This is a genomic window from Pseudomonas taetrolens (assembly GCF_900475285.1).
Taxonomy (GTDB): domain Bacteria; phylum Pseudomonadota; class Gammaproteobacteria; order Pseudomonadales; family Pseudomonadaceae; genus Aquipseudomonas; species Aquipseudomonas taetrolens.
In genome coordinates this window covers 510,001-964,911 of sequence record NZ_LS483370.1, presented here as the reverse complement: position 1 = coordinate 964,911, position 454,911 = coordinate 510,001, and the positions used below count along the sequence as shown (strand labels likewise).

The 454,911-nt window shown below is 57.2% G+C and carries 431 protein-coding genes, 9 tRNA genes, 2 rRNA genes, 1 other RNA gene, 5 pseudogenes and 1 riboswitch (2 of these 449 cut by a window edge); of the genes and pseudogenes, 158 read left to right on the top strand and 290 right to left on the bottom strand.

Features of this window, described 5'->3' with window-relative positions; translation table 11 throughout:
• Nucleotides 1-1,665, bottom strand: partial view of a type VI secretion system Vgr family protein gene (locus tag DQN55_RS04700; protein WP_048378069.1) — the 5' portion only. 366 nt of this gene lie to the left of the window's left edge; 1,665 of the gene's 2,031 nt are visible here — the first part of the coding sequence; its start codon is at nucleotides 1,663-1,665; the stop codon falls past the left edge of the window.
• 257 nt (nucleotides 1,666-1,922) lie between these two features.
• On the opposite strand from DQN55_RS04700, the gene lon reads away from it, so the two are divergent.
• The 6 genes from lon to cmoB all read left to right on the top strand — a co-directional run bounded on the left by lon (nucleotide 1,923) and on the right by cmoB (nucleotide 7,932).
• Nucleotides 1,923-4,340, top strand: a complete 2,418-nt coding sequence (gene lon / locus DQN55_RS04695) for an endopeptidase La (RefSeq protein WP_048378070.1) — start codon at nucleotides 1,923-1,925, stop codon at nucleotides 4,338-4,340.
• Between the two features lie 183 nt (nucleotides 4,341-4,523).
• The gene (locus tag DQN55_RS04690; protein WP_048378071.1) at nucleotides 4,524-5,027 is read left to right on the top strand and encodes a hypothetical protein; all 504 of its coding nucleotides are present in this window, start codon (nucleotides 4,524-4,526) and stop codon (nucleotides 5,025-5,027) included.
• Nucleotides 5,028-5,115: 88 nt separating this feature from the next.
• Nucleotides 5,116-5,508: a protease inhibitor I42 family protein gene (locus DQN55_RS04685; RefSeq protein WP_048378072.1), complete on the top strand. Its 393-nt coding sequence runs from the start codon at nucleotides 5,116-5,118 to the stop codon at nucleotides 5,506-5,508.
• A gap of 1 nt (nucleotide 5,509) precedes the next feature.
• Nucleotides 5,510-6,151 (top strand): lysoplasmalogenase, encoded by a 642-nt coding sequence (locus tag DQN55_RS04680; RefSeq protein ID WP_048378073.1) that lies wholly within the window; start codon nucleotides 5,510-5,512, stop codon nucleotides 6,149-6,151.
• A gap of 84 nt (nucleotides 6,152-6,235) precedes the next feature.
• A complete protein-coding gene (gene cmoA, locus DQN55_RS04675; RefSeq protein ID WP_048378074.1) occupies nucleotides 6,236-6,979 on the top strand; it encodes a carboxy-S-adenosyl-L-methionine synthase CmoA in 744 nt (247 codons plus the stop codon).
• The gene (gene cmoB / locus DQN55_RS04670; RefSeq protein ID WP_048378075.1) at nucleotides 6,976-7,932 is read left to right on the top strand and encodes a tRNA 5-methoxyuridine(34)/uridine 5-oxyacetic acid(34) synthase CmoB; all 957 of its coding nucleotides are present in this window, start codon (nucleotides 6,976-6,978) and stop codon (nucleotides 7,930-7,932) included. The genes cmoA and cmoB overlap by 4 nt, the downstream gene beginning before the upstream one ends.
• 226 nt (nucleotides 7,933-8,158) lie before the next feature.
• Here cmoB and tadA read toward each other — a convergent pair whose 3' ends face one another.
• From tadA to DQN55_RS04640, 6 genes are all read right to left on the bottom strand, one after another.
• A complete protein-coding gene (gene tadA / locus DQN55_RS04665) occupies nucleotides 8,159-8,650 on the bottom strand; it encodes a tRNA adenosine(34) deaminase TadA (protein ID WP_048378076.1) in 492 nt (163 codons plus the stop codon).
• The gene (locus tag DQN55_RS04660) at nucleotides 8,650-10,026 is read right to left on the bottom strand and encodes a multicopper oxidase family protein (RefSeq protein WP_048378077.1); all 1,377 of its coding nucleotides are present in this window, start codon (nucleotides 10,024-10,026) and stop codon (nucleotides 8,650-8,652) included. The genes tadA and DQN55_RS04660 overlap by 1 nt, the downstream gene beginning before the upstream one ends.
• A gap of 219 nt (nucleotides 10,027-10,245) precedes the next feature.
• On the bottom strand, nucleotides 10,246-11,823 hold the full coding sequence (gene guaA, locus DQN55_RS04655) for a glutamine-hydrolyzing GMP synthase (protein ID WP_048378078.1): 1,578 nt from the start codon (nucleotides 11,821-11,823) through the stop codon (nucleotides 10,246-10,248).
• 100 nt (nucleotides 11,824-11,923) lie between these two features.
• Complete coding sequence (gene guaB / locus DQN55_RS04650) at nucleotides 11,924-13,393, bottom strand: IMP dehydrogenase (RefSeq protein ID WP_048378079.1); 1,470 nt, start codon at nucleotides 13,391-13,393, stop codon at nucleotides 11,924-11,926.
• A 133-nt stretch (nucleotides 13,394-13,526) separates the two neighbouring features.
• Nucleotides 13,527-14,075 (bottom strand): hypothetical protein, encoded by a 549-nt coding sequence (locus DQN55_RS04645; RefSeq protein WP_048378080.1) that lies wholly within the window; start codon nucleotides 14,073-14,075, stop codon nucleotides 13,527-13,529.
• A gap of 114 nt (nucleotides 14,076-14,189) precedes the next feature.
• A complete protein-coding gene (locus DQN55_RS04640; protein ID WP_048378081.1) occupies nucleotides 14,190-14,957 on the bottom strand; it encodes a sulfite exporter TauE/SafE family protein in 768 nt (255 codons plus the stop codon).
• Between the two features lie 78 nt (nucleotides 14,958-15,035).
• Here DQN55_RS04640 and xseA point away from each other — a divergent pair, with 78 nt between their 5' ends.
• The 3 genes from xseA to leuA all read left to right on the top strand — a co-directional run bounded on the left by xseA (nucleotide 15,036) and on the right by leuA (nucleotide 19,285).
• The gene (xseA, locus tag DQN55_RS04635; RefSeq protein ID WP_048378452.1) at nucleotides 15,036-16,415 is read left to right on the top strand and encodes an exodeoxyribonuclease VII large subunit; all 1,380 of its coding nucleotides are present in this window, start codon (nucleotides 15,036-15,038) and stop codon (nucleotides 16,413-16,415) included.
• A gap of 20 nt (nucleotides 16,416-16,435) precedes the next feature.
• Nucleotides 16,436-17,263 (top strand): M23 family metallopeptidase, encoded by an 828-nt coding sequence (locus DQN55_RS04630; RefSeq protein WP_048378082.1) that lies wholly within the window; start codon nucleotides 16,436-16,438, stop codon nucleotides 17,261-17,263.
• Between the two features lie 342 nt (nucleotides 17,264-17,605).
• On the top strand, nucleotides 17,606-19,285 hold the full coding sequence (gene leuA / locus DQN55_RS04625) for a 2-isopropylmalate synthase (RefSeq protein ID WP_048378083.1): 1,680 nt from the start codon (nucleotides 17,606-17,608) through the stop codon (nucleotides 19,283-19,285).
• A gap of 101 nt (nucleotides 19,286-19,386) precedes the next feature.
• On the opposite strand, the gene DQN55_RS04620 is transcribed toward leuA, so the two are convergent.
• From DQN55_RS04620 to trmJ, 21 genes are all read right to left on the bottom strand, one after another.
• Nucleotides 19,387-20,178: an amidohydrolase gene (locus tag DQN55_RS04620; protein WP_048378084.1), complete on the bottom strand. Its 792-nt coding sequence runs from the start codon at nucleotides 20,176-20,178 to the stop codon at nucleotides 19,387-19,389.
• The gene (locus tag DQN55_RS04615; RefSeq protein WP_048378085.1) at nucleotides 20,166-21,314 is read right to left on the bottom strand and encodes a pyridoxal phosphate-dependent aminotransferase; all 1,149 of its coding nucleotides are present in this window, start codon (nucleotides 21,312-21,314) and stop codon (nucleotides 20,166-20,168) included. Before DQN55_RS04615 ends, DQN55_RS04620 begins: the two co-directional genes overlap by 13 nt.
• Nucleotides 21,315-21,437: 123 nt before the next feature.
• A complete protein-coding gene (der, locus tag DQN55_RS04610) occupies nucleotides 21,438-22,907 on the bottom strand; it encodes a ribosome biogenesis GTPase Der (protein ID WP_048378086.1) in 1,470 nt (489 codons plus the stop codon).
• 139 nt (nucleotides 22,908-23,046) lie between these two features.
• Entirely contained in the window at nucleotides 23,047-24,198 is a 1,152-nt protein-coding gene (gene bamB, locus DQN55_RS04605) for an outer membrane protein assembly factor BamB (protein ID WP_048378087.1), read from the bottom strand.
• The gene (locus DQN55_RS04600) at nucleotides 24,191-24,832 is read right to left on the bottom strand and encodes a tetratricopeptide repeat protein (RefSeq protein ID WP_048378088.1); all 642 of its coding nucleotides are present in this window, start codon (nucleotides 24,830-24,832) and stop codon (nucleotides 24,191-24,193) included. Before DQN55_RS04600 ends, bamB begins: the two co-directional genes overlap by 8 nt.
• 41 nt (nucleotides 24,833-24,873) lie before the next feature.
• On the bottom strand, nucleotides 24,874-26,163 hold the full coding sequence (hisS, locus tag DQN55_RS04595) for a histidine--tRNA ligase (protein WP_048378089.1): 1,290 nt from the start codon (nucleotides 26,161-26,163) through the stop codon (nucleotides 24,874-24,876).
• Between the two features lie 22 nt (nucleotides 26,164-26,185).
• The gene (gene ispG / locus DQN55_RS04590) at nucleotides 26,186-27,295 is read right to left on the bottom strand and encodes a flavodoxin-dependent (E)-4-hydroxy-3-methylbut-2-enyl-diphosphate synthase (RefSeq protein WP_048378090.1); all 1,110 of its coding nucleotides are present in this window, start codon (nucleotides 27,293-27,295) and stop codon (nucleotides 26,186-26,188) included.
• A 3-nt stretch (nucleotides 27,296-27,298) separates the two neighbouring features.
• The gene (locus tag DQN55_RS04585; RefSeq protein ID WP_048378091.1) at nucleotides 27,299-28,273 is read right to left on the bottom strand and encodes a RodZ domain-containing protein; all 975 of its coding nucleotides are present in this window, start codon (nucleotides 28,271-28,273) and stop codon (nucleotides 27,299-27,301) included.
• Nucleotides 28,273-29,031: a type IV pilus biogenesis/stability protein PilW gene (pilW, locus tag DQN55_RS04580; RefSeq protein ID WP_048378092.1), complete on the bottom strand. Its 759-nt coding sequence runs from the start codon at nucleotides 29,029-29,031 to the stop codon at nucleotides 28,273-28,275. Before pilW ends, DQN55_RS04585 begins: the two co-directional genes overlap by 1 nt.
• A gap of 12 nt (nucleotides 29,032-29,043) precedes the next feature.
• Nucleotides 29,044-30,192: a dual-specificity RNA methyltransferase RlmN gene (gene rlmN / locus DQN55_RS04575; RefSeq protein ID WP_048378093.1), complete on the bottom strand. Its 1,149-nt coding sequence runs from the start codon at nucleotides 30,190-30,192 to the stop codon at nucleotides 29,044-29,046.
• A 28-nt stretch (nucleotides 30,193-30,220) separates the two neighbouring features.
• Complete coding sequence (gene ndk / locus DQN55_RS04570; RefSeq protein ID WP_048378094.1) at nucleotides 30,221-30,646, bottom strand: nucleoside-diphosphate kinase; 426 nt, start codon at nucleotides 30,644-30,646, stop codon at nucleotides 30,221-30,223.
• Nucleotides 30,647-30,736: 90 nt separating this feature from the next.
• Nucleotides 30,737-30,937 carry a Fe-S cluster assembly protein IscX gene (iscX, locus tag DQN55_RS04565; protein WP_048378095.1) on the bottom strand — a complete coding sequence of 67 codons (201 nt, stop codon included), beginning with the start codon at nucleotides 30,935-30,937 and terminating at the stop codon, nucleotides 30,737-30,739.
• A 14-nt stretch (nucleotides 30,938-30,951) separates the two neighbouring features.
• Nucleotides 30,952-31,293, bottom strand: coding sequence for an ISC system 2Fe-2S type ferredoxin (fdx, locus tag DQN55_RS04560; RefSeq protein WP_048378096.1), 342 nt, complete (start codon nucleotides 31,291-31,293; stop codon nucleotides 30,952-30,954).
• A gap of 3 nt (nucleotides 31,294-31,296) precedes the next feature.
• Nucleotides 31,297-33,159 (bottom strand): Fe-S protein assembly chaperone HscA, encoded by a 1,863-nt coding sequence (gene hscA, locus DQN55_RS04555; RefSeq protein WP_048378097.1) that lies wholly within the window; start codon nucleotides 33,157-33,159, stop codon nucleotides 31,297-31,299.
• A 50-nt stretch (nucleotides 33,160-33,209) separates the two neighbouring features.
• Nucleotides 33,210-33,731, bottom strand: coding sequence for a co-chaperone HscB (gene hscB / locus DQN55_RS04550; RefSeq protein WP_048378098.1), 522 nt, complete (start codon nucleotides 33,729-33,731; stop codon nucleotides 33,210-33,212).
• 8 nt (nucleotides 33,732-33,739) lie between these two features.
• Complete coding sequence (gene iscA, locus DQN55_RS04545; RefSeq protein ID WP_016779604.1) at nucleotides 33,740-34,063, bottom strand: iron-sulfur cluster assembly protein IscA; 324 nt, start codon at nucleotides 34,061-34,063, stop codon at nucleotides 33,740-33,742.
• 66 nt (nucleotides 34,064-34,129) lie between these two features.
• Nucleotides 34,130-34,516 carry a Fe-S cluster assembly scaffold IscU gene (gene iscU, locus DQN55_RS04540; protein ID WP_007929523.1) on the bottom strand — a complete coding sequence of 129 codons (387 nt, stop codon included), beginning with the start codon at nucleotides 34,514-34,516 and terminating at the stop codon, nucleotides 34,130-34,132.
• A 97-nt stretch (nucleotides 34,517-34,613) separates the two neighbouring features.
• A complete protein-coding gene (locus tag DQN55_RS04535; protein ID WP_048378099.1) occupies nucleotides 34,614-35,828 on the bottom strand; it encodes an IscS subfamily cysteine desulfurase in 1,215 nt (404 codons plus the stop codon).
• Between the two features lie 49 nt (nucleotides 35,829-35,877).
• Complete coding sequence (gene iscR / locus DQN55_RS04530) at nucleotides 35,878-36,369, bottom strand: Fe-S cluster assembly transcriptional regulator IscR (RefSeq protein WP_003443378.1); 492 nt, start codon at nucleotides 36,367-36,369, stop codon at nucleotides 35,878-35,880.
• Between the two features lie 280 nt (nucleotides 36,370-36,649).
• Entirely contained in the window at nucleotides 36,650-37,426 is a 777-nt protein-coding gene (gene cysE, locus DQN55_RS04525) for a serine O-acetyltransferase (protein WP_048378100.1), read from the bottom strand.
• Nucleotides 37,427-37,428: 2 nt separating this feature from the next.
• The gene (gene trmJ, locus DQN55_RS04520) at nucleotides 37,429-38,199 is read right to left on the bottom strand and encodes a tRNA (cytosine(32)/uridine(32)-2'-O)-methyltransferase TrmJ (RefSeq protein ID WP_048378101.1); all 771 of its coding nucleotides are present in this window, start codon (nucleotides 38,197-38,199) and stop codon (nucleotides 37,429-37,431) included.
• A 143-nt stretch (nucleotides 38,200-38,342) separates the two neighbouring features.
• On the opposite strand from trmJ, the gene suhB reads away from it, so the two are divergent.
• On the top strand, nucleotides 38,343-39,158 hold the full coding sequence (gene suhB, locus DQN55_RS04515) for a type III secretion system regulator SuhB (RefSeq protein ID WP_026013996.1): 816 nt from the start codon (nucleotides 38,343-38,345) through the stop codon (nucleotides 39,156-39,158).
• A 79-nt stretch (nucleotides 39,159-39,237) separates the two neighbouring features.
• Here suhB and DQN55_RS04510 read toward each other — a convergent pair whose 3' ends face one another.
• The 6 genes from DQN55_RS04510 to queA all read right to left on the bottom strand — a co-directional run bounded on the left by DQN55_RS04510 (nucleotide 39,238) and on the right by queA (nucleotide 45,331).
• A complete protein-coding gene (locus tag DQN55_RS04510; protein WP_048378102.1) occupies nucleotides 39,238-39,780 on the bottom strand; it encodes a glycine zipper 2TM domain-containing protein in 543 nt (180 codons plus the stop codon).
• A gap of 121 nt (nucleotides 39,781-39,901) precedes the next feature.
• Nucleotides 39,902-40,816: a protein translocase subunit SecF gene (secF, locus tag DQN55_RS04505; RefSeq protein WP_048378103.1), complete on the bottom strand. Its 915-nt coding sequence runs from the start codon at nucleotides 40,814-40,816 to the stop codon at nucleotides 39,902-39,904.
• A gap of 9 nt (nucleotides 40,817-40,825) precedes the next feature.
• Complete coding sequence (gene secD, locus DQN55_RS04500; RefSeq protein WP_048378104.1) at nucleotides 40,826-42,694, bottom strand: protein translocase subunit SecD; 1,869 nt, start codon at nucleotides 42,692-42,694, stop codon at nucleotides 40,826-40,828.
• 67 nt (nucleotides 42,695-42,761) lie between these two features.
• A complete protein-coding gene (gene yajC / locus DQN55_RS04495) occupies nucleotides 42,762-43,100 on the bottom strand; it encodes a preprotein translocase subunit YajC (protein ID WP_048378105.1) in 339 nt (112 codons plus the stop codon).
• Nucleotides 43,101-43,142: 42 nt separating this feature from the next.
• Nucleotides 43,143-44,258, bottom strand: coding sequence for a tRNA guanosine(34) transglycosylase Tgt (gene tgt / locus DQN55_RS04490; protein WP_048378106.1), 1,116 nt, complete (start codon nucleotides 44,256-44,258; stop codon nucleotides 43,143-43,145).
• Between the two features lie 11 nt (nucleotides 44,259-44,269).
• Nucleotides 44,270-45,331, bottom strand: a complete 1,062-nt coding sequence (gene queA, locus DQN55_RS04485; protein WP_048378107.1) for a tRNA preQ1(34) S-adenosylmethionine ribosyltransferase-isomerase QueA — start codon at nucleotides 45,329-45,331, stop codon at nucleotides 44,270-44,272.
• Nucleotides 45,332-45,437: 106 nt separating this feature from the next.
• On the opposite strand from queA, the gene DQN55_RS04480 reads away from it, so the two are divergent.
• From DQN55_RS04480 to DQN55_RS04465, 4 genes and pseudogenes are all read left to right on the top strand, one after another.
• Nucleotides 45,438-45,522 (top strand) — tRNA-Leu (locus DQN55_RS04480).
• Nucleotides 45,523-45,784: 262 nt separating this feature from the next.
• Nucleotides 45,785-46,460, top strand: a pseudogene (locus DQN55_RS04475) (DUF927 domain-containing protein); the annotation flags it as partial.
• A gap of 92 nt (nucleotides 46,461-46,552) precedes the next feature.
• Nucleotides 46,553-47,395 carry a coiled-coil domain-containing protein gene (locus tag DQN55_RS04470; protein ID WP_048378108.1) on the top strand — a complete coding sequence of 281 codons (843 nt, stop codon included), beginning with the start codon at nucleotides 46,553-46,555 and terminating at the stop codon, nucleotides 47,393-47,395.
• 62 nt (nucleotides 47,396-47,457) lie between these two features.
• Entirely contained in the window at nucleotides 47,458-47,646 is a 189-nt protein-coding gene (locus tag DQN55_RS04465; RefSeq protein ID WP_048378109.1) for a hypothetical protein, read from the top strand.
• A gap of 379 nt (nucleotides 47,647-48,025) precedes the next feature.
• Here the strand turns inward: DQN55_RS04465 and DQN55_RS04460 are convergent, their stop codons facing one another.
• From DQN55_RS04460 to DQN55_RS04435, 6 genes are all read right to left on the bottom strand, one after another.
• Entirely contained in the window at nucleotides 48,026-48,760 is a 735-nt protein-coding gene (locus DQN55_RS04460; RefSeq protein ID WP_053070883.1) for a hypothetical protein, read from the bottom strand.
• Nucleotides 48,747-49,886 carry a hypothetical protein gene (locus DQN55_RS04455; RefSeq protein ID WP_048378110.1) on the bottom strand — a complete coding sequence of 380 codons (1,140 nt, stop codon included), beginning with the start codon at nucleotides 49,884-49,886 and terminating at the stop codon, nucleotides 48,747-48,749. Before DQN55_RS04455 ends, DQN55_RS04460 begins: the two co-directional genes overlap by 14 nt.
• A complete protein-coding gene (locus DQN55_RS04450; RefSeq protein WP_157314778.1) occupies nucleotides 49,873-51,081 on the bottom strand; it encodes a sensor histidine kinase in 1,209 nt (402 codons plus the stop codon). Before DQN55_RS04450 ends, DQN55_RS04455 begins: the two co-directional genes overlap by 14 nt.
• A gap of 22 nt (nucleotides 51,082-51,103) precedes the next feature.
• The gene (locus DQN55_RS04445; protein WP_048378112.1) at nucleotides 51,104-52,156 is read right to left on the bottom strand and encodes an ATP-binding protein; all 1,053 of its coding nucleotides are present in this window, start codon (nucleotides 52,154-52,156) and stop codon (nucleotides 51,104-51,106) included.
• Nucleotides 52,157-52,171: 15 nt separating this feature from the next.
• A complete protein-coding gene (locus DQN55_RS04440) occupies nucleotides 52,172-53,881 on the bottom strand; it encodes an HsdM family class I SAM-dependent methyltransferase (protein WP_048378113.1) in 1,710 nt (569 codons plus the stop codon).
• Nucleotides 53,882-54,261: 380 nt separating this feature from the next.
• Nucleotides 54,262-54,996, bottom strand: coding sequence for a Cthe_2314 family HEPN domain-containing protein (locus DQN55_RS04435; RefSeq protein WP_048378114.1), 735 nt, complete (start codon nucleotides 54,994-54,996; stop codon nucleotides 54,262-54,264).
• A 1,047-nt stretch (nucleotides 54,997-56,043) separates the two neighbouring features.
• Between DQN55_RS04435 and DQN55_RS04430 the strand changes: the two genes are divergently transcribed.
• On the top strand, nucleotides 56,044-56,916 hold the full coding sequence (locus DQN55_RS04430) for a hypothetical protein (protein WP_048378115.1): 873 nt from the start codon (nucleotides 56,044-56,046) through the stop codon (nucleotides 56,914-56,916).
• Between the two features lie 227 nt (nucleotides 56,917-57,143).
• Here DQN55_RS04430 and DQN55_RS04425 read toward each other — a convergent pair whose 3' ends face one another.
• A complete protein-coding gene (locus tag DQN55_RS04425; RefSeq protein ID WP_048378116.1) occupies nucleotides 57,144-57,998 on the bottom strand; it encodes a LysR family transcriptional regulator in 855 nt (284 codons plus the stop codon).
• Nucleotides 57,999-58,093: 95 nt separating this feature from the next.
• Between DQN55_RS04425 and DQN55_RS04420 the strand changes: the two genes are divergently transcribed.
• The 3 genes from DQN55_RS04420 to DQN55_RS04410 all read left to right on the top strand — a co-directional run bounded on the left by DQN55_RS04420 (nucleotide 58,094) and on the right by DQN55_RS04410 (nucleotide 59,765).
• Nucleotides 58,094-58,735 (top strand): FMN-dependent NADH-azoreductase, encoded by a 642-nt coding sequence (locus tag DQN55_RS04420; protein WP_048378117.1) that lies wholly within the window; start codon nucleotides 58,094-58,096, stop codon nucleotides 58,733-58,735.
• Nucleotides 58,736-58,907: 172 nt separating this feature from the next.
• Entirely contained in the window at nucleotides 58,908-59,252 is a 345-nt protein-coding gene (locus DQN55_RS04415) for a hypothetical protein (protein WP_048378118.1), read from the top strand.
• Nucleotides 59,253-59,435: 183 nt separating this feature from the next.
• Entirely contained in the window at nucleotides 59,436-59,765 is a 330-nt protein-coding gene (locus tag DQN55_RS04410) for a hypothetical protein (protein ID WP_048378119.1), read from the top strand.
• On the opposite strand, the gene DQN55_RS04405 is transcribed toward DQN55_RS04410, so the two are convergent.
• Nucleotides 59,766-60,155, bottom strand: a complete 390-nt coding sequence (locus DQN55_RS04405) for a c-type cytochrome (protein WP_048378120.1) — start codon at nucleotides 60,153-60,155, stop codon at nucleotides 59,766-59,768.
• Nucleotides 60,156-60,357: 202 nt separating this feature from the next.
• Here DQN55_RS04405 and DQN55_RS04400 point away from each other — a divergent pair, with 202 nt between their 5' ends.
• The 3 genes from DQN55_RS04400 to DQN55_RS04390 all read left to right on the top strand — a co-directional run bounded on the left by DQN55_RS04400 (nucleotide 60,358) and on the right by DQN55_RS04390 (nucleotide 64,374).
• A complete protein-coding gene (locus DQN55_RS04400; RefSeq protein ID WP_048378121.1) occupies nucleotides 60,358-60,864 on the top strand; it encodes a sigma-70 family RNA polymerase sigma factor in 507 nt (168 codons plus the stop codon).
• Nucleotides 60,861-61,829, top strand: coding sequence for a FecR family protein (locus DQN55_RS04395; protein WP_048378122.1), 969 nt, complete (start codon nucleotides 60,861-60,863; stop codon nucleotides 61,827-61,829). Before DQN55_RS04400 ends, DQN55_RS04395 begins: the two co-directional genes overlap by 4 nt.
• A 112-nt stretch (nucleotides 61,830-61,941) precedes the next feature.
• Nucleotides 61,942-64,374 carry a TonB-dependent siderophore receptor gene (locus DQN55_RS04390; protein WP_048378123.1) on the top strand — a complete coding sequence of 811 codons (2,433 nt, stop codon included), beginning with the start codon at nucleotides 61,942-61,944 and terminating at the stop codon, nucleotides 64,372-64,374.
• A 40-nt stretch (nucleotides 64,375-64,414) separates the two neighbouring features.
• Here the strand turns inward: DQN55_RS04390 and DQN55_RS04385 are convergent, their stop codons facing one another.
• Together DQN55_RS04385 and DQN55_RS04380 are read right to left on the bottom strand one after the other, a co-directional pair.
• A complete protein-coding gene (locus tag DQN55_RS04385; RefSeq protein WP_048378124.1) occupies nucleotides 64,415-65,239 on the bottom strand; it encodes a pyrroline-5-carboxylate reductase family protein in 825 nt (274 codons plus the stop codon).
• A 67-nt stretch (nucleotides 65,240-65,306) separates the two neighbouring features.
• A complete protein-coding gene (locus DQN55_RS04380) occupies nucleotides 65,307-66,188 on the bottom strand; it encodes a LysR family transcriptional regulator (RefSeq protein ID WP_048378125.1) in 882 nt (293 codons plus the stop codon).
• Between the two features lie 124 nt (nucleotides 66,189-66,312).
• Between DQN55_RS04380 and DQN55_RS04375 the strand changes: the two genes are divergently transcribed.
• Nucleotides 66,313-67,410 (top strand): NADH:flavin oxidoreductase, encoded by a 1,098-nt coding sequence (locus tag DQN55_RS04375; protein WP_048378126.1) that lies wholly within the window; start codon nucleotides 66,313-66,315, stop codon nucleotides 67,408-67,410.
• Between the two features lie 49 nt (nucleotides 67,411-67,459).
• On the opposite strand, the gene DQN55_RS04370 is transcribed toward DQN55_RS04375, so the two are convergent.
• From DQN55_RS04370 to hmpA, 8 genes are all read right to left on the bottom strand, one after another.
• Nucleotides 67,460-68,020 carry a DUF924 family protein gene (locus DQN55_RS04370; RefSeq protein WP_048378127.1) on the bottom strand — a complete coding sequence of 187 codons (561 nt, stop codon included), beginning with the start codon at nucleotides 68,018-68,020 and terminating at the stop codon, nucleotides 67,460-67,462.
• 462 nt (nucleotides 68,021-68,482) lie between these two features.
• On the bottom strand, nucleotides 68,483-69,370 hold the full coding sequence (gene cyoE, locus DQN55_RS04365; RefSeq protein WP_048378128.1) for a heme o synthase: 888 nt from the start codon (nucleotides 69,368-69,370) through the stop codon (nucleotides 68,483-68,485).
• Nucleotides 69,371-69,381: 11 nt separating this feature from the next.
• The gene (cyoD, locus tag DQN55_RS04360; RefSeq protein WP_016779556.1) at nucleotides 69,382-69,708 is read right to left on the bottom strand and encodes a cytochrome o ubiquinol oxidase subunit IV; all 327 of its coding nucleotides are present in this window, start codon (nucleotides 69,706-69,708) and stop codon (nucleotides 69,382-69,384) included.
• On the bottom strand, nucleotides 69,708-70,334 hold the full coding sequence (locus tag DQN55_RS04355; RefSeq protein ID WP_048378129.1) for a cytochrome o ubiquinol oxidase subunit III: 627 nt from the start codon (nucleotides 70,332-70,334) through the stop codon (nucleotides 69,708-69,710). The genes cyoD and DQN55_RS04355 overlap by 1 nt, the downstream gene beginning before the upstream one ends.
• Before the next feature lie 3 nt (nucleotides 70,335-70,337).
• The gene (gene cyoB, locus DQN55_RS04350; protein WP_048378130.1) at nucleotides 70,338-72,362 is read right to left on the bottom strand and encodes a cytochrome o ubiquinol oxidase subunit I; all 2,025 of its coding nucleotides are present in this window, start codon (nucleotides 72,360-72,362) and stop codon (nucleotides 70,338-70,340) included.
• 3 nt (nucleotides 72,363-72,365) lie between these two features.
• Entirely contained in the window at nucleotides 72,366-73,304 is a 939-nt protein-coding gene (gene cyoA / locus DQN55_RS04345) for a ubiquinol oxidase subunit II (protein WP_048378131.1), read from the bottom strand.
• 812 nt (nucleotides 73,305-74,116) lie between these two features.
• Nucleotides 74,117-74,617: a disulfide bond formation protein B gene (locus DQN55_RS04335; RefSeq protein WP_048378132.1), complete on the bottom strand. Its 501-nt coding sequence runs from the start codon at nucleotides 74,615-74,617 to the stop codon at nucleotides 74,117-74,119.
• 196 nt (nucleotides 74,618-74,813) lie between these two features.
• Nucleotides 74,814-75,995, bottom strand: coding sequence for an NO-inducible flavohemoprotein (hmpA, locus tag DQN55_RS04330; protein WP_048378133.1), 1,182 nt, complete (start codon nucleotides 75,993-75,995; stop codon nucleotides 74,814-74,816).
• 155 nt (nucleotides 75,996-76,150) lie between these two features.
• On the opposite strand from hmpA, the gene norR reads away from it, so the two are divergent.
• From norR to DQN55_RS04315, 3 genes are all read left to right on the top strand, one after another.
• Complete coding sequence (gene norR, locus DQN55_RS04325) at nucleotides 76,151-77,695, top strand: nitric oxide reductase transcriptional regulator NorR (protein WP_048378134.1); 1,545 nt, start codon at nucleotides 76,151-76,153, stop codon at nucleotides 77,693-77,695.
• A gap of 201 nt (nucleotides 77,696-77,896) precedes the next feature.
• Nucleotides 77,897-78,796 (top strand): chemotaxis protein, encoded by a 900-nt coding sequence (locus DQN55_RS04320; RefSeq protein ID WP_048378135.1) that lies wholly within the window; start codon nucleotides 77,897-77,899, stop codon nucleotides 78,794-78,796.
• Between the two features lie 4 nt (nucleotides 78,797-78,800).
• Complete coding sequence (locus tag DQN55_RS04315; RefSeq protein WP_048378136.1) at nucleotides 78,801-79,274, top strand: GNAT family N-acetyltransferase; 474 nt, start codon at nucleotides 78,801-78,803, stop codon at nucleotides 79,272-79,274.
• Between the two features lie 19 nt (nucleotides 79,275-79,293).
• Here DQN55_RS04315 and DQN55_RS04310 read toward each other — a convergent pair whose 3' ends face one another.
• Nucleotides 79,294-79,539, bottom strand: a complete 246-nt coding sequence (locus DQN55_RS04310; RefSeq protein ID WP_048378137.1) for a hypothetical protein — start codon at nucleotides 79,537-79,539, stop codon at nucleotides 79,294-79,296.
• Nucleotides 79,540-80,234: 695 nt separating this feature from the next.
• On the opposite strand from DQN55_RS04310, the gene DQN55_RS04300 reads away from it, so the two are divergent.
• From DQN55_RS04300 to DQN55_RS04290, 3 genes are all read left to right on the top strand, one after another.
• The gene (locus DQN55_RS04300; protein WP_048378139.1) at nucleotides 80,235-80,459 is read left to right on the top strand and encodes a hypothetical protein; all 225 of its coding nucleotides are present in this window, start codon (nucleotides 80,235-80,237) and stop codon (nucleotides 80,457-80,459) included.
• Between the two features lie 191 nt (nucleotides 80,460-80,650).
• Nucleotides 80,651-81,970: an OprD family porin gene (locus DQN55_RS04295; RefSeq protein WP_048378140.1), complete on the top strand. Its 1,320-nt coding sequence runs from the start codon at nucleotides 80,651-80,653 to the stop codon at nucleotides 81,968-81,970.
• A 180-nt stretch (nucleotides 81,971-82,150) separates the two neighbouring features.
• The gene (locus DQN55_RS04290) at nucleotides 82,151-83,581 is read left to right on the top strand and encodes a sensor domain-containing diguanylate cyclase (protein ID WP_231995653.1); all 1,431 of its coding nucleotides are present in this window, start codon (nucleotides 82,151-82,153) and stop codon (nucleotides 83,579-83,581) included.
• A gap of 50 nt (nucleotides 83,582-83,631) precedes the next feature.
• On the opposite strand, the gene lpxC is transcribed toward DQN55_RS04290, so the two are convergent.
• The 18 genes from lpxC to rsmI form a co-directional block, all read right to left on the bottom strand.
• Entirely contained in the window at nucleotides 83,632-84,543 is a 912-nt protein-coding gene (gene lpxC / locus DQN55_RS04285; RefSeq protein ID WP_048378142.1) for a UDP-3-O-acyl-N-acetylglucosamine deacetylase, read from the bottom strand.
• Nucleotides 84,544-84,655: 112 nt separating this feature from the next.
• A complete protein-coding gene (ftsZ, locus tag DQN55_RS04280; RefSeq protein ID WP_048378143.1) occupies nucleotides 84,656-85,870 on the bottom strand; it encodes a cell division protein FtsZ in 1,215 nt (404 codons plus the stop codon).
• Nucleotides 85,871-85,941: 71 nt separating this feature from the next.
• Complete coding sequence (ftsA, locus tag DQN55_RS04275; protein ID WP_048378144.1) at nucleotides 85,942-87,201, bottom strand: cell division protein FtsA; 1,260 nt, start codon at nucleotides 87,199-87,201, stop codon at nucleotides 85,942-85,944.
• Between the two features lie 14 nt (nucleotides 87,202-87,215).
• On the bottom strand, nucleotides 87,216-88,082 hold the full coding sequence (locus DQN55_RS04270; RefSeq protein WP_048378145.1) for a cell division protein FtsQ/DivIB: 867 nt from the start codon (nucleotides 88,080-88,082) through the stop codon (nucleotides 87,216-87,218).
• Between the two features lie 4 nt (nucleotides 88,083-88,086).
• On the bottom strand, nucleotides 88,087-89,043 hold the full coding sequence (locus DQN55_RS04265; protein ID WP_048378146.1) for a D-alanine--D-alanine ligase: 957 nt from the start codon (nucleotides 89,041-89,043) through the stop codon (nucleotides 88,087-88,089).
• The gene (gene murC, locus DQN55_RS04260) at nucleotides 89,040-90,500 is read right to left on the bottom strand and encodes a UDP-N-acetylmuramate--L-alanine ligase (protein WP_048378147.1); all 1,461 of its coding nucleotides are present in this window, start codon (nucleotides 90,498-90,500) and stop codon (nucleotides 89,040-89,042) included. The genes DQN55_RS04265 and murC overlap by 4 nt, the downstream gene beginning before the upstream one ends.
• Nucleotides 90,493-91,563: an undecaprenyldiphospho-muramoylpentapeptide beta-N-acetylglucosaminyltransferase gene (gene murG, locus DQN55_RS04255; RefSeq protein ID WP_048378148.1), complete on the bottom strand. Its 1,071-nt coding sequence runs from the start codon at nucleotides 91,561-91,563 to the stop codon at nucleotides 90,493-90,495. Before murG ends, murC begins: the two co-directional genes overlap by 8 nt.
• The gene (gene ftsW / locus DQN55_RS04250) at nucleotides 91,553-92,767 is read right to left on the bottom strand and encodes a putative lipid II flippase FtsW (RefSeq protein WP_048378149.1); all 1,215 of its coding nucleotides are present in this window, start codon (nucleotides 92,765-92,767) and stop codon (nucleotides 91,553-91,555) included. The genes murG and ftsW overlap by 11 nt, the downstream gene beginning before the upstream one ends.
• A complete protein-coding gene (gene murD, locus DQN55_RS04245; protein ID WP_048378150.1) occupies nucleotides 92,764-94,110 on the bottom strand; it encodes a UDP-N-acetylmuramoyl-L-alanine--D-glutamate ligase in 1,347 nt (448 codons plus the stop codon). The genes ftsW and murD overlap by 4 nt, the downstream gene beginning before the upstream one ends.
• Before the next feature lie 5 nt (nucleotides 94,111-94,115).
• A complete protein-coding gene (gene mraY, locus DQN55_RS04240) occupies nucleotides 94,116-95,198 on the bottom strand; it encodes a phospho-N-acetylmuramoyl-pentapeptide-transferase (RefSeq protein WP_048378151.1) in 1,083 nt (360 codons plus the stop codon).
• Nucleotides 95,198-96,565 carry a UDP-N-acetylmuramoyl-tripeptide--D-alanyl-D-alanine ligase gene (locus DQN55_RS04235; RefSeq protein ID WP_048378152.1) on the bottom strand — a complete coding sequence of 456 codons (1,368 nt, stop codon included), beginning with the start codon at nucleotides 96,563-96,565 and terminating at the stop codon, nucleotides 95,198-95,200. Before DQN55_RS04235 ends, mraY begins: the two co-directional genes overlap by 1 nt.
• A complete protein-coding gene (locus DQN55_RS04230; RefSeq protein WP_048378153.1) occupies nucleotides 96,558-98,021 on the bottom strand; it encodes a UDP-N-acetylmuramoyl-L-alanyl-D-glutamate--2,6-diaminopimelate ligase in 1,464 nt (487 codons plus the stop codon). The genes DQN55_RS04235 and DQN55_RS04230 overlap by 8 nt, the downstream gene beginning before the upstream one ends.
• A complete protein-coding gene (locus DQN55_RS04225; RefSeq protein ID WP_048378154.1) occupies nucleotides 98,021-99,760 on the bottom strand; it encodes a peptidoglycan D,D-transpeptidase FtsI family protein in 1,740 nt (579 codons plus the stop codon). Before DQN55_RS04225 ends, DQN55_RS04230 begins: the two co-directional genes overlap by 1 nt.
• The gene (ftsL, locus tag DQN55_RS04220; protein ID WP_048378155.1) at nucleotides 99,757-100,050 is read right to left on the bottom strand and encodes a cell division protein FtsL; all 294 of its coding nucleotides are present in this window, start codon (nucleotides 100,048-100,050) and stop codon (nucleotides 99,757-99,759) included. Before ftsL ends, DQN55_RS04225 begins: the two co-directional genes overlap by 4 nt.
• Nucleotides 100,047-100,994, bottom strand: a complete 948-nt coding sequence (gene rsmH / locus DQN55_RS04215; protein WP_048378156.1) for a 16S rRNA (cytosine(1402)-N(4))-methyltransferase RsmH — start codon at nucleotides 100,992-100,994, stop codon at nucleotides 100,047-100,049. Before rsmH ends, ftsL begins: the two co-directional genes overlap by 4 nt.
• Nucleotides 100,991-101,446 carry a division/cell wall cluster transcriptional repressor MraZ gene (mraZ, locus tag DQN55_RS04210; RefSeq protein ID WP_048378157.1) on the bottom strand — a complete coding sequence of 152 codons (456 nt, stop codon included), beginning with the start codon at nucleotides 101,444-101,446 and terminating at the stop codon, nucleotides 100,991-100,993. The genes rsmH and mraZ overlap by 4 nt, the downstream gene beginning before the upstream one ends.
• A gap of 358 nt (nucleotides 101,447-101,804) precedes the next feature.
• Nucleotides 101,805-102,158: RNase P RNA component class A (gene rnpB, locus DQN55_RS04205), an RNA gene on the bottom strand.
• Between the two features lie 136 nt (nucleotides 102,159-102,294).
• The gene (gene rsmI, locus DQN55_RS04200; protein ID WP_048378455.1) at nucleotides 102,295-103,170 is read right to left on the bottom strand and encodes a 16S rRNA (cytidine(1402)-2'-O)-methyltransferase; all 876 of its coding nucleotides are present in this window, start codon (nucleotides 103,168-103,170) and stop codon (nucleotides 102,295-102,297) included.
• A gap of 215 nt (nucleotides 103,171-103,385) precedes the next feature.
• Between rsmI and DQN55_RS04195 the strand changes: the two genes are divergently transcribed.
• From DQN55_RS04195 to DQN55_RS04180, 4 genes are all read left to right on the top strand, one after another.
• The gene (locus DQN55_RS04195; RefSeq protein ID WP_048378158.1) at nucleotides 103,386-105,164 is read left to right on the top strand and encodes a penicillin-binding protein activator; all 1,779 of its coding nucleotides are present in this window, start codon (nucleotides 103,386-103,388) and stop codon (nucleotides 105,162-105,164) included.
• Nucleotides 105,164-105,526 (top strand): YraN family protein, encoded by a 363-nt coding sequence (locus DQN55_RS04190; protein WP_048378159.1) that lies wholly within the window; start codon nucleotides 105,164-105,166, stop codon nucleotides 105,524-105,526. Before DQN55_RS04195 ends, DQN55_RS04190 begins: the two co-directional genes overlap by 1 nt.
• A 137-nt stretch (nucleotides 105,527-105,663) precedes the next feature.
• A complete protein-coding gene (locus DQN55_RS04185) occupies nucleotides 105,664-106,257 on the top strand; it encodes a phosphoheptose isomerase (protein WP_048378160.1) in 594 nt (197 codons plus the stop codon).
• Complete coding sequence (locus DQN55_RS04180; protein WP_048378161.1) at nucleotides 106,254-106,835, top strand: BON domain-containing protein; 582 nt, start codon at nucleotides 106,254-106,256, stop codon at nucleotides 106,833-106,835. Before DQN55_RS04185 ends, DQN55_RS04180 begins: the two co-directional genes overlap by 4 nt.
• Before the next feature lie 54 nt (nucleotides 106,836-106,889).
• Here the strand turns inward: DQN55_RS04180 and DQN55_RS04175 are convergent, their stop codons facing one another.
• The 7 genes from DQN55_RS04175 to rplM all read right to left on the bottom strand — a co-directional run bounded on the left by DQN55_RS04175 (nucleotide 106,890) and on the right by rplM (nucleotide 111,796).
• Nucleotides 106,890-107,303, bottom strand: coding sequence for a ClpXP protease specificity-enhancing factor (locus tag DQN55_RS04175; RefSeq protein WP_048378162.1), 414 nt, complete (start codon nucleotides 107,301-107,303; stop codon nucleotides 106,890-106,892).
• 17 nt (nucleotides 107,304-107,320) lie between these two features.
• A complete protein-coding gene (locus DQN55_RS04170; RefSeq protein ID WP_016779514.1) occupies nucleotides 107,321-107,938 on the bottom strand; it encodes a glutathione S-transferase N-terminal domain-containing protein in 618 nt (205 codons plus the stop codon).
• Between the two features lie 185 nt (nucleotides 107,939-108,123).
• The gene (locus tag DQN55_RS04165; RefSeq protein WP_048378163.1) at nucleotides 108,124-108,903 is read right to left on the bottom strand and encodes a cytochrome c1; all 780 of its coding nucleotides are present in this window, start codon (nucleotides 108,901-108,903) and stop codon (nucleotides 108,124-108,126) included.
• Nucleotides 108,903-110,114, bottom strand: a complete 1,212-nt coding sequence (locus DQN55_RS04160) for a cytochrome b (protein WP_048378164.1) — start codon at nucleotides 110,112-110,114, stop codon at nucleotides 108,903-108,905. The genes DQN55_RS04165 and DQN55_RS04160 overlap by 1 nt, the downstream gene beginning before the upstream one ends.
• Nucleotides 110,114-110,707: a ubiquinol-cytochrome c reductase iron-sulfur subunit gene (petA, locus tag DQN55_RS04155; protein WP_048378165.1), complete on the bottom strand. Its 594-nt coding sequence runs from the start codon at nucleotides 110,705-110,707 to the stop codon at nucleotides 110,114-110,116. Before petA ends, DQN55_RS04160 begins: the two co-directional genes overlap by 1 nt.
• A gap of 253 nt (nucleotides 110,708-110,960) precedes the next feature.
• Nucleotides 110,961-111,353: a 30S ribosomal protein S9 gene (gene rpsI / locus DQN55_RS04150; protein ID WP_047273763.1), complete on the bottom strand. Its 393-nt coding sequence runs from the start codon at nucleotides 111,351-111,353 to the stop codon at nucleotides 110,961-110,963.
• A gap of 14 nt (nucleotides 111,354-111,367) precedes the next feature.
• Complete coding sequence (gene rplM / locus DQN55_RS04145; RefSeq protein WP_019408582.1) at nucleotides 111,368-111,796, bottom strand: 50S ribosomal protein L13; 429 nt, start codon at nucleotides 111,794-111,796, stop codon at nucleotides 111,368-111,370.
• A 246-nt stretch (nucleotides 111,797-112,042) separates the two neighbouring features.
• Between rplM and DQN55_RS04140 the strand changes: the two genes are divergently transcribed.
• Together DQN55_RS04140 and DQN55_RS04135 are read left to right on the top strand one after the other, a co-directional pair.
• A complete protein-coding gene (locus tag DQN55_RS04140; RefSeq protein ID WP_048378166.1) occupies nucleotides 112,043-113,083 on the top strand; it encodes an NADP(H)-dependent aldo-keto reductase in 1,041 nt (346 codons plus the stop codon).
• A 263-nt stretch (nucleotides 113,084-113,346) separates the two neighbouring features.
• Nucleotides 113,347-114,267, top strand: coding sequence for a GlxA family transcriptional regulator (locus DQN55_RS04135; protein WP_172601043.1), 921 nt, complete (start codon nucleotides 113,347-113,349; stop codon nucleotides 114,265-114,267).
• 59 nt (nucleotides 114,268-114,326) lie between these two features.
• Here the strand turns inward: DQN55_RS04135 and zapE are convergent, their stop codons facing one another.
• From zapE to DQN55_RS04120, 3 genes are all read right to left on the bottom strand, one after another.
• Nucleotides 114,327-115,421 (bottom strand): cell division protein ZapE, encoded by a 1,095-nt coding sequence (gene zapE / locus DQN55_RS04130; RefSeq protein WP_048378168.1) that lies wholly within the window; start codon nucleotides 115,419-115,421, stop codon nucleotides 114,327-114,329.
• Nucleotides 115,422-115,512: 91 nt separating this feature from the next.
• Nucleotides 115,513-116,868: a tryptophan--tRNA ligase gene (locus DQN55_RS04125; RefSeq protein WP_048378169.1), complete on the bottom strand. Its 1,356-nt coding sequence runs from the start codon at nucleotides 116,866-116,868 to the stop codon at nucleotides 115,513-115,515.
• Nucleotides 116,869-116,892: 24 nt separating this feature from the next.
• Entirely contained in the window at nucleotides 116,893-117,528 is a 636-nt protein-coding gene (locus DQN55_RS04120) for an alpha/beta hydrolase (protein WP_048378170.1), read from the bottom strand.
• Between the two features lie 139 nt (nucleotides 117,529-117,667).
• Here DQN55_RS04120 and DQN55_RS04115 point away from each other — a divergent pair, with 139 nt between their 5' ends.
• Nucleotides 117,668-118,102, top strand: coding sequence for a Z-ring associated ZapG family protein (locus tag DQN55_RS04115; protein WP_048378171.1), 435 nt, complete (start codon nucleotides 117,668-117,670; stop codon nucleotides 118,100-118,102).
• A gap of 138 nt (nucleotides 118,103-118,240) precedes the next feature.
• On the opposite strand, the gene DQN55_RS04110 is transcribed toward DQN55_RS04115, so the two are convergent.
• From DQN55_RS04110 to DQN55_RS04095, 4 genes are all read right to left on the bottom strand, one after another.
• Nucleotides 118,241-118,960 (bottom strand): YiaD family glycine zipper/OmpA-like lipoprotein, encoded by a 720-nt coding sequence (locus tag DQN55_RS04110; RefSeq protein WP_048378172.1) that lies wholly within the window; start codon nucleotides 118,958-118,960, stop codon nucleotides 118,241-118,243.
• A gap of 103 nt (nucleotides 118,961-119,063) precedes the next feature.
• The gene (locus DQN55_RS04105) at nucleotides 119,064-119,705 is read right to left on the bottom strand and encodes an MBL fold metallo-hydrolase (protein WP_048378173.1); all 642 of its coding nucleotides are present in this window, start codon (nucleotides 119,703-119,705) and stop codon (nucleotides 119,064-119,066) included.
• 31 nt (nucleotides 119,706-119,736) lie between these two features.
• Nucleotides 119,737-121,503: a DUF1302 domain-containing protein gene (locus tag DQN55_RS04100; RefSeq protein WP_048378174.1), complete on the bottom strand. Its 1,767-nt coding sequence runs from the start codon at nucleotides 121,501-121,503 to the stop codon at nucleotides 119,737-119,739.
• Between the two features lie 201 nt (nucleotides 121,504-121,704).
• The gene (locus tag DQN55_RS04095; protein ID WP_048378175.1) at nucleotides 121,705-122,334 is read right to left on the bottom strand and encodes a LysE family translocator; all 630 of its coding nucleotides are present in this window, start codon (nucleotides 122,332-122,334) and stop codon (nucleotides 121,705-121,707) included.
• A gap of 80 nt (nucleotides 122,335-122,414) precedes the next feature.
• Between DQN55_RS04095 and DQN55_RS04090 the strand changes: the two genes are divergently transcribed.
• The 3 genes from DQN55_RS04090 (at nucleotide 122,415) to DQN55_RS04080 (ending at nucleotide 125,256) form a co-directional block, all read left to right on the top strand.
• Nucleotides 122,415-123,380: a 2-hydroxyacid dehydrogenase gene (locus tag DQN55_RS04090; RefSeq protein WP_048378176.1), complete on the top strand. Its 966-nt coding sequence runs from the start codon at nucleotides 122,415-122,417 to the stop codon at nucleotides 123,378-123,380.
• 31 nt (nucleotides 123,381-123,411) lie between these two features.
• Entirely contained in the window at nucleotides 123,412-124,410 is a 999-nt protein-coding gene (locus DQN55_RS04085; RefSeq protein WP_048378177.1) for a class I SAM-dependent methyltransferase, read from the top strand.
• A gap of 49 nt (nucleotides 124,411-124,459) precedes the next feature.
• Nucleotides 124,460-124,581: riboswitch (yybP-ykoY riboswitch) on the top strand.
• Between the two features lie 90 nt (nucleotides 124,582-124,671).
• Nucleotides 124,672-125,256 carry a TMEM165/GDT1 family protein gene (locus DQN55_RS04080; RefSeq protein ID WP_048378456.1) on the top strand — a complete coding sequence of 195 codons (585 nt, stop codon included), beginning with the start codon at nucleotides 124,672-124,674 and terminating at the stop codon, nucleotides 125,254-125,256.
• Between the two features lie 79 nt (nucleotides 125,257-125,335).
• Here the strand turns inward: DQN55_RS04080 and DQN55_RS04075 are convergent, their stop codons facing one another.
• Genes DQN55_RS04075 through DQN55_RS04060 form a run of 4 tightly spaced genes read right to left on the bottom strand, consistent with a single transcriptional unit; the run spans nucleotide 125,336 to nucleotide 127,334 of the window.
• Complete coding sequence (locus DQN55_RS04075; protein ID WP_048378178.1) at nucleotides 125,336-126,157, bottom strand: M48 family metallopeptidase; 822 nt, start codon at nucleotides 126,155-126,157, stop codon at nucleotides 125,336-125,338.
• A gap of 45 nt (nucleotides 126,158-126,202) precedes the next feature.
• Nucleotides 126,203-126,829 carry an SOS response-associated peptidase gene (locus tag DQN55_RS04070; RefSeq protein WP_048378179.1) on the bottom strand — a complete coding sequence of 209 codons (627 nt, stop codon included), beginning with the start codon at nucleotides 126,827-126,829 and terminating at the stop codon, nucleotides 126,203-126,205.
• Between the two features lie 50 nt (nucleotides 126,830-126,879).
• Complete coding sequence (locus DQN55_RS04065) at nucleotides 126,880-127,140, bottom strand: putative signal transducing protein (protein ID WP_048378180.1); 261 nt, start codon at nucleotides 127,138-127,140, stop codon at nucleotides 126,880-126,882.
• A gap of 11 nt (nucleotides 127,141-127,151) precedes the next feature.
• Entirely contained in the window at nucleotides 127,152-127,334 is a 183-nt protein-coding gene (locus DQN55_RS04060) for a CPXCG motif-containing cysteine-rich protein (RefSeq protein WP_048378181.1), read from the bottom strand.
• A 108-nt stretch (nucleotides 127,335-127,442) separates the two neighbouring features.
• Between DQN55_RS04060 and DQN55_RS04055 the strand changes: the two genes are divergently transcribed.
• Complete coding sequence (locus tag DQN55_RS04055) at nucleotides 127,443-128,606, top strand: 1-acyl-sn-glycerol-3-phosphate acyltransferase (RefSeq protein ID WP_172601019.1); 1,164 nt, start codon at nucleotides 127,443-127,445, stop codon at nucleotides 128,604-128,606.
• A 182-nt stretch (nucleotides 128,607-128,788) separates the two neighbouring features.
• Entirely contained in the window at nucleotides 128,789-128,995 is a 207-nt protein-coding gene (locus DQN55_RS04050) for a hypothetical protein (protein WP_048378183.1), read from the top strand.
• 61 nt (nucleotides 128,996-129,056) lie between these two features.
• On the opposite strand, the gene DQN55_RS04045 is transcribed toward DQN55_RS04050, so the two are convergent.
• Entirely contained in the window at nucleotides 129,057-129,641 is a 585-nt protein-coding gene (locus tag DQN55_RS04045) for a YajG family lipoprotein (protein ID WP_048378184.1), read from the bottom strand.
• 158 nt (nucleotides 129,642-129,799) lie between these two features.
• Between DQN55_RS04045 and DQN55_RS04040 the strand changes: the two genes are divergently transcribed.
• Nucleotides 129,800-130,033 (top strand): hypothetical protein, encoded by a 234-nt coding sequence (locus DQN55_RS04040; protein ID WP_048378185.1) that lies wholly within the window; start codon nucleotides 129,800-129,802, stop codon nucleotides 130,031-130,033.
• 749 nt (nucleotides 130,034-130,782) lie between these two features.
• On the top strand, nucleotides 130,783-132,282 hold the full coding sequence (mqo, locus tag DQN55_RS04035; protein WP_048378186.1) for a malate dehydrogenase (quinone): 1,500 nt from the start codon (nucleotides 130,783-130,785) through the stop codon (nucleotides 132,280-132,282).
• A gap of 77 nt (nucleotides 132,283-132,359) precedes the next feature.
• Here the strand turns inward: mqo and DQN55_RS04030 are convergent, their stop codons facing one another.
• The 5 genes from DQN55_RS04030 to DQN55_RS04010 all read right to left on the bottom strand — a co-directional run bounded on the left by DQN55_RS04030 (nucleotide 132,360) and on the right by DQN55_RS04010 (nucleotide 135,880).
• Nucleotides 132,360-132,815, bottom strand: coding sequence for a hypothetical protein (locus DQN55_RS04030; RefSeq protein WP_231995650.1), 456 nt, complete (start codon nucleotides 132,813-132,815; stop codon nucleotides 132,360-132,362).
• Between the two features lie 319 nt (nucleotides 132,816-133,134).
• Entirely contained in the window at nucleotides 133,135-133,422 is a 288-nt protein-coding gene (locus tag DQN55_RS04025) for a PA4642 family protein (RefSeq protein WP_048378188.1), read from the bottom strand.
• A 51-nt stretch (nucleotides 133,423-133,473) separates the two neighbouring features.
• Nucleotides 133,474-133,968 (bottom strand): hypothetical protein, encoded by a 495-nt coding sequence (locus DQN55_RS04020; RefSeq protein ID WP_048378189.1) that lies wholly within the window; start codon nucleotides 133,966-133,968, stop codon nucleotides 133,474-133,476.
• 96 nt (nucleotides 133,969-134,064) lie between these two features.
• Nucleotides 134,065-134,625 (bottom strand): response regulator transcription factor, encoded by a 561-nt coding sequence (locus tag DQN55_RS04015; RefSeq protein WP_016779485.1) that lies wholly within the window; start codon nucleotides 134,623-134,625, stop codon nucleotides 134,065-134,067.
• Nucleotides 134,618-135,880: an ATP-binding protein gene (locus DQN55_RS04010; protein WP_048378190.1), complete on the bottom strand. Its 1,263-nt coding sequence runs from the start codon at nucleotides 135,878-135,880 to the stop codon at nucleotides 134,618-134,620. Before DQN55_RS04010 ends, DQN55_RS04015 begins: the two co-directional genes overlap by 8 nt.
• 260 nt (nucleotides 135,881-136,140) lie before the next feature.
• Here DQN55_RS04010 and DQN55_RS04005 point away from each other — a divergent pair, with 260 nt between their 5' ends.
• The 8 genes from DQN55_RS04005 (at nucleotide 136,141) to DQN55_RS03970 (ending at nucleotide 146,051) form a co-directional block, all read left to right on the top strand.
• On the top strand, nucleotides 136,141-136,857 hold the full coding sequence (locus tag DQN55_RS04005; protein ID WP_048378191.1) for an SIMPL domain-containing protein: 717 nt from the start codon (nucleotides 136,141-136,143) through the stop codon (nucleotides 136,855-136,857).
• 421 nt (nucleotides 136,858-137,278) lie between these two features.
• Nucleotides 137,279-138,880, top strand: a complete 1,602-nt coding sequence (locus DQN55_RS04000; protein ID WP_048378192.1) for an ABC transporter substrate-binding protein — start codon at nucleotides 137,279-137,281, stop codon at nucleotides 138,878-138,880.
• Between the two features lie 165 nt (nucleotides 138,881-139,045).
• Nucleotides 139,046-140,413 carry an OprD family porin gene (locus tag DQN55_RS03995; RefSeq protein WP_048378193.1) on the top strand — a complete coding sequence of 456 codons (1,368 nt, stop codon included), beginning with the start codon at nucleotides 139,046-139,048 and terminating at the stop codon, nucleotides 140,411-140,413.
• 87 nt (nucleotides 140,414-140,500) lie between these two features.
• The gene (locus DQN55_RS03990) at nucleotides 140,501-142,096 is read left to right on the top strand and encodes an ABC transporter substrate-binding protein (RefSeq protein ID WP_048378194.1); all 1,596 of its coding nucleotides are present in this window, start codon (nucleotides 140,501-140,503) and stop codon (nucleotides 142,094-142,096) included.
• A gap of 75 nt (nucleotides 142,097-142,171) precedes the next feature.
• Nucleotides 142,172-143,182, top strand: coding sequence for an ABC transporter permease subunit (locus DQN55_RS03985; RefSeq protein ID WP_048378195.1), 1,011 nt, complete (start codon nucleotides 142,172-142,174; stop codon nucleotides 143,180-143,182).
• A gap of 10 nt (nucleotides 143,183-143,192) precedes the next feature.
• On the top strand, nucleotides 143,193-144,104 hold the full coding sequence (locus DQN55_RS03980; protein ID WP_048378196.1) for an ABC transporter permease subunit: 912 nt from the start codon (nucleotides 143,193-143,195) through the stop codon (nucleotides 144,102-144,104).
• Nucleotides 144,105-144,114: 10 nt separating this feature from the next.
• Nucleotides 144,115-145,083: an ABC transporter ATP-binding protein gene (locus DQN55_RS03975; protein ID WP_048378197.1), complete on the top strand. Its 969-nt coding sequence runs from the start codon at nucleotides 144,115-144,117 to the stop codon at nucleotides 145,081-145,083.
• Nucleotides 145,083-146,051, top strand: a complete 969-nt coding sequence (locus tag DQN55_RS03970; protein ID WP_048378198.1) for a peptide ABC transporter ATP-binding protein — start codon at nucleotides 145,083-145,085, stop codon at nucleotides 146,049-146,051. The genes DQN55_RS03975 and DQN55_RS03970 overlap by 1 nt, the downstream gene beginning before the upstream one ends.
• Nucleotides 146,052-146,206: 155 nt before the next feature.
• Here the strand turns inward: DQN55_RS03970 and DQN55_RS03965 are convergent, their stop codons facing one another.
• Complete coding sequence (locus DQN55_RS03965; RefSeq protein WP_048378199.1) at nucleotides 146,207-147,790, bottom strand: peptide chain release factor 3; 1,584 nt, start codon at nucleotides 147,788-147,790, stop codon at nucleotides 146,207-146,209.
• A gap of 361 nt (nucleotides 147,791-148,151) precedes the next feature.
• On the opposite strand from DQN55_RS03965, the gene DQN55_RS03960 reads away from it, so the two are divergent.
• The 5 genes from DQN55_RS03960 to DQN55_RS03940 all read left to right on the top strand — a co-directional run bounded on the left by DQN55_RS03960 (nucleotide 148,152) and on the right by DQN55_RS03940 (nucleotide 153,190).
• Nucleotides 148,152-148,841 carry an ABC transporter permease gene (locus tag DQN55_RS03960; protein ID WP_172601042.1) on the top strand — a complete coding sequence of 230 codons (690 nt, stop codon included), beginning with the start codon at nucleotides 148,152-148,154 and terminating at the stop codon, nucleotides 148,839-148,841.
• A 25-nt stretch (nucleotides 148,842-148,866) separates the two neighbouring features.
• Nucleotides 148,867-149,769: a glycine betaine ABC transporter substrate-binding protein gene (locus tag DQN55_RS03955; RefSeq protein WP_048378200.1), complete on the top strand. Its 903-nt coding sequence runs from the start codon at nucleotides 148,867-148,869 to the stop codon at nucleotides 149,767-149,769.
• 15 nt (nucleotides 149,770-149,784) lie between these two features.
• A complete protein-coding gene (locus DQN55_RS03950; RefSeq protein ID WP_048378201.1) occupies nucleotides 149,785-150,438 on the top strand; it encodes an ABC transporter permease in 654 nt (217 codons plus the stop codon).
• Nucleotides 150,435-151,592: an osmoprotectant ABC transporter ATP-binding protein OsmV gene (locus tag DQN55_RS03945; protein WP_048378202.1), complete on the top strand. Its 1,158-nt coding sequence runs from the start codon at nucleotides 150,435-150,437 to the stop codon at nucleotides 151,590-151,592. The genes DQN55_RS03950 and DQN55_RS03945 overlap by 4 nt, the downstream gene beginning before the upstream one ends.
• A 434-nt stretch (nucleotides 151,593-152,026) precedes the next feature.
• Nucleotides 152,027-153,190 carry a type III PLP-dependent enzyme gene (locus DQN55_RS03940; protein WP_048378203.1) on the top strand — a complete coding sequence of 388 codons (1,164 nt, stop codon included), beginning with the start codon at nucleotides 152,027-152,029 and terminating at the stop codon, nucleotides 153,188-153,190.
• 76 nt (nucleotides 153,191-153,266) lie between these two features.
• On the opposite strand, the gene DQN55_RS03935 is transcribed toward DQN55_RS03940, so the two are convergent.
• On the bottom strand, nucleotides 153,267-154,019 hold the full coding sequence (locus DQN55_RS03935) for a tetratricopeptide repeat protein (protein WP_048378204.1): 753 nt from the start codon (nucleotides 154,017-154,019) through the stop codon (nucleotides 153,267-153,269).
• A 3-nt stretch (nucleotides 154,020-154,022) separates the two neighbouring features.
• Complete coding sequence (locus DQN55_RS03930) at nucleotides 154,023-154,703, bottom strand: Fe2+-dependent dioxygenase (RefSeq protein WP_048378205.1); 681 nt, start codon at nucleotides 154,701-154,703, stop codon at nucleotides 154,023-154,025.
• Nucleotides 154,704-154,921: 218 nt separating this feature from the next.
• Between DQN55_RS03930 and DQN55_RS03925 the strand changes: the two genes are divergently transcribed.
• On the top strand, nucleotides 154,922-157,222 hold the full coding sequence (locus tag DQN55_RS03925; RefSeq protein WP_048378206.1) for a TonB-dependent receptor: 2,301 nt from the start codon (nucleotides 154,922-154,924) through the stop codon (nucleotides 157,220-157,222).
• A 118-nt stretch (nucleotides 157,223-157,340) separates the two neighbouring features.
• Nucleotides 157,341-159,878 carry a sulfite reductase flavoprotein subunit alpha gene (locus tag DQN55_RS03920; protein ID WP_048378207.1) on the top strand — a complete coding sequence of 846 codons (2,538 nt, stop codon included), beginning with the start codon at nucleotides 157,341-157,343 and terminating at the stop codon, nucleotides 159,876-159,878.
• Between the two features lie 242 nt (nucleotides 159,879-160,120).
• Here DQN55_RS03920 and DQN55_RS03915 read toward each other — a convergent pair whose 3' ends face one another.
• The 3 genes from DQN55_RS03915 to ptsP are packed head-to-tail and all read right to left on the bottom strand — an operon-like array spanning nucleotide 160,121 to nucleotide 165,671.
• Entirely contained in the window at nucleotides 160,121-161,857 is a 1,737-nt protein-coding gene (locus tag DQN55_RS03915) for a PTS fructose-like transporter subunit IIB (RefSeq protein WP_048378208.1), read from the bottom strand.
• Nucleotides 161,858-161,868: 11 nt separating this feature from the next.
• Nucleotides 161,869-162,810 (bottom strand): 1-phosphofructokinase, encoded by a 942-nt coding sequence (pfkB, locus tag DQN55_RS03910; protein ID WP_048378209.1) that lies wholly within the window; start codon nucleotides 162,808-162,810, stop codon nucleotides 161,869-161,871.
• The gene (ptsP, locus tag DQN55_RS03905; protein WP_048378210.1) at nucleotides 162,810-165,671 is read right to left on the bottom strand and encodes a phosphoenolpyruvate--protein phosphotransferase; all 2,862 of its coding nucleotides are present in this window, start codon (nucleotides 165,669-165,671) and stop codon (nucleotides 162,810-162,812) included. Before ptsP ends, pfkB begins: the two co-directional genes overlap by 1 nt.
• A gap of 339 nt (nucleotides 165,672-166,010) precedes the next feature.
• Here ptsP and cra point away from each other — a divergent pair, with 339 nt between their 5' ends.
• A complete protein-coding gene (cra, locus tag DQN55_RS03900; RefSeq protein ID WP_048378211.1) occupies nucleotides 166,011-167,006 on the top strand; it encodes a catabolite repressor/activator in 996 nt (331 codons plus the stop codon).
• Nucleotides 167,007-167,008: 2 nt separating this feature from the next.
• Nucleotides 167,009-167,803, top strand: coding sequence for a TatD family hydrolase (locus DQN55_RS03895; RefSeq protein WP_048378212.1), 795 nt, complete (start codon nucleotides 167,009-167,011; stop codon nucleotides 167,801-167,803).
• Nucleotides 167,804-167,815: 12 nt separating this feature from the next.
• Here the strand turns inward: DQN55_RS03895 and ampE are convergent, their stop codons facing one another.
• Both ampE and ampD read right to left on the bottom strand, forming a co-directional pair.
• Complete coding sequence (gene ampE / locus DQN55_RS03890; protein ID WP_048378213.1) at nucleotides 167,816-168,652, bottom strand: regulatory signaling modulator protein AmpE; 837 nt, start codon at nucleotides 168,650-168,652, stop codon at nucleotides 167,816-167,818.
• Complete coding sequence (ampD, locus tag DQN55_RS03885) at nucleotides 168,649-169,212, bottom strand: 1,6-anhydro-N-acetylmuramyl-L-alanine amidase AmpD (protein WP_048378214.1); 564 nt, start codon at nucleotides 169,210-169,212, stop codon at nucleotides 168,649-168,651. The genes ampE and ampD overlap by 4 nt, the downstream gene beginning before the upstream one ends.
• A 209-nt stretch (nucleotides 169,213-169,421) precedes the next feature.
• Here ampD and nadC point away from each other — a divergent pair, with 209 nt between their 5' ends.
• Nucleotides 169,422-170,270, top strand: a complete 849-nt coding sequence (gene nadC, locus DQN55_RS03880) for a carboxylating nicotinate-nucleotide diphosphorylase (protein ID WP_048378215.1) — start codon at nucleotides 169,422-169,424, stop codon at nucleotides 170,268-170,270.
• A 54-nt stretch (nucleotides 170,271-170,324) separates the two neighbouring features.
• On the opposite strand, the gene DQN55_RS03875 is transcribed toward nadC, so the two are convergent.
• The 3 genes from DQN55_RS03875 to DQN55_RS03865 all read right to left on the bottom strand — a co-directional run bounded on the left by DQN55_RS03875 (nucleotide 170,325) and on the right by DQN55_RS03865 (nucleotide 172,893).
• The gene (locus tag DQN55_RS03875; protein ID WP_048378216.1) at nucleotides 170,325-170,822 is read right to left on the bottom strand and encodes a methylated-DNA--[protein]-cysteine S-methyltransferase; all 498 of its coding nucleotides are present in this window, start codon (nucleotides 170,820-170,822) and stop codon (nucleotides 170,325-170,327) included.
• 2 nt (nucleotides 170,823-170,824) lie between these two features.
• Nucleotides 170,825-172,315 carry a DNA-3-methyladenine glycosylase 2 family protein gene (locus tag DQN55_RS03870; RefSeq protein ID WP_048378217.1) on the bottom strand — a complete coding sequence of 497 codons (1,491 nt, stop codon included), beginning with the start codon at nucleotides 172,313-172,315 and terminating at the stop codon, nucleotides 170,825-170,827.
• Nucleotides 172,316-172,485: 170 nt separating this feature from the next.
• Nucleotides 172,486-172,893, bottom strand: coding sequence for a pilin (locus DQN55_RS03865; RefSeq protein WP_048378218.1), 408 nt, complete (start codon nucleotides 172,891-172,893; stop codon nucleotides 172,486-172,488).
• Nucleotides 172,894-173,116: 223 nt separating this feature from the next.
• On the opposite strand from DQN55_RS03865, the gene DQN55_RS03860 reads away from it, so the two are divergent.
• Genes DQN55_RS03860 through yacG form a run of 4 tightly spaced genes read left to right on the top strand, consistent with a single transcriptional unit; the run spans nucleotide 173,117 to nucleotide 176,016 of the window.
• Nucleotides 173,117-174,328 carry a type II secretion system F family protein gene (locus DQN55_RS03860; RefSeq protein WP_048378219.1) on the top strand — a complete coding sequence of 404 codons (1,212 nt, stop codon included), beginning with the start codon at nucleotides 173,117-173,119 and terminating at the stop codon, nucleotides 174,326-174,328.
• 2 nt (nucleotides 174,329-174,330) lie between these two features.
• Nucleotides 174,331-175,191, top strand: a complete 861-nt coding sequence (locus DQN55_RS03855; RefSeq protein ID WP_048378220.1) for a prepilin peptidase — start codon at nucleotides 174,331-174,333, stop codon at nucleotides 175,189-175,191.
• A gap of 1 nt (nucleotide 175,192) precedes the next feature.
• Nucleotides 175,193-175,816 carry a dephospho-CoA kinase gene (gene coaE / locus DQN55_RS03850; protein ID WP_048378221.1) on the top strand — a complete coding sequence of 208 codons (624 nt, stop codon included), beginning with the start codon at nucleotides 175,193-175,195 and terminating at the stop codon, nucleotides 175,814-175,816.
• Nucleotides 175,813-176,016 carry a DNA gyrase inhibitor YacG gene (yacG, locus tag DQN55_RS03845; RefSeq protein ID WP_048378222.1) on the top strand — a complete coding sequence of 68 codons (204 nt, stop codon included), beginning with the start codon at nucleotides 175,813-175,815 and terminating at the stop codon, nucleotides 176,014-176,016. Before coaE ends, yacG begins: the two co-directional genes overlap by 4 nt.
• Nucleotides 176,017-176,083: 67 nt before the next feature.
• Here yacG and DQN55_RS03840 read toward each other — a convergent pair whose 3' ends face one another.
• Nucleotides 176,084-176,770 (bottom strand): energy-coupling factor ABC transporter permease, encoded by a 687-nt coding sequence (locus tag DQN55_RS03840; RefSeq protein WP_048378223.1) that lies wholly within the window; start codon nucleotides 176,768-176,770, stop codon nucleotides 176,084-176,086.
• A 131-nt stretch (nucleotides 176,771-176,901) separates the two neighbouring features.
• Here DQN55_RS03840 and DQN55_RS03835 point away from each other — a divergent pair, with 131 nt between their 5' ends.
• From DQN55_RS03835 to DQN55_RS03820, 4 genes are all read left to right on the top strand, one after another.
• On the top strand, nucleotides 176,902-177,531 hold the full coding sequence (locus tag DQN55_RS03835) for a DUF1780 domain-containing protein (protein WP_048378224.1): 630 nt from the start codon (nucleotides 176,902-176,904) through the stop codon (nucleotides 177,529-177,531).
• Nucleotides 177,528-178,055, top strand: coding sequence for an MOSC domain-containing protein (locus tag DQN55_RS03830; protein ID WP_048378225.1), 528 nt, complete (start codon nucleotides 177,528-177,530; stop codon nucleotides 178,053-178,055). The genes DQN55_RS03835 and DQN55_RS03830 overlap by 4 nt, the downstream gene beginning before the upstream one ends.
• A 55-nt stretch (nucleotides 178,056-178,110) precedes the next feature.
• Complete coding sequence (locus tag DQN55_RS03825; protein ID WP_048378226.1) at nucleotides 178,111-178,284, top strand: DUF3094 family protein; 174 nt, start codon at nucleotides 178,111-178,113, stop codon at nucleotides 178,282-178,284.
• Nucleotides 178,285-178,347: 63 nt separating this feature from the next.
• Nucleotides 178,348-179,649, top strand: a complete 1,302-nt coding sequence (locus DQN55_RS03820) for an NAD(P)/FAD-dependent oxidoreductase (protein WP_048378227.1) — start codon at nucleotides 178,348-178,350, stop codon at nucleotides 179,647-179,649.
• Nucleotides 179,650-179,854: 205 nt separating this feature from the next.
• On the opposite strand, the gene DQN55_RS03815 is transcribed toward DQN55_RS03820, so the two are convergent.
• From DQN55_RS03815 to rluD, 7 genes are all read right to left on the bottom strand, one after another.
• Nucleotides 179,855-179,931, bottom strand: a tRNA-Pro gene (locus DQN55_RS03815).
• Between the two features lie 93 nt (nucleotides 179,932-180,024).
• A tRNA-Lys gene (locus DQN55_RS03810) sits at nucleotides 180,025-180,100 on the bottom strand.
• Nucleotides 180,101-180,105: 5 nt separating this feature from the next.
• Nucleotides 180,106-180,182, bottom strand: a tRNA-Pro gene (locus DQN55_RS03805).
• 9 nt (nucleotides 180,183-180,191) lie between these two features.
• Nucleotides 180,192-180,267: transfer RNA gene (locus DQN55_RS03800), tRNA-Asn, on the bottom strand.
• Nucleotides 180,268-180,576: 309 nt separating this feature from the next.
• Entirely contained in the window at nucleotides 180,577-183,144 is a 2,568-nt protein-coding gene (gene clpB / locus DQN55_RS03795) for an ATP-dependent chaperone ClpB (RefSeq protein ID WP_048378228.1), read from the bottom strand.
• A 123-nt stretch (nucleotides 183,145-183,267) separates the two neighbouring features.
• Entirely contained in the window at nucleotides 183,268-183,999 is a 732-nt protein-coding gene (gene pgeF, locus DQN55_RS03790) for a peptidoglycan editing factor PgeF (RefSeq protein WP_048378229.1), read from the bottom strand.
• A complete protein-coding gene (rluD, locus tag DQN55_RS03785; protein ID WP_048378458.1) occupies nucleotides 183,996-184,958 on the bottom strand; it encodes a 23S rRNA pseudouridine(1911/1915/1917) synthase RluD in 963 nt (320 codons plus the stop codon). The genes pgeF and rluD overlap by 4 nt, the downstream gene beginning before the upstream one ends.
• Nucleotides 184,959-185,106: 148 nt before the next feature.
• On the opposite strand from rluD, the gene DQN55_RS03780 reads away from it, so the two are divergent.
• Entirely contained in the window at nucleotides 185,107-186,120 is a 1,014-nt protein-coding gene (locus DQN55_RS03780) for an outer membrane protein assembly factor BamD (RefSeq protein ID WP_048378230.1), read from the top strand.
• 130 nt (nucleotides 186,121-186,250) lie between these two features.
• Nucleotides 186,251-186,478: a PP0621 family protein gene (locus DQN55_RS03775; protein WP_048378231.1), complete on the top strand. Its 228-nt coding sequence runs from the start codon at nucleotides 186,251-186,253 to the stop codon at nucleotides 186,476-186,478.
• A gap of 63 nt (nucleotides 186,479-186,541) precedes the next feature.
• Here the strand turns inward: DQN55_RS03775 and thiO are convergent, their stop codons facing one another.
• The 5 genes from thiO to pilV are packed head-to-tail and all read right to left on the bottom strand — an operon-like array spanning nucleotide 186,542 to nucleotide 189,759.
• Nucleotides 186,542-187,642: a glycine oxidase ThiO gene (gene thiO, locus DQN55_RS03770; RefSeq protein ID WP_048378459.1), complete on the bottom strand. Its 1,101-nt coding sequence runs from the start codon at nucleotides 187,640-187,642 to the stop codon at nucleotides 186,542-186,544.
• A gap of 34 nt (nucleotides 187,643-187,676) precedes the next feature.
• A complete protein-coding gene (locus tag DQN55_RS03765; RefSeq protein WP_048378232.1) occupies nucleotides 187,677-188,078 on the bottom strand; it encodes a type IV pilin protein in 402 nt (133 codons plus the stop codon).
• 10 nt (nucleotides 188,079-188,088) lie between these two features.
• Nucleotides 188,089-188,631 (bottom strand): pilus assembly PilX family protein, encoded by a 543-nt coding sequence (locus DQN55_RS03760; protein ID WP_048378233.1) that lies wholly within the window; start codon nucleotides 188,629-188,631, stop codon nucleotides 188,089-188,091.
• Between the two features lie 10 nt (nucleotides 188,632-188,641).
• On the bottom strand, nucleotides 188,642-189,337 hold the full coding sequence (locus DQN55_RS03755) for a PilW family protein (protein WP_048378234.1): 696 nt from the start codon (nucleotides 189,335-189,337) through the stop codon (nucleotides 188,642-188,644).
• Nucleotides 189,334-189,759, bottom strand: a complete 426-nt coding sequence (gene pilV, locus DQN55_RS03750) for a type IV pilus modification protein PilV (RefSeq protein WP_048378235.1) — start codon at nucleotides 189,757-189,759, stop codon at nucleotides 189,334-189,336. The genes DQN55_RS03755 and pilV overlap by 4 nt, the downstream gene beginning before the upstream one ends.
• A 314-nt stretch (nucleotides 189,760-190,073) precedes the next feature.
• Between pilV and DQN55_RS03745 the strand changes: the two genes are divergently transcribed.
• Nucleotides 190,074-190,577 carry a GspH/FimT family pseudopilin gene (locus DQN55_RS03745; RefSeq protein WP_048378236.1) on the top strand — a complete coding sequence of 168 codons (504 nt, stop codon included), beginning with the start codon at nucleotides 190,074-190,076 and terminating at the stop codon, nucleotides 190,575-190,577.
• On the opposite strand, the gene ispH is transcribed toward DQN55_RS03745, so the two are convergent.
• The 6 genes from ispH to murJ all read right to left on the bottom strand — a co-directional run bounded on the left by ispH (nucleotide 190,574) and on the right by murJ (nucleotide 197,959).
• Nucleotides 190,574-191,521 carry a 4-hydroxy-3-methylbut-2-enyl diphosphate reductase gene (gene ispH, locus DQN55_RS03740; RefSeq protein WP_048378237.1) on the bottom strand — a complete coding sequence of 316 codons (948 nt, stop codon included), beginning with the start codon at nucleotides 191,519-191,521 and terminating at the stop codon, nucleotides 190,574-190,576. The two genes, DQN55_RS03745 and ispH, sit on opposite strands and share 4 nt — an antisense overlap.
• Nucleotides 191,522-191,586: 65 nt before the next feature.
• Complete coding sequence (gene fkpB / locus DQN55_RS03735) at nucleotides 191,587-192,024, bottom strand: FKBP-type peptidyl-prolyl cis-trans isomerase (RefSeq protein ID WP_048378238.1); 438 nt, start codon at nucleotides 192,022-192,024, stop codon at nucleotides 191,587-191,589.
• Complete coding sequence (gene lspA / locus DQN55_RS03730; RefSeq protein WP_048378239.1) at nucleotides 192,017-192,532, bottom strand: signal peptidase II; 516 nt, start codon at nucleotides 192,530-192,532, stop codon at nucleotides 192,017-192,019. Before lspA ends, fkpB begins: the two co-directional genes overlap by 8 nt.
• Nucleotides 192,525-195,356 (bottom strand): isoleucine--tRNA ligase, encoded by a 2,832-nt coding sequence (ileS, locus tag DQN55_RS03725; RefSeq protein WP_048378240.1) that lies wholly within the window; start codon nucleotides 195,354-195,356, stop codon nucleotides 192,525-192,527. Before ileS ends, lspA begins: the two co-directional genes overlap by 8 nt.
• Entirely contained in the window at nucleotides 195,353-196,303 is a 951-nt protein-coding gene (gene ribF / locus DQN55_RS03720; protein WP_048378241.1) for a bifunctional riboflavin kinase/FAD synthetase, read from the bottom strand. The genes ileS and ribF overlap by 4 nt, the downstream gene beginning before the upstream one ends.
• Before the next feature lie 117 nt (nucleotides 196,304-196,420).
• The gene (gene murJ, locus DQN55_RS03715) at nucleotides 196,421-197,959 is read right to left on the bottom strand and encodes a murein biosynthesis integral membrane protein MurJ (RefSeq protein ID WP_048378242.1); all 1,539 of its coding nucleotides are present in this window, start codon (nucleotides 197,957-197,959) and stop codon (nucleotides 196,421-196,423) included.
• 250 nt (nucleotides 197,960-198,209) lie between these two features.
• Between murJ and rpsT the strand changes: the two genes are divergently transcribed.
• Nucleotides 198,210-198,488 (top strand): 30S ribosomal protein S20, encoded by a 279-nt coding sequence (rpsT, locus tag DQN55_RS03710; RefSeq protein WP_048378243.1) that lies wholly within the window; start codon nucleotides 198,210-198,212, stop codon nucleotides 198,486-198,488.
• Nucleotides 198,489-198,615: 127 nt separating this feature from the next.
• Here the strand turns inward: rpsT and DQN55_RS03705 are convergent, their stop codons facing one another.
• From DQN55_RS03705 to rplU, 5 genes are all read right to left on the bottom strand, one after another.
• Nucleotides 198,616-199,077: a CreA family protein gene (locus tag DQN55_RS03705; RefSeq protein WP_048378244.1), complete on the bottom strand. Its 462-nt coding sequence runs from the start codon at nucleotides 199,075-199,077 to the stop codon at nucleotides 198,616-198,618.
• 13 nt (nucleotides 199,078-199,090) lie between these two features.
• Complete coding sequence (proB, locus tag DQN55_RS03700; RefSeq protein ID WP_048378460.1) at nucleotides 199,091-200,209, bottom strand: glutamate 5-kinase; 1,119 nt, start codon at nucleotides 200,207-200,209, stop codon at nucleotides 199,091-199,093.
• A gap of 124 nt (nucleotides 200,210-200,333) precedes the next feature.
• Nucleotides 200,334-201,560 carry an Obg family GTPase CgtA gene (gene cgtA, locus DQN55_RS03695; RefSeq protein WP_048378245.1) on the bottom strand — a complete coding sequence of 409 codons (1,227 nt, stop codon included), beginning with the start codon at nucleotides 201,558-201,560 and terminating at the stop codon, nucleotides 200,334-200,336.
• Nucleotides 201,561-201,755: 195 nt separating this feature from the next.
• The gene (rpmA, locus tag DQN55_RS03690) at nucleotides 201,756-202,031 is read right to left on the bottom strand and encodes a 50S ribosomal protein L27 (protein WP_003443913.1); all 276 of its coding nucleotides are present in this window, start codon (nucleotides 202,029-202,031) and stop codon (nucleotides 201,756-201,758) included.
• 34 nt (nucleotides 202,032-202,065) lie between these two features.
• Nucleotides 202,066-202,377, bottom strand: coding sequence for a 50S ribosomal protein L21 (rplU, locus tag DQN55_RS03685; RefSeq protein ID WP_048378246.1), 312 nt, complete (start codon nucleotides 202,375-202,377; stop codon nucleotides 202,066-202,068).
• A gap of 241 nt (nucleotides 202,378-202,618) precedes the next feature.
• Between rplU and DQN55_RS03680 the strand changes: the two genes are divergently transcribed.
• From DQN55_RS03680 to DQN55_RS03670, 3 genes are all read left to right on the top strand, one after another.
• A complete protein-coding gene (locus tag DQN55_RS03680) occupies nucleotides 202,619-203,587 on the top strand; it encodes a polyprenyl synthetase family protein (RefSeq protein ID WP_048378247.1) in 969 nt (322 codons plus the stop codon).
• Nucleotides 203,588-203,827: 240 nt separating this feature from the next.
• On the top strand, nucleotides 203,828-204,169 hold the full coding sequence (locus DQN55_RS03675) for a zinc ribbon domain-containing protein YjdM (protein ID WP_048378248.1): 342 nt from the start codon (nucleotides 203,828-203,830) through the stop codon (nucleotides 204,167-204,169).
• A gap of 216 nt (nucleotides 204,170-204,385) precedes the next feature.
• On the top strand, nucleotides 204,386-204,658 hold the full coding sequence (locus tag DQN55_RS03670; RefSeq protein ID WP_048378249.1) for a PA4570 family protein: 273 nt from the start codon (nucleotides 204,386-204,388) through the stop codon (nucleotides 204,656-204,658).
• A 94-nt stretch (nucleotides 204,659-204,752) separates the two neighbouring features.
• On the opposite strand, the gene DQN55_RS03665 is transcribed toward DQN55_RS03670, so the two are convergent.
• Together DQN55_RS03665 and DQN55_RS03660 are read right to left on the bottom strand one after the other, a co-directional pair.
• The gene (locus DQN55_RS03665; protein ID WP_048378250.1) at nucleotides 204,753-205,370 is read right to left on the bottom strand and encodes an FKBP-type peptidyl-prolyl cis-trans isomerase; all 618 of its coding nucleotides are present in this window, start codon (nucleotides 205,368-205,370) and stop codon (nucleotides 204,753-204,755) included.
• Between the two features lie 147 nt (nucleotides 205,371-205,517).
• A complete protein-coding gene (locus DQN55_RS03660; RefSeq protein ID WP_016779412.1) occupies nucleotides 205,518-206,006 on the bottom strand; it encodes a TIGR00645 family protein in 489 nt (162 codons plus the stop codon).
• A gap of 141 nt (nucleotides 206,007-206,147) precedes the next feature.
• Here DQN55_RS03660 and DQN55_RS03655 point away from each other — a divergent pair, with 141 nt between their 5' ends.
• Nucleotides 206,148-207,968, top strand: a complete 1,821-nt coding sequence (locus tag DQN55_RS03655) for a hypothetical protein (protein WP_048378251.1) — start codon at nucleotides 206,148-206,150, stop codon at nucleotides 207,966-207,968.
• Here DQN55_RS03655 and DQN55_RS03650 read toward each other — a convergent pair.
• Nucleotides 207,965-208,282, bottom strand: coding sequence for a PA4575 family protein (locus DQN55_RS03650; protein WP_048378252.1), 318 nt, complete (start codon nucleotides 208,280-208,282; stop codon nucleotides 207,965-207,967). The two genes, DQN55_RS03655 and DQN55_RS03650, sit on opposite strands and share 4 nt — an antisense overlap.
• A 216-nt stretch (nucleotides 208,283-208,498) precedes the next feature.
• The gene (locus DQN55_RS03645) at nucleotides 208,499-210,937 is read right to left on the bottom strand and encodes a Lon protease family protein (RefSeq protein ID WP_048378253.1); all 2,439 of its coding nucleotides are present in this window, start codon (nucleotides 210,935-210,937) and stop codon (nucleotides 208,499-208,501) included.
• 273 nt (nucleotides 210,938-211,210) lie between these two features.
• Here DQN55_RS03645 and DQN55_RS03640 point away from each other — a divergent pair, with 273 nt between their 5' ends.
• The 4 genes from DQN55_RS03640 to DQN55_RS03625 all read left to right on the top strand — a co-directional run bounded on the left by DQN55_RS03640 (nucleotide 211,211) and on the right by DQN55_RS03625 (nucleotide 214,538).
• The gene (locus DQN55_RS03640) at nucleotides 211,211-211,699 is read left to right on the top strand and encodes a DUF3015 domain-containing protein (RefSeq protein WP_048378254.1); all 489 of its coding nucleotides are present in this window, start codon (nucleotides 211,211-211,213) and stop codon (nucleotides 211,697-211,699) included.
• A 77-nt stretch (nucleotides 211,700-211,776) separates the two neighbouring features.
• Nucleotides 211,777-213,630 (top strand): Lnb N-terminal periplasmic domain-containing protein, encoded by a 1,854-nt coding sequence (locus tag DQN55_RS03635; RefSeq protein WP_048378255.1) that lies wholly within the window; start codon nucleotides 211,777-211,779, stop codon nucleotides 213,628-213,630.
• 16 nt (nucleotides 213,631-213,646) lie between these two features.
• Nucleotides 213,647-213,973, top strand: coding sequence for a chorismate mutase (locus DQN55_RS03630; protein WP_048378256.1), 327 nt, complete (start codon nucleotides 213,647-213,649; stop codon nucleotides 213,971-213,973).
• Between the two features lie 58 nt (nucleotides 213,974-214,031).
• The gene (locus tag DQN55_RS03625; RefSeq protein ID WP_048378257.1) at nucleotides 214,032-214,538 is read left to right on the top strand and encodes a GreA/GreB family elongation factor; all 507 of its coding nucleotides are present in this window, start codon (nucleotides 214,032-214,034) and stop codon (nucleotides 214,536-214,538) included.
• Here the strand turns inward: DQN55_RS03625 and gdhA are convergent.
• On the bottom strand, nucleotides 214,523-215,860 hold the full coding sequence (gene gdhA, locus DQN55_RS03620) for an NADP-specific glutamate dehydrogenase (protein WP_048378258.1): 1,338 nt from the start codon (nucleotides 215,858-215,860) through the stop codon (nucleotides 214,523-214,525). The two genes, DQN55_RS03625 and gdhA, sit on opposite strands and share 16 nt — an antisense overlap.
• Nucleotides 215,861-216,121: 261 nt before the next feature.
• A complete protein-coding gene (gene ettA, locus DQN55_RS03615; protein ID WP_048378259.1) occupies nucleotides 216,122-217,789 on the bottom strand; it encodes an energy-dependent translational throttle protein EttA in 1,668 nt (555 codons plus the stop codon).
• A 457-nt stretch (nucleotides 217,790-218,246) separates the two neighbouring features.
• Here ettA and glyA point away from each other — a divergent pair, with 457 nt between their 5' ends.
• The gene (gene glyA, locus DQN55_RS03610; RefSeq protein ID WP_019824044.1) at nucleotides 218,247-219,500 is read left to right on the top strand and encodes a serine hydroxymethyltransferase; all 1,254 of its coding nucleotides are present in this window, start codon (nucleotides 218,247-218,249) and stop codon (nucleotides 219,498-219,500) included.
• A gap of 92 nt (nucleotides 219,501-219,592) precedes the next feature.
• On the opposite strand, the gene DQN55_RS03605 is transcribed toward glyA, so the two are convergent.
• From DQN55_RS03605 to radA, 5 genes are all read right to left on the bottom strand, one after another.
• Nucleotides 219,593-219,862: a hypothetical protein gene (locus DQN55_RS03605; protein WP_048378260.1), complete on the bottom strand. Its 270-nt coding sequence runs from the start codon at nucleotides 219,860-219,862 to the stop codon at nucleotides 219,593-219,595.
• Between the two features lie 377 nt (nucleotides 219,863-220,239).
• Nucleotides 220,240-221,208 (bottom strand): GTPase, encoded by a 969-nt coding sequence (gene yjiA, locus DQN55_RS03600; protein WP_048378261.1) that lies wholly within the window; start codon nucleotides 221,206-221,208, stop codon nucleotides 220,240-220,242.
• Nucleotides 221,209-221,348: 140 nt separating this feature from the next.
• On the bottom strand, nucleotides 221,349-221,546 hold the full coding sequence (locus tag DQN55_RS03595) for a YbdD/YjiX family protein (RefSeq protein WP_048378262.1): 198 nt from the start codon (nucleotides 221,544-221,546) through the stop codon (nucleotides 221,349-221,351).
• 15 nt (nucleotides 221,547-221,561) lie between these two features.
• Complete coding sequence (locus DQN55_RS03590; protein ID WP_048378263.1) at nucleotides 221,562-223,628, bottom strand: carbon starvation CstA family protein; 2,067 nt, start codon at nucleotides 223,626-223,628, stop codon at nucleotides 221,562-221,564.
• Between the two features lie 270 nt (nucleotides 223,629-223,898).
• Nucleotides 223,899-225,266: a DNA repair protein RadA gene (gene radA / locus DQN55_RS03585; protein WP_048378264.1), complete on the bottom strand. Its 1,368-nt coding sequence runs from the start codon at nucleotides 225,264-225,266 to the stop codon at nucleotides 223,899-223,901.
• A gap of 315 nt (nucleotides 225,267-225,581) precedes the next feature.
• Between radA and mscL the strand changes: the two genes are divergently transcribed.
• Nucleotides 225,582-225,995, top strand: coding sequence for a large-conductance mechanosensitive channel protein MscL (mscL, locus tag DQN55_RS03580; protein WP_048378265.1), 414 nt, complete (start codon nucleotides 225,582-225,584; stop codon nucleotides 225,993-225,995).
• A gap of 60 nt (nucleotides 225,996-226,055) precedes the next feature.
• Here the strand turns inward: mscL and DQN55_RS03575 are convergent, their stop codons facing one another.
• Complete coding sequence (locus DQN55_RS03575; protein WP_048378266.1) at nucleotides 226,056-226,832, bottom strand: ferredoxin--NADP reductase; 777 nt, start codon at nucleotides 226,830-226,832, stop codon at nucleotides 226,056-226,058.
• Between the two features lie 369 nt (nucleotides 226,833-227,201).
• Here DQN55_RS03575 and DQN55_RS03570 point away from each other — a divergent pair, with 369 nt between their 5' ends.
• Entirely contained in the window at nucleotides 227,202-227,915 is a 714-nt protein-coding gene (locus DQN55_RS03570) for a LuxR family transcriptional regulator (protein WP_074702850.1), read from the top strand.
• 132 nt (nucleotides 227,916-228,047) lie between these two features.
• Nucleotides 228,048-229,172, top strand: coding sequence for a methyltransferase (locus DQN55_RS03565; RefSeq protein WP_048378267.1), 1,125 nt, complete (start codon nucleotides 228,048-228,050; stop codon nucleotides 229,170-229,172).
• Nucleotides 229,173-229,353: 181 nt separating this feature from the next.
• On the opposite strand, the gene DQN55_RS03560 is transcribed toward DQN55_RS03565, so the two are convergent.
• Genes DQN55_RS03560 through DQN55_RS03550 form a run of 3 tightly spaced genes read right to left on the bottom strand, consistent with a single transcriptional unit; the run spans nucleotide 229,354 to nucleotide 232,032 of the window.
• Entirely contained in the window at nucleotides 229,354-229,521 is a 168-nt protein-coding gene (locus DQN55_RS03560) for a DUF2474 domain-containing protein (RefSeq protein WP_048378268.1), read from the bottom strand.
• Nucleotides 229,522-229,581: 60 nt separating this feature from the next.
• The gene (cydB, locus tag DQN55_RS03555) at nucleotides 229,582-230,589 is read right to left on the bottom strand and encodes a cytochrome d ubiquinol oxidase subunit II (protein WP_048378269.1); all 1,008 of its coding nucleotides are present in this window, start codon (nucleotides 230,587-230,589) and stop codon (nucleotides 229,582-229,584) included.
• Between the two features lie 3 nt (nucleotides 230,590-230,592).
• On the bottom strand, nucleotides 230,593-232,032 hold the full coding sequence (locus DQN55_RS03550) for a cytochrome ubiquinol oxidase subunit I (protein ID WP_048378270.1): 1,440 nt from the start codon (nucleotides 232,030-232,032) through the stop codon (nucleotides 230,593-230,595).
• 408 nt (nucleotides 232,033-232,440) lie between these two features.
• Between DQN55_RS03550 and DQN55_RS03545 the strand changes: the two genes are divergently transcribed.
• Nucleotides 232,441-233,685 carry an MFS transporter gene (locus tag DQN55_RS03545; protein ID WP_162199339.1) on the top strand — a complete coding sequence of 415 codons (1,245 nt, stop codon included), beginning with the start codon at nucleotides 232,441-232,443 and terminating at the stop codon, nucleotides 233,683-233,685.
• Nucleotides 233,686-233,760: 75 nt separating this feature from the next.
• Here the strand turns inward: DQN55_RS03545 and DQN55_RS03540 are convergent, their stop codons facing one another.
• Nucleotides 233,761-234,306 carry a DJ-1 family glyoxalase III gene (locus tag DQN55_RS03540; RefSeq protein WP_048378272.1) on the bottom strand — a complete coding sequence of 182 codons (546 nt, stop codon included), beginning with the start codon at nucleotides 234,304-234,306 and terminating at the stop codon, nucleotides 233,761-233,763.
• Nucleotides 234,307-234,371: 65 nt separating this feature from the next.
• The gene (locus DQN55_RS03535) at nucleotides 234,372-234,821 is read right to left on the bottom strand and encodes a DUF4879 domain-containing protein (protein ID WP_048378273.1); all 450 of its coding nucleotides are present in this window, start codon (nucleotides 234,819-234,821) and stop codon (nucleotides 234,372-234,374) included.
• Nucleotides 234,822-235,031: 210 nt separating this feature from the next.
• Between DQN55_RS03535 and DQN55_RS03530 the strand changes: the two genes are divergently transcribed.
• The 4 genes from DQN55_RS03530 (at nucleotide 235,032) to DQN55_RS03515 (ending at nucleotide 238,969) form a co-directional block, all read left to right on the top strand.
• Entirely contained in the window at nucleotides 235,032-236,327 is a 1,296-nt protein-coding gene (locus tag DQN55_RS03530) for an NCS2 family permease (RefSeq protein WP_048378274.1), read from the top strand.
• A complete protein-coding gene (gene trmA / locus DQN55_RS03525; RefSeq protein ID WP_048378275.1) occupies nucleotides 236,324-237,412 on the top strand; it encodes a tRNA (uridine(54)-C5)-methyltransferase TrmA in 1,089 nt (362 codons plus the stop codon). Before DQN55_RS03530 ends, trmA begins: the two co-directional genes overlap by 4 nt.
• A gap of 239 nt (nucleotides 237,413-237,651) precedes the next feature.
• Complete coding sequence (gene aroQ / locus DQN55_RS03520; RefSeq protein ID WP_048378276.1) at nucleotides 237,652-238,092, top strand: type II 3-dehydroquinate dehydratase; 441 nt, start codon at nucleotides 237,652-237,654, stop codon at nucleotides 238,090-238,092.
• 4 nt (nucleotides 238,093-238,096) lie between these two features.
• Nucleotides 238,097-238,969: a shikimate dehydrogenase gene (locus tag DQN55_RS03515; RefSeq protein ID WP_048378277.1), complete on the top strand. Its 873-nt coding sequence runs from the start codon at nucleotides 238,097-238,099 to the stop codon at nucleotides 238,967-238,969.
• Nucleotides 238,970-239,030: 61 nt separating this feature from the next.
• Here DQN55_RS03515 and DQN55_RS03510 read toward each other — a convergent pair whose 3' ends face one another.
• Together DQN55_RS03510 and quiC are read right to left on the bottom strand one after the other, a co-directional pair.
• Nucleotides 239,031-239,699 (bottom strand): TetR/AcrR family transcriptional regulator, encoded by a 669-nt coding sequence (locus DQN55_RS03510; protein ID WP_048378278.1) that lies wholly within the window; start codon nucleotides 239,697-239,699, stop codon nucleotides 239,031-239,033.
• A gap of 87 nt (nucleotides 239,700-239,786) precedes the next feature.
• Entirely contained in the window at nucleotides 239,787-241,697 is a 1,911-nt protein-coding gene (quiC, locus tag DQN55_RS03505; protein ID WP_048378279.1) for a 3-dehydroshikimate dehydratase QuiC, read from the bottom strand.
• A 325-nt stretch (nucleotides 241,698-242,022) separates the two neighbouring features.
• On the opposite strand from quiC, the gene DQN55_RS03500 reads away from it, so the two are divergent.
• A complete protein-coding gene (locus tag DQN55_RS03500; protein ID WP_048378280.1) occupies nucleotides 242,023-243,354 on the top strand; it encodes an MFS transporter in 1,332 nt (443 codons plus the stop codon).
• A gap of 87 nt (nucleotides 243,355-243,441) precedes the next feature.
• Here the strand turns inward: DQN55_RS03500 and DQN55_RS03495 are convergent, their stop codons facing one another.
• From DQN55_RS03495 to pcaQ, 4 genes are all read right to left on the bottom strand, one after another.
• Nucleotides 243,442-244,329: a DMT family transporter gene (locus DQN55_RS03495; protein WP_048378281.1), complete on the bottom strand. Its 888-nt coding sequence runs from the start codon at nucleotides 244,327-244,329 to the stop codon at nucleotides 243,442-243,444.
• Between the two features lie 233 nt (nucleotides 244,330-244,562).
• Nucleotides 244,563-245,168 carry a protocatechuate 3,4-dioxygenase subunit alpha gene (gene pcaG, locus DQN55_RS03490; protein WP_048378282.1) on the bottom strand — a complete coding sequence of 202 codons (606 nt, stop codon included), beginning with the start codon at nucleotides 245,166-245,168 and terminating at the stop codon, nucleotides 244,563-244,565.
• A gap of 11 nt (nucleotides 245,169-245,179) precedes the next feature.
• Nucleotides 245,180-245,899, bottom strand: coding sequence for a protocatechuate 3,4-dioxygenase subunit beta (gene pcaH / locus DQN55_RS03485; RefSeq protein ID WP_048378283.1), 720 nt, complete (start codon nucleotides 245,897-245,899; stop codon nucleotides 245,180-245,182).
• Between the two features lie 98 nt (nucleotides 245,900-245,997).
• Complete coding sequence (gene pcaQ, locus DQN55_RS03480; RefSeq protein WP_048378284.1) at nucleotides 245,998-246,927, bottom strand: pca operon transcription factor PcaQ; 930 nt, start codon at nucleotides 246,925-246,927, stop codon at nucleotides 245,998-246,000.
• Between the two features lie 267 nt (nucleotides 246,928-247,194).
• Between pcaQ and ypfJ the strand changes: the two genes are divergently transcribed.
• On the top strand, nucleotides 247,195-248,088 hold the full coding sequence (gene ypfJ / locus DQN55_RS03475; protein ID WP_048378285.1) for a KPN_02809 family neutral zinc metallopeptidase: 894 nt from the start codon (nucleotides 247,195-247,197) through the stop codon (nucleotides 248,086-248,088).
• A gap of 164 nt (nucleotides 248,089-248,252) precedes the next feature.
• Here ypfJ and DQN55_RS03470 read toward each other — a convergent pair whose 3' ends face one another.
• The 3 genes from DQN55_RS03470 to DQN55_RS03460 form a co-directional block, all read right to left on the bottom strand.
• Nucleotides 248,253-248,843 (bottom strand): HAD family hydrolase, encoded by a 591-nt coding sequence (locus DQN55_RS03470; protein WP_048378286.1) that lies wholly within the window; start codon nucleotides 248,841-248,843, stop codon nucleotides 248,253-248,255.
• Nucleotides 248,840-249,709: an acyl-CoA thioesterase II gene (gene tesB, locus DQN55_RS03465; RefSeq protein WP_048378287.1), complete on the bottom strand. Its 870-nt coding sequence runs from the start codon at nucleotides 249,707-249,709 to the stop codon at nucleotides 248,840-248,842. Before tesB ends, DQN55_RS03470 begins: the two co-directional genes overlap by 4 nt.
• 91 nt (nucleotides 249,710-249,800) lie before the next feature.
• Nucleotides 249,801-250,370, bottom strand: a complete 570-nt coding sequence (locus DQN55_RS03460) for a GNAT family N-acetyltransferase (protein WP_048378288.1) — start codon at nucleotides 250,368-250,370, stop codon at nucleotides 249,801-249,803.
• 91 nt (nucleotides 250,371-250,461) lie between these two features.
• Here DQN55_RS03460 and DQN55_RS03455 point away from each other — a divergent pair, with 91 nt between their 5' ends.
• Both DQN55_RS03455 and DQN55_RS03450 read left to right on the top strand, forming a co-directional pair.
• A complete protein-coding gene (locus tag DQN55_RS03455; RefSeq protein WP_048378289.1) occupies nucleotides 250,462-251,382 on the top strand; it encodes a histone deacetylase family protein in 921 nt (306 codons plus the stop codon).
• A gap of 326 nt (nucleotides 251,383-251,708) precedes the next feature.
• The gene (locus DQN55_RS03450; RefSeq protein WP_048378290.1) at nucleotides 251,709-252,965 is read left to right on the top strand and encodes a TIGR03862 family flavoprotein; all 1,257 of its coding nucleotides are present in this window, start codon (nucleotides 251,709-251,711) and stop codon (nucleotides 252,963-252,965) included.
• On the opposite strand, the gene DQN55_RS03445 is transcribed toward DQN55_RS03450, so the two are convergent.
• The 4 genes from DQN55_RS03445 to DQN55_RS03430 form a co-directional block, all read right to left on the bottom strand.
• The gene (locus tag DQN55_RS03445; protein WP_048378291.1) at nucleotides 252,934-254,271 is read right to left on the bottom strand and encodes a DEAD/DEAH box helicase; all 1,338 of its coding nucleotides are present in this window, start codon (nucleotides 254,269-254,271) and stop codon (nucleotides 252,934-252,936) included. The genes DQN55_RS03450 and DQN55_RS03445 overlap by 32 nt on opposite strands.
• 67 nt (nucleotides 254,272-254,338) lie before the next feature.
• Complete coding sequence (yedA, locus tag DQN55_RS03440; protein WP_048378292.1) at nucleotides 254,339-255,229, bottom strand: drug/metabolite exporter YedA; 891 nt, start codon at nucleotides 255,227-255,229, stop codon at nucleotides 254,339-254,341.
• A gap of 152 nt (nucleotides 255,230-255,381) precedes the next feature.
• The gene (locus DQN55_RS03435; RefSeq protein ID WP_048378293.1) at nucleotides 255,382-255,993 is read right to left on the bottom strand and encodes a 3'-5' exonuclease; all 612 of its coding nucleotides are present in this window, start codon (nucleotides 255,991-255,993) and stop codon (nucleotides 255,382-255,384) included.
• Nucleotides 255,994-256,021: 28 nt separating this feature from the next.
• A complete protein-coding gene (locus DQN55_RS03430) occupies nucleotides 256,022-256,498 on the bottom strand; it encodes a LabA-like NYN domain-containing protein (RefSeq protein ID WP_048378294.1) in 477 nt (158 codons plus the stop codon).
• Between the two features lie 183 nt (nucleotides 256,499-256,681).
• Between DQN55_RS03430 and DQN55_RS03425 the strand changes: the two genes are divergently transcribed.
• The gene (locus DQN55_RS03425; RefSeq protein WP_048378295.1) at nucleotides 256,682-257,344 is read left to right on the top strand and encodes a YciC family protein; all 663 of its coding nucleotides are present in this window, start codon (nucleotides 256,682-256,684) and stop codon (nucleotides 257,342-257,344) included.
• Between the two features lie 86 nt (nucleotides 257,345-257,430).
• A complete protein-coding gene (locus tag DQN55_RS03420) occupies nucleotides 257,431-258,513 on the top strand; it encodes an endonuclease/exonuclease/phosphatase family protein (RefSeq protein ID WP_048378296.1) in 1,083 nt (360 codons plus the stop codon).
• Nucleotides 258,514-258,578: 65 nt separating this feature from the next.
• On the opposite strand, the gene ehuA is transcribed toward DQN55_RS03420, so the two are convergent.
• The 4 genes from ehuA to ehuB form a co-directional block, all read right to left on the bottom strand.
• Nucleotides 258,579-259,454: an ectoine/hydroxyectoine ABC transporter ATP-binding protein EhuA gene (gene ehuA, locus DQN55_RS03415; RefSeq protein WP_408634583.1), complete on the bottom strand. Its 876-nt coding sequence runs from the start codon at nucleotides 259,452-259,454 to the stop codon at nucleotides 258,579-258,581.
• A complete protein-coding gene (gene ehuD, locus DQN55_RS03410; RefSeq protein WP_048378298.1) occupies nucleotides 259,454-260,110 on the bottom strand; it encodes an ectoine/hydroxyectoine ABC transporter permease subunit EhuD in 657 nt (218 codons plus the stop codon). The genes ehuA and ehuD overlap by 1 nt, the downstream gene beginning before the upstream one ends.
• Complete coding sequence (gene ehuC / locus DQN55_RS03405; protein ID WP_048378299.1) at nucleotides 260,107-260,766, bottom strand: ectoine/hydroxyectoine ABC transporter permease subunit EhuC; 660 nt, start codon at nucleotides 260,764-260,766, stop codon at nucleotides 260,107-260,109. Before ehuC ends, ehuD begins: the two co-directional genes overlap by 4 nt.
• Before the next feature lie 67 nt (nucleotides 260,767-260,833).
• The gene (ehuB, locus tag DQN55_RS03400) at nucleotides 260,834-261,691 is read right to left on the bottom strand and encodes an ectoine/hydroxyectoine ABC transporter substrate-binding protein EhuB (RefSeq protein WP_048378300.1); all 858 of its coding nucleotides are present in this window, start codon (nucleotides 261,689-261,691) and stop codon (nucleotides 260,834-260,836) included.
• 290 nt (nucleotides 261,692-261,981) lie between these two features.
• Between ehuB and ehuR the strand changes: the two genes are divergently transcribed.
• The 8 genes from ehuR (at nucleotide 261,982) to DQN55_RS03360 (ending at nucleotide 271,287) form a co-directional block, all read left to right on the top strand.
• Entirely contained in the window at nucleotides 261,982-263,376 is a 1,395-nt protein-coding gene (gene ehuR / locus DQN55_RS03395; RefSeq protein WP_048378462.1) for a MocR-like ectoine utilization transcription factor EhuR, read from the top strand.
• Between the two features lie 108 nt (nucleotides 263,377-263,484).
• A complete protein-coding gene (gene eutB, locus DQN55_RS03390; protein WP_048378301.1) occupies nucleotides 263,485-264,456 on the top strand; it encodes a hydroxyectoine utilization dehydratase EutB in 972 nt (323 codons plus the stop codon).
• A gap of 37 nt (nucleotides 264,457-264,493) precedes the next feature.
• On the top strand, nucleotides 264,494-265,486 hold the full coding sequence (gene eutC / locus DQN55_RS03385) for an ectoine utilization protein EutC (protein WP_048378302.1): 993 nt from the start codon (nucleotides 264,494-264,496) through the stop codon (nucleotides 265,484-265,486).
• 54 nt (nucleotides 265,487-265,540) lie between these two features.
• Nucleotides 265,541-266,731, top strand: a complete 1,191-nt coding sequence (doeA, locus tag DQN55_RS03380) for an ectoine hydrolase DoeA (protein WP_048378303.1) — start codon at nucleotides 265,541-265,543, stop codon at nucleotides 266,729-266,731.
• Between the two features lie 3 nt (nucleotides 266,732-266,734).
• Nucleotides 266,735-267,736, top strand: coding sequence for a N(2)-acetyl-L-2,4-diaminobutanoate deacetylase DoeB (gene doeB / locus DQN55_RS03375; RefSeq protein ID WP_048378304.1), 1,002 nt, complete (start codon nucleotides 266,735-266,737; stop codon nucleotides 267,734-267,736).
• Nucleotides 267,737-267,781: 45 nt separating this feature from the next.
• Complete coding sequence (locus DQN55_RS03370; protein WP_048378305.1) at nucleotides 267,782-268,261, top strand: Lrp/AsnC family transcriptional regulator; 480 nt, start codon at nucleotides 267,782-267,784, stop codon at nucleotides 268,259-268,261.
• A 145-nt stretch (nucleotides 268,262-268,406) separates the two neighbouring features.
• Complete coding sequence (locus DQN55_RS03365) at nucleotides 268,407-269,879, top strand: NAD-dependent succinate-semialdehyde dehydrogenase (protein ID WP_048378306.1); 1,473 nt, start codon at nucleotides 268,407-268,409, stop codon at nucleotides 269,877-269,879.
• 22 nt (nucleotides 269,880-269,901) lie between these two features.
• Complete coding sequence (locus DQN55_RS03360) at nucleotides 269,902-271,287, top strand: aspartate aminotransferase family protein (RefSeq protein ID WP_048378307.1); 1,386 nt, start codon at nucleotides 269,902-269,904, stop codon at nucleotides 271,285-271,287.
• Nucleotides 271,288-271,321: 34 nt separating this feature from the next.
• Here the strand turns inward: DQN55_RS03360 and hrpB (DQN55_RS03355) are convergent.
• The 5 genes and pseudogenes from hrpB (DQN55_RS03355) to DQN55_RS03330 form a co-directional block, all read right to left on the bottom strand.
• Nucleotides 271,322-273,475 (bottom strand): annotated as a pseudogene (gene hrpB, locus DQN55_RS03355) (ATP-dependent helicase HrpB); the annotation flags it as partial.
• Between the two features lie 489 nt (nucleotides 273,476-273,964).
• Nucleotides 273,965-274,720, bottom strand: coding sequence for an IS21-like element ISPsy14 family helper ATPase IstB (istB, locus tag DQN55_RS03345; RefSeq protein WP_048378309.1), 756 nt, complete (start codon nucleotides 274,718-274,720; stop codon nucleotides 273,965-273,967).
• A 20-nt stretch (nucleotides 274,721-274,740) separates the two neighbouring features.
• The gene (istA, locus tag DQN55_RS03340) at nucleotides 274,741-276,255 is read right to left on the bottom strand and encodes an IS21 family transposase (protein ID WP_048378310.1); all 1,515 of its coding nucleotides are present in this window, start codon (nucleotides 276,253-276,255) and stop codon (nucleotides 274,741-274,743) included.
• Between the two features lie 80 nt (nucleotides 276,256-276,335).
• Entirely contained in the window at nucleotides 276,336-276,617 is a 282-nt protein-coding gene (locus DQN55_RS03335; RefSeq protein ID WP_082150714.1) for a TA system antitoxin ParD family protein, read from the bottom strand.
• Nucleotides 276,614-277,021 carry a hypothetical protein gene (locus tag DQN55_RS03330; RefSeq protein ID WP_048378311.1) on the bottom strand — a complete coding sequence of 136 codons (408 nt, stop codon included), beginning with the start codon at nucleotides 277,019-277,021 and terminating at the stop codon, nucleotides 276,614-276,616. Before DQN55_RS03330 ends, DQN55_RS03335 begins: the two co-directional genes overlap by 4 nt.
• 526 nt (nucleotides 277,022-277,547) lie before the next feature.
• On the opposite strand from DQN55_RS03330, the gene DQN55_RS03325 reads away from it, so the two are divergent.
• The 4 genes from DQN55_RS03325 (at nucleotide 277,548) to DQN55_RS03310 (ending at nucleotide 282,757) form a co-directional block, all read left to right on the top strand.
• Nucleotides 277,548-278,984: an ABC-three component system protein gene (locus DQN55_RS03325; RefSeq protein ID WP_048378312.1), complete on the top strand. Its 1,437-nt coding sequence runs from the start codon at nucleotides 277,548-277,550 to the stop codon at nucleotides 278,982-278,984.
• On the top strand, nucleotides 278,974-279,666 hold the full coding sequence (locus DQN55_RS03320) for an ABC-three component system middle component 1 (protein ID WP_048378313.1): 693 nt from the start codon (nucleotides 278,974-278,976) through the stop codon (nucleotides 279,664-279,666). The genes DQN55_RS03325 and DQN55_RS03320 overlap by 11 nt, the downstream gene beginning before the upstream one ends.
• Entirely contained in the window at nucleotides 279,666-282,026 is a 2,361-nt protein-coding gene (locus DQN55_RS03315) for an AAA family ATPase (protein ID WP_048378314.1), read from the top strand. Before DQN55_RS03320 ends, DQN55_RS03315 begins: the two co-directional genes overlap by 1 nt.
• 365 nt (nucleotides 282,027-282,391) lie before the next feature.
• The gene (locus DQN55_RS03310; RefSeq protein ID WP_048378315.1) at nucleotides 282,392-282,757 is read left to right on the top strand and encodes a histone-like nucleoid-structuring protein, MvaT/MvaU family; all 366 of its coding nucleotides are present in this window, start codon (nucleotides 282,392-282,394) and stop codon (nucleotides 282,755-282,757) included.
• Between the two features lie 212 nt (nucleotides 282,758-282,969).
• Here the strand turns inward: DQN55_RS03310 and DQN55_RS03305 are convergent, their stop codons facing one another.
• Nucleotides 282,970-285,972, bottom strand: a complete 3,003-nt coding sequence (locus DQN55_RS03305) for a type I restriction endonuclease subunit R (protein ID WP_231995647.1) — start codon at nucleotides 285,970-285,972, stop codon at nucleotides 282,970-282,972.
• Here DQN55_RS03305 and DQN55_RS22360 point away from each other — a divergent pair.
• On the top strand, nucleotides 285,937-286,281 hold the full coding sequence (locus tag DQN55_RS22360; RefSeq protein WP_231995646.1) for a hypothetical protein: 345 nt from the start codon (nucleotides 285,937-285,939) through the stop codon (nucleotides 286,279-286,281). The genes DQN55_RS03305 and DQN55_RS22360 overlap by 36 nt on opposite strands.
• Here DQN55_RS22360 and DQN55_RS03300 read toward each other — a convergent pair.
• Both DQN55_RS03300 and DQN55_RS03295 read right to left on the bottom strand, forming a co-directional pair.
• Nucleotides 286,245-287,624 (bottom strand): restriction endonuclease subunit S, encoded by a 1,380-nt coding sequence (locus tag DQN55_RS03300; RefSeq protein WP_048378317.1) that lies wholly within the window; start codon nucleotides 287,622-287,624, stop codon nucleotides 286,245-286,247. The genes DQN55_RS22360 and DQN55_RS03300 overlap by 37 nt on opposite strands.
• Nucleotides 287,624-289,960: a type I restriction-modification system subunit M gene (locus tag DQN55_RS03295; protein WP_408634588.1), complete on the bottom strand. Its 2,337-nt coding sequence runs from the start codon at nucleotides 289,958-289,960 to the stop codon at nucleotides 287,624-287,626. The genes DQN55_RS03300 and DQN55_RS03295 overlap by 1 nt, the downstream gene beginning before the upstream one ends.
• Before the next feature lie 391 nt (nucleotides 289,961-290,351).
• Between DQN55_RS03295 and DQN55_RS03290 the strand changes: the two genes are divergently transcribed.
• Nucleotides 290,352-290,825 carry a hypothetical protein gene (locus tag DQN55_RS03290; RefSeq protein ID WP_048378319.1) on the top strand — a complete coding sequence of 158 codons (474 nt, stop codon included), beginning with the start codon at nucleotides 290,352-290,354 and terminating at the stop codon, nucleotides 290,823-290,825.
• 87 nt (nucleotides 290,826-290,912) lie between these two features.
• On the opposite strand, the gene DQN55_RS03285 is transcribed toward DQN55_RS03290, so the two are convergent.
• On the bottom strand, nucleotides 290,913-292,475 hold the full coding sequence (locus DQN55_RS03285) for a sigma-70 family RNA polymerase sigma factor (RefSeq protein WP_048378320.1): 1,563 nt from the start codon (nucleotides 292,473-292,475) through the stop codon (nucleotides 290,913-290,915).
• A gap of 148 nt (nucleotides 292,476-292,623) precedes the next feature.
• On the bottom strand, nucleotides 292,624-294,633 hold the full coding sequence (locus DQN55_RS03280) for an ATP-binding protein (RefSeq protein WP_048378321.1): 2,010 nt from the start codon (nucleotides 294,631-294,633) through the stop codon (nucleotides 292,624-292,626).
• Between the two features lie 618 nt (nucleotides 294,634-295,251).
• On the opposite strand from DQN55_RS03280, the gene DQN55_RS03275 reads away from it, so the two are divergent.
• Nucleotides 295,252-295,767 carry a hypothetical protein gene (locus DQN55_RS03275; protein ID WP_048378322.1) on the top strand — a complete coding sequence of 172 codons (516 nt, stop codon included), beginning with the start codon at nucleotides 295,252-295,254 and terminating at the stop codon, nucleotides 295,765-295,767.
• A 177-nt stretch (nucleotides 295,768-295,944) separates the two neighbouring features.
• Nucleotides 295,945-297,054 (top strand): PIN domain-containing protein, encoded by a 1,110-nt coding sequence (locus tag DQN55_RS03270; RefSeq protein WP_126514202.1) that lies wholly within the window; start codon nucleotides 295,945-295,947, stop codon nucleotides 297,052-297,054.
• Nucleotides 297,055-297,307: 253 nt separating this feature from the next.
• Here DQN55_RS03270 and DQN55_RS22355 read toward each other — a convergent pair whose 3' ends face one another.
• Together DQN55_RS22355 and DQN55_RS03255 are read right to left on the bottom strand one after the other, a co-directional pair.
• Entirely contained in the window at nucleotides 297,308-297,517 is a 210-nt protein-coding gene (locus tag DQN55_RS22355; RefSeq protein ID WP_048378324.1) for a hypothetical protein, read from the bottom strand.
• Nucleotides 297,518-298,150: 633 nt separating this feature from the next.
• Entirely contained in the window at nucleotides 298,151-299,026 is an 876-nt protein-coding gene (locus DQN55_RS03255; protein WP_048378325.1) for a Fic family protein, read from the bottom strand.
• Between the two features lie 210 nt (nucleotides 299,027-299,236).
• On the opposite strand from DQN55_RS03255, the gene DQN55_RS03250 reads away from it, so the two are divergent.
• The 3 genes from DQN55_RS03250 (at nucleotide 299,237) to DQN55_RS03240 (ending at nucleotide 302,384) form a co-directional block, all read left to right on the top strand.
• Nucleotides 299,237-299,698, top strand: coding sequence for an antitoxin Xre-like helix-turn-helix domain-containing protein (locus DQN55_RS03250; protein WP_053070886.1), 462 nt, complete (start codon nucleotides 299,237-299,239; stop codon nucleotides 299,696-299,698).
• 284 nt (nucleotides 299,699-299,982) lie between these two features.
• Nucleotides 299,983-301,272 carry an RES family NAD+ phosphorylase gene (locus tag DQN55_RS03245; RefSeq protein WP_048378326.1) on the top strand — a complete coding sequence of 430 codons (1,290 nt, stop codon included), beginning with the start codon at nucleotides 299,983-299,985 and terminating at the stop codon, nucleotides 301,270-301,272.
• A 311-nt stretch (nucleotides 301,273-301,583) separates the two neighbouring features.
• Nucleotides 301,584-302,384, top strand: a complete 801-nt coding sequence (locus DQN55_RS03240; RefSeq protein ID WP_231995645.1) for a DUF4365 domain-containing protein — start codon at nucleotides 301,584-301,586, stop codon at nucleotides 302,382-302,384.
• A 150-nt stretch (nucleotides 302,385-302,534) separates the two neighbouring features.
• Here the strand turns inward: DQN55_RS03240 and hrpB (DQN55_RS03235) are convergent, their stop codons facing one another.
• Nucleotides 302,535-305,057, bottom strand: coding sequence for an ATP-dependent helicase HrpB (gene hrpB / locus DQN55_RS03235; protein WP_048378328.1), 2,523 nt, complete (start codon nucleotides 305,055-305,057; stop codon nucleotides 302,535-302,537).
• Nucleotides 305,058-305,184: 127 nt separating this feature from the next.
• Nucleotides 305,185-305,568, bottom strand: a pseudogene (locus DQN55_RS03230) (DEAD/DEAH box helicase); the annotation flags it as partial.
• A 96-nt stretch (nucleotides 305,569-305,664) separates the two neighbouring features.
• Here DQN55_RS03230 and DQN55_RS03225 point away from each other — a divergent pair.
• The 4 genes from DQN55_RS03225 to DQN55_RS03210 all read left to right on the top strand — a co-directional run bounded on the left by DQN55_RS03225 (nucleotide 305,665) and on the right by DQN55_RS03210 (nucleotide 308,151).
• A complete protein-coding gene (locus tag DQN55_RS03225) occupies nucleotides 305,665-306,084 on the top strand; it encodes a hypothetical protein (protein WP_048378330.1) in 420 nt (139 codons plus the stop codon).
• A 14-nt stretch (nucleotides 306,085-306,098) separates the two neighbouring features.
• Entirely contained in the window at nucleotides 306,099-306,998 is a 900-nt protein-coding gene (locus DQN55_RS03220; RefSeq protein ID WP_048378331.1) for a cation diffusion facilitator family transporter, read from the top strand.
• 368 nt (nucleotides 306,999-307,366) lie between these two features.
• Complete coding sequence (locus DQN55_RS03215; protein ID WP_048378332.1) at nucleotides 307,367-307,846, top strand: Lrp/AsnC family transcriptional regulator; 480 nt, start codon at nucleotides 307,367-307,369, stop codon at nucleotides 307,844-307,846.
• Nucleotides 307,847-307,941: 95 nt separating this feature from the next.
• Nucleotides 307,942-308,151, top strand: a complete 210-nt coding sequence (locus DQN55_RS03210; protein ID WP_048378333.1) for a DUF2788 domain-containing protein — start codon at nucleotides 307,942-307,944, stop codon at nucleotides 308,149-308,151.
• On the opposite strand, the gene DQN55_RS03205 is transcribed toward DQN55_RS03210, so the two are convergent.
• The 4 genes from DQN55_RS03205 to DQN55_RS03190 all read right to left on the bottom strand — a co-directional run bounded on the left by DQN55_RS03205 (nucleotide 308,146) and on the right by DQN55_RS03190 (nucleotide 314,583).
• A complete protein-coding gene (locus DQN55_RS03205) occupies nucleotides 308,146-308,787 on the bottom strand; it encodes a pseudouridine synthase (protein WP_048378334.1) in 642 nt (213 codons plus the stop codon). The genes DQN55_RS03210 and DQN55_RS03205 overlap by 6 nt on opposite strands.
• Nucleotides 308,788-308,855: 68 nt before the next feature.
• The gene (amn, locus tag DQN55_RS03200) at nucleotides 308,856-310,328 is read right to left on the bottom strand and encodes an AMP nucleosidase (RefSeq protein ID WP_162199340.1); all 1,473 of its coding nucleotides are present in this window, start codon (nucleotides 310,326-310,328) and stop codon (nucleotides 308,856-308,858) included.
• Nucleotides 310,329-310,467: 139 nt separating this feature from the next.
• Entirely contained in the window at nucleotides 310,468-312,117 is a 1,650-nt protein-coding gene (locus DQN55_RS03195; RefSeq protein WP_048378336.1) for an acyl-CoA dehydrogenase family protein, read from the bottom strand.
• Between the two features lie 75 nt (nucleotides 312,118-312,192).
• Nucleotides 312,193-314,583, bottom strand: a complete 2,391-nt coding sequence (locus DQN55_RS03190) for a hybrid sensor histidine kinase/response regulator (RefSeq protein WP_048378337.1) — start codon at nucleotides 314,581-314,583, stop codon at nucleotides 312,193-312,195.
• Nucleotides 314,584-314,872: 289 nt separating this feature from the next.
• On the opposite strand from DQN55_RS03190, the gene DQN55_RS03185 reads away from it, so the two are divergent.
• The 4 genes from DQN55_RS03185 (at nucleotide 314,873) to DQN55_RS03170 (ending at nucleotide 318,397) form a co-directional block, all read left to right on the top strand.
• Complete coding sequence (locus DQN55_RS03185; RefSeq protein WP_048378338.1) at nucleotides 314,873-315,670, top strand: hydroxymethylpyrimidine/phosphomethylpyrimidine kinase; 798 nt, start codon at nucleotides 314,873-314,875, stop codon at nucleotides 315,668-315,670.
• Nucleotides 315,671-315,687: 17 nt separating this feature from the next.
• Nucleotides 315,688-316,311 (top strand): thiamine phosphate synthase, encoded by a 624-nt coding sequence (gene thiE / locus DQN55_RS03180; RefSeq protein ID WP_048378339.1) that lies wholly within the window; start codon nucleotides 315,688-315,690, stop codon nucleotides 316,309-316,311.
• Between the two features lie 30 nt (nucleotides 316,312-316,341).
• Complete coding sequence (hemL, locus tag DQN55_RS03175; RefSeq protein WP_048378340.1) at nucleotides 316,342-317,625, top strand: glutamate-1-semialdehyde 2,1-aminomutase; 1,284 nt, start codon at nucleotides 316,342-316,344, stop codon at nucleotides 317,623-317,625.
• A 223-nt stretch (nucleotides 317,626-317,848) separates the two neighbouring features.
• Nucleotides 317,849-318,397: a tetratricopeptide repeat protein gene (locus DQN55_RS03170; protein WP_048378341.1), complete on the top strand. Its 549-nt coding sequence runs from the start codon at nucleotides 317,849-317,851 to the stop codon at nucleotides 318,395-318,397.
• An 83-nt stretch (nucleotides 318,398-318,480) separates the two neighbouring features.
• On the opposite strand, the gene DQN55_RS03165 is transcribed toward DQN55_RS03170, so the two are convergent.
• Nucleotides 318,481-318,807, bottom strand: a complete 327-nt coding sequence (locus DQN55_RS03165; protein ID WP_019411970.1) for a DUF1820 family protein — start codon at nucleotides 318,805-318,807, stop codon at nucleotides 318,481-318,483.
• A 132-nt stretch (nucleotides 318,808-318,939) separates the two neighbouring features.
• On the opposite strand from DQN55_RS03165, the gene miaB reads away from it, so the two are divergent.
• The 5 genes from miaB to lnt all read left to right on the top strand — a co-directional run bounded on the left by miaB (nucleotide 318,940) and on the right by lnt (nucleotide 324,416).
• Complete coding sequence (miaB, locus tag DQN55_RS03160; protein WP_048378342.1) at nucleotides 318,940-320,268, top strand: tRNA (N6-isopentenyl adenosine(37)-C2)-methylthiotransferase MiaB; 1,329 nt, start codon at nucleotides 318,940-318,942, stop codon at nucleotides 320,266-320,268.
• A gap of 250 nt (nucleotides 320,269-320,518) precedes the next feature.
• Nucleotides 320,519-321,538, top strand: a complete 1,020-nt coding sequence (locus DQN55_RS03155; protein ID WP_048378343.1) for a PhoH family protein — start codon at nucleotides 320,519-320,521, stop codon at nucleotides 321,536-321,538.
• Nucleotides 321,531-321,992, top strand: coding sequence for an rRNA maturation RNase YbeY (gene ybeY, locus DQN55_RS03150; RefSeq protein WP_048378344.1), 462 nt, complete (start codon nucleotides 321,531-321,533; stop codon nucleotides 321,990-321,992). Before DQN55_RS03155 ends, ybeY begins: the two co-directional genes overlap by 8 nt.
• Nucleotides 321,993-322,031: 39 nt before the next feature.
• Entirely contained in the window at nucleotides 322,032-322,871 is an 840-nt protein-coding gene (locus tag DQN55_RS03145; protein ID WP_048378345.1) for an HlyC/CorC family transporter, read from the top strand.
• 21 nt (nucleotides 322,872-322,892) lie between these two features.
• Nucleotides 322,893-324,416, top strand: a complete 1,524-nt coding sequence (gene lnt, locus DQN55_RS03140; RefSeq protein WP_048378346.1) for an apolipoprotein N-acyltransferase — start codon at nucleotides 322,893-322,895, stop codon at nucleotides 324,414-324,416.
• 70 nt (nucleotides 324,417-324,486) lie between these two features.
• Here the strand turns inward: lnt and DQN55_RS03135 are convergent, their stop codons facing one another.
• Together DQN55_RS03135 and DQN55_RS03130 are read right to left on the bottom strand one after the other, a co-directional pair.
• On the bottom strand, nucleotides 324,487-325,248 hold the full coding sequence (locus DQN55_RS03135; RefSeq protein WP_048378347.1) for a YdcF family protein: 762 nt from the start codon (nucleotides 325,246-325,248) through the stop codon (nucleotides 324,487-324,489).
• A 155-nt stretch (nucleotides 325,249-325,403) separates the two neighbouring features.
• The gene (locus DQN55_RS03130) at nucleotides 325,404-325,691 is read right to left on the bottom strand and encodes a hypothetical protein (RefSeq protein ID WP_048378348.1); all 288 of its coding nucleotides are present in this window, start codon (nucleotides 325,689-325,691) and stop codon (nucleotides 325,404-325,406) included.
• A 237-nt stretch (nucleotides 325,692-325,928) separates the two neighbouring features.
• On the opposite strand from DQN55_RS03130, the gene leuS reads away from it, so the two are divergent.
• From leuS to DQN55_RS03105, 5 genes are all read left to right on the top strand, one after another.
• On the top strand, nucleotides 325,929-328,535 hold the full coding sequence (gene leuS / locus DQN55_RS03125) for a leucine--tRNA ligase (RefSeq protein WP_048378349.1): 2,607 nt from the start codon (nucleotides 325,929-325,931) through the stop codon (nucleotides 328,533-328,535).
• A gap of 89 nt (nucleotides 328,536-328,624) precedes the next feature.
• Nucleotides 328,625-329,230, top strand: coding sequence for an LPS-assembly lipoprotein LptE (locus DQN55_RS03120; protein WP_048378350.1), 606 nt, complete (start codon nucleotides 328,625-328,627; stop codon nucleotides 329,228-329,230).
• A gap of 43 nt (nucleotides 329,231-329,273) precedes the next feature.
• Nucleotides 329,274-330,311 carry a DNA polymerase III subunit delta gene (gene holA, locus DQN55_RS03115; protein ID WP_048378351.1) on the top strand — a complete coding sequence of 346 codons (1,038 nt, stop codon included), beginning with the start codon at nucleotides 329,274-329,276 and terminating at the stop codon, nucleotides 330,309-330,311.
• Nucleotides 330,312-330,417: 106 nt separating this feature from the next.
• The gene (gene arfA / locus DQN55_RS03110) at nucleotides 330,418-330,567 is read left to right on the top strand and encodes an alternative ribosome rescue factor ArfA (protein ID WP_048378352.1); all 150 of its coding nucleotides are present in this window, start codon (nucleotides 330,418-330,420) and stop codon (nucleotides 330,565-330,567) included.
• Nucleotides 330,568-330,617: 50 nt separating this feature from the next.
• Nucleotides 330,618-331,931, top strand: a complete 1,314-nt coding sequence (locus DQN55_RS03105) for a lytic murein transglycosylase (protein ID WP_048378353.1) — start codon at nucleotides 330,618-330,620, stop codon at nucleotides 331,929-331,931.
• 70 nt (nucleotides 331,932-332,001) lie between these two features.
• On the opposite strand, the gene DQN55_RS03100 is transcribed toward DQN55_RS03105, so the two are convergent.
• The 13 genes from DQN55_RS03100 to DQN55_RS03040 all read right to left on the bottom strand — a co-directional run bounded on the left by DQN55_RS03100 (nucleotide 332,002) and on the right by DQN55_RS03040 (nucleotide 344,386).
• Entirely contained in the window at nucleotides 332,002-332,949 is a 948-nt protein-coding gene (locus tag DQN55_RS03100; RefSeq protein WP_048378354.1) for a S66 peptidase family protein, read from the bottom strand.
• A gap of 4 nt (nucleotides 332,950-332,953) precedes the next feature.
• On the bottom strand, nucleotides 332,954-333,994 hold the full coding sequence (gene lipA / locus DQN55_RS03095) for a lipoyl synthase (protein WP_048378355.1): 1,041 nt from the start codon (nucleotides 333,992-333,994) through the stop codon (nucleotides 332,954-332,956).
• 1 nt (nucleotide 333,995) lies between these two features.
• Nucleotides 333,996-334,643, bottom strand: coding sequence for a lipoyl(octanoyl) transferase LipB (gene lipB, locus DQN55_RS03090; protein WP_048378356.1), 648 nt, complete (start codon nucleotides 334,641-334,643; stop codon nucleotides 333,996-333,998).
• On the bottom strand, nucleotides 334,643-334,918 hold the full coding sequence (locus DQN55_RS03085; protein WP_048378357.1) for a DUF493 domain-containing protein: 276 nt from the start codon (nucleotides 334,916-334,918) through the stop codon (nucleotides 334,643-334,645). The genes lipB and DQN55_RS03085 overlap by 1 nt, the downstream gene beginning before the upstream one ends.
• A 79-nt stretch (nucleotides 334,919-334,997) precedes the next feature.
• Complete coding sequence (locus DQN55_RS03080; RefSeq protein WP_048378358.1) at nucleotides 334,998-336,155, bottom strand: D-alanyl-D-alanine carboxypeptidase family protein; 1,158 nt, start codon at nucleotides 336,153-336,155, stop codon at nucleotides 334,998-335,000.
• Between the two features lie 165 nt (nucleotides 336,156-336,320).
• Nucleotides 336,321-337,310 (bottom strand): septal ring lytic transglycosylase RlpA family protein, encoded by a 990-nt coding sequence (locus DQN55_RS03075; protein WP_048378359.1) that lies wholly within the window; start codon nucleotides 337,308-337,310, stop codon nucleotides 336,321-336,323.
• Nucleotides 337,310-338,320: a lytic murein transglycosylase B gene (mltB, locus tag DQN55_RS03070; RefSeq protein ID WP_048378360.1), complete on the bottom strand. Its 1,011-nt coding sequence runs from the start codon at nucleotides 338,318-338,320 to the stop codon at nucleotides 337,310-337,312. The genes DQN55_RS03075 and mltB overlap by 1 nt, the downstream gene beginning before the upstream one ends.
• A 17-nt stretch (nucleotides 338,321-338,337) precedes the next feature.
• Nucleotides 338,338-339,441, bottom strand: coding sequence for a rod shape-determining protein RodA (gene rodA, locus DQN55_RS03065; RefSeq protein WP_048378465.1), 1,104 nt, complete (start codon nucleotides 339,439-339,441; stop codon nucleotides 338,338-338,340).
• Between the two features lie 31 nt (nucleotides 339,442-339,472).
• On the bottom strand, nucleotides 339,473-341,368 hold the full coding sequence (gene mrdA / locus DQN55_RS03060) for a penicillin-binding protein 2 (RefSeq protein ID WP_048378361.1): 1,896 nt from the start codon (nucleotides 341,366-341,368) through the stop codon (nucleotides 339,473-339,475).
• Between the two features lie 12 nt (nucleotides 341,369-341,380).
• Complete coding sequence (rlmH, locus tag DQN55_RS03055; RefSeq protein ID WP_003444191.1) at nucleotides 341,381-341,848, bottom strand: 23S rRNA (pseudouridine(1915)-N(3))-methyltransferase RlmH; 468 nt, start codon at nucleotides 341,846-341,848, stop codon at nucleotides 341,381-341,383.
• Between the two features lie 9 nt (nucleotides 341,849-341,857).
• Nucleotides 341,858-342,352 carry a ribosome silencing factor gene (rsfS, locus tag DQN55_RS03050; protein ID WP_048378466.1) on the bottom strand — a complete coding sequence of 165 codons (495 nt, stop codon included), beginning with the start codon at nucleotides 342,350-342,352 and terminating at the stop codon, nucleotides 341,858-341,860.
• A gap of 71 nt (nucleotides 342,353-342,423) precedes the next feature.
• Nucleotides 342,424-343,068, bottom strand: a complete 645-nt coding sequence (nadD, locus tag DQN55_RS03045; protein WP_162199346.1) for a nicotinate-nucleotide adenylyltransferase — start codon at nucleotides 343,066-343,068, stop codon at nucleotides 342,424-342,426.
• 46 nt (nucleotides 343,069-343,114) lie between these two features.
• On the bottom strand, nucleotides 343,115-344,386 hold the full coding sequence (locus tag DQN55_RS03040; RefSeq protein ID WP_048378363.1) for a glutamate-5-semialdehyde dehydrogenase: 1,272 nt from the start codon (nucleotides 344,384-344,386) through the stop codon (nucleotides 343,115-343,117).
• Between the two features lie 176 nt (nucleotides 344,387-344,562).
• On the opposite strand from DQN55_RS03040, the gene DQN55_RS03035 reads away from it, so the two are divergent.
• Nucleotides 344,563-345,237, top strand: a complete 675-nt coding sequence (locus DQN55_RS03035) for a DNA-3-methyladenine glycosylase (RefSeq protein WP_048378364.1) — start codon at nucleotides 344,563-344,565, stop codon at nucleotides 345,235-345,237.
• Between the two features lie 114 nt (nucleotides 345,238-345,351).
• Nucleotides 345,352-346,668 carry a bifunctional DedA family/phosphatase PAP2 family protein gene (locus tag DQN55_RS03030; protein ID WP_048378365.1) on the top strand — a complete coding sequence of 439 codons (1,317 nt, stop codon included), beginning with the start codon at nucleotides 345,352-345,354 and terminating at the stop codon, nucleotides 346,666-346,668.
• Between the two features lie 25 nt (nucleotides 346,669-346,693).
• Here DQN55_RS03030 and DQN55_RS03025 read toward each other — a convergent pair whose 3' ends face one another.
• Genes DQN55_RS03025 through DQN55_RS03015 form a run of 3 tightly spaced genes read right to left on the bottom strand, consistent with a single transcriptional unit; the run spans nucleotide 346,694 to nucleotide 348,382 of the window.
• Nucleotides 346,694-347,296, bottom strand: a complete 603-nt coding sequence (locus DQN55_RS03025) for an LON peptidase substrate-binding domain-containing protein (protein ID WP_048378366.1) — start codon at nucleotides 347,294-347,296, stop codon at nucleotides 346,694-346,696.
• A 10-nt stretch (nucleotides 347,297-347,306) separates the two neighbouring features.
• Nucleotides 347,307-348,023: an LrgB family protein gene (locus DQN55_RS03020; RefSeq protein WP_048378367.1), complete on the bottom strand. Its 717-nt coding sequence runs from the start codon at nucleotides 348,021-348,023 to the stop codon at nucleotides 347,307-347,309.
• The gene (locus tag DQN55_RS03015; protein WP_048378368.1) at nucleotides 348,020-348,382 is read right to left on the bottom strand and encodes a CidA/LrgA family protein; all 363 of its coding nucleotides are present in this window, start codon (nucleotides 348,380-348,382) and stop codon (nucleotides 348,020-348,022) included. Before DQN55_RS03015 ends, DQN55_RS03020 begins: the two co-directional genes overlap by 4 nt.
• Nucleotides 348,383-348,574: 192 nt before the next feature.
• Between DQN55_RS03015 and DQN55_RS03010 the strand changes: the two are divergent.
• Nucleotides 348,575-350,292: pseudogene (locus DQN55_RS03010) on the top strand (C13 family peptidase).
• 26 nt (nucleotides 350,293-350,318) lie between these two features.
• A complete protein-coding gene (locus DQN55_RS03005; RefSeq protein ID WP_048378370.1) occupies nucleotides 350,319-350,960 on the top strand; it encodes an oxidoreductase in 642 nt (213 codons plus the stop codon).
• 102 nt (nucleotides 350,961-351,062) lie between these two features.
• On the opposite strand, the pseudogene DQN55_RS03000 reads toward DQN55_RS03005, so the two are convergent.
• From DQN55_RS03000 to DQN55_RS02985, 4 genes and pseudogenes are all read right to left on the bottom strand, one after another.
• Nucleotides 351,063-351,342 (bottom strand): annotated as a pseudogene (locus DQN55_RS03000) (YceK/YidQ family lipoprotein).
• Nucleotides 351,335-351,964, bottom strand: a complete 630-nt coding sequence (gene ubiX, locus DQN55_RS02995) for a flavin prenyltransferase UbiX (protein ID WP_048378371.1) — start codon at nucleotides 351,962-351,964, stop codon at nucleotides 351,335-351,337. Before ubiX ends, DQN55_RS03000 begins: the two are co-directional and overlap by 8 nt.
• Nucleotides 351,961-353,310: a UDP-N-acetylmuramate:L-alanyl-gamma-D-glutamyl-meso-diaminopimelate ligase gene (mpl, locus tag DQN55_RS02990; RefSeq protein ID WP_048378372.1), complete on the bottom strand. Its 1,350-nt coding sequence runs from the start codon at nucleotides 353,308-353,310 to the stop codon at nucleotides 351,961-351,963. Before mpl ends, ubiX begins: the two co-directional genes overlap by 4 nt.
• Before the next feature lie 190 nt (nucleotides 353,311-353,500).
• Nucleotides 353,501-355,444, bottom strand: coding sequence for a sigma-54-dependent Fis family transcriptional regulator (locus tag DQN55_RS02985; RefSeq protein ID WP_048378373.1), 1,944 nt, complete (start codon nucleotides 355,442-355,444; stop codon nucleotides 353,501-353,503).
• A 364-nt stretch (nucleotides 355,445-355,808) separates the two neighbouring features.
• Here DQN55_RS02985 and exaC point away from each other — a divergent pair, with 364 nt between their 5' ends.
• The 8 genes from exaC to DQN55_RS02945 all read left to right on the top strand — a co-directional run bounded on the left by exaC (nucleotide 355,809) and on the right by DQN55_RS02945 (nucleotide 364,623).
• Entirely contained in the window at nucleotides 355,809-357,329 is a 1,521-nt protein-coding gene (gene exaC, locus DQN55_RS02980) for an acetaldehyde dehydrogenase ExaC (RefSeq protein WP_048378374.1), read from the top strand.
• 175 nt (nucleotides 357,330-357,504) lie between these two features.
• Nucleotides 357,505-358,950 (top strand): ethanolamine permease, encoded by a 1,446-nt coding sequence (gene eat / locus DQN55_RS02975; protein WP_048378375.1) that lies wholly within the window; start codon nucleotides 357,505-357,507, stop codon nucleotides 358,948-358,950.
• A gap of 52 nt (nucleotides 358,951-359,002) precedes the next feature.
• Nucleotides 359,003-360,403: an ethanolamine ammonia-lyase subunit EutB gene (locus DQN55_RS02970; RefSeq protein WP_048378376.1), complete on the top strand. Its 1,401-nt coding sequence runs from the start codon at nucleotides 359,003-359,005 to the stop codon at nucleotides 360,401-360,403.
• Nucleotides 360,404-360,405: 2 nt separating this feature from the next.
• Complete coding sequence (eutC, locus tag DQN55_RS02965) at nucleotides 360,406-361,215, top strand: ethanolamine ammonia-lyase subunit EutC (protein WP_048378377.1); 810 nt, start codon at nucleotides 360,406-360,408, stop codon at nucleotides 361,213-361,215.
• A 232-nt stretch (nucleotides 361,216-361,447) separates the two neighbouring features.
• Complete coding sequence (locus tag DQN55_RS02960) at nucleotides 361,448-362,095, top strand: DedA family protein (RefSeq protein ID WP_048378378.1); 648 nt, start codon at nucleotides 361,448-361,450, stop codon at nucleotides 362,093-362,095.
• Nucleotides 362,096-362,110: 15 nt separating this feature from the next.
• Nucleotides 362,111-362,923, top strand: coding sequence for a M90 family metallopeptidase (locus tag DQN55_RS02955; RefSeq protein WP_048378379.1), 813 nt, complete (start codon nucleotides 362,111-362,113; stop codon nucleotides 362,921-362,923).
• Nucleotides 362,924-363,024: 101 nt separating this feature from the next.
• The gene (ppa, locus tag DQN55_RS02950) at nucleotides 363,025-363,552 is read left to right on the top strand and encodes an inorganic diphosphatase (protein WP_048378380.1); all 528 of its coding nucleotides are present in this window, start codon (nucleotides 363,025-363,027) and stop codon (nucleotides 363,550-363,552) included.
• A 231-nt stretch (nucleotides 363,553-363,783) separates the two neighbouring features.
• On the top strand, nucleotides 363,784-364,623 hold the full coding sequence (locus tag DQN55_RS02945; protein ID WP_082150719.1) for a LexA family transcriptional regulator: 840 nt from the start codon (nucleotides 363,784-363,786) through the stop codon (nucleotides 364,621-364,623).
• A 270-nt stretch (nucleotides 364,624-364,893) separates the two neighbouring features.
• Here DQN55_RS02945 and DQN55_RS02940 read toward each other — a convergent pair whose 3' ends face one another.
• The 16 genes from DQN55_RS02940 to tssA form a co-directional block, all read right to left on the bottom strand.
• Entirely contained in the window at nucleotides 364,894-365,850 is a 957-nt protein-coding gene (locus DQN55_RS02940; RefSeq protein WP_048378381.1) for a serine/threonine-protein kinase, read from the bottom strand.
• Nucleotides 365,847-366,575, bottom strand: a complete 729-nt coding sequence (locus DQN55_RS02935) for a PP2C family protein-serine/threonine phosphatase (protein WP_048378382.1) — start codon at nucleotides 366,573-366,575, stop codon at nucleotides 365,847-365,849. The genes DQN55_RS02940 and DQN55_RS02935 overlap by 4 nt, the downstream gene beginning before the upstream one ends.
• A complete protein-coding gene (tssM, locus tag DQN55_RS02930) occupies nucleotides 366,575-370,102 on the bottom strand; it encodes a type VI secretion system membrane subunit TssM (RefSeq protein ID WP_048378383.1) in 3,528 nt (1,175 codons plus the stop codon). The genes DQN55_RS02935 and tssM overlap by 1 nt, the downstream gene beginning before the upstream one ends.
• Nucleotides 370,099-370,974: a type IVB secretion system protein IcmH/DotU gene (icmH, locus tag DQN55_RS02925; RefSeq protein WP_048378384.1), complete on the bottom strand. Its 876-nt coding sequence runs from the start codon at nucleotides 370,972-370,974 to the stop codon at nucleotides 370,099-370,101. Before icmH ends, tssM begins: the two co-directional genes overlap by 4 nt.
• 5 nt (nucleotides 370,975-370,979) lie before the next feature.
• On the bottom strand, nucleotides 370,980-372,311 hold the full coding sequence (tssK, locus tag DQN55_RS02920) for a type VI secretion system baseplate subunit TssK (RefSeq protein ID WP_048378385.1): 1,332 nt from the start codon (nucleotides 372,309-372,311) through the stop codon (nucleotides 370,980-370,982).
• A 2-nt stretch (nucleotides 372,312-372,313) separates the two neighbouring features.
• Complete coding sequence (gene tssJ, locus DQN55_RS02915; RefSeq protein ID WP_048378386.1) at nucleotides 372,314-372,811, bottom strand: type VI secretion system lipoprotein TssJ; 498 nt, start codon at nucleotides 372,809-372,811, stop codon at nucleotides 372,314-372,316.
• 5 nt (nucleotides 372,812-372,816) lie between these two features.
• A complete protein-coding gene (gene tagH / locus DQN55_RS02910) occupies nucleotides 372,817-374,007 on the bottom strand; it encodes a type VI secretion system-associated FHA domain protein TagH (RefSeq protein WP_048378387.1) in 1,191 nt (396 codons plus the stop codon).
• 17 nt (nucleotides 374,008-374,024) lie between these two features.
• Nucleotides 374,025-374,165, bottom strand: coding sequence for a hypothetical protein (locus tag DQN55_RS02905; RefSeq protein ID WP_048352633.1), 141 nt, complete (start codon nucleotides 374,163-374,165; stop codon nucleotides 374,025-374,027).
• Nucleotides 374,166-374,248: 83 nt separating this feature from the next.
• Nucleotides 374,249-375,757, bottom strand: coding sequence for a sigma-54-dependent Fis family transcriptional regulator (locus DQN55_RS02900; protein WP_048378388.1), 1,509 nt, complete (start codon nucleotides 375,755-375,757; stop codon nucleotides 374,249-374,251).
• A 10-nt stretch (nucleotides 375,758-375,767) separates the two neighbouring features.
• A complete protein-coding gene (gene tssH, locus DQN55_RS02895) occupies nucleotides 375,768-378,380 on the bottom strand; it encodes a type VI secretion system ATPase TssH (RefSeq protein WP_162199341.1) in 2,613 nt (870 codons plus the stop codon).
• 6 nt (nucleotides 378,381-378,386) lie between these two features.
• On the bottom strand, nucleotides 378,387-379,394 hold the full coding sequence (gene tssG / locus DQN55_RS02890; RefSeq protein WP_048378390.1) for a type VI secretion system baseplate subunit TssG: 1,008 nt from the start codon (nucleotides 379,392-379,394) through the stop codon (nucleotides 378,387-378,389).
• Nucleotides 379,358-381,145, bottom strand: a complete 1,788-nt coding sequence (tssF, locus tag DQN55_RS02885) for a type VI secretion system baseplate subunit TssF (RefSeq protein WP_048378391.1) — start codon at nucleotides 381,143-381,145, stop codon at nucleotides 379,358-379,360. Before tssF ends, tssG begins: the two co-directional genes overlap by 37 nt.
• 69 nt (nucleotides 381,146-381,214) lie before the next feature.
• Nucleotides 381,215-381,622 carry a type VI secretion system baseplate subunit TssE gene (tssE, locus tag DQN55_RS02880; protein ID WP_048378392.1) on the bottom strand — a complete coding sequence of 136 codons (408 nt, stop codon included), beginning with the start codon at nucleotides 381,620-381,622 and terminating at the stop codon, nucleotides 381,215-381,217.
• A 13-nt stretch (nucleotides 381,623-381,635) separates the two neighbouring features.
• Nucleotides 381,636-383,111 carry a type VI secretion system contractile sheath large subunit gene (gene tssC, locus DQN55_RS02875; protein ID WP_048378393.1) on the bottom strand — a complete coding sequence of 492 codons (1,476 nt, stop codon included), beginning with the start codon at nucleotides 383,109-383,111 and terminating at the stop codon, nucleotides 381,636-381,638.
• A gap of 28 nt (nucleotides 383,112-383,139) precedes the next feature.
• Nucleotides 383,140-383,646 (bottom strand): type VI secretion system contractile sheath small subunit, encoded by a 507-nt coding sequence (tssB, locus tag DQN55_RS02870; RefSeq protein ID WP_048378394.1) that lies wholly within the window; start codon nucleotides 383,644-383,646, stop codon nucleotides 383,140-383,142.
• A gap of 31 nt (nucleotides 383,647-383,677) precedes the next feature.
• Complete coding sequence (gene tssA, locus DQN55_RS02865) at nucleotides 383,678-385,234, bottom strand: type VI secretion system protein TssA (protein ID WP_048378395.1); 1,557 nt, start codon at nucleotides 385,232-385,234, stop codon at nucleotides 383,678-383,680.
• Between the two features lie 390 nt (nucleotides 385,235-385,624).
• Here tssA and DQN55_RS02860 point away from each other — a divergent pair, with 390 nt between their 5' ends.
• From DQN55_RS02860 to DQN55_RS02845, 4 genes are all read left to right on the top strand, one after another.
• Nucleotides 385,625-385,867 (top strand): exodeoxyribonuclease VII small subunit, encoded by a 243-nt coding sequence (locus DQN55_RS02860; RefSeq protein WP_048367754.1) that lies wholly within the window; start codon nucleotides 385,625-385,627, stop codon nucleotides 385,865-385,867.
• Nucleotides 385,864-386,751 (top strand): (2E,6E)-farnesyl diphosphate synthase, encoded by an 888-nt coding sequence (gene ispA / locus DQN55_RS02855; protein WP_048378396.1) that lies wholly within the window; start codon nucleotides 385,864-385,866, stop codon nucleotides 386,749-386,751. The genes DQN55_RS02860 and ispA overlap by 4 nt, the downstream gene beginning before the upstream one ends.
• Nucleotides 386,752-386,882: 131 nt before the next feature.
• A complete protein-coding gene (gene dxs, locus DQN55_RS02850; RefSeq protein ID WP_048378397.1) occupies nucleotides 386,883-388,781 on the top strand; it encodes a 1-deoxy-D-xylulose-5-phosphate synthase in 1,899 nt (632 codons plus the stop codon).
• Nucleotides 388,782-388,877: 96 nt separating this feature from the next.
• A complete protein-coding gene (locus tag DQN55_RS02845) occupies nucleotides 388,878-390,767 on the top strand; it encodes a TonB-dependent receptor domain-containing protein (protein WP_048378398.1) in 1,890 nt (629 codons plus the stop codon).
• A gap of 45 nt (nucleotides 390,768-390,812) precedes the next feature.
• Here the strand turns inward: DQN55_RS02845 and DQN55_RS02840 are convergent, their stop codons facing one another.
• From DQN55_RS02840 to nrdR, 10 genes are all read right to left on the bottom strand, one after another.
• On the bottom strand, nucleotides 390,813-391,610 hold the full coding sequence (locus DQN55_RS02840; protein WP_048378399.1) for a cobalamin-binding protein: 798 nt from the start codon (nucleotides 391,608-391,610) through the stop codon (nucleotides 390,813-390,815).
• Nucleotides 391,610-392,029, bottom strand: coding sequence for a hypothetical protein (locus tag DQN55_RS02835; RefSeq protein ID WP_048378400.1), 420 nt, complete (start codon nucleotides 392,027-392,029; stop codon nucleotides 391,610-391,612). The genes DQN55_RS02840 and DQN55_RS02835 overlap by 1 nt, the downstream gene beginning before the upstream one ends.
• The gene (ribA, locus tag DQN55_RS02830) at nucleotides 392,026-392,643 is read right to left on the bottom strand and encodes a GTP cyclohydrolase II (RefSeq protein ID WP_048378401.1); all 618 of its coding nucleotides are present in this window, start codon (nucleotides 392,641-392,643) and stop codon (nucleotides 392,026-392,028) included. Before ribA ends, DQN55_RS02835 begins: the two co-directional genes overlap by 4 nt.
• A 380-nt stretch (nucleotides 392,644-393,023) precedes the next feature.
• Nucleotides 393,024-393,983 carry a thiamine-phosphate kinase gene (gene thiL / locus DQN55_RS02825; RefSeq protein WP_048378402.1) on the bottom strand — a complete coding sequence of 320 codons (960 nt, stop codon included), beginning with the start codon at nucleotides 393,981-393,983 and terminating at the stop codon, nucleotides 393,024-393,026.
• Between the two features lie 15 nt (nucleotides 393,984-393,998).
• Nucleotides 393,999-394,499 carry a transcription antitermination factor NusB gene (nusB, locus tag DQN55_RS02820; RefSeq protein ID WP_048378403.1) on the bottom strand — a complete coding sequence of 167 codons (501 nt, stop codon included), beginning with the start codon at nucleotides 394,497-394,499 and terminating at the stop codon, nucleotides 393,999-394,001.
• Entirely contained in the window at nucleotides 394,496-394,972 is a 477-nt protein-coding gene (gene ribH / locus DQN55_RS02815; RefSeq protein ID WP_003444275.1) for a 6,7-dimethyl-8-ribityllumazine synthase, read from the bottom strand. Before ribH ends, nusB begins: the two co-directional genes overlap by 4 nt.
• A 91-nt stretch (nucleotides 394,973-395,063) precedes the next feature.
• A complete protein-coding gene (gene ribBA, locus DQN55_RS02810) occupies nucleotides 395,064-396,155 on the bottom strand; it encodes a bifunctional 3,4-dihydroxy-2-butanone-4-phosphate synthase/GTP cyclohydrolase II (protein ID WP_048378404.1) in 1,092 nt (363 codons plus the stop codon).
• A 16-nt stretch (nucleotides 396,156-396,171) separates the two neighbouring features.
• Nucleotides 396,172-396,831: a riboflavin synthase gene (locus tag DQN55_RS02805; protein ID WP_048378405.1), complete on the bottom strand. Its 660-nt coding sequence runs from the start codon at nucleotides 396,829-396,831 to the stop codon at nucleotides 396,172-396,174.
• Nucleotides 396,832-396,877: 46 nt separating this feature from the next.
• Nucleotides 396,878-398,011, bottom strand: a complete 1,134-nt coding sequence (gene ribD / locus DQN55_RS02800) for a bifunctional diaminohydroxyphosphoribosylaminopyrimidine deaminase/5-amino-6-(5-phosphoribosylamino)uracil reductase RibD (protein WP_172601017.1) — start codon at nucleotides 398,009-398,011, stop codon at nucleotides 396,878-396,880.
• Nucleotides 398,008-398,472 (bottom strand): transcriptional regulator NrdR, encoded by a 465-nt coding sequence (gene nrdR, locus DQN55_RS02795; protein WP_162199342.1) that lies wholly within the window; start codon nucleotides 398,470-398,472, stop codon nucleotides 398,008-398,010. The genes ribD and nrdR overlap by 4 nt, the downstream gene beginning before the upstream one ends.
• Nucleotides 398,473-398,609: 137 nt before the next feature.
• Here nrdR and DQN55_RS02790 point away from each other — a divergent pair, with 137 nt between their 5' ends.
• From DQN55_RS02790 to DQN55_RS02780, 3 genes are read left to right on the top strand one after another with little or no spacing between them, the layout of a single operon-like run.
• Nucleotides 398,610-399,059, top strand: coding sequence for a YbaY family lipoprotein (locus DQN55_RS02790; RefSeq protein ID WP_048352674.1), 450 nt, complete (start codon nucleotides 398,610-398,612; stop codon nucleotides 399,057-399,059).
• The gene (locus DQN55_RS02785; RefSeq protein WP_048378408.1) at nucleotides 399,056-399,745 is read left to right on the top strand and encodes a class I SAM-dependent methyltransferase; all 690 of its coding nucleotides are present in this window, start codon (nucleotides 399,056-399,058) and stop codon (nucleotides 399,743-399,745) included. Before DQN55_RS02790 ends, DQN55_RS02785 begins: the two co-directional genes overlap by 4 nt.
• Before the next feature lie 31 nt (nucleotides 399,746-399,776).
• Nucleotides 399,777-400,655 carry a thioredoxin family protein gene (locus DQN55_RS02780; RefSeq protein WP_048378409.1) on the top strand — a complete coding sequence of 293 codons (879 nt, stop codon included), beginning with the start codon at nucleotides 399,777-399,779 and terminating at the stop codon, nucleotides 400,653-400,655.
• A 207-nt stretch (nucleotides 400,656-400,862) separates the two neighbouring features.
• Here the strand turns inward: DQN55_RS02780 and DQN55_RS02775 are convergent, their stop codons facing one another.
• Nucleotides 400,863-401,204 carry a hypothetical protein gene (locus tag DQN55_RS02775; RefSeq protein ID WP_048378468.1) on the bottom strand — a complete coding sequence of 114 codons (342 nt, stop codon included), beginning with the start codon at nucleotides 401,202-401,204 and terminating at the stop codon, nucleotides 400,863-400,865.
• A gap of 134 nt (nucleotides 401,205-401,338) precedes the next feature.
• Here DQN55_RS02775 and DQN55_RS02770 point away from each other — a divergent pair, with 134 nt between their 5' ends.
• The 5 genes from DQN55_RS02770 to DQN55_RS02750 all read left to right on the top strand — a co-directional run bounded on the left by DQN55_RS02770 (nucleotide 401,339) and on the right by DQN55_RS02750 (nucleotide 405,376).
• Nucleotides 401,339-401,908 (top strand): DUF2796 domain-containing protein, encoded by a 570-nt coding sequence (locus DQN55_RS02770; protein ID WP_048378410.1) that lies wholly within the window; start codon nucleotides 401,339-401,341, stop codon nucleotides 401,906-401,908.
• Between the two features lie 83 nt (nucleotides 401,909-401,991).
• Nucleotides 401,992-402,702 carry an ABC transporter ATP-binding protein gene (locus tag DQN55_RS02765; RefSeq protein WP_048378411.1) on the top strand — a complete coding sequence of 237 codons (711 nt, stop codon included), beginning with the start codon at nucleotides 401,992-401,994 and terminating at the stop codon, nucleotides 402,700-402,702.
• Between the two features lies 1 nt (nucleotide 402,703).
• Nucleotides 402,704-403,969 carry an ABC transporter permease gene (locus tag DQN55_RS02760; protein ID WP_048378412.1) on the top strand — a complete coding sequence of 422 codons (1,266 nt, stop codon included), beginning with the start codon at nucleotides 402,704-402,706 and terminating at the stop codon, nucleotides 403,967-403,969.
• A gap of 10 nt (nucleotides 403,970-403,979) precedes the next feature.
• A complete protein-coding gene (locus DQN55_RS02755; RefSeq protein ID WP_048378413.1) occupies nucleotides 403,980-404,510 on the top strand; it encodes a DUF3299 domain-containing protein in 531 nt (176 codons plus the stop codon).
• 170 nt (nucleotides 404,511-404,680) lie between these two features.
• Complete coding sequence (locus DQN55_RS02750) at nucleotides 404,681-405,376, top strand: OmpW/AlkL family protein (protein WP_048378414.1); 696 nt, start codon at nucleotides 404,681-404,683, stop codon at nucleotides 405,374-405,376.
• A 53-nt stretch (nucleotides 405,377-405,429) separates the two neighbouring features.
• Here DQN55_RS02750 and DQN55_RS02745 read toward each other — a convergent pair whose 3' ends face one another.
• From DQN55_RS02745 to DQN55_RS02730, 4 genes are all read right to left on the bottom strand, one after another.
• On the bottom strand, nucleotides 405,430-406,359 hold the full coding sequence (locus DQN55_RS02745; protein WP_048378415.1) for an NAD-dependent epimerase/dehydratase family protein: 930 nt from the start codon (nucleotides 406,357-406,359) through the stop codon (nucleotides 405,430-405,432).
• Complete coding sequence (locus tag DQN55_RS02740) at nucleotides 406,352-407,236, bottom strand: sugar nucleotide-binding protein (protein WP_048378416.1); 885 nt, start codon at nucleotides 407,234-407,236, stop codon at nucleotides 406,352-406,354. Before DQN55_RS02740 ends, DQN55_RS02745 begins: the two co-directional genes overlap by 8 nt.
• Before the next feature lie 144 nt (nucleotides 407,237-407,380).
• On the bottom strand, nucleotides 407,381-409,495 hold the full coding sequence (locus DQN55_RS02735; protein ID WP_048378469.1) for a mechanosensitive ion channel family protein: 2,115 nt from the start codon (nucleotides 409,493-409,495) through the stop codon (nucleotides 407,381-407,383).
• Nucleotides 409,496-409,697: 202 nt separating this feature from the next.
• The gene (locus DQN55_RS02730; RefSeq protein WP_048378417.1) at nucleotides 409,698-410,606 is read right to left on the bottom strand and encodes a LysR family transcriptional regulator; all 909 of its coding nucleotides are present in this window, start codon (nucleotides 410,604-410,606) and stop codon (nucleotides 409,698-409,700) included.
• 111 nt (nucleotides 410,607-410,717) lie between these two features.
• On the opposite strand from DQN55_RS02730, the gene DQN55_RS02725 reads away from it, so the two are divergent.
• Complete coding sequence (locus DQN55_RS02725; protein WP_048378418.1) at nucleotides 410,718-411,908, top strand: MFS transporter; 1,191 nt, start codon at nucleotides 410,718-410,720, stop codon at nucleotides 411,906-411,908.
• A 96-nt stretch (nucleotides 411,909-412,004) separates the two neighbouring features.
• Here the strand turns inward: DQN55_RS02725 and DQN55_RS02720 are convergent, their stop codons facing one another.
• On the bottom strand, nucleotides 412,005-412,529 hold the full coding sequence (locus DQN55_RS02720) for a single-stranded DNA-binding protein (protein WP_048378419.1): 525 nt from the start codon (nucleotides 412,527-412,529) through the stop codon (nucleotides 412,005-412,007).
• Nucleotides 412,530-412,538: 9 nt separating this feature from the next.
• The gene (locus tag DQN55_RS02715; protein ID WP_048378420.1) at nucleotides 412,539-413,930 is read right to left on the bottom strand and encodes an MFS transporter; all 1,392 of its coding nucleotides are present in this window, start codon (nucleotides 413,928-413,930) and stop codon (nucleotides 412,539-412,541) included.
• A gap of 196 nt (nucleotides 413,931-414,126) precedes the next feature.
• Between DQN55_RS02715 and uvrA the strand changes: the two genes are divergently transcribed.
• Entirely contained in the window at nucleotides 414,127-416,961 is a 2,835-nt protein-coding gene (uvrA, locus tag DQN55_RS02710) for an excinuclease ABC subunit UvrA (RefSeq protein WP_048378421.1), read from the top strand.
• Nucleotides 416,962-417,089: 128 nt separating this feature from the next.
• On the opposite strand, the gene bfr is transcribed toward uvrA, so the two are convergent.
• From bfr to DQN55_RS02450, 52 genes are all read right to left on the bottom strand, one after another.
• Entirely contained in the window at nucleotides 417,090-417,554 is a 465-nt protein-coding gene (gene bfr / locus DQN55_RS02705; RefSeq protein WP_048378422.1) for a bacterioferritin, read from the bottom strand.
• A gap of 155 nt (nucleotides 417,555-417,709) precedes the next feature.
• Nucleotides 417,710-419,158 (bottom strand): catalase, encoded by a 1,449-nt coding sequence (locus tag DQN55_RS02700; protein WP_048378423.1) that lies wholly within the window; start codon nucleotides 419,156-419,158, stop codon nucleotides 417,710-417,712.
• 173 nt (nucleotides 419,159-419,331) lie between these two features.
• Entirely contained in the window at nucleotides 419,332-419,718 is a 387-nt protein-coding gene (gene rplQ, locus DQN55_RS02695) for a 50S ribosomal protein L17 (RefSeq protein WP_003444357.1), read from the bottom strand.
• A gap of 42 nt (nucleotides 419,719-419,760) precedes the next feature.
• Nucleotides 419,761-420,762 carry a DNA-directed RNA polymerase subunit alpha gene (locus tag DQN55_RS02690; RefSeq protein WP_003176403.1) on the bottom strand — a complete coding sequence of 334 codons (1,002 nt, stop codon included), beginning with the start codon at nucleotides 420,760-420,762 and terminating at the stop codon, nucleotides 419,761-419,763.
• Nucleotides 420,763-420,784: 22 nt separating this feature from the next.
• Nucleotides 420,785-421,405 (bottom strand): 30S ribosomal protein S4, encoded by a 621-nt coding sequence (rpsD, locus tag DQN55_RS02685; RefSeq protein ID WP_003444359.1) that lies wholly within the window; start codon nucleotides 421,403-421,405, stop codon nucleotides 420,785-420,787.
• A gap of 18 nt (nucleotides 421,406-421,423) precedes the next feature.
• Nucleotides 421,424-421,813, bottom strand: coding sequence for a 30S ribosomal protein S11 (gene rpsK / locus DQN55_RS02680; protein ID WP_002555466.1), 390 nt, complete (start codon nucleotides 421,811-421,813; stop codon nucleotides 421,424-421,426).
• Between the two features lie 30 nt (nucleotides 421,814-421,843).
• On the bottom strand, nucleotides 421,844-422,200 hold the full coding sequence (rpsM, locus tag DQN55_RS02675) for a 30S ribosomal protein S13 (RefSeq protein ID WP_016779184.1): 357 nt from the start codon (nucleotides 422,198-422,200) through the stop codon (nucleotides 421,844-421,846).
• A 129-nt stretch (nucleotides 422,201-422,329) separates the two neighbouring features.
• Complete coding sequence (gene rpmJ / locus DQN55_RS02670) at nucleotides 422,330-422,446, bottom strand: 50S ribosomal protein L36 (RefSeq protein WP_002555468.1); 117 nt, start codon at nucleotides 422,444-422,446, stop codon at nucleotides 422,330-422,332.
• A 28-nt stretch (nucleotides 422,447-422,474) separates the two neighbouring features.
• Nucleotides 422,475-423,803, bottom strand: coding sequence for a preprotein translocase subunit SecY (secY, locus tag DQN55_RS02665; protein ID WP_029611193.1), 1,329 nt, complete (start codon nucleotides 423,801-423,803; stop codon nucleotides 422,475-422,477).
• Nucleotides 423,804-424,238, bottom strand: coding sequence for a 50S ribosomal protein L15 (gene rplO / locus DQN55_RS02660; RefSeq protein ID WP_048378424.1), 435 nt, complete (start codon nucleotides 424,236-424,238; stop codon nucleotides 423,804-423,806).
• A gap of 3 nt (nucleotides 424,239-424,241) precedes the next feature.
• Nucleotides 424,242-424,418 carry a 50S ribosomal protein L30 gene (gene rpmD / locus DQN55_RS02655; protein WP_003444363.1) on the bottom strand — a complete coding sequence of 59 codons (177 nt, stop codon included), beginning with the start codon at nucleotides 424,416-424,418 and terminating at the stop codon, nucleotides 424,242-424,244.
• Between the two features lie 2 nt (nucleotides 424,419-424,420).
• Nucleotides 424,421-424,921, bottom strand: coding sequence for a 30S ribosomal protein S5 (gene rpsE / locus DQN55_RS02650; protein ID WP_003186035.1), 501 nt, complete (start codon nucleotides 424,919-424,921; stop codon nucleotides 424,421-424,423).
• 3 nt (nucleotides 424,922-424,924) lie between these two features.
• Nucleotides 424,925-425,275, bottom strand: coding sequence for a 50S ribosomal protein L18 (gene rplR, locus DQN55_RS02645; RefSeq protein ID WP_003444364.1), 351 nt, complete (start codon nucleotides 425,273-425,275; stop codon nucleotides 424,925-424,927).
• 10 nt (nucleotides 425,276-425,285) lie between these two features.
• On the bottom strand, nucleotides 425,286-425,819 hold the full coding sequence (rplF, locus tag DQN55_RS02640; protein WP_003444365.1) for a 50S ribosomal protein L6: 534 nt from the start codon (nucleotides 425,817-425,819) through the stop codon (nucleotides 425,286-425,288).
• Nucleotides 425,820-425,831: 12 nt separating this feature from the next.
• The gene (gene rpsH / locus DQN55_RS02635; protein ID WP_019409907.1) at nucleotides 425,832-426,224 is read right to left on the bottom strand and encodes a 30S ribosomal protein S8; all 393 of its coding nucleotides are present in this window, start codon (nucleotides 426,222-426,224) and stop codon (nucleotides 425,832-425,834) included.
• A gap of 212 nt (nucleotides 426,225-426,436) precedes the next feature.
• A complete protein-coding gene (gene rpsN, locus DQN55_RS02630) occupies nucleotides 426,437-426,742 on the bottom strand; it encodes a 30S ribosomal protein S14 (RefSeq protein WP_019409906.1) in 306 nt (101 codons plus the stop codon).
• Between the two features lie 13 nt (nucleotides 426,743-426,755).
• Nucleotides 426,756-427,295, bottom strand: coding sequence for a 50S ribosomal protein L5 (gene rplE / locus DQN55_RS02625; protein ID WP_003186044.1), 540 nt, complete (start codon nucleotides 427,293-427,295; stop codon nucleotides 426,756-426,758).
• 22 nt (nucleotides 427,296-427,317) lie between these two features.
• Nucleotides 427,318-427,632 (bottom strand): 50S ribosomal protein L24, encoded by a 315-nt coding sequence (gene rplX / locus DQN55_RS02620; protein ID WP_042561341.1) that lies wholly within the window; start codon nucleotides 427,630-427,632, stop codon nucleotides 427,318-427,320.
• Between the two features lie 11 nt (nucleotides 427,633-427,643).
• Nucleotides 427,644-428,012, bottom strand: coding sequence for a 50S ribosomal protein L14 (gene rplN / locus DQN55_RS02615; protein WP_002555479.1), 369 nt, complete (start codon nucleotides 428,010-428,012; stop codon nucleotides 427,644-427,646).
• Nucleotides 428,013-428,035: 23 nt separating this feature from the next.
• Nucleotides 428,036-428,302, bottom strand: coding sequence for a 30S ribosomal protein S17 (gene rpsQ / locus DQN55_RS02610; protein WP_003194644.1), 267 nt, complete (start codon nucleotides 428,300-428,302; stop codon nucleotides 428,036-428,038).
• A 2-nt stretch (nucleotides 428,303-428,304) separates the two neighbouring features.
• A complete protein-coding gene (rpmC, locus tag DQN55_RS02605) occupies nucleotides 428,305-428,496 on the bottom strand; it encodes a 50S ribosomal protein L29 (RefSeq protein ID WP_003444371.1) in 192 nt (63 codons plus the stop codon).
• The gene (rplP, locus tag DQN55_RS02600) at nucleotides 428,496-428,909 is read right to left on the bottom strand and encodes a 50S ribosomal protein L16 (protein ID WP_003186052.1); all 414 of its coding nucleotides are present in this window, start codon (nucleotides 428,907-428,909) and stop codon (nucleotides 428,496-428,498) included. Before rplP ends, rpmC begins: the two co-directional genes overlap by 1 nt.
• Nucleotides 428,910-428,921: 12 nt before the next feature.
• Complete coding sequence (gene rpsC / locus DQN55_RS02595; RefSeq protein ID WP_003176422.1) at nucleotides 428,922-429,608, bottom strand: 30S ribosomal protein S3; 687 nt, start codon at nucleotides 429,606-429,608, stop codon at nucleotides 428,922-428,924.
• 13 nt (nucleotides 429,609-429,621) lie between these two features.
• Nucleotides 429,622-429,954: a 50S ribosomal protein L22 gene (gene rplV / locus DQN55_RS02590; RefSeq protein ID WP_003444373.1), complete on the bottom strand. Its 333-nt coding sequence runs from the start codon at nucleotides 429,952-429,954 to the stop codon at nucleotides 429,622-429,624.
• A gap of 13 nt (nucleotides 429,955-429,967) precedes the next feature.
• Complete coding sequence (rpsS, locus tag DQN55_RS02585) at nucleotides 429,968-430,243, bottom strand: 30S ribosomal protein S19 (RefSeq protein ID WP_003232420.1); 276 nt, start codon at nucleotides 430,241-430,243, stop codon at nucleotides 429,968-429,970.
• 16 nt (nucleotides 430,244-430,259) lie between these two features.
• Nucleotides 430,260-431,084, bottom strand: coding sequence for a 50S ribosomal protein L2 (gene rplB, locus DQN55_RS02580; protein WP_048378425.1), 825 nt, complete (start codon nucleotides 431,082-431,084; stop codon nucleotides 430,260-430,262).
• A 14-nt stretch (nucleotides 431,085-431,098) separates the two neighbouring features.
• The gene (gene rplW, locus DQN55_RS02575) at nucleotides 431,099-431,398 is read right to left on the bottom strand and encodes a 50S ribosomal protein L23 (protein ID WP_003444375.1); all 300 of its coding nucleotides are present in this window, start codon (nucleotides 431,396-431,398) and stop codon (nucleotides 431,099-431,101) included.
• Nucleotides 431,395-431,997: a 50S ribosomal protein L4 gene (rplD, locus tag DQN55_RS02570; RefSeq protein WP_047277894.1), complete on the bottom strand. Its 603-nt coding sequence runs from the start codon at nucleotides 431,995-431,997 to the stop codon at nucleotides 431,395-431,397. The genes rplW and rplD overlap by 4 nt, the downstream gene beginning before the upstream one ends.
• A gap of 12 nt (nucleotides 431,998-432,009) precedes the next feature.
• Nucleotides 432,010-432,645, bottom strand: coding sequence for a 50S ribosomal protein L3 (gene rplC, locus DQN55_RS02565; RefSeq protein ID WP_003444377.1), 636 nt, complete (start codon nucleotides 432,643-432,645; stop codon nucleotides 432,010-432,012).
• Nucleotides 432,646-432,726: 81 nt separating this feature from the next.
• Nucleotides 432,727-433,038, bottom strand: a complete 312-nt coding sequence (gene rpsJ / locus DQN55_RS02560; RefSeq protein WP_003186070.1) for a 30S ribosomal protein S10 — start codon at nucleotides 433,036-433,038, stop codon at nucleotides 432,727-432,729.
• 143 nt (nucleotides 433,039-433,181) lie between these two features.
• Complete coding sequence (tuf, locus tag DQN55_RS02555; RefSeq protein ID WP_048378426.1) at nucleotides 433,182-434,375, bottom strand: elongation factor Tu; 1,194 nt, start codon at nucleotides 434,373-434,375, stop codon at nucleotides 433,182-433,184.
• A gap of 35 nt (nucleotides 434,376-434,410) precedes the next feature.
• Nucleotides 434,411-436,513, bottom strand: a complete 2,103-nt coding sequence (fusA, locus tag DQN55_RS02550) for an elongation factor G (RefSeq protein WP_048378427.1) — start codon at nucleotides 436,511-436,513, stop codon at nucleotides 434,411-434,413.
• A gap of 30 nt (nucleotides 436,514-436,543) precedes the next feature.
• Nucleotides 436,544-437,014 carry a 30S ribosomal protein S7 gene (gene rpsG / locus DQN55_RS02545; RefSeq protein ID WP_048378428.1) on the bottom strand — a complete coding sequence of 157 codons (471 nt, stop codon included), beginning with the start codon at nucleotides 437,012-437,014 and terminating at the stop codon, nucleotides 436,544-436,546.
• A 123-nt stretch (nucleotides 437,015-437,137) separates the two neighbouring features.
• A complete protein-coding gene (gene rpsL / locus DQN55_RS02540; protein ID WP_002555494.1) occupies nucleotides 437,138-437,509 on the bottom strand; it encodes a 30S ribosomal protein S12 in 372 nt (123 codons plus the stop codon).
• Nucleotides 437,510-437,724: 215 nt separating this feature from the next.
• Complete coding sequence (rpoC, locus tag DQN55_RS02535; protein WP_048378429.1) at nucleotides 437,725-441,924, bottom strand: DNA-directed RNA polymerase subunit beta'; 4,200 nt, start codon at nucleotides 441,922-441,924, stop codon at nucleotides 437,725-437,727.
• Nucleotides 441,925-441,988: 64 nt separating this feature from the next.
• The gene (gene rpoB, locus DQN55_RS02530) at nucleotides 441,989-446,062 is read right to left on the bottom strand and encodes a DNA-directed RNA polymerase subunit beta (RefSeq protein ID WP_048378430.1); all 4,074 of its coding nucleotides are present in this window, start codon (nucleotides 446,060-446,062) and stop codon (nucleotides 441,989-441,991) included.
• 220 nt (nucleotides 446,063-446,282) lie between these two features.
• The gene (gene rplL, locus DQN55_RS02525) at nucleotides 446,283-446,648 is read right to left on the bottom strand and encodes a 50S ribosomal protein L7/L12 (protein ID WP_048378431.1); all 366 of its coding nucleotides are present in this window, start codon (nucleotides 446,646-446,648) and stop codon (nucleotides 446,283-446,285) included.
• A gap of 80 nt (nucleotides 446,649-446,728) precedes the next feature.
• Nucleotides 446,729-447,229, bottom strand: coding sequence for a 50S ribosomal protein L10 (gene rplJ, locus DQN55_RS02520; protein ID WP_048378432.1), 501 nt, complete (start codon nucleotides 447,227-447,229; stop codon nucleotides 446,729-446,731).
• 195 nt (nucleotides 447,230-447,424) lie between these two features.
• Nucleotides 447,425-448,120: a 50S ribosomal protein L1 gene (rplA, locus tag DQN55_RS02515; protein WP_003444394.1), complete on the bottom strand. Its 696-nt coding sequence runs from the start codon at nucleotides 448,118-448,120 to the stop codon at nucleotides 447,425-447,427.
• On the bottom strand, nucleotides 448,120-448,551 hold the full coding sequence (gene rplK / locus DQN55_RS02510) for a 50S ribosomal protein L11 (protein WP_048378433.1): 432 nt from the start codon (nucleotides 448,549-448,551) through the stop codon (nucleotides 448,120-448,122). The genes rplA and rplK overlap by 1 nt, the downstream gene beginning before the upstream one ends.
• A gap of 116 nt (nucleotides 448,552-448,667) precedes the next feature.
• On the bottom strand, nucleotides 448,668-449,201 hold the full coding sequence (gene nusG / locus DQN55_RS02505) for a transcription termination/antitermination protein NusG (protein ID WP_026014126.1): 534 nt from the start codon (nucleotides 449,199-449,201) through the stop codon (nucleotides 448,668-448,670).
• 9 nt (nucleotides 449,202-449,210) lie between these two features.
• A complete protein-coding gene (secE, locus tag DQN55_RS02500) occupies nucleotides 449,211-449,579 on the bottom strand; it encodes a preprotein translocase subunit SecE (RefSeq protein WP_003444399.1) in 369 nt (122 codons plus the stop codon).
• 45 nt (nucleotides 449,580-449,624) lie between these two features.
• Nucleotides 449,625-449,700, bottom strand: a tRNA-Trp gene (locus DQN55_RS02495).
• Nucleotides 449,691-449,873 (bottom strand): hypothetical protein, encoded by a 183-nt coding sequence (locus tag DQN55_RS02490; protein ID WP_074702839.1) that lies wholly within the window; start codon nucleotides 449,871-449,873, stop codon nucleotides 449,691-449,693. The genes DQN55_RS02495 and DQN55_RS02490 overlap by 10 nt, the downstream gene beginning before the upstream one ends.
• Nucleotides 449,874-449,944: 71 nt before the next feature.
• Nucleotides 449,945-450,020: transfer RNA gene (locus DQN55_RS02485), tRNA-Thr, on the bottom strand.
• A gap of 26 nt (nucleotides 450,021-450,046) precedes the next feature.
• A tRNA-Gly gene (locus DQN55_RS02480) sits at nucleotides 450,047-450,120 on the bottom strand.
• Nucleotides 450,121-450,145: 25 nt separating this feature from the next.
• A tRNA-Tyr gene (locus tag DQN55_RS02475) sits at nucleotides 450,146-450,230 on the bottom strand.
• A gap of 110 nt (nucleotides 450,231-450,340) precedes the next feature.
• Nucleotides 450,341-450,814 carry a hypothetical protein gene (locus DQN55_RS02470; protein WP_048378434.1) on the bottom strand — a complete coding sequence of 158 codons (474 nt, stop codon included), beginning with the start codon at nucleotides 450,812-450,814 and terminating at the stop codon, nucleotides 450,341-450,343.
• A gap of 7 nt (nucleotides 450,815-450,821) precedes the next feature.
• Nucleotides 450,822-451,565: a pantothenate kinase gene (locus tag DQN55_RS02465; RefSeq protein WP_048378435.1), complete on the bottom strand. Its 744-nt coding sequence runs from the start codon at nucleotides 451,563-451,565 to the stop codon at nucleotides 450,822-450,824.
• The gene (gene birA, locus DQN55_RS02460; RefSeq protein WP_048378436.1) at nucleotides 451,555-452,502 is read right to left on the bottom strand and encodes a bifunctional biotin--[acetyl-CoA-carboxylase] ligase/biotin operon repressor BirA; all 948 of its coding nucleotides are present in this window, start codon (nucleotides 452,500-452,502) and stop codon (nucleotides 451,555-451,557) included. The genes DQN55_RS02465 and birA overlap by 11 nt, the downstream gene beginning before the upstream one ends.
• Before the next feature lie 196 nt (nucleotides 452,503-452,698).
• Nucleotides 452,699-452,814 (bottom strand): 5S ribosomal RNA (rrf, locus tag DQN55_RS02455).
• A 157-nt stretch (nucleotides 452,815-452,971) separates the two neighbouring features.
• Nucleotides 452,972-454,911 (bottom strand): 23S ribosomal RNA (locus DQN55_RS02450); it runs 952 nt beyond the window's last position.

The window sequence follows — 454,911 nt, the reverse complement described above, 5'->3', positions numbered from 1 at the left end:
GGCATTGAGTTGCACCTTGCGATCTCCGTTGACGGTGTGTTGTTCTTGCGCGTCGAGCACCAGCACGCTGTCACCGCTGATGGTCGCGTGCTGCTCGCCATCGATTTGCAGTCGACTATCGTTTTTGACGTGTTGCTGCAGGTCGCGCTGGGCGTGGAGGTAGATCAGTTCCTGTCCCTTGCGGTCTTCGATGCGCAGTTCGTTGTAGCCGCTGCCCCCCGGGGTGCTGCGGCTACGGAATACGCTTTGGTTTTTTTCGACCGGCAGTTTGAGCGGCGACGGGGTGATGCTCGACACCAGGCAGCCGGATATCACTGGCTGATCAATATCACCCTCCAGGTAGCTGACCAGCACTTCCATCCCGATCCGGGGAATGGTCAGCGCCCCATAGTTGTCACCCGCCCAACTTGAGGCGACACGTAACCAGCAACTGCTCGTGTCATCATCAATCCCGCTGCGGTCCCAGTGAAAACGGACTTTGACCCTGCCGAATTGATCGCTGTGGACTTCCTGGCCCGCCGGGCCGGTGACGCGAGCGGTTTGGCTGCCATGAATCTGCGGCTTGGCGAACACCCTGGGCGAGCGGTAGGGCACGGTTTCGGGGATGGCGAAAAACTGATTGCGATAGCCTTGGCTGAACGCCAGCGCATGCTCGATAAACAGGCTGGCTGCCTGCTCTTGCAGCGCCTGCGGCTGCTTGCCTTCGTGGTGGATGCGAGTCAGCAACCATGGTGCATTCCAGGCGCTGTACGGGTGCTCGCCGAGGGTCAAGAAATGGCCGCAGCTCAAGCTCGGTTGATCGCTGCTGCCGCTGGCCTGACGACAGTCGCTCTGGTGCTGTTCCAGGGCTATCTGGCTTAGGCGCACGCCGTCCTCGTTCTCGGTAAAGCGCCCGGGGTAAATGTAATGCTCAAGGGCAGGCGGCTTGAGATCGGTGCGGCTCACGGCCTGCAATGTGCGGCTGGCTTTTCTGAAGTCGTAATCGCGGCGCGCAATGCTGTTGGTCCGGGTTTGCAACTGCAGCTCGAAGCTGTGGACGGCTGCCTGTCCGGCCACCATCCCGTTACCTTGCACGAAGGGCGTTACGCCCTCTGCCTGGCTGAACGCAGCCTGGCCATCGGCGAACTGCAAATAATGGCCATCAGACGAATGCTTGAAGTAGTAATCAATGCCCTCCTCAAAACACAGCCGTTGAATAAAGTGCAGATCCGACTCGCCGTACTGCACGCAGTATTCCCGCGGCTTGTAGGCCGATTGCAGGGTAAAGCCGTAGACCGTGCCGAGAATGCCGTGCTCTTCTAGGATCGTCTCGATGATGTGCTGCACGCTCAGGTTCTGGAAAATGCGCTGATTGGTGCGGTGTTGCAGATAGGCCAACTGTGGCACCAGCGTCAGCTGATAGTGACTCAAGCGCGTACCGGGGCTGCTTTGAGCGATGCGGTAAATCTGCCCGTGGATACCATGGCCGAGGTTGTCGAACGCCAGAAAGGCCGAAGTGTGCAGCAGCGCTTCAAGGTCCAGGTCCGGGCGTTCGCAGACTACTTCAACATCGAAGGAAAACAGCGTGCTCAGTGCTTCATCGCCGCTGAATGCCAAGACATGAAGCGCGTGGGGACAGGCGTTGACGACCAGGCTGAAGCGACTCGCTTGGGAAACCGTAGGCATCCATGACTCCTCTGACGTGAGGGCTCGCTGCCGAGAAAGCAGCCCCTAATACAAGGGGATGAACGCTAACGGATAGATCAGGGAGGCGATGTAGGAGGCTTCTGTAACTTTTGTAGAAATAGCCCTTACCGTGCCAATGCCGGTACAGGTCACAAACAATCGATGTGCTCATCCTTTTATGATGAAAATCGCTTCACCATTGAAACCACGCGCGCCGCGCCCCATCTAAGACGCATACCCAAATGCGCAGGTGCCCCATGAGCGACCAGCAAGAATTTCCGGATAACACCGATGAGCACTCCGTAGAACACGTCGAAACCGAACACACAGGCGGTACCGAATTGGCCCTGCCCGGCCAGAGCCTGCCGGACAAGGTGTACATCATCCCGATTCATAACCGTCCGTTTTTCCCGGCTCAAGTGCTGCCGGTGATCGTCAATGAAGAACCCTGGGCCGAGACGCTTGAGCTGGTCAGCCAATCTGATCACCACTCTCTGGCACTGTTCTTCATGGACACGCCTCCTGAAGACCCTCGCCATTTCGACACGTCCAGCCTCCCCGAGTACGGCACGCTGGTGAAGGTACACCACGCCAGCCGTGAAAACGGCAAGTTGCAGTTCGTGGCCCAGGGCCTGACCCGCGTGCGCATCCGCACCTGGCTCAAGCATCATCGCCCGCCTTATCTGGTCGAAGTCGAGTACCCGAAAGAACCCAAAGAGCCGACTGACGAAGTCAAGGCCTACGGCATGGCGTTGATCAACGCGATCAAGGAGCTGTTGCCGCTGAATCCGCTCTACAGCGAAGAGCTGAAAAACTACCTCAATCGCTTCAGCCCTAACGACCCGTCGCCGCTGACCGACTTTGCCGCGGCGTTGACCTCGGCCACCGGCAGCGAGCTGCAGGAAGTGCTCGACTGCGTGCCCATGCTCAAACGCATGGAAAAAGTCCTGCCCATGCTGCGCAAGGAAGTCGAAGTCGCACGCCTGCAAAAAGAAATCTCCGCCGAGGTCAATCTCAAGATCGGCGAGCACCAGCGTGAGTTCTTCCTCAAGGAACAACTCAAGGTGATCCAGCAGGAACTGGGGCTGACCAAAGATGATCGCAGCGCGGACATAGAACAGTTCCAGCAACGCCTGGAAGGCAAAACCTTGCCGGCCCAGGCGCGCAAACGCATCGATGACGAAATGAACAAGCTGTCGATCCTTGAAACCGGATCGCCTGAATATGCCGTGACCCGCAATTATCTGGACTGGGCCTCGTCGGTGCCATGGGGGGTGCTGGGGAAGGACAAGCTTGACCTCAAGCATGCGCGCAAAGTCCTCGATGCTCACCACGCGGGGCTGGACGACATTAAAAACCGCATCCTCGAATTCCTCGCCGTGGGGGCTTACAAAGGCTCGGTGAACGGTTCGATTGTGCTGCTGGTGGGGCCGCCCGGTGTGGGCAAGACCAGTGTCGGCAAGTCCATTGCCGAGTCGCTGGGCCGACCGTTCTACCGTTTCAGCGTCGGCGGCATGCGCGACGAGGCCGAGATCAAGGGCCATCGCCGGACTTACATTGGCGCCCAACCGGGCAAGCTGGTGCAGGCACTTAAAGACGTCGAAGTGATGAACCCAGTGATCATGCTCGACGAAATCGACAAGATGGGCCAAAGCTTCCAGGGCGACCCTGCTTCGGCGCTGCTCGAAACCCTGGACCCGGAACAGAACGTCGACTTCCTCGACCACTACCTCGACCTGCGCCTTGACCTGTCGAAAGTGCTGTTTGTCTGCACCGCCAACACGCTGGATTCAATCCCCGGGCCCTTGCTCGACCGGATGGAAGTCATCCGCCTTTCGGGTTACATCACCGAAGAGAAGGTGGCGATTGCCAAGCGTCATCTGTGGCCCAAGCAGCTGGAGAAAGCCGGTGTAGCCAAAGGTAGCCTGAGCATCAGCGACAGCGCTCTGCGCGCGGTGATCGAGGGTTATGCCCGTGAAGCCGGGGTGCGCCAGCTTGAGAAGCAATTGGGCAAGCTGGTGCGTAAAGCCGTGGTCAAGCTCCTGGACGAGCCCAAGTCGGTGATCAAGATCGGCCCCAAAGACCTCGAAGCCTCCCTCGGCATGCCCGTGTTCCGTAACGAGCAAGTGATCGGTGGCACCGGGGTCATTACCGGCCTGGCCTGGACCAGCATGGGCGGTGCAACCTTACCGATCGAAGCGACCCGTATTCACACCCTCAATCGCGGTTTCAAGCTGACCGGGCAATTGGGCGAAGTGATGAAGGAGTCTGCCGAAATCGCTTACAGCTATATCAGCGCCAACCTCAAGCAATTTGGCGGAGACCCGCGATTCTTCGACGAGGCCTTCGTGCACTTGCACGTGCCGGAAGGTGCAACGCCAAAAGACGGCCCGAGTGCGGGTGTCACCATGGCCAGCGCCCTGCTCTCACTGGCACGCAATCAACCACCGAAGAAAGGCATCGCCATGACCGGCGAACTGACCTTGACCGGGCACGTGCTGCCGATTGGTGGCGTGCGCGAAAAGGTGATTGCCGCACGTCGCCAGAAAGTCTTCGAGTTGATCCTGCCCGAATCCAACCGCGGCAACTTTGAAGAACTGCCCGAGTACTTGAAAGAAGGCATCACCGTGCACTTTGCCAAACGCTTTACCGACGTGGCCAAAGTGTTGTTTTAAGCCCGTAACAATAAGCAGATAGCCATTGGTTTGCTCGCGACGGCCCACGCGTCGCGAGCAATCAATCCCTGCCACCGCAACGATTCCCGCCCCTCCCACCCTGTCATTTCTGACAGTAGACACGCCTGGCTTTCCTGCCGTTAATAACCGCCATCCCCAGAGCGATTACGCAAGGAAACAGTCATGCCTCTTCAGCATCCGCTATACGACAATCCGGACATGCTGTGGGCCCCGGATTACGGGCTCGGCAAGTCCAGCCCACGAACGCACGGAGAGCTCAAAGCCACCCTGCTTGACCGGAGCTCGTTCGTCGCAGAGGAGATGACGTTCGCCAGCAGCCACAAAAAAATCATCATCACCGCCGAGAGCGGGAGCTTCGGCGCAAAAGATTACCGGGCCATCAGTTTTACCCTGGCTGTCGATATCGACTCCGGCATCTACCTGTTCAACCCGCAAGATCATGGGCGCGGGCCGATACAGGCCATGTCATATATCGAATGCGTCGAGATGGAAGGCCGGACGTTCTATCACTTGAACCAGGCAGCAGTCGGAACCTTGCATTTAAGCGTGATCGAAAGTTGCTACAGCGCCCGCCTGTTTACCCTTGATGCCCTGGATCACAAGGGCGAATGCCTGGAGGTGTGCGGCGACTTCAAGATCACGCCTCCCCACGCCACGTTCTGTTAGTCAGCGCCTGCTGCAGGCCGCCGACACCTGTCGCCATGCCCCTCATGGGGTATGCTGCGTCCTTGTGTTTGTCTGACCGGAGCCTGCAATGTCCCCCGCACGCCTACTCACCCTGTTCAGCCTCAGCCTGCTGGCGGCCTGCGCGCATGAACCTGCGCACAACATGACCGTTGAAGAACAAAGCGATTGCCCGATACAACTGCATACAGGGCAAAACCTGATCCTGTCATTGCCCAGCAATCCCACCACCGGGTATCGCTGGGCCATTCAGGACTCTGCGGGGGGTGTATTGCGCAGCCTTGGCCCCGAGGTCTATACCAGCAGCGACAACGGGCAATTGCTTGGCAGTGGCGGGCAATCCACCTGGCGCTTCCGGGCATTTGCCGCTGGCAACGGGCGGTTGCGCCTGACCTATCAGCAGCCCTGGGAACCTGAAGCCGAACCGGCACGAACCTTTGACTGCCCGATCACGGTGAACTGACATGGGCTGGCTGATACTCGCCGTCATGGGTGCTGCGGCCTACCTTTATGGCCTGAGCCTGCATGCCACGCTCCTGTGTTTGCTGAGTAAACCGGTGCCGGTGCTGGCTCTGCTCGGCTGGCTGCAGGATGCACCGCCCACGCTCTATCGGCGCTGGATCAGCATTGGCCTGCTGTTTTCCCTGCTCGGCGATATTCTGCTGGCATGGCCCGCGGACCTGTTTGTGTTCGGGCTGGGGGCATTTCTGTTTGCCCATCTGGCCTACCTCAAGGCGTACCTGGTGGACTGTCGCCGGGCCGCCCTGTTGCCGCTGGCACTGGCGCTGATTGCCGGAGGCAGTCTGTTCAGTGTCATGGCCAGCCACGGGCTTGGCGAGTTATTGATCCCCGTCGGCGTCTACGCCCTGGCCATCAGCGCCATGCTCTGGCGCGCCCTGGCCCGACTGACGCCAGGGAGCGGCGTGCCGCGGGCTTCGGCCTGGCTGGCGGCCGCAGGCGCCCTGGCGTTTGTCATCTCGGACAGCCTGATTGGCATCGATCGCTTTGTGCATCCGTTCAGCACTGCGCCGTACCTGATCATCCTCAGCTACTGGCTCGGCCAATGGAGCATTGCCGCCTCAGTGTTTACCCAGAGCAAGCGCTGAACGGTTTATCAGACAGAGCGCGCATCCCGGCGCCAACTTGGCTAAAATGCCGCCCCTTTTGAAATTTCCATCGCCGGAACCGCCGTGAGCAAAGAACCCGACCGTATTTTCGCCCAGCCCCTGGCCCAAGTGCCGGACTTCGCCTTTAACGAAGACGTGGTGCGGGTGTTCCCGGACATGATCAAGCGCTCGGTGCCCGGCTATCCGACCATTGTCGAAAACCTCGGGGTACTGGCGGCTCAGTTCGCCCAGCCCAACAGCGTGCTGTACGACCTGGGCAGTTCTCTGGGTGCCGTCACCCAGGCGCTGCGCAGGCATGTGCGCAGCGAAGGCTGCAAGGTGATTGCAGTCGACAACTCGGCTGCAATGGTTGAACGCTGCCGCGAGTACCTCAACGCCCAAAACTCGATGTTCCAGGAGCTATTGCCGGTCGAGGTCATTGAAGGTGACATTCTGGCGCTGGCATTCGAGCCCGCCTCAGTGGTGGCGTTGAACTTCACCCTGCAATTCATTGCACCCGAGGAGCGCCTGGCGCTGCTGGGCCGCATTCGCCAGTCGTTGCTGCCGGGCGGAGCCCTGATCCTCTCGGAGAAGCTGCGCTTCAGTGATCCTGAAGAACATGCGCTGCTCACCGACCTGCACGTCGCGTTCAAACGCGCCAATGGCTACAGCGATCTCGAGATCGCGCAAAAGCGCAGCGCCATCGAAAACGTCATGAAGCCCGACAGCCTCGAAGAACACTGCGAACGCCTGCTGGCTGCCGGGTTCTCGAAAGTCGTGCCGTGGTTCCAGTGTCTAAACTTTGCCTCGTTGATTGCCTTGCCATGATTGATCTCTCCCCGCTCGCCCGGCGTCTGGCCGGTACCCCACTGGCTGAATGGGCCAACACCCTGCAAGCGCAGCTCGACAGCAAAATGGAGAAAGGTCACGGTGATCTGGAACGCTGGCAGAGCGCACTGAATGCATTGCCCAAGGTCAAGCCGAGCAAGATCGACCTGGTCAATGGCCTGACCCTGGACACCGATTGCGACGATGAAACCCGCGCGCAGATGCGCAGTGCACTGATGGGGCTGTCGCCGTGGCGCAAAGGCCCGTTCGACCTGTTCGGCGTGCATGTCGATACGGAATGGCACTCGGACTGGAAATGGTCACGGGTCGCACCGCATATCGACCTCAAAGGCAAACGCATCCTCGATGTCGGTTGCGGTAACGGCTACTACATGTGGCGCATGCTCGGTGCTGGCGCCCACAGCGTCATCGGCGTCGATCCCAACTGGTTGTTCTTCTGCCAGTTCCAGGCGGTCCAGGGCTTTTTGCAGCAAGAAGCCGCCTGGCACCTGCCCTTCCCGTTTGAAGACCTGCCGCCCAACCTGGAGGGTTTCGACACCGTATTTTCCATGGGCGTGTTCTACCACCGCCGGTCACCGATCGAGCATTTGCTCGCGCTCAAAGACTGCCTGGTCAAAGGCGGCGAACTGGTGCTGGAAACCCTGGTGATTGAAGGTGACGTGAATCAGGTGCTAGTCCCTGAAGACCGTTACGCGCAAATGCGCAACGTGTGGTTCCTGCCCTCGATCCCTGCACTGGAGCGCTGGCTGCGCCGCGCCGGATTCAGCGATGTACGCTGTGTCGACGTGAGCGTCACCACAGTGGAAGAACAACGGGCCACCGAGTGGATGAAATTCCAGTCGCTCAGCGACTACCTCGACCCGAACGACCACAGCAAGACAATCGAAGGCTTGCCGGCCCCGATGCGTGCAGTGATTGTCGCAAAGAAATAAACCACACCTGTCGATACTCTGTTGCCCGTCAAGCACCGCAGCCTTCGTGCCTCGGCAGCAGCCACAGGCATTCGTCGCAGTTGCCGAGCTCAGCGAGGCTACGTCCGGCTGCGTAGCAGTCGTCAATTCAGGTCTATAGGCGGGTCAGGTTTTACGGCCGCTGCGCAGCCGGACGCGGCCTCGTTCTACTCGTCCGCTGCGACAGATTGCGCGCAGGCTGCGGGCTTTAAGGTTTGGCTCGACGCGCCTTGAAGAATTCGCTGAGGATGGCACCGCATTCTTCAGCCAGCACTCCGCCTTCAAACAACACCCGATGATTGAGAAACCCCTGGGTGAAGAACTGCCCCTGACTTTGCACAATTCCCGCCTTGGGCTCCAGGGCGCCGTAGACCACGCGTGCCACCCGTGAATGCACAATCAGGCCCGCACACATGCTGCAAGGCTCCAGCGTCACGTACAGCGTGCTGCCGGGCAGCCGATAATTGCTGGCCGCAGCGGCGGCAGCCCGAATGGCGACCATTTCCGCATGGGCGCTGGGATCACTGCCGCTGATGGGGCAATTAAAGCCCCGTCCGATGATTTCACCGTCTTGCACCAGCACCGCGCCCACCGGCACTTCACCCAGTGCCGCACCTTGAGCGGCCAGGGTCAGTGCTTCGCGCATAAAGTCTTGATCGCGGCTGCGGTCGATGATCCGGGGTTGACGCCCTTGTCGCATCAGGAAACCTCAATAGCGGCCATCAGGCCGGTTTCCATGTGGTCAATCACATGGCAGTGGAACATCCACACGCCGGGATTATCCGCCACCAGCGCCACACGGGCACGCTCGTTTTTACCCAGCAGGTAGGTGTCCGTAAAGTACGGGATGATTTTTTTACGATTGGACGCCAGCACCTTGAAGCTCATGCCGTGCAAATGGATCGGGTGCTGGTACTGGGTCATGTTCTTCAACTCGAAGATGTAGCTCTGCCCCAGCTTGAGCCTGGCGATCGGCCGATCGGCGCATGTCTTGTCCTTGATGTCCCAGGCGACGCCATTGATCTGCCACAGGCTGGGTGGTTGATCCGCGCCCAGATTCGTCGAGACCGAACCGACCCATTCAAAGTTGAAGTTCAGCTTCTCGGCATTGGCCACATCCGGTTCGGCAATCGGGTTGGCCGGTAGCGCGGGCGGCCATTCAGCCGCAGCCTCATTGCTCGCCACCGAGCGCAGCGTGCCCAAGCGTACCGGGCCATCGCGCAGTGACAATTCCTCACCGGCAGCCGGCGCCTTGATCGCCAGGCAGATCCGCATACCCGGGCCAAGCCAGTATTCCTTGCCCAGCGGCCGTGGCTCAATGGGGTTACCGTCCAACGCGTAGATCTTGGCCTCGACACCCGGCATATTCAGGCGATAGGTCAAGGTATTGTCGAGGTTAAGGATCCGCACACGCGTGATCTGCCCGGCAGGCAACTCAATGGTCGGCACATGACGGCCGTTAATCGTCGACAAACGCCCCGCCGTACCGCCACGCGCAGCTTCACGGGTGATGCTGAACGGCATAAAGCCGCCCTCCTCATCCACATGCCAGTTCTTAATGCTCAGCGTGCGCTCATGCTTGAAGCCTGTGGCGTCGCGCTCTTCTACGATCAACGGCCCGACCAGGCCACGCCCCAGCTCTTCACTGCTGTTGACGTGCGGGTGATACCAGAAGCTGCCTGCATCCGGCACCCGGAATTTGTAATCGAAGTACTCACCCGGCAAGACCGGCAACTGCGACACATACGGCACGCCATCCATTTCCAGGGGTAATCGGATACCATGCCAGTGGATCGTGGTCGCAACCGGCAAATGGTTGATAAAGCGCACCCGCAACCATTCGCCCTGCCGAACGCGCAATTCAGTCCCGGGTGCCGAAGGGCCGAAAGCCCAGGCCTGGGTCTGATGACCGGGCACCAGCTCGACATCGAGCGGCGCCGCAATCAGCTCATAATCGTGACCGGCCTGGGCATCGGCCCTCTTGCCCAACCAGTAACGCGAAGCGCCTCCTGCGCCAACACCCACCACTACCAGGCCGGCCAATCCACCGAGTATTTGTCGACGGGTAAAGGACATGGACTCAACTACCTCTCGTATCCGGCGCGGGCGTTAAGCCCGCAAAAGGCGAATACGATACACCCGCAGTTGCGAAACAGTAAGGGCGGGGTGGCGAAGGGCCGCAGTTAACCCCCCCTCGCCCTCGGCATGGCCGATACCCCAGAAACGAAAAAGGCGGTCAACACTGAGTGTTGACCGCCTTTCTGAATCGGGTGTCAGCCGGTTACCCGGCCAGACTTATTCCCACTCAATCGTTGCCGGTGGCTTGCTCGACACGTCGTAGGTGACGCGGGAGATGCCTTCGATCTCATTGATGATTCGACCGCTGACGGTTTCAAGCAGCTCGTAAGGCAGGTGAGCCCAACGCGCTGTCATGAAGTCGATGGTTTCAACGGCACGCAGGGCAACAACCCAAGCGTAACGACGGCCATCGCCTACAACGCCAACCGACTTGACCGGCTGGAACACCACGAATGCCTGGCTGACCTTGTGGTACCAGTCGGCTTTACGCAGTTCTTCGATGAAGATGTGGTCAGCACGACGCAGCAGGTCGGCGTATTCCTTCTTCACTTCACCCAGGATACGAACGCCCAGACCCGGGCCCGGGAACGGGTGACGGTAGACCATGTCGTACGGCAGGCCCAGTTCCAGACCCAGACGACGGACTTCGTCCTTGAACAGCTCACGCAGTGGCTCAACCAGCTTGAGGTTCATTTCGTCCGGCAAGCCACCCACGTTGTGGTGCGACTTGATCACGTGAGCCTTGCCGCTTTTGGCGCCAGCCGACTCGATCACGTCCGGGTAAATGGTGCCCTGGGCCAGGTACTTGATGTTGTCCAGCTTGCAGGATTCGGCATCGAATACGTCGATGAAGGTGCGACCGATGATCTTGCGCTTCTTCTCCGGGTCGCTTTCGCCAGCCAGGTTGTTCAGGAACTGATCAGCCGCGTTGGCGCGAATCACTTTGACGCCCATGTTCTCTGCGAACATGGCCATCACTTGCTCACCTTCGTGCAGTCGCAGCAGACCGTTGTCCACGAATACGCAGGTCAACTGGTCGCCGATGGCCTTGTGCAGCAAGGCAGCCACAACCGAAGAGTCAACGCCGCCGGACAGACCCAGCAAGACGTTGTCGGTACCCACCTGGGCACGAACGCTGGCGATGGCGTCTTCAGCGATTTTCGACGGTGTCCACAGCGCTTCACAGCCGCAGATATCGAGGATAAAGCGCGACAGGATGCGACCACCCTGCTTGGTGTGGGTCACTTCCGGGTGGAACTGCACGCCGTAGTAGCCACGGGCATCGTTGTACATGCCGGCGATCGGGCAGCTCGGGGTGCTGGCGAGGATGCTGAAGTCTGCAGGCATCCTGGTGACCTTGTCACCGTGGCTCATCCACACGTCCAGGCCATACAGGCCGTCAGCGTCGATGTGGTCTTCGATGCCGTCGAGCAGGCGGCTTTTGCCAACCACGTCTACGCGGGCATAACCGAACTCACGCAGCTCGGAGCCTTCAACCTTGCCACCCAGCTGTTCAGCCATGGTCTGCATGCCGTAGCAGATACCGAATACCGGCACGCCCAGATCAAATACAGCTTGTGGCGCGCGCGGGCTATCGGCTTCGTGCACGGATTCCGGGCCGCCAGCGAGAATGATCCCTTTGGGAGCGAACTCGCGAATCGCTGCGTCATCCATGTCGAACGGGTGCAGTTCGCAGTAAACACCGATTTCCCGTACGCGGCGGGCGATCAGTTGGGTGTACTGGGAACCGAAGTCGAGGATCAGGATACGGTGAGCGTGAATGTCGAGGGCCATGACAAAATCTCGATTAATTTCAGAAACGACACGGGGCTGATAAAAACAGCCCCGGTGACTTAATTCGTTCGCACCCGGCTTGACCCGGGTGCGATCACTATCAACCTACGCGATAGTTTGGAGCTTCCTTGGTGATCTGCACGTCGTGGACGTGGGATTCAGCCATGCCAGCGCCGGTGATGCGCACGAACTCGGGCTGGGTACGCATTTGCTCGATATCGGCACTGCCGGTGTAGCCCATCGAGGAACGCAGACCGCCCATCAGTTGGTGCACAATCGCGGTCAGCGAGCCTTTGTACGGCACGCGACCTTCGATGCCTTCCGGCACCAGCTTCTCGGCACCCGCAGAGGAGTCCTGGAAGTAACGGTCGGAGGAACCCTGGGATTGCGACATCGCACCCAGCGAACCCATACCGCGGTAAGCCTTGTACGAACGGCCCTGGAACAGCTCGATCTCGCCCGGGGCTTCTTCAGTACCGGCAAACATCGAACCCATCATGACGCAAGAAGCGCCAGCCACGATGGCCTTGGACAAGTCACCCGAGAAACGGATGCCGCCGTCAGCGATCAACGGTACGCCTGTGCCCTCAAGGGCAGCGGCTACATTGGCAATCGCGCTGATCTGAGGAACGCCGACACCCGCAACAATACGCGTGGTGCAGATCGAACCCGGACCGATACCGACCTTGACGGCATCGGCACCGGCTTCGGCCAGCGCCTTGGCAGCAGCGCCAGTCGCGATATTGCCGCCGATCACCTGAACGTCAGGGAAGGTCTGCTTGACCCAGCGAACGCGGTCGATCACGCCTTTGGAGTGACCGTGAGCAGTGTCGACAACCACCACATCAACGCCGGCAGCCACGAGGGCGGCCACACGATCAGCCGTGTCCTTGCCGGTACCGACCGCAGCGCCTACGCGCAGACGACCTTGGTCGTCCTTGCTGGCCAGCGGGTAAGCCTTGGCTTTTTCGATGTCGTTGACGGTCATCATGCCTTTGAGGGCGAAATTGTCGTCGACGATCAGTACGCGCTCGATACGGTGCTTGTGCAACAGCTCGCGGGCTTCGTCCTTGTCAGCGCCTTCCTTGACCGTGACCAGACGTTCTTTAGGCGTCATCACTTCACGTACGGTGGCTTCCAGACGGTTTTCGAAACGCACGTCACGGGACGTCACGATGCCGACCAGGTCGCCATTGTGCAGTACAGGTACGCCGGAGATGTTGTGCAGGCGGGTCAGTTCGAACAATTCACGTACCGTGGCATCAGCCTCGATCGTGATCGGTTCCTTGACGACACCGGCTTCGTAACGCTTGACCTTGCGAACTTCGTGAGCTTGCTGCTCGATGGTCATGTTCTTGTGGATGATGCCGATACCGCCTTCCTGAGCCATGGCGATTGCCAGACGGGCTTCAGTTACGGTGTCCATTGCAGCGGAAACCAGCGGAATATTCAGTTCAATGCCACGGGTCAAACGAGTCTTGAGGCTGACTTCGTTCGGGAGAACCTCGGAATAACCGGGGACGAGAAGGATGTCATCGAATGTGAGTGCTTCTTGGCTGATACGCAGCATCGCTGGGGCTCCCGAGCGGGAAAATGGAAGCGCGCCATTGTACTCAAAACCCTCGCACGTCTCAACGGAAACCTTTAGAGAGTTTTGCGCTAAGGGCTAAGCATTTATTGACCCGAAAGGCAGTTTTGCCTTTTCACAACTCAACCTTGACCCACGCCACCGGCTGATCGAGCCAATCGGCGAATTCATCGAGAAACGCCTGCTTGAAACCCGCCTCAGCCCAGTTATTAAAGATAAAACCCAAGTTGGAGAATGCACAGGGCTGCAAAAACAGAAAACCGTTGATGTCATCTTCATGGGTGCACAACGGGCAAATGAAATTATCGGTTCGCCCCGGCATCCATTCTTCCAGGCTGTCGAACAGCGCCTCACCGACTTCCTGGCGGCATTCGGCGCAGCCTGCTTCCTCAAGAAACCCCTTGGCCGGCGTATAGATGCAACGTTTTGTGATGATCTCCAGGCCATTGACCGGTTCACCAAATGGCAACGCCTCGGGGTACAACACCACGTTTGCGGCGCCCGGAGCAATCGCGTGAGCCATATGGCTACCGCCACGCCCGCAGGTACTCAGCTCTTCCTCAATGATGTTCTTGCGGACCAGCCAGCGCACAATCGCACGCGCTCGCGGCTCATGAACCGGCAAGGTGGAAATTTTCGGAACGATGATGCTTTGCGAATTCATGGGTACGGCACATGTAATGGAGAACGGGTATTGATGCCCTAGCCGCTGTCGAGGGCTAGCAGGCCGGGGCGACCTGAAGGCATGGGGCGCAGCATAAAGCCTCACCCCCTCAGGTCAAGCACTCAAATAACGTGCAATCAAGGCAACACCGCTGGCCAGCACCAGCCATGTCACCAGCCGCACAAAGGCCTCTCTGGACAGTTTGTGTGTCACCCTACGGCCGATCCACAAGCCCAATGCCATCGCAGGTAACAGACAAACGGCCAATAGCAGCAGAGCGCCGTCAGCATACACCCCCGCAATCACGAACAGGCTCAAGCGCACCACTGTGCTGCAACTGATCAGGGCGCTTTGCGTCGCGCGCGCAGCCTCCTTGGGCAACCGGGCATTGAGGTAGAGGGCGTACAGAAAGCCGCCGCTGCCAAACATCGCGCCAAACAGGCCACCCACCACACCGGTCGGGATCGACCAGCCTGCAGCCACCTGCGTCGGCCGGACTTTCAGTGCCAGGCTATACAGCGCGTAGGCACTGATAAAAATGCCCATCAACAGCAACAACAGATCGGACTTGAGGTTCAGCAAAAACATCACTCCCGCTATACATCCGAGCGCCATGCACGGCAACAAGCGCAGCAGCTCGGGGCGCGCCACATCGCGTCGGGCCGGCAACCAATTGCCAAAGGCCGCCACAAAGTCCAGCAACACCAGCAAGGGGATGATTTTCGACAACGGCAGGCACAGGATCAAAATCGGCCCGGCCACCAGCGCCGTACCAAAACCTGCGACACCAAATACGATATAAGCCAGCGCAATGCCCAGCTCAATCAACAACCATTCACTACCGGTAAACGGTAAGACATTCATCACATCAAGCAAATCCATGGTTTACGTCCCTGTCATCAGTGCGCGACTTTAACCAGACAGGTGCAGTCGAAACAATCCGCCCTTATGATGGCCCGCATGATTAAAGACCCCTTTGCAAGACTCAACCTCGACCGAGAAGTCCTGACCGTCAGCCAGCTCAACGGCCGTGCGCGGGTATTGCTCGAAGACGTGTTCAGCAACATCTGGGTGGAGGGCGAAATTTCCAACCTCGCCCGCCCGGCGTCCGGCCACGTGTATTTCACCCTCAAGGACAGCGGCGCCCAGGTGCGATGCGCCTTGTTCCGCAACAATGCGGCCCGGGTGCGCCAGGCCCTTAAAGATGGCCTCGCGGTCAAGGTGCGGGGCAAGGTCTCGCTGTTTGAAGGCCGTGGCGATTATCAGCTGATCCTCGATACCGTGGAACCTGCCGGGGACGGCGCCTTGCGCCTGGCCTTCGATGCACTGAAAGAAAAACTCAGTGCCGAAGGGCTGTTCAGCGCCGAACGCAAAGTGCCCCTTCCCGCTCATCCGCAGCGCATCGGGATCATCAGTTCGCCGACAGGGGCCGTTATTCGCGACATTATCAGCGTATTTCGGCGTCGCGCCCCCCAAGTGGAATTGACACTCATCCCCACTGCAGTCCAAGGCAGAGAGGCCACAACGCAAATCGTGCGTGCTCTGAAACTGGCTGATGCACGCGGTTTCGACGCGCTGATCCTGGCCCGTGGCGGCGGTTCGCTGGAAGACCTCTGGTGCTTTAACGAAGAAGCCGTGGCCCGGGCGGTAGATGCCTGCGTCACACCAATCGTGAGCGCCGTCGGCCATGAAACCGACGTTTCCATCAGCGACTTCGTGGCGGATGTCCGGGCCCCGACCCCTTCGGCCGCGGCCGAGTTGCTGGCACCCGACTCAAGTGATCTGCAACACCGTATCGAGAGCCTGCATCGCCGCTTGGTGATGCGCATGCGCGACCGGCTGATGCGCGACCGCTTGCGTCTCGATGGCCTGGCCCGCCGCCTGCGTCACCCCGGCGAACGGCTGCGCCAGCAAGCCCAGCGCCTGGATGACCTGGACATGCGCATGCGGCGTGCCTTTGAACGCAGCCTCAATACCCGACGCGAGCGTTTGATCCGCCTTGAAACCCGCCTTGCCGGCCAGCACCCGGGGCGTCAACTGGCGTTATTGCGCCAACGCCTGGACAGCCTCGCCGAGCGTCTGCCACGCGCCATGCGTGAAGGCCTGAAAGCCCGTCGCCTGCAGTTGCAAAGCCACATGCAAACCCTGCATGTGGTCAGCCCGCTGGCCACGCTGGGCCGGGGCTATAGCATTCTGCTCGACGACCGCGGCAACGCCATTCGCAGCGCCGGGCAAACCCGCACGGGCCAACGCTTGACCGCCCGACTGGGTGAAGGCGAGTTGCAAGTCCGGGTCGAAGACAATCACCTGACACCCGTCACCCTCTCTTTGCTGGATTGACCTCTTTTCTGGATAAGCTGATGCCGCGTTTTTTCTGCACCTTGTTATTGCTTTGCCTGACAGCCAACGCCAACGCGGCTGACAGTTACATCACCCGCCTGCTGAACAAGCCGGTCCCCGGAGGCGTCGCTGTGATTGAACTGGGCACAGGCGCCCAAGCCCCCAAGGCCACCTATGACGGCAAGCCGGTGCTGGTGGTGAAAGAACAAGAAACATGGCGGGCGATTGTCGGTATCCCGTTGACGGTAAAGCCGGGCAGCCAGCAGCGCATCACGGCTGATGGCCGCCAGTTGGCCTTCGCGGTGGTCAACAAAAAGTACCCCGAACAGCACATCGCCTTGAAAAACAAGCGCCAGGTCAACCCCAATCCCGCAGACCTGAAGCGCATCGAGAACGAGCTGGCCGTGCAAATCAAGGCCTACCGTACGTTCAGCCCGAATACCCCGAGCAACCTGCTGCTCGACAAACCGGTCAACGGGCCGCTCTCGAGCAAGTTCGGCGTGCGCCGCTTCTTCAATGGAGAGGAGCGTAACCCCCATGCTGGCCTGGACTTCGCGGTACCTGCTGGCACTCCGGTCAAAACCCCGGCAGCAGGCAAAGTGATCCTGATCGGCAACTATTTCTTCAACGGCAATACCGTATTTGTCGACCATGGCCAGGGCTTCATCAGCATGTTTTGCCACTTGTCGAAAATCGACACCCAGGTCGGCCAGCAACTGGCACGCGGTGCAGTGGTCGGCAAAGTCGGTTCGACGGGACGCGCTACCGGCCCGCACATGCACTGGAATGTCAGCCTGAATGATGCACGGGTCGATCCGGCTATTTTCATTGGTGCCTTCCAGCCTTAAAGCAACCCTCTCCAAGGATGAATGCGTGCAGCACCCGGCACGCGCCATCCTTGGCAGTAGCGCAAAACTTGATAACTTTATTCTCAGTCTGCGCGATTAAAACTCGAATATTCCTTATATTCGAGCAGTCCTCTCAATATTTTCCGGGTGCTTGCCATCTTTCAGTCCAGTGGTTAGGGTTGAAGTCATGAAAACACCCCACACACTCATCCTGCTCCGACAACATCGCAGCCTTTGCCTCGTCAGCGCACGACTGCAAAGCTAATCGCGGTGCCTCGTCTCCCCTGCTTTGTATTTTTCGGCTAGCCACTCAGTTCCGGCTCGCACAATAAGGATTGCCTGATGACCATGCTCAAAGACCCTTCTTCCAAATACCGTGCCTTTCCGGTCATTGATTTGCCTGACCGCACCTGGCCTTCAAAAACCATCACGAGCGCGCCGATCTGGTGCAGCTCCGATTTGCGCGACGGCAACCAGTCGCTGATCGAGCCGATGGACGCGGTGAAGAAGCTGCGTTTCTGGAAGACGCTGGTGAGCGTGGGCGTCAAGGAAATCGAGGCATCGTTCCCGGCAGCGTCGCAAACCGACTTCGACTTCGTGCGCACCTTGATTGAAGACGGTCACATCCCGGACGACACTACCATTCAAGTGTTGACCCAAGGCCGTGAAGACCTGATCGCACGGACCTTTGAATCGTTGCGTGGCGCCAAAAAAGCCATCGTCCACCTGTACAACGCCACTTGCCCGGCTTTCCGTCGCATCGTATTCAACCAGGACAAGGACGGGATCAAGGAAATTGCCGTAAGCGCAGCCAAGCTGTTCGTCAAATACGCCGCTCAGCAGCCAGAAACCCAGTGGACATTCGAATATTCGCCAGAAACCTTCAGCGCCACTGAGCTGGAATTCGCCAAGGAAGTGTGTGACGCCGTGATCGAGGTCTGGAACCCGACACCCGAGCACAAAATGATCCTCAACCTGCCGGCTACCGTTGAGTGCGCAACACCGAACATCTATGCCGACCAGATCGAATGGTTCAGCCGTAATATCAATCGCCGCGACAGCGTACTCATCAGCCTGCACACCCACAACGACCGTGGCACCGGCGTAGCCGCCACCGAGCTGGGCCTGATGGCCGGTGCCGACCGTGTCGAGGGCTGCCTGTTTGGCAACGGCGAACGTACCGGTAACGTCGATCTCGTCACCGTTGCACTGAACATGTACACCCAGGGCCTGGACCCGCAACTGGACTTCTCCGATATCGACGGCGTGCGCAAGGTCGTCGAGGAGTGCAACCAGATTCCGGTTCACCCACGTCACCCATACGTCGGCGACCTGGTTCACACTGCATTCTCTGGCTCGCACCAGGATGCAATCCGCAAAGGCTTCGCTCAGCAAAAACCCGACGCCCTGTGGGAAGTGCCGTATTTGCCAATCGACCCGGCCGATATCGGTCGCAGCTATGAAGCGGTCATTCGGGTTAACAGCCAGTCCGGCAAAGGCGGCATCGCATACCTGCTGGAGCAGGAGTACGGCATCAGCCTGCCGCGCCGCATGCAGATCGAATTCAGCCAGGTGGTTCAACGCGAAACCGACCGTCTGGGCCTGGAGATGACCGCACAGCAAATCCACAGCTTGCTGCACAGCGAGTACTTGCAAGCCAACACACCTTACGCGTTGGTCAGCCATCGCCTGCAGGAAGAGAACGGTCATAGCGCCGTTGAAGTGGAAGTGTCGGCCAAGGGTGGCGGCGAGACCAACCTGCGCTGGAACGGCAAAGGCAACGGCGCCCTGGAGGCTCTGGTGGCAGGCCTGCCGGTCAAGGCCGAGATCATGGACTACAACGAACATGCCATCGGCTCAGGCACTAATGCCAAGGCCGCGGCCTACATCGAACTGCGCGTGAACGGTGAACGCGCCGTACACGGTGTAGGGATCGATGAAAACATCACCACGGCCAGCTTCAAGGCCTTGTTCAGCGCCTTGAACCGCTCGCTGAGCGAGACGGAAGCTAAAGCCGCGTAAGCCTGGCCCGATACACAAAAACCCCCAAGGTGAGAGCCTTGGGGGGTTTTTATTGACACTGTGCAGCCGCCGCAGGAGCGAGGCTACGGCTACCTCAATAATCAATGCAGCTCAAAATCGTCCGCATCCAGGTACGCCGGGAAACGCTCACGATAGGCGCCCAGGTCAGCGGCACTGAGGCTCATGGTGAATACACCATCCGCCTCACCGGCACTGAGCAGCGACTCGCCCTGAAAGTCAAAAATATGGCTGTCACCCGTGTAGACCAAGCCTTTGCCATCAGTCCCCACCCGATTGACTGCAGCGACGTAGCACAGGTTCTCAATGGCCCGCGCAGGCAACAACCGGTTCCAGTGCAAGCGGCGCGCACCCGGCCAGTTAGCCGTGTACAGCAGCAAATCTGTGTCGTGCGCGTCGCAACTCCAGACCGGGAAGCGCAGGTCGTAGCAAATCAGCGGCCGAATGCGCCAACCCTTCACTTCGAACTGAACCTGACGTTCGCCCGGGGTAAAGTGCTCATGCTCACCCGCCATGCGGAACAAGTGGCGCTTGTCGTAGTGCAACACCTCACCATCAGGACGAGCCCACAACAGCCGGTTGCGATGGCTGCCATCGGCTGCCAGCACAATCACGCTGCCAGTGACCACTGCATCGAGCTTTTTGGCCTGAGCCTGCAACCACTTGCTGGTGGGACCATTTTCAGGTTCGGCCAGGTTTTTTGACTCCATGCTAAAGCCGGTGGTGAACATCTCTGGCAAAACCACCAGGTCTGCACCCTTTGTCTGCTCAAGCAGCTCATCAAAATGCGCAAAATTCGCCTGACGGTCATGCCAGGCCAGCGTGGTCTGCACCAGCGCTACGGTCAAATCGGGTAAAGCACTTAAATCACGCATAGTTTTCCTGCCGCTTCACGCAGCGTCTCCTCGCGTTTTGCAAAACACAGACGAACCAGCCGCTGCCCTTCGGGCGGGGTCTGGTAGAAGACCGAAACCGGAATAGTCGCCACACCATGCTCTCGGGTCATCCACATGGCCATGTCGACATCATTGAGGTCCGGACGAATAAGGGAGTAATCAACCAACTGGAAATAAGTCCCTGCCACCGGCTTGAAGGTAAACCGCGACGGGCCCAGCAAATCACAGAACAAATCACGCTTGGCCTGATAAAAGGCCGGTAGCTCTTCGACGTGCTCGGGATGAGCCTGCATAAAGTCCGCCAGCGCATACTGCAACGGCGTTACGCCGCAAAAACTGACGTACTGGTGAACCTTGCGCAGCTCGGCTGTCAGCGCTGGCGGAGCGACCACATAACCGGTTTTCCAGCCCGTAACGTGGTAAGTCTTGCCGAAAGAGCTGACAACGAAAGCACGATGATACAACTCAGGATGAGCCAAAACACTGACATGAGACACGCCGTCGTACACCAGATGCTCATACACCTCATCACTGATGAGGTAGATATCACGGTCAGCGATCAGCCTGGCCAATTGATCCAGCTCGTTACGACTGATCAACGCACCGCTTGGGTTGTGCGGGCTATTGAGAATGATCATTCGAGTGCGCGGACTCAGCGCGTCCTCGAGTTTTTGCCAGTCAATGGCAAAGTCGTCCTGACCCAGTTGCACATGCACGCAACGCCCACCCGCCAGCTCCACCGAAGGCTCATAGCTGTCGTAGCAGGGGTCAAACACAATGACCTCATCACCGGCGTGAATCACCGCCTGAATCGCACAGAAGATCGCCTGGGTCGCCCCCGGGGTGATGGTCACCTCGGTGTCGGCATTGACCTGCACCCCATAACTGCGGGCGATTTTGGCTGAAACTTGCTGGCGCAATACAGGCAATCCGGTCATGGGCGAATACTGGTTGTGCCCACTGGCAATGTGATGGCCTACCGCATCACGCAACGCTTGGGGACCATCGAAGTCAGGAAACCCTTGAGACAAGTTGAGTGCGCCAGTTTCAGTCGCAAGCTGCGACATGCGCGTGAAAATGGTGGTGCCTACGTTAGGCAACTTGCTGGTAATCATGGCCACTTCCTGATGAATTCCCGGCGCTGACTACGGCACAGGATCTTTCGAGGATAGCCCAAACGTCAGACACGAAAAAGGGCCGTTTCCGGCCCTTTTTCAGTGCGACGAGACAATGCGCTCTTAGCGTTTGTCTTTACGCTTCTTCTCGGCTTTCTTGTGGTGCGACATCATGCGGCGCTTCTTGTTGACCTGACGGTCGGTGAGCGAATTCTTGTTGGCTTCGTACGGGTTCTCGCCACCTTTGAACTCGATGCGGATCGGCGTACCGACCAGCTTCAAGACACGACGGTAGGTGTTTTCGAGATAACGGACGTAAGACTTCGGAACCTTCTCAACCTGGTTACCGTGGATCACGATAATCGGCGGGTTGGCGCCACCCAAGTGGGCATAGCGCAGCTTGATCCGACGGTTGTTCACCATCGGCGGTGCGTGCTCGCCAACCGCATCTTCAAGAATCTGGGTCAGACGGTTGGTCGGCCAGCGGGTAACCGCCGACTTGAAGGAGTTCTGCACCGATTGGTACAAGTTGCCTACGCCAGTTCCGTGCAGGGCCGAGATAAAGTGAATATCGGCGAAGTCGACGAAGAACAACCGGCGTTGCAACTCGGTTTTCACATAATCGCGCTCGCTCGGGACCATGCCGTCCCACTTGTTGATCGCGATGACCAGAGCACGACCGGCCTCCAGCGCAAAGCCCAACAGGTTGAGGTCGTGGTCAACCACGCCTTCACGGGCATCCATCACAAAGATCACCACGTTGGCGTCCTTGATGGCTTGCAGGGTTTTGACCACGGAGAACTTTTCAACTTCTTCGTGGATCTTGCCGCGCTTGCGCACACCGGCAGTGTCGATCAGCGTGTACTTCTCGTCGTTACGCTCGAACGGGATGTAGATACTGTCGCGGGTGGTACCTGGCTGGTCGTACACGATGACACGGTCTTCACCGAGCATGCGGTTGACCAGTGTCGATTTGCCCACGTTCGGGCGACCGATGATGGCAATCTTGATGCCGTCTTTTTCACTCGGGCCAGGAATGCGCTTGGCTTCCTCACCTTCGAGAACAACTTCAGCTTCGCCTTCTTCGGCATCATCTTCGTCGCGCGGGAAATCGCCCAGGGCAATTTCCAGCAACTGGGTGATACCCCGGCCATGAGCACCAGCGATAGGAATCGCGTCACCCATGCCCAGCGGAGCAAACTCTGCACGTGCCATGTCCGGGTCGATGTTGTCGACCTTGTTGGCCACAACGTACGAACGCTTGTTACGTTTGCGAAGGTGTTCGCCGATCATCTGGTCAGCGGCAGTGAAACCCGCTTTTGCATCTACCAGGAACAGAACGACGTCAGCTTCTTCGATGGCCAGCAGCGACTGCTCAGCCATCTTTTCGTCCATACCATGCTCGTCACCGGAGATACCGCCGGTGTCGACCAGAATGTAGGAACGCCCTTGCCACTTGGCCTCACCGTATTGGCGATCACGGGTCAGACCGGACAAGTCGCCGACAATGGCGTCACGAGTCCTGGTCAGGCGGTTGAACAAGGTGGACTTGCCGACGTTTGGTCGGCCCACCAGGGCGATTACGGGAACCATGCGGCTCTCCACTTCGTTATTTCAGAAAATACAAAAGCCGCTGCAAGGCAGCGGCCAGAGTTCGGAACAGCACAAATGTGCCGCAAACCTTGCATGAGCAAGGCTGCCCGAGGCCCTGGGGGCCTCAAGCATAGACGCCTTAGCGAATGGTCAGGGCTTCCAGTTTGCCGCTGTTACCAAACACGTAAATCATGTCACCGACCACCAGCGGACGCGCCCGAAGACCATCACTGTCAATGCGGGTACGGGCCACGAAGCGACCATCGACCTGACTTAGCAGGTGCAGATAGCCTTCCATGTCACCGACTGCCACATAGCTGGAGAAGACTTCCGGAGCCGACAATTGACGGCGGGCCAGAGCATCGTTGCTCCACAGTGCTGTGGTCGAACGTTCATCAATGCCTTCAACAGTGCCGGACGCCAGGCTGACGTAGACGCTGCCAAAACCTTGAGCGACACCTGCGTAGCTGGAAGCATCACGCTGCCAGAGCACGCGACCGCTTTCCATCTCAAGTGCAGCCATGCGGCCCTGATAACTGGCCACGTACAACGTGCCACCCGACATCAGCAAACCACCGTCGATATCGACAATACGCTCAAGCTCCGAACGGCCTTGAGGGATTGCAACACGTTGCTCCCACACCGGTACGCCGTTACGGGTATCGAGGGCAACCACTTTACCGGTCGACAGACCCGCGATTGCCAGGCGATTGGTCACCAGCGGTGCACCGGTACCTCGCAAGGTCAGAACGCCCGGCGTGCTGTCGTAGCTCCAGCGCTGATTGCCCGTCGAGGCATCCAGGCCAATCAGACGGTCGTCCTGGGTCTGAACCACAACGATATCGCCGTTGGTTGCAGGTGGCGCCAGCACTTCGCTGTTCACTCGCGAGCGCCATTGCTCTTCACCAGTGCTGGCGTCAAGGGCAATCACGTCACCTCGCAGGGTGCCGAGCATGACCATGCCGTAGCCCACGCCAACGGCGCCAGAAACAGGCAGCTCGAGGTCCGTCTTCCACTGAACGTCGCCGTTCATGCGGTCGAGGGACATCACTACGCCGGTCACGTCAGCCGCGTAGATGGTATTACCTTCAACAGCCGGAACCAGCATGTTGTAGGTTTTGCCCTGACCGTCACCAATGGAACGGTCCCATTGCTTTTGCAAGACCACTTCTTCTTTGAAGTCGGTCAGCTCGGCAGGCGGCAATTCTTTTTTGCTGTTGCTGCTGCAACCCGCGGCCAAAATGACCAGAGCCAGCAATGCTGCATGTTTCCAACGCATCACTTCACGCATCCCCTTTGGCCAGGTCGTCGAGCTTGATTTGCAGGCCACCGACCGCTGCTTCATCCGACAGCGCAGCCTTGGCTTGTTCGTAGGCAGTACGTGCATCATCAGTACGACCCAGCTGAACCAGCAAGTCGCCTTTCAGCTCCTCGCGGCTGGCCAGGAACGCCTTGTCCGAGTCACCCTCAAGCAGCTTCAGGGCATCCTCAACCTTGCCTTGTGCAGCCAGAACCTGAGCCAGGCGCTGACGCGCCACTTCACCCAGGGTAACGCTGGCAGGTTTGTCGACAATGACTTTCAGCTCGCTGGCCGCATCATCCAGCTTGCCGCTGTCCACTGCCACCTTGGCAACAAACAGACCGCCAAACTGCGCATAGGCCGAACCGCCGTATTCGCTTTTCAACTTGCCGGCCAGATCGACCACGCGGGCCGTATCTGGCTGGCCGTCGGGTGTCAGTGTGGCTTCAAGCAATTGCTGGTAGAGAACCGAAGCACCTTGCGACTGGTTGCTCTGATACGTGTGCCAAGCCTTCCAGCCGAACACCACGACCAGCGCCAACAAGCCACCAGTAACCAGGGGTTTGCCGTTGCGCTGCCACCAGTCTTTCAACTCGCCCAACTGATCATCATCGTTACTCGACACCCCAACACTCCTTATTCGATAAATCGGCTGTTTTTACAGCTTCAATCCTGCACGACGCAGGTGGCCAAGTGCTCGGAAAGAGCATCCCAGGCAATAGTTTGTTGTTCACCCTGGCCACGCAACGGCTTGACACCCACCACTTGCTGGGCCAATTCGTCGTCACCCAGGATCAGTGCATACAGTGCACCGCTCTTGTCGGCCTTTTTGAACTGGCTCTTGAAGCTGCCAGCACCAGCATTGATCTGCAAACGCAAGTTCGGCAACTGATCGCGAACACGTTCGCTCAGCGCCAGAGCAGCCAGTTCAGCGGCTTCACCGAAAGCGCAGAGGTAGACATCAACCTGACGTGCGATTTCTTCCGGGATTTGCTCAAGGGTTTCAAGCAGCAGGATCAAACGCTCGATGCCCATTGCAAAACCGACACCCGCCGTAGGCTTGCCACCCATTTGCTCAACCAGGCCATCATATCGACCGCCTGCACACACCGTACCCTGAGCGCCCAACTTGTCGGTCACCCATTCAAATACGGTCTTGCTGTAGTAGTCGAGTCCTCGAACCAGCTTGGGGTTGATGACATAGGGAATGCCGGCAGCATCAAGACGAGCCTTGAGCCCCTCAAAATGCACACGGGAGTCTTCATCGAGATAATCCACCAGCTTAGGCGCATCGACCAAAACAGCCTGGGTATCGGCATTTTTGGTATCGAGTACCCGCAGCGGGTTGGATTTCAAGCGACGCTGGCTGTCTTCGTCAAGCTCGCTCAGACGCGAGGACAGATATTCGACCAGCGCGGCACGATAACGCGCACGGGCTTCGCTGGTGCCAAGGCTGTTGATTTCAAGCTTGACCGCATCGCGGATACCCAGCTCGCCCCACAGACGCCAGGTCAATACGATCAGTTCGGCATCGATGTCCGGACCATCAAGGTTGAACACTTCGACACCGATTTGATGGAACTGGCGGTAGCGGCCTTTCTGAGGGCGTTCGTGGCGAAACATCGGACCGATGTACCACAGTTTTTGCACCTGTCCGCCGCCGGTAATGCCGTGTTCAAGCACCGCACGCACGCACGCAGCAGTGCCTTCAGGACGCAGGGTCAGCGAATCGCCGTTGCGGTCCTCAAAGGTGTACATCTCTTTTTCGACGATATCAGTGACTTCACCGATCGAGCGCTTGAACAGCTCGGTGAACTCGACGATAGGCATGCGGATTTGCTTGTAACCGTAGTTATCCAGCAAACGCGAAACCTTGCTCTCGAAAAAACGCCACAGGGGCGTCTGCTCGGGCAGGATATCGTTCATGCCACGAATGGCTTGCAAAGACTTGCTCACAAAAAATCCTTTATTCGTTTGATTAGCCGCGCGCGATAACTGCTGCGTCAGCTTCGACCTTTTCGGCCGCCTTCTGCCGGATCAGCCTTTCCAGCTCATCCACCAGGTTGTCATTCGTCAGTTTCTGCGACGGCTTGCCGTCTATGTAAATCAGGTTGGGGGTGCCACCAGTGAGCCCCACATGCGCCTCTTTGGCTTCGCCAGGACCGTTGACCACACAACCGATCACCGCCACATCCAACGGCACCAGCAAGTCTTCAAGCCGCACTTCGAGCTCGTTCATGGTTTTGACCACGTCGAAGTTCTGTCGGGAGCAGCTTGGGCACGCGATAAAGTTGATGCCTCGCGAACGCAGGTGCAGGGACTTGAGGATGTCGTAGCCGACTTTTACTTCCTCTACCGGGTCTGCTGCCAACGAGATGCGAATAGTATCGCCAATTCCTTCGGCAAGCAGCATACCTAGGCCCACGGCAGATTTCACTGTGCCCGAGCGCAAACCGCCTGCTTCAGTAATACCCAAATGCAGTGGCTGGACGATTTCCTTCGCCAGCAAACGATAGGCCTCGACAGCCATGAACACGTCAGAAGCTTTGACGCTGACCTTGAAGTCCTTGAAATTCAGGCGTTCGAGGTGCTCAACGTGACGCAGTGCAGACTCGACCAGGGCAGCAGGTGTGGGCTCGCCATATTTTTTTTGCAGGTCTTTTTCAAGCGAGCCGGCGTTGACCCCGATGCGGATCGGGATCCCACGATCACGCGCAGCATCAACCACCGCTCGTACACGGTCTTCGCGACCGATGTTGCCCGGGTTGATTCGCAGGCAGTCAACGCCCAGTTCAGCCACACGCAAAGCAATGCGGTAGTCGAAGTGGATATCGGCAACCAGCGGAACCTTGACCAGCTGCTTGATACGACCAAAGGCTTCTGCAGCGTCCATGTCCGGTACGGAAACCCGCACGATATCGACGCCTGCGGCCTCTAGACGATTGATTTGCGCAACGGTCGCGGCGACATCATTGGTGTCGCTGTTCGTCATGCTCTGTACTGCAATAGGCGCATCGCCCCCTACCGGTACCGAGCCGACCCATATTTTGCGCGATTCGCGACGTTTGATTGGTGATTCGCCGTGCATGACTTATTGACCTAACTTCAGGCGAGCAGTCTCGCCACTGGTGAAAGGAGCCACATCCACAGGTTGACCGTTGTAGGTTACCTGCGCGCCACGGGCAAAGCCCAGGCGCAGGCTCAGTGGAGGCTTGCCGCTCACTTCAAGATTCTCGCCCTTGCGCTTCAGGCCACCAAACAGCACTTTACCCGTGCCATCAGTGACCTGAGTCCAGCAATCAGCGGTGTATTGCAACGCTACTTTACCCATACCTGCGACTGGCGTTGTAACGGTGGTCGCAGGAACAGCAGCTGCAGCCGGAGCGACTGGAGCAACGGTGGCAGGAATCGCCGCCGGAACCGGAGCAGCAGGTACGGCAGGAGCAGGCACTGCGCCCGGGGCAACCGGCAGGGCCAGCGCAGTACCGGCAGTTTCAGGCGCAGGCTCAACCGCTACGGGCGCTTCACCGGTAGCCGATTCGACCACGGCTTGATCTTCAGGTTCGTCGAGCGGATGGATCTGGGTCGTGCCGTCGGCCCCTTCAACCTCAACATGCTCCGGTGTCAGGCTGACCAGATCCTTGGCACGCATGGAGGTTTGATCCTGCCACCAGATAAAACCGCCGACAGTGACGGCTATCAGGAGCAACAGGCTGACAATACGCAAAATGGTATGGGATACGCGAACCGGCTCTTCTATTCGACCCAGGCTGTGCACATTGCTGCCGTTGGCATCAGTGCCGGTGTACAGGTCAAACTCATGGACCAGACTGGCCTGATCCATGCCAAGCAATTTGGCATAGGCACGAATGTAACCACGGGCAAAGGTATGCCCTGGCAGTTTGTCGAACGCCCCCGTCTCAAGATGGCTCAATGAGCTGACCGTGAGGTTGAGTTTCAAGGCGACTTCAGCCAACGTCCATCCATTGTTCTCCCTGGCCTGACGCAAGGTCTCACCGGGATTGACACGAGTCGCTGCTAGAACTTCGGGTTGCGCCGCTTTCATCATTGCTCCGACAGGTATTGCTGATATTCCGGCGTGCCGGGATAGAGTCTTTTTAGTTGCTGGCCATAATTGGCAGTGGAGGTGCGGTCGTTGAAAATATGTTCCAGTCGCGCACCCAGCAATAGACTACGTGCATTTTGCCCGCTAAGCAGGCTAAAACGATCGTAAAAGTCACGTGCAGTTACATAATGCCTGTCTTCGTAAGACAACTCAGCCATTTCGAGCAATGCTCTTGGCTGCAAACGATTCAGGCGCAGTGCTTTTTCGAGCTGCTGGCGACCCGCTTCACGCTGGCCCAATCTGAGCGAAGTAATTCCCAGGTTCTCGTAGACACGAGAGCGCTCAGGGTAAAGGTTATCTGCCGCAGCTTTCTGGAACTGTGCAGAAGCCTCCTGATAGCGTTGCCGCTGGAACAGGAAACTGCCGTAGTTATTGAGAATGCGTGCATCGGCAGGTCGACCGCGCAACGCCTTGAGGAAGGCCTCTTCGGCCAGCTCGTGTTCCATTTCGGATTGAAACACCAATGCCAGTGCGGCATGGGTATCCGGGTCCGTCTTGTCGATTTCCAGAGCTTTGCTCAAGGGCATCTTGGCCTGCTCGGTCATCCCCTGCTGAAGATAGCCGAGCCCCAATTGAACATAAGCCTTGCGTGCCTCATCACGTCCCTTGTCGGTAGACATCGGGTTTGAATCACCCGATGACACACAGCCAGTCAGAAGACTGGCCAGCACGACAGAACGCGCAGCGCGCAAACTCATGGGCGTCCTCTCTTAAGACGCAGACGCAGCGTTTTGCGCCAGTTCTGCCTCGACGTTGATCTCACGCGCGGCAATGTGACGCTCGCTGCGACGGGTCCGGTCATTGACCTGACCGACCAGTTGCCCGCAGGCCGCGTCGATATCTTCGCCGCGGGTGGTGCGTACTGTCACGTTGTAACCCGCTTGCTGCAGCAACTCCTGGAAACGGCGAATGGCGTTATTGCTTGGACGCTCATAGCCCGAGTGCGGGAAAGGGTTAAACGGAATCAGGTTGATCTTGCACGGCGTATCCTTGAGCAGCTCGATCATCTCTCGAGCGTGATCGACATGGTCGTTCACGTCCTTGAGCATGGTGTACTCAACTGTCAGTACGCGCTTTTCGCCCAGAGTCGCCATGTAGCGACGGCAGGACTCAAGCAGCATCTTGAGTGGATACTTCTTGTTGATCGGCACCAGTTGACTGCGCAGCTCGTCATTGGGTGCATGCAGCGACAACGCCAGCGAGACATCGATGTGCTTGGCCAGCTCATCGATCATCGGTACCACGCCCGAGGTGGACAAGGTCACACGACGCTTGGAAATGCCGTAGCCCAGATCATCCATCATCAGATGCATGGCGGCGATTACGTTGTCGAAGTTCAGCAGCGGCTCACCCATGCCCATCATCACCACGTTGGTGATGGCACGGTCGACGGTTGCCGGGACACTGCCAAAGGATTTGTTGGCAATCCACACCTGCCCGATGACTTCGGCGGCGGTGAGGTTGCTATTGAAACCTTGCTTGCCGGTGGAGCAGAAACTGCAGTCCAGGGCACAGCCAGCCTGGGACGAAACGCACAATGTGCCACGTTTGCCCTGGGGAATGTATACGGTCTCGACGCAGCTGCCGGACGCCACGCGCACCACCCATTTACGGGTGCCGTCGGTGGAAATGTCCTCGCTGACGACTTCCGGACCACGAACCTCAGCAATGGCCTTGAGCTTGTCGCGCAAGGCCTTGCTGACGTTAGTCATGGCGTCGAAATCATCGACGCCAAAGTGGTGAATCCACTTCATGACCTGACCGGCACGGAAACGCTTCTCCCCGATTGAGTCGAAGAATTTCTCCATTTCCGGCTGAGTCAGACCCAACAGGTTAGTTTTGCCAGTCGTTGCAATCATGTCTTCACCCTCACTCACAAGCCAATGCTTATCGAGTGGTTACTTCAGTAGCTGCGAAAAAGTAAGCGATTTCGCGCGCAGCAGCTGCTTCCGAATCGGAACCGTGAACAGCGTTGGCATCGATGGATTCAGCGAAGTCAGCACGGATAGTGCCGGCAGCAGCTTCTTTAGGGTTGGTAGCGCCCATCAGCTCGCGGTTGCGAACGATGGCGTTTTCGCCTTCCAGAACCTGAACAACAACTGGGCCCGAAGTCATGAACGCAACCAGGTCAGCGAAGAAACCACGTTCGCTGTGCTCAGCGTAGAAACCTTCAGCTTCAGCTTTGGACAGTTGCTTCATTTTCGAAGCAACAACGCGCAGGCCGGCGTCTTCGAAACGGGAAACGATCTTACCGATAACGTTTTTAGCAACGGCGTCAGGCTTGATGATGGAGAAAGTACGTTGAACAGCCATGGTGTAACTCCAGAAACAGTGATTTTAGCGAAAAATTAAACCCGCGAATTATACGCGGGTTCTTGGGTATTGCATAACCTGCTGCGTGGGTCAGTCCAACTCTTCGATCCAGAGTGCCTGAATTGCTTCGAGGACTTTTTCCCCACTTCGGTCAGGAAGATCATCAAATTCAGGGAGATCCATTACCCATTTACGCAGATCTACAAAGTTCAGCCGTGTCGGATCGACATCTGGATGAGCTTCGGACAGCTGGATAGCGATTTCCTGTACATCAACCCATTTCAGGCTCATGACACTTCCTTGAATCAGTGCGGCGCTTCGGCGGCATGGTTGAGAGAGTACTTCGGAATCTCGACCGTGAGGTCTTCAGTCCCGACGATGGTCTGGCAGCTCAGGCGTGAAGTCGCTTCCAGCCCCCAAGCCCTGTCAAGGTAGTCCTCTTCCAGCTCGTCAGCCTCGTTCAGCGAATCAAAACCTTCGCGAATCACGCAGTGACAGGTGGTACAGGCACACACGCCGCCGCAGGCACTCTCGATCTCAATGTGGTTCTCATGAGCAACTTCGAGAAGGGTCTTGCCGGTCTCAGCCTCAACAACCATACCGTCCGGGCAATGCTCGGCGTGTGGCAGAAAAATGATCTGCGGCATCAATTACTCCTCGATTTCATTCAGGTTGCGCCCGGACAGAGCAGCCTTGACGGTCAAGTCCATGCGGCGGGCAGCAAAGGCATCGGTCACTTGCGACAGACGCTTGGTCTGCTGCTCGATGGCATAACCATCGGTGCCTTTCATCAGTTCGGACAATTCCTGCATTTGCAGCTCGATGACCATGCGCTCTTCAGCATCCAGCAAACGCTCGCCATCAACCGCCAGGGCCGCTTGCACGGCTTCAATCAGGCGTTGAGCATCGACTTGCTGTTCACGCAATACGCGCGCGACCTTGTCGTCACTGGCGTGCTGGAACGAATCCTTGAGCATTTTGGCGATCTCGCCATCGGTCAGCCCGTAGGAAGGCTTGACCTGGATACTCGCCTCAACCCCCGACCCCAGTTCACGGGCCGACACATTGAGCAAGCCGTCCGCATCCACCTGGAAGGTCACACGAATTTTCGCAGCACCGGCCACCATCGGCGGGATACCGCGCAACTCAAAGCGCGCCAGGGAACGACAGTCGCTGATCAACTCACGCTCACCTTGCAGCACGTGAATCATCATGGCCGTCTGGCCATCTTTGTACGTGGTGAAATCCTGCGCTCGCGCCACAGGAATCGTGGTGTTGCGCGGAATGACCTTTTCCATGAGCCCGCCCATGGTCTCAAGGCCAAGCGACAGCGGGATCACATCCAGCAGGAGCAACTCAGCGCCATCGCGCTTGTTGCCCGCCAGGGTATCGGCCTGAATCGCAGCACCAATCGCAACCACTTGATCAGGATCGATATCGGTCAACGGCTCGCGACCAAACATCTCGGCAACTGCCTCACGAACGCGCGGTACGCGGGTCGAACCGCCGACCATCACAACCGCCTTGACCTCTTCGAGCTCGACATTGGCATCACGCACGGCGCGACGGCAAGCCTTGAGACTGCGCGCAACCATCGGTTCGACAAGGGCGTCAAAGGCTTCACGGGTCAGGTCTGTACGCCAGTCGCCATAAGCAACGGATACAGAGCGGGCACCGGTCAGCGCCTCCTTGGCCGCACAGGCAATCTGCAACAACTTGCGCTGGGTACCCGGATCAAGGTCGGCGGACAAGCCGGCCTGTTCAACAATCCAGCTGGCAATCGCATGATCGAAGTCATCGCCGCCAAGCGCGCTATCGCCGCCCGTCGCCAATACTTCAAAGACACCGCCAGTCAGGCGCAAGATCGAGATGTCGAATGTGCCGCCCCCCAGGTCATAGATGGCCACAAGACCTTCGGCATGCTGGTCGAGACCATATGCCACAGCAGCGGCCGTTGGCTCGTTCAGCAGACGCAGGACATTCAGCCCAGCGAGCCGGGCAGCATCCTTGGTCGCTTGACGCTGCGCGTCATCGAAATACGCCGGAACGGTAATCACCGCGCCCACCAACTCGCCGCCCAAGGCCTTTTCAGCACGCTCACGCAGCACTTTCAGAATATCGGCGGACACCTCTACCGGGCTTTTCGGCCCCTGCACGGTGTCAATGAACGGCATATGCGATTCACCACCGACAAAACGGTAAGGCAACTGCTCGCCCAATTGCTTGACGTCGGAAAGACCACGACCCATCAAGCGCTTGACCGACAGCACGGTGTTGAAAGGATCACTGGAGGCCGCCAGTCGCGCGGACTCGCCGACCTCGACATGATCAGCGTGATAGCGCACAGCAGAGGGCAAAATGATTTTGCCCTGCTCGTCAGCCAGAGGCTCGGAAAGGCCGCTGCGCAATGCAGCAACCAACGAATTGGTAGTGCCCAAGTCAATCCCCACAGCCAGACGGCGCTGGTGCGGTTGAGGACTTTGGCCGGGTTCGGCGATCTGCAGTAGGGCCATCGTAATCAGGACTTATCTGTAATCAGGCGTGCAACCGTGGCGGCACTGGGTTAATCGTCGAGGCGCTCTTCTAACTGGCGCACTTCGTAAGTGAGCTTGTCGAGGAACTGCATGCGCCGCATCAGGCGTTCGGCCTGTTCACGTTGCGCAGCATCATCCCAACAAGCAGCAAAGCTATCGTTCAGTTCATCCTGAGCGACCTTCAGCCGACGCTTGAATGCCGTAATACCGGCCATGTCGGCACTGTCCTGCAAATCTTCAAGCTCTTCGCGCCATTGCATCTGCTGCATCAGAAACTCGGGATCATGCACGGTCACTTCCAGCGGCATCTCACGCCCATTCATCGCAAGCAGGTACCGCGCGCGCTTGGGTGGGCTCTTGAGTGTCTGGTAGGCCTCGTTGAGGCTGGCCGATTGCTCCAGCGCCAGACGCTGCTCACGCTCGGAAGCATCAGCAAACCGGTCGGGATGAACACCACGCGCCAGTTCACGGTAGCGCGTAGCCAACTGCTCGAGATCCAGCGTGAAGCTCGGCTGCAGTTCAAATAAGGCGAAATGACAAGGAGTACCCACGAGCAGCCTCAGATGTTGAAGCTTTCGCCGCAGCCACATTCGCCGCGTACGTTGGGATTATTGAACTTGAAGCCTTCGTTCAGACCTTCCTTGACGAAATCGAGCTCGGTACCGTCAAGGTAAGTCAGGCTTTTGGGATCAATGATCACTTTTTCGCCATGGGTTTCGAACACCTGGTCTTCTTCGCCCACTTCATCGACAAACTCCAGCACATAGGCAAGGCCGGAACAGCCCGTGGTGCGAACACCCAGACGAATCCCCTCACCTTTGCCGCGCCCGTCAAGGGAGCGACGAATATGCCGAGCCGCCGCTTCTGTCATGCTGATAGCCATCAGGACTCCTTACGTATCGCCAGTATCGTCACTGCGCCCACGCCGTTACCGGCAGGCAAGCACAGATCAGATCAAACCTTTCTTCTGCTTGTAGTCGCGAACAGCAGCCTTGATGGCGTCTTCAGCGAGTACCGAGCAGTGGATTTTCACAGGTGGCAAAGCCAGTTCTTCAGCCAGCTGAGTGTTTTTGATGGTCTCTGCTTCATCCAGAGTCTTGCCCTTCATCCACTCGGTTGCCAGAGAGCTGGAAGCGATTGCCGAACCACAGCCATAGGTCTTGAACTTGGCGTCTTCAATGATGCCCTGCTCGTTAACCTTGATTTGCAAACGCATCACGTCACCACACGCTGGCGCGCCGACCATGCCGGTGCCGACATCTGGATCTTCCGCGTTCATCTTGCCGACGTTGCGCGGGTTTTCGTAGTGGTCAATAACCTTTTCGCTGTAAGCCATGGTACTTATCCTCACTCATCAGAGAGTCGCTCTTGAGACGCTGTAAAAGCTGCTGTTCGCTGCGTTTTACAGCGTCTGCCAACGGCGACTTAAATTGTTAGTGCGCCGCCCATTCGATTTTCGAAATGTCGATGCCGTCTTTGTACATGTCCCACAGCGGCGACAAGGCGCGCAGCTTGGTAACAGCCTCGCAGACCTTCTGCGCGGCGTAATCGATCTCTTCTTCAGTGGTGAATCGACCGAAGGTGAAACGAATCGAACTGTGAGCCAACTCGTCATTGCGGCCCAGGGCACGCAACACGTAGGACGGCTCCAGGGAGGCCGAGGTGCAAGCCGAGCCGGACGACACTGCCAGATCCTTGAGCGCCATGATCAGCGACTCGCCTTCAACGTAGTTGAAGCTCAGGTTCAGGTTGTGCGGAACGCGCGCGATCATGCTGCCATTCACATACAGCTCTTCAAGGTGTTCTACCTGCTTGAAGAAGCGGTCGCTCAAGGCTTTGATACGGACGTTTTCAGCCGCCATCTCTTCTTTGGCGATGCGGAATGCTTCACCCATGCCGACAATCTGGTGGGTCGCCAGAGTACCCGAACGCATGCCACGTTCGTGACCGCCGCCGTGCATGGTGGCTTCGATACGGACGCGAGGCTTGCGGCTGACGTACAGTGCACCAATGCCTTTAGGGCCATAAGTCTTGTGGGCCGAGAAGGACATCAGGTCGACTTTCAGCTTGGCCAGGTCGATTTCAACCTTGCCGGTGGACTGTGCTGCATCGACATGGAACAGCACGCCGCGGGAGCGAGTCAGCTCACCAATGGCCGCGATGTCGTTGACGGTGCCAATTTCGTTGTTCACATGCATGATCGAAACCAGGATGGTGTCGTCACGCATCGCAGCTTCGACCATCGCCGGAGTCACCAGGCCATCTTCGCCCGGCTCGATGTAGGTCACTTCAAAGCCTTCACGCTCCAGCTGGCGCATGGTGTCGAGAACGGCCTTGTGTTCGATCTTGTCGGTGATCAGGTGCTTGCCCTTGGTGGCATAGAAATGCGCAGCACCCTTGATTGCCAGGTTGTTCGCCTCGGTCGCACCGGAGGTCCAGACAATCTCACGCGGATCGGCATTAACCAGATCTGCAACCTGACGACGACCGTTTTCGACCGCTTCTTCAGCTTTCCAGCCGAAGACGTGAGAACGGGAAGCAGGGTTACCGAAGTTCCCGTCAACCAGCAAGCAGTCGCTCATTTTTTGAGCAACACGCGGATCAACCGGGGTGGTGGCTGAGTAATCAAGGTAAATCGGCAATTTCATGGACTATCTCCTAAATCAGGCTGGCTGGCGCACCGTCGTATTTATGCAATCACTCGACGGCGGACGCTTCGATCTTATCCAGGTGCGGCGCTTTGCCATTACAGCGGCGCTGATCCTGACGCTGGGCTACTTCTTGTACCTCACGGCGAGTGACAAGATCAGCCAAGCTGATACCGCTGAGAAAATCGTGGATCTGCAGGCTCAGGTCGCACCACAAATGGTGGGTCAGGCACGTGTCGCCGGCATGGCAATCGCCAAGGCCCTGGCAACGCGTGGCGTCGACGGACTCGTTCACTGCATCGATGACCTGGGCAACCTGAATCCCTTGCATGTCGCGCGACAGCTGATAGCCGCCACCGGGGCCACGCACACTGGATACCAGACTGCTGCGGCGCAACTTGGCAAACAGTTGCTCAAGGTAGGATAGAGAGATGCCCTGGCGCTCGGAAATATCGGCCAGGGACACCGGCCCGTGCTGTGCGTGCAACGCCAAATCGAGCATTGCAGTTACGGCGTAACGGCCTTTTGTAGTCAGTCTCATGGACAGGTACCACGGAATTCGGAATGAGGGCGAGTATGCTATTCCCGACCATTTAAGTCAACTATTAGACCTAGTACTTTAGTCGGGATTACCCGCAAAAGAGCGCGCGCATTGTAGCAGGGTCTGCGACGCAATGGCACACGGGAGATCGCGCAGGCGCCCTGCCCTAAAGGCTCTTCGGCTTTCAAACAGCCCGCACCCGCCACCGAATACAACCTCCGCCCGACCCTCACACACCCCGGCACCTGCGGCAACCGCAAGCCTGGCGGCGAGCGCACGATCAGACCGCCTTGCTTTCGTCCTCATCCTTGACGCAGGCAAAGTCTTCTTCACGCAGCTCAGGCAGCTCCTGGGCACAGTAAGGGCTGCCCAAATCCTTGAGCGCACCACACATGCCGTCGAGCTTGCCGTCGACCGCCTGCAAATGGTCCAGCAACTGACCGATGGCACGCGCCACCGGATCCGGCATGTCCTCGCCTACGCCATAAGCATCAAAACCGATTTTTTCTGCCATCGCCTTGCGCTTGGCCTCGGTCTCATCATCATTTTTGACAATGATACGCCCCGGAATCCCCACAACCGTCGCACCGGCAGGCACAGCCTTGGTCACCACGGCATTGGAACCAACCTTGGCACCAGCCCCCACCGTGAACGGCCCCAGCACCTTGGCCCCGGCACCTACCACAACGCCATCTTCCAGCGTCGGGTGACGCTTACCCTTGTTCCAACTGGTACCGCCCAGGGTTACCCCCTGATACAGCGTCACGTCATTGCCGATCTCGGCGGTTTCACCGATCACAATGCCCATGCCGTGATCTATGAAGAAGCGGCGCCCCACCTTGGCACCCGGGTGAATCTCAATCCCGGTCAGCCAGCGGCCAAAGTTCGAGACCAGGCGAGCCAGCCATTTCCAGCCAGCCCCCCACAACAAGGCAGACAGACGATGAATCCAGATGGCATGCATCCCCGGATAGCACGTCAGCACCTCAAACGCGTTGCGTGCAGCCGGATCACGGTGAAAAACACTCTGAATATCTTCACGCAGACGCTCGAACATCGTTAATCCTTGCGCTTGAGCAGCTCGCCACGGGCTGCTTTTTGGGTTTCAGTGAGAATGCCACGCAAAATGTTCATCTCTGCACGGCTGACAGCGCTGCGCCCGTACAGTCGACGCAAGCGCGCCATCAGGTGACGCGGCTTTTCCGGATCAAGAAACTCGATAGCCACCAGCGTCTGCTCCAGATGCTCATAAAAGCGCTCCAGCTCATCCATTGTTGCCAGCTCACCACTCTTGGTGGAAGCCACTTCGTCCTTCTCGACCTTGCTCGGCTGACCCTGAGCCGCAAGCCAGGACATGCGGATCTCGTAACTCAGCACCTGTACGGCAGCCCCCAGGTTCAGCGAACTGAATTCCGGGTCCGAGGGAATATGAACGTGAAAATGACAACGCTGCAATTCATCATTGGTCAGACCCGAGTCTTCACGACCGAACACCAGGGCAATTTCAGCCCCCTGACTCGCCTCTTCGACCACTTTTTGCCCGCATTCACGCGGATCCAGCAACGGCCAGGGAATGCGACGATCGCGGGCACTGGTGCCCAACACCAGATTGCAGCCCACCAGCGCATCTTCCAGGGTGGCAACGACCTGGGCATTTTCGAGAATGTCACCGGCTCCCGACGCACGCGCATCCGCTTCGTGATGCGGAAACAGCCGAGGCTCAACCAGCACCAGCCGCGACAACCCCATGTTTTTCATGGCACGCGCAGCCCCACCGATGTTCCCGGGATGACTGGTATTGACCAGAACGACACGAATATTAGGCAGCAAAGGAGCGCTCACAGACCGGTAAAAGGGAGCAAATCTTACCTAAGCAAAACGGCATAAGCTACGAAAGCTAACGCAAACCTTCATCTGCCAAAATTTTCTGATAGAATATTCGGCTTTCTTTAACAACCTTAGGTGAAACGTCCATGCAGCCCATGCTGAATATCGCGCTGCGCGCCGCCCGCAGCGCCAGTGAATTGATTTTCCGCTCCATCGAGCGCCTGGATACCATCAAGGTTGACGAAAAAGACGCCAAGGATTACGTCTCTGAAGTCGATCGTGCTGCTGAACAGAAAATCATCGACGCCCTGCGCAAGGCTTACCCGACGCACGGCATCCTCGGTGAAGAAACCGGCATGCACCCAGGCAGCGGTGAAGGTGAAGACTACCTGTGGATCATCGACCCACTGGATGGCACTACCAACTTCCTGCGTGGCGTTCCACACTTCGCCGTCAGCATCGCCTGCAAATACCGCGGCCGCCTTGAGCACGCCGTCGTACTTGATCCGGTTCGCCAGGAAGAATTCACCGCCAGCCGCGGCCGTGGCGCCCAACTGAACGGTCGTCGCCTGCGTGTCAGCGGCCGTACCAGCCTTGAAGGCGCCCTGCTGGGTACCGGCTTCCCGTTCCGCGACAACCAGATGGACAACCTGGACAACTACCTGGGCATGTTCCGCAGCCTGGTAGGCCAGACTGCCGGTATCCGTCGCGCAGGCGCTGCCAGCCTGGACCTGGCCTACGTGGCCGCCGGTCGTTTTGATGCATTCTGGGAGTCGGGCCTGTCCGAGTGGGACATGGCTGCAGGCGCACTGCTGATCCAGGAAGCTGGCGGTCTCGTCAGCGACTTCACCGGCAGCCACGATTTCCTTGAAAAAGGCCACATCGTCGCCGGCAACACCAAGTGCTTCAAAGCCGTGCTGACCGCAATCCAGCCACACCTGCCGGCTTCGCTGAAACGCTAAGCGAATCCCGCAGACAAAAAAAGCATCCCTCGGGATGCTTTTTTTATGGCTGAAATTCGATTCAGAAATACAGCCAGCCTTACTGTCCGTTCTGCCCCAGAATCAGTCGACCATCCTTGCCCACCGGTATTTCGTTACCCGGCTCGTGATCCATCCGCACCTTGCCTTCCTTACCGTCCAGCGAATAACGCACGTCATAACCGACTACCTTGTCACTGATGTCGTTGACCGTGTTGCAGCGCGTTTGAGTCGTGGTGTAAGTGTCACGATTCTGCATGCCTTCCTGAACCTTGTTGCCGGCATAACCGCCGCCGACCGCACCTGCGACCGTTGCGATTTTCTTGCCACTACCGCCACCGATCTGGTTGCCGAGCAAGCCGCCCGCCACCGCACCAATCACGCTACCCACGATCTGATGCTGATCCTTGACCGGCGCCTGACGAGTCACCGTCACGTCCTTGCACACCTCACGAGGTGTTTTGATCTGTTGTTTGACCGGCACGACAGCCAGTACTTGCGCAGACTCAGGACCGCCTTTAACCAGGCTATAGGTTGCAAAAGCACCCCCGGCAGTGACACCGATAGCACCCAATACAGCACCCACTAGCAAAGACTTGTTCACTTGAACCTCCAGACCATCACAAGTGGGAACAGTCCCACATCAATCCTACCGTTGGAGCACAAAAAAAGGCGCGAGTTCAATACTCGCGCCTTTTAGGTGTCACCTGGACATCAAGCAACCATCATGGACGGTCGTCGATTTCCTTGTCGCTGGTCACAGGAGGAATCAAATCCTCACTGCTCAGGTTCAGCCAGATCAGCACCACGTTCGCAATGTAGATCGACGAGTAAGTACCCGCCAATACACCCACAAACAGCGCAATCGAGAAGCCCCACAGGTTATCGCCACCAAAGACCAGCAGCGCCATGATCGCCAGCAACGTGGAGATCGAGGTCGCCATGGTACGCAGCAGCGTCTGCGTGGTCGAAATATTGATATTGTCGATCAGACTGGCCTTGCGCAGAACCCGGAAGTTCTCACGCACCCGGTCAAACACCACAATGGTGTCGTTGAGCGAGTAACCGATGATCGCCAGCACCGCCGCCAGCACCGTCAGGTCGAAGGTGATCTGGAAGAACGACAGCACCCCCATGGTGACGATCACGTCATGCACCAGGGACGCAATCGCGCCGACCGCAAACTTCCACTGAAAGCGGAAAGCCAGGTAAATCATGATGCCGCCCAGGGCCATGAGCATGCCGAGGCCGCCCTGGTCCCGCAGTTCTTCACCTACCTGCGGCCCTACGAACTCGACGCGCTTGATCACCGCCGGGTTGGTGTTGTCCGCCTGCCCCAGAGCCTCTGCAACGCGATTACCCAGCAAAGGATCATCGCCCGGCATACGCACCAACAGATCGGTAGTCGCACCAAAGCTTTGCACCACGGCATCCTCGAAACCGGCCGAAGCCAGCTCCGAACGCACCTTGGTCAGGTCAGCGGGCTTCTCGTAGGTCAGCTCGATGAGCGTACCGCCGGTGAAGTCCAGGCCGTAGTTCATACCCTTGTGGAACATGCTGAACAAGGCCAGCACGGTAAGCAGTACAGTGACGCCGAACGCAATGTTGCGAACGCCCATGAAGTTGATTGTACGTAACATGGCAGCCCCTTAAATCCACAACTTCTTGAAGTCCCGACCGCCGTAGATCAGGTTGACCATTGCGCGGGTCACCATGATGGCCGTGAACATCGAGGTAAAGATCCCGAGGGACATGGTCACCGCAAAGCCTTTAACCGGCCCGGTACCCATGGCAAAGAGAATCCCGCCGACCAACAGTGTTGTCAGGTTGGAGTCGACAATCGCCGTAAACGCACGACTGAAGCCTTCATTGATGGCTCGCTGAACCGACATGCCCGCGGCGATTTCCTCACGAATACGCGAGAAGATCAGCACGTTGGCATCGACCGCCATACCCATCGTCAATACGATACCGGCAATACCCGGCAAGGTCAGGGTCGCGCCCAGCAACGACATCAGCGCCAGCAGCAGCACCATGTTCACCGCCAGGGCCACCGTCGCGATCACACCGAAGAAGCGGTAGATGGCGATAATGAACAGCGACACGAACAACATGCCCCACAACGAAGCATCGATACCCTTGACGATGTTGTCAGCGCCCAGGCTAGGACCAATGGTGCGCTCTTCAGCAAAGTACATCGGTGCTGCCAGACCGCCGGCACGCAACAGCAGAGCCAGCTCGGAAGCCTCGCCCTGACCGTTCAGGCCTGTAATGCGGAACTGGCTGCCCAGCGGCGACTGGATGGTCGCCAGGCTGATGATTTTTTTCTCTTCCTTGAAGGCCTGGACCGGCACTTCTTTTTCGACACCGTTGACCACTTGCTTGGTGTAGGTCGTCACCGGCTTCTGCTCGATGAAGATCACCGCCATGCTGCGGCCGACATTGCTGCGGGTCGAACGGCTCATCAACTCACCACCGTGACCATCAAGCTTGATGTTCACCTGTGGACGGCCCTGCTCGTCAAAACCTGCTTGAGCGTCTGTCACCTGATCACCCGTGATGATCAGACCGCGTTCGATTTGTGCCGTAGGACGATTGCCTTCGCGGAACTCGAACGTTTCAGAAGTCGCTTTCGAAGCGCCCGGCTCTGCTGCCAGACGGAACTCAAGGTTGGCCGTCTTGCCCAGAATACGCTTGGCTTCGGCAGTGTCTTGTACGCCAGGCAGCTCAACCACGATGCGGTTGGCACCCTGACGCTGAACCAATGGCTCGGCAACACCCAATTCGTTGACCCGGTTACGGACCGTTGTCAGGTTTTGCTTGATGGAGTATTCACGGATTTCCGCCAGCTTGGCCGGGGTCATCGCCAGACGCAGAACCGGCTGACCATTAAGATCGGCGGCCGTTACGTCGAAGTCATTGAAGTTCTTGCGAATCAGGCTACGCGCTTGTTCACGGACTGCTTCATCAGCAAAGCCCAACTGAATGGAGCCATTGAGCTGCGGCAGGCTGCGATAACGCACCTTGTCTTTACGCAACAGGCTCTTGACGTCGCTCTCGTAGACTTTCATGCGCGCATCAACGGCCTTGTCCATGTCCACTTCCAACAGGAAGTGCACACCACCCGACAAGTCCAGACCCAATTTCATTGGGTGAGCACCCAGGCTACGCAACCATTGAGGCGTGGTCTGTGCCAGGTTGAGCGCAACGACGTAGTCATCACCCAAAGCCTTGCGCACCACATCCTTGGCCGGAAGCTGATCGTCCTTGCTGACCAGACGCAGCAGGCCGCCCTTGCCGTTGTCGGCCAGGGTAGCGCCTTTTACGACAATGCCTGCATCAGCCAGCGCCTTGCTTGCACGTTCCAGATCAGCTTGAGTGACCTGCAGAGCCGTGCTCGCGCCCGACACCTGAATGGCCGGGTCGTCAGGGTACAGATTGGGAGCAGAATAAATAAAACCGATCGCCAGCACGGCCAGGATCAGAATGTATTTCCACAGAGGGTATTTGTTCAGCATCAATCACGCCGCCCGCTTAAAACGCGGGGCGCCTTGCGCGCCCCGTCGATTGTTAAAATTTGAAACTTTAGATCGCTTTCAGCGTGCCCTTGGGCAACGTGGCTGCAACAGAGCCTTTCTGAATTTTCAGCTCGACAGTGTCAGACACTTCGATCACAACAAAAGCATCGGATACTTTGGTGATCTTGCCGGCGATACCGCCAGTCGTTACAACTTCGTCACCTTTTTGCAGATTACCCAGCAGGGCTTTCTGCTCTTTGGCGCGCTTGGCCTGTGGACGCCAGATCATCAGGTAGAAGATGACCAGGAAGCCGACCAGGAAAATCCATTCAAAACCACCGCCCATAGGGCCAGCAGCGGCAGGTGCAGCAGCGTCCGCGAAAGCGGAAGAGATGAAAAAGCTCATTAAGCACTCCAGTTGCAAAGTTGTTTCTTAAAGGTCCGAAACTCAGTCCAAAGGCGGCACAGGCAGCCCGCGCTTGGCATAGAAGGCATCGACAAAGGTCGCCAATGTACCCTGTTGAATAGACTCGCGCAAACCAGCCATGAGCACCTGATAGTGCCGCAAATTGTGGATGGTATTGAGCATGCTGCCCAACATTTCGCCGCACTTGTCCAGATGATGCAGATAAGCACGCGAGAAGTTCTGGCAGGTGTAACAGTCACAGGTCGGATCCAGCGGCGAATCATCATGGCGATGGAACGCATTGCGGATCTTCAATACACCGGTATCAATAAACAGATGCCCATTGCGGGCATTACGGGTTGGCATCACGCAATCGAACATGTCCACACCGCGGCGCACACCCTCAACCAGATCTTCTGGCTTGCCAACCCCCATAAGGTAACGAGGTTTGTCAGCAGGCATCATCCCCGGCAGGTAATCCAGCACCTTGATCATTTCGTGCTTGGGCTCGCCCACCGACAAACCGCCAATGGCCAGGCCATCAAAACCGATCTTGTTCAGACCTTCGAGCGAGCGCTCACGCAGATTCTGGTGCATGCCGCCCTGAACGATGCCAAACAGAGCCGCCGTGTTATCCCCATGAGCGTTCTTGGAGCGCTGCGCCCAGCGCAACGACAGCTCCATAGACACCCGCGCCACATCTTCATCGGCCGGGTACGGCGTGCACTCATCAAAAATCATCACGACATCGGAGCCCAGGTCACGCTGAACCTGCATCGACTCTTCCGGGCCCATGAACACCTTGGCACCATCGACCGGCGAAGCGAAGGTCACGCCCTCCTCCTTGATCTTGCGCATGGCGCCCAGGCTGAACACCTGGAAACCACCGGAATCGGTCAGGATCGGCCCTTGCCACTTCATGAAGTCATGCAGGTCACCGTGCTTCTTGATGACTTCCGTGCCCGGGCGCAGCCACAAGTGAAAGGTGTTGCCCAGAATCATCTGCGCGCCGATGGCCTCGATATCACGCGGCAACATGCCTTTGACCGTGCCGTAGGTACCGACCGGCATAAACGCTGGGGTTTCAACCACACCACGGGGGAAGGTCAGGCGACCACGACGAGCCTTGCCATCAGTGGCCAGCAGCTCGAAGGACATACGACAATTGCTCATGCTTGATCCTCTGGGGCCGGGGCAGGAGCCGTCGGCGCAGGATTGCGGGTGATGAACATTGCATCACCGTAACTAAAGAAGCGGTACCCATGCTCAACCGCAGCCTTATAGGCCGCCATGGTTTCGGGATAACCGGCGAACGCCGAAACCAGCATCAAGAGCGTGGATTCCGGCAAATGGAAGTTGGTCACCAAAGCATCGACCACATGGAACGGTCGGCCCGGGAAAATAAAGATATCGGTGTCACCGCTGAACGGCTTGAGCACACCATCGCGCGCCGCACTCTCCAGCGAACGGACGCTGGTGGTGCCCACGGCAATCACCCGGCCACCACGTGCACGACAGGCCGCCACCGCATCGACCACGTCCTGACCCACTTCGAGCCATTCGGTGTGCATGTGGTGATCTTCAAGACGCTCAACCCGCACCGGCTGGAACGTACCCGCCCCCACATGCAGCGTCACAAATGCAGTTTCAACGCCCTTGGCAGCGATCGCCTGCATCAGCGGCTCGTCGAAATGCAGCCCCGCCGTCGGTGCAGCCACCGCCCCCAGGCGCTGGGCGTACACCGTTTGATAACGCTCGCGGTCCGAACCTTCGTCCGGGCGATCAATGTACGGCGGCAATGGCATGTGCCCGACACGGTCCAGCAGGGGCAAAACCTCTTCGGCAAAGCCCAGCTCGAACAACGCATCATGACGTGCCAGCATCTCGGCTTCGCCACCGCCATCAATCAGGATCTTCGACCCTGGTTTTGGCGACTTGCTGGAGCGCACATGCGCCAGCACCCGATGACTGTCGAGCACCCGCTCAACCAGGATTTCCAGCTTGCCGCCCGAAGCCTTTTGGCCGAACAAACGCGCCGGGATCACCCGGGTATTGTTAAACACCATCAAATCGCCCGAGCGTAAATGTTCAAGCAAATCAGTGAATTGACGATGTGCCAGCGCCCCGCTCTGCCCATCGAGGGTCAGCAGGCGACTGTTGCGGCGCTCCGCCAAAGGATGGCGTGCGATGAGTGAATCCGGGAGTTCGAAAGTAAAGTCAGCAACGCGCATGATAGGTTTCGTCTAGCAGGGCCGGGGAGTTTAACGGACTTAGTAAAAATAGACCAATAAGTTGTTGACCGGCCTAAACCTCGTCTCTATACTTCGCCGCCATTGAGCCCTGATGGCGGAATTGGTAGACGCGGCGGATTCAAAATCCGTTTTCGAAAGAAGTGGGAGTTCGATTCTCCCTCGGGGCACCATCTAGCAGTACCTGCAAGCCTCTAACAGGACTCGCAGCACAGGAAAACCGGCCACCGCGCCGGTTTTTTTGTGCCTGAAATTCCTCTTCTGCCTGCTTCCTTCCCGGCCTGCTGCATCCCCGCATTCTCATGCGCATCATGAGAAAAATGCTTCCCCCGCCTCTCTGCCTACGTAGCCGCCTGCTGGCCAAATGGCTGGAATACCGACCTCTTTCCCTGCTCAGAAATCGCAAGGTCGAAGCCACGCCTGGTCAGCTCATAACGCTCGACCGATAACACCCTGGAGTCCATCGCTGCCGCGCACCCGGACGGCCTCCTCGTACTCGACGAAATCGGCATGTGCGATCCGCGCATCATTGGCGAAACCGTTTACATGTTCGGCAACGGCACCGGGAAAGCCCGGGCTAATGATCTTGGCCAACAAAGAGCTCAAAGCAGGCATGGAAGTATGCATGTTCGACGTACTTAACGGTTTCGAGAACGCTGCAGCCCGTGCCTGTCTCAACGCATGGCTGAATGAACGTGGCGGCGCCGGTAACTATGAAGGTGACGCCATCGTGGCTCGTCTGCGCCAAGTCATCGAGCGCTTTGGTGAAAGCCGCTTCACTCGCTGGGAATCTGCCGCAGCCAAGCTCTATGAGCACGGCCCGCGCACCATTGACCGGTTGGGCTTTCGCAAATCGCTGGAGCATGGTCTGGGCGACGAGCTGCATACCACCAACACCTACTACGTGCTGCCCGAGGCTTGGCGCTCCGAAGTATTCAAAGGCATGAACATCAACGCCGTGAACAAGGAGCTGCTGCGTCGTGGCGTGCTTGAACCTGGAAGCAATGGAAAGGCGTCTAGCCTCGTTCGCCTTCCGGGGTTAGGGCCACAACGCTGCTACATCGTAAATACGGTTCCAGGGACAGATGAGAGCGAGGCTAGGGCTGCCTGACGGTTGCCAATTGATCGGGGTAGTGCCGGCTCATTCCCGGCCTCGCCAGCCATTCAGCCAACTCCTAATCGAATTACATTGAGACAGAACAAATGAACGAACTTCAAGAAATGAAAATTCGCCACGAAAAACTGACCATCAAACTGGAAAATCTGCGGACTAAACTGGCCTCCTTTGAAGCAGCACTGGAATGCCCGGAAGTCATCGCGCAAGGCCGCGAACGCGAAGCACGCGAGCAATACAACGAGCAGAAAAGAGAGTTTGATTCACTAGACCTAGAAATTCTCACGCTCTCGCGGAAAATATATCGCCGTGAAAATCTGGTTAATCAAGAGAGCTTAATGGCTGGCTATATCGAGTCTATGACGACTTGGAAGTCAGATGAAGAAGAGCTCCAAGATAAACGTTGCAGAATCAGTACTCGCTTAGAGCAGATCCGCCAGCAAGCACATGATGATATGGCAAAAGCCCGGCAGGCCGAGACTGAGGCTGCAACAGCCTATGCGCAGGCAGTCGCTTGGGGGGATGTAGATGGTGAAAAAAATGCCAGTAGTGATGCAGAAAAGGCGGCGAAAAAGCTCTGCACCGCAACTGAGCATAACCGTCGCCAACTACTGATTATCACTGCGCTAGAGCAGGAACTCATCGCCATCGACAAACACATCATTGAGGCCCAGAAAGAGTACGAAGCCATCGAGAAAAAAGCTGCGCATCTAGCCTATACAGTACTTGAGGAAAAATGGAATGAGGCAGAAAAAGCACTACTCGATGTCGGAGGCAAGCTATGGGCAGCTCAGCGTCTTATTAACAGGGGCTCGCTTGCGCTGTGTAAGCTGAACATTCCGCAGCAGGGAGAAAACTTCTGGAGTTGGACATCAAGTGAGCTTGCAGAGCGCTCTTATAAACACAGCTTGCAAGATGTGCTCACTATGTAAAAAGCGAATCCCCCGAAACAGCCTTAAGACCAGGCTGTTTCGGTCACCCGAGAGGTCCAACCATGAACGCTGCCATACAAAGCCAAATTAGTTATTCAGATACCCTGAAAGCAAGAAAAGCCCACCTAAGCGGACTGATCAATCTCGTCAAGCCAAAGTCAGGGAAAACTACAAAAATAGAGACTATGACAATAGCAGCAATTAAAGCAGAGATTAGCATCATAGAGCAGCAGCTGAAGAAGCGGGGTTAATCCTAATCCGGAAGCCCTGCAGACTTCCGCATTAATCTGAGTTACAAGCTTTAGCCTTCAGCCCTAGCAGGATCACACTGAAAATCTTCATGCACCCATACGTACTTTCACATATTTGTATTTCAATAATTTAAGGACATTACAACTGATGTTCTCGGCAAACCTCGGTAAACCGAAAACTAAGCAACAGCCAACCAGGGTCTAACTCCGTAGATTATGGAGACACTTCCTGCATATTCGACAACCAAGCCAGGACAGTTAAAACCCTCAGTTTAATCAACCTCAAACCAGTGAGTAAAATAGTAAAACCCATAAACAGAGGGAAGCCTATTGACTTCCCTCTACTATCACCACAAAAAACTTCAACCCTAGAGAACTTCTATATCAGATGAGGCCACAAACTTTTGACATATGGAGATTCCCGCCCAGCATCCCACCAAGAAAACATACTCTCTATATATGGCTTAAGATACTTATCTTGCGCCTCAACCAAACGATTAGTATAGTCCGACTTACCTCTTAGCTTGCGCCAATGCAAACCTGCAAAATTTGACAAAACAAAATCAATAGCAAGAACAACATCCATCGGAGGATGCCCGATACGGGGAGAAGGCAAAATCAATATACCCCCATGATTTCCACCAAGTGGCAATAGATTTTTCCCTCCATACTGGAAGTGGTACAACGGATGTGCATCCTCTGGTTCCTCGTCCATACCATCATCAGAAACTATATGCTTATCAAAGTGCCAGGACGAGAGATAGACACCATCATTGCTAGTAACAACAATACTAAACTCAAGCAACTTTATAAGCTCTGAAAACTCATTAGAACACTTTCCTTGAATTTTAAAATTCATTACAACATTCAGATAATCCCCAACCGTATTTGGGATCACCTTCTGAGGTGTTTTGACTCTGAACCTGAGATCATCAATCTGATAACCCCAGGATTCACCACCGTAAGGCTTTGAAACAATACACATGCTGGCAGCCTGGAGTATTGGCCCAGTATCAAAACAGACTTCGCTAGCATTTTGATTAAGTACGCCTCCCAACTGCCTCAACTCACTAGCAACTTGTTTTCTAAAAGCGTCAGGCTTACACCGCTTCATGTTTCAGCCTTTCCATAAGCTGTTTAAAACGATCAATCTCCAAGGGATCGAGGCTCCACTCGGATTTTTTAAGCCTATTTATAACAGCGTGAGCAGAAACATATCGACTATCTTGCCAGGCATCTTGTCTAGGAGTATGAACTTTGAATCCATCTACTGGATCTAAAGGGGACTTCAATGCCACACATACAGTTGAAAATCTGTGACTATAACCTTCAGCAATAGGGGCTGCGGAAACAAGTGCCACACCAATTTTCTCATTCAGTATAGCCACACGTTCATCAGCAGTGTACTTCCTCAAGGACCCTTTGTTTGATACAAACTCAGTCCAAAATGCTTCTATGCGATGCTTCCACCAGCGAGGCCAGGCCTCATGAAACACTCCAGAGTACTGACACTTACTCACAGCTTCAAGAAATGCTATCCATTGCTCGCCAGACCGCTCAACATCAACACCAAGCTGCGCAGCTAACATAACCTCGTTAATTAAAACACCATCACAACGTAACAAAGTATTCAACACTTTGCCCGCCAACTCATAAACGGCATTACCCTTCAAGTAAGAAATTAGTCGAGGATCTAAATAATCTCTATCACCATCAAGCAAACCAATAACTTTATCAATAGAGGGATTGGCACTTTCTGAGAGTATACTTACGAGATTCTGATAGCCTACAGCTAGAGCGACTAGCTGGCATGAAACAGTTCGATCTAAGGGGTGATTCGCATCATCCTTTGCATATACTGCATCAAACAGATCATGGGAGGAACTATCTGGAGCATATGAGCGCACAATATTATCGTTCATCGACCATAATATTATTGGAAAACTGGACATGCTCCCCTCAGCCATGCGAGTGCGTAACTCTTGTGCAAGCGTTGGACCTCGGTAATATACCTTATTACCTTCAGCATCTGAATCTTGATCTAAGCGAAGGTCGACAAGAAGCCCAAAATATACGCCTTCATTTGCAAGTCCTTGGATACGCTCAAATTGGAGAGCGAAATCCTGTGGATGCATACGCTCAAACTTCAAGTCATCGCAAAAAAGACTCAACTGATCTAACAACGGAAGTATATACTCTTCCGGCTGATCGTCCATACACAAATATTTAACGCAAGTCATCAGGTATTTCCTCATCCGAGGCCCGTGGAAATTCTATGCGAACGCATGTTGAAAAACCTTCAGGCGGGACTGACAAATAGATGTCACCCCCTCCATCCTCAATAATATCCTTAATGATTTTAAGACCTAAGCCAGAGCCGGTTATATGTACTTCATCATCTGCAAGAGCATCCGCTGGAGTACTTGTCGTATAGAAAGCATCGAACACTTTTTCTTTATTAGCATCCGATATCCCATCACCATTATCAATAAACTCTAGATACAATCTTGATTCATCAACCTCACCTGCAACAATGAGAATACTACCAGCCACCTGAGCACGATTAATAGCTTTTAAAGAGTTTGTAAACAAATTGAAAAATATAGATGCCCATTCCGGCTTATGGCTTGACTGAACAAATAAGTCATAACCCTTAACTTCAATCTTCAAATTTACTCGCTGTCGCTGCAAAGAAGACGAAACCACCTGCTCGAAATCGCTTAGCAAGTCTCGAATCTCGTGGACACTCAAGCTTCTTTGAGAATTTTGGGTTACTGCCTTGTCGAAATAACGCATATAAGCTTGAAGAGACTCAATGTTGCCCTGTAAGGTTTTGAAACCCTCCGCAGCTGGGCTTGACATCTTGAGACTCAATATACCTGCAGACAGCGCTGAAAGAACATGCCTGGTTTCATGAGTAAACTCACCTATCGTTAGGCCCAAGCTCGCGAGCACTCGTAGCATTCCAATTTCTTCTAGAAGGACTTGAGTATCCTTCTCAAGCAACACAATCTCGTCAATAATATCGGAAGCATCCTCCTCAAGCTTAGCTTGTTCACTAGGCGCACGAACAAGATTAGGACTACTATAATTTTCCACCAACGTGGTGATCTTCGAAGCCAGCTGCTCCACTCTATCCTTAGGTGTTCGCTGAACGGCGTCATCACTTGAAAATATTTTCTTACCACGAGCATGTGCTATTTTAATAATTCCATGCATTAAAGACTTATATATAAAATCCTGCAATTGTGAAAAGGCCATATTCTCTATAAGACCTTCGCGACTAGCAGTCTCTTCAAAATTAGTGCCATCTAAGTCCGTTAACTGTACAAACCCAATAAAATTCGAGTTTGCATGAGGAGGTAAAAGCTGTCTTAATGCTGATGATCGTTGCAACCCAAGCCAGTCATCCTGGGCGTCACCATAAGGCAGCACTCGAAATCCGTTTCGATAAATTCTAACCCCCCCCATTTTTCTTCAGCACATTCCTCACTATATTTCGATAGCCTGCAGGCAAATCATCTTCAATAAAGTAATGTGCTTGAAAGCTCACGCCAGATAGTTGAGAGTAGTCACTAACATTTGCATCAAAAACGGTTTTGACCTTACTATCTGAATACAGCTGTTCAGACTCCGTATCAATACCAAACCGTTTTGATTTAAGTGAGAAGTAGGGGACCCCATGCTCATCTACGTAGCCAGACAGTATTGCATGAGCATTATCCAATATATTTTGTTGCTCACTGGCGATCAAAATCTCATCGCCACAAATCTCTTCGTAAAACTCTACTCTAAACCCAGGATTCCCGTCCTTTTTACTAGGTGCAAAGCGTAATGGCACCGGCTGAAGGAGGTCAGAGATATAACGATACGCTCTCTGGATTTGAGCGTTGCTCCAAGAGTCTTTAAGATTGCTAATATTTAACCTAGTACCTACTGGAGCGCTCGGATCGTTTCTAATTTGATTCGAAACCAAAATTAGATCGCCAATATCATCAAACTTACTCCAGTCGATATCAATGCATATACCAACGCTATCCTGCTCACGACGAGTCGAAAGCTGTAAGCGCATTCCTAAACGCTGAGCTGAAAATCTACCGATTCCTTTACGCCCCGCACGCTGTCGGACATATTTCGGAGAGCGGGGATTATCACTTTTCTCTCTCGTCGAGATACGCATGAACCCATTAACTAACTCTTCACGACTCATACCCAAGCCGTTATCAGTTATAATAAGTTCACCACCAGCCTTAGAAGTATTTTTGAAAACAGCCTTCACATAAGCCGCATCAGCATCGTAGGCATTCTTAATCAACTCTGCGACTGCTGTTTCTTGCTTAGATACAAGCTCATGACCTAATCTAGAAATATGGCTAGCATCAATCGAAAACCTGACATTTTCCGTATCAAATTTTGAGATTTGATTTGCCAAAGTTAAAATCTTATTGTAATCAACCTCAGTATCACTAAGCGCATCAGCGAGGTTTTTTTTAAGGTTCTCAATATCCATACTGTTTCGCCCTCGCTAGAAATGGTTTGACTCGACATTACCCTTTCGATGCTCGCGAGCAATTTTCAAAGACTGCTCAAGCTGTAAAATTTCATCATCAAAATTGATTTTTATCATCTTAGCTAGGGCCAAGTCAGCTATTTTTCGAGCCCCGGACTCATCGGGGGGGCTTTTGTCCAATGCATTTTGTACGTCTTTGAACGCTTTCGTAATTAGCTCGGGATCAATGTCATCAGGGTATAATAATTTAAGCTGAAGAGCGTCTTTAGGCTCTAGTTTCAAAGCACCTGACCCGCAAGGCCGACCAATAATTTCAGCATGCGTCTGAGTAAAGGTTGAAAGCATTGATAAAGCCACAAGCTTCAATTGAACCTTGCTTAACTTCTCCTTTAAAAAAACCCTATGCACCGAATTAGTACAATTTACCTTCGCACTATTCAGGACAATGCGCGGTCCGTTGTGAGTCAAAAAGGTAAAAAAACCATCAGGGGTTTTTTTATCATCAGGCTGATGCCAAATAACTCTTTTTTTATAAGTTGCCAGGCCATGCTTCGCTACAGGGTAACTACTTAAATATTTTAAAACTTGACCAGACAGTTCATGACTACTTGTATCAAGAAGAAGACACCTCACATCTGAGCTAATCAATGATTTGACTTGTGACTTTGTCAGGTTAACACCTGCTATGCCTTTTATCTTAGGCACAACAAACTTATAGAACCTCTCATCGATCCCAAACTGACGCCACTCACTGAGGGTTCGAATGAAGAACCTTGTATCACCTGTCACTATTCCAATACTGACAGCCGCGATACTCCCCAACTCAATACATGGGAGGCGCGCGCATAGGGAAAAGAAATTCTCTGAAGCAGATCGTGCTAAAAACGAACCGATACCAACATTGTCGAAATCATCAAATACCTGCTCATCAGCTCGCCAACTCTCAAATAGTTTTGGCAATCCTAGGAGTCGTGGAGAATGAGCTACTTTGACAACGCCTTTGCCAAAGCCATCGGACCTGTAACCCTCAGCAAGCAAAATAACAGTTCTTTCTTCAGCACCTTCAGCGACAAAAATCCTCTCAGCAAGAGAAACCACTAAACTCCGATCAAAGCGACTTTTTATCAGCTCGTGTATTTTCTTAGCGTAATCTGAGGATAAGAAGCTACCTGGCAAAACGAATGCTAACCTAGCCCCAGCTTTAAGAAAAGTTAAAGCATGAATAAAAAAATACACCCATAGACTAGACCGAGCCTCAATATCCATGCCACAACTTTTCTTCCACAACTCCAGAGTCTTACGCTGCTCGACGCTAATCTGAGAGCTCCCAATATAAGGGGGATTACCAATTACAACATCCGCTTTTCCTTGGCAGAAATCTACAGACTCCAACTGCAAGAAATCCTTCAACAAAAAATTGCTGTTTCTCGAATAAACCTTCAGTGTCTCTAACTTGGCAAAAGCATTCTTATCAATATCACACCCGTAAACACTTTCCAACGGGTCATCTAGCCCTAACTCTAGAAAACGATCCGCTATTTCTTCTAGGAAAGTACAGCCTCCAAAACTTGGTTCCAAAACAACATCATCTTTTTTTCGTATTGCCCACTGACACAATAACTTGCTTAAAAAGCTTGGCGTATAGAAAGCGCCGAGACTTCTTCTGCGCTCATCGCTCTTTAATATGTGCATCTCATCTAGCAGAAGAGACTCATCAACAAGCACAGAATACCACCCCAAAAAATAAAATGCGTATGATCATACCCCAAAAAATAAACAAGTAAATAGCAGCTAGGATTGATATCTACAGCATTAAAAACCTATGAAAGTCTTCTGCCTCAATTAGTGCCATTCTAGTACCGATAAAAACATATTAACCACTCCAAAAAAGTAAACTTTTTCGCAAAAAATATGTAGTGCTGCCTCCCTCATTCCGCCCCCCAGAGCAGCTCGCTTAGTATTGGAACGCCTAAAAAGCTATGTCTACCATTGCTGAAGACTCGTGAGCACCTTATAGATCGCGCCTTGTTAAAAGACTCTGTATTTGAGTGGTTACGATGAAAATCGTTACATAACCCTAGCTAGCTCTATTAACGCCACAAGGATTAAGTATTAGCTTTATCTCTTTTTAAGATGCTAAATTTCTGCGCCGTTGAAAATACCGGCTCTAGCTCTTCCAGCAACACTGTTAGTGTTAATATCAATCGCCCTATGGTTTGTCCAATCTCGACAGCTCCGGCTGATGAGTAATCCCGCTTAAGCTCTGTAATGTCTACGGTGCCAGTATCCACGGTGAATTGCTCTACCCCCATGAAGATACCAAGTTCACGACTAGAGTAGGCGCTTGAGTGGATCAACTCATTCCTAGGGCCTCGGTAGCTATTTACGGCATCAGCAACTGCGTCCAAGGCTCTATTCAACCCAGGATGACTTGTTTTGATAGCTCTCTGAACGAAGGAGTTTCCTCCAACGACTTCATATTTGTTAGAAGGCAAGAGCAGGGAAGCTCCAACAAGCCTATGTGCCCGATCCACCAATCCAATCACCCGAAGCACAAAATTTTCGTAGTGATAACGATAAACTTCAGGGCTCGGATTTTGCTCGAAACCAAGCTCGGCTACAAACTTGCACGCTAAACGCAAGGAGATCAGCGCGCTATCTAGCTCAGCAACACGCTCAAAAACTCCGCATGTGTACGTTTCGATGGTTGTCAAAGAAAAACTATCTTTACCCTCAGAAAACCGAGTTAGTCCTTTTTCACAATAGCTGTGCATGTGAGGGAGAAGGATTATTAAACTCGGATGGTCTATCAAGTTTTTGTCGAGCGATGTCTCTTGCAAAATACACCTTCCTAATCAGGCTCTATCTCTTGATAGATTTACTTATGTGGGATAGCCATAAATGCGGTCTTCCAGGCACAGTCATTATTTGTTGCCCTCCCCAAAAAATCAGCTTCTTTTATGCATGATCAAGTTTGAGCAGAAAAGGGCCTAGCTCCTTACGCTTTCCGCACTATACGAAACTGGCAACGCTAACGAAATCGTCAATACAAGCTCCAAAAAAAATTGGACCACCGTTATAGTAGCCTGCTATCACCGCCACCATTTAAGCTTTGGTAAACATCAAAGCCTGTGCAACCACAGCCTTGGTAGGCTATAGCAACCAATTCTAGGCCCCCCACATGTAACACCAGTGGCCCTTGTAACACTTACCTATGGGTACGATTCAGTGCGCCGCAACATAAATAAAATCCTTTGAAATCAATTGCTTAATTGAACTCGTAACACTCGTAACATAGCCTTTAAGAGAATATCCCCTCCCCCCCTAATCGATGGTTCCTCCAGCGATAGAAGCTAAAGCAATTCCCTGCGCGTTGAAAGTGGCGGGGCCCCTGGGACTTTGGGTCAGGTACGGGGCAGGAAACCCGCGTGATTGTGTTAGAGGAAAAGTGCACAGCTTAGTGAACAGGTGAACCGGGTGAACTGCAGGTTAACCAGTGCATTTGCACTATGACTCCGAAGACGCTGAGGACCCTGGGCATTTCGAGGAGACACGGGGCAGGAAACCCGCAGGAAATCGTTAGTGGCTGGGTTCCAAGGTTTGTTGACCACACTTGACCGGTTGACCCAGTTGACTCACCTAGGTGTTCACTATCAGCAACACATCCAGTGCCCTGCTGCGGGCCAAGACCCACCCCGCCTCTTTTCTTCAATACCTTTCAATTTCAACGATTAAAATTTCAATAAGCTGGGTGCCCTGCTGCTAAAAAAATCCCGCGGGTTTCCGACCCCGTACCGTCGTGTATGCTCCAGGAGCCCCAGCGTTTTTCACGTCATAATCCACTATGACCTCATTCGTTCCTTCGAAATATTGAGACTGAGCAAGCCATGAGCCAGTTAACCACTACAGCAAGATTTGACTGCCCTCTATGTAAGAAAGAAGCGCGTGTCACGGTTGACGTACCCGAGGTCGATTGGTGCGTTGAACCTCTGTCCGACTCGCTATCTGAGGATGACGGCGAAATGGAATGCGACAAATGCCGGGAGTTTTTCAACATAAAAATCCAGAACTCCCCTGCTGGCTGCTTTATAGAATTGCTTGATCATCCCGAGGTAAAGGTTGATGCAGAGGAGGCCCCATTCTCATCAGATGACCCGCAAGAGAATGAATGGCTTAACAACTCTATCCCACTAAGACCGTACGAAATCTACATCGATAACTACCATCATCTGGGTGAAGTGCTTGCAGAGTGCCCGCGCGGTGAACAGTATGTTTTTAGGCAATCGGCAGCAATAATTCAGAGAATGATTTTCGCTGAGACCATTAGCTCAATGGAGGCATACCTAGGTGACATACTCCAACTGACAGTGCTTGCCACTCCAAAAGCGATGCAAAGTCTCGCGGCTAAGGATAGGGAGCTCTCGGCCGAGAAGGTGGCGTTGAGTGTCATCTTGGATAACCCAAATGTGGTCAGCGACAAAATCCGGATCTACCTCAAGGGACTGCTGTATCACAACCTACCTAAAGTCGAAGCAATCTTTAAAATCGCGCTAAACATCAATATCTTTCCAGACGAGGATCTCAAGGTCCGGCTTCTTGGATTTGTAAAAATTAGGCATGACGTTGTTCATCGGAGCGGAAAAGGCAAGGACGGAGAGGAACACTCATTCCCCGCGGCATGGGTCATGGAGGTTATGGAGAACGTGAGAACTTTCATTGAAAATATTGAGAGGTCCATCGCCGACGCTCGTATTGAATGACTCTAGACATCCAGGAAAGCGGAGCAGCCGGAATGAATCTGTATCCCTGCGTGTATCCCTAGCTATATAATTGCTCTGCAAGGCACGAATAATATGGAACGCACGAGTCTCCCTCGCCCCCTACCATTCCCTGCAAGTCTCTAACAGGACTCGCAGCACAAGAAAACCGGCCACCGCGCCGGTTTTTTTGTGCCTGAAATTCGTCTTCTGCCTGCTCGACAGAACGGTTAAGCCCTGCGTGTGGAGCAGTACTCCACGATAAGCCGGGTGACTGCCGCCACGACCAGTTGATCGGCTTCAGGCGAGGCAAATAGCCGAAACTCTGCATCCGGCAACTCCGGCAATCCTTGTTCAGCCCCAAGAGCCACTAATCCTTGCCCTAACTGGCTGAGTGTCATGGGCGCGACCGCGAAGCCTGCAAGCGCCGCCGTTCGCAGCCCGGCGGTGCTGCTGCATAACATCGCTGTGCGCTGGGGGATCCCGGCCTGGGCCAGTCGGCTCAATACCACCTCGCGATAAGGGCATGGTTCGGGGAACAGGGCCAGTGGCAAGGGCGTCGGCAACGGGATGACGGGTTGCGCCGGCCAGGCCCATACCAGCGGTTCTTGCCACAGTACGATGCCCGCGTCGCTGGTTTCGCACAGTGAGCCGATGACCAACTCCAGATGGCCTTGCTTCATCAGCGCCAGCAACGTACCGGGTATGCCCATTTGCACGTCGATTGCCATTCCTGGGTACTGCGCGGCGAAGTCCTGAAACGCGCGCAGTAACCGGGGGTCGACAAAATCTTCGGACACCCCGATCCGTAGCCGCCCGTGAAACGGCTTACGCGTCAGTTCTGCCCAGGCATCACGGTTCAACGTAAGAATCGTGCGGGCATAAGCGAGCAAGCGCTCGCCATCAGGTGTCAGTTGCCGGGAACGGGTGGTGCGCGTCAATAACGGTTTACCCACCTGCTCTTCCAGTCGCCGCACATGGCCACTGACCGCAGACTGGGTGAGGTGCAGCTTCAGGGCTGCACGGCTGAAGCCTTGTTCATCGACCACAGCGACAAATGTTTTGAGTAGCAGCGTATCGAACATAGTTATATACGTGATCAATTTAGCATTATTTTACGATTTATATTTCAAATATAACTATGTTGCAATGCCTCTCTACCCACCGTTTGAGGCGTGCCATGACTACTCTTCTGCATATCGAATGCTCTCCCCGCAAGCAGCGTTCGGCGTCTCTTGAAGTCGCCCGCAGCTTCATTGCGCGTTATCAGGAACATACTCCGGACGCTGAGATCATCACCCTCGACCTCTGGAACATGGCGCTGCCTGAATTCGACGAGATGGCAATGGAAGCCAAATATGCAGGACTCAATGGCAGCGCCTTGCTGCCTGCGCAACAAGAGGCCTGGAATATCCTGAAAGCGCTGGCTGCGCACTTGCACCGCGCGGATGTGCTGGTGCTGTCCATACCGCTCTGGAATTTCAGCATCCCTTATAAGCTCAAACACTTCATCGACCTGGTGTCGCAAAAGGACATCCTGTTCAGCTTCGATCCAGAACGCGGCCTGGAAGGCATGCTGCACAATAAAATCGCCGTGGTGGCGTATGCCCGAGGCCTGGATTTTTCGCCGCAGTCGATCACGCCGGCGGAGCGTTTCGACTTCCAGAAGCCTTATGTCGAAGCCTGGCTGCAGTTCATCGGCGTGACCGATGTGCATTCGGTGATTGTGGAGAAAACCATCTTGGGTGAAGACGTTGATCGTGGCGCACGCGAGAGGGCAACTGAGCAGGCCGGGCGATTGGCCGATGATATTTGTCGCTGAGGGGCCGATGGAAAAGTAGCGCAGGCGCCCTTCATACGGCGCGCAGATCCAGCAGCTATGCTGAAGAGCCGGTCCTGGGGTCGCCGCTGAAAATACCTGCTTGTCAGCAGCAACCGGCCTCGCAGCAACTATTGTTTAATGGCCGATGCAGCATCGTTGAGGCATTTCCAATATGCAGAAACTCTGGAAGCAATATCAGGCTTTGCTGGCGAAGGATCTGAGTACGCAGATTTTCGACAATGTTAAGAACCTGGTGGTGTGTGCGCTTCTTTTTGCGGCGGGTACAGAGGCGCTGAGGGGAACGCATGATCTGTTCCTGGGGATTTTGGCTTCCAGTATGGCGGGATGGGGGCTCATCGGGATTTCCAGTGTGCTCTTGGTGCTCAATGTCAGTGACGGGATTCGCCGGCTCGCCGTTCTGCGCTATCACGTGTTTTTCCAGCTTTTGCTGATTGTGGCGTATGTGGTGATTGCTGTGCGCGTGGTTGAAATTGTCTGGAGTTTTCGGTCGAACTGAACAGCGTGGCAGAACATTCCAGCGGCGCTCAGTCACCTGCAGAATGAGCCCGCAAGCGACAGCTTGCAGCCCTGCCGCTACAATCGCGCCCTCCATGAAAATGACCGTCAAGCCCAAGGTCATTTTTCGTCTGTACCCCCCCTGATTATCGCCATTCGGCAAGACAGTAAAGGAACTCGCACCATGGAATTGCCACTGGAGGCAGTCGCTCTTTTTTCTCTCAAGCTGGTCTATGAGACGGAAGGCCAAAGTCCGCTTCTGCGCGACGACCCGGCCATGGATGCGTATCAGCGCGAGGTGTTTGCCTTGCTGGTTCGTAATGGCGATGTCGAGGCGCTGCAGTGCAAAGTGAATGAGTGCCTGGTATTGGCGCTGGACGCTGTCGGTGGCGCGGAGTCAGTCATGGGCCGTGAGCTGCAGAAGCTGGCCGACGACTTCAGGCAGGCCGCCACGATCGAGCAATTGCACGCTCCGCTGATCGCGCTGAAGGATTACCTTAAAGCCATCCAGTGATCATTGCCCCTGGAACGTTTCCAGGTAGGCCAGCAAATTGTCGATCTTCTCCTGATCGCTGATCCCCCAGAAAATCATGCGGGTGCCGCTGATGACTTTCTTCGGGGACTCGATGTACGCCGCCAGCTTCTCGCGGGTCCAGACCACGCCGGAGTTTTTCATTGCCTCGGAGTATTGATAGTCGGCGGTCGACCCGGCCGTCCGGCCAATCACGCCATTGAGCTGCGGACCAAACGATCCCCGGGCGTTCTCTCCCACGCTGTGACAGCCACCGCAGGTCTTGGTGAACAGCTTCGCGCCAGCCTCGGCACCGCCTGCCGCCGCTGCCATGCCGCTGTACAGGCCGGCATTGAGGATCATGGCGAAGGTCAGTAAGGCGAGGGGTTTCATGGGCAGCTCCACTTCAGGCATTGCACGCGACAAGGATGTTCTGGCTCAGCCGCCAATTATGCCTGCTTGCCGGGTCTTTCCCCAGTCGTGACAGGCATGATGTTCTGACCACGCCCCGCCTCTTCGCAGTCAGTGATTGCAGTCGCCATCATCTCGCCGCTACTATTGAGAACTATTCGCACTCACCTCTGGATCACCGACGGTGCAACCTCTTCCTACCCGCAAGCTGGGCTTCTTTTTCAGCGATCATCATCGTTGGCTGTTGCAGCATCTTCAGCGACGTCTGCGCAATCATGCAGATGCTGAAGACACCGCTGCAGATACGTTTTGCCAGATGCTCATGGCCAGGGTTGATCCCGACAGCATTGAGCAGCCTCGGGCTTACCTGGCAACCATCGCCCGACGGCTGATATTCGATCGCCATCGACGGCGCAAGCTGGAAACGGCGTATCTGGAACGTCTGGCCTTGCTTCCCGAAGCCGTAGCGCCGTCGCCCGAAGAGCAGTTGCAGTTGATCGAGGCCTTGGTGGCCATTGACCGGGCTATCGACGGTTTGCCCATGGTGGTCAAAGCGACTTTCCTTTACAGCCAGCTGGATGGCCTGAGTTATGTGGCGATTGCGCACAAGCTGGGGCTGTCTGAGCGCACGGTCAGCCGGTACATGAAACAGGCATTGCGTCAGTGCTACCTGAGCGAAGCGGCCCCATGAGCAAGCCGCGCCTGGACCCGATCAGCGAACAGAGCATTGACTGGATGGTGAAGCTGCGCGCCGGCACACCCGATGCGGCGCTGCTGGCGCGCTTCAATGCGTGGCTGGCACAGGACCCGGCACATGCTCAAGCCTGGGCAACACTGCAGGAGCGTCTTGCCGGCTCTTTCAACACCGTGCGTGCTCTGGATAAACGCGTGCCCGGCCAGGCCGGCGAAGCTCGCCAGCTATTGCTGCAACCCAACGGCACGCGACGTGATGCGTTGCGTGCAATCACCGGACTGGGGTTGCTCGGCGGCGGTTTGTGGCTGGGGGCGCGCAGCCCGCTGGGCGATTCGCTGTTGGCGGATCTGTCCACTGGCCGTGGTCAGCAGCAAAACTACAGCCTAGCTGACGGCAGTCGCCTGAGCCTGAACGCCAACAGCGCAGTGAGCCTGCACTTCGATGAGCGTCAACGGTTGATCGTGCTGCATCACGGCGAACTGGTGATTCAGGTGGCATCCGATCCCTTGCGTCCGCTGCGGGTCCGGACGGCTGAAGGTGAAGTACAGGCGCTCGGTACGCGTTTTCTGGTCTCCCAGCAAGCTTCTGCGACAAGAGTCGTGGTGCTTCAGCACAGCGTCCAGGCACGGTTGTTCAATGGCGTCACGCTCGAGCTGCAAGAGGGCCAGTCCGCTGAAATGAATGCCACGAGCATCGTTCCTGTCACTGGAGACCAGCGCCGCCGTGCCGACTGGTTGAACGGAAGGCTGAATGTGCTGGACGAGCCACTGCAGCACGTGGTCGATGCCTTGCGACCTTATTGCCGAGGGTTCGTGCGGGTGGCGCCCGAGGTCCGACAGTTGCGGGTTCAGGGGGTTTTCCCGCTCAACGACCCCGAACGCACCCTCACCGCGCTGGCTGAAACCCTGCCGATTCGCGTGGACCGTTACGGTCCATGGCTAACCTTGATTGGTACGCGGTAGTACAGCGGCGAGAACTGGAACAGCTTTTTATGAAAATGAATCTTATTTGTGTCCGGTTTTCATTTCTCAGCCCACCTATCTCCTGAGACTTCCACACGATCAGGAGAATGCTGTGCTCAACCCGTGGCCCTACACCCTATCTGTCGCCGTTGCCCTGGCAACTCTGGCGAGCCCTGCCCCGGTGCAGGCACAAGAACTGAGCTTCAACCTGCCGGCCGGCCCCCTGGGCAACACGCTAAATGCCATCGCCAGCCAGAGCGGGCAGATCGTCTCGCTTGAGCCTGCGCTGGTACAGGGCAAACAGGCACCAGCAGTGATCGGTCGAATGTCGCCGGAACAGGCAATGAACAGAGCGCTCTCGGGCAGTCAGTTGCAGTTGCGAATCACCGGCCAGGGCAACTTCAGCGTAGAACCCGCCGCACAGGACAGCGGAGCGTTGCAATTGGGCGTCACCAGCATTGTCGAGCGCAGCCTCGACCCCACCAGTGAAGGCTCAGGGTCGTATACGCCCCGAACGGTGACCATCGGCAAGGGTGCCCACACCCTCAAGGAAACCCCGCAATCGGTCACCGTCATGACGCGCAAAATGCTCGATGACCAGAACCTGAACACCATCGAACAAGTCATGGAGAAAACCCCGGGCATCACGGTCTATGACTCCCCGATGGGAGGCAAGTACTTTTACTCCCGTGGTTTCCGCATGACCGGCCAATATCAATACGACGGTGTACCGCTGGATATCGGCAGCAGCTATGTGCAAGCCGACAGTTTTAGCAGCGATATGGCGATCTATGACCGGGTCGAAGTATTGCGCGGTGCCGCCGGGATGATGAAAGGTGCCGGGGGCACTGCCGGTGCGGTGAACTTCGTGCGCAAACGCGGTGAATACACGCCCCATACCCAACTGTCGTTGTCGGCTGGCACTTGGGACAATTATCGCGGGCAAATAGATACCGGCGGCCCCCTCAACGAGGACGGCACCTTGCGCGGGCGAGCCGTGGTCACTCAGCAAACGCGCCAGTATTTCTATGATATCGGGGATCGCAAAGACCAGATTTACTATGGCGCGCTGGATTATGACCTGAGCCCCGACACCACCGTGGGAGTCGGTATCGCCTATGAAGATGTGGATGCCACGCCCTGCTGGGGCGGGCTGCCGCGCTATGCCGATGGCAGTGACTTGAAACTCAAGCGTTCCACGTGCCTGAACACCGCCTGGAACCAGCAGCGCAGTCAGCGAACCACCTTCTTTGGCGACATGAAGCACACCTTCAATGACGACTGGGCACTCAAGGTCGCCGGGGTTTACTCGAAAAACACCCAGGACATGGAATATGCCTTCCCCAGCGGTTCGGTACCGGTCGGCAGCACTCAGTCCAGCACCCCGATGATCGGCAGCATCTATGACTACGACCAGACCGACTACGGTTTTGATGCCTATGTAGATGGCAAATTCGACGCCTTTGGCCAACAGCACGAGCTGATCGTCGGCGCCAACGCCAGCCACTCGCGAAAGGATGATTTCTACGCGGTAGCACTGTTGCCCGATCGCCAGGATGTGTTGAACCCCAACCACCATCTTGCGCAACCGGACGAAAGTTACTACCTGGCCAATGCTTCCCGGGGTGGCCCGGTCGACATGCGGGTCAAGCAATACGGGGCCTATTCCACGGTCCGTCTGAAACTGGCCGACCCGCTGACCTTTGTACTGGGCAGCCGCGTGAGCTGGTACAAATCCGAAAACGAAGGCGTGTCGTACTACCGCGGTGAAGGCACGCCTTTGCGTTCCGAATCGAGAGAAAGCGGGCAAGTCACTCCGTTTGCCGGCATCTTGTTCGACCTTAACGACAACCTGACCACCTATGCCAGCTACACCGACATCTTCACTCCCCAAGGCAATTACAAAACCATCACGGGCGCCACGCTCAAGCCATTGATCGGTCAGAGCTATGAACTTGGGATCAAGGGCGAATGGTTTGACGGCCGGCTGAACAGCGCCTTCAACCTGTTCCGCACCGTTCAGAAAGACGCCGCCCAGGATGACCCGGCCTGCCCGGACAGCAGTTGCTCGCAAAACTCTGGCAAAGTCCGCGCCCAAGGCTTCGAAGCCGAAGTCAGCGGTGAAGTCATTGACCGCTTGCAGTTGCTGGCGGGCTATACCTACACCCAGACCAAGGTGCTGGAAGACGCCGATGCCACTCAGGACGGGCTGTCCTATAACTCGTACGTTCCACGGCACCTGCTGCGGGTCTGGGCCGATTATGCGCTCAGCGGCCCTCTGGAGCGCGTCACTGTCGGCGCCGGCGTCAATGCCCAAAGCCGCAACTACCGGGTTTCACCCATCAGCGGCAACGACATCAGCCAATCCGGGTATGCCATCTGGAACGGCCGTATCGGCTACCGCATCGACGACACCTGGTCCGTTGCCCTGAACGGTAACAACCTGTTCGACAAGCGCTATTACGCAACCGTCGGCACCGAAGGATTCGGTAACTTCTATGGCGAGCCCCGTAACCTGGTGATGTCGCTCAAGGCAGACTTCTGAGGGCTGGGTGGCAATCTTCGAGCCTCAAACTGCGCGCAGCCTACTCGGTTCGCCCGGGGACCTTAACGTCAAACAACCGGGACTGTGCCACCTCGTGAGCCCGACTGATGCCGGCGCTCACGCTGGCTGCAAGCCCACCCGCCGTCATCCCCTGAATGCCGGCGGCACTGACGCCGCGATAGCCCACCAGCGTATCCAGCAAGGCTTCGAAGCCACGGGTTTCACTGATTAACTGACTGGCGTGTACCACCACGCCAGTGACTGCACGTCGTGCGACGGTTTCGGACAAACCTTGAGCAATTGCACCGTCATACAAGGCCTTGGCCAATAGCGCCGGGTAAGATGGCCCGGTTCCCGACAACGCGGTCAGGTAGTCAAGATCGTTTTCACTGAAGACTTCGTCAGCCTCCCCACAGGTTTCAAACAGGCGTTGAACCAGGATTTTGTCCGGGCCATCCACTTGCTCATTGGCCAGCCAGGGAGTGTATGAGGTGCGCAACTCCAGCGCGGCATTGGGCATGGCCCGCACCACACGGCGCGCCCCGCTGTGCAGCGCAATATCGTGCAGAGAAACCCCAGCGACCAGTGACACCAGCAACGTGTCTGCCAGATCGATCTTGACCGCTGCCAGATCCTCAGGCCGTACCGAGAGAATCACCACATCGCTCAGCCCCACCAGACGCTGATTGTCGTCGGTGACCTGAACGCTCGCGAGCGAACCTTCAGCCCCCTTGAGTTCACCCGACCGGCTGGACAAGATCAGCGATTCGAGTCCCACGAACCCGCTGTCCAGCAATGCCGTGGCGATGGACCGTCCGAGCCAGCCTGTCCCGCCGATGATGCCGATGGTGATCGTGTCGCGCATAAATCTCCCAAGAAGTCAGCCATGCTGTGGGCCTGTCTTACCCTACCATTGATGGTGCAGCGCACGTCTAGTGAGACGCCGTCAGCGCCTGCTCAAGCCGGTCCAGAAAAACCCTGACCCGGTGAGGCACGTGATGTCGTGTAGGCAGCACTGCCGTGATCGAAAGGCGCTCCGCAGCCGCATCCGCCAATTCAACGCGAACAAGACTTCCGTCAGCCAGCTCGTCACGAATGTCCCAGTAAGTCAGCATCGCCATCCCCAAGCCCCATTTGCACGCCGAACGCACGGCCTCAACGCTGTTGGCCGAAAAGGCCGCGTCGGCGCGAACGGACAGGCTTTCACCCCCGCGAACAAACGGCCAGTAAGGCATGCCATGCAAACCGATACAGGCGTGATGCTTGAGGTCTTCCAGGGTCGCCGGGGTGCCATGCCGTGCCAGATAATCCGGGTTGGCACAAACCACCCGGGGGTTGGGCGCCAGCGTGCGAGCGACCAGAGCCGAGTCGCGCAGGGTTGCAATGCGAATGGCGACATCGATGCCCAACCCCACTATGTCGACGATGCTGTCGGACAGCGTCAGGCTGACCTGTAATGCAGGGTTCTCGGCGAGCAAGGCCGGTATCAGTGGCATGATGACCGCCTGGCCGAAAACCGTAGGGGCAGTCACCCTGAGCATACCGCTGGCCAGGGCAGTATTGGTTTTCAACGTGGCGCGGGCCGCTTCATCGGCCTCAAGCATGGTCTTGGCATAGGGCAGCAACACCTCGCCCTCTGGCGTCAGCGACACCGAGCGAGTGGTGCGGTGCACGAGCCTCACACCCAACTCCCGCTCAAGGGCCGCCAGACGCCGGGACACTGTCATGGCGGACAAGCCCAGCCGCCGTGCAGCCTCTGAAAGGCTGTTGGCGAGTGCGATGGCGCAAAACACCTCAACCTCCGCAATCTGCATGTTTCATATCCTTTTTCGTTAAGGCGCCTAATCAATCCGGGGCACTTCTGCATGCCGGGCGTCCGGTCTACTTTGGCGGTAATCGCTGATTTATAGCACTTTACGACCGACGAGAGCTGAGACCATGCCCTTTGTACACGACACACTCCTATCGCCTTTTGATATCGGCAGCCTCCCACTCACCAACAGGCTCGCGGTGGCCCCCATGACCCGTGTCAGCGCGTCCGCTGACGGCAACGCCTCGCAGACCATGGCACGCTACTACGAGCGCTTTGCCAAGGGCGGTTTTGGCCTGGTGATTACCGAAGGGATTTATACCGATCGAAAATTCGCTCAAGGCTATGTATGTCAGCCCGGTATCACTGATGCCGAGCAAGCCCTGGCGTGGCAAGCCACGACCCGCGGGATCCACGCTCACAACAGCGTTGTTTTTGCTCAACTCATGCACGCCGGCGCCCTGAGCCAGGGCAATCGCTTTGTGCAGCAGTCTGCAGGACCCTCTGCCGTGCGGCCTAAAGGGGAGCAGATGAAGTTTTACTACGGCGATGGCCCCTACCGCGTACCGCATGCCATGACTGACGAAGACATTGCTGACGCCATCGAGGGTTTCGCCAGCGCGGCACGATTGTCCGTCGGCACGGCAAACTTTGATGGCATAGAAATTCACGGCGCGAACGGCTACCTGCTGGATCAGTTTCTAACCGATTACACCAACCAGAGAACCGACCGCTGGGGAGGCTGTTTGCGTAACCGCATTCGTCTGACGCTTGAGGTGATCAAGGCCGTTCGTGATGCGGCAGGTGTGGCGCCCGTGGGCGTGCGCATTTCGCAAGCCAAGGTCAATGATTACCAACACAAATGGGCAGAAGGCGAAGCGGCTGCCGAGACCCTCTTTGGCTCCTTGGCGGACGCCGGTGTCGATTTCATTCATGTCACCGAATTTGAAGCATGGCAGCCAGCCTTCCCCGCAGGTGAAGCCAGCCTGATCAGCCTGGCCCGGCGTTTCGCGCCAGAGGTGGCGGTGATTGCCAACGGCGGGTTGCACACGCCTCAGCATGCCGAACAGGCGTTCAATGAGGGTGCCAACATCATTGCCCTGGGCAAGGCCGCGCTGGCCAATCCCGACTATCCGAATCGCCTGGTGAACAGGCTGGCGATTGAAGACTTCGACACTTCAGTTCTGGGCCCCATCGCCGATATCAAGCACCGTGAACTGGTCTGAGCCATGGACGCTTAAGAGAGACATACTCCCTCACCCGCGCGAACCCCGGTTACCCGGCAAACCCGCCACTCTCCAGGAATGCCCGCTCGGCCTCTGAGGTCTGCCGACCGAGCATTGCGTTGCGGTGAGGAAAGCGTCCAAAGCGTTCAATGATATCGGCGTGCTCTTTGGCCCATTTGTCGAGTTCGGGGCTCAGCTGTCGATGCAATGCCAGCGACAGCTGCTGATCCGCAGCCTCTTCTGAATGCTCGAACGGCAAATAGCAAAACAGTCGCAATGAGGCGTCGATCTGTTTATCCATACCAGCGTCGATCATTTGGCGAGCATACAAACGTGCCAGCGGGTCGGTCGCGAACATATGAGCCGTGCCGCGAAAAGCGTTGCGCGGGTATTGATCCAACAGGATGAGCAATGCCAACGCGCCCTCGGCATCGCCGGTCCAGTGTTCCAGCTCACGTCGGGCGGCCTGAAAGTGAGCCGTGAAAAAGGTCTCGCGAAACCGGTTATCGAACGCCTCACTTTTGGCGAACCAGTGCTTGGGACCGGCCTGCGTCCAGAACTCGATCACTGTTTGCGGTGTCAGTGGCTGTTCACTTTTGATCGTGGTCATGCATCACCCCCTCATTAGATAAAAACCCTGGCTACACCTTAGTACGCGGCAGGCTGCAGCAAAACAGAGCCCTTAACCCAAGATCACAAATGCGATTAAACGCATGTGCGACATGTGCTTTGATCGGGATAGACTTCGGCCCGCTCAAAAACCGGTAAAGACATTGACCGCGCCGTTTCTCGTACAAGGATTGTCATGCTGTGAAACCCAGTCCAACACCTATATACCCGTGCCTGCCTTAGCCTACAAATCGCGCCTGGCCAGAGAGCTGGCCTCGATCTGCTGGACTGCGATGCCAGAGTCGCCCGGCAAAGCTGCTGAGAAGGCACAGAGGGCTTGCCGACTACCCCACGCCAGCCATCGCGCTCGATGTACTGCCAGGGTTCGACCCGCGTAAAAAACAGGGTGCAAAAAAAGCCCCGCACTTCTTGTCGAAGGCGGGGCTTTTTTGGTCTGGCTGTCTTAGTGCGCGTAAGTCAGTAGCAACTCAGTCGGCACTTTGAAGTCCAGAGACATCATGACGCTCAGGGCGGTGATGGTGAAGATCGAGAACACGAACAGCTTGCGTGCCCAGACCTTGTCATCCACTGCCTTGTAGCCTGTCCAGGCCATGTACAACCAGTACATGCCCATCGCGGCTGCCACGGCCATGTAGCTCATGCCGGCGTAACCGCCGAGGGTGAGCATCAGGGTCGCAATCAGGAACGCGAGGATGTAGAGCAGGATGTGCTTCTTGGCAACTTTGATCCCGCGCTTCACTGGCAACACCGGAATCGATGCGGCCAGGTAATCGTTGAAGCGGAAGATCGCAATCGCGTAGGAATGCGGCATCTGCCACAGGCTGAACATCACCAACAGGGTCAGTGCGGCCATGTCGAAGCTGTTGCTCACAGCCACGTAGCCGATAACGGGCGGCATCGCACCGGACAGACTGCCAATCAGCGTGCCGTGAACCGACTTGCGCTTGAAGTACAGGCTGTACAAACCGACGTAGATCACGAAGCCAATCGCAGCGAACAAGGCCGCCAGCGGGTTGGCCACGCGATACAGCAGGACAAGACCGGCGACGCCCAGCAAGGTGGCGTAAATCAGTGCCACCTTGAGGGAAATCAGGCCTTGTACCAGCACGCGGTTTTTGGTGCGGTCCATCTTGATGTCGATGTCACGGTCGATGCAGTTGTTGAACACACAACCGGACGCCACCACCAGAGAAGTGCCGATCACCGCGGCCAGGAACAGGGCAAGATCGAAATGCCCCTTCGAGGCCAGGAAGAACCCGCCTGCCACAGAAAGCACGTTACCGAAAATGATCCCCGGTTTGGTGATTTGGATAAAGTGCTTAAAGGACATCGGGTCTTACCTCACTTCGCCATCATTTCAGTGTGGATGCTGAACATGATCCACAGGGACAAGCCCACCAGCAGCACAATAACCAGGGCTGCGAATACCAGCGCCGTGACGTTGTTGCGTTGTGCAGGCGAACGGTCCAGGTGCAGGAAGTACACCAGGTGAACAACCACTTGCACGACAGCGAACAACAGCACGATCGCCAGAGTGGTGAATTTGGGCAGCGATGGGTACATCACCAGCCCGAACGGAATAACGGTCAGGATCACCGACAGGATGAAGCCGATCGCATAGGACTTCACGCTGCCGTGGTTGGCGCCGTCGGAATGTGCGTTAGCCATTACAAAGTCCCCATCAGGTAAACAACGGTGAATACGCAGATCCACACCACGTCCAGGAAGTGCCAGAACAGGCTCAGGCAGCTCAGGCGCGTCTTGTTGGTCGAGGTCAGGCCGTTTTTCTGCACCTGATACATCATGATCGCCATCCAGATCAGACCGCTGGTCACGTGCAGACCGTGGGTACCGACCAGGGTGAAGAAGCCGGACAGGAAGCCTGAGCGGCTAGGGCCGTAGCCCTCGGAGATCAACAGGTGGAACTCGTTGATTTCCATGGCGATGAAGCCTGCACCGAGCAGGAACGTCATGGCCAGCCAGAACAGGACCTGCGGCTTCTTGCCCTTGAACAACGCCAGCATGGCGAAGCCGTAGGTGATCGAGCTGAACAGCAGCAGGGCAGTTTCGCCCAGTACATAAGGCAGTTCGAAGATGTCGTGGCCCGACGGGCCACCTGCAACGTTGTTCACCAATACCGCGTATACCGCGAAGATCGACGCAAACAAGATGCAGTCGGTCATCAGGTAGAGCCAGAAACCATAAATGGTTGTCTCGCCCGAATCGTGGTGATGATCATCGTGCTCATGGTCATGACCATGAGCGTTTCCAGCATGAGTCGCTAAGTTCGACATGGTTTAAGCCTGTTCCAACTTGGTTTCAACACGAGTAGCCGGGATTGCTTTGGCGGCTACCAGACGCTTGTGCTGCTCGGCCTCGATACGCTCGATGGTCTCAACCGGCACCATGTAGCCTTGGTCGTCACGGGCAGCGTGGGCAACGAAGACCACGACAGTGCCTACCAGACCAGCGATCGCCAACCACCAGATGTGCCAGATCATTGCGAAACCGAACACGGTCAGCAAAGCACCCATGTACACACCGGTAGCGGTGTTGTTAGGCATGTGAATCGGCGAGTACTTGGCCGGAGCCTGGTACGCAGTACCGTTTTCCTTGGCTTCGGTGAACGGGTCGATACCGTCAGCTTTTGGCAGTACAGCAAAGTTGTAGAACGGTGGTGGCGACGAAGTCGACCATTCCAGCGTGTGTGCATTCCATGGATCGCCGTGCTCGCAGGCGTTCTCTGCCAGCTTGCGGTCGCGGATACTGACGTACAGCTGGATCAGTTGGCAGGCGATACCGATAGCGATCAGTGCCGCGCCGAACAGAGCAACGTACAGGTAAGGCACCCACTCAGGGTTGGTGCTGGCGTTCAGACGACGGGTCATGCCCATGAAGCCCAGTGCATAGAGCGGCATGAAGGCCACGAAGAAGCCGACGCACCAGAACCAGAACGCTGCCTTGCCCCACTTCTCGTTCAGTTTGAAGCCGAACGCTTTAGGGAAGTAGAAGCTGAAGCCTGCGATGTAACCGAATACCGCGCCGCCGATGATCACGTTATGGAAGTGAGCAATTACGAACAGGCTGTTGTGCAGTACGAAGTCAGCACCCGGGATGGCCAGCAGTACGCCAGTCATGCCGCCGATAGCGAAGGTCACCATGAAGCCCAGGGTCCACAGAACCTGGCTGGTGAAGCGCAGACGGCCCTGGTAGATGGTGAACAGCCAGTTGAACAGCTTCACCCCCGTCGGGATCGAAATCAGCATCGTCGCCAGGCCGAAGAAGGCGTTGACGCTGGCCCCCGAACCCATGGTGAAGAAGTGGTGCAGCCAAACCATGAAGCCCAGTACCGAGATCGCGCCGGAGGCGTAGACCATCGAGTGGTGACCGAACAGACGCTTGCCGGTGAACGTGGAGATGACTTCAGAGAAGATCCCGAACGCTGGCAGAATCAGGATGTACACCTCAGGGTGACCCCATGCCCAGAACAGGTTGACGTACATCATTGGATTACCACCAAGTTCATTGGTGAAAATGTGGAAATCCATGTAGCGGTCAAGTGTCAGCAGTGCCAGGGTAGCCGTCAGGATCGGGAACGAAGCCACGATCAGGACGTTGGCCCAGGTGCAGGTCCAGGTGAAGATCGGCATGTCCATCAGTTTCATGCCAGGGGTGCGCATCTTCAGTACGGTCGCCAGGAAGTTAACCCCGGTTAACGTCGTACCCAGGCCCGATAGCTGTAGCGCCCAGATGTAGTAGTCCATCCCCACGCCAGGGCTGTACTGCAAGCCCGACAACGGCGGATAAGCAACCCAGCCGGTCTTGGCGAACTCGCCGACGCCCAGCGACAGGTTAATCAGCACAACGCCGGATACCAGCAGCCAGAAGCTCAGGGAGTTCAGGAACGGGTAAGCCACGTCACGTGCGCCAATCTGCAGCGGCACTGCAAGGTTCATCAGGCCGGTGAAGAATGGCATCGCCATGAAGATGATCATGATCACACCGTGAGCGGTGAAGATCTGGTCATAGTGTTCAGGCGGCAGGTAGCCAGGCGAGCCCTCGGTGGCCATGGCCAACTGGGTACGCATCATGACGGCGTCGGCAAAGCCGCGCAGCAGCATGACCATGGCAACGATGATGTACATCACGCCGATTTTCTTGTGGTCGACTGACGTTAGCCATTCAGTCCACAGGTAGGTCCACTTTTTGTAGTACGTGAGTGCTGCAAACAGCGCCAGACCACCGAGCGCGATCATGGCAATGGTGACCATGACAATCGGCTCGTGGAACGGGACCGCTTCCCAACTTAATTTACCAAACATCGTTTACTCCTCTGCCCCGGCAGCTGAATGCGAACTTGTGTCCACCACGTCATTCCCGGCCACTTCTTTCTTCTCGTGCTTGACCGGCTTGCCTGGTGTCATACCTTCGTACTTGTCGACGATTTTCTGAAACAGGTTCGGTGTGTACGAGGAGAACAGCTCCACGGGATTGTTCTGACTGGAGACGGACAAGGCGGCATATGCAGCTTCATCAAGCTGTTTAGGTGACGCTTTGACTTCACTTACCCAGGCATCGAAGTCAGCCTGAGAAGTCGCGATCGCTTTGAATTTCATGCCAGTGAAACCGGCACCGCTGTAGTTGGCAGAGATGCCTTCCATTTCAGCGTTGCGGTTGGCAATCAGGTGCAGCTTGGTCGTCATGCCGGCCATGGCGTAGATCTGACCGCCCAGACCTGGAATGAAGAACGAGTTCATGACCGTGTCAGAGGTGATACGGAAATTGACCGGGGTGTTAGCCGGGAACACGATCTTGTTGACGGTGGCGATACCCTGTTCCGGGTAGATGAACATCCACTTCCAGTCCATTGCCACCACTTCGATGGTAATCGGCTTGACGTCAGACTCGAGCGGACGATACGGGTCCAGTGCGTGAGTCGACTTGTAGGTGATCACGCCCAGAGCAATGATGATCAGGATAGGAACAGTCCAGATCACGACTTCGATCTTGGTGGAGTGCGACCATTTCGGTGTGTAGGTGGCTTTCGTGTTCGACGCCCGGTATTTCCACGCGAAGATGAAAGTCATCGCGATCACCGGGATCACGACCAAGAGCATGAGCAATGTTGCAGTGATGATCAGATTCTTTTCATCGATGCCGACCTGCCCGACCGGATCGAGCAACGTCATATTGCAGCCTCCCAGCAGCAACGTGCCGAAAAGTGGCAATAAGCCAAAGAGTCTGGGGTACCTTTTTTTAGTCATCTCACGACCTCTAAAACAGCTTGCACAATGCAGTTGGTTGTTTCGCCAACACTTCACCCTGCCAAGGGTTGGCAATTTTCCGGAATTGAATAAGGGCCTGCTCTATCACCATCTGGCGAGTGGGCAAATCCTGGGCTAGCAGTGATTTCTTATTCGATACGTGGTCAATGGCCTTGTCTCAGACCAATTCCATTTGGTGCGGAACTTAGAAGGGTTGCCAGTACCTGGGAATCGCATGGGACATCTGTCATGAACTGCCCAGACGACCGTCAACTCCCCGCTTGGGCTCAGGGATGAGCAGGCTGGACGTTCAGTGCGGGCGATTGTAGTTAGGTAGCTCTCTATAAACCATGTCTTATCCAGAAATAATTCTTCTCGGTTGCCGTAACAATCAATGACTATTTTTACCATCTGCGTTAAAACACACTCAGACCTGGCTCTTGTAGCACGTCAACTTCCCGAACCGCCGCGCCCCTTTTTAGCGCACTGCAACCTCATGGGCAACCCGCCGTAATGCCCAAATAAAGAGGGCTACAGCGTTTTTCCCTGGAGTGCCACGGCGTCACTTTCAAGCCTGCCATCAGCGTCAAAACGCCTCAGGCCGAATACCCCTCACGATGCTTCGCGCGCCTCTTTTGTCAGACAGGGATACGACCCGCGCACCACACCGCGTGACAATATGTCGCAGTGTCGCACCCCTTATTTAGCGGGCTGATTCACGCCCTGTTGACATTTCCCCTCAGGCAAAAAAAAGCCCCGTACCGCCATCAGAGGTACGGGGCCGCCTGCCGGACTCAGTCGTCCGGGAGGGATTATTTGCGATTCCGGTAAATACCCAGCGGCACCAGTACGCTGGTTAACACGAAGGCAAGCAATGCCCACTGCGCCAGCGACAGACCGAAGACCGGCGGATAGGCCGTCGAGCAAAAGCCGTCAACCTGGAACCCCAACGGGAAAACCGCTGCCAGAGGCAGGCCGTCCACAATCGGCTGCAACACATCCAGGCCACAGCTGACCGCCGGATTGGCCAGGATATAAACGTGACGCCCGGCGGCGACAATCCCTCCGATGGCGCTGAGCACCACCAATCCTTCAAACACCGTGAGGCTACGCCGGGTAGGCATTGCCGCGCCAATAAAGGCGAAAATCGCGATAAACAGCAAGGCGTAACGCTGCAGGATGCACAGCGGGCAAGGCGCCTCACCGAGCACGATTTGCATGTACAGCGCACCGCCGATCAGTGCCAGGCAGATCAACCCCAGCAGGACCAGAAAACGCTTCTCCCGGCCCAACCGCATCATGTCTTCCGTCATCCCGCGTCCCTTAACCTGATTGTGTCGGTGGTTTTGCAGCTTTCACAAACCGCACAGTTTACACCCAGAGCCACGGCCTGAATGTATGAGAACTGTGCACGGAACGTGTCGCAGGGGGATTAATGGAAGATTAAGGGGGGGAATGCTGAGGGAGCGAGATTGCCTCGCCCCCCAGGATGGGTACCGCCCGGGCAGGTTACTCCAGGGCTGCAGCCGGGCCGAAGAACTCATAGCGGCTTTGCTTCTCTGGCACACCCAACGCCTTGAGCTGGCGCTTGACCACGCTCATGAACCCTTTAGGGCCCAGGAAGTAAGCATCGACATCACGCTCTTGGGGCAGCCACTTGGCGAGCACGTCCTCGGTCAGCAGGCCCACGTGATCGGCCACAGGCCCCTGCTCGTCCGACTCTGCATAACAGTAGAAGCGCTGCAGTTGCGGGTGCTGCTCAGCCAGCTCATCGACCCAGCTGCGAAACGCGTGCACATTGGCATTGCGGGCGCAGTGAATGAAGTGAATTGGGCGCTGGGTCGCCAATGCGGCCTCCAGCATCGACAGCGTCGGGGTAATGCCCACACCGCCACTGATCAGCACCAGCGGTTTTTCGCTGGCGGTCAGCGTGAATTCGCCAGCCGGCGGGAACAGCTCCAGGGTGTCACCGACCTGCAGGCGATCATGCAGGTAGTTCGACACCACACCACCGGCTTCGCGCTTGACGCTGATGCGATAATGGCCAACCTGAGCCAATGCCGACAATGAATAGTTGCGGCGAACTTCTTCGCCATCAATCATCAACTTCATACCGATGTACTGACCCGGTGCGAAATCGAGAATCGGTTGCTGATCCACAGGACGGAAATAGAACGAGGTGATTTCTGCGCTTTCCTGGACCCTGGTGGCCAGCTTGAACGCACGTCCACCCCGCCAGCCGCCAGGGGCTGCCGCTTTTTCGTCATAGATGGCCGCTTCGGCACCAATCAGGATATCGGCCAATTGGTTATAGGCTGCGCCCCAAGCGGCGAGCACTTCAGGCGTGGCAATGTCACTGCCCAGGACTTCCTCAATCGCCCGCAGCAAACAGCTGCCGACAATCGGGTAATGCTCGGGGAGGATTTGCAGGGCAACGTGCTTGTTGATGATCTTGGCCACCAGATCGCCCAATTGGTCGAGCTGATCGATGTGCCGGGCATACATTAATACGCCATTAGCCAGCGCTCGCGGTTGATCCCCACTGGCCTGATTCGCCTGATTGAATAGGGAGCGGACCTCGGGATGCTCTGAAAGCATCATGCGGTAAAAGTGGGTGATCAAGGCTTCGCCACCGCTTTCCAGCAGGGGCACTGTAGATTTGACGATGGCACGGTCCTGAGCAGTAAGCATAGAGTGACTCCTGAGTACGTAGACATTAACTGAACTGCCTTTTACCAATCAGCTTTCATGCCAACATTTATATCCTTTAAAATCAGCAGCTTATAACAAAGATAGTCATTATGACTCTAGCTGCTTTATAGTCACTTCGACTACATGAGGTCAAAATGACTGCAAAACCTTTGTTAACAGCACTCCTTCCCTTGGTCGCTGACCTGTCACGCGACCTGCCAGAAAGCGAGCGTTACCGACGCCTGCTGCAAACCTTGCGCGCCCTGCTTCCCTGTGATGCCGCGGCACTTCTGCGCCTTGATGGTGAGTGGCTGGTACCGCTGGCCGTCGATGGCTTGAGCCTCGATACGCTGGGGCGACGCTTTAAAGTCAGCGAGCACCCACGTTTCGAAGCACTGCTCAGCGGTCCCGGCCCCACTCGATTCCCCAGCAACTGTGAGCTGCCAGACCCTTACGACGGCCTGGTCGATGGCTTGACCGAACATCTCGAGGTGCACGATTGCATGGGCTGCCCACTGTTTGTCGACGAACGCCCCTGGGGCCTGCTGACCCTGGATGCTCTGGACCCGAAGCGCTTTGAGCCGATTGATCTGGATGACCTGCAGGCGTTTGCCAGCCTTGCTGGCGCGACAGTCAATGTCGTTCAGCGCATCGAGCGCCTGGCCTTGCGGGTCGAAGACGAGCAACAGAGAGCCGAGCTCTATCGACAGGCCAACGGCTCGCCAAACAAAGAGCTGATCGGCCAGAGCAAAGTCCACAAGCGCCTGCTCGAAGAAATCGCCCTGGTGGGTGGCAGCGACCTGACCGTGCTGATCACCGGCGAAACCGGGGTTGGCAAAGAACTGGTGGCCAACGCCATTCACGCGGCTTCGCCACGGGCCGATAAACCCATGATCAGCCTGAACTGCGCGGCACTCCCCGACACCCTGGTGGAAAGCGAGTTGTTTGGCCATGTACGCGGCGCTTTTACCGGGGCGACCCAGGACCGGCGGGGCAAATTCGAACTGGCCAATGGCGGCACCCTGTTTCTGGATGAAGTCGGCGAGCTGTCACTGACGGTTCAGGCCAAACTGCTGCGGGTGCTGCAGAGCGGGCAATTGCAGCGCCTGGGTTCAGACCTGGAACACCAGGTCGATGTGCGCCTGATCGCCGCGACCAACCGCGATCTGGCCGAAGAAGTGCGCAGCGGTCGCTACCGTGCCGACTTTTATCATCGCCTGAGTGTTTACCCGCTCAATGTGCCCGCTCTGCGTGAGCGCGGGCGCGACGTGCTGCTGTTGAGCGGTTTCTTTCTCGAGCAGAACCGCTCTCGCATGGGCCTGGGCAGCTTGCGCCTGAGCCCCGACGCGCAAGCGGCTCTGGTGCATTACCCATGGCCGGGCAACGTGCGCGAACTGGAACACCTGATTGGCCGCAGTGCGCTCAAGGCACTGGGTAATTGCACCACACGCCCGCGCATCCTGACCTTGACCGCCGCTGACCTGGACTTGCCCACAACCACCCGGGCCGCAGCCGTGGAAGCACCCGAACAGGTGCCGCACGCTACAGGCGATCTGCGCCTGGCCACTGAAAACTATCAGCGCCAGATCATCAGGGCCTGCCTGGAGCGTCATCAACACAACTGGGCGAGTGCCGCTCGCGAACTGGGGCTGGACCGGGCCAACCTGGGGCGGATGGCCAAGCGTTTGGGATTGAAATAACGACTACTCCAACGCCGGACGTAGCCTCGTTGCACTCGTCAACTGCTACGCAATCTGCGTAGCAGCGGTCGAGTAGAACGAGGCCGCGTCCGACTGGGCAGCAGTCGCGCAATACCTGCAGCCTAGAACAGCGCTACAGGAATAGGCTTAGAGGTCGATAACCCTCTATTGCCCGCCACTCTTGGTTTTTAGAAGGTTTTTATGTCATCCCACACCGCTCGCGCAGATTCACTTTCGCTGCTGCTGTTTACCTTGCGCAGCGGTAAGCTGATGGCGATCAACCTGTTGAAAGTCAGTGAAATCATCCCCTGCCCACCGCTGACGAAAATGCCCGAGTCGCATCCTCACGTAAAAGGCATTGCCGTGTTGCGCGGTGCCTCTTTGTCGGTGATCGACTTGAGCCGTGCCATCGGTGAACAACCGTTGCTGGATCCAGCAGGCGGCTGCCTGATCGTCACGGATGTCAGCCGCTCCAAACAGGGTTTGCACGTGCAGTCGGTGAGCAAAATCATCCATTGCTTGAGCACCGATATTCGCCCGCCGCCCTACGGCTCCGGCAAGCGTTCATACATTACCGGTGTCACCCAGGTCGATGGCGTAATTGTGCAAGTACTCGATATTGAAAAAGTGATCCACGGTATTACCCCCGCCCGCGTGGAGGCGACCCCGCCAGCCTTGAGTCCTGAAGAGGCACAACTACTGGCCAACGCACGAATCCTGGTGGTGGATGACAGCCAGGTGGCGCTGCAACAATCGGTCATAACCCTGCGCAATCTGGGACTGCATTGCCACACGGCGCGCAGCGCGAAAGAAGCTATAGAGCGCCTGCTGGAACTGCAGGGCACCCCGGACCAGATCAACGTGCTGGTGTCTGACATCGAAATGTCGGAAATGGACGGCTACGCTTTCACCCGGACCGTGCGCGACACCCCGGACTTTGCCCACCTTTACGTGCTGCTCCACACCTCGCTGAACAGCGCGATGAACAGTGAGAAGGCGCGCCTGGCCGGGGCCAACGCTGTACTGACCAAGTTCTCGTCACCCGAGCTGACCCAATGCCTGATCCTTGCCGCTCGCACAGTGACCGAACAAGGTTACTGAACCGATGAACACTGAGTGCCTGCTGTTGCGCAAAGACCTGAGGGTTGCGCTCAACGCTGTGCAATGGCCAGCGCATGTCAGCCTTGTGGCCCTGTGCGATGACCTGCTACTGCCCGTCCATGCCTTGCTCCGCCTGGGATATGCCGACGCCAGCGGCAGCGTCGAACCTTTTGATATCTGGTCTCAGCGCTGGCGTCGGGATGCCGAATACGACCCGCAGCTGTGCTTTATCGCAATGCGTGACGGGGACGTGATCGGAGTGGCACATGGCTGGACCAGCGCTTATCTCAAGGACTTGGTCGTACACGCGCGCTATCAAGGGCAAGGAATTGGCAGAGCACTGCTGGCGCAGGTCTTTGAGGCATACAAACAGCGCGGTGAGCCCTGGGTTGACCTGAAGGTCATGCAGAGCAACGTGCGGGCTCGCCGAATGTATGAGCGAGCCGGCATGGTTCAGGTTCAACGCGTCGAGCTGTGAACGAGGAGCCGACGTTAAATCAACGCTTGCCCATGGTTTTACGTGTGCCGTGAGGCGGAGCGTCAGGGGTTTTGTGGTGATGGCCCGAATTCCCCTTCTGGTAATACGCTTGGCCTTCTGTCTTGGCCTTGGCAAAGGCTGACGGTTTGAACGGAAAGGTAAACGCAGGAATCGCCGGTTTTGCCGGAGTGTTCTGCGCGGTTTCAGTTTCAACCTGTTCAGTGTCCAGGGCGTCAGGAGCCGTCGGTTGTGTAGGGGAAGTCATGAAAGCTCCGGAGAATGCAGTAAATGTATCGGGCCAAGTGGCGCAAGACCGCGCAGTATACCTGTCTGATTCTCCGGCGTTGCAGTCATAGGTAGGAAATCGTCACGATCCCTTTGCTCCCGTATGCATCTTCGTTGTACGCCGAGGGCTGTATAAGCTGAAAAGAGGTGACGAACGGTACAACATCGATACCACACCCTTCGCGGGCCATATTAACGGCAAGCATTACCCGGGGAGCGACCTCGACCAGCCGGGTTAGAGCCCCGAAATCTATCGAACCCACGGTTCCTGTCTCGCATCCTGACTCAACCACCGCGCCCTGAAGCACCATCATCCCACTTGAGATGTTCGGTTGCGCACACGCCTGCATCGAGAACCAGAACACTGCGCACGCAGCCAAGCGTTTCGACGATAAAACCATAAGCACCTCCCGAATCAGGAACGCCCCTGCGCGCCCGCACTTTCTAAAACAGTCGGCCGCCCTGTGCACTTCTTGATGCCTGGCGCACAATTACCGGCTCATCCATTTACCGCCTGAACCCGCCCTGCTCTGGGCGATGTGTCTAGCCCGCCACTCCCCTGCTTTGTTACCCATTACGCAAAAGTGCTTGTCCAGAACAGGGCTTTTTCACGGTGTGAGAGCGCTATATTTTGATCGCACCACACATAACTTGCTCAGCAAGAAGGTCTTTGAAATGTCCAGCAGCATGGGTATGGCCAGCGTTTTCGTTTTGTCGTCTTTGTTATTGTCGCCCTTGGCCATGGCGGAAGAATCACCAGCGTTCGTCGCACAAAATGCAGCCCGTGCGGCCGCTTTTGAGAAGAGCCAGGCGGAGCTCGCAGCACGCCATCAAAACGACGCAAAACCACAGCAAACACAGGCTACAACCAGCCCTCAGGATCAATCCAAAGACAGCTGATCGCACGCCTGAAGACTTCCCGACCCAATCAGCCATGACATGAAAACATGACTGATTGTTTCAAAAGCCGCTACCATAGCGGCTTTTTTTTGTTTGTTAAAAAGCCGTCAGAACGCTGGTCGTCTTTGCACAAGAACGGAATTATCTAAAGAAAATAAAAATTTCCGCCATTCTCAAGGAGCTCTCCAACAGTGATTCACTCACTCAAACTCAGCCCACTATTCATTGCCCTGGCTGCAACGATCCCGACATTTGCCTCTGCAGAAGACGAAGCCTCAAAAGACGGTTTCATTGAAGGCTCCAGCCTCAAGCTACACGCCCGCAACTACTACATGAACCACGACATCCGTGGCCCGCACGCCGAGGACAGCAAAGAATGGGGCCAAGGGTTTCTTGGCAAATTCGAATCGGGGTTTACCCAGGGCGTGGTGGGTTTTGGCCTGGACGTGCATGCCATGCTCGGCTTGAAACTCGACGGCGGCGGCGGTACCGACGGCAGCAGCATCCTGCCGGTCAGTGACGGCAGCGGCAAAGCCCCAACGACCTTCTCTACAGCTGGTGCAGCGCTGAAAATGCGCGCGTTCGATACTGAACTCAAAGCCGGCGACCTGTTCTTGACCAACCCGGTGATTGCCGGCGGTGAAACGCGCATGCTCCCGCAAACGTTCCGCGGTGTGAGCCTGACCAACACTCACTTTGACGGCTGGATGTTTGAAGGAGGCCAGGTCAGCTTCAACAAACCGTACAACCAGAGCGGAGTGCACCGCCTGACCACCACCTACGGCGACCTGGGTGACCAGTCCATCAAACACCTGACCTGGGCCGGCGCGTCGTGGAGCGCACTTCCTGAGCTCAGCAGCAGTTTATATGCCGCCGAGTTGAAGGATGTCTGGAATCAGTATTACTACGACCTGGATTACACCTATGCGCTGAATGAAAGCATCAGCCTGAACCCAGGCCTGCATTTCTATCACACCCGGGACACTGGCAAGGCCCTGTTGGGCGATATCAATAACAACACCTTCAGTCTGCACCTCGCCGTGGCGATGGCCGGGCACACTGTGACGGCGGCCTACCAGCGGGTCAACGGCGACACCCCGTTCGACTACATCAATCAGGGCGACAGTGTTTACCTCGATAACTCGCAACAGTACTCGGACTTCAACGGCCCCAACGAACGCTCATGGAAGCTTCAATACGAATATGACTTCAGCGGCCTCGGAGTTGCCGGCCTGACCGCCAGCGCCTCGTACTCCCGAGGCGAGCTGGATCTGACCAAGGCGGATCCGAACAGCATCGGCTATGGCAACTGGTACAACCCGCAAGGCAAGAACGCCCATCACTGGGAGCGAGATCTGGGGCTCAAGTACGTAATTCAGGAAGGCAAGGCCAAAGATCTGGCAGTTGGCCTACGCTGGGCAACCAACCGCGGCAATGATGCCTACCAGAGCGTGGACAACGATGTCGATGAGTACCGCGTCATCATCGACTATCCTCTCGATGTGTTTTAAAGCGTGATCACAGGGCCAGCTTTTTAGCTGGCCTTGTGCCTTAATGGCGACACATTATGTCGATGCACGCATCGCATCCATGAGGGTCACGTCATTAAATACTTTCCCCGTTCCCACATCATCACGCGTCGTATGCTGGTCGGGGCCACTGCGCTGTCGGTGCTCACTATTTTGAGCATCGTGAGTTACTTACTGGTCCGGGAGTACCGTAATACCGCACAAGAGGCAACGCGTGCCACGATGAACATCGTGCAGTTGATCGACCGCGATGTCCGCAACACGGTGACCCTGTATGACTCCGCGCTGGTGCGTGTGACCAACTTGCTGCAAAGCGGAGTCCTCACACCCCTCTCCTCCCCGACCCGGCAATTGCTGTTATTCGACAGAACCTCCGAGCTTCCGTCCTGTGACGGTTTTTTCGTCGTGGACGCCTCGGGCAAGCTGATTAGCAGCTCCCGCCCCGACCAGCCAGCTGACCTCAACCTCACGGAACAACCCTGGTTCAAGGTGCATCAGGCCATGGCCAATGAAGAGGTTTTTATCAGCAATCCTTTTCAGGCAAGCCGCACCCCGAATGACTGGAGCATCCGCTTCAGCCGCCGCATGTCAGGACCGGATGGAGAGTTTCGCGGGGTGGCCGTGGCCCAGATGAAACTGAGTTACTTCACTAGCCTGTTACGCGGCCTGGATGTCGGCATACATGGCAACATCAGCCTTGTCAGCACCGATGGTACGCTGCTGATGCAATACCCCCAGACCGAGGCGATTCGCATCGGCCAGAACGTGAGCCAGGCGCCCAACTTCATCAGGTTCCTGAATGAGCGCTATGGCAGCTTCATCGCCATGTCCGGGCTTTATCACGTTGAACGCCTGTATAACTTCTCTCAGGTGCGCGACCTGCCCATGATCGTGGTGGTCGCCCTGTCCACCCGTACCATTTTCAGTAATTGGCAGCATACTGCCCTGCTGATCGGCGCCACGACCCTGCTTCTTTGTCTGGGCATGATATGGCTGACCTGGTTGTTGCTGCGCGAGCTGCGCCTGCGCCAACATGCCGAACGTAACCTCGCCGGGCTCGCGTCGACTGATCCGTTGAGCGGGCTGGCCAACCGGCGAACGCTGGACGACAAACTGGATCATGAGTGGCGCAGAGCGCAACGCGCGGGCAACCCCATCTCGCTGATCATGATTGACGTTGACCACTTCAAAGCCTTTAACGACACCTTTGGACACCAGGCCGGGGATGAGGCACTGCGCCGGGTCGCGCAAGTGATCAAGGCGCATTTACGCCGCCCTGCCGACCTCGCCGCGCGCTATGGGGGCGAAGAGTTTGCAGTGGTGCTGAGCGATACCGACGCAACGGGCACACGCACGCTGGCCGAAAAAATCCGTATAGCCGTCGAGCACATGGAGCCTGTGGTCCCGAGCGAGAGAACACTCACGATCAGCCTGGGGGCATGTACACGCTATGCCAAGCCCGGAGACGAGCTGAGAGCGCTTGTCAGCACTGCCGACAAAGCCCTCTACCAGGCCAAAAAGGGCGGGAGAAACCGGGTCGTAGACATCAATGAGACCGGGCTGAATGCCCTGAAACCGATCGTCGTGCCATAAAAAAAGGCCACCCGGAGGCAGCCTTCAAAAACTAGAGAAAGAAGTTTTACTTAAACTGCCGCAACCGGACGCATGTACGAGATCGGTGCCGTGCTGGCATCTTCAAAGGTCACGACTTCCCATGCGTCTTTCTGTTCAATCAGCTTGCGAAGCAGCTGGTTGTTCAGTGCATGGCCAGACTTGAAGCCCTTGAACTCACCAATCAGGCTATTGCCCAGCAAGTAGAGGTCACCAATAGCATCGAGGATCTTGTGCTTCACGAACTCGTCTTCATAACGAAGGCCGTCTTCGTTCAGCACACCGTCCGCATCGACCACGATGGCGTTTTCAACGCTACCGCCGAGTGCGAGGTTGTGCTTGCGCAGGTACTCGATGTCACTCATGAAACCAAAGGTACGCGCACGGCTGACTTCTTTTACAAACGAAGTGCTCGAGAAATCCACGCTTGCACTTTGGGTGCGATTACGGAAAACAGGGTGATCGAAATCGATCTCGAAACTCACTTTGAACCCTTCGAAAGGGACGAAAGTGGCGCGCTTGTCGCCGTCTTCCACTGTCACTTCACGCAGGATGCGGATGAATTTCTTCGGCGCGTCCTGTTCTTCCAGGCCGGCAGATTGAATCAGGAACACGAAAGGTCCGGCGCTACCGTCCATAATCGGGACTTCAGACGCGGAGAGTTCGACGTAGGCGTTATCGATCCCCAGGCCAGCCATGGCCGAGAGCAAGTGCTCTACCGTGTCTACTTTGGTATCGCCGTTGACCAACGTGGTCGACATCGTTGTCTCGCCGACGTTTTCCGCGCGAGCAGGGATCTGCACCACAGGGTCAAGGTCTGCACGACAAAACACGATGCCGGTGTCCACAGGCGCAGGCTTGAGGGTCAGGTAGACCTTCTCACCGGAGTGCAGGCCGACACCTGTGGCACGGATAATATTTTTCAGGGTGCGTTGTTTAATCATGGCATTGGCCGCTTCAGCGCAAATTGCGAACTGGTATCAACAAAGGCTGGCGATAATAGCAGACCGAGCCTTTGCTGAACACCAATCACCTTAATCCCCCTGATTGATTTCATTAATCAGCCTGTCGACGCAGGAAAGCCGGGATGTCCAGGTAATCCAAATCGTCTTGAGGATTGAGCTTGGCAGCGGTCGTCGCGCCTTGCTGAGCCTGATTACGCATCACGGTCGGGCGGTCCAGATCACGGTAGTTAACCACCGGTTGTTCCTGACGCTCGGTACGAGCTTCCTGACGAGCCGCCGCCGAATTCGACGACGAAGCTGCGTAAGTGGCTTGAACACTGTTGTCGATAACCTTGACCGGCTTCTCGATTTTAGCGCCCAGACCGGTCGCAACCACGGTCACATGCAGTTCGTCACGCATGTCCGGATCGATAACCGTACCGACCTTGACCATCGCGTGCTCGGAAGCAAAAGCTTCGATGATGCTACCCACGTCGGAGTACTCACCCAGGGACAGGTCAGGACCGGCGGTGATGTTCACCAGGATGCCGCGTGCGCCTTCCAGGTTTACGTCTTCGAGCAACGGATTGCGGATAGCCGCTTCTGTTGCTTCACGTGCACGGTTCGGACCGCTGGCGCAGCCAGTGCCCATCATCGCCATGCCCATTTCGCTCATCACGGTGCGCACGTCGGCAAAGTCGACGTTGATCATGCCCGGACGCTTGATGATGTCGGAAATACCGCGAACGGCACCGGCCAGTACGTCATCTGCCTTCGCGAAAGCCGACAGCAGGCTGGCGTCCTTGCCGAGGATGGTCAGCAGTTTTTCGTTCGGGATCGTGATCAGCGAATCGACGCTTTCGGACAACAGGCGAATACCTTCGTCTGCGATCTGCATGCGCTTGCGACCTTCGAACGGGAACGGACGTGTCACCACCGCAACGGTGAGAATGCCCATTTCCTTGGCCACTTCGGCAATGATCGGCGCAGCACCGGTACCGGTACCACCGCCCATGCCCGTGGTGATGAACACCATGTTGGTGCCCTGCAGCACTTCAGCGATGCGCTCTCGGTCTTCCAGAGCAGCCTGACGACCGACCTCCGGATTCGCGCCGGCACCCAGGCCCTTGGTCACACCGGTGCCCAGTTGCAGGATGGTACGGGCGCCGATGCTTTTCAGCGCTTGCGCGTCGGTGTTGGCGCAGATGAATTCCACGCCTTCGATGTTGCTCTTAACCATATGGTTAACAGCATTGCCACCGCCACCACCCACACCGATAACCTTGATTACCGGGCTTTGCGGGATGTTGTCTACGAGTTCGAACATTTTCCCTCTCCTTTCATTTCTCTAGTTTTTTCGCCTACTTCTACTGCCATGAAACTTTTATTGCTCAAGCTTTAAAAGTTGCCTTGTACCCAACGCTTGAGGCGTTCGAGCACAGGGGCTTTTTGTTCATCACTGCTGTAGTTGTCTCGGTTGCTGATACCCGACATGGAGATGCCGTCTGACTGCTTTTGCAGTCCGTACAGCAACAAGCCCACAGCGGTGGAATAAATCGGATTACGTACGACGTCGGCCAGGCCTTCGAAGCTGTGCGGCACACCCAGACGAACCGGCATATGGAAGATTTCTTCGGCCAGTTCGACCGCGCCTTCCATCTTCGAGGTGCCGCCGGTCAGGACGATGCCCGCCGGGATCAGGTCTTCGTAGCCACTGCGACGCAGCTCGGCCTGAATCAGCGTGAACAGCTCGTCGTAGCGCGGCTCTACCACTTCGGCCAGCGCCTGACGGGACAGCTCGCGCGGAGGACGGTCACCGACGCTAGGCACCTTGATGGTTTCACCGGCACCCGCCAGCTTGGCCAGGGCACAGGCGTAACGGATTTTGATTTCTTCGGCATATTGGGTAGGTGTACGCAACGCCATCGCGATGTCGTTGGTCACCTGGTCACCCGCAATCGGGATCACGGCCGTATGACGAATCGCGCCTTCGGTAAAGATCGCGATATCCGTGGTGCCGCCGCCGATGTCGACCAGGCAGACACCCAGTTCTTTTTCATCATCGGTCAACACCGAATAAGCCGACGCCAGTTGCTCGAGGATGATGTCATCCACTTCAAGGCCACAGCGGCGTACGCACTTTTCGATGTTCTGCGCTGCATTCACTGCGCACGTCACCACGTGCACTTTCGCCTCAAGACGTACGCCCGACATGCCCAGTGGCTCACGAACGCCTTCCTGGTTGTCGATCACGTAATCCTGCGGCAGGGTGTGCAGCACACGCTGGTCAGCCGGAATGGCGACCGCCTGAGCGGCGTCGAGCACCCGCTCCAGGTCTGCCGAGCTGACTTCACGATCCCGAATCGCCACGATGCCGTGGGAGTTCAGGCTGCGGATGTGATTACCCGCCACACCGACGAATGCCGAGTGGATCCGGCAACCGGCCATCAATTGAGCTTCTTCCACTGCGCGCTGGATCGACTGCACGGTGGATTCAATATTCACCACCACGCCCTTCTTCAAGCCACGGGATGGATGGGTGCCGATACCGACGATTTCGAGCTGGCCATCGGCCGCGACTTCGCCTACCAGCGCAACCACTTTGGAGGTGCCGATATCCAGGCCGACGATCATTTTGCCGCTTTGCACATTTGCCATGGTCCTGCCTCTTCTTAATTCTTCGCGACAGCGGGTTCGGCTATCGTGGGTGCCACAGGTTCCCGCCAGCCGACGGCCAATCCGTTGGCATAACGCAAATCAATGCGCGCTATGTTCGTAATCTGTTCTTTCAGCGTTTTTTCATAGATGGCTATGAAGCGACGCATTTTTTCTACCAGGTGATCGCGCCCCAACAGCAGCTCGATCCCCGGCCCTGCACTGCCGGCTCCGGTGGTCAGGAACCAGCTACCGCGCTCACGCAATTCCAGCCGGGCAATGGAAAAGCCCATCGGACGCAGCATCTGGCTCAACACCTGATACTGCTGCATCACTTGCTGCTGAGCCCGTTGTGGACCAAACAGCTGCGGCAAATGCTCATAATTGGCCAGTTCACGCGGTGTAAATGCCTGACCCTGGTTGTTCAGCAGCGCTTCATCTCCCCAACGAGCAACCGGCAGTTGCTCCTCAAGGCGAATCACCACCTGGTCCGGCCACACCCGACGTACTTCGGCATGAGCGATCCATGGCATTTGTTCCAGCTCGGTGCGCATGCCTTCCAGGTCGACCGTGAAGAAGCTGGCCGCCACATAAGGGGCGATGCGCTGCTGCACGGCTTGCTGACTGATGTAGGACAAATCGCCTTGAACATTGATATTGGTGATCGGGCGATCTGCATACGGCATCAGACGCTGTGCACCTTCGTACGTACCAAAGCCCAGCGCGACCAACACAACGGGCCAGAACAAAGCCTTCAAAAAACCAAAATTGGCTTTTGGCAGGCGCACCGACATCGGCTCTTTAGCCACCATCCGGCTGGCACCACGCGGTACCGGCTTGCGGCCGGGAGCGGGTGGTTGATGACGAAGCTGGGCGCCTTGCATGGTCTTAATCTCGCGCTTCTACACTGGCTGCCAGAATCGACAGCACCAACTGTTGAAAATCCAGACCGGCAGCCCGTGCCGCCATCGGCACCAGGCTGTGATCGGTCATACCTGGCGCGGTGTTGACTTCCAGCAGCCAGAACTGACCATCGGTGTCCTGCATCACATCCAGACGCCCCCAACCGGCAATACCGATCGCCTCACAGGCTTTCGCCGTGAGATCCATGAGCTCCTGCTCCTTGGCGCTATCAAGGCCGCACGGGATCCGATACTGGGTATCGTTAGCCACGTATTTGGCGTCGTAGTCGTAGAACGAATGCGTGGTGCCCAGGGCAATCGGAGGCAACACCTGGTCACGCAGGATGGCGATGGTGAACTCCGGACCATGGATCCATTGCTCTACCAGCACTTGCGAGTCGAACTTACTGGCCTCTTTCCACGCGACGATCAGCTCGTCGACGTTGTTTACTTTGGCCATACCGATACTTGAACCTTCATGCGCCGGTTTGACGATCAAAGGGAAGCTCAGTTCCTTCGCTGCGCAAATACAATCGGCTTCGGTGCTCAACACCGCGTGACGCGGAGTCGGAATCCCGAGGCTGTGCCACACCTGCTTGGTGCGCAGTTTGTCCATTGCCAGGGCTGAAGCCAGGATGCCGCTGCCGGTGTAAGGAATGCCCAGGCATTCCAGCAGGCCTTGCATGCTGCCGTCTTCACCGCCACGACCGTGCAGAATGATGAAGGCGCGGTCGATCTTCTCTTGGGTGATACGCGTGATGAAGTCATCGCCCACATCAATGCCGAAAGCATTCACGCCCGCACTTTGCAGTGCCCCGAGTACTGCATGACCTGATTTCAGGGACACTTCGCGCTCGGCACTTTTGCCACCGAAAAGTACCGCCACGCGGCCGAAGTCGGCAGGCGTAATGGTCGAAGAAAGATTGGCGTAGGCTGCAGTCATTTCAACTTCCCCTCGCTGGCTGCGACAACGGCGCCGGCGAATAACGGACTATTAATGAGCTGTGGTGCCAGACGGCCGATATCGCCCGCTCCCTGGCACAACAGAATGTCGCCGGCACGCAGCAGCGGCTTGACGATTGGCGCAAGCTCAACACCGCGCTCAATGTAGATCGGGTCCAACTGCCCGCGCTGGCGAATGCTGTGACATAGCTGACGGCTGTCTGCGCCCGGAATCGGCTCTTCTCCGGCCGGGTAGACCTCCATCAACAGCAACACGTTGGCGTCGGCCAGTACCTGGACGAAATCGTCGTACAGGTCGCGCGTACGGCTAAAGCGATGCGGCTGGTACACCATCACCAAACGGCGTTCCGGCCAACCACCGCGTACGGCTTTGATCACCGCAGCGACTTCAGTCGGGTGATGACCGTAATCGTCCACCAGCATCACGCTGCCACCTTCGACCGGCAGCTCACCGTAAACCTGAAAACGCCGGCCGACGCCCTGAAAGCCCGACAGCCCCTGCACGATGGCTTCATCGCTGATGCCTTCATCAGACGCGATGCAAATGGTGGCTAGGGCATTGAGCACGTTGTGGTTACCGGGCATGTTCACCGAAACATCCAGCGGCTCGCGATCCGGACGCAGAACAGTGAAGAAGGTTTGCATGCCTTCCTGGCGAACATTGATCGCCCGTACGTCTGCGTCCTGGCTGAAGCCGTAAGTCACGGTCGGCCGCTTGACCTGCGGCAGGATTTCACGCACGACCGGGTCGTCCAGGCACAGTACGGCCAATCCATAAAACGGCAGGTTGTGCAGAAACTCGATAAAGGTCTTCTTCAGTTTGTTGAAGTCACCTTCGTAGGTCGCCATGTGATCGGCGTCGATATTGGTAACGACGGCAACCATCGGCTGCAAGTGCAGGAAGCTCGCATCGCTTTCGTCAGCTTCGGCGATCAGATAACGGCTGGTACCCAGTTGTGCATTGGTACCTGCTGCATTCAGGCGGCCACCGATCACAAAGGTCGGATCCAGGCCACCGGCAGCGAACACTGAAGCAAGCAGGCTGGTGGTCGTGGTTTTGCCATGCGTACCGGCCACGGCAATGCCGTGGCGATAGCGCATCAGCTCAGCCAGCATCTCGGCCCGGGGCACGACGGGAATACGGCGTTCCAGCGCAGTGGCCACTTCCGGGTTCGAGGTGTTGATGGCGCTGGACACGACCAGCACGTCAGCATTGGCAGCGTTTTCGGCACGGTGACCAATGAAGATCTGTGCGCCGAACGCTTCCAGGCGTTCAGTCACGGGCGATACATTCAGGTCGGAGCCCGACACTTGATAACCCAGGTTCAGCAACACCTCGGCGATACCGCACATGCCCACACCACCGATACCCACGAAGTGGATACGACGGATACGGCGCATTTCCGGTTGTGGCATAGCTTTTTGATTCTCAACCATTGGCCACCTCCAGGCAGATATTGACGACGTTGCGGGTCGCATCAGGTTTGGCCAAGCGGCGAGCATTGGTCGCCATGCTGTTCAGTCGTTCCGGTTGCATCAAAACCTCTGTCAGGCGTGCAGCCAGTTCGGCTGCGCCAGTCGTCGCTTGCGGCATCAGGAAAGCCGCGCCTTCCCGAGCCAGAAAGTCGGCATTACGGCTCTGGTGGTCATCGATCGCGTGGGGCAATGGCACCAGCAGCGAAGGCAGACCGGCCGCAGCCAGTTCACTGACGGTCAGCGCGCCTGCGCGACAAACCACCAGGTCGGCCCAGCCATAGGCTTGGGCCATGTCTTTGATAAAGGGCTGAACCTGCGCTTCGACGCCGACCGCCGCATAACGCTCGGCCGTCACCCGGTCATGCTGCTTGCCCGCCTGATGAAACACTTCGGGACGCACCTCGGCAGGCACGCAGGCCAAAGCCTCGGGCAGCAATTTGTTTAACGGCTCGGCCCCCAGGCTTCCACCCAGCACCAACAAACGCGCCTTGCGACCTTCGAGCGCGGTACGCGGTGCGAGGGTGAACAGTTCAGGGCGCACCGGATTGCCGGTGCTGCGCAATTTCTGCGAGGCTGCGAACGTGCCCGGAAAGGCTTCACACACACGGCTCGACATCGGCACCAGCAAACGGTTGGCCGTGCCGGCCACTGCGTTCTGCTCGTGAATGATCACCGGAACACCGCAGGTTTTAGCCGCCAGGCCACCTGGTCCGGTCACATAGCCACCGAATCCGAGCACACAGACCGGCTTGAGCTGGCGAATGATTTTGCGCGCCTGGAATAAGGCTTTGAGCAGTACGAACGGCGCCTTGAGCAACGACAGTTTGCTCTTGCCACGCAGGCCGGCAACGTTGATCCGGTGCAAGGTAAAGCCCGCAGGCTCAACCAGTTCGTTCTCGATGCCACGCGGCGTTCCGAGCCAGTGCACGGTATAACCGCGGGCTTCGAATTCGCGGGCGCAGGCCAGTGCAGGGAACACGTGTCCGCCGGTACCGCCCGCCATGATCAGCACATTAGCGCCCATGGTTCGGCTCCTCTGCGAAGTCGCTTTCCTTGAATTCTGTGTCTTCACTGCCGAGGTGGGTTCGACTCTCCCACTCGATCCGGAGCAACAACCCCATGCACACGCAGCAGATCACCAGCGAGCTGCCGCCATAGCTGAGGAACGGCAAGGTCAGGCCCTTGGTGGGCAGCAGACCGACGTTCACGCCGATGTTGATCAGGAACTGGCCGATCCACAAAAATGACAAGCCGTAGGCCATATAGGCCGCAAAATATTGCTTGGCGCGCTCAGCCCACAGGCCGATGTACATGCCGCGCACGCAGACAAATACGAACAGCGCCAGGGTCAGCAGGGAACCCACCACACCCAGCTCTTCTGCCAGTACCGAGAACACGAAGTCCGTGTGGGCTTCAGGCAGATAGAACTGCTTCTGCACGCTGTTGCCCAGCCCGACACCCAGCCATTCGCCGCGACCGAACGCGATCAGTGCCTGGGTCAGTTGATAGCCGGAACCGAACTGATCGGACCACGGATCGGTAAAGGTAATCAGACGCGCCATCCGATAAGGCTGCGCCTGCACCAGCACGAAGACCGCTCCGACAGCCAGCGCCACCATCAAGGCAAAACGGAACAGGCCGACACCGCCCAAGAACAGCATGGCGGCGGCAGCCCCCATCATCACGACGGTGGCACCAAAGTCAGGTTCCATCAGCAACAGGCCAGCCATGGGCAGCAGCACGATGAACGGTTTGAAGAAGCCCATCCAGCTTTCGCGGACTTCCTTCTGGCGACGCACCAGATAGCCTGCGAGGTAGATCACGACAAAGACTTTGGCGATTTCCGAAGGCTGTACGTTGAAGAAGCTGAAACCGATCCAGCGCATAGAGCCGTTGACCTCACGACCGATACCCGGAATCAGCACCATCACCAACAAACCAAACGCGCCGATCAACAGCAACCAGCCCAAGCGCTGCCATGTGGCGATAGGCACCATCATGGTCATGATGCACGCGCCCAGACCGAGCACGATGTAAAAGAGGTGGCGGATCATGTGGTACAGCGTGTTGCCCGACTGCAATGCGGCCACTTCGGACGAAGCTGAAGTGATCATGACCAAGCCGAGGCCGAGCAAAGCCAGGCAACCGGCCAGCAACGGGAAGTCGAGGTCGACGCCACGGCCCGTGACCAACGGTGAAGGATAAGGTTTGAAGATGCCGAAAATCATGCCAGCACCTCCACTGCGCGGGCGAACAACTGGCCGCGCTCTTCGTAGTTCTTGAACATGTCAAAACTGGCACAGGCAGGTGACAGCAACACCGCATCGCCCGGCCTGGCCAGCGAACGGCTTTGCTCGATGGCGTCATCCAGCGAGTTCACGAACACCTGAGGTACGGCATTGCCCAGGGCTGCGGCGATCAATGGCGCATCACGCCCCATCAGCACCACCGCGCGGCAGTACTTCGCAACAGACTCGGCCAGACCACTGAAGTCAGCGCCCTTGCCATCCCCGCCCGCGATCAGGACCAGCTTGCCGTCCATGTCCGAGCCCAGGCCATCAATGGCTGCCAGTGCGGCACCCACATTGGTGGCTTTTGAGTCGTTGTAGTAGCTCACGCCGTCCAGTTCGCGTACCCACTGGCAGCGGTGCTCAAGGCCGGTAAAGCTGCGCAGACTGCTCAGCATGGCGTCGAACGGCAAGCCAACCGCGTGTCCCAGCGCTAGGGCGGCCAGGGCATTGGCCTGATTGTGCGCGCCGCGTACTTTCAGCTCACGCACGGGCATCAGGTTTTGAAATTCGAACGCCAGGTATTTTTCGCCATTTTCTTCACGCAGACCGAACGCCTTGAAATCCGGAGCGCTCAAGCCGAAGGTCCAGCACGGCAGGCCCTCGCCCATCAGCGGACGGGTCAAGGCATCCTGACGGTTAACGACCACTTGCCTGGCCCCACGAAAAATCCGGTGCTTGGCCAGGTGATAGGCTGGCAGACCGCTGTAACGATCCATGTGGTCTTCGCTGACGTTGAGCACGGTGGCGACTTCTGCACCCAGCTGGTTGGTGGTTTCCAGCTGGAAGCTCGAGAGCTCCATCACATACAGTTCGATGTCATCGCTGAGCAGGTCCAGTGCCGGGGTGCCCAGGTTGCCGCCGACGGCGACACGCTTGCCCGCCGCTGCCGCCATTTCGCCGACCAGCGTGGTAACCGTGCTCTTGGCGTTGGAACCACTGATTGCCACGATGGGCGCCTTTGCGTTACGCGCGAACAGATCGATGTCGCCCGACAGTTTCACGCCACGTGCGGCAGCCGCCTGCAGCGCCGGGGTCGCCAGGGCCAGGCCGGGGCTCACGTAGAGCTCATCGGCACGGCACAGGAACTCGACATCCAGTTCGCCACAACGCACTTCCACTTGCGGGTAGTCACGCCGCAGCGTAGCCAGCTCCGGAGGATTGGCTCGCGTGTCAGCCACGGCAAACGACACGCCCCGCTGCGCTAGAAAGCGCACCAGGGACATGCCGCTCTTGCCGAGGCCGACAACGATGCGGAAGTGGTCAGAAGCGATCAGAGACACAGGTTCTACCTCAGCTTCAGCGTGGCAAGACCGACCAATACGAGAATCACGGTGATAATCCAGAAACGGACAATCACACGCGGCTCGGGCCAGCCCTTGAGTTCAAAGTGGTGATGAATCGGCGCCATGCGGAACACCCGCTTGCCGGTCAACTTGAAAGACGCGACCTGGATCACCACCGACAGGGTTTCCATCACGAACACACCGCCCATGATGAACAGCACGATTTCCTGCCGCACGATCACCGCAATCGTCCCCAGGGCTGCGCCCAGCGCCAGCGCGCCTACGTCGCCCATGAACACTTGTGCGGGATAGGTGTTGAACCAGAGAAAACCAAGGCCCGCGCCGATCAGGGCGCCGCAGAACACAATCAGCTCACCGGCACCGGGCACGTAGGGAATCAGTAGGTAGTCTGCAAATTTCACGTTACCCGACAGGTAGCAGAAGATACCCAGTGCACCGCCGACCATGACGGTAGGCATGATCGCCAGGCCGTCGAGGCCGTCAGTCAGGTTGACCGCGTTGCTCGAACCCACGATCACGAAGTAGGTCAGTACCACAAAGCCGATGCCCAGCGGAATGCTGGCGTCTTTGAGGATCGGTAGAATCAGCGTGGTTTCAACCGCACTTGGCGCCGTCACGTACAGGAAGATCGCTGCACCCAGGCCGAATACCGACTGCCAGAAATACTTCCAGCGGCTCGGAAGGCCGCGGGAGTTTTTCTCGATAACTTTGCGGTAGTCGTCGACCCAGCCGATAGCACCGAACAGCAAGGTCACAATGAGCACGACCCATACATAACGGTTGCTCAAGTCGGCCCACAACAAGGTGCTGATGGCGATCGCCGACAGAATCAGCGCCCCGCCCATGGTCGGCGTACCGGATTTGGACAGATGCGATTGTGGACCATCGTTACGGACCGACTGGCCGATCTGACGGTTTTGCAGGGTGCGGATCATCCACGGCCCCAGGCACAGTGACAATGACAACGCGGTCAGTACCCCTAGAATCCCGCGCAGGGACAAGTACTGGAAGACCGCGAAGCCCTTGTGAAACTGTTGCAGATACTCCGCTAGCAGCAGCAGCATTAGTGTTTCTCCCCGCTGGAACCGCACAAAGCCGCAACGACGTTTTCCATCGCAGCGCTGCGCGAGCCCTTGATCAAAATAGTGGTGTTTGTTTCGTGTTCAGCGCGAAGCGCCTTGATCAGGTCAGCCTGATTGGCGAAGTGACGAGCCTGGTGTCCAAATGCAGCGACGGCATGAGCCATCAGCGGTCCCACCGCATACAGCGCTGAAACCTTGTCGGCGGCGTATGCGCCTACTTCACGATGTCCTTGCTCCGCCCACTCACCCAGCTCACCAATATCTCCGAGCACCAGGACGGTGCGACCGGAAAAGCCGGCGAGTATATCAACGGCAGCGCACATTGAGGTGGGGTTTGCGTTGTAAGTATCATCAATAATTCGCAGACCTGTGCCGGTCAGTTTCACCACCGTACGTCCTTTGACAGGTTGTACGGCCTCAAGCCCCGACGTAATGCCAAATAGCTTGATATTCAGCGCATGGGCAGCCGCCGCAGCGGCCAGGGCATTGGCGATATTGTGGCTACCCAGAAGGTTCAGCTGAACGCGGCCGACACCCAATGGACTGTGCAAATCGAAGCCCGGGCAACCACGGGCATCACGGCTCAGATTGCTGGCGTAGAAATCGGCATCAGGGTTGTTCAGGGAGAAACTGAGGACCTTGCGACCCGCAGCACGGGCGTGCCAAATGGCATAGGCCTTGTCGTCCAGATTCAGGACGGCAATACCATCGGCCTTCAACCCTTCCAGAATCTCGCCCTTGGCCTCAACGATTTTTTCCGGGCCACCGAACTCGCCCACATGGGCAGTGCCGGCATTGTTGATCACGGCAACGTGAGGCTGGGTCATGTCGACGGTGTAGGCGATCTCGCCAATGCGCGAAGCGCCCAGCTCAATCACTGCTGCGGTGTGTTCCAGCGTCAGTTCCAGCAGGGTCAGCGGCACACCCAAATCATTGTTCAAGTTGCCCTTGGTGGCCAGCACAGGACCCCGGGTACGAAGAATGCACGCGAGCATTTCCTTGACCGTGGTCTTACCGCTGGAGCCTGTAATGGCAGCGACAGGCTTGTCGTAACCGGCACGGTTCAGCGCGGCCAGTTGGCCGAGCGCCTGACGGGTGTCGCTCACCACCAGTTGCGGCAATGCCGACTCAGGCACTTGGCGTTCAACCAGAGCCGCCACGGCGCCTTTGGCTGCGACTTCATTCAGATAGTCATGGCCATCGAAGCGCGGCCCGGTCAGAGCGATGAACAACTGCCCCTGAGTTATTGCACGGCTGTCGATACTGACGCCATTGAAGCGGCAATCGGCATCCACCAGACGCCCCTTCAAGGCTGCTTGCACATCACTGAGCAACAGAGGCTTAAGCATGGGCAGCCTCCCAGGTGTTCAAGGCTTTATCGGCTTCGACCAGATCAGAGAAATCGTGGCGCTGGCCGTTGATTTCCTGATAGTCCTCGTGCCCCTTGCCGGCCAGCACAATGACGTCTTCGGCATCAGCGCCGGCAATCATCCGGGCAATCGCTTCACCCCGACCGGAAACAAACACAACGTTCTCGGGCGAAGCAAAACCGGCACGGATGTCATCAAAAATTTGCGCAGGATCTTCTGAGCGCGGATTGTCATCTGTCACCAGCACGTCATCAGCCAGACGCTCGACGATCTGCGCCATCAACGGGCGCTTGCCGCGATCGCGATCACCGCCGCAACCGAACAGGCACAGCAGCTTGCCTTTGACGTGAGGACGCAAGGCCTGAAGTACTTTTTCCAGGGCGTCCGGGGTGTGGGCGTAATCGACCACCACCAGCGGTTTGGCACCGCCACCCAAACGCTGCATGCGGCCCACAGGGCCCTCCAGTTTTGGCAGAACGCCAAGGATTTCATCCAGGGCGTAATCCAGACCCAGCAAGGCGCCGACAGCGGCCAGCACGTTGCTCAGGTTGAAACGCCCCAGCAAGGTACTGCGCAAATGGTGTTCGCCCTGCGGCGTGACCAACGTGGCGCGCACACCTTCGTCATCGAATATGGCTTCACGGCAATACAGATACGCGCTGCTGTCTTCGAGGCTGTAGCTGATCAGACGAGAGGCGTGTGGCTCGGCGGCCAACTGGCGACCAAAATCGTCATCCAGGTTGAGTACCCGGCAACGCAGGTCAGGCCAGGCAAACAGCTTGGCCTTGGCCGCGGCATAGGCTTGCATCGTGCCGTGGTAATCAAGGTGGTCGCGGGACAGGTTGGTCAGTACCGCCACATCAAACGCCAACGCGCTGACTCGGCCCTGATCAAGACCATGGGAAGAAACCTCCATGGCAACCGCTTTGGCACCGGCCTTTTTCAGGTCTGCCAGCATGGCCTGTACGGCAATGGGGTCAGGAGTCGTGTGACGCCCGGTTTGCAGCGCACCGTAAAAGCCGGTGCCCAGCGTGCCCACGATGCCGCAGTGCTGGCCCAGCAGGTCCAGCGCTTGGGCGACCAATTGGGTGACGCTGGTTTTGCCGTTGGTCCCTGTAACGCCGACCAGATTGAGGTGATGGCTCGGCTCGCCATAAAAGCGCCCGGCGATGTCGGACAATTGAGCGGCCAGCCCTTTGACCGGAATCATGGGAACCGATGTGATCGGCAGCACTGACGCCCCTTCCACTTCATAGGCAACCGCAGCCGCGCCGCGAACCAGAGCGTCACTGATGTGCGCACGCCCATCAAGCTTGCCACCCGGCACAGCGAGGAACAGATCGCCCGCGCGTACGTTGCGGCTATCAAGGGTCAATTCGCGGATCAGCAGATCATGGCCTGCGTGAGGAAAAATCTTGTTCAGGCTCAGGGACATTAGCCGCGCCCTCCTTTGGCTGCCGCAGCTGTCGCCGCCGCTTGTTGCTCCGCTGCCGTCGGCAGGTTATCCGGCGACACATTCATCAGGCGCAGAGTGCCGGACATGACTTTGCTGAAAACCGGGGCCGAGACCAGACCACCGAAGTAACCGGCCTTGCTTGGCTCATCGATCACCACAACGATCGCGTAACGCGGATCGCTCATCGGACCAAAACCGGCAAACAGGGAACGGTAGGAATTCACGGCGTAGCCTTTGACGCCGGACGAGGTTTTACGCGCCGTACCGGACTTGCCGCCAACGTGATAGGCCGGAACCTTGGCACGCCAGACACCACGCGGGTTCTCGATCACTTCCTGCAACATGCCCTGAACGGTTTTGGCGACCTGCTCCGGCATGACTTGCGTCGACTGGGGCAGCTTGTCCGTTTTGAGCAGTGTCAGTGGAGCGAGCTTGCCGTTGTTGGCCAGGGCCGAGAAGGCATGCACCAACTGGATCGCGGTCACGGACACGCCGTAGCCGTAGGACAGCGTTGCGGTTTCAGCTTTGCGCCATTCGCGATAGTTCGGCAGGTTGCCGACACGCTCACCCGGAAAGCCCAGGCCCGTGTCCTGCCCCAGGCCCAGCTTGGCCATGGTGCGGAAAATGGCTTCGCCGCCAATATCGAAGGCGACCTTGCTCATGCCCACGTTACTGGAGTTGATCAAAATACCGGTCAAGTCAAGGACCGGACCTTCGGTACGCGATACGTCCCGGATGGTGTATTTGCCCAGCTTCAGGGTGCCTGGATAAACCTCGACCTTGTCGGTCGGCTTCCAGCGGCCGGACTCAAGAGCGGCACTCATGGAAATCGGTTTGACCGTCGAACCCGGCTCAAACACGTCGATCATGGCGCGGTTACGCATCATCGCCGGCTGCAGATTACGACGGTTATTGGGGTTGTAGGTTGGCTGGTTGACCATGGCCAGGATCTCGCCGGTCTTCACATCCATGATCACCAGGCTGCCGGCCTTGGCCCCGTTTTCCACCAGCGCATTGCGCAGTTCACGGTTGGCCAGGTATTGCAGGCGCAGGTCAATCGACAACGCCAAGGTCTTTCCGGCCTTGGCGTTTTTGGTGACCTGTACATCTTTGATCAGACGTCCGCGGCGGTCCTTGATCACTTGCCGCTTGCCTGGAACACCGGCCAGCCACTCGTCATACGCCAGCTCAACGCCTTCACGGCCTTTATCGTCAATATCGGTAAAACCGACCATATGCGCCGCGACTTCACCCGCAGGGTAAAAGCGACGGAACTCTTCAATGCCATAAACGCCCGGCACTTTAAGGTCGAGCACACCCTGACCCTGCTCAGGCGTCAGCCCTCGCACGAGATAAATGAACTCTTTATTGGCTTGCTGGAGCAGACGCGCACTCAGTGCTTTCGGGTCCTGGCCCAATGCATGGGCCAGGGCTGGCCAGCGATCTTTAGCAGACTGCATTTCCTTGGCATTGGCCCACAAGGTCGTAACCGGTGTGCTGACAGCCAGGGGCTCACCATTGCGGTCGGTAATCAGACCACGGTGCGCAGGAATCGGGATATGACGCATGCTGCGAGCATCGCCCTGGCCCTTGAGGAAATCATGGTCGATGACTTGCAGGTAAACGATCTGGCATGCAATGGCGCCGACCAGCAGTGCCAGCAATGCCAGCACCACACGAAAACGCCACGGATAGAGTGCGCCTTCGAGTTTGATCATGGCGCCACCATCCGAACTTCTGCAGCGCCCGGGATGCGCATTTTCAGTTGTTCGCTGGCCAGTGTTTCGATACGGCTATGGGCAGTCCAGGTGCTTTGCTCAAGGATCAAGCGCCCCCATTCTGCCTGCGCCTTGTCACGTATGCTCAACTCCCCGTACAGGGTATTGAGCAGTTGCCGATTCCAGTGCGCGCTGTAGGAAACGCCGACAGCCGAAACCAGCACGCCAATAAACAACAGCAGCATGAAAAAACTTCCGCCGGGAAGTGGTTTGGCGAAGAGCTTGTTCAACGAAGCTTCTCCGCGACGCGCATGACAGCGCTGCGCGAGCGCGGATTGGCTTTGAGTTCTGCTTCGGAAGCGAACTGCGCCTTGCCATGGATTTTGATAACAGGGTCGAAGGCAGCATGCTGCACCGGCAACCCGCGTGGCAGGTTATCGGGCTCACCCTTGACCAGATCACGCATGAATAATTTGACGATACGGTCTTCAAGGGAATGGAAGCTGATGACCACCAGACGGCCGCCCACTTCCAGCGACTCCAGCGCAGCCTCAAGACCCGCCTTGAGGTCGCCCAGCTCGTTATTTACGTGAATGCGCAACCCCTGAAAGGTACGGGTTGCCGGGTGCTTGCCCTTTTCCCAGGCCGGATTGGCCACCTTCAGCACTTCAGCCAGGTCACCCGTGCGCTCGAACGGAGTGATCGCACGACGCTCAACCACGGCCCGGGCCATACGGCCGGAAAAACGCTCTTCGCCGTACTCTTTGAAGACGCGGGCTATTTCTTCCTGGGAAGCGGTATTCACAAACTCGGCAGCACTGATCCCGCTGTCAGGATTCATGCGCATGTCCAACGGACCATCGTTCATGAAGCTGAAACCGCGCTCAGGGTCGTCCAGCTGTGGTGAAGACACGCCAAGATCAAGCAGCACACCATTGACCTTGCCGGCCAGACCGCGGGAAGCGATTTCGGATCCCATCTCGGCGAAGCTGCGTTGCACAATGACAAAGCGGCCGTCTTCGGCCGCTAGCGCTTGCCCCGTGGCAATCGCTTGAGGATCTTTATCAAACCCGAGCAAACGTCCCTCGGGGCCCAGCTTCTGAAGTATCAGGCGGCTATGTCCACCGCGACCGAAGGTGCCATCCAGATAGCATCCATCAGGACGTACGGCGAGAGCCTCTACGGCTTCGTCAAGCAGTACGGTGATGTGGTTGAAGTCGCTATCAATAGTCACAGGATTAAATCACGCAGTTCGTCAGGCATCGCGCCCGGTTGTTGAATGGCTGCAAGGTCGGCGGCAGAAACAGCCTCCCAGGCATCCTCGTCCCACAGTTGAAACTTGTTTAGCTGACCTACCAACATCGCGTGCTTCTCCAACTTGGCATATTCACGCAGACGCGGCGGCACCAGAAAACGACCACTGCCATCGAGCTCCAGATCGACGGCGTTACCAATCAACAGACGTTGCAAACGGCGGTTCTCTTCACGCAATGAAGGCAACGCCCGCAGCTTGGTTTCAATCAACTCCCACTCATCCAGCGGGTACACACACAAGCAGGGATCTACCGCATCAATGGTCACGATCAGTTGCCCGGAACTACGCGAATTCAGCTCGTCACGGTACCGGCTCGGCATTGCGAGACGACCCTTTGCATCGAGACTGATTGCGTTGGCTCCACGAAACACGAGGGCGTTTCTCCAAATTTTAGCGTTTTACGTCTAGAAAACCCACTTTATGCCACTTTTCGCCACTTGCGCACACTATAGGAATGCGCCCACCACACCGTCAAGGCGCGGCCTGAAGGAAAATCCTTACATAACGGAGATTTAGGAGAAGAAATGGGCGGAGGGCACTAAATGAAAGTTTTTTTAGACCTGCTATGCGCAACAAACTCAAAGCTCTGAGCTCCAAACTTAAAGTAGTTTGTTAAGAGTAAGAACTTTTTGGCATTACACAGAGGCTTTTTCTAGCGAGGTATAACGAGGGGGATAAAGCGAGTCTTTCATATAGCAATCTGCCTGCAGTGCAGGCAGAGGAAATAAGGTGGAGAGTCGATCTGTAAGCCGGGTTCTGTCGTGAACAGTCATTCGTCTACGATGGCCATCACTGGACATCTTTAGCAACCTACCCGGTTCCAGCGCGGGCCACGCCTTGGAACCCTATTTGGTCTTGCTCCAAGTGGGGTTTACCTAGCCACGAACTGTTGCCAGTCGTGCGGTGCGCTCTTACCGCACCTTTTCACCCTTACCGGCGCCGAAGCGCTTAGGCGGTTATTTTCTGTGGCACTTTCCGTAGGCTCACGCCTCCCAGGCATTACCTGGCACTTCGCCCTATGGAGCCCGGACTTTCCTCCCCCCCCTAATTTTCATAGAGGGCAGCGACTGTCCAATCGACTCTCCGCCGCAAAGATTAACTGTACAGCGTGTATAGAACAAGCATTAAAAGCCGGATGGCATCTTCAACCACCCGACTTAAAGCCCTTGCATGCACGCGCAAAGACCGCCCAGCATCAAAACGCCACTAACCGATCAGATCAATCAGTCGCCTTTTGTTTTTCCAGCGCCACTTGATACAAAACATTCTTGCGCTCGCCGGTGATCTCGGCAGCAAGTGCTGCGGCACGCTTGAGCGGCATCTCTTTAAGTAACAAGTCGAGGATACGCATGGCTTCTGTACTGACGACCTCATCTGTTTCAGGAGGGGTCCACCCGGCAACCAGAACCACGCACTCTCCGCGCTGCTGATTACTGTCACCTTCGACAAAAGCGCGCAACTCGGACAGGGGCAAACCCTTCAGCGTTTCGAAGGTTTTGGTCAGCTCACGCGCCAGCAGCGCCGGGCGCTCAGGACCAAACACCAGCTCCAGATCTTGCAAACACTCAAGAATACGGTGAGGCGCCTCATAAAAAATCAGCGTACGCGGCTCTTCTTTGAGTAACTCCAGGCGCGAACGACGTCCGACGGCCTTGGCCGGCAGAAACCCCTCAAAGATAAAACGATCAGACGGCAGCCCCGCCGCAGACAACGCAGCAATCAAGGCGCACGCACCCGGCACGGGCACGACTTGCACACCGGCCGCTCGTGCCTGGCGCACCAGGTGATAGCCAGGATCCGAGATCAACGGCGTACCGGCATCAGAGATCAGTGCAACATCTTCGCCCGCCAACAGGCGCTGAATAAACCGACTACCCTCATCGCGCTCGTTGTGCTCGTGGCAGGCACCCAGCGGGGTCGAAATACCAAAATACTGCAGCAACCGCAGGGAGTGCCGAGTGTCTTCGGCCGCAATCAGCGAGACGTCACGCAACACTTTAAGTGCACGCGCACTGATGTCGTCCAGGTTACCGATGGGCGTGGCCACCACATAAAGTGAGCCGACAACGGAATTCAAATTACCTGGAGCAGTCAAAACGCGCACCTCATAAGAGTTAAAGGCACCATTGTAGCGCGTAGCACCCTGTTGAACGCACCCACCGGCATGCACGGGAACGCTTATCTGCAAACTTTCACGGTCACACCCCGCATATCACATCTAATATTCAGCTTTATCACCTGTAACATCGCGCCCGGGCCAGTGCTTGGGTACACTTCCCCACTTATTTGATCGAGTAACAGGAACACTACATGATCGCTTGCCTGCGGCTGTTCACTGCCCTCTGCCTTGCTGCCTTGCTGGCGGCTTGCGCCAGCTCGCCCTCGTCCAGCCTTGGCGAACTCCCACGGACTCCAGACGCCAGCCTCGAGCAATTGCTCCAGCAAGCGTCCGAGACCTCAAATCCGGAAAAGGCCGCTCTACTGCGCCTGTCGGCTGCAGATCTTGCCATTCGCCAACAGAATAATGAGCGCGCTCAGCAGATCCTGGCACAGGTTCCGCTGGAGCAACTCAAGCCCGCCCAGCAAGTATTTGCCAGTACGCTGGCAGCCGAACTGGCGATGAGCCGCAACGACCACAAAGCGGCATTGACCGCCTTGAACCACCCAAGCCTGTCACGCATCAATGAACTGCCGACCGACTTGCAAGTGCGCACGCATACCGTTCATGCACGTGCATTCGAAGCCGACGACCAACTCCTGTCCAGCGCTCGCGAACGTGCAGCCATGGCTCCCCATCTGACTGGCGATGCCGCCACCCAGAACAATGAAGCCATCTGGGCACTGGTTGCAGCACTACCGGTCGACCAGCTACAGCCTCAGGGCAATGACGTGCTGGGTGGCTGGATGTCGCTGGCCCTGACAGTCAAGAGTGCTGGCACCTTGCAGGATCAGCAGAACGCCATTGATCAATGGCGCATGCAAAACCCGGCTCACCCGGCAGCTATCCAGTTGCCAACACCACTGGTCAAGCTCAAGGAGCTGGCTAGCCAGCCGCTGACCAAAATCGCCCTGCTGCTACCACAGAGCGGCCAGCTGGCTTCTGTCAGCAGAGCCCTGCGCGATGGTTTCATGGCCGCGCATTACCAGGCACAACAGGCCGGACAAAATCCGCCAGGCATTCAGTTCTATGACAGCTCGCGCCTGACCTCGCTGGATGACTTCTACCGTCAGGCCCAGGCCGATGGCGTGCAACTGGTGGTTGGCCCCCTGGAAAAACCTCTGGTCAAACAACTCAGCAGCCGTCCGCAACTGCCGATCACAACCCTGGCCCTGAACTACAGCGAGGGCACACAAGGCCCGGCGCAGCTGTTTCAGTTTGGCCTGGCCGCTGAAGACGAAGCCCGCGAAGTGGCCCGTCGCGCGCACGCTGACGGCCTGACTCGCGCTGGCGCCATGGTGCCCAAGGGCGAATGGGGTGAGCGCGTACTCAAGGCCTTCCGCCAGGAATGGGAAGCCAGCGGCGGCACCATTGTCGGCATTGAATACATTGATAAACCCGTCGCACTGGCACAACAGGTTGCCGAGCTGGTTCAACTGCGCAACGCCGGCAAGTCGGGCACAGAACAGCCTTCACGCCGCCAGGACCTGGAGTTCATCTTCCTGGCAGCAACCCCTCAGCAAGCCCAACAGATCAAACCGACCCTGAACTACCAGTACGCAGGTGACCTGCCTGTTTACGCAACGTCCCACGTTTTCAGCGCCAGCGGTGACCTGAACCAGTACAAGGACATGAATGGCGTCCGCTTTTGTGAAACACCATGGCTGCTCGAACCTGCCAACCCGTTGCGCCAGCAAGTTTCGGCTCAGTGGCCACAAGCCGGCGGCAGCCTGGGCCGTCTTTATGCAATGGGCATTGACGCCTATCGCCTGACGCCTAGCCTGGGCCAACTGAAAGCCCTGCCTGATACTCGGATAGACGGTTTGTCCGGCAGCCTCAGCATGAGCCCGACCCAACGTGTCGAGCGCCAGCTGCCATGGGCCGAGTTTGTGAACGGCCAGATTCAACGCCTGCCTGACACTCGCTACTGATGCCCGACAGCTCACGCCAGCAGACTGGCAAGGATGCCGAGCGCCTGGCGCTACGGCATCTTGAGCAACAAGGTTTACGCCTGCTGGCAAAGAACTGGCTCTGCAAGCGTGGCGAGCTGGATCTGGTCATGCTTGACGGCGATACAGTAGTATTCGTCGAAGTTCGTTACCGGCACCACGCACAATGGGGTGGCGCGCTGGCCAGCATTGACGCCCGCAAGCGTCAAAAGCTGATACTCGCAGCCCAGTATTTTTTGCAGCGCGAGTCGCGCTGGGCCAACAGCCCGTGCCGCTTTGATGTCGTCACAATGGACAGCGCAACACCTCACTTGAACTGGCTACGGAATGCCTTTGACAGCTAAACCGCTGCAAGGCAGATTCCAGCACCCTTTTTAAAACGATTTTGCTTTGCTTTGCGGGCTGCACATTCTTGTGCCGGGAAGTCACTCAGGAATACCTGGATCACGCCCGACCAGCCGCCCTACTTAAGGTCACATAGATGGACATGCAATCCCGGATTCGCCAGCTTTTTCAAGCCAGCATCGACACCAAGCAGCAGGCGATGGACGTTCTTGCACCCCACATCGAGCAGGCCAGCCAAGTAATGGTCAACGCCCTGCTCAACGAAGGCAAAATGCTTTCTTGCGGTAATGGCGGTTCTGCAGGTGACGCCCAGCACTTTTCATCCGAGCTGCTCAACCGCTTTGAGCGGGAGCGCCCCAGCCTGCCCGCCATTGCGCTGACCACTGACAGTTCGACGATCACCTCGATCGCCAACGATTACAGCTTCAACGAGATTTTTTCCAAACAGATTCGCGCACTCGGTCAACCCGGTGACGTGCTGCTGGCCATATCCACCAGCGGCAATTCGGCCAATATCATTCAGGCCATCCAGGCGGCACATGATCGCGAAATGATCGTGGTCGCCATGACCGGGCGCGATGGCGGCGGCATGGCTTCACTGCTATTGCCCGAAGACGTGGAAATCCGCGTCCCGTCCAATGTCACTGCACGCATCCAAGAAGTCCACCTGCTGGCGATCCATTGCTTGTGCGATCTGATCGACAGTCAACTGTTCGGGAGTGAAGAATGACTTTTAATCGCCTTAGCCTAATGGCATTGACACTGTGCCTCGGCCTCACCACCGGCTGCAGCTCGGTACTGACCGCCACCCGCGACGCGCCGATTGAAGATGATCGCGGCACCCGCACGTTCGGCAGCAAAATTGACGACTCCCTGATTGAAACCAAAGTCGCGGTGAACATAGCCAAGGCCAACCCCGACCTGGACACCGCCTCGCACATCGTCGTCACCAGCTACAACGGGATCGTGCTGCTGGCAGGACAAACCCCGCGCGCTGACCTCAAGGCACAGGCCGAGCAGGCTGCAGCCGCGGTCCAGCGTGTAAAAAAGGTTAACAACGAACTTCAGGTCATCGCCCCTTCCTCGATCCTGGCGCGTAACAACGATGCCTGGCTGACCACCAAGATCAAAACCCAAATGCTGGCCGACAATGCGATTCCCGGCTCGCGCATCAAGATCGTCACCGAAAACGGTATCGTCTACATGCTCGGCCTGGTGACCAAACAGGAAGCCACTCGCGCCACCAACCTGGTACAGGGCGTCTCCGGCGTGCAGAAGATCGTAAAACTGTTCGAGTACATTGACTGACCAACAGATTTTGCAGGCATAAAAAAGGCGACCCTCGCAGGTCGCCTTTTTTTATTACTTGACCACTTTCAGGCTTGGCCGACCCGTAGGTCTTGGTGGCTCAGTCCCTGATGGCGGCCCATCATCATCCGGCTCAACCTCGTCATCGCCCTCAAGGGACTCTTCCAGGTCGAACACCATGCCCTGGCCATTCTCACGGGCGTAAACCCCCAGAATCGCCGACATAGGCACGTACAGCGTGTGCGGCACACCACCAAAACGACCTTCAAAGCTTACAGCGTCGTTATCCATGTGCAGTTGGCGCACGGCAGCGGGCGATACATTCAGGACAATTTGCCCGTCACTGGCAAAACCCTGAGGCACTTGCACCTTCGGGTAGTCAGAATTAACCAGCATGTGCGGAGTGCAATCGTTATCCACAATCCACTCATAGAGCGCACGCACCAGATAAGGTCGACTTGAATTCATCAAGGGCTCCTAAAGCCTTAGCGCATATCGCGTTCGACACCAGACAGACTCGCCTGGAAAGCCTCACGCGCAAACTGGCGCTCCATATAGTCAAGCAGCGGCTTGGCCGGCCGCGGCAATTCAATACCCAAAACAGGCAAGCGCCAGAGTATCGGCAACAGACAGCAGTCGACCAGACTTTGCTCGTCACTGAGGAAAAAAGGTTTGTCGGCAAACAATGCAGAAACGCCGGTCAAACTCTCTCGCAACTCTTTGCGGGCCTGCACCCGGGCAGGCTCCTTGGTGCGCGAATCCAGAATCAGATCCACCAGCGCACACCAGTCCCGCTGGATGCGATGGATCAGCAAGCGGCTATTGGCACGCGCCACCGGGTAAACCGGCAACAATGGCGGGTGCGGATAGCGCTCATCCAGATATTCCATTACCACGGTAGATTCCCACAACGCCAGGTCACGATCGACCAGGGTTGGCAGGCTGCCGTAGGGGTTCACTTCGATCAGTTTCGGCGGCTGACGGCCCGCCTCCACACTAATGATCTCGGCGCTGACACCTTTCTCTGCGAGCACAATACGTACTCGGTGGGAATAGTGGTCGGCGGGGTCGGAGTAACAGGCCAACCGATTGGTCACGCCCATGGCGGTCCTCCTCGCTTGTTGAAATAATCAGGAGCGGAAAAACGAACACGCCCAAGGAACGTCTCCGATAACCGCAGAATCCGGGCAGTCAGGGGGGTTGCCCCAGCCTGCCACGTGTCCTGCACTGTTACCTTTTCAGAGACACCCTCGGGCGCGCACGATTAACAGCAATGCGTGTAACGATATCAGTGCACATCTTTCCAGTATTCGCGCTTGAGCAGATAAGCGAATACAAAGAAGAAAGCCAGGTAGAGCAGAACGTAAGTACCGATTCGCTGATGCTCCAGCTTCACCGGGTTTGCCGAGTAGGCCAGGAAGGTCACAAGATTCTTGATCTTCTCATCGAACTGCTCTTCAGTCAGCGCGCCGGTTTTTGGCAGAACTGTCAGCTGGTCGCACGCTTCATGTGTCAAAGGCGTGCCAGTCAACGGATCATACTGCTTCTTGCCGTCTTCGACGATCTGTACTTGCTTGCAACCTACAACCTGACGACCTTGCAGCGGCGCCAGAACGTTAGGCATGCCCACGTTCGGGAAGACCTTGTTGTTCACGCCCCAAGGCCGTGACGGGTCTTCATAGAACGCGCGCAGGTAGCTGTAAAGCCAGTCTGTACCCCGTACACGGGCCACCAGCGTCAGGTCAGGCGGTGCAGCACCGAACCATGCCTTGGCATCGTCGGGCTGCATGCCGATCTTCATGTGATCGCCAATTTTGGCGCCCGTGAACACCAGGTTATCGAGCATGACCTCATGAGGAATACCAAGATCATCAGCCACACGCTCGTAACGCTGGAACTTGGCGCTGTGACAACCCATGCAATAGTTGGCAAAGGTACGCGCACCGTCCTGCATGGCCGCCTTGTCAGACACATCAATATCGACCTTGTCGAGCTGTACTCCCTGCTCGGCAGCGAAGGACAATACAGGCATAACAGCGAGCATCAACACCGCAAATAGCTTTTTCATCAGCCAGTCACCCTTTCCGGAACCGGTTTGGTCTTCTCGAGCCGGGTGTAGAACGGCATCAGAATGAAGTAGGCGAAGTACAGGAACGTGCAGACCTGTGACAACAGCGTACGGCCCGGGGTCGGCGCCAATACACCCAACACACCCAGAATCACGAACGAGATACAGAACACCCACAGCCAGATCTTGCTCATCCAGCCTTTGTAGCGCATGGACTTCACAGGACTGCGGTCAAGCCACGGCAGCACGAACAGCACGGCAATCGCGGCGCCCATGGCAATGACCCCCAGCAGCTTGTCCGGGATCGCACGCAAGATCGCGTAGAAAGGCGTGAAGTACCAAACAGGCGCAATGTGTTCTGGCGTCTTAAAGGCGTTCGCCTGCTCAAAGTTCGGTTTTTCCAGGAAGTAACCACCCATCTCCGGGAAGAAAAACACAATCGAGCAGAAGATAAACAGGAACACAACGACACCGACGATATCTTTCACGGTGTAGTACGGATGGAAGGCAATGCCGTCCAGCGGTACGCCGTTTTCGTCTTTGTGCTTCTTGATGTCCACGCCATCCGGGTTGTTGGACCCGACTTCGTGCAAGGCCAGAACGTGCAGCACCACCAACCCCAGAATCACGATCGGCAAGGCCACTACGTGCAGGGCAAAGAAGCGGTTCAGGGTAATGCCGGAAATCAGGTAGTCACCACGAATCCACTGAGTCAGGTCGTTACCGATAACCGGAATCGCACCGAACAGCGAAATGATCACCTGGGCGCCCCAGTAGGACATTTGACCCCATGGCAGCAGATAGCCCATGAAGGCCTCAGCCATCAGGGCCAGATAGATCATCATGCCAAACAGCCAGACCAGCTCTCGCGGCTTCTGGTATGAGCCGTAGAGCAAGCCACGGAACATGTGCAGGTAAACCACGATAAAGAATGCCGACGCTCCTGTGGAGTGCAGCAGGCGCAGAATGGAGCCGTACTCAACGTCACGCATGATGTATTCGACAGAAGCAAAGGCCTCTTCTGCCGACGGCGTGTAACTCATGGTCAGCCACACACCGGTGACGATCTGGTTAACCAGAACGAGCAATGCGAGGGAGCCAAAGAAGTAGAAAAAGTTGAAGTTTTTCGGAGCGTAATATTTGCTGAGATGGTCTTCCCACATTTTTGTGGCGGGGAAGCGGGCATCAATCCAATCCATGAACTTGCTCATTACGCGTTCTCCCCATCGAGGCCAACGACAACAATGTTGTCCGTCTCATAGTAGTAGGGCGGTACTGGCAGGTTCAACGGAGCTGGTTGGGCCTTGTAAACACGGCCAGCCAAATCATAGTGCGAACCATGACAAGGACAGAAATAACCACCGACCCAATCCTTGCCCAGATCGGCAGGGGCCACTTCGGGACGGAATGTTGGCGAGCAGCCCAAATGGGTGCAAATACCGATCAGTAGCAAAATCTCTGGCTTGATCGACCGCAACTCTGGATTCACGTAAGCAGGCTGATCAGATTGCTTGGAATCAGGATCAGCAAGCTGTCCCTCAATCTTCTTCAGATTTGCCAGGATCTCCTCGGTGCGGCGTACGATGAATACCGGCTGACCACGCCACTCAGCAATCATCTGCTGACCTGGCTCGACCTTGGCAATATTCACTTTCACCGGTGCGCCTGCGGCTTTCGCCTTGGCACTGGGAAACCATGACCCCACGAACGGGACCGCAGCCCCCACCGCTCCTGCAGCACCTACCACGGATGTGGCTGCTACGAGGAAGCGACGCCGGCCGACATTTACGCCGTCATTGCTCATTCAGTCCTCTCCCATCAGCTTTGTGGCCTGTTAAATCAGGCGTCTACTAAGTAAAAATCTGAACTTATAAAAATTTTGCAGAATGGTAATGAAAAGCCCCTACTCTGACAAGGTAATTACCGCTCTCGGTCGGCTGCAAGCCTTGTAGTATAGGCACTAGACAGATGTGGCAAGTTGTCACAGACAAAAAGTACCGCCCATAAAAAACGCCCAGCTCCGAAGGAGACTGGGCGCTTTTGAACGAAGCTGCGAATTAACGCTTCGAGTACTGCGGACGCTTACGCGCTTTACGCAGACCGACTTTCTTACGTTCAACTTCACGAGCATCGCGAGTTACGAAGCCTGCTTTGCGCAGAGCGCCACGCAGAGTTTCGTCATACTGCATCAGGGCGCGAGTGATACCGTGGCGGATTGCGCCAGCTTGACCACTTACACCACCGCCGATAACGGTAACGAAGATGTCGAACTTCTCGACAGTCTCAGTCAATTCCAGCGGCTGACGAACTACCATGCGGGCAGTTTCGCGGCCGAAGAAGTTATCCAGGGAGCGGTTGTTGATGGAGATGTTACCAGTACCCGGACGCAGGAAAACGCGTGCGGTTGCAGTCTTACGACGGCCAGTGCCGTAGTTTTGAGTCGCCGACATAATGAACTATTCCGTTAAAACTTCAGTTCTTGGGGCTGCTGAGCAGTATGAGGGTGAGCAGCGCCCGCATAGACTTTCAGCTTACGGTACATGTCGCGACCCAGCGGGTTTTTAGGCAGCATGCCTTTAACCGCGGTCTCGATCACGCGCTCAGGAGCTTTGGCGATCAGCTTTTCGAAGTTGATCGACTTAATCCCGCCCGGGAAACCGGAGTGAGAGTAGTACATTTTGTCAGAGGTTTTAGCACCAGTGACACGAATCTGCTCGGCATTGATAACAACGATGTAGTCACCGGTGTCAACGTGCGGAGTGAATTCAGGCTTGTGCTTGCCACGCAGACGGCTAGCGATTTCGGTGGCCAGACGACCCAGTGTCTGGCCGGCAGCGTCGACGACAAACCAGTCGCGCTTAACTGTTTCCGGTTTAGCAGTAAAAGTTTTCATTCTTTATAGCCTCAGGGGCCGCCCTGTAAATTAGACGGCGGATCTTACTGAATAGTGCGTACTTTGACAAGTCAAAGGCAGCCGGATACAGACGCTATCGGGGGCTCGGGTCAGCGCGTCCGTTCAACGGCAAGATTCTTCGGCAGGCGGGGCATCACTTCCACTGCAGAAAGAGGTCGGCAATTATGCAGATTGCGAAAAAAAATACAACCTGCTTTTATGTTTCTTTAATCAAAGGAGCATCCGATGGACTATCGCACGCTAGGCCGCACCGATCTGAAAGTGAGCGCAATCGGCCTCGGAACCATGACCTGGGGCGAGCAAAACAGCCAGACTGAAGCCTTTGAGCAGATCGAATACGCCAAAAATGCCGGGATCAATTTCATCGATACGGCCGAGATGTATCCGGTGCCACCAAAAGCAGAAACCTATGCCAGCACCGAACGGTTCATCGGAAACTGGTTCAAGGCCCGAGGCGACCGCGCCGACTGGGTTCTGGCGAGCAAGATTGCGGGCCCCGGCAATGGTATCGACTACATCCGTGACGGCCAGCTCAAACACAATCGCGCCCATATCGTTCAAGCCCTGGACGCCAGCCTGAAGCGCCTGCAAACCGACTGGATCGATCTCTACCAGCTGCATTGGCCCGAGCGCAGCACCAACTTCTTTGGCCAGTTGGGCTACAAACATAACGCCGACGAGACCTTCACCCCGCTGGAAGACACTCTAGAAGCGCTGGATGAGCAAGTGAAGGCCGGTAAAATCCGTCACATCGGCCTCTCGAACGAAACTCCGTGGGCCACCATGAAGTTCCTGCAACTGGCCGAGAGCCGGGGCTGGCCACGCGCAGTTTCTATCCAGAACCCCTATAACCTGCTCAATCGCAGCTTTGAAGTCGGCCTGGCCGAAATCGCCATTCGTGAACAATGCGGCCTGCTCGCCTACTCGCCGCTGGCGTTCGGCATGCTCTCCGGCAAGTATGATGGTGGCGCCCGCCCGGCAAAAGGCCGCCTGACCCTCTACAGCCGCTTCTCGCGCTATTCCAACCCACAGGCAGTGGCTGCCAGCGAGCGTTATGTGGCACTGGCGCGCGAACACGGACTGGATCCGGCACAAATGGCCCTGGCCTATGTCACGCGACAACCGTTCGTCACCAGCAACATCATTGGTGCAACATCAATGGAGCAGCTCGCAAGCAACCTCGACAGCTTCAACCTGACCCTGTCGGATGAAGTACTGGAAGGTATCGAAGCGATTCACAAAGGCCAGCCCAACCCGGCGCCTTGACCCCTCCCCCTGTAACCGCTGCTGCCAGGCGGCAATGGCTTGCACAGCAGGCCCGTTGCTGAGGCCCCTTCGGGTCGCCTGGCAACCTGCGGCAGCGACTACAGCATCTTCCCCCTAGACACGCCCGCAAAATAATAAGACGATCCAGCCGTCAGTTGACCAATTTCACCTATAAGAATAATCAAATAATGTCTAACCCACTCTCCACGCCCTTGCGGCGCGTCAGCATTTTGGCTATCGATCGGGTGTTCGCTTCAACCCTGATGCAAGCCAAGGACTTTTTTCATCTCGCCAGCCTGCGTCATGGCAAACAATTGGGCCAAGGCCTGTGCCCGACCTTCGAAACACGCCTGGTCAGCCCGGATGGCCAATCCGTCTGCAGCTTCAGCAATGTGGTGCTGCCCGTCGACGGTGGCCTGGAAGACACCGACATCATCATCCTCCCGGCCTTTTGGGACGATTTTGACACCCTGTGCCAGCGCTACCCGCAAATCCTGCCGTGGCTGCGCGAACAACATGCCCGTGGCGCCGTCCTGTGCGCAGAAGCCACCGGGGTCTTCTGGCTCGCCGAGACCGGACTGCTCAACGGCAAGGAAGCCACGACCTATTGGCGCTTTTTCAGCTCTTTCGCCCAGCGCTATCCACAGGTTTACCTCAATCAGGACAAACACCTGACCGATGCAGACAACCTGTACTGCGCGGGTGGCCCGACGTCTGCCTGCGACCTGTACATTTATTTGATCGAGCGCTTCTGCGGCGCCAATATTGCCCAGGCCGTGGCCCGTGACATCCTGTACGAGGTTCAGCGTAACTACACCCCCGGACGTATCGGTTTTGGCGGGCAAAAACTGCATCAGGACGTGATCATCCTGCAGATCCAGCACTGGCTCGAAGACCATCTGGCGGATAAGTTTCGCTTCGAAGACGTGGCCCGCGATCACGGCATGAGCATCCGCAATTTCATGCGCCGGTTCCAGACCGCGACCGGCGACAAGCCCTTGCATTACCTGCAGCGCCTGCGCATAGAAACCGCCAAAGGCCTGCTCTCGGCAACTCGCAAGAGCATCAAGACCATCAGCTATGACGTGGGCTACGACGACGCCAGCTTCTTTGCACGGCTGTTTCGCCAACACACCGAGCTCTCGCCCCACCAATACCGGCAACAGTTCCAGCAGGCAGCGTAAGCCTGCATAACTGCCAAAAAAAAAGGCCTGCAATGCAGGCCTTTTTTACAACGTTCCGACTACGGTTTGTGCGCCCGCGTCAGGTACTCGTGGGATTGCATTTCCAGCAAGCGGCTGAGGGTGCGCTGGAACTCGAAGTTCAGGCGCCCACCCTTGTAGAGGTCTTTAAGCTCGACTTCAGCCGAGATGATCAGCTTGACGTTACGGTCATAGAACTCGTCGACCATATTGATGAAACGGCGAGCAATGTCGTCGGTCTTGACTTCCATTTGCTCGACACCGCTGAGGATCACGGCATTGAAAATCTTGCCGAGCTCAATGTAGTCGTTCTGGCTGCGCGGGCCGTCGCAGAGCTCCCGGAAGTCGAACCAGGCCACGTCGTCGCAGGTACGAAGCGCACGAATGGTACGGTTCTCAATGATCAGCGCATCATCTTCAACCACTCGACCGGAATCATGAGTCAACGCTTTGAAACTCTCACGCAGACTTTTTTCGGCCGCTTCATCGAGCGGGAAGTGGAACAACTCGGCCTGCTCCAGATGGCGCAACCGATAGTCGACACCGCTGTCGACGTTGACAATTTCAGTGTGCTGCTTGATCAGCGCAATCGCCGGCAAGAAACGCGCACGCTGCAGGCCGTCCTTGTACAGGCCGTCCGGCACGATGTTCGACGTGGCCACCAGGGTAACGCCGTTTTTGAACAGCTCCTCCATCAATGTGCCAAGGATCATGGCGTCGGTAATGTCCGACACAAAGAACTCATCGAAACAAATCACCCGCGCCTCATCGGAGAAACGCTTGGCAATGATGGTCAATGGGTTCTTTTCGCCATTGAGGGTGCGCATTTCTTCGTGCACACGCTTCATGAAGCGGTGGAAGTGCGTACGAACCTTCTCTTTGAACGGCAAGGCATCAAAGAACGTATCGACCAGATAGGTTTTACCCCGGCCAACCCCCCCCCAGAAATACAGCCCCTTGACCGGGGTCTGCTCTTTTTTGCCGAACAGCTTGCCGAACAGGCCCGGCTTGCTCTGCGAAGCTGCAACCAGGTCCTCGTACAGACGCTGCAAATGGCGCACAGCGTTTTCCTGCGCGGCATCATGGAAGAAGTCCGGGCGTTTCAGATCAGCTTGGTATCGTTCTAGAGGCGTCATAATTCGTTAGCAAGGCAACAAAAACGGGCCGCCACTGTAGCGACGGCCCTGAGGAATGGCAATCAAACCTGAGACTAAACGTCGCACTTTCTCAGTCTTGCGCGGGCAGCAGGGCCAGACGCAACGTCTCGATTGCCGCATCACGCGCCGCTGTATCGGCAAAGGCCGGACTGTCGGCCACGCATGCATCATCCACCCAGATACTGAAGCTCAGCGCCTCGGTGCGCACATCCAGAGGCTGGCCTGCTTGCAGCTGTTTGGTGACCTGGCCGGCGGCCTTGCCATCGGTAAAGCTGCGCGACAGCAGCAGTTGCTCGCCGTCAGCCGCCAGCAAGCGGAAGCGGAAGCTGGCGTCTTCATCGCGGAAGCTGACAAAACGCGGGCCCTTGCTCGCTTTCTTCTTGGCCGTAGTGGCCGTCCGGGCTTCACTGACAAACGAGCGCAGGCCAACAGCCTCACGCAACTCAGCCAAAAACGGGGTTGCCAGCTTGCGCGCTTTCTGTGCGCCGGTCTGAAGGATGTCCTCCATGTCCGAAGGGCGCGACATCAACTCGTGATAACGCTCACGGGACTCCCCCAGCTCGCCGTCCAGCAGCTTGAACAGACGCTCCTTCGCTTCACCCCAGCCAAGCCCCTGCAGCAATTCGCCACGGAACTCAGCCGATTGCTCAGGCGTCGAGAATGCCTGATACAGGGTGAACAAATGCGAGTTATCAGGATCTTTGGCTTCGCCCGGGGCACGGGAGTCGGTCACGATCCGCGAAATCGCGCTTTTCATGTCCTTGGCGCTGCTGAACAACGGAATGGTGTTGTCGTAGCTTTTGGACATTTTGCGGCCATCAAGACCTGGCAAGGTGGCCACGCTTTCTTCGATCAATGCTTCAGGCATGGCAAAGAACTCTTTGCCGTTACCGAACAGATGGTTGAAGCGCTGGCCGATATCGCGGGCCATTTCGACGTGCTGGATCTGATCTCGCCCTACCGGAACCTTGTTCGCATTGAACATCAGGATGTCCGCAGCCATCAGCACCGGGTAGCTGTACAGCCCCATGGTGATGCCCGCATCCGGGTCCTCGCCATTTTCCAGATTCTTGTCGACCGACGCTTTATAAGCGTGGGCACGATTGAGCAAACCCTTGGCCGCGACGCAGGTGAGCAACCAGGTCAGCTCAGGAATTTCAGGAATGTCTGACTGGCGATAGAACGTCACGCGCTCAACATCCAGACCGGCCGCCAGCCAGGTCGCAGCGATTTCCTGACGCGAGCGCTGAATGCGCAGCGGGTCATCGCATTTGATCAACGCATGATAGTCGGCCAAAAAGTAGAACGAGTCGGCATTGCTGTCACGGCTGGCGACGATCGCAGGGCGAATGGCCCCGGCGTAGTTGCCCAGGTGCGGCGTACCGGTAGTGGTAATACCGGTGAGGATACGGGTACGAGTGGTCATGGGTAATCGCTTATCAGGCTGCAATCAATTCGAAAGGCGTGGCGCCACCAACTCTTTGAGTTCAGGTAGCTTGCCGTGAAAAAAGTGCCCGCATTCTGCCACTTTCAGCAGCTCATGGGGACGCGTCAGCGCGTTTGACCAGTCATAGATCAACTGGGGATCGATCACTTCGTCAGTTTCTGGCTGGATAACCGTCAACGGACACGCCAGGGGCAACGCATCTTCGTCGCGCAAGCGCATGACTGCCGGAGCAACCATGATCAGGCGTGCCAGGGTTTCGCCCTGAGCCTCGAGGCGTCCGCCAAGGCTGGCGGCAACAAACCCACCGAACGAAAAGCCCAGCAAGGTGATGGGCAAATCAGGGTTCCGGGCACGCAGCCAGTGTGCAGCAGCCAATGCATCATCGACTTCGCCGGTGCCCATATCGTGATTGCCGGCACTCGCGCCGACGCCACGGTAATTAAACCGCAAGGTACTCAGGCCAGCATCACGGGCTGTGCGCTGGAGGGTCGAAACCACTTTATTCATCATTGTTCCGCCCTGCACCGGATTAGGGTGGCACAGCAGCGCAAGGCCGTGTGGCGCAGGCGATTCAAGGTACAAGGCTTCCAGTGGGCCGACCGGGCCGGCAATTTCTACAGGGGTTTCGCGGGTAAGCAAGAAGGAACTCCGTGACCTCAAATTGGGTCGACTCGTCTAGCTGATAGATTCTGTCTGACATATTTGCGAGTGCATCGCGGTATACAGCGCAGGTCCGAGCCGTTAACGTAAAGCAAAGCCGTTTATAGAGGAAGGACTCGTGGAACACTCGCTCTTAATTTGGTTGTTGCCGACCCTAGCCCTGGTTGCCGGTGTCGCCATTGGTTTTCTGGTCGCTCGTCTGCTGCCGAATGCCGCGCCTAACCGCACGCAGCGTCAGCTGGACGACATCCAGGAACGTTTTGACAGTTATCAAAGCGAAGTGGTTACCCACTTCAACACCACGGCAAATCTGGTGAAAAAACTCACTCAGAGCTATCAGGATGTGCAAGAACACCTTGCCGAGGGCGCCAACCGTTTGGCCCTGGACGAGCAAACTCGCCAACGCCTGCTGGCAGCGCTGCACTCTGACGTGCCACAACCTCATCGCGAGCGCCTTACACCGCCACACAGCGCCGAGCCTCCATTGGACTACGCGCCAAAAACCCCGAACGCCCCCGGGATGCTCGACGAGCATTACGGTCTGAAGAAGTAACTCTTCCGCAAAGCGTTCAACAAAAAGCCCCGCGATCTGCAAGGATCGCGGGGCTTTTTGTTGAGTCGTGAATCGATGTACAGCTGTTGCCCCAAGGGATGTAGCCTTCGGCAACCATTAGACGATCACGTCAAAGCCTTACGGGTACTGCTGAACCTGACCATTCTGCTGATACTGCATGCCCGGGATCGGAGCCAGGGTGATCTGGACACGGCGGTTTTGCGCACGACCGTCTGCTGTTGCGTTGCTCGCGATCGGGTCAGCCGGGCCGGCGCCGCGAACGGACAGGTACTGACCGCTCACGCCCTGAGACGTCAGGTAGGTCGCTACACTCTGCGCACGCTGCTGGGAAAGCTGCATGTTGTAGTTGTAGTTACCCGTGCTGTCGGTGTAGCCCACAATCTGGATCTGGTTTTGATTGTTGAACTGCTTCAGCGAGTTCGCCAGGTTATTCAGCGGCTGATAGAAGCTTGGGGCGATGTTGGCCGAGCTGGTGGCAAAAGTAATATTGCCTGGCATCACGAGGGTGATGTTATCGCCCTGACGCTGAACCTCAACCCCGGTATTGGCCATGCTTGCGCGTAGCTCAGCTTCTTGCTTGTCCGCGTAGTAGCCATAACCGGCAGCCCCCAGACCCGCTACGGCAGCGCCGATCAGCGCACCCTTGCCACGGTTGTCATGGTCAATCGCCGCACCGGCCAATGCACCGGCCAACGCTCCAAGACCGCCGTACTTGGCCGTCTTGCTCATGCCCGTTGAGGCTTGGCCCTGGCTGCTGTCATAAGGGTTAGGCGAGGCGCAGCCCGCCAGCAATGCAACAGCACTTGCGGCAATGATCATACGACGCGAAATGAACATGGTGTAGCTCCTGATCTGTCTTTCTAGGGGCAAAGGTCGTTGGCAATGGACCTTTATTGGCGTTTGAACACGACCAGCGGTAAAAATTCCCTGGCGGCTTTACTTAGGCACGCACAAAAGGGTTTTCACGCATTTCATCGCCAAGACGCGTGTCAGGGCCATGACCTGCAACCACCGTTGCTTCTTCGTCCAGCGTGTACAGCCGCTGCTTGATAGAACGAACGATAGTCGCCTGATCGCCACCCCACAAATCGGTACGCCCTACCCCGCGGCGAAATAGCGTGTCCCCTGCGATCAGCAGCTTGGCCTCGGCAAACCAGAAACTCATCGAGCCGGGTGTATGCCCCGGGGTGTGCAACGCCACCCCGCAGCCGCAGGCCAGCTCCTCGTCATCGGCCAGCCAGCGGTCTGGCGGCGGCACCGGCGTATACGGTACGCCGAACAAACCGCACTGCATCTCAAGGTTGTCCCACAAAAACTGGTCTTCCTTGTGCAAGTGCAGGGTCGCGCCGGTTTTTTCCTTGAGCTGGCCCGAAGCCAGGAAATGATCCAGGTGGGCATGGGTATGAATGATGCTCACCACCCGCAGCCCCAGCTTCTCGAGCCGCGCCAGAATCAATTCATGATCACCGCCTGGATCGACCACAATCGCCTTTTTCGTCACTGGATCGCCGATGATCGTGCAGTTGCACTGCAACGGGCCGACGGGGAAGGTTTCGCGGATGAGTGCGGGGGATGTGTTCATGATCGAGGCTTCCGAATCTGTGCAGGACGTTTCAAAACTTGACCCCGACGCTCATCGACACAAAGTCGCGATCACTGAGGGTGTTGTAGCGTCCGCCGAAGAAGTTGGTGTAGGACAAACTACCGGTGTAGGTATTCTGGTATTCCCCGTCAAGGCCGAGGGTGACGGCTTTTCGACCTTCTTCGAAGGTGGCGTTGGGCCCCGGGGCATAGCCACTGACATCATGGGACCAGCCCAGAACCGGCTTGAGATTGATGCCGGGCAACACGCTGTTGTATTCCCATACGGCGCGCGCCCGGTAGCCCCACGAGGTGGCCGTGGTGAAACCTTCATTGCCACCCGAACCAAACACCGGGTCACGGCCATAGCGCAGCTCGGAACCGCTTTCCAGACCACCGACGTACGTTACCCCCGCCTCACCGATCAAGGTCAGGCGATTGGCCCCCATGGCGTTGTCGAACACATGGATCAGCGACGTCTGGAACTGGCTCACCTCTTTGCGTCGGTATCCCTGCAGGTCGGCGCCGGGGCTCACGCCAAGGGGCGAGGCACCAGCCAGGCCGGGCAGCAGGGTCACATTGGCGTAGAGCAAATCGTTGCTGTTGATTTGCACTGGCGCATTGGGACGGTAGCTCAACTCGCCTTTCCAGCGAGTGCCTGTGGATAACGTGGTGGCGAAGCTCAGGCCATACAACCGGATGTCTTCCGGGTATTCAACGTAGTAACTGGAGTTGCCCGCCACGATCATCGACCCAAGCCCCCCGGATGCCGAGGCGGCGTTGTAAGCTGACTGCGGCGCAGCGCCGGCGCTGATGATCGGGTCACGGCTGTGGTAATTGATGAAATAAGCTCCGAACTCGGTGTCCAGCGGCTCATATACATAATGCATGGCCACGCCGAACTGCCCGCTGTTTCGTGCATCGCGATCAGCCCCCCGGCGCACCAGCACGCCCTCCTCATTGACGTCGACACCCGCCGAGGTCAATGCCGCAAGATCCGCTACATCGAGCGCCGAGCGCTTGCTCATCACCCGATAATTACCGGAGCAACCGTCGGCAATCACGTCGGACTGCGAGAAAAACGTCCCGCAATTGTCCGCCTCGGACTGCTCCCAATCCAGTTGGTAAAAAGCTTCGGCCGACAGGTTGTCGGTCAGGTTTTGCGAGATATAAAACAGATTGACCGGCACCAGGCCGTCTTTGTATTCGGTACCCGCCCGGCGATAAGCCGACGCGTCCGTGGGGTTGATTGCATTGATCCCCCCGCCGATAAAAGCTGACTCGCCCCAGCTGACGACCTGCTTGCCCAGGCGTACCGCGCCGGGCTGATCGGCAATTGCATAGTTATGGTAGACAAACGCATCGAGCCACTGTGCGCCCGCCGATTGGGCCGAGGCTTTGCGCCCGCTGTCACTGATGGACTTGAAGGGACGGCTGTCGTCCTGCAGTTCAAAGTCGTACCAGTATTTGCCCCGCACATACAGGCCGCTATCGCCGTATTTCAGCTCAAGCCCGTGCATGCCGGTCACGATCTTCGAGAAGGTTTCACCGCGCTTGAAGTTCAGGCGCCCGTCGTCAGAGATTTGCGAGTGGCCCTGGCCACCATTGTTGGAGCCGATCAAGTTGTGATCCGCTTTGGCGGTCGACCAACTGGCACCTATCGACAGCTCGGAGTCAATCTGACCTTCAATCGCACCGAGGTTAAAACTCACGCCCCAGGCGGACCCGGTAAACGTAGAGGCCAGGCTGACTGCCAGCGGCAGTTTGGCCAGACGCCAGAACCGGTTGACTGAGGACATCGATACATCTCCGTGGGCACGCTGCAATAAGCCCGCAAGGATGAAGGAAAAACAGAATTTGACAAGGCTTGTAGCCGCGACCCAAGGCAGCGGCTACAGATGATGCAGCGCGTAATTTGTAGCCGCGGACGAGTAGAACGAGGCCTCGTCCGGCTGCGCTGCCGAGGCTTGACTGACAACAGAGTATCTACCGCTCTCCCGTCAGTGCATTTCGGTAAAGGCCAGCTTTACGCCCAGCGCCACCAGCACCGCGCCCATGGTGCGATCAAACCAGTGCCCCATGCGCGCAAAGCCTGTACGAACACGCTGGTGACTGAACAGCACGGCCACCATGCAAAACCACAGCCCGGTCGCGACCGCAAGATACACCCCATAGCCGGCCTGAATCGACAGCGGCGTGTGCGGGTTGATCACCACAGTGAACAGCGACAAGAAAAACAGCGTTGCCTTGGGGTTCAAGCCATTGGTCACAAAGCCCGAGGTGAACGCTCCGCGCGCCGTGCGCTCGCCCACTGGCAACGCCGCCGCCAGGGCGGCCGGATCAGCCGGCTTGGCACGCAGGGCCTTGTAGCCGATGTACAACAGGTAAGCCGCCGCCAGCCATTTAAGGGCGTTGAACAGCACAATGGACTGCGACACGATGATCCCGATACCCAGTAGCGAATAACCGACATGGACGAAAATCGCCGTGCCGACACCGAACGCCGTAAACAGGCCGGCGCGTCGTCCGTGGGTCACGCTTTCACGTACCACCACAGCGAAATCCGGCCCGGGGCTGGCCACCGCCAACAAGTGAATCAGGGCAACAGTCAAAAATTCAGTCCAGTACATGCGCGACTCCATTGCAAATTGTTTCTTCTGTTAGGCTCGCCACATTACGCCTTCACTCGACAGCACAAAAGGTACAGTTGATGATTAACACTCACCGCGCCGTGTTCCTCGACCACTCTTCCCTGGACCTCGGCGATCTTGACCTCACCCCTCTGCGTCACTGCTTTGGCGAGTTGCAGCTGTGGGACACCACCTCTGCGGATCAAGTGGTCGAGCGCCTGCAGGGCGCTCGCGTAGCCATCAGCAATAAAATCCTGCTGAATGCCGAGACCCTTGCCGCCTGTCCTGACCTGAAGCTGATCCTGATAGCCGCCACCGGCACCAATAATGTCGACCTCGAGGCTGCCCGCGCCCAAGGGATTACCGTCACCAATTGCCAGGGTTATGGCACGCCTTCGGTAGCCCAGCACACCTTGATGCTATTGCTCGCGCTGGCCACACGCCTGATCGACTACCAAAAAGCCGTAACCGCAGGCGAATGGCAAAAGGCCAAGCAGTTCTGCCTGCTGGACTACCCGATTGTGGAGCTGGAAGGCAAAACCCTGGGCCTGTTCGGCCACGGAGAGCTGGGCAGCGCGGTGGCCAAGCTGGCTGAAGCGTTCGGCATGCGCGTGTTGGTCGGGCAAATCCCGGGGCGCCCGGCCCGCGCCGATCGCCTGCCTCTGGACGAACTGCTGCCACGCGTCGATGCCCTGACCTTTCACTGCCCGCTCAATGAACACACGCGAAACTTTATCGGCGCCCGCGAGTTGGCGCTGCTCAAACCCGGAACCTTTGTGGTCAACACCGCTCGGGGCGGGATAATCGATGAGCAGGCGCTGGCCGATGCCTTGCGCAGCGGTCATTTGGGCGGGGCGGCGACCGACGTACTGACCATAGAACCACCACGTGACGGCAACCCGCTGCTGGCGGCAGACATTCCGCGCCTGATCATTACCCCGCACAGCGCCTGGGGCAGCCGCGAGGCGCGCCAGCGGATCGTCACCCAACTCAGTGAAAACGCCAGCGCATTCTTCAACGGTACAGCGCTGCGGGTCGTCAGTTGATAGACTGCGCCCCTTTTTTGAGGAGCAGATTATGGATCCGCGCAGTGAAGTACTGCTTCGCCAGCCTGAATACTTTCAGGGCTCGTTGCTGCTGGTAGGTTTGCCAGCGGACGAACTGTTGGGTGAATTGCCTAACGCACATGGCTGGTGCTGGCACGCCGGCGATCAGGCAACGCTGGATACACGCTTTCCCGGACGCGTGCATTTCGGCGTAGAGGTACCCGAGCGCGGATTCGACACCGCCGTGGTGTTTTTACCCAAGTCCAAGGAACTGACGGATTACGTCCTCAAAGCCGTGGCGGCTCACCTGCCCGGCGCGGACGTATTTTTGGTCGGCGAGAAAAAGGGCGGCATCGAAGGTGCATCCAAGCAATTGGTACCGTTCGGCAAGCCACGCAAGCTCGACAGCGCACGGCATTGCCAGTTGTGGCAAACCACGGTCGTCAATGCCCCGGCGGCTCCGATACTCGCGGACCTCGCCCAGCATTACGAGCTGGCGCTGGCCGAAGGCCCGCTCAAGGTCGTCAGCCTGCCCGGCGTCTTCAGCCACGGCCGCCTGGATCGCGGCAGTGCCTTGCTGCTCGAACATCTGGACAAACTGCCCAGCGGCCATGTGCTGGATTTTGGTTGCGGTGCAGGCGTCCTCGGCGCGGCAGTCAAACGTCGCTACCCGCATAACAACGTCACGCTGCTCGATGTGGATGCCTTCGCCACTGCCAGCAGTCGCCTGACCCTCGCCGCCAACGGCCTCGAGGCCGAAGTGATTACGGGCGACGGTATCGATGCCGCACCCATGGGTTTGAACACGATCCTGAGCAATCCGCCGTTCCATGTCGGCGTTCACACCGATTACCACGCCACCGAAAACTTGCTGCAAAAAGCAGTCAAACATCTTAAATCAGGTGGCGAACTGCGCCTTGTGGCTAACAGCTTCCTGCGCTACCAGCCACTGATCGAAGAACACCTGGGACCTTGCAGGGTCAAGGCCGAAGGGCAAGGGTTCCGGATCTACAGCGCCAAGCGCCGCTGAGGTTTTTTACAAAACAAGGCTTGCCGGATCGGATTTGCCTAGGCAGAATCCGCTCCGTCCTAGGGGAGTAGTCTCCCACGAGCACCACGCTCGTCCGGCATGCGTCAACATACTTGGTCAACAGACCATGGTGCATGCGACCCAGGTGTCCGCACAGACGGACCGGGGTTTGACAAGACCTATGACACGAACACCTTACCCGGGGCGGGAAGGCTGTACGTGTCATAGCCGTGTCGACCCGCCCCTGGAAACCACCTGATGATGCTCGATTCCCTGCTCGTTCCTACTGCAATCGTTGCCTTGGCCGAAATCGGCGACAAGACGCAACTGCTCGCACTCATTCTCGCCGCCCGCTTTCGCAAACCCTGGCCCATTATCGCCGGCATCGTGGCTGCGACCCTGGCCAACCATGCGGCCGCCGGTGCCGTAGGCGCCTGGTTCGGGAGCTTCTTTTCGGACGTCACGCTGCACTGGATCCTCGCAGCGAGCTTCGCCGCCACAGCCCTGTGGACCCTGGTGCCCGACAAAATGGACGACGACGAAGCCAGTACCGCACGCAAGTACGGCCCTTTCATCACAACCCTGATTACGTTCTTCATTGCTGAAATCGGCGACAAGACCCAAGTCGCAACCGTGATGCTGGCCGCGCAGTATCCCGATTTGTGGCTGGTCATCATCGGCACCACTCTCGGCATGCTGATTGCCAACGTACCGGTGGTATTGGCCGGTAACTTTGCCGCAGACAAACTGCCGCTGACCCTGATCCGTCGCCTGGCAGCAACGGCATTCTTCGTACTGGCGGCGGTGGCCGTGTACAAAGCGATGGTGATCAGCGGCTGGGTGTAACTGCACCACAGGTTTCTGCAGGAGCTCGCTCCTGCAGGTTCAGGGCATTACCCGATCACCCCGCTCCGTGGCCGGGCCGCTACCGGTTTTTCGAGGCTTGCTGATAAAGCGGCATCACCTTCGGAATCGCCGCTTCAAGAGCCGCAATCCGACTGGCCGAAGCCGGGTGAGTGCTCATGAACTCCGGCGGTGCACTCTGAGACTGGCGGGACATCTTCTCCCACAAGGTGATGGCCGCATTCGGGTTGTAGCCTGCACGCGCCGCCAACTCCAGACCGATCAGATCCGCTTCGTTTTCATTGCTGCGGCTGTTGGGCAAGGTCAGGCTGTAGTTGACCACGGTATCGGCCAGGCCGAGGCTGTCCTGGCCCAGCCCCAGCAACGCACCGGCGCCCTGCTTGGCGATCTCGATACCATAGGCCTTGGACATGGACTCACGACTGTGCTCGCGCAAGGCGTGGGCAACTTCGTGCCCCATGATTGCCGCGATTTCGTCGTCGGTCAGCTTGAGCTGATCAATGATCCCGCTGTAGAAGATGATCTTGCCACCTGGGCCGCAGTTGGCATTGAGCTCGTCGCTCTTGATCAAATTGACTTCCCAATCCCATTGCGCCGAATCAGGGCGAAACGCTGGCGCCTGGGCAATCAGCCGCTTGGCAATCGCTTGCAAGCGCTTGGCGTTGGTACTGGTCTTGTCCAGAACCCCTTTGCTGTTGGCTTCTCCAACTGTCTGCTGGTACGACTGCGCATACATCTGGTCGACTTGCTGGCTCGACAGCATGCTGAACATGTACTGCTTGCGTTCAACGCCTACGGCACCACCATTGGTGGTATTCACCGACTGGCAACCGCCGAGCAACAAGCCGACGCCCACCACGCAAACTACCGATAACTTACCCATCAAAACCCTCCATAAAGATGACTCGCATCGTAGCAGAACCGACTCTCAACCCGGCGTCAGGCACTCGGGGGCATTGAGTTTTGGATCGTTGACCAGATTGGCCAAAGGTCGCTCGCGCAACGGCAATTGTGCGCTGGCCAGCAGCGCCTGCAATACCGGCAAAGGGGTTTGTGGATCAAGCCAGGCACGCTGCCCGGCCTCATCCAGAATCAGCGGGCGGCGCTGGCTGGCCGCCGCCTGAGTCACCACCGCAGCGCTCAACCATACGTGCCCTTCGACCGGATAAGCCTCCCAGATACCGGCAAAAAAAAGCGAAGCGCCCTCACCCGGCGTCAACCAGTAAGGACGCTTTCTTGTGGTGCCGCGCCACTCATAAAAACCATTGGCCGGGATCAGACAACGCCGCTGGCGAAACGCTTCACGAAACATCGGTTGCTCGGCCAGAGTTTCAGCACGCGCATGGGCCGGTGTTCGCGAGAGGTCGGTCAGCCACGGCGGGGTCAAACCCCAACGCGCCCGCGCCAGCTCGCGCTGATCAGGCTCGGCACCTGCTCGCAGGATCAATACCGAGTCATTGGGCGAAATATTCCACTGGGCCTGCTGGTCCGCCGGAAAACCGGGCAAGGCTGCAAAGGCAGGGTTCCAGCGAAACAGGGCAAAACGTCCACACATGGGGCAGCACAACTCTTCTCTAATACAGCAGTGGAAAACAGTCGCCGGTCTTAGCAGACCAGCACATCCGGGAAGCTCTCGGGCTCATCGCCCGCCACCGGCGAAGCGGCATTGTACGCATCGATCAACTCTCGGGCGTACAGGGCCTGATCATCGGCCACTGCCAGCCCCAACAAACCCAATGCAGGCAGCTCGCCGGTGCCGCCGATCAGGTCGCGCCCCTGAAGACGGGCCTCGATCCCTTCGCTGGCCAGCATCCCCAGCAGCAGTTCGGCTTCCATCAGGCTTTCCGGTTCATAGATGCGTTGCATGAGCTCACCCGTTACTCGTTCTCACTGTGAACATCGAGCATCCATTCCTGACCGTCAGTCTGCAAATGGAAAACAATAGGCCGGCAGCACACAGGGCAATCTTCAACATACGTCTGGTCCCCCCCGGAAAGATCAAGCACCGCTTCGGCAGGCTCGCCGCAATAAGGGCATTCATAGGCTTCGGTTTCAAGCATCGCGGTCTCCAGAGTGACTTGTGCGTATAATCGCCGGTCTATTTGCAGGGCTATTTTTTTTGCCCTGCCTTATGTACTTACCCTAGCCGTTTCCAACAAGAGAGCATGATGGGCGAATTCGATACCATCCGACCTTACGACGACGCCGAAGTCCCAGCAGTGCTGGCCCGGCTGCTCAGCGACAAGGCGTTTCTAGATATCCTGACCCACTTTCGCTTCCCGCGCCTGGCAGGCGCTTTCGGTTGGCTGTTAAAACCTCTTATATCGCATCGCCTGCGCAAGGAGTTCGCGGGCGTCACGTCGGTCGCAACCCTGCAGGACAAAGTCGAAGTGTACGTCGACCGAACCATCGAGCATGCCACTGACGGCGTGACCTACACCGGTGTCGAACACCTGAAGTCAGGCAGCGCCTACCTGTTCCTGGCCAATCATCGCGATATCGTGATGGACCCCGCGTTCGTTAACTACGCGGTGTATCACGCAGGCCTGCCGACACCGCGTATCGCCATCGGTGACAACCTGCTGCAAAAGCCGTTTGTCAGCGACCTGATGCGGCTAAACAAAAGCTTTATCGTGCACCGTTCCATCACCGGTCGACGTGAAAAGCTGGCGGCGTATCAATTGCTCTCGGCCTATATCAATCACTCGATTCGCAACGATTGCCAGTCGATCTGGATTGCCCAGGCCGAAGGTCGCGCCAAGGACGGTGACGACCGTACCGATTCAGCGATCCTCAAAATGTTCCACATGAGCCGTAAAAACGAGCCTTTCTCCGAGGTCATCCAGTCACTGAACCTGACACCGGTGTCGATCAGCTACGAATACGATCCATGTGATCAGGCGAAGGCGCGCGAGCTGTATATCCGTGCAACCACCGGCACCTACAGCAAGACCCCCGGAGAGGACGACACCAGCATCGCCAACGGCATTACCGGCTACAAAGGCCGCGTGCATGTGAACTTCGCGACTCCGATCACCGCTCCCTTCGAAGACAGCAAACTGCTGGCGACCGAAATGGACCGGCATATTCTCAGCGGCTATCGCCTGTTTCCGGCTCATTACCTGGCGTATGCGCAATGGGCCGAGGCCGACCCGCAATTGCAGGTGCCCGCGGCGGCTCAAGTGTTCCCGGCCGAAGAGCTGGCGAAGGCTCAGCAAGAGTGGCAACGTCGCCTGGATGCCTGCCCTGTCGAGCATCGTCCGTATCTGGTGCTGCAATATGCGACCCCTGTACGCAACCAGTACCGGGTCAAAGCCGGCTTGCCGCTATAACCCGGCCCCCTGTAGGAGCGAGCGTGCTCGCAATGGCCTCACTGCGATCATTCAAAGACGCGCGTTGACCGCATCGCGACAAGCTCGCTCTTACAGGGCAAGAACGTTTAATTCTGGATGTCACCGTATCGTCATGTAGAGAGGCCACCCTGTGCCCCCTCGATACCGACACGGAGTTTGTCATGCTGCACGCAGAAAACCAGGACCGCCTTTATCTGATCGCCCCCAGCGACGAACAGCAGGCATTGATCGAAGGGCTGGCATTTAACGTTCAGGATCGTCACTGGCTGGTCTATTGCGCCCTGAGCGGCCATGCCCACGCCGATTTACCTGAACTGGACTTGCTCACTGGCGTGAGCCGTCTTGAGCTATATGCCGAAGCGGCCTGAAGGAATTGCTCAAAAAAAAGCCCGAACTCAACGAGTTCGGGCTTTTTGTTTAGCGACGCAATTACTCGCCCAGCAGACGACCGATTGACGGGTCTTTGAATACACGCGTCAAGGCATCACTCAGGACATCGCTCACCAGCTTGGTGTTGGTTTCCTGATTCGGCGCCATGCCGAAACGCTGATCCAGTGATGCGCCATAACGACCGTTGTAGGTACGACCGCCGTTCTTCACATCAGAACGAAAGGTCGCGCCGATCGTAGCTTCTGTGACGTACATGGTGTCTTTGGGCGACTGATACTTCAGCTCGGCCAACGTCACGGTCAACGTGGGTGCATTGATCGCATTGGACGTTGGCGTGTAACCCAGCAAGCGCACGGCAGCTTCGGCCTGGGCCTGCAGTTTTGGAATCAGGTCAGCGCTGCTGACGCTGATCGCGCTGGTTTCAGGATACATGCCGCCACGGGTGCCCAAGGTTGGCGATGGACGACCATCCACCACGCGAACCACCACCGGCTGGCCACGACCGACTGGTGCAAGTTGAGTAGTCAACTTGGGTTGCGGGCTGAGTTGTTGCGGGCTGTGGGCACAGCCGACCAGAGTCAAACTGGTCACAGTAATCAAACCGAACAACAGGCGTTGCAACATGCTCACTTCTCCAGGACAGGTAAAACAGGTTGCCAGTATAGCGGTGCTCCCCCCCCGCTAACTAGCCGCTAACTGTCACCCTGGTGTCATAGGCATTACATCGCGGTGTCACATCACGCAGGCATTGTCTGGCCCATGGACTTCAAAGGTGCTTGCCCATGAACAGGTTTTGGTCGTTATTCGGTTTCGCTCTCCCTCACCGTTGCTTTGCGCGCCTGGATGCTGAAGGTCGCTGCCAGGCATTTAAACAATGCAGGCAAGCGCCGGCGGGCAACAACTGGATCGAAATCGAGGAAATTCGCCTCAACTGGTTGCACCAGGTATTACCTGCCAGCGCCCGTATTCACACGCCTGCGGCGCACCCAAGGGTGCAACTGCTGTCAGGCGTTTAACCGGCAAGCCAATAAAAGTCATTAAACAGGATCAATTGCCCACGTTTCTTCGCTACAATCTCCCCCCGATTATAAGGACGTCTCCTGATCGGGCCTCGCAGCACCGCTAATGCGCTTGTATTAGCTCCCCCGCACCGCCCACAGAGAGCCGCCCACACAGATCGTGTAACGCTGGCGTGCTTGCTGTTCATTCTGCAATCCCCCGGCCTTTTTCGATCTGCCAGAGCTGCCATTTTGCTCGGCCACTGCGTTTTTGCCCGTCGTGCCCATCCTGTACTCCAGGACGGCAGGCCATCCACGGGACAGTGCCTGGCATGCGGCAGCCCTTTTTTGAGGTTCACGTCTTCAAAAGAGCGTGAAAAAAAAACGGGTTTTCACAACTTCACAAGAGTGTGGCGAGCAAATGAAAAGTTTTGCGTCTGAACATGCACCATTAGCGTCTGAAACAGTCTCACCAAGCAGGATCGAAGTCGGCTCCACAGCACAAGACTGAAAGCCTGTCCGCTTACGGATTTGGTTGCACAAACGGACGCTCTTGACCTTAAGTCGAATTGCCTCCCGAGTTCTGAAATGCGTTCATATGAACCTTGAAGGCCCGGTCGGAGCGTGCGCTGAAGTTGCAAGGAATTGCGAAGAATCGGACATGGCGATCCCGGCCATGCGTGACCCGAGGCCCTACCTGATGTTCGCCTCGGGACACCTGGCAGCTATGCCGTCAATTTGGTGCCGTAGATTTTGGAGACGCGTTAATGGCGCATAACGAAGCAGTCGACGTAGTACTGGTTGGAGCGGGCATCATGAGTGCCACCCTCGCCGTACTGCTCAAAGAGCTCGACCCCGGCATTAAGCTGGAAGTTGTTGAGCAGATGGACTCAGGTGCTGCGGAGAGTTCCAACCCGTGGAACAACGCAGGCACCGGCCACGCCGGGCTGTGCGAATTGAACTATACGCCGCAAGCGGCTGACGGTTCGATCGACATCAAAAAGGCTGTGCATATCAATGCACAGTTCGAAGTCTCGAAACAGTTTTGGGCCTACCTGGCGCAACAAGGGACCTTCGGCTCATGCAAATCCTTCATCAGCCCAGTGCCTCACCTGAGCTACGTGCAAGGTGAAAAAGGTGTGTCCTTCCTGAAAAAACGTTTTGAAGTGCTGAGCAAGCACCATGCGTTTTCAGACATGGAATACACCGAAGACAAGGCAAAAATGGCTGAATGGATGCCATTGATGATGCCGGGCCGCCCGGCAGACGAAGTCATCTCCGCCACCCGTGTCATGCACGGCACCGACGTCAACTTCGGCGCCCTGACCCAGCAACTGCTCAAGCATTTGGCCAGCGCTCCCGACACGCAGATCAAATACAGCAAAAAAGTCACTGGCCTCAAGCGCAATGGCAGCGGCTGGACAGTGAGCATCAAAGACACCAACAGCGGCAACACGCGCCACATCGATGCCAAATTCGTGTTCCTCGGTGCCGGTGGCGCGGCCTTGCCGCTGCTGCAAGCCTCGGGCATTGAGGAAAGCAAAGGCTACGGCGGTTTCCCGGTCAGCGGCCAGTGGCTGCGTTGCGACAACCCGGAAGTGGTCAAGCTTCACCAGGCCAAGGTCTACAGCCAGGCGGCCGTAGGCTCCCCACCGATGTCGGTACCGCATCTGGACACCCGTGTCGTGGACGGCAAGAAGTCCCTGTTGTTTGGACCGTATGCCGGCTTCACGACCAAGTTCCTCAAGCACGGTTCGTTCATGGACCTGCCGATGTCGATTCGCTTGGGTAATATCGGACCAATGCTCGCCGTCGCCCGTGACAACATGGATCTGACCAAGTACCTGGTCAGTGAGGTCCGTCAATCGATGGAGCAACGCCTGGACTCCCTGCGTCGCTTCTATCCACAGGCCAAGGCCGAAGACTGGCGTCTTGAGATCGCGGGCCAACGGGTTCAGATCATCAAGAAAGACCCGAAAAAAGGCGGCGTGCTGCAGTTCGGTACCGAACTGGTTGCAGCCAAGGACGGCTCATTGGCCGCCCTGCTCGGCGCCTCTCCGGGCGCTTCGGTGACGGTATCGATCATGCTCGACCTGATCGAGCGCTGCTTCCCGCAAAAAGCAGCTGGCGAGTGGGCGACCAAGCTCAAGGAAATTTTCCCGGCACGGGAAAAAACCCTTGAGACCGACGCTGAGTTGTACCGTGAAATCAGCACCCGCAACTCCGAGTTGCTGGAACTGGTAGAACCGAACACCAGCATCGCGTAACACGGCCTGCACCCGTGATGCGTCACACAAAGCCCCTGCCCTTATGGCCAGGGGCTTTTTGTTGCACGGAGCCTTTGCTATCCCATCGTGAACAGCACCCGCGTACCGCCGTTGCGCACGAACTCATCATGGTCGGGGACGGCGAGGAGTTCTGCAGCGCAGGCGATCTCAACCGGACCGATTGATTTTGCGTTGGCCCAGCGGTTGATGGTGCTGGCCCCTGGCGTTAAATGGCCAAAGCCAAACAGACAAGCCTGCTCGCCCTGGCGATAGGTAAATGTCTCAGTGCCTCGTGACTCCGGCAAGTAGTACAGCAACTCCTGACTGGCACGGGACTCGACGATAAAGTCATGACCTGAATTGTCCGGACTTTCCAGCAGCGAAAAATCTTCCCCCGGGGAGATGCTGTAAGGCGTGGCGTTAAAGATCTCGACCTCCAGCACCTCATCAACCGCCAACGCCCCCGAAGACAGCACACTGAGTCCAAGACCAAGACACAGGCGTGTCACCCACCTGAGTGAATACCGCATCATTAAATTCCCTTTCAGTTAACCATCTGCCCGCAGTCCTGCGAGCCCCTGACATCTTCGATGTCAGCTTCAGTATTGTTGGCGCGCGCAGATACATCGCGCAGCAAACAGCACTGAGCCTATGGGATCTGTCTTGAATGGAGGGAGAAGAAATAGAAGCGGGCTGTAATCTGTAAAAGGCTTGGTTGCAGCGTAAACCGGTTTACGCCTTCAATCTCCTGCAGGAGCATGCGCGTCCCGCGATGCGGACAACGCTGACCGCTCGCATGGACATCCTTGCGAGACAGGCCCGCCCTGCAGGTTTAGATCGATGTCTTGCCGCTTAGCCGCGAGCCTTCTCGATAAGCTCAATGTACTCTTCGGCGTTGCGCTGATCCTTGATGATGTCGACGAGTGTCTGACCGTGCTCATCCTTGCCATCAAGGTCGTACCCGGCTTCCTTGAAGAACGCCAGGAAGCGCTCAAAGTCGTCGATACGCAGACCGCGATAGGCTTTGATCAGTTTGTGCAGCGAGGGCGAAGTGGCGTCTACGGGTTCAAAGTCCAGGAACAACTTGATCTGCTCATCGCCAATTTCATCACCAATCAACTGCTTCTTATCTTTACGCATGTCCGACTCCAGCCTGCTGATACTTCACGGGGCCCGCAGTTTACCCAAGGCTCAACGTGCGCGCACGCTGCCGGTGTGCAAGTCGGCCCAAATATGGCCATTGGCATAGGTCAAAAACTGGCAATAGACCGTATCGTTGCGCAGCAAATCCATCACGACACGGTATTGGGCCAAGGGATAAGACAAGGTCAACGTCCGGGTTTTACGGTCAAATACGGGCTTTTTCAGGCTTTTGCTTTCACCATCAAAGGAAATCAGTACTTGGCTGACGGTCGCGCCCTGACTCATCGGCTTGCCTTTCAAACGCACCCATAAAGGCGACGTCACCGGGATCGGCTGCTGATTGGATTGACGCTGGTTGCCCACCACAACGGAATACGAGGTCACCAGCATCAACTGCTGCTGCTCGGGTTTTTCAGCGCGCAACTGCAGATCATCTACCGGCAAAAACTGTGCGTGCAACAGGGGGGCAATGGTGGGCGCAGCGGCCAGTGGCAAACTGGTCAGCATCACACCAAGCGCGACACTGCGAAGTAAAAAACTCATGACAGAATCCAGGAACGCGGGATGCGGCACTCTAGCACGGAGGGCCCGCTGCAAACCGCTCGGCAAGACCGGTTTACAGTGTGCAATCTACCTGGCTCAGCGCCGAACCGGACGCTTTTGCAGTTTGCGCTGCAGGGTCCGACGGTGCATGCCCAACGCACGGGCCGTTGCCGAGATGTTGCCTTCATGCTCACCCAACACGCGCTGGATGTGCTCCCACTGCAGACGGTCAACCGACATCGGGTTGTCCGGTACCAGCGTTTCAAGATCCGCGTGCTGGGACAGCAGCGCCGCCAGCACGTCATCGGCATCAGCCGGCTTGCACAAGTAATTGCAGGCACCGCGCTTGATCGCCTCAACGGCCGTAGCGATGCTCGAATAACCCGTGAGAATCACAACCCGCATTTCGGGATCAAGCTCAAGCAGCTTGGGCAGCAAGACCAGGCCTGAGTCACCGTCCATTTTCAGGTCCAGCGCAGCGAAATCGGGCAGGTCCTGTTGCGCCAGAATCAGCCCTTCTTCGGCAGAGCCCGCCGTACTGACGCGGAAACCGCGGCGGCTCATGGCGCGAGCCATGACGCGGGTAAACGTGGCGTCGTCATCTACCAACAACAAATGCGGCAGTTCTTCGCCTTCGACCTGAATTTCTTCACTCATTTTCGTTTCCTCGGGCGACACGCGGCAGGCGCAGCTCGGTGAGCGTGCCGCCATCCTCATGACTGTAGAGTTTTACCGAGCCGCCAGCACGTGTCACGCTGGCTTTGCTCAAGAATAGGCCCAGACCGAAGCCTTTGCCCTTAGTGGTAAAAAAGGGTTTGCCGATTTGTTCGGCGATGGCCAACGGTACACCTGCACCGTGATCACGAATACTGATCGTCAGATCAACCGCATCCCAGTCGACGCTGACTTCCAGCCCTTCCGGGCAAGCATCGGCTGCATTGTTGAGCAAATTGAGCAGCGCCTGGGTCAAGTCCGGAGGTGGCGCCAAGCGTGGTACCGGCCCACGCCCCAGACACTGAAAGCGATATGTGGCTTCAGGGCGCATCAGGTGCCAGCGGTTCAAGGCTTCATCGAGCCACTGCGTGACACCTTGAACCTCAATGGCCAGCCGGCGATTGGCCTCGGCAGCGCGCACCAGTTGCTGCAGGGTTTCTTTGCACAATTTGACCTGATCCTGAAGTACGCTCAAGTCGTCCTGCAGCTCCGGATCCAGATGGTCCCGGCGCATCTCCTTGAGCAACACGCTCATGGTCGACAAGGGTGTACCCAGCTCATGGGCAGCACCGGCCGCTTGAGTCGCAACGGCCAGCAACTGCTGGTCTCGCAAGCCTTCTTCACGTCGCAGGGCTCGCAGTTCTTCCTGGCGGCGCAACTCTTCGCCCATTTTGGCGGCAAAGAAGGTAATCACGGCCGCTGAAAGCGCAAAGCTGAGCCACATCCCGTAGATCTGCAGCTGCTCGCGGAAGAACGGCACTGTATCGACCGGGTAGAACTGCAGCAGCAACAACGTATAAAGCGCCAGCGCAATGCCGGTCAAGACCAGCGAATAACGCCAGGGCAATGTCACTGCCGCAATCGTCAGCGGCACCAGATAATAAGATACGAAGGGATTGGTCGAGCCCCCGGAGAAGTACAACAGGGCGCTGTGGATAAACAGGTCACAGGCCAGTTGCAGTGCGTACTCCAGCTCCGTGACCGGCCACGTGGTGCGCAACCGGATGGCGGTAAACGCGCACAGCAGCATGGAGCAGCCGAGGGTGACACCCAGCTCGAACCAGGGCAGCGGCAGCAAATCAAACAGATACGCAAAACCTACGGAGCCGGCCTGGGCAGCCAGCACCAACATGCGGATAAACGTAAGGCGCCAAAGGTTCTGACGAGTCGCAGACAATAACTGTACGGGGGCGAGCATGAGCTCTCCTGATGAGCGCTCCAGGCGGATCGCAGGGAGTATAACCAAGCTGATGGCCTGACAGGCAAAACTGCGGCAATGGGCCACAGTGTTTTTTTAAGGATTGAGGCTAGACGAAAAGTCAGTCGCAACAGGGTCGACGCCATACCGTCAGATGTATTGAAAATGTAACTGGGCGAACTGATGGCCACCCTCTACAGTCTTATGGGTTTGACGCCGGCCAAAACAACACTGCACGGCGTTACCCACAAGGAGCTTTCATGTTTACATTCCAGCGTACAGCAGCCCTTCTGACCCTCAGCATTGGCGCCCTTGCCAGCCTGCCGGCGTTGGCTGAAGACGTTCATTACAACCAGATATCCCTGCGCGCTGAAGCCAGTCAGGAAGTCCCACGCGACTTGATGGTCGTGACGCTGTACACCGAGGCGCAAAATACCGATGCGGCCAAGCTGGCAGCCGAGATCACCACTGCCATGAACAAGGCCATTGGCGAGGCGAAGCAAGTCAAGGGCGTGACCCTGCGTCAGGGCAACCGCAACAGCTACCCGGTTTACGACAACAAATCCCAGAAGATCACCGCCTGGCGTGAACGCGCCGAGCTGCGCCTGGAAAGCGCGGACTTTTCAGCATTGTCCAAGCTCACAGGTGATCTGATGCAAACCCTGAAAATGGGCAGCATGCAATTTACCGTGGCCAAGGCAACCCGCATCGCCAGCCAGGATGCCTTGCTTAAAGATGCCGTTAACGCGTTCAGGGCTCGTGCACAAATGGCCACCGATGCGCTGGGGGGCAAAGGTTACAAGATCGTCAACCTGAACCTGAACAGCAATGGCTATCCGCAACCCTACATGCGCAGCGAAATGATGATGAAAGCCGCCTCGCCTGCCATGGACTCGCCCCCGACACCCGAGATCGAAGCCGGTACCAGTGAAGTCAGCATGAGCGCGGATGGCGTGATTGAAGTCCAGATGCCGTAAGACACATTGCTGCGTCCTACAAAGCCCCTGAAGCGCTCCTGCTTCGGGGGCTTTTTTATGTTCCGGATAAAAGTCCTACAGACCTTCCGATCTTTAAAAAGATGCGTCCTACAAGGCAAATCAACAATGCCTGACATCTTTTAAAAGCAAGAGTCTAGATAAGTAACACCTCTGACCTAAAACAGGGCAATGCAGTGTTCTACTGCCCCATAACGTGTAAACAAATGAGTCAAAAATCGGGACGCAAACGTTCAAATGCGTCAAAAATTATATAAATGCGACATTCCTGTACGATCGTTCCACGTTTTCATACTTGAACCCTTTTCACATATTGCATTGGGTATGGGCTGTGCATAAGTATCGCCGGGTCGACTCACAAGGTCGCCCTCAACTCAAAAATGACAAAAATCATGAGGCCACCATGTTCAAACACGCGGTCATTCCGTTTTTAGTGGGCGCCAGCCTGCTGGCAAGTGCACCTTTCGCCCAAGCTGCGAATAACCTGGTGTATTGCTCTGAAGGCAGTCCGGCTGGCTTTGACCCAGGTCAGTACACCACCGGCACTGACTTCGACGCATCGGCCGAAACCATTTACAACCGACTCACCCAGTTCGAACGTGGCGGCACCAAAGTTGAACCCGGCCTGGCGACCCGCTGGGATATTTCCCCCGACAATCTGACCTACACCTTCTATTTGCGTGACGGGGTCAAGTTCCACACCACGCCGTACTTCAAGCCAACCCGCGAATTCAACGCCGACGACGTGCTCTTCACCTTCAACCGCATGCTCGACAAAGACATGCCGTTTCGTAAGGCCTACCCCACCGAATTCCCTTATTTCACCGACATGGGCATGGATAAAAACATCGCCAAGGTGGAAAAGCTCGATGACAAGACCGTCAAGTTCACCCTGAACACAGTGGACGCTGCATTCATCCAGAACATGGCCATGCACTTTGCTTCTATCGAGTCTGCCGAGTACGTCGACAAGCTGCTCAAGGAAGGCAAACCTTCCGATATCAACCAGAAGCCGATCGGCACCGGCCCGTATGTCTTCCAGCGCTATCAAAAAGACTCGAACATCCGCTATGCCGCCAACAAGGACTACTGGAAACCCGATCAGGTCAAACTCGACAACCTGATTTTCTCGATCAATACCGATGCCTCGGCACGCATGCAAAAGCTGCGTAAAAACGAATGCCAGGTGTCACTCAACCCGCGCCCGGCAGACGTGGCCAGCCTCAAGGCCGACCCCAAGCTGCAAGTCATTGAGAAACCCGGGTTCAACCTTGGTTATATCGCCTACAACGTGCAGCACAAGCCGTTTGATCAGCTCCAGGTGCGCCAGGCGCTGGACATGGCCGTCAACAAGGACGCGATTCTCAAAGCGGTGTACCAGGGCGCCGGGCAGAAAGCCGTCAATGCGATGCCGCCCACCCAATGGTCCTACGACGAGACAATTACCGACGCCGCCTACAACCCGGAGAAAGCCAAAGAGCTGCTCAAGGCTGCCGGGGTCAAGGAAGGCACCGAGATCACTCTCTGGGCCATGCCGGTGCAACGCCCGTACAACCCCAACGCCAAGCTGATGGCCGAAATGCTGCAGTCGGACTGGGACAAGATCGGGCTCAAGGTCAAGATCGTCAGTTATGAATGGGGCGAGTACATCAAGCGCACCAAAAATGGCGAGCACGACGTCAGCCTGATCGGCTGGACCGGCGACAACGGTGACCCGGACAACTGGCTGGGCACGCTTTACAGCTGCGACGCGATCGGCGGCAACAACTACTCCATGTGGTGCGATCCGCAATACGACACGCTGATCAAAAACGCCAAGGCCGTGACCGACCGCGATCAACGCACCGTGCTGTACAAACAGGCACAACAATTGCTCAAGCAGCAGGTCCCGATCACACCGATTGCCCACTCGATGGTCAACCAGCCCTTGAGTGCCAAGGTCCAGGGTTTCACCGTAAGTCCCTTTGGTCGTAACGCCTTCTCGGGCGTCAGTCTAGACGACTAGTTCCACGCATCCGTTTGAGCTTCACCCCGGCGCTTGGGGGCGCAGGGGTGAAATTTCGGCCAAGGGCGCCGGGCAAACGTTTGCATTGCTGTACGACGTTCCACAACAGCCGGGCAAAACCAAAAAGTACCGGCAATAAAAAAAGAAAGTGAAGGAGCCTCAACCATGAAAGTAACAAGCTGCGCAGTGCTCGCCTTGTCCATCAGCAGCCTCACTGCGATGGCCCACGCAGAAGAGTTCATCCCTACCGGGCTGAAATCCGACAGCAGCGCCCAGAGCGAAACAAAGGGTTTTTTTGAAGAACAGACGCTGAGTGGCACCACCCGTAACTGGTACGCCAACGAACTCAAACGGCATGGCGGGCGCTTCACCTATAACGACAACGGTGTGCAAAAAAGCACCCCGCGCCGGATTAACTGGGTACAGGGCACCATCCTCGACTACAGCTCGGGCTTCACCCAAGGCACGGTAGGTTTCAAGACCCAGGTGGCGGCCTACAACGCCATCGCGCTGGACCGCGACGCCAATGACATTGCCGGGGTCAACAACCGTACCCTGACTCGCAACGATGGCGATGCAGTGGGTCAGTGGAGCAAGCTCGGCCTGGCCAACCTGCAGGCACGCATTTCCAACACCACACTGACCGTGGGCCGACAGAACTTCAGCAGCCCGACCATCGATGTGATCGGTAACCGTGCACTGCCATCAAGCTTCCAGGGGGTGGGCCTGCACAGCGAAGAGTTCAATAACCTGTCCTTCGATGCCGGCTCCTTTGACCGGGTATCGCCACGTACCGAACAGAGCCTGAGCAAGTTTCGCTCCGAGTACAGCGCCACCGGCGTCGAAACCGACCGTGCCAGCGTTGGCGGCGTGAACTACCAACCGTTCAAGAACCTGAAGACTTCGTTGTACGCCACTCACGTTGAAGACTTCTGGAACCAGTACTACTTCGGCGCGGTGCACGATTGGGGTGACAACGCCGTACTGGGGCTGAACACCAACCTCAACTACTACAAAACCGTCGACACCGGCAGCAAGGCCATGGGGGATATCAATAACGATACCTTCAGCCTGGCGATGGGCCTGACTCACCAGGCCCATACCGTGACATTCTCGTACCAGCAAGTCATCGGTGACGAGTATTTCGACTACCTGCACGAAACCAACGGCATCTACCTGGCCAACTCCCTGCTCTCGGACTTTAACGGCCCGAATGAGAAGTCCTTCCAGGTGGCCTACGTCATCAACATGGCGCAGTACGGTATTCCGGGCCTCAAGTTCAATGCTTACCACGCCCGCGGCTGGGACATTAACGGCACCAAGTACAAGGGTGATGCCTATGACGTGAGAAGCATGGACGATGAAACCCACTCCGAGTACAGCATCGGTACGTCCTATGCCATTCAGAGCGGCCCCCTGAAAGCCACTGCCATTCGCGCCACCTACACCACTCACCGAGCCAGCAAAAACCAGTCCGACGGCGACATCAACGAGTTCCGCCTGGTGACCACCATTCCGTTCAACATTCTGTAAGCACCAGTCTTGCCCAACCAGGCTGCAGCTGATTCAAACTATCAGCTGCAGCCCTTTCGCTGGCTCAACCAATTGGAGAGGGTTGCTATGAAACGACTTCCATTGCGCACCACCCTTGCCGCTGCACTGATCTGCACGGCTGTCAGTGTGTCTGCCAAAAACCTGGTGGTCTGCACCGAAGCCAGCCCCGAAGGTTTTGACATCGTTCAGTACACCACCGCCGTCACCACCGATGCGTCGGCAGAAACCGTGCTCAATCGACTGGTCGACTTCAAACCCGGCACTACGGATATCGAACCTGCCCTGGCCGAGCGCTGGGAGATCAGCCCGGACGGCCTTGAATACACGTTTTACCTGCGCCCCGGCGTCAAGTTCCACACCACTGACTATTTCCAACCGACCCGAACCCTGAATGCCGACGACGTGGTCTGGAGCTTTCAGCGCCAGCTGGACCCAAAGCACCCGTGGCACAGCAAATCGTTGGTCGGTTACCCCTACTTTGAAAGCATGGGCTTCAAGAGCCTGCTCAAAAGCGTCGAAAAAGTTGACGACATGACCGTCAAATTCACCCTCAATCATGCCGAATCACCGTTCTTACGTGACGTGGCCATACCGTTCACCTCGATCTACTCCTCGGAGTACGCCGACCAGTTGCTCAAAGCCGGCAAAACCCAGGAGTTGAACAGCAAACCCATTGGCACCGGCCCGTTTATTTTCGTGCGGTACAACAAGGACGCTCAGGTACGCTTCAAGGCCAACCCGGATTACTTCCGCGGCAAGCCGCCCAGCGATAACCTGATCTTTGCCATCAGTACCGACAGCAACGTGCGCCAGCAAAAGCTCAAGGCCAACGAATGCCAGATCGCGCTCTACCCCAAGCCCGATGACGTCAAGAACATCCGCAAAGACCCGAACCTGAAAGTCGATGAGCTGGCTGCGCTGATGACCAGCTATATCGCCATCAATACCGGCCACAAGTACCTGAGCGATGTCCGGGTGCGCCAGGCCCTCGATATCGCCTTCGACAAAGAAACTTACCTCAACACCGTGCACGGTAAGGGCAATGCCCTGATTGCAGTCAACCCGTATCCACCGACCATGCTCGGGTTCAACACCAGCATCCAGAGCCCGCCTCGCGATCTGGACAAAGCCCGTGCATTGCTCAAGGAAGCCGGTGTACCACCCGGTTATGTCATCACCCTCTTTACCCGAAACGGCGGTGGCCCGACCAACCCGAATCCGATGCTCGGCGCACAGTTGTTGCAATCGGACCTGAAAAAAATCGGTCTGACGCTGGATATCCGGGTGATGGAATGGGGTGAAATGCTCAAGCGCGCCAAGGCGGGCGAGCACGATCTGGTCTCAACCGGCTGGGGCGGTGACAACGGCGACCCGGACAATTTCCTGACCCCGTTGCTGAGCTGCGAGGCCGCCAAGAACGGCGAAAACTACGCCCGCTGGTGCAATAAAGACTTCGAGGCACTGATCACCCGGGCCCGTAATATCAGTGAACCCGCTGAGCGGGCTGCACTCTATGAACAGGCCCAGGTCATTTTCCATCAGGACCAGCCCTGGATTAACGTGACACACCCCATGCTCTTTACCGCCAGACGCAACAACGTCGAGGGTTATACCCTTAGCCCGCTGACCAATAACAACTTCGCCACCACCCAGGTGAAGTAGAACAATAAAATACCCGCCAGCGCCCACCCGAGCACTGGCGGACCTGCCTAACCGGCTGATGAGGTACACCACACGATGTTTAGTTTTATAGCCCGCCGAGTGGGATTGTTGATCCCCACGTTCTTCGGCATCACCTTGCTCACATTCGCCCTGATTCGCATGATCCCCGGCGATCCGGTCGAAGTCATGATGGGCGAGCGTCGGGTCGACCCTGAGATGCACGCCCAGGCCATGGAGCGTCTGGGCCTGAACAAGCCGCTGTACGAACAGTATTTTGACTACATCGGTAAACTGGCCCACGGCGACCTCGGTGAATCGTTAAGAACCCGTGAAAGTGTGTGGACCGAATTCAGCGCACTGTTCCCCGCCACTCTGGAGCTGTCGATGGCTGCGCCGTTGTTCGCCGGCATCCTCGGGCTGCTGGCCGGGGTGATTGCAGCCCTCAAACGAGGCTCGTTTTTTGACCACGGGGTGATGGGCATCTCCCTCGCGGGCTATTCGATGCCGATTTTCTGGTGGGGTCTGATTCTGATCATGTTCTTCTCGGTCGGCCTGGGCTGGACCCCGGTTTCCGGGCGAATCGACCTGCTGTACGACATTGAGCCGAAAACCGGTTTCATGCTGATCGACACCTTGCTCAGCGACGAGCCCGACGCCTTCTGGGATGCGCTGCACCACTTGATCCTGCCCGCTATCGTGCTGGGCACCATTCCGCTGGCGGTGATCGCGCGGATGACCCGCTCCTCCATGCTGGAAGTATTGCGCGAAGACTACATCCGCACCGCTCGCGCCAAAGGCCTGTCACCTGCCCGCGTGGTGTTCGTGCATGGCCTGCGCAACGCGCTGATTCCGGTATTGACCGTGGTCGGCCTGCAAGTCGGTACCCTGCTGGCCGGCGCCGTACTGACCGAAACCATTTTTTCGTGGCCCGGTATCGGCAAATGGCTGATCGAAGCCATTGGCGCACGGGACTACCCCGTGGTGCAAAACGGCATCCTGCTAATCGCCTGCCTGGTGATTCTGGTCAACTTCGTGGTGGACATCCTCTACGGCTTTGCCAACCCACGCATCCGTCACCAGCGCTGAGATCCTGATCATGAGCACACCTACTCCTGTTACAGCCGTGGATCAAAGCCTGCTTTATCCATCGCCCTACAAAGAATTCTGGCAAGCGTTCTCCAAGAACAAGGGCGCCGTTGCCGGCCTGATGTTCATGTGCGTGATCGTGTTCTGCGCGATTTTTGCGCCGTGGGTCGCACCGCACAATCCCAGCGAGCAATACCGCGACTTTCTGTTGACGCCGCCGGTCTGGCTTGAGGGCGGTCAATGGCAATTTCTGCTCGGCACTGACGAGTTGGGCCGCGACCTGCTGTCGCGTCTGATCGAAGGCTCCCGCCTGTCGCTGCTGATCGGTTTGTCTTCGGTGGTCATTTCACTGATTCCAGGGGTGATCCTGGGGCTGTTTGCCGGGTTTTTCCCGCGCATCCTCGGCCCGGGCATCATGCGTTTGATGGACATCATGCTGGCCCTGCCTTCGCTGCTGCTGGCTGTTGCCATTGTCGCCATCCTCGGCCCTGGCCTGATCAATACCGTGATCGCCATTGCCGTAGTGTCCTTGCCGTCCTACGTGCGCCTGACCCGGGCTGCCGTGATGGGCGAACTGAACCGTGACTACGTGACGGCTGCCCGTCTGGCCGGTGCTGGCCTGCCACGCCTGATGTTCGTCACCGTGCTGCCGAACTGCATGGCACCGCTGATCGTCCAGGCCACCTTGAGTTTCTCTTCGGCGATTCTCGATGCCGCAGCACTGGGCTTCCTGGGCCTTGGCGTACAGCCGCCCACGCCTGAGTGGGGCACCATGCTGGCCTCGGCCCGTGACTACATCGAACGCGCCTGGTGGGTCGTGAGCCTGCCCGGTCTGACCATTTTGCTCAGCGTGCTGGCAATCAACCTGATGGGCGACGGCCTGCGCGATGCGCTGGACCCGAAACTCAAGAATGCCGCCTGAGGAGATTCCCATGTCACTGCTAGAAATCAAGAATCTCAACGTCCGTTTTGGTGACGCCAAGGCCGTACCGGTGGTCGACGGGCTCAGTCTGTCTGTGGATAAAGGCGAAGTCCTAGCCATTGTTGGTGAATCGGGGTCCGGCAAATCCGTGACCATGATGGCGCTGATGGGCCTGATCGAGCATCCCGGCATCGTCACCGCCGATGCACTGAACTTCGACGGCAAAAACATGCTGACCCTCAGCGCCCGTCAACGCCGGCAAATCGTCGGCAAAGACATGGCCATGGTGTTCCAGGACCCGATGACCGCGCTCAACCCCAGTTACACCGTGGGGTTCCAGATCGAAGAAGTGCTGCGCCTGCACCTGAAAATGTCCGGCAAGGCCGCGCGCAAGCGAGCCATTGAATTGCTGGAAAAAGTCGAAATCCCCGGCGCCGCCAGCCGTATGAACGCTTACCCGCACCAACTCTCGGGCGGCATGAGCCAGCGTGTAGCGATTGCCATGGCCATCGCCGGTGAACCCAAGCTGTTGATTGCCGACGAACCGACCACCGCACTGGACGTGACCATTCAGGCCCAGATCATGGACTTGCTGCTCAACCTGCAGCGCGAACAGAACATGGGCCTGGTGCTGATCACCCACGACCTTGCCGTCGTGGCCGAAACCGCACAAAGGGTGTGTGTCATGTACGCCGGTCAGGCGGTCGAGGTTGGTCACGTGCCGGGCCTGTTCGATGTCCCCGCACACCCGTACAGCGAAGCCCTGCTGGCAGCCATCCCTGAACACAGCATGGGCGCAGCTCGCCTGTCGACCTTGCCGGGCATCGTGCCCGGGCGCTACGACCGGCCTAACGGTTGCCTGCTGTCACCGCGCTGCCCGTACGTACAAGACACCTGCCGCCAACAACGTCCGTCGCTGGAGCCCAAGGCTCACAGCCAGGCCCGCTGCTTCTTCCCCTTGAATCAGGAGGTGGCGTAATGACTGTCGTTCTTACTGCCCGCGACCTAACCCGTCATTACGAAGTGTCCCGTGGCTTGTTCAAGGGCCATGCACTGGTGCGCGCGCTCAACGGTGTGTCGTTTGAACTCGAGGCGGGTAAAACCCTGGCCGTGGTGGGCGAGTCAGGCTGTGGAAAATCGACCCTGGCCCGCGCCCTGACCCTGATCGAAGAGCCCTCGTCCGGTTCGTTGAAAATTGCCGGCCAGGAAGTCGCCGGGGCTGACAAGGCCCAGCGCAAGCAACTGCGCAAAGATGTGCAGATGGTGTTCCAGAGCCCTTATGCCTCGCTCAACCCTCGGCAGAAAGTCGGTGATCAACTGGCCGAGCCGCTGCTGATCAATACCCGGTTGAGCGCCAGCGAACGCCGTGAAAAAGTCCAGGCCATGATGAAGCAGGTGGGCTTGCGCCCTGAGCATTACCAGCGCTACCCGCACATGTTCTCCGGTGGTCAGCGCCAGCGGATCGCCCTGGCCCGAGCCATGATGTTGCAACCCAAGGTGCTGGTGGCCGACGAACCGACCTCGGCGCTGGATGTATCGATCCAGGCCCAGGTACTCAACCTGTTCATGGACTTGCAGCAAGAGTTCAACACCGCCTACGTGTTCATCTCGCACAACCTGGCGGTGGTGCGACATGTGGCCGATACGGTCCTGGTCATGTACCTCGGCCGCCCGGTAGAAATGGGGCCCAAGGAAGAGATCTACACCCGGCCGCTGCACCCTTATACCCAGGCATTGCTGTCGGCCACACCCACCATCCACCCGGATCCGGACAAACCGAAGATCAAGATCGTCGGCGAACTGCCCAACCCGCTGAACCCGCCATCAGGCTGCGCCTTCCACAAACGCTGTCCGTACGCGACCGAACTGTGCAGCACCGACGAACCGCTCCTGCGCCTGCTGGACAACCGCCAGGTTGCCTGCCATCACGCGGAGCAATTCCTCTAGGTACAACACCCGAAAACCCGGGTCCGAAGGCCCTTCGGCCCTTGTCGCAGCCTGCGGCAGCGGCTACAGAGGGGGGCCGCAACACCGGTTTTGTACATGCAAAAAAAAAGCGAAGCCCAAGGGCTTCGCTTTTTTTTAACTTCAGGCCTGAGCCGTTAGTGATGCTCACGCGTGGCGCGGAATTGCACATCGGGCCAGCGCTCTTCCATCAGTGCCAGGTTGACCCGCGTCGGAGCGAGGTAGGTCAGGTGGCCGCCGCCGTCGATGGCGAGGTTTTCCACCGCTTTGATCTGGAACTCTTCGAGCTTCTTCTTATCGGCGCAGTCGATCCAGCGAGCCGAATACACAGTGATAGGCTCGTAGGAGCATTCCACTTTGTATTCTTCTTTCAAACGGCTGGCGACCACGTCGAACTGCAGGACACCGACGGCACCCAGGATGATGTCGTTGCTGCGCTCCGGGAAGAACACCTGAGTGGCGCCCTCTTCGGCCAGTTGCTGCAAGCCCTGGCGCAATTGCTTGGACTTGAGCGGATCACGCAGGCGTACGCGACGGAACAGTTCCGGGGCGAAGTGCGGGATACCGGTGAAGCTCAGGCTTTCGCCTTCGCTGAAGGTGTCGCCGATCTGGATCGTACCGTGGTTGTGCAAGCCGATGATGTCGCCCGCGAAGGCTTCTTCAAGTTGCTCACGCTCCGAGGAGAAGAACGTCAGCGCATCGCCGATGCGAACATCTTTGCCTGTGCGCACGTGGCGCATTTTCATGCCTTTCTCGTATTTGCCCGAGCAAATGCGCATGAAAGCGATGCGATCGCGGTGCTTCGGGTCCATGTTCGCCTGGATCTTGAACACGAAACCGGTAAATTTCTCTTCGACCGGCTCGACCGTGCGCTCGTTGGCCACCCGGGCCAAAGGCTTCGGCGCCCAATTGACCACAGCGTCCAGCACGTGATCGACACCAAAGTTGCCCAACGCCGTACCGAAGAACACAGGCGTCAGCTGGCCGTCGAGAAATTCCTGCTGGTTGAATTCATGGCAAGCACCCTGAACCAGTTCCAGTTGGTCGACAAACCGGTCGTACTCGTCACCCAAATGGGCGCGAGCTTCGTCGGAGTCGAGCTTCTCGATGATTCTGACCTCGGTGCGCTCGTGGCCGTGACCGGCGGTGTAGACGATGATGTAGTCGTCAGCGAGGTGGTAGACACCCTTGAAGTCACGGTAGCAACCAATCGGCCAGGTGATCGGCGCAGCCTTGATTTTCAGAACGGCTTCGATTTCATCCAGCAACTCGATCGGGTCGCGAATGTCGCGGTCGAGTTTGTTGATGAAGCTCACGATCGGCGTGTCGCGCAGGCGACATACGTCCATCAGGGCGATGGTGCGTGGCTCAACGCCTTTACCGCCGTCGAGCACCATCAGCGCAGAGTCCACCGCTGTCAGCGTACGGTAGGTATCTTCCGAGAAGTCTTCGTGGCCCGGGGTGTCGAGCAGGTTGATCATGTGGTCGCGATACGGGAACTGCATGACCGACGTGGTAATCGAAATACCCCGTTGTTTCTCCATTTCCATCCAGTCGGAGGTGGCATGGCGGTCGGACTTTCGCGATTTCACCGTACCGGCGACAGCAATCGCCTTCCCCATCAGCAAGAGCTTTTCGGTGATGGTGGTTTTACCCGCATCGGGGTGGGAAATAATGGCGAAAGTGCGGCGTTTCGCGACTTCGGCGGCCTGGTTGGTCATGGGAAATCGCCTGACGATTGATTCAAAAAAGGGCGCGGATTATAGCCCAAATCCGGTGAGTGCAGCCACCGTTGGTACCTTTACCTTGGCCACAAGGGTGGCAATCCGCCGTAAATAATGTGAACCTTTTAGACAGTGGAGGCGTCCACTCTCCTGATGCGGCAAACCGTCAGGGGCTGAAATATCAGCAAGTTAGCCTGACGAGGCTGCGCTAATGACAGGTGATGGCAGCGTTTTTCGCGCCCGCTTGTTGCTCTTCGCGAACCCATGGTCGGCAGCCAGAAATGGCCTGCCACACGACAATGTGTTCGCCGACAAAAAAAGGAGTCCGCCTGTGGCTAATCGCTATGGAAAAGGGCTTATGGGATGTGTGGCAGTTGTCGCCCTCCTCGCCCTGTTGGTCCATTGGATCGGCATCAGCACTATCGAACACTATCAAGATGATCTGTTGTTCTACCTGCAAGCCCATCTGTACCTCGTACTCGCTTCAATGCTCGCCGCCCTTGTAATCGGGATCCCCGCCGGCATTTTCCTCAGCCGACCCGGAATGGCCGGACGTGCGGAACGCTTCATGCAAGTCTTCAACATCGGCAACACCGTTCCACCGCTCGCGGTACTGGCCATTGCGCTTGGTTTTCTCGGAATCGGTAGTGGTCCCGCCATCTTCGCCCTGTTTCTTGCCTCGTTGCTGCCCATCGTGCGCAACACCTACGAAGGCCTGAAAAACGTACAGGGATCGCTCAAAGAAGCTGCCGTCGGCATCGGCATGACACCGCGCCAAGTGCTTTGGCGGGTCGAACTGCCCAACGCCGTGCCCATCATCATGGGCGGTGTACGGGTCGCACTGGCGATCAACGTCGGTACCGCCCCCCTGGCGTTCCTGATTGGCGCCAACAGCCTGGGCAGCCTGATTTTCCCTGGCATCGCCCTCAACAATCAGCCGCAACTGATCCTCGGCGCCGCCTGCACCGCGCTGCTGGCATTGCTGCTCGATGGCCTGGTGATACTCATCAGCCGCCGCTGGCTGGAACGCGGTCTGCGACCTGCATAAGGTCTGGCTGAGCAAAGGAATCTCCATGAAAAAAATTAGCTTGTTTTTAGGCTGCATCCTGCTGTTCGCAGGCATTGCCCAAGCCGCTGAAAAACCCTTGATCCGGATTGGCGCACGAGTGTTTACCGAGCAGACCCTGCTCGCCGAAATCACCTCGCAATACCTCAACAGCAGGGGCTACAAAACGCAGGTTACCGGCGGGCTTGGCAGCAGTCTGGCACGCAGTGCCCAGGAGTCCGGGCAACTGGATCTGCTCTGGGAATACACCGGCGTCTCGCTGGTGGCATACAACCATGTCACCGAGAAACTCGACAGCCAACAATCCTACGACCGAGTTAAAGAACTCGATGAAAAAAAGGGACTCATCTGGCTGCACCCGTCCAGATTCAGCAACACCTACGCCCTGGCACTGCCGCAGAACGTGGCCGAGCAATATCCTGATATCAACACCATCAGCGATTTGAACAAGGCGCTGCGCGATCCTGAAAATAAGGGTGCGCTCATGGCACTGGATACCGAGTTTGCCAATCGTTCAGATGGCTTGCTGGGCATGGTCAAGCTGTATGACATGGACCTGACCCGCAAGAACATCCGCCAGATGGACGCCGGGCTGGTCTACACCGCGCTGAAAAACGGCCAGGTATTTGCCGGACTCGTCTACACCACCGATGGCCGCCTGAGCGCCTTCAAACTCAAGCTGCTCAGTGACGACCTGCATTACTTCCCGGACTACACCGCCGCTCCCGTCGTAAGCAAGGCCTATCTGGACGCCCATCCGGACCTGGCAGCCCTGCTCAAACCGCTGGCCGATCTGTTTGACGATGAGACCATGCGCCAGTTGAACGCCCGGGTCGACGTAAACCACGAAAGCCCGTCCAGGGTGGCCGCAGACTTCCTGCGCCAGCATCCACTGCCTTCTATTAACTGATCCGGAGGAAAAGACATGGAATTTCTGAACGCCTTTTCCCATATGGACTGGTCACTGGTTCTGCACCTGACCTGGCAGCACATCACGCTGGTCGGGATCGCCGTGACCCTGGCGATTGTGGTCGGGGTGCCGCTGGGGGTGCTGATGACCCGTCTCCCGAGCCTGGCCGGCCCGATGCAGGCCAGCGCCACAGTATTGCTGACCGTCCCGTCCATCGCCCTGTTTGGCCTGCTGCTGCCGTTCTACTCCAAGTTCGGCCAGGGACTGGGGCCGATGCCGGCAATCACCGCCGTGCTCCTCTATTCATTGTTACCGATCATGCGCAATACCTTCCTCGCCCTCACCGGCGTGGAACCGGGTATTCGTGAAGCCGCCCGCGGCATCGGCATGACCTTCAGCCAGCGCTTGCGCATGGTTGAGCTGCCCATCGCAGTGCCGGTGATCCTGGCCGGTGTGCGCACCGCCGTGGTGATGAACATTGGTGTCATGACCATCGCCGCCACCATCGGCGCCGGTGGCCTGGGTGTACTTATTCTTGCTGCAATCAGCCGTAGCGACATGTCGATGCTAATCGTGGGTGCCGTACTGGTCAGTGTTCTGGCCATTATCGCTGACCTGTTTTTGCAATGGTTGCAACGCATGCTGACTCCAAAAGGACTACTCAAATGATCGAACTTCAAAACCTCAGCAAGACCTTCCAAAGCAACGGCAAAGACGTGAAAGCCGTGGACTCGGTAAGCCTGACCGTCAACGAAGGCGAAATCTGCGTATTCCTGGGGCCTTCGGGTTGCGGTAAAAGCACCACGCTGAAAATGATCAACCGCCTGATCAAGCCGACCTCCGGCAAGATCCTGATCAACGGCGAAGACACCACCGACCTCGATCCGGTGACCCTGCGTCGCAACATCGGTTATGTGATCCAGCAGATCGGCCTGTTCCCGAACATGACCATCGAGGAGAACATCACCATTGTTCCGCGCTTGCTGGGCTGGGATAAACAGAAGTGCCACGATCGCGCCCGTGAACTGATGAGCATGATCAAGCTTGAACCCAAGCAGTACCTCAACCGCTACCCCCGTGAACTGTCGGGCGGTCAGCAACAGCGGATCGGCGTGATTCGTGCGCTGGCGGCAGATGCACCGCTGCTATTAATGGATGAACCGTTCGGCGCGGTCGACCCGATCAACCGCGAGATGATCCAGAACGAGTTTTTCGAGATGCAGCGTGCGCTGAACAAGACCGTGATCATGGTCAGCCACGACATCGACGAGGCAATCAAGCTGGGCGATAAAATCGCCATCTTCCGTGGCGGCAAGCTGCTGCAAATGGATCATCCCGATACCTTGCTTGCCCACCCGGCCGATGACTTTGTCAGCAACTTTGTTGGCCAGGACAGCACGCTCAAGCGCCTGTTGCTGGTCAAGGCCGAAGACGCGGCGGATAACGCACCGTCTGTCAGCCCTGAAACCCCGGTAGCCGATGCATTGGAGCTGATGGACGAACTCGACCGCCGCTATGTGGTTGTGACCTGCGCCGATAACAAAGCATTGGGTTACGTCCGTCGTCGTGACCTGCACCGCCAGACCGGGACGTGCGGCCAGTATCTGCGCGAGTTCAATGCCACGGCAGCGTTCGATGAACACTTGCGTATCCTGTTGTCGCGCATGTACGAGTTCAATCGCTCATGGCTGCCGGTGATGGACGCCGAGCGCGTGTTCCTGGGCGAAGTGACCCAGGAATCGATTGCGGCGTACCTCAGCTCCGGTCGCTCCCGCGGCGCCAAGACCAGCATTGTTTCCCCCGCAGAAACAGCAATCGCCTGATGATTGCCCTGTAGAAGCGAGCGTGCTCGCGAGCGCATCAACCCGGCACTCAAGACCTGCCGGGTTGCCTGCATCGCGGGCCAGCTCGCACCTGCAATCCCCCGCGACACCCGCCAACTCCCCTCCTGCGGGAACATCACTACGTCATCAAGGTCGGTTACTTAAATAGCTGAGATTGAGCCCCCGACGAACTCGTGCAAAAACGCGACATTTTTTGTTGATCAAAGCGCAATCACCCCCTAAAGTTCGCGCCGAACATCCATGCTGGAAACGATCCATCCGGCTCAAGTACTGACGACGAGACAGCAAGGTTCATTTACCTTTTTTGCTTTCGGCGGACATGCCTTGGGAAGTAGGCGAACCAAAGTGGGGATACGGAGGATGTTCAGTTGCGCCCATTTATTGATTACGTTTGCCACTAGGAGTCCCTTAGCATGCCGATCCAGGTCGAAGACTATTACGCGCGCGATACCTTCCAGAAAATGAAGGCTTTCGCTGACACCCAGGAAACCCCGTTCGTGGTGATCGACACCGCCATGATCAGCCAGGCCTATGATGACCTGCGCGCCGGCTTCGAATTTGCCAAGGTCTACTACGCCGTCAAGGCCAACCCTGCCGTCGAGATTATCGACCTGTTGAAAGACAAGGGTTCGAGCTTCGACATCGCCTCGATCTACGAGCTGGACAAGGTCATGGACCGTGGTGTCAGCGCCGACCGCATCAGCTACGGCAACACCATCAAAAAATCCAAGGACATCCGCTACTTCTACGAGAAGGGCGTGCGTCTGTTCTCCACAGACTCCGAAGCCGACTTGCGCAATATCGCCAAGGCTGCCCCGGGTTCGAAAGTGTATGTGCGTATTCTGACTGAAGGCTCGACCACCGCTGACTGGCCCCTGTCACGCAAATTCGGCTGCCAGACCGACATGGCCATGGACCTGCTGATTCTGGCTCGTGACCTGGGCCTGGTGCCTTATGGCATTTCGTTCCACGTCGGCTCCCAACAGCGTGATATCAGCGTATGGGATGCAGCCATCGCCAAGGTCAAAGTGATCTTCGAGCGCCTGAAAGAAGAAGACGGCATCGTCCTCAAGCTGATCAACATGGGTGGCGGCTTCCCGGCCAACTACATCACCCGTACCAACAGCCTGGAAACCTACGCCGAAGAAATCATCCGCTTCCTGAAGGAAGATTTCGGTGACGAGTTGCCGGAAATCATTCTGGAGCCGGGCCGTTCGTTGATCGCCAACGCCGGGATTCTGGTGAGTGAAGTGGTATTGGTCGCCCGTAAATCCCGCACCGCCGTCGAGCGTTGGGTATACACCGATGTGGGCAAATTCTCGGGGCTGATCGAAACCATGGACGAATCCATCAAGTTCCCGATCTGGACCGAGAAAAAGGGCGAGATGGAAGAAGTCGTGATCGCCGGCCCAACCTGTGACAGCGCCGACATCATGTACGAAAACTACAAGTACGGTCTGCCGCTGAACCTGGCCATTGGCGATCGCCTGTACTGGCTGTCGACCGGTGCCTATACCACCAGCTACAGCGCAGTTGAGTTCAATGGCTTCCCGCCACTGAAGTCGTTCTACCTGTAACCGCCGGTATGCAAAAAAGCCCATGACGGCGTCATGGGCTTTTTTGTGTCTCTTTTTCGCCGCCTGCGGTGGCCGGTTACACCGTCAGCTGAGCCGCTCGCCGTGCATAGTTATCAGCCAGAGCCCGCACCTGCGGATGTTGCGCTGCCAGCAATGTGCCCTGTGCCACCTCAAGAAACTTGAGGTTACCGCCCTCCAGCGCCCGCCCGAACCAGACCAACGCCTGCTCGATATTGCCGGACTCTGCCAGTACAGAGGCATGGCTGAATTGCCCGCGAAAATCGCCGGCCTCAGCGGAGTGTTTGTACCAGAGGCAGGCAGCGTCTTTATCCTGGGGGCAATGAACGCCCTCCTCAAGATAACGCCCCACCAGGTTCATCGACTTGGCGTGCCCCAAATCAGCCGCCTGGCGATAACACGCCAAGGCCCCCACCTGATCCTCAGCCACACCGCGTCCCGTCGCCAGCAGGTTGGCATAGTTGTAGAGCGCCCACTCCTGGCCTTGCCCGGCCGCCTGGCGATACTCCTGCGCAGCCCGGGTCAAGTTCACCGCCCCGCCCCAGCCGTGCTCCCAGCAACGACCCAGCATGTTGCGCGCCATCAGGTGACCGGCATCGGCTGCAATCTGGAACCAGCGTCGGGCCAGGGCCGGATCGCGCGCGATACCCTGCCCGTCCAGCAGGATTTGCCCCAGCAGGGCCTGCCCCTCGACAATCCCCTGTTTGGCGGCCATCAGAATCGCCTGCGCCGCCCGGGCCGGGTTTTCACTCAGCATGGCGGTCAGTTGCTCACCGTCGAGCACTTCTTCACGGCGTAACTGAAAGCTCATGGCCTAGACCTCAACCCAGCGACGCAACAGGTTGTGGTAGGTGCCCGTGAGCTGGATCAGCGAGGGGTGATCGGGGACGTCACGGGTCAGTTGCTGGATCGCACCGTCCATTTCAAACAACAACGTGCGCTGGCTGTCTTCGCGCACCAGGCTTTGGGTCCAGAAAAACGATGCGTAGCGCGTGCCCCGCGTGACCGCATTGACCTTGTGCAGGCTGGTGCCGGGATACAGCACCATGTCGCCCGCCGGCAGCTTGATCTGCTGGGTACCGAAAGTGTCCTGAATTACCAGTTCGCCGCCGTCGTAATCCTCAGGGTCGCTGAGAAACAGCGTCGACGACAAATCAGTGCGCACCCGCTCCGCACTGTTTTTGGGTTGTCGCACGGCATTGTCGATATGGAAATCGAAGCTGCCGCCAGCGGTGTAGCAATTGAGAAGCGGCGGGAAAACCTTGTGCGGCAAGGCGGCCGACATGAACAGCGGGTTTTTCCACAACCGGTCGAGCATTGCAGCACCGATCTCATGGCCCAACGGATGGCCTTCGGGCAATTGCAGGTTGTGCTTGGCCTTGGCCGACTGAAAACCTGCAGTGATTTTGCCGTCAGCCCAGTCCGTCTGCTGCAGGGCCTCGCGGATGCGCACGACTTCCTCACGGGAAAACAAGCCGGGAATATGCAGCAGCATGGCGCGATACCTGAAAGCAAAGGGATGCCAATGGTATTGATTCTTATTGATTGTGTAAAACCCCGTTAAGAAAAGGGGTTACGAAGGGACGTGAAAAAAACGTCAAGAGAAACTGTAAAGAATGTAAGTTTTGCGCAAATAGCAATCTCTCTCAATTGATACAAGGAATTGTTTGCACTATATTTTGCGACTCAAATTCTGGGGGAAGGGTTCTACACATGTCGCGCCAACCGATAAAAATACCTGTCAGCTCACCGCGGCTCCTGGCCTCGGCCATTGGCGTCGCCCTCACGGCGACCTCCGCTGCCCATATGGCACAAGCGGCCGAGAGCACAGAAAGCAAAGCACAGGGCAACAGCATTTCCCTCGGCGCGACAACCGTTACGGGTGAGCAGACTGAACAGTCGTATCAGACTGAAAAAGCCAGCTCCCCTAAATACACCGCCCCCCTGATCGACACGCCCCGCTCGATCACTGTGGTCCCGCAGCAGCTAATCAAAGACACTGCCGCCACCTCACTGCAAGACGCCCTGCGCACTGTCCCGGGTATCACTTTTGGCGCAGGTGAAGGCGGAAACCCTCAGGGTGACCGTCCATTCATCCGCGGCTTCGATGCCCAGGGTGATACCTACCTTGACGGTGTTCGAGATACAGGTGCCCAGAGCCGCGAAATTTTCGCGATTGAAACAATTGAAGTTTCCAAGGGCCCGAATTCGGCATTTGGCGGACGTGGTGCAGCTGGCGGCACCATCAACATGATCAGCAAAAAAGCCCACCTGGGTAACTCGTTTGACGCCGGTTACACCTGGGGTTCAGACCAGACTCAACGCTACACACTGGACGGTAACTACCAGTTCAGCGACACCGTTGCCGGCCGCTTGAACCTGATGAGCCACGAAAGCAATGTGGCCGGTCGCGACAAGGTCAATTACGACCGCTGGGGCATTGCACCTTCGCTGGCGTTTGGCCTGGGCACAGACACCCGCGTCAACCTTGATTACTACCACATGGAAAGCAACGACCTACCGGACTCGGGCATTCCATACGGTTTCTCCGTGGGTAAAACCCACACTGCCGCCAGCCCGGACAAGCCGACCAATGGCGGCGACAGCAGCAATTTCTATGGTCTGACCAATCGTGATTTCCGCAAAACACGCGCTGACATCGCGACCTTTGCGTTTGAGCATGATTTCAATGAAAACCTGACCATCAAGAACACCCTGCGTCATGGCAATACCATGCAGGACTACATCCTGACCCAACCGGATGACAGTAAAGCCAACGTCAACAACGGCAGCGTCTGGCGCCGTGCCAACACCCGGGTAGGCAACACTGCCACCACGACCAACCAGACAGACCTCTTTGGCGATTTCTACGTCGCGGGCTTCAAAAACAGCTTCTCCACCGGTATCGAGATCAGCCGCGAGACCAGCGAGAAGTCGTCGTATACCGTCGACACCAATACCAATGGTTCCTCGGCCTCGGCCTGTGACCCGTCCATGATCGGCGCACCAAGCGGCTACAACTGCACATCCCTCGGTAACCCGAACCCGGATGATCCTTGGAGCGGTTCGATCGCACGTAACTACGCGGGTACCGACACGTCCAGTACCACTCGCGCAATTTACGCGATGGACACTCTGGAACTGTCGCCTGAGTGGTTGTTGAACATGGGACTGCGTTACGACCATTTCGACACCAAGTACAAGTCCTATACGGCTGCAGGTGCGACGACCTATAAAGGCAATGATAAAAGTGACTTCTTCACTGGCCAGTTGGGCCTGGTCTGGAAGGTGGCACCTAACGGCAGCATCTACGCCTCTTACGCCACATCGGCAACACCTCCAGGAGCAATGCTGGGTGAAGGTACCGATGGCAACCCATTGAGCGGTACTCCAGATCGCACCGGCAAGCTGATCGACAGCGACATGGAACCTGAAGAAACCACCAATTACGAGATCGGTACCAAGTGGGATGTACTCAATGACCGTCTGTCTCTGACTGCTGCAATCTTCCGCACCGAAAAAGAAAATACCCGCGTGCAGGTCGACGCCGACTCTTATGAGAACGCCGGTAAAACCCGCGTCGACGGTATAGAGCTGTCTGCAACCGGTAAGATTACCGATCAATGGCAGGTGTTTGCAGGCTATAGCTACATGGATGGCAAGCAACAGGATGGCGGCCCGCTGAACAAAGCCACCAACGGTAACCAGTTACCTAACACCCCGCGTAACAGCGCCAGCCTGTGGACAACCTACGCAATCACTCCCAAGCTGAGCATCGGTGGTGGCGCATTCTACGTTGATGAAGTATTCGGTAACGTGGCTAACACTACTTACGTTCCGGCATACACCCGCTATGACGCCATGGCCAGCTACAAGCTGAGCAAAAACGTTGATCTGCAACTAAACGTGCAAAACCTGACTGACAAGACCTACTACGACAAAGCCTTCTCCACCCACTTTGCTAACCAGGCAGCGGGTCGTACTGCCTTGTTGACCACCAGCTTCCACTTCTAAACCGGAGTTAAGCTGTGCAAAGCCCCGCCCATCTGATGGCCGGGGCTTTTGCGTGTAAAAAGACTGATGCGGCACTCGACGCCGCGATGAATTCAATTGAACGAGCAAGGCGGTTGTCGTGTTTAAGAAAACCCTGTTCCAGCTGCACTGGTTTTTCGGGATAACCGCCGGGTTGGTTCTGGCCCTGATGGGGATCACTGGCGCTATGGTGTCGTTTCAGGACGAACTGCTGAACCTGCTCAACCCTTCAGTGCTAAAGGTCGAAAAGCTCGACAGCGGAGTGTTGCCACCCGCCGAGCTGGTGCGCAAGGTCGAAGCCATCGAAGGCAAGCAGGTGTCCATGCTGTGGGTCGGCGTGGACAGTGACAGCGCTGCGCGGATTTTCTTTACCCCGCCACCGGGCGAGCGCCGGGGCCAGTTGCGTTATGTCGACCCTTACACTGGCGAGTATCAAGGTGATGCGAACGGTCAGGGTTTCTTCAATCTGATGCTGCAACTGCATCGCTTCCTCGCCATTGGCCAAACCGGTCGCCAGATCACGGGCGCGTGTACGCTGATGCTGATTTTCTTCTGCCTGTCCGGGCTGTACCTGCGCTGGCCGCGCAAGGCACTGAACTGGCGGACATGGCTGACGCTGGACTGGGCCAAAAAAGGCCGCAGTTTCAACTGGGACCTGCACGCCGTTGCCGGTACCTGGTGCATGATTTTCTATCTGATGGCCGCGTTGACCGGGCTGTCATGGTCTTACGAGTGGTACAACAAAGGCCTGCAAAAACTCTTTTCGGATACGCCTCAACACGAGCAACAGCGCAAAGGCGGACGCGGCCAGCCAGGGCCTGCGGGTCCGGCTCCCACTGCTGACTACGAGGCCGTATGGGCCAGCATCCAAAAGGCCGCCGGGCCTGGGTTGAGCCTGTACAACGTGCGTATGCCACCGGTCGCCGGGCAACCGGCCACGGTCTTCTACCTGCTGAAAAACTCACCTCACGAACGTGCGTTCAACCAGATCGTGCTCGATCCCGTGACCGGGGTGATCAAAAAACATGAGCGCTATGACGACAAAAGCTACAAGGCGCAATTGCTCAGCAGTATTTACGCATTGCACGTGGGCAGCTACTGGGGCCTGACCGGGCGCATTCTGGTCACCGTTGCCAGCCTGACCATGCCGCTGTTCTTTATTACAGGCTGGCTGCTGTACCTGGACCGTCGCCGCAAAAAGCGCCAGGTCAAGCAGGCCCGCCAAGGCTTCGCCGCCACTGGCAGCGATGCACCGTCATGGCTGATCGGGTTTGCCAGCCAGAGCGGCTTCGCCGAACAACTGGCGTGGCAAACCGCCGGACAGCTACAGGCCGCCGGCTTGCCGGTACGCGTCCAGCCGCTGGCGGCAATCAAGGAAGAGGACTTGCAGAACGCTGGCAACGCATTGTTTGTGGTCAGCACCTTCGGCGATGGCGAAGCACCTGACAGTGCCCGCGGTTTTGAACGCAAGGTATTGGGCCAGTCGCTGGATCTGAGCCGCCTCAAGTATTCGGTACTCGCCCTTGGCGATCGGCAATACCCGCACTTCTGCGGCTTTGCCACACGTATCCAGCAATGGCTCAGCGAGCGTGGCGCAAGCGCGTTGTTCGCGCCGGTGCAGGTTGACAGCGGAGACGCACAAGCGCTGCATCATTGGCAGCAGCAACTGGGCCAACTGACCGGAGGTGCCCCCAGCGCCAACTGGCAGGCACCGAGCTACAACAACTGGACTCTTGAGCAACGCCGGTTGCTCAACCCTGGCAGCTGCGGCTCAGCGGTTTATCTGCTGGCGCTCAGTACGCCGGATACCCATCTGACGTGGCAAGCCGGTGATCTGGTTGAAGTCATGCCGCGACAGTCTGCCGTGGCGGTCGAGCATTTCCTTGATGGACTGGGCCTCGCATCCGACAGCCCCGTGCACCTCGACGGCCTGAAAGAAACCCTGGCCCAGGCACTGGCCGGTCGTCAGCTCCCCGCCAATCGCGGGCATCTGGTGGGCTTGCATGCCCAGGCCCTGGTCGATGCCTTGATTCCGCTGAGCCTGCGCGAATACTCCATTGCCTCGATCCCCGAAGACGGACAACTGCAGTTGATCGTGCGCCAGGAGCGGCATGCCGATGGCAGCTTGGGACTGGGGTCGGGCTGGCTGACCGAGTACGCCGCCGTCGGCTCTGCGATCAGCTTGCGCATACGGCGTAACAGCGGTTTCCATTTGCCGGCTGAGCCCTGCCCGCTGATCTTGCTGGGCAATGGCACCGGCCTGGCAGGGCTGCGTAGCTTGCTCAAGGCGCGCATTGCCAAGGGTCAGCAACCTAACTGGCTGTTTTTTGGCGAACGGAATGCCGAGCACGACTTCTACTGCCGCGACGAACTGCAAGACTGGCTGGCCAAAGGCGACCTGAGGCGTCTGGACCTGGCGTTTTCACGGGATCAGGCGCAGAAGATCTACGTACAGGATCGTTTGCGTGAGGCGGCCGAGGACGTCCGCCAATGGCTGGCAGACGGCGCGGCTATTTATATCTGTGGCAGCTTGCAAGGCATGGCGGCGGGTGTCGATCAGGCCCTGATCGACATCGTAGGCGCTGAGGCGGTGGAACAGTTGATCGAAGAAGGCCGTTATCGCCGGGATGTGTATTGAACCCGCGACCGACCAGGCGAAGGTGTCTGCATATTTTTTGGTGAAGCGCATTACGTAGCAGTGGACGAGTGGAACGAGGCCGCGTCCGGCTGCGGAGCAGTCGTAAAACCTGGGGCCTCAAATACCTGATGCACCCGAGTCGCCGTATTACGACTGCTCCGCAGCCGGACGCAGCCTCGCAGAGCGAGTCAGCTGCTACAAGATCAGCGTCAGCCCGCAGGTGTGCAGGTGGATTGACGTAATCAAGCCTTAGCCCCTTCCAGCGCCATCTCTACCGGTTCAGGGCGTTTGATGACGGCGTAGACCACGGCGGTCAACAGGCTGCCGGCCACAATCGCCAGCAAGTACAGCAGCGCATGGTTGATCGCGTTCGGGATCAGCAGCACAAACAAGCCACCGTGCGGTGCCATCAGTTTGCACCCGAAGTACATCGACAGCGCACCGGTCAGCGCACCGCCGACAATACTGGCCGGAATCACCCGCAAAGGGTCTTTGGCCGCAAACGGGATCGCGCCTTCAGAGATAAAGCACAACCCCAGCACCATCGCCGCCTTGCCCGCCTCGCGCTCGGTTTGAGCGAATTTGCGGCGCGCAATCAGTGTCGCGATACCCAACCCAATAGGCGGCACCATGCCTGCGGCCATCGTAGCGGCCATCGGCGCATAGCTTTGTGACGCCAGCAATCCCACCGAAAACGCATAGGCCGCCTTGTTGATCGGTCCGCCCAGGTCGACACACATCATGCCGCCGAGCAACACCCCCAGCAGAATGGCGTTGGTGGTGCCCATGCTGTCGAGGAAGTGGGTCAACCCTTCAAGCATTCCGGCCACCGGCTTGCCCACCACGTAGATCATCACCAGGCCGGTGAACAGGCTGGCGAACAGCGGGATGATCAAAATCGGCTTCAATGCTTCCAGGCTTTGCGGCAGTCGCGCGTAACGGTTGATCACCTTGGCGCAGTAGCCCGCGATAAACCCGGCAATGATCCCGCCGATAAAGCCGGCACCCAGTGTGCTTGCCAACAAGCCACCAATCATCCCTGGCGCCAGACCCGGACGGTCAGCGATCGAGTAGGCGATATAGCCGGCCAGCAACGGCACCATCAATTTGAATGCCGCATCGCCACCGATTTGCATCAGAGCCGCCGCCAATGTGCCGGGCTCTTGGTATGCCGTGATCCCGAACACAAAGGACAGCGCGATCAACAGGCCGCCCGCCACCACCATCGGCAGCATGAACGACACACCGGTCAGCAGGTGTTTATAGGCTCCGGTCTTCTCTTGCTTGACCGGGCCAGCAGCACCCGATGCCGCGGACTCCTGCGTGCCTTCGCTCAATGCTTTATTGAGTGTGGCTTCAGCCTGTTTGAGCGCGATGCCGGTGCCACAGCGGTAGATTTTTTTACCGGCAAAGCGTTCGGTCGGTACTTCGATATCCGCCGCCAGCAACACCACGTCAGCCTCGCTGATGGCCTGGGCGCTCAACGGATTGCGCGCACCGACCGACCCCTGGGTTTCGACCTGCAAGTCATAGCCCAAACGCTTGGCCGCTTGCTGCAAGGCCTCGGCCGCCATAAAGGTGTGCGCCACGCCCGTTGGGCAGGCGGTGATGGCAACAATTCTGGGGGCGCTTTTCGGGCTTTCTGCCGCAGCCGATGCAACTGGCGGGGCATAGACTTCTGCCTCTTCGACGCCGCGCAGCAATACCGCCTCGACGTCTTGCAAGGCTTGGGACGGAGTGCTCTGGAAGACTCTCTTACCGATGAAACGCTGCATGTCCAAAGGCGTGCTGCTGACCACCAGAACCCACTCGGCCTCGTCGATGGTTGCCGCTGACAACTGACGTTCCGGGTGCTTGGGATCATGCACTTCAACGCTGGTGCTCCAGCCCTGACGCTGCGCGGCCGCATCCAGCAAGCGGGCACACAGGACACTGGTCACCATGCCGTTGGGGCAGCCCGTCACAATGGCTAATTTCATGTGTATCCCTCTTATTCTTTTGTCAGAGCGCGAACGTTAACGCCGCTTTCGAGCGTCGCCAGGTGCGCCGCATCGCTGATACCAAAACCAATCTGAGTCACCGCCATTGCCGCAATGGCGGTGGCGGTGCGTAAGGTTTGCTCGGCGCTGTGGCCACTGATCAGGCCATGCAGCATGCCCGCCAACAGGGAGTCGCCCGCGCCCACCGTACTGGCGACCCGAACCTTGGGGGGCAATGCCTGCAGGGCTGGACCGCGGCTGAACCAGTTCACACCTTCAGCGCCGTTGGAAATCACCACATGCTCCACACCTTGCGCCTGCAGATCAGCCGCCGCTGCGACCTGGGCCTCATGGCTGCCGATGTCCCGGCCCAGCGCCTGGCTGAGTTCCTCGGTGTTGGGCTTGATCAACCAGGGACCAACGCTGAGGCCCTGTTTCAAGGCTTCGCCGCTGGTGTCCAGGATCACTTTCAACCCCATGGCCTTCAAACGCAGCAGCAACTCGCGCAACCACTGCGGGCTGACGCCTTGGGGCAAGCTGCCTGCCACGACCACCGCATCATGCCCGGCGGCGATTTGACCGAGCTTGTCGAGCAACGCCTGACGGGCCTGTTCGCTGACCTGTGGCCCCGGGCCGTTTAGATCAGTGACACGGCCGTCGTCTTCGGCGAGTTTGATATTGCTGCGAGTGTCACCGGACACGCGTATGAACGCATCGACAAAGCCACGACGCTCGAACAGCGCGTTGAACGCTTGCTGATTGTTTTCGCCGAGAAAGCCGCTGACGGTCAGGGTGTGGCCAAGGTCCGCCAGCACTTGGGCTACGTTCACCCCTTTGCCGGCCGCATGGGTCAGCATGGCCTGGCTACGATTGACCTCCCCCGGTTCGAGATGCCCCAGGCGTACGGTCAAATCCAGTGCAGGGTTAAGGGTGATGGTCAGGATTCTGGACATCAGAGCGCCTCCACCAACGCCCGGACTTCTTCCGGACTGCCAACGCTCAAGGCTTGAGTCGCCAGGGTCTGGAGACGGTCCATGCTCAACTCGCGGACCCGGGCCTTGACCTCAGGAATGCTGCGCGCCGAAACACTCAATTCATCCACCCCAAGCCCAACCAGAACCGGCACCGCCAGCGGATCGGCCGCCAGCTCGCCGCAGACCCCCACCCATTTGCCGTGGGCATGGGCGGCACGCACAGTGATGTCGATCAATTGCAGGACTGCCGGGTGCAGGCCGTCTGCCTGAGCCGACAAGGTCGGATGGCCGCGGTCGATGGCCAGGGTGTATTGGGTCAGGTCGTTGGTGCCGACGCTGAAGAAGTCGACCTCTTTTGCCAGCACCGGTGCCAGCAAGGCAGCGGACGGGACTTCGATCATGATCCCCAATTGCAGGTCAGCCACCGGGATTTCCAGGCGCAGGCGTTCCGTCATGTCACGGGCGGCGCGCCACTCGGCGACGCTGCCGACCATCGGGAACATGATCCGCAACGGGCGGTTGTCGGCCGAGCGCAACAGGGCGCGCAACTGGCTTTCCATCACCTTCGGACGTTGCAACGTAAGGCGGATGCCACGTACGCCCAGAAACGGGTTTTCTTCTTTCTCGATCGGCCAGTAGGGCAACGGCTTATCGCCGCCTACATCCAGCGTGCGCACCACCAGGGGCCGCCCGGCCAAACCATCAAGCACGCGACGGTATTCGGCTTCCTGGGTAGCCTCGTCCGGAGCTTGCGAATGAGCCATGAAAATCAGCTCGGTGCGCAACAGGCCAATCCCTTCCGCGCCCTGCTCCACTGCATTGGCGACGCCTTTGCTTTCACCAATGTTGGCAAACACTTCGACCGCGTGGCCATCAAGGGTGACTGCGGCCTCATGGCGTTGTGCCGAAGCCGCCAGCAGCCGCAGTTCGCGGCTGTCACGCTCTTGGGTCGCCCGCTGCACTGCATCGGCATCCGGTGAAACGTGCAAACGCCCGCGCTGACCATCAATCAGTAACGACGTCCCCGAAGCCAGCAACAGCACCGCTTCGCCAGCCCCGACCAGAGCCGGTATCCCCAGGGCCCGGGCGACAATGGCGCTGTGAGCGGTCGCACCACCACGCGCAGTCAAAATCCCCGCGACCCGCGCCGGATCCAGGCGGGCCACATCAGAAGGACCGACTTCGTCCATCACCAGCACGTACGGCTGGTCGGGCTCGGCCGGGGTTTCGACACCGCACAGTTGCGCCAGAACCCGGCGCCCGATGTCCCGCAGATCAGCTGCGCGCTCGGCCAGCAACGCATCCTGCAACGATTCTTGCTGCTGCGCCGCGGCCTCGATGACCGACATCCACGCCGCTTCAGCACTTTCACCTTGCTTGAGGCGTTTCTCGACTTCGTCGGTAAGCTCCGGGTCGTCGAGCATTTCCTGGTGAGTGATAAAGATCTCGCGAATGGCCTTGGACTGGCTACGTTCAATCAACCCTTCGATGTCCAGGCGCACCTGGGCCACGGCCTGGTGCAAGCGCTCGCGCTCAACCACCGAGGACTCACCGCGCATCGGGTAATCAAAGGTTTGCAGCACTTGAATATGGGCCGGGCCGATGGCGATCCCGGGGGCGGCCGGAATCGCCTGGATCACGCTACCGGCAGCCGGTGCGGTGATCACGGTGGCAATGTCGGCCACCACCGTGGCGGTTTCGTTGATGATCGGCAACGGCTCGACTTCTTCCCCCAGGCCTTCTGCGACAGCGGCCAGAAGGGCCGGCAAGGCATCACTGGCAATGCCCGGTTCAGCGATGAACTCCAGCACCTGGCCGCGGCGTGCACCCAGGCTAAGCAATTTGCTCAAGCTCTTGGCCGATACCGCAGACTCTTGGCCATCGACGATTCTGACGCGGACTTCGCCTTCAAAACTTTTAGCCAACTGAGCAAGGATTTTCGCCGGACGCGCATGCAAACCGTGGGCGTTGGCCAGGGGAATACGTGCACTTGGCCAGTCCGCCGGCAATTCACCGCCCAGGACTTCGAGCACCGCACGACGGCTGGTGGCCCGGCCCAGCTCATGGCCGCGACCTTCAATCAGCAGCGCGCATAAACGTTCGAGCAAGGCTTGATGGGCTTCACCCAGGCTGGCCAGACAGAACAGACCGCTCAGGGGTTGGCCCAGGTAACGCATTGGCTTGTCAGGGGTGACAAAGGCAAGTCCTGGACGCTTGACGGTTTGCTCGCTGTGCAGCCACCACAAACCATCACCCAGCGGCAGCGCGTCCACTTGCTGCAAGACAGCGGCAAAGCCATTACTCACGCAATCGGCCTGGCGCAGCAAACGGGCGCCACGCCACACCAACTCCTCGAAGTCGTCAGCCGACACGCCAAGACCGATCATTTGTGCATCCAGGGCCAGCTCTTGCGGTGCGCCCTGGAGCAATTTGAGCAACGCTTCTGCGGAGCTGGCCCGGCGCAGCGCTTCACCGAGATCGGTTTCGCCCAAAGCACGGGTCAGCAATTGCAGCAAGCGCAAGTGTTCGTCGGACTTGGCCGCAATACCAATTGCCAGATACACCTTCTGCCCATCCCCCCAGTCAACCCCTTCGGGGAACTGCAGCAAACGCACCCCTGTGGTAAACACCAGGTCGCGTGTTTCAGGGGTTCCGTGAGGGATGGCAATACCCTGTCCCAAAAAGGTGGAGCCCTGAGCCTCACGCGCTTGCAAGCCGCTCAGATAACCGTCGGCCACCAAACCGTCGGCCACCAGTTTATCGGCGAGTAATTGCAGCGCCGCAGACTTATCCACAGCCGTTTGGCCCATGGAAATCTGCTCTATGGTGAGCTCAAGCATGCGTTCTCCTTTTTCGGTGCTCGTTGGCACCAGGTATTGTTTTGAAATAATCAGCTTAGGAGTCCCGCCTGGGAGGCGTGTCAGCAGATGTGTGGCAAGCACATTGCTCCTCATGGCAAGACCCATTAAATACGAAGGCTGAAACGTTTAACCCATCATGCACGGCACGTTACTTCATAATTGCCTGCGCTTGAAGCCCAACGGTCGCATTGATCAGAGGTATTTGATCAACCAGCAAAAAAATACGTTGCCTACAAGGGAGACGATGATCGTCTGCCTTTATCGGTTAGGATTGGTCACAATGTCGACGTGTACTACAAAAAATAAGGAATTACCGGCGTGAAGCTCAGTGATATCGCTCGATTGGCAGGTGTATCAGTCACAACCGCCAGCTATGTCATCAATGGCAAGGCCGAGCAGCAGCGTATCAGCACCGCTACGGTGGAGCGTGTGCGCGCAGTCGTCGAGGAGCATGGTTTTAGCCCCAACCCTCAGGCCGCCGGGCTGCGCAGCCGGCACACGCGCACTTTGGGGTTTATCCTCCCCGACCTGGAAAACCCGAGTTATGCGCGCCTCGCCAAACAGCTCGAACAAGGCGCTCGCGCCCGTGGCTATCAATTGCTGATTGCCAGCTCTGACGATGCACCGGACAGCGAGCGTCAACTGCTCAAACTGTTTCGTGCCCGTCGTTGCGACGCTCTGTTCGTGGCCAGTTGCTTGCCTGAGGAAGATGACAGCTATCGTCAACTGCAGGACCTTGGCATGCCGATCATTGCCATTGACCGGACGATGGAGCCTGCACGCTTTTGTTCGGTCATCAGCGATGACTGCGAAGCCAGCCTGCAACTGACCCGCAGCTTGCTGCAGCCGGTGCCACGGCAAATCGCCCTGATTGGTGCACGCCCCGAGCTGAGCGTCAGCCAGGCCCGTGCCAAAGGCTTTAAACAGGCCCTTGAAGGGTATGACGGCGACGTGTTCATTGAGCACGGCAGCGCCTTCAGCCGTGAGTGCGGCCGACGCATCATTGATGATTTACTGGCACGCCTGGGACATTTCCCGGAGGCGCTGGTCACCACGTCCTATGTGCTGCTGCAAGGCATGTTTGATGCATTGCTCGATCACCCGGAGCATAAAGCCCCCTTGCGCCTGGCCACCTTTGGCGACACTCAGTTGCTGGACTTTTTGCCGTTGCCGGTCAACGCGATGGGCCAACAACATCAGTTGATTGCCGAGAAAGCCCTGGACCTGGCCCTCGCGGCCATTGAAGAACAGCGCTATGAGCCGGGCATCCGGGCCATTGCCCGTACCTTCAAGCAGCGCATTCATCAGGCCTGACCATGCAGCTGATCGATAGCCATACCCACCTCGACTTCCCGGACTTTGACCACGACCGTGTGCCGTTAATGGCACACAGCCGTGCCTTGGGCGTCGAGCGAATGGTGGTGCTGGGAGTCGACCAGCGCAATTGGCAACGGTTGTGGGATCTGGTGCAAACCGACAGTCATCTGTATGCCGCCTTTGGCTTGCACCCGATGTACCTCAATGATCATCGCCCTGAGCATGTGACTGAACTGGGGGAATGGCTGAACCGTTTGGCGGGGCACCCGCAACTGTGCGCCGTGGGCGAAATAGGCCTCGATTACTTTCTTCCCGAACTGGATCGCGATGCTCAGCAGCGGTTGTTTGAAGCCCAATTGCAACTGGCGGCCGACTTTCAACTTCCCGCCTTGCTGCACGTGCGGCGCAGTCACGCGCAGGTGATTGCGACACTCAAGCGTTTTCGGTTAAAGCGCGGCGGGATCATTCATGCGTTTGCGGGCAGTCGCGAAGAAGCCCGTGAGTACCTGAAACTGGGGTTCAAACTGGGGCTCGGAGGCGCAGCCACCTGGCCCCAGGCATTGCGCCTGCGTAAGGTGATTGCCGATCTGGCGCTGGACACCATCGTGCTGGAAACCGATGCCCCCGACATGGCCCCTGTCATGTTTGCCAACCAGCGCAACAGCCCCGAGCACTTGCCGGCCATTTGCACGGCCCTGGCTGAAGTCATGGGCGTCAGCCCCGATGCCCTGGCAAGCGCCAGCACCGCCAACGCTTGCGAACTGTTCAACTGGCCCAACACCCAACGCGGATAACCCTCCAACAGGTCAGAGCAGCAACGTCCACACCGCAAAGCACGCGTACCACAGCACTGCGGCACGCAATAGCAGTGCCCACAGGGTATCCAGACTGGCCACGCCCTCAGGCCCCACCTGAGGCGCGGGGATCTCTGCCGCCGCACAGCCGGCCTTGTTGATCAGTTGCTCGGCGCTGATGTCCCAACTCAGCAACTCGTGCAACATCACTCGGCTCACTGCCGCAAAGTGGCCCACCAGTGCAAAACTCGCGGCCAGCAGCCGCACTGGCAACCAGTCGAAGGCGTGGCGCAGTTGCTGGGCACGTTCGATCAGCTCCGGGTTCTTCCCGTTCTCAGCCGCCAATGCCAGCAGGCGATAACTCAGCGCCGCGACGGGACCCAGCAGGAAGTACCAGAAAATCACGGCAAAGAAACTTTGATAAGCCTGCCACAGCAAGTGACTCTGGACCTTCTCCAGCAACTGTTCGCCACTCTCGGCAGTCACCCCCAGATCGCGTTCGGACACATGCGCGGCGGCCTGTAAATCGCCCCGGCGCCAGGCATCGCGAATCGGCCCCAGGCCCTCCAGCAAATCACCTCGACCCAAGCTGTAAATCACGATCAGCACATGCACCGGCAACGCCAACAGGCCATACGCCACGGGTTGCAGCACCAGTAACAGCAACCCGAGGACCGCCACGGGGAACAGGATCAGGATGGCCAGTACACACCATGGCTTGGTGGCAAGCCTCGGGCTGGCTTCCAGCTTGTGCAGTTCACGCAGCCAGCCGCCATCACGCTGAAGATATTGACGCAGCCCCGAGAACTTCTCGATCAGCATCGTCAGCAGTAACACCACAAAACTCATTGCATTTCTCCTGTGTGCTGCAACGCGCCGCGAAAGCGCGCCCAGTCAAAAGCCGGGCCCGGATCTGTCTTGCGCCCGGGAGCCACATCACTGTGGCCGCATATTCTGTTCAGCGTAATGCCGGGATACGCCGCCTGCAATTGCCGGGTCAGCGTACTCAGCGCGTCATATTGCGCGTCGCTGAACGGCAATTCATCAGTGCCCTCGAGCTCGATCCCCAGCGAAAAATCATTGCAGGTTTCGCGCCCTTCAAAGCTCGAAATACCGGCATGCCATGCACGATCAAGGCAGGAAACAAACTGGGTCACGCCGCCATCGCGCTCAATCAGAAAGTGCGCGCTCACCCTGAGCTCACGGATGCCTTCAAAGTAGGGATGCTCTGTGGCGTCCAGTCGGTTCTGGAAAAACGCCTGAACCTTGCCTGTGGCGAACTGCCCTGGCGGCAAGCTGATGTTGTGGATAATCAGCAAGGAAATTTCGCCATTCGGGCGCGCATTGAAGTTGGGCGACGGGCAATGACACACACCCTGGCACCAACCACTCGCGGGGTCCAGCTGCATAGAGGCTCCTTCAACGACGAAAGCGAAAGGTCTCAGTATGCCGCTATGAACGCGCCAAGGGGGAGCAATCTGTATTGCAATGACTGCGACTGCCCCATAAAAGCGCCAAAAAACACACGGTTAAGTACGCTGGCCAATAGACACCGGCGTACTTGGGTTCACTCGCCGCATGGCCCTATAATCGGCGCACTTTGTTTGTGGAGCTCGTTATGCCGAATTTACGTCTGGCCGACCTCACCGCCGAAATCGAAGCCAACGTACGCCGTGCGTTAGCCGAAGACATTGGCAGTGGCGATATCACTGCACGACTGATCCCTGCCGAACGTCTGGCAAAAGCTTCAATCATCACCCGTGAAGCCGCGGTTATCAGCGGAACTGCCTGGGTCGATACCGTGTTTCGCCAGCTGGACCCACGGGTTGCGGTGCATTGGCAGGTGGCCGACGGCGAGCGCGTAAGCCCCAATCAAGTGTTGTTCCACCTTGAAGGCCCGGCCCGCTCACTGCTCAGCGGTGAACGTAGCGCCCTGAACTTTTTGCAGATGCTGTCCGGCGTTGCTACCCATGCCCAGTACCTGGCGGATCAAGTCGCCGACACTCAGGTCAAGTTGCTGGACACCCGCAAAACCCTGCCCGGCCTGCGTTTGGCGCAAAAGTACGCGGTCACCTGTGGCGGTTGTCACAACCACCGTATCGGCCTGTACGACGCGTTCCTGATCAAGGAAAACCATATCGCAGCCTGCGGTGGCATCGCTGAAGCCATCAGCGCGGCGCACAAAATCGCCCCGGGCAAGCCCGTTGAAATCGAAGTTGAAAGCCTCGCCGAACTGAAGGAAGCGCTGGCAGCAGGCGCTGACATCATCATGCTCGACGAGCTGAGCATGGACGACATGCGCGAAGCCGTGCGCCTGAACGCGGGCAAAGCCAAGCTGGAAGCCAGCGGCGGGATCAACGAAACCACCTTGCGTCCCATCGCCGAGACAGGCGTGGACTACATATCGATTGGCGCCATGACCAAGGATGTGAAAGCGGTGGATTTGTCGATGCGCTTGAGCCTGTAACGTCCTGGGGCGGGCGCGGGCTTTGCGATCGGCACCGCCCGCACTTGTTTGGCATCAAGACAACACAAACCCCTGTTGCTTGAGCTCGTGCTCCAGCAACCACTGCTTGGTTGCCAGCCCGCCCGAAAAACCGGTCAACGAACCATTGCTGCCAATGACACGGTGGCATGGAATGATGATCGGAATCGGATTACGCCCGTTGGCAGCCCCCACCGCCCGCGATGCCTTAGGACGAAGGATCAGCTGCGATATTTGCCCGTAGCTGGTAGTCGCCGCGTAGGGAATGGTCATCAGGGCTTGCCAGACCGACTGCTGGAATTCAGTGCCCAATGGTTTGAGTGGCAGATCGAAGGTGTACCGTTCACCGGCGAAATACGCTTCAAGCTGACGCCTGACTTCGGCCAGTTTTTGCGGTGAGTGCTCCCACTCCGCCAGAGGGGCATGGGGGCGGTGCTCCAGCTCGAAGCGTATCTGCCGCAAACCCTCATCATCAGCCACCAACAGCAGCGGGCCGACCGGTGACGGCATGTATTCGTAGTAAATCCGGGTCATGTTCATACCTTCCTTGCAACCGCCGCATCGGTGGCTGCGCGCCATAAATACATCACGGAATAGGCCCGCCACGGGCGCCAGCTTTCGGCCAGGGTTTGTAACGCCTTGGTGCTCAGCGGTGCACTCCCGGGGTTGGCCTCACGGCGCAGGATCAAGTCCGCCGCCGGAAATGCATCGGGGTGCTTCAGCACGCGCATGGCGATGTAATGAGCCGTCCATTCACCAATCCCGGGCAACTGCACCCAGCGACTGATAAAAACTTGCAAGGGTTGCTCCATGGCGAAATCCACACGTCCATCGAGCAAGGCCCGGGCAATCCCCTGGATCGTATCGATCCGCGCCTGGGTAATTCCCATCTGCCCTAGGTCAGCGTCGGCCAATTGCCCGGGTGTCGGAAATAAACGATCCAGCGGCGCGCCACCCGGGGCTGCGATTGCCGTGCCATAGCGATTGACGATACGGCTGGCCAGAGTGCGGGCTGCAGCAACGCTGACTTGCTGACCCAAAACCGCACGCACCGCCACTTCAAAGCCATCCCAACCGCCGGGTAAACGCAGGCCGGGATAACGTTCAATAATCGGTGCCAGCAGCGGGCTGGCACTCAAGGTATGGGCAATTGCCTGCGGATCGGCATCCAGATCGAACATCCGCCGGATCTGCGTGACCACGCCGAGCATTTGACCCGGCGCCACATTCAGCAACTCCAATTGCAGCGCGTGTGTTTCACCTGGCCAGGCGCTGATCCGCAACCAGCCCGTCGCCTGCGGCCCCGCAAAAACCCGCTGGTAACTGACCTCGTCAACCTGTTCGATACCCGGCAAGGCGCGATTCTTCAAGAAAGCCAGCAACGCCGGGAAGTCATAAGGCGGGCGATAACCCAAACGCAAAACCAGTGCCTTGCCTGCACGCGGCTTGGGACTGCGCCGGAAAGACCGGGGCTCGACATGATTGGCTTCGGCAAACGCCGCATTGAAACGTCGCAAGCTGCCAAACCCCGATGCCATCGCCACGTCGGTGATCGACAGGTGCGTCTCGGTCAATAGTTGCTTGGCAAACAGCAGGCGCTGGGTGGCGTGAACCGCCATCGGCGGCGCCCCCAGATACCTGACGAACAGACGGCGCAACTGCCGGGCACCCAGATCAAGACGCTGAGCCAGTGCTTCCAGCGAATGGTCTGCCAGATACCCTTCATTAATCAGCTTCAAGGCACGCGACACTAAATGCTCGCCCTGCAGCCACAGGTGATTGCCCGGCGCCAACTCGGGTCGACAGCGCAAACAGGGCCTGAATCCCTGGGCCTGGGCGGCGGCTGCGCTGGAGTAATACACCACGTTTTCAGCTTTTGGAGGTCGGGCCGGACACACCGGGCGACAATAGATCCGGGTGCTGAGCACTGCGGTAAAGAACACCCCGTCAAAACGCGCATCACGGCTCAGGCGAGCGATTTCGCAGGCAGCAACAGAGGGTATGGCGAGGCTTTCGTATGTGTTCATGGCCGCAGAATAGCACCACGTTTTTGCAGGTTCTCGCCATTTTCGGACGTCAATGTCGACCATTGATCAGTCGGGCATTGGCATGCGCATAGCGGGTAAACCGCGGCAGGCCCTCCCGCTATAGCGCCTGAAGCGCGAGCGGACCCGGGCCTGTTGAATCATGCGTACGGTTATTTACAGGCTCCGCTGGCCAGGCATGTACCGCTTTGATTCCACACCAAGGTTGCGCCCGAGCCGCTGATTGCCGGCACCATGATGCTGGTCCAGTTACCGGCAGCCTGCGTGCCGGTCATGGTGATCACGCCATCTTCAACTGTCATCCCGGCTGCCAGGTTGGCAGTACCTTCGGCCGGGGCCGGGATCCCGTGCTTGCCTGCATCGCAAACGCTTAAATCATTGCTCTCGCTGTAACACAGGGCCACCGCTGTTTTGTAGGTATTGCTGATTGAATTCACCTCGGCAAAACGCGCCTTCATGGTGTGATCGTTGTAGGCCGGCAATGCGAACGAAGCGATCAGGCCAATGATCGCAATCACGATCATCAGTTCGATCAGAGTGAAGCCTTTGTGCTGTTTCATGTGAGGACTCCGAAAATGAGACGTGGCCTGATGACCAGACGTCCTGGCAGCTGCGGGCTGCCAAAAAAAGTGCGCACAGGCTACCAAGGATCGGGGCCCGATGCTCCTCAACAACGGTGTTTGACACCTTTGGACATGCTCCTGTGACCGGACATAAGCGATTGGCAACTAGCCTTTGAAACTGACCGCTCAACCGGGCATTGCGCTTTCCAAGGACCCTCGCATGGCAACACTGGACGTTAAAACCTGCCTGTACCGGTGGGAAGGTACTGATCGCAAAGGCAAACGGATCAAGGGGGAAATGGCCGCTCATTCTTGCGCCATGATCCGGATGCACCTGCGTCGCCAGGGCATCACTGCGACGAGGATCCGACGCGAGGGCAGGTCCCGCGCTGGAACACCCGTCACGGCGCTGCATATCACGCTGTTCACGCGCCAATTGGCGACTCTGATCAGGGCTGGCATCCCGCTGCTGCAAGCGCTGGAGGTGATCAGTAACGGCTTCGAAACGCTGCGGATGCGCCAACTGGTGGCTGACCTCAGGCAGGACATCGGCGCAGGTACCAGCCTGGCGGCGGCGCTGCGCAAAAAACCGCTGCACTTTGATGCTCTGTTTTGCAGCCTTATCGAAGCCGGTGAACAGGCCGGCGCGCTGGATGCACTGCTTGAACGGATCGCGATCTACAAAGAGAAAACCGAAGCGCTTAAAAAGAAAATCAAAAAGGCAATGACCTACCCCGTCGCGGTTCTGCTGGTGGCGTTGGCGGTATGTACGATTCTGCTGATCGAAGTGGTGCCGAAGTTTCAGGGCATTTTCAGCACATTCGATGCTGAACTTCCCGCCTTCACGCTCGGCGCAATTGCCTTGTCAGAAGCCCTGAAAACCTGTGGGCTGTGGCTGCTGGCAGGTGTTTGCGCCACACTGGGCTGTGCGCGCCGCTACTACAGACACTCTGCGACCTGGCGCCAACGGCTTGATCGGTGGCAATTAAAACTGCCCGTGACAGGGCGCCTGCTTCACCAGTCAGCCATTGCCCGTTTTGCTCGCACGCTGTCCATCACAATGGCAGCCGGCGTTCCTCTGCTCGAGGCGCTGGACTCCGTGGCCGGCGCCACTGGCAATAGCGTGTTCAAGGAGGCAGTGCTGCGACTCAAGCAACAGGTGGCGACGGGCAGCCAGATTCACATGGCCATGACCAGCGCAGGCGTGTTTCCGGGCATGGCGATTCAGATGACAGCTATTGGCGAAGAATCTGGCACATTGGACGACATGCTTGGTCATGTAGCCACTTATTATGAGAACGAGGTCGACACTTTGGTCGATAACCTGACAACGCTGATGGAGCCCGCCATCATGGTGGTGCTTGGCGTTCTGGTAGGCGGGCTGGTCATTGCCATGTATTTACCGATTTTCCAACTGGGCCAAGTGATTTGAGCATGATTGATTTTCTGAGTTTTCACCCCGGTGCCTTCATCGCTTGTGCTTTGGTACTGGGCTTGCTGGTGGGCAGTTTTATCAATGTGCTGGTGTGGCGTCTGCCCAAAATGCTCGAACATGACTGGCAAGCCCAGGCCCGGGAGCTGCTGGCAATGCCGGCCGCTGAAAAAGGCCCTGTGTATAACTTGATGTTGCCCCACTCGCACTGCCCGCATTGCCAGCATCCCCTGCGCGCCCGGGAAAATATTCCGTTACTGAGCTATGCCTTGCTGCGTGGCAAGTGCAGCCAGTGCAATACAGCGATCAGTCTGCGTTATCCCCTGACCGAACTGGCCTGCGGGCTGCTGTCAGCCTTCATCGCCTGGCATTTCGGTGTTAGCGGGCAAGCGGGCTGGATGCTGGTGCTGACGTGGGGATTGCTCGCCATCTGCCTGATTGACCTCGAGCACCAGATCGTACCCGACGTGCTGGTCTTGCCCTTGCTTTGGCTGGGCTTGCTGCTGAACAGTTTCGATATGTTCACCAGCTTGTCGCAAGCCGTATGGGGAGCTGCGCTGGGCTATGCCAGTCTGTGGTCAATCTTCTGGATATTCAAACTGCTCACCGGCAAGGACGGAATGGGCTACGGCGACTTCAAATTGCTGGCCATGCTCGGCGCCTGGGGAGGCATCGCCATTTTGCCTCTGACCCTCTTGCTCTCGTCGCTGGTGGGCGCCCTCGTGGGGCTGAGCCTGCTGGGATTACGCCGCGCCAAAACATCCACTCCCATCCCCTTTGCGCCGTATCTGGCAATTGCCGGTTGGCTTGCATTGCTCTGGGGTGGTCAAATAACCACTTTCTATTGGCAGCTTGCGGTTTGACATGAATACCCCTCCTTCCAAACCCTGGATTCTCGGCCTGACCGGTGGTATCGGCAGCGGCAAGAGTGCCGCCGCCCATCACTTCGCCGCATTGGGCGTACACGTAGTGGACGCCGATCATGCCGCTCGCTGGGTCGTGGAGCCGGGGCGCCCGGCGCTGGCAAAAATCGCCGCGCACTTTGGTGATGGCGTACTGCAGGCCGACGGGCAACTCGATCGCAGCGCGCTGCGTGCCTTGATCTTCAGCGACCCCGAGCAACGCCGCTGGCTTGAAGCGCTGTTGCACCCATTGATTCGCGATGAGATTGCCAACAACCTGGCGCAGGCGCAGTCACCCTACGCCATTCTGGTTTCACCGCTGCTGATCGAGTCCGGCCAATATTCGACGACCCAGCGCATACTGGTGATTGACGCCCCGCAAGCCCTGCAAGTGCAGCGCACGTTGTTGCGCGACAACACCAGCGAACAACAGATCCAGGCCATTCTCAAGGTCCAGGCCAGCCGCGAAGAACGCCTGCTGCATGCAGATGATGTGCTGGTCAATGATTCCGACTTGAAGGCGCTTCAGACCGAAGTCGAGCGCCTGCATCACTTTTACTTAACCTTGCGTGGAGGCCAACCATGACCAAACCGATGATCGTAGACTGCCCAACCTGTGGCACCGCCGTGGAATGGGTCGCTGGCAATACTTTCCGGCCTTTTTGCTCGGATCGCTGCAAGCTGATCGACCTGGGAGCCTGGGCCAGCGAAGAGCACAAAATCCCGGTCAGCCCGGACGCTGAAGATGACCTGTTCTCGGACGATTTATCGCCCCGCATTCATTGATGCACAGAGACGATCTTTTGCAGTCGTCGACGGGGGTTGCGCCCCACCCCGTCGCGGGTTCTGATTGCTACTTGCGCCCCTCATCCTTCCAGGGGGCCGCCAGGTAGCGAGTACGGTTGAAGGTCTCCAGCCACTCAGGGCAGAACACCACCAGAGCCGTCACCAGCATTCCGTTGATAAAAGCCTCCGGAAAGATGATCAGCCACAGGTAGCCCACAAAGTCTTCCAGCCATTCAGGCATCACGAACACCCCGTCATGCCATAACACCCCCAGCACCGCCAATAGACACAGCAGCGCAGCCAGAGCTGCGGCAAAGAACCCCGAACAAAAAATATAAACAAATGGATTACGCGGCTGCGCACGCTCGACTGCGCTCGCGCAGGCCTCGGTCACGGCCACTGGCAGCAAAATCAGCAGCACGCCGTTGACCCCCATCGCCGCCAGGTCCTGGCGCCCCAGCAACACCAGCCCCGCTTGCGCCATGAGCGCACCGACGATCGCCAGCGGCCAGTCGAGCAGTAACGTGACGACCGTCAGGCCGATGAAATGGTAAGACACGCCCGTATCAAAGTCGCGCCGTACCAGCCACAACAAGAACAGAGAAAAAACCGTGCCGAACAACAGATGTTGGCGCCGGGTGTCGCTAAACAGCTCAACCCACGGTGCCCGCCAGATCGCCCATAGCACAGCAGGCACGTAGAGCATCCAGCCAAGCAGCTGAGTCTGGGTGGATAACACCTCGGCTCCGATCACGTATGCATCTCCAGCGCCATCTCGTTAAAGCACACCGCTCTACCCTCCCCGTTTAAAGTCCGTGCCGGTGATATGCATCAGTCTACACCTCAGACTTTCAGTAACACCTGATTCAAGGCTAAGCTGCGTTCATGGACGACTCAGACTATCTACGCCTGCTCACCACACAGGCCGAGCAAGCCAATGCTTTTCTCTCCAATGCCCGCAAATGGGAGCGTGAGCGTTGGGTTTGCCAGCGCCTGCTACAGGGCTTGAACATTCCGTATCACACCGAAGATTTCATCCAGGCAAGCCAGGAACCTCCGGATGTTTTGTTTGGTGACGCGCGCTTTGAAGTCTTCTTTGTGCTCGATGAAGGCCGGCGCCTGAACGATGAATGGCGCGAAGAACTTCAGCGGCGGCGCAGCGCCTATTCCCTGAGCCAACTGGTGCGGCGCGAAGCACGCCCCAAACGGATTCCGGCGAGCAAACTATTGCAACGCCTGGGCCCGACCCTGCACAAGAAGGCCAACAATTACCTTGAACGCGGCATCGACCTGGACCAACTGGACATCATTGCGTTTTCCAGCCTCAAGCGCGAAGTCCTTGATCTGAACAGCCACTTCCCGCCACCCACCGAGTACTTGCGCCAAGGCTGGCGCTCGCTGTCGCTCGTCGGCCCGACCTTTGCCCGGGTGCTGTTTGCACAACCGGATGCACCGGACTTCCTGCGCAACAACCTGGGGCGCAGTATCATTTTCGACGTAGGCATCAGTTTGTGAGTCCTTTACAGGAATTGATCGCGCACGTTCCGCAAACCGGGCGTGTTCGCTGGCTCGGCGTGCGCCCCGAATCTCGCGGCGACATGCTCGAACTGGAGGCCGTAGAGGCCCGACGTGAAGCCGGACTGACGGGCGATCATGCGCGCCCCGGCGCACGCAATGCACGCCAGGTGACACTGATCCAATGGGAGCACCTGGCGGTGATCCACTCCCTGCTCGGCCGTCAAAGCGATCACCCCCTTCGGCCACAGGATTTACGGCGCAACATTGTGGTGGGCGGAATCAATTTGTTCAGCCTTAAAGGGCGACGCTTCAAAATTGGCCAGGCCACTCTTGAAACAACAGGCTGGTGCCAGCCCTGTGCCCGCCTTGAGCAACGCTTGGGTGAAGGCACCTTCCAGGCTGTACGTGGTCACGGCGGTATTACGGCGCGGGTAATCGAAAGCGGGATCATTCGTCTAGACGACGAACTGCGGGTCGAGCCTTTGGGCTCAAGCGGCTATGCTTCTTTTCATCCCGGTTGACTCAACGCTGTAGCTTTTACCCTTCCCGCAACGTCTATCTGACGAGGCAATATATATGTCCAGCCGTCTGAACCCAGATGATCAGCAGCGTGTCGAACAGTACCTGCAGTTGCCACAGAATCAAGTTGAGCGCCGGCCTTTCAGGCCCTGGCTGCTCCTTGCGGTGGTTGTGATTGTGGTGATTGGCATGGGCCTGTTGAGCCGCCTCCTGAGTTACCTGGTGCTATGAGCTGCATCGCGCTCGCCCGGGTTACTCAGGCACAGATTTTTTTAAGCCTTGTGAGTGATACCCATGAACCATCGTATTGTTATCGTCGGCGGCGGCGCCGGGGGCCTGGAGTTGGCCACCCGCCTGGGCAAGACGCTGGGCAAGCGCGGCAAAGCCAGCATCACGCTGGTCGATGCCAACCTGACCCACATCTGGAAACCCCTGCTGCATGAAGTGGCAGCCGGCTCGCTGAACTCTTCGGAGGACGAACTCAACTACGTCGCTCAAGCCAAATGGAACCACTTCGAGTTTCAGCTAGGCCGCATGAGCGGACTCGACCGTGAGCTGAAAAAGATCTCATTGTCTGCGACCCTCGACGAAAACGGCCAGGAACTGGTTCCGGCGAGAGAGCTGAACTACGACACACTGGTCATAGCGGTAGGCAGCACCACCAATGATTTCGGTACCAAAGGCGCGGCTGAACATTGCCTGTTCCTCGATACCCGCAAGCAGGCCGAACGCTTCCATCAGCAATTGCTCAATCACTATCTACGCGCTCACGCCGGGCAAAGCGATGTGGTCGAGCAGATCAGCGTCGCCATTGTGGGTGCGGGAGCAACAGGTGTTGAGCTGGCAGCAGAACTGCATAACGCCGCCCACGAACTGGCAGCGTATGGTCTTGACCGGATCAAACCGGAAAACATGCACATTACTCTGATCGAAGCCGGCCCACGGGTATTGCCCGCCCTGCCAGAACGCATTGGCGGGCCTGTGCATAAAACTCTGGAGAAACTCGGGGTAACTGTGCTGACCAACTCTGCTGTCAGTGAAGTGACCGCCGACAGCCTGATTACCGCCGACGGCCAGGTGATTCCTGCCAGCCTGAAGGTTTGGGCAGCCGGGATCCGCGCACCGGGCTTCCTCAAGGAGCTGGCCGGGCTGGAAACCAACCGCATCAACCAGCTGGTGGTACGACCTACTCTGCAAACAACCCGCGACGACAATATTTTTGCCTTTGGCGATTGTGCGGCGTGCCCTCAACCTGGTACTGACCGGACCGTCCCCCCACGCGCCCAGGCCGCTCACCAGCAAGCGTCACTGTTGGCCAAGTCCCTGAAGCTGCGGATCGAAGGCAAACCGCAATTGCCGGATTACCACTACCGCGACTACGGCTCACTGATCTCACTGTCGAGCTTTTCGGCTGTGGGTAACTTGATGGGGAGCCTGATGGGCACTGTCATGCTGGAAGGCTGGCTGGCACGGATGTTTTATATCTCGCTGTACCGCATGCACCAAATGGCGCTGTACGGGACATTCCGCACCCTGATGCTGATGCTTGGCAGCCGGATTGGCCGAGGCACCGAACCGCGCCTGAAGCTGCACTAACCCGACACTCTGTAGCCGCTGCGCTTCTCGGCGGCTACAGAGGCACATAGCACCCTCAACTCCACAGCCTTAAACAAGGAATGAATAACGTACATCCACTTTTTTGAAGACAATAAAAAAGCGTCCCGAAGGACGCTTTTTTATTGGCCAAGATGCAATTGGCATCAGAGCCTGATCTTCATACCCATTACTGCCGGGCAGAAAATGGTCGGGGTAAGGGGATTCGAACTCCTGACATCCTGCTCCCAAAGCAGGCGCGCTACCGGACTGCGCTATACCCCGGTAAAAAAAAGGCACCTTCAAGAGGCGCCTTCTTCGATCAGTGCTTTTGGCCTCTGATCTTAAGATCTAGCCCCAGTGAACTGGAGCCAAAAATGGTGGGTCGTGTGGGATTCGAACCTACGACCAATTGGTTAAAAGCCAACTGCTCTACCAACTGAGCTAACGACCCAAAAATGGTCGGGGTAAGGGGATTCGAACTCCTGACATCCTGCTCCCAAAGCAGGCGCGCTACCGGACTGCGCTATACCCCGGCTTGAAAATGGCTCCACGACCTGGACTCGAACCAGGGACCCAATGATTAACAGTCATTTGCTCTACCAACTGAGCTATCGCGGAACTACATATTTCAATCTACAACGGTGCTTCTCTACAACTTTGCTCGTTCTCTTTGGCTCTCTCGCATCGCTGCGTTAGTGCCTCTGAGGCGCGCTATTCTACAACCCTTTGAATCTTTGTCAACCCTTATTTTTCGTTAGAAGACAATGATTTAGCTCTTCTAGCGGGCTTCCTGGTTTGGGCCAGGTTGCCGTTGCGGGTGACTTACTGCGGGGCGCACTTTACTAGCGTTTTCCTTATAGATCAACACCCTAAATAAAAAAAAGGCCTCGCAATGCGAGGCCTCTCTTAAAACACCCACGTTGGGCCTTATGCGAAGACGATTTCGTCGTCTTTCACAGTGGCGGTCACCGTGGTCCCCGGCATGAACTGACCCGACAGAATCAGTTGTGCCAACGGGTTTTCGATCCAGCGCTGGATCGCACGTTTCAGCGGACGTGCGCCATAAACCGGGTCATAGCCAACGGCAATCAGCTTGTCCAGAGCTTCCTGACTCAACTCGAGGCTCAGATCACGCTCTGCCAGACGGCCACGCAAACGACCCAACTGGATTTCAGCAATGCCGGCAATCTGATCACGGGCCAGAGGCTCGAAGATCACCACCTCGTCGATCCGGTTCACAAACTCCGGACGGAAGTGGGTACTCACCGCATCCATCACCGCGGCCCGTTGCGCCTCACGATCACCAACCAGCTCCTGGATCTGCGCAGAGCCCAGGTTGGAAGTCATCACGATCACCGTGTTGCGGAAGTCAACTGTACGGCCATGGCTGTCAGTCAATCGACCGTCTTCAAGCACCTGCAGCAACACGTTGAACACATCCGGATGAGCCTTCTCGACCTCATCCAGCAGGATGACCGAGTAAGGCTTGCGCCGTACGGCTTCGGTCAAGTACCCGCCTTCCTCGTAGCCCACATAGCCTGGTGGAGCACCAATCAGTCGAGCCACGGAGTGTTTCTCCATGAACTCGGACATATCAATGCGCACCATCGCCTCTTCAGTATCAAAGAGGAATTCGGCCAGTGCCTTGCACAACTCGGTTTTACCTACGCCGGTCGGGCCCAGGAACATGAACGAACCGCTTGGACGATCCGGATCGCTCAAGCCGGCACGCGAACGACGAACCGCGTTGGACACGGCAACCACAGCTTCGTCCTGACCGATCACGCGCTCATGCAACAGACTTTCCATCTTCATCAGCTTGTCGCGCTCGCCTTCGAGCATCTTGGAGACAGGGATACCCGTCCACTTCGATACCACTTCAGCGATTTCCTCTTCGGTCACCTTGCTGCGCAACAACTGGTTTTCAGTCTTGTTGCTGTGCTCATCGACCATCTGCAGGCTGCGCTCCAGATCGGGAATGATCCCGTACTGCAACTCGGCCATGCGGTTGAGGTTGCCGCTGCGGCGGGCCACTTCAAGCTCCTGGCGCGCTTGCTCTATCTGTTGCTGGATCTGGGCAGAACCCTGCACTTCGGCTTTTTCCGAGGTCCAGATTTCTTCCAGATCAGAATACTCGCGCTCATGGCGCTCGATTTCTTCCTGCAGTTTCTCGAGACGTTTTTTCGCGGCCTCGTCTTCCTCTTTCTTCAGCGCCTGAGCTTCAACCTTCAGTTGAATCAAGCGACGCTCCAGACGGTCCAGCACTTCAGGCTTGGAGTCGATCTCCATGCGAATACGGCTGGCAGCCTCGTCAATCAAGTCAATCGCCTTGTCAGGCAACTGGCGATCAGTGATGTAGCGATGACTGAGTTTGGCCGCGGCAATAATCGCACCGTCGGTAATGGCCACCTTGTGGTGAACCTCATAGCGCTCTTTCAAGCCACGCAGGATCGCAATGGTGTCTTCTTCACTCGGCTCATCAACCAGTACTTTCTGGAAGCGACGCTCAAGTGCCGCATCCTTCTCTATATATTGACGGTACTCATTGAGCGTGGTCGCGCCCACGCAGTGCAGCTCACCGCGCGCCAGGGCAGGCTTGAGCATATTGCCCGCATCCATGGCGCCCTCGCCCTTGCCGGCGCCGACCATGACATGCAGCTCGTCGATAAACAGAATGATCTGACCTTCCTGCTTGGACAGTTCATTCAGCAATGCTTTGAGTCGCTCCTCAAACTCACCGCGGAACTTGGCACCGGCAATCAGCGCACCGATGTCCAGCGACAACAGACGTTTGCCTTTAAGGCCATCCGGTACTTCACCATTGATGATCCGCTGCGCCAAACCTTCAGCAATGGCGGTTTTACCCACCCCGGGCTCGCCGATCAGCACCGGGTTATTTTTGGTCCGGCGCTGCAGCACTTGAATCGTGCGGCGAATTTCATCGTCACGCCCAATGACCGGATCGAGCTTGCCTTCTTCGGCGCGCTTGGTCAGGTCGATGGTGTATTTGTCCAGTGCCTGCCGCGACTCTTCAACATTCGGGTCATTGACCGCTTCGCCGCCGCGCAGGTTATTGATGGCATTTTCGAGCGCTTTTTTGCTCACGCCCTGCCCCATCAACAATTTGCCCAGCTTGCTGTTGTCATCCATTGCAGCCAACAACACCATTTCGCTGGTGATGAACTGGTCGCCTTTCTGCTGTGCCAGACGGTCTGCCTGGTTGAGCAGGCGCGCCAGATCCTGCGACATATTCACGTCGCCAGTCGGGTTCTGGATTTTTGGCAGCTGATCGAGTTCTTTGGTCAGTTCTTTACGCAGGCTGTTTACATCAAAACCGACTTGCATCAGCAGCGGTTTGATCGAACCGCCCTGCTGGTCCAGCAATGCCTGCATCAAGTGCGCCGGTTCAATGGCCGGATGGTCATGGCCAACAGCCAACGACTGAGCATCAGACAATGCCAATTGCAACTTGCTGGTTAATCTATCTATACGCATTCGTCACCTTCCTTATGAGCAGGCCGGAGGGATGGAAACTCCTGAATGAAGAAACCTGCCAGATACCTTAGTAGATGCGGGCGATTACGGGAGTTTCAAGCGTATGAAATTGACACAGGTCAGTCAGGAAGAGGTTTCAATCCAGACCAGTGACGCGAAGCGACCCGTACGCGGGCTGCGCCGGTATGAATAGAAGCGTGAATCCGTCACGGTGCAAAAACCGCCACCGTACACCGCCGTGATTCCGCATCGGGCCAGGCGCAGGCGCGCCAGCTCATAGATGTCAGCCATAAAGCGCCCCGGATTGACGCTGGGTACAAACGCCGCGGCTGACTGCGGCAAGTCGCGCATGAACACATCACGCACTTCAGCCCCCACTTCGAACGCTTTGGGGCCAATGGCCGGCCCAAGCCAGACCAGTATGTCTTGCGGTTCAACATTGAGGCTTTGGGCTGTCGCTTCAAGTACACCCGCTGCCAGCCCGCGCCAACCGGCATGGGCCGCCGCGACACGGGTGCCCGCTCGATCACAGAACAATGCAGGCAGGCAGTCGGCGGTCATCACCGTACAGGCAATGCCGGGCGTTGCCGTCCAGCTGGCATCGGCTTCGATGATCTGGCCGGGAGTGGCAGGCGCAACGACAACCCCGTGAACCTGGCTGAGCCAAGCGGGCTGTACGTCAAATACATGGGTAAGGCGCTGGCGGTTATGCGCGACGGCGACAGGATCGTCGTCAACATGATCGCCCAGATTGAAGCTGTCGAACGGCGCCAGACTGACGCCGCCCGCCCGGGTGGTCACACAGGCCCTGATGCCTGCCGGCGCAGGCCAGTCAGGAATCAGGAAGGTGTTCATCCGATGAATGCCTCACGGTCTTGCTTGAGCAACGTCAGCAACCAGACAAAATCGTCCGGCAGTGGCGATTCCCAGCTCATGCGCTTACCGGTCGTCGGATGATCCAACTCAAGGAAGCGCGCATGCAATGCCTGACGCGGGAAGTTTTTCAAGGATTCGACCATTGTCACACTGGCTGCCGGCGGGATGCGGAAACGGCCGCCATAGGCAGGATCTCCGACCAACGGGAAGTTGATGTGGGACATATGCACACGAATCTGGTGCGTGCGACCGGTTTCCAGCTTGACCCGCACATGGGTGTGGGAACGGAAACGCTCAAGCACGCGGTAATGACTCACCGCCTGCTTGCCGCCTTCCATTACCGCCATGCGCTGGCGTTGCTGGCCGTGACGGCCGATGGGCGCGTCGATCTTGCCCCCAGCGGTGACGACACCGATAACAATGCACTCATAGATACGGCTGACACTGCGGCTCTGCAACTGGGTAACCAGTTGTGTCTGCGCCTGGATGGTCTTGGCGACCACCATCAGACCAGTGGTGTCTTTGTCCAGGCGATGCACGATCCCCGCACGCGGTACATTGACGATGTCCGGTACGTGGTGCAGCAAGGCATTGAGCAAAGTGCCGTCGGCATGCCCGGCAGCCGGGTGCACCACCAAGCCCGCAGGCTTGTTGATGACCAGGATGTCATCGTCTTCGTAAACGATGTCCAGGGGGATGTCTTGGGCGACCCACTCACCCTGGGCTTCCTGCTCGGCAGTCAGTTCCAGGATGGCACCACCATGCACAATGTCACGGGGGCGTATGACGCCTCCGTCCACAGTGAGGCGGCCGTCTTTGATCCAGGCGGATAGGCGCGAGCGCGAGTGCTCAGCGAATAATTGTGCGGCGACTTGATCGAGGCGTTGGCCACCCAGTTCGGACGGCACCTCTGCGCGAAGTAGAATTTTCTCGGACATGCTCATCAGGACGGCGCCAAGCCTTTGGTTTCGGCTGCGCGCTTGTGGTTAAATACGGCGTCTTTTGCCCCGAGGCTTTTCACGGGGCGTTCATCATAACAGGACGGACCCGCCCAAGACAGCGGCCGTCATAGGGACGCAAGCCGCCATGCAAGTGAGACACCTGCTGCTGATCGCCATCCTCGCACTGACCGCCGCTTGTTCGTCGACAAAGGAAGTTGTTGACGACAACTTGAGCGAAGTCGAGCTGTACCAGCAGGCGCAGGCCGACCTGGATAACCACAGCTATACCAGTGCTACCGCCAAACTGAAGGCTCTGGAGTCGCGCTACCCGTTCGGACGCTATGCCGATCAGGCCCAGCTCGAACTGATCTACGCCTACTATAAAAACTCCGAACCCGAGGCCGCCAAATCGGCAGCCGAACGGTTTATCCGTCTGCATCCTCAACATCCAAACGTCGATTACGCCTATTACCTGAAAGGCCTGACCTCGTTTGACCAGGACGTTGGTCTGCTGGCGCGCTTCCTGCCGCTGGACATGACCAAACGCGACCCGGGCGCTGCACGCGACTCGTTCAACGAGTTCGCCCAGCTCACCAGCCGCTTCCCGGACAGCCGCTACGCACCTGATGCCAAGCAGCGCATGATCTACCTGCGCAACCTGCTGGCAGCGTACGAGATCCACGTGGCCAACTACTACTTGACCCGTCAGGCTTATGTTGCCTCAGCCAACCGTGGCCGCTATGTCGTCGAAAACTTCCAGGAAACCCCTTCGGTCGCCGACGGACTCGCGGTCATGGTTGAATCCTACCAGCGCATGCACCTCGATGAGCTGGCTGCGACCAGCCTTGAAGTTCTCAAGGACAACTACCCAGAGCACCCAAGCCTGGTAGACGGTCAGTTTGTGCCGCAGGTTTCCGAGTCGGACAACCGCTCGTGGCTGAGCAAGGCAACCCTGGGCCTGATCGAGTCCAGCACCCCGCTGCCACCGGGTGAAACCCGTGCCAACCAGGACGTTCAGAAGCAGTTCCAGGAAGCCAAAGATGCAATTCCTGCCGAGCTGAAGCCCAAAGATGACGACGGCAACATCATCGAAGCACCTGAAGCTGAAAGCAAAAGCCGTTCATGGTTCAGCTACATGACACTGGGCCTGTTCGACTGATTGTTCAGCCCATAAAAAAGAGCCCTTCGGGGCTCTTTTTTTGTTCTGGATTCAGGCAATGCTGATTACGCTGTGCGCCCGACAAGACCTTGGCTAAACTGACGCATCTTTTATCGAATAGCGAATAACCATGCTTCGTTTACTGTTCTGGGCTGCACTGATTGCTGCAGGCGTCTGGCTCTGGCGCAAATACAAAGCCAGCCTGAGCGCGACTAAAAAGCCGGTCGACCCTGACGCCCACCCGATGGTGCGGTGCGCCCATTGCGGCGTGCACCTGCCCCGTGACCGCGCATTAAGCCAGCAACAAACGTGGTATTGCAGCCAGAGCCATCTGGAACAGGGCCCCGTCAAACGCTGACTCTTCACCGGCAAGCACTCCTGTAGTTGCCGACCTGCGACGACTACAGGAGCATCGACGTCATCAGAAACGTCCCGCCGGTGCATAAGGCGCAGGGTCGATGATCGGTTCACGCCCCAACAGCAGATCGGCAAATAACTGGCAGGATGCAGGCGCAAGTACCAGGCCATTGCGGTAATGCCCGCAGTTGAGCCACAGACCGTCAAAGCCGGAAACCCGCCCGATATACGGGATACCCTCAGGTGAGCCAGGGCGCAAGCCTGCCCAATGACCCACTGGCTCGGCATCGGCCAGTGCTGGAATCAGCTCTATCGCCGATGCTTTCAGGCTTTCAAGTGCCGTTTGGGTCGGGGTTTTATCAAATCCTTCATGCTCCAGCGTACTGCCGATCAAGATATGACCGTCTCGGCGCGGGATCGCATAGCGCCCTTTCGCCAACACCATGCACGACAAAAAGTCTGACGCACACTTGTACAGAATCATCTGCCCCTTGACGGGCTCCACCGGCAGTTCAAGCCCCAGGCTACTCAAGAGTTCTGCGCTCCAGGCGCCCGCCGACAACACCACCTGATCGCCGTGAATCTCACCCTGCGCCGTGTTCACTCCCGCAATCTTTGCGCCTTCACGAATGAACCCCTGAACCTCGCAGTGCTCATGGATCGTGACATTCGGCATGGATTGCAGCGCTGCTTTTAACGATTTGACCAGTCGTGGATTACGCACATTTGCCACATCGGCCATATAGATCGCGCGAGAAAAACCACCACCCAATACCGGAACGGCGCGTTCAACCGACGCGACATCCACCCCACTCAAGGGCCTGCCTTCGCGCCGGGCCCACGCCAGCGCCTCGGCTTCATCGTCCAGGTCGAGCCAGTACAAACCGGTCGTATGCACTTCAGGATCAAGACCTGTGGAGGCAAACAAGCGCTCGGCCAACTGTGGGTAGAAGTCTTGCGACCAGTGAGCCAGCGCCGTAACCGCGCAGTTATACCGCCATGGATAAAGCGGCGAAACAATGCCGCCGCCGGCCCAGGACGACTCCTGCCCGACCCCACCACGGTCCAGCAGAATGACCTGTTCGACTTCAGAGGCCAGATTAAACGCTGTCAGCAAGCCAATCACTCCGCCGCCGACAATCACTACTCGTTCCTGCCTAGCCATTTTTTCAATCCAGCCCGTCATTCAAAGTAAATCGTTAGCGCCCCCAACACTGCTGAGGTGTCAGGTCCGGGGCGGCCTGGGTCATTGCCATCAAGCCCGTGTGGGCCAATGTGAAGTTCCCGCATGAGTCGTCCGCCATTGAGGAGCCTTCTTTGCGCGTTGCCGTAAGCAAGAAGGCGTGATCTGCCAGATCGGACGTGACGCTGTAGTATTGATTACCTGAACCAAGACCCTGCGCGCCGGTATATACACCGTTTTTTGTATAAAACTGCCCAAGGGCTTGAGCGTTCTCCATCAACAGGATAATGATTTCAGAGCGATAAGCCCGCTTCAGATAATCGCTATACAGCGGATAAACGAATCCTCCAAGGATACCGACGATCGCCACAGCGATCATCAATTCGATCAAGCTAAAACCGCCTCCATGCTTTGGCATCAGGCACTCCCTATTGAACTTGTCGCCACATCACCCTTCGCACATACGGGGGAGAAACACCTTCGGCGCCCCCGCTCGCATCCTGATAATGGGCATACAGACTTTCGAGCACCGTGCGGGATTGGCCATGCAAGCCGATCCCGGTAATCCGGTACAGCCGGGTCAAAGTGCTCGCCGGATAATCGGCAGGTGTCATGCTCGGGCCAAGGCTCTGAATGCCGTACAAGCCACCCGAAACGGGTAGCCAGCGCACACCTGATATGGGGTCGAAGCCCGGGAACCGTTGAATACGTGCCGCGGCTGGTGGCGCGCACATGACCGGAGAAGTACAGGCGAGCAAACCCGGCCAGTTGACCCGCAACCAGGACTCACCCTGGCGCAGTGCAGCCTCTGCAGCCTGGAACGAATGATTGACATGTTGAATGCCTGCGGCCATTTTTTCCTGATGCGTCGCTCGGGTCATTGCAGAAATGCCGATCAGACTGAGCAACAACAGGAATATCAGGCTAACCAGCAACACCATGCCTTTCTGCGCATGCGAATAAACCAACATGGGACGCGCCCTAAACCAGTCGATTGCGCAACGCGACAACCAGGTGATAAGCCTGATCTTTGACACGCCCCCCGGGATCTCTCAATGTGAGAGCAACCTTTACACTGCGGATTCTGGCTACATCGGCCGGACTGGACTCATAACGCAGAACCGACTGGGCACTGGCCGACCCAGCCACACCAAAGCTCACGTCAAATGTCGCAACATTGTCCAGTAGCACCGCGTTGTCAGGCCCCGTTTTCAACTGCCCTTTATCAAACCGGTAGACTACCCGTCGCACGGGAAACCCGGTTTCACCGGGGGACAACGATGATCGTGCGCCACGATAAGCCTGGGCAAAGGTCGTACAGTCAGACACCACAGTCCAGTCTGGTCTTGTCCCCTGAGGCCCTATGTCTGCACTGATCATCTGCAGCGACCGGGAACCAGCCGGCCCATGCCAGGACACAGGCGTTTGAAACGCCGACGGCGCATCAATGATGAACTCACTCCCGAGGCAACCAAACATGCCGGCCATGCGAATTTCCCGGGCCATTTTACTCAGGACATAACGCGCATCTTCTTGAAGCATGGCCGATGCACGCTGACTGGCGTAGGTCTCGCGAGCACTTAAAGAAATCTGTGCCATGCCTGGCACCATCAACATCCCCAACACCAGCGCCACCATCAGTTCGACCAGGCCAAAGCCTGAACTCATGCGCTTCATGATGCCTTTACCGGCGCATCGGCACTGATCTGGCTGCTCAGGGTAAATGAGCTCGAAAAACCGTCATGCTGGCCACCGCGGGCATCATTCCATTCAAGGCTGATACGCACCTGCTGCCCACTGACTGCAACCGTGCCCTTGCCAGCGCCCCCTGCAAACTGGCGAATATTGCGTTTGAACTCATTCAGGTCCTGCCCGGCCACACCACTGAGCGAAGGGCTGATCCGATCCAGGTCCGTCACGCGGTAATCACCGCCAGCGTTGGCACGCATACGATCCAGCAGATCCTGAGCGATAAAACTGGCCTGAGTGTTCATGAGCGCGCTGCGGGTGTATTTCAGTGCATTGAGCTGGAGCCCTGCGCCACCGAGCAGGCCGACCGCCAGGATCAACATCGCGATCAGCACCTCGATCAGAGTCATTCCTGCTTGCCGGCGTTTATAGAATCGAACCATCTGGTGAACCGTCCCTGTGCCTGGATCGACGGGGCGTCATGCACCGTCATGTAAAAAGCCTAATCCAGAGCACCACCTTTACCGGTAGGAGGCAGCCAAGGCGACCAGCCATATTCTTCGTACGATTCCGTGAGACACAGCTCATCGCGCACCTGCAAACATGGTGAAATCATTACCGGGCAACAGGCGACCCGGTGCAGGGCTTCGCACGCTATACCTAGTAGAAACCCGTACGAGAACACCGACAGGCGTCCAGGGAGGACAGTGTGTATCAACGAGGCATGGGCATGATTCAGTTGCTGTTCGCCTTGATCATCGTGGCGCTGACAGCCCGCTTTGCCAGCCCGGCCTACAGCGCTTTGGTCGAGCAACAGCGACGCCAGGTAACTGCCGAACAATTGGCCAGCAGCCTGCGCAACGCGCGCACTGAAGCCCTGCTACGCCAGCATTACGTAATCATTCATGCGCTTGAGGAAGACTGGAGCCGCGGCTGGAGGGTGATTCTGGACCTGAGCGGCCAAGGGCATCTCGACAAAAGCAACCCGGTGCTCACCGAAATCCAGGGTGACGGACACATACCGGTTGCGGGCAATACGCCGGTAAAACACTACGTGCGATTCAGCCCGCTGGGGGAGCCTCAGTTGAATGCAGGTGCGTTCCAGGCCGGAACGCTGCATGTTTGCCAAGCCAGTACTGGCACAAGCCACCACCAGGTGGTACTCGCCAAAAGCGGGCGTATCAGCCTGCGCAGCGATCAGGCAGCGCAGGCATTGTGTGCGTCTTAAAGCAGGGAGCGAACGCGCAGCTCCTTGGGCATCGAGAACGTTATGTTCTCTTCGCGGCCGGCCAACTCATCGGCACCGGTGGCCCCCCAGGCATGCAACTGCTGAATCACCCCACGCACCAGCACTTCAGGCGCTGAAGCACCTGCAGTAATACCGATAAGCCCTACACCGTCAAACCAGCTTTTTTGCAGGTCTTCAGCGCCGTCGATCAGGTAAGCCGGAGTGGCCATGCGCTCAGCCAGCTCACGCAGGCGATTGGAGTTCGAGCTGTTGGGGCTACCCACCACCAGCACCACATCACATTCACTGGCCAATTGCTTCACCGCATCCTGACGGTTCTGCGTGGCATAGCAGATGTCATCCTTGCGCGGGCCGCCAATCGAAGGGAAACGTGCGCGCAGAGCATCAATCACACGGCTGGTGTCATCCATCGACAAGGTCGTCTGAGTAACAAACGCCAGCTTCTCCGGGTTCATTACATTCAGGCTGGCAACGCCTTTTTCATCTTCGACCAGATAGATCGCGCCGCCATTGCTGCCGTCGTACTGGCCCATGGTGCCTTCAACTTCCGGGTGACCGGCATGGCCGATCAGGATGCATTCGCGGCCGTCGCGGCTATAACGGGCGACTTCGATATGCACCTTGGTCACTAACGGGCAGGTCGCATCGAATACTTTCAGGCCACGGCCGGCAGCTTCGGTACGCACGGCCTGAGAAACGCCATGGGCACTGAATATCACGATGACGTCATCCGGCACCTGATCCAGCTCTTCGACAAAGATCGCGCCACGGGAGCGCAGGTCTTCAACGACAAATTTGTTGTGCACCACTTCGTGGCGGACATAGATAGGCGGACCGAAGACTTCCAGAGCGCGATTGACGATTTCAATCGCTCGGTCCACCCCGGCGCAGAAGCCACGGGGGTTGGCGAGTTTGATGTGCATGCTGGGCCTCGTGGGACGCGCAGAAAAATAATGCCAATCAGGCCCGGCGATGGCCGGGCACTGAATTACAGCGCCTTGACGTCTTTGATTTCAACTTCGAAGGTCAGGGTCTTGCCTGCCAACGGATGGTTGAAGTCGATCGTCACTTGCTCATCATCAAAGACTTTGACCACACCCGGAAGCTCGGTGTTCGCGGCGTCATTGAAAATTACCAGCAAGCCTTCAGACAGCTCCATGTCCTTGAACTGCGAGCGCGGAATAACCTGTACGTTTTGCGGGTTCGGCTGGCCAAAGGCGTTTTCCGGAAGGATCTCCAGAGTACGCTTGTCACCTGCCTTGAAGCCGAACAGAGCGGCTTCAAAACCTGGCAACAGGCTGCCATCTCCCACCTTGAAGGTGGCCGGGGATTTGTCGAACGTGCTGTCGACGGTGTCGCCATTCTCCAGGCGCAATGCGAAATGCAGAGTGACTTCCGTGTTCTGGCCAATGCGTTGCTCAGTCATGAGCGGTTTCTCCGGACTTTTTACTTTTGAACATATCCAACGCCAGCATCACGGCCCCTACACAAATCGCACTGTCGGCGACATTGAATGCAGGAAATAGCCGATGTTCCCAGTGCACCAGAATGAAATCGATCACATGACCGTAGGCAATACGGTCATACAGGTTACCCAGCGCGCCACCCAGAATCAGCGCCAGCGCAATGGCCAACCAGGTGTCGTTACGTCCAAGACGCTTGAGCCAGACCAACAGGACCGTACTGACGACTACCGCGATCAGCGCAAATAGCCAGCGCTGCCAGCCAGCGCTGTCAGCCAGAAAGCTGAAGGCTGCGCCAGTGTTGTAGGCCAGGGTCCAGCTAAAGAAATCAGGAATAACCTCAATTCGCTGGTACATCGTCAGGGCGCTGTCGAAGTAGGTCTTGCTGACCTGGTCAATGACCAGGACCAGCAACGTTAACCAAAGCCAGCCCAGGCGCCCGAAGCGCCCGGCAGTGCTGGTGTTAGGCATAGTGACGTACCTCGCCGGCGCCACTGATGTTGTCGACGCAACGACCGCAGATTTCCGGATGCTCCGGGTTCACCCCGACGTCTTCACGGCAATGCCAGCAGCGTGCGCACTTGGCATGGGCCGACTTGACGACCTTGAGTTTGAGACCCGGCACGTCGGTGACCACGGCATCCGCTGGCGCTTGGACAAACGACGCAACGCTGGCGGTGGACGTGATCAGAACGAAGCGCAGTTCATTGCTGAGCCTGGACAGATCGGCAGCCAGTTCATCTTCAGCGAACAGGGTGACTTCAGCCTGCAGGTTGCCGCCGATGGCTTTGGCCGCGCGCAGGTTTTCCATCTCTTTGTTGACCGCGACCTTGACCGCCATGATCCGCTCCCAGTAAGCGCGGCCCATCTCAGTGCCTTCCGGCATTTCAGTCAGACCTTCGTACCAGGTGTTGAGCATGACCGATTCGTTGCGCTCGCCCGGCAGGTATTGCCACAGTTCGTCGGCAGTGAACGACAGGATCGGTGCGATCCAGCGTACCAACGCTTCAGAGATATGGAACAGTGCAGTCTGGCACGAACGACGGGCCTTGCTGTTGGCACCCGTGGTGTACTGGCGATCCTTGATGATATCGAGGTAGAAGCCGCCCAGCTCCTGCACGCAGAAGTTATGCACTTTGGAGTACACGTTCCAGAAACGGTATTCACCGTAATGCAGCTCGAGCTCGCGCTGCAGCAACAGTGCACGATCCACTGCCCAACGATCCAGCGCGAGCATTTCTTCTGCAGGCAGGAGGTCAGTGGCCGGGTTGAAGCCGGTCAAGTTCGAAAGCAGGAAGCGCGCGGTGTTGCGGATACGCCGGTAAGCGTCGGCACTGCGCTGCAGGATCTGATCGGAAACCGCGATCTCACCCGAGTAGTCGGTCGAGGCAACCCATAGGCGCATGATGTCAGCGCCCAGAGTGTCATTGACCTTTTGCGGTGCAATCACGTTACCCAACGACTTGGACATCTTGCGACCGGCTTCGTCCACGGTAAAGCCGTGAGTCAGCAGTTCGCGATACGGCGCATGGTTGTCGATGGCGCAACCGGTCAGCAGCGACGAGTGGAACCAGCCACGGTGCTGATCCGAGCCTTCCAGGTACAGATCGGCACGCGGGCCCGTCTCGTGACCCATCGGGTGTGAACCGCGCAGGACATGCCAATGTGTGGTGCCCGAATCGAACCAGACGTCCAGGGTATCGCTGATTTTGTCGTACAGCGGTGCTTCGTCGCCCAGCAATTCGGCAGCGTCCATCTTGAACCAGGCTTCGATGCCTTCGACTTCAACACGCTGTGCGACTTGCTCCATCATTTCGACGGTACGCGGGTGCAGCTCGCCGCTTTCCTTGTTCAGGAAAAACGGGATAGGCACACCCCAGTTGCGTTGACGCGAGATGCACCAATCAGGACGGTTGGCGATCATCGAGTGCAGGCGAGCCTGGCCCCAGGCCGGAACGAACTGCGTGTCTTCGATGGCCTTGATTGCACGGGTGCGCAAGGTATCGCCAGCCGTCGGCTCTTTGTCCATGCCGATGAACCATTGCGCGGTAGCGCGATAGATCAGCGGGGTCTTGTGGCGCCAGCAGTGCATGTAGCTGTGGCTGATGGTTTCAGTGAACATCAGCGAGCCGACTTCGATCAGCTTGTCGATGATGTTCTGGTTGGCCTTCCAGATGAACTGGCCGCCAAAGAACTCCAGCGACGGTACGTACACCCCGTTGCTCTGCACCGGGTTGATGATGTCATCGTTGACCATGCCATAGGCTTTGCAGGTCACGAAGTCGTCCACTCCGTAGGCCGGGGCGGAGTGAACCACGCCAGTACCTGCGCCCAGTTCAACGTACTCGGCCAGGTAAACCGGCGACAGACGGTCGTAGAACGGGTGGCGGAAGTTGATCAGCTCCAGGGCAGCGCCCGTGGTGGTGGCGATGACCGAGCCTTGCAGGTTGTAGCGCGCCAGAGACGACTCAACCAGCTCTTCGGCCAGCACCAGCAGCTTGTCGCCTACGTCGACCAGCGCGTAGGTGAATTCCGGATGCACGTTAAGCGCCTGGTTCGCCGGGATGGTCCACGGTGTGGTGGTCCAGATCACGATCGAAGCCGGCTTGCTCAAAGCTGCCAGGCCAAAGGCCCCGGCCAGTTTTGCTTCATCGGCAACCGGGAACGCAACGTCGATGGCGGCGGACTTTTTGTCCTGGTACTCGACTTCCGCTTCAGCCAAAGCCGAACCGCAGTCAAAACACCAGTTCACAGGCTTCAGGCCTTTAAAGACGAAACCGCCCTTGACGATTTCGGCCAACGCACGGATTTCACCGGCTTCGTTCTTGAAGTCCATGGTCTTGTACGGGTTGGCGAAATCACCCAGCACGCCCAAACGGATGAACTCGGACTTCTGCCCTTCGATCTGTTCGGTCGCATAGGCGCGACACAGCTCGCGGGTTTTATCCGCGCTCAGGTTTTTGCCGTGAGTCACTTCGACCTTGTGCTCGATCGGCAAGCCATGGCAGTCCCAGCCCGGCACATACGGCGCGTCGAAACCCGAAAGGGTTTTCGAACGGATGATCATGTCCTTCAGAATCTTGTTCAGCGCATGACCGATGTGAATCGTGCCGTTGGCATACGGAGGACCGTCGTGAAGTACGAACTTCGGACGATCCTTGCCAATTTCGCGCAACTTCCCGTACAGGCCAATGCTGTCCCAGCGCTGCAAAATTTGCGGTTCGCGCTGTGGCAGGCCGGCCTTCATTGGGAAGGCTGTGTCCGGAAGGTTTAGCGTGGCTTTGTAGTCGGTCATTTCAGGCTCTTTTTAAGCGGTTGACCCAGCCAATAGGCTCGGGCGGCGGCGACGTCCGCATTGATCGCCGTCTTGAGCGCCTCCAGGGAGGCGAAACGCTGCTCATCACGCAGCTTGTGGTGGAATGCCACAGTCAAACGCCGGCCATACAAGTCGCCGGCGAAATCCAGTACATGTACTTCAAGATGGGCGCTGCCATCTCCTGAAACGGTAGGTCTGACGCCGATATTGGCGACGCCAGGCCAGGTTTTCCCGTCGATTTCAACGCTCACCAGATAAACCCCGGTCAACGGAACCCGCCGACGCTTTAACTGAATATTGGCGGTTGGCGTACCCAATTGGCGCGCCAGTTTCTGACCGTGCAATACCCTGCCAGCGATTTGAAACGGGCGCCCCAGCAAACGCTCTGCCAGGGAGAAATCACCGCTGGCCAAGGCATCGCGCACCTTGGTGCTGCTGATTCGCACACCGTCAAGCTCAACGGTTTGCGCCGCTTCGACGGTGAAGTTGCGCATGACGCCTGCTTGTTGCAGGAAATCAAAATCACCGACCCGATCACAGCCGAAACGGAAGTCGTCGCCGACCTCCAGGTGCTGTACCCCCAGCCCATCGACCAGAATGGTATCGACAAACTCGGCGGCGCTGAGCTTGCACAAGCGTTGATTGAACGCCAGGCACAGAACACGATCAACCCCGGCATCTGCCAACAGCTGCAACTTGTCGCGCAACCGGGCCAGACGTGCCGGAGCAAGTTCCGGGGCAAAAAACTCGCGCGGCTGCGGCTCAAATATCACCACGCAGCTGGGCACGCCCAACTCCAGTGCACGCTCGCGCAGCCGCTCCAGAATAGCCTGGTGGCCACGGTGTACACCGTCAAAGTTGCCAATAGTGGCGACACAGCCCCGATGTTGGGGCCGCAGATTGTGAAGGCCTCGAACCAGCTGCATAACGCGCTTCTTGCTCATAAAGTGGTCGATTATAACCACACCCGGCCCTGTACGACAGGCAACAGAGCAAGGCAAATCAGTCAATGCGACAAAACAGACGTCTGACCGGTGATCACCCTACATCAGAGACTTGCGGGCAAAGTCCTTCAAACGCAAGCCCAGCAGCAACAACATTCCGAAATAAGCCAGCACTCCGGCAACCACCAATCCGCCCAGGCGAATGAAGCGTTCCAGCATATGGCCTTGATCCCACGCCGGCATCAACTGCATCAATCCCAGCAGAACCGCAGACATGACCGACACCGCCAGCACCAGCTTGAACAGGTACTTGGCCCAACCCGGCTGGGCGACAAACAGTTTTTGTTTGCGCAACTGCCAAAACAGCAGGCCCGCGTTGATGCACGCCCCCACGCTAATGGCCAAGGCCAGGCCGGCATGTTGCAACGGCACAATGAACACCAGGTTCAGCAGTTGAGTCACGACCAGCGTGAACACCGCGATTTTTACCGGAGTGCGAATATTCTGCTGAGCATAAAACCCTGGCGCCAGCACCTTGATCAGGATGATCCCGAGCAACCCGACGGAGTAGGCAATCAGTGCACGCTGGGTCATGGCCGCATCCAGTGCGCTGAACTGGCCGTACTGAAACAACGAAACCGTTAATGGCTCGGAAAGGATCGCCAGTGCCAGCGCACACGGCAGTGCCAGCGCAAAGCACAGGCGCAGCCCCCAGTCGAGGATCCGCGAATACTCGTGACGATCTTTGCTGGCATAGGTCTTGGACAGGACGGGCAACAGAATCGTCCCCAGCGCAACACCCAGCACCCCGGACGGTAATTCCATCAGGCGATCAGCGTAATACATCCAGGACACCGAACCGGCCACCAGAAATGAAGCGAAGATCGTGTTGATGATCAGCGAAATCTGGCTGACGGAAACCCCCAGAATGGCCGGCAACATCAGTTTCATGACCCGCCAGACACCGGTGTCACGCAAATTGAGGCGCGGCAGCACCAGCATGCCGATTTTTTTCAAGTGCGGCAGCTGGAACAACAGCTGGGCCAGCCCGCCGGCCAGCACCGCCCACCCCAACGCCATTACCGGCGGGTCAAAATAGGGTGTCAGGAACAACGCAAAAATAATCATGCTGACGTTAAGCAGGGTCGGCACAAAGGCCGGGACCGCAAAACGGTTCCAGGTATTGAGAATCGCCCCTGCCAGAGAAGACAGCGAGATCAGCAATATATAAGGGAACGTTACCCTCAACATGTCGCTGGTCAGCTGGAATTTCTCGGGAGTCGAAGCAAATCCTGGCGCCGTGGCCCATATGACCCACGGCGCGGCGACCATGCCCAGCGCGGTCACAATGGCAAGCACCAGCGTCAGCAAACCGGCTACGTAAGACACAAATGTGCGTGTCGCCTCTTCACCCTGCTGGTTTTTGTACTCGGCAAGAATCGGTACGAATGCCTGCGAAAAAGCACCCTCGGCAAAGATCCTGCGCAACAGGTTGGGCAGTTTAAAGGCAATAAAGAACGCATCCGTGGCCATTCCCGCACCAAAGGCACGGGCGATAATGGTATCTCGAACGAAGCCCAGGACCCTGGATATCATGGTGATTGAGCTGACGGCAGCCAACGACTTGAGCAAATTCATTGAAAGAGTTTTTGCCTATAAGAGAAAGAGCAGGCGAACAAAGCGCCCACTTATGCGATACTGCGCGCCGCAACAGCACAGAGCCAAGCTCGCGAGTTTACAGGTCAAGCGCCGGAAATAAATCTCCCGTCTACCTCGATCAACCACTCAGCGGATCGTATCAAACGCCCTTGACAAGAGATCCCGTCATCGGCATGATTCGCGGCCTATTTTGTTTGCTATTTCCCAAAGTCTTTCGAGGAGCTCGACGGTGGCCAACACACCTTCCGCCAAAAAACGTGCAAAACAGGCTGAGAAGCGTCGCAGCCACAACGCCAGCCTGCGTTCCATGGTTCGCACCTACATCAAGAATGTAGTTAAAGCCATCGACGCAAAAGACGCTGCTAAAGCGCAAGCTGCTTTTGTTCTGGCTGTACCTGTTATCGACCGTATGGCCGATAAAGGCATCATCCACAAGAACAAAGCTGCTCACCATAAGAGCCGTCTGAATGGCCACGTCAAGGCGTTGAACCTTGCGACTGCCGCTTAAGCGTTAAGCTTTTTAAAAAGCCGACCTCAGGGTCGGCTTTTTAATGCCCGCCATTCAGCAATCGCCGACGGCCAGACAAAAAAAAGCTGCGACCCAATGACCTGTCGCAGCTTTTTTTGATCAACCGCTACTGTTTCGGCCACGGCAAGATCGGGATTGCCGTCACCGCATTCTGCGGGCTGCCCTCGATCAAGCGATCGCTGTACACCAGATACACCAGCGTATTGCGCTTTTTGTCCAGGAAGCGCACCACTTGCATGGTTTTGAACACCAGCGACGTACGCTCCTTGAACACCTCTTCACCATCCTTCAAGTCGCCCTTGAAGCTGATCGGACCGATCTGACGACACGCCAGGGAAGCCTCGGCGCGATCTTCTGCCAGCCCCAGACCACCTTTCATGCCGCCGGTCTTGGCGCGCGACAGGTAGCACGTCACCCCTTCCACCTTCGGATCATCAAAGGCCTCGACCACAATGCGGTCATTCGGGCCGACAAACTTGAAAACGGTCGACACCGTGCCGATCTCTTCAGCCGACGCCAGCAACGGCATTGCCAATACCAGGCCCAACACGCTTTTAATCAACCGCATGATCACCTCAATATCAAACCAGAATCAGATTATCGCGGTGAACCAGCTCAGGCTCCGCCATATAACCCAACAGACCGACAATCGCATCCGACGACTGCCCGATAATTTTTTGCGCTTCCTGGGCACTGTAGTTGGCCAGGCCGCGAGCAATCTCCCTACCGTCCGGCGCCACACACACCACCATCTCTCCGCGACGGAAGCCACCCTGAACCGCCTTCACCCCCACCGGCAACAAGCTTTTGTTGCCCTTGGACAAAGCAACGACAGCCCCCTCGTCCAGTACCAGCGTGCCACGGGTTTGCAAATGACCGGCCAGCCACTGCTTGCGCGCTGCCAGCATGCCACGCTCGGGAGACAGCAAAGTCCCCAGCCGCTCACCCGCCTTGAGACGATCCAGTACGCGCTCCAGGCGCCCACCGACAATAATCGTATGAGCACCTGAACGCGCAGCCAGACGCGCTGCACGCAACTTGGTCTGCATGCCGCCACGCCCTAGCGCACCCCCGGTGCCACCCGCCACCGCATCCAGCGCAGGATCGTCGGCTCGTGCCTCGTAGATCATTTTCGCATCAGGGTTATTGCGCGGATCAGCATCAAACATGCCGTCGCGGTCAGTCAGGATCACCAGCAGATCCGCCTCGACCAGATTGGCCACCAGCGCTGCCAGCGTATCGTTATCACCGAAACGGATTTCGTCAGTGACCACCGTGTCATTTTCATTGATGACCGGAATCACGCCCAACTCCACCAGCGCACGCAAGGTGCTACGGGCATTCAGGTAACGCTTGCGATCAGACAGGTCATCATGGGTCAGCAAGATTTGCGCGGTGTGCCGCGAATGCTCGGCAAAGCTCGACTCCCAGGCCTGCACCAACCCCATTTGACCAATGGCCGCAGCGGCTTGCAGCTCATGCATGGCACTCGGTCGTACCGTCCAGCCCAAACGGCTCATGCCTGCCGCTACCGCGCCCGAAGACACCAGCACCAGCTCAACGCCGGCCTCGTGCAAGGCCACCATCTGCTCGACCCAAACGCCCATCGCAGCGCGATCCAGGCCTTTACCATCCGCTGTCAGCAATGCGCTACCGATCTTTACGACCCAACGCCGCGCACCCGTCACCTTGCTCCGCATCATCATCCAACCTATGCCTGAGGACGGCGCGACCGAGCGCCACCCATGGAATTATTTTTGATTACCGTTTCGTAGATGCTAAAACGCCGCTCTAGTGAGCGGCGCTGTAGTTTACTGCAACGAATCAGTCGCGGACGTAAATGATTTCCGGACCATCTTCATCATCAACATCTTCTTCGTCCCAGTCATCTTCACCGATGTCGTGGACGCTCTTCACGCCACTGCGACGCAGGGCACGCTTGTCATCCAGCGCCTGCAACTGCGCACGCGCCTCGTCCTCGATGCGCTGATCAAGCTCGGCCAGCTCTTCTTTGTAAGCCGGATCATTGGCCAGACGGTCAGCACGGTCTTCCAGGTAACGCATGATGTCGTGACACAGCTTCTCTGTACCGATCTTGGCAATGGCCGAAATCACATACACAGGGCCAGTCCACTCAAGGCGATCAACCACCTCCTTGACCCGCGCATCATGCTCTTCCTGAGGCAACTGATCGCACTTGTTCAGGATCAACCAGCGATCACGCTCAGCCAGAGACGGGCTGAACTTGGTCAGCTCATTAACAATGACTTCAGCGGTATCTGCAGCACTTTCAGTGCCTTCAACCGGAGCCATGTCCACGAGGTGCAGCAACAGACGCGTACGCGCCAAGTGCTTGAGGAAGCGAATCCCAAGGCCTGCACCGTCGGAAGCGCCTTCGATCAAGCCCGGGATATCGGCAATCACAAAGCTTTTCCAGCGATCAACACTGACCACACCCAGGTTAGGCACCAGAGTGGTAAACGGATAATCCGCCACTTTTGGCTTGGCTGCAGATACCGAGCGAATAAAGGTGCTTTTGCCCGCATTCGGCAAGCCCAGCAGACCCACGTCAGCCAGTACTTTCAACTCCAGTTTCAGGTCACGCTGCTCACCCGGCTTACCCGGAGTGGTCTGGCGCGGAGCCCGGTTGGTACTGGACTTGAAACGCGTGTTACCCAGGCCGTGCCAGCCGCCATGCACAACCAGCAAACGCTGGCCAGCCTTGGTCAGGTCACCAATGATCTCCTGAGTACCCGCATCGATCACCGTCGTGCCGACCGGAACGCGCAGCACCATGTCCTCACCCTTGCGCCCCGTACAGTCGGCGCTGCCACCATTCGAGCCACGCTGGGCGTCGAAGTGACGGGTGTAACGGTAGTCAACCAGGGTGTTGAGGTTTTCGTCAGCGACCATGTAGATCGAGCCACCATCACCACCATCACCACCGTTCGGACCACCGTTTTCGATGAACTTCTCGCGACGGAAACTCATGCAACCGTTACCACCGTCGCCAGCTTTTACCTTGATCGATACTTCATCAACAAACTTCATAACAAAACGCCTCTCGTCATCAGGACGAGCCGATAAACACTAAGACATAAGACTCTTGCAAAAATGAGCGCAGCGACCTCAATCAACGACCGTTAAATCCAGCGCCAGCAGCCCATACAAACAGTTTTGCAAGAGACTCACCCCACAAACGAAAAAGCCCCGTCGCAAGACAGGGCTCTTCCAGCTACCAAGCTATTACGCCGCGACGACTGCAGTCTTCGGAACGATGCTTACATAGCGACGACCGAAGGCGCCTTTAACCTGGAACTTGATCACGCCTTCCACTTTCGCGAACAGGGTGTGATCTTTACCCATACCAACGCCGTAGCCAGCGTGGAATTGGGTGCCGCGCTGACGCACGATGATGTTGCCCGGAATGATAGCCTGGCCGCCATACATCTTAACGCCAAGGCGTTTGGCTTCTGAGTCGCGACCGTTACGGGTACTACCACCAGCTTTTTTGTGTGCCATGAGTCAATTCTCCTAGTGAGGAATTAGGCTGAAATTAAGCCTGAATACCGGTGATTTTGATCTCGGTGTACCACTGGCGGTGGCCCATACGCTTCATGTGGTGCTTACGACGACGGAACTTGATGATGCGGATCTTGTCGTGACGACCTTGGGAAATCACTTCAGCCACTACGGTAGCGCCAGGAACAACTGGTGCGCCGATGTTTACGTCATCGCCATTGCCAACCAACAAAACGCGATCAAAGGTAACGGATTCGCCAGTAGCGATTTCCAGTTTCTCGATCTTCAGGTATTCACCTGGTGCTACTTTGTACTGCTTACCACCGGTAACGATTACTGCGTACATGGTATTTCTCCGATAATCCTGCTCACCCAGCGCTTTATAGGTAAAGGTATTGGCTGGCATGGCTGCATGGGGCTGGAACGGCCCAAGTGCAATTGCGTAAGGCAGGTGCTGCCCAGGAAGTTCAGGGTGCGCGATTGTACGCAAGGCAAGTCAGGGTTGCAAGGGGCCGTCCATCTCGCCTTGACAGGCCCAGCCCCCCGACCTAGCATGCCGCGCAACCCTTCTGGAGCACCTGTCGCTGATGCAACCCCAAGCTTTCTACCACGCGGTGGCGGACGATTTTAGCGCCGTAGACTGCATCATCAAGAAGCAGCTGACTTCCCGCGTACCGCTGGTCTCAAAAATCGGCGACTACATCACCTCGGCCGGCGGCAAACGTCTTCGTCCTTTATTAGTGTTGCTGTGTGGTAAGGCCCTGGGCCGCGAAGGCGACGATATGCGTCTGCTCGCCGCGACCATTGAGTTCCTGCATACCGCCACCCTGCTGCACGATGACGTGGTCGACATGTCGGGCATGCGCCGTGGCCGTAAAACCGCTAACGCCACGTGGGGCAACGCGCCAAGCGTGCTGGTCGGCGACTTCCTGTACTCGCGCTCGTTCGAGATGATGGTTGAGCTAGGCTCGATGCCAGTGATGAAAATCCTGTCGCAAGCCACTCGCATCATTGCTGAAGGTGAAGTACTGCAGCTGTCCAAGGTTCGTGACGCCAGCACCACTGAAGAAACCTACATGGAAGTGATTCGCGGCAAAACCGCGATGCTTTTCGAGGCTTCGACCCACAGTGCGGCTGCCCTGGCTGGCGCAACTGCGCAGCAGAGCGAAGCCTTGCGCACCTTTGGCGATCACCTGGGCGTGGCTTTCCAGCTGGTGGACGACCTGCTCGACTACCGCGGCGACGCCGAAACCCTGGGCAAGAACGTCGGTGACGATCTGGCAGAAGGCAAACCGACGCTGCCACTGATCTACACCATGCGCGAAGGCACGCCGGAACAAGCAGCCCTGGTCCGCAAAGCCATCCAGAAAGGCGGCATTGAAGACCTCGAAAGCATTCGCGACGCCGTGGAATCTTCCGGCGCCCTGGATTACACCGCCCAGTTGGCCCGGGATTATGTAGCCCGTGCAATTGAATGCCTGGAAGCGCTGCCACCGAGCCAGTACCGCGATGCACTGGTCGAGCTGAGCGAATTTGCAGTGGCCCGTACGCACTGAGTTTGCACACGACCTGTAGCAGCTGCCGAAGGCTGCGTTCGGCCACGAAGCGGTCGTCTACCCTGAGCATGCGGTGTATCTGATACACCGCGATATCTGACCCTGCGGCGGCTTCGCCGCCGGACGCAGCCTCGGACCTCGGCAACTGCTACGGGTCGGCCACAACCGCGAATCCCCCCCTTCCCGCTAAAACCCTATACAATACGCGCCTTTAGCCATCCTGACCCTTAAGGAGCTTTAGTGAGCACGTTGCCACCCTGCCCAAAATGCAATTCCGAATACACCTACGAAGACGGCACTCAGCTGATCTGTCCGGAATGCGCCCATGAGTGGTCCGCCAGCGGCGACGCTGAAGTCGACACTGACGTCAAAGTCTACAAAGACTCTGCAGGCAATGTTCTGGTCGACGGCGACACCATCACCGTGATCAAGGACCTGAAAATCAAAGGCACCTCACTGGTGGTCAAAGTGGGTACCAAGGTCAAAAACATTCGCCTGTGTGATGGCGACCACGATATCGACTGCAAAATCGACGGTATCGGCCCGATGAAGCTCAAGTCCGAGTTCGTCCGCAAGGTCTGATTCTGCTGCATTCCTTCCTGCGCCCGGCGCAGGAAGGTGCTGTACTGCCCGCCTCCCTCGCTACGCTCCCGCCAAATCGCCTCCGCGATCTCAAAAAGCCAGCCCCCTTGACCTGCAGCAGCTCTTGAGCGGAAAAACCGGAAATCTGCCAATAGGCACTTGCTATTAATTGAATAAGAATTATTCTCATTGATATTCATCAAGGAGATGACGACCATGACTTATTTAATTGATGCCTGGCTGGACCGTCCACATCCCTATCTGCGAATCCTCCATCGGGAAACCGGAGAAGTCTGCGCAGTACTGGAAGAAGAAGCCCTCAACGAGCTACAGGATCAGGGAGATCTGGATTTTTCGGGACTTAACTCAAGCGAACCGTTGGTGCTCAAGGAGCTGGTGCGCAATTTGTTTCTGTTTTGCTATGCCCGGGCATTGCGCCCCGTCGGCACCAGTGACACTCACGAGCATCACGCCAAAATAGAACTATGAAGCTCCCATCAGGGAAGCGGGCCTGGCGATGCAGACGACTTCGTGTCGCCCTCATCGCCAGTACACCCGCGACCACCGTTAAAGCGCTGTGTTCTTACAGAACGTCCAGCAGCTCAACGTCGAACACCAGCACGCTGTGCGGAGCAATGCTGCCAACGCCTTGAGCGCCGTAAGCCAGTTCGCTCGGCACGTAGATGCGCCATTTGCTGCCGGCATTCATCAGTTGCAGGGCTTCGGTCCAGCCAGCGATCACGCCGCCAACCGGGAATTCGGCAGGCTGGCCACGATCGTAGGAGCTGTCAAAGACAGTGCCGTCGATCAGGGTGCCGTGGTAGTGAACACGTACAGTGTCCTCACGGGATGGCTTGGCGCCTTCGCCCGCAGTAACCACTTCAAATTGCAGGCCCGAAGCCAGAGTGGTGATGCCATCTTTCTTGGCGTTTTCAGCCAGAAAAGCCTTGCCTTCACCTGCAGCAGCTTCTGCTTTGGCAGCTGCTTCAGCTTGCATGATCTCGCGGATCACTTTGAAGCTGGCAGACAGCTCTTCCTGACCTACACGGCTCGGCTGACCTGCGAAAGCGTCAGTCAGGCCGGCCAGGATTGCATCCAGGCTCACGCCCGGTGGCGGGTTGTCGCGCAGCTGGTCACCCAGCTGACGGCCAATGCCGTAGCTGACACGGGTTTCGTCGGTCGACAGATTTACTTCGGACATAACACTGCTCCGCTGTGGGGTATCCAGGAAAAGCTGTCTTTCAACCGCCAGCCCCGAACACCCTGAACCAAAAAAGGGCGAGCAGACTACCACAGCCCCCAAAGCCTTCGCAGCCCGGGATCGTGTACACGCCGCCCTGTAGATGCATCAGTGCTTGGTCAGCTTGTCCAGGTAACCCATCGCAAACGCGGACACCACAAAAGTCATATGAATGATCACGTACCACATCAGGTACTCGGTCTCGATGTTGCGTGCATCCATGAAGACCCGCAGCAGATGGATTGAGGAGATGGCCACAATCGACGCCGCCACTTTCATCTTCAGCGACGTGGAGTCCATGGTGCCCAACCAGCTGAGCTTCTCTTTATGTTCATCGATGTCCAGTTGCGAGACGAAGTTCTCGTAGCCTGAAATCATCACCATGACCAGCAAACCGCCCACCAGCGCCATGTCGATCAGCGAAAGAATGACCAGGATCAAGTCCGACTCGGTCAATGCAAACACGTTGGGGATAACGTGAAACACTTCCTGAAAGAACTTCAACGCCAGCGCCAGCAGGCCCAGCGATAGCCCGAAGTAGATGGGCGCCAAAATCCAGCGCGAGGCATACATTGCGTTTTCGATAAAGCGTTCCATTGAATCTCACAGGACGTATAAAAATGGGCGCGAGTATATCAGTGAGAAAACTGCATAGAGAAAGTCTTGGAACAGCCGGTAAAAACTTTTTCTGCTAGTGTCCTCTTTCTCAGCACCGCTTACGGACAGGAAAATTCAACAATGGATCTGCGTCTCCCCTTGGTGTGTCTCGGGATTTCAATGGCTCTGCTCGTCACGAGCGGCTGCTCCCCTGAGGACAAGCACTCACAGGCCAGCCTGGAAGAAAGGACCGCAGCCTTCGAAAAGAGCCTCGACACCCTTCAGGATCCGCAACTGAAAGATGCCGTCGCCGAGTTGGGTGGTTCATTGTTATTGCTGGAGCGTGCGCGCCTCAAATTGCAAGACATGCCGATCCAGACCGAATACGGTGAGGATGACCTTGCATTGCTCAAGCATTACCCCGACAGCCAGACCCTGAGCGATACCTACATCAACGGCCTGTTTATCCTGCGCAGAAACAACAGCTCCGATTATCTGACCGATCTAGAGCCCGTCTTCCCGTTTTCCTCCAGCGGTGCTTCCGAGTTCCCCTTCCCCCATACACTGGAATGGCAGTCCGTAACCCTGAGCAATCAACAAGTAGTGACCTTTCAGAACGAGTGGTCTGAAACCGATCCAGGCATACAGCTCAGCCCCTCCAGCGCCAACGTGAGCAATCCGGATGACCTGACCGTCACCTATCCCTTTACCGACGGGATAGAAATCCAGAACAGCCAGCAACCTCAGCCCGTGATGCTGCAGGGTACCGTCGAGGTGGTGGCACCGGCTAACGTGGTCCACTTCAACCTGACCGCCAAGGACGTGGGCCATACCCGCACAGAAGGCACGATCAGCGTGACCTTGCTCGCACTGGGTAACAACTTTGCGGAAGTAGAGATCTCCAACAGCGCCCCAGTGGCCGAGCAAGTGCGCGATCTGCCGCTTGACCCTCTGATCATCCAGGCGCGCGACACTTCCGGGCAGTTCCTGTCCCACGCAGGTGCTATCAACCAGAACGCCGAACAACTTGCGTTTTATCAACAGCAACTGGCCCGGATGCTCAAGCAGACCGAATGGAGCGCCTCCTTCGCCCAGCAACTGGATGACGAGCAACAGGCTTTTGAGCGCAAGCATCCGGGGCAGTACAGCAAGGTGTATTTCAAAGGTGCCATCGAACAGCTCGACGTCAGCGTGCTCGACTTTTCCAGGGCAGACATCACCCGCAAGGCGCTTAAGCTGCCCGTACACCGACTCGACAAAACAATCGCAGGAAAAGAGATTGAGCCGCTGCCGATCCCTGTGGTGGTGTACGACGATCAGGCCGCCAACTACCTGAAAGATGCCGCTCTGGACCCAGAGCACCTGAAACAGCAAGTGGTGATCATCCAGTCAGTCGAGGATGCCAGCGCCGCCACGCTTGAATTCACCCATCCCGCTACGTTCAATGACGAGCTGCTCGGAACACTGCCTGAAACATCCATCGCGCCTGTCACCTTCTTCGCCGAAGATGAAAACGGCAAGCGCAGCGATCCTCTGGAGCTGCCTGCGGAGGCCTTTGATATCGATCCGGAAACCGGGGTGATCACTTACGACCTCAATCTGTTCCCGGAAACACCGGCGTATGCGGTCGGCTCGATGCCCATGTATATCGCTGCCATTGATAAGCACACGCTGGAAGTAGCCCATCTACCCAAGGGCCTTGAGCTCAAAGGCAATGCGCTGGTGGTTGACCAGGCATTATTCCCTTCCGAGGCCTGGCGCTTTTATGCAAAAGACGCCACCGGCAACTACCTGAAGAAAGCCCTCGCCGTGAGCCACAGTGCGGAGCCACACGGGCCGGCCCTGTTCGATGTGCATTACTTTTATGGTCAGCCGACTCAGTTTGAAAGCTACACACGCACTGACCTGACGCCTGTTCAATACGGCTTCGAGGTCAAGCTGGACAAGGTACCTGCTGATTAACGCGAGGCGCGGCAACGCCCGCTGTTGAGCTGCCGCAACTGGGCCTGCACATGCAGGCACCAGATTTGCGGGTCGTCCGCCAACTGATAGCCGTGCAATGTCAGGTTTTCAACAATCGAGTCGAGAATGGTTTCAGCCACGAACGGGCCAGGAAAAGGGCCTTGAGACTTGATCGTAGTCGGTTGCTCACCGGCCAGTCCTGCTGCGAAAAGCAGCGTCCACATCCCCGTGTTGCCTGCCAACGGGCGAATGCTGCATTCAATTCGCGTCACCAGGCCCAGGCACTGGCGGGTAAGACAAAGGTTGCGCGACATGGCGGCGACCCTCTAGATCCTGTCCTCAGCCACACTGCGGGCTGCATCGTTCCAGTGACGACAGTGGATGTCCTTGAGCTGAGAATAGAAGAGTTTTCTGACAACGCCATGTTTTACGACAGCTGCTACAGGATGCCCTCGAACCTGTAGCAGTTGACGAGTAGAACGAGGCTACGTCGCTCAGCTCGACCACTGCTACAACCGGTCACGTTAGCGTTACGCTGGTTTTGCCTCGGCCAGAGCCTCGGCAGCCAGCTCTTTCTCTGCTTCCTTGAGGTCGTCGTCGCTGATCATTTCGGCAATCACTCGCAGTCGTTCCACCACCCGGGCATTGACGCTGCCCTCAGGGAACTGGCCTTCTGCATCCGGTTCACCGGCAGGTTCACCGACCAGCAGGCTCAAGGCTTCGTCTGCCTGGCGCACCGCGTACACATGAAACTTGCCCGCCCGCACCGCCTGCAGCACTTTTTCGTCAAGCATCAAGGTCGCCACGTTGGCTTGCGGGATGATTGCCCCCTGCTCGCCTGTAAGACCTCGCGCTTCGCATAGTCGGAAGAAGCCTTCGATTTTTTCGTTGACCCCGCCTACGGCCTGAACTTCGCCAAACTGGTTGATCGAGCCGGTGATTGCAAAGCATTGCTTGAGCGGGGTTTTCGACAGCGCCGAAATCAGCGTACAGGCCTCGCCCAGCGATGCACTGTCGCCATCGACGTAACCGTACGACTGCTCCAGCGCGATGCTGGCCGAGATCGCCAACGGAAACTCCTGGGCGTAACGGCTGCCCAGGTACCCGGTCAGGATCATCACGCCCTTGGAGTGAATCGGCTGCCCGAGGTTGACCTCTCGTTCAATGTCGACAATACCGCTGCCGCCCGGGTACACCGTGGCCGAGATCCGCGCCGGTACACCGAACGCCGAATCGCCGACTTCCAGCACGGTCAGACCGTTGCATTTGCCCACCGCTGCACCGTCGGTATCAATCAGGATGATGCCGGCCAGCATGTCGTCGAGAATCCGCGCCGACACGCGGCCGGTGCGCGTAGCCTTGGCCTTGAGGGCACGTTCGATGTGCCCGGCGTCGGTCATCTCATCGTTGGCCAGATGGCGAATGAAGTCCGCCTCACTGACCAGTTGGAACAAGTCGCCGATACGCGCCGACAAACGCCCCTGATGCTCGGCCAAGCGTGCACTGTAGGTCGCCAGGCGCGCAACGGCGTCAGCGGTCAACGGTGCCATGCCCTCTTCACAGGTGCGTGTGGTCAGCAACTGAGCGAACTGCTCGAGGCTTTCATCAACCATCGGGATGTCTTCATCGAAGTCCACCAACACCCGGAACATCTCCTGGAAATCGGGATCCAGGTCTTGCAGCGTGTAATACAACTGGCGCGCACCGATGATGACCACCTTCACCTGCAGCGGGATCATTTCCGGGCTCAGCGTCACGGTGGCCAGTCGGCCCATTTCACCGAGCGGCGACTCCATTTTCAGTTTGCGTGATTGCAGAGCGCGCTTAAGGGCGTCCCATACGAAAGGCTCGCTCAGCATCTTTTCGGCTTCAAGAATCAAAAAGCCGCCATTGGCTCGGTGCAAGGCGCCGGGACGCAGCTGCCGATACGTGGTGTAGAGCGCGCCCTGATCAGTGCTGTACTCAATACGGCCAAACAGGTTGTCGTAGGTCGGATGCGGTTCGAAAACGACCGGCGCGCCCCCGCTCATGGGCTGGCCGACCACCAGACTTGGCAAGTATTGTTCTTCGAGCAACTTGCGCGCCTGGGCATCGGTCTTGCTGTCTTCGACCAGTTGCTCGACCACGGTTTTCAGCAAGTAGACCTGCATCGCCTGCAAGTAACCGCACACCGCAGCATTTTCGGCGTACTTTTTAGACAACGGCGCCAGCAACGGTTGCAAAGCCAGCGTGATGGTTTCTTCGTTCAACTGGCGCAGCTGATTGTTTGACTCGCGCTTCCACTGCGGCAAGCTGGCCAGCTCTTCGTTCAGGCGCTCTTCAAGCGCTGAAATATCCTCATGGAAGCGCTCACGCTCTTCGTCGGGCAGTTGCGAGAACTCGGCTTCATCCAGCGCCTTGCCATCACTCATCGGGGTGAAGGCAACGTTGCTGCTGTCGCGGTAAAGCGCAACGCCTTTTTCCAGGGCCAGACGCTCGATCACATCCAGGGCGCGGTCGTAACGTTGATTGAAGCCCCGATCGATAGCGCTTTTACGCTGCTGATACGTCGGGTGTTCAAACACGGCGGGAAAGGTCGCCAGCAGATTATCGATCAGGCCATTGATATCACCGATAAAAGCACCCGCTGAACTGGCGGGCAGCTCCAGGGCGCGCGGCTCGCGTGGCTCATCGAAATTATTGACATAGACCCAGTCGCTCGGCGACGTCAGGCGCTTGCCTTCAGCCTTGAGGTAGCGTTTGACGAACGAGAAGCGACCCGTACCCGGCTCGCCCATGACAAATACGTTGTAACCCGGACGCGGCATGGCCACGCCGAACTGCAAGGCTTCGACCGCACGTTCCTGGCCGAGAATGCCGCGAAAGGGTTCCAAATCATTGGTGGTAGAGAAGCTGAACTGTTCAGCGGAGAACGGACGGGTTAGCGCGTCAGGCGCTAGACGCAAGCTGGCAGCAACAGAATCAGGCATCGGGCTTCCTTACATCGGGCGGGGCAGATGGCAGCATTCTGGCGCTGGCCGTGTACCACTGGCAAGGCGCACAACGCGTGAAAAGCCAGAGCCCCGCATTTACGGGCCAAAAAGGCCCTCGCTTGATGAATGTTTTACAAAAAAACACGGAACCCGCCGATCGTGCCTAGACTCCAACTTGTTACGCGGCTGGAAGTGATAACTGGCCCGTACTGGCTCGGTAAGGCCAGACACCCTTGTCCATTGGTTGCATACACATAGAGAACACAGCTTATGAAACGGATTCTTCTCGGTACTCTCTTTACTGTTGTTTCCCTCAATGCCATGGCGCAAGCACCAGGTGGCCCGAACTGCGGTTGGGGCAACATGCTGTTTGACGGCCAGCGCGGAACCCCTGCCCACTTCCTGGCTTCAACCACCAACGGCACGTCCGGCAACGCTACCTTCGGTATGACTTCAGGCACCAACGGTTGCACCACCAAGGACGCACTGACCTACGGCGGAAAATCGTGGATTGCCATGAATGGCATGATCAACGAACTGTCCGAAGACATGGCCAAAGGCAATGGCGAAGCACTGACCACCTACGCCGTTGTCCTGGGTGTCGCCCCTGAAGACCGTGCTCATTTCGCCGCGGTAACCCATGAGCACTTCCAGCAAATCTTCAGCAAGGCCGATGTAACGGCTGAAGATGTGCATACCAACACACTGGCTATCCTCAAAGGCGATGCTCGCCTGGCCAAGTACGCCACCGCTGCGTAAATGAGACCTGCCCGCTCCTTCGGGAGCGGGTATTCTCGAGCTTCATCATCTCCATTGTCTGACAACAGTTGCCCACCATGCTCAAACGCCTTGCCTATCTGGCGCTCTGTGCCTGTACCCCGCTGTATGCCGCACCTCATATCGACAATCAACGGTTGCAGCAGTTGGCCAATGATCCTTTCTGGATATCTCTCGGGCATTACGAGGCCGGCAAGCTCGGCGGCTGGCGCAGCTATGTCAGCGATGACAAATTCTTTCTTGCCCCCGACGGCGCTCATCACCCGGACGCCGAACTGCGTGCCACGGTCGACGCGTTGTATGCACCACTGAGCCTTGGGGACAAACACCCGCAATGCGTCTACCCGGCTCGCACCCGCTGGCTCAAGGATCAGCTGAACCTGACCGGCCTGCCCAAGGCCGAATGCACAGAGTTCAACCAATGGTTCAAGGATGTGGCCCCCCACAGTACGGTGATGATTTTCCCGGCGGCCTATCTCAATAGCCCCTCGTCCATGTTCGGTCATACGTTATTGCGCATCGATCAGGCCGACGTACAAAGCAACAAGACCGCCCTGCTCAGCTACGCAATCAACTTCGGGGCCTACATCGAAGGTTCCGACAACAGCATCCTGTACGCCTGGAAGGGCTTGGCAGGCGGGTATCCAGGCCTGTTCGCCCTGGTGCCCTATCAGGAAAAACTCTCGGAGTACCGCAGCCTCGAAAACCGCGACCTCTGGGAATACAGGCTGAACCTGACCCCCGAAGAAACCCGGCGCATGGTCGAGCATGTGTGGGAGTTGAAGCAGATCAAGTTCGACTATTTTTTCTTCGACGAAAACTGTTCGTATCGCCTGCTCGAATTGCTGCAAGTAGCACGCCCCGGCTTGCAACTGACCAGCCAGTTCCCGTTGACCGCCATTCCTACAGACACTGTCAAAGCGGTCAAGGAAGCCGGCCTTGTCGAAAGCATCGAGTACCGGCCTTCGCGCGAACGCGAGCTGCTGGATCGTGCCAAAGCACTGGACCCTGAAGAGCAGCAATGGGTCTTGCAGGTCAGCGCGGATCAAACGCAACTGCAAAGCCCGACGTTCAAGGCGCTGCCCAAAGACCGTCAGGCGCTGATCATCGATGCGGCTTACCGTCTTGAGCGCTATCGGGCCAATGGCCTTGAGCGCGATACGTCACGCTCACAGCGCAGCTTTGAACTGCTGCGAGCGATCAACCAGAACCCTGCGCCCGAACTACAGGTCGAACAGCCCGAACTCCCGGAAAACGGCCACGAGTCCCGCACCTGGCAACTGGGCGCCGGCAGCCGTGACGATACGGCGTTTGCCGAGTACGGCCTGCGCATGGCCTACCACGACCTGAACGACAACAGCCCGGGCTTCCCGCTGGGCGCACAAATTGAAATCCTGCAGCTCAAACTGCGCCAGTACGAAGGTAATCATTGGCAAGTTCAGCAGCTTGATCTGGCCAATATCCGCTCGTTGACCCCGCGCAACGACTTGCTCAAACCCTGGTCATGGCAAGTGGGAGGCGGGCTTGAGCGCGTACTGGGCAAGCACGGCGATGAAACACTCGTCACCCACGTCAACGGCGGCGCAGGCGGAACCTGGCAACTGGGCGAAAACCTGCTGGGCTTTGCCTTGGGAACCCTGCGCGTGGAGCACAACAATGACTTCGCCGCCTTTGTGTCCCCGGCTGCCGGCTTCAACACCGGCCTGCTGTGGCGCAACCCTGTGGGTAACTTGAGCCTGGAAGCCAAGGGCGACTACTTCGCCAACGGTGAAATCCGGCGCAGTATCAGTTTGAATCAGCAGTGGGAAATCTCGCGAAACCTGGGTCTGCGAGTGAGCGCAGAACGGGCATTCAGCCACTTTGCATCCCCGGTCAACGAGGTGATGCTGGAACTGAAGTGGTATCACTATTAAATGGAGTTGTCAGAACATGGCCGTTAACTGCACATCCCTTGAGCAAGTCCGTGAGCACATCGACGGGCTTGATCGCAAAATCGTCAGCCTGATCGCCGAGCGTGGCGCTTACGTCTCGCAAGCCGCAAGCTTCAAAAAAGACAGCGAAGCCGTGAAAGCCCCGCAGCGGGTTGAGCAGGTCATTGCCAAGGTGAGGTCATTGGCACAAGAACTGGGGGCCAATGCGGGCATCACCGAAAGCGTCTACCGCGCCATGATCGCGGCTTTCATCCAGCAGGAACTGACCGAGCACTCCGCGCTGCAGGCAGCCGATCAAGCCGGCCGAACCTATCGCGCCAAATAATCTGAACGCCGCGCCCTGAGCAGGCTCTCAATTCTATGGATCATACGGAGTTGCTGCCATGAGCCGCGCGTTTGTGAACGAAGACAATGCCGCTGACCAGGCCAATGCCCCCATTGAGCGACAGGTCAGTGACCAGCCCAATTACGTCACCGCCAGTGGACTGGCGCAGCTGCAAGCCCGGGTGCACGAACTGCAGCGTCTGCACAGCGAAGAGTCCGCCCGCAATGATGCCGCCGACAAACAGCGCTTAGCCGACCTCGAACGCGACTTGCGTTATTTCAATCAACGCCTGAAAAGCGCCCATGAGATCGCCCCTGCGTCATCGACGCAGACCGTACAGATTGGGAGCTGGGTCACCTATGCCGACGACCAGGGCCATGAACAGCGGGTGCAGTTGGTCGGGGAGGACCAGGCCGATGCGGCCCGTGGGCTGATCAACTGGGGCTCGCCCTTGGGTCGCGCACTGCTGGGTGCGCAACTGGGCGACGAAGTGCTGTGGGTTCGACCTGCCGGGGATCTGCAGGTCGAAATCATCAGGATTGAGCCGGCTTACACCACACCCTGAGCCAGCATCGCGTCAGCCACTTTGACGAAGCCCGCAATATTGGCGCCTTTAACGTAGTTGATCCGGCCGTTTTCTTCACCGTAATGCACGCACGCGTGGTGAATCGACTGCATGATGTTGTGCAACTTGCTGTCCACTTCACCCGCGGTCCACAACAGACGCATGGCGTTTTGCGACATTTCCAGACCGCTCACCGCAACGCCACCGGCGTTGGACGCCTTGCCCGGGGCAAACAGAATGCCAGCTTCGATAAACAGATCGACTGCCTCAAGGGTGGTCGGCATGTTTGCACCTTCCGCCACGCACACGCAGCCATTGCTCAGCAGCGTCCGCGCGGCATCGGCATCCAGCTCGTTCTGAGTGGCGCACGGCAGGGCGATGTCACATGCCAGATTCCATGGGTGCTGACCGGCCAGAAATTCCAGGCCAAACTGTTCGGCCAGCTGGCTGATACGCCCACGCTTGACGTTTTTCAGGTCCATCAGCGCCAGCCATTGCTCTTCGTTCAACCCCGCTTCGCAATACAACGTGCCTTCGGAGTCCGACAGCGAAATTACCTTGGCGCCCAGGTCCATGACCTTACGAGCAGCGTATTGCGCCACATTACCCGAGCCCGAAATAGCTACGCGTTTGCCATCAATGCGCTGACCGCTGCGTTTGAGCATTTCCTGGGCGAAGTACACGCAACCAAACCCGGTGGCTTCCGGGCGAATCAGGCTGCCGCCGTAGCTCATGCCCTTACCGGTGAACACTGAAGTGAACTGGTTGCTCAGGCGCTTGTATTGGCCAAACATGAAGCCGATTTCCCGTGCGCCAACACCGATATCGCCTGCAGGCACATCGACATCAGAACCGATATGACGATACAGCTCACTCATGAATGCCTGACAGAAGCGCATGACCTCTGCGTCGCTCTTGCCCTTGGGATTGAAATCCGAGCCACCTTTACCGCCACCCATCGGCAACGAGGTCAGGGAATTTTTGAAGGTTTGTTCAAAGGCCAGGAATTTCAGTACCCCCAGGTTCACTGACGGATGGAAGCGCAGACCGCCCTTGTAAGGACCGATGGCGCTGTTCATCTGGATACGGAATCCGCGGTTGACCCGTACCTTTCCTTCGTCATCGACCCACGATACGCGGAACACAATCGCACGCTCAGGTTCGCAAATACGCTCAAGAACCCCTGAGTTCAGATAATGCGGATTAGCCTCAAGAAAGGGCCAAAGACTACGCAGTACTTCTTCCACGGCCTGGTGGAATTCAGGCTGGTCCGGGTCGCGTTTTTTCAGGCGGGATAGGAACTGGTCGACGGATTCGATCATGGGGAAGTCTCGGCAAATTTGTTGTCGTTAAACGGAGATTGGCCAGAACTCTATCAATTCATGCCGCACCGCGACAGCGCAAAATGTCGCAGTTATGAATTTAAATGGTGCTTATATATAAATTAAGTCGATTTAACGGTGTTTTGCGCACCATAAAAGTGATTTCTGTACCCAGTTTTGCACCACCGATAGAGCAGCCAACAACCTGCGCCCAACAAAAAACGGAGCCCGAAGGCTCCGTTTTTTTGCTGCTTACCGGCCTTACTGGGCCAGTTTTTTATGACGCACGCGGTGCGGCTGGTTGGCCGCTTCGCCGAGGCGTTTTTTACGGTCAGCTTCGTACTCGGTGTAGTTGCCTTCAAAGAAGACCGCTTGCGAGTCGTCTTCGTACGCCAGGATGTGAGTCGCGACACGGTCCAGGAACCACCGATCGTGAGAGATCACAATGGCAGCGCCAGGGAAGTCCAGCAGTGCCTCTTCGAGCGAACGCAAGGTCTCAACGTCAAGGTCGTTGGACGGTTCGTCGAGCAGCAGCACGTTGGCGCCCTCTTTCAAGGTCAGGGCCAGGTGCAGACGACCCCGCTCACCACCGGACAGGTCCTTGACGAACTTCTGCTGGTCGCCACCTTTGAAGTTGAAGCGGCCCACGTAGGTACGCGACGGGATTTCATAGTTGCCGATGCGAATCACATCGGAACCATCAGAAATCGCCTGGAATACAGTCTTGCTGCCATCCAGGTCGTCACGGCTCTGGTCCACGCATGCCAGTTGCACGGTTTCACCGATTTCGATGCTGCCCGAATCCGGTTGTTCCTTACCCATCAGCATGCGGAACAGAGTGGATTTACCGGCACCGTTACCACCGATCACGCCCACGATCGCGCCTTTAGGCATGGCGAACGACAGGTTATCGATCAACACGCGATCGCCATAACCCTTGGACACGTTCTTGAACTCGATAACCTTGTCACCCAGGCGCGGACCGGCCGGGATGTAGATTTCGTTGGTTTCGCTGCGCTTCTGGAATTCCTGCGATTGCAGTTCTTCGAAGCGTTGCAGACGGGCCTTGGATTTGGACTGACGCGCCTTGGCACCCTTGCGAACCCATTCCAGCTCGTCTTTCATGGCCTTTTCATGGGCCGACTGCTGCTTGGACTCGGCGGCCAGACGATCGGACTTGGCTTCCAGCCAACCCGAGTAGTTGCCCTCGTAAGGGATACCCGCACCGCGGTCGAGTTCCAGAATCCAGCCCGCGACGTTATCCAGGAAGTAACGGTCGTGCGTAATCGCAACCACGGTACCCGGGAAGTCGTGCAGGAAGTGCTCCAGCCAGGCGACGGAATCGGCGTCCAGGTGGTTGGTCGGTTCGTCGAGCAGCAGCATGTCCGGGGCCGACAGCAGCAGGCGGCACAAGGCCACACGACGCTTCTCACCACCCGACAGATGTTCAACCTTGGCGTCCCAGGCCGGCAGACGCAGCGCATCGGCCGCGACTTCGAGCTGGCGCTCCAGGTTGTGCCCGTCGCTTGCCTGCAGGATCGATTCCAGCTTGGCCTGTTCTGCCGCCAGCTTGTCGAAGTCGGCATCCGGGTCGGCGTATTCGGCGTAAACCTGGTCCAGACGCGCTTGAGCGTCCTTGATCACGCTAACGGCTTCTTCCACCACTTCGCGTACGGTTTTGCTTGGATCCAGTTGCGGCTCTTGCGGCAAGTAACCGATGTTCAAGTCCGGCATCGGGCGGGCTTCGCCGTCGAACTCGGTGTCGACGCCAGCCATGATCTTCAACAGGGTTGATTTACCCGAGCCGTTCAGGCCGAGGACGCCGATTTTGGCGCCCGGGAAAAATGACAGGGAGATGTTTTTCAGGATTTCCCGCTTCGGCGGAACAACTTTGCTCAGCCGATGCATGGTGAATACGTATTGAGCCATGGAGAACCTAGCGTCAGTGACTGGTGAATAAGGCGCGAGCGCTGCCCGGGTCAGGCCATAGCAGTAAGTCAGCGATTGATGGTGATCAATCCCTGCTCGCAGAAAAAGCCTGAGTGTAGGAGCTCCGGAGGGTGTTCTCAATGAGTTCCCCCCGCTTGGGCGTGGAAACTCATTGAGAATGCCCCCACTGCCCCGCGTAACCGGCAAAGCTACCTTAATGCGGTGAACAGGGCAAACCAGCGCAGACCAAGCGTCGACCGGCAGGATCACCGCCCGCCCGATCTCACCCGACGCCCTCTCGCAAGCGCCCCTTGGCCAAAGCATCGGGCTGCCCGAACACGTTTGAGCCGCCTTTCAATTTGAATCATCTGTGCCGTGAATCGCTTTCATATGCCAGATAAAACCCATTGAGTTAGAATGCCCTCCTTTTCTGCCCCCCCGATCCTTGAGGACCGCCATGTTCAGCCGTGATTTGACACTTGCCAAGTTCGACGCCGACCTTTTTGCCGCCATGGAGCAAGAAGCTCAGCGCCAGGAAGAACACATTGAGCTGATCGCTTCGGAAAACTACACCAGCCCAGCGGTCATGGAAGCTCAAGGCTCGGTACTGACCAACAAGTACGCCGAAGGTTATCCAGGCAAGCGTTACTACGGCGGCTGCGAATACGTCGACGTGGTTGAGCAACTGGCCATCGACCGTGCAAAAGAGCTGTTCGGCGCCGATTACGCCAACGTTCAGCCTCACGCCGGTTCCCAGGCCAACAGCGCTGTCTACCTGGCCCTGCTGTCGGCTGGCGACACCATCCTGGGCATGAGCCTGGCCCACGGCGGTCACTTGACCCACGGCGCCAGCGTTTCGTCCTCGGGTAAGCTGTACAACGCCATCCAGTACGGCATCGACGCCAACGGCCTGATCGACTACGACGAAGTCGAGCGCCTGGCGGTTGAGCACAAACCAAAAATGATCGTTGCCGGTTTCTCGGCCTACTCGCAGATCCTCGACTTCCCGCGTTTCCGCGCAATCGCTGACAAGGTAGGCGCCTACCTGTTCGTCGACATGGCTCACGTAGCCGGTCTGGTCGCTGCAGGCGTTTACCCGAACCCGGTTCCATTTGCTGACGTGGTCACCACCACCACCCACAAAACCCTGCGCGGCCCACGTGGCGGCCTGATCCTGGCCAAAGCCAACGCCGACATCGAGAAAAAGCTGAATTCGGCTGTTTTCCCGGGTTCGCAAGGCGGCCCGCTGGAGCACGTCATCGCCGCCAAGGCCGTGTGCTTCAAAGAAGCCCTGCAACCTGAGTTCAAGGCTTACCAGCAACAAGTGGTGAAGAACGCCCAGGCCATGGCCTCGGTGTTCATCGAGCGTGGTTTTGACGTGGTTTCGGGCGGTACTGAAAACCACCTGTTCCTGCTGTCGCTGATCAAGCAGGACATCTCGGGTAAAGATGCTGACGCCGCACTGGGCAAAGCGTTCATCACCGTGAACAAAAACTCCGTACCGAACGATCCACGTTCCCCGTTCGTGACCTCCGGCCTGCGTTTCGGCACCCCGGCTGTCACCACTCGCGGCTTCAAAGTCGAAGAGTGCCGTGAACTGGCCACCTGGATCTGCGACATCCTGGCTGACATCAACAACGAAGCCGTTATCGACGCCGTTCGCGAGAAAGTCAAAGCCATCTGCGCCAAGCTGCCTGTTTACGGCAACTGAGTGTAAATAGCTGAATAAAAAGCCCGGCTCTTGAGCCGGGCTTTTTTGTGGGCAACTTTTGTAGCCGCTGACGAGGCATAACAATCGCAGCCTTACCTGGGCTGCAAACGCCAGCCCAACACGTTCAGCAAGTCGCAGCCGTCGCGCAGCAAGAGCATGGCGGTGGTGGACAGGTGTTTAAGGTCAACAGCGTCCGCCTCTTGAACGTCACGACTGGAAAAGGTTTCCATGAGTTGGGTCACGGCCAGTACACGGGCAGTGGCGTTGGCGTGCAATACGTCGAGGGGAGCGTTGCGGTCGATCAGTAAGGCGGGGATGGTGCAGTCGATTGCGGTGAGCGGTATGAATGGTGAATTAGTCATAAGTAAATCTCTTGGGTATAGAGTTTGAACCATCTGTTTTCGTCGCCAAACGAAAACAGGTGGCCGCTGTACGCGGGTTGGCGAACCGGTGTACCCAAGAATCCCCGGCAGATCCGAAGATCTCCCACGTACAACTGCCATAAAGCACAGCGAGCAAAATACACGCTCAGCCATATTTAGCAATTGGGCAGTACTCTTGGGTAACTCCAGGTCGCCAAACCCGGCCGCCCTTTTGGGCGAGCGCTGACTATAGGCGCCGTCATGATCGTGCAGCAATTGGCAAAGCTGTGCGAAGTATCCTGAAAATCCGTGGGGTCTCAGCGACTCAAAAAAACCGCTCCCTCCGGGAGAGGGCTGGGGTGAGGGCCAGGCGTTACTCAAGACTCAAGCCGGGCAAAACCCTCCCGAATCCTGGCTTCAGGCAGGTCGTCAGCAATAAAGACCATCACGCTTTCACGGGTCTCCCCCTCAACCCATTCGGTGTCCCAATCAAAGCCGTATAGTTTGAGCACACCCTGAAACACCAGCCGCCGGTCTTCACCGGCAATGTTGAGCACGCCTTTGTAACGCAGCAGTTGCTTGCCGTGCTCTTCCAGCAGCTCGTTCATGAATTCACTGAGGCGGTCGATGTCCAGCGCTTGGTCGGTGCGCAGTACCAGGCTGGAAATACGGTCAATCGACGATGCCCGCGGCACCGGGCGCAAGCTCAGGCCACCGCCCAAATCCGCGTTCAGGTTAAATCCGCGTACATCCAGCAGTTCAGCCAGGTCGATCTTGCCGTGCTCGACCACCCGAATCGGCGCTCGACGGTTAATGCGGGTCAGGCGTTCACACAGCGCGTCGAACGTGGAGTCGTCCACCAGGTCACGCTTGCTCACCAGCAACCGGTCAGCGAAGCCGACTTGCGCCTGGGCGATGGTTTGGCTCAGGTGTATATCGGCATGGGCGGCATCCACCAGGGTGATAATGCCGTCCAGCAGGTAACGCTCTCGCAGTTCTTCGTCGATAAAAAAAGTTTGCGCCACGGGCGCCGGATCAGCCAGACCGGTGCATTCGATCACCAGGCGGTCGAACGCAATTTCGCCGCTGTCCAGACGCTCGAGCAGCAGGTAGAGGGCTTTGGTCAGGTCGGTGTGAATGGTGCAGCACACACAGCCATTGGCCAGGGTCATGACTTGCACTGGCTCGTCACCCAGCAGTTGGGTGTCGATCCCGGCATCGCTGAACTCGTTTTCGATCACCGCGATTTTCAAGCCGTGCTCGGCCTTTAGCAGGTAGCGCAGCAAGGTGGTTTTGCCAGCCCCCAGAAAGCCGCTGAGGATGGTGACGGGAATTGGAGAGGACATGCGAAGTCTCCTTAAAGAGGGGAGCACAAAAACAACTGTAGGAGCGAGCGTGCCCGCGAAGCCGTCGAAGCATTCAACCTCTCGGTTGACTGACTGGACGCTATCGCAAGCACGCTCGCTCCTACAGGAGACCTAACGGTTTAACAGCACTTGGGGCCGGCTTTACCGCCATAACGGGCTTCTTGGCGCTCACGGAAGAACACCTCGTAGCTCATGACCGGCTTGTCCGGGTGCTTGGTTTGCATATGCTCGACGTAGGTGTCGTAGTCGGGCATGCCGACCATCAGGCGCGCGGCCTGACCGAGGTATTTACCGAGGCGACTCAGGTCATTGAACATACTAGCAATCCTCTGTTATGCATCCGGCATGGCCTGGAATGGCGCTTCTTTATCCGTACGCTCTTTGCTGCCCCAGGCGGCAATGCCGACTTTGATCGCATAGAACAGGATGCTGAACACCACAAACAGGAACAGTGCCGTCAAGCCAGCGTTGGTGTACGCGTTGATGATCACGTGCTGCATCTGATCGATGTTTTTCGCCGGTGCCAGTACTTGGCCCGCGTCCAGCGCGGTGCTGTACTTGTTGGCCAGGGACAGGAAGCCGATGGCCGGGTTGGCATCGAACAACTTGATGAAGCCAGCCGCTGTGGTACAGATCAGCAGCCAGACCGCCGGCAGCATGGTCACCCAAATGTAGCGCTGGCGCTTCATTTTGATCAGCACAACGGTCGCCAGCATCAGCGCGATACCCGCCAGCATCTGGTTAGAGATACCGAACAGCGGCCACAAGGTGTTGATCCCGCCCAGAGGGTCGATCACGCCCTGGTACAGCAAGTAGCCCCACATCGCCACACACAGGCCAGTTGCCAACAGGTTGGCGCCCCAGGACTCGGTGCGTTTGAGGGCAGGTACAAAGCTGCCCAGCAGGTCTTGCAGCATGAAACGACCGGCACGCGTACCGGCATCGACTGCAGTCAGGATGAACAGGGCTTCGAACAAAATGGCGAAGTGATACCAGAACGCCATGGTGTTTTCGCCCGGCAACACGTTATGCAGGATCTGTGCGATGCCCACTGCCAGGGTTGGCGCGCCGCCGGCACGTGCAAGAACGGTTGTTTCACCGATGTCTTTGGCCAGAGCCGTCAGGGCATCCGGGGTAATGGCAAAGCCCCAGCTGCTGATCGTCTGCGCTACACCGACAACATCGGACCCGACAATGGCTGCCGGGCTGTTCATGGCGAAGTACACGCCCGGCTCGATCACCGATGCGGCAACCATCGCCATGATGGCCACGAAGGACTCCATCAACATGCCGCCGTAACCGATGTAGCGCGCGTTGGTTTCGTTATCCAGCAGCTTGGGCGTGGTGCCCGAGGAGATCAGTGCGTGGAAACCCGATACCGCACCGCAGGCAATGGTGATGAACAGGAACGGGAACAGACCGCCTTTCCAGACCGGGCCGTTGCCGTCGATGAACTGCGTGACCGCTGGCATTTTCAGTTCGGGCATGGTGACCAGAATGCCGATCGCCAAGGCCACGATGGTGCCGATTTTGAGGAAGGTCGACAGGTAGTCACGCGGTGCCAGTACCAGCCACACCGGCAAGACCGCCGCGACAAAACCGTAGCCGATCAGCATCCAGGTGATTTGCGTACCGGTGAATGTGAACACGGGCGCCCACTCTGGACTGGCGGCAATCTGGCCCCCCAGCCAGATGGAACCCAGCAGCAGGAATACCCCGACAAACGAGATTTCACCGATGCGGCCCGGGCGGATGTAGCGCATGTAGATGCCCATGAACATCGCAATCGGGATGGTCGCCATCACCGTGAACATGCCCCATGGGCTTTCGGCCAGGGCTTTGACCACAATCAGCGCCAGCACCGCGAGGATGATGATCATGATCAGGAAGCAGCCAAACAGCGCGATGGTGCCAGGCACCTTGCCCATTTCTTCGCGAACCATGTCACCCAGGGAGCGACCGTTGCGACGGGTGGACATGAACAGGACCATGAAGTCTTGCACTGCACCGGCCAGTACCACGCCTGCGATCAGCCAGAGTGTGCCGGGCAGGTAGCCCATTTGCGCCGCCAATACGGGGCCGACCAGAGGTCCGGCGCCAGCAATGGCTGCAAAGTGGTGCCCGAACAGAATGTGTTTGTTGGTCGGCACGTAGTCCAGACCGTCGTTATTGACCACGGCCGGCGTCGCCCGCAGGGGGTTCAGCTGCATCACTTTGGTAGCGATGAACAAACTGTAATAACGATAAGCGACCAGATAGATGGCAACTGCTGCCACTACGATCCACAAGGCGTTGATCGCCTCGCCTCGGCGCAAGGCTACTACGCCAAGGGCGAAGGCTCCTACAATTGCCAGCACCAGCCACGGGATGTGGCGTAGCAGGCTATTATTATTTTTCATTTTTATATTCCGGCCAGTTGGACAAGAAGGATTGCCCCCGGAGTTTAGCGCTCCCAGCCTTAAAGACCAGCCCCTGACATTGATCTAGAGCCTTCTTTTGCAGTTTTGTGCAAGGTTTATTCCCGCCATCCGCCGTAGCTCGCGCGCGGGGCTACGGACAATTTCCGGCGACGGATTTGTACTTCGAAGTCGTGCCATTGCTGCAGCAGCGTCCGGGCTTGCAAGCCCGGACAGCATTCCAGGAATACTGGCTTCCTGCACCTTTAAACGCTATTCAAACAACGCATCCAGTGCTTGTTCCAGGCGGGTCACGCCAATGACCTTCAACCCGGGCGGAGACTCTTTCGGGGCGTTGCCCTTGGGAACAATGGCGCGTTTGAAGCCATGTTTGGCCGCTTCTTTAAGCCGTTCCTGTCCACTGGGCACCGGGCGTACCTCCCCGGACAGTCCCACCTCTCCAAATACCAGCAAGTCATGGGGCAACGGCCGATTACGCAGACTGGACATCACCGCCGCCATCAACGCGAGATCGGAGGCGGTTTCCAGCACTTTGACCCCGCCCACGACGTTAAGGAATACATCCTGATCGTGGGTCGGAATACCGCCGTGGCGATGCAGGACCGCCAGCAACATGGCCAGACGGTTCTGATCCAGACCGAGGGTCACACGACGCGGGTTGGACATATGACTGTCATCCACCAATGCCTGGACTTCCACCAGCATAGGTCGCGTGCCCTCCCAGGTGGCCATGACCACACTGCCCGGAACTTCCTCCTGGGCGCGCGTCAGAAAGATGGCCGATGGGTTGGAGACTTCTTTCAAGCCTTTATCAGTCATGCCAAACACGCCCAACTCATTGACCGCGCCAAACCGGTTCTTCACCGCCCGCAGCAAACGCAGGCGGCCATCGGACTCACCCTCGAAATACAGCACAGTGTCGACCATGTGCTCCAGCACCCGCGGCCCGGCAAGCGCGCCTTCCTTGGTCACGTGGCCCACCAGGAAAATGGCCGTGCCGCTTTGCTTGGCGTAGCGCACCAACAGGGCCGCGCTCTCGCGCACTTGCGAAACGCCACCCGGCGCCGACTGCAGTTGCTCGGTAAAGATGGTCTGGATCGAGTCGATCACCATGACCTTGGGCTTTTCCAGCTTGGCGGTGGCGATGATGCTTTCGATACAGGTTTCGGTCATCACCTTGAGCTGGTCCTGCGGCAACCCCAGACGCCGGGCGCGCATGGCCACTTGCTGCTGAGACTCCTCACCGGTGACATACAACGCCGGCATGCGCGTGGCCATGTGACACAGGGTTTGCAGCAGGATGGTCGATTTGCCGATGCCGGGGTCGCCACCAATCAGCACCACAGAGCCATCGACCAGGCCGCCACCGAGCACCCGGTCCAACTCACCGGACGCGGTGGAAAAGCGCGGAATTTCTTCGATGCTGACTTCGGCCAGGGTTTTGATCTGGGCCTGTTGGCCGGTCCACCCGGTACGACCGCTGGGCGGCGCGGCTGAACCGCTTTCTACAATGGTTTCGACCAACGTGTTCCAGACGCCGCATTCGCCGCACTGCCCGGCCCACTTGGGAAAGGTTGCACCGCACTCGGTGCAGCCGAAAATGCGCTTAGGCTTGGCCATCTGAACTCCACGGAAAAACCGCGATGATAGCCCACCCGGCCTTGATCAGGGCGACACCTGTCGGCTGATTTCGCCGGTGCAGTTGTCACCCAGAGAAAGAACACAAACCGTGTGGCCTGATGCCTGTCAGTTAAACGAAAAGGGTTTCTGAAGACGTGGACTGACATTAACTGACAGGCATTAGCTCCCTGCAAGGACTCGCCCGACAAAGGTTGGCCCGTCAATAAATGCGTACAAGATGCCAGTCTAATGAGTAAGATCGTCAAGGCTGATTTACACTAACAAACCAACCTCATCTGTAACAAGGAATAACCTATGGGCGTGATAAGTGAGTTCAAGGCCTTCGCGGTCAAAGGTAACGTGGTCGATATGGCCGTCGGTATTATCATCGGCGCGGCATTCGGCAAGATCGTTTCATCCTTCGTCGGCGATGTGATCATGCCACCTCTGGGCTTGTTGATCGGAGGCGTGGATTTCAGTGACCTGGTCATTACGCTCAAAGCCGCGGTTGGCGATGCACCTGCGGTGGTTGTGGCTTATGGCAAATTCATCCAGAGCATCATCGACTTTGTCATCGTCGCCTTTGCAATCTTCATGGGCGTGAAGGCCATCAACCGCCTGAAGCGTGAAGAAGCGGTCGCGCCAAGCGCGCCTCCTCTTCCATCAAAAGAAGAAGAGCTGCTCGGTGAGATTCGCGACTTGCTCAAAGTTCAGAACAATCGACCATAACGTTACTGATGAATAAAGACGGCGCCCGCGGGCGCCGTTTTTTATTCATTTAAGCCATGATTACCAATAATTCTCAACGGCCACTTGCCCCGGCCGGCGTGTCAGACTGAGTTGCAACTCACGCGCCTTGAGCAACTGCCGAGTATCATCAATCATTTGTGGATTACCACACAACATCACCCGAGAATGCTCAGGGCTCAACTCGACACCTGCCGCTTGTTCAAGCTCGCCATTTTCAATCAATGTCGTGATCCGCCCGCGCAAAGCTCCTTCTATTGTTTCTCGCGTGACAATAGGTATATAGGTCAACTTATGTGCGTGTTCCGCCAGGTACTCCCGCTGCCCTAACTCGGCGATTAAATCCTGATACGCCAGCTCTTTTTGTTCGCGGACGCTGTAAACCAGAATAATGCGTTCAAAGCACTCCCAGACTTCGAAGTCTTGCAGGATCGACAAAAACGGCGCGATGCCCGTCCCGGTCGCCAACAGCCACAGGTCCCGACCATCGACGAAGCGATCCAGGGTCAAAAAGCCGAAGGCCTGGCGCTCGACCATCAAGGTATCCCCGACACTCAGGCGGCTTAGCTCACTGGTGAACTCCCCGCCGGGTACCACAATGGAAAAGAACTCCAAAAATTCGTCATGGGGGGAAGACACCATGGAGTAGGCCCGCCACACCGTGCTGCCATCGGCCTTGGTCACGCCTAATCTGGCGAATTGACCGGCACGAAAACGAAAGCCCGGATCGCGTGTGGTCCGCAGCGAAAACAGACTGGAGGTCAGGGGCGTTACCGTGAGAAGGGTCTGACAGGTGAATTTTTCTGCGCTGGCATTCATGGTGCGCTCCATTGGCTAGTGGTTCAGTGTCGCGCAAAGAGCGCTGGAGAGACACCCTGATTGTTAGCCTCACACCTGAAATGATCAACCCGCGCAGGTCGTATCGGCGAGCCTGGAACTTAACACCTAAGTATTAATCCATATATCGCCACCCCATATTTACAATCAAAAAGCCATCACTCGATTCTATATAGAAACTACCACCAGACAACTCTCCCACCATCTAAGCGGGGGCCCTATTTCGAGCATTTGCACTAATACAATCTGGAACTAAAACCTACACAACAATAAAAACTGGAAACCAACTACATATATCAACTACTATTTCCTACTTCGTGAATCCAATGTTTCTAGACAGGGCAACCCTTCATGAAACTGCAAGGAATACGCTATGAATATCAATCAATTACGGAACAAACAGAACGTGAAATATTTGACTACACCTTAAAGAAAGTCACCGAGTACGGATTTAGTCGATTTTTCTTCCGCACATCACTTCGTCTTGGAAACACCCATTTAGATGGCGCCATCTTAAGCAACTACCCAAACGAGTTCATAACCACGTATGAAAACAATCATTACACCCACAAAGACCCGTTGATCAATCACTGCCAGTTTTCCATTGAACCGATTCTTTGGGATGAGCATGTTTTCAACAAAACACCCGACCTGCTGAAGCAAGTGCAATCCATTGGACTGAAATATGGCTGGTCCCAGTCCGTGCATGATGCCATGGGCGCCGTCAGCATCTTGAGTCTCGGTAGAAGCCACACGCCGCTCACCGTCGATGAGTACAATGAAAAGGCGGCTGACATTCTGTGGCTATGCAACCAACTGCACATCGTCATGATCAGCCAGTTCTCTCCCGCCGGACGCGCTGCTCATCCCGTCTCTCGCCTATCCATTCGGGAAGTGGAGGTTCTGAAGTGGACTGCCGAAGGTAAAACCGCCTCCGACATTGCCATGATCCTGAGCCTGACCACCCGAACCATAAACTTCCATATCAGCAGCGCCATGCAAAAAATGGGGGCTAATAACAAAACCTCTGCAGTGGTCATTGCGACCAAATCTGGCTTGCTCTAGCGCCCTGTTCCCGTCGAACTGACAAACGCATCAGGCAATCTCCTGCAATTAAACGTAAAATCCCGCCCACCTGTAAAACCCACAGATTGCGCTGCCGGCCATGCCGTCATCGATTCCCCAGAGTTTGTCTAAATGCCTGTGCTAGAAACCCCGTTCGCCCAACTCCACCTGATCCGCCAGCCTGAGCAGCAGAATGAGCCATTACAGGCCTTCGATGCAGCGGATGAGTATGTGTTGAACCATCTGGCCGAACAGGGATTACCTGCCAACAGCCGCGTGCTGGTACTTAACGACAGTTTTGGTGCACTCGCGATCAGTCTCGTCGGCAGCATGAGGGTCACCAGTAGCAGCGACTCATTTCTGGCCACTCAAGCGCTGGAAAAAAACCTGGTGCGCAATCATCACGCCTTTGATGCCGTAACGATCGTTCCGGCCAGTCACCCCCTTACCGGGCCGTTCGACTGTGTACTGGTGCGCGTACCCAAAACCCTGGCCCTGCTCGAGGAACAACTGATCCGCCTGCAAGGCCAACTGGCACCGGGCGCGCGCGTTATTGCAACGGCAATGGTCAAGCACCTGCCCCGCGCGGCAGGCGACTTGCTGGAGCGTTACATCGGTCCGGTACAGGCCTCTCTGGCGGTAAAAAAAGCCCGCTTGCTGATCGCCACACCAGAAGCCAAGGGGCCTTTTACTTCGCCTTATCCATCGCGCTACGTGATGGATGAACCGGCCATCGAGCTGCTCAACCACGCCAACGTGTTCTGCCGCGAAGGGCTGGACATCGGCACCCGTGCTTTCCTGCCCCACTTGCCAAAAAACCTGGGCTCGGCGCGGGTCGCGGATCTGGGTTGCGGCAACGGAGTGCTGGCGATTGCCAGTGCTCTGAACAACCCCGACGCGCAGTACACACTGGTGGATGAGTCGTTTATGGCTGTGCAGTCCGCCCTTGAAAACTGGCAGGCAGCTCTGGGTGAAAGGGATGTGATCGTGCGGGCGGATGATGGCCTTGCAGGCCAGGCACCTGACTCACTGGACGTGGTGCTGTGTAATCCGCCGTTTCACCAGCAACAGGTTGTGGGCGACTTCCTCGCCTGGCGCATGTTTCAGCAAGCGCGTGAAGCCCTGGTGGTCGGCGGCGCGCTGTATATCGTCGGCAATCGCCACCTGGGCTATCACAGCAAGCTGGCCAAACTGTTTCGCGGTGTCGAGCAAGTCGCAGCCACACCGAAGTTTGTGATTCTCAAGGCGCGCAAGTAACAGCAAGGAAACAGGGGGGAGGATCTAATGCCTGTCAGTGAAGGGCAATACGATCTGAACCTGTAGGAGCGAGCTTGCTCGCGATGGTCGTTAACGATAACGCGTGGGTTTGCTGGATAAACGCAGCGTTTTTGAAACCATCGCGAGCAAGCTCGCTCCTACAGAGACCTTTGCGTAGCCATCAATGGGTTTTCATGCCCGCGGCGGTCATGAACAGGCGAATCAGCCAGGCAAACACGGCCAGTGTCGCCACACTGCCGGTCCAGATCACCAGCAACCAGCCAATGCGTTGCCACAGTGGCTTTTTCTCGCACTCTTGCACGTCGTGTAGATAGTCTTTGCCAGCCATGTTCAGGCGCTCCTTTCAAGAAAAGGCTGCGGCCCCTTGAGGCCGCAGCGGCACATGTGACTAGTGGTAGCCGTCTTCGTGGGTCACCTTGCCGCGGAACACGTAGTAGCTCCAGAAGGTGTAACCAAGGATAAACGGAATGATGAACAGCGTGCCGACCAGCATGAAGCCCTGGCTTTGCGGTGGCGCGGCAGCGTCCCAGATCGAGATCGATGGCGGGATGATGTTCGGCCACAAGCTGATGCCCAGACCGCTGTAACCCAGGAAGATCAGCACCAGGGTCAGCAGGAACGGCAGGTAGTGAGCCTTGCGTGCAATTGCCTTGAGCAGACTGTACAGGGTCACCAGTACCAGGATCGGCACCGGCAAGAACCAGAACAGGTTCGGCAGCGTGAACCAGCGTGCGGCGATGTCGGTATGCGCCAGCGGCGTCCACAGGCTGACAACGCCCATCAGGGCCAGCACAGCAAGGGCCAGTGGGCGACCCAGCTTGTGCATGCGCTCTTGCAAATGACCTTCGGTCTTCATGATCAGCCAGGTGCAACCGAGCAAGGCATAAGCCACGATCAGTGCGATCCCGCAGAACACGGTGAATGGCGAGAGCCAGTCCAGACCACCGCCCGCGTACTGACGATCAACCACGGGGAAGCCATCAATAAAGGCCCCCAGTGCAACGCCCTGGAAGAAGGTCGCGGCAATCGACCCGCCGATAAAAGCCTTGTCCCAGATGTGACGCTTCTCGGGCCGGGCCTTGAAGCGGAACTCAAAGGCCACACCGCGGAAGATCAAGCCGACCAGCATCAGCACCAGTGGCAGGTAAAGTGCCGACAGCACCACCGAGTAAGCCAGTGGAAAGGCACCAAACAACGCTGCGCCGCCCAGTACCAGCCAGGTTTCGTTGCCGTCCCAGACAGGAGCAACCGTGTTCATCATCACGTCACGGTCCTGCTCGCCCTTGATGAACGGGAAGAGGATGCCGATCCCGAGATCGAAGCCATCCATGACCACGTACATCATGATCCCGAAGATGATGATGATTGCCCAGATAAGTGGCAGATCAATACCCATGACTCAGTTCCCCTTCTTCAGGCTGTCGCTGTGGCCATCGTCAGTGCCTTCAACGGCAGCCGACAGAGGACGGGCTGGCGTGCGCTTCTGACCTGGACCACCGGAAGTGTGATCGTCACCTTCATGGGTCACCGGACCTTTGCGCACCAGACGCATCATGTAACCCAGCCCGACACCAAACAGTGAGAAGTACACCACTACAAACATGATCAGCGTGATGCTCATCTGCGTAACGCTGTGGTTGGACGATGCATCAGCGGTGCGCATCAGTCCGTAGACCACCCACGGCTGACGACCGATCTCGGTGGTGAACCAGCCGGCCAGGATCGCGATCAGTCCGGACGGCCCCATCCACAACACCAGACGCAAGAACCAGCGGTTTTCGTACAGCGTGCCGCGCTTGCGCAGCCATAGGCTCCACAGGCCGATGAAGATCATCAGCATGCCCAGCGCAACCATGATGCGGAAGGTAAAGAACACGATGGTCGAGTTCGGACGGTCAGCGGCAGGAAAATCCTTCATGGCCGGGATTTGTTTGTCCAGGCTGTGGGTCAGGATCAGGCTGCCCAGATAAGGCACTTCAATCTTGTAATCGGTGGTCTCGGTCTTCATGTTCGGGATGCCGAACAGAATCAGCGGTGTCGGCTCACCGGGCTTGTTCTCCCAGTGGCCTTCGATCGCAGCGATTTTCACCGGCTGATACTCAAGGGTGTTCAGGCCATGAGCGTCACCGATCAGCGCCTGTACCGGTGCTACCACGAGCGCCATCCACATCGCCATCGAGAGCATGCGGCGGATCGCCGGAGTGTTACGACCCCGCAGCAAATGCCAGGCCGCCGAAGCACCGACGAAGAACGCCGTGGCCACAAAGGCTGCCGTGGCCATGTGCGCCAGACGGTAAGGGAAGGACGGGTTGAAGATCACCGCCAGCCAATCGACCGGGATCACGCGGCCATCAATGATTTCGAAGCCCTGGGGGGTCTGCATCCAGCTGTTGGACGCCAGAATCCAGAAGGTCGAAATGAGGGTGCCGAGGGCCACCATCGCGGTCGAGAAAAAGTGCATCCCGCGACCGACGCGGTTCCAGCCAAAGAGCATGACGCCCAGAAAGCCTGCCTCAAGGAAGAATGCGGTGAGTACTTCATAGGTCAGCAATGGACCGGTCACCGCACCGGCGAAGTCTGAGAACCTCGACCAGTTCGTACCGAACTGATAGGCCATGACCAGACCCGACACCACACCCATACCAAAGTTGACTGCGAATATCTTCGACCAAAAGTGGTACAGGTCGCGGTACGTATCGTCACGGGTTTTCAGCCACATGCCTTCGAGCACCATCAGGTAACTGGCGAGCCCGATGGTGATGGCAGGAAACAGAATGTGGAACGATACGGTAAACGCAAACTGAATTCGGGCGAGATCTAAAGCCTCCAAACCGAACATAAGCCTTCCTCTATCAGGTATCAGGTCGTTCAGAACACAGGCAGGACGCCCGTGTCCAATTGCCCAGCGGATCATGGTCCCAGCGAATCGGTGTTCGCTCTTCTTTCACCACGACTCAAAAGGGATCTGGCCGTCTGGCCATCCGGATAAACCCTAAAGGGTTTTGATCTGGATCAAGCATTGATGAAAGAGTAGTCGAATATCTGGACGTGGCTAATGTGGTCTGTTGTCGCGTGACAGGTTGTCCCAGGCCTTGATACAGACCTTTACCGGAACGGGAAGAAAGCACAAAAGAGTCCATAGCGACCGAACGTTTTTTCCTTGTGATTGTTCTCGGTCGCCCCATTAAATGTTACTAAATGATGCTAATCTCCCCCTCCCCTCACGCCCCTATTCGCGACTGTTTTGATGACCAGCCACCCATTGCTGTTACGCCATCACCGACCGTTCATCGCTTTTTTTATCGCCCGTATTTTCACCGCCAGTGCTTTTCAGATGCTGACCGTGGCGATTGGCTGGAACCTGTATCAACTGACCGGTAACGTCATGGACCTGGGTTGGGTCGGGCTGATCGAATTCGCCCCGCGGGTACTGTTCATGCTGCACACCGGGCATGTGGCCGACCGCTATGACCGGCGCAGGGTCGCCGCGCTGTGCCAGTCGCTGCAGGCGATGATTGCGCTGACGCTGGTCATCGGTAGCGCAACGGATCACGTCACCCGGGAAATGATCTTCGTCCTGGCGTTTCTGCTGGGCAGCACGCGCTCATTCGAAATGCCAAGCACCCAGGCGCTGCTACCGTCCATCGTTCCCGCGAGCCTGTTTCCGCGAGCGGTGGCAGCGGCTCAGGCGGCGCAACAGTCAGCCACCATCATTGCGCCCGCTTTTGGCGGGTTGCTCTATGCATTCGGCAGCGTCTGGGTCTATGGCCCGGCCGTCGGGCTGTATCTGATTGCTGCGCTGCTCATGTGCAACCTCCCCGCGCGCCAGGCAGCGCTCAATAAGGGCAAGGCGACGCTGGACTCGCTGCTGGGGGGCATCCGGTTTATTCGCAGCCGCCCGGATGTACTCGGTGCCATCTCCCTCGACTTGTTTGCCGTACTGCTCGGGGGCGCTACCGCGCTGTTACCCGTGTTTGCCAAAGACATCCTGCTCACCGGCCCCTGGGGGCTTGGCATGCTGCGCTCGGCCCCGGCCGTCGGCGCCTTGCTGATGTCGCTCTGGCTGGCCAGGTTCCCGGTGGAACGCAAGGTCGGGCGCATCATGTTCACCGCTGTGGGGGTATTCGGGGTGGCGACCATCGCCTTTGGGCTGTCCACGTCATTCTGGTTTTCGCTGGCAGTGCTGGTGGTGCTCGGTGCAGCCGACATGATCAGCATGGTGATCCGCGCTTCGTTTGTGCAACTGGAAACCCCGGATGAAATGCGCGGCCGGGTCAGCGCGGTCAATGGTTTGTTCATCGGCGCGTCCAATCAACTGGGCGAGTTCGAGTCCGGGGCAACCGCGCACTGGCTGGGCACCGTGCCGGCGGTAGTGCTGGGTGGCGTGGGCACTCTGGTCATCACCGGGGTATGGATAAAACTGTTCCCCGGATTGGCCAACCGCGATCGAATGCTGGAAGAGAGGCCAACCGAACAATCCGCACGCGTGTAGGCGCGAGCTTACCCGCGATGGCATCAGCGCCCAACGCGCCACCTGAATCGCGTGCGAGCTCGCTCCGGCATCGGTTTACAGGGCTGGGAAGATCGCGTTGCGCCGATTCTTGCCGCACAGTTGTTCGACCAGCATCAACGCAAAGGACAGCGCCGCGATCGAACCTTGGGCGGTGATGCAATTGCCATCGACCACCACGGGTTCGTCTATGAAATTACAGCCAGAAAGCTGGTCGCTCACGACGTGACTGCAGGTCATGCGCCGTTGCCTGAGCATCCCGGCAGGTTGCAATACCAGCGCCGGGGCCTGGTCGATCGCGGCAAAAATACGCCCGGCCCGGCCCTGCTCTACCAGCATATGGCGCAATGGCTGATGGGCCGACAAGTGCTGGCTACCCGTCTCCCCTCCCGGCAACACGATCAGATCAAAAGGCTGGGCCAGCAGATCAACCAGCATGCCATCGGCTGTCAGACGCGTGCCGCGAGCACAGGTCAGCATGCGACGCCCCTCGACACTGGCAACCACCACTTCGATCTCGGCGCGGCGCAGCACATCAATCAAGGTCACGGTCTGCAGGTCATCGACACCTTCGGCGACAGGAATCAAGGCTCTAAAGGTCATAAGCGTTCTCGCACACAAGTGCTGTCAGCTTAGGTCAGCCTGGCCCTGTGCGTTCAACTGCATGACTACTTTATAAAGAGACGTGCACTGAAGCGGTTATGCGGCGGTACCAGCGAGGCGTTACTGAACTGGAACCAGCCGCCATTCCGGTTACCCAGATCAAAGGTGTACACATAGCCCACGGTCGTGCCGGCCCCCTGGCAGGTAACCAGCCCCTCTCCTTGATTGCAGACTGGCGTGCGTACCCCGTCGACCTCCTGACCATCAAGGGTGACATTCGGTTGCCCGCCATAGCCCCGTTCCAGCACATACACTTTGATGCCGGGGCCGTTGTGATCGCAACGGGTGCGTTCGCGCGCATCCGAGACATCCTCCACGGCGCAGGAAACAGACACCACCTTGAGGATTTCAATACGACTCAAGGGCATTGCCGGCGCCGCGTTTAGCCCGGCACTTGTGGAGAGCCCCACCAGCAGGCTTAAGCAGACAAAAACAGGCTTGATGATGCGCTTCATGAATACCCCCGAAAACTGGCACGCAGTATGCCTGTCACCTCAGCGTTACAAAACATGGCCGCGCAGGCCATCCAAAGCAGCCATACGCCCAAGCTGCTGGTATGATGCGCGGCTTTTTCCGACAGACAGAAAATCTTCAGGCGTTCAGAGTCTGTGCTTTGCTGTTGAAAACGATTTAATCACGGCGCCAGTGGCGCCACGGGGACTGGCATGCTGGAAAGGCTGTTTCAACTCAAAGCACACAATACCAACGTGCGTACCGAGATTCTTGCAGGTATCACGACCTTCCTCGCGATGGCCTATATCCTGTTCGTAAACCCGAGCATCCTCGGTGAGACAGGTATGGACAAGGGCGCCCTGTTTGTTGCCACCTGCCTGGCGGCCGCCATCGGTTCCGCGACCATGGGCATCATCGCCAACTACCCGATCGCCCTCGCACCGGGCATGGGCTTGAACGCCTTCTTCACCTACACCGTGGTGCTGCATTTGGGCCATACCTGGCAAGTAGCGCTGGGCGCGGTGTTTATCTCCGCAGTGTTGTTCTTCCTGCTGTCGATCTTTCGCATCCGTGAGTGGATCATCAACAGTATCCCGCTGCCACTGCGCTCGGCCATTGCCGCCGGTATCGGTCTGTTCCTTGCGTTGATTGCCCTGGGCAACGCCGGCATCGTGGTTGCCAACCAGGCAACGCTGGTGGGCATGGGTGATCTGAGCCAACCCAAAGTGATCCTCGCCTCCCTGGGCTTTGCCCTGATCGTTGCCCTCGAGGCCATGCAAGTGCGCGGTGCGGTACTGATCGGCATTCTGGGCGTCACGATTGCCTCGATCGCATTGGGTGTGACCGAGTTCGGTGGCGTGGTGTCGATGCCGCCTTCGCTGGCACCAACCTTCCTGCAGCTGGATATCAAAGGCGCATTGGACATTGGCCTGATCAGCGTGATCTTCGCCTTCCTGTTCGTTGACCTGTTCGACAACTCCGGCACCCTGATCGGCGTTGCCAAGCGCGCAGGCCTGATGGGCAAAGACGGTCACATGCCAAAAATGGGCCGTGCCCTGATTGCCGACAGCACCGCGGCCATGGCCGGTTCCCTGCTGGGCACCTCGACCACCACCAGCTACATCGAGTCGGCAGCAGGCGTAAGCGCCGGCGGCCGTACCGGCCTGACCGCCATCGTGGTCGGCATCATGTTCCTGCTGGCCCTGTTCTTCTCGCCCTTGGCTGCCAGCGTCCCGGCCTTCGCCACCGCACCGGCCCTGATGTTTGTCGCCGTCCTGATGATGAGCGGCCTGGCCGAAATCGAATGGGATGACGTGACCGTTGCCGCACCGGTGGTGATCACCGCACTGGCGATGCCGTTCACCTACTCCATCGCCAATGGCATCGCCTTCGGCTTTATTTCCTGGACCGTGATCAAGCTGCTGACAGGTCGCATACGCGAGCTGAATGCACCACTGATCATTCTGTCGATTCTGTTTGTGATCAAGCTGGGTTGGTTTAACGCATGAGTGCTTTGCCATTTGATTCTGCTACCTACGCCATCGAACTCGAGGCCAAGGCCAACCGCCTGCGCGAACTGCTGGCGCCTTTCGATGCACCCGAGCCTCAGGTGTTTGACTCACCGCTGAAGCACTTCCGTCTGCGGGCCGAGTTCCGCCTGTGGCGCGAAGCGGGCGAACGCCACTACGCCATGTTCTCGTCGGACGATAAGCGTACGCCGATCCTGATCGAGGACTTCCCGATCGCCAGCCTGCGCATCAATCAATTGATGCCGCAGCTCAAGGCCGCCTGGAAAGCCAGCTCGGCCCTGAGCCACAAGCTGTTCCAGGTGGAATTCCAGACCACCCTGGCCGGCGATGCGATGGTCACGTTGTGCTATCACCGTCCGCTGGACGAGCATTGGCAGAACGCGGCCGAGCAGTTGGCCAAAGACCTGAACATCAGCGTGATTGGCCGCTCCAAAGGCAAGCGCACAGTGATTGGTCGCGATCATGTGGTCGAGAAGCTCGAAGTGGCGGAGCGTACCTTCACCTATCAGCAACCTGAGGGCGCCTTCACCCAGCCCAACGGCACGGTCAACCAGAAGATGCTCAACTGGGCATACGACGCGTTGGGTGAGCGGGCCGATGACTTGCTGGAGCTGTATTGCGGCAACGGCAACTTCACCCTGCCGCTGGCCACCCGGGTACGCAAAGTGCTGGCAACCGAAATCAGCAAGACATCGGTCTATGCCGCACTGAACAACCTCAGCGACAACGCTGTGGATAACGTCACGCTGGTGCGCCTGTCGGCAGAAGAGCTGACTGAAGCCCTGAATGAAGTGCGTCCGTTCCGTCGTTTGCAAGGCATCGACCTGAAAAGCTACGACTTCGGCAGCGTCTTCGTTGATCCGCCACGTGCGGGTATGGACCCGGATACCTGCGAGCTGACCCGTCGTTTCGACAATATTCTGTATATTTCCTGCAACCCGCTGACCTTGGCCGAGAACATCGCCCAACTGCACGACACCCATCGCATTGAGCGTTGTGCCGTGTTTGACCAGTTCCCGTGGACTCACCACATGGAATCGGGCGTGTTGCTGGTCCGTCGCTAAACAGTACAGCCTCCAACCCGGCCTCTCTACTGAGAGGTCGGGACGAGCGTTACCCCTGCGCTTCAAGTCCTCGCTGTACCTTCCCCCCGTTTCAATGGCCGATAAACGCCCACTTCTTGCGCGACACATCCGCTGGATCGCCCCCTCCGATTGATCTTATTAACCGGTTGGTACATTTTATTCTGACGAGCCGGACCATGCTCTGGCGACCTCACAATAACAATCCAGAGTTGCCCTTTATGACCCCTATCGTTCTGGTGCTCAACGGCCCCAACCTGAACCTGCTCGGCAGCCGCGAGCCCGGTATTTATGGCCATGAAACCCTGGCTGACATCGCCGACTTATGTGGCCGCACGGCCACGGAGCTGGGCCTTGCGGTTGAGTTTCGGCAAACCAATCATGAAGGTGAACTGCTCGACTGGATTCACGGTGCCCGCCAGCGTTGCACCGCCATTGTGATTAACCCCGCCGCCTGGACCCATACCTCGGTGGCCATTCGTGATGCCCTGGTTGCCAGCGAGTTGCCGGTCATTGAAGTGCACCTTTCCAACGTGCATACCCGCGAACCTTTCCGTCATCACTCCTTTGTTTCCGGGGTTGCCCAAGCGGTACTGTGCGGGTTCGGCAGCAACGGCTATCGGCTGGCGCTGGAACACCTCGGCCAGCAACTGAAAAGGTAACGCCATGTCGAAGACTGCCTCTTCTACCGTACTGGCCGGATTGATCGGCGCCGGCATTCAGGCCTCACGCACGCCCGCGCTGCATGAGCGCGAAGGCCTGGCACATGGCCTGCGCTATACCTATCAGTTGCTTGATCTGGATGCGCTGCAGCTGGACACCCACGCGCTGCCCGACCTGCTGCTGAGCGCCGAACGCCAGGGCTTCAACGGCCTGAACATCACCTACCCGTGCAAGCAACTGGTCTTGCCGCTACTGGATGAACTCTCGCCCCAAGCGCGCTGTATCGGCGCGGTGAACACCGTGGTGTTCACCAACGGCAAACGTATCGGCCACAACACTGACTGCCAGGGCTTTGCCGAAGGGTTTCGGCGCAGCCTGAGCGATGTGGCCGTGGAGAATGTGGTGCAAATGGGTGCGGGGGGTGCCGGGGCGGCCGTTGCCCACGCCTTGCTCGACGAGGGTGTGCAACATCTGCAGATCTTTGATGTGGACCACCGTCGTGCGCACAACCTGGTCGATAACCTGAATCAGCATTTCCCGGGTCAGCGGGCCACAGCGGGAACCGACCTGGCAACCTCAATGGCCCAGGCCAACGGGCTGGTCAACACCACACCGGTCGGCATGACCAAACTGCCCGGCATGCCGGTGCCTGCCACGTTGCTGCACAAGGCCCTGTGGGTGGCTGAAATTATCTATTTCCCATTGCAGACCGAATTGCTGCGTACCGCCCGGGCCTTGGGCTGCCGCACGCTGGATGGCAGACAGATGGCGGTGTTTCAGGCCGTGAGCGCGTTCGAGCTGATCAGCGGCACCACGGCTGACGCGCCGCGCATGCTGGCTCACTTTGAAGAGATGAACAACGCAGTGCAGGACTGACGCAACGGTCTCGTTCTGGCTGACCGCTGCGACGCCCGTCATCAGCGGTCAGCCCCCGGGATCAGGCCTGCAAATAGCGCAGGACCGAATCGCAAATCATCTCGCGCTGGCGCTGTTTGACCTGCGGGTCTGACAGGTCGACCTGAAAGCTCTCCCCCACCGTGTAGCGGTTGGAGACGCGGTAATAACAGAACGAACTGACCAGCAGGTGCACATCCAGCGGGTTCAGGCCCTGGCGAAACACTTTCTGCTCGACACCGCGCTGCAGAATGTCTTCCAGCACATGAACGATGTTGTCGTTCATCGCCTTGATGCATTCCGAATGCTTGATGTATTCGCCCTTATGGATATTTTCGATGCTGACAATGCGCACGAAATCCGCATTCCGGTCATGGTGATCGAAGGTAAACTCCACCAGCCTGCGGATCGCCTGCACCGGCTCCAGCTCGTTGAGATGCAGCTGGCTTTCAGTGGTGCGAATCTCGCTGTAAAGCTTCTCCAGCACCTCGACGTAAAGCTGCTCTTTACTGGTGAAGTAGTAATAGATCATGCGCTTGGAGGTGTGGGTGCGCTCAGCGATTGCATCCACGCGCGCGCCCGACAGCCCTTGCTCGACAAACTCGACAATCGCTTCCTTGAGGATATTCTCGCGCGTCTTTTCAGGATTGTTCTTACGGCTTTTACGCGGCTCGCTCACCGCAGCGGTGTCGATGTCTGGGGTCTTGGTCATTAAAGACTCACGGCCATATGAAGATGATCGCGATTATGGGCTGCCCGGCCCGGCGAAGGAAGTCGCCAAACGTATTGGCCCATGACGTTACAGCTTCGCCTGTCGAACCGCGCCGCTGCGCGACTTGGCCATGGCCGCCAGACGCACGGCGACGTTGGCAGCACCATAACCGGCATAGCCATTTTTGCGCTGCAGGAGTTCAAAGAAGAAGCGGCCTTCAAAGGGTTCGGTGTACACATGGAACAACTCGCCGCCTTGGCCGTCGCGGTCATACAACACGTTAAAGTAGGCCAGCTCGCTCAAAAACTCATCGTCAAAATCAAAGCGTGCCGCCAGGTCATCGTAGTAGTTGAGCGGGATGTCCAGCAGCGGCACGCCCGCTTCTTTGGCACGACTGACTTCGGCGAACAGGTCATCACATTCAAACGCGATGTGGTGCACACCTGAACCGCGATAACTCGACAACGCGTGAGAGATGGCGGTGTTCCTGTTTTCTGAAATATTCAGCGGCAAGCGGATCGAACTGCAGCGGCTACGCAGCGCGCGACTTTTCACCAGCCCGTAAGGATCCGGCAGCACCACTTCGTCATCGGCCTCGAAATCCAGCAGGCTTTTGTAGAACAGCACCCAGCTGTCGAGACTTTCGGCCGGCAACGCCATGGCCATGTGGTCAATGCGCTTGAGTCCGCCGGGGCTCGCGTCCACGGGCGCAAGGTTGAAATCCGACTCGTACAGCGGCTTACCGGAGGCATCGGTGTCCACCAGATAAATCAGGCTACCGTCGGGGGCTCGTACAGCTGCCAGCTCCAGCTCATTGGGCCCGACCAGACCGCGATAGGGCTGGCCCTTGTAGGCCACGGCACGAGCCAGCGCGCGGGTACTGTCCTCCACGCGAATCGCCGTGGCGCACAACGATGGGCCGTGCGCCTCAAAAAAGTTGTGGGCAAACGAATACGGTTCGGCATTGAGAATCAGGTTGATATCACCCTGGCGCAGCAGGCTCACATTTTTTGAGCGATGCTGCCCGGCCTTGCGAAAGCCCAGGCGCTCCAGCCAATGGCCGAGCTGCGCACCGCGGCTTTCATCCACGGCAAACTCAAGAAACTCGATCCCGTCGTAGGCACTGGCGGCCGCTGGCGCGAACAAGGGCTCCAGGCTGACCTCCGGCTCCGCTTGCCGGGCCAGACGCTCGCGGGTCTTCTCTTCGAGATAGAGCAATGAGCGAAAGCCGTCCGCGGCATTGGCGCGGGTCGGCGCCGCACGGAAACCATCATTGAAGACTTCCAGCGACAGCGGCCCGGTGTAGCCGCTCTGAATGATCGGCGCCAAAAAGCCGGGCAAGTCGAACTCGCCCTGGCCGGGGAAGCAGCGAAAGTGGCGGCTCCACTCCAGCACGTCCATCGCCAGCAGTGGCGCGTCGGCCATTTGCACAAAGAAGATCTTGTCACCCGGAATCTGCGCAATCGCGCCGGGATCACCCTTGAGCGACAACGTATGGAAGCTGTCGAGCAACACCCCGAGGTTCGGATGATCAATCTGGCGCACCAGGTCCCAGACCTGCTGCCACGTGTTGACATGACGTCCCCATGCCAGCGCCTCGTAGCCAATGCGCAGGTCTCGGGCCCCGGCTCGCTCGGCGAGCAGGCTCAGGTCATCGCGTAAAACTTGCCAGTCACCCACTGAATCGGACGCTGTGTTGCTGCACACCAGCACCAGGTCAGTACCCAGTTCCTGCATCAGGTCAAATTTGCGTTCGGCGCGATCCAGGTTGCGTGCCAAGCGGTCACGGCGGCAGCCTTCAAAGTCGCGAAACGGTTGAAACAGACTGATCGCCAGCCCCAGGTCAGCGCACATCTGGCGTACTTCACGCGGGCTGCCGTCGTAATAAAGCAGGTCGTTTTCAAAGATCTCGACCCCGTCAAAGCCCGCCGCCGCAATGGCATCCAGCTTCTCGGGCAAGGTGCCGCTCAACGATACAGTGGCGATCGAACGCTTCATGTTTAACTCCCAGAATTGGAACGGCCTGCAGACGACAGCATTTCTAATAGCCTGATTATTAAGGGCGCCCTATTATTGAGCAATCACGATGTACCAAACAGTTAGTTTTGCGTGCGTTTATCGAACACTATGGCCTGTCACGAATTGACGAGTTTTTGCTCACTCGCCACCATCGACCCCGTACTACTGGGCTTAAACGCTCCAGCACACCACATAACAATTCCAAAAACGGGTAACCGCTCATGCTCGCATTTATTGATCTGACGCTCTGCTTGCCTACGCCGCTTGCGTGGAGCCCGGCCTTGTCATGGACGGGTAAATAATCATGGTCCCTTCTCAAACTGTACGTAGCACCCCGGCCCAGAGCACACCGCATGGCGGCATCGGCGACCGGATTCGCGGCGCCATGGCGATCGGTAAAACCCGCTGGGGCATGCTCGCGCTGGTCTTTTTCGCCACCACGCTGAACTACATCGACCGCGCCGCCCTGGGTGTAATGCAACCGATTCTGGCCAAAGAGATGAGCTGGACGGCGATGGACTACGCCAACATCAACTTTTGGTTCCAGGTGGGTTACGCCATCGGCTTCGTCCTGCAAGGCCGCCTGATCGACCGAGTCGGCGTCAAGCGTGTGTTCTTCTGCGCGGTATTGCTGTGGAGCCTGGCCACAGGAGCGCACGGCCTCGCCACCTCGGCGCTAGGCTTTATGATCTGCCGCTTTATCCTTGGCCTGACCGAAGCGGCCAACTACCCGGCTTGCGTGAAGACCACGCGCCTGTGGTTCCCGGCCAGCGAGCGTGCCGTGGCCAGCGGGATCTTCAACGCCGGGACCAACGTCGGCGCCATGTTCACCCCGATGCTTTTGCCATTGGTGCTGCATGTCTGGGGCTGGCAGGCCGCCTTTTTGTGCATGGCGGCATTGGGCGGTATCTGGTTGATTTTCTGGGGCCTGAGATACTACAACCCCGAGCAGCACCCGACGGTCAGCCAGGCAGAACTGGCGTATATCCAGCAAGAGCAGGAACCCGAGCAAAAGTCCGTTTCCTTTTCCACCATCCTCAAGATGCGCGGAACCTGGGCCTTCGCCCTGTCCTATGCGATGACGGCACCGGTGTTTTGGTTCTACCTGTACTGGTTACCGCCGTTTCTGAACCAGCAGTACAACCTGGGCATCAACGTGACGCAGATGGGTATCCCGCTGATCATCATCTATGTCACCGCCGATTTCGGCAGTGTCGGCGGCGGGATTCTTTCTTCGGTCCTGATCAGTCGCGGCATGGCTGCCGTCAAGGCGCGCTTGGTGTCGATGCTGTTGTGCGCCATCAGCATTATCGGCGTGGTGTTTGCCGCAGGCTCCAGCCAACTGTGGGTGGCGGTCGCGGCTATTGCCCTGGCCCTCGGTGCGCATCAGGCCTGGACCGCGAACGTCTGGAGCATGGTGATGGACTACACGCCCAAGCACATGATGGGCACTGTGTTCGGATTTGGCGGCATGTGCGCTGCCATCGGCGGGATGTTCATGACCCAGTTCGTGGGCTATGTGCTGACGGTCTCCAACAACAATTACACCCTGTTGTTCACCATGATTCCGGCGATGTACTTCATTGCTCTGGTGTGGATGTACTTCATGGCACCGCGAAAAATCCCGCAGACGTAAACCGGGATTGCACAAAAAAGTCCCTGCAGGAGCGAGTTTGCTCGCTCCTGCAAGTTCTGATCTGCATTGCCCTTAACTGATTGGCCCTCAGGCCGTAGCTTTGCGTCGCTGCTGCAAGGCGGCTGCCAGGCCGCTGACGCAGATAATGGCAATACCGATACGGGTGGTGAAATCTGGCGTGTGGTTAAACAACAGCCAGCCCAGAATCCCGGAAAAGACGATCTGGCAGTAACTGAAAGGAGCCAGCAAGGCCGGGGCCGCCAGGCGGAAGGATTGGGTCAGCAGCAAGTGGGCTGTCATGCCCAGACTGCCGAGCGCGAGCATTTCCAGGCCATGAATCAGCGTCGGCGTTTGCCAGAAGAACGGCACCAGCGCACTCATCACCAACGCATTGAATAGCCCGGCGAAAAAATTGCTGGTGGTTGGGCTGTCGTAAAGGCTGAGTTTGCGCGTAAGAATTTGATAGCAGCTGAAGCACAGCGCCGCCGCCATCGGCAGCAAGACCGCCGGCGTGAATAACTCGCCGCCGGGATGAATGATCACCACCACCCCGATAAATCCGCAAATCACGGCGACCCATTGGCCGCGGGTGACCTTTTCGCCCAGCAACGGCCCGGAGAGGGCCGCCACCAGTAACGGTGCCAGGAAGTTCACCGCCGTGTTTTCGGCCAGTGGAATGAACAATAATCCGTAGGTAAAAAACAACCCGGAGCCCAGTAGGCATACCGCTCGCAATATCTGGAGCAATGGGCGTTTGCTACGTAAGACCCTTAGCCCGGATTGCGGGAGAAAGATCCCGGCCATAAGCAAGGTGTGCACCAGATAGCGCGCCCACACCACCATCACTACGGGATACAAGCCGCTCAAGTATTTGGACAGGGCATCGTGACTGGAGAACAGCGCAGTGGCCGTCACAATCAGCAGTATGCCCTTGAGTGGCTGGTTAACGCCCGAGAGCGGCGTAGGCAATGTCATTGAACACCTCATTGTGGGGCAATGGACTGAACGCATCTCAGATGCCCATGACACGGGCGATACGCCTGCAAGGCTGATGATTGCTCAGCGCTCAAATAATTTAGAGCGTGGCTCCATATTCTTGCAAGCTATATTAACTGTCTGGTTCAAACCGATTTAAAACCGAGGTGCCAACAACTGCGTGCCCGCGTTCACCTGCAGGCGAGATGGCTCTCGCCTGCAGAGAAGTCGCTTTAAAAATCGAAGAACACTGTTTCGCCAGTTCCCTGAAGGTAGATATCAAAACGGTAGGCCGCTTTACCTTGGACTTCGCAGCGCTGAGCGATGAGGGTTTCACGACGTTGCGGTTGCTCGATCAGATTGAGCACCGGGCAAACGGCATTGGCTTCAGACTCATCACTGAAGTACAGGCGGGTTTGTAAATGGATGTTGATGCCACGGGCAAACAGCGTCACGTTGATGTGCGGAGCCATGGGCAGCCCCGCAGCGTTTTTCACCACACCCGGCTTGACGGTGTTGAGCACCCACTCTCCGGCATCAAAAGTGGTTGCCGTGCGGCCGAAGCTATTGAACGCCTTTTCCGAGTTGAAGGCTTCGTCATAGTCGCCTTCGTGGTTGGCTTGCCACAGTTCAAGGAAGGCATCGCGCACCAAATGACCGTTGCCGTCGTACACATTGCCCAGCAGCATGATGTGCTCGCCCGAGGCATCGGGTCGGGCCATCTCACTCCAGATTTCTTCGGGCCGTGGCGGATTACCCGCCGCAGCCAGTGCCAGGCCGATATGGACATAAGGACCCGCCGTTTGCGATGGGGTTTCCGGTAGCAATTGAATAGGCATGACGGGGCTCCTCAGCAGTTTTCGAAGTGCGTCTTGCGCTGGCCGCGCAGCACGATGTCAAAACGATAGGCCAGACAATCCATCGGATTGCCGGCTGCCATGTCCAACCGTGCTATCAGGCTTTGCACAGCCTCGGGGTCGGCGATCGATTTGACGATCGGACACATCGCAATCAACGGATCACCTTCAAAGTACAGCTGGGTAATCAGGCGCGTGGCGATCGAAGGGCCACTGATGGAGACGTGAATATGCGCCGGGCGCCAATCATTGGGCCCATTGCGCCACGGGTAAGGACCCGGCTTGACGGTGCGGAAGCTGTAATAGCCCTGACTGTCGGTCAACGTGCGGCCCACACCGCCAAAATTGGGGTCCAGCGGCGCGAGATAGCGGTCGTTCTTGTGCCGATAACGGCCGCCGGCGTTGGCTTGCCAGATCTCGACCAAGGTGTGGGGAATCGGCTTGCCATACTGGTCGCACACGCGACCGGCCAGCAGAATCCGCTCACCCACCGGCAAGCCACCATTGTTAAAGTTCAACAGGAGGTCGTTGTCGAACTGGCCAAATTTCAGGTGGGAAAAATCAGGGCCACTGGTCTCACTCACCGACTGTGGAATGCTCACCAGCGCCTGGCGCGGGGAGCGGGCAATCGAGGTTTTGTAGTCGGGAGTCAGGGCTTTGGGGTGCCAATTACGGTCGCGGATGATAAAGCGCCGGCTGTCTGCATCAGACATGTCGATTTCCTATTGTTTTGATAAAGGCCAGAGGCCAGTTTCAATCAACAGGCAAGCACGGACTATTGAAAAAGCGCCACCAAACTATAACTAAATGGTTATGGATAGGTGCTCGCGCAATAGGCTTGACCCAACTCCCGCAAAACCTCGACACAGCCCTGGGTAGCCACAGACATCGGTGCGTGGGCGTTGCTGCAAATACCGATCGAGCCCCCCGGTTCACGCAGCCCCAGATCGAGTTCTTGCAGTTCACCGCTCGCCAGATCGAGTCGTACGGCATCCAGCGGCGCGATCCAGACCGCATCATTACGCAAGACGTAGCGCCGGCTGACGGTGATGGAGAGGGTTTCCAGACGTTGCCGGGATTGAGTCAGACCACACTGCACAAACAGGCTGTCGGCAAAGGTCCGGATCGTGGTGTTGGCCAGCGGCAAGACCAGCGGGTAGCGCTCAAGCAAACGGCGATCCAGAGGGGCTTGCGTCAGCGGATGACCGGGACGCACCACCAAGGTCATGGACTCGCTGTAAAGGTGCTCAAAATTCATGCCCTGGATGTCCGGGCTGTCGGTCATCCGCCCCACCACCAGGTCGATATCGCCGACCCGCAATTGCGATAAAAGATACGCACTGGGCCCCGTCACCACGCTCACCACCAGCGCTGAATGCCGCGCATGCAGACGCTGCACCAGTTCGGGGATCAACAGGCTTTCGACCGTCGACAACACGCCGAGCCGTACAGTGCCCCCTGAGAACTCCCCTCCGCGCAAGGCATTTACGCCTTCGCGCAATGCCTGCACAGAAGGCGTCGCGTAACGCAGAAATGCGACGCCGGCCTCGGTCAGACTGATCCCGCTTTTACGCCGCACAAACAGACTGACGGTCAGCAACGCCTCCAGCTCCTTTAAGGTTTTGGACATGGCCGGCTGACTCACCGCCAGCACATCCGCGGCCCGTGCCAGGCTGCCCTGGCGTGCCATCTCCAAGAAACACACGAGGTGCCGGTACTTGATGCGGGTATCTATGTTCACAGGGTTAGCGACTCCGAAGACGGGAATGGGTGGATAACCGCAGGCGACCCGTGGTGTATTCAACCATTTCGATTTGGCGGCGTGTACTCTAAAACAGTACCGGCCACGGTTGACGGGCGCTGCCGCCCAAAGGCGGTTTGCTGAAAATCGGATACGCTTCGCGAGATGTCATACTTGAGCACTATTAAAAAGCGTCTGACGACCGGGCTGGCGTAGTCCCTACTCAGCAACAACACTCACAAACAAGATTTATCTGAGGATTCCTTCATGCTTTGGAAAAAAGGTCGACGTAGCGACAATGTGGAAGACGTGCGCGATCAAAGCACCGGGGGCGGCGGCGGGATGCGGATTGGGGGCGGCAAAGGCCTGAGCCTGATGGCGGTGGTGGTGATCGTCGGCATCGGTTTGTTGACCGGCCAGGACCCGATGCAGATTTTGGGTCAGTTGAGTGGTCAACTGACTGAGCAATCCTCGCCGCAGGTTACCCAGCAAACCGGCCATGCACCACCAGCCAACGATGAGCAGGCCGAGTTCGTACGCGCCGTGCTGGGTGACACCGAAGACACGTGGCGCCAGGTTTTCCAGCAAGCCGGGCGCAACTACAAGGACCCGACACTGGTGCTGTTTCGTGGCCAGGTCAATTCAGCCTGCGGTTTCGCTTCGGCAGCCAGTGGGCCGTTCTATTGCCCGGCCGACCAAAAGGTTTATCTGGACATGAGCTTCTTCCAGGAAATGGCCCAGCGCTTCCAGGCTGCCGGTGATTTCGCACAAGCCTATGTCATCGCCCATGAAGTGGGGCACCACGTCCAGACGCTGCTGGGTGTGTCATCGAAAATGCAGCAGGCTCGCCAGCAAGGCAAACGCATGGAAGGTGATGGCGGGTTGTTGGTACGCCAGGAATTGCAGGCTGACTGCCTGGCCGGGGTATGGGCCAACCATGCGCAAAAACGCCTGGACTGGCTGGAGCCTGGAGACATTGAAGAAGCCCTGACAGCGGCCAACGCCATTGGTGATGACCACTTGCAGCAGCAAGGCCAGGGCCGGGTAGTCCCGGACTCCTTCACCCACGGTACTTCGGCACAACGGGTGAAATGGTTCAAGACCGGCTTTGCCCAGGGTGACATCAATCAATGCGACACCTTTGCCGCCGCGCGACTCTGAACAAAGAGCGGAACGTCGCAGCGGCCGAGCAGGCAAAAGCCAAGTTGTAACCGCTGTCGAAGGTTGCGACGGGTTGCCCGGCGACCCTGTTGTTGAAGGCCTTGCAGCCCTTTTCGCAACCTGCGGCAGCGGCTACAGAACCGGCAGTTAGCCGTCGCTCGCAGTTAAGCCAGCAGCCTGCGCAGTTCGAAGCAGTCCCGGGCGTGCCAGTCGGTCAGTTCCGGCCAGGGATTGTCCGGCACGTTGACCAGCACGGTTCGGCTGCCTGCCGCGCGCCCACAAGCCAGGTCAAACTGATAATCCCCCACCATGACCAGCTTCGATGGCTCTACGTCCCAGGCGCGAGCCAATTGCAGCAGGCCATCCGGATCAGGCTTGTGCGCCGCATCGTCCCGTCCCAGCACATCCCGGGGCGCAAAACAGGTGTCCAGGCCGATGGCCTTGAGCGTGATCTGCGCCAGCTCTTGAGCATTACGGGTCAGTACACCCAGACGAACACCCCGCTCAGCCAGTTCATGAACCAGTTCAACGGCACCCGGGGCCGGGACAGAAGCCAGGGCCAGCTCACGCTCGTGCTCCAGCAACCACGCGTGCTTGGCCGCCGAGACCTCGGGCGGCAAGGCCGCAAGATGGGTCAGAATGTCTTCTGCGCCCGGTATCTCCAGATACTGCCGAATAAACGGGAAGTCATGCACCGCAACGGTCAGGGTGCCGTCCATGTCAAACACCCAGTGTTTGATGTCCTTGAGGCTCATGCCCAATCCTTGCGGTGGCGAATCAGGCCTTCCTGGGTCACCGAGGCAACCAGTTTGCCGGCGCGGTTAAACACACTGCCACGGGAGAACCCGCGAGAATTGCCAGCCCAAGGACTGTCCATGGCGTACAGCAACCAGTCATCGGCCCGCAGGTCAGCGTGGAACCACAGCGCATGATCCAGGCTGGCCACTTGCATATCCTTTTGCCATACGCCTTTGCCGTGAGGCAGCAAGGAGGTGGTCAGCAATCCGAAGTCCGATGCATAGGCCAGCAGGTATTTGTGCAGCGCTGGCGTATCGGGCAGCGCACCGTCTGCACGAAACCACACGTACTTGATCGGGTCACTGACTTGAGGGTTGAACGGATCTTCCCCGATCACCGGACGAAACTCGATGGGCTTGGCACACAGTAGCTTTTCGCGCATCGACTCAGGAATCAGGTGCGCACGCTGACGAATCATCTCCAGCTCGGAAGGCAGGTTTTCCGGACCCACCACGTCCGGCATCGTGGTTTGATGCTCAAATCCGCCCTCGTCGTATTGAAACGAAGCGCTGCTGGTAAAAATCGGCTTGCCCTTTTGGATCGCCGTCACCCGACGCGTGCTGAAACTGCCGCCATCACGCACGCGGTCGACCTGATAAACCACGGGCAGAGTGGCATCGCCAGGACGCAGGAAATAGCCATGCATCGAGTGCACGTGGCGGGCGTCTTCAACGGTCTGGCTCATGGCCGACAACGATTGTCCAAGCACCTGGCCACCGAACAACTGGCGAAAGCCCAGATCCTGACTGCTGCCACGAAAGAGGTTCTCCTCGATCGGTTCCAGGGTCAGCAGGTTGACCAGATCATCCAACACTTGGCTCATTCAGATTCTCCTCACACAGAGCAACACCACCGTAATCTTCGCTACAGCAGCCAATAATATTTCGGCTTTCGCCATGACACCTACTGCCTGCTTATCCGTGCAGAGTTTCCAACCATTGCGCCCGCGTAATCCTGTACAGCACATGCGCCCTTAACGGGTGGCCCTCAGGGAGCCGGGGGTGTTCAAAGTCTCCAGACAGATCGCGTTGCATGCCAATCGCCTGCATGACCTTTTGTGACGGCAGGTTCACCTGACTGGTAAACGACACCACCTGATCCAGCGCCAATCGATCAAAGGCACAGCGCAATGCTGCCCAGGCCGCCTCACTGGCGTAGCCCAGGCCCCAATGTTCCGGCGCCAGCCGCCAGCCGATCTCGACCGCCGGAACGAAGTGCGCATCAAAACCGACATTCGACAGCCCGGTAAAACCGATAAAAGCGCCTGAGTCCTTGCGCTCCAACGCCCACAAGCCGAATCCATACTCGGCAAAGTGTCCGCGCACCCGACCAATCAGCGCCGCGCTTTCGAGGCGGCTCAAGGGTGCGGGAAAATAGCGCATCACTTGAGGATCTGCACACATCGCAGCAAATTCGGGCAAGTCAGTGTCACGCCAGGGACGCAGTCGCAGTCGGGCACTTTCGAGTTCAACAATCTGTTCCATCAGTGCTCTCCGATTTGTTACCGGGCTTTTCGCATACCGAGCAGTGTACAGCGCTGTTAATATCCAGCGCTCGTTCCGACGTGAAATCCCTATGCCCGTGCCGCTGATTTACCACGATGACTACAGCCCTGAGTTCCCGGCGGAGCATCGTTTTCCGATGGACAAGTTCCGTCTGTTGCGCGATCACCTGGTCGAGTCCGGGCTCACCCGTGATACCGCGTTGCTGCGCCCGCAGTTGTGCCCTGTGGATATCCTCGCACTGGCCCATGATCGCACCTATATAGAGCGCTACATGGCGGGCGAACTGGCCCGCGAAGACCAGCGACGCCTGGGTTTACCCTGGAGCGAAGCGCTGGCGCGGCGGACTGTCCGTGCAGTCGGCGGCTCATTGCTGGCCGCCGAGCAAGCCCTGGAACATGGGCTGGCCTGTCATTTGGCGGGCGGCACCCATCACGCCCACTACGATCACCCCGCCGGCTTCTGCATCTTCAATGACCTGGCCGTGATCAGCCATTACCTGCTGGAAACTGGACGGGTGAGCCGGGTACTGATTTTTGATTGCGACGTGCATCAGGGCGATGGCACCGCACGGATTCTGGAACACACGCCAGACGCGATTACGGTTTCCCTGCACTGCGGAAAGAATTTTCCGGCACGTAAAGCCCAAAGTGACTGGGACATCGGCCTGCCCATGGGAATGGGCGATGCCGCGTATTTGCAGGTGGTCGACGAGGCGCTGAATTACCTGCTGCCGCTGTATCAACCGGATCTGGTGCTGTACGACGCCGGTGTCGATGTGCATAAAGACGATGCCCTCGGCTATTTGAAACTGACCGATGCCGGTGTGGCCGCCCGCGACGAAAACGTCATGCGTCATTGCCTGGGCCGCGATATACCGGTGGTCGGCGTCATCGGCGGCGGATACAGCAAAGATCGCAAGGCGCTGGCACAGCGTCATGGAATCTTGCATCACAGCGCACAAAAGGTCTGGGCATCCTCCGGCTGTTATTAACTTTTTTACCCACAATGCCTGTGGAACTGCCTGTGGATAACCTGAGTGAAAGCCCCTGTAGGCCACGTAGTCTAAGCGCTACAGAACGCTGTATGTTTTTCGTACAGCTATAACAGATCGACTGTAGCCGCTGCCGCAGGCTGCGTCCGACGACGAGGCCGTCGCAACATCAGACAATGGGAGCTCCCGGCCGGCGTGGCCTGCGCATTTACGATCGCTTCGCAATCGGACGCAGCCCTCGGCAGCGGCTACCGGGATACGAACACGTTGCCAGAGCTTTCCGTCAGGTAGAATGCACGGCCTATTTCGCCGATTTGTAGCCTGTCATGACTGAGCCCACTCCCCTCCTTTCCTATCGCGTCGCCATTATCGGTGGTGGCCCGGCTGGCCTGATGGCCGCTGAGGTGTTGAGCCAGGCAGGCGTGCAGGTCGATGTGTATGACGGCATGCCTTCCGTGGGGCGCAAGTTCTTGCTGGCCGGGGTTGGCGGCATGAACATCACCCACTCCGAACCCTACCCGGCCTTTTTGTCGCGCTATGCAGAGCGAGCGCCGCAGATGGCCCCGTTGCTTCGGGCATTCGATGCAGATGCCCTGTGCCAGTGGATTCACAACCTGGGCATCGAGACTTTTATCGGCAGCTCAGGCCGGGTGTTTCCCACAGACATGAAAGCGGCCCCGTTGCTACGCGCCTGGCTCAAGCGTTTACGCGAGTCCGGTGTAGTTATCCACACCCGCCATCGCTGGCTGGGCTGGCAAGCCGATGGTGCGTTGCGCATCGACAGCCCGGAAGGCGAAAAACAACTCAAGCCGGATGCGGTACTGCTTGCGCTGGGCGGTGGCAGTTGGGCGCGCCTGGGTTCGGACGGGGCCTGGATGCCGCTGCTGGCTGAACGTGGCGTGGAACTCGCCCCATTGCAGGCCAGTAACTGCGGATTCGATGTCGAAGGCTGGAGCGAGCTGCTGCGCAACAAGTTCGCAGGAGCACCGCTGAAGAACATCGCCCTTGCGCTGGAACACAGCACGCCACGCCTGGGCGAATGTGTCATCACCGCCAGCGGGATTGAAGGCAGTTTGATTTACGCCTGGTCAGCGCCCATTCGTGAGGCGATCAACCAACAGGGGACGGCAACGATCCTGATCGATCTGTTGCCGGGCAAGGCTGTGGATAAAATCCGGGCGGCCCTCGCCAAACCCCGCGGCTCACGTTCGATGAGCAAGCATTTGCACAGCCAACTGGGGCTGGATGGCGTAAAAGCGGCGTTGCTACGCGAGCTGTGCCCCGCCTCCAGCTTCAACGACCCCGAGCTTCTGGCCAAGGCCATCAAAGCCCTGCCACTGAAGTTGCTCAAGGCCCGCCCATTGGACGAAGCCATCAGCACGGCTGGTGGAGTGCGCTTTGAAGCGCTGGATGAACAGCTGATGCTCAAGCAATTGCCGGGGGTGTTCTGCGCCGGCGAAATGCTCGACTGGGAAGCCCCCACTGGCGGCTACTTGCTCACAGGCTGTTTTGCCAGTGGACGCGCCGCAGGGGTGGGGGTTTTGAGCTGGCTTACGGCTTGCGCTTGCGCGGACCGGTGTTGAACACAGGCACTTTACGCACCGGTTTGACCGAAGGTTCAGCCGGTGCTGCTTCGCCGCTGTCGACCCACTTGCCCAGGTTGCGCTTGCCACCACCGCCAGAGGTTTTCGGCTTTTTCGGCTTCTTCGGTTTTTTGACCACCTGACCTGAAGCGTCGGTCTCCGGGACGCGGTGCTCCGGCTCGAAGTCCTGCTCTTCATGCCGCGCCAGGGTCTGGCGGGTGAGCATTTCAATGGCCGACAGCATGTTCACTTCATCGGCGCACACCAGCGAGATCGCTTCGCCCTTCTGGCCAGCACGCCCCGTGCGGCCAATGCGGTGGATGTAATCTTCCGCCACGATCGGCAGGTCGAAATTGACCACCAATGGCAGGTCTTCGATGTCCAGGCCACGGGCCGCCACATCGGTGGCAACCAGGATCTGCACTTCGCTGGCCTTGAAGCGATCCAGCGCCCGCTGGCGAGTGGCCTGCGGCTTGTCACCGTGGATGCCGTCGGCATTGATGCCCAAAGCCTGCAACTTGCCCACCAGATCATCTACACCATTGCGGGTCTTGGCGAACACCAGGACCTGCTTCCAGTGCTGGGTGCGCAGCAAATGCAGGAACAACTCCGGCTTGCGCTTTTTATCCACAGGGATGACCCATTGCTTGACGCTGCTCGCGGCCACGTTGCGCGGGCTGACTTCAATGCTCAGGGGGTTGTCGAGCATCTGCTCGGCCAACAAACGGATCGCATCGGAAAAAGTCGCCGAAAACAGCAGGGTCTGGCGCTTTTTTGGCAAGGCGCGGTAGATATCACGCAGCTCTTCAGAGAAGCCCAGATCGAGCATGCGATCGGCTTCGTCAAGAATCAGGGTTCGCAGCTGGTTGAACTTGATGGCCTTTTGGCGATACAGGTCCAGCAAACGGCCCGGCGTGGCCACCAGCACATCAACACCTTTGCGCATTTTCATCATTTGCGGGTTGATGCTGACGCCGCCGTATACCGCGTAAGTGCTCAACGGCAGGTGCTCGGCGTATTGACGAATGCTTTCGTGAACCTGCTCGGCCAGCTCACGGGTCGGCACCAGCACCAGCGCGCGCACTGAGTTGCTGGCGACTTTAGGGCCTTCCATGGTCAGCGACTGCAACAGCGGCAGCGCGAAGCCGCCCGTTTTGCCGGTGCCGGTCTGGGCTGCGGCCATCAGGTCACGGCCGGCCAGCACTGCGGGAATCGCTTGGGCCTGAACCGGGGTTGGGGTCTTGTAGCCGAGCGTCTCAAGGGCGCGCAGCAAAGGTTCGATCAGGCCAAGGGTGGCGAATGTCATGGGGATACCGTCGAAAAAGGTCAGCGCAGGGGTGCATAAGTTGCAATGGCGCGCAGTTTACCCTAATTCAGGCGGGTTTCTGCTTGCGCCACTGCGGCAAGCCGATCAACACCACCGCGCTGATGATCACCGCCATCGCCAGGCACTCTTCAACGCCGATAGTCTCACCGGCAAATGCAATGCCGAGCATCACCGCTACGGCCGGGTTGACGTAGGCATAACTGGTCGCCGCCGCCGGGCGCACGTTTTTCAGCAAATACATGTAGGCGCTGAAAGCAATGATCGAGCCGAAGAACACCAGGTACAACAGCGCCCCCCACCCTGCGGCGGTCGGCATTTCAGTCATGCGTTCTCCGCTCAGCAGGCTGCCGATCAAGAGCACAGCACCGGCCACGAGCATTTCGGCGGCGCTGGCCATGGGCCCGGCGGGCAGCGGCAAGTGGCGACTCCACACCGAGCCAAAGGCCCAGGCCGCTGCGGCAAACAGGATCATGGCAGCCCCCATCGGGCTGGCTTGCAGGTTGGAGCCGAGGTTGAGCATACCGATGCCGATCAGTCCGAGCACAATCCCGGCCCACTCCAGACGGGTATTACGCGCGCCCCAAAAAAAGCCGAATAACAAGGTGAACAGCGGCACGGTTGCCACCGCCAACGCGGCGACGCCCGAGGCAACCCCCGAGTGCTCGGCCAGCGTCACACCACCGTTACCGCACGCCAGCAGCAAAAAACCGATCATCGCTGCCGAACGCCACTGCACCAGGGTCGGTGCAGGCGACCCGCGCCAGCGCATAAAACCGTACATCAGACTCCCGGCCACAAGGAAGCGCACGCCCGCCATCATCAAGGGTGGCCAGGATTCAATGCCGATGCGGATCACCAGGTAGGTTGAGCCCCAAATCACATACAACGCAAAAAAAGCACCGATCAATTGAAGCGGAAAACGACGTACGGCAGGCATGAGTCAGCTCAAAGGCAGAGGCAAGGGATGAAGCAGTCTAGACAAGCATGACGAAAAGAATAAGTAACAGAATGCTGCAAAAGCGACCGTACACTTTTACCGATCAAAAAACGTGGTCGCCGCAGCCTTGTGCCTCGGCAGCGGCGGCAGGTTCAAAACCCGCGATAACGCTTGAGGTGTTCGTTGATTTTGGCTGCCGGGACTTTCTGCAGGCTGCACAGCAGATCGTGGTTCAACTCCCGCAGACCGTGTTTTTGGCGCAGTTGCTGAGCCAGATGTGCCGTTAGGTTGGCGGCCATTTCGGCATCGGCCATCGCCCGGTGAGCCTGGCCGGTGTGGGGCAAGTCAGCGAATGTGGTCAGGGTACCCAGCTTGTGATTCGGTGCCCCCGGCATCAAGCGCCGGGCCAGCAACAGCGAACAGGCAAAATTCTGCAATCGGGTGCGCTTGATGCGCCCCATTTCAAAGTCCCAGAACTTTTGGTCGAAGGCCGCGTTATGCGCCAGCAACGGGGTGATGCCCACGAACTCATTGACCTCGTTCATCACCTGCTCGGCAGATGGCGCGCTGCGCAGCATGGCGTTACTGATACCAGTCAGTTGCTCGATAAAACCCGGTACCCGCACCCCCGCGTTCATCAGGCTTTGGTAGCGCTCGACAATGCGTCCCTGTTCGAGAATCACCACTGCAATTTCTGTCGCCCGACAACTGCTGCTCGGGGAGATGCCGGTGGTTTCAAAGTCAATTACCGCGATGCGTTCCAAACCTGATCAATCCTGTAAAAAGTGGGTATTACTTAAGTAGCAAACTGCCTTCAATCGGCACGTAGCGGCCAGCGGCACGGATCAGCGAGTTAGCGGTAAGGCCCGGTACGCCGTAGGCCACGGTTTCAACGCCGTGTTTGCTGGCAATGCGCTCGAGCAGCAGGTCAAAATCGCCATCACCCGAGGCCAATACCACTTCGTCGACATCGGCGGCCGAATCCATGATGTCGATGGTGATGCCCACATCCCAGTCGCCCTTGGCCGAGCCGTCGCTGCGCTGGATGTAGGGTTTGAGTTTTACCGTGAAGCCGAGGTTGCGCAGGATCTGCTGGAATTGCTGCTGTTTGCTGTCACCCCGGTCAATCGCGTAGGCATACGCTTCGACGATTTCTCCGCGCTGACTGATATCAGCCCATAACGCGGCGTAATTGAAATGGCAGCCATAGGCCTGGCGGACCGTGTAGTAGAGGTTCTGCACATCCGCGAAGACCGCAATTCTTTTCACCGGTAAACCTCATGGTGCCCGGCAAGCGGGCACACGACTGAAAAACAAGGGCGCAGTATGCCAGCCTGCCGACGGTTTGCGCGGATAAACCGCCGAGTGCCCCCAGCGCCGCGTTTAGATGTGCTCACCTTTGCCCTTCATCGGTTAAAGTGACGCACCGCTTTTGACTGCTGATGCCCGACAATGAATCCGTTGACTGTTATTCGCGACTCCCTCTACTTCTTCCAGCGCAATCTGGTTCAGATCGCGACGCTGTGCCTGCCGCTGGTCATTCTTGAAGCCGTGCTGCAACACATCGTCGAAAACGCCGTGGGGCCAAATCCATCCCCCGGCTATGGTTTGCTGGTCGGTTTGCTGGTGTACCCGCTGTATACCGGTGCTCTGATTCTGTTCCTCGACGCCCGCAGTCGAGGCGAAAGCCCCCGCAACCGTGAGCTGCTGGCACTGGCGCTGACGATGTGGCCCCGGTTTGCCCTGCTTTCCGCCATCAGCACCCTGGCGATCGTGCTCGGGCTGTCGTTGTTTTTTGTCCCCGGCATTTTCCTCACCGTCATGCTGGCGTTCTCTGAATACCGCTTGGTGCTGCGTGGTGAAGCGCCTCTGGCCGCCATGAAGTCGAGTTTTTCCATGAGCAAGGGCCATTTCTTAAGAATTTTCATCTGCCTGCTGGCCGTGCTCGGTCCACTGATGATCCTCAAGGAGTTGAGCCTCTCGCTGCTGAACAAGGATGAAAATCCGTTGCTTGGCGTGGGCCTCGAAAGCGTCAGCAGCTTCTTGCAGTTGTTTGTATCCGTCGTCCTGTTCCGGTTGTTTATGCTGATCAGCGACTCGTCTGACATGAAATGACAATTGCGCCCAGCCGATAGAACCTTGGGCTACCCCCTGCTGTCCGGTATGCTCGTTCACTTCTTGCAACGTCATAAGCCGAGCCCATGCCACGTTTCCTGCGCCTCACCGTATTTGGTTTGCTGCTGATTTCAGGACTGCTGGCAGGCCTGATTTACAGCGTGACATGGCGACCCGAGGCCAAAGAAGTGCTGTCGCTGAACTGCCCGGCCACAGCGCCCGTGCTGACACCCGGCCAGGCGCTCAAGGTCATGACCTGGAACGTTCAGTACCTGGCGGGCAAGCGCTATGTGTTCTGGTACGACCTGGCTGACGGCAGCGGCCCCGACACCCGGCCGAACCGCGAAGACATGGCCTTCAGCCTCGACGAGGTGGCCCGGGTGATTCGCGATGAACAACCCGATCTGGTGCTGCTGCAGGAACTCGACGAGAACGCCAAGGCCAGTGGCTACCAGGATCAACTGGCCTTGCTGCAAGAGCGCCTGGTGGATCTTTACCCCTGCAGCACGCAAACCTTTACCTGGAAGGCCGACTTTGTCCCCGACAGGCATATTTTTGGCAGCGTCGGCCGCAAGCTGGTCACCCTCGCCCGCTATCAGATCGAACATGCCGAGCGTTTACAGTTACCCGTGGCCGAAGCCAACCTCATCAGCCGCCAATTCCAGCCAAAACCCGCCTTGCTGGTCAGTTACCTGCCGCTCAACGACGGCGGGCAATTGATTGCCATCAACACCCAGCTGGATGCACCGACGCAAAGCAACAGCAACCTGCGCAAGCAGATGCGGGCCGTCGCGGCACTGACCGACAAACTTGAGAGTCAAGGTACACCCTGGTTGATAGGCGGGGACTTCAATCTACTGCCCATCGGCCAGTTCCTGCGCCTGCCACCCGAGCAGCGCCTGGGCTACTCCTCTGACAGCGAGCTGCACCAGCTGTGGGAGAAGTACCCGATGATCCCCAGCAATCCCGAAGCCACCGGCATAAACCGAGAGCTGTGGCTGACCCACTTCCCCAACGACCCACGGGTCGAAGCCCCTGACCGTACCCTCGACTACCTGTTCTACAGCCCAAAGCTCAAACGCATTGAAGGGTATGTGCGCCAGAAAGACACCCAGACCATCTCTGACCATCTGCCGGTGGTGGGGCGCTTGCTGCTGCCCGTGGATTGAACCGTCCCTTTATCCCGGGCCGTGAATGCAAGCGCCAATGGCGCATGCCCCTTCGCACCTGACTCCTAGTTAGCTTCTTTCACTGCACTGAGAAACGCACAGGTTCTTTCCTGCTGCGGGTGTTCAAAGATTTGCGCGGGCGTGCCCTGCTCGTGAATCTGCCCCTTGTAAAAGAAACACACGCGATCGGCGAACTCCCGGGCGAAACCCATCTGGTGTGTCACCATCAGCATCGTCAGGTTGTGCTCGGCACCTAGCTTGCGGATCACGTTGAGCACTTCGCCGCACAGCTCCGGGTCGAGTGCCGAGGTCACTTCGTCGAACAGCATGACCTTAGGCCTCATGGCAAGGGCCCGGGCGATCGCCACCCGTTGTTGCTGACCACCGGACAGCTGCGACGGGTAATGCCCAAGCTTGCTGCCCAGCCCCACCAGTTCCAGCAAGTCCGCCGCCCGTTCGCGAGCTTCAGCGGGTTTCATGCCAAGGACTTGCACCGGCGCTTCAATGACGTTTTGCAACGCCGTCATGTGCGGGAACAGGTTGAAACTCTGGAACACCATGCCGATCTTGCCCCGCACCCGGCGGATATGCCGGTCATTGGCTGGCACCAGCACGCCGTTGCGGTTGGGCATATGGGTCAGCAAGTCATCCTCGATACGGATCACCCCATCATCAATACCTTCGAGCGTCATCAGAACCCGCAACAGCGTGGATTTCCCCGAGCCGCTGGGGCCGATAATTGCCACTTTTTCACCAGGCGTGACGTTCAGGTTCAAGTGATCGAGCACCGTGAAGTTACCGTAGCTCTTGGTGACGTCCTGAAAACTGACGATCGGCTTTAGCGCTTGGGTTTCCTGCATGGCCGTAGCCTCCTGCGGATGCAGCGGGATCGGGTTTCTGCGCCGGGAAAGGTCGCTGGGTGTCGCGAGAGGAGAAGTCATTAGCGTAACTCCAGGCGCATTTCAAAGCGCCGTACCAGATAAGCCAAAGCGATGCTCAGGGCGAGGAAAAACAGACCGACCATGGTGATCGGCTCCAGGTAACGGAAGTTCTCGGAACCGATGTTCTTGGCCTGTTGCATGATTTCAACCACGGTAATCGCCGACAGCACCGGCGTGTCCTTGAGCATCGCCACCAGATAGTTGCCCAGCGGCGGCAGAATCGGCCTCAGGGCCTGAGGCAAGATGATGTTGCGGTAAGCGCTGTACGGGGCGATGTTCAGCGCTGTGACCGCCTCCCATTGAGCCCGGGGTACGGCGTCGAGACCGCTGCGATAGACTTCGGCGATGTAGCAGGCGTAATGCAGGCCAATGCCGAGGATGCCGACTTGCATGGCGCTCAGGCTAACGCCGTAGTTGGGCAGCACGTAGTAGAGGAAATACACCTGGATCAGCAGTGGTGTACTGCGAATGAACTCGATCACTGCGGTAGCCGGCCACGCTATCCAGACTTGCCGGCTGCGGCGGCCAATGGCCAGGAACAGCCCCAGCACAATGGCAATCAGAAAGCCGATCAGGGTAATTCCGACGGTATTGAGCGAGGCGCGCAACATATCGGGGAGAATTTGCCAGGCATAGCTCCAGTCAAACAATGTCATGACAGACCTCCACGCATCCGCCCGCGAGCCAGATGGCGCTCAATACGCCGCATTCCAAGGTTGATTACCTGCGCCAGGACGAAGTAAATCACCAACGCCAGGCTGAAAATCTCCAGGGTCTGGAACGTGGCCTGATCCAGTTGGCGAGCACGAAAGCTCAGATCGGACAACGTGATCAGTGACACCAGCGAGGTATTTTTCAGCAGTTCGATCAGCAGGTTGGTGCCTGGCGGGATCGCCGCCAATAACGCCTGGGGCAAGATGATTCGCCGAAAGCGTTTATAACCGCTCAAATTCAGAGCCGTAGAGGCCTCATATTGCCCCTTGGGCACAGAGCTGATCGCACCGCGCATGACCTCCGCGCCATAAGCACCAATGTGCAGGCCTAGGCCGACGATGGCCACGCTGTAAGGACTCATCTGAATATTGAACGGTGGCAGTGGCAACACGAAAAACAGCCAGAACAATTGCACCAGCAACGATGTGCCACGAAACACCTCAATGTAGGCGATGGAAAACCAGCGCAAGGACCGCCATGGCGACATGCGCCCGAGTGCTGCAAGAATGGCGGCGGCAATCGCCAGTATCGAGCCGAAGAATGTCACCTGGAGCGTTACCCAGGCGCCTTGTATCAATAGCGGAAGTAATTCACCCATGATTCAACCTGGCCATCCGGATTAAGCAGGGAATAGGCATCGCACCCGGGCGCCATGCCTGTATCGACTATTGAGCGCAAAGCTCGGCAGCCGTTTTGCTTGTCACGTTGGATTTATCGAACCCGAAAGGGGCGACAGCCTTGAGGTGCTCTTCGGAGCCCAGCCACTTGTGCAGTTCGGCGTTGACCGCATCACGCAGATCCTTGTCTTCCGGACGGAAGGCCAGGGCTCCATAGCCGATGTGCGACGGGTCATCCTTGAACTCAGTGACCGCTTCGACTTTTTCGCCGCCTTTGGCGGCCAGGCCTTTCATGGTCAGTTGGGTGCCCACTGCCGCATCGGCACGACCGGCGCGCACAGCTTGCAACTGGGCCGTAGTGTCCGGAACCTGAAGAATTTGCGAATCCTTCACCCCCGAATCCCGTGCGTATGCCAGGTTTACCGTGCCGGCCATGATCGCCAGTTTCACATCGGGATTTTTCGCGATGTCTTCATAGCTGTGCAGGTTTTTCGGATTGCCTTTAGCCGTAAGCAGCGCATCCGGCAACTGATAATGCGGGTCGGAGAACAGCACCTGCTTGCAGCGAGCGGGCGTGATGTACATGCCCGCGGCGATCACGTCGAAACGTCCCGCACGCATGCCAGGGATCAATGAACCCCACTCGGTCAGTACACCGTCGACCTGCTTGATGCCCATTTTCGCAAAAATTATTTTGGCGATTTCCGGCGACTCGCCAGTGACCGTACCGTCGGTTTCAGTAAAGGCGAACGGCGTTTCATTGGCATAACCAATCCGGATATTGCTGTTTTGTTTGACGTTTTCCAGAGTGGTTGCCGCTTGGGCGCCGGCTGCCAGACCGAACATCGCGCAAGCCACAAACAGTCGACGCAAAGCACAGGGAGTGCTGGGAGTGAAATTGCTCATCGGTAAAATCTCCTGTTTCTTGTGGACCCGTCGTAGACGGCTCTGTGGTAGGAGGCAGTGTGACAAGAGCAAAACGTACAAGCGCTGACCCACTCAAAACCGAGGATCGGGACACAGCTCCAGTACAGGTCGATTGTTTTTTTTAGAGTGGCTGACAAGCAGCCTGGACATCGACCTTGAACCGAGCATACAAAAGCCCTGCGCAACATTGCATTGCACTAGGACAATTGCATTGCATGGATTCTCGCGGGATGCTGTCGCCACTAGTAAACACGCGGGTTTTAGCGGTGATGGACAAGTGGAAAGCAGCATTGGAGGTCGCTCGCAGCGGCGAGTCCAAATACAAGATTCTGGTACAGGCGATCACTGCTGACATCGAGCAAGGCGTGCTGGCCAATGACCAGCGCCTGCCGCCACAGCGGCACGTCGCCGATGCCATCGGCATCAGCGTGCAAACCGTCACCAACGCCTACAAAGAGCTCGAGCGTCAAGGGCTGGTGCGCTGCGAAGTGGGACGCGGCAGCTTTGTGTCACGGCGCATGAGCGACCGGGTCGCCACCTATATCCTCGACAGCCCCGAGCGGGCGCTGGTGGATTTTTCCATCACGCGGATCATGCATACCCGTGAGCACGACCACATTTGGCGCGAGACCTGCCGGCAACTCAGCACCGAGGAAGACCAACCCTGGATCCATGCTTTCCGTCCCATTGCCGGTTTCGAGGCGCACCGTGAAGCTGCGGCCCACTGGATCGGCCGCCTGGGGTTGCGGGTCGATCGCGACGACATCTTGATCACCAACGGCGCGGCCCACGGAGTTTTCCTCGCGCTGGCTTCACTGGCGGGCCCCGATGATGTGGTGCTCTGTGAAGGGCTTACCGACCACGGTGTGATCGGTAACTCCCAGGTCCTGGGGTTTACCCTCAAGGGGCTGGAAATGGACCGCCACGGCATCGACCCCGAGCACTTCGAAGACATGTGCAGCAATGAGCGGATCACCGCGCTGGTTTGCACGCCCAACCTGAATAACCCGACCACCAGCCTGATGCCCGACAGCCGTCGACGTGAAATCGCGCAGATTGCCCGACGCTTCGGCGTGCACATTATTGAAGACGATGTGTACGGTCCGCTGCTGGATGAGCAGCGTCCACCGCCCATTAGCCACTACCTGCCGGAGCTGTCGTTCTATTGCACCAGCATGACCAAATCGGTGTTGACCGGATTGCGCATCGGCTATCTGGTAGTGCCCAAGCGCCTGGCGCTGCGCACCGAAAGTATTCTGCGGGTCAACAGCTGGATGGCCACACCGATGGTGTCCGAAATTGCTGCCCGCTGGATTCGTGATGGCTCCGCCGACACCTTGATACGCCTGCAACGCAAGTTGCTGGCCGGGCGCCAATCGATGGTCAGCGAGTACCTGGATGAATACGTGCTCGGGCAGCACCCCCACGCGCTGAATACCTGGGTCGGGATTCCAGCCCATTGGGAGCTCGACAGCCTGGTGCGCGCGCTGCGTCACAAACACATCGCGGTCACCTCCCCCGACCCGTTTACGGTGCGAGGAACACCTCGACCGCGGGCGGTCCGGCTGTGCGTCGGGGCCGAATGCAGCGATGACGAAATGCGTAATGCATTGATTGGCATGCGTGAACTGTTCGGACAGTACCCCCAGATTCATGACTTCTGACGGGAATAAAAGCCCTGATAAGTTTGTCACCTAAATTGCCCTAGTACATTCATCGCGACAATCCCGCCCTCTTAGACTGCGCCCAAGCCCTCGGATCGGTATGTGGTCATGTCAGCGCTGCAACTTAACGATATTTACCTCGCACGCCAGCGGATCGAATCGCTGGTTCGGCGCACGCCGATGGAGTATTCGGCCAGCCTGTCGCAACGGCTGGGCGTGGCGGTGTACCTCAAACTCGAATCCCAGCAAATCACTGGCAGCTTCAAGTTGCGCGGCGCGAGCCATGCCGTGGCACAACTCAGCGCCGAACAAAAGGTCCGCGGTGTCGTGGCTGCGTCGACCGGCAATCATGGTCGCGCCCTGGCGTATGCCGCGTCACAACAAGGCGTGCGGGTCACCATCTGCCTCTCGCATCTGGTACCGGCCAACAAGGTTCAGGCGATTCGTGAGCTGGGCGCAGAGGTGTGCATCGTCGGTCAATCCCAGGACGATGCACAACGCCAGGCCGAGCAGATCGCAATCGAGCAGGGAGCCACCCTGCTGCCACCTTTCGATCATCCGGCAATCATCGCTGGCCAAGGCACCCTCGGACTGGAAATCCTCGAACAGCAACCTGACCTGGCTCAAGTCCTCGTGCCGCTATCCGGTGGCGGTCTGTTTGCCGGTGTGGCGCTGCCCCTCAAGAGTGCCAACCCGCACATCGTGACTCATGGCATCAGCATGCAACGTGGCGCCGCCATGCACGCCAGCCTCGCGGCCGGACATCCTGTGGAAGTCGAAGAGCTGCCGACCCTGGCCGACTCGTTGGGCGGCGGAATCGGCCTGGAGAATCGCTACACCTTCAACATGACCCGCGACCTGTGCGACCACCTGCATTTGCTCAGCGAAGCCTCCATTGCCAACGCCATTCGACATGCTTATCGCGAGGAACGTCTGGTGGTAGAAGGCGCAGCAGCGGTCGGCATTGCCGCGCTGCTTGACGGACTGATCGAACCCCGAGGGCCGATCGTGGTGGTGGTCAGCGGGCGCAACGTCGATATCGAGCAGCACTTGCGCGTGCTCGCTGGCTCGGATGCGTAACTCAAAACAATAACCGACTGACTGGAGCAGCACGACGATGACGGGAATTACCTTACTGAGCGAAGCAGATCTGCGCGGGTGTGTGGCACTGGACCTGGCCAGCATCGAAGCCATCGAACAGGCGTTTGTGCTGCTGGCCACGGCCGCTGTGGCAATGCCACCAATCCTGCGTCTGGACATCCCCGAGCATAATGGCGAAGTGGACGTGAAGACTGCGTATTTACAGGGGCTGGATCGGTTCGCGATCAAGGTCAGTCCGGGGTTTTTCGACAACCCAGGACTCGGGCTGCCCAGCCTCAACGGCATGATGATGCTGTTGTCGGCGCGCACAGGTCTGCTGGATGCGTTGCTGCTGGACAACGGTTACCTGACAGCCGTACGCACAGCGGCGGCTGGCGCAGTCGCAGCCCGCTGTCTGTCGCGGGCCGGAAGTCGCAGCGTCGCGCTGATCGGTGCCGGCGAACAGGCGGCCTTGCAACTTCAGGCCCTGCGTCTGGTGCGGCCGATTGAAACCGTGCGGGTCTGGGCGCGGGACAGCGCCAGGGTGGCAACCTTCAGCGCTGAACTGGCACGCGACAGCGGTCTGACCGTCACACCTTGCGCGAGCATCGACGATGCCATGACCGGCGTGGACATTGCGATTACTTGCACGCCGAGCCGTGAACCCTTGATTGAGGTGCGCCATCTGCATCCCGGCCTGCACATCACTGCCATGGGCTCGGATGCCGAGCACAAAAACGAAATTTCGCCCCAGGCCCTGGCCATGGTTGACCGCTACGTCGCCGACCGTCTGAGCCAGACCCGCATCCTCGGCGAGTTGCATCACGCCCTCGCGGCCGGAGTCATTGCCGACGAGTCGGGGTTCGCGGAACTGGGTCAGGTGCTGGCTGGCCAGCGCTCCGGCCGGACGAGCGAAGTCCAGATCACCTTATGCGACCTGACCGGTACCGGCGCCCAGGACACGGCCATGGCCAATCTGGCGTTCGAGCGGGCGCGTTCGGCCGGAAAGGGTTTTCAATTCGGCAGCTAAGCCGCAGGTACTCCCGCTTTTTCATTCGCGCGTCATTCATCAGAGGGCATGTGCATGTCTCAGATAGTCGTCAATCTTCCTTTCACCCGGGAAGAGTACGCCCAGCGTCTGGCCAAGGTTAGAGCGGCCATGCAAGTACAGGGCATCGAGTTGTTGCTGGTCACCGACCCGTCGAACATGGCCTGGCTGACCGGCTACGACGGCTGGTCGTTTTATGTGCATCAGTGCGTGCTACTGGCGCTCGATGGCGAGCCTGTCTGGTTCGGTCGCGGGCAGGACGCCAACGGTGCCAAACGTACAGTGTTCATGCAACACGAGAACATCGTCGGCTACCCGGATATCTATGTGCAGTCCCGGGAACGGCACCCGATGGACTACCTGTCGCGGGAAGTCATTAGTGCACGCGGCTGGGACACGCTGACCATCGGCGTGGAAATGGATAACTATTACTTCAGCGCCGCCGCCTATTTGTCGCTGAAGACACACCTGCCGCAGGCTACGCTGGTCGACGCTGTCGGACTGGTGAACTGGCAGAGAGCGATCAAGTCACCGCAGGAAATTGCTTATATGCGCATCGCCGCGCGCATCGTCGAGAACATGCACGGGCGAATCCTTGAGCGGATTGAGCCGGGCATGCGCAAAAACGAACTGGTGGCCGAGATCTACAGTAGCGGCATCCTCGGGGCCGATGGCCACGGGGGAGATTATCCGGCGATCGTGCCGCTCTTGCCCACTGGCGCCGACGCCAGTGCACCGCACCTGACCTGGGACGATTCACCGTTCGAAAAAGGCGCAGGTACGTTCTTCGAAATCGCCGGTTGCTACAAGCGCTATCACTGTCCGTTGTCCCGCACGATCTACCTGGGCAAGCCACCGCAGCATTTTCTCGACGGCGAAAAAGCCGTGGTCGAAGGCATCGCGGCCGGGCTCGACGCGGCCAGACCGGGCAACACCACCGGCGACATTGCCGCAGCGTTTTTCAAGGTGCTGGAGAAATTCGGCATTCACAAAGACAGCCGCTGCGGCTATCCGATCGGGATCAGTTATCCGCCGGATTGGGGCGAGCGCACCATGAGCCTGCGTCCCGGCGACACCAGCGTGTTGCGCCCGGGCATGACCTTCCACTTCATGCCTGGCCTGTGGATGGACGACTGGGGACTGGAAATCACCGAAAGCATTCTGATCACCGAAACCGGTGTCGAAACGCTGTGCAATGTGCCACGCCAACTGTTCGTTAAGGATTGAACCATGAGCGACATGCCTGACAACCCAATCAGCGCCTCAGTGGACTTTGACCGCGAAGGCGTACAGCACGGTTTTCTCAAACTGCCGTATTCCCGGGATGATTCGGCCTGGGGCGCGGTGATGATTCCGATCAGCGTGATTCAGCGTGGGCATGGACCGACCGCGCTGCTTACCGGCGCAAACCATGGAGACGAATATGAGGGGCCGGTAGCACTGAGCAAACTGGCACAGCGCCTGACGGCTGCCGAAGTGACCGGGCGGGTGATCATCGTCCCGTTCATGAACACTCCGGCCTTCCATGCCGGGCAGCGGACCTCGCCGATCGATAAAGGCAACCTCAACCGCAGCTTTCCCGGAAAACCGGATGGCACGGTGACCGAGAAGATCGCCGACTATTTCTGCCGAACGCTCTTGCCGTTGGCCGATATCGTGCTGGATATCCACTCCGGGGGACGCACGCTGGATTTCCTGCCGTTCTGCGCCTGTCACGTGCTGCCGGACAAGGGCCAGCAGGCGCGATGCGAAGCCGGAATGCGCGCATTCAATGCGCCTTACAGCATGCGCATGCTGGAACTGGATGCCGGGGCGATGTACGACACCGCCGCCGAACAACAGGGCAAGGTCTTCGTCACCACCGAACTGGGCGGTGGCGGCTCATCCAGCGCACGCAGTGTGGCAATTGCCGAGCGCGGTGTGCACAACCTGCTGGTGCATGCCGGGATTCTTGAAGGTGAAGTCCACACCCGCGAGTCGATCATGCTCGACATGCCCGATGCCAGCTGCTTCATCACCAGCGAGCATGAGGGTTTGCTGGAGATGTGCCGCGACCTGGGCGACAGCGTGAGCAAGGGCGAGGTTATCGCCCGTATTTACGATGCCACCCGCAGCGGCGTCGCCCCGATGGAATATCGCGCCGCCCGCAGTGGCTTGCTGGCGGCGCGGCACTTTCCCGGCCTGGTGCGATGCGGCGACACCCTTGCAGTGATCGCCGACGTGCTGGCCTGACGCCTCGGCCGCTGGCGTCAATATTGTTCTGGAGATCATCGGCTCATGCACAAGCTCGATCGTTATGACCTGAAAATCCTGCGAATTCTTGCCGAAGACGGACGCATCACCAAATCAAACCTGGCCGAGGCGATCAACCTCTCGGTCACCCCGGCGTGGGAGCGGGTTCGCAAACTGGAAGCCCTGGGACTGATCAAGGGATACCGGGCGCAGATCGATTGGGGCACGGTGTTCAAGAGTCAGCAGGTGCTGGTGGAAATCACCCTGGCCCGGCACACGGCGCAGGACATGCGGCGATTCGAGCAACGCATGAGCGATGCCGTAGAAGTTGCCTTCTGTTACGCCACCGGAGGTGGCGTCGACTACATGGCCATGATCCAGGCACCGGACATCGATCATTACCAGCGGTTTATCGACCGGTTGTTGCTCGACGATCTCGGCATCGAGCGTTATTTCACCTACATCGTGACCAAAACCATCAAGACCGCCGGCGCCTTGCCTGCCGAACTGGCTCTGGAGCCATGAGCCAGCACAATGGGGTCACCGCAAAAAGTCTCTGTTTAGCAGTGCTCAATCAGAAAAAACCGCTTACTGCACCCCGGTAAACGCCAAATCACTGGGGCCGTGCTGCCCTAGCATGGGTTCACGCACACGGTTTGGAGTGAACGCCATGACATACAAACATCCGCTGTTATTCAAGGCACTTTGCTACGTCGACGGACATTGGGTCCACAGCAACAGTGGCCACAGCATTGCCGTGCACAACCCTGCCGACCAGCATTTGATCGGCCACGTTCCCTTGCTCGACAAGCCTCAGATCGTTGCCGCGGTGGATGCGGCACATCGGGCGTTTGCAGGCTGGCGCGAACATAGCCTCGATGCTCGGGGAGCCATTTTGCGCCGCTGGGCAGCCTTGATACTTGACCATCAGGAAGATCTGGCACGCATTCTCAGCCAGGAGCAAGGCAAGCCTCTGGCCGAGTCCCGTGGCGAAATAGCCTACGCCGCCAGCTTCATTCCGTGGTTCGCAGAAGAGGCGCGGCGCCTGTATGGGCAAACTATCCCCAGCCATATTCCCGGCGCACACCTAGGGACAATCAAGGAGCCGGTGGGTGTCTGTGCCCTGCTGACACCCTGGAATTTCCCCTCGGCGATGATTACCCGTAAAGCCGCCGCGGCACTGGCTGCCGGTTGCACCGTGGTGATCAAGCCGGCCCATGAAACCCCGTATTCGGCTTTGGCCCTGGCGCAACTGGCGGAGGAAGCCGGTTTTCCGGCTGGCGTTTTCAACGTGGTCTTGGGTGAACCACAAATGGCCATGGAAACCCTGGTCCAGGATACCCGTGTGCGTTCGGTCAGTTTCACCGGCTCTACCCGTGTCGGTCAGTTGGTATTGAAGGCCACGGCTCAAGACGTGAAGAAAGTCGCACTGGAACTGGGCGGCAATGCGCCCTTTATTGTCTGCGCCGATGCCGACCTGGAATTGGCCGTGAAAGTCGCGGTCGAGGCCAAGTTCCAGACCTCCGGCCAGGATTGCTGCGCGGCTAACCGGATCATGGTCGAGCAACCGGTCTACCAAGCATTCCTCAGCCGCTTTGCCGCGGCAGTTCGCGAGCTGCGGGTCGGCCCGGCGCTGAAAGACCATCAGGAGCAAAACGTCGACATCGGCCCGCTGATGCATCAGGCCGCTTTCGACGCCACCGCCGAGCGTGTCGAAGATGCCCTGCAACACGGAGCACGACGCCTGGTCGGTGGTGAGGCCCATGCGCTGGGCGGGTTGTTCTACCAGCCGACGGTGCTGGCCGATGTCACCCCGCAGATGCGCATCTACCGCGAAGAGAACTTCGCGCCAATTGCCGGGGTGATGCCCTTCGACACCCTTGAACAGGCCGTGGAGATGGCCAACGACACCGAATATGGTCTGGCGGCCTATATCTGCTCCAACCGCCTGGACCTGATCTATCCCCTGATTCGCCGCCTTGACCACGCCATGGTCGTGGTCAACGGCGTCAAGTTCACCGGCCATCCGATCCCTTTCGGCGGCATGAAAGCCTCGGGCCTTGGCCGTGAAGGCGGCAGCGAAGGCTTCGAAGCCTTCGTCGAAACCAAATACTTTTGCCTGCACCACCAAGGCCAGTTCTAAGACCGTACTCAGGAGACATGCCATGAATCAAGAACTCGACACCCTGTTCGAACAAGACCGTGCGCACTTCATGCACCCGTCGACCCACGCCCACGACCATGCCAGCGGTGCGCTCAAGGGGCGCATTATCACGGGCGCCTCGGGCATCCGTATCCGCGACCACGAGGGCCGGGAATTCATCGATGCCTTTGCCGGGCTGTACTGCGTAAACATCGGCTATGGCCGTACCGAAGTCGCCGACGCCATCTACAAACAGGCCAAGGACCTGGCCTATTACCACACCTATGTTGGTCACTCGAGCGAAGCGATCATCGAGCTGTCGAGCCGCATCATGGACTGGGCGCCCGAGGGCATGAAAAAGGTCTATTACGGTCTGTCCGGTTCCGACGCCAATGAAACCCAGATCAAGCTGGTGCGGTACTACAACAACGTCTTGGGACGCCCGCAAAAGAAGAAAATCATCTCCCGCGATCGTGGTTATCACGGTTCGGGCATCATGACCGGCAGTCTGACCGGACTGGCGAGTTTCCATCAGCATTTCGATCTGCCGGTGGAAGGCGTCAAACACACCCTTTGCCCGCACTGGTACCGCAAAGCGCCAGCCGGTATGGATGAAGCCGCGTTCGTGCGCCACTGCGCCGACGAGCTGGAAAAAATGATCCTGGCCGAAGGGCCTGACACCGTGGCCGCGTTTATCGGTGAGCCGTTGATGGGCACCGGCGGCATCATCGTTCCGCCTGCCGGTTATTGGGCGGCGATTCAAGCGGTACTGAACAAGTACGACGTATTGCTGATCGCCGATGAAGTGGTCTGTGCCTTCGGCCGACTGGGCTCGAAGATGGGCAGTCAGCGATATGGCATGCGGCCCGACCTGATCACCACAGCCAAAGGCCTGACCAGTGCGTATGCGCCGCTGTCAGCGGTCATCGTTGGTGAAAAAGTCTGGGGCGTGATCGAAAAAGCGTCTCAAACGGAAGGCGCCATGGGCCACGGCTGGACCTACTCCGGGCATCCGATCTGCGCCGCAGCGGCGCTGGCCAACCTCGATATTCTCGAACGCGAAAACCTCACGGCCAACGCGGAAACGGTCGGCAGCTACCTGAACCGCAGACTGCACGAAACCCTCAAGGATCACCCCCTGGTGGGTGAAGTGCGGGGCGACGGCATGCTGGCGGCGGTCGAGTTCATGGCCGATCGTGAGCAGCGCACCGCATTCGACCCGGCTTGGAAAGTCGGGCCGAAAGTATCAGCCGCTTGCCTGGAGCGCGGCATGATTGCCCGGGCAATGCCGCACGGCGACATCCTCGGCTTTGCCCCTCCCTTGATCCTGACCGAAGCCGAAGCCGACCTGATCGTCGACATCACCAAAAGTGCGGTCGACCAGGTGGCTAACCAGGTGCTGGGCTGATTCATCGGCCCCGGGCATCTAACCAATGCCCGGGTCAGGTGCCCCTGGGTTTTGCCCGGGCGGTGGCTTCCGCCACCAGCGGGTCATCCGGCCAGTAGTGTTTGGGATAGCGGCCCTTGAGGTCCTTTTTCACTTCGGCGTAAGTGCTGCGCCAAAAGTTGGCCAGGTCCTGGGTGACTTGCACCGGGCGCCGTGCAGGTGACAGCAGGTGCAGTTTGACGACTTGCCGGCCCCCGGCGATGCGCGGGGTGTCGGCCAGGCCGAACAGTTCTTGCAGGCGCACCGCCAATATCGGCGGGTGCTCACTGTAGTCCAGCCGCACCGAGGAGCCGGACGGCACTTTGATGTGATGGGGCGCCAGTTCGTCGAGTCGTTGGGGCAGTGGCCACTTCAGCAGGTTATGCACAATGCTCGACAGGTCGAGGCTGGCAAAATGACTCAGCCGCGAGACACGTCCAAGGTACGGTGCCAACCAGTCTTCCAGAGTGCCCAACAACGCCTTATCGCTGACGTCCGGCCATTCGCTCTGGGCCTGTTTGTCGAGATCGAGCTGACGCAGCAACGCCACCCGCGCCTGCCACTGGCGCAACTCCGGCGTCCACGGCAGCAGTTCCAGACCTTTTCGTCGAACCAGATTAACCAGCGCCTGGGTGCGCGCCGCTTCGTCCAGCCCGGTCAGAGGTTCACGGCTCAACACCAGTTCGCCGACCTTGCGCTGGCGCTCGGCACGCAAGACGCCTTCGCGCTCGTCCCAATCCAGTTGATCGACAATGCTCACCTGCTCGCTCAACACGCCCTCGAGAAACGCCGGATCGAATTCCGCGGCCAGGTAGATACGCTCTTCACGCTGTCCCTGACGACTGCCGAGATCGGCAATCACCAGCCACGGCTGTTTCATCAAACTGTCGGCTTCGCTGAACAGGGCTGCCCGGCCATTGGCCAGACGGTACTCTGCACCGCCCGGCTTGCGTTGCTGGGCCACGCGGTCGGGGTAAGCCAGGGCCAGCAAGGCACCGAGCCAGCGCGGATGATCAGGGTCGGGAACCGGCTCTGTCGCCTTGCCACGCAGGTTGCTGCGGTATTGCCGAGCCAGTTGTCTGGCGCGCTGCACGCCGCCCTGCCCGCCCCGTGCGCCGCGATTTTCGCCGCTGAGCAAGGCGAGTCGGCTGTGCAGGTCGGCACCGCCGCCGCGCAGGATATCGCGCTCACCCAACAGCGCCGCCACATCGCAGGCCATCTCGGCCAGGCCCAGGCTTTGCCCCCGCAATAACAGGTGAGCAATGCGCGGATGGGCCGGGAGCTCGGCCATCGCTTCGCCATGAACGGTCAGTTTCCATGTCTGCCCGGGCTGAGGACGCAAGGCCCCCAAGCGCTCCAGCAACTGCTGAGCCTGTGCATAACTTGCCGGCGGCGGAACATCAAGCCAGATCAATTCGTGCGGTGCAACGCCCCAACGGGCCAGTTGCAGTGCCAGCCCGGCCAAATCGGCCTGCAGGATTTCTGCACTGCCATACGCGGCCAGTTGCGCGTGCTGGTCTTCGGACCACAGGCGATAACACACGCCAGGCTCCAGTCGACCGGCACGACCAGCGCGTTGAGTGGCACTGGCGCGCGAGATGCGCTGGGTATCCAGACGAGTCATGCCGCTGCCCGGATCAAAGCGGGGTACCCGTGCCAACCCGGCATCAATCACTACACGCACGCCATCGATGGTCAGGCTGGTTTCGGCGATATTGGTCGCCAGCACCACTTTGCGCTTCCCGCCGGGAGCCGGTTCGATAGCGGCACGCTGAGCCGCCAGGTCCAGCTCGCCGTGCAGCGGGCACAGCAGGATGTCACTGCGTGATCCCAGCGCGTCAGCCAGTTGCTGGTTGACCCTGCGAATCTCGGCCTGACCCGGCAAGAAAACCAGCAGGCTGCCGCTGTCGTCGTTGATCGCTTCAAGCACCGTTTGCACCACCCGCGGCTCAATGAACTCGCCGGGCACAAATGGTCGCCCCCAACGCATCGCCACCGGGTACATCCGACCTTCGCTGCGCAGCACTGGCGCATCATCAAGCAGGCTGGCCAGCCGTTCGCCCTCAAGGGTCGCCGACATCAGCAGGATTTTCAGTGGCTGCTCGTCACGAAACAGCTCGCGCCCATTGAGGCTCAAGGCCAGTGCCAGATCGGCATCCAGGCTTCGCTCAGGTACTTGACCGATTGCACATAGCTGTCAAAATCACTTCAACCCTGATATTGCATGAGCTATAGCTAGCACAAGCCCGAGAAATCTTTTGACAATCATCAAAAATACCACGCCTTTACCCAATTACCCTTTTCAAGCGCTGACCCCTGAGGTGGTCAATCTGATGGAGCGGAGGGTGCCGTCCGTGAGAGGGTCATCAGTCACGCTTAAGCTGTTCGAGTGCTACTGCGACCTGATGGGTGCGACGGTCACGTATCTGGGCTTGTCATCTCCGAGATACACCGAATTGGCGAAAGGCTACGTTGGAGCCCTGAAAGGCAAAATGTTTGTTGCCAACGAGGACGCTAGCCGTCAGCACCAGATCCGTCGCTTCGTGCTCATGCACTGGGCATTCCACGCCATCCGGCCACTCAGTCCACCAACATCCGGCCACCTATTCCACGGTCATCCGGCCGGGCAGTCGGAGCGCAGCGACGCAGGTTTGCATTGTTAGTCTGAAGTCTCTGTCGCCGTCAATTTCGTTGCGCGTCTGCGCATCGATTCGCCCTTCAGTTCGATCCGATAAGCGTTGTGCACCAGCCGGTCGAGGATCGCATCGCCCAAGGTTGGATCGCCGATCAGCGCATGCCATTTGTCCACCGGCATTTGGCTGGTCACCAGCGTCGAGCGGTTGCCGTAACGGTCGTCCAGCAGTTCAAGCATGTCGCGCCGTTGCGCAGCGGTAAACGGCGCCAAGCCCCAGTCGTCCAGGATCAGCAAGTCGGTCTTGGCATAACCCGCCATCAGTTTCGCGAAGCGGCCGTCGCCGTGGGCCAGGCCTAGTTCTTCCATCAAGCGCGGCAAGCGCAGATAACGCACGCTGTAACCGTCGCGGCAGGCCTTATGAGCCAGCGCGCAGGCGAGCCAGGTTTTGCCTACGCCAGTTGGGCCGCTGATGATCAGGTTCAGGCCGTCGCGCAGCCACTGGCCGCTACCCAGTTGCAGGATCAGAGATTTGTCCAGGCCGCGCGGGCTGCGGTAGTCGATGTCTTCCAGGCAGGCGTTATGGCGCAGTCGTGCGGCCTTGAGGCGAGTAGTCAGGCGTGCGTCTTCGCGCTCGGTCAGCTCGCGGTCGACCATCAGACCGAGGCGCTCGTCGAAGCTGAGATCGTTGATGTCAGGCGTTGCGTGTTGTTCACCAAGCGCCTTGATCATGCCGTGCAGGCGCAGGGTTTGTAGCTTGTCGAGTGTCGGGTTGGGCAGCATTTTGGTGCTCCTTTTTCAGGTCAGTGGTAGTAGCCAGGGCCGCGCAGATTGATGTGTTCTTCGGGCAGTAACGGCAGGTTTTGCTGGGCAAGCGGCAGCCGTTCCAGCCCTTGGCGCAGGATCGATTCCAAGCTTTTGTAGCTGCACGCGCCCAGTGCCAGCGCCCGCTGGCAAGCGGCTTCCAGCCGCTCTTCGCCGTGCTGTTTGCTCAGGCGCAGGATCCCCAGGCAGGCGCGGAAGCCGTGCTGCGGATGGATTCGGCGTTCGAGGATATGAGCGATGACACCAGCGGTGTTCGGCCCGGTCTGCTCAGCCCAGTGGATCAGTCGCTGCGGCGTCCATTCGGCATGTTCGCGGTGACTTTTGGGCATGTGCTCGGTTTGGGTGGTGTGGCGGCCTTTGTGCGGCGAGCGCAGATGGCTGGCCACCCGCTGGTTGGTGTGGAAGCACTCGACGGTCTTAGCGGTTAGCCGCACTTCGAGTTGGTGCTTCACCAGTTGGTACGGCACCGAGTAGTAATGGCCGTCGACCTCGACGTGGTAGTCGATGTGCACCCGCACCTTTTTCCATTCGGCGTAGACATACGGAGGTTCTGGTAGCGGTTGCAGTGCGGGTTGGTCGATGGTCTCGAAGGCCGAGCGGCGTGAGCCGGGCAGCTTCTTGAAGGGCTTCCGATTGAGGCGATCCAGCAGCAGCGCGATGGCTGTGTTGAGTTCGCCCAAGGAGAAGAACTGGCGGTTGCGCAGCACCGCCAGGATCCACCGCTCGACTACCTGTACGCCGACTTCAACCTTGGCTTTGTCCTTGGGTTTACGCGAGCGCGCGGGCAGCACGGCTACGCCGTAATGCTCGGCGAGATCGCGGTAACTGGGGTTGATATCCGGCTCGTAGCGATGCGCCTTGGTGACGCCGCTGCGCAGATTGTCCGGTACCAGGATCTGCGATGTACCGCCGAGAAAGGCGAAGCAGCGTACGTGCGAGCCCAGCCAGTCGGGCAGTTTCTGCGACCAGGTGGCCTCGGCGAAGGTGTAGCTGGACGCGCCGAGGACGGCGACGAAGATCTGCGTCTGGCGGATCTCGCCGGTTCGCCGATCAATGACCGGCACGGTCTGGCCAGCGTAATCGACAAACAGCTTTTCGCCCGCACGGTGCTCCTGGCGCATGACCACGTCGACCTTGGCAGCCCAGAGGCGGTAGTGCTCGCAGAACCAGCTGTACTGGAAGCCTTGCGGATGGGCGAGTCGATACTCTTGCCAAAGCAGGGCCAGGGTTACGCCGGAGCGGCGCAACTCGGCGTGAACCCATGCCCAGTCGGGCATCGGACGCTGATCGCTGGGAACGGCGGGCGGCGGTGGAAAAAGCCGCCGTTGCAACTCGGCGTCCGTTAGCGCAGACGGCCAAGTCAGGCCGCTGGCAGCAAAGCGATTGAGGTACTCACCGACGCTGGCTCGACCCACTTGCAAGCTGACAGCGACCTGGCGGGCAGATAGGCCGACCTCGAATTTGAGACGTAGCACTTCTCGAATCTTACGCATGGATAACCGCTCCACGACGACCTCTCTGCTTCGATAAAAGAGGTCGATGGTAGTGAATTAATCCTGCGTTGCTGCCTGCTTTAAGGGTGGCCGGATGAGCGTGGAACGGGTGGCCGGATCACCGTGGAATCAGTGGCCGGATGTTCATGGAATAGGTGGCCGGATGGCCGTGGAATCCGCAATTGGGCTCTGGCCTGCAAAAGGCCAACGATAAAGTCGTATGGCAGCTCAGGGTTCTGCTCCGCAATACGGCCTATCGTGGCCCAATGTTCAATCTGTTTTGGGATTGAACGTTGCGCGGCTGAAGCATAAATGCGAGCACTTTCAACCAGGGCACTGTCGAGCTTGATGGCGGTACTCATGAGATACCCAAAGTTGGCGTTCTGTGCGCTTCGAGGTGCTTCATCTCATGTGCCCACAGCCGCAAAAAGCGGCGCCAATCACTCGCATAGCAGCCCTGTCGCAAACGGGTAGACCCGGTACTCGCTTCTTCGAATCGATTCTTCCAGGGTTCTGGTATGTGCTCATCAAGCACGACAACAAAATGGTGTCCGTCACGCCCCAAGATCTCGGTTTCTGGGACATGTTCTCGCAACTCGTCAATCGACATTGCCCACGCCTCACCAATCGGCTCCTCACGATCTCGGCGCTCAATGTCATCTAGAATCGCTAGGTGCAGTTTCGCTTGATCAGCTCCGGGTTGCAGACGCTCCAGCTCCCACAAAGCTCTACGTCGTTGGCGTTCACGGGTTTCTAATTCATTCATCAATTTTCACCTGCGTCTTTCGGTGCTCCGCCCGAGACCCCTGATTGGATTATTCGAAATTATGGTTCAGCAATAATTATTCGCTGGTCATATTTGCTTCCTGCTTTCTACCAGGCGAAAGGGCTTTCTCGGTCGCTAGCATAGAGCTACCAATTGGTCGATCTGAGGGAGTCGTCATACTGACATTTACCTTCACGCCTTAACACTCTCCAAGTATGTACCACCATCCTCCATCTCCTAGGACGACGCCGCTTACGTGGTAGGCCAGTCGCTGTCGTTTTGGCATCGCCAGAACCTCGCTCTGACGACTTCGTGAGAATCAACGGTGCTTCCATAAAGTGGCGCGGTGGCACTTTTTATTTTAGCCGTCATGTCAGACGTTTGTCACAATCCCCCAGTAATAGCATTGTGCAATCCATTGCTGCGTGGCATCTTGAACCGGCTTTATAACGGTTGGCCCGCCAATAATTCGGAAAGGGTGCAGCAAACAGAGTGCTGGGGAAATTCTAATAAAGGAACTGCCTGAATGATCCACGACGCAACTCCCTCTTGGAGTGGATATAATTACCAAGGGAAAGTAGCTATCCATTATATGCTTTGTCACATAATCGATAAGCTCGGAGCAGACCCAGCGTACACATTTCAGGGCGACTCCATTGTCTTGGAAAATAACGAAGACTTTGAGTTGTTCGCCAATGGCAATTTGGTGTCGTTTCATCAGGTGAAAGCCTATGCCGAGCAAAGTTTTAGTTCTTATGATGATGCGTTGTTCGGGTTAGCATTGAACTTGTATAGCCAGCCAGGGCCTGTCGGATATATCCATACTTGGAAGTCTATCAATTTTCCAGCGGGACAGAGTTTGCAGCAAGCCATCGCTGCGTTTGTCCAAGTGTTGATAAATGAACATGTGACAACACCGGCTAACAGCACCATTTTCAAGGCAGTAAATCGCATTAAAAATAGGAATAAAACCGCTAGAATAATCGGCCAAGCGTTCGAGACCTTCACAGTAGATCAGGTTAATGACGCCCTCCAGTTAATCGTCGCAGACCCATCATTGGCAATTTCCAGGATACAGATCTATCTGTATGGAGGGGATGCATGTTGTAGCATTGATGACATTAACGAACTAATAAAGTCAAAGCTAGTAGACATTCTTGCAATGAGGGGTGGTGTAAACACTACAAAGCAAGTCGACAGCGTTTTTCATTATCTGTTAGAGACGCTCGACAGCTACGTAACAGAACGTCACCTGAATAAACAAAATAACGAGCTGCTTCACATTGATGTACATGATGTTCTTGCGATTTTAGATGCGGACTTTGATGATGTCAGCAGTGAGTATTTAGCGATTAAATTCAAAGAGAGATTCTTTTGCCTATTTGACGAGTTTATGAGTAACCCGGATTATTACACGGCTCCCGAAGATCTAGATGATTTTGTGTGCAACCTATCCCAGATACGATATTCACTGATGAGTGCCAAACCGGATAAGCTATTTGCGTATTACAAAAACTTCTCCCCTGCGGTGAGGTTTGAGGGGCGAACAAACGTTGATCAGGCTTTTGCGGTTAATGAGAACGGCATCGCGGATGTGTTGTTGAAGATTTTTAATTCTTTGGATTTCCAGTGTTGCGAGAATGATGCAGATCAAAATAAGCTGGTGTATCGCTCACAATCTCACCCTGAAAACTATTATCTGCCGACAACCATAAATGACAAGTCCCCGACAAAAATCGCAAAAGCACTGATAGCGAATACCCGAATAGTTGTAGACCTATATGAGGTCAATCACCTGATCTATGATGGGCCTCAAGTAATGTCGCTGTATGAGCAAGTTGCAAGACACACCACTCCTCCCCAATTAATCGGTATTGAGGAGCGTGAGCCTCGGGATGAGTATTTTGGTAAGCTTCGGTTGATACCCATTCAGCAAGCCATGGATGAATTAAATGCTGATTAATTTGATTGATAAAGTATTTTTAAATAATGGCTATGAGTCAGTAGAGTTTGAGCACAAATATGAGGAGTTCGTGGCTAGACTTTTCAAACCAAAGAATACTGAAAATAAGGCAGAGTTTTATCTGGTTATCGAGGGCCAAAATGCGTCTCACCAGCAAGCCGATCTGATATTGTCTGTTTGGGCGGATGATCTATATTCGAAAATTCGTCAAGACCCAATTATTGACAGAGTGTTTGCCAAGAATTGCACGATGATTATTTGTTGGCCCGACCTTGCAATCACGAACAAGCAGGTTTTTCAAATAGAGGAAGATCGATACAACTTCAAAAAAAATGTGATTTCATACAGCGCTGCAGAGTTGATGGATTTAGAGGCAAAAGATATTGATTTCACTATTGTAAAGATAAACGAACTCATTGGAGAGGGAGACGGACGTTTCTTTCAAAAATTTAAAGAGAAGTCTGCCACACTGAAAAATTATTACTCTCTGCTATTAAAAATAATTATAAAAATACCGTTTGTAGTTTATGTGCATGATCCGAAGCGTCTATTTGATCTTGATGCGTCTTTAGTCTCTGGACTTACTGTTGATGAGCGGACGTTGTATGAGTTTGCGCTAGGTGTTGATGATAATATCGTCGATGAGGAGTTGATGATGCAGTTCCTAGGGAGAGTGAACTGATGCTTAAACTCATGAGTGTGGAGTTCACCAACTTCAAAGTCTTCGGTGGAGAAGCATATAAGGTGAGCTTCAATGGAAGCGACCTAATGCTCCTTGATGGGCCTAATGGCTACGGGAAAACTTCGGTCTTTGATGCCATTGAATTGGCGCTAACTGGGGCAATCAATCGCTTCATAAGCACGGACGGACGGCAGACTCCTGAAGACGTAGTCGTTGCACACAACCCTCGATCAGACGTCTTGATTGATATTAAGCTTTCCCGCTCATCAGGGGAGGCGTTGTCACTAAGACGAAAGCTTAAGTCACCGATTCCTACAGGAGCGCAAAGAATATCCCGTTTCCCTGAGCTTTGGGATGTTTTCATTGAAAGCGCTGACGGTTGGACGCCGATAAAACAGGTAGAAGTAGAAAATCTTCTTGGAAATAGTGATTTCACAAGAGACTTCCATCTGTTTCACTATATTCAACAGGAGGAGGCAGCCTCCTTTTTGAAAACGAATAGTGAAACTGGTCGAGCATTACAAATCTCCAAACTCTTTGGTGATACTGCCGCAGCCGAGGCTAAGTATGCTCGCTTAAAAAGCATCGAGAAGAAACTCGGTTCTCAACGTGGGATGCAGAGCGAAAAAGCCGAGCTGTTGAAAAAAAGCCACAACATTGACAGTGCCAGTCACGCGGCAAAATTTGGCGATGTAGAACACCGTTATTTGTTTCCTTGGCTTATTGAATTATCGAAATCCCCTGAGTGGGACTTGGAAGAGTTTGAGGCCTTCAACCAAACGAAACTTTCATCTTTTTCCGCTGAATTAAATGTCCTGCAGGAATTTATTCACTACAAAGACATCTATCTCATCACTCTCCCCTATTTTAGAGCTGTGCGATCACCTGAGCTTCTTGCAGATTATCTTGGTTTTTATAATTCTTTAGATCACATAAAGGAGTTCGATGAGAAGAAGTCGAAAGATCAAACGCTTCAGAGGTCTCACAGCTCCCTGGTACAAGGAGACATTCCGACCAATCTTTCTCACGTTTTTGATCTGCTTGGACGCAAAGACTATGATGAGTTCGAGACCGCTCAGGAGGCAGTTAAGGAACTTCGCAGGACGAGTTCCGGTCTTAAAACAGTATTCGGTAAAATTGTAGCCCAGCACGCCGAACTATCGCGTTCCCTTAGTCAGCTGCCAGAAGAATCGAAATGTCTCTTCTGTGGCAAGCCTCATGATGATCATACAGATCTGGAAGTAGCTGCGGCTAATCGCGTTAATGATTTCTCGGTGCTGTTATCAGGACAAGATCTTGCGGTTCTTGCATTAGAGAATGATATAAATAAACGATTCATCGATCCGATCATTGAACAAATTTCAGAGTTTCGTGCTAATAATCCAGTTCTACGTGATGAAGTATTGGAATCACTGAAGAAAGCGGTTCTGGTTAAAGAACGGTTGCACAAACTGAACTTATGGCTTAGTAGTTGCCCGTTCGGTGTCAGCGATTTGATGCTTCCAAAGTTAACTAATAACTTCGACAGCGATCATCTCACTCGAAACCTAGATGAGATGATGAACCGCGTCCTCACCAATACTCCGCAGACATCTATCGAATACCAGATTGCAGACGACGGCAATGCTTTTGATCGCATGTTCAAAGACTACTTTAACAATACAAATAATAATTTGGCTTCTGTGACGGAAGAACACGTTGCTCAAAAGAAGAGATACCTAGAGTCTTGCTATCATTCATCATTTCAGCTTGTGCTCAAGGATATCGCTACCCACTTAGAGAATGCTGAAAAACTTCTACGGCTCGAGCAGGATTTGGCTAATGTTTCTTTAAAGGTTCTTAAACAAATTCGTAGATATAAAAAGAAGTTGATCGGTGATATTGAAATTCCGTTTTATATCTATTCCGGAAAAATCTTGCAATCCCATCAGTCTGGTATCGGGCAGGGAGTGTTTCTCAAAGACCCTACAGGCGGAGAAGAACTTAAAAACGTACGATTGGTGTCAAACTATCAGCGTGATCACGACGTCCTTAATACGATGAGTTCAGGGCAGATCTCCGCAGTGGTAATTGCCTTAGCGCTAGCTTTAAATAAGATATACGCAAAAGGCTTTTCCCCAGTGCTGATTGATGACCCGGTACAAACCATGGATGACATCAATATGTCTTCCTTGGTGGAGTTGTTACGTAACGAATTCCCCAACAGGCAAGTTGTCCTTTCGACGCATGAGGATAAGGTTGCTAAGTATTTCGTGTACAAGTACCTGAAGTACGGACGCTCTGTACGACAACTTAACCTCATGACCGGAGAGGAGTATGACTCTGTAGATAATTATCAATACTCTCCGATTGTCGGATAGTATGATATTAGATATAGGGTGAGCTGGAATCCGGAATTGGCAGGTCTCTTAAACTCCTGCCAACACCTCAGTGACGGCGTGTCTGTCGTCGAAGTGGCTTAAGCCTAGCGGCACTGTGCCCTTTGCGTAAATGCCCTTGTTTTAGTCAATCGATAATGCTTACTAGGTTGAGAGTCGCTGGAAATTATTCTCCAATAGGCTGCCTACAAGAGGGCGACGGCAAGGGCAGATGCAGAACTGACTGGTATGCATTGCCTGAAGCCTCCAATGGATACGATTTTGATGGGGAATGACAAGAGCGCTGACTAAATGCAAATCGCAGTTTTTAGTGTAATGTTAGGGGACTAACTAAGCAGAGATTTCCCATGTCCAAACTCGCTGAATTCCGCCAACTCGAAAAACACCTCGCCGAGCAGCTCCAAGCTCTCGAAGCCCTGAAAGGCGATGCCGGTCTGAAGCAAGAAATCGAATTCGAAACGAAGTTGCGCGCTTTGCTCGCCGAGTACGGCTACAGCCTACCGAACGTGATCAATCTGCTTGACCCGCAAGCGAGCCGTCGCGCTCCAGCAGCTGAGTCCAAGACCACCACTCGTAAGCCACGCCAAGTGAAAATTTACAAAAATCCTCACACCGGCGAAGTCGTCGAGACCAAAGGTGGCAATCACAAGACTCTTAAAGAGTGGAAAGCTGAACATGGCTCCGCGACTGTTGAGTCCTGGTTGACCAAGTGAGATTGGTTTGAGTACAAAAGGGCCCCTTTGAGGGCCCTTTTCGTTGAGGACTACTACCGGAAGGCGACCTGGAAGCTGTCTGCCAAAACGGTGTCAGCTCGGTCGAAATCTTTGTGTGACGCCTAAGGTATTCCCATAAGGTGATACTCAAAAAGACCTTAAGATCGGGGTATACGTCCTCCAGGCCATTTTATAGCTGCTTCAGTCAGTCATTATGCTGTCAAATTAAGCAAATCAAAAACCACCTTCGCAAATTTACTGGCTTTGGCCGGATCAGATAGCAACTGCATCATCTGATTCTGATGAGCATCGCCACTGTCCATAATTGCGTCATCTACTGCGTTGGCAAAGTTACCCAGCAGTGCTTGCTCAGCTGTGTTGTTGGCCAGTTGCTGCATGACCAATTGGTTTTCACTGACCTTGTCGCGGATTGTGTAGGCGTAATTCACCATGTCTTTCTCAGTCAGCTGATCAGTCACAAACAGCTCATTGAGCCTTTCTAATATTTGCGAAAGCAGCTCTTCCTTGATGTCCTTTGCTGTCCCTGAACCAAGCCCCTCACCTGGCACCAGTTTATAATCGATGGAGTCTTCTACTAGCTTCAGGTCTTGCTGGCGTATTTTTGAAACGCGGTAATGGCTGAGCACGATACTGTCGAGGTCAATATCATCCTCATCCACAGCGGTTTCGCGCAGCATTGGGCTTAGGTTTCGCGCGTACAGACTGAGCTTTTCCAACTGTTTGTCATCGTAATCGACGATCTGCGACATGAACTCATAGAAGCGCACGAAGGTTCCCAGATCCTTTTTGAAGATATCGAGGGCGTCCTTGGCCTGCTTGCATTCCTTGAGGTCGTTTTCAGCGTTGGCGATCAACACCGCATCTTGGGTCTTTTTAATCCGCTCAAAAATTTCTTTCGAGTGCGCGTAGGCCTCAACCGCCTGCTTGTAGCTTTTTGTCCAGCGCTCTACCGCTGGCTTGCAAATGTTGGCAATCGCCGCATTGCTTTTGTTTTTGACGAAAAAGGCCGCGCAGAACTGCTCAACCTCAGTCGATTTATAAATACCAGCAGCGTTGAGCTTCTCAAACAGATCGAAGATCAAGTCTGGATTTGAAACATCCGCCAGCTCTGCCGTCTGAAAATACGGCTGGAACGAGTCGAGGATTTCCTGCGGCTCGTTGAAGAAATCTAGGATAAAAGTGCCCACTTCCGCCTTACCCGGATAAGTCCGGTTTAAGCGTGACAGTGTCTGCACGCACTCCACGCCGCCGAGCTTTTTGTCCACGTACATGGCGCAGAGCTTGGGCTGGTCAAAGCCGGTCTGAAATTTGTTGGCAACAATCATCACCTGATAATCATCGCTATCAAAGGCTTTGCGCATGTCGCGGCCTTTGAGGTTGGGATTCATGTTGCTCTCGGTGTATTTGTTGCCGAGTTGCGCGACGGCGTCTGGGTCTTTCTCGGTGAACTCCACATCTCCGGAGAACGCCACCATGGCATGGATTTTTTCGTAGCCCTTGTTAGTAGCGCCCATATCAGCGATGTATTGGTCAAAACACAGCTTGTAGCGCACGGCTTCTTTGCGCGAGCTGGTGACCACCATAGCTTTGGCTTGCCCACCCAGCAGGCCCATGACGTTGCTGCGAAAGTGCTCAACGATCACCTGTACCTTTCGCGCGATGTTGTACTCGTGCAAGCGCACCCACTGGTTGAGCTTGACCTTGGCCTTTTTGCTCTCAACCTCCTGATCAGCCTTATCGATTTTTTGCGCCAGGTTGTAGGCCACTTTGTAGTTGGTGTAGTTCTTCAGCACATCCAGAATAAAGCCCTCTTCAATGGCCTGACGCATGCTGTACACATGGTAGGCCTCGGGCTTATTGGTTTTAGAGGGTTGCTCAGCGGGCTTGGGCAAACGGCCAAACAGCTCCAGCGTCTTGGTTTTTGGCGTGGCGGTGAAGGCAAAGTAACTCAGGTTTTTTGACGCCCGGCGTGACGCCACGGCGGCGTCGAGAATGTCCTCAGAGTTGAGTTCGTCCTCACTATCAGCCTTGGCCTCAATCATCAGCACTTCTTTCAGCTGTCGCGCTGTAGAGCCGGTTTGCGAGGAGTGGGCTTCGTCGGCAATGATTGCGTAGCTGCGCTCTTTCAGGCTGACACTATTCTCGATGGCGCGCAGTACATAGGGAAAGGTCTGGATGGTGACTATAATAATCGGCTGTGAGTTTTCCAACGCGGCTGCCAGCTTCTCTGATTTCGAACCGTCGCCTTCCTGATTATTGATACGGCCAACCGCGCCATCAACGTGTTCAAACTGGTTGATGGTGTCTTGCAACTGATCATCCAGCACGGTGCGATCCGTCACCACAATCACTGAGTTGAACTGCTTGTAGCCCTGCGCGTCGTAAAGAGCCGACAGCTGATGCGCGATCCAGGCAATCGAGTTGGACTTACCGGAACCGGCGCTGTGCTGGATCAGATACTTATGGCCAGGGCCTTCGGTGCGGGCCGCCGTGACCAGTTTATTCACCACATCCCACTGGTGATAGCGGGGGAAAATCAGGCTTTCCTTTTTGTATTTACGGCCTTCCCAATCCTCTTTGTCTTCAATTTGCAGGTGCACAAAGTGCCCGAGAATCGACAGCAGATTGCTAGGCAGCAACACCTCGTTCCACAGGTAATCGGTTGCGTACTGATTAATGTCTGCCGGCACCTCGTTGCCGGCACCGCCCGCCTTGGTGCCTTTGTTGAATGGCAGGAAAACGGTCTTCGCGCCCTCCAGCCGCGTGGCCATATAAACTTCATACTGGCTCACAGCGAAATGCACCAGAGCACCACGCTTGAAGGTCAGCAGCGGCTCGGGCTTTTTGGTGACAGGATCTGTCGCAAAACGTGTGGTTTTGTATTGCTTAATGGCGCTGTGCACAGCCTGCTTGAATTCGGATTTCAGCTCTAGCGTTGCGACCGGCAAGCCATTTACAAACAGCACCAAGTCAATTCGCCAGGCTTTGGCCTTGCTGCCGGACTGATCTAGATGTTCTTTGCTTGCCCAGGGTGAATAAACCACCTCAGGCACAACACGGCAGCGGTTCTTGAGATAGCGCGCCAGGGTATCGGGATTTAGCTCGTGCTCTGGCTTGAACTGGCACAGGCTGAAGCGGGTGCCACGGTGGCGCAATTCATGGCGCAACACACCCAGCGTGCCGAAGGTGCGCATGTCTTTGCTGGCGGCATTGGGATCAGTTTTATTCAGTTGGGTGGCAACACGTTCAAGAAAGTGGTGATCTGGGTTGCTCGGGTAGAGCGCGCAGAATTTTTGCCACTGTTCATCCTGGGTTTCTTTGACAAAACCCAGCAGGTCTTCGGGGTACAAGGCCAGTTCACGGTTGTAGTTTTCCATTTTGCCGAGCCGCCAGCCCTTGGCAACGAGATGCTTGAGCATATCGTTCTGGAATATCAATTCGTTGGCCTTACCACCACCCAATGCACTCATGCGGTTACTTCCTTGTTGGTTGAGCTGGCTTGAGGTACGCCCCAGTCTCTGACGTCGATTTTGCCGGTGACGGCTGCGGAGATTAGAGCAATGCGGCGCTCTTGTAAGAGCTCTATAAAGCTATCTTGCATATCCAGCAGCGCATTGAATTTTATGCATCTCTCCTGAATGAAGTTGGCGATTTCTATAGCCTCGCTTTTCGGAGGAACAAATATTGGTAGTTCGCCTATATTCTCTTGGGTCATTGTTGGCATATAACTGCCAGTGTTTATCATGAAGATTCGAGCCTGAAGTGCATCTATTGTCAAGAAATGTGATATATATCGTGAGTCAAACTTGTGTTTTTTAAGAAGAACCATCTGTGGGTTGATGGTCATTGGTGAGTGAATTTCGGAAACTACGGCTACCTTTCCAAAAGACCAGCTTGTTTTAACCAGTATTATATCTCCTGGCTCAAGCATGATTTCAGGTGATTCAAAGTACTTATCCCAGCTTAAGAAAACTTTTTTCTCTAAGCTAAACCCTCGGTCATTAATGTTCGAAGGGCTTAAGACGATTGCGCCATCTCCTTCGTCAACAATATCATCGACGGTGTAGCCGCGATAACCAATGCGGCCAGCCATCTCTACTACCCTTTTCACCTTACTAACATCCCAGTGCTCCGGAATATTTCCCAACCACTCAATACCAGAGTTGCGCATCTTGGCTTTGGGGTTCAAGCCTTTGGTGACGGCATGGTTAATCACGGCCTGACGCTTTTCTTTTAGCAACTGAATCAGCTGTTTTTGTTTTTCAATCAGGGCGTCGATTTTGGCGGTTTCGTGCTCAAGAAAGTTAGAGATCACTTTTTTTTCATTTTCAGGCGGATCAGGGTAGGAAATGCTCCCAAGTAGCTCTAGATTCAAACCGTCCCGTAAATCACCTCCTGCCATATTCCTTATGTTTTGATAGTTAGATGTTAACCACCAAAATAAATACTTTGAATCGGAAATGTTGTTTGGGATAATTGCAGCCATGGATTGGTTGCAGGTCGCACCAATAGCAAGTTGTGCAACCATACCCTTTGTTTTCCCTTGCCCGGCCAACGCCATTACTAGAGCTTTTTTGGGAATCCATTTTGCGCTACTGTTCCGGTAGGCATCTTCAGTAATATAGGTTGATGCATGTGTGATGATACCTTGATTTACTTCGCCGGAATTAAGCCATGGCACCGTTCCGTTTTCCCAGTACTCTTCAACTGTCTTTGAAGGAGTTCCTCCGGAATATATATTTGAAGTCCATCGTAAGTTTGCTTTTTTCCAGTGGCTTGGAATTAGATCAACCCATTCAATTCCGGAGGCCTTATATTCTAGATGTGACTTATATCGTCCATCCATCACGAATGCACCTCTTGTAGCAACTGCAGAATCTCGGCTGACACCGCATCCAAATCTGCATCAATATCCGCTAAGTTTCGTGGCGGTTGATACTGGTAAAAGTGTCGGTTAAAGGGTATTTCATACCCTACAATACCAACTTGCTGATCTTTAGCGTCTTTTTTGCTAGCATCTATCCAGGCATCAGGTACGTGCGGCTGTACTTCTCTAATGAAGAAGGCTTCATTACTGGCATTAACGCTCTGGCTCGGATCGAGCGCAACGTTTTCGTTATCGCGTAATTCACTGTCAGCTTGGTATTCCAACACTTCGCTGTCGACGACGAACAAGCCATATAGTGGATTGCCTTTAACTTTGTGAACCTTTTTGATGACCTTGGCGGCGGCTGGATTCTTCCAGCTCACGGCGTTGATGATCTGTTTTTTATCACCGGCATCCAGGGTGATGCCGACTTTTTTACATACAGCTTTGACGGCCTCGTCAAAAGTGTTGAAGTCGTCATGCTGGGTGGTACCGATGCTCACCTGCAACTGTTGTACCTTAAGCAACAGGCGTTTTTGATCCAGCCAGGTGGATCTGTTGAGTAGATCCTTAATGTGTTTTTCTTTTAGCTCAGGGAAGTGCAGTTTGCAGTAACGGCGGATGGCGTCTTCATGGGCGCTAAGGTCGCCGTAGCGCTTGCAGTTATCGTCGTCGCTCCAGCTTCCACTTTCCTGTGAGCTGAACTCTTGGTAGAGCCACTGCATGGCGCTGTTGAGAGCGTTGGGGGCGTAACGACAGGTTGCCACGCGTTCGTCACTGAATTGCCAGGACAGCCGCAACGGGCGTTCGATTGTAATACGTCGATAGCCAAATTCATGAGTACTGAAAATCTTGCTGGCGAAGGTCTTGGCTATCTCGGCCTTGGGGGTGGCAGCCTGGCGGCCGCGATTGTTTTTTTGAGCGGCTTGTTTGTCCAGTTCGTAGGCATCGACTGCGGCAAAGCTACCGAAGGCGCGGATCACCGTGGCGATATCGCTCTCATCCATTTCATTGCGCTTAGAGCCGAGGGATTTACGCATTTTTCCGCAAAGGTTCACGCCATTGATCAGCTGTACCTTACCCTTACGTTCGTCGGCTTTCTTGTTCGACAGCACCCAGACATAGGTCGAAATTCCGGTGTTGTAGAACATGTCGGGGGGCAGCGCGACGATGGCTTCGAGCAAATCGGCTTCGAGTATGTAGCGGCGGATTTCCGATTCGCCGGAACCAGCGCCACCGGTAAACAACGGCGATCCATTGAGGATGATGCCAATCCGCCCGCCGCCTTGAGAACCGTCGCGTAGTTTGCTGAGCAGGTGCATTAGGAACAACAAGGAGCCATCGCTGACCCTTGGCAAACCTGGGCCAAAACGGCCACTGAAACCTTTTTGCGTGTGCTCTTCGCTGATCTCTTGCTCGATCTTTTTCCAATCCACGCCAAAGGGTGGGTTGGAGAGCATATAGTCAAATTCAGTGGCGTAAAGCTGGTCGTTCGAGAGGGTGTTGCCTAGCTTGATGTTGCTGACGTCCTGCCCCTTGATCAGCATGTCCGCTTTGCAGATGGCGTAACTCTCGGGGTTGAGCTCCTGGCCATAGGCGCGCATCACCGCATGTGGGTTGAGCTCATGTACGTATTCCATGCCGGATGAGAGAAAGCCGCCCGTACCTGCCGTAGGGTCGTAGATGGTGCGGATTATGCCGGGCTTGGTCAGCGCATCATCGTCTTCCATAAACACCAGTGAGGTGGTGAGGCGCACTATGTCGCGTGGGGTAAAGTGCTCCCCGGCGGTTTCATTCGACCCTTCGGCAAAGCGGCGGATCAACTCTTCAAACACCAAGCCCATGTCGTGGTTGGAAACAGCTGTGGGGCTTAAATCAGTCTGCCGAACCCGCTGCACTACCTTGTAAAGCAGATTGGCGTCGTTGAGCTGGCCGAGGAACTCGGTGAATTTGAAGTGCTCAAAAATCTCCCGAGCATCCTTGGAGAAGCCTTGCAGGTACGACTCCAGATTGGCCTTGATGCCAGCCTCACCGAGCTTGGACAAATCCATTTTTGAGGTATTAAAAAACGACAGTCCGCCGCTGGCGCGCAGGAGCAGTTTTTCCTGCGCTTCTTCAGAAATGTTGAGTTGCTGGACGCGCGTATGCTCCGTCAGCACCGCCGCTTTGCTTGACTCCAGCACGCACTCTAGGCGACGTAATAAAGTGAACGGCAGAATGATTCGGCCGTACTGGCTTTGCTTGAAATCGCCACGGAGTAAGTCGGCCAATGACCAGATGAAAGCGGCCAGATTGTTAGAGGCTTGCGACATTATTTGAAATTCCCTGTAGTGCTTGGCGGTTGCTGAAGCGGTGCGCAGCACGATTATGAATAGAACTGGGCGATATTATGCTGCAACGGCAGCACGTGGTTATGCCTGAAATTGGATATTCAACTCGATTGATTTGCGCAAGCGGATGTTCCCCCCCAGTGGTGGGGTGAAGTCTAGATCGTAGAGCTTGCTCGGCAGCGGCACCGTTTCATCGGCGAGCCGTTGTCCCGAAAAATTTCTGATCAGGTTTACGGCTCATCGCGACTGCCAGGCGTTTACCATCTTTAAGAGTTAGGAGCAGCAGTCCAGCATTCACTACGACTATGCTTTTGAGGTCAGCCGGGGGAGTTAGCTAATCCTTTCCACAGGCTGGCCGTTTCTGATGGAGGTCGCTATGCCTCGTACAGCCCAGAAAAAATCTAACATTCGGCGAGGCCGGCCCCGGCTTGAAACGCAACGTGCCCTCTATCAAATCAAGCTGTCCGGGTGGGATTTTACGTGGTCGCTCAGCCTAGCCCAGCCCAATAATTTGAGGGCTAACGAAGGTCATTATCATGAGCATCTGATCCTGACGCTGAAGGGCGAAGTTCTCTACCCGGAGAGCTTCAAATACCCAGAGGTCGAATGCCAGCTATACGGAGATCCTCGATTGATGCAAGACATAGATCCTCCAAAAGGAATCGGGTCTATGGCAGCAAGTGGGAAACGGCTGGTTGTGTATATAGCGGTGCCTCGCGAGCGGATCGACACCCTGGTTGGTGCGGCTGACCGACTTCTGTCCCTCGAATTGAACGCCACCCCGTTGCACTACCGGCGTGCGCTGGTTATGTCGATTCATTTGGGTACAGAGCCAGAGCCCGATTGGTGATCCCATTGTCGGCTTTACTGGATGCCCTCGCAGAGCTCTGGCGTGAACCACTGGAACGTCCTTGATCAGCAGTCCAGCGGTATGGAATTATGAGCATCCCGCATTCGGCCTTGGAAAATACGACTCGCTACCTTGAGTCCACCGAGAGTCTAAAATTTTACCGACAATGGCGTTGATATATTCTCTTTCAGAGTAAAGGCTACTGTTGGCGTGAGTTGTTACTTTGTTGTGTTCGATGTGAATAAGTCGCTTTTCATATATGTAATCACATCCGAAAACGCATAAAGGCATTACTATATTTGGGTCTGTTCTTTCATTTTCTGCGCAGTCGGAGCGCCTCTTTTTGTGAGCTGTTATCAAAGAATCAATCGAATAAATTTTTCTGCAAATTGCACATTCTTCAGACTCTTTATCTTTAAATAGCCACTCGCTAAGAATGTGTTGCTCTTTTCGTCTAATTGTTTCTTGGTCACCGTCGGTACCATCTTCTGTTACTTTAAGGAGGCGCTGTCTAAAGTCCTCATAGCGGTCAATAGTAGATGTTGTAATGGGCTCCTTGTTGCCAACTAATTGATAGCTGTAGTGAGATCTTCCTTGGCTTTTATCTACAAAAATTACGGGTGAATTTAGAACTGTTTTGTCAATTAGTGGTTTGCTGTATCCGAGAGAGTTTAAGTGAGAAGATATTTCAGGAAAGCTATGTGCGTCATTCGCGGTAATATATTGTACGGCGGCCTGCTCAATTTCCGTCAAGCTTTGTTGTTCTAGTTTTATGACTGCGCTTGATCCATGCATTTCAATATATTTTGAAGATGATAGGTAATGCCGGATTATTTCAACGGTAGGGTAATTACGCTTGTTTGGAGGGGTTCTTCGGTTTAAAGAGTTTCTTAGTGTCTTAGAGAGGATGTCTATGTCGGCATGATCAGCTACGCTTTTTATTTTCTCAAGACTATTTATAAGCGTATTATCCCTTGATTCGAATAGATAATATTGCTGATCATCCTTATCCATAATCCACGAGTCTTGATTCAACTTGATGGTTGCCACTATGTCGTCATAGGCGATCAGGTTGGAGATCGAAGTGTCCTTCAAGTATTCTAGCTTCGCTATCCCTAACAATCCAGGTATTGTTTTTGCTTTTTTTAGAGCTTTTCGTGCGTTTGAAATAACAGAGTTTTTTATGATAAGAAACTCTTGCTTTGAAACAATTTCAGATCTTGTGAGTTCGCTGAGGTCTGCTGAGTATGCTTGATAATCTATGCAGTCACCCAAATCATGCAGTAGGCGTAGTGCCGATATTGTTTTTATATCATCTTCGAAAAGATTGTTGTCTTTTGCATGGGCTGCGAGTTTTGAAGGTTGGTGAAAATTGGAAGACTTTAAATGCTCTGAAAATTTCTTTAGTGATGGCAGGTCGGATAGGTTGGTAAGTTTTTTAAACTTGTTATTAATGATTTGTCGCGGTCTTTCAGAGCGCCGTCTATCCGAATCTCCAACATTAAATTTATTGGCGGCATCATCCAGGGTGGGCCATGGATTGTCTTCAAAGCCGTAGAAATAAATAACCAGTTCTATATCTCTTGATTTGGTGTTCAGCTCCTTTAGAGTTGAGTGCATGTGATCTCGGATTTCGTTCTCGATACTCATGAAATTTTCCAGGGGCTAGTCTTGTCTTTGTCTAGTCTTGAGGGTTGATTTTCGAGGTTGACCTACCGGTGCACCCATGGTCGTCGGTTTGATGAAATTGATGCCGAGGTAGGCCGACTAAAAGCTAGGCCTGGGACAAGTAAATATCTCAAGCTGTAGTTGCCGGGACGTCTTGACCTTGTAAGTCCGATATCAGCTCTTCTTTAGTAGTGCCATCAAGATCTGCTCGTTGAGTTTTCAGCTTCTCAAGCAAATAGTCATTGGTCAGCTCAAACTCATCAAAAATAGTCGCCCACGTTTTAACATAAGCCTTTATTTTATCGTCGCTGGTAATCAGCCCCGGCTCGCCATGAACTTGCATGCTTCTGCATCGACTGTGGATAAGGCTGCCCTTGTTTGAGATGTTTCTACCAACCAAAATAAGCTCGAACTTTACCAGCTCGCTATTGAAGATAGGATGCGTACTGAGAATCGAAGCATACTCATCGAGCTGCTGAATATGTTTATTGTTTAGCGATACACCAGGCCTCTTGATTTCTATAATTACGCAGCGGAAATACTTTCTACCCCTAGAGTCAAATAGAGGTTTCTTGCGCGCTAAAAAAAGATCTACTTGCCGCTTTGCTCCTACAAGATCAACACCTATTTCCAAGTCTGCGTCTTCGATGTCAACGACTCCAGTTACTTCAGCGCGTAACGACTTGGATATTTTTGTAAACGAATCTTCCTCTGCACCGAGAATATCGTAGGATGGCCCGAACAACCAGGTATTATTCTCGATTACCTTTTGAAGGTCTGGCGTTTCCTTGACGTCCTTGTAGTGAATATTTATCACTTCCTTCAACTGAGCAATAGCATGTTCCCGATTCTGGAGAACCTCTATTGTCTCGATTATGTTGTTTAATTTGGTCTTGTTTAGCTGGAGGGCGAATTGCCTCATCGATCCAGCATCCAAGCTCAACACACTTTCTAGTACTTCTAGCATCCCGCTGTTTTCATTCGAGACTGACAGCTTATCAAGCAGCCTAATTATGAGCCTGCGCTGCCGCTTACTACTGCGCATTAAGACAGTAGGGTCGCGAATTATCACGCTCTTAACTATGCCTTTAACATGATTCAGCCTCCAAGCGCTTTCTGCGGAGTCTAAATTCTCATGGTTTGGAAAGTCTCCATCCTGCTCGTATCGATTGACCTCTTCTTCTGCTTGCTGGACTAAGAATTCACTGTAATTATCGCGAAGGAATTCATTTAGCGCCTTCGTTAGCGCTCGATAAGTTTTAGTTTGAAAAAAGTTTGAAAACGGTTCAGACAAGCTTTGATCGCTTGCCGAATACCTTTCGAATAGCTCAGACTTCACATAAACACTGGTAAAATACCCTGGCTTTTTGTTAAGACTACTAAGCTGTTTATGCAGGATTTTCAACGTCGATGAGACAAAGTTAATAAACGATTTTTCACTGCCCGGTCGATTATGCCAGCGTATCAGTTCTATACTAAAATCCTGATCTTCCACTGTAACCGCATGGGTATAGACACTGTGAGACTGAGGAGTGACGACCTTACCATTAAGCGTCAACGATTTGTGCGGAAGAAGTATTAAATGACCGCCAAACTCCCTGCGGAAATCATTGAGCATGGCATCTTCAAAAGGGAGTGCTTTTTGGAATCCTCGAATTTCTACACAAGTACCTTGCGAATACGGGCTTAACAGCGCATGCGTAATTTCTGGCGGAATAGTCACACCAACAATATCGCTAAGATTTGAGCTTTCTACGCTAATCTTTGCGTCTTCGCCTTCATGCCGCGTATACCAAGTAGCGGAGCTTCCTATTTTACTAAACGCCAAACGCCCTCGCCCTTGCGAACCATGAGTATCATAGGAGTCTTTTTTCAAAGAATCATTAAACCGCCGAAAGTTTTCATGCGGCTTCCTGAATTTGATTCCTACACCGTCGTCCAGGACTGTTATCAACTCGGTACCATGGGCCTCATTTTCCGTAATATCAATTTTTACGGTAGTAGCCGAAGCATCGAATCCATTCCATACAAGCTCAGATATAGCTTGCCAAGGTTCAACAGTTTTGAAATGCTTCTGTATTCCGCTATGGGTAATTGCATTCGTACCCGAGAAGTCAAAAGCAGCGAATTCCTTTTCCAAAGGTAGTTCCTCTTGTCATGCATTGTGGCAAGGCAGTTGAGTTCAATTTAAAAAGCTGACCTGACGTCAACGGCATCATCAAGCTTCCGAGCAATTCAAAAAAACCAGCATGTCCCTTCGCGATGAAAACGATCTAGATATCTCCACCAACAGGGCCGGAACCAGATCGAGGCGCTTACTTGCGTTGGAATATAGCAAAGGGCGGCAATCTGGTGGCAAGACAATTTCGCGGCCTTTCACATGGTCATGGCTCCATTGCCCGGCCCATCGCAGCACCGAAGGGCGCATGCACGGCGACAATGGAGATACTGCTATTGACACCCATAAGCGTACTGCCTCGTACGCGCGGGTTTGTGGGGTTTTCATAAGCCGGCGGACGGCGCCGGCGCGGTCAATTGATTGGCTTCATGTGATCATGGCATATCACGTGTCGACGTCCCGATGCAGGCGATTGCAGAGTCAATTGGAGTGGCTCGCACCACACTGCTCGGCTGGAAACAGGGTGCTCAACCTCGAAAGCGTGAGAGTGAAAAAGCGTCTGTGATTATCCGGGTTATGCCAAAACCCGTTCGACGAAGGTAAGCTGTGTCCACAGGCACTGATGCCAAGGATATGGCCATGACAACAGAAGTAATTTTTTACACCCAAGTCGTTTCAATTACCGGTTTCATCATCACCCTGTTTGTACTGTACCGGGTGTTGGTGCAACAGAAAGACGCTGTGATTCAACTGCTAAAAGAACGTTTGGTTGATAAGGACGAGCAGATTGCAGCTCTGAAGGCTCAGACACCTGATGTATTGGTATCCATCCTTAATGATCGAATCAAGGTCACCCAGGATGAAATTGGCCGCCTCAAAGACGACGGGGGCATTCATCAAAAAGAGATCAATCTGAAGGAAGACGAGCTCCGAGGCATTCAGGACAAGCTGACTGCCCTATCTGACCTTGTCCGTGAAAGCGATTTAATGTGCCCGAAATGTGGGGATCCGTTGGCCGGCCGCGAGTCACACACGATCTATGGCGGCGCAGATGGTGAGCAGGAAGCCGACATCTTGATCACGACATATCAATGCGGCTTTTCTATTGCAGATGATGGGAAAGAACTGTCGCGCTGCCAACATCAAGCCAGCTGATTGGAAACCTACCAGACGCCACTCGTCGGCGCATCGCTGTTTAAACAAACACAGCATTGGCATTAAGAATCACAAAAAAGCATTGAGCTTGGAAATAGCCGAATAGGGTAATCTTGAATGATACACATAGTGTTAGACACAAACATCCTCCACCAAGAGGGGCTGGAATCTAGAAATATGCAACTTCTCTCAAAACTCTCTAATTCTGGCGAGCTTAAAATTTACGTGCCTGAAATTGTTAAACGTGAGTTTGTTTCAAAAAAAACATTAGAAAGTCATGAGAAATTAATCGAAGCAAAAAACGCACTGATTGAGATCTCCAAAAAACTGTTAAAGAATGATCCTCTGCGCGAAACTCTTTCCGAGCAAGAAAAAATCTTAACATGTATGGCCGATAGCGTATCAAATGCTCTAAAAGCTCAGTTCGAAAACTGGGCAAGGGAGGCTAACGCAGTAGAGTTAAAAGCAGATCCAGCTGCATTGGATAGCATCATAGACAGTTATTTCAGCGGTACCGGTGCATTCAGAAAGCCTAAAAATCGAGAGGATTTTCCAGATGCTTTTGTAAATCAGTGCATTGAGTCGCTCGCAAATAAACACGATAAAATCTATATAGCAATCAAGGATACAGCATTCAAGAAACATCTCGAGACGATTCCGAATATAACACTATCCGACTCTCTCAAGGATTTTTTTCAACTAGAGGAGCTTCAGGCACTAAACGCCAAAATAGATGGCCTACTGAAAAACGTAGAAGCACTTAAAGAATACCTATCCAACCAACCATTTACCGACAGACTGATAGAATACCTGACATCTAACGAAGAACCCTTGAGCAATATTTATGTCGAAGAGCAGAATATTGACGGCATAAATAATCTAGATATTGATTCATTTGGCGCGTCTATAAATTACGCTCAAGCAAATAATGTTCAACAAATTGAATTCAGCAATCCAACATATATCGATGAAGGCCACTACTCCCTAGACATAGAATTAACAACAGCTGCATCCATCCATTACTGCGCTGATTACATGGACTACATCCAGCTTTCTCACCGGCGAGTTAAAAATATCGACCTCTCTAGCATGAACGGTGACGGAGTATGCGACTTAGCTGAAGGTTTTACCGTAAAACTACAAGGCACTATAGAGATTTTTTTTGATGGCGGATGGTCTGCACTAGAACTAGATACCCACTCCGCATACTTAAATACCAAAAAAACAAAAATAGAAACTATTTTAAATATTGAATCTGGAACAATATTAGAAAGCGCCCTGCGCTAGGAAATAAAAAGCGTAAACAGTGTGCTCTGGTATCCACTCGGTGCTGATCCGGCGTGGATACCCTGGAGTTATTGCCATCAGTGACCACTTTCTACTGGCCATCAAAGCGTCAGATTCCTTCTTCGCGATAACAACCACATGGATGAGCCGAAGTCCGCCCCGCTTCAGCTAAATTTCTTTAGGGCATTGAAAAGGATATGGCTAATGTCATCCCTGAAGGTAGCGCTTGGAGACGAGGGGCGCGGAAGCCTGGTTAATCCTGTACCTTAAGTATCGCGAGAGTCAAATTGATGAACTCTTCGTTCTTGCTGATTGTGTCCAAAGCGCCGCGTACGTTGCCGGCGACCTCCGCTGATCCTCTCTGTTCGACCCAGAGCGTTAGCTCCATTATCGCGGCTTCGAGGGCTAGCTGGTTCTGATTGATCTTGAAGAGTAAGGAAGGGAGTAAGTCTGCGTTCGACATTGTGATTCCTCCATGAAAGAGGAAAGCGTAGCAGGCAGGGGTTGTTCCCGTTCAAGTTGCCTGGTGTCTGAGGTCTCCGCTTCCCTAATAGAAACCGGCTTCGCAAGTAGCTCCGCATAGTAGCGAGTGAGATGCCGTATCGGCTCAGTAGGAATTCTGCGATGCACGCACTGCCAACTGCCTCGGATGTTCAGCATTCAATGTTGAGCAAACAGCGTCTGCCTCTGTCCTAACCTTGAAGACACCATGCTTGCTTGCTGAGCCTCCCTCTACAAGATCAACGACCCTGTATTGCTTGCTGCCATCGTCCAGTGTGGTGGTCTCAATCACTCTGAATCTTGCTTGCATGGTTACGTTCCCTGCATGAGATTTGTGTCCTACAAATACTGGCAATAAAAGACGATTTCAAGAATGGGGCAGGCTTCAGATGAGACAATTTATGACAGTGCGACGTACTCGTCTTTGTGGGAAAAGAACGGCCTAGCAGTAGATGGCTTGTCGAGGCATTTTCTAAATTTCGTTGGTTCGGGCCTAATGCCCGGCTCGACGTAAACCCTGGAAAGCGATTCTGCCTGAAGCACCCGCCGTATCTGCCAGGCTGCATCTTGGCGATCAGAGCTACCAACTCTTGTGCTAATCCGGAAGGAGCTCCCTTACAAACCAGTCTGGTAAGGCGACTTCAAGTGTGAGGAGATCAGATGGCGGGCTCACCACTAGGCCGATATTGATCAACCTGCCGACTTGATTGCTTGCTGCTTCAGACTGAAGACCGGTAAAGGTATTGAACTCAGAGCGAGGAAGCGCGCCCTGGATCAGCAGTGCCAGGAGAGCTGGAGCAATTTTTGCTCTGATCCCGGCATCTGTTAAGCGTGAGTTTGTGTTGAACGCATTCGTAACAGATTCACGAAGCTTGCGGCGATTCAAGGCAGCAGTCATGTAGTCCACCTCTTCATGGCAGACATCAAGCATGAACTCGATGAAGCCGAGAAAGGCTTTGTCAGATCGTTGGACACCACCAGCAAGCTGAACATCTTGAGTGCTCTCATTCGTGTTCAGGGCAGCGTGGTACTCCTCTTGCCTACGGGCCAAGCCGCGAGAAAGTGACCAGAGTTGCGGATGTAACCGGAGCAGAGCCAAATGCTGGTGAGCAATCATTCTCGCCACAACGCCATTCCCATCTTGAAGTGGTTGCGTTCGTAGAAGGTGATAGTGATGGGCTAGCGCCGAAACGATACATCGACGAAGCTCAGGCGTCTTCCGCAGCGTGGAATACTTGTTCGCTGAGTTCAGAGCATTCTTCAGAACTCCTGGCTCAGTGTGGTGCCCGTCGATGATCCCTGAATATTTGGCGTCAGAGACCATCTGCAGGTTACTCAAGCACGCAGCAGTTTCAGGCGCGACCATGCCGGCGAGATAGGCAGTCTTCGTTACAAGCAAGTCTGCTCTCGCCAGAATCGACGGAGTAATCGAATCGGCGAGGGGCGGCATAAGCCATTGATCAGTGGTCATCTGAATGAATATCCGTGCTTGAAGCGCTTTTCATACGCCCAGATTAGATTTCGAAACAGGCTATGAGGTGGACACCATTTCGTGAAAGGCTAGGATGATTTCGCTACCCATCGATATCTCGTCTTCTCGGGTCTGATTGGCCTACGCGGCGGGCGATTGAAAAGGTCGCTGGTTCGGGCCTAGTGGCCCGGCTAGCCTGAGGTTTATCAGATGGAGATGAAAGTGCTGTCATCGATCAAAGAATACCAGCCAGGGCCCCAGATCCCACAGAGCATTTGGATGAACCTCGGGCTGCCGTCACGTGGCAGCATGCTTCATGCCCTGGTTCGCAAAGGACTACCTTTCGAATACCTCGAGCGGATAGCTAGCGTTCTGCAGGTGCAGCGAGGGGTTATCTCCAAAGCTATTTGCATGTCACCAACAACGGTGGCCCGTAGGCAGAAAGCGGGGCGGTTCAACACCATAGAAAGCGACCGCCTGGTTATATTGGTAGCTGTCTTTGAGGACGCACTTTACCTCTTCGAAAACGATAAGGCCGCAGCAACGAAATGGATGAGTTCACCAGTTCGCGGACTCGGATTGAAGCGTCCAATCGAAATGCTGGGGACGAGGGTGGAAACGAAAGCTGTCTTCGATATTATCGGCCAGCTGGAGAAGGGAGTTCTTGTGTGAGACCCGTCAGTCGGACGATTTGATGGTTTCCATCACCCTGGCGTCCTCTGACAATCCTCAGACTTACGAATATCCTCAGCAGGTTCTAACGCATCTCTCTATGCGCCGCGAGGTGCTGCATCTCGGCTGTCCATAGCCATAAAAAACGGCGCCAATCTCCTGCATAGCAGCCCTGTCGTAAACGGGTAGCAAGCCATCGCACGAATTGCAGCAAGATCTCTGTCGTAGCTGGAAATCGGCTGACTTGGGGGTCTCTGCCCACTCACTTTTTAGGATGAAGGGACATGGATGAAGAGGCTGTTTGTTACCGGTGCCTGGGCGACCAATTTCTCGTTGAGTTGATAAACCGAACCGGTGTGAATGCCGAGTGCTCATTTTGCTCCACGGAGCATGAGGCTATCCCATTCGAGAATTTGGTCGGAATGGTTGATGACGTGTTCCAGAAGTATTGCCAACCTGGAGTGGTGTACGACCAATATGATGACAATGGGAAACGCTCTGAGACAGAGCAGACCGGTGACCCTCTTATCTTTCATGTGGCTGAACTGCTTGGTTTGGATGAGGACGATCCGGTTGCCATGCGGGTCTATGGCGAGCTCACTGAATGTTCGATGCTTGAGTACATGCAGAGAGGAGAAGCCAGGTATAGCGACTACGAAAATTACATTTGGCGCGTAATTAGACCAAGGGCGGCGGAAGCTCGCTGGATGAAATTCCAAGCAGATATGAAGCATGGCAATCGTTTTTTTAGTAAGCATGCCAAAGAGTTTTTGGACTGGCTGTTCTTGGGTATTGCTTCCTTCAGAAGCCTTGGTGGGTCGGCTTCGGTAATTAGATATCTGCTCGACGAGGAAGTCTTCCGCGCCAGACGCTGTGACTCGGCCTCTGAGTACGATGCAATTCTTCTCGATCCTGCTGCTGAGCTGGGCCCACCACCTAAGGAGTTTGCAGGCGCTGGCAGGATGAACCCGAAGGGTTTGGCTGCATTCTATGGTGCCTTCGACCGCAAGACCTGTGTCGCGGAGCTTCGCCCCCCAGTGGGAGGGCGGGTTGTCAGCGGTAAGTTCAAACTCACAAGGCCCGTTCGTGTGTTGGATTTCATTGCACTGGATGAGGCGTACGAAGCGAGCCCACTGAGCAAGTTCGAAGCTACCTACGAAGAGAAAATGGGACGGCGCATCTTCCTGGAAACCCTACACAGCAAAATCACCGTTCCAGTGCTTCCGAACCAAGAGCACGAATATCTGGCGACACAAGTCATGGCCGAATACTTAGCGACTCAGTTTGACCCGCCGCTAGATGGTGTACTTTTCGCGTCGGCCCAAGTCCGGAAAGGCACAAACCTGACGCTGTTTAATCATGCAGTCGTAGTTCCGCTCGAACCTGTAATTATCTTTACCAACCTTGATGATTTGGACAGCCCTTCTCCACCGCTAACACCTGCGATTGAATACGTACCGGACTCTTTAGTGAGGCATAAGGTTTGCCGAGTAAGGTTCATAACCGACGATTTAGAACGTGAAGATGGTCAGCCAGAGTCTGACGAGCACTACGATGACTGGGACGAATATTGAGCCTTAATCCATCGCAGGGATTTTAAACAACATCGTTCGAGCGGGACGATAGGTTGGCGCGGGGGCAACGACTCACTCAGGAATTGGCTAGATCCTGACCGACCCGCCCAGGCCTCCCAGCAGGCAATAAACGCTGCAGCATCAATGGCTGCTTCCCTCAAGCGGAGCGCGCAGGCCGATAAGGCCGGAGGCGCGAGGATGGAAGCCCGTTTAGGGTAGAGACACGCAGTGGCTTGATTTACGATAGCCTAACCGGAAGGACACGCCAAAACCCAATCTCGGCAATTAAAACCCAGCACCATGACGTTGAATTGGATAAACAGCTAATTGAGAAGAATATGAAATACCCTTCAAACACTGCCACAGGTGATGCTGGAGAATATTTTTTTGCCTACCAAATTTCCTACATCCTCGGCTGGCCCTGCCGATTATTCGATATCGACATTGGTATTGACGCACAAGTGGAGATACTGGACGAGGATCGTAACAGTACCGGTAGATTTGTCGCCTTCCAGATAAAAACTTCAGCCAACGAAGAACTTAAGCCTTACTGGTATGTTTCAAAAAATCAGCTCAACTATTGGCGCGAGATGGACACCCCAGTATTTGTGGTATTGATCTCTCTCAAAGAGCAGACCATGTACCTCCATCGCATAAGGAAAGAATTCGCCTACCATGTAACTGAAAAAAATGGTGTTCGCATTGAATTCGATCTAGCTCAAGAACTATTCAGTGAAATAAGCGGCAACGTGATCAAAGCAGCAGCCGAAGAAAGTATCCTAGGGACGATTCAAACCTATCTCTCCGAAGTTTGGATGAAGATTAAAGAAATAAAAAACGCAATCGAAGGGATGGAAGATTACTCAGATCCACCTCTCCTTATCGATGTGATGTGCCGAAGGAGCACCGCCTACGATGAGCTGCTACGGGCCCATACCCTAGTTTTGAACTACAGAGTGGGGATACAAGAATATGAAGAAACTGAATCTGCACTTGATGAAGCGCTAAGTGAACTCAGAGCTTTCATGCGTGAGTGGAACATGCATAGCAGCTGGGATGACCCTCGCAATGGAAATGGCGAGATTCAAAAGTTCATTGATGAAGAATGGTGACCCACCATCAATAGACCGAACGCTCTGTGGAGTCTAAATTTTCCATACACGAATTTACATGTTCGTGCGGACACGGGGTCGCGGATGATAGCCCGTTGGTTTACGACAGCCGAACCGCACGCAGGGCGCGCCCAAAAGCCTGTTCGCTCCTCATGGCTTCCTAGGCTTTGCTCTGGCCGTCGCCTCGGCCACTAATGGATCTTCGGGCCAATAGTGTTTTGGGTATCTGCCTTTAAGATCTTTCTTCACTTCCGCGTAGGTACTGCGCCAGAAATTAGCGAGATCCTGGGTGACCTGTACAGGCCTCCGGGCCGGTGACAACAGGTGTAACGTCAGTGGCTGTTTCCCCTGCGCAATTCGAGGTGTTTCTGACAGGCCAAAAAGCTCCTGCAGCCTCACCGCCAGGATTGGAGGATGCTGCGAATAGTCGATACGAATACTCGACCCGGACGGCACCTGGATCGCCTGAGGTGCTTGGGCTTCCAACTCCTGTGGAAGCGGCCAAGGCAGTAGATTCCTGACTATCGAAGACAGATCCAGCTGGCTGAAATGACTGAGCCTGGTGATTTTGCCCAAGTACGGTGAGAGCCATTCCTCGAGCGTATCCAGGAGATTGGTATCGCTGAGATCAGGCCATTTGCTGCCGCCCTGGCCATTTTGGATATCCAGCTGACGCAGCAGCTCAACCCGCGCTTGCCACTGCCGCAGCTCAGGATTCCAGGGCAGGAGTTCGATGCCCTTGCGTCGTACTAGGTTGACCAGCGCGAGCGAACGGGCTTGCTCGTCCAGGTTTGGCAGAGGCGTTGTGGAAAGTACCAGCTGTCCCACCTTCAGCTGCCGCTCGGCCTTGAGCACACCTTCCCTTTCATCCCAATCGACTTCGTCGACCGACCTCACAAAATCGGCTAACTCGTCATCGAAGAGGGCCGACTCAAGGTCACTCGCCAGGTAGATGCGCTCCTCACGCTGGCCTTGTCGGCTACCCAGATCAGCCACCACCAGCCATTCATGCTTGGTAAGTGCGTCTGGTTCTGAGAAGACTGCGGCGCGCCCGTTCGAAAGACGATACTCAGATGCGCTTGCACGCCTTTGCAGGCCAATTCGATCAGGGTATGCGAACGCCAGGAGACAACCTACCCACCGTGGGTGATCTGGCTCTGTAACGGGCTCAGAGGCATTTCCTCGCAACATAGATCGATATTGGCGAGCCGACTGCTTCACGCGCTGGTAAGAGCCACCGCCACGACGTGAATGCTGCTCGCCTGACAATGCAGCCAGCCTGGTATGAAGATCAGCTCCTGCTCCACGCAGAATGTCCTTTTCACCCAACAGCGCTGCGATGTCGCAGGCCAGGTCATCCAAGCCCATCGCGCTGCCTTTAATAAGCAGGTGAGCGATGCGCGGATGCGCTGGGAGTTCGCTCATGGCCGATCCGTGAGATGTGAGCTGCCCAGCATCATCAAGGGCACCAAGGCGCTTGAGCAGGTCTCTCGCTTGAGCAAAAGGCGCCGAAGGAGGTTGGTCGAGCCAGGTCATTTCATCTGGCTTCATCCCCCACCGAGCCAACTGGAGCGCTAGGGCTGCCAGATCCGCCTGCAGGATTTCAGGAGTGCTGTAAGCAGCCATTTGCTCGTGTTGCGACTCCGACCAAAGGCGATAGCAGACACCCGGTTCCAAACGCCCAGCTCGTCCCATACGCTGAGTTGCGCTAGCCTTCGAGATACGCTGCGTGTCGAGTCGGGTCATGCCACTACGAGGATCAAACTTCGGCACTCGTTCGAGACCACTGTCCACCACCACCCTGACGCCTTCAATGGTCAAGCTGGTCTCAGCGATGTTGGTGGCCAGGACGATCTTTCGAGAGCCAGGAGGCGCCGGATCTATCGCAGCGCGCTGTGCGTTCAGATCAAGGTCACCATACAGCGGGCATACCATCACTTTTGGCTGGCTGCTCAGTTGCTCTTTGAGGGACTCAGCTACCCGCCGAATCTCTGCCTGCCCTGGAAGAAAAACTAAGATGCTTCCCGACTGCTCATTGATGGCGGCTAAGCAGGCATCCGTAACCCGCGTGTCGATAGGCTGGCCAGGTTGATATGGGCTTCCCCAGATCGTGGAGACGGGATACATCCGCCCTTCACTGGCAATCACTGGCGCGTCATTCAGAATCTTCGAGAGCCGAGCGCCTTCCAGCGTTGCGGACATCAGAACTAACTTGAGTGGTGGCTCATCACGCAGGAGCTCTCGAGCACTCACGCACAGGGCCAGTGCAAGATCAGAGTCCAGGTTCCGCAGGTGATATTCATCAAAGATGACTGCGCCCACACCATCCAGTGCAGGATCATCCTGAAGCCGGCGAGCCAGGATACCCTCAGTGACTACTTCGATTTGGGTTCGCGGGCCAACCTTGCTTTCAAGACGAATGCGATAGCCAACGGTATCACCAACCTTCTCACCCAGATCACTTGCCAACCGCTCAGCCGCCGCCCGAGCAGCTAGTCGCCGAGGCTCGAGCATCAGGATCTTCTGCCCACCAAGCCAAGGTTCGTTTAGCAGTGCCAGGGGCACTCGAGTGGTCTTACCCGCCCCCGGAGGTGCTTCAAGGATCACTTCATTGCGTTCGACTAAGGCCTCTCGCAGGCTCGGCAAAATGAGGTCAATAGGTAAAGAAATCATCGAAGCTCCCAAATCAGGGGAGCAGTATACGACGGGGGATCTGAGGAGGAGATGCCCCCCCTCAGACAGGGACGATGTTGCTCAATAGTTTTTGACAAGATAGTGATATTTTTCGTGCATTCAGCAAATCATGGAATTCATCGAAAATCAGCAAGCCCACGCCGTCCAGTGCCGGGTCTTGCTGTAAACGTCGAGTCAGAATGCCTTCGGTCACCACCTCGATCCGGGTATCGGGGCCGACTTTGCTGTCGAGACGAATCCGATAGCCGACGGTTTCACCGACCTTTTCCCCCAGTTCGCTGGCCAGTCGTTCGGCCGCAGCCCGGGCAGCCAGACGCCTGGGCTCGAGCATCAGAATCTTCTGCCCCGCAAGCCAGGGTTCATCCAGCAGGGCCAATGGCACCCGGGTGGTTTTACCGGCGCCGGGCGGTGCTTCAAGCACGGCTTCATGGCGTTCGCGCAAGGCCTGGCGTAGCGCGGGTAAAACTTCATCGATCGGCAAAGAAATCATGGTGGCTCCAGAACAGTGCGGCGAGTATAACGGCGATCAGTTCGGTATTAAGCTAAATGCCTGGTACGACCCTTTCAGCAGCTTTGAGGTTTTTGTATGCGTATGCCTTCTCGTGTCATTGGCGGTGTCGTGGTTGCAGCCCTGCTCACCCAACTGACTGCCTGCGGCAGTATTTTCTTCCCGGATCGACGGGGTCAGATCGACGGCAAAATTGATCCCATGATTGTCGTGCTGGATGCTGTGGGCCTGCTGTTTTATGTGATTCCCGGGCTGATCGCGTTCGGTGTTGATTTCGCCACCGGTGCGATCTACTTCCCGCCCGGCAAAACCGCGCAGATCGCCCCGGAAAAACTGCGTGAAGCCGTCGGCGTTGATGGCAAAGTGGACAACAGCAAACTGCAGGCCATTCTGGAAAGCGAATTGGGCCGCAGTTTCCCGTTGAATGACCCGCGCCTGATTCAGCACAAAGGCAGTGCCCAGCAATTGGCGATGTACGGTTTGAAACCCGCCGCCTGAACCAAGGAAGGTCCATGACCAGTAGCCCGGAACACGCCCGCCTGTTACGCCTGGCCACCCGTGCGTCGGTGGCGGTGGCGAGTCTGTTGATCGTGACCAAGGCCATCGCCTGGTGGCTCAGTGGTTCGGTCAGCATGCTCGCCGGACTCACCGACTCGCTGCTCGATGGCATGGCGTCGTTTCTCAACCTGCTGGCCGTGCATTACGCGTTACGCCCTGCCGATGAAGATCACCGTTACGGGCATGGCAAGGCCGAGTCGCTGGCCGGCATGGCGCAAGCGCTGTTTATTGCCGTGAGTGCGGTGTTGATCGCCGTTCAGGCAATCGACCGGCTGAAAAACCCTGAGCCGATAGGCGCGCCGTGGATCGGGATCGGCGTGATCGTATTTTCGCTGCTGATGACGGCTGCCCTGCTGGCGCTGCAACACCGGGTGGTCAAGGCCACAGGGTCAAACGCGGTGCGGGCCGACTCGCTGCATTACCGTTCCGACCTGCTGCTCAACGGCAGCATTCTGGTTGCACTGGTACTGGCCAGTTTTGGCTGGCCGCAGCTGGATGCCTGGTTTGGCCTGGGGATCGCGGCTTACATCCTGTGGAGCGCGATCCAGATCGCCCGCGAGAGCTTTTCGGTGCTGATGGATCAGGAACTGCCGCAGGAAGTCAGCCAAAACATGCTGAAACTGGCTTGCAGTGTTCCCGGTGTGCTCGGCGCCCACGATCTGCGCACGCGGATCTCGGGCAACATCTGGTACGTGCAATTGCACCTGGAGCTACCGGGAGAGCTGACGCTGTCCGTGGCACACGCCCTGAGTGACCGTGCCGCCGAAGCGATTGAAAAGGCCTATCCACGGGCCGAAGTGCTGGTACACGCCGATCCACAGGAAGTGGTCAAGCCACGTGTCACGGATCACTAGCCGACCCTTAGCGTTCGCCAGGCTCATCATTGATCCACCTGTTTTCGGGCAATAAAAAAGGGCGACCCGTCGGTCGCCCTTTGAATTTTTCCGTCCTGGCTCAACACTCGTGATGTTGGCTCACCTCGCTCCGTCTTCTGGACAGTGCGTAGCCCGGGGACCGGGGCAACCCTGTGGGGTTGGCGGTCGCGGCTGGCCTGATTCGGCGGGCCGCAGTGGACTCTGTGTCCGGGCAGTGATTCTGGTGTTAAGAATAGGCCTGAGCGTGCAGCAGGCGATTGCGAAGATTGCTCGATAAAACATCACTTGCGCAATTTTTAACTTCCGGTGGATACTTTCACGCAATAGTTATGACAAAGGGTGTCTTCATGAGCAAACTCGACCGGTATGACCTCAGTATTTTGGCGGAACTGCAGCGTGACGCCCGCATCTCCAACCAGGAGCTGGCCGAGCGCATTGGCTTGTCGCCTTCACCCTGCTCGCGGCGGGTCAAACAGCTCGAAGATGACGGCTACATCACGCGCCAGGTGGCATTGCTCGATCGCAAACTGTTGGGGCTGAGCCTGACGGCTTACGTGTTGATCGGCATGGACCGGCATACACCCGAGCGCTTCGAGAACTTTGAAGCGTCGATCCGCAGCCTGCCGCAAGTGCTGGAGTGCAGCCTGGTGACCGGCATGGATGCCGACTACCAATTGAAAGTGGTGGTGGCCGACATGGATCATTACCAGAAACTGCTGCTGGGCCACCTGACCAGAATCGAAGGCGTGACCAGCGTACGTTCCAGCTTTGTGCTCAATCAAGTCTTGAACAGTACAGAGCTGCCGTTGACGCATTTGCGCGGTTGATCCGTTGGGCTGCGAGCAAAGGCGGCGGGTATTCGCCCCCGCGCCTTGGCGTATACTCCCCCGGCTTCTATCCCTGATGACGCTGGAGAACACCGATGGATCCTGCCGTATTTGAAGAATGGATGATGACGATTCTGGTCAGCGTCCTGATCATTTTCATGGCCTTTATCGTCTGGGATCTGGCGAAGAAGTCCAAGGCCGGGCGCTTCGGCTCATTCATTCTGTTTTTCGTGCTCGGCCTGGGTGTTGCTGCCTTCATCATCAAAAGCGTGGTCATCGGCCTGATTGAGTCCGGTACGCTATAAGCGGGCGGGCACTTCCTTGTAGTGCCCTTGCTCCAGCCCTTCGATCGTCCAGTCACCAATTCTTACCCGCACCAGACGCAAGGTTGGCAAGCCAACCGCAGCGGTCATACGCCGTACCTGACGATTGCGCCCTTCGCGAATGACCAGTTCGAGCCACGCCGTCGGTACGCTTTTGCGAAACCTTACCGGCGGGTTACGTGGCCATAGCTGCGGCTCTTCGAGCGCACGGGCTTCGGCGGGCAAGGTCTTGCCGTCATTGAGTTCAACCCCTTCACGCAACTGCTGCAGTTGCTCTGGCGTAGGCTCGCCTTCCACTTGCACCCAATAGGTCTTGGGCAATTTGTGCTTGGGGTCGGCAATGCGTGCCTGCAACTGGCCGTCATTGGTCAGCAGCAGCAAGCCTTCACTGTCCCGGTCCAGGCGCCCGGCCGGGTAAATACCCGGGATCGGGATAAAGTCCTTGAGCGTCGCCCGCCCGCCTTCGTCACTGAACTGGGTCAGTACATCGAACGGTTTGTTGAACAAAAACAGCTTGGGCTCGGACGGCGGAGCCTTGGCTACCCGGCGACCGGCAGCGTGGGGTTGGTTTTTTTTAGAGGCCGGATGGCGCGGGGCAGGACGGACAGGACGGGACATGGCAAAGAGAACATCTAACGATCAGGGCAGACAATGCTAGTGCCCTGATCGCTAAATGACCATCTCCATCAACGGAATGGCGGTTCGTCGAAGCTGCGCAGTTTGCGCGAGTGCAGCGAGTTGAGCTGGCTGCGCATCAGGTCGACGGCGGCAATACCGATCTTCAAGTGCTGGCTGACGGCCCGCTCATAGAACGCATTGGCCGACCCCGGCAACTTGATTTCGCTGTGCAACGGTTTATCAGAGACACAGAGCAAGGTGCCGTAGGGCACGCGCAAACGATAGCCCTGAGCCGCAATCGTGCCGCTCTCCATGTCGACGGCCACCGCGCGGGACAGATTGATCAGCGGGCGTTCCTGAGCCCAGCGCAGTTCCCAGTTACGGTCGTCGTAGGTCAGCACGGTGCCGGTTCGCAGGCGTTTTTTCAGTTCGTCGCCACGCTCGCCGGTGACTTGTGCCGCAGCCTCCTGCAGCGCCAGCTGCACTTCGGCCAGCGCCGGAATCGGGATATTCGGCGGTACGACCCGGTCAAGAATCCCGTCGCGACGCATGTAGGCGTGGGCCAATACGTAGTCGCCAATGGTTTGCGACTGACGCAGACCGCCGCAGTGGCCAATCATCAGCCAGCAATGGGGACGCAACACAGCCAAATGGTCGGTGATGTTTTTCGCGTTGGACGGGCCAACGCCGATATTCACCAGCGTGACGCCGTGGCCATCATTGGCCTGCAGGTGATACGCCGGCATTTGATAGCGGTGCCACACCACCCCGGCGGCAATGGCCTGGGCTTCGCCGTAGTCCATGCCTTTTTCGATCAGCACGTTGCCTGGCAATACCATGCGCACAAAGCGCGGGTTATCGCGCAGTTGCTCAAGGCCGTGGAGGATGAACTGGTCGACATACCGATGGTAGTTGGTCAGCAAGATCCACGGCTGCACGTGACGCCAGTCGCTGCCGGTGTAGTGCACCAGGCGACGCAGCGAGAAATCGACCCGCGCCGCGTCGAACAACGCCAGTGGCAGCGGGTCGGTGTTGGCCCAATCGTACAGGCCATCGGCAATGCCATCGGTGGCCGCCGACAGGTCGGTACTCGGGAACACCCGTGCCAGCGCCGCTGCAGTGACGCCAGAGCCGGCGAGTTCATCGCCTTGCTCGACCACGTACGGGTAAGGAATGTTTTGCTGACTGACGCCGACTTCGACCTCGACGGTGAAGTCGCGCATCAAGGGCACCAACTGCTCCAGCAGATAGTTACGGAACGCCGCGGGGTGGGTCACGGTTACGCTGTAGGTACCCGGCAGCTGGACCTTGGCATACGCCCGGGTAATGGTCGGGATTTCGCCATTAATGCTGTTGGTCAAGCGCAGTTCCGGATAGCGGAACAGGGCGCGCTCTTCAACGGTGGGTTCGATTCGATCCTTGAGGTAACGCTTGAGTGCCTGGCTCAATGCAAGGGTTGCACGCTCGTGCAAGGCTGCGAGCCGGTCGACGGCCTCTTCAGCGGATGAAACGACGATAAAAGCTTCGGTCACGGTAAGCATCCTGTCTTCTGAACTGGCAGGCCTTTATCTTGCCTGCATCGCTGAGCAATGCACAGAGTGTTGTAGCCTCTGGCGCAGACCGTACGCGTTGAGGATTTCAGGACAGTGACGACGCCTCGACCATCGGTCGAGGCTTTACTCATGCGAGATCGGGCGTCGAGCGCGCGATGATGGCGGCGATGTTAAGGCCTCGGGGCAAGGTGCCATAAACCCGGCCGCTGCCCTGTAGCCGGCTGGCGATAAAAGCATCGCTGACATCGCTGTTACCTGCTTCCAGCAACAATCTGGCCTGCAAGCCCAGGGCAATGTCTTCCGTCAATTGCCGGGCACGCAGTTGAATGTCATCCGTGTCATTGAAGGCAGCTTTCAAGGAGGTGATATGCCGCGCCAAACGCACATCGCCATGCCCGTCACCCAGCTCGGCAAACAAGGCATCGAGCACCCCGGGCTCCTTGGACAGGGCACGCAATACATCAAGGCACTGCACATTGCCCGAGCCTTCCCAGGTGGAGTTCACCGGCGCCTCTCGATAAAGACGCGGCAAGATACTGTCTTCGACATAACCCGCGCCCCCCATGCACTCGGCGGCTTCGTTGATCATCGCCGGGGCCCGTTTGCAGATCCAGTACTTGCCCACCGCCGTGACAAGGCGTGAAAACCTCACCTCATGAGGGTCATCCAGATGATCCAGCGCTCGCCCCATGCGCAGGCTCAACGCCAGGGCGGCCTCGCTTTCCAGGGCCAGATCCGCGAGGACGTTTTGCATCAGTGGCTGCTCGGCCAGCACGCGCCCCCCGACCCGACGGTGCGCGCAGTGGTGGCTGGCCTGGGTCAGCGCCTGACGCATCAACGCGCTGGAGCCCACCATGCAATCGAAGCGGGTCATGGCGACCATTTCAATGATCGTGGGTACGCCACGCCCTTCTTCGCCAATCATCCAGGCCAGCGCCCCGCGGAACTCGACCTCGCTGGACGCATTCGAGCTGTTGCCCAGTTTGTTCTTCAGACGCTGGATATAGAATTCGTTGCGGGTCCCGTCCGGTCGATGACGCGGCAATAAAAAGCAGCTCAGGCCCTTGTCGGTTTGCGCCAGGGTCAGGAACCCGTCGCACATCGGGGCCGAGCAAAACCATTTGTGCCCCAGCAACTCATAGGGCTGGCCCGGACCGCTGGCGCCTACCGGATACGCATGAGTCGTGTTGGCCCGCACATCAGTGCCACCCTGCTTTTCCGTCATGGCCATGCCCAGGGTGACACCGGCTTTTTGGCTGATGTCGACATTGCGCGGGTCATATTCGGTAGAAAGAATTTTCGGCAGCCATTGCTCGGCGATATCCGGTTGCAGGCGCAAGGCCGGTACGCTGGCAAACGTCATGGTCAGCGGGCAGCCACTGCCGGCCTCAGCCTGACTGTGCAGGTAGGTCATGGAGGCCCGCGCGACATGCGCACCAGGCCGGGGATCCGTCCAGGGCAAGGACGGCAGACCGTGCTCTATCGCAGTTCGCATCAGCTCATGGTAGGCCGGATGAAAGTCCACCTGATCGATTCGGTGGCCATAACGGTCATGGCTGACAAACTGCGGTTTGTTTTCGTTGGCCAGAAACCCCGCCGCCATCAGCGGGCCGCCTGCGAGTGCCCCGTAACGGTCAATCCGCGACTGCGCCCAACCCGCACCAAAACGCCGCCCCCACTCCTGCAGCGGCACGTCGATGCGGTAAAGGTTTACGCCGTCCAGAGACGGCGGTTGATTGGTGACGGCGTGGGTTTCAGCGTATTGATGCAGGTTCATTGCACAGGCTCCTGTCGATCAGGCCAATGCACTCAGTGAAACATGCCTCGCCACCTTAACAAGTGGCATAAATGCCTAAAATTCGGCGTTTTTGGCACCTTCCTGCTTCAACAGGCGCTGTGACAGCGCGCGCTCCAAGTCTTCAAAGCGCAACGGTTTGATCAGAACATCGGTGATCCCATCCACCTGCTCACGGGCCTTTTGCGCTTCAGCTTGCGACTCGAACAGCGCCAGAACGGGCAACTGCGCACACGCAGACAACGTCAGCAGCTGGTTACCCATCGATGTCCCTGATACCTGGGTGAGCGGGCACGCCAGCAACACCGCATCGACCCGTTCTCGACGCAATGCTTCGACCGCCGCCTGACCATTGTCGGCACCGAGCACGCGATAACCCATTTTGAGCAACATGCCACGCACCGCCACAGGGTTGGCATCGCTGCTTTCTACCAGCAGCACCACGCATTCGTTCGGCGCACGGCAAAACTCCGGCGTCACCGTCGACTCCGGTGGAGGCTGCGGAACCTGAAGCGGTGATTCAAGCTCAAGCAACAGTTGAAACTGCGATCCCTGCCCCGGCTGCGAGTGATGGGTCAACCGCCCGCCGAGCAGCTCGACCAAGCGCCGGCAGATCGCCAAGCCGATGCCTAATCCCCCATATTGCCGGGTCATGGAGCCATCAACCTGGAAGAAATGCTGGTACAGCTCACCTTCCTCCTGATGGACAAAGCCAATCCCGCTGTCGATGACATTAAAGGCCAGCGCCCAGCGGCCGGAACCTGCGACCTTTCCGGTGACCCGTAGAATCACCCCGCCTACGCGGGTAAATTTGATCGCGTTATCCAGCAGGCACTCAAGGCACTGGTGAATTTTTTCGACATCGCCGACCCACTGATCGGGTAAGCCGTGGGCCACTGCATAAGAAAACTCAAGCCCCTGACTGCGTGCACGGGGTCCGAACTGGCGCTCCAGATCACCCATCAAGGCATTCAGGCTGAACGGTTGCGGACGGGCTTGAAGGCGACCGGCTTGCAACTCTGTCAGGGTCAGGATGCCATTGACCATATGCATCATTTCTCGGGCCGAGCCTTCTGCCGTTTGAGTGTATTGCTCAAGCTCAGGGCTCATGTCGAGGGTCTTGATCAACTCAAGGGAGCCAATCACACCGTTCATCGGAGTCCGCAACTCATGGGTAACGGTTGCCAGAAACTCATCCTTGAGCTGATTGGTGCGGGCCAGTTGCTGGTTCATCGCCGCCAGCTTTTGCCCGGACTCCTGCAACGTCCGCGCCTGCAGGTCACGCATGGCGTTGATCCGGTCAGCCAGGGCCAGCGACAGCAACCCCACTTCAAGGGCCGAACCGATCTGGCTGGCGTACATGGTCAAGAACACGTTAGGCAGATAGCCCAGCACCATCAGGGTGTTCACCAGGCCGCCCAGCAAGAAGGCCGACCAGGCGATCACGAAATAGCGCGCCACTCGCAGGCCCCGGACCCAGGCCACGATACCCGCCACAAAAATGGTCACGATAAACGCTAGCGCCAGCCCCGTGGCCAGGCGCAACGACACGGCATAGCTGGTGGTCAACGCCAGCACCATCACCAGCGCACCGACAGCCATCAGGAATATCAAGGCACGGTTCAACCAGCGGCTGTGGGTCGCGATGTGCAAAAAGGAGCGGGCAAACTGGCAACCGAAAAAGGCCGCCGAACCGATCAGGAACGGGGTGGCGGCATTTGCCCACCACGGGTTGTTTGGCCAGAAGTACTGAACTGCGGCGCCATTGACGGACAGTTGGTACAGCCCGAACGAGGCGATGTAGAAGATGTAATAGAGGTAGCTGGTATCACGGACACTGATGTAGATGAACAGGTTGTAAACCAGCATCCCCAGCAACACGCCGTAGATCAAGCCCAGGATATAAATGCGTTCCGGCTGGGCTTCCAGATATGACTGGGCAGACCACAGCGTTAACGGCGCCTGAATCGAACCCTGGCTCGCCAGGCGCAGGTACACCGTTTGCTGCTGGCCGGGGCTGAAGTTGATCTCAAAGAGGTAGTTGTTTTCTTTGATCTGGCGGCTGTCAAAAGGCAGCGCATCTCCCGTGCGCTGCACCAATCGATAGTTACCGGCAGTGTCTGCCATGTACAACTCGATATGGTCCAGTGGCGGATAGGCCAGTTCCAGCAGCCAGGTTCGATGGACCTCGGGATGTTTGGGCTGATAGCGCAAATCCATTTTGAGCCAGAATGCCGAGTGCGAGTACCCCTCATTCAGCGTGGCTTTATCGTGCGGAACAAACAGTTCATCGTTCGCCCTGACATCGGCCAGAACCGCCTGCCCCCCTACGTCTTCGAAAACCTGCATCACGCGGCCCAAGGGCAGACTTTGCGTGGTTTCGTCGAAAGCCACTGCGCTGGCCAGCATCGGTAGCCAACCCCAAAAAATCATCAGCAAATAGCGCATACAGCCCCAACATGGCCCCGCCGATAACGCTCGCAATCCCCCATTCCCTTTGAGACCACGCCGACCGGATTGCCCGTTATTAATTTGAAGTCACTCTAGCATAGCCATTGATGGCAAATGAGCACCACCTAAATATTCTCTTAAAAGGCTCTAGCTCGGGCATTACAGAGGGTATTCCTAGTTTTTTAGCCCCCTGAAACACCGGACTCGCCACAGGTGCATCAGCGACCTGCAACTCAACACGGCGCAGACCGCCCGAAAAAACCGTTTGGTGGTAAGCTCGCGCACCATGAATATCTACAGTTCTCGCCCCGTTGTCCTCTGTCTCTCCGGCCATGACCCCAGTGGGGGTGCCGGCTTGCAGGCAGATATCGAAGCCCTGATGGCTCAAGGTTGCCACGCCGCCCCGGTTGTGACTGCCTTGACCGTGCAGAACACTGTCAATGTCATCGATTTCCGCGTCCTGGATCGAGAATGGGTGCTGGCTCAAGCCGACGCCGTACTCAGCGATTCCACCGTTGCGGCCGTCAAGCTGGGCATGCTTGGCTCGCTGGAAATGGTCGACACCGTGGTCGAGCTGCTGCAAGCCCACCCGCACCTGCCGATGGTCTGCGACCCGGTACTGCGAGCGGGCGGTGGCGGGCGCCTGGGCAAGGACGAAGTCGGCTTTGCCATGCGCGAGCGCCTGCTGCCTCTGGCCACCATTGCCACTCCCAACCTGCCTGAAGCCCGAATCCTGGCCGAGCTGCCCGAAGGCAGTGCCGATGAATGTGCAGATAAACTCCTGCCCTTTTGCAAACACTTGCTCATTACCGGCGGTCACGGCGATGAACACGAAGTCCACAATCGCTTGTACAGCCGCGACGGCAGCCGCCACACCTTCACCTGCTATCGCTTGCCCGGCAGCTATCACGGCTCGGGCTGCACACTGGCGAGCACCCTCGCAGGACGCCTGGCCATTGGCGAAGGTCTGGTCAGTGCTGTAGAAACCGCGCTTAATTACACGTGGCGCACCTTGCGGGATGCCGAGCAACTGGGTCAGGGACAATTTGTGCCCCGCCGTTTGCCGCTGGACTTCTGCTCGTAACGAATGAGGTTCGACCTATGAAGCTGCGTGGCCTGTATGCCATCACTGACAGCCAACTGCTTGCTGGCAAACTGCTCCCGTTTGTGGAGGCTGCCCTCGATGGCGGCCTGGCGCTTTTGCAATACCGCGACAAAAGCACTGACGACGCCCGCCGGCTGCGCGAGGCTGAGGCTTTGCGCGGTCTGTGCGAGCGATACAAGGCGCACCTGATCATCAACGATGATGCCGAGCTTGCAGCCCGCCTGGGTGTCGGGCTGCACCTTGGGCAAACCGACGGTCCCCTGACCCCGGCCCGCGCCTTGCTGGGCCGGCAGGCGATCATCGGCTCCACGTGTCATAGCCAGATTGAACTGGCCGAGCAGGCCGCCCGGGAAGGCGCCAGTTATGTCGCCTTTGGTCGTTTCTTCAACTCCAGCACCAAACCCGGCGCGCCTACCGCGACTCTCGACATCCTCGACCAGGCCCGGGCCCGACTCAATCTGCCTATTTGTGTGATTGGCGGCATCACGCTGGAAAATGCCGCGCCATTGGTCGCCCACGGGGCCGATCTGCTGGCAGTGGTGCATGGCCTGTTTGGCGCAGAGAGCCCCCAGGAAGTCACTCGACGCGCCCGTGCCTTCAACGACTTGCTGTCCATTTAATACCGAATCCTGATTCTGAGAGAGCCCATCATGTCTCGTTCCGAAACCCTGTTTGCCAATGCCCAAAAACACATCCCCGGCGGTGTGAACTCCCCCGTTCGTGCGTTCAAAAGCGTCGGTGGCACCCCACTGTTCTTCAAACACGCTGAAGGCGCCTACGTCACAGACGAAGACGACAAGCGTTACGTCGATTACGTCGGTTCCTGGGGGCCGATGATTCTGGGTCACAGCCATCCGGACGTGCTGGACGCCGTGCGGGCCCAGCTGGAACACGGCCTGTCGTACGGTGCACCGACGGCCATGGAAACCGAGATGGCCGACCTGGTGTGCGCCATCGTGCCGTCCATGGAGATGGTGCGGATGGTCAGCTCCGGCACCGAAGCCACCATGAGTGCCATTCGTCTGGCCCGCGGCTTCACCGGCCGCGACAACATCCTCAAGTTTGAAGGTTGCTACCACGGTCACTCCGACAGCTTGCTGGTCAAGGCCGGCTCTGGCGCACTGACCCAAGGCGTACCCAGCTCGGGCGGCGTTCCGGCAGACTTCGCCAAGCACACCCTGACCACCACCTTCAACGACCTCGACGCGGTAGAAAAACTGCTGAGTGAAGTGGGTGACACCGTCGCCTGCATCATCGTTGAGCCGGTCGCCGGCAACATGAACTGCGTCCCCCCGGCACCGGGCTTCCTCCAGGGCCTGCGCAGCCTGTGCGACAAGCATGGCGCGGTATTGATTTTTGATGAAGTGATGACCGGTTTCCGCGTGGCCCTGGGTGGCGCTCAAGCCCACTACGGCGTTACGCCAGACCTGAGCACCTTCGGCAAGATCATTGGCGGCGGCATGCCTGTGGGCTGCTTCGGCGGCAAGCGCGAAATCATGCAGCACATCGCGCCGCTGGGCCCGGTCTATCAGGCTGGGACCCTGTCCGGTAACCCGCTGGCGATGGCCGCTGGCCTGACCACCTTGCGCCTGATCAGCCGCCCGGGCTTTCATGCCGAGCTGAGCGATTACACCACTCGCCTGCTGGATGGCCTGCAGCAGCGCGCGGATGCGGCTGGCATCCCCTTTGTGACCACCCAGGCCGGCGGCATGTTCGGCCTGTATTTCAGCGGTGCCGATGACATCGTCACCTTTGACGACGTGATGGCCAGCGATGCGGATCTGTTCAAGCGCTTCTTCCACCTGATGCTGGAAGGCGGCGTGTATCTGGCACCGAGTGCGTTTGAGGCCGGTTTCACCTCGATCGCCCACGGCGACACCGAATTGCAACTGACCCTGGACGCCGCAGAGCGCGCTTTCGCTGCCCTGAAGTGATCCCTGAAAACGGCAAGGATTCATCCCCTTGCCGTTTTTTATGCCCGGAATGCACGCTTGCTCCACACGACTCGTCCAAAATCGTCTTAAATCAATCGATATCCGGGTCACGCAGCAGAAAAACGAGTAAAGACTTTGTAAGGTTGCCTCTGCTTATTTCATAATGCGCGCCTATACATCCCTTGGTCGGGCTTGCCCGCCTTTCAGAGGTACGTCGATTCCCATGAACCGCACCGGCCGCGCCCTTGCTCTGGGCTGCCTGTTGCTCCTACAACCGCTGCTTGTCCAGGCAGGCGGTAACTCGTTGTTGATCCCAGCGATGGGTCGCTGCACCCTCAATACTCAGCCAGAAAACCTTGCAGAGGCGCTAGCCTTGTGTGAGCAGGCTGCAAAAGCAGGGGATGCGGAAGCCGAATACGAGTTAGGCGAGTTCTATTACGACGGTAAAAACACCCCGCGCGACCTCAATCTGGCCCTGAGCTATTTCGAGCAGGCCTCGTTGCAAGGCCACGCCATGGCCCAGTACCAGCTCGGCACCATGTTCTTCAAGGGTGAAGGTGTACCGGCCAACAACATCCAGGCGTATATCGTGCTGAAGATGGCCGCTGTCAATGGCGCCGAAGACGCGCTCGACACCGCCGACCTGGTGGCCGAACAAATGCCTCGCGACCAGCTGGAAACCGCTACCCAGATCCTGGGGCAGATTTTCCGCAAATACCTGCTGGAGCTTCAATCAGCGGACGGACGCTCGCCGTTTTCGCCGCTGCCTTGAGCAAAACTGGCAGCCAACGGTCTTAAAACGTCTTTAATCCTTCGACAGCCAAGTGCGCGAGCGTACTGACATCTGCAGAGCCCTTACTTCTCCGGCATCGGGAACGGAAACGGCATCACGTTGCTGACGCCGCGGGCTTCGCTGATTTTCGGGGTGCCCAGACGCTCGACTTCGTCGATACGCACAATCGAATGCATCGGCACAAAGCTGCGCACCACACCTTCGAATTGCGCCTTGAGCTTTTCTTCGCTCGGATCAACGACCATTTGCGTCCGCTCACCGAAGACGAATTCCTCCACTTCCAGGAAGCCCCACAGATCGCTTTGATAGATCTGCTTGGCGTACATTTCGAACACCTGGCCCTGATTAAGGAAAATCACCTTGTAGATTGGAGCTTCACGTTTGGTCATGGTGGGCGAGTAAACATCTGAAGATATAAAAGAGGGCGCGAACTATAGCATAGCCGTCAGGCGCACAACGCTAGGAAGCAAAGGCTATGCCCCCTATAATGCGCGGTTCTTTGAATCACTTGATGAACACCCATGGCCAAGAAGCTTTACATCGAAACCCACGGTTGCCAGATGAATGAGTACGACAGCTCGCGCATGGTCGACCTGCTGGGTGAACATCAGGCCCTGGAGGTCACAGCGCGCGCTGAAGACGCTGATGTCATCCTGCTTAACACCTGCTCGATTCGTGAACGTGCCCAGGATCGCGTGTACTCGCAACTGGGCCGCTGGCGCGAGCTGAAGCTGGCCAACCCGGAGATGGTGATTGCCGTCGGGGGTTGTGTTGCCAGTCAGGAAGGGGCGGCAATCCGTGATCGCGCACCTTACGTCGACGTGGTGTTTGGCCCGCAAACCTTGCACCGCCTGCCTGAAATGATCGATGCCGCGCGCATCACCAAGCTGCCGCAGGTGGACGTGTCGTTCCCCGAGATCGAAAAATTCGATCATCTGCCTGAACCCCGCATCGACGGCCCGAGCGCCTACGTTTCGGTCATGGAAGGCTGCAGCAAGTACTGCACGTTCTGCGTCGTGCCTTATACCCGCGGCGAAGAAGTCAGCCGTCCGTTCGATGACGTGCTGGCAGAAATCATCCACCTGGCCGAAAACGGCGTGCGTGAGGTGACCTTGCTCGGCCAGAACGTGAACGGTTATCGAGGCCTCACCGAAGGTGGACGCCTGGCCGATCTGGCAGAACTGATCCGGGTGGTAGCAGCGATAGATGGCATCGAGCGTATCCGCTACACCACTTCGCACCCGCTGGAGTTCTCCGACAGCCTTATCCAGGCTCATGCTGAAGTCCCAGAGCTGGTGAAACACCTGCACTTGCCGGTGCAATCGGGTTCGGACCGCATTCTGTCCGCGATGAAGCGCAACCACACCGCACTGGAGTACAAGTCCAAGCTGCGCAAGTTGCGCGCCGCCGTTCCGGGAATCTGCATCAGTTCGGACTTCATTGTCGGCTTCCCCGGCGAAACTGAAAAAGATTTCGAGCAGACCATGAAGCTGATCGAAGACGTCGGTTTCGACTTTTCGTATTCCTTCGTCTACAGCCAGCGCCCAGGCACGCCAGCAGCCGATCTGGTCGACGACACCCCCGAGGAGCGCAAGAAGGAACGCCTGAACGCGCTGCAACATCGCCTCAACCAGCAGGGTTTCGAGATCAGCCGTCAAATGGTGGGGTCCACCCAACGGATTCTGGTCACGGACTACTCGAAGAAAGACCCCGGCGAGCTGCAAGGCCGCACCGAAAACAACCGGATTGTTAACTTCCGCTGCGACAATCCGCAGCTGATCGGACAGTTTGCCGATGTGCGTATCGATGCCGCACAACCCCACTCGCTGCGGGGCTCGTTGCTGAATTGAGTCCATACCCCGTAGCAGCTGCCGCCAGGCTGCGTCAGGCGGCGCAGCCTTCGTAAAGTCAGGCACATGCGCAGGTCAAATAAACCGCGCGTGCAGCCTTTAACGATCGCTTCGCAATCGGACGCTGCCTTCGGCGGCTGCTACGAGGGGTACGACAAGCATTAATCATTTAGCGAAGTCCTTTCACGCATGGTCCGCTAGCGTTATCCTTCAACTCATCTTAATTGCCTAAGGGCGGCTAAATACGACCTTGAACGCACCCATAGAACCACATCGTTTTCTCCTCGAGCCCTTTGAGGCTCGCCGTTTCGCCAATCTGTGCGGGCAATTCGACGAGCATTTGCGCTTGATCGAACAGCGCCTGACGATCGAAATCCGCAATCGTGGCAATCAATTCGAGCTGATCGGCGACCCAAAAATCACCACCTCCGCAGAAAACCTGCTGCGTCGCCTGTACCGCGAAACCAAAGCCACTGAGCTTTCGCCGGACATGGTGCACCTGTTCCTGCAAGAATCTGCCGTCGAAGAACTCGCCAGCAATCCGGTGGCTGAGGCCAGCGTCTCGTTGCGCACCAAAAAGGGCATGATTCGCCCTCGCGGTATCAACCAGCAACGCTACGTCAAAGAGATTCTGGGCAACGACATTAACTTCGGCATTGGCCCCGCCGGTACGGGTAAAACCTATCTGGCCGTGGCGTGCGCCGTTGATGCACTGGAGCGCGAGCAGATTCGCCGCATCCTGCTGGTGCGTCCGGCGGTCGAAGCGGGTGAAAAACTCGGCTTCCTGCCCGGAGACCTGTCGCAGAAGATCGACCCGTACCTGCGCCCGCTTTACGACGCACTGTACGAGATGCTGGGCTTCGAGTACGTGGCCAAGCTGATCGAACGCCAGATCATCGAAGTGGCTCCGCTGGCCTATATGCGCGGTCGCACCCTGAACAACAGCTTCATTATTCTCGACGAAAGCCAGAACACCACCGTTGAGCAAATGAAGATGTTCCTGACCCGCATCGGCTTCGGCTCCACCGCAGTCATCACCGGTGACATCACCCAGATCGACCTGCCGAAAGGCACCAAGTCCGGGCTGAACCACGTCATTGAAGTGCTCAAGGATGTGCCGGGCATCAGCTTCACGCACTTCCAGTCCAAAGACGTCGTGCGTCATCCGCTGGTACAGCGCATCGTTGAAGCCTACGGGCGTTATGAACAGGAAGCCGCTGACAAGCTGGCCGCCCTGCCCGCTGCCAAGGATTACCGCCACGATGCTTGAGCTTGACCTGCAACTGGCCACCGAGGCTGCGGCACCCTCCGAAGCCCGGTTCCGCCAATGGTGCGAGCTGGCTTTGCGCCAGCGTACTGCTGACTCGGAAATGACCATTCGTCTGGTAGATGAAGCCGAAGGCCGTGAACTCAATCACACCTGGCGTCAGAAAGATTACGCGACCAACGTGCTGTCCTTCCCTGCCGACGTGCCCGATGAATTCCTGGATATCCCGTTATTGGGCGACCTGGTGATTTGCGTGGCAGTGGTTGAGCGCGAAGCCGCCGAACAGGGCAAGGATCTGGAGGCCCACTGGGCCCACCTGGTGATACACGGCTGCTTGCATCTTCTGGGTTACGACCATATAGAAGATGAAGAAGCAGAGGAAATGGAAGCACTGGAACGAACGTTGCTTGCAGAACTGGGTCATCCTGATCCTTATGCAGACGACGAAACTGAATAACACCCCACTGAAATAACCAAGGGATACGAGTAAATCGCTATGAGCGAAGACCGATCGAGCAACGGGCAAAAGTCATGGTTAGGTAAGCTGACCCAGGCCTTTGCCCATGAGCCGAAAAACCGCCAGGAGCTGCTTGAGCTGCTGCGCGAAGCACACCAGAACAAGCTGTTGGACAGTGAAGCACTGGCCATCGTCGAAGGCGCCATTCAAGTGGCTGACCTGCAGGTACGGGACATCATGGTCCCGCGCTCGCAGATGATCAGCATCAAGGCAACCCAGACCCCCCGCGAATTTCTCCCGGCGATCATCGATGCTGCGCACTCGCGCTACCCAGTGATCGGCGAAAGCCATGACGACGTTTTGGGCGTCCTTCTGGCCAAGGATCTGCTGCCGTTGATCCTTCAAGAGAACGGCGACAAGTACAACATCAAGGATTTGCTGCGTCCGGCGACTTTTGTCCCCGAGTCCAAGCGCCTTAACGTGTTGCTGCGTGAATTCCGTGCCAACCACAACCACATGGCCATCGTCATTGACGAATACGGCGGAGTGGCAGGCCTGGTGACTATTGAAGACGTTCTGGAACAGATCGTCGGCGACATCGAAGACGAGCACGATGTCGAGGAAGACAGCTACATCAAGCCGCTGCCCAGCGGTGACTTCCTGATCAAGGCCCTGACCCCGATCGAAAACTTCAACGAGTTCTTCGACAGCGAATTTTCCGACGACGAGTTCGACACCGTTGGCGGACTGGTCATGAGCGCGTTCGGGCACCTGCCAAAACGCAATGAAACCACTGAAATCGGCCCTTATCGCTTCCGCATCCTGAATGCTGACAGCCGCCGGATTCACCTGATCCGCCTGACGCCTATTGCCCGCTAAACCACAACGCTAAGGATTGAAATGCGCTGGATAACCTCCCCCGGCTGGCCCGGTAACCTGCTGGCCGTGGTAGCTGGCGCACTGACAACCCTGGCGTTGGCTCCCTTCGATATCTGGCCACTGGCGCTGGTTGCCCTGGCCATGTTCTACCTTGGTTTGCGCGACCTGTCCCCAAAGCAGGCGCTGGGCCGTGGCTGGTGCTATGGCTTTGGCCTGTTTGGCGCTGGCACCAGCTGGATCTACTACAGCATTCACAACTTCGGCGGTGCGTCCGTGCTACTGGCGGGGCTGCTGATGCTGGCGTTCACCGCCGCCATCGCCTGGTTCTTCGCCCTGCCCGCCTGGCTGTGGGCCCGCTGGATTCGCCGCAACGAAGCCCCGCTGGCTGACACGCTGGCTTTTGCCGCGCTGTGGGTGGCCCAGGAAGCATTCCGCGGCTGGTTCCTCACCGGCTTCCCTTGGCTGTACTCCGGCTACAGTCAGCTGGACGGCCCGCTGGCCGGGCTCGCGCCGATCGGCGGCATGTGGCTGATCTCCTTTACCCTGGCACTGACCGCAGCCCTGCTGTGCAACCTGCCGCGCCTGATCAAGACCCGCCGCAAGGGATTCATCGCTGCAGGAGCGGTGCTGCTGCTCGGGCCGTGGTGCATCGGCATAAGCCTCAAGCATCACGCCTGGACCAGCCCTTCGGGAGACCCGCTCAGCGTGGCGGCAATCCAGGGCAATATCGAACAAAGCATGAAGTGGGACCCGGCGCAGCTCAATGCCCAACTGGCCCTGTACCGCGACATGACCTTCAGCTCCAGGCAAGCCGACCTGATCATCTGGCCCGAAACAGCCATCCCGGTGCTCAAGGAAAACGCCGAAGGCTACCTGACGATGATGAGCCGGTTTGCCGCCGAGCGAAATTCGGCGCTGATCACCGGGGTTCCCATCCGCCAGGAGCTGCGGCATGAGCCACGCTACTTCAACGGCATCACCGCCGTGGGTGAAGGCGACGGTACTTATCTGAAACAGAAGCTGGTGCCATTTGGCGAGTACGTCCCGCTGCAAGATGTACTGCGCGGGCTCATCGCATTCTTTGACTTGCCGATGTCGGACTTTGCTCGCGGCCCTTCCGACCAAACACTGTTGCAGGCCAAGGGTTATCAAGTCGCGCCCTTCATTTGCTACGAAGTGGTGTACCCGGACTTCGCCGCCGGCCTTGCCGCCCAGAGCGACATTTTGCTGACCATCAGCAACGACACCTGGTTTGGCACCTCGATCGGCCCATTGCAACACTTGCAGATGGCGCAAATGCGCGCCCTGGAAGCCGGACGCTGGATGATTCGCGCCACCAACAATGGTGTCACCGCCTTGATCGACCCTTTCGGGCAAATCACGGTGCAGATCCCACAATTCGAACGCGGCATTTTGTATGGCGATGTAGTGCCCATGCACGACCTGACGCCCTACCTGCAATGGCGCTCATGGCCGCTGCTGATCCTCTGCATCGGGCTTATCGGCTGGGCGTTGATCACGAGCCGGATAGCCAAGACCGTGTGATGCCTGCGCAGCGCACTCACTTGTAGACGTCGGGCCAGCCCGGCCTCTACAGCGCGCCATGCTCCCCGGTTCAACGATAGAACAGCGGGTAAGCCACCTGCCCAACGGCTTCGTTGATTAACAAACCCGACTGCCAGATCGATTTGTACTCCGGCATCCAGCCGCCCAGCGGCCTTGCATTGGCCACACTCCAAAAGCCAACGGGTGCCGGTACCACCTCAAATCCGGCCTTTTCGAAGCTCCACACCGCACGCGGCATATGCCAGGCCTGAGTCACTACCGCCACCCGCCTGATGCCCTGGGGAAGCAAGATCTCCGCGCTCATTTGAGCGTTCTCCCAAGTGGTACGGCTTTGCTCTTCTTTCCAGCGTACCGTCACCCCGAAATCATCGCGCATCGAATCCGCCATCAGTTGCGCCTCGCTGGGCGGCGTGCCGTAGTGCAGGCCACCGGTAGTCAACACCGGCAATCCTGAAGCCTTGGCCAGTCGGGCCGCATAACGCTGACGCTCCAGGCCGGTCCCGGTCGGTTGATCGCTGCCCCACGCCGGATCACCGCGCTCCCGCCCGGAACCCAAAACTACGATTGCATCCGCTCGCCCGGCCAAGGTCGACCATTCGCCCTGAGCCAGCGCAGGCTCACGCTCTATGACGCGTGCGCCCCACTCCACCGCCACCGGCAAGCTCATCACCCACAAGCCGCCCACTCCCACGGCAAACAGCACGCCGGCCACTCGCGGACGCGAACGCCGCAACCACCAGGCGAGCACCAGCAGCAGCAAGAAAATGCCCGGGGGCAGAAGAAGTTGTTTTACGAAATATCGAATAGGCATCGAGCATCTCCAGAGATGCCCGAAGCCTAAGGGGGTTGAAGGAAGGCATCAATCGCGCAGGTTATAAACTCAAACACAAACGCGTGTGACATCAACCCGGGTAGCACTGTAGTACTGCGGCTTTACTGAGGGCCCGGCGGGAGTCGCCGTGCGCCCTAGGCTCCCTGCACCCTGTCCTTGAGCCAGATGACCTTGGCCTTGAAAGGGGCTTCCTGCGCATTCATGCTGCCTTGCGAGCGTCCATCAGCCTCACGCCCGATCCGATTCAAATAAACATTGATCAACTCTAGCTCAGCACGACTCAAACCTCGCAATTCCAACTCGACAGGACGCTCATTACGTAAATGTACTGCCGTCTTTGCTGAATCCAGAGCCACACTCAAACGATCAATCAGCCGTTCATACACCTCCGAATTTGTTGCTCTTCGTTGCAGCTCTACCATCCGTCGTTCACCTCATTAAAGGAAATATTTCCCCCCTGACAATCAGCTTAGCTGTGCTTGTAAAACCAGCTCGCTGCCGCGACCAACGGATGACGAAGCAATCAGGGTTTCCCTCGATAGAGTGGGGTCATGTATGCTACGAGGCTTCCTGTAACCCCTGCTCCAACCTGACCGGGCAACTCCATAGCCGGTGTATGTTGAAGAGGACTAGGCCACCCTTTATCAGTACAAGTAGCCATGCACGAACAATATCAGCCCCGTGAAATAGAAGCCGCCGCCCAATCATTCTGGGACAACCAAAAGTCCTTCGAAGTCAGCGAACAACCAGGCAAGGAGACTTTCTATTGCCTATCGATGTTCCCTTACCCAAGCGGCAAGCTACATATGGGGCATGTGCGCAACTACACAATCGGTGACGTGATCTCCCGTTACCAGCGCATGCTCGGTAAAAACGTCCTGCAGCCCATGGGTTGGGACGCCTTCGGCATGCCGGCCGAAAACGCCGCAATGAAAAACAACGTTGCCCCGGCCAAGTGGACCTACGAAAACATCGCCTACATGAAAACCCAGCTGCGCAGCCTGGGTCTTGGCGTTGACTGGTCACGCGAAATCACCACCTGCCAGCCAGATTACTACCGCTGGGAACAATGGCTGTTCACTCGCCTGTTCGAAAAAGGTGTGATCTATCGCAAAAACGGTACCGTGAACTGGGACCCGATCGACCAGACCGTTCTGGCCAACGAACAAGTGATCGACGGTCGCGGATGGCGCTCCGGCGCGCTGATTGAAAAGCGCGAAATCCCGATGTACTACTTCAAGATCACCGCTTATGCGGATGAGCTGCTCGAAAGCCTCGACGAACTGACCGGCTGGCCCGAGCAGGTCAAAACCATGCAGCGCAACTGGATTGGCAAATCCCGTGGCATGGAAGTTCAGTTCCCGTATGACCAGGCTTCCATCGGCGAAGCGGGCGTACTCAAGGTCTTCACCACCCGTCCGGACACCCTGATGGGCGCCACTTACGTGGCCGTGGCAGCCGAGCATCCGCTGGCTACCCTGGCGGCACAAGGCAATCCCGAGCTGCAGGCGTTTATCGCAGAATGCAAAGCCGGCAGCGTTGCCGAAGCGGACATGGCCACCCAAGAGAAAAAAGGGCTGCCAACCCCGCTGTTCGTCACTCACCCGCTGACAGGCGAAAAACTGCCGGTCTGGGTCGCCAACTACGTGCTGATGCATTACGGCGATGGCGCGGTAATGGCAGTGCCTGCACACGACGAGCGTGATTTCGAATTCGCCACCAAGTACAACCTGCCAGTCAAGGCCGTAGTCCGCACCAGTGCCGGCGACGAAACCCCTGCGCCGTGGCAGGATGCGTACAACGAACACGGTACCCTGATCAACTCCGGCGAATTTGACGGCCTTGATTTCACCGCCGCGTTCGACGCCATGGAAGCGGCCCTGACCGCCAAGGGCCTGGGTCAATCCCGTACCCAATTCCGTCTGCGCGACTGGGGCATCAGCCGTCAACGCTACTGGGGCTGCCCGATCCCGATCGTGCATTGCGAGACCTGCGGCGACGTGCCGGTGCCTGAAGACCAGCTGCCTGTTGTGCTGCCAGAAGACGTAGTACCTGATGGCGCTGGCTCGCCATTGGCGCGCATGCCCGAGTTCTACGAGTGCAGCTGCCCGAAATGCGGTGCACCGGCCAAGCGCGAAACCGACACCATGGACACCTTCGTCGAGTCATCGTGGTACTACGCCCGCTACGCCTCGCCACATTATGAAGGCGGCCTGGTAGAAAAATCCGCGGCTGACCACTGGTTGCCGGTGGATCAGTACATCGGCGGTATTGAACACGCCATCCTGCACCTGCTCTACGCACGTTTCTTCCACAAACTGATGCGTGACGAAGGTCTGGTCAGCTCCAACGAGCCATTCAAGAACCTGCTGACCCAAGGCATGGTGATCGCAGAGACTTACTATCGTCGCGAAGCCAACGGCAGCCTGACCTGGTTCAACCCGGCAGACGTCGAACTGGAACGTGACAGCAAAGCCAAGATCATCGGTGCCACGCTGATCAGCGATGGCCTGCCGGTTGAAATCGGCGGCACAGAAAAAATGGCCAAGTCGAAGAACAACGGCGTTGACCCGCAGTACATGATCGAACAATACGGCGCCGATACCTGCCGCCTGTTCATGATGTTCGCCTCTCCGCCTGACGCGAGCCTCGAATGGTCGGACTCGGGCGTTGAAGGCTCGCACCGCTTCCTCAAGCGTGTATGGCGTCTGGCTCACACTCACGTAGGCCAGGGCCTGCCGGGTGCACTGGACATTGCCACGCTGAACGACGGGCAAAAAGTCATTCGCCGCGCCATCCACCAGGCTATCAAGCAAGCCAGCCAGGACGTCGGCCAACACCATAAATTCAACACCGCCGTCGCCCAGGTGATGACCGTGATGAACGTGCTCGAAAAAGCACCTCAGGCCACTGAACAAGACCGCGCCCTGCTGCAGGAAGGCCTCGAAACCGTTGCCCTGCTGCTGGCACCGATCACCCCGCACATCAGCCATGAACTGTGGAACCAGCTGGGCCATGCCGGTGCAATCATCGATGCATCGTGGCCGACCCTGGACGAAAACGCTCTGGTCCAGGACAGCCTGCAATTGGTTATCCAGGTCAACGGCAAACTGCGCGGACACATCGAAATGCCGGCCAGTGCCAGCCGCGAAGAAGTTGAAGCAGCTGCCCGCACCAACGAAAACGTGCTGCGCTTCACTGAAGGCCTGACGATTCGTAAAGTCATCGTGGTGCCTGGCAAGCTGGTCAACATCGTCGCGAGCTGACAGGAACAGGCGCCCGCCTCGAACACGGGCGCCCAATAAAACCTTCAAGGCCGCACTGTCGGCCTATCCGGTTTCAAGGGGAGCAACACATGATCAAACGTAATTTGCTGGTGATGGGTCTCGCCGTTCTGTTGAGTGCCTGCGGCTTCCAGCTGCGCGGTACCGGTACCAATCAGCTGACGATCACAGAACTCGACGTCAGCGCACGCAATGCGTATGGCGACACTGTGCGTCAACTGCGTCAGGTACTGGAAAACAGCGGCGTAAAAGTGACCGCGAATGCGCCTTACAAGCTGGTCCTGACCAACGAGAAGGACTCTCAACGAGCCGCCAGCTATGCCGGCAACGGCGCTTCGGCCGAGTATGAGCTGACCACCGTGCTGAGCTACCAGATCCAGGGCCAGAACCATCTGCCGCTGCTCAACGACAAGCTTGAAGTGCACAAGATCTACCTGCAAGACGGCAACAACATCACCGGCTCAGGCCAGGAAGCGGCCCTGGCTCGCAAAGAAATGCGTCGCGACCTTATCCAGCAAATGATCGCGCGCCTGGAGCAATTGACTCCGGCCCAGCTGGAGAAACTGCAACAGGCCGCCGATGCGAAGGCCCAGGCAGAAGCCGACGCCATCGAAGCCGCACGCAAGACTCAAGAGGAAACCCCTCAACAGTCGCCACTCGAACTGCAAGACCAGTAAGGCATACGGGGCGCTCAGGCGCCCCGTTATCTATCCAGCCCCTATGAAACTCGCCCCCGCCCAACTCGCCAAACACCTGCAAGGCAGCCTTTCGCCGGTCTACATCATCAGCGGCGATGACCCGTTGCTGTGCCAGGAAGCGGCAGACGCCATTCGCAGTACCGCTCGCCAACAAGGATTCGATGAACGCCAGGTGTTCAGCGCCGACGCCAGTTTTGACTGGGGTTCGTTGTTGCAAGCTGGCGCCAGCATGTCGCTGTTTGCTGAAAAACGCCTGCTCGAACTGCGCCTGCCTTCAGGCAAGCCCGGCGATAAAGGCGCCGCAGCCCTGATCGAATACTGCTCTCGCCCGGCCGAAGACACCTTGCTGCTGATCAGCCTGCCCAAGCTCGATGGCAGTGCGCAGAAGACCAAGTGGGGCAAAGCCCTGATCGAAGGCCCACAGACCCAGTTCCTGCAGATCTGGCCCGTGGACGCCAACCAGCTGCCGCAATGGATCCGCCAGCGCTTGTCCCAGGCGGGTTTGTCTGCCAGCCAGGATGCAGTAGAACTGATTGCAGCACGGGTCGAAGGCAACCTGTTGGCAGCCGCCCAGGAAATCGAAAAGCTCAAGTTGATGGCCGAGGACGGCCAGATCACTGTCGAAACCGTGCAAGCGGCTGTTGCTGACAGTGCACGCTTTGACGTCTTCGGGCTGGTCGATGCTGTGCTCAATGGCGAAGCCGCACATGCCTTGCGCATGCTCGAGGGCCTGCGGGGCGAGGGTGTTGAACCGCCGGTCATCTTGTGGGCGTTGGCGCGTGAACTGCGGGTTCTGGCCAATATTGCGTTGCAATACAGCCAGGGAATCCCGCTGGATAAAGCCTTCAGCCAGGCCCGACCGCCTGTCTGGGACAAACGCAAACCCTTGATGAGCAAAGCCCTGCAACGTTACTCAGCACAACGCTGGGCGCAATTGCTGATGGACGCGCAACGCATCGATGCACAAATCAAAGGCCAGGCCGCAGGCTCGGCCTGGAGCAGCTTGAGCCGATTGACGCTGTTGATGTGTGGGCAACGGCTGAATCTGCCTGCGGAATAACCTTCTGCGCGACCGAATGCCGTCACCGCCGGGCCCTGCCAACTGGACAACGCAAAAAATCTGGCCGATGATTTGCGCGTGTTCAAACCACGCGAGAGCCAACGCCATGAGCAAGCGCCCCAACAAGGCCAAATCCATTATCAGCCAACCCCTGTTCCGCAGCCGCCAGGAACGACCCGCCAAGGGCAAGGGCAGCTACCGCCGCGAAGCCTTCCAGTCGAGAGACCGGGAGGCTTTTTACTTTCTGGCTGCCTGACAGCGAGGATGATAAGGTCTGCATCTGATTTGCATTACCTGGAATTGCGCATGCCCTTAAGTCATAAACGTGGTTGGCCGATGCGCCAACTGATTGCTGCCTCCAGCGTCATTCTTCTAGTCGCCTGTGCAGAGAAACCTACCGCAGCCGACGCACAGCCCCTGCCGGTGACTCCAGCTGCCCCGGCGGTGACCACCAGTGCGCCAAACGTGGACGTCCCCGATATTCAGCCAGCTCAAACCTTCAGTGAGTGGCAAGCCGGTTTCCGCGAGCAGGCACTTAAAGCCGGGATCAACCCGCTGGTGTTCGATAATGCCTTTATCGGCATTACCCCGGACATGGGGGTGATCAAGGCCGATCGCAGCCAACCCGAGTTCAGCCGACCGGTCTGGGAATACCTCGATGGCGCCCTGTCGCCTCTGCGTGTTCGCAATGGCCAGCGTTTGCTTACACAAAATGCCGAACTGCTGGACCGTATCGAACAACGCTATGGCGTAGACCGCCAGGTGCTGGTATCGGTGTGGGGCATGGAAAGCAACTTCGGTACGTTCCAGGGCAACAAGTCAGTCATCCGCTCGCTGGCGACTCTGGCGTACGAAGGCCGGCGTCCTGAGTTTGCCCAGAGCCAACTGCTGGCTGCCTTGAAGATCATTCAGGAAGGCGACATTGCTCCGGGGAAGATGCTCGGTTCCTGGGCTGGCGCCATGGGCCAGACCCAGTTCATTCCGACCACCTATGAAACCCATGCGGTGGATTTTGACGGCGATGGCCGGCGGGATATCTGGAACAGCTCAGCCGATGCGCTGGCCTCGACAGCTCACTACCTGCAAAGCTCTGGCTGGAAACAAGGCCAGCCGTGGGGGTTTGAAGTCAAACTGCCCAGCAATTTTGACTACACGCTGGCCGACGGGGCCATCCGCAAAAGCGTCAGTGAATGGCAGCAGCTCGGCGTGACGCTACCTGCCGGCTCCACGGCACCCGCCGGCGCAGAGCAACTGACCGCGACCTTGCTGGTACCTGCCGGCTATCGTGGCCCCGCCTTCCTGGTGCTGGACAACTTCCGCGCCATTCTTCGTTACAACAACTCATCGTCCTATGCCTTGGCTGTGGCCTTGCTGTCCGAACGTTTCAATGGCGGCGGCACCATTGTGAGCGAATGGCCCAAGGACGACCTGCCATTGAGCCGCTCCGAGCGGGTTGAACTGCAGACTCTGCTCAGCCAGCGCAATTACGATGCAGGCAATGCTGATGGGATTATCGGGGCCAATACCCGCAAAGCGATCCGCAGCGCACAACAAGCCCTGGGATGGCCTGCCGATGGCTACCCCAACCACAAGTTGCTGGAGAGTTTGCGTAACCGATAGCCTTTTGCAGGGTCGCAGCGATCTTCGTTCTTGAAGGTTCTGCGGCCCTTTTCGCAGTCTTCAGCAGCGGCTACAGAGTGACAACATCCTGCTCAAGCGTCAGCTGCTGCCTGTCGGCATCCAGCCGCACGTGGGCGCCCAGTGGCAGTGTCAAGTTCGGATCGCAATGCCCGCTGCGCCAGCCTGCCAGTACCGGAATCCCCAGCGGCCCCAGCTCCTGCCTGAGCAACTGGAGCAACGCTGACAGATCGATACCGGCAAAATCTCCCACAAGCACCCCGCGCAACCGGTTCAATTTGCCTGCCAGACGCAAATGCGTCAGCAAACGATCGACACGGTAAAGCGGCTCGTTCACGTCTTCGATAAACAGAATGGCGTCCTGGTCGTCGAGTTCGAATGGCGAACCGATCGTGGCGCAAATCAGCGACAGGTTGCCACCCAGCAAACGACCGCTGGCGCAGCCCGGGGCAACGGTGCTCAAGGGGTATTCGTCGGGATGTGACAGGAGCCGTGGCTGCTGCCCGCTCAGCATGCGCAACAATGACGATTCCGTCGGCGATTGCTTGTTACCCAGCAGGTCAGCATTCAGCATCGGCCCATGGAAGGTTACAAAGCCCGCGTAGCGGGTGATTGCCAAGTGCAGCGCCGTGATGTCGCTGTAACCGACAAAAGGCTTGGGATGGCGCCTGATGAGCTCAAAATCGATGCTATCGAGCAAACGCGGGCTGCCATAACCGCCGCGCAGGCAAAAGATCGCGTCAATGCTGTCATCGGCAAAGGCTGCATGCAGATCGCCTGCACGTGCTGCATCGGAGCCTGCGAGGTAACCATTTTTTTCCCACACCCCTGGAAATACCCGCAGTTGATAGCCGCGTGCATGCATCCATTGAGTGGCTGAGTCCAGATCAAGCTGGGCGGGACCTGCCGGGGCGATCAGACCGATCACCCCGCCAGCGGGCAGCGCGGGCACCGCGCTGTGAGCCTTGAAAGACACCTGCGCGGTGAGCCGGCTGTTCATGGGATCAGGCACCCATCAGGGTGGCTTTTACCAGTTTGGCTTGCTCGTCGGCGTGGTACGAAGAGCGTACCAGCGGGCCCGAAGCCACGTTTTTGAAGCCCATTTTGTAACCTTCCTCGGCGAACCAGGCGAAGGTGTCCGGGTGAACAAAGCGTTGTACCGGCAAGTGGCTGCGCGACGGTTGCAGATACTGGCCAAGGGTCAGCATATCAATGTCGTGCTCGCGCATGCGCTTCATCACTTCAATGACTTCTTCATCGGTTTCACCCAGACCCAGCATCAAGCCGGACTTGGTCGGGATATGCGGCATCATTTGCTTGAAGCGTTGCAGCAATGTCAGCGACCACTGGTAATCGGAACCCGGACGCGCAGCCTTGTACAGGCGCGGTACGGTTTCGAGGTTGTGGTTGAATACGTCAGGCGGCTCGGCAGCGGTGATTTCCAGCGCAACGTCCATGCGGCCGCGGTAATCCGGAACCAGGGTTTCGAGTACGACACCCGGCGACAGCTTGCGGATCTCACGGATGCAGTCGGCAAAGTGCTGGGCACCGCCGTCACGCAGGTCATCGCGGTCTACCGAAGTGATCACCACGTACTTGAGGCGCAGGTCAGCAATGGCGATGGCCAGGCTTTCTGGCTCGTTGACGTCCAGCGGCTTTGGTCGACCGTGACCGACGTCGCAAAACGGGCAACGACGGGTGCAGATATCACCCATGATCATGAACGTCGCAGTACCGCCCGAGAAGCACTCGCCCAGGTTCGGGCAGGACGCTTCTTCGCATACGCTGTGCAGCTTGTGCTTGCGCAGCAGTTGCTTGATACGGTCGACTTCCGGAGAAACCGGGATACGCACGCGAATCCAGTCAGGCTTCTTCGGCAACTCGGTGGTCGGAATGATCTTTACCGGGATACGCGCAACCTTTTCGGCACCGCGCAATTTAACGCCGGTTTCCACCTTGGAACGGGCCTCGCTTGCGCGGGCAGCACGTTCTGAGATGTCCAGCGTAGGGATCAGCGTTTGAACAGCATCTTGCGCAGTAGTCATATCAATCGATTCCGCCCGTGAGGGTCGTCTGCTCAGCATAGTCGAGGTGTTTGACGAGCTGCGCACGCAGCCGGGCACCTACCTCGGCAAATTCAATCGGCCCTGCATGGTCACGCAACTGGGTCATCGCCAGCCCCGCATAGCCACAGGGGTTAATCCGTCGAAACGGTTCCAGGTCCATGTCCACATTCAGGGCCAGACCGTGGAAAGAACAACCATTGCGAATCCGCAGGCCCAGCGAGGCGATTTTGTCACCGTCGACATAAACACCCGGCGCATCGGCCTTTGCCACCGCACTCACCCCATAACTGGCGAGGAGATCGATCAGGCAACGCTCCATCCGGCTGACCAGTTCTCGCACGCCAAATCCAAGGCGGCGCACATCGAGCAACAGATAAGCCACCAATTGGCCGGGGCCATGATAGGTCACCTGGCCGCCGCGATCCGACTTGACCACCGGGATATCGCCTGGCAGCAACAGATGCTCGGCCTTGCCTGCCTGGCCCTGGGTAAATACCGACGGGTGCTGCACCAGCCAGACTTCGTCCTGGGTGTGCGGGCCACGGTCGTCGGTAAAGCGTTTCATCGCCAGCCAGGTCGGCTCATAGGCAACCTGACCCAGCTCGCGAAACCCCAGGCTGCGGGACATCACAACACCATGTGGACGAAGCCGGTGGCTCGCAATTCGCTATTGATGTTGTACAACTGATCCTGATCGGTCGCAACGATGTGCAACTGAATCGTGGTGTACTTGCCATTGGTGCTTTGACGCTCATCGACGCGGTCGTGATTGATCGTCGCATGTTTCTTGACGATATCGATGATCCGGTCCTTGTTGCCCACGCCTGTGTCGCTGATGACCTTAACCGGGTAGTCAACGTTGGGGAATTCGATCTTTGGCGCCTTTACTTCTGTATCGCTCATGGCGTATTGGCCTCGTAAGCCGGGAACTGCAGGGATAACCCCGCGCCGGATAGGCGCGGGATCAAACAGGAGAATGCAATCAGTTGAACAAGCCGTAGAAGAATAGACGGATGCTATCCCACACGCGTCGGAAAATACCACCTTCCTCAACAGGCTCAAGCGCGATCAAGTCTGCGCTGTGCACAACCTTGTCGTCGAGCTTGACTTCAACTTTGCCGATCACGTCGCCTTTGGCAATCGGGGCCATCAGCTGCGGATTCATGGTCATGCTGGCAGCCAGCTTTTTCAATTGGCCTTTTGGCAGGGTCATGGTCAGGTCATTGGCCAAACCGGCTTTAACCTGGTTGGTGGTACCCTTCCAGACCGGAGCCTGTGCCAGCTCGGTGCCCTTCTGATAGAAGGTCTGGGTTTCGAAGAAGCGGAAACCGTAAGTCAGCAGCTTTTGAGTTTCAGCAGCACGTGCCACTTCGCTGTTGGTACCGAATACCACAGCAATCAGACGCATGCCGTCACGCACGGCCGAAGACACCATGCAGTAGCCGGCTTCGTCGGTGTGGCCAGTCTTCAGGCCATCAACCGTCTTGTCGCGCCACAGCAGCAGGTTGCGATTTGGCTGCTTGATGCCGTTCCAGAAGAACTCTTTCTGCGAGTAGATCGCGTAATGAGTCGGGTCTTCATGGATGATGGCGCGAGCCAGCGTGGCCATGTCATGAGCCGACGAGTAATGCTCAGGGTTTGGCAGACCGGTCGGGTTCATGAAGTGGCTGTTGGTCATCGCCAACTCGCCAGCCGTCTTGTTCATCATGTCGGCGAAGGCGTCTTCGCTACCGGCAATGTGCTCGGCCAGGGCTACGCTGGCATCGTTGCCCGATTGAATGATGATCCCGTGCAGCAGGTCGCTGACCGATACCTGAGTGCCGACCTTGATGAACATCCGCGAACCACCGGTGCGCCAGGCATTCTCGCTGACGGTTACCGGATCGCTTTCACCGATCTGGCCACGACGGATTTCCAGGGTCGCGATGTAGGCAGTCATCAGCTTGGTCAGGCTGGCAGGTGGCAGACGCTGGTCGCCATTGTTCTCAACCAGCACGTTACCGCTGCTGGCATCCATCAGAACATAGGACTTGGCGGCCAGTTGCGGCGGCGACGGCATCATTTCTACCGCCCAGGCAGCAGGAGTGATGATCAGCGGGACAAGCAGGCACAGGCGTTTGGCAAAGGTGGTGATGTTCATCCGTCTCTCGAAATTGTTAATGAAACTTACCCTCGCGGGCAAAACTGTTCTGACAGCCATGTGTGACTGGCTATCGCGTATTCAGTTGCGACCAGACCCGGACAGGGTGGAACCGACAACTGCGTTTGGGCCCCGAATAGTCAAGGCCCAACGCTTTAATCAGTGTTACTGATCAGACGTTACAACGCTCGGCTGGCCCAGATTGGCCAGGCGTACGCTGTTTTGCATTTGTTGCACTTCACCGGACGAGGCGATAGGTCCCAGACGCACACGGTGCAACGTCTGTTGATTGCGCACAACCGAACTGATGAACACTGGAGCGCTGACCATGCCACTGAGCTTGGAGCGAAGCAACTCGGCGGCATCAGGGTTAACGAAAGCACCCACTTGCAAGTAAGTACCGGAAGCGGTCGCGGTTTGAACCGGGATCACATCGGCAGCGTGCTGCTGTGCAGGTGGTGTCCATTGCTCGACCTTGCCGGTGGACACGCTGGGGCCGGGGGCATTCTGAGCCATTTTCGGCTCATTCAACACCAATGGCGCAGGTCGGCCACGCTGGGCCCACCATTGTTGCGGGTCAATCCCTTCCACCTTGACCCGCGCGGTGCCGGTTTCGGCATAGCCCAGCTTTTTGGCTGCGGCATAGGACAGGTCGATGATGCGGTCCGAATAGAACGGGCCACGGTCATTGACCCGCAGGATCACGGTCTTGTGGTTATCCAGGTTGGTCACTTTGACGTAGCTGGGCAACGGCAGGGTCTTGTGCGCGGCACTCATGCCATACAGGTCATACACTTCACCGTTGGCAGTGTTCTGGCCGTGGAACTTGGTGCCGTACCAGGAAGCAGTGCCGGAAGCGACGTAGTTCTTGGACTCTTGAATCGGGAAATAGGACTTGCCCAGTACCGTGTACGGGTTGGCCTTGTAAGGTCCCGTATGCAAGGTCGGCGTGGCGTCCGGGATGCGTGAAACATCCACGTCCCACCAGGGAGCGCCGTCCTTGTGTGCGCGGTTGATATCCAGACCCGGTGTCGCGCGAACGACGGCCGACTTTTGCGGTGTCGCCGGCGGAGTGCTGGAGCAACTCACGATCAACAGCGCGACAGAGGCGCAGGCGGAAAGCTTGAGAGGTGTGCGGATCGCTAGAAACGGCATTACTTATTGCCCCGTGCTTGAACCAGCAGATCGGACAGTTGGTGCACTGCCATGGCGTACATCACGCTTCGGTTATAGCGCGTGATCGCATAATAGTTTTTCAGGCCCATCCAGTATTCAGGACCGTTTTCGCCTTCAAGACGGAATGCCGTGACCGGCATGTCGTCACGAAGCGCATCATGACTTGACCAGCCCAGCGCTCGCAACTCTGCGACTGTTTTGACCGGCTCAATGCCCTGGGTCAAGCCTTCATCCACCTGCTCACCCTGCACATCGGCACGAACCACAACCGGCTCGCCGGCCGTCCAGCCATGTTGCTTGAAGTAGTTGGCAGCGCTGCCGATGGCATCATCCGGGTTGCTCCAGATATTGATGTGGCCATCGCCGTCGAAGTCCACCGCATAAGCCCGGAAACTGCTCGGCATGAACTGCGGCAAGCCCATAGCCCCGGCATACGAGCCTTTAAGGGTCAGCGGGTCGACTTGTTCTTCACGAGTCAGCAGCAGGAACTCGCGCAGCTCCTTGCGGAAAAACTCAGCCCTCGGCGGGTAATCGAAGCCCAGGGTCGACAGCGCATCGATCACGCGGAAGTTTCCGGTGTTGCGGCCATAAAAGGTCTCGACGCCGATAATCGACACGATCACTTGTGCCGGCACCCCGTACTCCTGCTCGGCACGAGCCAGCACCGCTTCATGTTCACGCCAGAAATCGACACCCCGTGCCACGCGGGCATCAGAAATGAAAATGGGGCGGTATTCCTTCCACTGCTTGACGCGCTCGGCTGGCCGCGAGATGGCGTCAAGGATGCTCTGCTTGCGCCCTGCTTCGCGAAAAACGTCCATCAGCTGCTCGCCGGCGAACCCGTAATCGCGGGTCATTTCACCGACGAACTCGGCCACCTGGGGCGAGCCTTCATAGTCGCCGGCCACCGCGCCCTGCGCGACCCCGAACAGCCCCAGAAGGCCTGCCCACGGCGCGTATCGAGCGGCCCAGCCACGCATTGCTTGCATTAAATTATTCACCTTAATCAAACTTGTGCAATCCATTTACGGTGTGTATGGATCGACATCAAAACCCCAAACGCTGACAGCAGCGTCACGAGCGAAGTTCCGCCGTAACTAATGAACGGCAATGGCACGCCCACCACCGGCAACAAGCCACTGACCATACCGATGTTGACGAAAACATAAACAAAAAACGTCATGGTCAGACTGCCTGCCAGCAATTTGCCGAACAATGTTTGCGCCTGGGCGGTAATCACCAGGCCGCGACCAATCAACAGCAGATAGACCAACAGCAGGGCACAAATGCCCACAAGGCCGAACTCTTCCCCCATCACCGCAATGATGAAGTCCGTGTGGCTCTCCGGCAAAAAGTCGAGATGGGACTGTGTTCCCAGCAACCAGCCTTTACCGAACACCCCGCCCGAACCAATGGCGGCCTTTGACTGAATAATGTTCCAGCCAGTGCCCAAAGGGTCGCTCTCAGGATCAAGGAAGGTCAGCACCCGTTGCTTTTGGTAGTCGTGCATCACGAAAAACCACATGGCAACCGCCACCGGCACCGTCGCGGCCAGCACGCTGATGATCCAGCGCCAGCGCAAACCGCCCATGAACAGGACGAATGCTCCCCCCGCCAACACCAGCAACGCGGTGCCCAGGTCAGGTTGACGCACGATCAAGGCAAAGGGCACGCCGATCAACATCAAACTGACCGCTACGTGCTTGAGCTGGGGTGGCAGCGTTCGCTTGGACAAGTACCAGGCGATAGTCGCCGGCATCAAGATCTTCATGAACTCTGAAGGCTGGAAGCGAATGACCCCCGGAATGTTGATCCAGCGTGTGGCACCCATGGCGTTGTGGCCCATGACATCTACCACCACCAGCAGCAGGACGCCGCCTATATAGCCAATCGGCACCCAACGCGCCATAAAGCGTGGTTCGAGCTGAGCGATGATGAACATCGACACCAGCCCGAGCCCGAACGAGGTTGCCTGCTTGCTCAGCAAATCCCAGCTCTTGCCACTGGCCGAATACAGCACAAACAGACTGCCGGCCGCGAGAATCAGCAGCAAAATCAGCAGCGGACCATCGATGTGCAAACGCTGAAGCAACGTGGCACGTCGGCGCATCACATCCTCGCTGGAGAGGATGCGGTCAAAATTACTCATCACTGGCCGTAACCTCCGCCTTTGAAGGGCTGGCGTACTCAGACTTGAGCTTGCCGTCTGCATCCAGAAGCCAGGCATCCATGACCTTGCGCACCACTGGCGAAGCGACACGGCTACCCGCCTCACCGTTTTCAATCATGACCGACACCGCAATTTGCGGATTATTGGCCGGTGCAAAACCGACGAACAGGGCGTGGTCGCGGTGGCGCTCCTGGACCTTGGAGCGGTCATATTTTTCGCCCTGCTTGATCGCGACGACCTGTGCCGTACCGCTTTTGCCGGCAATCATGTATTGCGCGCCGACACCGGCTACCCGCGCCGTTCCGCGCGCCCCGTGCACCACCTGCTGCATGCCGTGGCTCACACGGGCCCAGTTGGACGGGTCGCGCAGCACAATATCGGGCATCGGGTTGGGGTCGACCGGCGGCTCGCCTTCAATGGTTTTGGCCAGGTGCGGGCGGATCCACTTGCCTTTGCTGGCAATCAGCGCCGTGGCTTGAGCCAGCTGCAAAGGCGTGGACTGCATGTAACCCTGGCCGATCCCCAGAATCAGCGTTTCGCCCGGGAACCAGGCCTGACGCCGGGTGGCACGTTTCCATTCGCGGGACGGCATGAGCCCGGCCGATTCTTCGAACATGTCCAGCGAGACTTTTTGCCCGATACCGAACTGGTTCATGTAGGTCGACAGGCGATCAATCCCCAGCTTGTGTGCTAGGTCATAAAAATAGGTGTCGTTGGAACGCATGATTGCGGTGTCCATATCGACGTAGCCATCACCGGAACGGTTCCAGTTACGATATTTATGATCGTAATTGGGTAGCTGGTAATAGCCGGGGTCATAGACCCGGGAAGAAGGCGTGATCACGCCGCTGTCCAGCCCTGCAATGGCCACCGCAGGCTTGATGGTCGAACCTGGTGGATACTGGCCACGCAAGATGCGGTTGAACAACGGGCGATCAATCGAATCGCGCAGCTCGGCATACGCCTTGAAGCTGATACCGGTCACAAACAGGTTAGGGTCGAAACTGGGCTGGCTGACCATGGCCAGCACTTCACCCGTCATCGGGTTGAGTGCAACCACCGCACCCCGACGCCCGGCAAGCGCCTCTTCGGCCGCCTCCTGCAACTTGATGTCGAGGCTCAGCACAATGTCCTTGCCTGGAATCGGATCCGTGCGCTTAAGCACGCGCAAGACCCGTCCCCGGGCATTGGTTTCGACTTCTTCGTAACCCACCTGGCCATGCAGCTCGGCCTCGTAGAAGCGCTCAATGCCGGTTTTACCGATGTGATGGGTGCCGCTGTAGTTGACCGGATCGAGCGTCTTGAGCTCTTTCTCGTTGATCCGCCCCACATACCCCACCGAGTGCGCAAAGTGTGCACCTTGCGGGTAATGGCGCACCAACTGCGCAACCACCTCGACCCCGGGCAGGCGGAACTGGTTCACGGCAATCCGGGCAATCTGCTCTTCGCTCAGCTCAAACAGGATGGGCACCGGCTCGAAAGGCCGCCGCCCCTGCTTCATGCGTTTTTCGAACAGGGCGCGGTCTTCCGGTGTGAGCTGCAGCACCTCGACAATGACATCGAGGGCTTGCCGCCAATCGCCGGAACGCTCGCGCGTCATGCTCAGGCTGAAACTGGGACGGTTGTCAGCGATCACCACGCCATTGCGGTCAAAAATCAGGCCACGGGTCGGTGGAATCGGCTGCACATGCACCCGGTTGTTTTCAGATAACGTCGAGTGGTAGTCGTATTGCACCACTTGCAGAAAATACAGACGTGCGAGCAAGACGCAAATCAGTGCCACCACCACAATTGCACCGACCACGACCCGGCCGCGCACAAGGCGAGCGTCTTTCTCGTGGTCTTTCAGGCGAATCGGCTGAGACATTCAGGACGCTGACTATTTGTGATAAGGGTGCCCGGACAACACCGTCCAGGCGCGATACAACTGCTCACCGATCAGAATCCTTACCAACGGGTGTGGCAACGTCAACGGCGACAACGACCAACGCTGGTCAGCGCGGGCACAGACTTCCGGCGCCAGCCCTTCCGGGCCACCGACCATGAAATTCACCGTGCGCGAGTCCAGACGCCAGCGATCAAGCTCGACCGCCAGCTGTTCGGTACTCCAGGGCTTGCCGTGGACCTCAAGCGTAACAATCCGCTCCCCTGGGCCGACCTTGGCCAGCATGGCTTCGCCTTCCTGACGGATGAAACGAGCCACGTCGGCATTCTTGCCACGGGTATTGAGCGGTATTTCCACCAGTTCAAGAGCCAGTTCGGACGGCAGACGCTTGGCATATTCATGCCAGCCTTCTTCCACCCACTTGGGCATACGCGAACCGACAGCGATCAAACGCAGGCGCACAGCGAACCCTTATTCCTGGTCTTTGTTGAGCTTGAGGAAATGCTCGTGGGTGTTTTCAGGGCTGTGGTGAGCAGCGCTGCCGGCACGGCTCTGTTCAGCACCGGCCCACAGACGTTCCAGGTCATAGAACTGACGGGCGCTGGCGGTCATCATGTGAACGATCACGTCGTCCATGTCCAGCAGTACCCAGTCGCTGTCGCCCTTGCCTTCTTCACCCAAAGGCTTGACGCCCAAGAGTTTGACCGCTTCGCGAACCTTGTCCAGCATCGCGCCGATCTGGCGGTTGGAGGTACCGGTAGCGATGATCATGAAGTCGGTGATGCTTTGCTTGTCGCGAACATCGATAACCTGAATGTCCTGGCCTTTAACGTCTTCCAGGGCCGTTACGGCTACCTTGACCAGCTCTTCGCCTTTGAGCGGCTCACCGCTGAAAACTGCTTTCGGCAGTGGAGCACTTTTGGCTGTGCCTTTGCGCTTTACTTTGTTTACGTCGTTGTTCGTCATATAAAAACTCGTTTTGCTCATGTTTTCGGGTGTTTCAATACACGTTCAATCGTGCCTTGAAACACGCCTTTTCAGTTCGACGCACGGTAAAGTCCGTGCGCATCGATGTAGGCCAGGACCGCGTCGGGCACCAGGTAACGTACCGACTTACCGCTGGCCAGCAGTTGACGGATCTGGGTGGCGGATACCGCGAGCGGTGTCTGCCAAACGAATGCAATCTGTCCGCTCGACCCTTTCAGGGCCAGCGGGTCGCTTACCGAGCGCGCTGCCAGCAGGTTGCGCAAGGCATCCGGCGGTTCGCTGTCGGCATCCGGGCGCTGTAGCACCAGGATATGGCAATGCTGGAGCAACTCCTCCCAGCGGTGCCAGGTGGGCAGGCCGCAAAATGCGTCCCAGCCCAACAGTAAAAACAACTGGTCATCAGCGGCCAGCTCGGCCCGCATCAACTCCAGGGTATCAATGGTGTAGGACGGCTTGTCCCGCTGCAGCTCCCGGGGATCTACCACCAGCGTAGCTACTCCGGCGACCGCGCACTCAACCATCGCCAGACGGTCGAGCGCCGAGACCTGCGGTGAGTCACGATGAGGCGGCCTGGCGTTCGGCGTCAGACGCAGCTCATCGAGCACCATCATTTCAGCGACTTCCAGAGCACCGCGTAAATGCCCGATGTGCACCGGATCGAAGGTTCCTCCCAGCACGCCGATGCGCCGGGGCAACTCGTCGATGTGCGCTGCCATGCCTGGCGGGCTAAGGTCGATCAAGTCAGACCGACTCCTGGCCACGCAACTGGCCGTCACCGACCACAATGTACTTCTCGCAGGTCAGACCTTCGAGACCGACCGGGCCGCGGGCGTGCAGCTTATCAGTAGAAATGCCAATCTCCGCACCCAATCCGTATTCAAATCCGTCCGCGAAGCAGGTCGGGGTGTTGAGCATCACCGAACTGGAGTCCACTTCGGCCATGAAACGCCGGGCATCACCCTGATGCTCAGTGACGATCGAGTCGGTGTGGTGGGAGCCATAGTGATTGATGTGCTCAATCGCCTGGTCCAGCCCGTCGACAATGCGAATCGACAAAATCGCATCCAGATACTCGGTGTTCCAGTCTTCTTCACTCGCCGGCACCACATCAATCAGTGCCTGTGTGCGTTCGCAACCGCGCAGCTCGACGCCCTTGGCGCGAAACTGCTCTGCCATCGCCGGCAGGAATTGCGCGGCAACGGCCTGATCCACCAACAGGGTTTCCATCGCCCCGCAAATACCGTAACGGTAAGTCTTGGCGTTGAAAGCGATGCGCTGAGCCTTGGCCAGATCGGCCTGGGCACTGACATACACATGACAGATACCATCCAGATGCTTGATGACCGGCACCCGCGCATCACGGCTGACCCGTTCGATCAGGCCCTTGCCACCGCGAGGCACGATCACGTCCACATACTCGGGCATGCTGATCAGCGCCCCCACGGCCGCACGGTCGGTGACTTCAACCACTTGCACCACCGCCGCAGGCAGCCCGGCCTCAGCCAGACCTTGCTGGATACAGGCCGCGATGGCCCGATTGGAGTGGATGGCCTCCGAGCCGCCGCGCAAAATCGTGGCGTTACCCGACTTCAGGCACAGGCTCGCAGCATCGATGGTCACGTTGGGACGCGACTCATAGATAATCCCGACCACGCCCAGTGGCACACGCATCTTGCCTACCTGAATCCCGGAAGGCCGGTAGCTCATGTCGCGAATGGCTCCAACGGGATCGGGCAGGCTGGCCACCTGACGCAAGCCGACAATCATGCTGTCGATGCGTGCGGGGGTCAGCGTCAGGCGCTCCAGCATGGCCGGCTCAAGGCCGTTGGCCCGGCCAGCGGCCAGGTCCTGCTCGTTGGCGGCAGTCAGCTGCGGTCGAGCAGCATCCAGTGCAGCAGCAGCCCCGTGCAAGGCACGGTTTTTCTGCGCCGTACTGGCACGGCCAATTACACGGGAAGCTTCGCGAGCAGCGCGACCCAGGCGGGTCATGTAGTCAAGAACGGACTCAGTCATGGTCTCAATGGTCTTGGCAGGGAGGAAAGCGGCCGATTATAGCTGTCGCGCCGCCTCACGCACAGCGGTGGCAGGCGGATGGTCGAAATGGACTGTAAATACAGCGTGTTCAGCCCCAATTAAGCACGACTTGCTATGATCAGCACCTTTTTAGCCCTCCACTGACCGCTCTGAAAATGCCGACAACGCTGCCTGATACCTTTTTCGACCGCGATGCCCAACTGCTTGCCCGGGAACTGCTGGGCAAAGTCATCCGCCATCGGGTCGACGGCCTGTGGCTGAGTGCACGCATTATCGAAACCGAAGCTTATTACTGCGTCGACAAGGGCAGCCATGCCTCGCTCGGCTACACCGAAAAGCGCAAAGCGCTGTTTCTCGATGGCGGGCACATTTATATGTACTACGCGCGCGGCGGTGATTCGCTGAATTTCAGTGCCCACGGCCCGGGCAACGCGGTGCTGATCAAATCAGCGTATCCGTGGGTTGACGAGCTCTCCGGGCCAGACAGCCTGGCCCGCATGCAACTCAACAACCCGGATACTCAGGGCCGCCCCCGCCCACTGAACGCCCTCTGCGCCGGCCAAACCCTGCTGTGCAGGGCACTGGGCCTGAAGGTCCGCGAATGGGATGCAAAACGTTTCAACCCGGAACGTTTATGTGTCAATGACGTCGGAGAACGACCGTCACGGATTATTCAAACCACCCGTTTGGGGATCCCCCACGGACGGGATGAACATTTGATGTACCGGTTCGTCGATGCCGACTACACCGCCTATTGCACACGCAACCCGCTGCGCCGTGGACAAGTCGAAGGCCGGGACTATGTATCGCTTGAAACCGCCTCGCTGTAGCCACGAGCCTGTCTCGTGACACAGAGAATGGCCTGAAAAATACAGTGCTGCCGTCGCCAGACAAATTCGAGGCCTGGGCGACGCTCACTCGAAAATCAAACAGGAAGTCTAAACATGGGCCCATGGCTCGATAGCGTAACAGGCTGGTTGACCGCTAACCCGGAATGGCTGGGGCTCGCGGTGTTTATTGTGGCGTGTGTGGAGTGCCTGGCGATTGCCGGGATTATCGTTCCCGGCACAGTGCTGTTATTTGCCATTGCTGTCATGGCCGGCAGTGGCGCGCTGACCCTGGGCGAAACCTTGTTACTGGGCTTTTTGGGCGGCCTGCTGGGAGATGGCGTGTCTTACCTGCTGGGCAGACGCTTCCATCAGAACATCCGGCGCCTGCCACTGCTGCGCTCGCATCCCGAGTGGATGAACGGCGCCGAGAGTTATTTCCATCGCTACGGAATTGTCAGCCTGCTGGTCGGTCGTTTTATCGGCCCATTGCGACCGATGCTGCCAATGGTTGCCGGCATGTGCGACATGCCGTTGCCACGTTTTATCGGCGTCAGCCTGCTGGCCGGGGCCGGCTGGGCGGTGGCGTATCTCCTGCCCGGCTGGGCAACCGGGGCGGCGCTGCGCTTGCCGTTGCCTGAAGGGTTCTGGCCACAAGCAGCGATTGTCGCTGTTGGCCTCACCGCGCTGCTGGGCCTGAGCATCAATGCCAGCCTCCGGCGTCAGCCCCGGGCCACGCTGCTGATTGGTGCCTTGAGCCTTGCACTGCTGCTGGCCGTGTTTATCGGCTACCCGTATATGAATGCCTTCGATCAGGGGATCAATGCACTGATTCAGGAACATCGCAGCAGCGCAGTCGACATGGGCGCAGTGCTGGTGACGGTCATCGGCAATTTCCGCACCCAGTTTTTTGCCGCGACGTTAATTTGCGTGCTGTTGTTTGTCGCCCGGCAATGGCGAGGGATGATCTTCTTCGGCGGCGTCACGCTGTTTACTGCCTTGGTCAACACCGCCACAAAATACTTTTTCGCACGGGGAAGGCCTGACGTGCTCCTCGAACCGCTGACCACCTACAGCATGCCCAGCGGTCATAGCTCCGGAGCATTTGCGTGTTTTGTGGCGCTGGCAATCATGGCGGGACGCGAACAACCGCAGCGCATGCGGGTGACCTGGGTGCTGCTGGGAAGCCTGCTGGCAGTCACCGTCGCGATGTCGCGGGTGTACCTCGGCGTCCATTGGCCCACAGATATCATGGCCGGGGCCCTGCTCGCCATTAGCGTCAATGCCTTTGCCCTGGCGCTGAGCCAGCGCTATATGCCGATGCCGGCATTACCACAGAAGGTCTGGTGGTTGATTTTGCCCGCCGCTGCCGCGCTGTACGGTTTCTTTGTGCTTGTCCACCTGTCAGGCGAGCTCTTGCGTTATACCTATTGAGCACCAACGGTCACGGGCGATGCCTTCAGTTGAGCAGTTCACCCTGAAGCTCGCCCTGCATCTCATCGAGCAACACCTGGATCCCGTCCAGGCGCTGTTGCGGGTCATCAACCTGCAGCAATTCGATTTTGTCTTCTTCGGCAAAGGGCAATAAATAAGCCAGCCGGTTGGCCAGTAACTGCTGACCCGCGACCTCGACGTTCATGTTCAACGCCGCGACCATTGGGTGCTCGGCCAACGCCTTGAGCAAGGCCAACAGGTCCTGGTCTTCTTCCTGCAAGGGCTGTTCGGGCAATTCATCCAGCCACTCGACTTGTGCAACCAGCAACTGGTCGCGTTGCAACTCGGTGCTTAGTACCTCGAAACGACGCCCGCCTTCAACCCGGATTCCCAGCAAGCCGTTATCCTGCTTTTGAAAATCGCGAATCAGCGCTTCACAGCCGATCCGGGCGACATCCTTCGGCGCGTTCCCTGCCTCGCCCCCCTCAAGGATACATACCACACCAAAGCCCGTCCCTTGCTTCATGCAACGGGCAATCATGTCCAGATAACGCGCTTCAAACAGCTGCAAATCCAGCACGCACCCCGGGAACAACACCGTATTCAAAGGAAAAAGCGGCAATATCATACATTCACCCTTACACCACGAAGGTCACGGCCAGCGGCAAGAATACCGCGGTGCCCACACCCATCAAACTCATCGCCAGCGCTGCAAAAGCGCCGCATTCTTCACCTTCTTGCAAAGCCACCGAGGTACCTACCGCGTGGGCCGTCATGCCCAGCGCCATACCGCGGGCTTCAGGGTTGTGCACCCCCAGCAGCCGCAACAGACCGGGGCCGGCGATCGCACCAATGACCCCGGTGATCAAAACAAAGACCGCCGCCAGCGCCGCTACACCGCCTATTTGCTCTGCAACCAGCATCGCAATCGGCGAGGTCACGGATTTGGGGGCCAGCGTCATCAACATCATGTGCTCGGCGCCAAACCAATAACCAAGGATCACCACCAGCGCTGTCGCCAGCACGCCACCTATCACCAGCGTAGTGAAGATAGGCCAGAACAGCTGACGAATTCGCCGCAGGTTAAGGTAGAGCGGTACCGCCAGTGCAACGGTCGCTGGCCCGAGCAGGATACTGAGGATCTCGGTGCTTTTGCGGTACTCGCTGTAACTCAGCCCGCAGCTGACCAGCACGCCGATCACCAGCAGCATGGAGGCCAGCACCGGCTGCAGAAAGATCCAGCGGGTTTTCTCGTAGGCCGCCAGCACCAGTTGATAAGCGCCCAGGGTAATGCCGATGCCAAACAGCGGATGATGGATAACCGCCCCCCAGGCGCCTTGCCATTCAATGTTCATGGCTGATCCCCGGAATGGCTATGACGCTTGAGCAAGCGCTGCATCAGCACCCCGATAAACGCCATCGAGATCAACAGCGACAGCACCAGGGCCCCGGCCAGCGCCCAAAAATCGGCTGCGATGTCGCTGGCGTAAACCATCACCCCGACGGCAGGCGGCACCAGCAGCAAAGGCAAATAACGCAGCATGCTGCTGGCCGCCTGACTCAAGGGTTCGCCGACCTGACCCCGCAGCATCAAAAACACCAGCAGCAGCAATAGCCCAATGATGGGGCCGGGCAGCACGGGGACGAACAGATGATTGATGGCGGTGCCTATTAATTGAAACAGCACCAGCCAGGTCAGGCCGCGTAACAACATCTCAGCTCTCCTGCGATTTTATTTTTGCGCTGCATTATAAGCACGTCCCACACCCCGCCGGCATTGCCAAACCTCTAGACCGGGCTACTGCCCTGAACACGCCGCCAGAATATATGCCGATGTTTCATCTGGCCCTATAGACAGCCCACATTGCTGCGGCATACTCGGCAGCCTAACTATCCGGATCCCGTTATGCGCCCACTTGTTCCTCTCGCGTTGATTCTGCTGTTGACAGCCTGTGGTGAGGGCGAGTCGCGATTGCCGCCTGACGCACAGCTGCCCGATGGCGGCCGTTATCGGGGCGAATTGGTCAACGGGTTGTTGCAAGGACAGGGGCGGATCGACTACCCGAACGGGAGCTGGTACGCCGGTTCTTTCGATAAAGGCGTATGGCACGGCCAGGGTGAATGGCACGGCAGTAATGGCGAGGTCTATCGCGGCCAATTCGAACAGGGCCTGTTTCATGGACAGGGCAGTCTGACCACCGCCAACAGCCTCTACGTCGGCGACTTCAAGCGCGGTCGCCGCGAAGGCGAAGGTACGCTCAAAGAGGGCGGCATGAGTTATCGCGGAGCGTTCAAGGACGATCAATACTCCGGCTCCGGCCACCTCGAGATGGAAGACGGCAGCCAGTATCAGGGCCAGTTTGCCCACGGCAAGCCCAATGGCGAAGGTAAACGCAGCGATGCCAGCGGTAATGAGTTCACAGGGCAATTTGTCGACGGTCAGCTGGAGGGTCATGGCACCTTTAACAGCGCCGAAGGCGATGAATACCAGGGCGCATTCAAGCACAGCCAACTGAACGGCCAGGGTCGCTATGAAAACGCTGACGGCGATGTCTGGATCGGTGAATTCAAGGATGGCGCCCTGACCGGCAAGGGTGAACTGATCGGCGCTGACGGCAGTCACTATCGCGGCATGTTCCATGAATGGCGTTTCAACGGCCCGGGCCAACTGACGCTGGCTGATGGCAGCACCTATGCCGGCGATTTTGCCGCTGACACCTATCATGGCCGAGGCACCCTGACCTTGAGCGATGGCACCGTCGAGAGCGGTTATTGGCTCAATGGCCAACGGGTACGCGATGACCGGGGCAATCTGCTGTCCGATCCTTTGGAACTGGGGCTGCTCAAGCAGGGCAAACTGCTGGATGACGCACTCGAGGCGATCACGCCCTCAACCCCGGCCATTGAACTGTATAGCCTGGTGCTCGCGGGCGACGGCAAGCAGAGCGTATTCATGCGCGAAGCCGACTATGTGAGCGCTATGCTCGCCAGCCGTTTCTCCAGCCATGGCCAGATCAGCCTGGTCAATCATCGCGACCAGTTGCCGGATAGGCCCATGGCCACTCGCGAGAACCTGTTCCGCGCAGCAAAAAAACTGGCTGAACGAACCGGCCCTGAAGACCTGATCTTTATCTACCTGACCAGTCACGGCAGTGAAGATCACCAACTGGTGCTTGAGCAGCCTCGCCTGGAGCTGTCCGATCTGCCGGCCGATGAGCTGGCGACGGCCTTGGCGCCCCTGAAAAACCGCGACAAGATCATTGTCATTTCAGCCTGCTATTCGGGCGGGTACATTCCTGCCCTTAAAGACGAAAGAACCCTGATCATGACCGCCTCACGCGCAGACCGCGTGTCATTCGGCTGCTCGGAAGAAGCCGACTTCACCTACTTCGGCAAAGCGCTGTTCGCCCAGGCCTTGAACCAGACGGACGACCTGCAGCAAGCCTTCACGCTGGCCAAGCAGTATGTTGCCGAGCGGGAACTGAGCGATGATTACGAAGCCTCGGAACCGCAAATTTGGGCACCGAAAAAGGTACTGGAGCATTGGCAGCAATTGCGCCAGCAACAAGCCATACAGGCATTGAATAAATCCGGTTGAACAGCAAGGAAGCCAAGAGTGACTAAGCTGAATGTATCAAGGGAGAACTAGCATGTACTTGACGCCTCAGCACATCCTGCTTGCAGGAGCGACTGGCCTTACCGGTGAGCACTTGCTTGACCGCCTGCTCAATGAGCCGACGATTACCCGCGTGCTTGCCCCTTCGCGCCGACCTTTGGCGGCGCACAAACGCCTGGAAAACCCGGTGGGCGATCCGGCTGTGTTCTTGCCACAACTCAGCGGGAGGGTGGATATTGCCTTTTGCTGCCTGGGCACCACGATCAAACAGGCGGGCTCGCAAGAAGCCTTTCGTGCCGTCGACCATGACATGGTCGTGGCCTTTGCCAAGCGCGCACGGGAAATGGGCGCACGGCACCTGCTTGTGATCAGCGCGATTGGGGCCGATCCAAAATCGTCAGTGTTCTATAACCGCGTCAAAGGTGAGATGGAACAGTCGCTACGCGCCCAGGACTGGCCACAGCTGACGATCGCCCGCCCCTCGCTACTGATCGGCGAACGCCTGGAACCGCGTCTGGCCGAGCAACTGGCTGCACCTTTATCCAAGCTGATACCCGGTAAATATCACGGTATCGAAGCCTGCCAGCTGGCCCGCGCCCTGTGGCGACTGGCGCTGGAGGAGCAGGACGGTGTCCGCGTGATTGAATCGGATGAACTGCGCAAGCTGGGCAAGTAGCAGCAAACGTCCCCATCGGTAAACGTCCCTCTGCTCTGCCGGGGGCGTTACGACGAACGAAGCACGGTCGCGTTCAGCCATCCCGAACCTGATTTAAACCGCCTACAGCCCGCCAGTGGCCTGGTACCCGACACCGAGCACGGTCAGCACCGACAACGGCAGCAACAGTGTGTCGAGCAGCGCACTGGCCCAGGCCCGGGTAAGCAGGCGCAGAGGCACCAAAGCGATCCATCGCGCAGCATCCACCCTGCAGCGCATACCAGTCCAGACGCGTTCCCGAATACACCACCGGGGCACCGGGTTTGGCGGCGTCCAGCGTGCGAACGCTGGCGCAACCACCGACGTGCAAGAGCATCAACAGCCCCAGCAGCGTCTTACTCATCGCCGCCCAGATGATGCTCGCCCCAGCGCGGGAGCATGTCTTGCGGGATGTTCAATTGATTGAGGATCCGCGCGACCACGAAATCCACCAGGTCATCAATGGTCTGCGGCTGATGATAGAACCCGGGCGATGCAGGCAAGATCACCGCGCCCATGTTCGACAGCTTGAGCATGTTTTCGAGATGAATGCTGGAGTACGGCGCCTCGCGGGGCACCAGGATCAGTTGGCGGCGCTCCTTGAGGGTCACGTCCGCGGCCCGCTCCACCAGGTTGTTGCAGGCGCCCGTGGCAATCGCGGACAAAGTGCCGGTGGAGCATGGCACCACCACCATTGCCGCCGGCGCGCCCGAGCCAGAGGCCACCGGCGACATCCAGTCTTCTTTGCCATACACCCGAATTTGCCCTGCGGCAGCCCCGGTGTATTCCGTCAGAAACGTCTGCATGGCCAATGGCTTGGGCGGCAACCTGACGTCTGTTTCGGTAGCCATGACCAATTGCGCGGCCTTGGAGATCAGGAAGTACACCTCACGGTCTTCGCGCACCAGGCAATCAAGCAGGCGCAGTGCGTATTGCATGCCTGAAGCGCCGGTCACCGCCAGGGTGATACGTTCCGGGCCGTTCATTGCAGAGCTTCCGCCAACTTGACGTGCAGGCCGCCGAAACCGCCATTGCTCATGATCACCACATGGGTGCCCGGCCTGGCATGGGCCTTGACCTCGTCAATGATGGACTCCAACGAGTCGCATACCTGTGTCGGCACCGGGCTCGAAGCCACGGTGCCCGCCAGGTCCCAGCCCAGGTTGGCCGGTGCGTACCACACCACGTGATCCGCCTGGATCACACTCTGCGGCAGGCCATCACGGTGCGCGCCCAGCTTCATGGAGTTGGAGCGCGGCTCGATGACGGCAATCAGTTGCGCATCACCAATTCGTTTGCGCAGCCCGTCCAGGGTGGTGGCGATGGCAGTCGGGTGGTGCGCAAAGTCGTCATAGAGGGTAATACCGTGCACTTCGGCGACTTTTTCCATGCGTCGCTTCACACTTTTGAACACGTTAAGGCCGGCAATCCCCAGGCTGGCAACTACGCCTACATGACGCGCAGCCGCCAGGGTCGCCAAGGCGTTGGCAACGTTATGCTGGCCGGTCATGTCCCACTCGACAGTCCCTTGCAGCGTACCCTCAAACAGCACCTCAAACCGCGAACCATCCTCGCTGAGCAAACGGGCTTGCCACTGGCCGTTAGCGCCCGTGGTCTGCACCGGTGTCCAGCAGCCCATTTCGATCACTCGCTGCAAGGCCGGCTCGGTGGTCGGGTGGATCACCAGGCCTTCGCTCGGAATGGTGCGCACCAGATGGTGGAATTGCCGCTCGATCGCCGGCAGATCCGGGAAGATGTCGGCGTGATCGAACTCAAGGTTATTAAGGATCGCGGTGCGCGGGCGGTAATGGACAAACTTCGAGCGCTTGTCGAAGAAGGCGCTGTCGTATTCATCGGCCTCAACAACGAAGAACGGGGTATCACCCAAGCGAGCCGACACCGCGAAGTTTTGCGGAACACCGCCAATCAGGAAGCCCGGGGCCATGCCCGCATGTTCCAGCACCCACGCCAGCATGCTGCTGGTGGTGGTTTTACCGTGGGTACCGGCCACCGCCAGCACCCAACGGCCCTGCAGCACGTGGTCTGCCAGCCATTGCGGGCCGGACACGTAGGGCAGGCCCTTGTTCAGCACATACTCCACCGCCGGATTGCCACGCGACAAGGCGTTGCCTATCACCACCAGATCAGGTGCAGGATCAAGCTGGGACGGCTCGTAACCCTGGGTCAACTCAATACCTTGAGCTTGCAGCTGAGTGCTCATTGGCGGGTAGACGTTCGCGTCAGAACCCGTGACGTGATGGCCCAGTTCTTTGGCCAACACCGCCAGCGAACCCATGAAAGTGCCGCAAATACCAAGAATATGAATGTGCATAGTCGACCTCGTAAATCATCGGCGAAGGGTAGCGTAGGAGGCAGCGTTTCGCACCTGATGATTATCGCCTCGGCTATAGCAGACCGTGCGGGAGCAGGTTTGTTTGCGACGGCGGAAAAATGTCGCAGCAACGGCTCAAGGCTACGACATTGGCATCCTCTTCTTTATGAACTGCGGGATGACCTGCGGGTTATGCGCGCTGGCGTTCGATCCCGTGCTTGCGCAACTTGCGATACAGGGTATTACGGCTCACACCCAATTGCTGCGCGGTGTGCGTCATGTGCCAGCGGTGCTGCTCCAGAGCCATGAGCAGGGCGATTTTCTCGGCATCTTCCAGCGGATGCCCGGAAGCCTCGGAGAGCTCGCAAGTCTCAGGCGCTCGGGAGGGCTGCTGACGAATAGCGGGCGGCAATTCATCAAACTCAATGACCCCGCTGTCACACAGCGCCGCCAATGTGCGCAGCACATTTCGCAATTGACGCACGTTGCCCGGCCACGAGAAGTCCAGCAACGCCTGACGCGCCGGGCGGCTGATAACCAGAGGCTCCTGCCCCGCCTCTTCGGCCAGTAGAAAGTCCAGTAATTGCGACTTGTCGCTGCGATCACGCAAGGCCGGCAGGCCGATTTCCAGCCCGTTGAGCCGGTAGTACAAGTCTTCACGGAAGCTACCGTCTGCCACGCGCTCCTGCAGATTGCGGTGGGTCGCGCTGATGATGCGCACGTTGACCGCTTGCGGGTCACCGCCAATTGGCACCACCAGGCGATCTTCCAGCACCCTTAACAGTCGGGTTTGCAACGCCAGTGGCATGTCGCCGATTTCGTCCAGAAACAGGGTGCCGCCATCGGCCTGCTGCAACTTGCCCTGCATCCCCTCCTTGCGGGCCCCGGTGAAACTGCCGCCGCGATAACCGAACAGCTCACTCTCGATCAGGCTCTCGGGGATTGCCGCACAATTAAGCGCCACAAAAGGCTTGGCGGAACGCTGGCTGGCCTGATGCACTGCCTTGGCGAAAGCTTCTTTGCCTGAGCCGGTTTCACCGTTGATCAACAGCGCGACGTCCCGCTCAAATACCCGCAGCGCTCGGCGAAAGTCGGTTTGCAACGCTTGGTCGCCGAGGCAGATATTACTTACGCGTACCGGGACCGGGACGCAGACAGGAGCCGGTTCAGCCTGCACCGCTACCGGGCCGGGGCCCCGGCGACGCTGGCCGCGCAATGCCGCAAACAGCCGGCGCCCTTCACGACTGCGTAACGGCCAACTGGTGCTGGCGTGTTCGCTGGCCCGTGAGAACAGCTCATCACGGGTGCAGTCGAACACACTGTCGACGGTTTGCCCGAGCAAGCCGGCGCGCACCCTGCCCAACAGGTTCAAGGCGCTTTGGTTCACCGCGCAAATCACGCCGTCGCCATCAAACGCCAACATGCCTTCACTGAACAGTCCGACGGAATCGGCCTGCAAATGGAAGCGCAGCAGCCATTGGTGCTCAAAATGATGCAGGAAGTAGCTGCTTTCAATGATTTTGGCCGAGAGGTTTACCAGGGCCATGGTGTGGAACTGGCTCTGACGCGAAGCCTCGTGTCGGGCAGAAGACACGTCCAGCACCGCCAGCAGCTCGCCCTGGGGATCGAACACCGGGCTCGCGGAACACGTCAGCCCGGTGTGCCGGCCTCGAAAGTGTTCGTCCTGATAAATCGTCAGCGCCTGACGCTCCACCAGGCACGTACCAATGCCATTGGTGCCTTCACGGGCTTCACTCCAGTCAGCGCCCAGCCACAGGCCGGCCTGCTCGAACACCTTGCGCTCGCTGGGGGCGGTGACACAGTTGAGGATCACCCCGCGGGCATCGGTCAGCAACACCGCATGCCCGGCTCCGGAAAGCTGTTGGTGCAGACTGTTCATTTCATGCCCGGCAATCTGCAACACCTGCTGCAAGCGCTCGCGGCCTTCCAGAATGCGGCCGTGCTCAAGCACCGTTGGCGCAAGGGTCTGCGCTGGATCAAGGTGGTAATCCTCAAGGCAGCGTTGCCATGAGCGAACGATAGAAGGGTCGCTTCCGGGGCCTCGGCCCTGAAGTCCGCCCCGGGTGACGTCGATGACTTGCCGGGCGTGCCGGCTCAAATCCGTACTGTGCATTTTTATTGTTCTCCGCTCTGTCACGGCGGCCATGGGCTCGGCAGAGGGGAAGCACACCCTCTGCCGCAGGCCGAACCTGCGGCGACAGAGATCCAGTCCAAACCGAATGTTCAGCATCCTCTTGCCCCCGGATCATTGCAATCCCGAACTGACTCACCGGTCATCGGCTGTGACATTTTTGGTACAAATTGTCACATCGTCCGTACCAGTGTTGCGACACCGCCCCTTTCCATCATCGGCCTGAAAACCGGCAAAGGCCCGGCTGGCACGGGTTTGAACAATCTGGCCCAGCCCTTGCTCTGGCTTGTACCAACGCCCTAGCGCGTCCTCCCCATAAGCACAATAAAGCCAGGAGACACTCACCATGCGTTACGCACAACCCGGTACTGAAGGCTCGATCGTCTCGTTCAAGAGCCGTTACGGTAACTACATCGGCGGCGAATTCGTGGCGCCCGTCAAAGGCCAGTACTTCACTAACACCTCCCCGGTAACCGGCAAAGCCATTGCCGAATTCCCGCGTTCAACGGCGGAAGACATCGACAAAGCCCTCGATGCTGCCCACGCGGCCGCCGATGCCTGGGGCGCGACCTCCGTCCAGGCGCGCTCTCTGGTACTGCTGAAAATCGCTGACCGTATCGAACAGAACCTCGAACTGCTGGCTGTCACCGAAACCTGGGACAACGGCAAAGCCGTGCGCGAAACCCTGAACGCAGACGTACCGCTGGCGGCGGACCATTTCCGTTACTACGCCGGCTGCATCCGCGCTCAAGAAGGCAGCGCTGCGGAAATTGACGGCAACACCGTGGCCTACCATATCCACGAACCCCTGGGCGTAGTCGGGCAAATCATTCCGTGGAACTTCCCGCTGCTGATGGCCGCCTGGAAACTTGCGCCTGCGCTCGCCGCCGGTAACTGCGTGGTGCTCAAACCTGCCGAGCAGACCCCATTGAGCATCACCCTGCTGATGGAGCTGATCGGCGACCTGCTGCCGCCGGGCGTGTTGAACGTCGTACAAGGCTTTGGCAAAGAAGCCGGTGAAGCCTTGGCCACCAGCAAGCGCATTGCCAAAATCGCCTTCACGGGTTCGACGCCTGTGGGTTCGCACATCATGAAATGTGCAGCGGAAAACATCATCCCGTCGACGGTAGAACTGGGCGGCAAGTCGCCGAACATCTTCTTCGCCGACATCATGCAGGCCGAACCAGCCTTTATTGAGAAGGCCGCTGAAGGTCTGGTACTGGCGTTCTTCAACCAGGGCGAAGTCTGCACCTGCCCGTCACGGGCGCTGGTACAAGAGTCGATCTACGACGATTTCATGAAAGTGGTCATGCGCAAGGTCGAAGCGATCAAACGCGGCGACCCGCTGGACACCGACACCATGGTCGGCGCCCAAGCCTCTGAGCAGCAGTTCGACAAAATCCTGTCCTACCTTGAAATTGCCAAGAGCGAAGGCGCAGAACTGCTGACCGGCGGCGCTGTGGCCAAGCTCGAAGGCGATCTGGCAACCGGCTATTACATCCAACCGACCCTGCTCAAGGGCACCAACAAGATGCGCGTGTTCCAGGAAGAAATCTTTGGCCCGGTGGTGAGCATCACCACCTTCAAGGACGAAGCCGAAGCCCTGGCAATTGCCAACGACACCGAGTTTGGCCTCGGCGCCGGTCTGTGGACCCGCGACATCAACCGCGCCTACCGCATGGGCCGGGCCATCAAGGCCGGTCGTGTGTGGACCAACTGCTACCACCTCTACCCGGCACACGCCGCGTTCGGTGGCTACAAAAAGTCCGGTGTCGGCCGTGAAACCCACAAGATGATGCTCGATCACTATCAGCAGACCAAAAACCTGCTGGTGAGCTACGACATCAACCCGCTGGGCTTCTTCTAATAGCAACCCTCCTTCTGCAGGCGTCGGGTTTGCTTACGATTCAATCAATGCGGTCTCACTAAAAGACCGCGTTGCCTGCATCGCGAGCAAGCTCGGCACCTACAGATGGAGTTGGCCTTTCTCTTGCTTCACACCCTGTCAAATTTTCCAAACTATAAAGAACAGGTGAACTTACATGCCTAGCGAACCCACTGCCGCTCCAGCGGCGTCCTCGGTCGACTTTGAAAAGGTCGGCTCCGAATACTTTCAACAACGCGAACTGAAAAAAGGCGCTGCCGGCTGGGTCCTGCTGGTGGGCCTGGGCGTTGCCTACGTGATTTCCGGCGACTACGCCGGTTGGAACTTTGGCCTGGCGCAAGGTGGCTGGGGCGGTATGTTCATCGCCACATTGCTGATGGCAACCATGTACTTGTGCATGTGCTTCTCGCTGGCCGAACTGTCTTCGATGATTCCCACCGCCGGCGGCGGTTATGGCTTTGCCCGCAGCGCTTTCGGCCCATGGGGCGGGTTCTTGACCGGCACCGCGATCCTGATTGAATACGCCATTGCGCCCGCCGCGATTGCGGTATTTATCGGGGCCTATTGCGAGTCTCTGTTCGGTATTGGTGGCTGGATGATCTATCTGGCGTTCTACATCATCTTTATCGGCATCCATATTTTTGGTGTCGGCGAAGCGCTCAAGCTGATGTTTATCATCACCGCCGTCGCCGCCATCGCCCTGGGCGTGTTTCTGGTCTCGATGGTGCCGCATTTCAGCGTCGCCAACCTGCTGGACATCCCGGTCACCGAGGCCAAGGGCGCCAGCGCGTTCTTGCCATTCGGCTATGTCGGGGTATGGGCCGCGATCCCTTATGCGATCTGGTTTTTCCTGGCGGTCGAAGGCGTGCCACTGGCCGCAGAAGAAACCAAAAACCCCAAGCGTGACCTGCCTCGCGGCCTGATTGGCGCCATGCTGGTGCTCGTCACCTTTGCCCTGCTGATTCTGGTGATCGGCCCGGGCGGTGCAGGCGCGCATCATTTGATGGCCTCCGGCAACCCGCTGGTCGAAGCATTGAGCAAGGCTTATGGCGGCTCGACCTGGATGGGAAGCTTCGTCAATCTGGTAGGGCTGGCCGGCCTGATTGCCAGTTTCTTCTCGATCATTTACGCCTACTCGCGTCAGATCTTCGCCTTGTCCCGCGCAGGTTATCTGCCGCGTAAACTGTCCGAAACCAACAAGAGCAAAGCACCCGTACTGGCGCTGATCATCCCTGGCATCATCGGCTTCGGGCTGTCGCTGACCGGCCAAGGTGACTTGTTGATTCTGGTGGCCGTGTTTGGCGCGACGATTTCCTACGTGCTGATGATGGCGGCGCACATCACCCTGCGCATTCGACGCCCCAAAATGGAGCGCCCGTATCGCACACCGGGCGGTATTTTCACTTCAGGCATCGCATTGGTGCTGGCTTGCGTCGCCGTCGTCGCCGGTTTCCTGGTTGACCCGCGCGTGGTGATTGGCGCAGCCGTGATCTATGGCGTATTAATTGCCTACTTTGCTTTCTACAGCCGGCATCATTTGGTGGCAGGTACCCCGGAAGAGGAATTTGCAGCCATTCAACAAGCCGAGAAGGCTTTGCATTAATCGCTGAGGAACACGCCAGACGCACAGCGTCTGGCGTTATGGAGCACCCTGTATGGCAACGTTTTCTCATGCGGTTGGCACCCAGACTTACCGCTTCGACAGCCTCAAAGAGCTCATGGCCAAAGCCAGCCCGGCCCGTTCCGGGGACTTTCTGGCCGGCGTGGCTGCACTCAACGACGGCGAGCGTGTCGCGGCACAAATGGCCCTGGCCAACCTGCCGCTGACGCATTTCCTGCAAGAAGCCCTGATTCCCTACGAATCCGATGAGGTCACCCGGCTGATTATCGACAGCCATGACCCGCTCGCGTTTACCCCCGTCAGTCACCTGACCGTCGGCGGTTTTCGTGACTGGCTGCTCAGTGACGCCGCTGATGAACACAGCCTGCGTGCCCTGGCCCCCGGACTGACGCCCGAAATGGCCGCCGCCGTGTCGAAGATCATGCGGGTGCAGGACCTGGTGCTGGTCGCGCAGAAGATCCGTGTGATCACGCAGTTTCGCGGCACCATGGGCCTGCGCGGGCGCCTTTCAACCCGGCTGCAACCCAATCACCCGACGGACGATCCGGCCGGGATCGCCGCAAGCATTCTCGACGGTCTGCTGTACGGCAACGGCGACGCCATGATCGGTATCAACCCGGCCACAGACAGCATTGCTTCGATCTGCGACCTGCTGAACATGCTCGACGCAATCATCCAGCGCTATGAAATCCCGACCCAATCCTGCGTGCTGACCCACGTGACCACCTCGATCGAGGCGATCAATCGCGGAGTGCCACTGGATCTGGTGTTTCAATCCATTGCTGGTACCGAGGCCGCCAACGCCAGTTTCGGCATCAACCTGAATGTGCTGCAAGAAGGCTATGAAGCCGGCTTGAGCCTCAATCGCGGCACATTGGGCAACAACCTGATGTACTTCGAGACGGGCCAGGGCAGCGCGCTGTCGGCCAACGCACATTTCGGCGTGGATCAGCAAACCTGCGAAACCCGGGCCTATGCCGTGGCGCGGCATTTCAAACCGTTTTTGGTGAACACCGTAGTCGGCTTTATCGGCCCCGAGTACTTGTACAACGGCAAGCAGATCATCCGCGCAGGCCTGGAGGATCACTTTTGCGGCAAGCTGCTGGGCGTGCCGATGGGCTGCGACATCTGCTACACCAACCATGCCGAGGCCGACCAGGACGACATGGACACCCTGCTGACACTGCTGGGCGTGGCCGGGATCAACTTCATCATGGGCATTCCGGGTTCGGATGACATCATGCTCAACTACCAGACCACTTCGTTCCATGATGCGCTGTATGCGCGCAAGACCCTGGGCCTCAAGCCCGCACCCGAGTTTGAGCAATGGCTGAGCAAGGTCGGCATTTTCACCCAATCCGATGGCAAGATTGAGTTCGGCCATCAACTGCCGCCGGCGTTTCGCCAGGCGCTGGCTCACCTGGGAGGACGCTAGACATGGCCAACACTCCGACGGACAGCCTTAACCCCTGGCTGGAACTGCGGCGCCTGACTCCGGCACGCATTGCCTTGGGACGTACCGGCACCAGCCTGCCGACCCAGGCCCAGCTGGATTTTCAATTTGCCCACGCCCAGGCCCGGGATGCCGTGCACTTGCCGTTCGATCACGCGGGGCTCAGTACGCAGCTTGCCGAGCGTGACCGCGCAAGCCTGTTGCTGCACAGCGCGGCCCCCGACCGTAACAGTTATCTGCAACGCCCGGACCTGGGCCGCAAGCTGCAGGACGACTCGGCGCAACAGCTGCGCGACTATGCACAGGCCCATCCTGGCGGCGTCGATGTGGCCGTCGTGGTGGCCGATGGTTTATCGGCGCTGGCCGTTCATCGCCATACCCTGCCCTTTTTAGCCCGAATGGAAGAGCACACCGCCACCGAGGGCTGGTCTCTGTCGCCCGTGATTTTGGTGGAGCAAGGCCGGGTCGCGGTGGCCGATGAGATTGGAGCGCTGCTGGGAGCGCGGATGGTGGTGATGCTGATCGGCGAGCGCCCGGGCCTCAGCTCGCCCGACAGCCTTGGCGTGTATTTCACCTATGGCCCCAAGGTGGGCCTGACCGATGCATTTCGCAATTGCATCTCTAACGTGCGGCTCGAGGGCCTGAGCTACGGCATGGCCGCTCATCGGCTGGCGTATCTGATGCGCGAAGCCTGCCGCCGGCAATTGTCGGGCGTTAACCTGAAAGATGAGGCTCAGGTACAAACGCTGGAAGTAGACACACCCCGAGAGAACTTCTTGCTCAAGGGTCAATAAGCACCAGGCTGTTCACCATTACTGAGTGCCACTCATCGCCTGAGTGGTGCTCAGTAAGGGCTCTCCCCCCGGATCAATACACGCTTCGCTACAAACTCTGGCAGCAGAGTTTGCATCAATCCGTATAATCTTCTTCGTTCAAAATGTACGAAAAAACCACACCAGTTGTAGTTCAATACTTCTTCTCCCCGCACAGACCTGCTGAGCCGGGTCATCAACACAGGTGCTTTAGATGGATTTCAACCCGCTAGACCTTATCCTGCACCTCGATGTGTACCTCGATTTGCTGGTGAACAATTATGGGCCGTGGGTCTACGCCATCCTGTTTCTGGTGATTTTCTGTGAAACCGGCCTGGTGGTGATGCCGTTCTTGCCGGGTGATTCGTTACTTTTTATTGCCGGCGCCGTCGCCGCAGGTGGAGGCCTGGACCCCGTCTTGCTCGCAGGTTTGCTGATGCTGGCCGCCATTCTGGGTGACAGCACCAACTACGTCATTGGACGAACGGCTGGAGAGCGACTGTTCAACAACCCGAACTCGAAAATTTTCCGCCGTGACTACCTGGAAAAAACCCACGACTTCTACGAGCGTCATGGCGGTAAAACGGTGACCATGGCGCGTTTCCTGCCGATCTTCCGGACTTTCGCCCCCTTTGTAGCGGGCGTGGCGCGCATGTTCTACCCGCGCTTCTTTATGTTCAGCGTGATCGGTACGGTCCTGTGGGTAGGCGGCCTGGTGACCCTGGGTTACTTCTTCGGCAATGTGCCCTTTATCAAGAAGAACCTGTCGCTGCTGGTTCTCGCCATTATCGTGTTGTCGCTGGTCCCCATGATTATTGGCCTGATCCGCAGCCGTATGGGACGAGCCCCTTCCAAAGCCTGACGGGGAACTCCCTGCATGTGGTCTCTGAGTGAGTGGCGGCGCCAGCGAATTCTGGCGCAACACCCGGTCGCACCCGGCGTGTGGCACGAGGTGCGCCAGCACCTGAGTATTCTCGACGGGCTGGATGACGAGCAGGACAGCTGGTTGCGCGACAGCAGCGTGTTGTTCCTGCAAGACAAGCACCTGACGCCCATGCCCGGCGTCGAGCTCACCGAGACCGGCCGGCTGCTGCTGGCCGCGCAGGCACAACTGCCGCTGCTGAATCTGGGCGACCTGAACTGGTATCAGGGTTTTCATGAAATCGTGCTCTACCCCGATGATTTCATCAGCCCGCAACGCCATCGCGATGCCAGTGGCGTCGAGCATGAGTGGCAAGGCACCCACAGCGGCGAGGCCTGGCAGCAAGGGCCGGTGGTTCTGGCCTGGCCCGGCGTGCTGTCCAGTGGTGGCTGGGAGGGTTACAACCTGGTCATTCATGAGCTGGCGCACAAACTCGACATGCTCAACGGTGCCGCCAATGGCATGCCGCCGTTACACAGCAGCATGAAGGTGAGCGACTGGACCCAGGCCATGCAGCAGGCCTACGATCAGCTCAACCACTTCCTCGACCATCACCCTGATGGCCAAGCGCCCATCGACCCGTATGCGGCCGAGGACCCTGCCGAATTTTTCGCGGTCACCAGCGAGTACTTCTTCAGCGCACCCGACCTGCTCAATCACGCATACCCGCAGGTTTATCAACAGCTCAGCCTGTTTTATCGCCAGGATCCACTCACCCGTCTGCAAACGCTTCAGAGCGAACACCCCGAATACCGGGCAGAGCACTGATCGGCCAAGCGTGACGTCGTTGCAGGAATACGCCTATAATCGCCGCCACTTTTTGGCCAAAACGGCCAAGTAAACTGGCCTATACACGGGGGCACCGCCCAATGAGCTACAGCAAGATTCCGGCTGGCAAAGACCTGCCGAATGACATCTACGTCGCCATCGAGATTCCGGCTAACCACGCGCCGATCAAATATGAAATCGACAAAGACAGCGATTGCCTGTTCGTTGACCGCTTCATGGCTACCCCGATGTTCTACCCAGCCAACTACGGCTTCATCCCGAACACCCTGGCTGACGACGGTGATCCCCTCGACGTGCTGGTTGTAACCCCTTACCCGGTTGCTCCAGGCTCGGTTATCCGTGCGCGTCCGGTTGGCATTCTGCACATGACTGACGACGGCGGCGGCGATGCCAAAGTAGTAGCAGTGCCTCACGACAAGCTGTCCCAGCTGTACATTGACGTGAAAGAGTACACCGACCTGCCACCTCTGCTGATCCAGCAGATCCAGCACTTCTTCGAGAACTACAAAGATCTCGAAAAAGGCAAATGGGTGAAGATCGACGGTTGGGGCGACGCCGAAGCTGCCCGCACCGAGATCATGAAGTCGGTTGCTGCCTACAAAGGCTAAGTGCTGAACGGCAGGCTCTCGATGCCTGCTCTTCGCACACAAAAACCTCGGTTCGCCGAGGTTTTTTTATGCCAGAGAAAAAGACTCGGGCCATGCCTCCACGCCCGCCATAGATCGATGACATTGCGTAGGAAGCGTCTCGATACACATAGGATTTATCCTGTTCCGGTGTATTTCTTTGAACACCTGGTTTATTTGAACAGCCACGGCTTCCCCGTAAACTCTGTGGGCATGAATACATCCGGTGATCGCCTACGAACGCTCCTTAGAGAGTGTCATCTATCCGCTTCGGACTTCGCAGCCAATCGCCGCGTGACGCCGCAGCACGTCAATAACTGGTTCAAGCGGGGCATTCCGATGGCCCGCATGGAAGAAATCGCAGAGCTGTTGTGCGTCAACAGCCGGTGGTTGCGCACCGGGTACGGTGTCAAACACCCAAGAACCCCGATCATCAGCGAAACGCCACTTCAATATGGACCCGTTCCCTGTGAACCGGCGGCGCTCAACCTTCAGCCAATCACCGTCCAGCACACGGGCATGACCGATGTCGACGTACCGTTCTACAACGAAGTCCTCGACACCTGTGGCACAGGTAAAACCAGAGTTCAGGAAATCCCTGACTGCCGGGTACGGCTCAACTACCCCATCTTGCGCGCTATGGATGTCAGCCCCGCCCAGGCCATCTGCGCGCCGATGATCGGCAACAGCATGGCGCACAGAATCCAGAGTGGCTCCACCGTCGCCATCGACCGCAGCCTGACCCAAATCGTCGACGGCGAAATCTACGCCCTCGAACAGGACGGCATGCTGCGCATCAAATACGTCTATCGCCTGCCCAACAACGGCCTGCGCCTGCGCTGCCACAACTACGAGGAATACCCCGACGAACTGTTCAGCGCAGCACAAATAGAGGAGCAATCGATCCTCATATTAGGCTGGGTATTCTGGTGGTCCACCCTGAACACCCCTCGGCCCACCACGGCCTACCCACTTGAAACTGAAGCCCGAACAGCGCAGCAGACAGCGCAAGCACCGGTTTTTGCTGGGAAAGCTGACAAAATCCCAGTATGATCCACCCCGCACCAAAGCATCCCCCTCGCACCACGCAGGCCGGATCGCACGGCAACGCAGCAAAACGCTGCCACGCCCCACACCCAGACGCCACGCGCTGGATGTCCACATTGCAGGCAGGTACGGTTTACCAAAAATAAACCAAACCCGCCCACGAGAAGCCGGCCACAAGCCGGCTTTTTAATGCCTGTTGAAAAGCTATCTCCCAGCCTTTGATCCCCCGGCACACCCGCTCGTGAATCCGGTTAGCGTGCGGTGGTCTGTCGATGTTTATGCGTGCCCGGGTTTGCGGGGGCGCCACTGCATGAGGCGTTGGCGCCAGTTTGGCGTGAGGCTGGCGGCTTTGAGCAGTTGTTCTACGGTGATGGTGCGCTTGGCCGGGTCTAATGCCAGGGCTGTTCGCAAGGCGGGCCAGAGGTGGGGTGGCAGGTTTTGGGGAGCTTTGAGGAGGGACGGGTTGTGTTGGGCGCGGGCTTCGGTCGCCAGCATCCGGTTGTAGGGGTGTTTGCCGCTCGCCAGTTCATAAAGCAGGCAGCCAAGTGCGTACACGTCGGCCGCGCGGGTCAAGGGTTGGCCTTCGAGGATCTCGGCCGCGGCGTAGCCGGGAGTCCAGGCGTTGAGGCGACTGCGGCTGACCGGGGCCAGTCCTTCCAGGGTGCTCGTTTCTGCCTGCCCCAGCCCGAAGTCGAACAACCGGACGCCGTCGTCGCTGAGCAGGACGTTGCTCGGTTTGATGTCGCCGTGCAATACACCGCGTCCGTGGGCATGGGCCATCGCATCGAGCAAGGGCAAGGCGATGTCTCGCCATTGCGGCCAGGGTAAACCCAGAGGGTGCTCGCAGAGCAGCCGGTCGAGGGTTGGCCCGCGCAGGAGCTCCATGACCAGGTACACACGCTGGTGCACGGTATCGACGTTGAAACTGTACATGCGCAACACATTGGGATGACGCAGGTGCCGAATCAGGGCGAACTCATTGAACAGCAGTGCTCCGGCGTCCGGCGACGGGGTGAAGGCTTCGCTGAGCAATTTCAGGGCAATGTACGGCTGCGGATCACCAAACTGTTCCTGCAGCAGATCGCGGGCCCGGTACACTGCGCCCATTCCTCCGGCCCCCAACAAACGCTCGATCCGGTAGCGCCCGCCCAGCACATCGGGGAGCTCACCGGGCCCGGCCGGCGTCGGGGCCACGGCACAAGGCGCCGGCGTGGACACCTCAAGGCCGGTCATTGGCGGATCACCACCGCGCTCAAGTTGTCACGAGCCGTCCCGCTCAACACGCCGTCGAACAAGCGCGCCAGCGCCACCCGGGGCGAAACCAGACTCAGGGCATTGCCTAACTCGCTATGCGTCAGATCCTGATACAGCCCATCGCTGCACAGCAAAAATACATCGCCGGGCTGCGCCTCCAACTCCAGTACACCCAGGCTCAAATGCTCGCTGGCGCCCAAGGCCCGGGTCAACGCCCGCGCCCCGGGCAGGGCAAGGGCCTGCTCGCCGCTCATCTGCTGTTCATCCATGAGTTGCTGTTGTCGCGAGTGATCCCGCGACAACTGGTACAGCCGTTGTCCGCGCCACAGATAACAGCGGCTGTCGCCGGCCCAGACACAGGCCGCACGGTTGCCCTCGAGCAGCAACGCCACCACGGTGCTGCCCATGATGGTGTCGGCATGCTCTGCACTGAGGGTCAGCTCCTGGCCCAGCCGGCGGTTGAGCCAATGCAAGCACCGCCGCACTGACTTGAGTCGCTCGTCAAAGCTCTGCGGTTGCGTCAGCTCTGCCAGGCTGGCAACCACCCACTGACTGGCGATGTCGCCAGACCGGTGACCACCCATGCCATCCGCCACCGCCCAGAGCCCACGCTCGGGACAATCGAGAACGGCATCCTCGTTGCGGCCCCGTACCTTGCCCGGATCGGTAGCGGCGGCGCTGCGCCATTGAGGTGTGAACGCCATTACAGTTGCCCGGGCAGACGAAAGCTGCGCAGCACGCTCATGTCAAACGGGTTCGGCGTACGTTGGCTCATCAACAGATAATTGGCCCTCAACCCTCCGACTTCTGCTTTCAGCACCATCACATCGCGGCCACTGAGGTAGTCGACCTGCATCAGGTCCAGCACCCGAAACAACGACCAGGGACCAGTGCTTTTCTCGATGCCTACCGGGCGCCCCACGGCCTTCTCCAGCACCAGACTGGTACGACCGTTGTCGGCCTCAGTCGGCCACTGCAAAGTCACCGGCACAATCGGACCATGGCGATACTCGAGGGTCTGGTTGCCAAATCGGAACTCTGCCCGGCGGACGCTGGAGTCCAGGTTGTAGGGTTCAAGTGTGAAGTCCACTTGTGGAGTGGCCGGGTTTTGCGCAAAGAAGCTCTGGCGGATGACCTGCGCCGCGGCCATTTGCTCAAAGTACACCCGGGACATGGGCAGCCCCTGCCCTTCAAGGGTGCGCAGCCGATAACTGGCCGCATCGCCGCTGACGAAAGGCTTCATGTAGGTTTCAAAGAAACGCTCGCTGATGCCCTGGGCACGAAAGAACTCGCGGAAGTCATTCAAGGCCACGTCGCTGCTGCTGTGGGCACTGAAGGGATAACGCTTTTTGATCGCCCGCTCGTAGAAGCTGTACAGCTCACGCTGATACCGCTGATTGATGAACTGGTAGGCATCGTTGAGCACCAATCCCCAGGTGTCTTGTGCGACGCCGTTGAACCAGCCGTTTAGCGGGCCCGGCAAGCGCTGCGCGGTCTGACGCAAATTGCTCAAGGCGTCACGCTGGCCCCCCATGCGGGATTTGGCCAGATCGAAGGCCGCCTGATCCGAAGCACTGGCCCGCGCCAGGCTGGCCAATTGCAGTTGGACCTCATTGAGCCCTTGCAGCGCCGGGAGCAGGCTTGCCGCCGGACCATTGTTCTCGTCAAGCAAACGGTGCAAGGGCTCAAACCGCCGTTGCAGTGCCTTTTTTGCGGTATCAGGCAAACTTGGCGTCACGCTCGCCGAGGTGTTCGCCACCGCCGCGCTCACACCGTTAGCCACGGCTGCCAATTGTTGACCTGCTTTTCCATCAACCGTCGGCAGTGCCTCCAGGTCATCGGCCAGGCTCGGAAAACGGGTGTTTTCGCGAATCTGAAGCAGCAACTGCACGATGGGTGAATTGGCCGAAGTCAAACCCGCAAGCTGCTCCGCACCTTCGCGGGCATCACTGAAGGGATGCAAGGACAACTGGCCGATCGCCTCGCTCCAGTGCGTGGCGTAATCTCGAAAGTACAGTTGCTCAAGTTCAACCATCAGCTTGCGCAGGTCCATGCCGCTGATGCTGCTGCCCTCCCCCAGCACCCAGTTATCACGCAGGATATCGCTGACCAGCGTCGCACCCTTGACCGAAAAGTACTGCTGGTAGCCTTGCTGGGTGTAGAACCCCGGAATGGTGTAACCCGCACCGTTCACCAAGCTGCCCTGCGGCCCCAGATGCCGATCGAAACTGTACGCTTCAAGCGAATGAGCCTGGTCACGCAGCATGCGATACACCACCGTGGCCAGGGACTCGTTGCGCAACACCTGACGCGCCTGTGCCACCAGCGTATCGTTGAGTGAATACTTGAACCCGCGCTTCAACAACCGTTCGAAGTGCCGGTTCAGCGCCTCCTGGACCGCCGCGTTACCGGGGTAGCGCGCAGACCAATCGCTGGCCACCCAGGTCTTGAGCCACGCGTCATCACGACGCTCGGGCATGCCGAGCATCAGGTAGGCACGCACACTATTGAGCAGTCGCCCCCGGTCATTCAGGTTCGCACTGATCTGACGTTCCAGTTGCCGGGCCACCTTGGGCAATAACCGGGTTTCCAGCTCCCGCTCATAGGCCTGGTTGAGTACAGAATGGCTCGCCGTTCCCTGATACAGGCCAGTGCGCTCGTACAACGCCACGTCTCCCGCCGCCGGAAACACCCGGGTTGCTGCGTAGTAGGTCTCGAGGATGTCGAGGGTGGCCCGGGCATCGTCCTGCGGGCTGAGCAACGAACGCTGGGTGTCTGCGTGCTGCGCCAGCCCCCGCAGGGTATCGAGCCGCTCATGGTTGGCCGAAAAGCTACCGGTCCAGAGCAAACCCATCGCGCCCAGCGTCGCCAGGGCTCCGGCATACATGGCACGCTGCCCCCAATGAATGCGCCGGCGCTCACGCTTGTCCAGACTGGCCAACTGCGCTTCAGGGAAAATCACCCGGCTCAGCAGATGCCGAATGAAGTGCGAGCGGCCACTGTGCAGGGTCGGCAAGTCCTGGGTTTTCATCGGCGCGCCAGAGGCGATGTCTTGAGTGACCACCTGAGTCCGTTGCTTAAGGTGCGGAGCGCTGGTCAGGTAGAAACCGCGTAGCGGACTGGCGCGCTGGTAACGATTGCCGGTGAATGCCATGTCGACAAACAGGCACAGGCGCTCACCGATATTGCCCAACTGGTGAGGGAAATCGAGAATGCGGCCGCGGCGCTGGCTGTCTCGCTCCTGATGCATGCGGGTGATGACCTGGCTGTTGAGACGGCTCAGCAGTGCTTCGAACTCGGCACGCACCAATGACACATCGCTGCCGTTCTGTTCTTTGCCAAAACTCGCACCCAGCACCTGCTCGCTTTCTTCGCGGGTCAGGGAATCGAAGAACTCGGTAAAGCCCGGCAGCGTGTCAGCCTTGCTCAGCACCAGGTAAACCGGTACCTCGACATGCAACGTGGCGTGAACTTCCTGCAAACGCAGGCGCACCTCCTCGGCCAGTGACGACAACCGCTCCTCGGCGTCACTGAACAGCAGGTCCACCGGCAAGGTCACCAGCACGCCATTCAGCGGCCGCTCGCGTCGGCGCTTGCGCAACAACCCCAGCAATGTGTTCCACCCGCTGGCATCAACATTGCCCGGGCCCTGGCTCAAATAACGGCCCGCGGTGTCGATCAGTACACCGTGTTCGGCAAAGTACCAGTCGCAATGTTCTGTGCCACGGGTGTTGCGGGTGAGCTTGCGGTCTATCTTGTTCAGTGGAAAATCCAGACCCGAGAAATCCAGCAGGCTGGTTTTACCACTGGCCGGCGGCCCCATCAGCACGTACCAAGGCAACTCCTCACGCCAGCGTTCGCTGTGGCCGCGGTACACACTGGAGGTTTTCAGGGTGCGCAATGCGTCCTTGAAACGAGCGCGCAGCTCTTTTTGCGAAGCATCGATCAGCTCATCCTGACGTTGACGCTCTTTGCTCACCTCGCTGTGCTCAACCGCTTTCTTGCGCACCCCGGCGCGCCAGCTGACGAAGACCATGCATAATCCCCAGGCCAGGCACAGCACGCTGATCGTCACCAGACGGGCACTGGCATCGGCCCAGAACTTAACGTCGTTGATGGCCAGCAACGGGCCGGCCCACCACACCAGCAGCACGATCGACAGCACCAGCAGCAGTGTCCACACCCAGGTCTGGCGCAGACATGAGCCAACCTTCTTCAAAATACTTTTCATCGCATATCCTTATTGCCGACAGCAGCCGATTCCACTGCTTGATACGGCTGCAAGATCACTTCACGCTGCTCACCGAGCACCCAGGCAAACCCCGAAAACATCATCGCCAGGCAGCCCAAGGTGAAAGCCCCCAACATCCACCCCGGCACGCTGCGAACCAGAGTGCGACGCTGATGGCCCAGCCCTTGCCAGCGAGGCGACAGCTCTCGCGGTACATCCCCGCGCAAGTGACGGATCTGCCGGAACAGCGCATCGCGAATCGCGTCGAGCTCGACCATCCCGCGGTCAACCACGCGGAACTTGCCCTCGAAACCCAATGACAAACACAGGTACAACAGCTCAAGCAGCGAGAGGTTGCGCACCGGATCGCGGCACAGTTGATCGAGCACACTGAAGACCTTTTCGCCGCCAAAGGTTTCGTTGTGATAGCGGCTCAGCAAACTGTTTTGCGACCAGCTGCTTTCGTCCCCCCAGCCAGCGGTGACCACCGCCTCGTCGACCACCGTGCACAGCACGTAGCGGGCTTTCATCATCTGGGTGCCATCAATGCCATTGCGCAGGGCCCGGGCTTCAAACACTTTCAATGCCTGCTCCAGCTGGGTGTTCAGTTCAGTCAGGCTCTGAGGCGAGCGGCTGTGCTTGATTCGCACCACATGCGACAGCAACTCACTGGCGGCGGCGACCAGCGGGTTGACGCTGATGTTAAGCGTGGCCGCCGGCCTGACCCGGGCCGAATAAATCATTCGCGCTTCTAGCTGCTCGATTTTTGGCGGTGGCGCCACATCCGTCAGGGCATCGGTGTCAGGCGTCTCGCCCGCCCGAGTGGCCAGCACGGTGTTCTCATCAAAGACGGGGGTTATGTCCTTGCTCATGACGGTCAATTCCTGATGGCCCAAAATTGCAGTTCAAGCTCTGAAAGCTCACCGGAGACGTGAAAGGCAAAACCACCGGAGCGCTCCAGTTGTGCCAGGTCGTCACTGCCGAGTTCGAGGGCGAAATAGGTTTTATTGGCGTGAAAGGGGATCTGCCGCGGGGCCACTGGCAAGGGCTTTACCTTGAAGCCCGGCAAGTGCAGGTTGACCAGTTGGCGAATGCTCTCGACGGGGCCGACCTTGAGGTGCGCCGGTAAGCGATGGCGCAGTTCCTCACTGTCGCAATTGGCATGCGCAACCAGGACGAATGAGGTGGTGGCGAGCAATTTGTGATCGCTCATCTGCGAGACGAGGATCCCGTATTGGCGGGTTTCCAGCTGCAACTCCATGGCGTGCTGCTCAAGCACCATCGACAACACCTGGCGAATCGCATCCATCAGGGCCCGAAAACTCTCCCCCTGATCGCTATGCTGATAACGGGTCTGCAATTGCGGCCGCTTGCTCTCGCTGGCAAACGTGGCCAGATCACCCAGCATCGACAGCATCGTGCAATACAACTCTTCCGGGTGCAGTTGTTCCAGGTTCAAGTAATGGTGCAGCACCAACTCAGTCCGGTTGATCAGTTGCAGCATCATGAAGTCGCCGACCTCGGCTCCCCCGACTTTGCCATTGGAGCGGATCCGCTCTGCCAGGGTGTCGCCCCGATGGCTGAGCATGCTGATGACCTCTTTCAGGCATGACAGCAAATAGCCCGAGGCATGGGTGTGGATAAAGGTCGGGACAAATTGTTCATCGAGGCTAATGACACCATCGGACGTGGTGTCGAGGATTTGGCAAAGCTGCAACTTGACGCAGGCCTGATCGCTTTTTTGTGCCCCCAACAGCAAGCGAAAGTCAGGTCGCCCGCAACTGATCGGACTATTGGAGCCGTCGCCGGCATTGGAGTCCGCCACCTCTGTTTCATAAGCGGTGTAGCGTGCCAGCACATCCGACTGCTCAGGTCGCCGCGCTTCGATGTGATTACCGGTAACCAGCGGCAACGCCAGGTAAACCGGGGTTTTCCCGGTATTGGGCGGAACATCCAGCGCCAGCGCCTCGGTGTTGCTACTCAAGTCAAACAAGCTGCCGTCCGACAAGACGCCCGAGGCTTGCCTGATCACCAGCTTGCCCATGTTAAGAAACTGCACATCGATATCCAGCCCCAAAAAACCCCAGGTGTAACGCCCCAATAATTGAGTCCGGGTTTTCATCTGGTGATCGTAATACCGGTCGCTGTGCTGAAAATGCTGCGGCCGTAACAGCATGCCTTCCTGCCAAATGACTTTGTCCGCATTCATGGTCACTCACCTACCTTGACGAACGTTTGCAGCGCGTTGTGAATGCCCGCCCCGTCGAGCACCAGCCGGGCCTCGGTCAAGCCCGTCGCCGTGACGGGCACGACGTAGCGCCATTGGGTTTGCGGCAGATCGCGGTAGGCCGCCAGCACCCCGACGTAGCGACTGCCGGGTTCAACGCTAAGCTTGAGTTCGACCGTTTCGCCGGGGCGCAACTCCAGTTCCTCGCTGGTCACCAGATCGGGCGAGAGCGACTCTTTGGGGCGCTCGTAGAGGCTGAAGAAGTCGGCGTTCTCGAACGCCACCGGGTGCTTGAGCTCCATCAGCCGAATCACGATCGGCGAAGGGCGGCCATTAAGGTCCGGGTTGACCTGATCGCTGGCACTCAAGCCGAGGTTCAACTTGGTCACGCTGGAGTACGGCGATAACGCCGAACACCCACTCGTCAGCAACACCGCAAACGCCACCAGGACGTTGCGGTAAAGAGGTGTGCCACGCAGCATATGCATCATCCTTGAGGGTCGTTGTGAAGGCTCGAAATCAGCCGGACTTGTTCTTCGTAGGCTTGGGCGAAGTCGCGTGCCAACAAGCGTTCACACCAGTCATCGTCTTGCTGCAATGCCAGGTGATAACGGCTGAATGCGCGCCAGCGACTGCCTGAGGTGACCACCCACGGGTGATAGCCATCACGCTCAAAACGCAGGTTCAGTTGCACCGGCGAGAAATGTTCAAGGCTGCTGCGCACGGCTGCTCGGCTGGCACACAGCAAGGCCACCTGATGCGCTTGCAGGTCACGAAACGCACGCCTTATGACCTGCTCCGCAGCCCCTTGACCCGGTTTTTCCGGGGCCAATAACAGGCCCAGGGCCTCAACTGCGTCATGGCTCGATTTGAGCGGGTTTTGCCGGGTCTCTGGCGCGACTGTGCGGGCCAGGCGCAACTCGTTCTTGAGCTCGGCACGGGTCCACAGGGTTTGCTGCAAACCGGCAATGCTCTGTTTGAGCAACTGGGCGGCTTTGAGGGCCAGAGCCTCCCGCTCGACCTGCGGCTGGGCCAGGAGATCGATGCCCAGCACTGCGCCGAACGCTTTCCAGAACCCGTCGTTGCCCGCAGACGCAACCTGCGCCTGGGCCGTAGGCAACTCCGGCGCCGGCTCGGCAACCAGCTGCGGCACGCTGAGGTTTTGATAATCGATCGGAGGGCTGTCGACACGCTGCGACCACGCGGGTTTCAATCCTGGCCGTGTGGCAGGCTCATCGATCAGGGAAATTCCCTGAATCGACGGGTCCAGCGGGTTGAGCTCCAGAAAGGCATCGTCCGGAATAACACTGCCTGCGGGTTGAGGCATCCCGACCTGATCCAGTAACACCTGCAATTCGTGCTCCAGTTGCGCACGAATCAGAAAATCCCCCAGCGCGTACACATGACCATGCTGGATGCGCTGTGCCTGGCCTTTCCTCAGGTAAGTGTCGGAGTGTTTGCACTGGGTGCCGTTGGAGCTTCTGTCGGTGAGAAAAAACGTCCCGTCCCGATAGCTGATTTCTGCGTGGTACTTGGACACGGTTTTGGTTTTGTCGACGAGGGTCCACTCACAATCGGCATTACGCCCGATCACCCCACCCTCTTCGTCAAAGGTTTTGCTCCTCACTTGTGAAGCGTCCAACGATCGAGTGCTGGACAGATCAAATACCAGTTCCATATTGCTGCTCCTTGCGGTCACTTGCCGCGATTGACCGCTTGCGGATCACCCAAGGGGCGATAGCTGTTGTCGTTGAATTTGTAGTTGCCGCTACAGCCGCTCACGCCGCACAGCATGGCGAGGGTCAGCAAGACGGCTTGCCAGTGACGAGCAGTCATCGGGGGAGTCTCCAGAGGTTGGCCAGGCATACGACGTGATCCTTGAGGGCGCGCTGGCAGAAATGAAAAGTACGAAGAGGGCCTCACGGCGCGTTCCCCTTGATATCGTCCAAACCGATATTCAGGCGCGCCAGGCGATACAGGAGCGTGCGCCGGGCCACGCCGAGATCGTGTGCGGCGCGGGTTTGATTACCGGCGTTTTTGCGCAAGCACTCGAGCAGCAACCTGCGCTCGACCTGCTCCATTCGTTCCCGCAAATTCAGGGTCACGGGTTCGACGCTGGCATCGCTGTGCAATGAAAAGTGCTCAAGCTGCAAGGCGTCGCCGTCGCACAACAGAACCGCACGCTCTACCAGCCCTTTCAGCTCGCGCACATTGCCGGGAAAGGTGTAACCCGCAAGTTGATCGAGTGCCGCGTCAGACCACAGCACCGGGCTGCGTTGCAGAAACGCACAGGCCTTGTTTGCAAAGTGACGGGCCAGCTCCAGGATGTCGCCTTCACGCTCGCGCAGCGCAGGCAAGGCAATCGGAAACTGCGCCAGGCGGTAGTAGAGGTCTTCACGAAACGTGCCCTGGCTCACCAGCACTGACAGGTCGCGGTGGGTGGCTGCAATGATGCGTACGTCTATCGTGTGGGTGTCGTTGGAACCCAAGGGACGGATTTCGCCCTCCTGCAGCACCCGCAGCAGCTTGGCTTGCAACGACAGCGGCATGTCGCCGATCTCGTCCAGCAGCAGTGTTCCGCCGTTAGCCGCATCGAACAGCCCGGCGCGGTCACGGTCGGCACCGGTAAAGGCCCCTTTGCGATAGCCAAACAGCTCGCTTTCGAGCAGGTCAGCAGGGAACGCTGCACAGTTCTGCACAATAAAAGGCCGGGCCCGACGCGGCCCGTTGTCATGGATGGCACGCGCCACAACTTCTTTGCCGGTCCCGGTTTCGCCCAGCAGCAACACCGTATAAGGGTTGTGCACGACCTTGTTGATCAGCAGACTGGTTTGACGCATGACAGCACTTTGGCCAATCAGCACGTGGGGGTTCCCACGCACGTCTGGCGCCAGCATCGTCTGTTCTTTGCATTGCCGCAGCCGCTGCTGCAACAGCGCAAACGCCCCCAACGCCCCAAGTGAAGGCGCATATTTCAGCAAGTCGACAGACGCGCTGCTGGCCGCCAGCAGCACCCCTTCGACGGTCTGCTGCGCACCCACCAGCGGTACGCACAACAACGACCGCCAAGGCTCGCCATGACGTGGCAGAAAATCGGTGTCGTACAGACTGCTGTCCAGGTCACACAGCGTGATCACCCGGTTCTGGCATACGGCAAACTGCAGCAGTTGTTCGCCGGTATAATCCACCGGCACCTCTGCAGTACGCGCCGGCTGCAGCGCTCCCTGAAACCATTCGGCCTTCAATTCGAGGTGCTTGTGAGTCGCGTCCAGCAAGTACAGCTGGCTCAGCTCACAGTCGCTGAGTTGCACCACTGCACGGGCACAATTGCCGAGCACCGTTGCGCCGGCGTCCGCCTGCCCTACAGAGGTAAATTGCTCCAGCAGCGCTTCGGCGTAAGCCAGAGGGTCGGCGAGCTGATCAAGCATCAGCGCCACCTCAGGCAAACTCGCACAACACACGGGTTTGCGAATCAAGGGTTGCGTGCACCCGTGCCAGGGTTTCGCCCCGGGCCATCGCATCCAGCAACCGGTCTGCGACCTGAGGCAACACGAATGAATCAAGCAGAGCATCGATCAGCCGCGCACCGCTGTCGCTTTGCGTGCAGCGCTCGGCGAGATGATCAACCAGCCGCTGGCAATGGCTGAATCGCAGATTGCGCCGTTGCAGACGCTCGCCCAAGCGCTGGAGTTTGACTTCAACAAGCTCGCGCAATACCGGCCCGCTGACCGGGTAGTACGGCACCACCCGCATGCGCGCCAGCAAGGCGGGCTTGAAGTGATGACTCAGAATCGGCCGGATGCTCTGCTCGAGGGTTTCGAGGGTCGGGCGGGCCGTGTTTTCACAGAGTGCCGCGATGCGCTCGCTCGCGAGGTTGGAGGTCATCAGGATCAGCGTGTTGCGAAAGTTGATTTCGCGGCCCTCCCCATCATTCACCACACCTTTGTCAAAGATTTGATAGAACAGGTTGAGCACATCGGGGTCGGCTTTTTCCACTTCATCGAGCAGCACCACCGAATAGGGCTTTTGCCGCACCGCCTCGGTGAGCATGCCGCCTTCGCCGTAGCCGACGTAGCCGGGCGGCGCACCGATCAGCCGCGACACGGTGTGTTTTTCCTGGAATTCGGACATGTTGATCGTGGTGATGAAACGCTCGCCCCCGTACAGCAGGTCTGCCAGGGCCAGGGCCGTTTCGGTCTTGCCGACCCCGCTCGGTCCGACCAACAGGAACACACCTACCGGCGCATCCGGTTTATTAAGCCCCGCGGCTGCGGCTCGCATTGAGCGATCCAGTGCCTGAACGGCCTGCTCCTGCCCTTTGATGCGAGTACGCAGATCGGCCCCAAAGTTTGCTACGCGGGTGCTGTGCTCCCGGGCCAGTTGCGTCACCGGGATGCCGGTCCAGGCACTGATGACTTCGGCCACCAACCGCGGACACACTTCGAAGCTGACCAACCGTTCCTGGCTGTGGGCATCGACCAGCGTGCGCAGGGTCTCATGGCGTTCAGCTTCCAGGGCTGCAATGTCTTGAGGCTCCGGCCGGTCAGCCCCCGCCTGAGATGCAGTCACTTCACGCGCTTCGGCCAATTGCTGACGCAGCGCCAGCAAGCGTTCCGCCAGCGTGCGCTGGACACTCCAGCGTGCTGCCAGCCCGGCCTCTTCGCCCTGAGCCTGGTCCAGTCGTGCCTCAAGCAGCAGCAACCCCTCATGATCAATCAACAACCCGGCTTCGGCATCGCGGCGCATGGCCTGACGCTGGCGGGCACCTTCTGCCAGTTCACCGCGTAACCGCTCGAGCTTTTCAGGGGCCGCCGCCAGGCTGATGCGCACACGGGCGCACGCCGTGTCGAGCACATCCACCGCCTTGTCAGGCAATTGCCGACCTGCCAGATAACGCGCTGACAGTTCAGCGGCCGCCACCACGGCGTCGTCTCTCAGGTAGATGCCGTGGCTCTTCTCGTACACCTGCGCCAGCCCGCGAAGAATCGTGACGGCTTCGCTGACGCTGGGCTCCTGCAACTGCACCGGCTGGAAACGCCGCGCCAGGGCGGGGTCTTTCTCGAAGTATTTTTTGTACTCGCCCCACGTAGTGGCGGCGATGGTGCGCAGCTCGCCACGGGCCAGCGCCGGCTTAAGCAAGTTGGCCGCATCCGAGCCCCCGGCATTGCCACCGGCACCGATCAGGGTGTGGGCCTCGTCGATAAATACAATGATAGGAACCGGTGACGCCCTGACCTCGTCGATGACCCCTTTAAGACGCCGTTCAAACTCGCCTTTGACACTGGCCCCGGCTTGCAGCAGGCCCATGTCCAGCGACAGCAACTCCACGCCTCTGAGCACCGGGGGCACTTCTGCCGCCGCAATGCGTGAGGCCAGGCCTTCGACAATGGCAGTTTTGCCAACCCCGGCCTCGCCCACGACAATCGGGTTGTTTTTACGTCTGCGGGCCAGAATATCGATCATCTGCCGGATGGCATCATCGCGGCACAACACCGGGTCCAGTTTGCCTTCCCGCGCCTGCTCGGTCAGGTTATGGGTAAAGCGCTTCAACAGGGACTCGCCCTCCACCCGTGGTCTGCCAGTGTCCGCGGGTGTTTGCTGTGACAGGGCAAAGGCTTTCAGACGCTCGATATCGAGCCTGGCCAGCACCGCGTGATAAGCGCTTCCGGCATAACGCAGCGGGTTGCGTAACAAGGCGAGAATCAGCGCAGCCTGGTCCACCTGGCTTTGACCCAGTTCCAGGTTCGCGACCAGCAAGGCGTCCTGCAACCACTGCACCAGCTCGGGGGCAAACACCGGATTGCGTGACGGGTTGTTTTCGGCACCGACTTGCAGGGCCGCATTCAATTGCCCCTCATCGAGATCAGCGTCCTGCAGGGCTCGCGCCAGCAATCCCCGGGGTCGCTCCAATAACCCCAGCAACAGGTCTTCAACCAGGATTTTATGCGCGCCACGGGCGACACAGCGCTCGGCGCTGGTTTCAAGGTCACGCCGGGTTGAGGCGTCCAGCGCCTGTATCAGTTGTTGCAGGTCTACGTTGATCATGGCCATTGGTCCTTAATGTGATTTGCTGCCCAAGGTGACTACGCCGTCCGCCCGTTCCCGGCCCAGCCAGCTGGTCCAGCCAAGACGGCACGGGTTGTGCTCGGCAATCCGCAGCTCACGGATTTCTTCGTGTCGCAGCACCAGTCGAATGTCGTAATCCAGCGGATCACGCAGGGTGAAACGCACCAGCGCGCACAGCGGCTGGTAACCCGTGCCAATCGGCAGGAATTCATGGAATCGCGCCCAGTCCAGCTGGCGGATATGAATGCGAAATTTGCCGCTGCGGTCGCGCACCCGTTCGCCCAGTACGAGGTTCTCGCTCAACTGGCTGTTGGCCCGCCCCAGACGATTGAGCTGCTCACGCAGGATCGCGACACGGCGCTCGATACATTGTTCGATCGTCAGCTCGGCATGCTTGAAGTAGTAACGCAGCACCGACTCAATCAGGGCGGCCGAATGCGCCCGCAGGCTCAGCAGGCCGAGATAGGGCAACAGGCGTCGCCAGTTCAGTTCTTCGGCATTGCGAATGGTCGTTCCACCCAACCCGATCAGCGCAAATAAATGGCTGGAAAACGGGTCTGTTGCCCCACGTTCAAAACGGGCGCAATAGCGGTATTTGCGCCAGATCGGCAGCATCAGGCGCTGCAAGCGATGGTTGAATACATCCAGAAATTCTCGGGTCGGATTGCTCTCTTCGCTGTCACCAAGAGCCTGCTCGCCGTAGAACGCCGGCAAGGGCGAGCCCGAGCCCACCAGCCCCATCAGGTTGAAGCGCAGCCGCGCACGGGCCTGTCCGTGCTCCACAAAAAACTCCACGCTGTCGACATCACTGCCCGGGAATCCAAGTCCGGGATTGGCTACAAACTCCACGCGATCGTAGAGCTCGTCTTCGGTGCTCTGCGGGTCGCTCTGACGCAGCCGGTCAATCACCAGCAGCACGGACTGAAACAGCGAGTACTCACGTATGTTTTGCGCCAGCCCGCTTAAAGCAGGGGCTGAAGACCCATGCGGGGTGTCCATTGGTAAACCTCTCCTTGTGTACTTTTCACCCGCAGTTCGTGGTACGAATTGAGGCTGGCGTAAAGGGCAAAAAACTCGTTCAGTACCGAGGCAAAAACAAACAGATCGCCTTCCCCTACATAGCCCTGCGGGTCGATCGTCAGCTCGGTGCGCAAACCGCGCAGTGGCAGGCCCCGATGGAGCCGGTCAACGTGCTCGTGACGGATCGACTTGAGGCCATTGAGCAGGCATTTGCTGACACGCTCCGCGTGCTGGTCGTAGTAACGCGGCAGATCGTAGGTTTCGAGAATCACCTTCAAGGCATCCACATTGGCCAGCGACAGGTAGTTGAGGGACATGTTGCTGATCAGCTTCCAGAGGAAGTCACGGGTGAGCGGCGGTGCATGGCTGGACGTCACCGGCCCGATATTGCGAAAGGTAAGAAATTCGGGGGTGCCTTCACTGGGCAGGCAGATATCGCCCTTATGCAGGCGCCGGGGCAAATTCTGGTTGGTGCAGGTCAGTTCGACCGAGAGGGTTTCGCTCTCATCGGGCTGGCGCGAGCCAAAGCTGAGGTAAGTGTCCAGGCCTTCGTGCAGCAACGCCGTCCGCTGCCGAACGCTGTAATGGGCGTGCGGGTTCGGGACATCGAAACTGGGGTCGTGCTCGAACGACTCAAACGGCACATACGCCTGGGATCCTGCACCTCCGACACGCCAGCCGGTTACGTTGTCGACGCTGAATACACCGCAATGCTCCAGGCCGATGCGCGAGGGCATCAGCAGGTATTCGTCCTGCTTGCCATCCAGCCGGATGGGCATCGCATCGTGCTTGAACAAATTGACGATGGGCGTGCAATACAGCTTTACGTTCTCCAGGGTCGGGCGCAGGCGCTGGGTGCTGCTCTTGCGGATATCGAAGCGCAACTCCAGGCCACGAACCTGTTTAAGGGTGTCTGCAGGGAGTGTTTTGAGACGCTCCAGACCGTTCAAGTCAACAAACAGGAACTTGTCCTGAAAGGCGAAATACTCCTGCAGGTAGCGATAACCCCGAAACGTGTTCAGCGGATAAGGTATCAACGCTTCGTCTTCGGCAAAGCCCACAGGCTGGACGCTCTCAGGGCCAAGGATGAAGGTCAACGGCACGTTCTCTTCATTTCTCAAGCCTTGCCCTTGCGCATCCAGAGGCACCAGCACGATGTCGTGCAAGTGGCGCAACAGGCCGAGGTAGAGCATTTGGCTGATGTAGCGTTCACCTGCCAGATGCAGGCGCAAGCGACTCAGGTCCAGCTCCCCGGCATGACCGTCACAGGTCATTTGCAGACACAGGCTCAACATTGAGCCCTCGCCTTTCACCGAGTATTTGAGCGACTCCAGTTGCAGCGGCAAGACGTCTGTCGGGTAACAGGTCCTGAATTGACAATTCACCCCGTCGACCGGTTTTCCTTCCACCTGAGTCTCACGCTCGACCCGCAGCGCAGGCCCGGGGCGTACGAGCGGATCAAATTGCAGCATGCTGAATGCCGGCAACGGACGCATGTAGTTGGGCCACAGCAAGTGCATCAGCGAATGGCTCAGTTCCGGTAATTCGTCATCCAGTTTTTGACGCAGACGCCCCGTCAAAAACGCAAACCCTTCGAGCAGCCTCTCCACATCAGGGTCGCGTCCCGCCTGGCCAAGAAACGGCGCCAGCGCAGGGCTACGCTCGGCGAAACGGCTACCCAACTGCCGCAATGCAGTGAGCTCGCTTTGGTAGTAATGATTAAAGGACACAGCGCTACCTGTTAAATGTCGACAGCATCAAATGCCGAAAAACGGATTGGGTTCGAACAGACCATGGCCTTAACGGACGTTGACCTGGCCACTGCCATCGAGCCATGCCGAGAAACTCACCTGACGCTTGCACCCCTCAATCTCCAGCCAGCCTTCGATGCTGAAGGCAAGCCGTAGCAAATCGTCATGCCGGGGCAAGGAAATAACCCGTACCTGGCTCAGACGCGGCTCATAACGCTCAATAAAGGTTTCGATGGCCTGACGAGCCTGGGTCAGCGAGTCATGCAGGCTCAGGCGCATGTCGTTGAGGTCGGGAAGCCCGTAGTCGGGCAGCGTTTGCACGCTGCCCGCGCGAGTGCTGAGCATCTTCGCCAAATGAGCGGCCACCGACGCCAGGGCGCGGGTTTCACGGGTCGTGCCAAGACGCTGATCCGCGTCCCCGCCCAGGCGTTCAAAAAGGCTGCCGTATGCGGTCATGCCCAGCCTCCCGTTACTCTTTGTCCAGCTTGCCGACCAGCGACAAGGTGAAGTCCGCGCCCATGTACTTGAAGTGCGGGCGCACATTCAGGCTGACGCGGTACCAGCCAGGCTCGCCTTCGACATCACTGACGGTGATCTGGGCAGCGCGCAGCGGACGACGGCCACGAACCTCAGCGCCGGGGTTTTCCTGGTCCGCCACGTACTGACGAATCCACTTGTTAAGTTCCAGCTCAAGGTCCGTGCGCTCCTTCCACGACCCCAGTTGCTCGCGCTGCAGGACCTTCAGGTAATGCGCCAGGCGGTTGACGATCATCATGTAAGGCAGCTGCGTGCCGAGCTTGTAGTTCAGTTCGGCTGCCCGGCCTTCTGCGCTGATGCCGAAGAACTTCGGTTTTTGCACCGAGTTGGCCGAGAAAAACGCAGCGTTGTCGCTGCCCTTGCGCATGGTCAGGGAAATGAAGCCTTCCTCGGCCAGCTCGTATTCACGACGGTCTGAAACCAGGACTTCGGTCGGAATCTTGGTTTCGATTTCACCCATGCTTTCGAAGTGATGCAGCGGCAGGTCTTCGACAGCACCACCGCTTTGCGGGCCAATGATGTTTGGGCACCAGCGGAACTTGGCAAAACTGTCAGTCAACCTGGAGGCGAAGGTATAAGCCGTGTTGCCCCACAAGTAGTGCTCATGACTGTTGGCGACGGTTTCTTTGTAGACGAAGGACTTGACCGGGTTTTCTTCGGGGTCGTAAGGGTTGCGCAGCAAAAAGCGCGGCACGGTCAAGGCCATGTAGCGTGCATCTTCAGATTCGCGAAAGCTCTGCCATTTGGCGAACTGAGGCCCGCCAAAGTGATCCTTCAGGTCTTTGAGGTTCGGCATGCCGGTAAAGCTTTCGAGTCCGAAGAACTTGGGCCCGGCAGCGGCGACAAACGGCGCACGGGACATGCAGGCCACGCTCGACACGTATTGCATCAACTTCACGTCAGGCGCGCTGGGCGTCATGAAGTAGTTGGCAATGATGGCGCCTACGGGCTCGCCACCGAACTGGCCGTACTCGGCGGTGTAGATATGTTTGTAGAGACCGGATTGCATGACCTCCGGCGAATCCTCGAAATCGTCCAGCAGGTCCTCTTTGGACACATTGAGGATTTCGATCTTGATGTTTTCACGAAAGTTGGTGCGATCAACCAGCAATTGCAGGCCACGCCAGGCCGACTCCAATGCCTGGAATGACGGATGGTGAAGGATTTCATCCATCTGGTTGCTCAGTTTGGCGTCGATCTCGGCGATCATGCGATCGACCATGGCTTTCTTGACCGGCTCGCCCTTGTTTTGCGGCTTTAGCAGCTCTTCGATAAACGCCGCGACACCGCGCCGGGCAATGCCATAAGCCTCGTCTTCGGGCGTCAGCCGAGTTTGGGTAATGATGTCGTCAAGGATGCTGTACGCGGTATTTTGATCGTCTTTTTGCTGTGCGCCATGCGTGCTCATAATGTGATTTCCTTTGCTGATGGGGGGCTCAAACGTCCGTGGCAGGCGCGTCGGTCAGGTCCAGTTCGCTCAGCACACGAGCGCGCGATTCATCTGTGGCCAGAACGCTTTCAATCGCCTTGCGAAAGCTCGGTGCATTGCCCAGCGGGCCCTTGAGCGCGACCAGCGCATCACGCAGTTCCATCAGTTTTTTCAGTTCGGGGATCTGCTCGACCAGACTCGCCGGATTGAAGTCCTTCATCGCATTGACGCGCAGGGCAATCCCCAGCTCCTCATTACCGCTGTCTTCCTGTAGACGATTGGGCACGTTGAGGCTCAGCTCCAGCCCTTGCTTGGAAAGCACTTCGTCAAAGGTCATTTTGTCGATGGCGATCGGCTTGCGGTCTTCCAGCTTGCGATCGTCAAGCCGATGGATGTAGTCACCGAGCACCAGCAGTTTCAGTGGCAGTTCGATCTCTTCTTGAGCGCCACCTGTAGCGGGTTTGAACGTGATGTTGATACGTTCCTTGGGGGCAACCGAGCTTTCTTTGGCCATGCTTTTTTCCTTGCGTATGTGACCCTGAGGCCTATTCGAGTACCACTTCAAGATCGAGGTGGCACAACCTGCGATACATCTCGTCCTTGCGTTCTCGCACTTCGTGGTTCTGCGGCAGGAGCTCGCAGCAGCGATGCAGAAGGCGCAATACTTCCAGGACCAGATCCGGCTCCCAGGCCTCGAGGCCGGAGCGATGGAGTAACTGGTCGAGCATTTCGAGCTGGGTTTTGGCGAGTTCGTATTTCTTGCTCTGGAAACACAGTCGAGCGAGGGTCAGTTGCCAGAAGAAGCGCTCCCGTTCGCCCCGCGCAGTGTTCAGCCCACGTTTCAGGACTTGTACGGCGGCCTTGAAACCGCTGTCGCGGAACATCTCGAGAGCCTCTTCGAGAGCGATTTCCCAGAGGGGTTTGTCGATCGCGAATGTCACCGTTCCGGACTCGACTGGCGACTGCAGATGAGGCATCACCCGGGCATTGATCCATGCCTGGGTCGACGGGTCGGCAAACGGTGCGCCGTCGCTGAAACGCAGCTCTGCCACTCCCGGCAGACGTTGAAGCAACTGAGCCAAATGGTGCTCAACTTCACGCATCGCCTGCTCGGCCTTTAATCCGTGTAAACACTCCCAAACCATGCGCTGACCATCGAACCAGAACGGGGCCTTGGTCAGGCTGACTTCCAGCTCCACCAGCAAATCGGCGAATTGCCCCTGGTCAAAGCGTTCGCGGTAGCTTTTAAGCTTGTCTGCCGGCAGCCCGCGCAATGGTGTGATGTGTTCGGCGTTGCGCTCGGGGGCAACCTCGACCGATAGCCAGGTCAGTGTCCGGTTCAAACGCAGGGCACGCAGGTCGCTGGCCTTTTGCTTCAACCACCAGGCGCACAAAGGGCGAGCACTGTCTTGCTGGGCACGCAGGGCTTTGTGTGCATCCTTTTCGTTATCAAGGGGTGGATTGGGCTCGATCAACTGGGTGGCGGCCTGCTTGACCTGAGCCACTACCGCGGCCAGTGAGCCGGGCTCGGGCTGGCTGTCTGCGGCGCGCTGTATCCAACGGCCCAAACGCCGGCAAATGGGCAGCAACAAGGGCACTTCATCACCCAGGTGCCCGGCCAGCAGGCCTTCAAGTTCCTGCAGGAGCTCAAGCATGTGCCGAAAAAGCGGCAGTTGCTCCTGGATGGGGATGTTCTCGTTAAGCACCTGATCGAGGCGCGAAGCCAGCCAACTGATCGTCGCGCCTCGCGTACGCAACTTGAGCGGGTGAACCGAGTCCCAATGGTGCTTGCACAGGTAATGCACCAACCCTAGCCCCGCCACGAGCCCCTGGAAAGACTCTCGCTGGTACAAGGCCCACGTCAGCCAGACACCCGCTCGCAGATCCTTCGACTGATCGCGCAACAGCGCCTCGCTGTGCTCCTTGACCCAAAACCAGTCGATCTGGTTGTTTTCGTACATGGACTGCGATTTGCCCAGCTCGCGCTCCAAGGCTTCGAATTCATTGGAAAAACGCACGTCACTGCCGGCAAAGCAGTCTTTGAAGACCGGCGTTTTAGCCAGGTCGATCAAGGATGCAAACAACTTGCTGGAATACGTCATCGCGACGTGGCTCCAGCCACGGGGCAAACAACGAGGGTTATCACGCGATAGGGGGAGTTGATCACTTCACAGTACCGAGTCCATTCAAGTGGCGAGACGATAGGGGAAAGCCCAAAAGAAAAATGTCGGAAAAATCCGCAATTCGGTACGAATCTTCCCCGCGCAGGAAAAGCACCTAAAAACACTTCATATGAGTGTCTTGCCACCGCACAAACAAACTCATTCCCACACAATTACCGGATCAAACGGTAATCCCCGTCCGAGCTGCACAGCGGATTCTGTTTAATGGCTCTGACCCTTCTGTACACGCCTTAAACCCTCCCCCGATTTGCCCCAAAACCCGCTGTCTGCTAGTGTCAGCCGGTTTTAACGCCTACCGAGAGCGCCGCCATGGCCCGCAAAAAAGCTTCCCTGGATTTCGAGCAATCCCTCGCTGACCTGCAAACGCTGGTCGAGCGTCTGGAAAATGGCGAGTTGTCGCTGGAAGACTCGCTGACCGCCTTCGAGCAAGGCATTCGCCTGACCCGTGATTGCCAGGGCGCACTGGCCCAAGCCGAGCAGAAGGTGCAAATCCTGCTTGAGCGTGACGGTGAGCTGGCACAAGAACCCTTTGATGCGGAACAGCCCGAATGATCGATGCCTACCAGGCCAGCAGCCAGGACCGTGTCAATGCGGCTCTCGAGCGTTTGTTTATCGCTCCGGCGCCAGAGTTGGCACGCCTCTACGAGGCCATGCGCTACAGCGTGATGAATGGTGGCAAGCGGGTACGCCCGCTGCTGGCCTATGCAGCCTGCGAGGCCTTGGGCAGTGCGCCCGAGCACGCTAATGGCGCAGCCTGTGCGGTGGAGCTGATCCACGCCTATTCGCTGGTGCATGATGATTTGCCCGCGATGGACGATGACGATCTGCGCCGCGGCCTGCCAACGACCCATAAAGCGTATGACGAAGCCTGCGCCATTCTGGCGGGCGATGGCCTGCAAAGCCTGGCGTTCAGCACCCTGATCGATCCGCAACTTACCGCTCTGGACGCCGAAACACGCTTGCGCATGGTGTCAGCCCTCGCGCTGGCGGCAGGCCCGGCCGGCATGGTGGGCGGGCAAGCGATTGACCTCGGTTCTGTCGGTATCAAGCTGGATCAGGCAGCCCTGGAATACATGCACCGGCACAAGACCGGCGCACTGATCGAGGCCAGCGTACAGCTGGGCGCATTGGCCAGCGGCAAGGCGACGGTCGAGAACCTGCAGGCACTGAACGTTTATGCGCGCGCCATCGGCCTCGCGTTTCAAGTGCAGGACGACATCCTGGATGTGGAAAGCGATACAGAAACCCTGGGCAAACGCCAGGGCGCGGATATCGCCCGGGACAAGCCAACCTACCCGGCGCTGATGGGGCTGGAGCAGGCCAAGCATTACGCACTGGAGCTGCGCGACCAGGCGCTCAATGCCCTGCGACCTTTTGAAGCAGATGCCGAGCCGTTGCGTGAGCTGGCGCGCTATATCGTCAAACGCCGCCACTAAAGGCGTAATGCATGGCCATTTCGGACGGCGTTAAATACCAACGTCTGACTAACGAGTGCCAGACTTCGTGGGCAGCTTACGTTGCATAAGGTAAACTGCCGCCTCTTCTTATACCTATAACGATTCGCCTGATGCCAACGACGTTTCATGAGATTCCCCGCAGCCGCCCTACTACGCCCCTGCTCGACCGAGCAGGCACGCCTGTGGGCCTGCGCCGATTAGCCGAAGCCGAGCTGGAAACCCTGGCCGATGAATTGCGCCAGGAACTGCTCTATACCGTCGGCCAGACGGGTGGGCACTTTGGGGCAGGCCTGGGCGTCATTGAACTGACCATTGCGTTGCACTACGTGTTCGATACCCCGGACGATCGTCTGGTGTGGGACGTAGGTCATCAGGCTTATCCGCACAAGATCCTCACCGGTCGCCGCGAGCAGATGTCCACACTGCGCCAGAAGGATGGTGTTGCCGCCTTCCCGCGCCGCGCCGAGAGCGAGTACGACACCTTCGGCGTAGGCCACTCCAGCACCTCGATCAGTGCTGCGCTGGGCATGGCCATTGCTGCCCGCCTGCAAAACAGCGAGCGCAAGGCCATCGCCGTGATCGGTGACGGCGCACTAACGGCGGGCATGGCCTTTGAGGCGTTGAACCACGCCCCTGAAGTCAATGCCAACATGCTGGTGATCCTCAACGACAACGACATGTCGATCTCGCGTAATGTCGGGGGCTTGTCCAATTACCTGGCCAAAATTCTCTCGAGCCGCACCTACGCCAGCATGCGTGAAGGCAGCAAGAAAGTGCTGTCGCGCTTGCCGGGTGCCTGGGAGATCGCCCGCCGCACCGAAGAATATGCCAAAGGCATGCTGGTGCCCGGAACCCTGTTCGAAGAGTTGGGCTGGAATTACATCGGCCCCATCGATGGCCACGACCTGCCAACCCTGATCGCCACGCTGCGCAACATGCGTGATCTCAAGGGGCCGCAGTTTCTGCACATCGTCACCAAAAAGGGCAAAGGTTTTGCCCCGGCTGAAGCGGATCCGATTGGCTACCACGCCATCACCAAGCTCGAGCCGCTGGATGCGCCCAAAGTGGCCCCCAAGGCAGACAGCGGGCCGAAATACTCAGCAGTGTTCGGCGAATGGCTGTGTGACATGGCCGCAACCGACCCGCGCCTGGTCGGCATTACGCCCGCCATGAAAGAAGGCTCGGACCTGATCGCGTTCAGCGAACGTTACCCGCAGCGCTATTTCGATGTGGCGATTGCCGAACAGCACGCAGTGACCTTTGCCGCCGGTATGGCCTGCGAAGGCGCCAAGCCGGTGGTCGCGATTTACTCGACGTTCCTGCAGCGCGGCTACGACCAGTTGGTGCATGACGTGGCCGTTCAAAATCTGGACGTACTGTTCGCCATTGACCGCGCCGGTCTGGTCGGCGAAGACGGTCCGACCCATGCCGGCAGCTTCGACCTGTCTTATCTGCGCTGCATTCCGAGCATGGTCATCATGACCCCGAGCGATGAAAACGAACTGCGCAAGATGCTCACCACCGGGCACCTGTACAACGGCCCGGCGGCCGTACGCTACCCGCGTGGCACCGGCCCGAATGCAACCATCGAGAAAACCCTCGAACCGCTGGAAATCGGCAAAGGGGTGATTCGTCGCCAAGGGTCCAGGGTCGCCATGCTGGTATTTGGCGTACAACTGGCTGAAGCCCTGCAAGTAGCGGAAAAAATCGACGCCACCGTGGTCGACATGCGCTTCGTCAAACCGATGGATGAGGCGTTGGTGCGGGAAATGGCCGATAGCCATGAACTGCTGGTAACCCTCGAAGAGAACGCCATCATGGGCGGCGCGGGCGCGGCTGTCAGCGAGTTCCTAGCCCGTGAGAACGTGCTCAAGCCGGTTCTGCACCTGGGACTGCCGGACGTGTACGTCGAACACGCCAAGCCGAATCAGATGCTTGCCGAATGCGGGCTGGACGCCGCCGGCATTGAAGCTTCAGTTCGCCAGCGCATGCAGTTGCTCGGGCTCTGATCCGACGAACCTTGTAGCCGCTGTCGCAGGTTTTGAAGGCCCTTCGGGCCTTATCGAAGTCTGTGGCAGCGGCTACCTGCTTTGAATCGAGAAACCATGAAAGTCCTTCGCTTCGCCTTGTTACTCGGGATTGTCCCGGCCAGTCCCTTGCTGGCTGCCGATACGTCTCCAGAACGCGAAGATGCGCTCAAACTCCCGCAAACCCTGATCTCCGGCAACCGCCAGGTGCAGGCGCGCTCCGACAGCAGCAGCGCCAGCAGCGTGTTCACCCGCGATGACATCGACCGCCTGCAACCCACCAGCCTTACCGACCTGCTGGGTCGGATACCCGGCGTGCAAATAGCACGCAGCGGTGGACGCGGCGGCCTGCCGGGGATTTATATTCGCGGCACAAAATCCGCGCAAAGCCTGGTACTGGTCGACGGCCAGCGCATGGCCAATGCTACGTCGGCCGACAGTAACCTGCAGTACCTGAATATCGATCAGATCGAGCGGGTTGAAGTCCTGCGTGGCTCGCGCTCGGTGATCTACGGCAGCGATGCCATTGGCGGGGTGATTCAGGTGTTCACCCGTCGGGGTGCCGATCATGCCCCGCAACTGCGCCTGCGCAGTGCCGTGGGCAGTTATGGCAGCTCTCAGAACAGCGTGGGAATCTCGGGTGGCGATGAACTGACGCGCTTTAACCTGAGCACCAGCCTGGAAGAGACCGCAGGGGTGAACCGTACCTATGAATCCTTCCCCAGCGATAGCGACCACGACGCTTACCGTAATAAATCCCTAAGTCTGAACCTGAGCCATACCCTGAGCGATGACATCGAAATCGGCCTGTCGGCGTTGAAAAACACCGGCAAGACAGAACTCGACAACGGGTTTGGCCGCTGGGACCCGGAAACCTCGAGCGTCAGTGGGCAACAGCTCTACAGCGACTTCGATATCAGCAGTGTGTCGAGCTTTATCGATGCGCAACTGACCGAGCGCTGGAACTCACGCCTTGAACTGGGCCACAGCGAAAACCGCGAAAAAACCCGCGACAAGCTCAGCCCGGAAATCGCCAGTTTCAATACCTACCGCGACTCGTTGAACTGGCAAAACAATCTGACACTCACCGATCAGCACAGCCTGATCGTGGGCGCCGACGCCTATGAAGACCGCGTACGCAGCAGCACAGTGTTCAACCAGGACAGCCGCTGGAACCGTGCAGCGTTTATCCAGCACCGGTTTCAGGGTGATCACTTTTCCACCGAACTGGGCCTGCGCCATGATCAAAACCAGCAGTTCGGCAGCCAGAATACGTGGAGCGCCAGCCTGACTGTGCCGTTGAATGCCGACAACGACGTGCTGCTGTCTTACAGCGAGGGCTTTCGCGCCCCGACATTTAACGACTTGTACTATCCGCAGTTTGGTAACGCGGCGCTCAAGCCTGAACACTCGAAAAGCTACGAGCTGCAATGGCGCAGCCAGCTTAGCGAGGACAGCCGACTGGAAACCTCGCTGTACCGGACCGACATCCGCGACGCGATTGTTGCCGATGCTGACTTTATCCAGCAAAACATCGGTGCAGCCCGGGTCACGGGTTTTGAAAGCGCATTGCATCAGCAATGGTTTGGCTGGCAGAGCAGCCTGGGGATCGCGATTATCGATCCGCGCGACCGCGAAAGCGGCCACACGCTTGGTCGTCGCGCCCGGCGCACGTTGAGTCTGGATCTTGATCGACAATTTGACCGGCTGGGTGTCGGCGCCAGCTGGCAAGCGGTGAGCAGCAGCTTTAACGACGAAGACAATACACAACCGATTGCTGGCTATGGACTGTTGGGATTGCGAGGCAACTGGCAGGCCAGCCCGCAGGTGCGCCTGGACCTCAAAGTCGACAACCTGCTGGATAAAACCTTCACCCGTGCGCTCTACAGCTTCGACGGCAGCTACTACGGATACCGCGAAGAACGCCGCAGTGTTCAGCTGGCTGTGACCTGGACCCCAACCCTCTAATGAGCAATAACCTGTAACCGCTGCCGCATTGGTTACCGGTGAGCATCAATCCGCCAACTGCTGACACAACCTGGCGGTCGCCTCAATCATCTGCCCGCTCGGGCGCTCCAGACCCTTGTCAGCCAATAACAGCAAGCGCCCGTGCCTGACAGCATCAATCTGCGGCCAGGCTTTCCACGCGTCGAGCTGGGCCTGATTGCCGGCAATGATCACGTCGGGATTACGCTGCAAAACCGACTCCAGGCTGACCTGCGGGGCGGGCAACTGCAGGTCGGAAAACACATTGCTCGCCCCGCACACCTTCAAGGCATCACTGATGATTTGCCCGCCGCCAAGGGTATACAGCGGCTGATCCCACACTTGATAAAACACCCGCAGCGGCTGGTCTCGCCGATGCTCTGCCCGCAGTTCGAGCAGACGCTGGCGCACATGATTGGCCAGCTCACGCCCGCGCTCAGGCCGCCCCAGCGTCACCGCCAAGGCCTCGATCTGGTCGGCCAGTTGGTCGAGGGTCTTGGGTTCAGCCGTGTAGGTCGGGATCTTGAGGCGCCGTAGCTGCTCGCGCTGCCCGGCCCCCACGCTGCCAGGCCAGAGCAAAAGCAGATCAGGTTGCAGGCTGAGCAAGCGCTCCATGTCCAACTGACCGTAGCGGCCCACAGAGGGGATGTTGAGCAGCTCCGGCGATGGCTCACCGGCCTCGAGCCGCCCGACCAGAAGATCGGCGGCGCCCAGCTCGACAACCATTTCAGATAAGGAAGGTGACAGGCTGACCACGCGCGTGGCCGCCATGACTGAAGCGCCCGCGGCCGCAGCCAGCAGCAAGAGCGCCAGCCAGATGCGCATCAACCGAGCTGACGCGGGATGCGATAGAGGTAGAACAGAACCAGCGTCGACACCGACAGCAAAAATAACGGCACGCCTTCCAGGCCGAAAAACACCCCTAGCGTGGCGATCCAGGTCGGTAACCCTGCGACCAGCAGCGCCCGGCGACGCACACGTGCCAATTGCGCCCATGCCTCAGGTTCTTGCGGAGTGTCGAGGGCTTTTTGGGTAGCGATCAGACCACGCTTGTAAGCCCCGAAAAATCGCAGACTGACAAACATCGAGAGCATGCCTGCGATGAAAAAAGGCATGGCCAATCCCGGGAGCAAGGGCTCGGACTTTCCGAAAAAACCATTGGCCAGCAACAGCGGCAACAAGGTTAAAACCAGCTGCCACCATCCACTGAAACTTAACCGGCGACGGATCTGACCGCGGGTCACGCCGGATCAGCCTCGTTCTGGTGCTGGTTACCCATCATATGCCCGAGTTTGTTGGCCTTGGTCGCCAGGTACAGTTTGTTGTGCGGGTTATGACCGGTGTGCAGCGGAACGCGCTCGGACACGGTGATGCCCATGTCGGTCAACGCTTTGACCTTGCGCGGGTTGTTGGTCATCAAGCGCAACGACTTGACCCCCATGTGCTCAAGCATCGGCAGGCAGATGGCGTAATCACGCTGATCGGCGGCAAAGCCCAGGCGCTCATTGGCCTCGACGGTATCGGCACCGCCATCCTGAAGTTCGTAGGCGCGAATTTTATTCAGCAAACCGATACCACGGCCTTCCTGACGCAAATACAACAATACGCCCCGGCCTTCGCGGGCAATAGCCTGCAAGGCGGCGTCCAGCTGCGAGCCACAGTCACAACGCTGGCTGAACAAAGCATCGCCGGTCAGGCATTCAGAATGCACTCGGCCCAATACTGGAGCGCCATCCGCCACGTCGCCCAAACTGAGCACAACGTGTTCACGCCCCGTGGCTTTCTCAAGGAAGCCATGCATGGTGAATTCAGCAAAAGGAGTGGGTAGTTTGCAAGCGGCAACGAAAACGACGGGCACCGTGTGCTCCTGATCAGTATGAGGACTGGAAATTCGCAGAGGCGGCATTGTAACAGGACGTTCCTACAGGCGCTTATGCTGAATTATGGTAGATAAATATCTAAAAGTTTGATGGCTTCGCTGCAACCTGAATCCGTAGCAAGTGCCGCAGGCTGCGTCCGATTGCGGAACGCACATTAATCCTGATCGCGAGGCTTCTCTGAGTGAGCGAGAGACTTCACGGAGGCTGCGGGTTTGGGGTCAGCCTGAAATCTGAAGACTTCGGGCCTTTTCGCAGCCTGCGGCAGCGGCTACAGAGTTTAGGTGATCCTGTAGCCGCTACCGAAGGCTGCGATCGGCATAGCAGCGGCGGGTCAAGACGGTATCTACGGAGTCAGACGTTAGGCACGGAAATGCTGATAGCCACGGATCGCCGGGGTGATGTCCCGGCCTTGCTCATCAACTAAGCCAACGCCCTGCCCTTCAACCACCCGGCCAATCACATGAACGGGCCAGCCTTCGGCTTGCAGGGTCGGTAACTCGGCGGCCGGCAGAGTGAATGCCAGCACATAGTCGTCGCCGCCACTCAACGCGGCCTGCTGCGCCTGTGCAGCACCCAAAAACGTCTGCAACGCGGCCGACGTCGGCACACGGTGGTTTTCGATCCGTAAACCGACCCGCGAAACGGCGGCAATATGACCGCAATCGGCGAGCAAGCCATCCGAGATATCCAGGGCCGCGGTCGCTTTGCCGCGCAGTGCCTGGCCCAACGCCAGCTGCGGTTGCGGCGACCAGTAATGCGCCAGCAACGGCTCGGCAATCGCCGGCTCGGCGCTGCATTGCCCCAGCACCAGCGGCAAGGCCCCCGCTGCGTTGCCCAGTTCGCCCCCCACGCACAGCAGGTCGCCCGGTTGTGCACCGTTACGGGTGAGGGCCAGGCCAGCCGGCACCCGGCCAAACACTGTCAGCGTCAGGCACAGCGGACCACGCGTGGTATCACCGCCAATCAGACGCAGGTCGCAGCGCTGAGCCATGTGGTTCAAACCACGGGCATAGGCCTGCAACCAATCGGCTTCAACCGTCGGCAACGTCAGAGCAAGGGTAAACGCGAGAGGTGTTGCGCCCATGGCCGCCAAATCACTGGCCGCCACTGCCAGCGAACGCTGACCGAGCAAGAAAGGGTCGCAAGGATCTGCGAAGTGCACCCCGGCTACCAGGGTGTCGGTAGAGATTGCCAGCTGTTCCCCGGAGGGAACGCTTAGCAGGGCGCAGTCGTCGCCGATGCCCAGAACAACGCCTTCGCCGCCTTGCGCACAAGGCGCGGCGGCGAAGAAATTGCGGATCAGCTCAAACTCGCCCATGGCCGACAGCGCAATTTAGCGCTTGAAAGCCTTTACTTCAGCTTCACGCAGGCGTGGCGCCAGTTTGTCGAGTACACCGTTGACGAACTTGTGTCCGTCGGTGGAACCGAAAACTTTGGCCAGCTCGATGCCTTCGTTGATCACAACGCGGTAAGGCACATCGACACGCTTGATCAGTTCCCAGGTAGACAGGCGCAGCACGGCCAGTTCAACCGGGTCCAGCTCATCCAGGGTGATATCCAGGCACGGCACCAGGGCCGCATCGATTTCGCCACGGTGTGCAGGCACGCCATGCAGGATCTCGCGGAAGTAGGCCGCATCAACGTCGGTGAAGTCGTTATCGACGCGGAACTGCGCTTCGATTTCGTTCAACGAGTGCTTGGCCATGTGCCACTGATACAGTGCCTGAGTCGCGAGCTGACGCGCTTCGCGGCGCTTGGCGCTCTTGGATGGCTTGCCAGCGTCCGCAGGCTTTGGATCGCGCGGGTTGAAACGATCGCTTTCGTCGGAAATCACTTGGCCTCCAACTGTGCCAACAGGCTGACCATTTCAAGGGCAGACAAGGCAGCTTCAGCGCCTTTGTTACCGGCCTTGGTGCCGGAACGCTCAATCGCTTGTTCGATCGAATCAACGGTCAGCACACCGAACGCAACCGGTACGCCAAACTGCATGGACACTTGGGACAGGCCCTTGGTGCATTCGCCGGCAACGTATTCGAAGTGCGGAGTACCGCCACGAATCACGGCGCCCAAGGCGATGATGGCGGCGAATTCGTTGCGCTGGGCAACCTTCTGCGCAACCAGCGGAATTTCGAACGCACCCGGAGCACGGATGATGGTGATGTCGCTTTCGTTCACACCGTGGCGAACCAGGGCATCAACGGCACCACTCACCAGGCTTTCGACGACGAAGCTGTTGAAGCGGCCCACTACGAGTGCGTAGCGGCCTTTAGGGGCGATGAAGGTACCTTCGATGGTCTTCAGGGTCATTCGGTATGTCTCGTATTAAAGAGCCAGAACGCACTCGCGTGCGTTCTTTAGGATATTGGGCCACGAATTCAAGGCTGAAAATGTCAGGTCTTTATTCGGAGGGCACGTATTCTACAACTTCCAGATCGAAACCGGATATGGCATTGAACTTCATCGGTGAACTCATCAGGCGCATTTTGCGCACACCGAGGTCACGCAGGATCTGCGAACCGGCACCCACGATGCTGTAAGTGGTCGGTTTTTTCACCGGCAACGAATCAGCCGTTTCACGGATATGTGCCAGCAATACATCACCATCCAGCGGATGCCCCAGCAACAGCACTACACCGCTGCCGGCCTCGGCCACCGCACTCATGGCGGCGCGCAAGCTCCAGCGGCCGGGCTGCTTGACCATCAGCAGGTCACGCAGCGGGTCCATGTTGTGCACACGCACCAGCGTCGGTTCGTCGGCGCAAATATTGCCCAGGGTCAGTGCCATGTGCACATCACCTTCCACAGAATCACGATAGGTCACCAGGTTGAATTGGCCCAGTTCGCTGTCCAGTGGCTGCTCGGCAATCCGCTGAACGGTACGTTCATGGATCATCCGGTAATGAATAAGGTCGGCAATGGTGCCGATTTTGATGCCGTGTTCAGCGGCGAATGTTTCCAGCTCGGGCCGACGGGCCATGGTGCCGTCGTCATTCATGACTTCACAGATCACACCGCTCGGCTCAAAGCCGGCCATGCGCGCCAGATCGCAGGCAGCTTCAGTGTGTCCGGCGCGGGCCAGGGTGCCGCCAGCCTGGGCCATCAGCGGGAAGATATGACCCGGACTGACGATGTCTTCAGCCTTGGCATCGCGGGCAGCGGCCGCTTGCACGGTGCGCGCACGATCGGCGGCGGAAATCCCGGTGGTGACGCCGGTGGCAGCTTCAATCGACACAGTGAACTTGGTGCCAAAGCCGGAACCGTTGCGCGGCGCCATCAACGGCAACTTCAGCAGTTCGCAGCGTTCACGGCTCATCGGCATGCAGATCAGGCCACGGGCAAAACGCGCCATGAAGTTGATGTGCTCGGCCTTGCAGCACTCGGCGGCCATAATCAGGTCGCCTTCGTTCTCGCGGTCTTCGTCATCCATCAGGATAACCATCTTGCCTTGGCGGATGTCTTCGACCAGTTCTTCGATGCTGTTGAGCGCCACGCGGCACCCCCTTATTTCAGGATTTTAGGTAGCCGTTGGCGGCCAGAAAACTTTCGCTGATGGTGCCTGTCGGTTCGGCCGCCTTGTCACCCAGCAGCAGACGCTCAAGGTAACGCGCCAGCAGGTCGACTTCGAGGTTGACCCGGCGACCCGGACGGTAGTCGTCCATGATGGTTTCGCTCAAGGTATGCGGAATGATCGTCAGCGAGAACTCGGCGCCATTCACGGCATTCACGGTCAGGCTGGTGCCGTCGACGGTGATCGAACCCTTGTGCGCGATGTATTTGGCCAGTTCTTTGGGCGCACGAATACGAAACTCGATGGCACGAGCGTTCTCTTCACGGGAAATCACCTCGCCCACACCATCAACATGACCGCTCACCAGATGGCCACCCAGACGCGTGGTCGGGGTCAGTGCCTTCTCCAGGTTGACCCGGCTTCCGCTTTTCAGCGCATTGAAGGCGGTGCAATCAAGTGTCTCTCGGCTGACGTCAGCCGAAAAACCATTGCCCGGCAGCTCTACTGCGGTCAGGCAAACGCCATTGATCGCAATGCTGTCGCCGAGTTTGACGTCGCTCAGGTCGAGCTTGCCAGTGTCCACTGAAACCCGCACATCCCCGCCCTTTGGCGTCAGTGCACGGATGGTGCCGATCGATTCGATGATGCCGGTAAACATGGCGTTCCCCTTGAGAACCAAGCCTGCGTTAAACGGAGGCTGAGAATTATACGCGGGCTGATGGCACAGGTATGGCTGTGACTCGCCAGTCATCACCCACCGCTCGCATTTCAATGATCTTGAGCTCTGTCGCTTCGCTCATCCGGGTCAATGGTAGCTCCAGCAAGGGCCGCGCCGTTGAACCCAAAAACTTGGCCGCAAAAAAGATCTGGTACTCATCCACAAGGTCTTGTTCGGCGAAAGCACCTGCCAGGCTCGGTCCCGCCTCGACCAGAACTTCATTGACCCCGCGGGCGGCCAGGGCAACCAGCAATTGTCGCAAATCGACCTGACCGTTGGTGCCATGAATCACCAGGCATTCCGGGCCCGTGCGGTATTGCTCGGCGGGAGGCACACAGGTGGCAACCAGCGCCGGACCGGCCTTGAAGAACGGTGCATCCAGCGGCACTCGCAAGCGCCCGTCGACCAGCACCCGCAAAGGGGGGCGACTCAAGGCCAATGCGGTCTGCTCGGCATCAAGGCCCAGCTCATCGCCGCGAACGGTCAGTCGCGCACCATCGGCCAGTACCGTATCGGCACCGGTCAATACCACGCTGGCCTGGGCACGCAGGCGTTGCACGGCTGAACGAGCAGCAGGCCCGGTGATCCATTGGCTTTCACCGCTGGCCATCGCTGTGCGTCCATCGAGGCTCATGGCCAGCTTGACCCGTACAAATGGCAGGCCGTGTTCCATGCGCTTGAGAAAGCCCGGGTTCAACGCTCGTGCCTCGGCCTCGAGCACGCCGCTGCACACGTCGATGCCGGCATCGGCCAGGCGTTTGAGACCTCGGCCAGCGACTTCCGGGTTAGGGTCCTGCATGGCTGCAACCACCCGCGCCACACCGGCATTGATCAGCCCTTCGGCACACGGTGGCGTATGCCCATGGTGGCTGCAGGGCTCAAGCGTGACGTAGGCCGTGGCCCCTCGCGCCCGTTCGCCCGCCGCCCTCAGGGCGTGGACTTCGGCATGCGGCTCGCCCGTGCGAACGTGCCAGCCCTCGCCCACAATCTGGCCGTCACGCACGATGACGCAACCCACGCGGGGATTGGGATGGGTGGTGTACAGCCCTTTGCGCGCCAATTCGATGGCACGTGTCATGTAATGGGCATCCAAAACAGATTGCTCAGTGGACACAGTCATTTGTTTGATGGCTCACGGGCAAGTCGGTCGATCTCTTCGCGGAACTCGTTGAGGTCCTGAAAACGTCGATAGACCGAGGCAAAACGGATATAGGCCACTTCATCGAGCTTTTGCAGTTCGCTCATGACCAGCTCACCGACGACCAGCGATTTGACCTCGCGCTCGCCTGTGGCGCGAAGCTTGCTCTTGATATGAGCCAGCGCGGCTTCAAGACGCTCGACACTCACCGGGCGCTTTTCCAGCGCACGCTGCATGCCGGCACGCAGTTTGTCTTCGTCGAACGGCTGACGACTGCCGTCTTGCTTGATAAGGCGCGGTAAGACCAACTCAGCTGTTTCAAAGGTGGTGAAACGTTCACCACAGGCCAGGCATTCACGCCGGCGACGCACCTGATCGCCCTCGGCAACCAGACGCGAGTCAATGACTTTAGTGTCGTTGGCACCGCAGAAGGGACAGTGCATGGTGGCAGCCAACAAAAATGGGGAGCGCCATGTTAGCGCATCCCACTGGCAAGACAAGCCATAGGCTTTACGGTATACAGTCGTCCGACTATGTTTTACCCAATTGATGCATCGACTGACTTGCCGTGGAGCCTTGTATGCCGCTACGAACGATTGTTTTGCTGTGCCTGGCGAGTTTACTGGTCGCGTGTAGCAGTGAACCGCCAAAATCGGCACAGCCTCAATCGCTGCCCCAACCCAAAACCGATGCGCCGGCAGACCTGGGGCCTTTACCCGCCTACCAGCGCGAGCTGAGTGGCGTGTTGACCGGGGTTCCGGCGGGGGCCGAGGTTGAGCTGGCCATGTTGATCGTCGACGAGCGCGGGCGCCCACAGGGACTGATGGCCAGCAGCAAGATTGCCGGCAATAACCAGCCGCTGCCATTCAAGTTGCGCTTCAACCCCCAGGCTTTTCCGGCCGGCGCACGGGTCGAACTGCGCGGGCGTGCCAGCCAGTCAGGGCAATTGATTCTGCACTTGCCTTCCCGAATCATCAACCAGCCCACGACCCAAACGCTGGGAACTCTGGCCCTTGTCAAAGCGCCATGAATACACCGCTCGACTTGCAACTGTCATTGAGTGAACTGCTGGGCGATGCCCGCCTGGTCATCACGGACTTGCCAGAAACTTCGTTGAAGCTGTGGCTGATCGACGCCCGGAACATGGATCGCGCCTTCACTCCGGACGAGACCCGGCGCATTCTCTACGAACCGCCTTATTGGGCTTTTTGCTGGGCCAGCGGCCTGGCGCTGGCACGTTATCTGGCAGAGCAGCCGCAGTGGGTGTACGGCAAGCGGGTACTGGATTTTGGTACCGGCTCCGGTGTCGCCGCGATTGCAGCCGCCAAGGCTGGCGCTCTCGAGGTGCTCGCCTGCGATCTTGATCCGCTGGCATTGAGCGCCTGCCGGGCGAACGCCGAACTCAATGATGTGCAGCTCGGTTATTCCAGCGACTTCTTCGCCGAGGCCGACCGTTTTGATCTGATCCTGGTGGCGGACGTGCTCTACGACCGAGAGAACCTGCCGCTGCTGGATCAGTTTTTGACCCGCGGCCAGCAGGCACTGGTCGCCGACTCTCGGGTACGGGACTTCAGGCACCCACTGTATCAGCCGCTGGAAATGCTCAAGGCACTGACCTTGCCTGACCTGGCCGAACCCCATGAGTTTCGCAACGTGAGCCTGTACCACGCACAACGCGGTCGCGCGGCTTTCAGCCTGCCCATCCAGCCTTTATAGTTGCCCTCATTTACCTGTTTCGAGAACCACAATGAATCAGCCCAAGCCTACTTCTTATAGCTTCGACGTAACGTCAGCAGACTTTGACAAGCAGGTGGTCGAAGCCTCGTTCGAGCAACCTGTTCTGGTCGATTTCTGGGCCGAGTGGTGCGCACCGTGCAAAGTGATGCTGCCCCTTCTGGAACAAATTGCCGAGGACTATCAGGGCGAATTGCTCCTGGCCAAGGTCAACTGTGACACCGAACAGGACATCGTTGGACGTATCGGGATTCAAACCCTGCCCACAGTGGTGCTGTTTAAAGACGGCAAAGTGGTCGACGGCTTCCAGGAAGCACAGCCGGACTCGGCCATCCGCGCCATGCTCGCACCGCACGTCGTGATGCCCGAGCCTGCCGCTGAAGACCCAATGGTGCAAGCTCAGGCCCTGTTTGCCGAAAGCCGCTTCGCGGATGCCGAAGCCTTGCTCAAAAATATCCTGACCGAAGACAACAGCAACGCGAAAGCACTGATCCTCTATGGCCGCTGCCTGGCCGAACGCGGCGAACTGACTGAAGCTCAGGCCGTGCTGGATGCGGTCAAAAGCGACGAACACAAAGCCGAACTGGCGGGTGCCAAGGCCCAGCTGACCTTTTTGCGTCAGGCTGCGGACTTGCCCGATGTCGCCGACTTGAAAACCCGCGTGGCGCAGAATCCGCTGGACGATGAAGCGGCCTATCAACTGGCGATTCAACAGCTGGCACGCCAGCAATATGAAGGCGCGCTGGAAGGCCTGTTGAAGCTGTTTATCCGCAACCGCAGCTATAACGAAGGCATCACCCACAAGACGCTGCTGCAAGTGTTCGACCTGCTGGGCAACGATCATCCGCTGGTCACCACTTACCGCCGCAAGCTGTTTGCCGCGCTGTACTGACCCCGAACGCTACCCCTTTCGGCAGGCCGAGTGGAGGCTCTGCGCCGCAGGCATCAATGGATATGTACACCGGGCTTTACGGCAGCTGCGCAGCCGGACGTAGCCTCGCTGAGCTCGGTAACTGCTACAGTCTTGTAGCCGAGGTACGAAGGCTGCGGTGCTTGCCTGGCAACAGAGTATCTACCGGACTGGTGTGTTTGCGGCGTGCTACTCGATCCAGCGGTACACCGGCGAGTCCTCGCCGCTCACCACTTTCACCTCGCTGCTGTGGCGCAGACGCACCAGCAAACGCTTGCCAGACGCTGTGCTGCCCGTCAGCGCCTCCAGTTGTCCGAGCAGTTCAGGGCCGGTCATCTGCCCCGCCTTACGCAACAACTCCTTGGTCATCTCCCACACCGCATCGTCCTGACTGACGGGCCTGGCCACTGCCGCCGCACTGGCCGGGGCGCTTGTCTGTACCTGCGCACCCAGTTGCGCCCAGTCGTTCTCATCCAGCTCCACCGTCAGGTCCACCGGCCAGTCACCGATCGTTCCGCGTATGCGTACCATCATTGCTGCTCCAAAAGTTTCATGACGCCATGCTCCCACGCGTCTTGCGTATCGCCAAGCACACGGGCAAACTCTCGCAACATTGTTATAAGATCACATAACAAATCGTTCATCTTCCCTGCCGGAGTCACGCTATGCGCCGTTTTCTTCTCGCCTTGCCGTTCGCCCTGTTGCCGCTAGCCATGACTCACGCAGCCGACGAACATGATCACGACCATGAACATGGCAGCCTCGAGGCTCATGAACATGGGGTGGCACGCTTGAATGCGGCGCTGGATGGCCAGACCCTGGAACTGGAGCTCGAAAGCCCGGCCATGAACCTGGTGGGTTTCGAGCACGAAGCCAGCACCGCCGCTGACAAGAAAAAAGTCACGGACGCACGCGCCAAACTGGAACAATCAACGGTGCTGTTCAGCCTGCCACAGGCTGCCGGGTGCCTTGAGACCGCGCAAGAACTGGAAAGCCCGCTGTTCGGTGATGCGCCCGAACATGCTCACGCCAGCGACGAAAGCAAACACCAGCACAGTGAAATCCACGCCAGCTATGAGTTCACGTGCAGCAGCCCGGCGGCGCTGAAAACCCTGGACCTGACTCAGCTCTTCAAGACCTTCCCCGCCACGCAAAAAATTCAGGTACAACTGATCGGCCCAAGCGGCCAGCAAGGTGTGGACGTCACGCCGAAAGCAGCCACATTGAAGTTTTAACCGATGATCATGCGTGCGTCGTCGCGGCCCCTGGCAACGGCGACAAAGCGCACCCATCCCATTGCAGGCGATATTTTTTCTCCATGACCCAAGCACTGATCGAACTCAGCGACCTGAGTTTCAGCTGGCCGGGACATCCCGTGCTGCTGGATATTCCAGCATTTCGCCTGGAAGCGGGCGAGACCCTGTTTCTCAAAGGCCCAAGCGGCAGCGGCAAAACTACATTGCTGGGGTTGCTCGGCGGCGTGCAAAAGGCCAACAGCGGCAGTATCCGTTTGCTGGGCCAGGAATTGAGTGAACTCGGCTCCGGGGCTCGCGATCGTTTTCGGGTCGATCACACAGGCTATATCTTCCAGCAATTCAATTTGCTGCCCTTCTTGTCGGTGCGCGAGAACGTTGAGTTGCCGTGTCACTTCTCCAAATTGCGCGCCAGCCGCGCGGTACAGCGTCATGGCAGCGTCGATAACGCCGCCCGGACGCTGCTGGCGCATCTGGGCCTGAAAGACCCGGCACTGCTGGGTCGCCGTGCCGATTCACTGTCCATCGGCCAACAGCAAAGGGTCGCGGCCGCCCGCGCCCTGATCGGTCAGCCCGAGCTGGTGATTGCCGACGAACCCACCTCGGCCCTCGATGCCGACGCGCGCGAAGCGTTTATCCAGTTGCTGTTCGCCGAATGCCGCGAGGCCGGTGCCAGCTTGCTGTTTGTCAGTCACGACCAAAGCCTGGCACCCCTTTTCGACCGTCACCTGTCGTTGTCTGAACTCAATCGTGCCGCTCTGTCGGCTGAGGTCTGAGATGTATTTGTTTCGTCTAGCCCTGGCCAGCCTGGCTAACCGCCGTTTTACCGCAGTGCTGACGGCGTTCGCCATTGCCCTGTCGGTGTGCCTGCTGCTGGCGGTCGAACGTGTGCGCACCGAAGCCCGCGCCAGCTTTGCCAGTACCATCAGCGGCACCGACCTGATCGTCGGCGCACGTTCGGGGTCGGTCAATCTGTTGTTGTATTCGGTGTTTCGCATCGGCAATGCCACCAACAATATTCGCTGGGACAGCTTTGAGCACTTCGCCCACAACCCGAAAGTGAAATGGGCCATTCCCATGTCTCTCGGCGACTCCCATCGCGGTTATCGGGTGATGGGCACCAGCGAAGCGTATTTCGAGCACTACCAATACGGTCATCGACAACACTTGCAACTGGCCGACGGTCGCGCGTTTGTCAGTGATCCGTTTGAGGTGGTACTCGGTGCCGAAGTGGCTGACGCACTGCATTACAAACTGGGCGACAAACTGGTGCTGGCTCACGGCGTAGCCGCCGTCAGCCTGGTCAAGCATGACGACAAACCCTTTACCGTCGTGGGTATTCTCAAGCGCACCGGGACTCCGGTGGATCGCACGCTGCACATCAGCCTCGGCGGTATGGAGGCGATCCATATCGACTGGAAAAACGGCGTTCCTGCCCGTGGTGCGGGGCGCATCAGCGCCGATCAAGCGCGCAACCTTGACCTCACCCCACAGGCCATCACCGCATTCATGCTGGGCCTGAACAGCAAGATCTCGACCTTTGCCCTGCAACGGGAAATCAATGAGTTTCGCGGCGAGCCAATGATGGCGATCTTGCCCGGCGTCGCATTGCAGGAACTCTGGAGTTTGATGAGCACCGCTGAAAAGGCGCTGTTTGTCGTGTCACTGTTCGTCGTACTGACCGGGTTGATCGGCATGCTTACTGCCATTCTGACCAGCTTGAATGAACGCCGACGCGAGATGGCGATTCTGCGCTCGGTCGGCGCCCGCCCCTGGCATATTGCAACCCTGCTGGTGTTCGAAGCCCTGGCGCTGGCATTGGCGGGCGTCGTTGCCGGCGTCGGGTTGTTGTATGTGTGTATCGCTGTGGCCCAAGGTTACGTGCAAGCAAATTACGGGCTCTATTTGCCCTTGGCGTGGCCAAGTGAATATGAATGGACGCTGCTCGGCGGTATTCTGGCGGCCGCCCTGCTAATGGGCTGCGTGCCCGCATGGCGCGCTTACCGGCAATCGCTGGCCGATGGCCTGTCCATTCGTTTATGAGCATCGGTTTATGAAAAGCACGTCGATATCGCGCCTGTTGCTGGCGCTACTGCTACTGGTTGCCATGCCCCTGTGGGCGGCCCAGCCGAGAGAGCTGACATGGTCAGAGATGGTGCCGCCGGACGCGCCCTCTGAAGCCCCCGACATGGCTCCGATGCACGACCTGTCTCAGTTGGGCAACCTTGACCCGGAAGCGGCCCCCGCTGCCAGGCAAGGTATGCCCAATGCGCCGGTTGTCCCTGCGCTGGACGGTCAGGTGATTCGTTTGCCGGGGTATATCGTACCGCTTGAAGTGAACGAAGAAGGTCGCACTACGGACTTCCTGCTGGTGCCGTACTTTGGCGCCTGCATCCACGTGCCGCCCCCGCCGTCGAACCAGATCGTGCACGTAACCAGCAAGGAAGGGGTCAAGCTCGACGAGTTATACCAACCCTACTGGATCGTAGGCGCGATGCAGGTCAAGCCGAGCACCAGCGATCTGGCCGATGCGGGCTATCAGATGGATGCCCAGAAGATCCTGGTCTACGAATTACCCGAGTAGTTAAAAGCCCATGACACGCTCCCTCCGGCCTGGCGCTGGCGGGTGCGGGTGCGGGTGTCAATTAACGAATTTTTCACAACTTCACATTTTCATTGAGCTGGGTCAACTGAGCGAGGCCCCGTGCTCATTACCATTGGTTATAACTTTTAAATATCCCAATGGAGCCCTCCATGCACAAGTCTTTGCTCAGTGCCGCGATCCTGGCGCTCGCCGTCGCCCCGCTTGCCCACGCGCACACTGAAGGCGACATCATCGTCCGCGCCGGTGCAATTACGGTAAACCCGAAAGCCGACAGCTCCAGCGTCAAGGTTGATCGCGGTCCGTTGGCGGGCGCCGATTTGGGCGGCAAGGCGACCATGAGCAGCGACACCCAGCTGGGCCTCAACTTTGCGTACATGATCACCGACAACATCGGGATCGAGCTGCTGGCTGCGACGCCGTTCGAGCATGACGTCAAACTCAAAGGCACCGGCCTGGCCGCGGCCAACGGCAAGCTCGGTACTCTCAAGCACCTGCCACCGACCCTGAGCGTCGTCTATTACCCACTGGACTCCAAATCGGTGTTCCAGCCTTACGTGGGTGCCGGCATCAACTACACCTGGATCTATGACGAGCACGTGGGCAGCCGCGCCAGCGCTGAAGGCTTCGACAACTTCCGGGCGAAAAACTCGTGGGGCATGGCTTGGCAGTTGGGCGCGGACTACATGCTGACTGACAACATCATGATCAACGCCCAGGCCCGTTATATCGACATCGATACCCGAGCCTATGTGGATAACAACGCCGTCGCCGGTGGCACCCGGGCCAAGGTCAACGTTGACGTGGATCCGTGGGTTTACATGGTAGGTCTGGGCTACAAGTTCTAAATCAGACACCTAAAAAAGGCGCCTCGAAAGGCGCCTTTTTTGTGGGTTGCGTATTAACGACCGAGCAAACGCGCCAGGCCTTCGCTCATCGGCGTGGTTTGGCCGAGACTGAAGCGTTGCAACAGGCGGCTATTGTCGGCACGCGAATGACGGATATCACCCGGACGGGCCGGCACGTAGCTGATCACCGGCAACTGGCCAACGACTTCACGCAGAGCTTCGAGCATATGCTTGAGGCTGGTGGCCTTGTTCAACCCAACGTTTATTGCACCCTCTTCAACATCCGGGGCCTCGATGGCCTGCAACAGGATCTTCACCAGATCACCGACGTATACGAAGTCGCGGGTTTGCTCACCATCGCCAAAGATGGTGATGGGCAGGCCCTTTTCTACACGCTCGCTAAAGATGCTGATGACACCTGAGTACGGAGAAGAAGGATCCTGCCGTGGGCCATAAATGTTGAAGAAGCGGAAAATGATCGGCTCAAGACCGTGTTGCCGGCGGTAGAAATCCAGGTAGTACTCACTGGACAGTTTGTCTGACGCGTAAGGTGTCAGCGGCGCCTTGGGGGTGTCTTCAACAATCGACTCGCCTTCCCCGTTGTTACCGTAAACCGCGGCACTGGAGGCAAATACAACCCGCTTGATGCCCGCTTTACGCATGGCTTCGCAAACATTCAAAGTGCCGATAAAGTTGCTTTGATGAGTGCGTACCGGGTCGTCCACCGACGCCTGCACCGAGGCTACAGCCGCCAGATGAACCACTGCACTGCAGCCATCCATCACCTTGGCCACCAGCGCTGCATCCGCCACGTCACCTTCAATCAGTTCGAGCTTCGGGTTGTCCATTGGCAAGTTGCTGCGCTTGCCGGTCGACATGTCGTCGAGGATCCGTACGGCATATCCTTTGGCCAGCAGGACATCCACGAGGTTGGACCCAATGAAGCCGGCGCCGCCAGTGATTAAAACGGGTGCATCAACCATGACGATAAAACCTGTCCAGTAATGTCGGAAGTGCTGCGCGCCAGGCGCGAGGCTTGATCCCGAACGTGTGTAGAATTTTTTTGCACGCCAGTACGGCATGCTGAGGCTCTTCGGCGGCATCCGGGCGTGCGGCATGGGCCTGGGGCGTCGGCGCTTCGATGGCCAGCGGGTGCAGATGGCGAGCTTCGCTGAGAATCGCTTGTCCCAGCGCCAGTGGCGTGGTCGCCTCATGCCCGGCGTAGTGATAAGTACCCCAGAGCGGTGCTGCACAGTCCAGTTGCTTGAGGACCGAGATGATAACGCGGGCCGCATCATCGACGGGCGTCGGGTTACCCCGACGGTCATCCGCCATCAACAACTCTTCAGGTTTTTCTGCCTGGGCCAGAAAACGGCCCAGAGTGCCTTCGGCGCTGTCGTCGAGTAACCAGCCGAAACGCAGCAGGACGTGTTGCGGGCAAATGGCGCGTACACTTTGCTCGATGCGCCATAACGCCTGACCGCGTAGCCCCAGCGGAACAGGTTCGTCCTTTTCACTGTAGGCCGTCGCACGCGAGCCATCGAAAACGCGATAGCTGGAAGGCTGCAGCAAAATCATGTTGTGGTGCTGGCACAGCTCTGCCAAACGCTCGACAGCACGCTCCTGACCAGCAAGACGGTTCTCGCTCACCGCCTGCGCCTGAAACCAGTCGAAGTAGTAAGCAAGGTTGATAACGGCATCCGGACGGGTGTCATCCAGCAGTTGCGTCAGGCTCGCAGCGTCCCAACCGTCTTGCGGCGGACGCGGGGCCAGGAAGTTGATGTCTTCCTCGGCACCGAGACGAATCAGCGCCTGCCCGAGAGCATTTCCGCCGCCCAATAACATAAGGCGCATTCGCATAGAGTGTGCAGGCTCAGTCTATTCAGAACGGTGATATATACCAGAAACCAACCGTGCAAACTGTTGGTCATGTTTATGACCCACGTATTTTGCGGGTTTATCTGCCTGTCGTCACTGACAAACTGTGTCCCGAGTCATTGGCCATCATTGTGACTGTGGCGGGATGTCGGTCAGTAACACCGCAGGCTGCTGCTTGACCGTGGCCGATTCAGCGCGGCCTTCGGTCTCTCGCACCGGCATGAGAAAGCCCTGTGGATAATGTTGTGCAAAGTGTACATCCGCGGACTTATCCACAAGCTTTTTAAGTCGGGCGTTGAAGGCACGGCTGATGGTGTTCTGAGCACCGGAGACCGTACGAAACTGCGCGGTAATCACCACCCCGTCCAGGCTCATGCTATCGACCCCAAAAATGGTCAGTGAACCTTGCAGGCTAAGACTGAGCAAAGGGTCATCACTGATCTGCTGACCAGCCTCGCGGATCACCTCAGTGGCTTTGTCCATATCGGAGTCATAGGTGAACTGCACCGAAAAGAAGGCGTACGCAAATTGACGGGAATGGTTAATGACCACCTTGATCTGACCAAACGGAACCGAGTGCACAAAGCCGCGAGAATCGCGCAGACGCAAGGTGCGAATGGTCAGTCCCTCGACGGTGCCAGAATGATTGGAGTCCACCACCACCCAGTCGCCGACCGAAATGGTGTCTTCAATAATAATGAACAGCCCCGTGATCACGTCTTGTACCAACTGCTGAGAACCAAAGCCGATTGCCAGCCCGATCACCCCGGCACCGGCAAGAAAGGGCGCGACGTTGACCCCCAGATTGGCCATGGTAGTGATGGTACACACCACCACCAGAATCACTTTGATCGCGTTGCGCAACAACGGCAGGATGGTCTTGGTGCGGGTGCTTGGCTCCCGGCTCCCCCGTCGGTTAACGGTAGGCTGCAAGGCCTGCTGGATCGCGGTATCGAGCACCACCCAGGCCAGCCACGTCACCAACAAAATCAATAAAATATGCCCCAGTGAATCGCTGATGACCTTACCCGTACTGCTGTCTGAAGCAAATGCCAACAGGGAAAAACCCCAGATCTGTACCAGCAGCTCGATAAAGGTCACGGCCAGGACAATCCGCAGAACGGCATACATCACATTAAGCAAACGCACTTTATACGCACCGCTGCTTCGAGGGGCGGTCCTGAACCAATGGTGCAGCGTGGTACTTAAAAACACGGTGCCAATCAGCAAGCCCGAAGTCATCAAGGCGTTGCGCAAGGTTCGCTCGCTGCTTTCGCCCACCCCCAGCAGGTTGAACGCCGACACCAGCAGCATCAGCAGAATGGGCCAATACCACAGCACTGAAAAGATCCGCAGGGACTCTTGAAGCGCCGGCTGCCCCAAACGCTGTGCCAATGCCCGATTGCGAATCAGGTGCGCCACCGGACGCCGCAACCTGACCACCAAATGAGCAAATGCGATACACGCAATCAGTCCTGCCACAACCGACAAGCAACTGGCGAGATTGACACCTATTTGCCAGGCTATTTTCAGGCTGTTAAGCGCATCACTCAGGGCCGCGGAAAAACCGATTACAAACAAAGAGCGCGGAGCCGTCCGGCGAATGATATCCACCGCGCGGCGCTTGTGCCCGACATCGAACATTGCATTCATGGTCAGCACCAGCGCCGCGCAGAAAACCCCACCACTGCTGGCATACGCGAGACTGAGCGCCAGCGAGACACCCATTGAGTCCTGTAAAAAACGACTGACAGACAACGTCAATGGCAAAGCGATCATCGCCGGAAACAGATACGGCAGCGCATAGCCCAGCAGGGACTTCACCCGTACCTTGTTTTGAGTCACGCGACGGCTACACACATAGTTGAGCACCAACCGTGCGAGCAGCATTAATCCTATGAAAGCGGCAAACCAGGTGACGGATACAATGAGGAAATCGGCGGCCGCATTCCAGGAGGGATGTTCATAGGCCTGCTCGGCGAGCACTTCAGCCTCTTCCCCTGCCCGTGCTGCACGCAAGCGCCAGCCATCCAGCAGGTGCATGCTCAAACCCAACCGCCCCTGGACTTCATCCATTCCAGCACCCAGTGCCCCAAGCAACCCACCGTTGACCAGCACAGGCGGCTTGCCATCGACTTCTTCGGCCTTGATCACGGAAGCCAGCGTGGGTGCCGCCTGAAGGATGCCATTCCCTGTGAGCAACAGGATGATGAGCAAAATAGCTGTTTTGAATTTAAACAAAACCGGTGGTCCCTCTTGGGCATCGCTGAACTGAATGAAAGTGGACAACCACGCCGCTTTTCAGCCCGATCGTCCTGTTTCTTGAGTTACAGCGTAGCCAACTGTCGGAGGGAGTCCGTAACTTCGTTCAGAAACCGGCTCATGACACATGACAATGCCTGTCCTGAGCCAACATATGCCCAAAGGGCTCGCCCGGATTTGATCAGGAGGTCAATGATGCACCCAGCGCCTCCAGCAACACGCTGACCTTGGGTTGCGACTGCCGACGCTTGAGCCAGACCAAATTCAGCGGCGAGCCGTCGGTGGCCAGATGCGGCAAGACTTCCACCAGCGTGCCCGCCTCCAGCGCTTGTTTGATCAGCCAGGTCGGAAGTTGCGCAATGCCCTGCCCGGCCAGGACAGCTGCCGCCTGACCTTCGCCGTCCCCAACGGCAATACGTGCAGGCAGAACGCGACGCTCGGTACCGCCCCCATGAGTACCGGCAAAGTGCCAAGGGTTGACCATGCCATCACCACGGGCGTACACCACGCAACTGTGGTGTTCCAGATCATGCTCAGTCCGGGGCTCACCGTGCTTCATCAAATAGTGTGGCGAGGCACAAAAAACCAGGCGCTCCGTCCCCAGGTAACGCCGCCCCAGGGCATCCGGCCAAATATCCGACCCACCAATGCGCACGACAATATCGATATCTTCTTCGACAGGATCAACGAAGCGGTCAGAGAACGAGATATGGGGAAGCAGCAATGCATGGTCTGCAACGCATCGCAAAATAACGCCCAGCGCATGCAGGCGACCGTAGGCTGCTGGCAAGTCGATGCGCACGCGCCCCATGGGCTCGGTATTCTGGGCATGGAGGGCCATTTCTGCCTCCTCCAACTCTCCCAGCACGTTGGTACAGGTCCGGTAAAACCTGACCCCGGCATCGGTCAGCGAGAGCCTGCGGGTGGTCCGATTGAACAGTCGAATGTCGAGTCGCGCCTCCAATCTAGCAATGCCTTTGCTGATGGCTGAACCGGTCAAGTTCAGACGCTCGGCTGCGGCCGTAAAACTGCCTGTTTCTGCAACACAGACAAATACATCAATGCCTTTCAGGCGTTCGGAAGAGAACATGGCAGCGCACCATTAGCGATTTGAATTCACATCATTGCGTAGTTTATAGCCTCAATATGAACTTACTTCTCTAATAAACTGACGCTCTGATTTTTTCATAGAGCAACACACATGCCCTCTTCATCATTGACCGCCCCAGTAGTCGGTAGCGCCACCCGATCACAAACGGGCCTGCAAATCACCATCATGGCCATAGCCGCATTCGTGATTGTGACCACTGAATTTTTGATCATCGGTCTACTGCCCGCGCTGGCCAAAGACCTGGGTGTCTCCATCGCCATGGCGGGACAACTGGTGACGCTGTTCGCCTTCACTGTGATGCTGTTCGGTCCTATCCTGACCGCCCGGCTTGCTCATATCGATCGCAGACAGCTGTTCACCTGCATCCTGCTGGTGTTCGCGGCATCCAATGTTCTGGCAGCCCTGGCGCCCAATATTTGGGTACTTGCACTCGCCCGTTTCATTCCAGCGCTACTGCTCCCGGTGTTTTGGGGCACCGCCAGCGAAACCGCCGGGCAACTGGCCGGTCCGGCACATGCCGGCAAAGCCGTTGCCAACGTTTATATGGGTATTTCCGCTGCGCTGGTGTTTGGTATCCCGCTTGGCACCCTGGCCGCGGACTCCGTTGGCTGGCGTGGGAGCTTCTGGATACTGGCCGCCCTGTGCTTGCTGATAGGCCTGTTGATCCGCCTCTTTATGCCAGCGCTGCCATCAGCTCCCCAACGCACTACGGGAGATAAGCAGACCGGCATTTTCAAAGACCCGCGCTTTCTGGCTCACGTTGCGCTTTCTACCTTGGCGTTCACCGCCATGTTCACCGCCTACACCTATTTGGCTGACACCTTGCAACGACTGGCGGGGATCGCGCCGGGTCAAGTCGGATGGTGGCTGATGGGCTTTGGTGCCGTGGGCATGCTAGGCAATCATTTCGGCGGGCGTCTGGTTGACCGGAGTCCGCTAGGCTCAACGGTGCTGTTTCTGGTCTTACTGGCCATCGGCATGCTGGCTGCCACGCCGCTGGCATCGCAACACGGATGGTTGATCGTGGCACTGATTGTGTGGGGTATCGCCTATACCGCACTGTTCCCGATTTGCCAGGTTCGGGTCATGCGCGCAGGTGCCAAGGCTCAGGCACTCGCGGCCACCATGAACATCTCAGCCGCCAATGCCGGGATCGGATTGGGCGCGATTCTGGGCGGACTGGGCATTCGTCACTTCGGGCTGGAATCATTGGGAATGATCTCGGCAGGCATCGCCGGCCTCGCAATCGTGGTCGCCCTGCTACTAATGCGCCGCACGTAAACCCGCACCCAACAAAAAGGCCCGTCGCTGAATCAGCGACGGGCCTTTTTTTGGTTGGGCATGCCGTTCGTAAACGGCAGCCTGACCTCATGTAACCTAGAACGGGATATCGTCATCGAAGCTGTCGAAATCCGGAGCAGGTTGTGCTGCCTGCTGTTGCGGCGCTGGACGCGACTCGCGCTGTGGCTGCTGTTGCGGCGCAGGGCGTTGAGCCTGCTGGCGCGGAGCGGATTGCTGGTAGTTATTACCACCGCCCTGGTTTTGTTGGTCGCCCTGTGGGCGGCCACCCAGCAGTTGCATGGTGCCTTGCATGTCGACCACGATTTCAGTGGTGTAACGCTTGATACCGTCTTTTTCCCACTCGCGGGTCTGCAGCTTGCCTTCGATGTAGACCTGCGAACCTTTACGCAGGTATTCACCCGCGATCTCAGCGACCTTGCCGAACATCGATACACGGTGCCATTCGGTTTTTTCGACTTTTTGACCGGTTTGCTTGTCAGTCCACTGTTCGCTGGTTGCCAGACTCAGGTTGGTCACGGCATTACCGTTAGGCAAGTAGCGAACTTCGGGATCCTGGCCGCATGTGCCGACCAATATAACTTTGTTAACCCCACGGGCCATAACGTTCTCCTAGGCTTCGCACGTCGGCGCTGGATTAACCAACTGCTCGAGTGTCGCGCGATCCAATAGTTCGGTGTCCAATTTGATATAAATGGCAGCCTCTTCGGCTACCACCACTGCATCTGTCACGCCAGCAACAGCCTTTAAACGTTCGGTCAGACCTGCTTCGCGAAGCGCCTCAGGCGATAACGGCAAACGCAGGCTTGTCACATACGGCGGTTCGCGCATGGTAACAGCAAAGACAAGCCAGAGTGCAGCCAGACCTGCGCATCCGAGGAACACAACCGACAGACCGCCATGCTGGAATAACCAGCCGCCGAGAATGCCGCCCAGTGCCGACCCCAGGAATTGACTGGTCGAATACACCCCCATCGCGGTGCCCTTGCCACCTGCCGGTGACACCTTGCTGATCAGCGAAGGCAACGATGCCTCCAGCAGGTTGAACGCCGTGAAAAACACCACGGTTCCGATCACCAGCGCTCGCAAACTATTGCCGAACTGCCAGAAGAATAGCTCAGTGAGCATCAACGTCACGACGGCGCCGAGTAAAACTCGTTTCATTTTGCGTTTCTTTTCGCCGTAGATGATGAACGGAATCATGGCGAAAAATGAAATCAGCAAGGCCGTGAGGTAGACCCACCAATGTTGCTCTTTGGGCAGGCCGGCTTTTTCGACCAACGCCAGCGGCAATGCGATGAAGCTCGACATCAACATGGCGTGCAACACAAAAATGCCCAGATCCAGACGCAGCAGGTCCGGGTGACGCAGGGTCGGCAGCAAGGCCTGCCTGGCTACGCCGGATTCACGATGCTGCAAGGTGCCGGTCGAGCGCGGCACCATGAACATGACGATCACAATCCCTGCCAGCGCCATCACACCCGTTGCCAAAAACAACCCCGACAAGCCAAAGGCCCGGGTCAGCAACGGCCCCACCACCATCGCGACAGCAAACGACAAACCAATGGTCATGCCGATCATGGCCATGGCCTTGGTGCGATGTTGTTCGCGGGTCAGGTCCGAGAGCAATGCCATCACCGCAGCAGAAATAGCACCGGCACCTTGCAGGATACGTCCGGCGATAACACCCCAGATCGAATCTGAATTCGCCGCCAGCACGCTACCCAACGCGAAGACGATCAATCCCAGATAGATCACGGGACGACGGCCAATACGGTCAGAGATAACCCCGAACGGAATCTGAAAAATAGCCTGAGTCAGGCCATAAGCGCCAATTGCCAAACCAATCAGGGCCGGCGTCGCTCCTGCCAGGTCCATTCCATAGGTCGCCAGTACCGGCAACACCATAAACATGCCCAGCATACGGAAGGCGAACACAAGGGCCAGACCGCTTGCTGCTCGGGTCTCGCTGCCACTCATGCGTTCGCTGTAGGGATCGTGCATGGAAAAACCTCATGTGAACCGGCGGCGATTCTACCAGTCCCATCGAGTAACAGCACACACACGAGGGATGCGCGACGCTTTGTCACGCAAAAGTTATAAAGGCCGATAATGACTACGTGCCATTAAGGACCTGCACAGCTTTCGCACAGATCCGTATACTCATTCGTTTATGTTATGCCCGCCAAGCGAGGCCGCAGTGGACAAGATCCTGATACGTGGGGCACGAACCCACAACTTGAAGAACATCGACCTGACCCTGCCACGGGACAAACTGATCGTCATCACCGGACTGTCTGGCTCCGGCAAATCATCCCTGGCGTTTGACACTTTATATGCCGAAGGCCAGCGCCGTTACGTTGAGTCGCTGTCGGCCTATGCGCGTCAGTTCCTGTCGATGATGGAAAAGCCCGACGTCGATACCATCGAAGGTCTTTCGCCCGCTATTTCCATCGAACAGAAATCCACTTCGCACAACCCCCGCTCCACTGTCGGCACCATTACCGAGATTTACGACTACCTGCGCCTGCTCTATGCACGCGTCGGCATTCCCCGCTGTCCAGATCACGACATTCCACTGGAAGCCCAGACTGTCAGCCAGATGGTCGACCTGGTGTTGGCCCAGCCCGAAGGCAGCAAGCTCATGCTGCTGGCACCGGTCATTCGCGAGCGCAAGGGCGAGCACCTTTCCGTGTTTGAAGAGTTGCGGGCTCAGGGCTTTGTACGGGCGCGGGTAAACGGCAAGCTGTGCGAGCTGGACGAGTTGCCCAAGCTCGACAAGCAGAAGAAGCACACCATCGATGTGGTGGTTGACCGCTTCAAGGTCCGTGCAGACCTGCAACAGCGTCTGGCGGAATCGTTCGAGACCGCGCTGAAGCTGGCTGACGGCATCGCCCTGGTTGCACCGATGGACGATGAGCCCGGCGAAGAGATGATCTTCTCCGCCCGCTTCGCCTGCCCGATCTGCGGACACGCAATCAGTGAGCTCGAACCCAAGCTGTTTTCCTTCAACAATCCGGCTGGCGCTTGTCCTACCTGTGATGGGTTGGGGGTTAAGCAGTTTTTTGATATCAAACGTCTGGTCAATGGCGAGCTGACCCTTGCCGAAGGCGCAATTCGCGGCTGGGACCGGCGCAACGTTTATTACTTCCAGATGCTCGGGGCGCTGGCCAAGCATTACGACTTCAGCCTCGAGGTGCCGTTCAGTGAACTGGCGGCCGACAAGCAAAAAGTCATTCTGTATGGCAGCGGCACCCAAAACGTTGATTTCCGCTACCTGAATGATCGCGGTGACATCGTGAAGCGCGCGCACCCCTTTGAAGGGATCGTGCCGAACCTTGAGCGCCGCTACCGCGAGACCGAATCAGCCACCGTACGTGAAGAACTGGCCAAGTTTCTCAGCACCCAGTCTTGCCCTGATTGCAGGGGCACGCGCCTGCGTCGCGAAGCCCGTCACGTGTGGGTGGGCGAGAAAACCTTGCCGGCCGTGACCAATCTGCCTATTGGTGATGCAACCGAATATTTCAGTACGCTGAGCCTGACCGGGCGTCGTGGCGAAATCGCCGACAAGATCCTTAAGGAAATTCGCGAACGCCTGCAGTTCCTGGTGAATGTGGGTCTCGACTATCTGTCACTGGATCGCAGCGCCGACACCCTGTCGGGCGGTGAAGCCCAGCGTATTCGCTTGGCCAGTCAGATCGGTGCTGGCCTGGTCGGTGTGTTGTATATCCTCGACGAGCCATCCATTGGCTTGCATCAACGTGATAACGACCGTCTGCTGGGAACACTCAAGCATCTGCGTGACATCGGTAACACCGTGATCGTGGTGGAGCACGATGAAGATGCCATTCGCTTGGCTGATTATGTAGTGGATATCGGCCCCGGGGCCGGGGTTCATGGTGGACACATTGTTGCTGAAGGCACACCCGCCGAGGTGATGGCACACCCTGACTCGTTAACCGGCAAATACCTGTCGGGCCGGGTGAAGATCGCCGTACCCGCCAAACGTACGCCGCGCAATAAAAAGCTGACGTTGTCGCTCAAGGGCGCCCGCGGTAACAACTTGCGCAATGTGGACCTGGAAATCCCGCTTGGGCTGCTGACCTGCGTGACCGGGGTTTCGGGCTCGGGCAAGTCGACACTGATCAACAACACCCTGTATCCGCTCAGCGCCACAGCCCTGAATGGTGCAACCACTCTTGAAGCGGCGGCTCACGACAGCATCAAAGGCCTGGAACATCTGGACAAAGTCGTGGATATCGACCAAAGCCCGATTGGTCGTACCCCTCGTTCCAACCCTGCGACTTACACCGGGCTGTTTACCCCGATTCGCGAATTGTTTGCCGGTGTACCGGAATCACGCTCCCGGGGCTACGGACCTGGCCGGTTCTCGTTCAACGTCAAGGGCGGCCGCTGTGAGGCGTGTCAGGGCGACGGTTTGATCAAGGTGGAAATGCACTTTTTGCCGGATATCTATGTGCCGTGCGATGTGTGCAAAAGCAAGCGCTACAACCGCGAAACCCTGGAGATCAAATACAAGGGCAAGAGCATCCACGAAACCCTCGAGATGACCATCGAGGAAGCCCGGGTGTTCTTCGATGCCGTACCGGCTCTGGCGCGTAAGCTGCAAACCCTGATGGATGTAGGTCTTTCCTATATCAAGCTGGGGCAGTCAGCCACGACGTTGTCAGGCGGTGAGGCGCAGCGAGTCAAGCTATCCCGCGAACTGTCCAAGCGCGATACAGGCAAGACGCTGTATATCCTCGATGAGCCTACGACAGGTCTGCACTTTGCCGACATACAGCAGTTGCTGGATGTACTGCATCGTCTGCGCGACCACGGCAACACCGTGGTGGTGATCGAGCACAACCTGGACGTGATCAAGACGGCTGACTGGCTGGTGGATCTGGGGCCTGAAGGCGGCTCTAAAGGCGGTCAGATCATTGCGGTCGGCACACCGGAAGAGGTTGCCGAAATGACGCAATCTCACACGGGCTTTTACTTGAAGCCCTTGCTGATACGCGACAGAGATTAAATCTGCGCATGAAAAAAAGCCCCTGTCATCTCTCGATGGCAGGGGCTTTTCTTTGCATTGACCAACCCTTTGCAGGTGCGCGCTTGCTCGCTATGCAAAGGGTACAATCACACTGGTTTTGATCGCGATCAGAACTGCGACTGCAGGTAGTTTTGCAGACCAATCGACTTGATCAATCCCAGCTGCTTTTCAAGCCAGTAGGTGTGATCTTCTTCTGTGTCTGCCAGCTGGATGCGCAGCATGTCGCGGCTCACGTAGTCCTTGTGCAGCTCACACAACGCAATCCCTTTGCACAGTGCGGCACGCACCTTGTACTCAAGCCGCAGGTCAGCAGCAAACATGTCCGGTACCGTTGTTCCCACGTCCAGATCATCCGGACGCATGCGCGGAGTGCCTTCGAGCATCAGAATCCGGCGCATCAACGCATCAGCGTGTTGTGCCTCTTCTTCCATTTCGTGGTTGATGCGTTCATACAACTTGGTAAAGCCCCAATCCTCGTACATACGGGAATGGACAAAATATTGGTCACGTGCAGCCAGCTCACCGGTGAGCAACGTGTTGAGATAATCGATTACGTCCGGGTGCCCTTGCATCGCCCCACATCTCCCTGCTTTAAAGTCTGTAGTTTGAACCAAGCCTGCGGAGAGGTCACGGTAAAATCGCAAGAAACACCCTGTTCTGACGAGAAAACAGGGCTAAAAAACGCAAAAACCGCCCAACTGCGGGCGGTTCTGCTTCTCACTTAGAGTTAGTTACGCTGTACACCCAACGCTTTTGCAACACCTTCGCCGTAAGCCGGGTCGGCATTGTAAAAATGCGGCAACTGACGCTGCACTACGTCGTCGGATACGCCCGCCATTGCACCGGCAATGTTGTTGATCAGCAGCGCTTTCTGCTCGTCGTTCATCAGACGGAACAGAGCCCCTGCATGGCTGTAGTAGTCCGTGTCTTCCCGGTGATCATAACGATCCGCCGAACCACTGAGAGCCAACGGCGGCTCAGCGTATTGCGGAGCCTGCTTGGGAGCATCGGCGTAGCTGTTCGGTTCATAGTTCGGCGCAGCGCCACCATTGTTACCAAAAGCCATTGCCCCATCACGCTGATAAGTGTGCACAGGTACTCGCGGAGCGTTGATTGGCAGGTGCTGGTGGTTGGTACCTACACGGTAGCGATGTGCATCGGCATAGGCGAACACACGGCCCTGGAGCATACGGTCAGGCGAGAGTCCAACACCCGGAATCATGTTACTTGGACCAAAAGCTGCCTGCTCCACTTCCGCAAAGTAGTTCAGCGGATTGCGGTTCAGTTCCAGTTCGCCAATTTCAATCAACGGAAACTCTTTTTGGGACCAGGTTTTGGTTACATCAAACGGGTTTTCGTAATGCGCTGCGGCTTGAGCTTCAGTCATGACTTGCATGCACACGCGCCACTTAGGGAAATCCCCGCGCTCAATGGCAGTAAACAGGTCACGCTGGGCGTAATCCGGGTCAGTACCTGCAAGGCGTGCAGCTTCAGCCGGTGGCAGGTTCTTGATGCCTTGCTTGGTCTTGTAGTGCCATTTGACCCAGTGACGCTCACCAGCCGCATTGATCAGGCTATAGGTATGACTACCGAACCCGTGCATGTGACGGTAGCCATCAGGAATGCCACGATCAGAGAACAGGATGGTGACCTGGTGCAGCGCTTCGGGGGAATGCGACCAGAAGTCCCACATCATTTGCGCACTTTTCAAATTGCTTTGAGGCAAACGCTTTTGGGTATGGATGAAGTCAGGAAACTTCAGAGGGTCGCGAATGAAGAACACCGGGGTGTTGTTACCCACAATGTCCCAGTTACCTTCTTCGGTATAAAACTTCAGCGCAAAGCCGCGCGGGTCGCGCTCAGTGTCGGCTGAACCACGTTCTCCGCCCACAGTCGAGAAGCGCAAAAAGGTGGGGGTTTGCTTACCGATCGTGTCGAACAGCTTGGCACTGCTGTACTGCGTCATGTCACGGGTCAGCGTGAATGTTCCATGGGCACCCGAACCTTTGGCATGTACACGACGCTCAGGAATGTTTTCGCGATTGAAATGAGCAAGCTTTTCGATCAGGTGAAAATCGTCGAGCAGCAACGGGCCACGAGGGCCAGCCGATCGGGAGTTCTGGTTATCAGCAACAGGGGCGCCGCTGGCGGTCGTAAGCGTTTTGGTCTGGCTCATGCTGGTCCTTCCTCAGTCAGTCTTGAAGCTGCCGGCTAATCGGCTGAAGAGGAGTATTGACCATGGAATCTACATCAGCAAATTCATTAAATGATGCATATCAATAGAAAAGAATAATTGAGCAGGCACAAAAAACCGGGCGCTAGGCCCGGTTCTTTGTAGAGACTGACGTCTTACTCAGCGGATACAGCTTCGCCGCCAACTGGACGATCAACCAACTCGACGTACGCCATAGGCGCATTGTCGCCAGCACGGAAACCGCACTTGAGGATGCGCAGGTAGCCACCCTCACGAGTTGCATAACGCTTGCCCAGATCGTTGAACAGCTTACCAACGATGGCTTTCGAACGCGTACGGTCGAAGGCCAGACGGCGGTTAGCCAGACAATCATTCTTGGCCAGAGTAATCAGCGGCTCAGCAACGCGACGCAATTCTTTGGCTTTCGGCAGAGTCGTTTTGATCAGCTCGTGCTCGAACAACGACACTGCCATGTTTTGAAACATAGCCTTGCGGTGGGAGCTAGTGCGGCTCAGGTGACGACCACTTTTACGATGACGCATGGTTCATTCCTTACCAAACACAACGTTCGGTGATTACGACGATCAGGCAGTCGCCTTGTCGTCCTTCTTAAGACTTGCAGGCGGCCAGTTGTCGAGGCGCATGCCGAGGGACAGACCACGGGAGGCCAGAACATCCTTGATTTCAGTCAAGGACTTCTTGCCCAGGTTCGGAGTCTTCAACAGTTCTACTTCGGTGCGCTGAATCAGGTCACCGATGTAGTAAATGTTCTCCGCCTTAAGGCAGTTGGCCGAACGCACGGTCAGTTCCAGATCGTCAACCGGACGAAGCAGGATCGGATCGATCTCGTCTTCCTGTTCGATAACCACTGGCTCGCTGTCACCTTTGAGGTCGACGAATGCAGCCAACTGCTGTTGCAGGATGGTTGCAGCACGGCGAATAGCCTCTTCAGGATCCAGTGTACCGTTGGTCTCCAGATCAATAACCAGCTTGTCCAGGTTAGTACGCTGCTCGACACGGGCGTTTTCCACCACGTATGCGATACGGCGAACCGGGCTGAACGAAGAGTCAAGCTGCAAGCGACCAATGCTGCGGCTTTCGTCTTCATCGCTCTGACGCGAGTCTGCTGGTTCATAACCACGACCACGAGCTACGGTGAGCTTCATGTTCAAGGCGCCGTTAGACGCCAGGTTGGCGATTACGTGATCGGGATTAACGATCTCGACATCATGATCCAGCTGAATATCGGCAGCGGTAACCACCCCCGAACCCTTCTTCGACAAGGTCAGCGTAACTTCGTCACGGCCGTGCAGCTTGATAGCCAGACCTTTAAGGTTCAACAGGATTTCAATTACGTCTTCCTGTACACCTTCGATGGCGCTGTACTCGTGGAGCACACCATCAATCTCGGCCTCGACTACTGCACAGCCTGGCATTGAGGACAACAGGATGCGGCGCAGCGCGTTGCCCAGGGTGTGGCCGAAACCACGCTCGAGAGGCTCGAGCGTAATTTTGGCGCGGGTTGGACTGACAACCTGCACATCAATGTGGCGGGGTGTCAGGAACTCATTTACCGAAATCTGCATGGATGCACCTATTTTCTAGCCCTTACTTGGAGTAGAGCTCGACAATCAGGCTTTCGTTGATGTCGGCGGACAGATCACTGCGAGCAGGAACGTTCTTGAAAACGCCCGACTTCTTCTCAGTGTCTACTTCTACCCATTCTACGCGGCCACGTTGGGCACACAGATCGAGAGCTTGGACAATGCGAAGCTGGTTCTTTGCTTTCTCGCGGATAGCGACCACGTCACCAGCACGAACCTGGTAGGACGGAACGTTAACGGTTTGACCGTTTACGCTGATCGACTTGTGCGATACCAACTGACGGGATTCGGCACGAGTAGAACCAAAGCCCATACGGTATACGACGTTATCCAGGCGGCATTCGAGCAGCTGCAACAGGTTTTCGCCAGTTGCACCTTTTTTGCCAGCAGCTTGTTTGTAGTAGCCGCTGAACTGACGCTCGAGAACGCCGTAGATACGACGGACCTTCTGCTTTTCACGCAGTTGGGTACCGTAGTCGGATTGGCGACCGCGGCGTTGGCCGTGGATGCCTGGAGCAGCTTCAATATTGCACTTCGATTCGATAGCGCGCACACCACTCTTCAGGAAGAGATCGGTGCCTTCACGACGTGCCAGTTTGCATTTTGGACCAATGTAACGAGCCATTCTTTACAGTCTCCTGGATTACACGCGGCGCTTCTTCGGCGGACGGCACCCGTTGTGCGGGATTGGCGTCACGTCGGTGATGCTGGCGATCTTATAGCCACAGCCGTTCAAAGCACGGACAGCGGACTCACGACCTGGACCTGGGCCCTTAACGTTAACGTCAAGGTTTTTCAGGCCATATTCCAGCGCAGCTTGACCAGCACGTTCAGCAGCTACTTGAGCAGCAAACGGGGTGGACTTGCGAGAACCGCGGAAACCCGAACCACCGGAGGTAGCCCAAGAAAGCGCGTTACCCTGACGGTCGGTGATGGTCACGATTGTGTTGTTGAAAGACGCGTGGATGTGGGCGATGCCATCAACCACTGTCTTTTTTACTTTTTTACGAGGACGAGCAGCAGGTTTTGCCATGACTAAATTCCTGTCGATTCGCTGGTGCGATTACTTGCGGATCGGCTTACGCGGACCTTTGCGAGTACGCGCGTTGGTCTTGGTACGCTGACCGCGTACTGGAAGACCACGACGATGGCGCAGACCGCGGTAGCAGCCCAAGTCCATCAAGCGTTTGATTTTCATGTTGACTTCACGACGCAGGTCACCTTCAGTGGTGAACTTTGCCACTTCGCCACGCAGCAACTCAATCTGCTCGTCGCTCAGATCCTTGATCTTAGCGGCTGGGTTTACACCAGCATCCGCACAGATTTTCTGTGAGGTAGTGCGACCAACACCATAGATGTAGGTCAGCGAGATAACAGTGTGCTTGTTATCTGGAATGTTAACGCCTGCAATACGGGCCATTCAGTGGGACTCCAATTGACAGCTACCTACGCCCCGGAAGCCAAGAAATAGGGCGCGAGATAATATCGCTGTAATAACAAATAATCAACCCAGCAGCGCACTAGCTGCTGGGCTTCAAACAGATCACACTCAGCCTTGGCGCTGTTTGTGACGTGGTTCCGCGCTGCAAATTACCCGAACAACACCTTCGCGGCGAATAATCTTGCAGTTACGGCACAGCTTTTTCACCGATGCACGAACTTTCATCACCAACTCCTCTCACCTTATGGGTACTTCAGCGAAGCATGCCGCTGCCGTAGCCCTTCAGGTTGGCTTTCTTCATCAGGGATTCGTACTGGTGCGAAACGAGGTGCGATTGTACTTGGGACATGAAGTCCATAACAACCACGACCACGATCAGCAACGAGGTCCCGCCAAGGTAGAACGGAACGTTTGCCGCAACCACCAGGAACTGGGGCAACAGGCACACGGCCGTCATATAAAGAGCACCGAACAGAGTCAAACGAGTCAAAACGCCATCAATATAGCGTGCCGACTGCTCACCTGGACGGATACCCGGAATAAAGGCACCGGACTTCTTCAGGTTTTCCGCTACGTCTTTCGGATTGAACATCAACGCCGTATAGAAGAAGCAGAAGAAAATAATCCCTGCACTAAACAGCAGAATATTCAACGGCTGACCAGGAGCGATCGACTGCGAGATGTCCTGCAACCAGCCCATACCTTCAGACTGACCGAACCAGGCACCCAACGAAGCCGGGAACAGCAAAATGCTGCTCGCGAAGATAGCAGGAATAACACCGGCCATATTCACTTTCAGCGGTAGGTGGCTAGTCTGCGCAGCAAACACCTTGCGGCCTTGCTGACGCTTGGCGTAGTGAACAGCAATACGACGCTGACCACGCTCAATGAACACCACGAAACCGATAATCGCTACTGCCAGCAAACCGATAGCAACCAGGGCGAAGATATTGATATCGCCCTGACGTGCAGACTCGAAAGACTGCCCGATTGCTCTCGGAAGACCGGCGACGATACCCGAAAAAATCAACATCGAGATACCGTTGCCAACACCACGCTCAGTAATCTGCTCACCCAGCCACATCATGAACATTGCACCCGCCACAAAAGTGGTTACTGCAACGAAATGGAAGCCTAGGTCACCAGTGAACGCTACGCCCTGCCCTGCCAGACCAATGGACATGCCAATAGCCTGGACAAGAGCAAGAACGACAGTGAGGTAGCGGGTGTACTGGCTTATCTTGCGACGACCAGCTTCACCTTCCTTCTTCAACTGCTCCAGCTGTGGGCTGACAGCGGACATAAGCTGCATGATGATCGATGCCGAAATGTACGGCATGATCCCCAGCGCAAAAATACTCATCCGCTCCAGCGCACCGCCGGAAAACATGTTGAACAAGCTAAGAATGGTCCCCTCATTCTGTCGAAACAGGTCCGCCAGCCGGTCCGGGTTGATACCAGGAACTGGGATGTGTGCGCCTATCCGGTAGACGATAATCGCCAGGAATAGAAAACGCAGACGAGCCCAGAGCTCGGATAACCCGCCTTTGCTGAGCGCTGAGAGAGCACCTTGCTTAGCCATTTATTCCTCGAACTTGCCGCCAGCTGCTTCGATAGCCGCACGCGCACCTTTGGTGGCTGCGATACCTTTGATGGTGACAGCGCGAGTCACTTCACCGGACAACATGATTTTCACACGTTGAACGTTGACGTTGATCACGTTGGCATCCTTCAGGGTCTGCACAGTTACGATGTCGCCTTCCACTTTAGCCAGCTCGGACAAACGCACTTCTGCGCGATCCATGGCTTTCAGGGAAACGAAACCGAACTTAGGCAGACGGCGATGCAGCGGCTGTTGACCGCCTTCAAAGCCTGGAGCAATGGTGCCACCGGAGCGGGAGGACTGACCTTTGTGACCACGGCCACCAGTCTTACCCAAACCACTACCGATACCACGGCCCGGACGATGCTTTTCGCGACGGGAACCCGGCGCTGGACTCAGATCATTGAGTTTCATCGATTAACCCTCTACACGCAGCATGTAGTAAGCCTTGTTGATCATCCCGCGATTCTCGGGAGTATCAAGTACTTCTACAGTGTGACCGATGCGACGCAGACCCAGACCCTTAATGCACAGCTTGTGATTAGGGATGCGGCCGGTCATGCTTTTGATCAGCGTTACTTTAACGGTAGCCATGATCAGAAGATCTCCTTGACGCTTTTGCCACGCTTGGCGGCAATAGATTCAGGAGACTGCATAGCTTTCAAACCTTTGAAAGTGGCGTGAACCACGTTTACCGGGTTAGTCGAGCCGTAGCACTTAGCCAGTACGTTCTGAACGCCAGCAACTTCGAGGACAGCACGCATAGCGCCGCCAGCGATGATACCGGTACCTTCAGAAGCAGGCTGCATGTAAACCTTGGAAGCGCCGTGGGCGGATTTCATGGCGTACTGCAGAGTGGTACCGTTAAGGTCCACTTGAATCATGTTGCGGCGAGCAGCTTCCATTGCCTTCTGGATCGCAGCAGGCACTTCACGTGACTTGCCACGGCCGAAGCCAACGCGCCCTTTACCATCACCAACCACGGTCAACGCGGTGAAAGTGAAGATACGGCCGCCTTTAACGGTTTTGGCTACGCGGTTAACTTGAACCAGCTTCTCAATGTAGCCTTCGTCGCGCTTTTGGTCGTTATTTGACATAACTTAGAACTCCAGCCCAGCTTCACGAGCAGCCTCAGCCAGCGCTTTCACGCGGCCGTGGTACTTGAAGCCAGAGCGGTCGAAAGCCACCTGCGAGACGCCAGCGGCTTTTGCACGCGTAGCGACCAGCTGGCCAACCTTTGTGGCCGCGTCGATGTTGCCAGTGGCAGCATCACGCAGTTCTTTGTCCAAAGTCGAGGCGCTTGCCAAGACTTTGCTGCCGTCGGCCGAGATGACCTGGGCGTATATATGCTGAGACGAGCGGAACACGCAGAGACGCACGACTTCTAGTTCGTGCATTTTCAGACGTGCTTTGCGAGCGCGACGCAGTCGAGTAACTTTTTTGTCGGTCATTTGCTATGCCCTACTTCTTCTTGGCTTCTTTACGACGGACGACTTCGTCCGCGTAACGTACACCCTTGCCTTTATAAGGCTCTGGCGGACGGAAACCGCGGATCTCAGCGGCCACCTGACCTACCAGCTGCTTATCAATACCCCGAATCAGGATATCGGTTTGGCTAGGAGTCTCAGCGGTGATGCCTTCCGGCAATTCGTAATCCACTGGGTGCGAGAAGCCAAGAGCCAGGTTCAGCACTGTGCCTTTTGCTTGCGCTTTGTAACCAACACCGACCAGCTGGAGCTTGCGCTCGAAGCCTTGGCTTACGCCTTGGACCATGTTGTTTACCAACGCACGAGTGGTACCAGCCATTGCGCGAGTTTGTTGATCGCCATTGCGAGCAGCGAAACGCAGCTCACCAGCTTCTTCAACGATCTCAACGGACGAATGGATGTTCAGTTCTAGAGTGCCCTTGGCACCCTTCACCGAAAGCTGTTGGCCGGCGAATTTTACTTCAACACCAGCTGGCAGCTTAACGGGGTTCTTAGCGACGCGTGACATGCTTATCCCCCCTTAGAACACAGTGCAAAGAACTTCGCCGCCGACACCGGCAGCGCGCGCAGCACGATCCGTCATCACACCTTTGTTGGTGGAGACGATAGACACACCGAGACCGCCACGAACTTTTGGCAGATCATCGGAGGACTTGTACTGACGCAGGCCTGGACGGCTAACGCGCTTAACTTCTTCGATAACCGGACGGCCTTCGAAGTACTTCAGCTCGATAGACAGCAGTGGTTTGATTTCGCTGCTGATCTGATAATCCGCGATATAACCTTCGTCTTTGAGAACTTTGGCTACAGCTACCTTCAACGTGGAAGATGGCATGCTTACGACGGACTTTTCAGCCATCTGGGCATTACGGATTCGAGTTAGCATGTCCGCTAACGGGTCCTGCATACTCATGGGCTAGACGCTCCTGATACAAAAAGAATTAGCCTTGCGGCTACAACTGTCGCCGAGTGACTCAATGCTTAAAAAGCACGGGCTCAGGCGAGCCGGTCATTCTAGACATACGGCAGAAATGAATCAAGCCCCAATAGGGGCTTGATTCATATTCAAGGTCACCGGCTGTCAGGATCTTGCGACCCTGCCAGCGACAACTTTGCCTGTACGCCTTACCAGCTGGCTTTAACCAGACCTGGTACGTCACCGCGCATTGCTGCTTCACGCAATTTGTTACGGCCGAGGCCGAACTTGCGGTAAACACCATGCGGACGACCAGTGAGGCGGCAGCGGTTACGCATGCGCGCAGCGCTTGCGTCACGTGGCTGCTTCTGCAGAGCTACTTGAGCTTCCCAACGTGCTTCTGGACTTGCGTTCAGATCAACGATGATAGCTTTAAGCTCAGCACGCTTCTTGGCGAACTTGGCAACCGTGAGCTGACGCTTCAGCTCGCGGTTTTTCATGCTCATCTTGGCCATTTTCCTACTCCAATCAGTTGCGGAACGGGAATTTGAAAGCACGCAGCAATGCGCGACCTTCATCATCTGTCCGAGCAGTGGTGGTCAGGGTAATGTCCAGACCGCGAAGGGCATCGATCTTGTCGTAGTCGATTTCCGGGAAAATGATCTGCTCTTTCACGCCCATGCTGTAGTTACCACGACCATCGAAGGACTTGGCATTCAGGCCGCGGAAGTCGCGAACCCGAGGCAGGGAGATCGACAGCAGACGATCCAGGAATTCATACATACGCTCACGGCGCAGAGTCACTTTGACGCCGATCGGCCAGCCTTCGCGAACTTTAAAGCCTGCGATGGACTTGCGAGCGTAGGTCACAACAACTTTTTGACCCGTGATCTTTTCCAAATCAGCAACAGCGTGCTCGATGACTTTTTTGTCACCGATCGCTTCGCCCAAACCCATGTTCAGGGTGATTTTGGTAACGCGCGGAACTTCCATCACGTTCGAAAGCTTAAGTTCTTCCTTAAGTTTCGGAGCGATTTCCTTCCGGTAAATCTCTTTTAGTCGTGCCATGGTCTTATCTACCTAGCAGTGTTCAAGCATCAACCGCTTTTTGGGTCGACTTGAAGACACGAATTTTTTTGCCTTCTTCTACTTTGAAACCAACGCGGTCAGCCTTGTTGGTTTCGCCGTTGAAAATGGCGACGTTAGAAGCGTGCAATGGCGCTTCTTTTTCGACGATACCGCCTTGTACGCCCGACATCGGGTTAGGCTTGGTATGACGCTTAACCAGGTTCAGACCACCAACAACCAGACGGTTGTCAGCGAGAACCTTAAGCACCTTACCGCGCTTACCTTTGTCTTTGCCGGCGATCACGATGATCTCGTCGTCACGACGAATCTTTTGCATGTCGGATCTCCTTACAGCACTTCTGGGGCGAGCGAGACGATCTTCATGAACTTCTCAGTACGAAGTTCACGGGTCACTGGCCCAAAGATACGGGTGCCGATCGGCTCTTGCTTGTTGTTCAGAAGAACAGCAGCGTTGCCATCAAAGCGGATAATGGAGCCATCTGCACGGCGTACACCGTGGCGAGTGCGGACTACAACAGCAGTCATCACTTGGCCTTTTTTCACTTTACCGCGCGGAATTGCTTCCTTGACGGTAACTTTGATGATGTCACCGATACCAGCGTAACGACGATGGGAGCCACCCAGCACCTTGATGCACATAACACGGCGAGCGCCGCTGTTATCGGCCACATCGAGCATGGATTGAGTCTGAATCATATAATTTCTCCGACCCCTAGTCCTTAGACTTCCACAGCGCGTTCGAGAACATCAACCAGTGCCCAAGACTTGGTCTTGGCCATCGGACGAGTTTCACGAATAGTGACTTTGTCGCCGATGTGGCACTGATTGGTTTCGTCGTGCGCGTGCAGCTTAGTCGAACGCTTAACATATTTACCGTAAATCGGGTGCTTAACGCGACGCTCGATCAATACGGTGATGGTCTTGTCCATCTTGTCGCTGACAACACGGCCAGTCAGCGTACGGACAGTTTTTTCGGCTTCAGCCATGATTACTTACCTGCCTGCTGTTTGAGCACAGTCTTCACGCGAGCGATGTCACGCTTAACTTGCGAGAGCAGATGCGACTGCCCCAACTGGCCAGTTGCTTTCTGCATGCGCAGATTGAACTGGTCGCGCAGCAAGCCGAGCAGTTGCTCGTTCAGCTGCTGTGCGGATTTTTCACGAAGTTCATTCGCTTTCATCACATCACCGTCCGTTTAACAAAGGAGGTGGCGAGCGGCAGCTTTGCAGCAGCCAGGGCGAAAGCCTCACGCGCCAGCTCTTCAGAAACACCCTCGATTTCATACAGGACTTTGCCTGGCTGAATCTGGGCAACCCAATATTCCACGTTACCCTTACCTTTACCCATCCGAACTTCGAGTGGCTTTTTGGTTACAGGCTTGTCCGGGAATACACGGATCCAGATCTTGCCGCCACGCTTAACGTGACGGGTCAGTGCACGACGCGCTGATTCGATCTGACGAGCGGTGAGACGACCACGAGCAACAGACTTCAGCGCGAACTCGCCGAAGCTGACTTTGCTACCGCGCAATGCCAAGCCACGGTTGTGGCCAGTCATCTGCTTGCGGAACTTCGTACGCTTAGGTTGTAACATTTGGCGTACCCCTTACTTAGCAGCTTTTTTACGAGGCGCTGGTGCTTGTGGCTTCAGCTCTTCTTGGCGACCACCAATTACTTCGCCTTTGAAGATCCAAACCTTTACACCGATCACACCGTAAGTGGTGTGAGCTTCGTAGTTGGCATAGTCGATGTCGGCACGCAGGGTGTGCAATGGCACACGACCTTCGCGATACCATTCAGTACGTGCGATTTCAGCACCGCCGAGACGACCGCTCACTTGGATTTTGATGCCTTTGGCACCAATGCGCATAGCGTTCTGTACAGCGCGTTTCATCGCGCGACGGAACATTACACGACGCTCCAGCTGCTGAGCTACGCTCTGCGCAACCAGCATACCGTCGAGTTCCGGCTTGCGGATCTCTTCGATATTGATGTGCACAGGCACACCCATTTGCTTGGTCAGGTCCTGACGCAGTTTCTCAACATCTTCACCTTTCTTCCCGATAACGATACCTGGACGAGCGGTGTGGATGGTGATACGTGCAGTTTGGGCCGGACGATGGATATCGATACGGCTTACGGACGCGCTTTTTAGTTTGTCTTGGAGGTATTCACGCACCTTCAGATCAGCGAACAAATAGTCCGCATAAGTCCGGCCGTCTGCGTACCAGACGGAGGTGTGCTCCTTGACGATTCCCAGGCGAATGCCAATGGGATGTACTTTCTGACCCATCTCTTCGACTCCGTTACTTGTCAGCAACCTTGACAGTGATATGGCAAGACCGCTTGACGATGCGATCAGCGCGGCCTTTGGCACGCGGCATGATGCGCTTCAGCGAACGCCCTTCGTTGACGAAAACGGTGGCGACTTTCAAGTCGTCAACGTCTGCGCCTTCGTTATGCTCGGCGTTGGCTACGGCCGACTCCAGCACTTTCTTGATGATCTCGGCGGCTTTCTTGTTGCTGAAAGCCAACAGGTTGAGCGCTTCGCCCACCTTCTTCCCGCGGATCTGGTCGGCGACCAAGCGGGCTTTCTGGGCGGAGATTCGAGCGCCCGACAACTTAGCGGCTACTTCCATCGTTCCTTACCCCTTAACGCTTGGCTTTCTTGTCTGCCACGTGCCCACGATAAGTGCGGGTACCGGCAAACTCGCCTAGTTTATGGCCAACCATGTCTTCGTTCACGAGAACTGGGACATGAAGACGACCGTTATGCACAGCGATGGTCAGACCGACCATTTGTGGCAGGATCATCGAACGACGCGACCAGGTTTTCACCGGTTTGCGATCGTTCTTTTCCGCCGCCACTTCGATCTTCTTCAGTAGGTGAAGATCAATAAAAGGACCTTTTTTCAGAGAACGTGGCACTGTCGTATCCCTCTATTTACTTGCGACGACGGACGATCATTTTGTCGGTACGCTTATTACCACGAGTCTTCGCGCCCTTAGTCGGGAAGCCCCATGGCGATACCGGATGACGACCACCAGAGGTACGACCTTCACCACCACCATGTGGGTGGTCAACCGGGTTCATGGCAACACCACGAACGGTTGGGCGAACGCCACGCCAGCGTTTGGCACCAGCTTTACCCAGCGAACGCAGGCTGTGCTCGGAGTTCGAGACTTCGCCAAGCGTTGCACGGCATTCAGCCAATACTTTACGCATTTCACCAGAGCGCAGACGCAGTGTCACATAGACACCATCGCGAGCGACCAACTGAGCCGAAGCACCAGCGGAACGTGCGATTTGCGCGCCTTTACCCGGCTTCAGTTCGATGCCGTGTACGGTGCTACCAACTGGAATGCTGCGCAGTTGCAACGAGTTGCCCGGCTTGATCGGTGCCAGGGCACCTGCGATCAGCTGGTCGCCAGCACTCACGCCTTTAGGGGCGATGATGTAGCGGCGCTCGCCGTCTGCGTACAGCATAAGAGCAATGTGAGCAGTACGGTTTGGATCGTATTCGATACGCTCGACAGTGGCTGGAATGCCATCTTTGTCGTTGCGACGGAAGTCGACCATACGATAATGCTGCTTATGACCACCACCGATGTGACGCGTGGTAATACGGCCATTGTTGTTGCGACCACCAGACTTCGATTTCTTCTCGAGCAGCGGTGCGTGAGGAGCGCCTTTATGCAGCTCCTGGTTGACCACCTTGACCACATGACGGCGGCCAGGGGAAGTCGGTTTGCATTTAACGATTGCCATGATGCACCCCTTCCTTACTCAGCACTGCTGCTGAAATCGAGATCTTGGCCTGGCTGAAGGGAGATTACTGCCTTCTTCCAGTCATTACGCTTGCCCACGCCGCGAGCGGTGCGCTTGCTCTTACCCAGAACATTCAGGGTAGTAACACGCTCAACTTTCACGCTGAACAGGCTTTCGACGGCCTTCTTGATTTCCAGCTTGGTTGCATCTGTAGCAACCTTGAAAACGAACTGGCCTTTCTTGTCTGCCAGAACCGTAGCCTTCTCGGAAACGTGCGGGCCAAGCAGAACTTTAAATACGCGTTCCTGGTTCATCCCAGCAGCTCCTCGAATTTCTTCACGGCCGACACGGTGATCAACACCTTGTCGTATGCGATCAGACTAACTGGATCGGAACCTTGCACGTCACGTACATCAACGTGTGGCAGGTTACGAGCAGCCAGGTACAGGTTCTGATCAACAACTTCAGACACGATCAGGACATCAGTCAGACCCATGCCATTCAGTTTGTTCAGCAGATCTTTGGTTTTCGGCGCTTCAACTGCGAAGTCCTGAACCACGACCAGACGATCAGTACGCACCAGTTCAGCAAGGATGGAACGCATTGCTGCGCGGTACATCTTCTTGTTGAGCTTCTGAGAGTGATCCTGTGGACGAGCTGCGAAAGTAGTACCACCGCCACGCCAGATTGGGCTACGGATAGTACCGGCACGAGCACGGCCAGTACCTTTCTGACGCCAAGGGCGCTTACCGCCACCACGAACGTCGGAACGGGTCTTTTGCTGCTTGCTACCTTGACGGCCGCCGGCCATGTAGGCCACGACTGCTTGGTGAACCAGCGTCTCGTTGAACTCGCCGCCGAATGTCAGTTCGGAAACTTCGATCGCTTGAGCGTCATTTACATTTAATTGCATGTCAGCTTCCCCTTAACCGCGAGCCTTGGCCGCCGGACGTACAACCAGGTTGCCGCCAGTAGCGCCAGGAACAGCACCCTTGACCAACAACAGATTGCGTTCAGCGTCGACGCGCACTACTTCCAGGGACTGCACGGTCACGCGCTCAGCGCCCATATGACCGGACATTTTTTTGCCCTTGAATACACGACCAGGAGTCTGGCACTGGCCAATAGAGCCCGGGACGCGGTGGGAAACGGAGTTACCGTGAGTGTTATCTTGGCCACGGAAATTCCAACGCTTGATCGTACCCTGGAAGCCTTTACCTTTGGACTGACCGGTCACATCGACCATCTGACCTGCGGTGAAGATTTCAGCGTTGATCAGATCGCCTGCCTGGTACTCGCCTTCTTCAAGGCGGAATTCCATTACGGTACGACCAGCTGCAACGTTTGCCTTGGCGAAGTGACCCGCCTGGGCAGCTGTTACGCGCGAAGCGCGACGCTCGCCGACAGTGACTTGCACTGCACGATAGCCATCGGTTTCTTCAGTTTTGAACTGGGTGACGCGATTCGGCTCGATCTCAATGACCGTGACCGGAATGGAGACACCTTCTTCGGTGAAAATACGGGTCATACCGCATTTACGACCGACTACACCAATAGTCATGTTGTAAACCTCATGAGTGTACGGGGCTTTCACCCGCTATGGCCGCCCATTTCAGAGCGTTACACGACTAAGACCCAAGTCTTAGCCGAGGCTGATCTGCACTTCCACACCGGCCGCAAGATCAAGCTTCATAAGTGCATCAACGGTTTTATCCGTTGGCTGGACGATGTCCAGTACGCGCTTATGAGTACGGATCTCGTACTGGTCACGCGCGTCTTTGTTGACGTGCGGAGAGACCAGAACGGTGAACCGCTCTTTACGGGTAGGCAGTGGAATTGGACCACGCACTTGAGCACCAGTACGTTTCGCGGTTTCCACGATTTCCTGGGTTGATTGGTCGATCAGGCGATGGTCAAAAGCCTTCAACCTGATACGGATTTGCTGATTTTGCATTGGATTTCAGACTCCAGATTGCTATTCCCACCGAGCGCAATACGCCCGTTAAAAGGAGGCGCAATTCTATAGACGACCCCACTAGGTGTCAACTCAATAAAAAAAGCCCCCGCTGAGCGGGGGCTTTTTCATGCAATCATCGATTACTCGATGATTTTGGCTACGACGCCAGCGCCGACGGTACGACCGCCTTCACGGATAGCGAAACGCAGGCCATCTTCCATTGCGATGGTTTTGATCAGGGTAACAGTCATTTGAATGTTATCACCTGGCATTACCATTTCAACGCCTTCTGGCAGCTCGCAGTTACCAGTCACGTCAGTTGTACGGAAGTAGAACTGTGGACGGTAGCCTTTGAAGAACGGAGTATGGCGGCCGCCTTCTTCCTTGCTCAGAACGTAAACTTCTGCGGTGAACTTGGTGTGAGGCTTAACAGTGCCTGGCTTAACCAGAACCTGACCACGCTCAACGTCGTCACGCTTGGTACCACGCAACAGAACGCCGCAGTTCTCGCCTGCACGACCTTCGTCGAGCAGCTTGCGGAACATTTCAACGCCGGTGCAAGTGGTAACAGTAGTGTCACGCAGACCAACGATTTCCAGCGGATCTTGAACGCGAACGATACCGCGCTCGATACGACCGGTTACAACGGTACCACGACCGGAGATCGAGAAAACGTCTTCGATTGGCATCAGGAACGGCTTGTCAGTCAGACGAACTGGCTCTGGGATGTAGCTGTCCAGAGTTTCCACCAGCTTCTTAACAGCAGTGGTACCCATCTCGTTGTCATCCAGACCTTCAAGAGCCATACGAGCCGAACCGATGATGATCGGAGTGTCGTCGCCCGGGAAGTCGTAAGTGCTCAGCAGATCGCGCACTTCCATCTCAACCAGTTCCAGCAGCTCAGCGTCGTCTACCAGGTCAGCCTTGTTCAGGAAAACCACGATGTACGGAACGCCTACCTGACGGGACAGCAGGATGTGCTCACGAGTTTGTGGCATCGGACCATCAGCGGCCGAACAAACCAGGATCGCGCCATCCATCTGAGCAGCACCGGTGATCATGTTCTTCACATAGTCAGCGTGACCTGGGCAGTCAACGTGAGCGTAGTGACGGATCAACGAGTTGTATTCAACGTGTGCTGTGTTGATGGTGATACCACGAGCTTTTTCTTCTGGCGCGCTGTCGATCTTGTCGAAGTCAACACGGGCAGAACCGAAAACTTCGGAGCAAACACGAGTCAGAGCTGCAGTCAGCGTGGTTTTACCATGGTCAACGTGACCGATAGTGCCAACGTTGACGTGCGGTAGGGAACGATCAAATTTTTCTTTAGCCACGACAATTAACTCCTTGCCTAAAGGACTGAACTAAATCAGCCTTGTTTTTTAGTAACAGTTTCGACGATGTGCGCCGGAGCTGTATCGTATTTTTTGAATTCCATAGAGTAGCTTGCGCGACCCTGGGACATGGAACGAACATCGGTCGCATAACCGAACATTTCGCCCAACGGCACTTCAGCACGAATTACTTTGCCGGAGACCGTATCTTCCATACCCTGGATCATGCCGCGACGACGGTTCAAGTCGCCCATCACGTCACCCATATAGTCTTCAGGTGTAACAACCTCTACTGCCATGATCGGCTCAAGCAGCTCACCACCACCTTTGGTAGCCAGTTGCTTGGTCGCCATGGAAGCAGCCACCTTAAACGCCATCTCGTTGGAGTCGACGTCGTGGTAAGAACCATCAAACACGGTAGCCTTCAGGCCGATCAGCGGATAGCCGGCAACAACACCGTTCTTCATCTGCTCTTCGATACCCTTCTGGATAGCCGGGATGTATTCCTTAGGAACCACACCACCTACCACTTCGTTCACGAACTGCAGACCTTCCTGACCTTCGTCAGCAGGTGCAAAACGGATCCAGCAGTGACCAAACTGACCACGACCGCCGGACTGACGAACGAACTTGCCTTCGATCTCACAGTTCTTCGTGATGCGCTCACGATACGAAACCTGAGGCTTACCGATGTTGGCTTCGACGTTGAACTCACGCTTCATCCGGTCAACCAGGATGTCGAGGTGCAGCTCGCCCATGCCAGAGATGATCGTCTGACCAGTCTCTTCATCAGTTTTTACACGGAAAGATGGATCTTCCTGAGCAAGCTTGCCCAGTGCGATACCCATTTTTTCCTGGTCATCCTTGGTCTTAGGCTCTACGGCAACCGAAATAACAGGCTCCGGGAATTCCATACGAACCAGGATGATTGGCTTATCAGCAGCGCAGAGGGTATCACCAGTGGTGACGTCCTTCATGCCGATCAAAGCTGCGATGTCACCAGCGCGTACTTCTTTGATCTCTTCACGGGCGTTTGCGTGCATTTGCACCATACGACCCACACGCTCTTTTTTACCTTTAACCGAGTTGATTACGCCGTCACCGGAGTTCAACACGCCCGAGTAAACACGGACGAAGGTCAAAGTACCCACGAATGGGTCTGTTGCAATCTTGAATGCCAGAGCCGAGAACGGCTCGCTGTCGTCTGCATGACGCTCCATTTCGATATTCTCGTCATCCGGGTCAGTACCCTTGATGGCAGGAATGTCGGTTGGAGCCGGCAGGTAGTCGATCACGGCGTCGAGAACCAGGGGAACACCCTTGTTCTTGAAGGAAGAACCGCAAACAGCCAAAACGATCTCACCAGCGATAGTACGCTGACGCAGAGCCGCCTTGATTTCCGCAAGGGTGAGCTCTTCACCTTCGAGGTACTTGTTCATCAGCTCTTCGCTGGCTTCAGCCGCAGCCTCAACCATGTGGCTACGCCACTCTTCAGCCAACTCCTGCATGTCTGCAGGAATCGCCTCGCGACGAGCAGTCATACCCTTGTCAGCGTCGTCCCAGTAGACAGCTTCCATAGAGAGCAGATCAATCTGCCCCTTGAAGTTGTCTTCCGAACCGATAGCCAACTGGATAGGCACCGGAGTGTGACCCAGACGCTTTTTGATCTGCCCCACTACACGCAGGAAGTCAGCACCGGCACGGTCCATCTTGTTTACATAAACAAGACGCGGAACACCGTATTTGTTGGCTTGACGCCATACGGTTTCCGACTGAGGCTCAACACCCGAAGTGCCGCAGAACACAACAACCGCGCCATCGAGTACACGCAGGGAACGCTCAACTTCAATAGTGAAGTCAACGTGGCCCGGGGTATCAATTACGTTGAAACGGTAGTTATCGTACTGCTTGGCAGAACCCTGCCAAAAAGTAGTGATCGCAGCAGAAGTAATGGTAATACCACGCTCCTGCTCCTGCACCATCCAGTCGGTGGTCGCGGCGCCATCATGCACCTCGCCCATCTTGTGGCTTTTGCCGGTGTAAAAAAGTACCCGCTCAGTAGTCGTGGTCTTACCAGCGTCCACGTGAGCACAGATACCAATGTTACGGTAGCGGTTAATCGGTGTAGTACGAGCCATAAAGCCCTCGCAAAATGAGTAGCGCTGAAATTAGAAGCGGTAGTGCGAGAAAGCCTTGTTAGCTTCAGCCATACGGTGCACGTCTTCACGCTTCTTAACTGCCGCGCCCTTGCCTTCAGCAGCGTCCAACAGTTCACCAGCCAAGCGCAGAGCCATAGACTTCTCGCCGCGCTTGCGGGCGTAGTCTACCAACCAGCGCATTGCCAGGGCGTTACGACGGGATGGACGAACTTCGACCGGAACCTGGTAAGTAGCACCGCCTACACGGCGCGACTTCACTTCGACCAGCGGAGCGATGGCGTCGAGTGCTTTCTCGAAGAGTTCCAGGGGATCGCTGTTCTTGCGTTCTTTAACCTTCTCCAGCGCGCCATAAACGATACGCTCGGCAACGGCTTTCTTGCCGCTTTCCATCACGTGGTTCATGAACTTGGCCAGGATTTGGCTTCCGTATTTTGGATCGTCAAGCACTTCGCGCTTGGCTGCTACGCGTCTTCTTGGCATGGATAAGCCCTCAAACGGTCTTCAGGTTAGCTCGGAACCATTACCCCCAAAGGGCGTACGTCCGACCTTACTCTTATCGACTCAGAAAAAAAGAAATCTGCATTATTTACAAGCGACCGAAAACTACTTCGGCTTCTTGGTACCGTACTTCGAACGACCCTGGTTACGACCTTTAACGCCGGAAGTATCCAAAGAGCCGCGAACGGTGTGATAACGAACACCTGGCAAGTCTTTTACACGACCGCCACGAATCAGTACCACGCTGTGCTCTTGCAGGTTGTGGCCTTCACCGCCGATGTACGAGGAAACCTCGAAACCGTTGGTCAGACGCACACGGCATACTTTACGCAGTGCCGAGTTAGGTTTTTTCGGCGTAGTCGTATACACACGAGTGCATACACCACGACGTTGCGGGCAGTTTTGCAGCGCAGGTACGTCGGATTTCTCGACGATACGCTTACGCGGCTGACGTACCAGCTGGTTGATAGTTGCCATCTACTAGCTCCACTGTTGTCTTGCGACGCTATTGTCTTGCAAGAAAAGCAAAATGGCAGGAACGAATTCCCGCCAAATTTAGGGGTACAAGAGTCTAAAGAGGATCTTGTCCCCAGTCAAGGCAAGGCCCCGACCTTCCCGCTAATCGAACCGGGGCAAATTGCCTCGAATCGATGAACGGAACAGCCAGGGCCCTTCCTCACTTATCGCAGAACTCAGTTACCGCTTGAGTTCAGCGCTTCGGTCAGTGCAGCTTCCACTTCACTGGCGCTTACGCGCAACGGCTTGTCTGCATCACGGCGACGCTTGCGCTCACTGTGATAAGCCAGACCGGTACCAGCCGGGATCAAACGACCCACGACTACGTTCTCTTTCAGGCCGCGAAGGTAATCGCGCTTGCCGGTTACCGCTGCTTCGGTCAATACGCGAGTTGTCTCTTGGAAAGAGGCCGCGGAGATGAACGACTCAGTCGACAACGACGCCTTGGTAATACCTAACAGAACGCGAGTGTACTTGGACACAAACTTGTCCTCGTTACCCAGACGCTCGTTTTCGGTCAATACCTGGGTCAACTCCATCTGGTCGCCCTTGATGAAGCTGGAATCACCCGACTCGGCAATTTCAACTTTACGCAGCATCTGACGAAGGATCGTTTCGATGTGCTTATCGTTGATTTTTACGCCTTGCAGACGATAAACGTCTTGAATCTCGTTAACGATGTACTTGGCCAACGCACTCACACCCAGCAGACGCAGGATGTCGTGTGGATCGCTTGGACCGTCGGAGATAACTTCGCCGCGGTTCACTTGCTCGCCTTCGAAGACGTTCAGGTGACGCCACTTCGGAATCAGCTCTTCGTACGGATCGGTACCGTCGTTCGGGGTAATGACCAGACGGCGCTTGCCCTTGGTCTCTTTACCGAACGCGATGGTGCCGCTGACTTCAGCCAGAATCGAGGCTTCTTTCGGACGACGCGCTTCGAACAAGTCAGCAACGCGTGGCAGACCACCGGTGATGTCTCGAGTTTTCGAAGTTTCTTGCGGAATACGAGCGATAACGTCACCGATCGCAATTTCCGCACCATCCGCCACACCGACCAAGGCGTTAGCCGGCAGGAAGTACTGAGCAGGTACGTCAGTACCCGGCAACAGCAGATCCTTGCCATCCACACCGACCATCTTGACGGCTGGACGAATGTCCTTGCCGGCTGCTGGACGGTCTTTGGCATCAAGCACTTCGATGTTGGTCATACCGGTCAATTCGTCTGTCTGACGCTTGATCGTGATGCCTTCTTCCATGCCCACGTAGGTCACGGTACCTTTCATTTCGGTAACGATCGGGTGGGTGTGCGGATCCCACTTGGCTACGATCGAGCCAGCGTCAACCTTGTCACCTTCCTTAACCGAAATTACAGCACCGTACGGCAGCTTGTAGCGCTCACGCTCACGACCGTAGTCATCGGCGATTGCAAGCTCACCCGAACGGGATACAGCTACCAGGCAGCCATCTACGCGCTCAACGTGCTTCAGGTTATGCAGACGGACAGTACCGCCATTCTTCACCTGAACGCTGTCAGCAGCAGAGGTCCGGCTTGCCGCACCACCGATGTGGAACGTACGCATTGTCAGCTGTGTACCCGGCTCACCGATGGACTGAGCAGCAATTACGCCGACAGCTTCACCAATGTTCACCTGGTGACCACGAGCAAGGTCACGACCGTAGCACTTGGCACAGATACCGAAACGGGTTTCGCAGCTGATTGGCGAGCGTACGATAACTTCGTCGATGCTGTTCAGCTCGATGAACTCAACCCACTTCTCGTCTACCAGCGTACCGGCCGGAACGATAACTTCTTCGGTGCCAGGCTTGAATACGTCACGGGCGATAACTCGACCCAGTACGCGCTCACCCAGCGGCTCAACGACATCGCCACCTTCAATGTGCGGAGTCATCAGCAGACCGTGTTCGGTACCGCAATCGACTTCGGTCACAACCAGGTCTTGCGCCACGTCTACCAGACGACGAGTCAGGTAACCGGAGTTGGCTGTTTTCAAGGCGGTATCCGCCAGACCCTTACGAGCACCGTGAGTCGAGATGAAGTACTGAAGTACGCTCAAACCTTCACGGAAGTTCGCAGTAATCGGCGTTTCAATGATGGAGCCATCCGGCTTGGCCATCAAACCACGCATACCGGCCAGCTGACGGATCTGCGCTGCAGAACCCCGTGCGCCGGAGTCGGCCATCATGTACATCGAGTTGAACGACTCTTGGTCAACTTCGTTGCCGTGACGGTCAATAACCTTCTCTTTCGAGAGGTTCGACATCATTGCCTTGGAGACTTCGTCGTTAGCTTTCGACCAAAGGTCGATTACTTTGTTGTACTTCTCGCCCTGGGTTACCAGGCCGGAGGCGTACTGACTTTCGATCTCTTTCACTTCATCAGTGGCAGCACTGATGATGCGAGCTTTTTCATCCGGGATAACGAAGTCGTTAACGCCGATGGAAACGCCGGAAATGGTCGAATAGGCGAAACCGGTGTACATCAACTGGTCAGCGAAGATAACGGTCTCTTTCAAACCAACCACGCGGTAGCACTGGTTGATCAGCTTGGAGATCGCCTTTTTCTTCATCGGCAGGTTGACGACATCGAACGACAGACCTTTTGGCACAACCTGGAACAACAGCGCACGACCGACTGTAGTGTCGACGATACGAGTGTTGCTCACGCTGCCGCCATCACGGTCATTGACGGTTTCGTTGATCCGCACTTTAACCTTGGCATGCAGTGCGGCTTCGCCAGCACGGAACACACGGTCAACTTCTTGCAGATCCGCGAATACACGACCTTCGCCTTTGGCGTTGATCGCTTCACGCGTCATGTAGTACAGACCCAATACAACGTCCTGCGATGGAACGATGATTGGCTCACCGTTCGCTGGCGACAGAATGTTGTTGGTCGACATCATCAACGCACGCGCTTCCAGCTGGGCTTCCAGCGTCAGCGGTACGTGCACGGCCATTTGGTCGCCGTCGAAGTCGGCGTTGTACGCAGCACAGACCAATGGGTGCAGCTGGATAGCCTTACCTTCGATCAGTACTGGTTCAAACGCCTGGATACCCAGACGGTGAAGGGTCGGTGCACGGTTGAGGAGGACCGGGTGTTCGCGAATGACTTCAGCAAGAACGTCCCAAACCTCTGGCAGTTCGCGCTCGACCATTTTCTTGGCCGCTTTGATCGTGGTCGCAAGACCGCGCATTTCCAGCTTGCCGAAAATGAATGGCTTGAACAGCTCAAGAGCCATTTTCTTCGGCAGACCGCACTGGTGCAGACGCAGGGTCGGACCTACGGTAATTACCGAACGACCCGAGTAGTCAACACGCTTACCGAGCAAGTTCTGACGGAAACGACCTTGCTTACCCTTGATCATGTCAGCCAGGGATTTCAAAGGACGCTTGTTCGAACCGGTGATGGCACGACCACGACGACCGTTGTCGAGCAGTGCATCGACCGCTTCCTGCAACATACGCTTTTCGTTGCGCACGATGATGTCCGGAGCGGACAGATCAAGCAGGCGCTTCAAACGGTTGTTACGGTTGATCACTCGACGATACAGATCGTTGAGGTCGGAAGTCGCGAAACGACCGCCATCCAACGGAACCAATGGACGCAGATCTGGCGGCAGAACCGGCAGAACGGTCAACACCATCCACTCAGGAAGGTTGCCGGAACCCAAAAAGGCTTCCATCAACTTCAAGCGCTTGGACAGCTTCTTGATTTTGGTTTCGGAGTTGGTTTGCGGAATTTCTTCGCGCAGACGGCCAATCTCGTGCTCCAGATCGATAGCGTGCAACAGCTCGCGAACAGCTTCAGCACCCATACGGGCATCAAAGTCGTCGCCGAACTCTTCCAGCGCTTCAAAATACTGTTCGTCGTTCAGCAGCTGACCTTTTTCAAGGGTGGTCATGCCTGGATCGATAACGACATAGCTCTCGAAGTAGAGAACGCGTTCGATATCACGCAGGGTCATGTCCATCAGCAAGCCGATACGGGACGGCAGCGATTTCAGGAACCAGATGTGAGCAACTGGCGAAGCCAGTTCAATGTGAGCCATGCGCTCGCGACGGACCTTGGCCAGTGCGACTTCAACGCCACACTTCTCACAGATCACACCACGGTGCTTCAAGCGCTTGTACTTACCGCACAGGCACTCGTAATCCTTTACCGGGCCAAAGATTTTGGCGCAGAACAGGCCGTCACGCTCAGGCTTGAACGTACGGTAGTTGATGGTTTCCGGCTTTTTAACTTCACCGAACGACCACGAACGGATCATCTCAGGCGATGCCAGTCCAATACGGATGGCGTCGAACTCTTCGACTTGACCCTGGTTTTTCAGCAAATTCAGTAGGTCTTTCAAGGCCTTTCCTCCTGGCGGAGCAGAGAGCGGGCAATACAGCCCCGCTCTCGATTCGCGTCACGTGTTATTCGGTTTCCAGATCGATATCGATGCCGAGGGAACGAATTTCTTTGATCAACACGTTGAAGGACTCGGGCATGCCCGGCTCCATACGGTGATCGCCGTCCACGATGTTTTTGTACATCTTGGTACGACCGTTCACATCGTCCGACTTCACTGTGAGCATTTCTTGCAGAGTGTATGCCGCGCCGTAGGCTTCCAGCGCCCAGACCTCCATCTCCCCGAAACGCTGACCACCGAACTGTGCCTTACCACCCAGCGGCTGCTGGGTAACCAGGCTGTAAGAACCGGTAGAACGAGCGTGCATCTTGTCGTCCACCAAGTGGTTCAGCTTCAGCATGTACATGTAGCCAACGGTAACCGGACGCTCGAACTTGTTGCCGGTACGACCATCGGTCAGCACCATCTGGCCGCTGTCTGGCAAATCTGCCAAACGAAGCATTGCCTTGATTTCGCTTTCCTTGGCACCGTCGAACACCGGAGTAGCCATCGGTACACCGCCGCGAAGGTTCTTCGCCAGATCCAGGATTTCCTGATCGGAGAAGTCATCCAGGCTTTCTTGACGACCGCCAATTTCGTTGTAGATCTCATGCAGGAACTTGCGCAGGTCAGCAACCTTGCGCTGTTCTTCAATCATGAGGTTGATCTTCTCGCCCAGACCTTTAGCCGCAAGGCCAAGGTGAGTCTCGAGAATCTGACCAACGTTCATACGCGAAGGTACGCCCAACGGGTTGAGGACAACATCGACCGGCGTGCCATTGGCATCGTACGGCATGTCTTCAACCGGCATGATCACGGAGACCACACCTTTGTTACCGTGACGACCGGCCATCTTGTCACCCGGCTGGATGCGACGACGGATTGCCAGGTAAACCTTGACGATTTTCAGCACGCCTGGAGCCAGGTCATCGCCCTGCTGCAGTTTGCGCTTCTTGTCTTCGAACTTGTCATCCAGAAGACGACGGCGATCGATGATGTAGGCCTGAGCTTTTTCAAGCTGCTCGTTCAGAGCATCTTCAGCCATGCGCAGTTTGAACCACTGACCATGCTCAAGACCGTCCAGGACTTCGTTGGTGATTTCCTGACCTTTCTTCAGACCGGCACCGCCCTCGGCCACACGGCCAACCAGAGCAGAGCGCAGACGTTCAAAGGTAGCGCCTTCAACAATACGGAACTCTTCGTTCAGGTCCTTGCGGATCTCGTCCAGCTGGGTCTTCTCGATCGACAAGGCACGAGCATCACGCTCAACGCCGTCACGAGTGAAGACCTGTACGTCAATGACAGTACCCTTGGTACCGGTTGGCACACGCAGGGAAGTGTCTTTAACGTCGCTGGCTTTTTCACCGAAGATTGCACGCAACAGCTTCTCTTCCGGCGTCAGCTGGGTCTCACCTTTCGGAGTGACCTTACCTACCAGAATGTCGCCGGCGCCAACTTCAGCCCCCACGTAAACGATACCGGCTTCGTCCAGCTTGTTCAGCGCAGCTTCACCCACGTTAGGGATGTCTGCAGTGATCTCTTCAGGCCCAAGCTTGGTATCACGAGCCACACAGGTCAGTTCCTGAATGTGGATCGTGGTGAAGCGATCTTCTTGTACAACTCGTTCCGACAAGCAGATGGAGTCTTCGAAGTTGTAACCGTTCCAGGCCATGAACGCGATGCGCATGTTCTGACCCAGCGCCAGTTCACCCATGTCGGTGGACGGACCATCGGCCATGATGTCGCTACGTTGTACCCGATCACCCTTGCGAACCAGCGGACGCTGGTTGATGCAGGTGTTCTGGTTGGAGCGCGTGTATTTGGTCAGGTTGTAGATATCAACACCGGCTTCGCCAGTCTCAACTTCATCATCAGCAACACGAACCACGATACGGCTAGCATCAACAGAGTCGATAACACCGCCACGACGAGCCACGACGCAAACGCCGGAGTCACGAGCAACGTTACGCTCCATGCCAGTACCTACCAGCGGCTTGTCAGCGCGCAATGTCGGTACAGCTTGACGCTGCATGTTCGAACCCATCAACGCACGGTTGGCGTCATCGTGCTCGAGGAACGGAATCAACGACGCAGCAACCGAAACAACCTGCTTCGGCGAAACGTCCATCAAGGTGACGTCTTCCGGCGCCTTAACGGTGAATTCGTTCAAGTGACGAACAGCTACCAGCTCGTCGATCAGGACTTTCTTGTCATTCATCGTGGCCGAAGCCTGAGCGATCACGTGATCGGCCTCTTCGATGGCAGACAGGAACACGATCTCGTCGGTAACCAGTGCGTCTTTCACCACACGATACGGGCTCTCAAGGAAGCCGTACTGGTTGGTGCGCGCATAAGCCGCCAAGGAGTTGATCAGACCGATGTTCGGACCTTCCGGCGTTTCAATCGGACATACACGACCATAGTGAGTCGGGTGTACGTCTCGAACTTCAAAGCCTGCACGCTCACGCGTCAAACCGCCCGGGCCCAGTGCCGAAACACGGCGCTTGTGGGTGATCTCGGACAGCGGGTTGTTCTGGTCCATGAACTGGGACAGCTGGCTGGAGCCGAAGAACTCTTTCACTGCCGCAGCCACTGGCTTGGCATTGATAAGGTCTTGCGGCATCAGGCCTTCGCTTTCAGCCATCGACAGACGCTCTTTGACCGCACGCTCAACACGTACCAGGCCAACGCGGAACTGGTTTTCAGCCATTTCGCCTACGCAGCGAACACGACGGTTACCCAGGTGGTCGATGTCATCGACGATGCCTTTACCGTTACGGATGTCGACCAGAGTCTTCAGTACCGCGACGATGTCTTCCTTGCACAATACGCCCGAACCTTCGATCTCGGTACGACCGATACGACGGTTGAACTTCATCCGGCCGACCGCAGACAGGTCATAACGCTCAGGACTGAAGAACAGGTTATTGAACAGGGTTTCGGCAGCATCCTTGGTTGGCGGCTCGCCTGGACGCATCATGCGATAGATCTCGACCAGCGCTTCCAATTGGTTGCTGGTGGAGTCGATCTTCAAGGTGTCGGAGACGAACGGACCGCAGTCGATATCGTTGGTGTACAACGTTTCGATGCGAACAACCTGGCTCTTGGCAACTTTTGCCAGGATCTCGGTTGTCAGCTCGGTGTTGCACTCTGCAATGATTTCGCCAGTAGCCGGGTGCACGATAGCCTTGGCCGTTGTGCGACCCAGGACATAGTCCAGAGGCATAACGAGCGCTTTGATACCGGCTTTTTCCAGCTGGTTGATGTGGCGAGCCGTAATACGACGACCCTGCTCGACAATCACCTTGCCTTTGTCATCGGTAATATCGATGACCGCGATTTCACCGCGCAGGCGCTGAGGTACCAGCTCCAGGCTGATGCTCTCACCTTGAACGTGGAATACGTTGGTAGTGTAGAACGCGTCAAGCACTTGCTCAGTCGTATAACCCAGCGCACGCAGCAATACCGATGCAGGCAGCTTGCGACGACGGTCGATACGAACGAATACGCAGTCCTTTGGATCGAACTCAAAGTCCAACCACGAACCACGGTACGGAATGATACGCGCGGAATAAAGCAGCTTACCGGAGCTGTGCGTCTTGCCGCGGTCGTGGTCAAAGAACACGCCCGGGGAACGGTGCAGCTGGGAAACGATTACACGCTCGGTACCGTTGATTACGAAGGTACCGTTTTCAGTCATCAGGGGGATTTCACCCATGTAGACTTCTTGCTCTTTGATGTCCTTGATCGCTTTGTTCGACGATTCTTTGTCGAAAATGATCAAACGAACTTTTACCCGCAAAGGTACGGCGTAAGTTACACCGCGCAACACGCATTCTTTGACATCAAATGCCGGCTCGCCCAAGCGATAACCGACGTACTCCAGCGCAGCATTGCCGGAGTAGCTGATGATCGGGAAAACGGATTTGAAGGCCGCATGCAGGCCCACGTCGCGGAACTGATCTTTAGTCGCTCCCGCCTGCAAGAATTCACGATACGAATCCAGCTGGATTGCCAAGAGATACGGCACATCCATGACGTCCGGCAACTTGCTAAAGTCCTTGCGGATACGTTTTTTCTCAGTATATGAGTAAGCCATCAGCGTTCCCCAGCTTGGTCACCTGCTTGTTTGGCCTCTCCCGACGGGAGCAGCCAGAAAATCGTGCAAACCCCTTGGTTTGCTCCACCGCACAGGGTGGTTACAGCACGTTAAAGGCGCCGACCCAGTCGGCAGCCAATAACGGAAAAAGGCCGGTGGCAAGAGCCACCAGCCATCAGCCTTCAGCTTAACGCTGGGGCTGGAGACGCAAGGTCGATGCTTACTTCAGCTCGACTTTAGCGCCTGCTTCTTCCAAGGTAGCCTTGGCTTTGTCAGCTGCGTCTTTAGCAACAGCTTCCAGAACCATAGCTGGAGCGCCGTCAACTACTGCCTTGGCTTCTTTCAGGCCCAGACCGGTCAGTTCACGTACAGCCTTGATCACGTTAACTTTCTTCTCGCCAGCTTCCAGCAGCATGACGTTGAATTCAGTTTGCTCTTCAACAACAGCAGCGGCAGCAGCAGGACCAGCAGAAGCAGCAGCAGCGGAAACGCCGAACTTCTCTTCCATTGCTTTGATCAGCTCAACGATTTCCAGAACGGATTTTTCGCCGATTGCTTCGATGATTTGGTCGTTAGTCAGAGACATGACTATAAATTCCTGTATTGGGGTGACAGCCTACGCGGCCATCGAAAAAAACAATAAACGCTGAAAGGAGTAGCTCAGCCTTAGGCTGCAGCAGCTTCTTTCTGGTCGCGAAGGGCCGCCAGAGTACGAGCCAATTTGCTGGTAGCGCCTTGAATCACGCTCATCAGCTGAGAAATTGCTTCGTCACGGGTCGGCAGACTTGCCAGTACGTCGATCTGATTAGCTGCGAGGTACTTGCCCTCAAACGCAGCTGCCTTGATCTCGAACTTATCCTGACCTTTAGCGAACTCTTTGAACAAACGGGCAGCAGCGCCTGGATGTTCGTTGGAGAATGCGATCAAGGTCGGGCCAGTGAACACGTCGTTGAGAACACTGTAATCAGTGTCAGCAACAGCGCGCTTGAGCAGGGTGTTACGTACAACACGTACGTAAACGCCAGCTTCACGGGCCTCTTTACGGAGTCCGGTCATAGCGCTTACTGTCACACCGCGGGCATCAGCCACAACAGCGGACAGGGCAACTTTGGCAGCCTCGTTGACTTCAGCGACGATGGCCTTCTTGTCTTCGAGTTTAATTGCCACGGGTTTAACTCCTGCTTGTTACCGTTTCATCCTGCCGAAGCTGGATGTCGTTTTGGTGTCTGATTCGGTAAGGAACCGGGAGCACCATCTGCGTAGGCTTGAGGTTTAAGACTTGCGTCGCCTACGGTCTTGGATAGCCCCCGCCAGGCAGGGACCCCAATCTTTCATTGGCGCATTAACACGCGCCAATTTGTCTTACGCGTCCAAGGAACCCTGGTCGATGACCAGGCCTGGGCCCATAGTGGTGCTCAGGGTAACGCGCTTAACATAAATACCTTTCGAAGAAGCTGGCTTGATACGCTTCAGATCAGCGATCAGGGCTTCAACGTTTTCCTTCAGCTTCACGGCATCGAAGCCGATCTTGCCAACGGAAGTGTGGATGATACCGTTTTTGTCAGTGCGATAACGAACCTGACCAGCCTTTGCATTCTTGACTGCAGTAGCTACGTCCGGAGTTACGGTACCAACCTTAGGGTTAGGCATCAGGCCACGTGGGCCGAGGATCTGACCCAACTGACCAACAACACGCATTGCGTCCGGGGATGCAATAACGACGTCGTAGTTCAGATCGCCGCCTTTCATTTCGGCAGCCAGGTCGTCCATACCAACGCGATCAGCGCCGGCAGCCAGAGCAGCTTCAGCAGCTGGACCCTGGGTGAACACAGCTACACGTACAGTCTTGCCAGTGCCGTGTGGCAGCACAGTAGCGCTACGAACAACCTGGTCAGATTTACGTGGGTCTACACCCAGGTTAACGGCGATGTCAAAAGACTCGCTGAACTTGACAGTGGACAGCTCAGCCAGCAAAGCAGCAGCGTCTACAAAGTTGTAAGACTTGCCAGCTTCAATTTTGCCGGCGATTGCCTTTTGACGCTTGGTCAGCTTAGCCATTACACACCCTCCACGTTAAGGCCCATGCTACGAGCAGAACCGGCGATGGTACGCACGGCTGCATCCATATCAGCTGCAGTCAGATCCGCGTTTTTGGTTTTCGCGATTTCTTCCAGCTGAGCACGGGTAATAGTGCCAACCTTAACGGTGTTTGGACGAGCGGAACCGCTAGTCAAACCGGCAGCCTTCTTCAGCAGTACTGCTGCAGGGGTGCTTTTAGTTTCGAAAGTGAAGCTGCGGTCACTGTAAACAGTGATGATCACAGGAGTCGGCAGGCCTGGCTCAATACCCTGAGTACGGGCGTTGAAAGCTTTGCAGAACTCCATGATGTTCACACCATGTTGACCCAGAGCAGGGCCGACAGGTGGGCTTGGGTTGGCCTGAGCGGCCTTCACTTGCAGCTTGATGTAAGCGGTAATCTTCTTGGCCATGAGGCACTCCAATTACGGGTTCAAACGCCTAGAAAGGCTCCCCGGTTACTTGCGCGTTTATCCCAGTGACGACAAAACCCCACAGCCGAAGCCATGGGGTTGGGATTCGTGTTCAGCTAGACCTTTTCGACCTGGCTAAACTCTAGCTCTACCGGAGTAGAGCGACCGAAAATGAGCACTGCCACTTGGATACGGCTCTTTTCGTAGTTAACTTCTTCAACAGTGCCATTGAAATCAGCGAACGGACCGTCGGTGACACGAACAACTTCACCTGGCTCGAACAGCGTTTTCGGCTTGGGCTTGTCGCTACCATCAGCAACACGACGCAGAATCGCTTCCGCCTCTTTATCAGTGATCGGCGCCGGCTTGTCGGCAGTACCACCAATAAAGCCCATTACGCGAGGGGTATCCTTGACCAAGTGCCAAGTCCCTTCGCTCATGTCCATCTGTACCAGCACATAGCCAGGGAAGAACTTGCGTTCGCTTTTGCGTTTCTGGCCATTACGCATTTCAACCACTTCTTCAGTGGGAACCAGAATTTCGCCGAAGCCATCTTCCATGCCTGCCAGCTTAATACGCTCAATCAAAGAGCGCATAACATGCTTTTCGTAACCCGAATAAGCATGCACTACGTACCAACGCTTAGCCACGGGACACCCTTAGCCAACAATCAAGGAAACGAGCCAGCCGAGCAGGGAATCTAAACCCCACAACAGCAACGCCATAACAAGAACAACAGCCACCACGATCAACGTAGTCTGCGTAGTTTCTTGGCGAGTTGGCCATACGACTTTACGAATCTCAGTACGAGCTTCCTTCACCAAGACAGAGAACGACTTGCCCTTTGCTGTCTGCAAGCCCACATAGGCAGCAACAGCAGCTATAACAAGAAGTGCTATGACACGATACAGGATCGGCGAACCAGAATAATACTGATTCCCAACAACGCCAACCACCACAAGAGCAACCACTACAAGCCACTTGAGGAGATCGAAGCGAGAGCCTTGAACTTCAGCCTTGGGAGTCATCTAAGAGGATCCTGTGAAAAGAAAGCCAGACGCAATGAGCGAATCTGGCAGGTCAGGAGGGAATCGAACCCCCAACCTACGGTTTTGGAGACCGTCGCTCTGCCAATTGAGCTACTGACCTAAAACATTATCGAGCCGCCAATTATGCAGGCACGAGAGAGACTTTTCAACAACCAGTGCAATTACTTTTGCCACCACACCTGAAAACAGCCTGATGACGCAGTGAGCAGCAGAATGCGGGCTACCCACAATTGCAACAACCAACCAGAGCAGCAGCACCATAATCAGCACCACCAGCAAACACTCCAGACAGGTTACACACCTGTTAAAACAAAGGCAGATATTCTCATATCTGCCTTGTTATATGGAGCTCTTGAGCGGATTTGAACCGCTGACCTCACCCTTACCAAGGGTGTGCTCTACCAACTGAGCTACAAGAGCAAAACACATTACGCAAACAGCAAGACTGGAGCGGGTGGCGGGAATCGAACCCGCATCATCAGCTTGGAAGGCTGAGGTTCTACCACTAAACTACACCCGCATATCTTGCTATTCGAACTTAAATATGGTGGAGGGGGAAGGATTCGAACCTTCGAAGTCGTAGACGTCAGATTTACAGTCTGATCCCTTTGGCCGCTCGGGAACCCCTCCTAAGCGAGGCAGAATTCTACATCATTCCACCCTTCTGTCAAGCGCTTTTTTCAAGAATTTCAAGAAGTTAGCAACTCAACCAACTCTACACCCAAATACCTTTCAGGCATTCACTGTGGAGCGGGCGCCATTCTATGCAAACTATTGGGTAGCTGCAAGCCCTGGCAACGCATTTTTTTGTATTTTAACTCATTGAATTCATTAGCAAGCTCCTGAAAAACCATATCTGCCTCTCGTCCCCTGCCATCCTGTGCAACGCTCAAGGCATAGACTGTCGAGCCACCCCAACCCGTCTCAACCGGTTCAGCATGAATATCCATGCCCGCCAACCTGCGCTGAACGTTTCGCATCATGCTTTCACTGGAGAACCCTCCAAGATAGAAGCACTCAGCACCTGCCTCACCATCCTGGACCTCACCGGCCAATGAGCCGGGTCGGGCCTCACTGAGCAGACTGATGCCCTGCTGAACCCCTTTGTGCAATGGCAAGGAAATAACTTCCTTTGCCCTGAGGGGGGCCTCTTGCTGGTGCCAGATGTAATAGAAAATATTGAGTACAACCAACAACAGAAACAGCCAGCGCATAAAGACCTCAGGCAAAAGGACAAGCAACAGCCAAGCCGACAAATACAAGGTCTTGGACCAAACGCGCACCAGGAACCATATCCCTCACGAGAATAGCGTCTCCTCCCGTAAGGAAAACCTCGTAATCTTGCCCCCAGTACTCACGCGCCAACTCCAACTGGGTCAATACAAACCCTCGCACCATCAACAAGCACCCCCGCTCTACGGCCTCAACCGTTGTGCGCCCTGGCGTACGATCCAGAAGTGCCTGCTCCGCAGATACATTGTCATATCTGATTCGCCGGGTATGCGTACGCAATTGATCACGCATCAAGGGCATTCCAGGGCATATGAACCCCCCTAAATGCCGCCCATCAGACGCAACAAAATCTGCCGTAATCGCAGTACCAAAATCCAGTATCAGGCATGCGCCGCTAGCCAGCTCAAAGCCACCAATGAGCGCCAACCAACGGTCAAGACCCAGGCGCGTAAAATCAACGTACCCATTACTGACTCCCGCCACACTCTCGGCAGGTTTCGCACACAACACCTCGACACCGAACGCTGCACCGATGGACGCGACCAGGCTCGAGGTTTCTTCATCACTGCGCACGCTGACCAAGCGACAGCGTGTTACGCACAACGCAGGAACCGCCAAAACGGCAGCGATAAGCCCCGCATCAGAGTCCACTACACCACCAGCAACCGCCAGAGCACCGTCCAGGACACGCCACTTGATAAAGCTATTGCCGCAGTCCATTTCAAGAATCATGGCGCAACCTCAAGCTCAACTCTCCACCGCTAAATACTTTTTCCTCGCCATCAACGCTCATGCGCAGCGCACCCTGCTGATCAATACCGATGACCGTACCATCAACCTGGTGCACTCCCGCGATCAAGGACACTTCGCACCCCTGCCATAAGTGGTTCTGCTCCCACTCTGCTTGAATAGCCGAGAAGCCCATGGCCTCATGCAGCTCTAGGTACTTGAGCAAGCTTTCGTTAAGAGCAGATACCAGTACATTACGATTTATCGCTGCCCCCGACTCTAGTGCAAGCGACGTCCATGCCTGATCCACTTCATTGGCCAACTTCATATTTACGTTGATTCCAATACCGAGAACCACGTGGCATACGTCAGCCGGATCACCCACAAGCTCAAGCAAAATACCGGCAATTTTCTTGTTGGCGACCAGGACATCATTCGGCCATTTGAGCCCTGCGTTCGATATGCCAAGACCTCTAAGCGCGCTCAAAACAGCGAGACCTACGACAAGACTAAGCCCTTCAAGCTGACGCATACCGCCGTCCATGCGAAGAACCAGGCTGTAGTAAATATTCTCAGCAAACGGACTTACCCACTTGCGCCCCCTTCTCCCTCTGCCAGCAGTCTGTCTCTCTGCAACAATTACGAAGGGCGCCGTCACACCTCGCTCAATCGAGCGCAAGGCCTCAGCGTTTGTAGAGTCAATGGAGTGATGGACAGTAACGGGCCAAGGGCCAGCGGCCAACTGATCTAACTCAAGGAGCTCTAAAGGAGCGGCCAACTGATAACCACGACCACGAACTTTATGAATCGACAAGTTCAGATCTGACTCCAAGTTCTGAAGCTGCTTCCACACAGCACTGCGACTAATGCCTAGCGCAGCTCCCAGCGCTTGCCCGGAATGGAATCGACCGTCTTTAAGGAGTTTCAACAACGTCAGCATGCACGTATCGCCTCACAATGAGGGACGCATAATAGCCATGAGCAGCGCCATTGCATAGAAAGGCTACGCCTCACTGCCATTCACAGTATAAGCGCAAGAGCATTTTGCTCGTGCAATCGCTGCATCGAGCGCATTTTTTCTCGGCACAAAAACAAACCCCCTGTCTGCGTGAGCAGACAGGGGGTTTGGAATTTAATCTTGACGATGACCTACTCTCACATGGGGAAACCCCACACTACCATCGGCGATGCATCGTTTCACTGCTGAGTTCGGGATGGGATCAGGTGGTTCCAATGCTCTATGGTCGTCAAGAAATTCGGTAGCCAGGTCGTTTACCTTTCGGTTCACGCTCCAGCGAATGGGTATGTAATAGAGTCGGTGTTTTGTGAATTGCAAACTTTCGGTTTGTATCGTCTTCACACACCGCAATCTGGTGCTCTTTCGAGTCAGCAAATTGCTTGGGTGTTATATGGTCAAGCCTCACGGGCAATTAGTATTGGTTAGCTCAACGCCTCACAGCGCTTACACACCCAACCTATCAACGTCGTAGTCTTCGACGGCCCTTTAGGGAACTCAAGGTTCCAGTGAGATCTCATCTTGAGGCAAGTTTCCCGCTTAGATGCTTTCAGCGGTTATCTTTCCCGAACATAGCTACCCGGCAATGCCACTGGCGTGACAACCGGAACACCAGAGGTTCGTCCACTCCGGTCCTCTCGTACTAGGAGCAGCCCCTCTCAAATCTCAAACGTCCACGGCAGATAGGGACCGAACTGTCTCACGACGTTCTAAACCCAGCTCGCGTACCACTTTAAATGGCGAACAGCCATACCCTTGGGACCGGCTTCAGCCCCAGGATGTGATGAGCCGACATCGAGGTGCCAAACACCGCCGTCGATATGAACTCTTGGGCGGTATCAGCCTGTTATCCCCGGAGTACCTTTTATCCGTTGAGCGATGGCCCTTCCATACAGAACCACCGGATCACTAAGACCTACTTTCGTACCTGCTCGACGTGTCTGTCTCGCAGTCAAGCGCGCTTTTGCCTTTATACTCTACGACCGATTTCCGACCGGTCTGAGCGCACCTTCGTACTCCTCCGTTACTCTTTAGGAGGAGACCGCCCCAGTCAAACTACCCACCATACACTGTCCTCGATCCGGATAACGGACCTGAGTTAGAACCTCAAAGTTGCCAGGGTGGTATTTCAAGGTTGGCTCCACGCAGACTGGCGTCCACGCTTCAAAGCCTCCCACCTATCCTACACAAGCAAATTCAAAGTCCAGTGCAAAGCTATAGTAAAGGTTCACGGGGTCTTTCCGTCTAGCCGCGGATACACTGCATCTTCACAGCGATTTCAATTTCACTGAGTCTCGGGTGGAGACAGCGCCGCCATCGTTACGCCATTCGTGCAGGTCGGAACTTACCCGACAAGGAATTTCGCTACCTTAGGACCGTTATAGTTACGGCCGCCGTTTACCGGGGCTTCGATCAAGAGCTTCGCGTTAGCTAACCCCATCAATTAACCTTCCGGCACCGGGCAGGCGTCACACCCTATACGTCCACTTTCGTGTTTGCAGAGTGCTGTGTTTTTAATAAACAGTCGCAGCGGCCTGGTATCTTCGACCGGCGTGGGCTTACGCAGTAAATGCTTCACCCTCACCGGCGCACCTTCTCCCGAAGTTACGGTGCCATTTTGCCTAGTTCCTTCACCCGAGTTCTCTCAAGCGCCTTGGTATTCTCTACCCAACCACCTGTGTCGGTTTGGGGTACGGTTCCTGGTTACCTGAAGCTTAGAAGCTTTTCTTGGAAGCATGGCATCAACCACTTCGTGTTCTAAAAGAACACTCGTCATCAGCTCTCGGCCTTAGAATCCCGGATTTACCTAAGATTCCAGCCTACCACCTTAAACTTGGACAACCAACGCCAAGCTGGCCTAGCCTTCTCCGTCCCTCCATCGCAATAACCAGAAGTACAGGAATATTAACCTGTTTTCCATCGACTACGCTTTTCAGCCTCGCCTTAGGGACCGACTAACCCTGCGTCGATTAACGTTGCGCAGGAAACCTTGGTCTTTCGGCGTGGGTGTTTTTCACACCCATTATCGTTACTCATGTCAGCATTCGCACTTCTGATACCTCCAGCAAGCTTCTCAACTCACCTTCACAGGCTTACAGAACGCTCCTCTACCGCATCACCTAAGTGATACCCGTAGCTTCGGTGTATGGTTTGAGCCCCGTTAAATCTTCCGCGCAGGCCGACTCGACTAGTGAGCTATTACGCTTTCTTTAAAGGGTGGCTGCTTCTAAGCCAACCTCCTAGCTGTCTAAGCCTTCCCACATCGTTTCCCACTTAACCATAACTTTGGGACCTTAGCTGACGGTCTGGGTTGTTTCCCTTTTCACGACGGAC

What these genes read in the sequence shown, in the direction of transcription:
- rplK (WP_048378433.1), bottom strand. Translation starts at nt 448,551, where the DNA reads ATGGCCAAGAAGATTACCGCTTACATCAAGCTGCAAGTGAAGGCCGCT.
- DQN55_RS04315 (WP_048378136.1), top strand. Translation starts at nt 78,801, where the DNA reads ATGAACACTGAGTGCCTGCTGTTGCGCAAAGACCTGAGGGTTGCGCTC.
- DQN55_RS03895 (WP_048378212.1), top strand. Translation starts at nt 167,009, where the DNA reads ATGCAGCTGATCGATAGCCATACCCACCTCGACTTCCCGGACTTTGAC.
- rplQ (WP_003444357.1), bottom strand. Translation starts at nt 419,718, where the DNA reads ATGCGTCATCGTAAAAGTGGTCGTCACCTGAGCCGCACTAGCTCCCAC.
- DQN55_RS03775 (WP_048378231.1), top strand. Translation starts at nt 186,251, where the DNA reads ATGCTTCGTTTACTGTTCTGGGCTGCACTGATTGCTGCAGGCGTCTGG.
- rpsG (WP_048378428.1), bottom strand. Translation starts at nt 437,014, where the DNA reads ATGCCAAGAAGACGCGTAGCAGCCAAGCGCGAAGTGCTTGACGATCCA.
- DQN55_RS03290 (WP_048378319.1), top strand. Translation starts at nt 290,352, where the DNA reads ATGCCTCGTACAGCCCAGAAAAAATCTAACATTCGGCGAGGCCGGCCC.
- DQN55_RS03985 (WP_048378195.1), top strand. Translation starts at nt 142,172, where the DNA reads ATGTTTAGTTTTATAGCCCGCCGAGTGGGATTGTTGATCCCCACGTTC.
- DQN55_RS04615 (WP_048378085.1), bottom strand. Translation starts at nt 21,314, where the DNA reads ATGATTACCAGCAAGTTGCCTAACGTAGGCACCACCATTTTCACGCGC.
- DQN55_RS03670 (WP_048378249.1), top strand. Translation starts at nt 204,386, where the DNA reads ATGACTTATTTAATTGATGCCTGGCTGGACCGTCCACATCCCTATCTG.
- DQN55_RS02900 (WP_048378388.1), bottom strand. Translation starts at nt 375,757, where the DNA reads ATGCTTGATCAGCTCGCCGACCCTCTGGCTTACGCCGAAGCGCTGCTG.
- lipA (WP_048378355.1), bottom strand. Translation starts at nt 333,994, where the DNA reads ATGACTACTGCGCAAGATGCTGTTCAAACGCTGATCCCTACGCTGGAC.
- DQN55_RS03495 (WP_048378281.1), bottom strand. Translation starts at nt 244,329, where the DNA reads ATGACATTGCCTACGCCGCTCTCGGGCGTTAACCAGCCACTCAAGGGC.
- rplP (WP_003186052.1), bottom strand. Translation starts at nt 428,909, where the DNA reads ATGTTACAACCTAAGCGTACGAAGTTCCGCAAGCAGATGACTGGCCAC.
- DQN55_RS04430 (WP_048378115.1), top strand. Translation starts at nt 56,044, where the DNA reads ATGAGCCAGTTAACCACTACAGCAAGATTTGACTGCCCTCTATGTAAG.
- lspA (WP_048378239.1), bottom strand. Translation starts at nt 192,532, where the DNA reads ATGCCTAACACCAGCACTGCCGGGCGCTTCGGGCGCCTGGGCTGGCTT.
- DQN55_RS03745 (WP_048378236.1), top strand. Translation starts at nt 190,074, where the DNA reads ATGGGCATGATTCAGTTGCTGTTCGCCTTGATCATCGTGGCGCTGACA.
- iscR (WP_003443378.1), bottom strand. Translation starts at nt 36,369, where the DNA reads ATGAGACTGACTACAAAAGGCCGTTACGCCGTAACTGCAATGCTCGAT.
- DQN55_RS03005 (WP_048378370.1), top strand. Translation starts at nt 350,319, where the DNA reads ATGTACTTGACGCCTCAGCACATCCTGCTTGCAGGAGCGACTGGCCTT.
- hmpA (WP_048378133.1), bottom strand. Translation starts at nt 75,995, where the DNA reads ATGCTTACTGCTCAGGACCGTGCCATCGTCAAATCTACAGTGCCCCTG.
- ispA (WP_048378396.1), top strand. Translation starts at nt 385,864, where the DNA reads ATGATCGATGCCTACCAGGCCAGCAGCCAGGACCGTGTCAATGCGGCT.
- DQN55_RS04420 (WP_048378117.1), top strand. Translation starts at nt 58,094, where the DNA reads ATGACTACTCTTCTGCATATCGAATGCTCTCCCCGCAAGCAGCGTTCG.
- ftsA (WP_048378144.1), bottom strand. Translation starts at nt 87,201, where the DNA reads ATGGCAAATGTGCAAAGCGGCAAAATGATCGTCGGCCTGGATATCGGC.
- cyoB (WP_048378130.1), bottom strand. Translation starts at nt 72,362, where the DNA reads ATGTTTGGTAAATTAAGTTGGGAAGCGGTCCCGTTCCACGAGCCGATT.
- yajC (WP_048378105.1), bottom strand. Translation starts at nt 43,100, where the DNA reads ATGAGCTTTTTCATCTCTTCCGCTTTCGCGGACGCTGCTGCACCTGCC.
- dxs (WP_048378397.1), top strand. Translation starts at nt 386,883, where the DNA reads ATGCCAACGACGTTTCATGAGATTCCCCGCAGCCGCCCTACTACGCCC.
- tgt (WP_048378106.1), bottom strand. Translation starts at nt 44,258, where the DNA reads ATGTCCTTCGAGCTGCTGGCCACTGATGGCAAGGCTCGTCGTGGTCGC.
- glyA (WP_019824044.1), top strand. Translation starts at nt 218,247, where the DNA reads ATGTTCAGCCGTGATTTGACACTTGCCAAGTTCGACGCCGACCTTTTT.
- ettA (WP_048378259.1), bottom strand. Translation starts at nt 217,789, where the DNA reads ATGGCTCAATACGTATTCACCATGCATCGGCTGAGCAAAGTTGTTCCG.
- DQN55_RS02770 (WP_048378410.1), top strand. Translation starts at nt 401,339, where the DNA reads ATGCGCCGTTTTCTTCTCGCCTTGCCGTTCGCCCTGTTGCCGCTAGCC.
- ribD (WP_172601017.1), bottom strand. Translation starts at nt 398,011, where the DNA reads ATGACTGTGTCCACTGAGCAATCTGTTTTGGATGCCCATTACATGACA.
- DQN55_RS04300 (WP_048378139.1), top strand. Translation starts at nt 80,235, where the DNA reads ATGTCCAGCAGCATGGGTATGGCCAGCGTTTTCGTTTTGTCGTCTTTG.
- DQN55_RS04025 (WP_048378188.1), bottom strand. Translation starts at nt 133,422, where the DNA reads ATGCGTAAAGATAAGAAGCAGTTGATTGGTGATGAAATTGGCGATGAG.
- hemL (WP_048378340.1), top strand. Translation starts at nt 316,342, where the DNA reads ATGTCTCGTTCCGAAACCCTGTTTGCCAATGCCCAAAAACACATCCCC.
- ribF (WP_048378241.1), bottom strand. Translation starts at nt 196,303, where the DNA reads ATGCAGCTGGTTCGAGGCCTTCACAATCTGCGGCCCCAACATCGGGGC.
- doeA (WP_048378303.1), top strand. Translation starts at nt 265,541, where the DNA reads ATGTCTCAGATAGTCGTCAATCTTCCTTTCACCCGGGAAGAGTACGCC.
- rplU (WP_048378246.1), bottom strand. Translation starts at nt 202,377, where the DNA reads ATGTACGCAGTAATCGTTACCGGTGGTAAGCAGTACAAAGTAGCACCA.
- yjiA (WP_048378261.1), bottom strand. Translation starts at nt 221,208, where the DNA reads ATGTCCTCTCCAATTCCCGTCACCATCCTCAGCGGCTTTCTGGGGGCT.
- DQN55_RS02755 (WP_048378413.1), top strand. Translation starts at nt 403,980, where the DNA reads ATGAAAAGCACGTCGATATCGCGCCTGTTGCTGGCGCTACTGCTACTG.
- secY (WP_029611193.1), bottom strand. Translation starts at nt 423,803, where the DNA reads ATGGCTAAGCAAGGTGCTCTCTCAGCGCTCAGCAAAGGCGGGTTATCC.
- DQN55_RS02700 (WP_048378423.1), bottom strand. Translation starts at nt 419,158, where the DNA reads ATGAGCCAGACCAAAACGCTTACGACCGCCAGCGGCGCCCCTGTTGCT.
- DQN55_RS03575 (WP_048378266.1), bottom strand. Translation starts at nt 226,832, where the DNA reads ATGAATGCCAGCGCAGAAAAATTCACCTGTCAGACCCTTCTCACGGTA.
- DQN55_RS04105 (WP_048378173.1), bottom strand. Translation starts at nt 119,705, where the DNA reads ATGAACACATCCCCCGCACTCATCCGCGAAACCTTCCCCGTCGGCCCG.
- DQN55_RS04070 (WP_048378179.1), bottom strand. Translation starts at nt 126,829, where the DNA reads ATGTGTGGACGTTTTGCCCTGTTTCGCTGGAACCCTGCCTTTGCAGCC.
- tssK (WP_048378385.1), bottom strand. Translation starts at nt 372,311, where the DNA reads ATGAATGCGGACAAAGTCATTTGGCAGGAAGGCATGCTGTTACGGCCG.
- DQN55_RS03835 (WP_048378224.1), top strand. Translation starts at nt 176,902, where the DNA reads ATGGACGACTCAGACTATCTACGCCTGCTCACCACACAGGCCGAGCAA.
- DQN55_RS04460 (WP_053070883.1), bottom strand. Translation starts at nt 48,760, where the DNA reads ATGAAGCGGTGTAAGCCTGACGCTTTTAGAAAACAAGTTGCTAGTGAG.
- DQN55_RS04445 (WP_048378112.1), bottom strand. Translation starts at nt 52,156, where the DNA reads ATGGATATTGAGAACCTTAAAAAAAACCTCGCTGATGCGCTTAGTGAT.
- cydB (WP_048378269.1), bottom strand. Translation starts at nt 230,589, where the DNA reads ATGGGTATTGATCTGCCACTTATCTGGGCAATCATCATCATCTTCGGG.
- DQN55_RS03165 (WP_019411970.1), bottom strand. Translation starts at nt 318,807, where the DNA reads ATGACCAAACGTGAAGCTCCAATCTACAAGGTGATTTTCCTTAATCAG.
- DQN55_RS03705 (WP_048378244.1), bottom strand. Translation starts at nt 199,077, where the DNA reads ATGCGGTTGATTAAAAGCGTGTTGGGCCTGGTATTGGCAATGCCGTTG.
- DQN55_RS04415 (WP_048378118.1), top strand. Translation starts at nt 58,908, where the DNA reads ATGCAGAAACTCTGGAAGCAATATCAGGCTTTGCTGGCGAAGGATCTG.
- rlmN (WP_048378093.1), bottom strand. Translation starts at nt 30,192, where the DNA reads ATGATTGCAACGACTGGCAAAACTAACCTGTTGGGTCTGACTCAGCCG.
- DQN55_RS04630 (WP_048378082.1), top strand. Translation starts at nt 16,436, where the DNA reads ATGCCGCGTTTTTTCTGCACCTTGTTATTGCTTTGCCTGACAGCCAAC.
- DQN55_RS03305 (WP_231995647.1), bottom strand. Translation starts at nt 285,972, where the DNA reads ATGCGCACCTTCGGCACGCTGGGTGTGTTGCGCCATGAATTGCGCCAC.
- DQN55_RS04040 (WP_048378185.1), top strand. Translation starts at nt 129,800, where the DNA reads ATGAACAGGTTTTGGTCGTTATTCGGTTTCGCTCTCCCTCACCGTTGC.
- DQN55_RS04110 (WP_048378172.1), bottom strand. Translation starts at nt 118,960, where the DNA reads ATGTTCATTTCGCGTCGTATGATCATTGCCGCAAGTGCTGTTGCATTG.
- DQN55_RS04645 (WP_048378080.1), bottom strand. Translation starts at nt 14,075, where the DNA reads ATGAATTCGCAAAGCATCATCGTTCCGAAAATTTCCACCTTGCCGGTT.
- DQN55_RS04395 (WP_048378122.1), top strand. Translation starts at nt 60,861, where the DNA reads ATGAGCAAGCCGCGCCTGGACCCGATCAGCGAACAGAGCATTGACTGG.
- DQN55_RS03170 (WP_048378341.1), top strand. Translation starts at nt 317,849, where the DNA reads ATGAACCGCACCGGCCGCGCCCTTGCTCTGGGCTGCCTGTTGCTCCTA.
- eutC (WP_048378377.1), top strand. Translation starts at nt 360,406, where the DNA reads ATGGCCAACACTCCGACGGACAGCCTTAACCCCTGGCTGGAACTGCGG.
- rpsI (WP_047273763.1), bottom strand. Translation starts at nt 111,353, where the DNA reads ATGTCGGCGACTCAAAACTACGGCACTGGCCGTCGTAAGACTGCAACC.
- tssM (WP_048378383.1), bottom strand. Translation starts at nt 370,102, where the DNA reads ATGAAAAGTATTTTGAAGAAGGTTGGCTCATGTCTGCGCCAGACCTGG.
- icmH (WP_048378384.1), bottom strand. Translation starts at nt 370,974, where the DNA reads ATGAGCAAGGACATAACCCCCGTCTTTGATGAGAACACCGTGCTGGCC.
- DQN55_RS04170 (WP_016779514.1), bottom strand. Translation starts at nt 107,938, where the DNA reads ATGGGCGTGACCAATCGGTTGGCCTGTTACTCCGACCCCGCCGACCAC.
- DQN55_RS02765 (WP_048378411.1), top strand. Translation starts at nt 401,992, where the DNA reads ATGACCCAAGCACTGATCGAACTCAGCGACCTGAGTTTCAGCTGGCCG.
- guaA (WP_048378078.1), bottom strand. Translation starts at nt 11,823, where the DNA reads ATGGCCCTCGACATTCACGCTCACCGTATCCTGATCCTCGACTTCGGT.
- rplA (WP_003444394.1), bottom strand. Translation starts at nt 448,120, where the DNA reads ATGGCTAAGCTGACCAAGCGTCAAAAGGCAATCGCCGGCAAAATTGAA.
- DQN55_RS03925 (WP_048378206.1), top strand. Translation starts at nt 154,922, where the DNA reads ATGTCGCGCCAACCGATAAAAATACCTGTCAGCTCACCGCGGCTCCTG.
- DQN55_RS04175 (WP_048378162.1), bottom strand. Translation starts at nt 107,303, where the DNA reads ATGAATTCAAGTCGACCTTATCTGGTGCGTGCGCTCTATGAGTGGATT.
- mrdA (WP_048378361.1), bottom strand. Translation starts at nt 341,368, where the DNA reads ATGTCTCAGCCGATTCGCCTGAAAGACCACGAGAAAGACGCTCGCCTT.
- DQN55_RS04100 (WP_048378174.1), bottom strand. Translation starts at nt 121,503, where the DNA reads ATGTCCTCAGTCAACCGGTTCTGGCGTCTGGCCAAACTGCCGCTGGCA.
- DQN55_RS03035 (WP_048378364.1), top strand. Translation starts at nt 344,563, where the DNA reads ATGCCGACAACGCTGCCTGATACCTTTTTCGACCGCGATGCCCAACTG.
- DQN55_RS03605 (WP_048378260.1), bottom strand. Translation starts at nt 219,862, where the DNA reads ATGACTAATTCACCATTCATACCGCTCACCGCAATCGACTGCACCATC.
- nadC (WP_048378215.1), top strand. Translation starts at nt 169,422, where the DNA reads ATGCCGAATTTACGTCTGGCCGACCTCACCGCCGAAATCGAAGCCAAC.
- DQN55_RS03025 (WP_048378366.1), bottom strand. Translation starts at nt 347,296, where the DNA reads ATGATATTGCCGCTTTTTCCTTTGAATACGGTGTTGTTCCCGGGGTGC.
- DQN55_RS04125 (WP_048378169.1), bottom strand. Translation starts at nt 116,868, where the DNA reads ATGACCACTCGTACCCGTATCCTCACCGGTATTACCACTACCGGTACG.
- DQN55_RS02715 (WP_048378420.1), bottom strand. Translation starts at nt 413,930, where the DNA reads ATGCACGATCCCTACAGCGAACGCATGAGTGGCAGCGAGACCCGAGCA.
- DQN55_RS03540 (WP_048378272.1), bottom strand. Translation starts at nt 234,306, where the DNA reads ATGACCTTTAGAGCCTTGATTCCTGTCGCCGAAGGTGTCGATGACCTG.
- DQN55_RS02940 (WP_048378381.1), bottom strand. Translation starts at nt 365,850, where the DNA reads ATGACCGGCCTTGAGGTGTCCACGCCGGCGCCTTGTGCCGTGGCCCCG.
- gdhA (WP_048378258.1), bottom strand. Translation starts at nt 215,860, where the DNA reads ATGATCGAATCCGTCGACCAGTTCCTATCCCGCCTGAAAAAACGCGAC.
- quiC (WP_048378279.1), bottom strand. Translation starts at nt 241,697, where the DNA reads ATGAAGCGTTCGATCGCCACTGTATCGTTGAGCGGCACCTTGCCCGAG.
- hrpB (WP_048378328.1), bottom strand. Translation starts at nt 305,057, where the DNA reads ATGATTTCTTTACCTATTGACCTCATTTTGCCGAGCCTGCGAGAGGCC.
- DQN55_RS03210 (WP_048378333.1), top strand. Translation starts at nt 307,942, where the DNA reads ATGGATCCTGCCGTATTTGAAGAATGGATGATGACGATTCTGGTCAGC.
- DQN55_RS04535 (WP_048378099.1), bottom strand. Translation starts at nt 35,828, where the DNA reads ATGAAATTGCCGATTTACCTTGATTACTCAGCCACCACCCCGGTTGAT.
- DQN55_RS04060 (WP_048378181.1), bottom strand. Translation starts at nt 127,334, where the DNA reads ATGCTTGAAACCGAAGCCTATGAATGCCCTTATTGCGGCGAGCCTGCC.
- secE (WP_003444399.1), bottom strand. Translation starts at nt 449,579, where the DNA reads ATGACTCCCAAGGCTGAAGTTCAAGGCTCTCGCTTCGATCTCCTCAAG.
- DQN55_RS04030 (WP_231995650.1), bottom strand. Translation starts at nt 132,815, where the DNA reads ATGATGCGGTATTCACTCAGGTGGGTGACACGCCTGTGTCTTGGTCTT.
- tssB (WP_048378394.1), bottom strand. Translation starts at nt 383,646, where the DNA reads ATGGCCAAAGAAAGCTCGGTTGCCCCCAAGGAACGTATCAACATCACG.
- pgeF (WP_048378229.1), bottom strand. Translation starts at nt 183,999, where the DNA reads ATGAACACCTTCCTGATTCCTGACTGGCCTGCGCCGGCAGGCATCAGG.
- DQN55_RS03460 (WP_048378288.1), bottom strand. Translation starts at nt 250,370, where the DNA reads ATGGAACAGATTGTTGAACTCGAAAGTGCCCGACTGCGACTGCGTCCC.
- DQN55_RS04180 (WP_048378161.1), top strand. Translation starts at nt 106,254, where the DNA reads ATGACTTTTAATCGCCTTAGCCTAATGGCATTGACACTGTGCCTCGGC.
- DQN55_RS02970 (WP_048378376.1), top strand. Translation starts at nt 359,003, where the DNA reads ATGGCAACGTTTTCTCATGCGGTTGGCACCCAGACTTACCGCTTCGAC.
- secF (WP_048378103.1), bottom strand. Translation starts at nt 40,816, where the DNA reads ATGTTACGTACAATCAACTTCATGGGCGTTCGCAACATTGCGTTCGGC.
- DQN55_RS02945 (WP_082150719.1), top strand. Translation starts at nt 363,784, where the DNA reads ATGAATACATCCGGTGATCGCCTACGAACGCTCCTTAGAGAGTGTCAT.
- DQN55_RS02690 (WP_003176403.1), bottom strand. Translation starts at nt 420,762, where the DNA reads ATGCAGATTTCGGTAAATGAGTTCCTGACACCCCGCCACATTGATGTG.
- DQN55_RS04080 (WP_048378456.1), top strand. Translation starts at nt 124,672, where the DNA reads ATGCTCGATTCCCTGCTCGTTCCTACTGCAATCGTTGCCTTGGCCGAA.
- DQN55_RS04095 (WP_048378175.1), bottom strand. Translation starts at nt 122,334, where the DNA reads ATGTACTGGACTGAATTTTTGACTGTTGCCCTGATTCACTTGTTGGCG.
- DQN55_RS02725 (WP_048378418.1), top strand. Translation starts at nt 410,718, where the DNA reads ATGCCCTCTTCATCATTGACCGCCCCAGTAGTCGGTAGCGCCACCCGA.
- rpsD (WP_003444359.1), bottom strand. Translation starts at nt 421,405, where the DNA reads ATGGCTCGTTACATTGGTCCAAAATGCAAACTGGCACGTCGTGAAGGC.
- DQN55_RS03915 (WP_048378208.1), bottom strand. Translation starts at nt 161,857, where the DNA reads ATGAAATTAGCCATTGTGACGGGCTGCCCCAACGGCATGGTGACCAGT.
- DQN55_RS03980 (WP_048378196.1), top strand. Translation starts at nt 143,193, where the DNA reads ATGAGCACACCTACTCCTGTTACAGCCGTGGATCAAAGCCTGCTTTAT.
- DQN55_RS03765 (WP_048378232.1), bottom strand. Translation starts at nt 188,078, where the DNA reads ATGCCAAAGCATGGAGGCGGTTTTAGCTTGATCGAATTGATGATCGCT.
- pcaG (WP_048378282.1), bottom strand. Translation starts at nt 245,168, where the DNA reads ATGCCTATTCAATTGCTACCGGAAACCCCATCGCAAACGGCGGGTCCT.
- murJ (WP_048378242.1), bottom strand. Translation starts at nt 197,959, where the DNA reads ATGAATTTGCTCAAGTCGTTGGCTGCCGTCAGCTCAATCACCATGATA.
- DQN55_RS03565 (WP_048378267.1), top strand. Translation starts at nt 228,048, where the DNA reads ATGCCTGTGCTAGAAACCCCGTTCGCCCAACTCCACCTGATCCGCCAG.
- DQN55_RS03040 (WP_048378363.1), bottom strand. Translation starts at nt 344,386, where the DNA reads ATGACTGAGTCCGTTCTTGACTACATGACCCGCCTGGGTCGCGCTGCT.
- ampD (WP_048378214.1), bottom strand. Translation starts at nt 169,212, where the DNA reads ATGCAGCTGGACCCCGCGAGTGGTTGGTGCCAGGGTGTGTGTCATTGC.
- DQN55_RS03870 (WP_048378217.1), bottom strand. Translation starts at nt 172,315, where the DNA reads ATGAACACATACGAAAGCCTCGCCATACCCTCTGTTGCTGCCTGCGAA.
- rplE (WP_003186044.1), bottom strand. Translation starts at nt 427,295, where the DNA reads ATGGCACGACTAAAAGAGATTTACCGGAAGGAAATCGCTCCGAAACTT.
- cgtA (WP_048378245.1), bottom strand. Translation starts at nt 201,560, where the DNA reads ATGAAGTTTGTTGATGAAGTATCGATCAAGGTAAAAGCTGGCGACGGT.
- DQN55_RS04075 (WP_048378178.1), bottom strand. Translation starts at nt 126,157, where the DNA reads ATGGGTAAGTTATCGGTAGTTTGCGTGGTGGGCGTCGGCTTGTTGCTC.
- DQN55_RS04160 (WP_048378164.1), bottom strand. Translation starts at nt 110,114, where the DNA reads ATGAGCAAGTTCATGGATTGGATTGATGCCCGCTTCCCCGCCACAAAA.
- hscA (WP_048378097.1), bottom strand. Translation starts at nt 33,159, where the DNA reads ATGGCCCTACTGCAGATCGCCGAACCCGGCCAAAGTCCTCAACCGCAC.
- DQN55_RS03450 (WP_048378290.1), top strand. Translation starts at nt 251,709, where the DNA reads ATGACTGAGCCCACTCCCCTCCTTTCCTATCGCGTCGCCATTATCGGT.
- holA (WP_048378351.1), top strand. Translation starts at nt 329,274, where the DNA reads ATGAAACTCGCCCCCGCCCAACTCGCCAAACACCTGCAAGGCAGCCTT.
- DQN55_RS03225 (WP_048378330.1), top strand. Translation starts at nt 305,665, where the DNA reads ATGCGTATGCCTTCTCGTGTCATTGGCGGTGTCGTGGTTGCAGCCCTG.
- iscU (WP_007929523.1), bottom strand. Translation starts at nt 34,516, where the DNA reads ATGGCTTACAGCGAAAAGGTTATTGACCACTACGAAAACCCGCGCAAC.
- DQN55_RS04470 (WP_048378108.1), top strand. Translation starts at nt 46,553, where the DNA reads ATGAACGAACTTCAAGAAATGAAAATTCGCCACGAAAAACTGACCATC.
- norR (WP_048378134.1), top strand. Translation starts at nt 76,151, where the DNA reads ATGACTGCAAAACCTTTGTTAACAGCACTCCTTCCCTTGGTCGCTGAC.
- DQN55_RS04310 (WP_048378137.1), bottom strand. Translation starts at nt 79,539, where the DNA reads ATGACTTCCCCTACACAACCGACGGCTCCTGACGCCCTGGACACTGAA.
- istB (WP_048378309.1), bottom strand. Translation starts at nt 274,720, where the DNA reads ATGCTGCCCAACCCGACACTCGACAAGCTACAAACCCTGCGCCTGCAC.
- DQN55_RS02905 (WP_048352633.1), bottom strand. Translation starts at nt 374,165, where the DNA reads ATGACTGCTCGTCACTGGCAAGCCGTCTTGCTGACCCTCGCCATGCTG.
- ispG (WP_048378090.1), bottom strand. Translation starts at nt 27,295, where the DNA reads ATGCACGGCGAATCACCAATCAAACGTCGCGAATCGCGCAAAATATGG.
- leuS (WP_048378349.1), top strand. Translation starts at nt 325,929, where the DNA reads ATGCACGAACAATATCAGCCCCGTGAAATAGAAGCCGCCGCCCAATCA.
- ftsZ (WP_048378143.1), bottom strand. Translation starts at nt 85,870, where the DNA reads ATGTTCGAACTCGTAGACAACATCCCGCAAAGCCCGGTAATCAAGGTT.
- DQN55_RS03945 (WP_048378202.1), top strand. Translation starts at nt 150,435, where the DNA reads ATGATCGAACTTCAAAACCTCAGCAAGACCTTCCAAAGCAACGGCAAA.
- rplN (WP_002555479.1), bottom strand. Translation starts at nt 428,012, where the DNA reads ATGATTCAGACTCAATCCATGCTCGATGTGGCCGATAACAGCGGCGCT.
- DQN55_RS03420 (WP_048378296.1), top strand. Translation starts at nt 257,431, where the DNA reads ATGCCACGTTTCCTGCGCCTCACCGTATTTGGTTTGCTGCTGATTTCA.
- DQN55_RS02730 (WP_048378417.1), bottom strand. Translation starts at nt 410,606, where the DNA reads ATGTTCTCTTCCGAACGCCTGAAAGGCATTGATGTATTTGTCTGTGTT.
- DQN55_RS04135 (WP_172601043.1), top strand. Translation starts at nt 113,347, where the DNA reads ATGCAAGCCAAGGACTTTTTTCATCTCGCCAGCCTGCGTCATGGCAAA.
- cyoE (WP_048378128.1), bottom strand. Translation starts at nt 69,370, where the DNA reads ATGTCCTTTAAGCACTTTATCCAAATCACCAAACCGGGGATCATTTTC.
- rpsM (WP_016779184.1), bottom strand. Translation starts at nt 422,200, where the DNA reads ATGGCCCGTATTGCAGGCGTTAACATTCCAGATAACAAGCACACTGTT.
- xseA (WP_048378452.1), top strand. Translation starts at nt 15,036, where the DNA reads ATGATTAAAGACCCCTTTGCAAGACTCAACCTCGACCGAGAAGTCCTG.
- DQN55_RS02760 (WP_048378412.1), top strand. Translation starts at nt 402,704, where the DNA reads ATGTATTTGTTTCGTCTAGCCCTGGCCAGCCTGGCTAACCGCCGTTTT.
- fdx (WP_048378096.1), bottom strand. Translation starts at nt 31,293, where the DNA reads ATGCCGCAGATCATTTTTCTGCCACACGCCGAGCATTGCCCGGACGGT.
- DQN55_RS04185 (WP_048378160.1), top strand. Translation starts at nt 105,664, where the DNA reads ATGGACATGCAATCCCGGATTCGCCAGCTTTTTCAAGCCAGCATCGAC.
- rplF (WP_003444365.1), bottom strand. Translation starts at nt 425,819, where the DNA reads ATGTCACGCGTCGCTAAGAACCCCGTTAAGCTGCCAGCTGGTGTTGAA.
- DQN55_RS04375 (WP_048378126.1), top strand. Translation starts at nt 66,313, where the DNA reads ATGCCCTTTGTACACGACACACTCCTATCGCCTTTTGATATCGGCAGC.
- DQN55_RS03780 (WP_048378230.1), top strand. Translation starts at nt 185,107, where the DNA reads ATGCAAGTGAGACACCTGCTGCTGATCGCCATCCTCGCACTGACCGCC.
- eutB (WP_048378301.1), top strand. Translation starts at nt 263,485, where the DNA reads ATGTCAGCGCTGCAACTTAACGATATTTACCTCGCACGCCAGCGGATC.
- DQN55_RS03935 (WP_048378204.1), bottom strand. Translation starts at nt 154,019, where the DNA reads ATGAGCTTTCAGTTACGCCGTGAAGAAGTGCTCGACGGTGAGCAACTG.
- DQN55_RS04045 (WP_048378184.1), bottom strand. Translation starts at nt 129,641, where the DNA reads ATGTTGCAACGCCTGTTGTTCGGTTTGATTACTGTGACCAGTTTGACT.
- ehuC (WP_048378299.1), bottom strand. Translation starts at nt 260,766, where the DNA reads ATGGGTGAATTACTTCCGCTATTGATACAAGGCGCCTGGGTAACGCTC.
- ptsP (WP_048378210.1), bottom strand. Translation starts at nt 165,671, where the DNA reads ATGCTTGAGCTCACCATAGAGCAGATTTCCATGGGCCAAACGGCTGTG.
- arfA (WP_048378352.1), top strand. Translation starts at nt 330,418, where the DNA reads ATGAGCAAGCGCCCCAACAAGGCCAAATCCATTATCAGCCAACCCCTG.
- DQN55_RS03665 (WP_048378250.1), bottom strand. Translation starts at nt 205,370, where the DNA reads ATGTCCGAAGTAAATCTGTCGACCGACGAAACCCGTGTCAGCTACGGC.
- DQN55_RS02935 (WP_048378382.1), bottom strand. Translation starts at nt 366,575, where the DNA reads ATGGCGTTCACACCTCAATGGCGCAGCGCCGCCGCTACCGATCCGGGC.
- nrdR (WP_162199342.1), bottom strand. Translation starts at nt 398,472, where the DNA reads ATGCACTGTCCCTTCTGCGGTGCCAACGACACTAAAGTCATTGACTCG.
- tssE (WP_048378392.1), bottom strand. Translation starts at nt 381,622, where the DNA reads ATGACCGCATACGGCAGCCTTTTTGAACGCCTGGGCGGGGACGCGGAT.
- yedA (WP_048378292.1), bottom strand. Translation starts at nt 255,229, where the DNA reads ATGCCTGCCGTACGTCGTTTTCCGCTTCAATTGATCGGTGCTTTTTTT.
- DQN55_RS02805 (WP_048378405.1), bottom strand. Translation starts at nt 396,831, where the DNA reads ATGTTTACCGGCATCATCGAATCGATCGGCACCATCCGTGCACTGACG.
- DQN55_RS03020 (WP_048378367.1), bottom strand. Translation starts at nt 348,023, where the DNA reads ATGAACATTGAATGGCAAGGCGCCTGGGGGGCGGTTATCCATCATCCG.
- rplO (WP_048378424.1), bottom strand. Translation starts at nt 424,238, where the DNA reads ATGAAACTCAATGATCTGAGTCCAGCGCCGGGTTCCCGTCGCGAAAAG.
- petA (WP_048378165.1), bottom strand. Translation starts at nt 110,707, where the DNA reads ATGAGCAATGACGGCGTAAATGTCGGCCGGCGTCGCTTCCTCGTAGCA.
- DQN55_RS02840 (WP_048378399.1), bottom strand. Translation starts at nt 391,610, where the DNA reads ATGCGCATCTGGCTGGCGCTCTTGCTGCTGGCTGCGGCCGCGGGCGCT.
- DQN55_RS03360 (WP_048378307.1), top strand. Translation starts at nt 269,902, where the DNA reads ATGAATCAAGAACTCGACACCCTGTTCGAACAAGACCGTGCGCACTTC.
- DQN55_RS03865 (WP_048378218.1), bottom strand. Translation starts at nt 172,893, where the DNA reads ATGAAACAGCACAAAGGCTTCACTCTGATCGAACTGATGATCGTGATT.
- lon (WP_048378070.1), top strand. Translation starts at nt 1,923, where the DNA reads ATGAGCGACCAGCAAGAATTTCCGGATAACACCGATGAGCACTCCGTA.
- cysE (WP_048378100.1), bottom strand. Translation starts at nt 37,426, where the DNA reads ATGTTCGAGCGTCTGCGTGAAGATATTCAGAGTGTTTTTCACCGTGAT.
- bamB (WP_048378087.1), bottom strand. Translation starts at nt 24,198, where the DNA reads ATGCGTGAAGTGATGCGTTGGAAACATGCAGCATTGCTGGCTCTGGTC.
- rpsJ (WP_003186070.1), bottom strand. Translation starts at nt 433,038, where the DNA reads ATGCAAAATCAGCAAATCCGTATCAGGTTGAAGGCTTTTGACCATCGC.
- DQN55_RS03195 (WP_048378336.1), bottom strand. Translation starts at nt 312,117, where the DNA reads ATGAACCTGCATCAATACGCTGAAACCCACGCCGTCACCAATCAACCG.
- DQN55_RS04195 (WP_048378158.1), top strand. Translation starts at nt 103,386, where the DNA reads ATGATCGCTTGCCTGCGGCTGTTCACTGCCCTCTGCCTTGCTGCCTTG.
- guaB (WP_048378079.1), bottom strand. Translation starts at nt 13,393, where the DNA reads ATGCTGCGTATCAGCCAAGAAGCACTCACATTCGATGACATCCTTCTC.
- DQN55_RS03660 (WP_016779412.1), bottom strand. Translation starts at nt 206,006, where the DNA reads ATGGAACGCTTTATCGAAAACGCAATGTATGCCTCGCGCTGGATTTTG.
- DQN55_RS03250 (WP_053070886.1), top strand. Translation starts at nt 299,237, where the DNA reads ATGGAGATGAAAGTGCTGTCATCGATCAAAGAATACCAGCCAGGGCCC.
- ehuR (WP_048378462.1), top strand. Translation starts at nt 261,982, where the DNA reads ATGGACAAGTGGAAAGCAGCATTGGAGGTCGCTCGCAGCGGCGAGTCC.
- DQN55_RS22360 (WP_231995646.1), top strand. Translation starts at nt 285,937, where the DNA reads ATGGCGCAACACACCCAGCGTGCCGAAGGTGCGCATGTCTTTGCTGGC.
- DQN55_RS03930 (WP_048378205.1), bottom strand. Translation starts at nt 154,703, where the DNA reads ATGCTGCTGCATATTCCCGGCTTGTTTTCCCGTGAGGAAGTCGTGCGC.
- DQN55_RS04620 (WP_048378084.1), bottom strand. Translation starts at nt 20,178, where the DNA reads ATGCGTGATTTAAGTGCTTTACCCGATTTGACCGTAGCGCTGGTGCAG.
- DQN55_RS04050 (WP_048378183.1), top strand. Translation starts at nt 128,789, where the DNA reads ATGCTGCACGCAGAAAACCAGGACCGCCTTTATCTGATCGCCCCCAGC.
- DQN55_RS04020 (WP_048378189.1), bottom strand. Translation starts at nt 133,968, where the DNA reads ATGAGTTTTTTACTTCGCAGTGTCGCGCTTGGTGTGATGCTGACCAGT.
- fusA (WP_048378427.1), bottom strand. Translation starts at nt 436,513, where the DNA reads ATGGCTCGTACTACACCGATTAACCGCTACCGTAACATTGGTATCTGT.
- tesB (WP_048378287.1), bottom strand. Translation starts at nt 249,709, where the DNA reads ATGAGCCAAGTGTTGGATGATCTGGTCAACCTGCTGACCCTGGAACCG.
- tssA (WP_048378395.1), bottom strand. Translation starts at nt 385,234, where the DNA reads ATGACGTATTCCAGCAAGTTGTTTGCATCCTTGATCGACCTGGCTAAA.
- DQN55_RS03425 (WP_048378295.1), top strand. Translation starts at nt 256,682, where the DNA reads ATGAATCCGTTGACTGTTATTCGCGACTCCCTCTACTTCTTCCAGCGC.
- DQN55_RS02740 (WP_048378416.1), bottom strand. Translation starts at nt 407,236, where the DNA reads ATGCGAATGCGCCTTATGTTATTGGGCGGCGGAAATGCTCTCGGGCAG.
- DQN55_RS03645 (WP_048378253.1), bottom strand. Translation starts at nt 210,937, where the DNA reads ATGCCTGATTCTGTTGCTGCCAGCTTGCGTCTAGCGCCTGACGCGCTA.
- DQN55_RS03370 (WP_048378305.1), top strand. Translation starts at nt 267,782, where the DNA reads ATGCACAAGCTCGATCGTTATGACCTGAAAATCCTGCGAATTCTTGCC.
- DQN55_RS03950 (WP_048378201.1), top strand. Translation starts at nt 149,785, where the DNA reads ATGGAATTTCTGAACGCCTTTTCCCATATGGACTGGTCACTGGTTCTG.
- suhB (WP_026013996.1), top strand. Translation starts at nt 38,343, where the DNA reads ATGCAGCCCATGCTGAATATCGCGCTGCGCGCCGCCCGCAGCGCCAGT.
- DQN55_RS03875 (WP_048378216.1), bottom strand. Translation starts at nt 170,822, where the DNA reads ATGACCCGGATTTACTACGAATACATGCCGTCACCGGTCGGCCCGCTG.
- DQN55_RS03545 (WP_162199339.1), top strand. Translation starts at nt 232,441, where the DNA reads ATGACCAGCCACCCATTGCTGTTACGCCATCACCGACCGTTCATCGCT.
- DQN55_RS04465 (WP_048378109.1), top strand. Translation starts at nt 47,458, where the DNA reads ATGAACGCTGCCATACAAAGCCAAATTAGTTATTCAGATACCCTGAAA.
- DQN55_RS02780 (WP_048378409.1), top strand. Translation starts at nt 399,777, where the DNA reads ATGAATCAGCCCAAGCCTACTTCTTATAGCTTCGACGTAACGTCAGCA.
- DQN55_RS04140 (WP_048378166.1), top strand. Translation starts at nt 112,043, where the DNA reads ATGGACTATCGCACGCTAGGCCGCACCGATCTGAAAGTGAGCGCAATC.
- DQN55_RS02860 (WP_048367754.1), top strand. Translation starts at nt 385,625, where the DNA reads ATGGCCCGCAAAAAAGCTTCCCTGGATTTCGAGCAATCCCTCGCTGAC.
- DQN55_RS03075 (WP_048378359.1), bottom strand. Translation starts at nt 337,310, where the DNA reads ATGCCGTTTCTAGCGATCCGCACACCTCTCAAGCTTTCCGCCTGCGCC.
- proB (WP_048378460.1), bottom strand. Translation starts at nt 200,209, where the DNA reads ATGCGGAGCAAGGTGACGGGTGCGCGGCGTTGGGTCGTAAAGATCGGT.
- DQN55_RS02750 (WP_048378414.1), top strand. Translation starts at nt 404,681, where the DNA reads ATGCACAAGTCTTTGCTCAGTGCCGCGATCCTGGCGCTCGCCGTCGCC.
- pcaH (WP_048378283.1), bottom strand. Translation starts at nt 245,899, where the DNA reads ATGTCTGATGCAGACAGCCGGCGCTTTATCATCCGCGACCGTAATTGG.
- DQN55_RS04385 (WP_048378124.1), bottom strand. Translation starts at nt 65,239, where the DNA reads ATGCGCGACACGATCACCATCGGCATCATCGGCGGGACAGGCTGGCTC.
- murC (WP_048378147.1), bottom strand. Translation starts at nt 90,500, where the DNA reads ATGGTTGAGAATCAAAAAGCTATGCCACAACCGGAAATGCGCCGTATC.
- yacG (WP_048378222.1), top strand. Translation starts at nt 175,813, where the DNA reads ATGACCAAACCGATGATCGTAGACTGCCCAACCTGTGGCACCGCCGTG.
- rpsH (WP_019409907.1), bottom strand. Translation starts at nt 426,224, where the DNA reads ATGAGTATGCAGGACCCGTTAGCGGACATGCTAACTCGAATCCGTAAT.
- exaC (WP_048378374.1), top strand. Translation starts at nt 355,809, where the DNA reads ATGCGTTACGCACAACCCGGTACTGAAGGCTCGATCGTCTCGTTCAAG.
- iscA (WP_016779604.1), bottom strand. Translation starts at nt 34,063, where the DNA reads ATGGCTATCAGCATGACAGAAGCGGCGGCTCGGCATATTCGTCGCTCC.
- DQN55_RS03990 (WP_048378194.1), top strand. Translation starts at nt 140,501, where the DNA reads ATGAAACGACTTCCATTGCGCACCACCCTTGCCGCTGCACTGATCTGC.
- DQN55_RS03015 (WP_048378368.1), bottom strand. Translation starts at nt 348,382, where the DNA reads ATGTTGTTACGCGGCCTGACCTGGCTGGTGCTGTTTCAATTAATAGGC.
- thiO (WP_048378459.1), bottom strand. Translation starts at nt 187,642, where the DNA reads ATGGCTAGGCAGGAACGAGTAGTGATTGTCGGCGGCGGAGTGATTGGC.
- DQN55_RS03325 (WP_048378312.1), top strand. Translation starts at nt 277,548, where the DNA reads ATGATCCACGACGCAACTCCCTCTTGGAGTGGATATAATTACCAAGGG.
- DQN55_RS03570 (WP_074702850.1), top strand. Translation starts at nt 227,202, where the DNA reads ATGAAACTGCAAGGAATACGCTATGAATATCAATCAATTACGGAACAA.
- trmA (WP_048378275.1), top strand. Translation starts at nt 236,324, where the DNA reads ATGAGTGCTTTGCCATTTGATTCTGCTACCTACGCCATCGAACTCGAG.
- mraY (WP_048378151.1), bottom strand. Translation starts at nt 95,198, where the DNA reads ATGCTGCTGCTGCTAGCGGAGTATCTGCAACAGTTTCACAAGGGCTTC.
- ehuD (WP_048378298.1), bottom strand. Translation starts at nt 260,110, where the DNA reads ATGACATTGTTTGACTGGAGCTATGCCTGGCAAATTCTCCCCGATATG.
- ppa (WP_048378380.1), top strand. Translation starts at nt 363,025, where the DNA reads ATGAGCTACAGCAAGATTCCGGCTGGCAAAGACCTGCCGAATGACATC.
- DQN55_RS03515 (WP_048378277.1), top strand. Translation starts at nt 238,097, where the DNA reads ATGTCGAAGACTGCCTCTTCTACCGTACTGGCCGGATTGATCGGCGCC.
- pfkB (WP_048378209.1), bottom strand. Translation starts at nt 162,810, where the DNA reads ATGTCCAGAATCCTGACCATCACCCTTAACCCTGCACTGGATTTGACC.
- tssJ (WP_048378386.1), bottom strand. Translation starts at nt 372,811, where the DNA reads ATGCTGCGTGGCACACCTCTTTACCGCAACGTCCTGGTGGCGTTTGCG.
- DQN55_RS03550 (WP_048378270.1), bottom strand. Translation starts at nt 232,032, where the DNA reads ATGTTCGGTTTGGAGGCTTTAGATCTCGCCCGAATTCAGTTTGCGTTT.
- queA (WP_048378107.1), bottom strand. Translation starts at nt 45,331, where the DNA reads ATGCGCGTTGCTGACTTTACTTTCGAACTCCCGGATTCACTCATCGCA.
- DQN55_RS03365 (WP_048378306.1), top strand. Translation starts at nt 268,407, where the DNA reads ATGACATACAAACATCCGCTGTTATTCAAGGCACTTTGCTACGTCGAC.
- DQN55_RS03860 (WP_048378219.1), top strand. Translation starts at nt 173,117, where the DNA reads ATGGCAACACTGGACGTTAAAACCTGCCTGTACCGGTGGGAAGGTACT.
- DQN55_RS04425 (WP_048378116.1), bottom strand. Translation starts at nt 57,998, where the DNA reads ATGTTCGATACGCTGCTACTCAAAACATTTGTCGCTGTGGTCGATGAA.
- birA (WP_048378436.1), bottom strand. Translation starts at nt 452,502, where the DNA reads ATGCTGACGTTGTTGAAACTCCTTAAAGACGGTCGATTCCATTCCGGG.
- rplD (WP_047277894.1), bottom strand. Translation starts at nt 431,997, where the DNA reads ATGCAATTAAATGTAAATGACGCTCAAGCGATCGAAGTTTCCGAACTG.
- rpmJ (WP_002555468.1), bottom strand. Translation starts at nt 422,446, where the DNA reads ATGAAAGTTCGTGCATCGGTGAAAAAGCTGTGCCGTAACTGCAAGATT.
- radA (WP_048378264.1), bottom strand. Translation starts at nt 225,266, where the DNA reads ATGGCCAAGCCTAAGCGCATTTTCGGCTGCACCGAGTGCGGTGCAACC.
- DQN55_RS02985 (WP_048378373.1), bottom strand. Translation starts at nt 355,444, where the DNA reads ATGCACAGTACGGATTTGAGCCGGCACGCCCGGCAAGTCATCGACGTC.
- DQN55_RS04270 (WP_048378145.1), bottom strand. Translation starts at nt 88,082, where the DNA reads ATGCAAGGCGCCCAGCTTCGTCATCAACCACCCGCTCCCGGCCGCAAG.
- cyoD (WP_016779556.1), bottom strand. Translation starts at nt 69,708, where the DNA reads ATGGCTAACGCACATTCCGACGGCGCCAACCACGGCAGCGTGAAGTCC.
- DQN55_RS03135 (WP_048378347.1), bottom strand. Translation starts at nt 325,248, where the DNA reads ATGCCTATTCGATATTTCGTAAAACAACTTCTTCTGCCCCCGGGCATT.
- rpmD (WP_003444363.1), bottom strand. Translation starts at nt 424,418, where the DNA reads ATGGCTACCGTTAAAGTAACGCTGATCAAAAGCATGACCGGCCGCATC.
- DQN55_RS03595 (WP_048378262.1), bottom strand. Translation starts at nt 221,546, where the DNA reads ATGTTCAATGACCTGAGTCGCCTCGGTAAATACCTCGGTCAGGCCGCG.
- DQN55_RS03820 (WP_048378227.1), top strand. Translation starts at nt 178,348, where the DNA reads ATGAACCATCGTATTGTTATCGTCGGCGGCGGCGCCGGGGGCCTGGAG.
- DQN55_RS03255 (WP_048378325.1), bottom strand. Translation starts at nt 299,026, where the DNA reads ATGACCACTGATCAATGGCTTATGCCGCCCCTCGCCGATTCGATTACT.
- DQN55_RS03640 (WP_048378254.1), top strand. Translation starts at nt 211,211, where the DNA reads ATGAAACGGATTCTTCTCGGTACTCTCTTTACTGTTGTTTCCCTCAAT.
- istA (WP_048378310.1), bottom strand. Translation starts at nt 276,255, where the DNA reads ATGCGTAAGATTCGAGAAGTGCTACGTCTCAAATTCGAGGTCGGCCTA.
- DQN55_RS04355 (WP_048378129.1), bottom strand. Translation starts at nt 70,334, where the DNA reads ATGTCGAACTTAGCGACTCATGCTGGAAACGCTCATGGTCATGACCAT.
- DQN55_RS02785 (WP_048378408.1), top strand. Translation starts at nt 399,056, where the DNA reads ATGAATACACCGCTCGACTTGCAACTGTCATTGAGTGAACTGCTGGGC.
- mqo (WP_048378186.1), top strand. Translation starts at nt 130,783, where the DNA reads ATGGCGCATAACGAAGCAGTCGACGTAGTACTGGTTGGAGCGGGCATC.
- DQN55_RS04685 (WP_048378072.1), top strand. Translation starts at nt 5,116, where the DNA reads ATGTCCCCCGCACGCCTACTCACCCTGTTCAGCCTCAGCCTGCTGGCG.
- DQN55_RS02845 (WP_048378398.1), top strand. Translation starts at nt 388,878, where the DNA reads ATGAAAGTCCTTCGCTTCGCCTTGTTACTCGGGATTGTCCCGGCCAGT.
- DQN55_RS03530 (WP_048378274.1), top strand. Translation starts at nt 235,032, where the DNA reads ATGCTGGAAAGGCTGTTTCAACTCAAAGCACACAATACCAACGTGCGT.
- DQN55_RS02470 (WP_048378434.1), bottom strand. Translation starts at nt 450,814, where the DNA reads ATGCGCTGGCTGTTTCTGTTGTTGGTTGTACTCAATATTTTCTATTAC.
- secD (WP_048378104.1), bottom strand. Translation starts at nt 42,694, where the DNA reads ATGCTGAACAAATACCCTCTGTGGAAATACATTCTGATCCTGGCCGTG.
- rpmA (WP_003443913.1), bottom strand. Translation starts at nt 202,031, where the DNA reads ATGGCACACAAAAAAGCTGGTGGTAGTACCCGTAACGGTCGCGACTCA.
- DQN55_RS02775 (WP_048378468.1), bottom strand. Translation starts at nt 401,204, where the DNA reads ATGGTACGCATACGCGGAACGATCGGTGACTGGCCGGTGGACCTGACG.
- clpB (WP_048378228.1), bottom strand. Translation starts at nt 183,144, where the DNA reads ATGCGTATAGATAGATTAACCAGCAAGTTGCAATTGGCATTGTCTGAT.
- DQN55_RS03970 (WP_048378198.1), top strand. Translation starts at nt 145,083, where the DNA reads ATGACTGTCGTTCTTACTGCCCGCGACCTAACCCGTCATTACGAAGTG.
- DQN55_RS04585 (WP_048378091.1), bottom strand. Translation starts at nt 28,273, where the DNA reads ATGAAAGCGGCGCAACCCGAAGTTCTAGCAGCGACTCGTGTCAATCCC.
- DQN55_RS04640 (WP_048378081.1), bottom strand. Translation starts at nt 14,957, where the DNA reads ATGGATTTGCTTGATGTGATGAATGTCTTACCGTTTACCGGTAGTGAA.
- DQN55_RS03500 (WP_048378280.1), top strand. Translation starts at nt 242,023, where the DNA reads ATGGTCCCTTCTCAAACTGTACGTAGCACCCCGGCCCAGAGCACACCG.
- DQN55_RS04015 (WP_016779485.1), bottom strand. Translation starts at nt 134,625, where the DNA reads ATGAGTGAAGAAATTCAGGTCGAAGGCGAAGAACTGCCGCATTTGTTG.
- DQN55_RS04405 (WP_048378120.1), bottom strand. Translation starts at nt 60,155, where the DNA reads ATGAAACCCCTCGCCTTACTGACCTTCGCCATGATCCTCAATGCCGGC.
- DQN55_RS03105 (WP_048378353.1), top strand. Translation starts at nt 330,618, where the DNA reads ATGCCCTTAAGTCATAAACGTGGTTGGCCGATGCGCCAACTGATTGCT.
- DQN55_RS04055 (WP_172601019.1), top strand. Translation starts at nt 127,443, where the DNA reads ATGGGCGAATTCGATACCATCCGACCTTACGACGACGCCGAAGTCCCA.
- DQN55_RS04225 (WP_048378154.1), bottom strand. Translation starts at nt 99,760, where the DNA reads ATGATCAAACTCGAAGGCGCACTCTATCCGTGGCGTTTTCGTGTGGTG.
- DQN55_RS02745 (WP_048378415.1), bottom strand. Translation starts at nt 406,359, where the DNA reads ATGGTTGATGCACCCGTTTTAATCACTGGCGGCGCCGGCTTCATTGGG.
- pilV (WP_048378235.1), bottom strand. Translation starts at nt 189,759, where the DNA reads ATGACTCTGATCGAGGTGCTGATCGCGATGTTGATCCTGGCGGTCGGC.
- DQN55_RS04000 (WP_048378192.1), top strand. Translation starts at nt 137,279, where the DNA reads ATGTTCAAACACGCGGTCATTCCGTTTTTAGTGGGCGCCAGCCTGCTG.
- tssG (WP_048378390.1), bottom strand. Translation starts at nt 379,394, where the DNA reads ATGGACACCCCGCATGGGTCTTCAGCCCCTGCTTTAAGCGGGCTGGCG.
- bfr (WP_048378422.1), bottom strand. Translation starts at nt 417,554, where the DNA reads ATGCAAGGGCACCCGGACGTAATCGATTATCTCAACACGTTGCTCACC.
- rpsQ (WP_003194644.1), bottom strand. Translation starts at nt 428,302, where the DNA reads ATGGCTGAAGCCGAAAAAACTGTCCGTACGCTGACTGGCCGTGTTGTC.
- DQN55_RS04165 (WP_048378163.1), bottom strand. Translation starts at nt 108,903, where the DNA reads ATGAAAAAGCTATTTGCGGTGTTGATGCTCGCTGTTATGCCTGTATTG.
- thiL (WP_048378402.1), bottom strand. Translation starts at nt 393,983, where the DNA reads ATGGGCGAGTTTGAGCTGATCCGCAATTTCTTCGCCGCCGCGCCTTGT.
- DQN55_RS03680 (WP_048378247.1), top strand. Translation starts at nt 202,619, where the DNA reads ATGCAACCCCAAGCTTTCTACCACGCGGTGGCGGACGATTTTAGCGCC.
- mpl (WP_048378372.1), bottom strand. Translation starts at nt 353,310, where the DNA reads ATGCACATTCATATTCTTGGTATTTGCGGCACTTTCATGGGTTCGCTG.
- DQN55_RS04660 (WP_048378077.1), bottom strand. Translation starts at nt 10,026, where the DNA reads ATGTCCTTTACCCGTCGACAAATACTCGGTGGATTGGCCGGCCTGGTA.
- lpxC (WP_048378142.1), bottom strand. Translation starts at nt 84,543, where the DNA reads ATGATTAAACAACGCACCCTGAAAAATATTATCCGTGCCACAGGTGTC.
- DQN55_RS03320 (WP_048378313.1), top strand. Translation starts at nt 278,974, where the DNA reads ATGCTGATTAATTTGATTGATAAAGTATTTTTAAATAATGGCTATGAG.
- rpsC (WP_003176422.1), bottom strand. Translation starts at nt 429,608, where the DNA reads ATGGGTCAGAAAGTACATCCCATTGGCATTCGCCTGGGAATCGTCAAG.
- DQN55_RS04065 (WP_048378180.1), bottom strand. Translation starts at nt 127,140, where the DNA reads ATGCAACGCATCTATGAACCGGAAAGCCTGATGGAAGCCGAACTGCTG.
- leuA (WP_048378083.1), top strand. Translation starts at nt 17,606, where the DNA reads ATGACCATGCTCAAAGACCCTTCTTCCAAATACCGTGCCTTTCCGGTC.
- DQN55_RS03445 (WP_048378291.1), bottom strand. Translation starts at nt 254,271, where the DNA reads ATGACATTCGCCACCCTTGGCCTGATCGAACCTTTGCTGCGCGCCCTT.
- ribH (WP_003444275.1), bottom strand. Translation starts at nt 394,972, where the DNA reads ATGACCCTGAAGACCATCGAAGGTACCTTCATCGCCCCTAAAGGCCGC.
- DQN55_RS04230 (WP_048378153.1), bottom strand. Translation starts at nt 98,021, where the DNA reads ATGTCCCTGAGCCTGAACAAGATTTTTCCTCACGCAGGCCATGATCTG.
- DQN55_RS03130 (WP_048378348.1), bottom strand. Translation starts at nt 325,691, where the DNA reads ATGGTAGAGCTGCAACGAAGAGCAACAAATTCGGAGGTGTATGAACGG.
- DQN55_RS03590 (WP_048378263.1), bottom strand. Translation starts at nt 223,628, where the DNA reads ATGAAAAATAATAATAGCCTGCTACGCCACATCCCGTGGCTGGTGCTG.
- DQN55_RS04320 (WP_048378135.1), top strand. Translation starts at nt 77,897, where the DNA reads ATGTCATCCCACACCGCTCGCGCAGATTCACTTTCGCTGCTGCTGTTT.
- DQN55_RS03455 (WP_048378289.1), top strand. Translation starts at nt 250,462, where the DNA reads ATGCCCGTGCCGCTGATTTACCACGATGACTACAGCCCTGAGTTCCCG.
- DQN55_RS03510 (WP_048378278.1), bottom strand. Translation starts at nt 239,699, where the DNA reads ATGACCAAGACCCCAGACATCGACACCGCTGCGGTGAGCGAGCCGCGT.
- rpoB (WP_048378430.1), bottom strand. Translation starts at nt 446,062, where the DNA reads ATGGCTTACTCATATACTGAGAAAAAACGTATCCGCAAGGACTTTAGC.
- murG (WP_048378148.1), bottom strand. Translation starts at nt 91,563, where the DNA reads ATGGGCGCTAATGTGCTGATCATGGCGGGCGGTACCGGCGGACACGTG.
- rpsE (WP_003186035.1), bottom strand. Translation starts at nt 424,921, where the DNA reads ATGTCAAATAACGACCAAAAGCGCGACGAAGGCTACATTGAGAAGCTG.
- der (WP_048378086.1), bottom strand. Translation starts at nt 22,907, where the DNA reads ATGGTTCCCGTAATCGCCCTGGTGGGCCGACCAAACGTCGGCAAGTCC.
- eutC (WP_048378302.1), top strand. Translation starts at nt 264,494, where the DNA reads ATGACGGGAATTACCTTACTGAGCGAAGCAGATCTGCGCGGGTGTGTG.
- rodA (WP_048378465.1), bottom strand. Translation starts at nt 339,441, where the DNA reads ATGCGCCGACGTGCCACGTTGCTTCAGCGTTTGCACATCGATGGTCCG.
- DQN55_RS04265 (WP_048378146.1), bottom strand. Translation starts at nt 89,043, where the DNA reads ATGACTGCAGCCTACGCCAATCTTTCTTCGACCATTACGCCTGCCGAC.
- amn (WP_162199340.1), bottom strand. Translation starts at nt 310,328, where the DNA reads ATGCTTACCGTGACCGAAGCTTTTATCGTCGTTTCATCCGCTGAAGAG.
- rpmC (WP_003444371.1), bottom strand. Translation starts at nt 428,496, where the DNA reads ATGAAAGCGAATGAACTTCGTGAAAAATCCGCACAGCAGCTGAACGAG.
- aroQ (WP_048378276.1), top strand. Translation starts at nt 237,652, where the DNA reads ATGACCCCTATCGTTCTGGTGCTCAACGGCCCCAACCTGAACCTGCTC.
- rpsL (WP_002555494.1), bottom strand. Translation starts at nt 437,509, where the DNA reads ATGGCAACTATCAACCAGCTGGTACGTCAGCCGCGTAAGCGTATCGTC.
- lipB (WP_048378356.1), bottom strand. Translation starts at nt 334,643, where the DNA reads ATGTCCCGCAGCCTGGGGTTTCGCGAGCTGGGTCAGGTTGCCTATGAG.
- tssC (WP_048378393.1), bottom strand. Translation starts at nt 383,111, where the DNA reads ATGAGCACGCATGGCGCACAGCAAAAAGACGATCAAAATACCGCGTAC.
- tagH (WP_048378387.1), bottom strand. Translation starts at nt 374,007, where the DNA reads ATGGAACTGGTATTTGATCTGTCCAGCACTCGATCGTTGGACGCTTCA.
- DQN55_RS03940 (WP_048378203.1), top strand. Translation starts at nt 152,027, where the DNA reads ATGCCGATCCAGGTCGAAGACTATTACGCGCGCGATACCTTCCAGAAA.
- DQN55_RS04190 (WP_048378159.1), top strand. Translation starts at nt 105,164, where the DNA reads ATGCCCGACAGCTCACGCCAGCAGACTGGCAAGGATGCCGAGCGCCTG.
- cyoA (WP_048378131.1), bottom strand. Translation starts at nt 73,304, where the DNA reads ATGACTAAAAAAAGGTACCCCAGACTCTTTGGCTTATTGCCACTTTTC.
- DQN55_RS03300 (WP_048378317.1), bottom strand. Translation starts at nt 287,624, where the DNA reads ATGGATGGACGATATAAGTCACATCTAGAATATAAGGCCTCCGGAATT.
- DQN55_RS03080 (WP_048378358.1), bottom strand. Translation starts at nt 336,155, where the DNA reads ATGAACATCACCACCTTTGCCAAACGCCTGTGCCTGCTTGTCCCGCTG.
- DQN55_RS03755 (WP_048378234.1), bottom strand. Translation starts at nt 189,337, where the DNA reads ATGAAGCGCATGAGTTCAGGCTTTGGCCTGGTCGAACTGATGGTGGCG.
- rplB (WP_048378425.1), bottom strand. Translation starts at nt 431,084, where the DNA reads ATGGCAATCGTTAAATGCAAACCGACTTCCCCTGGCCGCCGTCATGTG.
- ampE (WP_048378213.1), bottom strand. Translation starts at nt 168,652, where the DNA reads ATGAGTTTTGTGGTGTTACTGCTGACGATGCTGATCGAGAAGTTCTCG.
- ileS (WP_048378240.1), bottom strand. Translation starts at nt 195,356, where the DNA reads ATGACCGACTACAAAGCCACGCTAAACCTTCCGGACACAGCCTTCCCA.
- ehuA (WP_408634583.1), bottom strand. Translation starts at nt 259,454, where the DNA reads ATGACTTCTCCTCTCGCGACACCCAGCGACCTTTCCCGGCGCAGAAAC.
- DQN55_RS03470 (WP_048378286.1), bottom strand. Translation starts at nt 248,843, where the DNA reads ATGAGCCTCAAGGACATCAAACACTGGGTGTTTGACATGGACGGCACC.
- DQN55_RS03335 (WP_082150714.1), bottom strand. Translation starts at nt 276,617, where the DNA reads ATGAGTACCGCCATCAAGCTCGACAGTGCCCTGGTTGAAAGTGCTCGC.
- DQN55_RS03975 (WP_048378197.1), top strand. Translation starts at nt 144,115, where the DNA reads ATGTCACTGCTAGAAATCAAGAATCTCAACGTCCGTTTTGGTGACGCC.
- DQN55_RS03760 (WP_048378233.1), bottom strand. Translation starts at nt 188,631, where the DNA reads ATGTTGGTTTATTCGCATGCGCAGAAAGGCATGGTGTTGCTGGTTAGC.
- DQN55_RS03650 (WP_048378252.1), bottom strand. Translation starts at nt 208,282, where the DNA reads ATGTCGCGCAACCTTTGTCTTACCCGCCAGTGCCTGGGCCTGGTGACG.
- rpsK (WP_002555466.1), bottom strand. Translation starts at nt 421,813, where the DNA reads ATGGCAAAACCTGCTGCTCGTCCTCGTAAAAAAGTAAAAAAGACAGTG.
- DQN55_RS03825 (WP_048378226.1), top strand. Translation starts at nt 178,111, where the DNA reads ATGTCCAGCCGTCTGAACCCAGATGATCAGCAGCGTGTCGAACAGTAC.
- pilW (WP_048378092.1), bottom strand. Translation starts at nt 29,031, where the DNA reads ATGAGTTTGCGCGCTGCGCGTTCTGTCGTGCTGGCCAGTCTTCTGACT.
- miaB (WP_048378342.1), top strand. Translation starts at nt 318,940, where the DNA reads ATGGCCAAGAAGCTTTACATCGAAACCCACGGTTGCCAGATGAATGAG.
- DQN55_RS04005 (WP_048378191.1), top strand. Translation starts at nt 136,141, where the DNA reads ATGTTTACATTCCAGCGTACAGCAGCCCTTCTGACCCTCAGCATTGGC.
- DQN55_RS03275 (WP_048378322.1), top strand. Translation starts at nt 295,252, where the DNA reads ATGACAACAGAAGTAATTTTTTACACCCAAGTCGTTTCAATTACCGGT.
- ybeY (WP_048378344.1), top strand. Translation starts at nt 321,531, where the DNA reads ATGCTTGAGCTTGACCTGCAACTGGCCACCGAGGCTGCGGCACCCTCC.
- DQN55_RS04690 (WP_048378071.1), top strand. Translation starts at nt 4,524, where the DNA reads ATGCCTCTTCAGCATCCGCTATACGACAATCCGGACATGCTGTGGGCC.
- DQN55_RS04235 (WP_048378152.1), bottom strand. Translation starts at nt 96,565, where the DNA reads ATGCTTAAGCCTCTGTTGCTCAGTGATGTGCAAGCAGCCTTGAAGGGG.
- DQN55_RS04380 (WP_048378125.1), bottom strand. Translation starts at nt 66,188, where the DNA reads ATGCAGATTGCGGAGGTTGAGGTGTTTTGCGCCATCGCACTCGCCAAC.
- DQN55_RS04335 (WP_048378132.1), bottom strand. Translation starts at nt 74,617, where the DNA reads ATGACGGAAGACATGATGCGGTTGGGCCGGGAGAAGCGTTTTCTGGTC.
- DQN55_RS03560 (WP_048378268.1), bottom strand. Translation starts at nt 229,521, where the DNA reads ATGGCTGGCAAAGACTATCTACACGACGTGCAAGAGTGCGAGAAAAAG.
- doeB (WP_048378304.1), top strand. Translation starts at nt 266,735, where the DNA reads ATGAGCGACATGCCTGACAACCCAATCAGCGCCTCAGTGGACTTTGAC.
- cmoB (WP_048378075.1), top strand. Translation starts at nt 6,976, where the DNA reads ATGATTGATCTCTCCCCGCTCGCCCGGCGTCTGGCCGGTACCCCACTG.
- rplL (WP_048378431.1), bottom strand. Translation starts at nt 446,648, where the DNA reads ATGTCTCTGACTAACGACCAAATCATCGAAGCAATCGGCGAAAAATCC.
- DQN55_RS03270 (WP_126514202.1), top strand. Translation starts at nt 295,945, where the DNA reads ATGCAACTTCTCTCAAAACTCTCTAATTCTGGCGAGCTTAAAATTTAC.
- DQN55_RS03190 (WP_048378337.1), bottom strand. Translation starts at nt 314,583, where the DNA reads ATGCGCTATTTGCTGATGATTTTTTGGGGTTGGCTACCGATGCTGGCC.
- DQN55_RS03625 (WP_048378257.1), top strand. Translation starts at nt 214,032, where the DNA reads ATGAGCCGCGCGTTTGTGAACGAAGACAATGCCGCTGACCAGGCCAAT.
- thiE (WP_048378339.1), top strand. Translation starts at nt 315,688, where the DNA reads ATGAAGCTGCGTGGCCTGTATGCCATCACTGACAGCCAACTGCTTGCT.
- DQN55_RS03215 (WP_048378332.1), top strand. Translation starts at nt 307,367, where the DNA reads ATGAGCAAACTCGACCGGTATGACCTCAGTATTTTGGCGGAACTGCAG.
- zapE (WP_048378168.1), bottom strand. Translation starts at nt 115,421, where the DNA reads ATGACGCCTCTAGAACGATACCAAGCTGATCTGAAACGCCCGGACTTC.
- DQN55_RS02960 (WP_048378378.1), top strand. Translation starts at nt 361,448, where the DNA reads ATGGATTTCAACCCGCTAGACCTTATCCTGCACCTCGATGTGTACCTC.
- rluD (WP_048378458.1), bottom strand. Translation starts at nt 184,958, where the DNA reads ATGTCCGAGAAAATTCTACTTCGCGCAGAGGTGCCGTCCGAACTGGGT.
- DQN55_RS02955 (WP_048378379.1), top strand. Translation starts at nt 362,111, where the DNA reads ATGTGGTCTCTGAGTGAGTGGCGGCGCCAGCGAATTCTGGCGCAACAC.
- tssH (WP_162199341.1), bottom strand. Translation starts at nt 378,380, where the DNA reads ATGGCCATGATCAACGTAGACCTGCAACAACTGATACAGGCGCTGGAC.
- rsfS (WP_048378466.1), bottom strand. Translation starts at nt 342,352, where the DNA reads ATGACGAACAACGACGTAAACAAAGTAAAGCGCAAAGGCACAGCCAAA.
- DQN55_RS03535 (WP_048378273.1), bottom strand. Translation starts at nt 234,821, where the DNA reads ATGAAGCGCATCATCAAGCCTGTTTTTGTCTGCTTAAGCCTGCTGGTG.
- rplV (WP_003444373.1), bottom strand. Translation starts at nt 429,954, where the DNA reads ATGGAAGTAGCCGCTAAGTTGTCGGGCGCTCGAATCTCCGCCCAGAAA.
- DQN55_RS04085 (WP_048378177.1), top strand. Translation starts at nt 123,412, where the DNA reads ATGGATCCGCGCAGTGAAGTACTGCTTCGCCAGCCTGAATACTTTCAG.
- coaE (WP_048378221.1), top strand. Translation starts at nt 175,193, where the DNA reads ATGAATACCCCTCCTTCCAAACCCTGGATTCTCGGCCTGACCGGTGGT.
- DQN55_RS03315 (WP_048378314.1), top strand. Translation starts at nt 279,666, where the DNA reads ATGCTTAAACTCATGAGTGTGGAGTTCACCAACTTCAAAGTCTTCGGT.
- DQN55_RS04010 (WP_048378190.1), bottom strand. Translation starts at nt 135,880, where the DNA reads ATGCTCGCCCCCGTACAGTTATTGTCTGCGACTCGTCAGAACCTTTGG.
- DQN55_RS04090 (WP_048378176.1), top strand. Translation starts at nt 122,415, where the DNA reads ATGATTAACACTCACCGCGCCGTGTTCCTCGACCACTCTTCCCTGGAC.
- DQN55_RS03285 (WP_048378320.1), bottom strand. Translation starts at nt 292,475, where the DNA reads ATGAGTATCGAGAACGAAATCCGAGATCACATGCACTCAACTCTAAAG.
- DQN55_RS03205 (WP_048378334.1), bottom strand. Translation starts at nt 308,787, where the DNA reads ATGTCCCGTCCTGTCCGTCCTGCCCCGCGCCATCCGGCCTCTAAAAAA.
- DQN55_RS03635 (WP_048378255.1), top strand. Translation starts at nt 211,777, where the DNA reads ATGCTCAAACGCCTTGCCTATCTGGCGCTCTGTGCCTGTACCCCGCTG.
- DQN55_RS03185 (WP_048378338.1), top strand. Translation starts at nt 314,873, where the DNA reads ATGAATATCTACAGTTCTCGCCCCGTTGTCCTCTGTCTCTCCGGCCAT.
- rplX (WP_042561341.1), bottom strand. Translation starts at nt 427,632, where the DNA reads ATGCAAAAGATTCGTCGTGACGACGAGATCATCGTGATCGCCGGCAAA.
- ubiX (WP_048378371.1), bottom strand. Translation starts at nt 351,964, where the DNA reads ATGAACGGCCCGGAACGTATCACCCTGGCGGTGACCGGCGCTTCAGGC.
- DQN55_RS03100 (WP_048378354.1), bottom strand. Translation starts at nt 332,949, where the DNA reads ATGAACAGCCGGCTCACCGCGCAGGTGTCTTTCAAGGCTCACAGCGCG.
- ispH (WP_048378237.1), bottom strand. Translation starts at nt 191,521, where the DNA reads ATGCACATCAAACTCGCCAACCCCCGTGGCTTCTGCGCCGGGGTGGAC.
- rplC (WP_003444377.1), bottom strand. Translation starts at nt 432,645, where the DNA reads ATGACTATTGGTGTAGTCGGTCGTAAATGCGGTATGACCCGTATTTTC.
- DQN55_RS04455 (WP_048378110.1), bottom strand. Translation starts at nt 49,886, where the DNA reads ATGACTTGCGTTAAATATTTGTGTATGGACGATCAGCCGGAAGAGTAT.
- DQN55_RS03030 (WP_048378365.1), top strand. Translation starts at nt 345,352, where the DNA reads ATGGGCCCATGGCTCGATAGCGTAACAGGCTGGTTGACCGCTAACCCG.
- DQN55_RS03085 (WP_048378357.1), bottom strand. Translation starts at nt 334,918, where the DNA reads ATGAGCGATACAGAAGTAAAGGCGCCAAAGATCGAATTCCCCAACGTT.
- DQN55_RS03995 (WP_048378193.1), top strand. Translation starts at nt 139,046, where the DNA reads ATGAAAGTAACAAGCTGCGCAGTGCTCGCCTTGTCCATCAGCAGCCTC.
- rplR (WP_003444364.1), bottom strand. Translation starts at nt 425,275, where the DNA reads ATGACCGACAAAAAAGTTACTCGACTGCGTCGCGCTCGCAAAGCACGT.
- mscL (WP_048378265.1), top strand. Translation starts at nt 225,582, where the DNA reads ATGGGCGTGATAAGTGAGTTCAAGGCCTTCGCGGTCAAAGGTAACGTG.
- DQN55_RS03630 (WP_048378256.1), top strand. Translation starts at nt 213,647, where the DNA reads ATGGCCGTTAACTGCACATCCCTTGAGCAAGTCCGTGAGCACATCGAC.
- iscX (WP_048378095.1), bottom strand. Translation starts at nt 30,937, where the DNA reads ATGAGCCTGAAATGGGTTGATGTACAGGAAATCGCTATCCAGCTGTCC.
- DQN55_RS03655 (WP_048378251.1), top strand. Translation starts at nt 206,148, where the DNA reads ATGGATCTGCGTCTCCCCTTGGTGTGTCTCGGGATTTCAATGGCTCTG.
- DQN55_RS03965 (WP_048378199.1), bottom strand. Translation starts at nt 147,790, where the DNA reads ATGACCAACCAGGCCGCCGAAGTCGCGAAACGCCGCACTTTCGCCATT.
- DQN55_RS22355 (WP_048378324.1), bottom strand. Translation starts at nt 297,517, where the DNA reads ATGTCGAACGCAGACTTACTCCCTTCCTTACTCTTCAAGATCAATCAG.
- lnt (WP_048378346.1), top strand. Translation starts at nt 322,893, where the DNA reads ATGCGCTGGATAACCTCCCCCGGCTGGCCCGGTAACCTGCTGGCCGTG.
- DQN55_RS02465 (WP_048378435.1), bottom strand. Translation starts at nt 451,565, where the DNA reads ATGATTCTTGAAATGGACTGCGGCAATAGCTTTATCAAGTGGCGTGTC.
- DQN55_RS03960 (WP_172601042.1), top strand. Translation starts at nt 148,152, where the DNA reads ATGGGATGTGTGGCAGTTGTCGCCCTCCTCGCCCTGTTGGTCCATTGG.
- mltB (WP_048378360.1), bottom strand. Translation starts at nt 338,320, where the DNA reads ATGCAAGCAATGCGTGGCTGGGCCGCTCGATACGCGCCGTGGGCAGGC.
- tadA (WP_048378076.1), bottom strand. Translation starts at nt 8,650, where the DNA reads ATGCGACAAGGGCGTCAACCCCGGATCATCGACCGCAGCCGCGATCAA.
- DQN55_RS03120 (WP_048378350.1), top strand. Translation starts at nt 328,625, where the DNA reads ATGATCAAACGTAATTTGCTGGTGATGGGTCTCGCCGTTCTGTTGAGT.
- ftsW (WP_048378149.1), bottom strand. Translation starts at nt 92,767, where the DNA reads ATGATTTTCGGCATCTTCAAACCTTATCCTTCACCGTTGGTCACGGGC.
- eat (WP_048378375.1), top strand. Translation starts at nt 357,505, where the DNA reads ATGCCTAGCGAACCCACTGCCGCTCCAGCGGCGTCCTCGGTCGACTTT.
- DQN55_RS03220 (WP_048378331.1), top strand. Translation starts at nt 306,099, where the DNA reads ATGACCAGTAGCCCGGAACACGCCCGCCTGTTACGCCTGGCCACCCGT.
- rpsN (WP_019409906.1), bottom strand. Translation starts at nt 426,742, where the DNA reads ATGGCCAAGATGAGCATGAAAAACCGCGAGCTGAAGCGTCAGCTCACG.
- fkpB (WP_048378238.1), bottom strand. Translation starts at nt 192,024, where the DNA reads ATGACTGAGCAACGCATTGGCCAGAACACGGAAGTCACTCTGCATTTC.
- DQN55_RS02790 (WP_048352674.1), top strand. Translation starts at nt 398,610, where the DNA reads ATGCCGCTACGAACGATTGTTTTGCTGTGCCTGGCGAGTTTACTGGTC.
- DQN55_RS02720 (WP_048378419.1), bottom strand. Translation starts at nt 412,529, where the DNA reads ATGGCCCGTGGGGTTAACAAAGTTATATTGGTCGGCACATGCGGCCAG.
- rplM (WP_019408582.1), bottom strand. Translation starts at nt 111,796, where the DNA reads ATGAAAACTTTTACTGCTAAACCGGAAACAGTTAAGCGCGACTGGTTT.
- DQN55_RS03330 (WP_048378311.1), bottom strand. Translation starts at nt 277,021, where the DNA reads ATGAATGAATTAGAAACCCGTGAACGCCAACGACGTAGAGCTTTGTGG.
- rplW (WP_003444375.1), bottom strand. Translation starts at nt 431,398, where the DNA reads ATGAACCAGGAACGCGTATTTAAAGTTCTGCTTGGCCCGCACGTTTCC.
- ndk (WP_048378094.1), bottom strand. Translation starts at nt 30,646, where the DNA reads ATGGCTGTTCAACGTACTTTCTCCATCATCAAGCCTGACGCCGTTGCT.
- DQN55_RS03145 (WP_048378345.1), top strand. Translation starts at nt 322,032, where the DNA reads ATGAGCGAAGACCGATCGAGCAACGGGCAAAAGTCATGGTTAGGTAAG.
- DQN55_RS04370 (WP_048378127.1), bottom strand. Translation starts at nt 68,020, where the DNA reads ATGACCACGATCAAAAGTGAACAGCCACTGACACCGCAAACAGTGATC.
- DQN55_RS04410 (WP_048378119.1), top strand. Translation starts at nt 59,436, where the DNA reads ATGGAATTGCCACTGGAGGCAGTCGCTCTTTTTTCTCTCAAGCTGGTC.
- ehuB (WP_048378300.1), bottom strand. Translation starts at nt 261,691, where the DNA reads ATGAGCAATTTCACTCCCAGCACTCCCTGTGCTTTGCGTCGACTGTTT.
- DQN55_RS03310 (WP_048378315.1), top strand. Translation starts at nt 282,392, where the DNA reads ATGTCCAAACTCGCTGAATTCCGCCAACTCGAAAAACACCTCGCCGAG.
- DQN55_RS03245 (WP_048378326.1), top strand. Translation starts at nt 299,983, where the DNA reads ATGGATGAAGAGGCTGTTTGTTACCGGTGCCTGGGCGACCAATTTCTC.
- DQN55_RS03855 (WP_048378220.1), top strand. Translation starts at nt 174,331, where the DNA reads ATGATTGATTTTCTGAGTTTTCACCCCGGTGCCTTCATCGCTTGTGCT.
- DQN55_RS03955 (WP_048378200.1), top strand. Translation starts at nt 148,867, where the DNA reads ATGAAAAAAATTAGCTTGTTTTTAGGCTGCATCCTGCTGTTCGCAGGC.
- ypfJ (WP_048378285.1), top strand. Translation starts at nt 247,195, where the DNA reads ATGCTTTGGAAAAAAGGTCGACGTAGCGACAATGTGGAAGACGTGCGC.
- DQN55_RS04680 (WP_048378073.1), top strand. Translation starts at nt 5,510, where the DNA reads ATGGGCTGGCTGATACTCGCCGTCATGGGTGCTGCGGCCTACCTTTAT.